Annotated in this window: 417 protein-coding genes, 1 tRNA gene and 5 pseudogenes (2 of these 423 running past the window's edge); 188 read left to right on the top strand and 235 right to left on the bottom strand. The window is 33.6% G+C overall.

Annotated features, from left to right (window positions below; genetic code table 11):
* The 7 genes from M0M44_RS23925 to M0M44_RS11745 form a co-directional block, all read right to left on the bottom strand.
* Positions 1-151, bottom strand: the start of a protein-coding gene (locus tag M0M44_RS23925) for an IS3 family transposase (RefSeq protein ID WP_420842770.1). Its footprint begins 155 nt before the window's first position; 151 of the gene's 306 nt are visible here — the first part of the coding sequence; its start codon is at positions 149-151; the stop codon falls past the left edge of the window.
* Positions 152-200: 49 nt separating this feature from the next.
* Positions 201-386, bottom strand: coding sequence for a transposase (locus M0M44_RS11720; protein WP_248729927.1), 186 nt, complete (start codon positions 384-386; stop codon positions 201-203).
* Positions 387-626: 240 nt separating this feature from the next.
* Positions 627-1670 carry a grasp-with-spasm system SPASM domain peptide maturase gene (gene gwsS / locus M0M44_RS11725; protein ID WP_248729928.1) on the bottom strand — a complete coding sequence of 348 codons (1044 nt, stop codon included), beginning with the start codon at positions 1668-1670 and terminating at the stop codon, positions 627-629.
* A 1-nt stretch (position 1671) separates the two neighbouring features.
* Positions 1672-1872 carry a hypothetical protein gene (locus tag M0M44_RS11730; RefSeq protein ID WP_248729929.1) on the bottom strand — a complete coding sequence of 67 codons (201 nt, stop codon included), beginning with the start codon at positions 1870-1872 and terminating at the stop codon, positions 1672-1674.
* On the bottom strand, positions 1865-2881 hold the full coding sequence (gwsG, locus tag M0M44_RS11735; RefSeq protein ID WP_248729930.1) for a grasp-with-spasm system ATP-grasp peptide maturase: 1017 nt from the start codon (positions 2879-2881) through the stop codon (positions 1865-1867). Before gwsG ends, M0M44_RS11730 begins: the two co-directional genes overlap by 8 nt.
* A gap of 67 nt (positions 2882-2948) precedes the next feature.
* Complete coding sequence (locus tag M0M44_RS11740; RefSeq protein ID WP_248729931.1) at positions 2949-3116, bottom strand: hypothetical protein; 168 nt, start codon at positions 3114-3116, stop codon at positions 2949-2951.
* A gap of 57 nt (positions 3117-3173) precedes the next feature.
* A complete protein-coding gene (locus M0M44_RS11745) occupies positions 3174-3767 on the bottom strand; it encodes a DUF6624 domain-containing protein (RefSeq protein ID WP_248729932.1) in 594 nt (197 codons plus the stop codon).
* Positions 3768-4807: 1040 nt separating this feature from the next.
* Between M0M44_RS11745 and M0M44_RS11750 the strand changes: the two genes are divergently transcribed.
* The 6 genes from M0M44_RS11750 to M0M44_RS11775 all read left to right on the top strand — a co-directional run bounded on the left by M0M44_RS11750 (position 4808) and on the right by M0M44_RS11775 (position 11441).
* The gene (locus M0M44_RS11750; RefSeq protein WP_248729933.1) at positions 4808-5029 is read left to right on the top strand and encodes a hypothetical protein; all 222 of its coding nucleotides are present in this window, start codon (positions 4808-4810) and stop codon (positions 5027-5029) included.
* A 431-nt stretch (positions 5030-5460) separates the two neighbouring features.
* Positions 5461-5736 (top strand): hypothetical protein, encoded by a 276-nt coding sequence (locus M0M44_RS11755; RefSeq protein WP_248729934.1) that lies wholly within the window; start codon positions 5461-5463, stop codon positions 5734-5736.
* A gap of 637 nt (positions 5737-6373) precedes the next feature.
* Positions 6374-7243 (top strand): thiopeptide-type bacteriocin biosynthesis protein, encoded by an 870-nt coding sequence (locus tag M0M44_RS11760; RefSeq protein ID WP_248729935.1) that lies wholly within the window; start codon positions 6374-6376, stop codon positions 7241-7243.
* Entirely contained in the window at positions 7240-8928 is a 1689-nt protein-coding gene (locus tag M0M44_RS11765) for a helix-turn-helix domain-containing protein (RefSeq protein WP_248729936.1), read from the top strand. Before M0M44_RS11760 ends, M0M44_RS11765 begins: the two co-directional genes overlap by 4 nt.
* Before the next feature lie 132 nt (positions 8929-9060).
* Positions 9061-9210 carry a hypothetical protein gene (locus M0M44_RS11770; protein ID WP_248729937.1) on the top strand — a complete coding sequence of 50 codons (150 nt, stop codon included), beginning with the start codon at positions 9061-9063 and terminating at the stop codon, positions 9208-9210.
* Positions 9211-9257: 47 nt separating this feature from the next.
* Positions 9258-11441 carry a prolyl oligopeptidase family serine peptidase gene (locus tag M0M44_RS11775; protein WP_248729938.1) on the top strand — a complete coding sequence of 728 codons (2184 nt, stop codon included), beginning with the start codon at positions 9258-9260 and terminating at the stop codon, positions 11439-11441.
* A gap of 72 nt (positions 11442-11513) precedes the next feature.
* Here M0M44_RS11775 and M0M44_RS11780 read toward each other — a convergent pair whose 3' ends face one another.
* Complete coding sequence (locus M0M44_RS11780) at positions 11514-13826, bottom strand: lantibiotic dehydratase family protein (protein WP_248729939.1); 2313 nt, start codon at positions 13824-13826, stop codon at positions 11514-11516.
* A 425-nt stretch (positions 13827-14251) separates the two neighbouring features.
* Here M0M44_RS11780 and M0M44_RS11785 point away from each other — a divergent pair, with 425 nt between their 5' ends.
* The 6 genes from M0M44_RS11785 to M0M44_RS11810 all read left to right on the top strand — a co-directional run bounded on the left by M0M44_RS11785 (position 14252) and on the right by M0M44_RS11810 (position 19396).
* Complete coding sequence (locus tag M0M44_RS11785; protein ID WP_248729940.1) at positions 14252-14398, top strand: class IIb bacteriocin, lactobin A/cerein 7B family; 147 nt, start codon at positions 14252-14254, stop codon at positions 14396-14398.
* 223 nt (positions 14399-14621) lie between these two features.
* Entirely contained in the window at positions 14622-15188 is a 567-nt protein-coding gene (locus M0M44_RS11790) for a hypothetical protein (protein WP_248729941.1), read from the top strand.
* Positions 15189-15236: 48 nt separating this feature from the next.
* Positions 15237-15815: a DUF3267 domain-containing protein gene (locus M0M44_RS11795; protein ID WP_248729942.1), complete on the top strand. Its 579-nt coding sequence runs from the start codon at positions 15237-15239 to the stop codon at positions 15813-15815.
* The gene (locus M0M44_RS11800; RefSeq protein ID WP_248729943.1) at positions 15808-16053 is read left to right on the top strand and encodes a hypothetical protein; all 246 of its coding nucleotides are present in this window, start codon (positions 15808-15810) and stop codon (positions 16051-16053) included. Before M0M44_RS11795 ends, M0M44_RS11800 begins: the two co-directional genes overlap by 8 nt.
* A gap of 137 nt (positions 16054-16190) precedes the next feature.
* A complete protein-coding gene (locus M0M44_RS11805; RefSeq protein ID WP_248729944.1) occupies positions 16191-17219 on the top strand; it encodes an HlyD family secretion protein in 1029 nt (342 codons plus the stop codon).
* Positions 17220-17227: 8 nt separating this feature from the next.
* A complete protein-coding gene (locus M0M44_RS11810) occupies positions 17228-19396 on the top strand; it encodes a peptidase domain-containing ABC transporter (RefSeq protein WP_248729945.1) in 2169 nt (722 codons plus the stop codon).
* Positions 19397-19675: 279 nt separating this feature from the next.
* Here the strand turns inward: M0M44_RS11810 and M0M44_RS11815 are convergent.
* Positions 19676-20086: pseudogene (locus M0M44_RS11815) on the bottom strand (JAB domain-containing protein); the annotation flags it as partial.
* Positions 20087-20143: 57 nt separating this feature from the next.
* Between M0M44_RS11815 and M0M44_RS11820 the strand changes: the two are divergent.
* Positions 20144-20803, top strand: a pseudogene (locus M0M44_RS11820) (IS6 family transposase).
* Between the two features lie 164 nt (positions 20804-20967).
* On the opposite strand, the gene M0M44_RS11825 reads toward M0M44_RS11820, so the two are convergent.
* From M0M44_RS11825 to M0M44_RS11840, 4 genes are read right to left on the bottom strand one after another with little or no spacing between them, the layout of a single operon-like run.
* Entirely contained in the window at positions 20968-22278 is a 1311-nt protein-coding gene (locus M0M44_RS11825; protein ID WP_248729946.1) for a PcfJ domain-containing protein, read from the bottom strand.
* On the bottom strand, positions 22275-22661 hold the full coding sequence (locus M0M44_RS11830) for a Cas9 inhibitor AcrIIA9 family protein (protein ID WP_248729947.1): 387 nt from the start codon (positions 22659-22661) through the stop codon (positions 22275-22277). Before M0M44_RS11830 ends, M0M44_RS11825 begins: the two co-directional genes overlap by 4 nt.
* 26 nt (positions 22662-22687) lie before the next feature.
* Positions 22688-23047 (bottom strand): DUF7222 domain-containing protein, encoded by a 360-nt coding sequence (locus tag M0M44_RS11835; protein ID WP_248729948.1) that lies wholly within the window; start codon positions 23045-23047, stop codon positions 22688-22690.
* 35 nt (positions 23048-23082) lie between these two features.
* A complete protein-coding gene (locus tag M0M44_RS11840; RefSeq protein WP_248729949.1) occupies positions 23083-23472 on the bottom strand; it encodes a single-stranded DNA-binding protein in 390 nt (129 codons plus the stop codon).
* A 393-nt stretch (positions 23473-23865) separates the two neighbouring features.
* On the opposite strand from M0M44_RS11840, the gene M0M44_RS11845 reads away from it, so the two are divergent.
* Positions 23866-24111 (top strand): hypothetical protein, encoded by a 246-nt coding sequence (locus tag M0M44_RS11845; RefSeq protein ID WP_248729950.1) that lies wholly within the window; start codon positions 23866-23868, stop codon positions 24109-24111.
* 139 nt (positions 24112-24250) lie between these two features.
* Here the strand turns inward: M0M44_RS11845 and M0M44_RS11850 are convergent, their stop codons facing one another.
* Genes M0M44_RS11850 through M0M44_RS11865 form a run of 4 tightly spaced genes read right to left on the bottom strand, consistent with a single transcriptional unit; the run spans position 24251 to position 28261 of the window.
* Positions 24251-24532 carry a DUF6965 family protein gene (locus M0M44_RS11850; RefSeq protein ID WP_248729951.1) on the bottom strand — a complete coding sequence of 94 codons (282 nt, stop codon included), beginning with the start codon at positions 24530-24532 and terminating at the stop codon, positions 24251-24253.
* Positions 24533-24591: 59 nt separating this feature from the next.
* A complete protein-coding gene (gene mobC / locus M0M44_RS11855) occupies positions 24592-26580 on the bottom strand; it encodes a conjugal transfer protein MobC (RefSeq protein ID WP_248729952.1) in 1989 nt (662 codons plus the stop codon).
* A 17-nt stretch (positions 26581-26597) separates the two neighbouring features.
* Positions 26598-27860: a relaxase/mobilization nuclease domain-containing protein gene (locus M0M44_RS11860; protein WP_248729953.1), complete on the bottom strand. Its 1263-nt coding sequence runs from the start codon at positions 27858-27860 to the stop codon at positions 26598-26600.
* Positions 27845-28261, bottom strand: a complete 417-nt coding sequence (locus M0M44_RS11865) for a plasmid mobilization protein (protein ID WP_248729954.1) — start codon at positions 28259-28261, stop codon at positions 27845-27847. The genes M0M44_RS11860 and M0M44_RS11865 overlap by 16 nt, the downstream gene beginning before the upstream one ends.
* A 268-nt stretch (positions 28262-28529) precedes the next feature.
* Here M0M44_RS11865 and M0M44_RS11870 point away from each other — a divergent pair, with 268 nt between their 5' ends.
* The 3 genes from M0M44_RS11870 to M0M44_RS11885 all read left to right on the top strand — a co-directional run bounded on the left by M0M44_RS11870 (position 28530) and on the right by M0M44_RS11885 (position 30913).
* Positions 28530-28820 carry a hypothetical protein gene (locus M0M44_RS11870; protein WP_248729955.1) on the top strand — a complete coding sequence of 97 codons (291 nt, stop codon included), beginning with the start codon at positions 28530-28532 and terminating at the stop codon, positions 28818-28820.
* 205 nt (positions 28821-29025) lie between these two features.
* The gene (locus M0M44_RS11880; protein WP_338030088.1) at positions 29026-30558 is read left to right on the top strand and encodes a MauE/DoxX family redox-associated membrane protein; all 1533 of its coding nucleotides are present in this window, start codon (positions 29026-29028) and stop codon (positions 30556-30558) included.
* Between the two features lie 88 nt (positions 30559-30646).
* Positions 30647-30913: a DUF6520 family protein gene (locus M0M44_RS11885; RefSeq protein ID WP_248729956.1), complete on the top strand. Its 267-nt coding sequence runs from the start codon at positions 30647-30649 to the stop codon at positions 30911-30913.
* Positions 30914-30970: 57 nt separating this feature from the next.
* Here the strand turns inward: M0M44_RS11885 and M0M44_RS11890 are convergent, their stop codons facing one another.
* From M0M44_RS11890 to M0M44_RS11900, 3 genes are read right to left on the bottom strand one after another with little or no spacing between them, the layout of a single operon-like run.
* Positions 30971-33619: a S9 family peptidase gene (locus tag M0M44_RS11890; RefSeq protein WP_248729957.1), complete on the bottom strand. Its 2649-nt coding sequence runs from the start codon at positions 33617-33619 to the stop codon at positions 30971-30973.
* Positions 33620-33628: 9 nt separating this feature from the next.
* Entirely contained in the window at positions 33629-35020 is a 1392-nt protein-coding gene (locus M0M44_RS11895) for a RagB/SusD family nutrient uptake outer membrane protein (protein WP_248729958.1), read from the bottom strand.
* Between the two features lie 11 nt (positions 35021-35031).
* Positions 35032-38052: a SusC/RagA family TonB-linked outer membrane protein gene (locus M0M44_RS11900; RefSeq protein ID WP_248729959.1), complete on the bottom strand. Its 3021-nt coding sequence runs from the start codon at positions 38050-38052 to the stop codon at positions 35032-35034.
* Positions 38053-38535: 483 nt separating this feature from the next.
* Here M0M44_RS11900 and M0M44_RS11905 point away from each other — a divergent pair, with 483 nt between their 5' ends.
* Positions 38536-38811 (top strand): helix-turn-helix domain-containing protein, encoded by a 276-nt coding sequence (locus M0M44_RS11905; RefSeq protein WP_248729960.1) that lies wholly within the window; start codon positions 38536-38538, stop codon positions 38809-38811.
* A 65-nt stretch (positions 38812-38876) separates the two neighbouring features.
* On the opposite strand, the gene M0M44_RS11910 is transcribed toward M0M44_RS11905, so the two are convergent.
* Positions 38877-39053, bottom strand: a complete 177-nt coding sequence (locus tag M0M44_RS11910; RefSeq protein ID WP_248729961.1) for a histone H1 — start codon at positions 39051-39053, stop codon at positions 38877-38879.
* A 70-nt stretch (positions 39054-39123) separates the two neighbouring features.
* Entirely contained in the window at positions 39124-40821 is a 1698-nt protein-coding gene (locus tag M0M44_RS11915) for a helix-turn-helix domain-containing protein (protein WP_248729962.1), read from the bottom strand.
* A 333-nt stretch (positions 40822-41154) separates the two neighbouring features.
* On the opposite strand from M0M44_RS11915, the gene M0M44_RS11920 reads away from it, so the two are divergent.
* The 23 genes from M0M44_RS11920 (at position 41155) to M0M44_RS23800 (ending at position 59071) form a co-directional block, all read left to right on the top strand.
* Positions 41155-41844, top strand: coding sequence for a hypothetical protein (locus M0M44_RS11920; RefSeq protein ID WP_248729963.1), 690 nt, complete (start codon positions 41155-41157; stop codon positions 41842-41844).
* Positions 41845-42132: 288 nt separating this feature from the next.
* Positions 42133-43020 carry a helix-turn-helix domain-containing protein gene (locus M0M44_RS11925; protein WP_248729964.1) on the top strand — a complete coding sequence of 296 codons (888 nt, stop codon included), beginning with the start codon at positions 42133-42135 and terminating at the stop codon, positions 43018-43020.
* A gap of 29 nt (positions 43021-43049) precedes the next feature.
* Complete coding sequence (locus tag M0M44_RS11930; RefSeq protein ID WP_248729965.1) at positions 43050-44252, top strand: hypothetical protein; 1203 nt, start codon at positions 43050-43052, stop codon at positions 44250-44252.
* Positions 44253-44268: 16 nt separating this feature from the next.
* Positions 44269-44835, top strand: coding sequence for a hypothetical protein (locus M0M44_RS11935; RefSeq protein ID WP_248729966.1), 567 nt, complete (start codon positions 44269-44271; stop codon positions 44833-44835).
* A 239-nt stretch (positions 44836-45074) separates the two neighbouring features.
* Entirely contained in the window at positions 45075-45560 is a 486-nt protein-coding gene (locus M0M44_RS11940) for a hypothetical protein (protein WP_248729967.1), read from the top strand.
* 127 nt (positions 45561-45687) lie between these two features.
* Complete coding sequence (locus M0M44_RS11945; RefSeq protein ID WP_248730001.1) at positions 45688-46026, top strand: DUF4134 domain-containing protein; 339 nt, start codon at positions 45688-45690, stop codon at positions 46024-46026.
* Positions 46027-46038: 12 nt separating this feature from the next.
* Positions 46039-46350: a DUF4133 domain-containing protein gene (locus tag M0M44_RS11950; protein ID WP_248729968.1), complete on the top strand. Its 312-nt coding sequence runs from the start codon at positions 46039-46041 to the stop codon at positions 46348-46350.
* Positions 46351-46378: 28 nt separating this feature from the next.
* Positions 46379-47029, top strand: coding sequence for a DNA cytosine methyltransferase (locus M0M44_RS11955; RefSeq protein ID WP_248729969.1), 651 nt, complete (start codon positions 46379-46381; stop codon positions 47027-47029).
* Positions 47010-49478, top strand: a complete 2469-nt coding sequence (locus M0M44_RS11960) for a TraG family conjugative transposon ATPase (protein WP_248730002.1) — start codon at positions 47010-47012, stop codon at positions 49476-49478. The genes M0M44_RS11955 and M0M44_RS11960 overlap by 20 nt, the downstream gene beginning before the upstream one ends.
* A gap of 12 nt (positions 49479-49490) precedes the next feature.
* Positions 49491-50180: a conjugal transfer protein TraI gene (locus tag M0M44_RS11965; protein WP_248729970.1), complete on the top strand. Its 690-nt coding sequence runs from the start codon at positions 49491-49493 to the stop codon at positions 50178-50180.
* A gap of 15 nt (positions 50181-50195) precedes the next feature.
* A complete protein-coding gene (locus M0M44_RS11970; protein WP_248729971.1) occupies positions 50196-50813 on the top strand; it encodes a hypothetical protein in 618 nt (205 codons plus the stop codon).
* Between the two features lie 12 nt (positions 50814-50825).
* Positions 50826-51461 (top strand): TerB family tellurite resistance protein, encoded by a 636-nt coding sequence (locus M0M44_RS11975; RefSeq protein ID WP_248725850.1) that lies wholly within the window; start codon positions 50826-50828, stop codon positions 51459-51461.
* Between the two features lie 10 nt (positions 51462-51471).
* On the top strand, positions 51472-52665 hold the full coding sequence (traJ, locus tag M0M44_RS11980) for a conjugative transposon protein TraJ (protein WP_476729704.1): 1194 nt from the start codon (positions 51472-51474) through the stop codon (positions 52663-52665).
* Between the two features lie 12 nt (positions 52666-52677).
* The gene (gene traK, locus M0M44_RS11985) at positions 52678-53301 is read left to right on the top strand and encodes a conjugative transposon protein TraK (protein WP_248725851.1); all 624 of its coding nucleotides are present in this window, start codon (positions 52678-52680) and stop codon (positions 53299-53301) included.
* An 80-nt stretch (positions 53302-53381) separates the two neighbouring features.
* Entirely contained in the window at positions 53382-53702 is a 321-nt protein-coding gene (locus M0M44_RS11990; RefSeq protein WP_248725852.1) for a hypothetical protein, read from the top strand.
* Positions 53703-53755: 53 nt separating this feature from the next.
* Positions 53756-55045: a conjugative transposon protein TraM gene (traM, locus tag M0M44_RS11995; RefSeq protein WP_248725853.1), complete on the top strand. Its 1290-nt coding sequence runs from the start codon at positions 53756-53758 to the stop codon at positions 55043-55045.
* Positions 55046-55061: 16 nt separating this feature from the next.
* Complete coding sequence (gene traN / locus M0M44_RS12000; RefSeq protein WP_248725854.1) at positions 55062-55892, top strand: conjugative transposon protein TraN; 831 nt, start codon at positions 55062-55064, stop codon at positions 55890-55892.
* Positions 55893-55920: 28 nt separating this feature from the next.
* Positions 55921-56721 carry a hypothetical protein gene (locus M0M44_RS12005; RefSeq protein WP_248725855.1) on the top strand — a complete coding sequence of 267 codons (801 nt, stop codon included), beginning with the start codon at positions 55921-55923 and terminating at the stop codon, positions 56719-56721.
* 27 nt (positions 56722-56748) lie between these two features.
* Entirely contained in the window at positions 56749-57780 is a 1032-nt protein-coding gene (locus M0M44_RS12010; RefSeq protein ID WP_248725856.1) for a hypothetical protein, read from the top strand.
* A 10-nt stretch (positions 57781-57790) separates the two neighbouring features.
* Complete coding sequence (locus tag M0M44_RS12015; RefSeq protein WP_248725857.1) at positions 57791-58078, top strand: hypothetical protein; 288 nt, start codon at positions 57791-57793, stop codon at positions 58076-58078.
* An 18-nt stretch (positions 58079-58096) separates the two neighbouring features.
* Positions 58097-58534, top strand: a complete 438-nt coding sequence (locus tag M0M44_RS12020) for a hypothetical protein (RefSeq protein WP_248725858.1) — start codon at positions 58097-58099, stop codon at positions 58532-58534.
* Between the two features lie 43 nt (positions 58535-58577).
* Positions 58578-58868, top strand: coding sequence for a helix-turn-helix domain-containing protein (locus M0M44_RS12025; RefSeq protein WP_248725859.1), 291 nt, complete (start codon positions 58578-58580; stop codon positions 58866-58868).
* A 71-nt stretch (positions 58869-58939) separates the two neighbouring features.
* Positions 58940-59071, top strand: a complete 132-nt coding sequence (locus M0M44_RS23800) for a hypothetical protein (RefSeq protein ID WP_256469664.1) — start codon at positions 58940-58942, stop codon at positions 59069-59071.
* Positions 59072-59118: 47 nt separating this feature from the next.
* Here the strand turns inward: M0M44_RS23800 and M0M44_RS12030 are convergent, their stop codons facing one another.
* The 18 genes from M0M44_RS12030 to M0M44_RS12115 all read right to left on the bottom strand — a co-directional run bounded on the left by M0M44_RS12030 (position 59119) and on the right by M0M44_RS12115 (position 76555).
* Complete coding sequence (locus M0M44_RS12030) at positions 59119-60351, bottom strand: site-specific integrase (protein ID WP_248725860.1); 1233 nt, start codon at positions 60349-60351, stop codon at positions 59119-59121.
* A 265-nt stretch (positions 60352-60616) separates the two neighbouring features.
* Positions 60617-60701 (bottom strand) — tRNA-Ser (locus tag M0M44_RS12035).
* A gap of 151 nt (positions 60702-60852) precedes the next feature.
* Entirely contained in the window at positions 60853-61251 is a 399-nt protein-coding gene (locus tag M0M44_RS12040; RefSeq protein WP_125721663.1) for an acyl-CoA thioesterase, read from the bottom strand.
* Between the two features lies 1 nt (position 61252).
* Positions 61253-62386, bottom strand: a complete 1134-nt coding sequence (ribB, locus tag M0M44_RS12045) for a 3,4-dihydroxy-2-butanone-4-phosphate synthase (protein WP_248725861.1) — start codon at positions 62384-62386, stop codon at positions 61253-61255.
* A 2-nt stretch (positions 62387-62388) separates the two neighbouring features.
* Positions 62389-63843 carry an LptF/LptG family permease gene (locus M0M44_RS12050; RefSeq protein ID WP_248725862.1) on the bottom strand — a complete coding sequence of 485 codons (1455 nt, stop codon included), beginning with the start codon at positions 63841-63843 and terminating at the stop codon, positions 62389-62391.
* Between the two features lie 8 nt (positions 63844-63851).
* Positions 63852-64478 carry an outer membrane lipoprotein periplasmic chaperone LolA1 gene (gene lolA1 / locus M0M44_RS12055; RefSeq protein ID WP_465254288.1) on the bottom strand — a complete coding sequence of 209 codons (627 nt, stop codon included), beginning with the start codon at positions 64476-64478 and terminating at the stop codon, positions 63852-63854.
* A gap of 73 nt (positions 64479-64551) precedes the next feature.
* Complete coding sequence (locus M0M44_RS12060) at positions 64552-67005, bottom strand: DNA translocase FtsK (protein WP_248725864.1); 2454 nt, start codon at positions 67003-67005, stop codon at positions 64552-64554.
* Between the two features lie 18 nt (positions 67006-67023).
* On the bottom strand, positions 67024-67398 hold the full coding sequence (locus tag M0M44_RS12065; protein ID WP_095931756.1) for a diacylglycerol kinase family protein: 375 nt from the start codon (positions 67396-67398) through the stop codon (positions 67024-67026).
* 13 nt (positions 67399-67411) lie between these two features.
* Positions 67412-67909, bottom strand: coding sequence for a thiol peroxidase (gene tpx, locus M0M44_RS12070; protein ID WP_095931755.1), 498 nt, complete (start codon positions 67907-67909; stop codon positions 67412-67414).
* A gap of 345 nt (positions 67910-68254) precedes the next feature.
* On the bottom strand, positions 68255-68512 hold the full coding sequence (locus tag M0M44_RS12075) for a DUF6952 family protein (protein ID WP_008462029.1): 258 nt from the start codon (positions 68510-68512) through the stop codon (positions 68255-68257).
* A 121-nt stretch (positions 68513-68633) separates the two neighbouring features.
* Positions 68634-68942: a thioredoxin family protein gene (locus M0M44_RS12080; protein ID WP_007805605.1), complete on the bottom strand. Its 309-nt coding sequence runs from the start codon at positions 68940-68942 to the stop codon at positions 68634-68636.
* Positions 68943-69165: 223 nt separating this feature from the next.
* Complete coding sequence (locus M0M44_RS12085) at positions 69166-69804, bottom strand: peroxiredoxin (protein WP_012024184.1); 639 nt, start codon at positions 69802-69804, stop codon at positions 69166-69168.
* A gap of 123 nt (positions 69805-69927) precedes the next feature.
* The gene (locus M0M44_RS12090) at positions 69928-71541 is read right to left on the bottom strand and encodes a glycoside hydrolase family 3 protein (protein ID WP_248725865.1); all 1614 of its coding nucleotides are present in this window, start codon (positions 71539-71541) and stop codon (positions 69928-69930) included.
* Between the two features lie 2 nt (positions 71542-71543).
* Positions 71544-71990 carry a GNAT family N-acetyltransferase gene (locus M0M44_RS12095; protein WP_248725866.1) on the bottom strand — a complete coding sequence of 149 codons (447 nt, stop codon included), beginning with the start codon at positions 71988-71990 and terminating at the stop codon, positions 71544-71546.
* Positions 71991-72013: 23 nt separating this feature from the next.
* Positions 72014-72355: a tetratricopeptide repeat protein gene (locus M0M44_RS12100; RefSeq protein WP_248725867.1), complete on the bottom strand. Its 342-nt coding sequence runs from the start codon at positions 72353-72355 to the stop codon at positions 72014-72016.
* 21 nt (positions 72356-72376) lie between these two features.
* Positions 72377-73648 carry an MFS transporter gene (locus M0M44_RS12105; protein WP_248725868.1) on the bottom strand — a complete coding sequence of 424 codons (1272 nt, stop codon included), beginning with the start codon at positions 73646-73648 and terminating at the stop codon, positions 72377-72379.
* A complete protein-coding gene (locus tag M0M44_RS12110; RefSeq protein WP_248725869.1) occupies positions 73635-75206 on the bottom strand; it encodes a glycoside hydrolase family 10-like protein in 1572 nt (523 codons plus the stop codon). The genes M0M44_RS12105 and M0M44_RS12110 overlap by 14 nt, the downstream gene beginning before the upstream one ends.
* Before the next feature lie 140 nt (positions 75207-75346).
* Positions 75347-76555, bottom strand: coding sequence for an anhydro-N-acetylmuramic acid kinase (locus tag M0M44_RS12115; protein WP_248725870.1), 1209 nt, complete (start codon positions 76553-76555; stop codon positions 75347-75349).
* 167 nt (positions 76556-76722) lie between these two features.
* Here M0M44_RS12115 and M0M44_RS12120 point away from each other — a divergent pair, with 167 nt between their 5' ends.
* On the top strand, positions 76723-77910 hold the full coding sequence (locus tag M0M44_RS12120) for a hypothetical protein (RefSeq protein ID WP_248725871.1): 1188 nt from the start codon (positions 76723-76725) through the stop codon (positions 77908-77910).
* 6 nt (positions 77911-77916) lie between these two features.
* Positions 77917-79344 (top strand): hypothetical protein, encoded by a 1428-nt coding sequence (locus tag M0M44_RS12125; RefSeq protein WP_248725872.1) that lies wholly within the window; start codon positions 77917-77919, stop codon positions 79342-79344.
* A 124-nt stretch (positions 79345-79468) separates the two neighbouring features.
* Here M0M44_RS12125 and M0M44_RS12130 read toward each other — a convergent pair whose 3' ends face one another.
* The 3 genes from M0M44_RS12130 to M0M44_RS12140 all read right to left on the bottom strand — a co-directional run bounded on the left by M0M44_RS12130 (position 79469) and on the right by M0M44_RS12140 (position 81346).
* A complete protein-coding gene (locus tag M0M44_RS12130; RefSeq protein WP_248725873.1) occupies positions 79469-79702 on the bottom strand; it encodes a hypothetical protein in 234 nt (77 codons plus the stop codon).
* A 278-nt stretch (positions 79703-79980) separates the two neighbouring features.
* Positions 79981-80955 carry an IS110 family RNA-guided transposase gene (locus tag M0M44_RS12135; protein ID WP_248725874.1) on the bottom strand — a complete coding sequence of 325 codons (975 nt, stop codon included), beginning with the start codon at positions 80953-80955 and terminating at the stop codon, positions 79981-79983.
* Positions 80956-81187: 232 nt separating this feature from the next.
* Complete coding sequence (locus M0M44_RS12140; protein WP_248725875.1) at positions 81188-81346, bottom strand: hypothetical protein; 159 nt, start codon at positions 81344-81346, stop codon at positions 81188-81190.
* 199 nt (positions 81347-81545) lie between these two features.
* Between M0M44_RS12140 and M0M44_RS12145 the strand changes: the two genes are divergently transcribed.
* Complete coding sequence (locus M0M44_RS12145) at positions 81546-84452, top strand: FAD-binding and (Fe-S)-binding domain-containing protein (protein ID WP_248725876.1); 2907 nt, start codon at positions 81546-81548, stop codon at positions 84450-84452.
* A 206-nt stretch (positions 84453-84658) separates the two neighbouring features.
* Here the strand turns inward: M0M44_RS12145 and M0M44_RS12150 are convergent, their stop codons facing one another.
* Positions 84659-85819, bottom strand: a complete 1161-nt coding sequence (locus M0M44_RS12150) for a Gfo/Idh/MocA family protein (RefSeq protein WP_248725877.1) — start codon at positions 85817-85819, stop codon at positions 84659-84661.
* Positions 85820-86227: 408 nt separating this feature from the next.
* Here M0M44_RS12150 and M0M44_RS12155 point away from each other — a divergent pair, with 408 nt between their 5' ends.
* Positions 86228-88162 carry an amino acid permease gene (locus M0M44_RS12155; protein WP_248725878.1) on the top strand — a complete coding sequence of 645 codons (1935 nt, stop codon included), beginning with the start codon at positions 86228-86230 and terminating at the stop codon, positions 88160-88162.
* 149 nt (positions 88163-88311) lie between these two features.
* On the top strand, positions 88312-89406 hold the full coding sequence (locus M0M44_RS12160; protein ID WP_248725879.1) for a DUF695 domain-containing protein: 1095 nt from the start codon (positions 88312-88314) through the stop codon (positions 89404-89406).
* 236 nt (positions 89407-89642) lie between these two features.
* Here the strand turns inward: M0M44_RS12160 and M0M44_RS12165 are convergent, their stop codons facing one another.
* Complete coding sequence (locus M0M44_RS12165; RefSeq protein ID WP_248725880.1) at positions 89643-90887, bottom strand: aminotransferase class I/II-fold pyridoxal phosphate-dependent enzyme; 1245 nt, start codon at positions 90885-90887, stop codon at positions 89643-89645.
* 419 nt (positions 90888-91306) lie between these two features.
* On the opposite strand from M0M44_RS12165, the gene M0M44_RS12170 reads away from it, so the two are divergent.
* Complete coding sequence (locus M0M44_RS12170) at positions 91307-91765, top strand: Lrp/AsnC family transcriptional regulator (protein ID WP_095931859.1); 459 nt, start codon at positions 91307-91309, stop codon at positions 91763-91765.
* 158 nt (positions 91766-91923) lie between these two features.
* Here M0M44_RS12170 and M0M44_RS12175 read toward each other — a convergent pair whose 3' ends face one another.
* Positions 91924-92940: an SseB family protein gene (locus M0M44_RS12175; protein ID WP_248725881.1), complete on the bottom strand. Its 1017-nt coding sequence runs from the start codon at positions 92938-92940 to the stop codon at positions 91924-91926.
* Between the two features lie 237 nt (positions 92941-93177).
* Here M0M44_RS12175 and lpdA point away from each other — a divergent pair, with 237 nt between their 5' ends.
* A complete protein-coding gene (gene lpdA / locus M0M44_RS12180) occupies positions 93178-94581 on the top strand; it encodes a dihydrolipoyl dehydrogenase (protein WP_177210519.1) in 1404 nt (467 codons plus the stop codon).
* Between the two features lie 156 nt (positions 94582-94737).
* The gene (locus tag M0M44_RS12185; protein ID WP_248725882.1) at positions 94738-95280 is read left to right on the top strand and encodes a lipocalin family protein; all 543 of its coding nucleotides are present in this window, start codon (positions 94738-94740) and stop codon (positions 95278-95280) included.
* Between the two features lie 73 nt (positions 95281-95353).
* On the opposite strand, the gene M0M44_RS12190 is transcribed toward M0M44_RS12185, so the two are convergent.
* Positions 95354-95728, bottom strand: a complete 375-nt coding sequence (locus tag M0M44_RS12190; RefSeq protein ID WP_248725883.1) for a DoxX family membrane protein — start codon at positions 95726-95728, stop codon at positions 95354-95356.
* Positions 95729-96027: 299 nt separating this feature from the next.
* On the opposite strand from M0M44_RS12190, the gene M0M44_RS12195 reads away from it, so the two are divergent.
* The 3 genes from M0M44_RS12195 (at position 96028) to M0M44_RS12205 (ending at position 100926) form a co-directional block, all read left to right on the top strand.
* Entirely contained in the window at positions 96028-97314 is a 1287-nt protein-coding gene (locus M0M44_RS12195; protein ID WP_248725884.1) for an anthranilate synthase component I family protein, read from the top strand.
* A gap of 220 nt (positions 97315-97534) precedes the next feature.
* The gene (tilS, locus tag M0M44_RS12200; protein WP_248725885.1) at positions 97535-98845 is read left to right on the top strand and encodes a tRNA lysidine(34) synthetase TilS; all 1311 of its coding nucleotides are present in this window, start codon (positions 97535-97537) and stop codon (positions 98843-98845) included.
* A complete protein-coding gene (locus M0M44_RS12205) occupies positions 98845-100926 on the top strand; it encodes a protein-disulfide reductase DsbD family protein (RefSeq protein ID WP_248725886.1) in 2082 nt (693 codons plus the stop codon). Before tilS ends, M0M44_RS12205 begins: the two co-directional genes overlap by 1 nt.
* A 213-nt stretch (positions 100927-101139) precedes the next feature.
* Here the strand turns inward: M0M44_RS12205 and M0M44_RS12210 are convergent, their stop codons facing one another.
* Positions 101140-102456 carry an ammonium transporter gene (locus M0M44_RS12210; RefSeq protein WP_248725887.1) on the bottom strand — a complete coding sequence of 439 codons (1317 nt, stop codon included), beginning with the start codon at positions 102454-102456 and terminating at the stop codon, positions 101140-101142.
* Between the two features lie 315 nt (positions 102457-102771).
* On the opposite strand from M0M44_RS12210, the gene M0M44_RS12215 reads away from it, so the two are divergent.
* Positions 102772-103749, top strand: coding sequence for a Gfo/Idh/MocA family protein (locus M0M44_RS12215; RefSeq protein ID WP_248725888.1), 978 nt, complete (start codon positions 102772-102774; stop codon positions 103747-103749).
* 34 nt (positions 103750-103783) lie between these two features.
* Here the strand turns inward: M0M44_RS12215 and M0M44_RS12220 are convergent, their stop codons facing one another.
* Positions 103784-104482: a DUF1963 domain-containing protein gene (locus M0M44_RS12220; RefSeq protein WP_248725889.1), complete on the bottom strand. Its 699-nt coding sequence runs from the start codon at positions 104480-104482 to the stop codon at positions 103784-103786.
* 134 nt (positions 104483-104616) lie between these two features.
* Between M0M44_RS12220 and M0M44_RS12225 the strand changes: the two genes are divergently transcribed.
* A complete protein-coding gene (locus M0M44_RS12225; RefSeq protein ID WP_248725890.1) occupies positions 104617-106152 on the top strand; it encodes a YifB family Mg chelatase-like AAA ATPase in 1536 nt (511 codons plus the stop codon).
* A 62-nt stretch (positions 106153-106214) separates the two neighbouring features.
* Here the strand turns inward: M0M44_RS12225 and M0M44_RS12230 are convergent, their stop codons facing one another.
* The 17 genes from M0M44_RS12230 to gltB all read right to left on the bottom strand — a co-directional run bounded on the left by M0M44_RS12230 (position 106215) and on the right by gltB (position 123756).
* Positions 106215-107084 (bottom strand): alpha/beta hydrolase, encoded by an 870-nt coding sequence (locus M0M44_RS12230; RefSeq protein ID WP_248725891.1) that lies wholly within the window; start codon positions 107082-107084, stop codon positions 106215-106217.
* Between the two features lie 95 nt (positions 107085-107179).
* A complete protein-coding gene (locus M0M44_RS12235; RefSeq protein WP_248725892.1) occupies positions 107180-107683 on the bottom strand; it encodes an SRPBCC family protein in 504 nt (167 codons plus the stop codon).
* Positions 107684-107730: 47 nt separating this feature from the next.
* Positions 107731-108228 (bottom strand): SRPBCC family protein, encoded by a 498-nt coding sequence (locus M0M44_RS12240; protein ID WP_248725893.1) that lies wholly within the window; start codon positions 108226-108228, stop codon positions 107731-107733.
* The gene (locus M0M44_RS12245; RefSeq protein ID WP_248725894.1) at positions 108218-108544 is read right to left on the bottom strand and encodes an ArsR/SmtB family transcription factor; all 327 of its coding nucleotides are present in this window, start codon (positions 108542-108544) and stop codon (positions 108218-108220) included. The genes M0M44_RS12240 and M0M44_RS12245 overlap by 11 nt, the downstream gene beginning before the upstream one ends.
* Positions 108545-108699: 155 nt before the next feature.
* Positions 108700-109887, bottom strand: a complete 1188-nt coding sequence (locus tag M0M44_RS12250) for a hypothetical protein (RefSeq protein WP_248725895.1) — start codon at positions 109885-109887, stop codon at positions 108700-108702.
* 224 nt (positions 109888-110111) lie between these two features.
* The gene (locus M0M44_RS12255; RefSeq protein WP_248725896.1) at positions 110112-110477 is read right to left on the bottom strand and encodes a hypothetical protein; all 366 of its coding nucleotides are present in this window, start codon (positions 110475-110477) and stop codon (positions 110112-110114) included.
* Positions 110478-110536: 59 nt separating this feature from the next.
* The gene (locus M0M44_RS12260) at positions 110537-111244 is read right to left on the bottom strand and encodes a M949_RS01915 family surface polysaccharide biosynthesis protein (protein WP_248725897.1); all 708 of its coding nucleotides are present in this window, start codon (positions 111242-111244) and stop codon (positions 110537-110539) included.
* 49 nt (positions 111245-111293) lie between these two features.
* On the bottom strand, positions 111294-111782 hold the full coding sequence (locus M0M44_RS12265; RefSeq protein ID WP_248725898.1) for a YegJ family protein: 489 nt from the start codon (positions 111780-111782) through the stop codon (positions 111294-111296).
* A 21-nt stretch (positions 111783-111803) separates the two neighbouring features.
* Positions 111804-112271, bottom strand: a complete 468-nt coding sequence (locus M0M44_RS12270; protein ID WP_248725899.1) for a DUF1572 family protein — start codon at positions 112269-112271, stop codon at positions 111804-111806.
* Positions 112272-112304: 33 nt separating this feature from the next.
* A complete protein-coding gene (locus M0M44_RS12275) occupies positions 112305-112856 on the bottom strand; it encodes a hypothetical protein (protein WP_248725900.1) in 552 nt (183 codons plus the stop codon).
* A gap of 242 nt (positions 112857-113098) precedes the next feature.
* Entirely contained in the window at positions 113099-113464 is a 366-nt protein-coding gene (locus tag M0M44_RS12280) for a hypothetical protein (RefSeq protein WP_248725901.1), read from the bottom strand.
* A 270-nt stretch (positions 113465-113734) separates the two neighbouring features.
* A complete protein-coding gene (locus M0M44_RS12285) occupies positions 113735-114187 on the bottom strand; it encodes a hypothetical protein (RefSeq protein ID WP_248725902.1) in 453 nt (150 codons plus the stop codon).
* A gap of 49 nt (positions 114188-114236) precedes the next feature.
* Entirely contained in the window at positions 114237-114878 is a 642-nt protein-coding gene (locus M0M44_RS12290) for a hypothetical protein (RefSeq protein WP_248725903.1), read from the bottom strand.
* Positions 114879-114987: 109 nt separating this feature from the next.
* On the bottom strand, positions 114988-115314 hold the full coding sequence (locus M0M44_RS12295) for a helix-turn-helix domain-containing protein (RefSeq protein ID WP_248725904.1): 327 nt from the start codon (positions 115312-115314) through the stop codon (positions 114988-114990).
* 422 nt (positions 115315-115736) lie between these two features.
* Positions 115737-116960, bottom strand: coding sequence for a diaminopimelate decarboxylase (lysA, locus tag M0M44_RS12300; protein WP_248725905.1), 1224 nt, complete (start codon positions 116958-116960; stop codon positions 115737-115739).
* Between the two features lie 694 nt (positions 116961-117654).
* Entirely contained in the window at positions 117655-119109 is a 1455-nt protein-coding gene (locus M0M44_RS12305; RefSeq protein WP_012024227.1) for a glutamate synthase subunit beta, read from the bottom strand.
* A gap of 129 nt (positions 119110-119238) precedes the next feature.
* Positions 119239-123756 (bottom strand): glutamate synthase large subunit, encoded by a 4518-nt coding sequence (gene gltB / locus M0M44_RS12310; RefSeq protein WP_248725906.1) that lies wholly within the window; start codon positions 123754-123756, stop codon positions 119239-119241.
* A 416-nt stretch (positions 123757-124172) separates the two neighbouring features.
* On the opposite strand from gltB, the gene sucC reads away from it, so the two are divergent.
* Positions 124173-125366 (top strand): ADP-forming succinate--CoA ligase subunit beta, encoded by a 1194-nt coding sequence (sucC, locus tag M0M44_RS12315; protein WP_248725907.1) that lies wholly within the window; start codon positions 124173-124175, stop codon positions 125364-125366.
* A gap of 383 nt (positions 125367-125749) precedes the next feature.
* Here sucC and M0M44_RS12320 read toward each other — a convergent pair whose 3' ends face one another.
* Positions 125750-126547, bottom strand: a complete 798-nt coding sequence (locus tag M0M44_RS12320) for a DUF5694 domain-containing protein (protein WP_248725908.1) — start codon at positions 126545-126547, stop codon at positions 125750-125752.
* Positions 126548-126879: 332 nt separating this feature from the next.
* A complete protein-coding gene (locus M0M44_RS12325; protein ID WP_248725909.1) occupies positions 126880-127677 on the bottom strand; it encodes a DUF5694 domain-containing protein in 798 nt (265 codons plus the stop codon).
* A 220-nt stretch (positions 127678-127897) separates the two neighbouring features.
* Here M0M44_RS12325 and M0M44_RS12330 point away from each other — a divergent pair, with 220 nt between their 5' ends.
* Positions 127898-128938, top strand: a complete 1041-nt coding sequence (locus tag M0M44_RS12330) for a sensor histidine kinase (protein WP_248725910.1) — start codon at positions 127898-127900, stop codon at positions 128936-128938.
* A 3-nt stretch (positions 128939-128941) separates the two neighbouring features.
* Entirely contained in the window at positions 128942-129655 is a 714-nt protein-coding gene (locus tag M0M44_RS12335) for a LytR/AlgR family response regulator transcription factor (protein ID WP_248725911.1), read from the top strand.
* 87 nt (positions 129656-129742) lie between these two features.
* On the opposite strand, the gene M0M44_RS12340 is transcribed toward M0M44_RS12335, so the two are convergent.
* The 4 genes from M0M44_RS12340 to M0M44_RS12355 all read right to left on the bottom strand — a co-directional run bounded on the left by M0M44_RS12340 (position 129743) and on the right by M0M44_RS12355 (position 133181).
* Positions 129743-130207 carry a DUF1456 family protein gene (locus M0M44_RS12340; protein ID WP_248725912.1) on the bottom strand — a complete coding sequence of 155 codons (465 nt, stop codon included), beginning with the start codon at positions 130205-130207 and terminating at the stop codon, positions 129743-129745.
* A 102-nt stretch (positions 130208-130309) separates the two neighbouring features.
* On the bottom strand, positions 130310-131344 hold the full coding sequence (locus M0M44_RS12345; RefSeq protein WP_248725913.1) for an aminotransferase class I/II-fold pyridoxal phosphate-dependent enzyme: 1035 nt from the start codon (positions 131342-131344) through the stop codon (positions 130310-130312).
* A gap of 1 nt (position 131345) precedes the next feature.
* A complete protein-coding gene (locus M0M44_RS12350) occupies positions 131346-132356 on the bottom strand; it encodes a dipeptide epimerase (RefSeq protein ID WP_248725914.1) in 1011 nt (336 codons plus the stop codon).
* Positions 132357-132383: 27 nt separating this feature from the next.
* The gene (locus M0M44_RS12355) at positions 132384-133181 is read right to left on the bottom strand and encodes an alpha/beta hydrolase (RefSeq protein WP_248725915.1); all 798 of its coding nucleotides are present in this window, start codon (positions 133179-133181) and stop codon (positions 132384-132386) included.
* A gap of 57 nt (positions 133182-133238) precedes the next feature.
* Here M0M44_RS12355 and M0M44_RS12360 point away from each other — a divergent pair, with 57 nt between their 5' ends.
* Positions 133239-133640, top strand: coding sequence for a TerB family tellurite resistance protein (locus tag M0M44_RS12360; protein WP_248725916.1), 402 nt, complete (start codon positions 133239-133241; stop codon positions 133638-133640).
* Here M0M44_RS12360 and uvrB read toward each other — a convergent pair.
* The 11 genes from uvrB to rplS form a co-directional block, all read right to left on the bottom strand.
* Positions 133637-135628, bottom strand: coding sequence for an excinuclease ABC subunit UvrB (gene uvrB / locus M0M44_RS12365; protein WP_248725917.1), 1992 nt, complete (start codon positions 135626-135628; stop codon positions 133637-133639). The genes M0M44_RS12360 and uvrB overlap by 4 nt on opposite strands.
* Before the next feature lie 46 nt (positions 135629-135674).
* The gene (locus M0M44_RS12370; RefSeq protein WP_248725918.1) at positions 135675-136616 is read right to left on the bottom strand and encodes an alpha/beta fold hydrolase; all 942 of its coding nucleotides are present in this window, start codon (positions 136614-136616) and stop codon (positions 135675-135677) included.
* 82 nt (positions 136617-136698) lie between these two features.
* Complete coding sequence (locus tag M0M44_RS12375; RefSeq protein WP_248725919.1) at positions 136699-136935, bottom strand: uroporphyrinogen decarboxylase; 237 nt, start codon at positions 136933-136935, stop codon at positions 136699-136701.
* Positions 136936-137014: 79 nt separating this feature from the next.
* On the bottom strand, positions 137015-137965 hold the full coding sequence (gene rlmF / locus M0M44_RS12380) for a 23S rRNA (adenine(1618)-N(6))-methyltransferase RlmF (RefSeq protein ID WP_248725920.1): 951 nt from the start codon (positions 137963-137965) through the stop codon (positions 137015-137017).
* 153 nt (positions 137966-138118) lie between these two features.
* Positions 138119-138781, bottom strand: a complete 663-nt coding sequence (locus M0M44_RS12385; protein WP_248725921.1) for a thiamine diphosphokinase — start codon at positions 138779-138781, stop codon at positions 138119-138121.
* A 117-nt stretch (positions 138782-138898) separates the two neighbouring features.
* A complete protein-coding gene (locus tag M0M44_RS12390; protein WP_248725922.1) occupies positions 138899-139345 on the bottom strand; it encodes a DinB family protein in 447 nt (148 codons plus the stop codon).
* Position 139346: 1 nt separating this feature from the next.
* On the bottom strand, positions 139347-139829 hold the full coding sequence (locus M0M44_RS12395; RefSeq protein ID WP_248725923.1) for a GyrI-like domain-containing protein: 483 nt from the start codon (positions 139827-139829) through the stop codon (positions 139347-139349).
* A 2-nt stretch (positions 139830-139831) separates the two neighbouring features.
* On the bottom strand, positions 139832-140653 hold the full coding sequence (locus M0M44_RS12400; RefSeq protein ID WP_248725924.1) for a DUF4249 domain-containing protein: 822 nt from the start codon (positions 140651-140653) through the stop codon (positions 139832-139834).
* A 32-nt stretch (positions 140654-140685) separates the two neighbouring features.
* A complete protein-coding gene (locus M0M44_RS12405) occupies positions 140686-143067 on the bottom strand; it encodes a TonB-dependent receptor (RefSeq protein WP_248725925.1) in 2382 nt (793 codons plus the stop codon).
* 141 nt (positions 143068-143208) lie between these two features.
* Positions 143209-145428 carry an NADP-dependent isocitrate dehydrogenase gene (locus M0M44_RS12410; protein ID WP_248725926.1) on the bottom strand — a complete coding sequence of 740 codons (2220 nt, stop codon included), beginning with the start codon at positions 145426-145428 and terminating at the stop codon, positions 143209-143211.
* Between the two features lie 281 nt (positions 145429-145709).
* Complete coding sequence (rplS, locus tag M0M44_RS12415; protein WP_144214894.1) at positions 145710-146060, bottom strand: 50S ribosomal protein L19; 351 nt, start codon at positions 146058-146060, stop codon at positions 145710-145712.
* A 267-nt stretch (positions 146061-146327) separates the two neighbouring features.
* Between rplS and M0M44_RS12420 the strand changes: the two genes are divergently transcribed.
* Positions 146328-147065: a hypothetical protein gene (locus M0M44_RS12420; RefSeq protein WP_248725927.1), complete on the top strand. Its 738-nt coding sequence runs from the start codon at positions 146328-146330 to the stop codon at positions 147063-147065.
* 67 nt (positions 147066-147132) lie between these two features.
* On the opposite strand, the gene trmD is transcribed toward M0M44_RS12420, so the two are convergent.
* Positions 147133-147813, bottom strand: a complete 681-nt coding sequence (gene trmD / locus M0M44_RS12425) for a tRNA (guanosine(37)-N1)-methyltransferase TrmD (protein WP_248725928.1) — start codon at positions 147811-147813, stop codon at positions 147133-147135.
* Between the two features lie 179 nt (positions 147814-147992).
* On the opposite strand from trmD, the gene M0M44_RS12430 reads away from it, so the two are divergent.
* From M0M44_RS12430 to M0M44_RS12465, 8 genes are all read left to right on the top strand, one after another.
* Positions 147993-148346, top strand: coding sequence for a hypothetical protein (locus tag M0M44_RS12430; protein WP_248725929.1), 354 nt, complete (start codon positions 147993-147995; stop codon positions 148344-148346).
* 68 nt (positions 148347-148414) lie between these two features.
* Entirely contained in the window at positions 148415-148951 is a 537-nt protein-coding gene (locus M0M44_RS12435) for an NADPH-dependent FMN reductase (protein ID WP_248725930.1), read from the top strand.
* Positions 148952-148982: 31 nt separating this feature from the next.
* On the top strand, positions 148983-149858 hold the full coding sequence (locus M0M44_RS12440; RefSeq protein WP_248725931.1) for a sugar phosphate isomerase/epimerase family protein: 876 nt from the start codon (positions 148983-148985) through the stop codon (positions 149856-149858).
* An 8-nt stretch (positions 149859-149866) separates the two neighbouring features.
* Complete coding sequence (locus M0M44_RS12445; protein WP_248725932.1) at positions 149867-150736, top strand: archaemetzincin; 870 nt, start codon at positions 149867-149869, stop codon at positions 150734-150736.
* 10 nt (positions 150737-150746) lie between these two features.
* Entirely contained in the window at positions 150747-151097 is a 351-nt protein-coding gene (locus tag M0M44_RS12450) for a cupin domain-containing protein (RefSeq protein ID WP_248730004.1), read from the top strand.
* Positions 151098-151238: 141 nt separating this feature from the next.
* Positions 151239-152384 (top strand): MFS transporter, encoded by a 1146-nt coding sequence (locus tag M0M44_RS12455; protein ID WP_248725933.1) that lies wholly within the window; start codon positions 151239-151241, stop codon positions 152382-152384.
* Between the two features lie 51 nt (positions 152385-152435).
* Positions 152436-153368: a peptidylprolyl isomerase gene (locus tag M0M44_RS12460; RefSeq protein WP_248725934.1), complete on the top strand. Its 933-nt coding sequence runs from the start codon at positions 152436-152438 to the stop codon at positions 153366-153368.
* Positions 153369-153472: 104 nt separating this feature from the next.
* Complete coding sequence (locus M0M44_RS12465) at positions 153473-153778, top strand: cytochrome c (protein ID WP_248725935.1); 306 nt, start codon at positions 153473-153475, stop codon at positions 153776-153778.
* 104 nt (positions 153779-153882) lie between these two features.
* On the opposite strand, the gene M0M44_RS12470 is transcribed toward M0M44_RS12465, so the two are convergent.
* The 3 genes from M0M44_RS12470 to M0M44_RS12480 form a co-directional block, all read right to left on the bottom strand.
* A complete protein-coding gene (locus tag M0M44_RS12470; protein ID WP_095931379.1) occupies positions 153883-154278 on the bottom strand; it encodes a GreA/GreB family elongation factor in 396 nt (131 codons plus the stop codon).
* 376 nt (positions 154279-154654) lie between these two features.
* A complete protein-coding gene (locus M0M44_RS12475; protein WP_248725936.1) occupies positions 154655-155209 on the bottom strand; it encodes a thioredoxin family protein in 555 nt (184 codons plus the stop codon).
* 127 nt (positions 155210-155336) lie between these two features.
* A complete protein-coding gene (locus M0M44_RS12480) occupies positions 155337-156230 on the bottom strand; it encodes an alpha/beta fold hydrolase (RefSeq protein ID WP_248725937.1) in 894 nt (297 codons plus the stop codon).
* 130 nt (positions 156231-156360) lie between these two features.
* On the opposite strand from M0M44_RS12480, the gene M0M44_RS12485 reads away from it, so the two are divergent.
* On the top strand, positions 156361-156696 hold the full coding sequence (locus tag M0M44_RS12485) for a tRNA-binding protein (RefSeq protein ID WP_248725938.1): 336 nt from the start codon (positions 156361-156363) through the stop codon (positions 156694-156696).
* Between the two features lie 163 nt (positions 156697-156859).
* Here M0M44_RS12485 and M0M44_RS12490 read toward each other — a convergent pair whose 3' ends face one another.
* The 4 genes from M0M44_RS12490 to M0M44_RS12505 all read right to left on the bottom strand — a co-directional run bounded on the left by M0M44_RS12490 (position 156860) and on the right by M0M44_RS12505 (position 160623).
* Positions 156860-157408, bottom strand: a complete 549-nt coding sequence (locus M0M44_RS12490) for an RBBP9/YdeN family alpha/beta hydrolase (protein WP_248725939.1) — start codon at positions 157406-157408, stop codon at positions 156860-156862.
* Between the two features lie 35 nt (positions 157409-157443).
* Positions 157444-158256, bottom strand: a complete 813-nt coding sequence (locus M0M44_RS12495) for an alpha/beta hydrolase (RefSeq protein ID WP_248725940.1) — start codon at positions 158254-158256, stop codon at positions 157444-157446.
* 151 nt (positions 158257-158407) lie between these two features.
* Complete coding sequence (locus tag M0M44_RS12500) at positions 158408-158776, bottom strand: PUR family DNA/RNA-binding protein (protein WP_095931384.1); 369 nt, start codon at positions 158774-158776, stop codon at positions 158408-158410.
* Between the two features lie 68 nt (positions 158777-158844).
* Positions 158845-160623 carry an ABC transporter ATP-binding protein gene (locus tag M0M44_RS12505; RefSeq protein WP_248725941.1) on the bottom strand — a complete coding sequence of 593 codons (1779 nt, stop codon included), beginning with the start codon at positions 160621-160623 and terminating at the stop codon, positions 158845-158847.
* Between the two features lie 203 nt (positions 160624-160826).
* Between M0M44_RS12505 and M0M44_RS12510 the strand changes: the two genes are divergently transcribed.
* The 3 genes from M0M44_RS12510 (at position 160827) to yajC (ending at position 163479) form a co-directional block, all read left to right on the top strand.
* Positions 160827-161933 (top strand): Glu/Leu/Phe/Val family dehydrogenase, encoded by a 1107-nt coding sequence (locus M0M44_RS12510; protein ID WP_248725942.1) that lies wholly within the window; start codon positions 160827-160829, stop codon positions 161931-161933.
* A 280-nt stretch (positions 161934-162213) separates the two neighbouring features.
* On the top strand, positions 162214-163125 hold the full coding sequence (gene nusB, locus M0M44_RS12515) for a transcription antitermination factor NusB (RefSeq protein WP_248725943.1): 912 nt from the start codon (positions 162214-162216) through the stop codon (positions 163123-163125).
* Positions 163126-163203: 78 nt separating this feature from the next.
* Complete coding sequence (gene yajC / locus M0M44_RS12520) at positions 163204-163479, top strand: preprotein translocase subunit YajC (RefSeq protein ID WP_053471036.1); 276 nt, start codon at positions 163204-163206, stop codon at positions 163477-163479.
* A 259-nt stretch (positions 163480-163738) separates the two neighbouring features.
* On the opposite strand, the gene M0M44_RS12525 is transcribed toward yajC, so the two are convergent.
* The 6 genes from M0M44_RS12525 to M0M44_RS12550 all read right to left on the bottom strand — a co-directional run bounded on the left by M0M44_RS12525 (position 163739) and on the right by M0M44_RS12550 (position 170543).
* Positions 163739-164644 carry a hypothetical protein gene (locus M0M44_RS12525; RefSeq protein ID WP_248725944.1) on the bottom strand — a complete coding sequence of 302 codons (906 nt, stop codon included), beginning with the start codon at positions 164642-164644 and terminating at the stop codon, positions 163739-163741.
* 401 nt (positions 164645-165045) lie between these two features.
* Positions 165046-165633: a YdeI/OmpD-associated family protein gene (locus tag M0M44_RS12530; RefSeq protein WP_248725945.1), complete on the bottom strand. Its 588-nt coding sequence runs from the start codon at positions 165631-165633 to the stop codon at positions 165046-165048.
* A gap of 1 nt (position 165634) precedes the next feature.
* A complete protein-coding gene (pepT, locus tag M0M44_RS12535; protein ID WP_248725946.1) occupies positions 165635-166912 on the bottom strand; it encodes a peptidase T in 1278 nt (425 codons plus the stop codon).
* Positions 166913-167030: 118 nt separating this feature from the next.
* On the bottom strand, positions 167031-168161 hold the full coding sequence (locus M0M44_RS12540) for a formylglycine-generating enzyme family protein (RefSeq protein WP_248725947.1): 1131 nt from the start codon (positions 168159-168161) through the stop codon (positions 167031-167033).
* A gap of 101 nt (positions 168162-168262) precedes the next feature.
* Complete coding sequence (locus M0M44_RS12545) at positions 168263-169249, bottom strand: DUF6515 family protein (RefSeq protein ID WP_248725948.1); 987 nt, start codon at positions 169247-169249, stop codon at positions 168263-168265.
* 73 nt (positions 169250-169322) lie between these two features.
* The gene (locus tag M0M44_RS12550; RefSeq protein ID WP_248725949.1) at positions 169323-170543 is read right to left on the bottom strand and encodes an OprO/OprP family phosphate-selective porin; all 1221 of its coding nucleotides are present in this window, start codon (positions 170541-170543) and stop codon (positions 169323-169325) included.
* Positions 170544-170788: 245 nt separating this feature from the next.
* On the opposite strand from M0M44_RS12550, the gene M0M44_RS12555 reads away from it, so the two are divergent.
* Positions 170789-171823 (top strand): quinone-dependent dihydroorotate dehydrogenase, encoded by a 1035-nt coding sequence (locus M0M44_RS12555; protein WP_248725950.1) that lies wholly within the window; start codon positions 170789-170791, stop codon positions 171821-171823.
* On the opposite strand, the gene M0M44_RS12560 is transcribed toward M0M44_RS12555, so the two are convergent.
* On the bottom strand, positions 171809-172525 hold the full coding sequence (locus tag M0M44_RS12560; protein ID WP_248725951.1) for a DUF3307 domain-containing protein: 717 nt from the start codon (positions 172523-172525) through the stop codon (positions 171809-171811). The two genes, M0M44_RS12555 and M0M44_RS12560, sit on opposite strands and share 15 nt — an antisense overlap.
* On the bottom strand, positions 172522-173136 hold the full coding sequence (locus M0M44_RS12565) for an RNA polymerase sigma factor sigma-70 region 4 domain-containing protein (protein WP_248725952.1): 615 nt from the start codon (positions 173134-173136) through the stop codon (positions 172522-172524). The genes M0M44_RS12560 and M0M44_RS12565 overlap by 4 nt, the downstream gene beginning before the upstream one ends.
* A gap of 211 nt (positions 173137-173347) precedes the next feature.
* Between M0M44_RS12565 and M0M44_RS12570 the strand changes: the two genes are divergently transcribed.
* The 4 genes from M0M44_RS12570 (at position 173348) to guaB (ending at position 177978) form a co-directional block, all read left to right on the top strand.
* On the top strand, positions 173348-174214 hold the full coding sequence (locus M0M44_RS12570; protein ID WP_248730005.1) for a hydroxymethylglutaryl-CoA lyase: 867 nt from the start codon (positions 173348-173350) through the stop codon (positions 174212-174214).
* A 77-nt stretch (positions 174215-174291) separates the two neighbouring features.
* Positions 174292-174843: a hypothetical protein gene (locus tag M0M44_RS12575; protein ID WP_248725953.1), complete on the top strand. Its 552-nt coding sequence runs from the start codon at positions 174292-174294 to the stop codon at positions 174841-174843.
* Positions 174840-176237, top strand: coding sequence for a DUF5723 family protein (locus M0M44_RS12580; protein ID WP_248725954.1), 1398 nt, complete (start codon positions 174840-174842; stop codon positions 176235-176237). Before M0M44_RS12575 ends, M0M44_RS12580 begins: the two co-directional genes overlap by 4 nt.
* A 268-nt stretch (positions 176238-176505) precedes the next feature.
* Positions 176506-177978, top strand: a complete 1473-nt coding sequence (guaB, locus tag M0M44_RS12585) for an IMP dehydrogenase (protein WP_248725955.1) — start codon at positions 176506-176508, stop codon at positions 177976-177978.
* A 55-nt stretch (positions 177979-178033) separates the two neighbouring features.
* Here the strand turns inward: guaB and M0M44_RS12590 are convergent, their stop codons facing one another.
* From M0M44_RS12590 to M0M44_RS12670, 17 genes are all read right to left on the bottom strand, one after another.
* On the bottom strand, positions 178034-178867 hold the full coding sequence (locus M0M44_RS12590; protein ID WP_248725956.1) for a hypothetical protein: 834 nt from the start codon (positions 178865-178867) through the stop codon (positions 178034-178036).
* A gap of 67 nt (positions 178868-178934) precedes the next feature.
* Entirely contained in the window at positions 178935-179306 is a 372-nt protein-coding gene (locus tag M0M44_RS12595; protein WP_248725957.1) for a hypothetical protein, read from the bottom strand.
* A 65-nt stretch (positions 179307-179371) separates the two neighbouring features.
* On the bottom strand, positions 179372-180511 hold the full coding sequence (locus tag M0M44_RS12600; RefSeq protein ID WP_248725958.1) for an FAD-dependent oxidoreductase: 1140 nt from the start codon (positions 180509-180511) through the stop codon (positions 179372-179374).
* Positions 180512-180579: 68 nt separating this feature from the next.
* The gene (locus tag M0M44_RS12605; RefSeq protein WP_248725959.1) at positions 180580-181170 is read right to left on the bottom strand and encodes a TetR/AcrR family transcriptional regulator; all 591 of its coding nucleotides are present in this window, start codon (positions 181168-181170) and stop codon (positions 180580-180582) included.
* Positions 181171-181460: 290 nt separating this feature from the next.
* Complete coding sequence (locus tag M0M44_RS12610; protein WP_248725960.1) at positions 181461-182345, bottom strand: L,D-transpeptidase; 885 nt, start codon at positions 182343-182345, stop codon at positions 181461-181463.
* 107 nt (positions 182346-182452) lie between these two features.
* Positions 182453-183037: an NUDIX domain-containing protein gene (locus M0M44_RS12615; protein WP_248725961.1), complete on the bottom strand. Its 585-nt coding sequence runs from the start codon at positions 183035-183037 to the stop codon at positions 182453-182455.
* Positions 183038-183092: 55 nt separating this feature from the next.
* The gene (locus M0M44_RS12620; protein WP_198856865.1) at positions 183093-184364 is read right to left on the bottom strand and encodes an adenylosuccinate synthase; all 1272 of its coding nucleotides are present in this window, start codon (positions 184362-184364) and stop codon (positions 183093-183095) included.
* A 102-nt stretch (positions 184365-184466) separates the two neighbouring features.
* A complete protein-coding gene (locus tag M0M44_RS12625; RefSeq protein ID WP_008462215.1) occupies positions 184467-184931 on the bottom strand; it encodes a Fur family transcriptional regulator in 465 nt (154 codons plus the stop codon).
* A 183-nt stretch (positions 184932-185114) separates the two neighbouring features.
* Positions 185115-185657 (bottom strand): hypothetical protein, encoded by a 543-nt coding sequence (locus M0M44_RS12630; RefSeq protein ID WP_248725962.1) that lies wholly within the window; start codon positions 185655-185657, stop codon positions 185115-185117.
* Positions 185658-185678: 21 nt separating this feature from the next.
* A complete protein-coding gene (locus M0M44_RS12635) occupies positions 185679-187898 on the bottom strand; it encodes a RelA/SpoT family protein (RefSeq protein ID WP_248725963.1) in 2220 nt (739 codons plus the stop codon).
* Between the two features lie 265 nt (positions 187899-188163).
* A complete protein-coding gene (locus M0M44_RS12640) occupies positions 188164-188952 on the bottom strand; it encodes a TrmH family RNA methyltransferase (RefSeq protein WP_248725964.1) in 789 nt (262 codons plus the stop codon).
* A 164-nt stretch (positions 188953-189116) separates the two neighbouring features.
* Complete coding sequence (locus M0M44_RS12645) at positions 189117-190202, bottom strand: alkaline phosphatase family protein (protein ID WP_248725965.1); 1086 nt, start codon at positions 190200-190202, stop codon at positions 189117-189119.
* Positions 190203-190323: 121 nt separating this feature from the next.
* Positions 190324-191655 (bottom strand): DUF58 domain-containing protein, encoded by a 1332-nt coding sequence (locus M0M44_RS12650; RefSeq protein ID WP_248725966.1) that lies wholly within the window; start codon positions 191653-191655, stop codon positions 190324-190326.
* A 95-nt stretch (positions 191656-191750) separates the two neighbouring features.
* On the bottom strand, positions 191751-192764 hold the full coding sequence (locus M0M44_RS12655; RefSeq protein ID WP_248725967.1) for an AAA family ATPase: 1014 nt from the start codon (positions 192762-192764) through the stop codon (positions 191751-191753).
* Positions 192765-192847: 83 nt separating this feature from the next.
* On the bottom strand, positions 192848-194050 hold the full coding sequence (locus tag M0M44_RS12660) for a DUF4350 domain-containing protein (protein WP_248725968.1): 1203 nt from the start codon (positions 194048-194050) through the stop codon (positions 192848-192850).
* Complete coding sequence (locus tag M0M44_RS12665) at positions 194043-194819, bottom strand: DUF4129 domain-containing protein (RefSeq protein ID WP_248725969.1); 777 nt, start codon at positions 194817-194819, stop codon at positions 194043-194045. Before M0M44_RS12665 ends, M0M44_RS12660 begins: the two co-directional genes overlap by 8 nt.
* Before the next feature lie 9 nt (positions 194820-194828).
* The gene (locus M0M44_RS12670) at positions 194829-195809 is read right to left on the bottom strand and encodes a stage II sporulation protein M (protein ID WP_248725970.1); all 981 of its coding nucleotides are present in this window, start codon (positions 195807-195809) and stop codon (positions 194829-194831) included.
* Positions 195810-195829: 20 nt separating this feature from the next.
* Between M0M44_RS12670 and M0M44_RS12675 the strand changes: the two genes are divergently transcribed.
* The 7 genes from M0M44_RS12675 to M0M44_RS12705 all read left to right on the top strand — a co-directional run bounded on the left by M0M44_RS12675 (position 195830) and on the right by M0M44_RS12705 (position 202742).
* Positions 195830-196573: an RDD family protein gene (locus tag M0M44_RS12675; protein ID WP_248725971.1), complete on the top strand. Its 744-nt coding sequence runs from the start codon at positions 195830-195832 to the stop codon at positions 196571-196573.
* A 110-nt stretch (positions 196574-196683) separates the two neighbouring features.
* On the top strand, positions 196684-197538 hold the full coding sequence (locus tag M0M44_RS12680; RefSeq protein WP_248725972.1) for a hypothetical protein: 855 nt from the start codon (positions 196684-196686) through the stop codon (positions 197536-197538).
* Between the two features lie 175 nt (positions 197539-197713).
* Positions 197714-198316, top strand: a complete 603-nt coding sequence (locus M0M44_RS12685) for a trimeric intracellular cation channel family protein (protein WP_248725973.1) — start codon at positions 197714-197716, stop codon at positions 198314-198316.
* Positions 198317-198318: 2 nt separating this feature from the next.
* Positions 198319-199266, top strand: coding sequence for a GNAT family N-acetyltransferase (locus M0M44_RS12690; protein ID WP_248725974.1), 948 nt, complete (start codon positions 198319-198321; stop codon positions 199264-199266).
* Positions 199263-200360 (top strand): DegT/DnrJ/EryC1/StrS family aminotransferase, encoded by a 1098-nt coding sequence (locus M0M44_RS12695; protein ID WP_248725975.1) that lies wholly within the window; start codon positions 199263-199265, stop codon positions 200358-200360. Before M0M44_RS12690 ends, M0M44_RS12695 begins: the two co-directional genes overlap by 4 nt.
* 1 nt (position 200361) lies before the next feature.
* Positions 200362-201657: an O-antigen translocase gene (locus M0M44_RS12700; RefSeq protein WP_248725976.1), complete on the top strand. Its 1296-nt coding sequence runs from the start codon at positions 200362-200364 to the stop codon at positions 201655-201657.
* Positions 201658-201773: 116 nt separating this feature from the next.
* The gene (locus M0M44_RS12705) at positions 201774-202742 is read left to right on the top strand and encodes a hypothetical protein (protein WP_248725977.1); all 969 of its coding nucleotides are present in this window, start codon (positions 201774-201776) and stop codon (positions 202740-202742) included.
* 42 nt (positions 202743-202784) lie between these two features.
* Here M0M44_RS12705 and M0M44_RS12710 read toward each other — a convergent pair whose 3' ends face one another.
* Positions 202785-203921, bottom strand: coding sequence for a glycosyltransferase (locus M0M44_RS12710; protein WP_248725978.1), 1137 nt, complete (start codon positions 203919-203921; stop codon positions 202785-202787).
* 44 nt (positions 203922-203965) lie between these two features.
* On the opposite strand from M0M44_RS12710, the gene M0M44_RS12715 reads away from it, so the two are divergent.
* Complete coding sequence (locus tag M0M44_RS12715; RefSeq protein WP_248725979.1) at positions 203966-205048, top strand: glycosyltransferase; 1083 nt, start codon at positions 203966-203968, stop codon at positions 205046-205048.
* Entirely contained in the window at positions 205048-205455 is a 408-nt protein-coding gene (locus M0M44_RS12720; protein ID WP_248725980.1) for a sugar 3,4-ketoisomerase, read from the top strand. Before M0M44_RS12715 ends, M0M44_RS12720 begins: the two co-directional genes overlap by 1 nt.
* On the opposite strand, the gene M0M44_RS12725 is transcribed toward M0M44_RS12720, so the two are convergent.
* From M0M44_RS12725 to M0M44_RS12735, 3 genes are read right to left on the bottom strand one after another with little or no spacing between them, the layout of a single operon-like run.
* Entirely contained in the window at positions 205438-206364 is a 927-nt protein-coding gene (locus M0M44_RS12725) for a glycosyltransferase family 2 protein (RefSeq protein ID WP_248725981.1), read from the bottom strand. The two genes, M0M44_RS12720 and M0M44_RS12725, sit on opposite strands and share 18 nt — an antisense overlap.
* On the bottom strand, positions 206365-207252 hold the full coding sequence (locus M0M44_RS12730; RefSeq protein WP_248725982.1) for a glycosyltransferase family 2 protein: 888 nt from the start codon (positions 207250-207252) through the stop codon (positions 206365-206367).
* Positions 207252-207935: a cell division ATP-binding protein FtsE gene (locus M0M44_RS12735; protein ID WP_248725983.1), complete on the bottom strand. Its 684-nt coding sequence runs from the start codon at positions 207933-207935 to the stop codon at positions 207252-207254. Before M0M44_RS12735 ends, M0M44_RS12730 begins: the two co-directional genes overlap by 1 nt.
* A 309-nt stretch (positions 207936-208244) precedes the next feature.
* On the opposite strand from M0M44_RS12735, the gene M0M44_RS12740 reads away from it, so the two are divergent.
* The 10 genes from M0M44_RS12740 (at position 208245) to M0M44_RS12785 (ending at position 225969) form a co-directional block, all read left to right on the top strand.
* Positions 208245-211259 (top strand): tetratricopeptide repeat protein, encoded by a 3015-nt coding sequence (locus M0M44_RS12740; RefSeq protein WP_248725984.1) that lies wholly within the window; start codon positions 208245-208247, stop codon positions 211257-211259.
* 69 nt (positions 211260-211328) lie between these two features.
* The gene (locus M0M44_RS12745; protein WP_248725985.1) at positions 211329-212192 is read left to right on the top strand and encodes a PhzF family phenazine biosynthesis protein; all 864 of its coding nucleotides are present in this window, start codon (positions 211329-211331) and stop codon (positions 212190-212192) included.
* 140 nt (positions 212193-212332) lie between these two features.
* On the top strand, positions 212333-214084 hold the full coding sequence (locus M0M44_RS12750; RefSeq protein ID WP_248725986.1) for a TonB-dependent receptor: 1752 nt from the start codon (positions 212333-212335) through the stop codon (positions 214082-214084).
* Positions 214085-214260: 176 nt separating this feature from the next.
* Entirely contained in the window at positions 214261-214710 is a 450-nt protein-coding gene (locus M0M44_RS12755; RefSeq protein ID WP_248725987.1) for a hypothetical protein, read from the top strand.
* Positions 214711-215073: 363 nt separating this feature from the next.
* Positions 215074-216750 carry an asparagine synthase B gene (asnB, locus tag M0M44_RS12760; RefSeq protein WP_248725988.1) on the top strand — a complete coding sequence of 559 codons (1677 nt, stop codon included), beginning with the start codon at positions 215074-215076 and terminating at the stop codon, positions 216748-216750.
* Positions 216751-217066: 316 nt separating this feature from the next.
* A complete protein-coding gene (asnB, locus tag M0M44_RS12765; RefSeq protein WP_248725989.1) occupies positions 217067-218683 on the top strand; it encodes an asparagine synthase B in 1617 nt (538 codons plus the stop codon).
* Positions 218684-219069: 386 nt separating this feature from the next.
* Positions 219070-221010 carry a DNA topoisomerase (ATP-hydrolyzing) subunit B gene (gene gyrB, locus M0M44_RS12770; RefSeq protein WP_248725990.1) on the top strand — a complete coding sequence of 647 codons (1941 nt, stop codon included), beginning with the start codon at positions 219070-219072 and terminating at the stop codon, positions 221008-221010.
* Between the two features lie 110 nt (positions 221011-221120).
* On the top strand, positions 221121-222056 hold the full coding sequence (mdh, locus tag M0M44_RS12775) for a malate dehydrogenase (protein ID WP_248725991.1): 936 nt from the start codon (positions 221121-221123) through the stop codon (positions 222054-222056).
* Positions 222057-222281: 225 nt separating this feature from the next.
* Positions 222282-225272, top strand: coding sequence for a protein translocase subunit SecDF (gene secDF, locus M0M44_RS12780; protein WP_248725992.1), 2991 nt, complete (start codon positions 222282-222284; stop codon positions 225270-225272).
* A gap of 85 nt (positions 225273-225357) precedes the next feature.
* Positions 225358-225969, top strand: a complete 612-nt coding sequence (locus tag M0M44_RS12785; RefSeq protein ID WP_248725993.1) for an acyloxyacyl hydrolase — start codon at positions 225358-225360, stop codon at positions 225967-225969.
* Positions 225970-226024: 55 nt separating this feature from the next.
* Here M0M44_RS12785 and lgt read toward each other — a convergent pair whose 3' ends face one another.
* The 5 genes from lgt to M0M44_RS12810 all read right to left on the bottom strand — a co-directional run bounded on the left by lgt (position 226025) and on the right by M0M44_RS12810 (position 231135).
* Positions 226025-226957 carry a prolipoprotein diacylglyceryl transferase gene (gene lgt / locus M0M44_RS12790; RefSeq protein ID WP_248725994.1) on the bottom strand — a complete coding sequence of 311 codons (933 nt, stop codon included), beginning with the start codon at positions 226955-226957 and terminating at the stop codon, positions 226025-226027.
* 60 nt (positions 226958-227017) lie between these two features.
* Complete coding sequence (gene yidD, locus M0M44_RS12795) at positions 227018-227266, bottom strand: membrane protein insertion efficiency factor YidD (protein ID WP_248725995.1); 249 nt, start codon at positions 227264-227266, stop codon at positions 227018-227020.
* Between the two features lie 127 nt (positions 227267-227393).
* A complete protein-coding gene (gene cysS / locus M0M44_RS12800) occupies positions 227394-228935 on the bottom strand; it encodes a cysteine--tRNA ligase (RefSeq protein WP_248725996.1) in 1542 nt (513 codons plus the stop codon).
* A gap of 129 nt (positions 228936-229064) precedes the next feature.
* On the bottom strand, positions 229065-229736 hold the full coding sequence (folE, locus tag M0M44_RS12805) for a GTP cyclohydrolase I FolE (protein WP_248725997.1): 672 nt from the start codon (positions 229734-229736) through the stop codon (positions 229065-229067).
* A gap of 202 nt (positions 229737-229938) precedes the next feature.
* On the bottom strand, positions 229939-231135 hold the full coding sequence (locus M0M44_RS12810; RefSeq protein ID WP_248725998.1) for a pyridoxal phosphate-dependent aminotransferase: 1197 nt from the start codon (positions 231133-231135) through the stop codon (positions 229939-229941).
* 123 nt (positions 231136-231258) lie between these two features.
* Here M0M44_RS12810 and M0M44_RS12815 point away from each other — a divergent pair, with 123 nt between their 5' ends.
* From M0M44_RS12815 to M0M44_RS12835, 5 genes are all read left to right on the top strand, one after another.
* Complete coding sequence (locus tag M0M44_RS12815) at positions 231259-232584, top strand: PDZ domain-containing protein (RefSeq protein ID WP_248725999.1); 1326 nt, start codon at positions 231259-231261, stop codon at positions 232582-232584.
* 147 nt (positions 232585-232731) lie between these two features.
* On the top strand, positions 232732-235368 hold the full coding sequence (locus M0M44_RS12820) for a T9SS type B sorting domain-containing protein (protein ID WP_248726000.1): 2637 nt from the start codon (positions 232732-232734) through the stop codon (positions 235366-235368).
* Between the two features lie 30 nt (positions 235369-235398).
* Positions 235399-236325 carry a PorP/SprF family type IX secretion system membrane protein gene (locus M0M44_RS12825; protein WP_248726001.1) on the top strand — a complete coding sequence of 309 codons (927 nt, stop codon included), beginning with the start codon at positions 235399-235401 and terminating at the stop codon, positions 236323-236325.
* 10 nt (positions 236326-236335) lie between these two features.
* Positions 236336-238465 carry an OmpA family protein gene (locus M0M44_RS12830; protein ID WP_248726002.1) on the top strand — a complete coding sequence of 710 codons (2130 nt, stop codon included), beginning with the start codon at positions 236336-236338 and terminating at the stop codon, positions 238463-238465.
* Positions 238466-238601: 136 nt separating this feature from the next.
* Positions 238602-239084 carry a hypothetical protein gene (locus M0M44_RS12835; protein WP_248726003.1) on the top strand — a complete coding sequence of 161 codons (483 nt, stop codon included), beginning with the start codon at positions 238602-238604 and terminating at the stop codon, positions 239082-239084.
* Positions 239085-239195: 111 nt separating this feature from the next.
* Here M0M44_RS12835 and M0M44_RS12840 read toward each other — a convergent pair whose 3' ends face one another.
* Entirely contained in the window at positions 239196-239576 is a 381-nt protein-coding gene (locus M0M44_RS12840) for a DUF1573 domain-containing protein (RefSeq protein ID WP_248726004.1), read from the bottom strand.
* Positions 239577-239864: 288 nt separating this feature from the next.
* On the opposite strand from M0M44_RS12840, the gene M0M44_RS12845 reads away from it, so the two are divergent.
* A complete protein-coding gene (locus tag M0M44_RS12845; protein WP_248726005.1) occupies positions 239865-242498 on the top strand; it encodes a valine--tRNA ligase in 2634 nt (877 codons plus the stop codon).
* 368 nt (positions 242499-242866) lie between these two features.
* Positions 242867-243841 (top strand): IS110 family RNA-guided transposase, encoded by a 975-nt coding sequence (locus tag M0M44_RS12850; protein WP_248726006.1) that lies wholly within the window; start codon positions 242867-242869, stop codon positions 243839-243841.
* A gap of 22 nt (positions 243842-243863) precedes the next feature.
* Here M0M44_RS12850 and M0M44_RS12855 read toward each other — a convergent pair whose 3' ends face one another.
* From M0M44_RS12855 to M0M44_RS12870, 4 genes are all read right to left on the bottom strand, one after another.
* Positions 243864-245180: an APC family permease gene (locus tag M0M44_RS12855; protein ID WP_248726007.1), complete on the bottom strand. Its 1317-nt coding sequence runs from the start codon at positions 245178-245180 to the stop codon at positions 243864-243866.
* Between the two features lie 149 nt (positions 245181-245329).
* Positions 245330-247558 carry a TonB-dependent siderophore receptor gene (locus tag M0M44_RS12860; RefSeq protein WP_248726008.1) on the bottom strand — a complete coding sequence of 743 codons (2229 nt, stop codon included), beginning with the start codon at positions 247556-247558 and terminating at the stop codon, positions 245330-245332.
* A 286-nt stretch (positions 247559-247844) separates the two neighbouring features.
* Positions 247845-248570 carry a DUF4198 domain-containing protein gene (locus M0M44_RS12865; RefSeq protein ID WP_248726009.1) on the bottom strand — a complete coding sequence of 242 codons (726 nt, stop codon included), beginning with the start codon at positions 248568-248570 and terminating at the stop codon, positions 247845-247847.
* A 145-nt stretch (positions 248571-248715) separates the two neighbouring features.
* Positions 248716-251037, bottom strand: a complete 2322-nt coding sequence (locus tag M0M44_RS12870) for a TonB-dependent receptor (protein WP_248726010.1) — start codon at positions 251035-251037, stop codon at positions 248716-248718.
* 217 nt (positions 251038-251254) lie between these two features.
* On the opposite strand from M0M44_RS12870, the gene M0M44_RS12875 reads away from it, so the two are divergent.
* Positions 251255-252415 (top strand): MFS transporter, encoded by a 1161-nt coding sequence (locus tag M0M44_RS12875; protein ID WP_248726011.1) that lies wholly within the window; start codon positions 251255-251257, stop codon positions 252413-252415.
* Between the two features lie 49 nt (positions 252416-252464).
* Here M0M44_RS12875 and M0M44_RS12880 read toward each other — a convergent pair whose 3' ends face one another.
* The 7 genes from M0M44_RS12880 to M0M44_RS12910 all read right to left on the bottom strand — a co-directional run bounded on the left by M0M44_RS12880 (position 252465) and on the right by M0M44_RS12910 (position 259622).
* A complete protein-coding gene (locus M0M44_RS12880) occupies positions 252465-252968 on the bottom strand; it encodes a DUF6265 family protein (RefSeq protein WP_248726012.1) in 504 nt (167 codons plus the stop codon).
* 89 nt (positions 252969-253057) lie between these two features.
* On the bottom strand, positions 253058-253534 hold the full coding sequence (locus M0M44_RS12885; RefSeq protein ID WP_248726013.1) for a DUF6265 family protein: 477 nt from the start codon (positions 253532-253534) through the stop codon (positions 253058-253060).
* A gap of 265 nt (positions 253535-253799) precedes the next feature.
* Positions 253800-256109: a type IA DNA topoisomerase gene (locus M0M44_RS12890; protein ID WP_248726014.1), complete on the bottom strand. Its 2310-nt coding sequence runs from the start codon at positions 256107-256109 to the stop codon at positions 253800-253802.
* A gap of 98 nt (positions 256110-256207) precedes the next feature.
* A complete protein-coding gene (locus M0M44_RS12895; protein WP_248726015.1) occupies positions 256208-256621 on the bottom strand; it encodes a lysozyme inhibitor LprI family protein in 414 nt (137 codons plus the stop codon).
* Between the two features lie 4 nt (positions 256622-256625).
* Positions 256626-257051 (bottom strand): copper resistance protein NlpE N-terminal domain-containing protein, encoded by a 426-nt coding sequence (locus M0M44_RS12900; protein WP_248726016.1) that lies wholly within the window; start codon positions 257049-257051, stop codon positions 256626-256628.
* Positions 257052-257067: 16 nt separating this feature from the next.
* Positions 257068-257562: an SRPBCC family protein gene (locus M0M44_RS12905; RefSeq protein ID WP_248726017.1), complete on the bottom strand. Its 495-nt coding sequence runs from the start codon at positions 257560-257562 to the stop codon at positions 257068-257070.
* A 152-nt stretch (positions 257563-257714) separates the two neighbouring features.
* A complete protein-coding gene (locus M0M44_RS12910) occupies positions 257715-259622 on the bottom strand; it encodes a S9 family peptidase (protein ID WP_248726018.1) in 1908 nt (635 codons plus the stop codon).
* Between the two features lie 518 nt (positions 259623-260140).
* Here M0M44_RS12910 and M0M44_RS12915 point away from each other — a divergent pair.
* The gene (locus M0M44_RS12915; protein WP_248726019.1) at positions 260141-260512 is read left to right on the top strand and encodes a GreA/GreB family elongation factor; all 372 of its coding nucleotides are present in this window, start codon (positions 260141-260143) and stop codon (positions 260510-260512) included.
* Positions 260513-260665: 153 nt separating this feature from the next.
* Here the strand turns inward: M0M44_RS12915 and M0M44_RS12920 are convergent, their stop codons facing one another.
* The 3 genes from M0M44_RS12920 to M0M44_RS12930 all read right to left on the bottom strand — a co-directional run bounded on the left by M0M44_RS12920 (position 260666) and on the right by M0M44_RS12930 (position 262297).
* On the bottom strand, positions 260666-260905 hold the full coding sequence (locus M0M44_RS12920) for a hypothetical protein (RefSeq protein WP_248726020.1): 240 nt from the start codon (positions 260903-260905) through the stop codon (positions 260666-260668).
* A 207-nt stretch (positions 260906-261112) separates the two neighbouring features.
* Positions 261113-261877 carry a hypothetical protein gene (locus M0M44_RS12925; protein WP_248726021.1) on the bottom strand — a complete coding sequence of 255 codons (765 nt, stop codon included), beginning with the start codon at positions 261875-261877 and terminating at the stop codon, positions 261113-261115.
* Positions 261878-261934: 57 nt separating this feature from the next.
* Positions 261935-262297, bottom strand: a complete 363-nt coding sequence (locus M0M44_RS12930; protein ID WP_248726022.1) for a hypothetical protein — start codon at positions 262295-262297, stop codon at positions 261935-261937.
* A gap of 162 nt (positions 262298-262459) precedes the next feature.
* Between M0M44_RS12930 and M0M44_RS12935 the strand changes: the two genes are divergently transcribed.
* Entirely contained in the window at positions 262460-262777 is a 318-nt protein-coding gene (locus M0M44_RS12935) for a hypothetical protein (RefSeq protein ID WP_248726023.1), read from the top strand.
* Positions 262778-262856: 79 nt separating this feature from the next.
* Here the strand turns inward: M0M44_RS12935 and M0M44_RS12940 are convergent, their stop codons facing one another.
* Positions 262857-265940 carry an SIR2 family protein gene (locus M0M44_RS12940; RefSeq protein ID WP_248726024.1) on the bottom strand — a complete coding sequence of 1028 codons (3084 nt, stop codon included), beginning with the start codon at positions 265938-265940 and terminating at the stop codon, positions 262857-262859.
* A 287-nt stretch (positions 265941-266227) separates the two neighbouring features.
* Between M0M44_RS12940 and prfA the strand changes: the two genes are divergently transcribed.
* A complete protein-coding gene (gene prfA / locus M0M44_RS12945) occupies positions 266228-267304 on the top strand; it encodes a peptide chain release factor 1 (RefSeq protein ID WP_119789747.1) in 1077 nt (358 codons plus the stop codon).
* Positions 267305-267814: 510 nt separating this feature from the next.
* On the opposite strand, the gene M0M44_RS12950 is transcribed toward prfA, so the two are convergent.
* From M0M44_RS12950 to M0M44_RS13000, 11 genes are all read right to left on the bottom strand, one after another.
* Positions 267815-268201, bottom strand: coding sequence for a hypothetical protein (locus tag M0M44_RS12950; protein WP_248726025.1), 387 nt, complete (start codon positions 268199-268201; stop codon positions 267815-267817).
* 29 nt (positions 268202-268230) lie between these two features.
* Positions 268231-268590, bottom strand: coding sequence for a hypothetical protein (locus M0M44_RS12955; RefSeq protein ID WP_008462338.1), 360 nt, complete (start codon positions 268588-268590; stop codon positions 268231-268233).
* A gap of 47 nt (positions 268591-268637) precedes the next feature.
* Positions 268638-268922, bottom strand: coding sequence for a YtxH domain-containing protein (locus M0M44_RS12960; protein WP_198856936.1), 285 nt, complete (start codon positions 268920-268922; stop codon positions 268638-268640).
* 58 nt (positions 268923-268980) lie between these two features.
* Complete coding sequence (locus M0M44_RS12965) at positions 268981-269133, bottom strand: lmo0937 family membrane protein (protein ID WP_141248143.1); 153 nt, start codon at positions 269131-269133, stop codon at positions 268981-268983.
* Positions 269134-269170: 37 nt separating this feature from the next.
* Entirely contained in the window at positions 269171-269818 is a 648-nt protein-coding gene (locus M0M44_RS12970) for a porin family protein (protein ID WP_248726026.1), read from the bottom strand.
* A 36-nt stretch (positions 269819-269854) separates the two neighbouring features.
* Positions 269855-270424, bottom strand: a complete 570-nt coding sequence (locus tag M0M44_RS12975) for a DUF4142 domain-containing protein (protein WP_248726027.1) — start codon at positions 270422-270424, stop codon at positions 269855-269857.
* 249 nt (positions 270425-270673) lie between these two features.
* Entirely contained in the window at positions 270674-272461 is a 1788-nt protein-coding gene (locus tag M0M44_RS12980; protein ID WP_248726028.1) for a sensor histidine kinase, read from the bottom strand.
* A gap of 13 nt (positions 272462-272474) precedes the next feature.
* Positions 272475-272924 carry a response regulator gene (locus tag M0M44_RS12985; protein ID WP_198856940.1) on the bottom strand — a complete coding sequence of 150 codons (450 nt, stop codon included), beginning with the start codon at positions 272922-272924 and terminating at the stop codon, positions 272475-272477.
* Between the two features lie 21 nt (positions 272925-272945).
* Positions 272946-273497 carry a helix-turn-helix domain-containing protein gene (locus M0M44_RS12990; RefSeq protein WP_095929845.1) on the bottom strand — a complete coding sequence of 184 codons (552 nt, stop codon included), beginning with the start codon at positions 273495-273497 and terminating at the stop codon, positions 272946-272948.
* Positions 273498-273656: 159 nt separating this feature from the next.
* The gene (locus M0M44_RS12995) at positions 273657-273842 is read right to left on the bottom strand and encodes a CsbD family protein (RefSeq protein WP_095929846.1); all 186 of its coding nucleotides are present in this window, start codon (positions 273840-273842) and stop codon (positions 273657-273659) included.
* A 108-nt stretch (positions 273843-273950) separates the two neighbouring features.
* Positions 273951-274424 carry a Dps family protein gene (locus tag M0M44_RS13000; protein WP_248726029.1) on the bottom strand — a complete coding sequence of 158 codons (474 nt, stop codon included), beginning with the start codon at positions 274422-274424 and terminating at the stop codon, positions 273951-273953.
* A 152-nt stretch (positions 274425-274576) separates the two neighbouring features.
* Here M0M44_RS13000 and M0M44_RS13005 point away from each other — a divergent pair, with 152 nt between their 5' ends.
* The 4 genes from M0M44_RS13005 to M0M44_RS13020 all read left to right on the top strand — a co-directional run bounded on the left by M0M44_RS13005 (position 274577) and on the right by M0M44_RS13020 (position 280953).
* Positions 274577-276760: an OmpA family protein gene (locus M0M44_RS13005; RefSeq protein ID WP_248726030.1), complete on the top strand. Its 2184-nt coding sequence runs from the start codon at positions 274577-274579 to the stop codon at positions 276758-276760.
* A 112-nt stretch (positions 276761-276872) separates the two neighbouring features.
* A complete protein-coding gene (gene pyrF / locus M0M44_RS13010) occupies positions 276873-277700 on the top strand; it encodes an orotidine-5'-phosphate decarboxylase (RefSeq protein WP_248726031.1) in 828 nt (275 codons plus the stop codon).
* A gap of 160 nt (positions 277701-277860) precedes the next feature.
* Positions 277861-278661: an ABC transporter substrate-binding protein gene (locus M0M44_RS13015; RefSeq protein ID WP_248726032.1), complete on the top strand. Its 801-nt coding sequence runs from the start codon at positions 277861-277863 to the stop codon at positions 278659-278661.
* Positions 278662-279459: 798 nt separating this feature from the next.
* The gene (locus M0M44_RS13020) at positions 279460-280953 is read left to right on the top strand and encodes a catalase (RefSeq protein WP_248726033.1); all 1494 of its coding nucleotides are present in this window, start codon (positions 279460-279462) and stop codon (positions 280951-280953) included.
* A 177-nt stretch (positions 280954-281130) separates the two neighbouring features.
* Here the strand turns inward: M0M44_RS13020 and purU are convergent, their stop codons facing one another.
* The 8 genes from purU to M0M44_RS13060 form a co-directional block, all read right to left on the bottom strand.
* Complete coding sequence (purU, locus tag M0M44_RS13025) at positions 281131-281985, bottom strand: formyltetrahydrofolate deformylase (RefSeq protein ID WP_248726034.1); 855 nt, start codon at positions 281983-281985, stop codon at positions 281131-281133.
* A gap of 93 nt (positions 281986-282078) precedes the next feature.
* Complete coding sequence (locus M0M44_RS13030; RefSeq protein WP_248726035.1) at positions 282079-282798, bottom strand: DUF4197 domain-containing protein; 720 nt, start codon at positions 282796-282798, stop codon at positions 282079-282081.
* A gap of 119 nt (positions 282799-282917) precedes the next feature.
* A complete protein-coding gene (locus tag M0M44_RS13035) occupies positions 282918-283481 on the bottom strand; it encodes a hypothetical protein (RefSeq protein ID WP_248726036.1) in 564 nt (187 codons plus the stop codon).
* A gap of 27 nt (positions 283482-283508) precedes the next feature.
* The gene (locus M0M44_RS13040; RefSeq protein ID WP_248726037.1) at positions 283509-283931 is read right to left on the bottom strand and encodes a cytochrome c oxidase assembly factor Coa1 family protein; all 423 of its coding nucleotides are present in this window, start codon (positions 283929-283931) and stop codon (positions 283509-283511) included.
* 135 nt (positions 283932-284066) lie between these two features.
* Positions 284067-284942 (bottom strand): SGNH/GDSL hydrolase family protein, encoded by an 876-nt coding sequence (locus tag M0M44_RS13045; protein WP_248726038.1) that lies wholly within the window; start codon positions 284940-284942, stop codon positions 284067-284069.
* A gap of 172 nt (positions 284943-285114) precedes the next feature.
* The gene (locus tag M0M44_RS13050; protein WP_248726039.1) at positions 285115-285984 is read right to left on the bottom strand and encodes a hypothetical protein; all 870 of its coding nucleotides are present in this window, start codon (positions 285982-285984) and stop codon (positions 285115-285117) included.
* A gap of 247 nt (positions 285985-286231) precedes the next feature.
* Entirely contained in the window at positions 286232-286573 is a 342-nt protein-coding gene (locus M0M44_RS13055; RefSeq protein ID WP_248726040.1) for a hypothetical protein, read from the bottom strand.
* A gap of 209 nt (positions 286574-286782) precedes the next feature.
* Complete coding sequence (locus M0M44_RS13060; RefSeq protein ID WP_248726041.1) at positions 286783-288339, bottom strand: L,D-transpeptidase family protein; 1557 nt, start codon at positions 288337-288339, stop codon at positions 286783-286785.
* Between the two features lie 294 nt (positions 288340-288633).
* On the opposite strand from M0M44_RS13060, the gene M0M44_RS13065 reads away from it, so the two are divergent.
* Positions 288634-292074: a methylmalonyl-CoA mutase family protein gene (locus M0M44_RS13065; protein ID WP_248726042.1), complete on the top strand. Its 3441-nt coding sequence runs from the start codon at positions 288634-288636 to the stop codon at positions 292072-292074.
* 111 nt (positions 292075-292185) lie between these two features.
* On the opposite strand, the gene M0M44_RS13070 is transcribed toward M0M44_RS13065, so the two are convergent.
* The 3 genes from M0M44_RS13070 to M0M44_RS13080 all read right to left on the bottom strand — a co-directional run bounded on the left by M0M44_RS13070 (position 292186) and on the right by M0M44_RS13080 (position 294825).
* Positions 292186-293646, bottom strand: coding sequence for a hypothetical protein (locus tag M0M44_RS13070; protein WP_248726043.1), 1461 nt, complete (start codon positions 293644-293646; stop codon positions 292186-292188).
* Positions 293647-293937: 291 nt separating this feature from the next.
* Complete coding sequence (locus M0M44_RS13075; RefSeq protein WP_248726044.1) at positions 293938-294444, bottom strand: hypothetical protein; 507 nt, start codon at positions 294442-294444, stop codon at positions 293938-293940.
* 60 nt (positions 294445-294504) lie between these two features.
* Positions 294505-294825, bottom strand: coding sequence for a hypothetical protein (locus tag M0M44_RS13080; protein ID WP_248726045.1), 321 nt, complete (start codon positions 294823-294825; stop codon positions 294505-294507).
* A gap of 192 nt (positions 294826-295017) precedes the next feature.
* Here M0M44_RS13080 and M0M44_RS13085 point away from each other — a divergent pair, with 192 nt between their 5' ends.
* Positions 295018-295431, top strand: a complete 414-nt coding sequence (locus M0M44_RS13085; RefSeq protein ID WP_248726046.1) for a helix-turn-helix domain-containing protein — start codon at positions 295018-295020, stop codon at positions 295429-295431.
* A 49-nt stretch (positions 295432-295480) separates the two neighbouring features.
* Here the strand turns inward: M0M44_RS13085 and M0M44_RS13090 are convergent, their stop codons facing one another.
* Positions 295481-295972: a GNAT family N-acetyltransferase gene (locus M0M44_RS13090; protein ID WP_248726047.1), complete on the bottom strand. Its 492-nt coding sequence runs from the start codon at positions 295970-295972 to the stop codon at positions 295481-295483.
* Between the two features lie 208 nt (positions 295973-296180).
* Between M0M44_RS13090 and M0M44_RS13095 the strand changes: the two genes are divergently transcribed.
* Positions 296181-296624: a hypothetical protein gene (locus M0M44_RS13095; protein ID WP_248726048.1), complete on the top strand. Its 444-nt coding sequence runs from the start codon at positions 296181-296183 to the stop codon at positions 296622-296624.
* 74 nt (positions 296625-296698) lie between these two features.
* On the opposite strand, the gene M0M44_RS13100 is transcribed toward M0M44_RS13095, so the two are convergent.
* Positions 296699-297085 (bottom strand): tetratricopeptide repeat protein, encoded by a 387-nt coding sequence (locus M0M44_RS13100; protein ID WP_248726049.1) that lies wholly within the window; start codon positions 297083-297085, stop codon positions 296699-296701.
* Positions 297086-297418: 333 nt separating this feature from the next.
* Between M0M44_RS13100 and M0M44_RS13105 the strand changes: the two genes are divergently transcribed.
* On the top strand, positions 297419-297862 hold the full coding sequence (locus M0M44_RS13105) for a hypothetical protein (RefSeq protein ID WP_248726050.1): 444 nt from the start codon (positions 297419-297421) through the stop codon (positions 297860-297862).
* Between the two features lie 59 nt (positions 297863-297921).
* Here M0M44_RS13105 and M0M44_RS13110 read toward each other — a convergent pair whose 3' ends face one another.
* The 4 genes from M0M44_RS13110 to M0M44_RS13125 all read right to left on the bottom strand — a co-directional run bounded on the left by M0M44_RS13110 (position 297922) and on the right by M0M44_RS13125 (position 300850).
* A complete protein-coding gene (locus M0M44_RS13110; RefSeq protein WP_248726051.1) occupies positions 297922-298308 on the bottom strand; it encodes a secretion protein in 387 nt (128 codons plus the stop codon).
* 375 nt (positions 298309-298683) lie between these two features.
* Positions 298684-299085, bottom strand: coding sequence for a T9SS type A sorting domain-containing protein (locus M0M44_RS13115; RefSeq protein ID WP_248726052.1), 402 nt, complete (start codon positions 299083-299085; stop codon positions 298684-298686).
* Positions 299086-299552: 467 nt separating this feature from the next.
* Positions 299553-299957, bottom strand: coding sequence for a T9SS type A sorting domain-containing protein (locus M0M44_RS13120; RefSeq protein ID WP_095929873.1), 405 nt, complete (start codon positions 299955-299957; stop codon positions 299553-299555).
* A gap of 527 nt (positions 299958-300484) precedes the next feature.
* Entirely contained in the window at positions 300485-300850 is a 366-nt protein-coding gene (locus tag M0M44_RS13125) for a T9SS type A sorting domain-containing protein (protein ID WP_248726053.1), read from the bottom strand.
* 450 nt (positions 300851-301300) lie between these two features.
* Between M0M44_RS13125 and M0M44_RS13130 the strand changes: the two genes are divergently transcribed.
* The 3 genes from M0M44_RS13130 (at position 301301) to M0M44_RS13140 (ending at position 303937) form a co-directional block, all read left to right on the top strand.
* Positions 301301-302173, top strand: a complete 873-nt coding sequence (locus M0M44_RS13130; RefSeq protein ID WP_248726054.1) for an AraC family transcriptional regulator — start codon at positions 301301-301303, stop codon at positions 302171-302173.
* 264 nt (positions 302174-302437) lie between these two features.
* The gene (locus M0M44_RS13135) at positions 302438-303307 is read left to right on the top strand and encodes an alpha/beta hydrolase (RefSeq protein WP_248726055.1); all 870 of its coding nucleotides are present in this window, start codon (positions 302438-302440) and stop codon (positions 303305-303307) included.
* A gap of 90 nt (positions 303308-303397) precedes the next feature.
* Positions 303398-303937: a hypothetical protein gene (locus tag M0M44_RS13140; RefSeq protein ID WP_248726056.1), complete on the top strand. Its 540-nt coding sequence runs from the start codon at positions 303398-303400 to the stop codon at positions 303935-303937.
* A 72-nt stretch (positions 303938-304009) separates the two neighbouring features.
* Here the strand turns inward: M0M44_RS13140 and M0M44_RS13145 are convergent, their stop codons facing one another.
* Together M0M44_RS13145 and M0M44_RS13150 are read right to left on the bottom strand one after the other, a co-directional pair.
* Positions 304010-304981 carry a TerC family protein gene (locus tag M0M44_RS13145; protein WP_248726057.1) on the bottom strand — a complete coding sequence of 324 codons (972 nt, stop codon included), beginning with the start codon at positions 304979-304981 and terminating at the stop codon, positions 304010-304012.
* A 308-nt stretch (positions 304982-305289) separates the two neighbouring features.
* Positions 305290-306306, bottom strand: a complete 1017-nt coding sequence (locus M0M44_RS13150) for a glutamine synthetase beta-grasp domain-containing protein (protein WP_012024410.1) — start codon at positions 306304-306306, stop codon at positions 305290-305292.
* A gap of 429 nt (positions 306307-306735) precedes the next feature.
* Between M0M44_RS13150 and M0M44_RS13155 the strand changes: the two genes are divergently transcribed.
* The 10 genes from M0M44_RS13155 to M0M44_RS13200 all read left to right on the top strand — a co-directional run bounded on the left by M0M44_RS13155 (position 306736) and on the right by M0M44_RS13200 (position 316571).
* Complete coding sequence (locus M0M44_RS13155; protein WP_248726058.1) at positions 306736-308925, top strand: glutamine synthetase III family protein; 2190 nt, start codon at positions 306736-306738, stop codon at positions 308923-308925.
* Between the two features lie 404 nt (positions 308926-309329).
* Positions 309330-310178, top strand: coding sequence for a hypothetical protein (locus M0M44_RS13160; RefSeq protein ID WP_248726059.1), 849 nt, complete (start codon positions 309330-309332; stop codon positions 310176-310178).
* Between the two features lie 62 nt (positions 310179-310240).
* Positions 310241-310765: a hypothetical protein gene (locus M0M44_RS13165; protein WP_248726060.1), complete on the top strand. Its 525-nt coding sequence runs from the start codon at positions 310241-310243 to the stop codon at positions 310763-310765.
* A gap of 6 nt (positions 310766-310771) precedes the next feature.
* Positions 310772-311176: a hypothetical protein gene (locus M0M44_RS13170; protein WP_248726061.1), complete on the top strand. Its 405-nt coding sequence runs from the start codon at positions 310772-310774 to the stop codon at positions 311174-311176.
* A 38-nt stretch (positions 311177-311214) separates the two neighbouring features.
* On the top strand, positions 311215-311502 hold the full coding sequence (locus M0M44_RS13175) for a curli production assembly/transport protein CsgE (protein ID WP_248730006.1): 288 nt from the start codon (positions 311215-311217) through the stop codon (positions 311500-311502).
* Positions 311503-311518: 16 nt separating this feature from the next.
* Entirely contained in the window at positions 311519-311923 is a 405-nt protein-coding gene (locus tag M0M44_RS13180; RefSeq protein WP_248726062.1) for a curli production assembly/transport component CsgF, read from the top strand.
* Between the two features lies 1 nt (position 311924).
* The gene (locus M0M44_RS13185) at positions 311925-313286 is read left to right on the top strand and encodes a CsgG/HfaB family protein (protein ID WP_248726063.1); all 1362 of its coding nucleotides are present in this window, start codon (positions 311925-311927) and stop codon (positions 313284-313286) included.
* 57 nt (positions 313287-313343) lie between these two features.
* Positions 313344-314828, top strand: coding sequence for a carboxypeptidase regulatory-like domain-containing protein (locus M0M44_RS13190; RefSeq protein ID WP_248726064.1), 1485 nt, complete (start codon positions 313344-313346; stop codon positions 314826-314828).
* Between the two features lie 154 nt (positions 314829-314982).
* Positions 314983-316161: an AIR synthase related protein gene (locus tag M0M44_RS13195; protein ID WP_248726065.1), complete on the top strand. Its 1179-nt coding sequence runs from the start codon at positions 314983-314985 to the stop codon at positions 316159-316161.
* Positions 316162-316214: 53 nt separating this feature from the next.
* The gene (locus M0M44_RS13200) at positions 316215-316571 is read left to right on the top strand and encodes a hypothetical protein (protein WP_095929890.1); all 357 of its coding nucleotides are present in this window, start codon (positions 316215-316217) and stop codon (positions 316569-316571) included.
* Between the two features lie 65 nt (positions 316572-316636).
* Here the strand turns inward: M0M44_RS13200 and M0M44_RS13205 are convergent, their stop codons facing one another.
* Entirely contained in the window at positions 316637-317260 is a 624-nt protein-coding gene (locus M0M44_RS13205; protein ID WP_248726066.1) for a M949_RS01915 family surface polysaccharide biosynthesis protein, read from the bottom strand.
* A gap of 137 nt (positions 317261-317397) precedes the next feature.
* On the opposite strand from M0M44_RS13205, the gene M0M44_RS13210 reads away from it, so the two are divergent.
* Together M0M44_RS13210 and M0M44_RS13215 are read left to right on the top strand one after the other, a co-directional pair.
* Entirely contained in the window at positions 317398-319734 is a 2337-nt protein-coding gene (locus M0M44_RS13210; protein WP_248726067.1) for a GH92 family glycosyl hydrolase, read from the top strand.
* A gap of 155 nt (positions 319735-319889) precedes the next feature.
* Positions 319890-320333, top strand: a pseudogene (locus M0M44_RS13215) (hypothetical protein).
* An 86-nt stretch (positions 320334-320419) separates the two neighbouring features.
* On the opposite strand, the gene M0M44_RS13220 reads toward M0M44_RS13215, so the two are convergent.
* The 15 genes from M0M44_RS13220 to M0M44_RS13290 all read right to left on the bottom strand — a co-directional run bounded on the left by M0M44_RS13220 (position 320420) and on the right by M0M44_RS13290 (position 333503).
* The gene (locus M0M44_RS13220; RefSeq protein ID WP_248726068.1) at positions 320420-322276 is read right to left on the bottom strand and encodes a M61 family metallopeptidase; all 1857 of its coding nucleotides are present in this window, start codon (positions 322274-322276) and stop codon (positions 320420-320422) included.
* Between the two features lie 109 nt (positions 322277-322385).
* A complete protein-coding gene (locus tag M0M44_RS13225) occupies positions 322386-322664 on the bottom strand; it encodes a DUF2805 domain-containing protein (RefSeq protein WP_008462445.1) in 279 nt (92 codons plus the stop codon).
* Positions 322665-322785: 121 nt separating this feature from the next.
* The gene (locus M0M44_RS13230; protein ID WP_248726069.1) at positions 322786-323613 is read right to left on the bottom strand and encodes a sterol desaturase family protein; all 828 of its coding nucleotides are present in this window, start codon (positions 323611-323613) and stop codon (positions 322786-322788) included.
* A 114-nt stretch (positions 323614-323727) separates the two neighbouring features.
* Positions 323728-323967: a GlsB/YeaQ/YmgE family stress response membrane protein gene (locus M0M44_RS13235; RefSeq protein WP_111286841.1), complete on the bottom strand. Its 240-nt coding sequence runs from the start codon at positions 323965-323967 to the stop codon at positions 323728-323730.
* A 45-nt stretch (positions 323968-324012) separates the two neighbouring features.
* Positions 324013-324720 carry an aquaporin Z gene (aqpZ, locus tag M0M44_RS13240; RefSeq protein WP_248726070.1) on the bottom strand — a complete coding sequence of 236 codons (708 nt, stop codon included), beginning with the start codon at positions 324718-324720 and terminating at the stop codon, positions 324013-324015.
* A gap of 26 nt (positions 324721-324746) precedes the next feature.
* Complete coding sequence (locus M0M44_RS13245; RefSeq protein WP_248726071.1) at positions 324747-325103, bottom strand: DoxX family protein; 357 nt, start codon at positions 325101-325103, stop codon at positions 324747-324749.
* An 87-nt stretch (positions 325104-325190) separates the two neighbouring features.
* Positions 325191-326093, bottom strand: a complete 903-nt coding sequence (locus M0M44_RS13250; protein WP_248726072.1) for an EamA family transporter — start codon at positions 326091-326093, stop codon at positions 325191-325193.
* A 222-nt stretch (positions 326094-326315) separates the two neighbouring features.
* Positions 326316-327440: a peptidylprolyl isomerase gene (locus M0M44_RS13255; protein ID WP_248726073.1), complete on the bottom strand. Its 1125-nt coding sequence runs from the start codon at positions 327438-327440 to the stop codon at positions 326316-326318.
* Between the two features lie 30 nt (positions 327441-327470).
* A complete protein-coding gene (locus M0M44_RS13260) occupies positions 327471-328547 on the bottom strand; it encodes a peptidylprolyl isomerase (protein WP_248726074.1) in 1077 nt (358 codons plus the stop codon).
* A gap of 23 nt (positions 328548-328570) precedes the next feature.
* On the bottom strand, positions 328571-329221 hold the full coding sequence (gene gldI / locus M0M44_RS13265) for a gliding motility-associated peptidyl-prolyl isomerase GldI (RefSeq protein WP_248726075.1): 651 nt from the start codon (positions 329219-329221) through the stop codon (positions 328571-328573).
* A gap of 8 nt (positions 329222-329229) precedes the next feature.
* A complete protein-coding gene (locus M0M44_RS13270; protein ID WP_095929903.1) occupies positions 329230-330234 on the bottom strand; it encodes a DHH family phosphoesterase in 1005 nt (334 codons plus the stop codon).
* A gap of 130 nt (positions 330235-330364) precedes the next feature.
* Positions 330365-331609, bottom strand: coding sequence for a voltage-gated chloride channel family protein (locus M0M44_RS13275; protein ID WP_248726076.1), 1245 nt, complete (start codon positions 331607-331609; stop codon positions 330365-330367).
* 137 nt (positions 331610-331746) lie between these two features.
* Positions 331747-332130, bottom strand: coding sequence for a RidA family protein (locus M0M44_RS13280; protein WP_095929905.1), 384 nt, complete (start codon positions 332128-332130; stop codon positions 331747-331749).
* A 150-nt stretch (positions 332131-332280) separates the two neighbouring features.
* Positions 332281-332586, bottom strand: coding sequence for a chaperone modulator CbpM (locus tag M0M44_RS13285; RefSeq protein WP_248726077.1), 306 nt, complete (start codon positions 332584-332586; stop codon positions 332281-332283).
* A complete protein-coding gene (locus tag M0M44_RS13290) occupies positions 332583-333503 on the bottom strand; it encodes a DnaJ C-terminal domain-containing protein (RefSeq protein ID WP_248726078.1) in 921 nt (306 codons plus the stop codon). The genes M0M44_RS13285 and M0M44_RS13290 overlap by 4 nt, the downstream gene beginning before the upstream one ends.
* Before the next feature lie 295 nt (positions 333504-333798).
* On the opposite strand from M0M44_RS13290, the gene M0M44_RS13295 reads away from it, so the two are divergent.
* Positions 333799-334512 carry a hypothetical protein gene (locus M0M44_RS13295; RefSeq protein WP_248726079.1) on the top strand — a complete coding sequence of 238 codons (714 nt, stop codon included), beginning with the start codon at positions 333799-333801 and terminating at the stop codon, positions 334510-334512.
* Positions 334513-334620: 108 nt separating this feature from the next.
* Here the strand turns inward: M0M44_RS13295 and M0M44_RS13300 are convergent, their stop codons facing one another.
* On the bottom strand, positions 334621-335148 hold the full coding sequence (locus tag M0M44_RS13300; RefSeq protein ID WP_248726080.1) for a hypothetical protein: 528 nt from the start codon (positions 335146-335148) through the stop codon (positions 334621-334623).
* Positions 335149-335370: 222 nt separating this feature from the next.
* Here M0M44_RS13300 and guaA point away from each other — a divergent pair, with 222 nt between their 5' ends.
* The 4 genes from guaA (at position 335371) to M0M44_RS13320 (ending at position 341448) form a co-directional block, all read left to right on the top strand.
* Positions 335371-336900, top strand: coding sequence for a glutamine-hydrolyzing GMP synthase (gene guaA / locus M0M44_RS13305; RefSeq protein ID WP_012024443.1), 1530 nt, complete (start codon positions 335371-335373; stop codon positions 336898-336900).
* A gap of 63 nt (positions 336901-336963) precedes the next feature.
* Positions 336964-338877, top strand: a complete 1914-nt coding sequence (locus M0M44_RS13310; protein WP_248726081.1) for a LysM peptidoglycan-binding domain-containing protein — start codon at positions 336964-336966, stop codon at positions 338875-338877.
* Positions 338878-338971: 94 nt separating this feature from the next.
* A complete protein-coding gene (locus M0M44_RS13315) occupies positions 338972-341047 on the top strand; it encodes a LysM peptidoglycan-binding domain-containing protein (RefSeq protein WP_248726082.1) in 2076 nt (691 codons plus the stop codon).
* Positions 341047-341448, top strand: a complete 402-nt coding sequence (locus tag M0M44_RS13320) for an OsmC family protein (RefSeq protein WP_008462463.1) — start codon at positions 341047-341049, stop codon at positions 341446-341448. The genes M0M44_RS13315 and M0M44_RS13320 overlap by 1 nt, the downstream gene beginning before the upstream one ends.
* Before the next feature lie 174 nt (positions 341449-341622).
* Here M0M44_RS13320 and M0M44_RS13325 read toward each other — a convergent pair whose 3' ends face one another.
* From M0M44_RS13325 to M0M44_RS13360, 8 genes are all read right to left on the bottom strand, one after another.
* Entirely contained in the window at positions 341623-343002 is a 1380-nt protein-coding gene (locus M0M44_RS13325; protein WP_248726083.1) for a Gfo/Idh/MocA family protein, read from the bottom strand.
* Between the two features lie 96 nt (positions 343003-343098).
* The gene (locus M0M44_RS13330) at positions 343099-345282 is read right to left on the bottom strand and encodes a M1 family metallopeptidase (protein WP_248726084.1); all 2184 of its coding nucleotides are present in this window, start codon (positions 345280-345282) and stop codon (positions 343099-343101) included.
* A gap of 22 nt (positions 345283-345304) precedes the next feature.
* Entirely contained in the window at positions 345305-348400 is a 3096-nt protein-coding gene (locus tag M0M44_RS13335; RefSeq protein ID WP_248726085.1) for a DUF5107 domain-containing protein, read from the bottom strand.
* Between the two features lie 208 nt (positions 348401-348608).
* Positions 348609-351611 (bottom strand): glycoside hydrolase domain-containing protein, encoded by a 3003-nt coding sequence (locus M0M44_RS13340; RefSeq protein WP_248726086.1) that lies wholly within the window; start codon positions 351609-351611, stop codon positions 348609-348611.
* A 37-nt stretch (positions 351612-351648) separates the two neighbouring features.
* On the bottom strand, positions 351649-352644 hold the full coding sequence (locus M0M44_RS13345) for a c-type cytochrome (RefSeq protein ID WP_248726087.1): 996 nt from the start codon (positions 352642-352644) through the stop codon (positions 351649-351651).
* 12 nt (positions 352645-352656) lie between these two features.
* Positions 352657-354063: an aryl-sulfate sulfotransferase gene (locus tag M0M44_RS13350; RefSeq protein WP_248726088.1), complete on the bottom strand. Its 1407-nt coding sequence runs from the start codon at positions 354061-354063 to the stop codon at positions 352657-352659.
* A gap of 96 nt (positions 354064-354159) precedes the next feature.
* Positions 354160-355671, bottom strand: a complete 1512-nt coding sequence (locus M0M44_RS13355) for a RagB/SusD family nutrient uptake outer membrane protein (RefSeq protein ID WP_248726089.1) — start codon at positions 355669-355671, stop codon at positions 354160-354162.
* A 36-nt stretch (positions 355672-355707) separates the two neighbouring features.
* A complete protein-coding gene (locus M0M44_RS13360) occupies positions 355708-358812 on the bottom strand; it encodes a SusC/RagA family TonB-linked outer membrane protein (protein WP_248726090.1) in 3105 nt (1034 codons plus the stop codon).
* Between the two features lie 677 nt (positions 358813-359489).
* Between M0M44_RS13360 and M0M44_RS13365 the strand changes: the two genes are divergently transcribed.
* The gene (locus M0M44_RS13365) at positions 359490-360128 is read left to right on the top strand and encodes a carbohydrate-binding family 9-like protein (protein WP_248726091.1); all 639 of its coding nucleotides are present in this window, start codon (positions 359490-359492) and stop codon (positions 360126-360128) included.
* A gap of 162 nt (positions 360129-360290) precedes the next feature.
* Here the strand turns inward: M0M44_RS13365 and M0M44_RS13370 are convergent, their stop codons facing one another.
* A complete protein-coding gene (locus M0M44_RS13370) occupies positions 360291-361331 on the bottom strand; it encodes a LacI family DNA-binding transcriptional regulator (protein WP_248726092.1) in 1041 nt (346 codons plus the stop codon).
* A 231-nt stretch (positions 361332-361562) separates the two neighbouring features.
* On the opposite strand from M0M44_RS13370, the gene M0M44_RS13375 reads away from it, so the two are divergent.
* The 7 genes from M0M44_RS13375 (at position 361563) to yidC (ending at position 371439) form a co-directional block, all read left to right on the top strand.
* Positions 361563-362654, top strand: coding sequence for a mevalonate kinase family protein (locus M0M44_RS13375; RefSeq protein WP_248726093.1), 1092 nt, complete (start codon positions 361563-361565; stop codon positions 362652-362654).
* Positions 362655-362660: 6 nt separating this feature from the next.
* The gene (locus tag M0M44_RS13380) at positions 362661-363542 is read left to right on the top strand and encodes a sugar phosphate nucleotidyltransferase (RefSeq protein ID WP_248726094.1); all 882 of its coding nucleotides are present in this window, start codon (positions 362661-362663) and stop codon (positions 363540-363542) included.
* 164 nt (positions 363543-363706) lie between these two features.
* Positions 363707-365086 (top strand): sugar MFS transporter, encoded by a 1380-nt coding sequence (locus tag M0M44_RS13385; protein ID WP_248726095.1) that lies wholly within the window; start codon positions 363707-363709, stop codon positions 365084-365086.
* A 24-nt stretch (positions 365087-365110) separates the two neighbouring features.
* The gene (gene nagB, locus M0M44_RS13390; protein WP_248726096.1) at positions 365111-367039 is read left to right on the top strand and encodes a glucosamine-6-phosphate deaminase; all 1929 of its coding nucleotides are present in this window, start codon (positions 365111-365113) and stop codon (positions 367037-367039) included.
* Positions 367040-367352: 313 nt separating this feature from the next.
* Positions 367353-367586 (top strand): DUF3820 family protein, encoded by a 234-nt coding sequence (locus M0M44_RS13395; protein WP_248726097.1) that lies wholly within the window; start codon positions 367353-367355, stop codon positions 367584-367586.
* Between the two features lie 240 nt (positions 367587-367826).
* The gene (locus tag M0M44_RS13400; RefSeq protein ID WP_248726098.1) at positions 367827-369443 is read left to right on the top strand and encodes a CTP synthase; all 1617 of its coding nucleotides are present in this window, start codon (positions 367827-367829) and stop codon (positions 369441-369443) included.
* Between the two features lie 79 nt (positions 369444-369522).
* A complete protein-coding gene (gene yidC, locus M0M44_RS13405) occupies positions 369523-371439 on the top strand; it encodes a membrane protein insertase YidC (protein ID WP_248726099.1) in 1917 nt (638 codons plus the stop codon).
* A gap of 72 nt (positions 371440-371511) precedes the next feature.
* On the opposite strand, the gene M0M44_RS13410 is transcribed toward yidC, so the two are convergent.
* Positions 371512-372492, bottom strand: a complete 981-nt coding sequence (locus M0M44_RS13410; RefSeq protein ID WP_248726100.1) for a fasciclin domain-containing protein — start codon at positions 372490-372492, stop codon at positions 371512-371514.
* A gap of 277 nt (positions 372493-372769) precedes the next feature.
* Between M0M44_RS13410 and M0M44_RS13415 the strand changes: the two genes are divergently transcribed.
* Positions 372770-373480 carry a toxin-antitoxin system YwqK family antitoxin gene (locus M0M44_RS13415; protein ID WP_248726101.1) on the top strand — a complete coding sequence of 237 codons (711 nt, stop codon included), beginning with the start codon at positions 372770-372772 and terminating at the stop codon, positions 373478-373480.
* 79 nt (positions 373481-373559) lie between these two features.
* Positions 373560-374117, top strand: coding sequence for a DUF4956 domain-containing protein (locus M0M44_RS13420; RefSeq protein WP_248726102.1), 558 nt, complete (start codon positions 373560-373562; stop codon positions 374115-374117).
* On the opposite strand, the gene M0M44_RS13425 is transcribed toward M0M44_RS13420, so the two are convergent.
* On the bottom strand, positions 374114-375991 hold the full coding sequence (locus M0M44_RS13425) for a PEP/pyruvate-binding domain-containing protein (protein WP_248726103.1): 1878 nt from the start codon (positions 375989-375991) through the stop codon (positions 374114-374116). The genes M0M44_RS13420 and M0M44_RS13425 overlap by 4 nt on opposite strands.
* A 142-nt stretch (positions 375992-376133) precedes the next feature.
* On the opposite strand from M0M44_RS13425, the gene mnmA reads away from it, so the two are divergent.
* The 4 genes from mnmA to M0M44_RS13445 are packed head-to-tail and all read left to right on the top strand — an operon-like array spanning position 376134 to position 380354.
* A complete protein-coding gene (gene mnmA, locus M0M44_RS13430; protein WP_248726104.1) occupies positions 376134-377321 on the top strand; it encodes a tRNA 2-thiouridine(34) synthase MnmA in 1188 nt (395 codons plus the stop codon).
* Between the two features lie 44 nt (positions 377322-377365).
* On the top strand, positions 377366-378973 hold the full coding sequence (locus M0M44_RS13435; protein WP_248726105.1) for a S8 family serine peptidase: 1608 nt from the start codon (positions 377366-377368) through the stop codon (positions 378971-378973).
* Between the two features lie 5 nt (positions 378974-378978).
* On the top strand, positions 378979-379923 hold the full coding sequence (locus M0M44_RS13440; RefSeq protein ID WP_248726106.1) for an NAD(P)H-dependent flavin oxidoreductase: 945 nt from the start codon (positions 378979-378981) through the stop codon (positions 379921-379923).
* Positions 379924-379943: 20 nt separating this feature from the next.
* Complete coding sequence (locus M0M44_RS13445; RefSeq protein ID WP_248726107.1) at positions 379944-380354, top strand: hypothetical protein; 411 nt, start codon at positions 379944-379946, stop codon at positions 380352-380354.
* Positions 380355-380490: 136 nt separating this feature from the next.
* On the opposite strand, the gene M0M44_RS13450 is transcribed toward M0M44_RS13445, so the two are convergent.
* A complete protein-coding gene (locus M0M44_RS13450) occupies positions 380491-380931 on the bottom strand; it encodes a DUF4268 domain-containing protein (RefSeq protein ID WP_248726108.1) in 441 nt (146 codons plus the stop codon).
* Between the two features lie 92 nt (positions 380932-381023).
* On the opposite strand from M0M44_RS13450, the gene M0M44_RS13455 reads away from it, so the two are divergent.
* Both M0M44_RS13455 and M0M44_RS13460 read left to right on the top strand, forming a co-directional pair.
* A complete protein-coding gene (locus M0M44_RS13455; RefSeq protein ID WP_248726109.1) occupies positions 381024-381674 on the top strand; it encodes an NUDIX hydrolase in 651 nt (216 codons plus the stop codon).
* 125 nt (positions 381675-381799) lie between these two features.
* Positions 381800-382609: a lysophospholipid acyltransferase family protein gene (locus M0M44_RS13460; protein WP_248726110.1), complete on the top strand. Its 810-nt coding sequence runs from the start codon at positions 381800-381802 to the stop codon at positions 382607-382609.
* A 118-nt stretch (positions 382610-382727) separates the two neighbouring features.
* Here the strand turns inward: M0M44_RS13460 and M0M44_RS13465 are convergent, their stop codons facing one another.
* Genes M0M44_RS13465 through M0M44_RS13475 form a run of 3 tightly spaced genes read right to left on the bottom strand, consistent with a single transcriptional unit; the run spans position 382728 to position 384966 of the window.
* A complete protein-coding gene (locus tag M0M44_RS13465) occupies positions 382728-383360 on the bottom strand; it encodes a hypothetical protein (RefSeq protein WP_248726111.1) in 633 nt (210 codons plus the stop codon).
* An 8-nt stretch (positions 383361-383368) separates the two neighbouring features.
* Positions 383369-383863: an RNA polymerase sigma factor gene (locus M0M44_RS13470; protein ID WP_008462500.1), complete on the bottom strand. Its 495-nt coding sequence runs from the start codon at positions 383861-383863 to the stop codon at positions 383369-383371.
* A gap of 41 nt (positions 383864-383904) precedes the next feature.
* The gene (locus M0M44_RS13475) at positions 383905-384966 is read right to left on the bottom strand and encodes a DUF3810 domain-containing protein (protein WP_248726112.1); all 1062 of its coding nucleotides are present in this window, start codon (positions 384964-384966) and stop codon (positions 383905-383907) included.
* A gap of 177 nt (positions 384967-385143) precedes the next feature.
* Between M0M44_RS13475 and M0M44_RS13480 the strand changes: the two genes are divergently transcribed.
* Complete coding sequence (locus M0M44_RS13480; protein WP_248726113.1) at positions 385144-386604, top strand: aminoacyl-histidine dipeptidase; 1461 nt, start codon at positions 385144-385146, stop codon at positions 386602-386604.
* A 307-nt stretch (positions 386605-386911) separates the two neighbouring features.
* On the opposite strand, the gene M0M44_RS13485 is transcribed toward M0M44_RS13480, so the two are convergent.
* The 3 genes from M0M44_RS13485 to M0M44_RS13495 all read right to left on the bottom strand — a co-directional run bounded on the left by M0M44_RS13485 (position 386912) and on the right by M0M44_RS13495 (position 390640).
* On the bottom strand, positions 386912-387694 hold the full coding sequence (locus M0M44_RS13485) for a carboxypeptidase-like regulatory domain-containing protein (protein WP_095929943.1): 783 nt from the start codon (positions 387692-387694) through the stop codon (positions 386912-386914).
* Positions 387695-387946: 252 nt separating this feature from the next.
* Positions 387947-389857, bottom strand: a complete 1911-nt coding sequence (locus M0M44_RS13490; RefSeq protein WP_248726114.1) for a DEAD/DEAH box helicase — start codon at positions 389855-389857, stop codon at positions 387947-387949.
* A 204-nt stretch (positions 389858-390061) separates the two neighbouring features.
* Positions 390062-390640 (bottom strand): non-canonical purine NTP diphosphatase, encoded by a 579-nt coding sequence (locus M0M44_RS13495; RefSeq protein WP_248726115.1) that lies wholly within the window; start codon positions 390638-390640, stop codon positions 390062-390064.
* A 76-nt stretch (positions 390641-390716) separates the two neighbouring features.
* Here M0M44_RS13495 and M0M44_RS13500 point away from each other — a divergent pair, with 76 nt between their 5' ends.
* The gene (locus M0M44_RS13500) at positions 390717-392495 is read left to right on the top strand and encodes an ABC transporter ATP-binding protein (RefSeq protein ID WP_248726116.1); all 1779 of its coding nucleotides are present in this window, start codon (positions 390717-390719) and stop codon (positions 392493-392495) included.
* Here M0M44_RS13500 and M0M44_RS13505 read toward each other — a convergent pair.
* Complete coding sequence (locus tag M0M44_RS13505) at positions 392476-392856, bottom strand: ribosomal maturation YjgA family protein (RefSeq protein WP_248726117.1); 381 nt, start codon at positions 392854-392856, stop codon at positions 392476-392478. The two genes, M0M44_RS13500 and M0M44_RS13505, sit on opposite strands and share 20 nt — an antisense overlap.
* Positions 392857-393159: 303 nt before the next feature.
* Here M0M44_RS13505 and M0M44_RS13510 point away from each other — a divergent pair, with 303 nt between their 5' ends.
* From M0M44_RS13510 to M0M44_RS13520, 3 genes are all read left to right on the top strand, one after another.
* Positions 393160-394338: a glycoside hydrolase family 88 protein gene (locus M0M44_RS13510; protein ID WP_248726118.1), complete on the top strand. Its 1179-nt coding sequence runs from the start codon at positions 393160-393162 to the stop codon at positions 394336-394338.
* 6 nt (positions 394339-394344) lie between these two features.
* Complete coding sequence (locus M0M44_RS13515) at positions 394345-394752, top strand: hypothetical protein (protein WP_248726119.1); 408 nt, start codon at positions 394345-394347, stop codon at positions 394750-394752.
* A 265-nt stretch (positions 394753-395017) separates the two neighbouring features.
* A complete protein-coding gene (locus M0M44_RS13520; protein ID WP_248726120.1) occupies positions 395018-395449 on the top strand; it encodes a hypothetical protein in 432 nt (143 codons plus the stop codon).
* A gap of 50 nt (positions 395450-395499) precedes the next feature.
* Here M0M44_RS13520 and M0M44_RS13525 read toward each other — a convergent pair whose 3' ends face one another.
* Both M0M44_RS13525 and M0M44_RS13530 read right to left on the bottom strand, forming a co-directional pair.
* Complete coding sequence (locus tag M0M44_RS13525; protein WP_248726121.1) at positions 395500-397014, bottom strand: FMN-binding glutamate synthase family protein; 1515 nt, start codon at positions 397012-397014, stop codon at positions 395500-395502.
* A 36-nt stretch (positions 397015-397050) separates the two neighbouring features.
* Positions 397051-397830, bottom strand: coding sequence for an NYN domain-containing protein (locus tag M0M44_RS13530; protein WP_248726122.1), 780 nt, complete (start codon positions 397828-397830; stop codon positions 397051-397053).
* A gap of 200 nt (positions 397831-398030) precedes the next feature.
* Here M0M44_RS13530 and M0M44_RS13535 point away from each other — a divergent pair, with 200 nt between their 5' ends.
* From M0M44_RS13535 to M0M44_RS13555, 5 genes are all read left to right on the top strand, one after another.
* On the top strand, positions 398031-398480 hold the full coding sequence (locus M0M44_RS13535) for an RrF2 family transcriptional regulator (protein ID WP_248726123.1): 450 nt from the start codon (positions 398031-398033) through the stop codon (positions 398478-398480).
* 21 nt (positions 398481-398501) lie between these two features.
* A complete protein-coding gene (azu, locus tag M0M44_RS13540; protein ID WP_248726124.1) occupies positions 398502-399029 on the top strand; it encodes an azurin in 528 nt (175 codons plus the stop codon).
* 98 nt (positions 399030-399127) lie between these two features.
* Positions 399128-401362, top strand: a complete 2235-nt coding sequence (locus M0M44_RS13545; protein ID WP_248726125.1) for a nitric-oxide reductase large subunit — start codon at positions 399128-399130, stop codon at positions 401360-401362.
* A gap of 23 nt (positions 401363-401385) precedes the next feature.
* Positions 401386-402117 carry an iron-sulfur cluster repair di-iron protein gene (gene ric / locus M0M44_RS13550; RefSeq protein WP_248726126.1) on the top strand — a complete coding sequence of 244 codons (732 nt, stop codon included), beginning with the start codon at positions 401386-401388 and terminating at the stop codon, positions 402115-402117.
* Positions 402118-402376: 259 nt separating this feature from the next.
* Positions 402377-403519, top strand: coding sequence for a hypothetical protein (locus tag M0M44_RS13555; RefSeq protein WP_248726127.1), 1143 nt, complete (start codon positions 402377-402379; stop codon positions 403517-403519).
* A 265-nt stretch (positions 403520-403784) separates the two neighbouring features.
* Here M0M44_RS13555 and M0M44_RS13560 read toward each other — a convergent pair whose 3' ends face one another.
* From M0M44_RS13560 to nirK, 3 genes are read right to left on the bottom strand one after another with little or no spacing between them, the layout of a single operon-like run.
* Positions 403785-404387: an SCO family protein gene (locus M0M44_RS13560; protein ID WP_248726128.1), complete on the bottom strand. Its 603-nt coding sequence runs from the start codon at positions 404385-404387 to the stop codon at positions 403785-403787.
* 16 nt (positions 404388-404403) lie between these two features.
* Positions 404404-405183 carry a formylglycine-generating enzyme family protein gene (locus tag M0M44_RS13565; RefSeq protein WP_248726129.1) on the bottom strand — a complete coding sequence of 260 codons (780 nt, stop codon included), beginning with the start codon at positions 405181-405183 and terminating at the stop codon, positions 404404-404406.
* 16 nt (positions 405184-405199) lie between these two features.
* Positions 405200-406645: a copper-containing nitrite reductase gene (gene nirK, locus M0M44_RS13570; protein ID WP_248726130.1), complete on the bottom strand. Its 1446-nt coding sequence runs from the start codon at positions 406643-406645 to the stop codon at positions 405200-405202.
* 258 nt (positions 406646-406903) lie between these two features.
* Here nirK and capB point away from each other — a divergent pair, with 258 nt between their 5' ends.
* Positions 406904-408163: a cysteate-C-fatty acyltransferase gene (capB, locus tag M0M44_RS13575; RefSeq protein ID WP_248726131.1), complete on the top strand. Its 1260-nt coding sequence runs from the start codon at positions 406904-406906 to the stop codon at positions 408161-408163.
* A gap of 124 nt (positions 408164-408287) precedes the next feature.
* The gene (locus M0M44_RS13580; RefSeq protein WP_248726132.1) at positions 408288-408776 is read left to right on the top strand and encodes a hypothetical protein; all 489 of its coding nucleotides are present in this window, start codon (positions 408288-408290) and stop codon (positions 408774-408776) included.
* Between the two features lie 123 nt (positions 408777-408899).
* On the opposite strand, the gene M0M44_RS13585 is transcribed toward M0M44_RS13580, so the two are convergent.
* The gene (locus tag M0M44_RS13585; protein WP_248726133.1) at positions 408900-410018 is read right to left on the bottom strand and encodes a GTP cyclohydrolase; all 1119 of its coding nucleotides are present in this window, start codon (positions 410016-410018) and stop codon (positions 408900-408902) included.
* A 45-nt stretch (positions 410019-410063) separates the two neighbouring features.
* Positions 410064-411032 (bottom strand): transporter, encoded by a 969-nt coding sequence (locus M0M44_RS13590; RefSeq protein WP_248726134.1) that lies wholly within the window; start codon positions 411030-411032, stop codon positions 410064-410066.
* Between the two features lie 123 nt (positions 411033-411155).
* Here M0M44_RS13590 and M0M44_RS13595 point away from each other — a divergent pair, with 123 nt between their 5' ends.
* From M0M44_RS13595 to M0M44_RS13620, 6 genes are all read left to right on the top strand, one after another.
* The gene (locus M0M44_RS13595) at positions 411156-411449 is read left to right on the top strand and encodes a DUF4834 family protein (protein WP_177210233.1); all 294 of its coding nucleotides are present in this window, start codon (positions 411156-411158) and stop codon (positions 411447-411449) included.
* Between the two features lie 49 nt (positions 411450-411498).
* Positions 411499-413955, top strand: a complete 2457-nt coding sequence (locus M0M44_RS13600; RefSeq protein ID WP_248726135.1) for a YfhO family protein — start codon at positions 411499-411501, stop codon at positions 413953-413955.
* 64 nt (positions 413956-414019) lie between these two features.
* A complete protein-coding gene (locus M0M44_RS13605; protein ID WP_248726136.1) occupies positions 414020-415309 on the top strand; it encodes a glycosyltransferase family 4 protein in 1290 nt (429 codons plus the stop codon).
* 45 nt (positions 415310-415354) lie between these two features.
* Positions 415355-416824, top strand: a complete 1470-nt coding sequence (locus M0M44_RS13610) for an oligosaccharide flippase family protein (protein ID WP_248726137.1) — start codon at positions 415355-415357, stop codon at positions 416822-416824.
* A 96-nt stretch (positions 416825-416920) separates the two neighbouring features.
* Entirely contained in the window at positions 416921-418573 is a 1653-nt protein-coding gene (locus tag M0M44_RS13615) for a mechanosensitive ion channel family protein (RefSeq protein ID WP_248726138.1), read from the top strand.
* A gap of 228 nt (positions 418574-418801) precedes the next feature.
* Positions 418802-419101 (top strand): hypothetical protein, encoded by a 300-nt coding sequence (locus tag M0M44_RS13620; protein ID WP_172426902.1) that lies wholly within the window; start codon positions 418802-418804, stop codon positions 419099-419101.
* 92 nt (positions 419102-419193) lie between these two features.
* Here the strand turns inward: M0M44_RS13620 and uvrA are convergent, their stop codons facing one another.
* Entirely contained in the window at positions 419194-421989 is a 2796-nt protein-coding gene (uvrA, locus tag M0M44_RS13625) for an excinuclease ABC subunit UvrA (protein WP_248726139.1), read from the bottom strand.
* A gap of 519 nt (positions 421990-422508) precedes the next feature.
* Between uvrA and M0M44_RS13630 the strand changes: the two genes are divergently transcribed.
* The 3 genes from M0M44_RS13630 to M0M44_RS13640 all read left to right on the top strand — a co-directional run bounded on the left by M0M44_RS13630 (position 422509) and on the right by M0M44_RS13640 (position 424895).
* Positions 422509-423093 (top strand): RNA polymerase sigma factor, encoded by a 585-nt coding sequence (locus M0M44_RS13630; RefSeq protein ID WP_248726140.1) that lies wholly within the window; start codon positions 422509-422511, stop codon positions 423091-423093.
* Positions 423094-423143: 50 nt separating this feature from the next.
* Positions 423144-423287, top strand: a complete 144-nt coding sequence (locus M0M44_RS13635) for a hypothetical protein (RefSeq protein ID WP_248726141.1) — start codon at positions 423144-423146, stop codon at positions 423285-423287.
* 543 nt (positions 423288-423830) lie between these two features.
* Positions 423831-424895 carry a tetratricopeptide repeat protein gene (locus M0M44_RS13640; RefSeq protein ID WP_248726142.1) on the top strand — a complete coding sequence of 355 codons (1065 nt, stop codon included), beginning with the start codon at positions 423831-423833 and terminating at the stop codon, positions 424893-424895.
* A gap of 61 nt (positions 424896-424956) precedes the next feature.
* Here M0M44_RS13640 and nth read toward each other — a convergent pair whose 3' ends face one another.
* Entirely contained in the window at positions 424957-425619 is a 663-nt protein-coding gene (nth, locus tag M0M44_RS13645) for an endonuclease III (RefSeq protein ID WP_248726143.1), read from the bottom strand.
* A 291-nt stretch (positions 425620-425910) separates the two neighbouring features.
* Here nth and bcp point away from each other — a divergent pair, with 291 nt between their 5' ends.
* The gene (gene bcp, locus M0M44_RS13650; protein WP_248726144.1) at positions 425911-426363 is read left to right on the top strand and encodes a thioredoxin-dependent thiol peroxidase; all 453 of its coding nucleotides are present in this window, start codon (positions 425911-425913) and stop codon (positions 426361-426363) included.
* Between the two features lie 274 nt (positions 426364-426637).
* Here bcp and M0M44_RS13655 read toward each other — a convergent pair whose 3' ends face one another.
* A complete protein-coding gene (locus M0M44_RS13655; RefSeq protein WP_248726145.1) occupies positions 426638-428098 on the bottom strand; it encodes a TonB-dependent receptor in 1461 nt (486 codons plus the stop codon).
* A 90-nt stretch (positions 428099-428188) separates the two neighbouring features.
* On the opposite strand from M0M44_RS13655, the gene M0M44_RS13660 reads away from it, so the two are divergent.
* Genes M0M44_RS13660 through M0M44_RS13670 form a run of 3 tightly spaced genes read left to right on the top strand, consistent with a single transcriptional unit; the run spans position 428189 to position 429940 of the window.
* Positions 428189-428953: an MBL fold metallo-hydrolase gene (locus M0M44_RS13660; protein ID WP_248726146.1), complete on the top strand. Its 765-nt coding sequence runs from the start codon at positions 428189-428191 to the stop codon at positions 428951-428953.
* A 12-nt stretch (positions 428954-428965) separates the two neighbouring features.
* Positions 428966-429469, top strand: coding sequence for a hypothetical protein (locus M0M44_RS13665; protein WP_129748379.1), 504 nt, complete (start codon positions 428966-428968; stop codon positions 429467-429469).
* Between the two features lie 42 nt (positions 429470-429511).
* Entirely contained in the window at positions 429512-429940 is a 429-nt protein-coding gene (locus M0M44_RS13670; RefSeq protein ID WP_248726147.1) for a hypothetical protein, read from the top strand.
* A 66-nt stretch (positions 429941-430006) separates the two neighbouring features.
* On the opposite strand, the gene M0M44_RS13675 is transcribed toward M0M44_RS13670, so the two are convergent.
* The 5 genes from M0M44_RS13675 to M0M44_RS13695 form a co-directional block, all read right to left on the bottom strand.
* A complete protein-coding gene (locus tag M0M44_RS13675; protein WP_248726148.1) occupies positions 430007-430573 on the bottom strand; it encodes a cysteine hydrolase family protein in 567 nt (188 codons plus the stop codon).
* Positions 430574-430613: 40 nt separating this feature from the next.
* The gene (locus M0M44_RS13680; protein ID WP_248726149.1) at positions 430614-431258 is read right to left on the bottom strand and encodes an alpha/beta hydrolase; all 645 of its coding nucleotides are present in this window, start codon (positions 431256-431258) and stop codon (positions 430614-430616) included.
* An 81-nt stretch (positions 431259-431339) separates the two neighbouring features.
* Positions 431340-431666 carry a hypothetical protein gene (locus M0M44_RS13685; protein ID WP_111286666.1) on the bottom strand — a complete coding sequence of 109 codons (327 nt, stop codon included), beginning with the start codon at positions 431664-431666 and terminating at the stop codon, positions 431340-431342.
* Between the two features lie 5 nt (positions 431667-431671).
* Positions 431672-432922, bottom strand: a complete 1251-nt coding sequence (locus M0M44_RS13690; RefSeq protein ID WP_248726150.1) for a dihydroorotase — start codon at positions 432920-432922, stop codon at positions 431672-431674.
* 69 nt (positions 432923-432991) lie between these two features.
* Positions 432992-434920, bottom strand: a complete 1929-nt coding sequence (locus M0M44_RS13695) for a vWA domain-containing protein (RefSeq protein ID WP_248726151.1) — start codon at positions 434918-434920, stop codon at positions 432992-432994.
* Positions 434921-435158: 238 nt separating this feature from the next.
* On the opposite strand from M0M44_RS13695, the gene M0M44_RS13700 reads away from it, so the two are divergent.
* The gene (locus tag M0M44_RS13700) at positions 435159-436271 is read left to right on the top strand and encodes a lactonase family protein (RefSeq protein ID WP_248726152.1); all 1113 of its coding nucleotides are present in this window, start codon (positions 435159-435161) and stop codon (positions 436269-436271) included.
* A 147-nt stretch (positions 436272-436418) separates the two neighbouring features.
* Here M0M44_RS13700 and M0M44_RS13705 read toward each other — a convergent pair whose 3' ends face one another.
* The 4 genes and pseudogenes from M0M44_RS13705 to M0M44_RS23840 all read right to left on the bottom strand — a co-directional run.
* Positions 436419-437765, bottom strand: a complete 1347-nt coding sequence (locus M0M44_RS13705; protein WP_248726153.1) for a DEAD/DEAH box helicase — start codon at positions 437763-437765, stop codon at positions 436419-436421.
* 102 nt (positions 437766-437867) lie between these two features.
* Positions 437868-438632, bottom strand: a complete 765-nt coding sequence (locus tag M0M44_RS13710) for a TIGR02757 family protein (protein WP_248726154.1) — start codon at positions 438630-438632, stop codon at positions 437868-437870.
* A 121-nt stretch (positions 438633-438753) separates the two neighbouring features.
* A pseudogene (locus M0M44_RS23835) lies at positions 438754-439203 on the bottom strand (ABC transporter ATP-binding protein); the annotation flags it as partial.
* Between the two features lie 216 nt (positions 439204-439419).
* Positions 439420-439632 (bottom strand): annotated as a pseudogene (locus M0M44_RS23840) (ATP-binding cassette domain-containing protein); the annotation flags it as partial.
* Positions 439633-439743: 111 nt separating this feature from the next.
* Between M0M44_RS23840 and M0M44_RS13720 the strand changes: the two are divergent.
* Positions 439744-440463, top strand: a complete 720-nt coding sequence (locus M0M44_RS13720) for a phosphodiester glycosidase family protein (RefSeq protein ID WP_248726156.1) — start codon at positions 439744-439746, stop codon at positions 440461-440463.
* Positions 440464-440557: 94 nt separating this feature from the next.
* On the top strand, positions 440558-440842 hold the full coding sequence (locus M0M44_RS13725; RefSeq protein ID WP_095931743.1) for a hypothetical protein: 285 nt from the start codon (positions 440558-440560) through the stop codon (positions 440840-440842).
* A 46-nt stretch (positions 440843-440888) separates the two neighbouring features.
* Here M0M44_RS13725 and M0M44_RS13730 read toward each other — a convergent pair whose 3' ends face one another.
* The 8 genes from M0M44_RS13730 to M0M44_RS13765 form a co-directional block, all read right to left on the bottom strand.
* Complete coding sequence (locus tag M0M44_RS13730) at positions 440889-443669, bottom strand: T9SS type A sorting domain-containing protein (protein ID WP_248726157.1); 2781 nt, start codon at positions 443667-443669, stop codon at positions 440889-440891.
* Between the two features lie 356 nt (positions 443670-444025).
* The gene (locus tag M0M44_RS13735) at positions 444026-444328 is read right to left on the bottom strand and encodes a DUF6787 family protein (protein WP_248726158.1); all 303 of its coding nucleotides are present in this window, start codon (positions 444326-444328) and stop codon (positions 444026-444028) included.
* 31 nt (positions 444329-444359) lie between these two features.
* Positions 444360-444800, bottom strand: coding sequence for a DUF6146 family protein (locus M0M44_RS13740; protein WP_248726159.1), 441 nt, complete (start codon positions 444798-444800; stop codon positions 444360-444362).
* A gap of 174 nt (positions 444801-444974) precedes the next feature.
* On the bottom strand, positions 444975-445538 hold the full coding sequence (locus tag M0M44_RS13745; protein ID WP_248726160.1) for a DUF937 domain-containing protein: 564 nt from the start codon (positions 445536-445538) through the stop codon (positions 444975-444977).
* A gap of 175 nt (positions 445539-445713) precedes the next feature.
* Positions 445714-446067, bottom strand: a complete 354-nt coding sequence (locus M0M44_RS13750; RefSeq protein ID WP_248726161.1) for a hypothetical protein — start codon at positions 446065-446067, stop codon at positions 445714-445716.
* Positions 446068-446162: 95 nt separating this feature from the next.
* Entirely contained in the window at positions 446163-447113 is a 951-nt protein-coding gene (locus tag M0M44_RS13755; RefSeq protein ID WP_248726162.1) for a D-2-hydroxyacid dehydrogenase, read from the bottom strand.
* Between the two features lie 90 nt (positions 447114-447203).
* A complete protein-coding gene (serC, locus tag M0M44_RS13760; RefSeq protein WP_095931736.1) occupies positions 447204-448274 on the bottom strand; it encodes a 3-phosphoserine/phosphohydroxythreonine transaminase in 1071 nt (356 codons plus the stop codon).
* 93 nt (positions 448275-448367) lie between these two features.
* On the bottom strand, positions 448368-449432 hold the full coding sequence (locus tag M0M44_RS13765; RefSeq protein ID WP_248726163.1) for an acyl-CoA reductase: 1065 nt from the start codon (positions 449430-449432) through the stop codon (positions 448368-448370).
* A gap of 149 nt (positions 449433-449581) precedes the next feature.
* Here M0M44_RS13765 and M0M44_RS13770 point away from each other — a divergent pair, with 149 nt between their 5' ends.
* Positions 449582-449932 (top strand): 4Fe-4S dicluster domain-containing protein, encoded by a 351-nt coding sequence (locus M0M44_RS13770; RefSeq protein WP_248726164.1) that lies wholly within the window; start codon positions 449582-449584, stop codon positions 449930-449932.
* Between the two features lie 173 nt (positions 449933-450105).
* Positions 450106-451263, top strand: a complete 1158-nt coding sequence (locus M0M44_RS13775) for a carboxypeptidase-like regulatory domain-containing protein (RefSeq protein WP_248726165.1) — start codon at positions 450106-450108, stop codon at positions 451261-451263.
* A gap of 103 nt (positions 451264-451366) precedes the next feature.
* Here the strand turns inward: M0M44_RS13775 and M0M44_RS13780 are convergent, their stop codons facing one another.
* Positions 451367-454000, bottom strand: coding sequence for a TonB-dependent receptor (locus M0M44_RS13780; protein WP_248726166.1), 2634 nt, complete (start codon positions 453998-454000; stop codon positions 451367-451369).
* A 289-nt stretch (positions 454001-454289) separates the two neighbouring features.
* Here M0M44_RS13780 and ychF point away from each other — a divergent pair, with 289 nt between their 5' ends.
* The 8 genes from ychF to M0M44_RS13820 all read left to right on the top strand — a co-directional run.
* Positions 454290-455384 (top strand): redox-regulated ATPase YchF, encoded by a 1095-nt coding sequence (gene ychF / locus M0M44_RS13785; protein ID WP_248726167.1) that lies wholly within the window; start codon positions 454290-454292, stop codon positions 455382-455384.
* A 229-nt stretch (positions 455385-455613) separates the two neighbouring features.
* Positions 455614-456291: a TIGR02117 family protein gene (locus tag M0M44_RS13790; RefSeq protein WP_248726168.1), complete on the top strand. Its 678-nt coding sequence runs from the start codon at positions 455614-455616 to the stop codon at positions 456289-456291.
* A complete protein-coding gene (locus M0M44_RS13795) occupies positions 456260-456511 on the top strand; it encodes a hypothetical protein (RefSeq protein WP_248726169.1) in 252 nt (83 codons plus the stop codon). The genes M0M44_RS13790 and M0M44_RS13795 overlap by 32 nt, the downstream gene beginning before the upstream one ends.
* Before the next feature lie 74 nt (positions 456512-456585).
* On the top strand, positions 456586-457545 hold the full coding sequence (locus M0M44_RS13800) for a YihY/virulence factor BrkB family protein (protein ID WP_248726170.1): 960 nt from the start codon (positions 456586-456588) through the stop codon (positions 457543-457545).
* Positions 457542-458066: an NADPH-dependent FMN reductase gene (locus tag M0M44_RS13805; RefSeq protein WP_248726171.1), complete on the top strand. Its 525-nt coding sequence runs from the start codon at positions 457542-457544 to the stop codon at positions 458064-458066. Before M0M44_RS13800 ends, M0M44_RS13805 begins: the two co-directional genes overlap by 4 nt.
* Positions 458067-459041 (top strand): transglutaminase domain-containing protein, encoded by a 975-nt coding sequence (locus M0M44_RS13810; RefSeq protein WP_248726172.1) that lies wholly within the window; start codon positions 458067-458069, stop codon positions 459039-459041. It abuts the gene before it with no gap.
* Between the two features lie 76 nt (positions 459042-459117).
* Positions 459118-460293 carry a nicotinate phosphoribosyltransferase gene (gene pncB, locus M0M44_RS13815; RefSeq protein WP_248726173.1) on the top strand — a complete coding sequence of 392 codons (1176 nt, stop codon included), beginning with the start codon at positions 459118-459120 and terminating at the stop codon, positions 460291-460293.
* 162 nt (positions 460294-460455) lie between these two features.
* Positions 460456-461373 carry the start of a DNA topoisomerase IV subunit B gene (locus M0M44_RS13820; protein WP_248726174.1) on the top strand. It continues 951 nt past the right edge of the window, so 918 of the gene's 1869 nt are visible here — the first part of the coding sequence; its start codon is at positions 460456-460458; the stop codon falls past the right edge of the window.

Consider the following 461373-nt stretch of genomic DNA (forward strand, 5'->3'; position numbering starts at 1 on the left):
TTTCTTCTTTTATCATCGCAGTTCTCCTCTGCCTTTCTGATAGAGTCTGCCACGTCCAATTATAGCAGCAGCTTGGGCTTACTTTTAAGACTCTGCAAATCTTTTCAATCGAATATGTTTTTTCATGGTCTTTTATGAAAAGATAGATCATCGGCCACCCATGGAAAAGATGCTTATAGCCTTTTTTAGAATATCACGTTCTAATTCTGCTTGATTAATTTTTTTTCAAGCTCATGGATTTTTTCCTGTTCAGGACTAAGCTTTAATTTTCCTTTCCCAGGAAAACTTCCTGTTCCAAATTCTTGGTAATCCTGACGCCATTTGTACAGCAAAGGTGCTGTTATTTCAAGTTCTTTGGCCAAATTGTGAGATATTATCTCTTTCATAACTTAATTGGACAGCTTTCTCCTTAAAATTGCGCCCATAAGTTTTACGATTCTCTTTCATGCTCTAAAGTTAAGATTTAGTTCTTGACTAGAGCTCCATGCTACGTTAGCACATCCAATTTTAAATTGGATAATACCATAAGTGATTGAGAATAAAATATTAATATTATTATGATAAAAGACTATATTTTTTTTTGGAAAATGAATTGGTATATAAGTAATTTTCAATCTCAAAAGATGTTAATTATCCTCTGTTGGATATGCTGATTTCCATTCCGAATTGTAAGGATTGTAATTACATTCCCTGTCTAATTTCCACAAATTATTAGTTTTGCTCATAGGTAAACTGCTATCAACACACATATACCGATACTCACAATCTTTGCAAACTGAAATCTCATCTTTAGTGATGTGCCAATATTTTTTGAATTCTACATTTTCTAAAATATTAGTAAGTTCGACATTTATTATATTGCCAAAATCCATAATATCTCCTTCATGCCTATAGATGAATCCTTCTGAATCTATATAAACTCGCTTGTTATAGAATGAGTTGTATAATTGGGATTCTATAAATAAGTTCATATTAACATTAAAATCTGCAATATTATTTATATTCATTTTATTGTTTACAATATCGCGTTTTGTGTGTATTAATGTAGCTTTTTCCAAATCTTGAACCAATTCTTTTTCACAATTATATTTTACTATAACAGATACTCGTTCATTTAAATTGATTAAATTTTCAAAATCTAAATTTTCAGTAAAGTTCTTATTTTCAATAAACAATTGGAATATCCGAGTTGGAATATTATTAAAGAATGTGAGTACATTTTTAATATTGATTGAAGTTGTAGGAGAAATAAATCTAAAAATTATAAATTCAACTTTTGCTTTTAAAATCTGTCTTTTTATTGCTTCAAATTTAGTTTCATGAAAATTTTCAATATCCAATATTAAGCAAGATATATTGTAGGGCCTCTCATGGGAAATGCTATATTTGGGAAATTGTGCGCTGTTTAATTTTGAAAAAAAAATGAATTCATTATTTTTTAAAAACTCAAAATATTCTAAAAGAACTCTCTGATCGTTTTTGAAGGGAAAAAAATCCAAAAGATCAATAAATGTGATGTTCTTAAAGCGTGTAAGAATATCATAAAGAGGATTAGGAATGTATTCAAATTGATTTCTTTGCAGGTCGTAAATAGCACTTCTATTTGCTCCTTTAACCGGTATGCATGATGCAAATAAGTGAAATGGAATATTACTAGGAAAATTGGCCATATTAAAAGGTTTTTTTGTAGTAATCGTGACAACTCAAATAATCAGTATGATGAACTTTAGATGAACATCCCTTGAATATCGTCTTTATTTTTTTATCTGTAATTTTATTAGGCACTTCTTCTAATATTTTTAATTGAAATTCAACCCTAAATTTTTCTTCTAGAAAAGTTAGCACTTCTTTAATTTCATCAATTTCATTCATAATTTTTATCACAATTAATTAAATCCTCAGCAATTATTTTTTCAAGATTATAATTACCGCCTACTGAAACCATTCCTGATTGTCCAACAGGATTAACCTCCAAAAAAATATAATCTCCATTTTTATCTAACATTATATCGATAGAACCAGTATTTAATCCGATTTCTTCCATTAATTTAAACAGCTTTGTCTCAATTTCTTTTGGAAGTAAAAAAGGTACATTTCTATTAGGCAATTCAAAATTATAATTTCTAAAATCAATATTTGTTTGTGCATCATTTTGAGAAAAAATAGCTATTGAATAAATATATCTTTTATAGATAAAAGTTCTAACCTCAAACTCTTTATCAATTTTTTTCTGAAACAGAGAAGGGAAAAAACGATTTGGAAATTTATTTATGTCAGTTATTTTTACTTCTTTAGTGTACATAGATATTGCAGTAGTTTTATACAATATTGGGGCTACCTCTGAAATGGGCTTTGTTATTATTCGTTTATATTCTTTAATAAAATTTAAGACTTCCTCCTTGCTTGAAGCAATTATAGTATCAGGGATTGATAAGCCCAGTTCTTTTGCTTTTAATAAAACATCGATTTTATTAATTCCTCCTCTTCTAGCTAAATGCACATTGGGTATCCATGCTTTTGATTTGAAAAAGGAAAAAATTGAATTTGTATATGCATTTAACTCACTTCGCAGGTATGTATGATAACATTCAATAAGTAGAACTTCATCTTTAGTATAATTCCTTTTTAAATAATTTTCAAAATCTATTTTCACTACATTCGGTTTTACCCATCTGCGATAAAAAATAACGTTTATTTCTATGGGGCTTATGGCATTGTCGTCAAGTATTAACTTGTTGTTTACCAAATCAATTTTAAAGTTTTTCTCTGGCGTAAAATCTGCACCGTTTAAGCGTCTAAAATTTGCATTGTAAAAATAAAGCCAGTCAATAACTTTATTTGTTGGTTCATCAAAGTGATTATGCGAGAGTATTAGAATCATATTTTAATAGATAGTTTTTTAATTGAGTAGCAAAAATTAAGACCGTAATTTTACGGTCTTAATTAAATTAATCAACAGAATCACTATCATCGCAATCCATACATTGGCTATTAGTTGGATTGCATCTGGTACCTGTATCCATAGCCGCAATTTGTGCTCCTTTAAGAGATTTCATTTGTTCATTTGTTAGTTCTTTAGCGAACTTCTTTTTTTTAAAAGATTCTAATTTTGACATAGTCTAAAATATTTAAAAGATTAATAAACATATTTATATTTTTACATTCCAAAAAAACTAATTGTGATTAAAGCTCTTAATGTAATCTTCAATAGGCTCTAAACCAAAATTTTTCCGTCTTTTATTTAAATTTTGGATATCTTTAACCGGATAAAGGCTATGAATGCCATTCGTATCCCAGACCATTTGCGTTCCATAGAATTGTTTTTCATTCTTATTTTTTTTTACTCGATCATATAAATAGGCATAATTTCTGGCAGACACATTTTTGTCCCTTAATTCTTTCTTCATTGCATGTAAAACTTTTTCTTGAAAATCTACATCATTATCACAATGCTGTACTATGAGCCAAAAGTTTAATGCAGTTTCTTCACCGTTTTCCCTAACGCCAGGAAAACCGTAATTTTTAAAATATACTTTTATTGTGCGAGAATTATACTCGTCATTTTTTTTGGTTTCCAATTTCATAGAGTCAGTATATTCTTTACTGGATATTCGTTTTAAATCATATTTTTGAAGTTCTTGATCTTTATTGTACATTGTTTTTAATTTTATTTTCATGTCATTTGTAAATTCTTTTTTTTGTATTTTACACGAAATGAAGTTTGAAAATGTAATTAATAAAATGAGAAGTGTTCCTACTGTTTTCATCTTTAACTTTTTTAAAGTTATAGTGCTGTATGTATTTAAACTTTTTCTAAAAGAGTGTTTAGTTAATAAATCAGATATCGATGCTTTTTTATTTGTTGTTATTTTTTTAGTACTTATGCGTTCCATAATGGCAATCTTCTTTAATGTGATACATAGCTTCTAAAATATACATTAGCAGGGGTTAAGTTGTTTAATGAATCACCTAATCTTCTAATATAGTATCGATAAACAAACTAAGCATCTTTTAATTCTTCTAGCATAAAATGGCTCTCGGTCCTTTCTGTTGAAGCAGGATCACCATTGTCGTAAGAAGTACGCTAAAGAAGAATAAAATTATATTATCTTCTTCCTGAAATTTATTTCTAGTACTACTTGCAAATTTATTTAAAAGCACGGTATGAAGGTTAGATAATAAACCTCGGAGCGTACCAATAAAATCCATTTTACAAAAAACAGGACCAAGAGTTTGCCACTTCTTATTTGCTCATAATTTATTTGAAGGTTTTTGTTTTTTTCATTTTGCCAATATGACTCTTTTAATTCCTTATAAGAAAATTTCGTTAAGGTCTTTTTTATTGATTGAGATAATAGAAGAGTCGGAAAAACTAATAATAATAATGAGATGATGATATATTTTAAATATTTCATATGATTTAATTTCTTTCAAAAATAGAGTATCTCTATAAGATTTTAAGCATAAATAAGGCGAAAACAATAGCTTTGATAATCAGGTTTTTATATTTTTTTTTGGTGTAAAATTCGGCAATTTCGATACGAAATTGCCGAATTCCTATTGACTTAGTTTGCCCCAGATCGCATGTTTGCCTAGTTTTGACTTCGAAAATGTCATACATTTTTTATGGTAAACAATGACCTAAAGAAATAACTTATGTCTATAAATGTGGATTAAGAGTATTTATACCTAATCGCAATGTTGGTGTTTTTTAAATTTTATTAGCAACAAAGTTGATTACACTATATTACGACGTAAAAAAAAAATTAATTGCATACTATTTTACAATTGGCCAATTGTGAAAGAAATGTATCTAAATAAAGCGCTTGCAAGCAAGCCGATGACACGGATTATATGTCAATATTATTATAGTCTTTTAAAAAAATTAAGTTTTGAGGCTCTAAAAGAAATAGCAGAAGCAATAGCTTCAGAGGAATTATTGGAAAGTATTTCAGGTGGAATAATGCACGCTTGTCATGATTCAAGACCAGCTGATCCAGTACGTACTGTTCCATGCGATAACGTATAACAATCTAATACTGTCTGAAAATTATATTTTCAGACAGTATTTTAACTATAATATAGTATGAAGTCAGTATAATTATTTTTTCTGCCGTTTTATTCGATTTTTGGTTTTGCGATTAATCCAAAAACAGATTATATAGCAACACCAAATGAATTTAATATTAAATACAAAGAAGTAAACATAGAGAATAACAATGTCAAAATTTGTGTCTGGATTTCAGAACCAAAGGAAGAAGATACAGTAAAAAAGGAAAAAGCTAAAACGGTACTACTTGTGTATGGGGATTATGGAAACATGTCTTATTATGTTTCATACATTTCATTTTATACTAAATTAGGATTTAAGTTATTTCTTTTGATTACAGAGGTTTTGGAAAAAGCTCTCCATTTAATATAGATCCTAAGAGACTTTTTTATGATGAATTTGCTATGGACATGAAAAACGTAATGAGATATTGTAAACGAGACTTAAAAATAAAAAATATTAGAATTGTTGCTTTGTCAATGGGAACAATTTTGGCACCTCTAGTACTTCAAGAAGAAAAAGCTGAATTCATTATAGCAGAAGGATGTGTTTATAATATAAAAAGTGTCATTGAACGATTAAAAATATGGCCTATTTATGTTCCCATTTTAACTTCATTTACAGAATATCTGTCAAATTATGCAAGAAATAAATATGGTAACCATTATAAAAATAAATATTTTTAAGAGAATGTTTTGGGAATATCTTTTCCATCCTTCAATTTCGTTTAAAAAAAGTAATATAATTTATTCAAGCTAAAATTTAATTTGAAAGTTTTCAAATCCGATTATCTATAAGGTTAAACTACTTGAAGATATTTTGTAAATGAATGCATTAAAAAGACTTATGGCTACCTTTTATATAAATTGAGTAAAAGCTTTTTATTTGATATACTTTGTAAAAAAAATCAAAACCGTAGAATAGGAAATTAAAAATGCTCCACCATGTTTGAAAAGATATCGCTGAGACCTTTAGCTCTTATTATTTAACTGTTGTTATTAAAAAATCATTTTTGGTCTATTTTAACTTGCATCACAATTTATTGAAGGAGAAATCTAAAGGTTTTGCTGAAAAGTTTGCTGATTTCATAAACCTTTTTCTCTAGAATGATTATCATTATATAATTTAAATAGTTTTGTAAGATAATTTTTCTTTTAAGAATGCAAAAATGTATATTTGAGCTCAAAAGTTGGTGCTTGCAGTAGAAGCAGCGAACAATTTTTTAATAATGCAAAATTAATAGATATTTAAATATGATAATCAAGCATAAGGCATTTGTACAAGATATTGTTTTAATCTGCGTTAATTCTAATTGAAGCTGAAGTGGAAGATGTAAAAAGAGTTTTTATTCCTGGCGAAGAATGGCTTTACTTTAAAATTTATTGTGGGAATTATTCTGCTGATTATATTTTAAGTAATGATGTTTTGTTAATTGTTGATGTACTGTTAAAAAACAATCTTATTGATAAGTGGTTTTTCATACGATATACGGATCCAGAAAACCATCTACGAATTCGTTTTCATTTAACGGATTGTAAAAATATCCATAATGTAATGCAAATAGCAAATGCTCACTTTTCTAAATTGTTTGAAAAACATATTGTTTATGATATTGCTATAGCTACTTATAAAAGAGAAATAGAGCGTTATAGTGCGAATATTATTATTGAAATAGAAAATCTATTTTATTGTCATAGCACTAAAATTATTCAACTTATCAATAATACTGTTTCAGAATATGATGAAATAACTAGGATATTTGCGTCATTGCTTATGATGCATGACCTATTAAAATATTTTGGGATTCCATTAAGCCATTGTCAAAAAATTACAGAGGATATTTGTTTTCAATTCAAATTGGAATATAGTATGGATAGGAACAATTCAAGAAGGATTTCAAAATTATATTTAAAATATAGAAATGATATTTCATTGCTTCTCAACCAAGGAAAGAATCCTGAGCATTTATCGGGACTTAATAAAGTTATGAGGATGAGAAAAGAAGAAGTTAAGATACTGAAAATAATTTTGGAAAAAATTAAAAAAGATAATGAGATAACTTCTTTGCAGCTTATAATTTCTATCGTTCATATGAATGTTAATAGGACTTTTAGGTCTAAACAAAGAGAATATGAGATGTTATGTTATAGTCTAATGAATCAATACTTTAAAAGTGTTATAGCCCAAAAATGAAAAATTTTTATGTACTATTCTTGTCGTTGATTATGACAAATATTTTTTCACAAAATAAAGCTCATTTTCATATTCCAGATTCTTTAAAGGGAATGAGTTTTGAAACTTTAGAAAGACATTTTGATAATTCAATACTCGACACTAAAAAGCACGCTGTTTATGCTAAAACATATTACCAAAAGTCCAAACTGCAAAATGACGATATTATTAATGCGAATGGAATGTTTATGCTTGCGTATGTTTCCAAGGAGGACTCTTTGTTTGCGCTAACAGATTCAGTAATTGCTCTCACTAAATATAAAAGTAACTTAGTCTTTCCCGCCAAAGCCTATATACTGCGAAGTATAATTTTTTTTTCAAATGGACAGTTTAACAAGGCACTAGCTGAAATTATAAAAGCTGAAAAACATTCGGATAAATCTGGAAATAAAGAACAGCAAATTTTTGTGAATCAGCAGATAGGTTTAATAAAAATTGAGCTCGATAAACCTAAAGAGGCGTTACCCTTAATTATAGAAAATTATAATTATTATAGAAAGCTTAAAAGCGATTCTCCCTATTATACTTATTCGGCATGGATTCTGTCTAATATTTATAATCGTTTAGGGAAACCTGATTTGGCATTACATTACACTAATCTTTTTTTTAAAAATATGAAGAAAGATGATTTTTATTATCCATATTTTATTCTCAATAATGGGATTTCATATCATTTGAAGAAAGACTATAAGAGGAGTAATGGAGCTTTGGATGTAGCCATATCGCTTTTAAAAGATGATAAGATAAATTTGGCTATAGCATATTATTATAGGGGAGAAAATATCCTAAAAGAGGAAAAAAACGATCTAAAAGCAAAAAAATATTTTGAAAAAGTTGATGCTATATTATTAACAACGAAAGAGTTTACTTCTATTTTGAGGAAAAATTACCTCAAATTAATTGAGATTTCGAAGAGATTACAAGATAATGCGAAAGAATTGTATTTTCTAAATCGATTAATTGAAATTGATGAAAGAGTAAATAAGAATAATCTTGTTTTGTCTGAAAATATGCATCAAACTTATAATGTACCTCACTTATTATCTGAAAAGGAAAACATCATTTCAAAAATAAATAGAGAAAGTAAGATTTATATAATAATTGGATTTATAGCTTTTGCGCTATTGATTTTTGCATTATTTTATTTGTATAAGATGCAAAAGAATAAACAACTTACAGAAGAGAGATTTATAACTTTAATAAATGATTCACGATTAGAGCCAGAAGAAACAAATGATATTGAAATTGTAGAAAAAAACAAGATTAAATCTGTTGAATTACCGATGACTTTAATAAAAGAGCTGTTAAATAAATTGGCAGTATTTGAAAAAGAAGAAGGCTATTTAGAATTGAATTTAAAACTTAGTGAACTAAGCACAAGATTTGAAACTAATAATAGTTATTTGTCTAAAGTCATTAATCAGTATAAAAATAAAAATTTTAGCCAGTATATTAATGATTTAAGAATTGATTATGTTATAAAAAAAATGAAAACGGATAAGAAGTTTTGTAAATATACAATTAAGGCAATAGCACAAGAAGCAGGATTTAGCAGTACAGAATCTTTTGCCAAATCATTTTATAATAATACAGGACTACAGCCTTCTTTTTTTATAAAAAAAATAGTTGAAAACAATAAAACTTGATTTTGTATCTTGTTGATATTTTTGTTATTAAGTTCTATTTTGTTCGGAATTTATAAATCTAGAGATACGATTTTTTTCTTAAACTTAGGAGCAGTATATATTTGCAATACTTATTTTAAATTAATTAATATCATGAAAAAAAAGAAATTAAAATTAGCAAATGAGTTATCAATTGATAAATTCAGAGTAGCTGAATTAAAAAATCCTAAAATAATCATTGGTGGTCGAAATGAAGAAGACAACGGGGGAATAGTAACAGCCGATCCCGCTAGAAAAAGATAAATAGGTTTGTCATATTTTTTTCTATATTACTATTAAATTATAATTAAATGTCAAAAGCTAAATTATTTCAAATTATTATATTCTCATTTTTTGTAAATTCTTTAATCGCGCAAAAAGATATTCTGCCTGAAAAACAATTTACAGAGAACTTTTTTGGAAGAACTCTAAGTGATCCATACCGCTATATGGAAAATCCTAAGGATACATTAGTTCAGCAGTGGTTTAAGTATAATAGTTATAAAACTCGATCTATTTTAAATGGCATTTCAGGCAGGAAAGAAATAGTAGATAAGTTAATAGAGATTGAAAATAGAAAATCTTTTAATGTGACATTATTAAATGTAACTGATGATGATTATTATTTTTATTTAAAAGCAACTGATAAAGATAAAACTGCAAAGTTATATTTTAAAAATGGAGAAGATGGGTCTGAAGTATTACTTTATGACCCATCAAATTATAAAATGGGGCAAAAAGATGAATACGTAATCAACTATTTAAAGCCTTCTTGGGACCATAAAATAGTTGCTTTAGGTTTGTCAAAAAATGGAGAAGAAATTGGAGAGATAGCATTTTTAAATGTTGCTGCCAAGTCTATTCTGCCAGAAGTTATTCCCAACACATGGCCTGCTGAACTAAAAGGAATTAATTGGCTTTCTAATAATTCAGGAATTATTTATCAGCATATTCCAATTATTGATTCCAATGAGAAAAACTACCTATTAAATACAGAGTCTGTGATTTATAAGTTAGGAGATAATCCTTTACAGCATAAAATAATATTTTCAAAAAACAATAATCCTGAATTTGATGTTAAGCAGGAAGATTTCCCCCTATTGTGCAAGTTTAGTCAAAATGACAAATATATTTTAGTTTTTTTAGCAGGAGCTTCTAATTATTATGATTGCTATTATGCAAAAGCAGAAGATTTAAAAAGTAATAAGATTGACTGGAAATTGCTCTTTAAGAAAGAAGATCAAATTAAAGATCAAATTCTTATTAATGAAGATTTATACTGTTTATCAGCTAAAAATGCGTCAAATTTTAATATATTTAAAACTAATGTTTTAGATTTCAATTTAGAAAAAAAGACTGTTATTGTGTCTGAGAATAAAAAAGAAACTATAGATGATTTTGTTATCACAAAAGATGGTTTATTCTATAGCACGACAAAAAACGGCGTCGAAGCTCACTTATATTTTGTTTCTAGATGTGAAACAAAAGAAATAGTTTCGCCTCTTAGTGCAGGGACAATAACAATGCAGATAAAGAATAAATTTAGCTCTGAAATATGGCTAAACTATAGTGGATGGATTAATCCAAAGCAAAGATACCGTTATGATACTGCTAATAATAGATTTATTGATGCACCTTTATCTCCGGTAATTGCTTATCCAGAATATGCAGATTTCGTAGTTAAAGAAATTGAAATTCCTTCTCAAGATGGTGTTATGGTCCCTGTTTCTTTAATTTACAAAAAAGGACTTCAAAAGAATAAATTGAATAATGTGCTTATTGAAGGTTATGGTGCTTATGGCACGTCACTTACGCCAATATTCGAACCTATATATCTGTCGTGGGTTTTAAATGATGGTGTCTATGTCGTTAGCCATGTGAGAGGTGGCGGTGAAAAAGGTGATAATTGGCATCAGGGAGGTTATAAAAGCAGCAAATCAAACTCATGGGAAGATTTAATAGCTACAGCTGAATATTTAATTAAAGAAAAAATAACCAGTAAAGAACGAATTGCAATTTCGAGTGGAAGCGCGGGAGGTATTTTGGTTGGAAGAGCCATAACTGAAAGACCTGATTTATTTAAGGTAATGTTATGCGAAAACGGCACTTTAAATACTACAAGAATCAAGGAAATTTCTAACGGCCAAAATAATATGAAAGAATTTGGGAATCCTGATATAGCAGAAGAGTTTAATGCTCTTTATGAAATGGATTCGTATCAGCATTTAAAGAAGGGGGTTGCTTATCCAGCTTGTTTAATTTCAGTAGGAATAAATGATGCCCGAGTTCCTCCAGCTATTTCAGGAAAGTTTGTTGCAAGGCTTAAAGCATCTACAACCTCTCAAAATCCTATACTTTTTGCAGTTAATTATGATACTGGACACGGGATGGATAGCAGCGATTTGCAGCTTTACAACGACTATGCAGATGGATTTGCATTTGCCTTATGGCAGATGGGGCACCCTAAATTTAAATTTTTAGGTAGTTATAATTAATTACCTTCAACGATACTTTAAGAAGAAAGAATTTTGTATCTTAATGTTAACATTAGGGATAATATTTTTTCACTATGTCTTTAATCCTATAATAAATTGATTAGCATAACAATCATTATTATTGGTAACTATTGTATTGGATGGAAATAAAAATTCTTCTAGAATAAATTTTGATTTATTTTTTATAATTGATATAAGCATTTCAATGCAAGTGTTGTTTTCAGTGTTTATAACTAAAAAATTGTCACTTTCTGTTAATGAAACATACTGAGGCAGAGATTTGCTGCCTGAAAATAGATTATCTACAACAGAGCGGAAAAAATCTTTACAGAAGATACTGCTATTTTGATTTGACTTTTTAAAAAGTTCAGGACTATTCTCCTTTGTAAATATCCATTTTGCTTTTGATATTATACAATTGCTAACTGTAATTCTTGGGAAATAGTCATGAAATTTTTCTAATATTTCTAAATTAAGGCCGATTGAGGATTTATAATTCTCAAATTGCATATCGCATAAAAAATGATAGATTGGAAGAGCTTTATTAGAATAATTATGTGCATTTGTTAATCTTGGAACAATTTCTTTATCATATTTCTTGCTCCATAAAACTAAACGACCTAAATGCATTCTTAATAAAATATCTTCAATATTAATTTGTTTCGAAGAGTTTAAGCTAGATTTTCCAAGATAAGGTATTTCGTAAGATCGAAAATTTGGCCTCTTTAATATATTACCTGTTCTCGTTTCTGGTAAATGTATTAGTTCAGCAACAATCTTATCTTTAAAATAATCTGATTCATATTTTGTAATTTCATTTGCTAAATTATTGATGTCTTCATTTCCGTAACAGAATCTGGCCAATAAATTTGCTGCGCTTGAACCGCCAATACTTTGAATTACTATCCACTCTTTTTCATTTTCTTTAACAATTTCAAAAACGCATGAAAACGTGCATGATAGATTTTCAGTAGAGAAATCGACAGTCGCAAAATCACTATTAGTGAGCTCAAAGCCTTTTTCGTTTTTTAGTGCGGCACTTTTTAGTTTATATTGAATAATTTTTTCCACTTCATTTAAGTTAATAGATTCATCTATATTTAATTTCTGATTTATATCTAATGCATCTAATAAAGGGGTGACATCAAGATTTTGAACTTTTTGTCCATAACCAATTCCTGTTTCAAAATCTAATGCCGTAACTAAGGGGATGGTCTCTCCTTCATAACGTTTAGAAAATTTATCTTTAAAATTTTCTAGAAATGTCTTTTTAGGCATTTCAGAGATTTTATTTAGAACCTTTATTGTTTTCACTATTTCTTGAGCATAAGTTTTACTTAATTGAAACTCATTAGAACCAAGGAATGAATCTGTCTGAAACAGAAATTTTTTATCAAAAGGAATATCTATATCTCTTATATTTTGGGTAATTTTTTCATAGTAAAAAAAAGGATTTTTAGCCTGGTCAATTTCCATTAATCCATTACTTATTTTCTTTATATTTTTAAATGTCAAATTTTCAGTTGCGTTCTTTGATTGGAAATTCTGAGATCTCCCCATTTTTTCATGCTTTTTTTGAGATTTATTTGCTAGGCTTTCTGATAAATTTACTAACTTATCAAAATAGTCATCGCCTGTTAATGTAAGTTCCAATTCTGAAACAAGTATTTGGTGGCGAATTAATTCTTCTATAAAATTAACTGCTGTAGTTTCTTTTATTTTATCGGAGACTAAATAAAGGGATAAGTCTTTTTTGCTAATGCCCAAATAAGACTTTTCAATTACCAAATCTAAGTAATCTGTACTCTTAACAGCTTCAAGTGAATATTTGCGTTCATCATCCAAAGTGTATTGAACATATCTGTAAAAATCCCCCAGTCTATATATGGTTGAATTTGGATAAAAAAGAATTTCATTTTGAATTATTGGATCGTTTTCTAAATCTTTTCCCAAGTTTCCAGCGAATTGCATATCAAATCGAGTTTTTCTATTAAAACTGCTTTTTTCAAGATTTAAACTAGAATTTGTATTAAGAGGGATTTGGGTTATGTTTGAAAATTTGCCTGAACCACAGGCGGAAAAAAGACCAAAAGGCGTACATCGAGTAGACATACGGCTTAAATATTTTAGAACAGTTATTTTAAGTTTGTTCCTTTTATAGGAAGGATATTGATCATCTAAAGTCCATTTCAGTATTTCATTATATAATTCAGGTGAAGCTAAAAATATAGCTTCTTTAAAATGACTACCTTTTAATATTTCTTTAATGTCATCATCTGGAATAATTATTTTTCTTGTCAGATTATGATAAAATTCTATAGGAAGTGTAGGAACCCTTATGATAAGAGTTTCAAAAAAAGTAAAATCTATTCTAGAATTCGGCATATATTTATTTTATTGAAAATGTAGGAATATTGGAGTGTCAAAAATAGTCAATATTTTACTTTTCGCACCGATATTTGATTGAAAAAAAGCACCTGAAAGTAATAAAATAATTTTTGTTAATGTTTTTAAAATCAGTATTTTGATTTTTTGTTTTCTGGTTTTTTATAAATTAAGATTCTAGATTTATAAATCTAGAATAGCTAAACTTGATTTAAATATTAACTTCAATTAGTTTTGGAACCAGAAAAGTGAGACATTTTTTACAGTAAGACGTTACCAGTAAGAAACAGATTTCTTTTTATGATAAGTAATTGGCCAATTACAGGATTATTAATTCGCTTTAGTAATCCTAGAATAACGCAAATGTTAATGTCAGCACATGACAAAACAAATTGTTTAAATGTTTAATTAAAAAAAGAATAATCATGAATTTACAAAATTTAAATTTAGTTGAGCTTAATGCTCAGGAAGTGAAAGAAATTGACGGGGGGTTTATGTTGCATTGGGGGTGGTATGCAGGAGCATTTGGCCTTGGTTTTGCGACAGGAACAGCAATTTATATGAGTGCTTAATTAATTGTTTTATTATCCTAACTTTTATATTATGATAAATTTTTCAGATTTAAATGTAGTTGAATTGACAACTATTGAATTAGTTGAAACGGACGGAGGTTTCTTGCCAATTGTCATGTTAGCATGCTGTTTTGCTTTAGGCATGTCAACAGCCTTGATGCTTAACTAAAATGCAAGGGTTGTCAATAATTTTGGCAACCCTTTAATTTCTTAAACACATAAAATGTACAAGTTAACATACAGCGTAACAACAAATAGCAGATGCTTATTCCAAGTGTTATTTGTTAATGAAAAAATGGTCGTTACATCTGTTGACGGCAAATGGAATGTTTTTCGTAAAAAACAAAATAAAAATTATGTTTTAGATTTTGATAACAAAAAAATATCACCTGTTGATTATTCGGATTTAAAAAATCAAATAAAATCTATTTCAAAAAATATTGAGATAATTAAAACCTCAATAAAAAATTCTGAAAATTTTATTCTTGGATACCCTTCAAAAGGATATGAATATGTCAGCAAAGGGAATTTTCCGCATTTAAACAGCCAAATTTCGATTGGAACAATATCAAATTTCGATAAAACATCGTATTCGGCTTATTTTAATTTTGAAAAGCAAAATCAACTACTCGACATTCTGCTTGGAGAAAATGATTTACTAATGTGTAATACAACACGGTTGACATTTCCACAAGGAAATTTAACTCAACAAATTGAATTAATTTCAATTGAAGAATGGTCTTTTACCCAAGAGTTTTTAGAAATAGATAATTATAAAACGGTTGATTAGATCTTACTGAATAAGATAAATAAAAAGTTGAAAGTAAAAAAGATTACAATGAAAGAAGTTTTTGTTAAATCAAAAAAAATTAGCCTAATTGGTGTTATTTGTATATTGCCATTAGCGGCATTAAGTATAATTCCATACTGGATCAGATGGAACAGTCATATAAAGGCTGACATAAAAGCAATTAAAACTTCTTTATCAATTTTTGAATATAATATATTGAATTCAATTACTGTAATTATTGCACCTTGTGTTTTAATCTTCATAGGAATAATTGTTCATGAGTTAATACATGCGTTATTTATGGCTGTTTTTACTAAAAATGGATTTAAATCGGTAAGACTTGGCATAATGAAACAATCTTTGATTCCATATGCACAATGCAAAGAACCTCTAAAAGGCAGAAAAATGTTAGTGATTTCATTAGCTCCATTTATTTTTTTAGGATTAATTCCAACATTGTATGCTTATGCATTTGGGAACTTGATTTTTTGGTTTACAGGTTTGGTTATGACATTAAGCGCGATAGGAGACTTTGTCTATGCTTATCTGATACTAAAGACAGGTTTAGAACACAAAATTTTAGATCATACAAATGAGGTAGGTTTTATAATAATAGACAATGATTGAACAAAAAAAGAGAATTGCAATTCATAATGGAAGTAAAAATGAAGCACTAATTTTAAAAGTCTTACTTGAAAGTTTTTCTATTCAGGTTTTTGAAGATTCATCATTGATGTCAGTTTTTAATCCATGGGGAATTTCAATAGGTAATTTAAACTCAGTAAAATTGTGGGTTAATGAAGATGTTTATGCAAAGGCAAAAGAAATAATTAGTGATTATAAAGCTGATGAATACAATCTGTAATTTATTAATTGACCAATTTAAATATGACCTTCAGTTCTGACCCAATAAACACACTCGAAAGTTTAATCTCAAAAAATAAAACTAAGAACGTTTCAATTTATTTTATTGTTATTTTGACAATAATTATTTTTTTGTTTTTGCTACCCATAGTAAAAATTGATATTAGTAGTCAAAGTCGCGGAATTGTTCGCAGTACTACAGATAATGTTCCTGTTACTTCTGTTGTAAGCGGACGTGTCGTTTGGCTTAACCTCAAAAACAACCAAGTAGTCCAAAAAGGCGATACGCTGGTGAAAATTTCAAAACAAAATCTTGAAACAGAAAAAAATACGCAGAATGCAGTATCTAGTTCTGTTATTGAACTTTTGCGAGATGTAAATTCCATCTTATCCGATAAAACTTCTTATTTACAAACTTCAACTGCCAGAGAAGACTTTTTAAAATTCCAATTACGTAAAAACGAATTACAAAGCAAGGTGTCACAGGCAATGCTTAATTATAATCGCAATAAAGCGTTATTTGAAAAGAATATTATAGCAAAAGTAGAATACGAAAAATACGAATATGAATTGCGTTCCGCTAATGAGGCACTTAAAAGTTATGTAAGCGAACAAAAATCGACTTGGGAAAATCAAAAGAGAGATCTCGAAGAACGTGTGAAAAATTTAAGCGGAAGCATGGAAAAAATTAAGATTGAAGAGAATAATTATGCCATCACCGCTCCTATTTCAGGAACTATCGAAAATTTTTCAGGTTTTCAGGTAGGATCATTTTTTAATGCTACCCAATCTATTGCGACTATTTCAGCAATAGATCATTTAATTGTCGAAACTATGGTTTCTCCCAATGATATTGGACTTATTCATAATAACCAAAAAGTAAAATTTCAACTTGACGCGTTCAATTATAACCAATGGGGATTACTTGAAGGTAAAGTTATTGATATTGACCGTAATATATCTGTGCAGGAAAATCAAACTTTTTTTAAAGTTCGCTGCGAATTAAACTCAACTGAAATGAAATTAAATTCTGGTTATAAAACCAATATATCAAAAGGAATGACACTCACTACACGTTATGTTATAACCAGAAGAAGTTTGTTTGATTTATTATTTGACAAGATAGACGATTGGCTGAATCCAAAACAGTTATCATTTAATAATTAGTATTTAAAATGGCATCAATAAAAATTAAGCAGCATGATATTAAAGATTGTGGCGCTGCTTGTCTGGCATCTATTGGAAATCATTATCATGTTAATTTCCCTATAGCCAGAATTCGACAATATGCCAATACAGATACACGTGGCACTAATGTGCTTGGTATTATTGAGGCAGCCGAAAAAATGGGTTTTACTGCAAAGGGGGTAAAGGGAGGTATAGATTCATTAGATAAAATACCATTACCGGCAATTGCACATGTAGTTGTAAAAGAACAATTGCACCATTATGGGGTGATTTATAAAGTTGAAAAATCCAAAGAAGAAAGTAAATCAAAAATTACTGTGATGGATCCTGCTTTTGGTAAAATGGAAGTTTATACTTTTGATGAATTTCAGAAAATTTGGTCAGGTGTTTTAGTTCTCTTTGCGCAAAATGATGATTTTACAGCCTATGATGAAAAAGTATCGCCTATTATGCGTTTTTGGCAATTATTACAGCCTCATAAGAGCATTTTAATTCAAGCCTTAATTGGCGCAATCATTTTTACGGTTTTGGGGTTGGCAATGTCAATTTACATTCAGAAAATAACAGATTATGTTTTGGTTGAAGGCAATAGAAAACTACTTAATCTATTGAGTGTTTCTATGATTGGCGTTATTTTAATTCAAGCTTATATAGGTTCTCAAAAAAGTATTTTTGTAATGAAGACTGGGCAATTAATTGATGCTAAATTAATTTTGGGCTATTACAAGCATTTGATGCATCTGCCACAGCGTTTTTTTGATACTATGCAGATAGGAGAAATTACATCTCGAATAAATGATGCTGTAAAAATTAGATCATTTATAAATGAAGCCGCAATTGATATGATTGTAAACATTTTTATTGTAATTTTTTCATTCGCATTAATGTTTACTTATTATTGGAAATTAGCTTTAGTAATTTTGATCATGATACCTTTTTATGCTTTGGTTTATTTCATTCTAAATAAATGCAATAAAAAAGTAGAGCGCAATATTATGGAAAATGCTGCGGAACTGCAAACGCAATTAGTTGAAAGCGTCAATCATATTCGTACTGTTAAAGAATTTGGTATTGAAGAATTCTCAAACATAAAAACGGAAAATAAATTTGTAAAACTATTGTTTTCTAACTATAAATCTGGATTAAATGTTATTTTTTCTAATACTTCGACACAATTTATTGCCTCCTTATTTACAGTTATTCTAATGTGGATAGGGTCGGGCTATGTCATTGATAGGGCGATAACTCCTGGAGAATTGTTTTCATTTTATGCTTTAATAGGTTATTTCACTTCGCCGGTTGCTTCTATAATCGGCATGAATAAGACTGCCCAAAATGCACTTATTGCTGCGGACAGGCTTTTTGAAATCATGGATTTAGAACGTGAAAAAACAGAAAACAAAATTGAAATAAAAAGAGAAAATATAGGTGACATCAAATTTGAAAATGTCAGTTTCAGATATGGTTCTCGAATAGAAGTTTTTAAAAAATTTAATGCCACACTTAAAAAAAATGAAACCACTGCTATTATCGGAGAGAGTGGAAGCGGAAAAACCACACTGATTTCACTACTCCAAAATTTGTATCCAATCAAAGAAGGAAAAATATACATTGGAGATTATGATACGCAATTTATACATTATAAGTGTTTGCGACAACTTATTGGAGTTATTCCGCAGCAACTGAATTTATTTTCTGGAAATATAATAGAAAATATCGCATTAGGAGATTCTTTTCCCAACATTCAAAAAATATTAGATTTGTCAAAGCAATTGGGAATTATTGAATTTGTTGAGAAATTGCCTAATGGTTTTGAAACTCAAATTGGTGAAAATGGAGCAATGCTTTCGGGTGGGCAGAAGCAAAGAATCGCAATTGCAAGAGCTTTATATAAAGATCCTGAAATATTATTGATGGATGAAGCTACTTCAGCATTAGATACAGGTTCTGAAATGATTGTTAAACAAGCTATAGAAGATTTTAAGAAGAAAGGCAAAACTATAATTATTATTGCCCATCGTTTAAGCACGATTGCAAATGCAGATCAGATTCTAGTAATGAAAAATGGAACAATTGTAGAATCTGGATTTCATTCGGAATTGTTGAAGAAAAAAACAGAATATTATAATTTGTGGAAAAAACAGAATTTAAACTAATCATTATTACTCTTTATAGAGAATGTCGTGATTTTATAAATAAATGAATTTGTATTTTTGTCAAAATAATAAAGTTTTTTTTTGTCATACATGCGAATGATTTTAGGAATTTCAAAATCTTCAAAAGTTACTTTTTAATAATCAGTCCTCTGTCCTGTTTCGGTCCATAAATGGAAATTTGGGCTGAAAAAGATTGACTGGATGGATCCTTAGTTATGCCGCTGATAACATCTTTACAGAACACAACTTGATGCATTATAAAAAAATGGTAAATGGCGCCTACAAGGCGCCTTCATTCGCAAAGGAGTAATATCTCTCTGAGGTGATAATCAGATGATCCAGCAATTTTATATCAAGCAGTTCGCCTGCCTGTCTGATCTTTGCAGTCGTGCGTTTGTCAGCTTCTGAGGGGTTTATGTTGCCTGAAGGATGGTTATGTGCAATCATAATGTTTGTGGCATTTGCTTTGAGGGCTGCCGAAAATATCATACGAAGATCTACTATAGTTCCCGTGATTCCTCCTGAGGACATTTCGTAAAGTCCTAAGGCTTTGAATGAATGATTCAGTAACAAGATCTTGAATTGTTCAAAATAATCTACCTTACTGTGATCCCATGAGGATTTCAAAAGTAAGTACGCGTCTTTAGATGATTTGATCTGAGGTTTTTCAGAGGTTTTAATTTTTGATTTGGGTTCTGTCCCATCTTGGAATAACTTTTATCTTTAGAATTTTAAGCCGATCAAAAGATGAATACTAAAGGTCATTGTTATCCAAAATGCATAATTCTTCAGTCACTATATTTCAAACTAAGATACACTTAGTTACCGGGATGTTGAAGAGATCATGAAAATGCGCGGAGTTCATGTTGATCATGCTACTATTCAACGCTTGGTCTATAAGTTTACACCTTTCATCGAGTTAGAAATGAAGAAGAGAAAAGACAGAGTGGGGACGAGCTGGAGATTGGATGAGACCTATATCAAAGTAAAAGGCATATGGTGTTATTTATATCGAGCCGTAGATAAATTAGGCAATACGGTTGACTTTCTTTTGACCAGAAAAAGACAATGAGCGCTCAGTCTTTTCTAATTAAAGCAATTAATAATAATTGCCGGGCAAGAGTAATAAACATTGATAAAAGCGGTTCTAATATCGCAGCAATCAAAGTCTATATCAAACGTTCATTCTCAAAGATTAAAATCCGGCAGTTTAAATATCTCAACAATATTGTCGAACAGGACCATCGATTTATAAAATGGAGGATACAAATCGGGTTAGGCTTTAAAAGTTTTGAATCGGCAAGAAGAACATTGAGCGGAATTGAAGTTGTCCATATGCTGAGAAAGAATCGGATGATTGAACCAGGGATAACTATGTTTAAATCATTCTGTAAATTGGCGGCCTAACTTTTAAATTGCTTAAAGTGTTATATTTGATTTTGAGAGATGCGACAGAACCTTTATTTCAAATAAATGCCCAAAAATTTTCAACCTTAAAAACGCATCCTTACATTTAAGTGTCTGCGCCGCAAAAAAAAATGCCCAGCTTTTATACCAGGCATATTTTTAATTCAGATTTCCACAGAATTACGTTTCTTTATCCTGCGGGCAATTAACGGCAGATTTTCTTTCATGAGGCTTAGAACCTTTTTGTGGTGTTTTGATGATTTATTTTTAAGCCCCCTGCACTGCAATATTTCGAGTTTTGAAAGCGACACTTCAATGGTTTCCACAGGTGCATTATCGATACGTGCGGAAAGGATAAGAGAATCCCTTTTCATGTAGTATTCATTGGTGAACACGCAGTGGTGCAGGTTATCTCCCTCTTCCAGAAAATCCTGTACCTTTTCAAGAACGGATATGGTAAGGTTCTGGTCTTTAAAGCACAGACCGAAAAACTGCTTTTTCTGCTGCTCGTAGATCTGCTGTGCTGACTGTATTTCAGAGCGCATTTTGTGAAGATATTTTTTGCGCTGCAATTCCCTTTTTTTGACCACAAGCCTGTCGTGGGCTTCTGAGAGGTTGTCAGGACAGACGAAGAGAGGAGTGCTGAGGTCTTTTTTAAACCATCGAAGAAGCGCTATATAATCCTCCCAAATTTTCATATCAGTAATTTTATAGCCGAACTTAAGGCACGTTTTGACTGCCTGCCAGTTCTGCTTAATCTGCTGAGAATGGGAGGTCAGGTAGTAAGACAGCATGGAAGTCTGTGAGGCTTTGAGCAGGGTTTCGGCGCATGGCTCTTTTAAAAGAGAGGTAAATAATGCCTGCGGTGCGATATTATAAAAGGATTTCTTAAATCCGTTTCTTCTTAAGACAGGCAGCACCTTAATCTGAGGATAAACCCTGTAGGGATTGATGCGGTATTTGGCATTGTGCTCAAATCCTTTAGGGCGGATTTCAAGGGGGGAGCAGAATTTCCACTGGTCATAAGCCTGCGAAAAGGCGTTGGTGCTTAAACTCATGGTGCGCACTTCACCCTTTGGGTTTATCCAATGCTGCATGACTTCTTTATGGAAATACGCCGGCAGGAAATTCTTTTTCATGTGCTTGTAGGAGCATATAATGCGCACCACCTGATATGAGCCTGCCGTGTCCACTACGGCGCTATATTCCGCCTCTTTGAAATGCACCTGATTGTACTGCTGCACTTTGAGCTTTCCAAGACAGTGCGTGCATTTAGTGTAGTTTTGGCATGAGGGTTCTTTTACATCAGGCTTCCAAGAATGCATGCATTCAAGGCAGTGGAATTTCCCCCTTGACAGCACGCCCCATTTAAGGAATATACTCTTTTCTGCCCAATTGCAGACTTCTTTTGAAATCGGCTCCAATGATTCGCTTAAGGTGCAGATTTCTTTTTCGGTAATGGTCTTAGGTGTCATAGGTCAAAGAGTGTAAGTTCAGTCTGTAGGGGTGTAGGAGCTTCAGCAGCGGGAGTTTTCTGCGCTTTTGGAGCAGGAGCAGAAATTGGAGGAGCGCAGGAGAATAAATCAGCCTCTTGGGGCTGATTTACCATTACCTGGCATTTTATTTCTTTGACAGCCGATATGGCATCATCGGTATAATACTTTTCTGCGATTGAGAAAATTTCGCTTGCGTCAAAGGCGCACTCGCCTGTTTTTTTGACTTCGCTTATGATGTACTGAAGGCACTGCTCGAGACTTTTTGAAGCTTTTGCAAAAGCAGGGGCAAACAGGCTGTCCTTAAGGGCTTTATCTTTGAGGTAATCCTCTATGGCTGTTCTGAATTTTTCTGATGGTTTCATAACGGAGTGGTTTAAGATTAAAGGCATTACTCAAAAGCGCTTCTGTAGATGTCAAAGCAGTACTCTTCGAAACAGAGCCAGCACATAAAAGTGTAGTGGGGCAGGCGGTGGCGGTTCTTTACAGCCTCTCCGAGAGACTGCTCGATTTCTTCGCGTATATTTTCCAAATCATCAAGATGGGCGATGTAGAACTTTTTACAGTCGGCATGGTAGATAAAATCGCCAATCATTCCGCTGATGCATCCCATTCTCTGCAAGTCTTCCAAAAAAGATCTAAGCTGTTCTTTTTTAGTCCCGTCATAAGATTCTATTTCTGAGAGAATCATTTTATTGAATACCCTGCTTACAGGGTACTCGACATATATTGATTTTTCTAAGGCTTTCATAATTTATTTTTTAGGCTTATACAATTGATTTAATCTTAAAAAGGCAGGCCGTCGGGTTCTTTTCTGCTCTTTTGAGCATCCGCATCTGTGTTCTTTTCCGTCTCTGCACTATCATTGACAAAGGCAATAATTTTGATGTTTGAAGTGTGAAAGGTCAGGCTTCCATGCGCCTGCGAATCATTACCGATATAGACATTCAGCCCGATTCGTCCGAAAAGCTCCACTGCAGTGCCTTTTTTTAGGAACTGCGCAACCCCCGTCGAGAGCCAGTAGGAGCAGTCGATATAGGTTACAATTCGTTTAATCTCTGTGCTGTTTTTGGGCCTGTAGCTGTCATTTACGGCGATTGAGAAATTAACCACCTGTCTCTCAGCGCTGGCTTTAGCCACAACGGCGTCTCTTGTTAGTCTTCCAATGATTTCCATGATTTAAAAATTTAAGTGAGTACTTTTTTTTAAGTTTCCTTTCCCTTTCTCCCAAAAATTGTTTCCAAAAGAAAAAACGGGAAAAAAGAAAGCAAGAATAAAGTGTCAGGAAAGGAGACGGAGTGCTATAAGTCCCGAAGGGCGGTGAGGGGCACCGAGCCGTTATGCGCATGCAGGGTCCGGCGGACACTATCTTGGCTGCCCTTTTACCCCGTTTTGAATTGGAAAAATTCCCTTAAAAATTGTAATTGCAGGACAGCAGCCCGCACAAAGCGCTTAGGATTCTGAAAAGGAAGAGACGGCAGAATTTTAACAGTTCAAAGTGCGCAGGAAAAAGATTAAGCATTAAATTTGGGAAAGAAAAATAAAGCATCGATAAACAAATCTTTCACAATGCAAAAAGCTATACAATTAAAAGTGAGAAAAGATTTGGACCCCCGCCAGCATCTCACTGTCATTAAGTTAAAAGGAAGCCTGATATCGAAAAGATTTACTGAGATTATCCATATTTCAGACCATGATGAGGAATTTCATATCAACACTTTTGAAACTGATCCCGAAAGCAGAAATGATGTCCAGCAGTATATAGCGGCATTTATAAATTCTGAGAACCTTTCCGATACAGTCACAATAAAATAATCCGCCAATAATTTGCGCCGCTTTTTGGGAAAGGGAATATCGGAGCTGCCGTTTTTTGGGGATAATGGAAATGCCCCAAAAAAGTGAGGCACTATCTGGGGCATTTTTATCTTCCGTGCAGATTGCAGATGGACTGCAGTCAGACCGCTTCTTCTGTTTGGGAACCAGCCTGAAGGGCGGTTTCTTCAGAGAGCGCCTGCTGGCCAGACGGATGCTGGGCTGTTTTTTTCATCAGGATGTAAAAATCCCTCAGATGCCACCATGCCAGACAGCGGTCCATAGCTCCGTTAAAGTTTCCGATCGTGGTATGGCAGCTCTTTAGGAATGCCTGGGTATCGGTAATTTTTGCCCAAGGAGTCCACTGCACTTTCTTGGGCGGAGGATGGTTCTCAAAATGCCGTTTTATGTCTTCGTAATTCATGCTGCAAAATTAAATAAAAAGCCGGTGCAGGCCAAGGAAACATTAAGCGTATGAAGTTATTATTTCTTTTTTTCTATAGCTAAATGAGAGAGTGCGGGATCATGCAGAAGGCGTTCCATTTCTGAATTTACAATCTCTGAAATGTCGTCTTTAATCTGCATATAATTGCGTTCCACCATCGAGCTGCTAATAGTCCTTACAGGATTTATCTGCTGATACGATTCTTGCTCTTTCTTAAGATCTTCATGGTCATTAAGTATGGCAGAATGGAAAGTTTTAAGCTGTATCTTACAGTCGGGATTGTCTGAAACAATACCTACAAATTCACCTGAACTCAGGGAAGAAATTTTTGATACCGGCACTGCATATTCCAGCTGTTTGGAACGGCTTACTGAAGTATCAGAACTGTTTATGGATAGGCTTTCCCGGTCCTGCATAATTTTTCCGAAACGTTCAGAGAGCTGTTTGGCAGTGTCCCCATTTACCTGGCCGCTTATTATATTACCGGTGATATTAAGTATGACTTCAGCCTGTTCGCGTCCGTAATCCTTCCGCAGCTGGCTGAAATCCTGAATTCCCAGGCAGGTGCTTACCTTATTGCTTCTTGCAGTAGCTATAAGACTGTCTACATTGTTGAGAAATATGGTTGGAAATTCATCGAAAATAAGGCTGCTTTTTAATTTTCCTTTCTGATTCACCTGTTTTATAAGCCTGCTTATATAGAGCGAAAGCACAGCGCCATAGGTCTGTATTTTCAGAGGATTGTTTCCCATGCAGATTATTTTTGGATCATCAGGATTATTAAGGTCAAGAGTAAAGTCATTTCCTGACAGCACATAATAAAGCTGCGCGCTGGAGAGCCTGGCCATGGAAATCTTTGCGGAAGCTACCTGACCCTCAAGCTGCTCCATGACATCTTGGAGGTAGGCGCTGACAAATGGGTTGATCAAAACCTCTATTTCTTTTTCAGTTCTCAGCAGCGTGAACAGGCTGTCGTAATCCATCTGCATGAGTTCAATTACGTGGGGAAGCGTGCAGAATTCCCCATCATTGTATTTGCGGAGATACCATATAACGGCGGTTAAAAAGTTTATCGGGGATTCCACAAAGAAATCCCCCTGTTTTTTAATCCATTCCCTGTTTAAACCCAGCAGTATGGTGCGTGCGGATTCTGCAGCATCGGTAATATCGTTCATGGATTTTGGGTCGAGAGGATTGCATCTGTGGGTGCGGCTGAGATCATCAAAATTGATTATAAAAAATTTAGGCTCCACAGTGTAAAGATGCTTATGCTTAAGCCAGGTATTCCAAGCTATGATGGTTAAGTCATAGAATTTGAAATCATAGACAAACATGGTGAACTGTTTACGAATGTGCTGGGTAATTACATGACGGATTACAAAGTAGGATTTGCCTGCTCCGGGTGTTCCGGGAACCAGAATTCCCCTGAATGGATTTATGATATTTATCCAGCTTTTCCTGAACTTATTCTTCAGCTGATACTGCGCCGGAAGGTTGACAGAGTATTCATTTTCAAGGAGCCTTTCTTCCTGCGGGAATGTTTCATTTTCGGTGTTGAAAATATCTTTGGAACTTAAATTTCTGCGTATGATTCTAGCCAGCATTGTGCCCCCTGAAAGTAGGAGCAGATACCCCAGAATAGTAAACAATATATAAAGAACCAGTTTTTTTTCCGGCGCAGTTAGAGCGATTAGAAAAAAGCAGCCCAGAAAATAAAAAGAAAATCCTGCCGTAATACAATAAAGCGCTGTTCTGCATTTCAGCTTTTCGTTTTTTCTGCCTTTTGCTCCGAGCAGTGATATGCATAGAAATCCTAAAGCAAACAGCTTGGATGTATGGAAATAATCAAAAATCCCCGTGCGGAAAATGTTCTGCATTAATTTATCCCCAAAACCGTTTGTGAGCCCCCACAGTTTAAAAACATGATAGCCATAATAATAGAAATGGAGGCAGAGCAGCATCATGCTGATAAGCCTTGTCATATCGAGAATTTTTCTAAGTGCCTGTTCATTTTCCCCTGTCTGCATTGTCTTAGCTTTTTAAATTAATAGCCGTTCTGGCCTTTTCTTCTTCTTTTATTTTTTCTTTTAAACTCTTTTGAAATGTAATCAGCAGCAAATTCAGGCTGCAGCACCGAATCAAATATTTTCTGAAGTTCGCTTCCAGTACTAAAAGATGGATGCTGCGTCTTGTTTTCAATGCCGTAGCCATCAATTTTCCTAACTGCAGCTGCGCTGCTATTGAATCTTTTTAAGCCGCATCTCTCTTCTATGCCTGAAGCCGCATAAGGCTTTCCTAAACTGCTTCCGTTAAAAACACATTTGGTTTTATGATCGACATACGTTACGCCATAAAGAATTCCCTGTTCATTTCTTCGCTCGACAGCCTTTATTGCGTCATGCATAAGTATTTTATCAAGATCGGAAAGACACTTTATTCTGCTGTCCATGAAGGCCAGGTCCACTGCATTTCTTATTCTTTTTAAATGAGGATTACGGGCTGATTTATTTGACGCAAATAATATTTCAAGATTTTTTAAAGTGGGTTTAAAATAAAAGCTGCTGGCTTTGATTGGAACGCCGATTGGCTGCTTTTTATCATTAAGAATCTGGTAAGCCAGACCTTTATGAAGAAACATTCTCGAATCTTTTGCTCCCTGAACAGCGGTGACATTATAAAGGTTCAGCACAGCATTCAATTCTCCCACTGTGGTATATTTGTAATGGGGCACTACTGCGTTCAGCACACCGGCTATTGCTTTTTTAGTCTCAGCCGCGCCATATTCAGCAGCCATGTTTTTTATTGGCCTTATATTGATTAGGGTTTCTTTTTTCCGGCCCTGTGCAGGAACTAAATCAAATGACTTTTCAATTTCCCTGCGCGCGCTTTCGGACTGGTTTCTCCCGATGTTCTGCATGTCAATTCTTTTTCCGTCAGGCTTCACTTTGACCGTTACGATGTGGATATGCGGATGTCCTGCATCATGGTGCTGATAGACCAGATAAGGCTGGGAACCGAAGCCGATTTTCTGCATATATCCATTGGCGATTTGCATGAGTTTTTCTTTTGAAAGGCTATTTTCAGAAGGATCAAAATTGAGCGAGATATGCACGCTTCCTCGCTTTACATTTGCATTTAATTCGAGCTGTTTCAAGAGAAGTTTCAGCCTGAAGCCTCTGGAAAGTTCAGAGGCATCTGCAGGATAATTTCCCTCTCCGATCAGTTCTGCTTTATGCGCTTGTACTTTATTTTCATTGTAAATGAAAATGCTTCTGACTGATGATCCGGTATTTATGACTGCAACCATTTCTCGGCAAGATTCCGGATTATTATTTCAATTTCTCCAATAGAATTGAACAGCATTTTTTTATCTGTTTCGAAACTCATAATCCATACTTTGAATTCAGAAACCTGAGACTGGGAATGCAGTTTTTTTACTGCCTGATTAAAATTATTTCCAATAGAATTCAGCTCTGCCCTGAGTTTAATTAATTCAGCCATTAAATCATCAAGTGATGTATTGCGGTATTTCAAAACAACCGGTTTTTTCAGCAGATTCAGTCGGGCAAAATCGCTGAGTTTTGGACACAATGATTCTTCAAAATATTTCTGCAGAATTTTAAATTCTTCTTCGCTGAGGCGCAGATGAAGCCATCTGTTTCTGTTTTTTTTCCCTTTTTTCATCATTTTTTCCTTTTCATTCGACATTATAAATCTTCCATTTTCACTGCCAGCGAGTTCCGAGCAGAGGGGCAGCAAGATAGCGGTTGTGATACAACCGGACATCTTGCAGATTGCAGCAAGGCGTGGCAATCTTAAAGAGTCTGTTTAAAAACTCAGACTTCTTTCAAATATTCGGACGAATTTATGCAGGAAATTCCAAAGCATCCCATCATAGGTAAATTTTGCTTATGATGCTTTAAGCAGTCGTCATTACCTTTAGGCTTTGATTTATTAATTTAAAAACGCTGAAATTATGAGTGCAAAGAATTATGCAGCCAAGGTGTTTGATACGGTATTGAGCATCCCAGGCATGAGCGAGCCGGTGAAGATTGATCTGAAGATTTCACGCAAAAATGTACTGCTGTTATGCCATTTTATCGACAGGGGAGTGCTGCTTGAAAAAGACGAAGGAAGCCTTATGGGAAGCATAGCAGAGGAGGAGCTGGCTGAACTTAAAAATGTCTCGCAGGAATGCCTACAAAAAGCAGGACTCGTAGAACTTAACCAGAAGCTTTTGAGTTTTATTGAAGATGTAAAAGTTTGATTTAAGTAGCTTAGAAAAAGATAAAATGCTTTACTGAATTATTCTGTAAAGCATTTTTTATTACAGGCATCAGGAAATATAAATTGGTATGGTTTTGATGTTTTTTGGTTTGTTTTTGATGTGTTTTCTTTCAAATTTCTGATTTAAATTTGTCTAAGTTTTTTGTTGACTCAATATTTGTTTCATCTCTAATTAACAATTCACTATGAAACTTAGACCTCAAATACGAAATTTAATTACTGAAATAATTTGTCTTTTGTATGTGCTACTTTTTGTTTATGCAGCATCTAGTAAATTACTGGATTTTGAGAATTTTCAGGTGCAGCTTGGACAGTCTCCTTTATTAAGTTCTTATGCTATTTCAATATCTTACATTGTCCCCACTATTGAATTATTAATTTCATTAATGCTGATGATTCCTAAATTCAGAAGCACCGGATTATATGCTTCGTTAAGCTTGATGACAATGTTCTCATCTTATATCTTTATAATGCTCCATTTCAGTTCTTTTGTACCCTGTTCCTGCGGAGGAATATTAGAAAAAATGAGCTGGAATGTCCATCTCATTTTCAATCTGTTTTTTGTTGGACTTGCCCTAACTTCTATATTAATGCTTTCACCCTCTAAAACAGCAAATATTATTCAGACCGACAGGAAAAAAAGATGGTTTTACATTTCATCAAATATAATATTCAGTACAATAATAATTATTGCTCTGTTTCTATCGTCAGAAAAAATCATGCGTTATGAAAATCCATTTATCAGACGCTTTCCTAAACATCCTATAGTACAGGACACTATTATTGACCTCAAATTTAATTCCTATTATTTCGCAGGTTCAGACAGGGAAAAAATATATCTAGGCAATTACAGCAATCCTCTTCATATTACTGCTATCAGTAAAAAAACGAAAAATAAAGAGTCTATTAAAATAATATTTGATTCGAAGAAAACTCTTTTTTCTTCAGTAAAGATCAGAATCAGGGATTCGTCATTCTATTTAATGGACGGAACAGTACCAGCAGTTTTTACAGGCTCCAAATCTAACTGGAAAGCAGAGAAACAATTAACAGGCCTGCCCTACTTTACGCTAGCTGAACCGATAAATCAAACAAAAATTATTCTCAGATCAAGCAATGGCAGAAATGCCGAACATTCCATAGGAATTTTTAATGAAACGAAAAGCCCTAAAATAAAATATAACAGCAGTCTTTTGCAGAAACAGATTGACGGCATTTTTGATACTGACGGCATGCTGCTGTTCGATGAAAAAACCAACAGAGCTGTTTACACCTACTATTATCGTAATGAATATATTGTTATTGACACCAATGCCAACCTAGAGTATTCAGCAAACACAATTGATACAACTACAAAGGCGAAAATAAAGGTCGCCCATCTCAAAAACAATACAGAAAGAAAGCTGTCCGCACCGGCAATTACTGTAAATGCCTACACGGCGGTCTGTGAAAACCTATTGTTTGTCAACTCTACAGTTTTCGGACGCTTTGAAAGCGACAAGCTCTGGGAACAGTCTTTTATAATTGATGTTTACAACCTAGATACCAAATCCTATCTCATGAGCTTTTCACTATACAAAATTGGCAATAAAAAGTTGAGTTCTATTATCGTAACACCAGAATATCTATACGCTATCATGGGTACTGATCTGGGAATTTACAGACTCCGCGATCTTTTAAAAAATGAAATTAACTCTCTCAAATCAAAAGAGAATTGACAGCAAAAATATATCGGCCGATATCAGGAACGGAGACTGAAAACCTGTAGAAAAAAGTAGGTCAATAATTAATTAAATATTTTCAGCTATGAAAACTAATTTAAAAAAAATGATTCCTATGGCAGTAGCTGTACTGGGAATCTCAGGAGCGTTTGTGACAACCTCAATGCAGAAAGCATCAAGCACCCTTATACCTAGATTAGGTTATGTTCTTGATGAAAATGACGACTGTAATATTCCAGTCCAGTGTGATACAAACCAAAATGAAATTTGTCAGCACACTGACGGCCAACAGGCTTTTGGCAAGGATGCGCAGGGAAACTGTAATGTTACGTTGTTCAAACCATCTAATTAATGTTTAATTTTTTAAAAGAGCAATGCAGTTCTCAGAAGAACTGCATTGTTTTTTTGATTATTCAGTTCCATTTTTTATCCACTCCGCCGAAAAATCATCTTTTAAATAATAATTAAACCACTGCATTATCCTCCTGCTTAAATCCATCTGGTTTTGCTTATTAAAAAGGACATGGTCTTCTTCAGGATATTGCAGCATTATCGTTTTCTTGCCCAATCTTCGCAAGGCAAGATAGTATTCGATGCTCTGTCTCATATCCACCTGCCGGTCTTCTTGACCAACCCATAAAAGAAGGGGAGTTTTCACTTTATCCGCATTATATATGGCTGAATTAATCTGATAAAGTTTCGGAGCTTCCATGAGTGTTTTTCCTAACATCCAAATGTCTTTTTCAAACCTCCACATATCGGGCTTTCCTGAAGATCGGCTGACAGACAGAGACATTGTGCCTAAATCAGAAATTCCGTTGCCGGAAACCGCCGCGGCAAAAAGATCGGTCTGGGTGATCAGGTATGAAGATTCATAGCCTCCGAACGAATGGCCGATCAGTCCAATCCTTTTAGGATTTATAGCGTTTTTCTCAATTACTTTTGCAATTGCTGTAGTAATACAGTCGGTTATAGCTCTGCCAGGATTTCCTTGTTCCGCAATAACATCGGGAAGAAATACGAAATAACCTTCCAATGATGCAACCGTATGGTTAAAACCAGTGCTGTTTAACAGTGAGGGATTAACATATTTATGGATCCTTCCATGCAGCTCTTCGTATACATGTACAATCATAGGATATTTTTTCTCTGCATTGTAATCAGCAGGAAAAATCAGCACGCCTCTGAGCTCTCTGCCTTTTGTGTTTTTATAATATATCATTTGGGAATGCCCCCAGAGAAAATCTAACTGTTGGGGATTGCTCTGAAAAATAAGACTTTCACTGCCTTCTTTTGAACGTAAAACAATCCGCGGCGAAACATTATAGTCCTGTTCGGTAAAGATTAATTTTTGATTCTTTAGATTATAATAAAGCTGATCTGTAAATCTATTTTTATAAATTACCTCTTCTTCTCCCGAACTAGGATTCCATTTAAACCAGCCCGTCATTCCGTCATAACCTTCAGCTTTTAGCAGCAGTTCTTTTTGAATATCATAGTTATAGGTAACAGGAACGTTATCAGCATAACGCAGCAAAGGAAAATTTAATAATTCAGGCATGCTAAATTTGATTTTTTTCTCCCTCCCTTTTGTAAGTCTTCTATAAGAAGATCCGTCACATTTTACCGCCCAAATGTCAAACTCGTCATAAATTAAAATTTCTTTATCCTGAAGACTCCATCCGGCAATGCGATAGACGCTTTCATGAACTAATTGCTCTACTTTGCCGCTGAAGCTTGAATTGATATTCTTAGTAATATCGGTATGAGTATCTGCTTTGATATTATAGATCCACCAGTTCTTTCCTTTGAAATAAGCGACGTATTTTCCTGAAGGCGAAACCACGGTTGTTCCCAGTTCGGCAGACTGTTTCTCAATAAGCTTTTTTTTCTCTCCCGAATGAGTATCGATTAAAAAAAAATCAATAGGGCTATCCATTTCCCACTGTGGCTCATACGCCTCGGGATTGTAAAGCAGTGCATGCTTCTGATCTGCACTCATGATAAGTTTCGGAAGTTCAGACGAAGTTAAAGGAAAAACTTTATTCGAGAAAGGATTCCATACCGCTGTTTTTGCCGCTGTTTTAAAATCTCCTTTTACTTTTTTCTCCAGATAGACGAGCTTATCATTACCATTCCAAAGTTCAACACCTGAACTTGAAGGTTCATTTTCGACGGATTTATAATTGAAAAATACCCTGCTGCCATCATCTGCAATGGAAAGATTCCTCACCTGCTGATCAGTTATAAAAGCTTCCTGATCAAAAGCAAGCCCGTCAGAGGAAATTGTATACAGATTATTCAGATCTGCAAGACAATAGTGCAGCGAGCACTTTAATTCTCCTTTTGGTCGGCTGTTAAAAGCGAATGCCTTACCGTTTTTACTCCAGGTAAAATTAGTAAACGATGACGTGCTTTCATATACGGTTTTCTTTTTATAATTCCTTTTAAAATCCATCAGCATCAAAACCTTTTTTTCACTGGCAGCCTCCGTATAAACAACTTTATTTTCATCAGGGCTTACAGAAAAACTTATTACATTGGAAATACTTTCTATTAGTCTGCCTTCAAGAGTTCGAATCAGTAAGGTCTGTTTTTTTTCTGCTTCAGATTTCAGCACTATTATTATATCAGATGACTTCAGGTATCCAAACTGTTTGACCGAATGTATGATTTCACTTTTGTCTTCTGCCAGATTAAGAAGATGCAGGTTTCCGTCCGTTAGGCAGATAAAACCTCCTGCTGTAAACGCGGTTTTTTTTGCTCCTGTAAAGCTATAAATTTTATTCTTTTCGATGCCTTTGACAAAAAGCGTATCAGAAGTGTTTTGATAAATCATTTTGTAGCTGACCCAGCGTTCGTCAGGCGAAACCTTTTCAAGAAGCAGACGTCCCCATCTATCATAATCTTTAGGATGCAGGTTCTCTTTCTGCCTTTCCTGTCCCCATAAGGGACAGGCTACTAATGGCAAAATAAATAAAATAAAAAAAAATCCAGCATCTGTCAGAGTCTGCTGTAAAACATTGTGAAAAAAGTTTTTATAATAATAGGTTATCATATAGTTGGTTTAATACCCTGGATTCTGTGGTCTCAGGTTTGGATTTGCACTCAGTTCATTCTGGGGTATTGGAAGCAGGCTGTCGGCAGTGTTCCATCCCTGCTTAACGGCTGAAAGAACCGCATCAATTTTATTATACCGTTTCAAGTCAAAAAATCGATGCCCCTGTTCTGTGAAAAGCTCCCATTTTCTTTCTTCAAGCACTGTCTGAAGAATTTCATTCTGTGAGACAGCCAATGTATTCCCAAGGCCTGCACGATGTCTTATCTTATTGATATCGTCCTTAGCACCGATTAAATCTCCCTGATGCGCTCTGGCTTCAGCTCTTATCAGATACTGCTCTGCTGCGCGAAAAACTATAGAATATTCTTTGGAAGTTCCTGTAAAGTCCTGCTGTTTATATTTATAAGGATGGTACCAAGGGGTACTACCATTCATAACGGTTTTAATCCAACTGTTTTTTCTAAGATCTCCAGAAGTGAAAGAATTATATAAATCCGGGTTTAGAGATGTAAGCACAGGCGGGCCTGAAAGAAATATAAAGGTTGTCCCCTCCTGTGCATTCTGTCCCGCAACGGTCGATTTTAGCTGCCAGATGGTCTCTTTGGAACCGATTAAAAAAACCTGATTCAGATCAGAAATCAATACATAGGTGTTGCTCTGGTTTAAAACTGCTGAGGATTCATTTGACGCTTCAGCAAATAATCCTCTATATAAATAAACTCTTGCAAGCAGTGCTTTAACAGCATACTTGTTAGGACGGATCCTTTCTGAGCTGCTATAGGCTGAAGGAAGCAGATTAGCCGCATTTTGAAGATCCTCTGTTACGTTTTTATAAACATCTGCCAGGGGCTCTCGCGCCGCAAAGCCGTTTACCGTATAATCCGTAGTTTTGATATAGGGAATGCTGCCAAATAAATTTGCTAGATAAAAATGAACCAGCGCTCTAATAAATAAAGATTCACCCTGTAATTTTGCCTTATTCTCAGCCGAAAAAGCAGCATTCCCCGCCACACCTTCCAAAACTGCATTTGCCGCATAAATCTGATTATAGGAATTATTCCAGTAATCCGCCACATTTGAATTAGACGGCAGAAGCGCATTATTGAAAAAGCTTACCGTAGTGCTGGTTGGCGACCCGAAGGCAATAAGTTCGTCCGTATAATTTCCAAGCTGGTTTGATATGCCTGTATTAGATCCGGTTAATATCCCCGTATCTCTAAGCTTTGCATAAATATCAGAAAGCGCAGCATCTGCTGTTGCATAGTCTCTAAAAACCCCTTCGCTGGTAAGCTGTGATTCTGGAAGATCCACTTCTACAAATGAATCACATGATACCTCGGCAAAAGCGAGAATTACAATAAAAAAGACTTTAAAGTATATAATAATTTGTGTTTTCATGATTTTCGGATTTAAAATGTCAGCTGTACGCCGGCAGTCATTATTTTTAAGGGCGGCAGATATCCCATAGTTGTAAATTCAGGATCGCCGTCCCTGTATTTTGTGAATGTAAGCAGGTTTTGCCCCTGAAGCATCAGTCTGCATTGCGTCTCTTTTAATTTCAGGGGAAGATCATAGGTAAGCGCAATATTTTTAAGACGGATAAATGAGGCGTCCTCATTGCTGGCAGTGCTTCTGCTGTAGAAATAATTCGCGTTTACCGCAGCGCTGTTTGTCCCTGAGGTGTAAAGCTGATACCTTGCCTCATCGTTAATACCCTGCCAGCTGTCGGCCATTCTTACAGGCTGGTTGAGCATCTGTCCTGCAAGACCGTTCAAGTAGACTCTGTTCTTCTGATTAACAAACTGGAATAGAAAATCAAGCTTCCAATTCCTGAAGCTAATCTGGTTCTGAAGTCCTCCGTAATATTTTGGATTCAGGTCAGCGGCTATCTGCTGGTCATCGGGAAACGATATCTTCCCATCGCCATTCAGATCTTCAAACTGATAAACACCAGTCTGCGGATCAACTCCCGTATACTGATAGAGCAGCCTGATATTTAGAGGTTCTCCAATTCTGTACTGCTGGCTGTAAGAGGAGCTTTCTAGTCCGGGAAATCGCACCAGCCTGTTTCTTGCAAATGTGAGATTAAAGTTTGTCGTCCAATTAAAACTGCCTGCGTTTACATTTACGGTTCTCAGCGTCAGTTCCAGTCCTTTATTTTCTACCACTGCACCCAAATTGCCCTGCAGGATTGTAAAACCTGTTGTGCCTGCGATCGGCATGCCGGTCAGCTGATTTGAGGAACGGTTCTGATACCATGATGCTGTTGTGAAAATCCGATCTTGAAGAAAGCCAAGTTCGAGAGCAGCTTCAAATTTTTTATTTATTTCCCACCCAAAATCTTTATTGAAAAGTCTGGAAGGCTGCAGACCAGCTGTTCCGTTGTAGGATGTCTGCGAAACAGTATAGGTATCCAAATACTGATAATCCCCTATCTGGTCATTTCCCGTTGATCCGTAACTTGTTCTGAGTTTTCCAAAACTCAGCCAAGAGCTCTCTCTCAGGAAATTTTCTTTTGAAAAGAGCCACGCTGCCCCCGCAGCACCAAAAAGAGCAAACTGATTTCCCGGACCAAAACGGCTTGATCCATCTCTTCTGGCCGTAAGATTCAGGATATACTTTTGCTGCCAGTTGTAATTGATTCTCCCAAAAACTGCCTGATAGCGGTACTGTGTCTGATCATCAAGCAGTATGGTGACATACGATGCGGCTGCCAGATTATAGATCAGACTGTTGGAGGCAAATCCGTTGCCTGTCTGGTAGAGGCTGGCTGTATTCTGATTTTGAAAAGTAGCTCCCAGTAATACATCCAGACTGCCCTGCGAAATATCTTTCGAATAATTTAGCTGCGGTTCAATAATCCATGAAGAGCGGGAAGTGTTATTTACATAAATGCTGGATCTGGCACTCGTAATATTATTTGCAGGATTATAAATCGTGGAAGGCGAAGTTCTGGTTTCAGCTGTAGAAAGGTTTGTAAAGCCAAAACTGCTTTTTATAAAAAAATTGGAAAAAACCTCATATGAAAGCACCGTATTGGCAACTAAATCATTTGTTTTTGCTTTAAAAACCGCATTAAGGTTCCTCAGAGGATTATTCCATGTTTTATTCTCCCAGTTCAGACTTCCATCAGCGTTATAAAGAGCAGGGGCATTTGGAGGCAGATTCCGAGCATCAGATGTAAAATCAAATGCAGGCAATTTGTTGTCCTGAACATTATATCCGGCTGAAAAACCCAGACGAAACTTCCCATTATCAGACTGATGGTTTAAATTAAACTGGCTTCCTCCTTTCTTGTACAACGCATCTCCGACAAACACTGTTGATTCGGTATAGTAATTCCCTGATAGGATAAACTGTGTTTTCTCCGACCCTCCTGAAACTGATCCGCTAATATTGTTGATTAATGCAGTGCCTCCAAGAAGTTCTTTCTGCCAGTCTGTATAACGGTTCTGATCCCAAGTCCCATCGACATCATAATCACGGGCCTGGTAAGAAACCTTGTCATTTTCAAATGCCTTCCTGCGCATCGCCAGATACTGCTCGGTATTCATCAGATCCATGAATCTGGTGACTTTTCCAGTTCCTGTTGATGCCTGAACTGTAAATGCTGTTTTGCCTGCGCTCCCTTTTTTAGTGGTGATAAGCACCGCTCCGTTTGCGCCTCTTGATCCGTAAATAGCAGTGGCATCAGCGTCCTTTAAAATCTCTATGCTCTGTATATTTTCCGGGTTGATGCTGTTTAAAGGGCTCGTAACGGTGGGATATGCAGTAGCGGTCTGATTGTATCCTATAGGGGTGGAAGCGTAAGGCACCCCGTCAATGATGTATAAAGGCGCATTGGCATCAGAGCGCAGACTATTCTGTCCTCTGATTTTAATATCAAAACCTCCGCCCGGAACACCTGTAGTCTGCGTCACACTTACTCCTGCCATTCTCCCTTGCATTGTTGCAAGAACATTAGTTACAGGTTGAGTTTCTATATCTTTGGAGGTAATTCGGGCAATACTCCCCGTACGGTCACTTTCCTTTACAGAATAATAACCAGCATTTACCCGAACTTCCTGTAATGTTGTTGTATCGTATTGTAGTATAATGTCGACTTTTGTGCTTCTGTTTATTGGGACATACTTAGTTTTAAATCCCAAAAAGGAAACTATCAAAGTGTCATTAGAACCAGCATTAATTATATACTGTCCTCTATAGTCTGTAATAGAGTAGTTATTACCAGTACCTTTTACGCCAATGGTTACTCCGGGTAGAGGAGCAGAGCCGTCTGTAACAGTTCCTTTTATCTGATTCTGTTGTAAAACAAAACTGAAATGCCGAGATGAATTAACGGCAAACGATGATGAAAAAGTGAACAAAACTGCCGTAAAAATTAGGCAATAAAGCGCTTTCCCATCCTTGTGGAATGAAAAATAATTCATAATATTGGGATTGGTTAGTTAAATTGATTTTGATTAGCTAAGGTCCTCTACGCTAGTTTGGTCGCTGCCGTTGAGGGCCATTTTTTTGCTTTGAGATAAGGCAAACAACAATTTTTTAATTCACAGGCATTATTATTTCAGGGTTAGTTATTACTAATACGATAGAAAAATAAAGAAAGAATTGCTAAGAATTAAAAAGATGAGTAAAATAAAAAAGGCGCGGAACTCAGCTTATCGAACGGAGGTACTGGTATACCATGCAACAATAAGTGAGCCCACGCCAAAAGACGTGAGCATCGTACTTATCATCCCGTTGCTAAAAATTACCAGTTTTCCGTCCGAGATTCAAAGCGAATGCTTCAATATTTTTTTGAAGAATCGCAAAAATAATATTTTTTACAAAATGTATGATGTAAAGATAAAAATTAAAATGACAAATATGTCATTGTTTGTGATTTTTTTTCTTGGTTGCTTTGGTACATTATGGGACAAATTAAAAATGATAGACTTCTAACAGCCGTAAAGCTTGTTCTTAAAGAACTTCGCTTGAAAACTGGTTTGACCCAAGAAAAAGTTGCAAACGATATAAAAGCTAATAAAAATCTGACAATTCATATTGGTAGAAATGAATCTGGTAATTTGAATATTAGCATAAGTACACTTTTCGAAATATGTACTTATTATGAAATATCAATTTCAGAATTTTTTAAACGTGTAGAAGAGATTGATAAAGATTTAAAGATTACTAATCACAAATAGCACTGTTGTAAAAATAAAAATGCCTTCCAAATATTTGAAAGGCATAAATTTTAAAAAAGGAAAAGTTACTTTTTAGATTCCTCGATAGAAACTTTTCTGAACTCCTTTAAAAGTTTTTCAAGTTCTAAAGAAGATTTACGAGCTCTTGCTCCAGCAGCTTTAATTCCTTTTTCAGAAAGAGATTCAGATTCTATTCTGAATGTTTCAATCTCAGCACTAATTTTTGCGATTAGATCTTTCATAATGTCATGTTTTTTTAATTACGTCAGCAAATTTAGAAGTTTCAGATTATAAGAAGTTCGATAAAATGAATTATTTACTTAATTGCTCAATGAAAAAATTAACAGGCATTTCAGTTTTCTGCTTGAATGCTAGTGCAAATTGCTGTGTACTGCTGAAACCAGCCTCTTCGGCCAAAGCTGAATTGCTATATTTTCTGGACATTCGATCATCGTTTAGTAACGCTATAATATAGTTTATTTTAAGATCGTTAATGTATTCTACGAAACGCTTGCCTTTATAATGAGAAATGACTTTGTAGAGATATTTGGAGTTTGTGTGAAGCATGTTGGCTACTACATTGAGCCGAAGATCTTTTCCTAGAAATTTTTTAGAATCTTCAAAACTCTGAAGTCCATTCAAAATGGAAGTAATTGTTTCTGATGGTATGTCAAGTGTTGGAGATTTTTCTTTTGGCAATTCTTTTTTATCTTTAGGTTTCGTATTTAATTCAAGCATTAGCTCATCAAATTTCTTTTTATAGAACTTTTTATTCTTTTGATGCCTGTAGTTGAGGTAAAACGAAACTGTAAAAAGCACCAATATTATACCTGCAAAAATTAGATCATAGTGCTTCTCCTTTACCAGTTCTTTATGAATCTTTTTATTTTCATTTTGGATTTTTTCTTTCTCAATCAGCAATTCTTTAGTATCGTAATTCTTATGTATTTTTGTTACTAAATACTTGTAGGTATTGTTAAGTATAGTATCTGCTCGGAGAAGCTGATCGATATAGTAAAGCTGTTTACTAAGATCTTTTTTGTTTTTGTAATAAGTGATGAGAAGTTCGTATGATTCCCGAAGATCTGGTCTAATGTATTTTTTTTCTTGAAAAGCTTTGTCTACTTTTAATAAATAGGGTAGGGCTTGGTCTTTATTTCTTACAGACCAAAAACTTTTTCCAATATAAAAATATCCGACTGCTTCATTAGCAAAATCTCTGTTGTCTTTTATTTTTTCAACTACAGATTCTAATTTAGAAATAGCTAACTGATAATTTTTTTTGAAATATTCATTAATTCCATCCGAATGAATGAAATAAATCTCCATATCGGAAAGACCCAGAGATTTACCCTCATAAATCCCTTTTCTATTAATCTCAGAACATAAACCGTAATTTCCAATCCTATTATAGCATACCCCTATGGAGTGAAGAGTGTTTAAATATGCGGAGGTGTTTTCTACTTTAAAATAAGTTAAGCAATCATTAAATAACGCGAGAGCTTCATCGTAAAAACCAAGATAGTATTTAATTTGAGCCATATGATATTTTACCTTATTAATCAGGTATTTGTCATTTGACCTAGAAATGTAGTTATTAGCTCTAATATAGTTTTGAAAGGCATTCTCATAATCTTTCCGTCCATAATATACAATTCCTTTTGAAAGATATGAAGAACCAAGTAGCGTATTATCTCCTGCCTTTTTAGCAGTGTAAATCATGCTGTCTGCATAAATTATGCGCATTTTATCAGGTGAATGATGAAGATAGTTTTGATAAGCAAAAATTATCTCTTTCCAGTTTTTCTCGTTTTTGGCTTTTTTTAGATAGGTTAGCAGATAAACGGATGCTTTTGAACTGTCTTTTCGATGATTGTATAATTGATCATCAAGGTACGTGTAACTTTTATTTTTTAATGAATCAGAAGCTTTAAATTCTTTTTTCTGTGCAAATCCGAAATCAAAAGAAAAAGCACAAAGCAGCATTACAAATAATAAATTTTGTTTCATAGGGGCAATGTTTTTTTAGATATTTCTTTGTGATATTATAAATCCTGAAAAAAAGTTGCCTCTACAGGATTATCTTGCTAAAGCCAACTGTAAAAATAGGTTAAATTATTGAATGTTAAGGGATTGTTATGTTAAAATGAAGTATGGATTTCCATGAAATCCATACTATAAATTCATGGAAATCCACACATAATGGCTTGCGGAACGATTTTTAACGAAATAGTTTTGTTTCGAATTCAACGGCAAAATGTTCAGCAGAGTGCTGAATTAAAGTTCTGCCAATCCGGATGAAATGGACTGGGAAATTCCCGTTCACCATCAAACTATTATCAAATGAAAAGTTTATTATTAATGAGCATGACTGCAATTTTATTATTATCATGTTCGGCTGACCAAGATTATAATTCAGAAATTGAGAGCACTTCTGTTCCACAGACACATGAAAAAGCAATTTATGCCTTAAACACAATGAATCCTTTTGAAGAAACAGGTATTAATTTTTTCAATGATTTTGATTTTTATGTTTCTAAAAATGGATATCCTACTTCTAATGAACAGCTAATTAATCAAGTCCTTTTCTTGATTGATAAGAGAGTTAATAACAAACAAAGTGGTAAAAGTATCATTACTATAACACCCGAATTGATTCTCTTAATTTTAGCAAACCCTGAAGAAAAGCTTGTGGAAATTATTGATAATTCCGATTTGAGTATTGCAGTTAAAGCAAATCTGAATTTATTTATTGCAGATCTAATCAGCAAGCAGCAGGATGATTATGATGAGGTTTACGACCACATTGTTACATATGAATCAGCTATTGTAGTAGATTCACTTTTGGAGGAAGATGAAAAAGATACAATTTTGAAAGTTTCTTCCATTTCAAGATATTCATTATATGCTGAGGCTAGAAAACGAGATCCGGATTGGCAAACTTCAGTAACAAATAGACCATCAGGCGATTTCCTAAAAAAGAACCAAATGACATTTATTAATCTGGCAGTTCTTCTAAATGTGATCAAATAATACTTAGGTTGATTTATAAAATCCTATAAAAATGAAACTGCGAGGCATTTTATTTACGCTTTTGATTTTAATAAATGTAATAAGTCTCTATTTCATCTTAGATCTATTTTTCTATGATGGAATAGAGGACTTAAACCTTAATGTCCAAAATTTACGAAATACTAGTAGAACTTCAGGATACGTGCTGTATATCACAACTCTCTCAAATCTGTATTTCTTCTTTTTTTTAATTATCAGAAGAAAATTTAAAGACTGAATAATTCAAATAAGTTCCTTAAAAATAGGGTTATGCTAAAGAATTTAATTAATATAAAAATAGAAGATTGTCCAATTGACGGATTCGATATTCATCTTATTAAAAAGTATGAACAGAGTCAAGCTAAGGAAGATTCTTTTATGTCTGAAAATCTAGCAATCTTACTTATTAGATCTGGCAGTTTCATACTGAAAATTGAGGACATTATTCAAGATTTGTCGGCGCGCGATCTTATTATAATTCCTAAAGATACAGACTGTAATATTCGTGAGATCCGTGATAAATCGCAAATTTACCTTGTTACATTCTCATCTGATTTTGCCATTAGAAATTGTTTAAAGAAAGAGCTAGTTGATTCTTTCTATTTTTTTATCAGAAAAGAATCGATAAAAGCTTCACTAGATGAAAATGAATATTCAGTCTTATCGCTTATATACAGACTCATTTATTATGTAAATCTAGAAGCAAAGAGAGAAGCGTATGAAAGTGAACTTCTTCGAATAAGTTTGAATCTATTCCTTTATGAGCTTAAAATAATATATTCAAAGTATGCGTCAAATGTTCTACCAAACTTCACTAGAAAAGAAAATATAGTTATACAGTTTCTAACTATTTTGTCCATTCACTACAAAAAGCAGCATCAAGTTCAGTTTTATGCGGGTGCTCTATTTATGACCTCAATATATCTAAATAGAGTGGTAAAAGAAATAACAGGAAAAAGCGCTAAAGTACTAATTATAGAAGCACTTATAAGCGAGTCGAAAATTCTATTGGAAGACGTTCAGATAAGTTTTTCCGAAATAGCGGAAGAAATGGAATTTGCAAGTGTATCAGTTTTTGGAATATTTTTTAAAAAGTATACTTCATTATCGCCGTCGGAATACAGAGCCAATTTTATTGAGAAATTCAAAAGCGGGTAGTTAATGCACTTTTCAAAAAAAGCTATACTATGATGAATAATATATATCCATTAGAATGGTTTGATTCTTTGATATTGCAGACATTTGATCCATTAAGCAAAAATATTGATAGTCTGACCGATAACGATATTGAAGTTATTTCTGAAAATATTTCCAAAGAATCCATTAAAATTCAAGTGCATCTTAAAAACGAAGTTTTTTCATTAAAAAAGAAAAGACATATTCGTGTCACAGTCAGGCAGTATCATTCAACACTGATTTTTCTGCTGGACAGCATTATAGAGAATAGAACAGAGAAAGTCCTTCAATCTGAAAAAATAAGACGCCTTGCTGATCTTCTAATTACAAATCTGGATTATCTCATTTCTTTCATTGAGGATAGGTTTTCGTACTATCTAAGTCTCGATGAGAGAGTGCCAATTACCTATCTAATGGTGTGCAGAAAAGAGCTTGCGTTAAAACTGCAGAGAATTAATAAAAGAAATTTAAGCGCAGAGCCTGATAAATTGACTATTAAAAGAGTAATTAAAATACTTCAGAATGCAATCGAGGCTGACAACGGTAAGAAACTTACATACCGGCGCATTCTTTACTTTAGAGAACTTTCAAAGCTTCTGGAGGAGCATTCGGGTGATATGGAAAATCCTTCGATTTTCACCCCGCTAGATGAACTGCTGATTGATCATAATTTTAATTCCGTACAATATATTTCAATTCTGACGGAAAGAATGACTGAACAGATTTATGCCACTGAAAATCACCTAGCCAAATTGAATCTGCTACTGCTGTTTTTCAAAGACTTCAAGCAATTACACTCTAATATAAAAATAACCTTTGATGCGAGCCATCAGAATATTAAGGATGTCTTGGAGAATTGGTTTACTTCTGAGATCAGTTTTCTTCAGAGTCGCGATGAATTTGAAGAATCAGCACATTCACTTTCTCGGAGAAATTCCAATCCATCTCATCAAACAGTGGAAAATAAAATTCAATGCACACTTTCATCTGATCAAATGGGGCTGATTTTAAGAGCCACTGATGAAACGAGAGTATTAAAGGCGAAATCAATGAGTTTAATTTTTAAGACAATCGTTCCTTATCTCTCAACTCCATTCAAGAGAAATTTATCATATCAATCGGTGAGGAGCAAGTCATATAATCCAGAAGAAAAAGATAAAGAATTTGTAATTAAAACATTAGAGAAAATTATTAAGCATATAAAGGAATACTAATTTAATTTATGAGATCATGAAATCACTATTAAGAATACTGCCGTTGTTCAGTCTTGTATTTATCTGCTGCCAGAACAATAAACTGGATAATAGAACAGCAGAAAGTATGATTGTAAAAAAACACCAATTTCCTCAAGAAATTGATTTTGAAGTTTTCTGCAATGATCCTGTGCATGCTAAAAAAATGCTGGATTCAGGTTTAGAAGAAAAAGGTTTTGTAGAGATAATAAAAGTTAAAGGCTATAAAAATAGAGATAAACCTTTGATAGAGTTTACAGATTCAGCTAAACCTTTTCTGCTTGAAACGACAGCAGAAGAACGAGAATACAAGATCCAGAAAGTTAAGATAGGATTGAAGAAGTTTGGTCAAATCATTCAGATAACTGCTGAGACAAATGATAAAAAGATGGCTGTGGTCGATTATATTGTTCAGTATGAAATTAATGAATTTGGAGTGTTATGGCCTGGACTTCCAGAAGAAAAGAAAGAAAAAGCATATTTTATCCTCTCTGATAACGGCTGGAAGATTATTGATAAAAAAGATGCTGAAATAATGATGTTTAAGAAGATTATAGAATATTAACTATCGTAAACTGTAAAATAGACCTCCTTTTAAGGAGGTTTTTTTATGGACTCATTTTTTTGTCATTCGGTCAGCCCTTAATATTAGTGAAAGGTACAGGGGTACAACTGGGGTACAGAAAAAGTTGTACTTGTAGAAGTTTTATTTCCGAAGTTACTTTGGACAGTATAATAAACCATAATTGTTCTTCTTGGTTTATTCATAGTATGAGATGATGTTGAATGATAAATGAAAATGCTATGTTAAATTCTATTACATGGAACAGTTACATTGTAGCTGTTATTACTCTATTAATTTTATGGTATCTGTTTGTTGGATTACGTTATTATTCTTTTGAAATAAAGGAAATTCTGCAAGGGAAAAAGAAAATTAATTTTTACCTCTTGCGAAAGAAGCCAATCAATGACCCATTCCAATCTTTCGATCAAGAACAGACTAACCAGACAAATCTTAATGAAGCATTTGAAGAATCATTTGCCACTCTTGATGAGGTTAAAGAACTGTCAGCCCGCTTGACAGCAGCAGTTACGGAAAGCGCAGAATTAAAGCGCTCAAATCTGGAATTCAAGAATTATATCCGATTAATTCTTTCCGATTATCCATATGTAAAGATTTCTTCTTTACGCAGCAATGTAAACATTCTGCTTGCTCTTGATTCCGAAAAATATCCCGAACTGCTTCTTACTGCAAGTGAAACAGATGAATTATGGGAAGAAAATAATTAAAAGACAGCAGAGGAACTTTCCCCGTCCGCTCTAGTGCGGTAAGGTAAAATGTGACAAGGAGAATAGATGATGAGACGGCGCTGTTCCTCTGCTTTTGAATTAATATTAATCTTTAAAATGAGGTATGATGGTGAATGATGGAATAAAATTAAAGTGTTTTTTTAAAAGGAACAAGAACTTAGTAAGCTTAATTTTTCTGCTTTTAATTATTAATGGAAATACATATGCCCAGGATGGTGTGGCAGGAATAAATGAGGCGAACCAAAAGGTAAGGAGTTATTTTGATGCGGGCACAGAACTCATGTACGCAGTCGGCGCAATACTCGGACTTATAGGTGCTGTTAAAGTTTACCAGAAATGGAATGCCGGAGACCCTGATACGGGCAAGGTAGCCGCCGCATGGTTTGGAAGCTGCGTGTTTCTTGTCGTCGTGGCTACGGTAATCAAATCTTTCTTTGGTGTCTAAGCAGTCTCAAACATGAGCAGTGTTTATCAGATCAACAAAGGAATCAATCAGTCAATTGAATTTAAAGGCCTTAAAGCCCAGTACATATGGTATCTGGGAGGAGGTGTTGTTGGACTGATGATTGTTTTTGCAGTGCTTTTTATTATCGGAATTCCTTCACTGTTATGCGTTATTTTAATTGGTGCAGCAGGAACGGTAATGGTAATTAAGATTTATAAGATGAGCAGGAAGTATGGAGAGCATGGCATGATTAAAGCTTTAGCTTCCAGACAAATTCCGAAATGTGTAAAAGTGCGCAGCAGGTCAGTTTTTTTAAAGCGATAGTCTTAGAACGTTAAAAAGGTGATGAATTATGAAAGTCTTAAATCTTTATGCCGGAATAGGAGGTAACAGAAAAAATTGGACCAATGTATCAGTCACTGCTGTTGAACTTGATCCGCAGCTTGCAGCCATCTATTCAGAGAACTTTCCTGAGGACACAGTCGTGGTCGGAGATGCGCATCAGTTTCTTCTGGATCATTATAATGAGTATGATTTTATCTGGTCTTCGCCGCCATGCCAGTCCCATTCATCCTTCAGGCAGAATATATGTGTGAGATTTCGCGGCACTCCTGCGGTATTTCCGGATATGCGGCTGTATCAGGAAGTCTTGTTTTTAAGGCATAACGCTGAATGTTTATGGACAGTTGAAAATGTAAAGCCTTATTACAAACCTCTGATTGATCCTGATGCTGCACTGCAGCGCCATTTAATCTGGTCAAATTTTGAGATTTCTCAGCCTGATCTACAGCCATCAATAAAAATACGGCATGCACAGATTCCTGATCTTGAACAGGCTTTAGGTTTCAGTTTAAAGGAGTGCAGTATTTCAAACAAAAGGCAGGTGCTGCGAAACTGCGTGGATCCGAATTTAGGAGAGCATATTTTGAATGCAGCCAGAAGCCTCTGGCAGAGAAAAGCAAAACTTAGTAAAGCAAGGAAAAATGGAAAAGGAATTGGATGATGTTTTACCGATTATGGATGTGCAGCATGACTGCATTTTGTCAAAACAGGGTGATATAACGGTTGTGTTTAAAGCTGATCTGCCGGAAATTTTTACGCTCTCGGACCACGAATATGAAGCCTTTCACCAGTCATGGATTAAAGCTGTGAAAATACTGCCAAAATTTACTGTTTTTCACAAGCAGGACTGGTTTTTGGAAAGCAGCTACAAAGCGAATTTTGACAATGAAGACAGCAGTTTTCTCACAAGAAGCAGCGAGCGTTTTTTTAATGAGAGACCATTTCTGGATCATTCCTGTTATATTATGATTACAAAAAAGCCGGAGGGGAGAAAGAATTCCAGTTCGCTTTTTTCTAATCTCATAAGGAATAGCATTGCACCTCAGGAAGTGACTAAATCCCAGTTTCTTCAGGATTTCATTGACACTACAGGCCAGTTTAAAAGGATTATGGAGGACAGCGGGTTTATCCGTCTGACCAGGCTAAAAAATAATGAACTCAAGAGCCAGAGCAGAAAAATTGGACTCATTGAAAAATATTATTTTTTATCTGCAAATGAAAATTCATTTGTTTACAGCGATCTTAAGTTTTCAGAAGGTATGCAGATAGGAGATAAGCACAGCCAGCTTTTTACCCTTGGAGATGCTGCGGATCTGCCCTCGCTATGCGGGTCAAGAATCAATTTTGACAGATATTCGACCGATAAGACAAAGTTCAGTGTCGGTTTTGCTTCCACGCTGGGACAGCTTCTTTCATGCAACCATATATACAGCCAGTATATTTTCATTGAAGATGCGCAGAAAACGATCCAAAAGCTGGAAAGTAAAAGATTAAGACTCCAGTCATTATCTGCTTACAGCAGAGAGAATCTGATTGCAAGGGATTCTGCAAATGATTTTCTAAACGAAGCGATAGCGCAGCAGCGGCTTCCGGTTAAAGCGCATTTTAATGTCCTGGGATGGACCTCAGAAAAAGAAGAGATGAAAGATATAAAAAACAAAATCTCATCAGCCCTGGCGCAGATGGATGCAGCCGCCAAACAGGAAACTGTGGGAGCGCCGCAGATCTACTGGGCCGGCATTCCCGGAAATGCTGCCGATTTTCCAATGAATGATGCTTTTGACACTTTTACAGAGCAGGCTGTATGTTTTCTGAATATGGAAACAGGCTACCGCTCCTCGCTGAGCCCCTGCGGCATCCGTCTGGGTGACCGTCTGACAGGCAAGCCTGTTCATGTTGATATCAGTGATGAGCCTGTAAAGAAAGGCATCTGCACCAACCGAAATAAGTTTATACTCGGTCCGTCGGGAAGCGGCAAATCCTTTTTTACCAATCATATGGTCAGAAGCTATTATGAGCAGGGAACCCATATTGTACTGGTGGATGTCGGACACAGCTACAAAGGATTATGCGATATGGTGAACGGCTATTATTTCACTTATGACGAGAAGAACCCTATCCGTTTCAATCCTTTTTACATCAGTGAGGGCGACAGTCTGGATACCGAAAAAAAAGAAAGCATTAAAACGCTGCTGCTAGCCTTATGGAAGAAAGATGATGAAACGTTCAACAGAAGCGAGTATGTGGCGCTGTCCAATGCACTCCAGCTCTATTACGAAAATCTTGAAAAGGATAAAAACATCTTTCCCTGTTTCAATACCTTTTATGAGTTTCTGAAGGAGCAGTTTGTATCAATCCTTCAGGGAGATAAAGTAAAAGAGAAGGACTTTGATGTCAATAATTTTCTCTATGTGCTCCGTCCTTATTACAGCGGAGGTGAGTTTGATTACCTTCTGAATGCCACAGAGAATCTGGATCTTTTAAAGGAAAGGTTTATTGTATTTGAACTTGATAATATTAAAGACCATCCCATTTTGTTTCCAGTGGTGACCATTATTATTATGGAGGTATTTATAAGCAAGATGAGAAAACTCAAAGGAATCCGTAAAATGATTTTAATTGAAGAGGCATGGAAAGCCATTGCAAGGGAGGGCATGGCGGAATATCTGCGGTATCTTTTTAAGACTGTTCGCAAGTTCTTTGGCGAGGCAATAGTGGTGACCCAGGAGGTGGAGGATATTATTTCATCTCCTGTAGTGAAGCAGGCCATTATCAACAACAGCGACTGTAAAATCCTGCTGGATCAGAGCAAATACCAGAATAAGTTCGACCAGATTCAGGAGCTGCTCGGGCTGACCGAAAAGGAGAAAGCTTTGGTGCTTTCTGTAAACAAAGCCAACGATCCCGATAAGAAGTACAAGGAAGTTTTCATATCTCTTGGAGGGATGCTTTCAAAGGTCTACAGAACTGAAGTGTCTTTGGAAGAATACCTTGCCTATACCACTGAAGAAAGTGAGAAAGTCAGAATGAATGCTTTTGCAAAGCAGTTTGGCGGGGACATTAAGAAAGGGATTGCCGCAATGGCACAGGAAATTAGAAATGGGAATTAAAAATTAAGTCAAATGAAAACGAAAATTAGAATAGCTGCATGTCTTATGTGTTTTCTGTTAATCAGCACGCCTGCAAGACCAGCAGAAAAGACAGCAGCCCTCCCGATTCTGGAGATAGTGAAAGCGGTAACAAAGAAAGTAATCAAAGCTATCGATCTTGGGATCCAAAGGCTGCAGAACAAAACCATCTGGCTTCAGAACGCACAGAAGCAGATTGAAAACACACTTTCCAAACTGAAGCTGGATGAGATTTCAGATTGGACAAAAAAACAACGGGATATTTATAAAGACTATTATGAAGAGCTGCAGAAAGTTAAGTCTATTATTATCTACTACCAGAGAATTAAGGAAATTTCTTCCAAGCAGACCCGTCTGATTGAAGAATACGAGAGGGCATGGAACCTTTTTAAAAAGGATCAGAGTTTCAAAGTCTCCGAACTGGAATATATGGAAAAGGTATATGACGGAATACTGGAAGAGAGCATTAAAAACATCGACCAGATATTTCTAATCATAGATTCATTTAGCACTCAGATGAGTGATCTGAAAAGACTGGAAATCATAAATAAAGCGGCGGATCAGATTGACACCAATTACAACGATCTCAGGCTTTTCAACCAGCAGAATGTGCTGATGAGTCTTCAGAGGGCAAAAACAGATGCCGATGCAAAAAAAGTGAAACAATTTTACGGAATTCCGTAAACGGTATTGAAAAAGATGAAAAAGACAATATTACTATGCATAATAACAGCAATGCTTACCAGCGGACTTCAGGCGCAGCAGGCTAAACAGAAGCGAATGCTTCTTCTTCAGATTGCGGCGCTGCGCACTTATGTGGATTATGCCGCAAAAGGATATAAGGCAGTTAAAAACGGACTGAATTTTATTTCAGATGCTAAGAAAGGCGAATTGAACCTCCACAGTGATTATTTTACATCATTGCTGGCAGTTAATCCAAAGGTTAAGAATTATAAGAGAGTTGCCGAAATAATCTCGCTTCAGGTTCAGATTTTAAAGATTTATAAAAGGACTTTTAAGAACCTCCAGAAGGATAATCTTTTTCACGGCAGTGAACTGGATTATATCCGGAGGACATTCAAACGACTGCTTGAAAGCTGTGATGAAAGTATTGATACACTGCTTCTTGTTACGACAAGCACCAAACTTGAAATGAAGGACGACGAAAGAATCGAGCGTATTGATAAACTTTATGAGGCAGCAAGTGAAGACTACGCTTTCTGCGAGAAATTCAGCGGAGAAATCAAGGTGCTTGCATTATCGAAAGCTAAAGAAAAAAATGACAGCAGGCAGTCTGGGGAATTGTATGGGTTATAAAACAAACTGACGATGAAAAAGATGTTATTATTTATTGCAATGTCACTTTTAATGTGTGTTCCTTTTTCAGCAAAGGCACAGTCTGCTGAAATCCAGCAGCTGATTTTAAATATCGAAAAACTCTCGCAGTTTAAAAAGATATTGAGTGATATGAAGAAAGGCTATGATATGCTTAGCGGCGGATATAAAGCCGTAAAGGATATGTCTGAAGGAAATTTTTCACTGCATAAGACTTTTCTTGATGCTTTGATGCAGATAAGCCCCATTGTGAAAAATTACAAAAGGGTGGGAGATATAGTGGAATATCAGTTTACGCTGATCAGGGAAAGCCGTAAAGGAATTGACAGGATTCTTAAAAATGAACAATTCAGTCCGAAGGAAATACAATATTTTGAAAAAGTGTATTCGAATCTAAGCAGGGAAAGTCTTAGGAATATAGATGAATTGACATCTGTAATCACAGCGGACAAACTCAGAATGACTGATGACGAAAGACTTGAAGCGATTGACAGGATATATGACGACATGCAGCAGAAGATACTGTTTCTGCACGATTTTAATGGATCATCATCAATATTGGCTCTGCAGCGTTCTAAGGAATCTAATGATGCTAAAGCAGTCCGCAGCAGTTATAATTTTAAAGATTAAACAGCATATCATGATAAAGATTTTAAATAAAACTTTTCTGTTTTTCCTGTTTCCCGCAGCAGTTTCTGCTCAGGGACTTGGAGATGATATTGGTAGCCTGCATGCTGTTCTTGAACAGCTGTATGATGAGATGATGCCGCTCTGCAGCAATCTTATGGGAGTGGGGCAGGGCATAGCGGGATTTGCAGCCGTCTTCTATATTGCCTCAAGGGTCTGGCGCCATATTGCCAATGCTGAGGCAATTGATTTTTACCCGCTTTTCAGACCGTTTGTGATCGGTTTCTGCATTATGATTTTTCCTTCTGTGCTGGCACTCATAAACGGAGTCATGAAACCAACCGTCACGGCTACCGCTTCTATGGTTGCGGGATCCAACAAAGCAATTGAAGTGCTTCTCCGGGAAAAAGAAAAAGCAGTTAAAGAAAGTGCTCCATGGAAAATGTATGTCGGCGTTCTTGGAACAGGCGATCGTGAAAGATGGTATAAATACACCCATGATGGTGCAGATTCTTCTGATGAGGGAATGATCGAAGGAATAGGAAATGATGTAAAGTTTGCTATGGAGAAAGCTTCTTACAGTTTCAGGAATTCGGTCAAAGAATGGGTAAGCCAGGTGCTGCAAATTATCTTCGAGGCTTCTTCATTATGTATTGATACCCTGCGAACTTTTCAGCTGGTGGTGCTTTCCATCTTAGGGCCTCTGGTATTTGGGATCGCAGTATTTGACGGATTCCAGCATACTCTTACGGTCTGGCTTGCCAGGTATATCAATATCTACCTGTGGCTCCCTGTTGCCAATATTTTTGGAGGGATTATAGGAAAAATTCAGGAGCAGATGCTGCGGCTGGATATCTCTCAGATCAATACATCTGGCGATACGTTTTTCAGCAGGACCGATATCGGATACTTGATTTTTATGATTATAGGCATTGTCGGATATTTTACCGTGCCCTCTGTTGCCAACTATATAGTGCATGCATCGGGAGGAAGCGCACTGGGACAGAAAGTAACCAGTTTATTTGGCGGTTCGACTTCATCTGTAATCGGAGGTGCTGCTGCGGGAGCAGGAATGGTAATGGATGCGATGGGAAATGCGGCAGGAAAAATGAGCCAGAGCATGACTTCTTCTTCAATGTCTTCGCCCTATTTTGAAGATAAAGGAAGTTACATGAGCGAAAGGCTCAAAGGAAATTCAAAAAATTAAAAGCACGCGGTTATGTTTAGCAAGATGAAAAATATAGATACAGCTTTCCGCCACGTCAGGAGTTTTACAATGCTGGTAATAGCAGGCAGTGCGGTTATTACGTGTTATGCACTTTATAAAAGTTTCAGCTCTGTCACATCCATGCAGGATAAGGTTTATATCCTTGCCAACGGAAAAGTACTGGAAGCTTACTCGTCAGACCGCAAAGATAATGTGCCGGTTGAGGCAAGGGATCATGTTAGGACTTTTCACCAGTATTTCTTCAGCCTTGATCCTGATGATAAAGTAATTAAAGCCAATGTAACAAAAGCACTTTATCTGGCCGATAATTCAGTGAAGCGCATCTACGATGATTTAAAAGAAAACGGGTATTATTCGGGAATTATATCAGGAAATATAAGCCAGACAGTTTTTATAGACAGCGTTACGATTGATATTAATGAATATCCATACCGCTTTAAATGCTTTGCCCGGCAGAATATCATAAGAACCACAAGCATAATGAATAGAAACCTGATTACACAGGGAACGCTGCGGAATGTTTCAAGGAGCGATAATAATCCCCACGGTTTTCTAATAGAACGCTTTAATACTCTTGAGAACAAAGATCTTGGCGCTTCAAACAGAAAGCCATGAGAAGCTTATTCAGGAAACATAAAGACATCGATCAGCATTCGCGGATTTATCTCATGATCAGATTCTGGTGGGTGGTTAAAATGGATAGAATAACTAAAAACCTTTCCAAATCACAGCTTTGGTTGTCTCTTGTAGTTTTCATGATGACCGGAACAGTTCTTTGTTTCTATAAAATAATCAGCGGTGTTTTGCTGGACAGTCCTGAATCAATCAGTATTGAGGGAATATCAGTTGTAAAACCTTTTTATTCTGATAAAAATGAAACGCTGCATTTCTTGAATATATCTCTTAAAAAAAGTGAAAAGCAATCTGATCTCGGCAGATACATAGACAGCGTAATAAATGTTTCTTGTACAATCGATTTAGATAAAAAATATAATTCCAACGGCGCGGGCTTTTAAAATGCTCTAAAAGTCTACGGAATTCAATACAGGTAACTATAATAATTGAAATTATGGAAAATAAAACACTTTCGGCAAAAGACAGAAAGGACCGTAAAATGATGCTGGTTCTTCCATTGCTTATACTGCCATTTATAACAATGCTTTTCTGGGTTTTTGGAGGCGGTAAAGGAAAAGAAACCGTGTTTTCAGCAGAAAAGAAATCAGGTTTTAACATGCTGCTTCCAAACCCAAAGCTAAAGGAAGACTCTGCATTAGATAAAATGAGCTACTATGATCAGGCATCAGCTGATTCCATAAAATTGGAGGAACAGAAGAAAAAGGATCCTAATTTTTCGATAAGTAAGGCAGATGAAACTAATCTTGAATCTGACGGCTCTTTTGATACGGATGCAGCCTCAATAAGAAGCCAGAAAGGCGGGCTAAACACAGGTTTTTTAAAGCCGGAAAATGAGCAGAAGATGTACCAGAAACTTCAGGCTCTCCAAAAGGCAATTGCAGAGCCTGCTAAAGTGAATGACTATGATCAGGACATGAGAGAGTTTCAATATCAAAAAACACCTTACGGTGAATCAGCAGAAATGAGAAACTTGGAACAGCTGATGGCGGCAATGAGTGCACCGACTGAACCTGATCCAGAACTGGCGCAGCTGGGAGGGATGCTGGAAAATATCTTGGATATACAGCACCCGGAACGGGTTCAGGAAAAGTTGAGGCAGAATTCAAAGATTCACAAAGGAAAAATATTTTCAGTGAGAAGGAAAGATGATGCTCAGGTCGCAAGTTCTCTTCAGAATACATCAAATTCAGCAGTAAAACAAGGGACGAATTCTTTTTATTCCCTGGATGAAGAAATGGGCAATGAAGAAATTCAGAATGCGGTTGAGGCAGTGATTCATCAAACGCAGACCATCGTAAACGGTTCAATTGTTAAAATAAGGCTTTTAAATGATGTTTTTATCAACGGCGTACTCATTCCAAGAAACAGTTTCGTATTTGGAACTGCATCTCTGAAAGGAGAAAGACTGGAAATAAAGATAAACACCATAAAATACCTAAACGCCATTTTTCCTGTAGAGCTTTCAGTTTTTGATATAGACGGTATAAAAGGCATCTATATTCCAGGTACAATTAACAGGGATGTTGCAAAAGCCTCAGCAGATAGATCGATGCAGAGTATCGGACTTACGGGAGTAAGTGATTCATGGGGAGCACAGGCTGCCGGAATGGGAGTGGAAGCAGCAAAAACGCTTTTAAGTAAAAAAGTCAAACTTATTAAAGTGGCAGTAAAAGCTGGCTATAAAGTGCTGCTTTATGATGAGAAGGATAAGAATGAGAAATAATTTTAAACTAATCAATATGAGAAACTTAAAAATATCAATTATTATATGCATTTTCTTGACAGTTATTTCGGGATATGCACAATATAATTCAAAAGCTGAATATAATAATATACAGCTCAGCTATTCAAAAACTACCAGCATCTTATTTCCGTATGCTGTCAAAAGTCTAGATATCGGCAGCCGTGATGTGCTGGTGCAGAAAGCTAAAGGAGTTGAAAATATACTGCTGCTGAAAGCAGGAAAACAGAATTTTCTGCAGACCAACCTTACTGTAGTCACATCAGACGGAAAGCTTTACAGCTTCATATTAAATTTTGATGATTTGTGTCCGACTTTACATATTGATGCCGGACTGCGAAATGCGGATGACAGACAGCTTTTGTTCTCACTGGAGAATGAAAACCAGAAGGAAATAAAGGATTATGCGATGCTCGCATTATCTAAGAAAAATAAGGTAAGCGGACTTAATTCAAGAAGATCAGAAATTGAGATAAGAGTTGAGGGCATTTATATTCATCAGGATATAATGTTTTTCAGGGTCTCTCTAGGAAATGATTCTAAAATTAATTATGATGTTGACCAGCTTCGTTTTTTTACCCGTGACCAGAGAAAATCGAAACGTACCGCATCACAGGAAATAGAGGTTATACCGTTTTTCAGTACTGGTGATTTCAGCCGGATTTATGATAAATCTGAAATTACAGCTGTATTTGCCCTGCCTAAATTTACAATATCCGATAAGAAAAAGTTTACCATGCAGGTCTTTGAGAAAAATGGAGGCAGGCATCTGGAGTTGGATATAAAAAATAGGGACCTGGTAAATCTTGAAATACTGGGGAACTTATAATCAGTACTAATTTTAAATGTAAAAGATCATGAACCAGAAAAATTTAGATTACCTTAAAGATCAGTTGAAATATACTGGATTTGGGGAAACTTTTGAAGCAGAGCTGAAGGCAAATATGCTGAAAGGAGAAAAAGATTTTAAAATTGTTCACACAGGTATTATGAACAATGGTGTTGCTAATAAGGACCGCCTGACTGTTGAACTGAATTTCAAGAAGTCGGAACAGAACGATATGTATTTTTTTAATTCCTACCATGTTAACCTGCAAAAAGAGGAAAACAAACCGGGATTGGAACAAACCTTTTACATCAACAAAGAGGGGAGCATTACAATGAAAGAAGCCTATAATTTAATGGAAGGACGATCTGTCAATAAAAATCTTCAAAGTAAGGACGGCGAAGCATATAATGCTTGGATTTCTTTGAATTTCAAGGAAACCGATAGCAGCGGCAACTTTAAGCTGAATCAGTATCACCAGAATTACGGCTATGATCTGGAAGCTTCGCTGGAGAAGCATTCGATAAAAGAACTGCTTACTCCGCAGTATAAAGAAGATCTAATTAATTCCCTAAAAAAAGGAAATCTGCAGTCCGTAACTTTTGTTGTAGGTGGAGAAGAACGAAAACAGTTTGTGGAAGCAAATCCGCAGTTTAAAACGGTAAAGGTTTATGATTCTTCATTGCAGAGAATCAATGATAGAGAAAGTAAAAATGAGAAACAATCTCAATCAAAAGAAAAGAGTGCGGCTCAGAATAAAAATGATGATGAGCCGGCACATAAAGAATCGAATTCTGCATCACGTTCCAGGAAAGCAGGCAGATCAGTTTAGTTTCAGTAATCCACTTAAAAATTAAATATGTCGTCTGAGAACAATAGAATACAGAATGAAGTAAAAGAGTGGATGTCCAAGGAAGATAAACTTAAATCCATATTTGGTAAAAGTCCGGGCATCGAGCGCTCTTTTGGCATAGAAAAGCTGAAATTCTTTAGAATGCTTCTCTTTAAGTATGGTAAAACAAAATCCTTGGACGAACTTATAACTGTACAGTTCCTGAAGCATGAATGTAAAAGTTTAAGACATAAATTATATCCTAACGTGTTCAAACGTCTTTTTAATGATGCAGTTAATACCATTGTATTTGAAAGAATTCATAAACCCGCATACTTAAAAGATTTGGATGCTAATCAAAAAGAATTGGAAGTGCAGCTTAAAAACACTGGTTTCGCTCAAGTATGGGATAAAGTTCTGCATCAAATGAAAGAGGAGCAGCTGAATTTTTATATACCGGTTTCTTATCATATATCTGAAAAGGAAAGGCTTGATCATTCACTTCATTTTGCAAAGGATGTACAAGGAGCATACCGGTTTGAAGGTTTTACATCAACTCTGCATACAGATTCTATTCCGTCTGGAAGAAGTACTCATCATTTTAAAAATGAGACGTCCGAATATTTTAATGTAGATGAAGCTTATAATATGCTCGCCGGAAGATCAGTGCTTAAAAATGGTACATGGAAGCAGTTTAATTTTTATGACAAGGACTTAAGTGAAAATTACAGGATGCATGAGTTTCCTGAGGATTATGGGTATAGAGTTGAAAATGTTTTAGCTCTTCTTCCTCTTAAGAATACAGATGGAGAGGCATTTTACAATCTTTGCAGTTCCTTGAAAGAAGGCAGAAGACAAGAGACGGTGCTGTTAATTGAAGGAAGAGAAGTAAAAACTTTTATTGAGACTAATCCCCGTTTTAAAACATTAAACTTTTATAATGACAGAATGCAGAAGATAAGTTTAAAGGAGTTGGAAAGAGGATGTAAAATTCAGCAGGTAAAGAAGCCTGAGATGTACATCGAAACATCTTCAAGAAAAATGACTCCCAAATTTTGATATAAAACCTATGGATAATCTTCAAATCTTAACCAGATTTTTTAAGGCGATTGAAGATGATTTTAGAATTGGAACTACCCATATAGCTATTTTTGCAGCTTTACTGCAGTTTCGTGCTTCTAAAGATTACATTAATCCAATATTAGCGTACAGCATAGAAATTCAAAACATTGCCAAAGTGGTATCGCCTAAAACTTACCATAGATGTATGCATGATCTGGATAATTACGGCTATCTGGTTTATGTTCCGACGAAGAATAAAAACAAAAGAAGCAGCATCTATTTTCATTTGGAATAAGCTTTAAACCTCTAAATCATGAAAAAAACGAAAATTTTGGATTGCTTAGACAAACTTTTAAAGCATGAATCCAGATTAATTATACTAGAAAGAATTTTTAAGGGAAGTTTAAAAGATGATAGCTATAGTAAAATATCCGCTTCAGCTTCTAATCCATGCAGATGCAAAAGTTCATTTAGTAAAATAGAATTTGCAAATCTTTTTTACATTCTCATGGACGAAGAAATATTATTCTTTCAAAAATGTGATAAAAAGAATAACAGGATTGAATTTCAAAAGTTTTTAGAAAACAATTTCACTTATTCCGGAAAGAATGACAAGCAGTGTGAAATCAAAAATATCAGTAAAGAATTTGCTGAGAGTAAAGGGTATACTTATAGAGAAAAGCAGATTGAGTTTTTAAATTTATTGATTTTTAGATTTCAAGAAAGAAAATCAAGAATTGAAAATTGGTAGTCTGAACAAAATTTTGTGTTTAATAACTTAAAAAATTTAATTAATGAAAAAGGATGTCAAAAAAAAGAAACTCTCATTTCTTATCAAAGTTAAAAAGATGATTGATCCTGTCGTTGTAAAGCTTGAGACAATTGATTCTAAAATAAATTCAAGAGGGAATGACAGCAGACCTGCTTATTACAGGAATGAAGATTTAAAAAAAATATTTGGACTCTCGCCAAATACGATAATAAAATACAGGCAGACAGGAATTCTGCCTTATTCAAAACTTGGTGAAATATTCTTGTACGACTCAAATCAGATTGAAAAAATACTTCAGGAAAATAAAAGTTGAAAATTAAAATGTAAGTATATCTCATAAAAAAAAGATGTACTTTTGAAAGTAACTAATTAAAAACTAATATTATGGGGCTTAAGACCGGGCCAAAAAGAATAGCCAAATCAACAGGAAAACCTGATAGGAGACAGCGTGATAATAAAGATACACCAGGAAACACTCCTTACTTGAAACCGCCAGTAACGAAAACTGGAAAATAAATTTAAAAAGCAGAGGATTTCAAAATTTGAAATCCTCTGCTTTTTTTTTAGGAAACCTTTTCTTCATATTTAGATTTAACCATATTCATATCCTCCATTATATTCACATCTAGAACTTTTGCATAGTGCTGGGTTTGTTTGATATTTGTGTGGCCCATCATCGCTGAAACATTTTCAAGTCTGACTCCGTTGCCAAGAGTTACTGTAGTTGCAAAAGTATGTCTTGAAACATACCATGTGAGGTACTTGGTTATTCCGCAGAGATCCGCAATTTCCTTTAAATAAGCATTCATTTTCTGATTTGAAATACTTGGCAGCAATCCTGGCTGCTTCCCTTTGTACTTCTGAATGATTTTTTCGACGGGTGGCAGAACGGGAACATTTTCTTTAATTGATGTTTTCGTTCTATTTGATATAATCCACTGGTTACCATTATTGTCTTTTGAAATGTTTTTTTGTGAAAGCTTTAAAGCGTCAGTTGGAGCATATCCGGTATAACAGCTGAACAGAAAAATATCTTTGACCCTGTCGAGTCTTTCAATAAAGAAGACTTTTTTCTCGAGGGCATCAAGTTCGCACTGTGTTAGAAATATTGCATCTTTAACGCTGAGCTTTCCATCATAAACATTAAATGGATTTTTTTGGATTAGATCCATTCTGATAGCATAATTAAAGGCTGTTTTATACATCTTAATATATTTTACCACTGAATTGTTTTTTATTCCAACATGGCCCTTAAAACTGCTTTCGTATTTAAGGAATTCCTCAAGATTGTATATAAATGAACTTGAAATTTCATCAGCAGGAATATCTTCTATGCCGTATTTTTTTACCATAAAGTTCGAAATTAGCTCAGTGCTTCGTTTGTATTTCTGCAGTGAAGCTGATGCTCTTTCGCCGGCATCCACTTTTTTTCTGAAAAATTTATTATGGCGCTCCATAATTTGAAGCAGTGTGGTTTTCTTTGTCTGTAACTTTGATTTTCCTGAAAGTTCTGCTTTAAGTATTTCTAATGGAACATCTGGATCGACATTAAAAAGGATATTGAATTTCTTTTCGACAGTTAGGCGGTAAATATCGAGATAGTTTTTAAGAACCTTTTCCTTTTCTGTCCTCAGAAGAATTCTTAATTTGTTTGTGTAGTCCCATCTCTCCTTAGAAATGGTCTTTCCGGTACTTAAGGAAATTCTTTTCTGGTTGAATGTAATACGTGCAAATATTGAAAACTCTCCATTCTTATCTGCCTTTTCTGATTTCAGGTAAAAAATTACTTTTAACATGCTTTCTAGTTTTTAAATTAATACTCAAATTGATTTAAAAATTTCGAAACACACCTTTGTTTTCGGGGAATACCGAGAGAATTCCCTTTGATTTAGTACACTTTTTTTATGGTCAAAACCCCCCAAAATAAAAGTGTACTAATAAGTGTACCACGCTTTGCAATAACATGTGATTTTTGACGATTGCCAAAAAATGAAAAACCCTTTAAATACTTGTATTTAAAGGGTTTTAACTTTTAAAGTTTCTTTTTGAAACTCCATTCAGCGGAGAAAGAGGGATTCGAACCCCCGGACCTGTTACAGTCAACAGTTTTCAAGACTGCCGCATTCGACCGCTCTGCCATTTCTCCAGTATATCGCGATCATTGTCTGATTGCGGGTGCAAATATAAGACGGTTTTTCGGTTATAAAAATTTTTTTCAGACTTTTTTTTGAAGTTTTTTGAGATAATTTTCAAGTGTCTAATTATCAGTATTTCCAAAAATGAGATTTGTTGAAAAATTAATCTAAATCGTCTAAAATTGGCGTTGGTTTTTTGTTTTCATCAACAGCAACAAACGAAAAAGTTCCCGAAACTACCGTTTCGCGAAGCTCAGAATACATTTGTTCCATAAAAATATCAACATGGATTTTACAGCTGGTTCTTCCAACGCTGTCTACTTTTGCAACTAATTCGATTAAAGTACCAGCCGGAATTGCTTTTTTAAAGTCAATTTGCCCAGTAGAAATCGTAACTACTTTTTTACGGCTGAATCGAGTAGCACAGATAAAAGCAACTTCATCCATTAAATGAAGAGCAGTTCCTCCAAATAAAGTGTCGTAATGATTCGTTGTACTAGGGAAAACGGCTTTGAAAATACGAGTTTCTGATTTTTGAATTCTTTCTTCTACTGTTCCCATATTAATAATTAACGTATTCTGTAATTTCAAGCCCGTATCCAATCATACCCACTCGTTTTGTTTGTTCTGTATTCGAAACTAATCTTATTTTAGAAATATCTATATCATGAAGAATTTGAGCTCCGATTCCGTAATCTTTACTGTCAATAATCACTTTAGGAGCTTTTAAAGTTCCGTTAGATTGTAATGTTTTAAGTTCAGAAATTCTGTTTAAAAGGTTTACGGCAGTCATATCTTGATTGATGAAGATAACGGCACCCTTACCATTTTCATTAATCACTTTAAACATATCGTCTAATTGCTGTTCTGCATTATTTGTTAATGTGCCTAATAAATCGTTATTTACCTGAGAAGAGTGAATTCTTGTCAAAATAGGCTCACCAGAATTCCAAGTTCCTTTAGTTAAAGCAATATGAATTTGTTTGTTTGTGGTTTGTTCGTAAGCTCTTAAACGGAAAGTTCCAAAACGAGTTTCAATATCGAAATCTTCTTTTTTAACAATCAAACTATCGTGCTGCATTCTATATGCAACTAAATCTTCGATAGAAACTAATTTTAGATCAAATTTTTTCGCCACTTTAATCAATTCAGGCAAACGAGACATTGTTCCGTCTTCGTTCAAAATTTCGCAGATTACACCAGCAGGTTTAAATCCTGCAAGACGTGCAAAATCGATTGCCGCTTCGGTATGTCCAGTTCTTCTTAAAACGCCGCCTTGTTTAGCGATTAAAGGAAAAATATGACCAGGACGAGCTAAATCGTGTGGTTTTGTATTTGGATCAACTAAAGATTGAACTGTTTTTGATCTATCTGCTGCAGAAATTCCAGTTGTAACTCCTTGGCCTTTTAAATCAACAGAAACAGTAAAAGCAGTTTCCATGTGATCTGTATTGTTGGTGACCATTGCACGAAGGTCTAACTCTTTGCATCTGCTTTCTGTAAGTGGTGTACAGATCAATCCGCGTCCGTGAGTAGCCATAAAGTTGATCATTTCTGGAGTTACTTTTTCAGCAGCGGCCAAAAAATCACCTTCATTTTCTCGATCCTCATCATCGACTACAATGATTACTTTACCTTGACGAATATCTTCTATAGCTTCTTCAATGGTATTCAGTTGTATTTTTGTTGTTGACATAATTATTTTTGCTTTTGAGCAGGTAAAAACCGCTCAGAGATTTTCTGAAATAGTTGTGAAATAGGAGTTGTAATCGCATCAAAATTAATTAACCCGTTATCGTTTGTTGCGCGATAGGTCAATAATATGGCAAGAGGCGATAAAATAAAAGAGGACATCCATGATCCTAAGAATGGAGTCATACCGCCTTCCTGAGATACTCTTTTTCCGAAAGTATTAATAAAATGGAAAGTAATAAAGATTAAAACTGCAAATACAATAGGAAGTCCAAGTCCGCCTTTTCTAATAATAGCACCAAGTGGAGCTCCAATAAAAAACATTAAGAAACAGGCAAAGGCAATTACAAATTTCTCGTACAATGCAGTTAAATGCTTGTTGATTTCTCGCTGTTTGTCTTTTAAATCTCGTTGAGTAGTTTCGATTGAGTAGATGCTGCTCGTAACATTGCTTCCGGCCATTTTTAAAACATCTACTTTTTCTTTGTTTGAATAAATAGATAAAAGATCGTTTGGAAGTGGTTTCTTCTTGATGTTTTTTTGCGAATCTGTGAAAAACTTTTTAAAGCCAACACGTTGATTAATATTTTCAGAAAAAGAAACAATTTCGTTATCTAAATTTTTACTCAAGGAATCTAGAGTATAGCGTAATTCATTAACATTCAACATTGCATTTGTTCCTGCAATGCTTTCTTTGCTGTCATCAACTTTATTAAGTTCAGATAAATCGATGTTGATGATCTGTGTTTTAAATTTACCTTTTATAAAAGGCATTTTTGCACGATCTTCATATTTTTTTGGAGTAACGTCTTGGTAGTAGTAGCCATCATTTAAAACTAGTTTTAAAATACTAGATTTTTCATTACTGACTAATTCACCAGTTTTAGCTTTAATTACGGTCTTGTTTTCACCCATATTATTTGCTTTCTCGTGAATAGTTACACCAGTTAGATGATTACCGTTTTCGCCAGATTTTTTGTTTACTTTAATGTTGTAAGTGCCGACATCATTAAACTGACCTTCGGCAATAGCCATCGCTGGTTTGGCTTGTGCGATGTTTTTTCTAAAGTTGACAAATTTATATTCGGCATACGGAATGACGTTGTTTGCAAACCAAAATGCGACAATACTTAATACGAAAATAAAAATAATCAGTACTCTCATTGCTCTTTGCAGTGAGATTCCTGAAGATTTCATGGCAGCGAACTCATAATTTTCGGCAAGATTTCCGAAAGTCATAATAGAGGCTAATAAAACCGATAATGGTAAAACAAGCGGTATAATTCGTGGCATAGAAAAAAGCAGGAATTTCACGACCAATGTTAAGTCGAGATCTTTACCTGCTAGTTCTGAAATAAATAGCCATACTGTTTGAAGTATGAATATGAAAAATAAGATTACAAATACCGTAGTAAATGTAAATAAGAATGTTTTTAATAAGTATTTGTCTAGTATTTTCAACCTTCTGATTAATCTAATTTATTGATGTAGTATTTCGGGTATTTACTCGCTACAAAGGTAAATTGATTTTTTGATAATGGCTGATTGGTTTTAAAAGAATTAACGGTTAAAGTTGTTTTTGTTCCGTTTTTTCCAGTTTCAATCAAATTGTAGATGTGTTTTGTCTGAACGTCAATACCTAACAAAATTTCTTTTCTTTGGTCTTTTCCGCTTGTAGGAACTAGTTTGATATATTGAATTTTTCTTCCTTTTACATTTTGAACAATGTCCATGTTGTATTTGTAGCCAGAATTAAAGAAAGTAAGCATTTTTGAAGGAGTGATTGCATTATCATCTTTCTCGTTTACTTTAGAAATAGTAACCTCTTCGTCTTCAGGAACAATTGTGTATGTTTTCTGACCGTCAAAAATTTTGGTAACGCCCATAAAATTCAAAACATATTGATTTCCTTTCATCGTTACGTTTCCTTTACTGTCTTGATTGATATTTTCTTTGGCATTATTCAAAGAATATTTAAAATCGATAACAATATTGTCGTAGCTTTTTATTTTAGAAGTTACTTCGTTCAATAAATCTTTCGCTTTTTTATCTTGAGCCTGAATAGAAGTGAAGCTCAAAAGCAAAATAACTGCCATTTGAAAACACTTTTTGGTCATGGTTGTGATAGAATTGTTGTTGATTTCTTGAATTTTTGCTTTCATGATTGGATTAATTTTGTTCATTATTAAAAAATTGATCAAGAGCATTTAAATCTAAGATGTTTACACTGCGTGCTTTACTGCCTTCGAACGGACCAACAATTCCTGCTGCCTCAAGTTGATCGATCAAACGACCAGCTCTGTTGTATCCTAATTTTAATTTTCGTTGCAATAAAGAAGCAGAACCTTGCTGTGCATTGACAATAATCTCTGCCGCTTCTCTAAATAAAGTATCTCTTTCGGAAATATCTATATCAAGATTAATGCCACTTTCTTCGCCAACGAACTCTGGAAGCAAATAAGCTGTGGCGTATGCTTTTTGTCCGCCGATAAAATCGGTAATTTTTTCGACTTCTGGTGTGTCAATGAAAGCACATTGTACACGAATCACATCGTTTCCATTTGTATATAATAAATCCCCTCGTCCAATTAACTGGTCAGCTCCTTGCGTATCTAAAATTGTTCTAGAGTCAATTTTAGAAGTTACTCTAAATGCGATTCTGGCAGGGAAATTGGCTTTAATCAAACCTGTAATCACGTTTACCGATGGTCTTTGTGTTGCAATAATCAAGTGGATACCAATGGCACGGGCTAATTGAGCCAAACGAGCAATTGGAACTTCAACTTCTTTTCCTGCCGTCATAATCAAATCGGCGAACTCATCGACAACCAAAACGATGTAGGGTAAGAATCGGTGGCCGGCTTCTGGATTTAATTTTCTAGACTTGAATTTGTCGTTGTATTCTTTAATATTACGAACCATCGCATCTTTTAGTAAAGAATAACGATTGTCCATTTCGGTACAAAGTGAGTTTAAAGTGTTGACAACTTTTGCGTTATCGGTAATAATAGCATCTTCAGTGTCAGGAAGTTTAGCTAAATAATGTCTTTCAATTTTGTTAAAAAGCGTAAGCTCTACTTTTTTCGGATCGACCAAAACAAATTTTACTTCAGCTGGATGTTTTTTGTATAACAAAGAAGTTAAAACCGCATTTAATCCAACCGATTTTCCTTGTCCTGTTGCTCCAGCCATCAATAAGTGAGGCATTTTAGCAAGATCGACAACAAAAGTTTCGTTTGAGATGGTTTTTCCTAAAGCAATTGGTAGTTCCATTTCGGCCTCTTGGAACTTTGCAGCTCCAATAACGCTTTTCATAGAAACCATAGTAGGGTTTTTGTTCGGAACCTCAATACCGATAGTACCTTTTCCTGGAATTGGCGCAATAATACGAATTCCGAGAGCTGATAATGACAATGCAATATCATCTTCTAAGCTCTTAATTTTAGAAATTCTAATTCCTGCCTCCGGTACAATTTCGTATAAGGTAACCGACGGTCCAACGGTTGCTTTGATTTGTGCAATTTCAATTTTGTAGTTACGAAGTGTATCTACAATCCTGTTTTTATTTTCTTCTAATTCTTCCTGATTAATCGTAATTCCACCAGTCGAATATTCTTTTAATAAATCAATTGTTGGGAATTTGTAATTCGATAAATCCAAAGTTGGATCAAATAATCCAAAATCGGCAACTAAGCGAGAAGCTAAGTTTTCTTCGATAATATCTTCTTCTTCTGCTTTTTCAATTACAAAGGCTTCATCAGGAGAAACTAATGGTAGTTCTTGTTTTGGGGTAATTGGCTTTAAAACTGGATTTAGCTCAATTTCTGAAGAATGAGAAATAGTTGGCTTTAAAGCTTCTTTGTTAAGTTCGAATTGCGTGTCAACTGTTTTGATGTGAATATCATCTATTTCAGGGTCACTTTCAACTTCTTCTTTAATCGCAAATTCTTCCAGATTATAAGCGCTTTCAGGTTCATTTACAGCTGGTTTTAAAGTGTTTAATTCTGATTTGAATTCTTTTTTAGTAGAATCAAAATACGATTGAATTTTTTCTGGAGATAATTTGATTTTGAAAATCAGATAGATAATTAAACCAAAAAGCAGTGTAAGGAGTGTGCCCGTTTTTCCAATATAATCTTGAAGGAATAAATTTAATTCGTAACCAATTGTTCCTCCTAATTCTGGTGCAGAAGTAGCGAAGAAACCAAATAGTACAGAAACAACGATAATAGCAAAAATATCCCAGAACCAGGTATTTTTTAGTTTTTGGGTAGAAAGCTCCAGTGCTAAAAACATTCCAGTCAGGAAAAACAAACGTACAAAAATGAAAGAAGCAAGTCCAAAACCTCTATAGATAATTAAATCGGCAAGATAAGCTCCAAATTTTCCGAGCCAGTTTTCAGCAACTTCGGTACGGTCACCGAGCTGATTTACGACACTTTGATCATTCTGCCATTGTCCGTTTACATAAAAAGAAATAAATGCGACCAATAGTGCAATAGAAAAAAGAACCAAAAGACACCCTAAAACAAATCTTTGTTGTTTAGACATCTTAAATGATCTTTTAACTCCTTCCTGTTTTTCGTTTTTTTTATCTACAGTTTCTTTTTTATTTTTTGCCATTCTTGCGTTTTCCTTTGCCTAAATAAATTTTGGGATATAAATAATCAAGCCTATTGCAATTGCAGTCATTGCGGCAAAAAATACCGCTCCAGCAGCAATATCTTTAATAAAACCGATTCGTTTGCTGTAATCAGGATGGATAAAATCGGCAATTTTTTCAACTGCCGTATTTAATCCTTCGATGCTTAAAACCAAACCGATGGCCAGTGTCTGGCACAGCCATTCGGTTTGAGAAATATGAAAATAGAATCCAGCAATCGTCATGATAATTCCCAGAGAGAATTGTACCATAATGCTGTGTTCTGTCTTAATCAATTTTACAGCTCCGTTAAAAGCATAAGTCATGCTTTTTAACCTACCTGTAACAAATGTATTATCTTTTTGAAACTCCATTTAAAGGAAAATATTATAGTGCTGCTAAAGCTGCTTCGTAATTTGGTTCGTTTGCAATTTCTGCAACCTGTTCTGTGTGAACGATTTTTCCATCGGCATCAACAACAATGATTGCTCTTGAGTGTAAACCTGCTAAAGGTCCATCAACGATTTCTAATCCATTTGCTTTTCCAAAAGCACCAGTTTGAAAATCTGATAAGTTTACTACATTTTCTAAACCTTCAGCACCACAAAAACGTTTTTGAGCGAAAGGTAAATCTCTAGAAATACATAAAACTGTTGTGTTTTCTAATCCGCTTGCGCTTTGGTTGAATTTTCTAACAGATGCAGCACAAGTTCCTGTATCAACACTTGGGAAGATATTTAAAACTAATTTTTTACCAGCAAAAGTGCTTAATGTAGCAACTGATAAATCGTTTTGAACTAATTTGAAGTCAGCTAATTGCGATCCAACTGCTGGCAATTCGCCTGATGTATGAACTGGATTTCCTCCTAATGTGATAGATGCCATGATTTTTGTTTAAAATTAATGAGGCTCAAAAGTAAGGATTAATATTTGAATCTAAAAGTATTTGTTAACGGTTTAAGGAGAGATTAAGGAGGTCAATTTTTATCTTGCTTTTTACGTAGATTGAACGCGGATGATACGGATTTGCTTACGCAAAAAAAACACGGATCTAAACGGATTTATTTCTTTTTACTATTAAGCATGAAACAACAAAATCCGTTTAAATCCGTGACTTCACGAAGTGAATGCGTGTCATTAGCGTGCCATTTTACACAAAAAAAAAGCGTCTCCAGATAGAAACGCTTTCTCAGCTTTGTTTTTTTATTTGTCCTTTGGGAGGAAGCCGATTTACTTGTCGATTGAGCCTAAAACACGTTTCATGAAAGTATTTAAAGCTTCTTTTTTATCTGTTCCTTGAGCAACCAATTTTTGCACTTCAAGGGCGCCGTACATATTCGAAATCAATTCGCCAATTACGTCTAATTCTTCGTCTTTAAGAGAAGGAATTTCGGTCATCGCTTCTAGAACTTCAATCGTTTCAATAATGTAATCCTGATCGTTTTCTTCGATGAATTGCGTTAAATGTTTAATTACTGGTAATTTCATAATTTCATAATTTTAGACTTCTTAGATTTTTAGACATTCTTAGACTTCTTAGACTTTTTTAAAGTTTTTAGACCACTTTCTAAGAAGTCTAAAAATCTAAGCCAGTCTAACTAATCTAAATTTAAGCAATTGCGTTTACAAGATCGATTAAAACTTCTTGTTTATTAGTCTGCGTTTCGCCAACTAATTGTCCGTTTACGAAAGTTGCGAATGTTGGCAAGTTGCTCACATTAGCTAATTTTCTAGACTCAGGAGAGTTTTCTGCATCAACCAAAACAAAAGTGATAGCTTCATTTTCTGTTGCTAATTTTTTGAATTTTGGTTTCATAATACGGCAATTTCCGCACCATGAAGCTGAATATTGTACCACTACTTTTTCGTTTTTAGCAACTAAATCTGCTAACGTATCTTCGTTTAAGTCGATTAACATAGTTTTTTATTTTAAGACACTAAGTTGCTAAGGTTCTAAGATGCTAAGTTTGCTCTCGAACCGAATAACTTTGTGTGGATTTATTTGATTTTTTTTAAGTCGTTGAGATTCTAAGATCTAAGTTTAATCTTAGAATCTCTTGACTTTTATTGTAGAATTGTATTTAAGATTCAAAAGTTAAGTTAAAAAACTTAGCATCTTAGAACCTTAGTATCTTAGCAGCTTAATTAGCGCTTAAGTATTCAGCTGTACTGATTCTGTCTGCAGACATTGCTTCTTTACCAGCTTCCCAGTTTGCAGGACAAACTTCACCTTTAGTTTGGATGTGAGTGTAAGCATCAACCATTCTTAAGTATTCGTTTACGTTACGTCCTAATGGCATATCGTTTACGCTTTCGTGGAAGATTTTTCCAGTTTCGTCAATAAGGTAAGTAGCTCTGTAAGTTACGTTTGAACCTTCGATGATAACTGAGTCAGTATCTTCGCTATAGCTTGTAGATTCGATATCAAGAATACCTAAAATGTTAGCTAAGTTACGGTTTGTATCAGCTAAGATTGGGTAAGTAACACCTTCGATTCCACCATTGTTTTTTGGAGTATTTAACCAAGCAAAGTGAACCTCGTTTGTGTCGCAAGAAGCACCAATTACGATAGTATTTCTTTTTTCGAATTCTGGTAATGCAGCTTGAAAGGCGTGTAATTCAGTTGGACATACAAAAGTAAAATCTTTTGGGTACCAAAATAAAAGTACTTTTTTATTGTTGTTTACTGCTTCTTCAAAAATGTTGATTTTTAAATTGTCACCCATTTCTGAGATAGCATCTACTGCAATACTTGGGAATTTTTTTCCTACTAAAGACATAATATTCGTTTTACGTTAAAAATTTATTTGGTGCAAAAGTAGGGCATAAGTACAGGTTCTTACAATAAGATGTGATTATAAAAACTTATAAGTTAATAAATTTTGACTATTTAAGTCTTTAAGTTATTGAATGTCAATATTTACTGGTAAAACACCTTTGAAACTATTTTTTTCTAAAAATTGAATTCCTGCTATTTTTTGAAATTCTTCAAAATCTTGATACGCCTGAATTAATCCCAAAGCCTTTTTTAGATTCGGAATAAGTGGTAAAACGTAGGGATTTCCAAAAACGTAAACAATGCATTTTTTGGTTTGTAGCAAATTTGAAAGCAGTTCTAAAACTTCATCATTTACTTCGAAATTATTTAATGGTTTTGCTTTTGGGACAAATAATGAAATAATGATCGTTTCGAATTTTTCTAATTCACTTTTGATAGAATTGATATCTGAAGTTTCTAAACTTTCAAAAGCAAATTCTGGTGAAGGTAATTTTGCATTTAAAGTTTTGAAGAATGTATTTTCGGTATTTTTATATAAACTCAGTTTGGCTAATTTGTTGTTTTTCTGCGCTTCAAGTGCTAAATCTGAAATGCTATTATCAATGATTTTTGTAATTGCATTTTGAGCGATTTCAAGATTTAATTGAGATGTTTTTTCGAAGTTTAATTCGCCTGAAATTGCAGTATTTCCAGAAAGAATTCCTGCTTTTTCTTTGGCCTTCATGATTCTATTATAACTTTCAAAAATACGATCTGGCGAGGCATTTTTAAAGATCGCTTCAATTCCTTCGGGAACATTTTCTGCGAAACATAAAACATCATTTCCAGCATTGAAGGCTTCCCATTCTAATTGTCCTTTTGTTTCATACAATTTCGAAACGCTGTGCATATTTAAAGCATCAGAAATTACCAAACCATCGTAACCTAATTTATCACGTAATAAATCCTGAATAACCGCTTTTGATAATGTTGCAGAAGTATCTTTTCCATCATTTAGACTCGGAACAGCCAAATGTCCAATCATAATCGAATCAACATTGTTTTCGATTCCTTTAATGAAAGGATATAATTCGTTTTCTAATAATTCTTCCAAAGTTTCTTTTAAAACAGGTAATCCTAAATGCGAATCGACATTGGTGTTTCCATGTCCAGGAAAATGCTTCAGGCAGCCTAAAACGCCAACTTCCGACATTCCTTTTAAATATTCAATTGAAAAATCGGCTACTTTTTCTTTGTTTTCGCCAAAAGAGCGATAGCCAATTACAGGATTGTTAGGGTTATTATTGATGTCTGCCAAAGGCGATAAATTATACTGAATTCCAGCTGCTTTTAAATCTAAACCAATTTGTTTTCCTACTTCGTAAACTAAACTTGATTTGTTTTCTGGTAAAGCGCCAAGTGTAATAGCATACGGATATTGCGGTGTTTTTTCGATTCGCATTGCTAAACCCCATTCGGCATCAATACTGATTAAGAGTGGAGTAGAAGAGGCTTTTTGATAACGAACGATCAACGCTTTGATTTTTTCATAGCTATCATCGTTGAAAACAACTTTTTTCTTGCTTTCGTAGTTGGTTGCGGCGCTCGCACGACTATGAAAAAAAGTCAATCCTCCAATGTTGTGTTCTTTGATTAAACGTTCAGTTTCTTGAATATTTTCTTCGGTATCGTTGATGAATACTGCTGGAAAGAAAAATTGTCCTATTCTTTGTCGTAATGCTTCGGCTGTGATTTTCATTATTATAAAGTCTTTTTCATGCAAACACTATTATCCATTTCCTCGTAAGGTGGATAATTTGGAATTATGGTATAATTTAATTTTTGATATAAGTTGATAGCTTCGGGCTGATTTTTTCCAGTTTCAAGAATCGTGTAGGCGTAACCAACTTCTTTTGCCCAAATTTCTAGTTCTTTTAAAACGGCAGATGCAATACCTTTTTTTCTGTGATCAGGGTGAACGTACATTCGTTTGATTTCTGTTGTTCCTGGTTCTTTTTCGCGAAAAGCGCCACAGCCAACAGGAACTCCTTTTTCGTAATAAACAATTGTATGTTTTATTTTATCAGTTTTATTAAACTGATTGTAAAATGCATGATCTTCGTCATCCCTAATCGCTAAATCCTGATCTAATAAAGCGACCAGATTTATAAAATCGATATCGTCTGAATTGGTTCGTTTTATGCTCATGATTTTAAAAGATTAAAAAGTTTTTATTTCAACTTTGCTTTCTTTTGTTTAGCCAATTGTTTTTTGGTTTCAAGAGCTTTTTCCAATCTGTTTTTAAAACGGAAAAGCTTTGGCAATCCTTCTAATCGGTCTTCAATGGTGATTATTTCGTAAACCGCAATTGCTTTTTCTAAAACGCGGATTTCATTGTCCAGATCGTTTTCGTTTTTGTAGATCGTTGCTAATCGATCGTAAGGATGATTTCCTTTAAAGCCTTCTGCAACATTTTCTTCATACAACTCAATCGCTTTTTCTAGATTTCCATTTTTCTCGAACTCAGTTCCTTTCAGATTGCGTTCGTTCTGCAAATTTTCATTGATTTCCATAGGTAAAGTTTGATTTGGGGGTTAAACTTCTTCTGATTTCTTCCCAAAATCTTTTGGGAAAGTTAAAAAACGTGATAAAATAAGACCTGGAATTGTAGCTAATAAAACCCAAATAAAGAAGTTTTGATAGCCTAAATATTTTTGTATAAAACCGCTTAACATTCCTGGAAGCATCATTCCTAATGCCATAAAGCCAGTTGCCAGTGCATAATGTGCTGTTTTTGATTCTCCTTCGGCAACATGAATTAAATACATCATGAAGGCGGTAAAGCCAAAACCGTAACCGAATTGCTCTACAATTACAACGGCATAAATGTAATAAATTGATGTAGGATGAAAGAAAGCCAATAATATAAATCCTAAAATTGGAAGGTGCATGGCCAAAAACATAGGAAACATCCATTTGGTCAATCCTTGTTTTGAGATTGCAATTCCGCCTAAAATACCTCCGATAGTTAAGGCTGCGACTCCGCAAGTTCCGTAAATGATTCCAACCGCTTCGGTGTCTAATCCCATTCCGCCTAATTCTTTTGGATCAAGTAAAAACGGACTTAGCATTTTAAGCAATTGAGATTCTCCTAATCTGAAAACCAAGATAAAAGTTAAAATTAACCCGATTTGTTTTTTCTTGAAGAAACTGGCAAATATGGTTCCGAAACTTTGATTTGGCGTTTCTTTGTGGTTTTTTACGGCATTAATTTCATTCTTCGGCGTGAAAATGAAATTATAAACTGTAATGAAAGCCATTAGTAAACCAACACAAATCATGGTATAAGACCACGCTTTCGTATTGTCTCCAAATTTATGTTCTAAATAACCTGCAAAAAGCACTACTAATCCGTTTCCTGCCAGCATCGAAAGTCTGTAAAAAGTACTTCTAATGCCAATAAAGAAAGATTGCTTGTCTTCTGGTAAAACCAATAAATAAAAGCCATCGCTGGCAATATCATTAGAAGCCGACGCAAAAGCCGCAACCCAGAATATGGAAAGTGTCATGATAAAAAATCCGTTGAGCGGAAGGGTGAAACCAACCAGCAAAAAGGCAATCGAAATGATTAATTGCATCAGCAGAAACCATTTTCTTTTGGTTCCGATTAATTCGATAAGCGGACTCCAAAGTGGTTTAATAACCCAAGGCAGATAAAGTAAACTGGTGTAAACACCAATATCTTCATTTGTAATACCTAGATTTTTATACATAATTACCGAAACAGAGATAATTATAGCATACGGTAATCCAGAAGCGAAGTTAAGAAGCGGAATCCAAAACCAAGGTTTATTATCTATTTTCATTTGGCTGAGCAGGTATATAGTTTTTTAAAGGCTTTTTTAAATCTATTGCAGTTGGAGAACTTTCGTTGGCATAATAATCAATAAAAGTTACTGCGCAGGCTTTGTAAAGATTCAGTTTTCCGGCCGCTATTGCAAAAGTAATTTTTCCATCAACTTCTTTTACCGTTACTTTTTCGATGATTTTTGTAGCATCATTAATGTCGATTTTTGAAACATGTTCGCCTCCATAAACCACCATGTAACGAACCTTTGTGTTAAGCGGACTTTGGAAGGTGAAATTATATTTAATGCTGTCTTTGCTATACTCTAAAACCTTTGGCGTATCAATAATTACATGCCTTAAGTTTGGAACCGCTGCAGGAAGCGCAGGATATTTATATTGATTTTCTTCTAAATGGCGAGCCACATCGAAGTTTTTGCCCATAAACCATTTTGAGCTGAAATAAGCGCTTCCAGAAACATTTTTGAAAGTTCTTAAATAATCAATTTGAGTTGGAATTTCGGTCATGTAATTCCAGTTTTTATCGCCATCAGCTCTAATTTTGTATGTAGCGTGACCAATATAAATGGCTGTATTGTTAGAGTTTTCAGACCACCATTTCACCAATTTAGAATAGGAAGCTCTCGGATTATTCATACTCCAATACAATTGTGGTAGAATATAATCGATCCATTTTTGATCCATCCATAACATAGGATCTGCGTATAAGTCGTCATAATTTGAAGTCGACTGCGTTTCAGAACCTTTCGGATCTTGAGATTTATTTCGCCAAACCCCAAACGGACTAATCCCGAATTGAACCCACGGTTTGCTTTCTTTAATTGTATTTGAAATAGAATGCACAAAGTTGCTCACATTTGCACGGCGCCAATCGGCACGGCTTAAACCTGCGCCATATTTTTGGTAAGAGGCATTGTCGTTAAACACTTTTCCTGGAACAGCATAAGGATAAAAATAATCATCAAAATGAACTGCATCGATATCATAATTATCAACCACTTCTTTTACCACTTTGGTTAAATGCGCCTGTACTTCTGGCAATGCAGGATCGTAATAGTATTTTCCGCCGTATTCAATCATCCATTCCGGATGTTTAAAAAGATCATGATTTGGACTTAAAAGATTTTTATTCAAGTCGAAAGTCGCGCGATATGGATTCAGCCAAGCATGAAATTCAAAACCTCTGTTATGCGCCTGTTCAATCATCCACGCCAATGTATCGTAATAGGGGTTCGGAGCCAAACCTTCTTTCCCTGTCAAAAAGCGAGACCAAGGCGCAAATTCTGATGGATAAATAGCATCTCCAACGCTTCTAATTTGAACAATTACAGCGTTATAATTCAGTTTTTTATAGGCTTCTAAAATTTCAAGGTAATCAGCTTTTTCTTTTTCGACATTATCTGTACTTGTTTTCGGCCAGTCAATGTTTACAACCGTTGCAATCCAGACACCTCTAAATTCGTTTTTAGGATGCATGTTTTTTTCCTGTGCATTAGAAATCGAAGTAATGAAAAATGAAATTAAAAGAAAGAATATTAAGTGCTGATTTTTATGCATTTCAAATGTTTATTTTAACAAGAACCAAAAATAGTTTTTTTCCGCCACGAATTCACGAATTATTTTTTTTAATGATTGCGTGTTTTCTGCCACGAATTTTTTCGCTACGAATTGCTTCGTGAATTCGTAGCTATCTTTTTTTAATCAGGAAACGAAATTTTTCCCATGGTTACCGATGGAATTCCTTTGCTGTTTCCAAAATTGTAATCTCCTCCAGAAACGGTTTCGTTTGCTAAAAGCGCAAATAAAACTGCTTCTTTGGCATCGCTTAAAATGCCCAAATCGTCGCTGGTGTGAAACTGGCAAGGCAATAATTCCTTTAGCCATTTTACCAATAACGGATTATTTGTTCCGCCTCCAGACATATAGATATGAAAATCTTCTGCTGAAATCGGAGTGTTTTTTATGGTGAAAAAAATCGCTTCTGCAATAGTTTCAGCACTTAAACGCGTTAAAGTCGCTAGCAAATCTGATGCCGAAATATTTTCTAGACCACATTTTACCAAAGCCGACTGCACAAAATCGAAATTAAACAGCTCTTGTCCAATTGATTTTGGAAAGCTTTTCTGGAAGAAATCCTCTTTTTTGAGTTCGCTTAAAAGATCCTGATTTACCGTTCCCTGACTGGCGATTTTGGCATCTTTATCATAGCTTTTTTCAGGGAAATAATGTTTGGTAAAAATGTCGATTAAAGTATTTGCCGTTCCTGTATCGGTTACAAAAACTTCTTCGGCGTTTAAAGAGGAAGGGAGATACGTATAATTCCCGATTCCGCCCATGTTAAGCATGATTCTGTTTTCGCCTTTTTTTCCGAATAGTAAATAATCGCCGTAAACCGCCAAAGGAGCGCCTTCACCACCCGCAGCAACGTGTTTTTGTCTGAAATCGGAAAGTGTAATAATTCCTGTTTTTACCGCAATATGATCGCCGTCGCCAATTTGCAAAGTGGCGTTTGGAAATTTTTCTTGCCCGTGCAAAAACTTAGGCGCATGCAAAACCGTTTGCCCGTGCGAAGCAATTAAATCCACTTCGCTTGACGAAATATTCCATTTGGCAAGACAATCGTTAATCATACCGCTATGCAATATTCCGATCCATTCGTTTAATAAAGCCAAATGCTGAAAATCGATTGTTCTCTGAGCAAAAACTTTTCTGATTTCGTTTTTAATATCTTCCGAATAAGAAATGGTTTCAAATTCTAGGATTTTTACCTCTGTGTTTTCGCCAGAACCAGAAATAGCACACAAAGCAATATCAAGTCCGTCGAGAGAAGTTCCAGACATTAAGCCCAATATTTTTCGGGTTTCTTTTTGAGCTATAGTATAGAGCGCGGTTATATTTTTATTCATTTAAAATGAGGGTTTATAGATGTCAGTTTATTGATAACGCTAAAATGGGATTAATTTGGATATTAACCCAAAGAAAAAGAATAAAAGTTTTTTAACTCAAAATGTGGAAACCCGTAATTTATATCCATTTAATTTTATTTTTTTTACAAAAAAAATGAAACTAACCTATGAAACAGAATTACCTTTTACTGCTATTTTTAATTTCTTTGTCGGGTATAAACGCACAAAGCATTTCTACAGAATCTGTCGAATATCAGCTTTTAAAAGAGCCAAAAATTATAATTGATGCTGGTTCTCGTCAGTATTCAGTTGTTGTTACTTCACCATACAATCTGACAAGTGATCAGGTTTATGCGCAATCGAAAGTAGATTTTCAAAATGAATTAGATAACTTTGATAAAAAAGTGGCTAACAGCGAAAAAGAATTTCAGCAAAAACTAGCCGATTATGATGCAGATGTTGCCAAAGCAAATGCTAAGTACAAATCTGAATCGGAAGAGTTTAAAAAATTAAGCATGCTGGAGCGTTTAACCTTGACAGATAAAGGGCAAAATCCAAGGCTTGTACTTCCGAACAGGCCCATTTATGTGGCTCCTTCTAAACCAGTTTATCGTCAACCAAATTTGCAAGATTATGTTATTATAGATAATAATGTTTTAGCATCTCAAATAAACATTGACGGATTTACCAAAGACGGAAATTATCTGACGGTTAATTTAGATATAAAAGCGGTAAATTTTCAGGACAATTCTGGTCAGACTTATGCTAATCAGCCAACTACTTTGATTGTCAAGCAAAACGGACAGGAGAAAATAAATAAAACATTCTTTCAGGAGTACAAATACATCAGTTCATCTCCTACAAACAACATTAACAAACCTCGCGAAGAACAGCAACATCTGAAAAAGGTAATTGCTTTTATAAATGATTATCTAGCTGAGAATTTTGCTTTTAAAAATGTAAAATACAGTGTAAAACTTCAAAGCGTTAAGAACAAAGGACAATATGATGATTTGGAAAAAGCGAGCATTTATGTTACTACAAATTTGAAAAAAATGAATCCTGCAAATCCGCAAATCAATGCAGCGGCATTAACAGGAATGCAAAAAGGAATTGATATCTGGAAAGAAACGCTCACTAAAGTTAATTTTAAAGATACCAAAGCAGATTTTAATGCTAAAATTGCAAAGTTTGTTTATTTCAATTTGATGAATCTGAACTTGGCTTTAGATAAAAAGACAGATGCTGAAAAAGTGCTAAACGAAATGCAGGAAAACCTTATTTATATGGATTTAAGCTCGAAAGAAGAAATCGAGTTGAAAGCAATTGAAAATCAAATATATAAAACAACTTAATAGTTTATGAAAACAAAAATAGCAAGCTTCTTTTTTTTATTAGTTAGCTTAACAGCAGTTAGTCAGAGACAAAAGGAAATTGGAACCAAATTTGACTACGATGAGAGAGAAACAGATTTAAAAGTGGTTTTAGTTGACAACTATAATCATTATATGTCTTCAGCAATTAATGTTGATGCATCAATGCAGTCTGTCAACAAAATTATTATTAGAAAATTTGATCAAAAAAATCAATTAGTAGAAACTTTTACGGAAGAGTTTCCATATAAAGATGTTTTTACGTTGCATACTTATTTAGGAAGTTTTGAATTGCAAAATGAAAAATTGGTTGTTTTTGTAGATTGTTATTCTAATAAAACAAAGAAGAAAGAAATTTTCCAGATTACTTTTGATAAAAAAACGAACCTTTTTGATAAAAAAGTTATTGCAGAATATACATTTGAAAGTATTACAAAATCGGGAACAACTTATGCAATGGTTTCGCAAAACAAAAATTACATAGGAATTGTTTACAGTAAATATGCTAATAAAAAAATAGCAGAAGAAAACCAATGCACACTTATTGATGGAAGAACAGGAGATTTACTTTGGCAAAAAGACGTTCCGTTTCCTTTGTTGTCTTTTACTGAAAGCGTTGTTTTGAGTGATAGCGGAAAATTTATTTTCGCAAGAACAACTAAAGAGACTGGTTCTCAAAACGTATTGGCTATCGCAGACGGAAATACTGTAGAGAGTAAGGATTTTGGAAAAGAAGATGTCAAAATTAAAAAACCGCTTGTTTTTTCAATTGGTTCAAATGAGTATTTGATTGCTTTTAATAATTACGCTCATGGAATAAATCGTGGAGAATATGATAAAGTTCTTTTTTATGATTTAAATGCAGGTACTGTTTTAAAAAATAATCGTGTAGAAAGTTTAGAGAAGATTAAGGACTTATCGAGAGTTAATTTTAATAATTTATCTATCCAAAATGACGAAATTTACTTGTTTGTAGACTCTGATTTTAAAAGTGGAACAAAGCCAGATCCAACTTTTCCAAATTCAACATTTAAAGTTGCGGAATATTCAAATGGATATCCAAGTTTGTTGATATTCGACACCAAAGGAACATTGACAAGAACAGAAGATTTTGATGTATTACCATTCAAAGAGCCATCAAAATCAATGAGTGTAATGAATATTAAAGGGAATTATTTCTTAAATAGTTATATCAAGTATCCACATTCATCTAGTTTTTTTGATGGAATTTATAGATTGAATAATGGGGCAATTGATCAAAGTCTTAAAATAACTAGTCTTGAAGATATAAAAGAAGGCGGTATAGTACTGACAAAATTTTCAAATTATTTACCAGACGCCAAAAGATTAATTATAGCAAAATCTTATGGATCCAATAAAATGGCTTTTGTAAATGTTTTAGATATTCAATTATAAAAGATTCTCATATTATTTATTATGGAAAAAAAGCACTTATACTTTAAGTGCTTTTTTTTTGTTTCCAGAGTGAGATAAAAAATAAACCCTCAACTTTAAAAAAAATGAGGGTTTTGATTAAATTTTACTCCACCTCCAAATAAGGATTTAAAGTTTCTGCTAATTCATTGAGCCAGTAAAAGCTGTCTCTTAATTTGATGATTTCGCTTTGAAATGTTTCATGTTCGCTCAAAACACATAAAGCCATTGTAAAATTTACTTGCCTTAATGTTTTAGCCATTTCTACAGGATCGATTCTGTCGTTGAAAAAATTCAAAAGCTTGATTTCGGTTTGTTTTGAAATTGTGTTGGTACTCATAATCTTTGTGTTTAGGAAAAAAACCCGCACAGCTAAGGTGTCCTACGCCACAAAGTGCGTTGCAGTTGTTTCCAATACCGCCACCATACCATACGGGCAAAAGTTTTTTTGATATCATATTCTTTGTGTTTAGGACTGTAAAGATATCAAAAAAAATATTTTAAGTAAGAAAAGTATTATAAATTAAAATGAGTTATTTCCGTAGGGTAAATATAAAACGTTTATTTTAAGAAAAGATAAAATTAGCCCAGTTTCCGTACAGTCTGTCATTTCGATTTCTATGATAAAACCAAATCTTTTTGATAAGGGATTTGTTTTTTTATTACTGCAAAAACTCTATGAATTATTTTATTTCTCACAGCATTCAAAACACTCATTTTGTTCTTTCCTTCATCAATTTTTCTATGATAGTATTTGCTTAAATCATTATCCAAACGTATTGCACTCATTGCTGCCAGATGTAAGATGGTTTTGAGTCCTTTATCTGCAAGCATGGAAACTCTAGGTCTTCTTTTTAGTGATGTTCCAGATTGAAAATCGAATGGTACAACCCCGCTGTAACAGGCCATTTTTCTTGGATCTGTTATAACCGTAAAACCTTCTGTTTTTGATAATAATGTCCACGATAGAACTTGGCCTACTCCTGGAACTGATTTTATCAGTTTCTGCTGCTGGCTTAGACTTTGGTCATCATGGATTACTTTTTCAATATCATTTTCAATAGCTTTAATTTGTTCTTCAACACTTTTAATGAGTTTTACATTTAGACTTTTTAGTTCTTTATCCAATCCAATGCCTTTCATTAATTTATAATCATGCTGCTGGGCCATAAGCTGTTTTTTAATTTTTATCCTTAAAGCTCTTTCGGTCAATAGTATTTTTATCTTTTTGATAGAGCGAGAACTTGGCTTCCATTCTCTATTTTCCTGATAATTTTTCTCAATGAAATTACAAATCCTCAGTGCATCGATTTTATCATTTTTGCCTCTGACAAGACCTATGCTTTTTTTGATATGCAGAGCTGATATGACATAAACTCTAAAATTGAATTTCTCAAGCACTTCAAAGAGATTCCAATTGTATCTGCCTGTGTTTTCCATACCTATAATCACATTTTCATCTGAATATCTTTTGAAAAAACGTTTTATAACCTGAACGTTGTTCTCAATTGAAAAGTAATTTACAGATTCTTCCTTAACACAAATATCCAAAGTCTTGCTGCTGATATCAATGCCGACAATAATGTTTTTCATAACTTTGCTTTTACGATTCAACAATGATTTGAGAAATTCATCATAAGCTCAACTCCTTAATAACGGGTCACTAGCCCAAATTTCTATCTGAGTCTTTGATGAAAGGGAAGCTAAAGTCTTAATCGAAATATGAGTCACAAGCTCTGAGGAACGAACAGTTTACTTTTGCTTCCTTTCTCAATCATAAATCTACTTAAATTTCAAAAAACAAATCTAAAGGAGGAACGAGAAATCACACTAGAAACTCAACAAAGATTGGTGATTTTCTTTGCGGATTTCCGCGTGAGATTTCTCCTTCGTCGAAATGACAAGATTGAGGAGTTGTGTTCTGTAAATATTCGCAAATTTCTTCTTCTGAAACCGAGTCTCCTATCCCAGATGGAAGCGGCATCCTTTTGTGGTGGGGTTTACCACAAAAGATACGACGGACAGCTGGATTAGCTACTAAAAAAAATTAAATGAGATAATTTGTTGGTTTCATAGCAAACTCTCTGATAAAATCCCAAAATAGAATCGTTTTACCCTGTGATATTTTTATCTTTGTGGTCTGAGTTTTTTCAGGAAATATTTTTATAAAAAGCACCATTTACATGTTGACCCAATCTCATTTAGAGCAATTAGCCGCAAGTCTCGAAGGCACACTTTTATTCGATGAGCTTCATAAAACGCTTTATTCTACAGATGCTTCGGTGTACCGAATTAAGCCCAATGCGGTAGCAATTCCTAAAACGACCGAGGATATTGCCAAACTGATAAAGTTTGCGGCAGAACATAAGTTGTCGATTACGCCAAGAACTGCAGGAACTTCGCTGGCAGGACAGGCAGTTGGAGACGGATTGGTGATTGATGTGTCGAAGCATTTTACAAAAATCATTTCATACAATGCCAAGCAGAAAACTGTAACGGTTCAGCCAGGCGTAATTCGCGATGAGCTGAATTTATTCTTAAAACCTCATGGCGTATTTTTCGCTCCAATTACTTCGACTTCTAATCGTGCGATGATTGGCGGAATGGTAGGAAATAACTCTTCGGGAACAACTTCTATTCGATATGGTGTTACGCGCGATAAAATTGCGGAAGTAAAAGCACTTTTAAGCGATGGTTCTGAAGTGGTTTTTAAAGATCTGACTTCGGCTGAATTTATTGAGAAAACAAAAGGTGATTCTTTAGAAAATAAAATATACAAAACGATTTACGACGAGCTTACTATAAAAGAAGCTCAAGAAGAAATCGTAAAAGAGTTTCCGAAACCAGAAATTCACAGAAGAAATACAGGTTATGCCGTTGATATTTTGCTGAAATCAGAATTATTTGGCGGAACAGAACCAACCATAAATCTTGGAAGACTGCTTTGCGGAAGCGAAGGGACTTTGGCTTTTACAACAGAAGTGACGCTGAAAGTTGATGATTTGCCTCCGCCTCATAGCATTATGGTCGTTGGGCATTATCATACGATTCAAGAATCTTTAGAATCGGTTGTGGTGGCGATGAAACATCATTTGTACACTTGCGAAATGATCGATGATACGATTTTAGATTGTACCAAAACGAATCGTGAACATATTAAAAATCGTTTCTTTTTGGTTGGAGAACCGAAAGCGATTATGTTGTTTGAAGTAGCATCGCACACTTTAGAAGATGCCGAAAAACAAGCCGATGCTTTGATTGCCGATTTAGATAAAAACAATTTTGGTTATGCGCGAGTAAAAATCTACGGAAATGATATTGACAAAGCCAATGAGTTGAGAAAAGCAGGTCTTGGACTTTTAGGAAGTATTGTAGGCGACGATAAAGCAGCCGATTCTATTGAAGATACAGCGGTAGAATTAAGTGACTTGCCAGCTTATATTGCAGAGTTTTCTGCGATGATGCTGCGTCACGGACAGGAAGCGATTTATTATGCGCATGCAGGTGCAGGAGAATTGCACCTTCGTCCGGTTTTGAATTTGAAGAAAACATCTGATTTAAAATTATTCAGAACCATTGCGACAGAAGTGGCACATTTGGTAAAAAAATACAGAGGTTCCTTAAGCGGTGAGCACGGCGACGGAATCGTACGCGGTGAGTTTATTCCGTTTATGATTGGCGAAAAGAATTACGAACTTTTGAAAAGAATTAAATTAGCGTTTGATCCGAATTCGGTTTTAAATATCGGGAAGATTGTCAATGCCTTAAAAATGGATGAAAATCATCGTGTGATTTCAGGAAGGGTAGAACCAGACATTAAAACATTTCAGGATTTCTCAGACAGTTTAGGCATTTTGCGTGCCGCCGAAAAATGCAACGGTTCTGGCGATTGTCGAAAACTGCCGTCTGGCGGAGGAGCAATGTGTCCGAGTTATCGTGCAACGCGAAATGAGAAAGAAACAACTCGTGCGAGAGCCAATGCACTGCGAGAATATTTAACGTATTCTGAAAAAGAAAATAAATTTGACCAGAAAGAATTATATGAAGTTTTTGAGTTGTGTGTAAGTTGTAAAGCCTGCGCAAGCGAATGTCCGAGTAATGTGGACGTAGCAACTTTGAAAGCAGAATTTTTATACCAATATCAAAAAGCAAACGGATTTTCTACCCGAAATAAGATTTTTGCCAACAATGCCAAACTGAACAAAATGGGAAGTAAATTCCCGTCGATTACAAATTTTATTTCGAATCGGTCTTTGGTCAAAAAAACAATGGGAATTGCGCCCGAAAGACAAGTTCCATTATTGGCGAAAAAGACTTTTAGAAAATGGTATGCTAATAATAAACCGTCACAAAGAGATTTTTCGAATGGAAGATTGTATTTGTTTGTAGATGAATTCACGAATTATTATGATGTCAATATCGGAATTGATGCTTTCGAGTTATTGACAAAGTTAGGTTATCAGGTTTTGGTTGTTGATCATGAAGAAAGTGGAAGAACCTATCTTTCAAAAGGATTTTTGGAAGAAGCGAAGAAAATTGCCAATCATAATGTAAGTGTTTTTAAAGATTTGGTTTTAGGAAATGCACCTTTAATCGGAATTGAGCCTTCAGCAATTTTGACTTTTAGAGATGAATATCTTCGTTTAGCCGATGATAAAGAAGCTGCGGAGAAATTATCCAGAAATGCTTTTACAATTGAAGAATTCTTCAAAAAAGAAATTATAGATGGTAAAATCACAGCCGATTCTTTTTCAGATGAAACTAAAGAAATTAAGATTCACGGACATTGCCACCAAAAATCGTTGAGTTCTGTTGAAGCGACTTTCGCAATGCTTAATCTTCCAAAAAATAATACAGTTACGATTTACAATTCGGGTTGCTGCGGAATGGCGGGTTCTTTTGGTTATGAAAAAGAGCATTATCAAGTGAGTATGCAGATGGGGGAGGATACTTTATTTCCTAAAGTGCGTAATACAGCTGAAAATGTAAAAATCGCAGCTGCAGGAACAAGCTGTCGCCATCAGATTTATGATGGAACGAAGAGAGAAGCACAACATCCTGTTTCGATTTTGAGAAGTTGTTTGAAATAATTTAACCGCAAAGCACGCAAAGAATTGCGCAAGGGGCGTAAAGATTTTTTTGCGCAAAGTTTGTCATTTCGACAAAGGAGAAATCTCACTAGAAGCTCGACAAAGATTCGATTTTGCGGAGTTACTTGCGAAGATTTCTCCTTTGTCGAAATGACATAAAATGAGAATAATCTTTTTAATTCTGTAAATCTGTGGCAGAAAAGAAACTATTTCAAACTAACTTTTTTACCTGTTTCAGCAGCTTTATAAATGGCATTGATGATTCTAACGTCTTTAATTCCTTCTTCGCCTGTAATATGATTTGGAAGTTTTTGGTTTGCTAAAATCACTTTGCAAATTTCATCCATTTGAGTTTGCTGTTGGTTTATTACAGGAAAATTAAATGCTTTTCCATCAGATCTTTTACCTACAAAAGGGCCATAGCTCACAGCAGGACTCATCTCAAAGAAACCTTCATCTGCAGCAGCATGGAATCGATCAATGCCAAAACCGTAAGAACTGCTGCAATTGGCAACAGCACCACTCGGAAATTCCATTTGCCACGTGATATTTTCTTCCACTTGAGCAAATCTGTTTTTATTGTTTATGGTTCCAAATTGTGCAGTAACTGCAATTGGTTCTTCACCTAAAACATAACGCGAAACTTGGATGCAGTAAACGCCTAAATTAATTAACGAACCGCCTCCTGCCCATTTTTTAGTCAGCCTCCATTCGTTACGAGCATTTAAATCAACAGGTTTATTAACGTCATGAATATCATAAGTGCTATAACCAAGAGAAGCTTCAATATAGCGAACTTGTCCCAAAACTTTTTCTTGTCCCAATCGTTTTACTTCTAGATGATTTGGTTCGTAATGCAGTCGATATCCCATTGCCAATTGCACATTATTATCGTTGCAGGCTTTGATCATTTCTTCACAATCTTCAATAGTTATTGCCATTGGTTTTTCTACAATTACATGTTTTCCTGCTTTTGCAGCGCGAACAGTAAATTCTTTGTGCAGTGCATTTGGAGTTACAACGTACACCAAATCAATGTCTTTATTTTTTATGATTGAATCGAAGTTTTCGTAGTTATAGATATTCTTTTCAGGAATGTTATATTTCTTTTTCCATGCTTCAGCTTTGGAAGGTGTTCCTGTGACAATTCCAGTAAGTTGGCAGTATTCAGAAACCTGAAGACCTTCAGCTAATAGTGAAGCATAGTTTCCTAAACCGCACAAAGCAATATTTAATTTTTTTCCGGTGTAGGGTTTGTGAACCTTTTCTGTTTCGGTAATAAAAGAAGGAAGCGTAGTCATCACAACTGAAGCGCCCACTCCAAGTCCAAATTTATTTACAAAAGAACGTCTTGTGATTTTTTCCATAAAAATGATTCTTTAAAATTAAATACTACTTGTATTAGTAAGCTCATTTTGAGAAATGTTACATTTGTATTTGATTTAACTGTGACGATTGTTAAGATTTTTGGTTTCACGCAGATTTTGCAGGTCTGAGCAGATTTATTTTTATTATTAAAATCTGTGTAAATCTTTCAGCAGAATAAAAATCTGTATTATCTGCCAAATCTGCGAGAGAAGATTTATAGACAAAGATTTGAAAAATAATTCGTGTATTGCTTCGCCTGTTCGCTATCGCTCGGGTAGTGGCAAGAAAAAAAAATCGTAGAAAAACAAAATGGTTTTATATATTTGAAATCAAGATATTTTTTGCATTATTTGCAAAATAAAACCAGAACAACTGAATTAAATTAATTTATAATAGCAAAAACATATATGGCATTTTCAAGTTTATTCCGAAAAAAAACAGTGCAGGATATTCTGAAACAGGTTGCAAAAAATGAAGCAGATGGACATGGAGCATTAGGAAAACACCTTACAACCAAAGATTTAACTGCTTTCGGAATTGCTGCAATTGTGGGTGCGGGGATTTTCAGCACCATCGGAAAAGCAAGTGCAGATGGAGGACCAGCCGTAATATTTTTGTTCCTTTTTACTGCTCTTGCCTGTAGTTTTGCAGCTTTTGCTTATGCCGAATTTGCATCGATGGTTCCCGTTTCAGGAAGTGCTTACACGTATTCATATGTAGCTTTCGGGGAACTAATTGCTTGGATTATCGGATGGGCTTTAATCATGGAATATGCCGTTGGAAACATAACCGTGGCCATATCGTGGAGTGATTATTTTACAGGACTTCTCCAGAGTGGCGGAATTCATTTACCGCAATGGATTCAGATGGATTATTTAACAGCTTCAAACGGATATAATGATGCCGAAGCTTTGATGCGCGGCGGAAAATCATTTGAAAATTTAAGTACGGCTTTACAGCAAGCGCACACAGCTTGGACAACAGCGCCTACCTTGGGATCATTTCATTTTGTTACCGATATTCCAGCTTTATTCATTATTATTTTGATTACTGCTTTGGTTTACAGAGGAATGAAAGAATCTCGTAATGCGAGTAATTTAATGGTGGTTGTAAAACTTTGTGTTGTTCTTTTAGTTATCGCTGTCGGTGTATTTTATGTAGATACGGCAAACTGGGATCCTTTTGCGCCAAATGGAGTTGGAGGGGTTTTAAAAGGAGTATCTGCAGTTTTCTTCGCTTATATTGGTTTTGATGCTATCTCGACAACAGCAGAAGAATGTAAAAATCCACAGCGTGATTTACCACGCGGAATGATGTGGGCGATTATTATTTGTACCATTCTTTATATTGCAATTGCTCTGGTTTTAACCGGAATGGTAAAATATCACGAATTAAATGTTGGAGATCCTCTTGCATTTGTTTTCGATAAATTAGATTTAAAATGGATGTCAGGAATTATTGCCGTAAGTGCGGTAGTGGCTATGGCGAGCGTTTTATTGGTTTTTCAAATGGGACAACCTCGTATTTGGATGAGTATGAGTCGCGATGGGTTATTGCCAAAGAAATTCTCAACCGTTCACCCAAAATTTAAAACACCTTCTTTTGCAACTATTGTAACAGGATTTGTGGTGGCAATTCCGGCTTTGTTTTTGAATCTGACAATGGTAACTGATTTATGCAGTATTGGAACTTTATTTGCCTTTGTATTAGTTTGTGCAGGGGTTTTGGTTTTACAAAACAAACCTGAAATTCCAAGAGGAAAATTCAAAACGCCTTATATCAATTCAAAATTTATTCTGCCAGTTTTAATGATCGTTGGATTGTATTATGCTTTTGCTTTCAACAACAAAGCAACAATGGCTTTTATCAATAACGATCCACAAATTTATGATGCAACTTCAATCGTAACTTCTTTAGATAAATCAGAATCAGAGCAGGTTTTCAAATATTTAGAAAGTATTGAAGTAAACAATAAAACTGCTGAGACATCAGATTTAGAGCATTTATTAGGACAATATCAAGACGACGAAGCTAAATATGCTGAAGTGGTAAAAGGTTTGCCAATTGCAGATTCTGCTAAATATGAATCAGGTTTCAGTTTATTCAAACACAAAATCCCAATGTGGATATTCCTATTCGTTTTGGTTGGATTAGCCGTTTGGGCTTTCAGAAAAAATCTGTCTTTAATTCCACTTTTAGGATTAATCTGCTGTCTGTATATGATGGCCGAATTAAGCGTTTGGAACTGGATTTATTTTACAATCTGGCTAATAATCGGGTTATTAATTTACTTTACATATAGTAGAAAAAATAGCAAACTGAATACTGAAAATATAGGCTAAAAGTAAAGTTATATATCACAAAAAGCCGTTCTGAGTACTTCAGAACGGCTTTTTTTATTTTGTGGCTTTTTATAGAAATATTCTTATGTTTTAAAAGTGCTTTTCCTTAAGTTTGTTTTCAGTAAAATTTTAAAATTAATAAGTAATACATGGGTTTTCTTGATAAAATATTGGGCAAAAAAGAAGCTTCAATACAATCTAATACTGATTTCTGGAATTGGTTTTTAAAAAATGAAAAGGAGTTTTTTACAATAGTTAAAAACAGACAAAATATACATCAAGGTTTTTTTGAAAAATTAGCACCAAAACTTGATGAAATTCATAAGGGGATTTATTTTCTAACGGGAATGTTAGATGATAGTACAGTAGAATTAATTTTAACGCCAGATGGAGCAGTCAGAAATATTTATGCAATTGAAGAATTGGTAAATGCAGCGCCTCAAATCAATGGATGGAAAATTACGGCATTAAAACCAGCATCAGACATTCAAGATATTGGTATTGATTATGAAGGATTCCAATTTAATAAAGACAATTTAAGGTTTTATCCAAACATTCATGAAGGATATCCAGATGAAATTGACTTAACCGTTATTTATGATGATTTTGTTGAAGAAAAAAAGCAAGTTATAACTAACGGTGTTTATATTTTCTTAGACAATTATTTAGGAGAACTACATTCTCTTACTTTGATTGATAACATGAAAATAGACAGTCCAAATAGTATTTCAGAAGAATTAATTCCGATCGAAAAATTAAAAGATTATTTGATTTGGAGAGAAAAAGAATTTGTAGAAAAGTACGAAGGTACAAGGCATAATACAGAAAATGATAACTATTCAGGTTTTGAGGCAACTGCAAAAGATGGAAGTGGCATTATCGGATTAATGAACACTGATCTTTTGCAATGGGATAAAAAAGCATCGCATCCTTGGGTATTTATTATTACCATTCTTTTTGATGGAAGCCATAATAATGGTATGCCAGATAAAGAAACTTATCAGTTACTAAACGAAATAGAAGATGAGGTTGTATTAGATCTTAAAGATCTGGAAGGTTATTTAAATGTTGGAAGGGAAACATTGGCTAACAGAAGAGAAATCTTTTTTGCCTGCAAAGACTTTAGAAAACCAACAAAAGTGGCAGATGAATTAATTAAAAAATACGATGGTTCATTCGAAATAAGTTACGAAATCTACAAAGATAAATACTGGCAAACGTTTAGACATTACGAGCCGAGATAAAACACAAAAGCCGTTTTGATACTATTCAAAACGGCTTTTTATATAAAAAAATCCGCTTAGAGAAATCTCCAGCGGATTCAAACAATCTAATAAAAAATGTGCAAATTTATTTATAGAGTAATGTTTGCCTTTATTGCGAGTAATTTTTCTCGCGCAGATTCCACAGACTAACCAATCCTTTTTATAACCCTAATAATAAATCGGCATAATCAGCCAAATCTGCGAGAGAAAAAGCTTTATTGAATTTCTTTAACGGCTTCTTTGTGAATCTTTACAGAGCTTAAAATTCCAAGTTCAACCATACAATTTTTCATCATTTGGTAAGTGCGTTCAATATCATTATCCAATCCAATAGAAAAGCGAATCAAACCGTCTGTTAATCCCATTTCTTTCTGCTCATCTAACGGAATTTCGCTCGAAGTAGAGGTTCCTGGTGCACTGAATAACGTTTTATAAAAACCTAAGCTTACTGCCAAATATCCAAGGTTTCGTTCCTGCATCAATTCCATTAATTCATTAGCTTTTTCCAAAGTTCCAACATCAATCGTTAGCATTCCCCCAAAACCATATTCGGGATTAATCATCGTTTTATATAATTCATGACTCGGATGGCTTTTCAATCCTGGATAAACCGTTTTTAAGCCATCTTTCTCAAACTGATCCGCCAAATAATGCGCATTATGACTATGCTGTTTAATTCTAATATGAAGCGTTCTCAAATTTTTCATCACACTTGCAGAACGCAAACTATCCATTGTAGGCCCTAAAAGCATACTCGCGCCAGAATTTACATTTTTCAGCGAATTAATAAATTCTTTAGACGCACAAGTCACACCACCAACTGTGTCACTGCTTCCGTTAATGTATTTTGTCAAACTATGAATGACAATATCGGCGCCCAATTTTGCGGGAGAAACAGAAAGTGGTGAAAAAGTATTATCGACAACCAATTTTAAATTATGTTTTTTGGCAATTTTAGCCAAACCAGCAATATCGGCAACTTCCAAAAGTGGATTACTAACCGTTTCGCAATACAAAACTTTAGTTTTAGAAGTAATTGCAGCTTCCACAATATCCAGTTTTGTGATGTCAACAAAGCTTGTTTCGATCCCGAATCTTGGCGTAAAGTTTTTTAAGAAAGCGTAAGTTCCGCCATAAATAGTTCGGCTTGAAACAATATGGTCGCCCGCACCGCACAATTGCAAAAGAGTAGGCGTAATCGCTCCCATTCCAGAAGCCGAAACATTTGCTGTTTCCGTTCCTTCCATTGCTGCCAAAGCCTGATCCAAATACAAATTGCTTGGGGATGAATGGCGCGAATACAAGTAACAGCCTTCCATATTTCCTTCAAAAGTGTCAAACATAGTTTTAGCCGAAAGAAAAGTATAAGTCGAAGAATCAGAAATCGACGGATTGACACCACCAAATTCACCGAAATATTGTAAATCTTGAATTTTATCTGCTGGGTTGAAGTTTTTCATATAGATAGTTTTTATTTGTTTTGTTTCAAGTTTCAGGTTTCAAGTTCCAACAACCTGAAACAAATTTTTTAAGAGCTATTCCAGCTTTCCGCTTCAAGTCCTCATAAAAAATGCAAAGTTTCTAATGTTCTAAAAAGAGCTTCCGTTGGTCGCTTTTTTAGAACGAGAAACTTTTGCCTTTTTTACTCCGGGCTTTCCACTTCAATCTGGGCTAGGGCACTCGTTTTCAAAAGAAATTCTATCCAAAATAATATCTATTTAGAATATTAATCAATCATGAATTGAATAATTAGATTTTAAAACTATAAAAACTTATTTTTAATGATTTTTAATCTAAATTTGATCTAGAAAATATAATTCAATAGATTTTATTTCACTTAATAAACTATCAACAATCAACCAAAAACAATCAACTAAAAATGACTCTAGACGCCACAGATAAAAAACTCTTAGTTTTGCTTCAAACCGACAGTAAAAAAACAACCAAAGAATTATCCTTAAAACTTGATCTTTCTGTTACAGCGGTGTATGAAAGAATTAAAAAATTAGAAAGAGAAGGGGTAATTAAAAACTACGTTGCATTAGTCGATAAATCCAAAATTGAGAAAGGGTTTGTCGTTTTCTGTCACCTAAAACTCATTCAGCATACCAAAGAATTCCTAACCAAATTTGAAAGCGAAGTCATCAAACTCAATGAAGTTTTAGAATGCCATCACGTAAGCGGTGATTATGATTATATTTTAAAAGTTCTGGTAAAAGACATGGAAGCGTATCGTGAATTTTTAGTAACCAAACTGACTTCGCTACAGCACATCGGAAGTACACAAAGTATGTTTATGATTAGTGAGGTGAAGAACTCGACGGTGATTTCTTTTTAAGAGGTTCGGAGAAGCAAAGTTTCAAAGTTTTTCAGTAGAGACGCACAGCAGTGCGTCTAGCATCAAGTATGTCATTTCTTAAAAGTTGAACATTAACACAAATCCCTAGTTTAATTTGTTCAACTATCTTTTGGCAGCATTTTAATTAATAACAGTTTTTATTTAACAGCATCTTCAAAAGTTGGTCTTTCTCGTTTTCCAGCTATAACGTCTATTATAATTGATTCAACATTTTTATTTATAGAATCATTTGGCTGTAATTTAATTGCCTTATCAATGGTTTCTTTCGCTTCTTGATCATTTTTAGCAATAAGTAAGGTCATTGCGTGATTACCCAATAGTGCGAAATCATTAGGGTTTCTTTTTAGAGATTCCTCAGAATAAAATATTGCTTTCTCAATGTCTTTCAAGTGCATAGCCTCTAGTGAGGCTTCCATAGGAATTATATGGTTTTCTAATTCGAGTTTAAAAGCTAATTCCAATTGTTCAAGAGCTTCTTGATGTTTTTCCAGTCTTTGAAGTGCTTTAGACATTAATATCATACTTTGCCAATGTTCTGGAATTATCTCAAGACATTTTTTGAAGTCTTTTATAGAGTCTTCAAGCTTTAATTTTTCGGATTCCTTCAGTTCTTTTTTTCTATAGCCGTCTAAAAAAATAAGTCCCTCTTGCTTTTTTCCAGCCTGCTCAAAGATTTTATTAAATTCTTGAATTTTTTTATTCTCAAGTTCCTGCTCGACAATTCTGCTATAGATTTTGCCGTTTAAAAGATTTTCAATTTCTTTAGGAAGTAATTCTTTAGCAAAATCTGAGTAAGGATTTAGTATAAATGTTGCTCCATTCAAAGATTCAAACAAATCTTGTCCTTTTAAACTAAGATATGGAGCTTTTTTTTCCATTATTCCTTTTTCAAATATTCGATTTATTGATGTAAAGATTGGAATTTGTCCGTTTTCAAAAATAAAACACTGAACAGTTGTATTCTCATCTGCAGTTTGAGATCCAAATTTCGAAATAGTGTTTTCACTAGTAACTATAAATAATTGACTCCCTAATAATTTGTGATAAAATTCCTTTTGAGTAGAAAAATTGGACGCAGCTAGCATCAAACATTTTTCTAATTCATTCTCAGGAAATTCAGTTTTCTTTTTTTTGAATATTTCAAATAATCCCATTGCTTATCTTTTGTGTACTCCTAGAATTGTTTCTAAAGTTTTGCCAATTTAATTATTTTTCTTTTAAAGTAAAATTATTCCTAAAAAAGAAAAAACTTAGCAACCCTTTGCATAACCCTTAACACCCTTTACGGTAAAATCGTTACCCAAAATTTCACACAAAAAACATTGAAATTTAAGCCTTAAACAGAACTTTATTGTTTAATTTTGTAACCGCTAAAATAAAAACAAAATACTATGAGTTCATTTGACGTAGTCATTATAGGTTCAGGTCCTGGCGGATATGTATCAGCAATTCGTTGCGCACAATTAGGTTTCAAAACCGCAATTGTAGAAAAATATAATTCATTAGGCGGAACTTGCCTTAACGTAGGTTGTATTCCTTCAAAAGCATTATTATCTTCTTCTCATCATTATGCTGAAATTGCTCATTTTGCAGATCACGGAATCGAAGTTTCTGGAGATGTAAAAATCAATTTAGAGAAAATGATCGCGCGCAAGCAAGCAGTTGTAGATCAGACCGTAGGTGGTATCAACTACTTAATGGATAAAAATAAAATTACTGTTTTCAATGGTTTAGGTTCTTTCGTAGATGCAACACACATTGCAATTGCAAAAGCTGACGGAACATCAGAAACTATCGAAGCAAAATATACTGTAATTGCTACAGGATCAAAACCATCTTCTTTGCCATTCATTAAAATTGATAAAGAAAGAATCATCACTTCTACTGAGGCTTTAGCTTTAAAAGAAGTTCCAAAACACCTAGTTATCATCGGTGGTGGAGTTATCGGAATCGAGCTTGGACAAGTTTACTTGCGTTTAGGAGCTCAGGTTTCTGTAGTTGAATTTATGGATAGAATCATTCCAGGAATGGACGGAGCTCTTTCTAAAGAATTGACTAAAGTATTGAAAAAACAAGGAATGAAATTCTACGTTTCTCATAAAGTAAAATCAGTTGAAAGAAACGGTGATGCTGTTGTGGTTCAAGCTGAAAATGCAAAAGGAGAAACAATCACTCTTGAAGGAGATTATTCATTAGTTTCTGTTGGCCGTCGTCCTTACACAGACGGATTAAACGCTGACAAAGCTGGAGTTAAAATTTCAGACAGAGGACAAGTTGAAGTAAACGATCATTTACAAACAAATGTTCCAAATATTTATGCAATTGGTGACGTTGTTCGTGGAGCGATGTTAGCACATAAAGCAGAGGAAGAGGGAGTAATGGTTGCTGAAATTTTAGCAGGTCAGAAACCACATATCGACTACAACTTAATTCCTGGTGTAGTTTACACTTGGCCAGAAGTTGCAGCAGTTGGACAAACTGAAGAGCAATTGAAAGCTGCTGGAGTGAAATATAAATCTGGAAGTTTCCCATTCAAAGCGTTAGGACGTGCAAGAGCAAGTGCTGACTTAGACGGATTCGTGAAAATCTTGGCTGACGAAAAAACAGATGAGGTTTTAGGAGTTCATATGATTGGTGCTCGTACAGCAGATTTAATTGCTGAAGCGGTTACTGCAATGGAATTTAAAGCTTCTGCTGAAGATATTTCAAGAATGAGCCATGCACACCCAACTTTCGCGGAAGCGGTAAAAGAAGCAGCATTAGCAGCTACAGAAAATAGAGCTTTACACGTATAATTTTACGTTTAAATCAAATATAAAACCGTTAGAGCAATCTAGCGGTTTTTTTATGCGATATATTTAAGTGTGATATAATATAATAATCAAAAATAATTTTGTAAATTAGATGGGTATTTCAGGTGTTATCTTTATGATTATTAAAAAGATAGTATTATGAAAAGTAAATATATCACTCCGATTCTAATTGGAGCAGGGATTGGAATCGCATTGTACTCTTGTGGAGGCGGAATTCCAAAAAATGCAAAAGCTGTAACAAACTTTGACAGCAATAAATATCTCGGAAAATGGTATGAAATTGCCAGATTAGATTACAAATGGGAGAGAGATCTGGACAATGTAACCGCCGAATATTCTTTAAACGAAGATAAAACTATAAAAGTCGATAATAAGGGCTATAATGTCAAAAAAGACAAATGGGAACAAAGTGTCGGGAAAGCTAGATTTGTCAAAAAAGACAATATTGGTATGCTGAAAGTCTCATTTTTTGGTCCTTTTTATTCTGGTTACAATGTCGTAGCAATCGATCCTGATTATAAATACGCACTTGTGGCTGGAGAAAGTTTAAAATACATGTGGATACTCTCTAGAGAAAAAACTATTCCAGAAAGTATAAAAGCAGATTTTCTTATCAAAGCTCAGGAAATTGGGTATAAAGTAACCGATTTGGTCTGGGTAAAACACGATAAGGCAAATTAAAAATAAAAAGTCCGTCCCAACCCGTTAGAACTTGACGGATGGGACGGACTTTTTATTTTGAGCTAAAAAATATTTATGCAGTAAAAATACTTTTATAATTATCCCAATATCTGTAAATCAAGAATAGATTTCCTATAAACAAAAGAACTGCAATTGGCAGACCATCTGGAGTAAGGAAATAATTGATAAACAAAATATTTACCGTAATCGGTAAGATCAAGATGTTTGCTAAAGTTACATAACGGCCAGTTACAAATGCAATTCCACACAACAATTCGATAGATTTTGCCAGTGGCATTAAATACGTAGAAGCCATTAAACCTACATTAAAAGCTTTAAAGTTTCCTGTAGTTTCTGGCTCAGGCATTAGATGGAAAAAATAACTGATAGAGGCGAAAAGCAGCAAAAGACCGATTAAAACGCGGACAATAATTGTGGCAATTTTCATAATACTTAGGATTTTTTAAGGGTTAAAAAATATAATTAAGTTATTGGAAAAGATGCAATCTAAAGCTCAAATGAGAATCACAAATTATTTTTTTTGAGGTTCTTTTTTAAGGATTTTACAATTAAATTAATGCTGTTTTAGGATTATTCTAATTGTATATCAAATATAACGAATTTTTTCTTATAAAAAGAATGTATTTTTAACAGTTTTACAATGTAATTCAAATCATTGGATTATTTTTTTTGCATTCCGCTCATGAAAGATTTTTGTCGTAATTTTGACCTTTAAAATTACCATTTTTGAGAGTTTCCATCCGTAAAAATATTGTTAATCCGAAACTGTTTAAAGAACAGATTTTAAGCTGGGCGCAGCAATTTCGCGAAGTCGTTTTTTTAGACAGCAATTCTTATCCGCAGCAATATTCTAATTTTGATTGCATATTGGCAGTAGATGCTTTTACATCTTTAAAAACAGATTATTACAATGCTTTTGAAGATTTAAAACAATATCATCAGAATACAAAAGACTGGCTTTTCGGATATCTTTCTTATGATTTAAAGAATGGTATTGAAAATCTTCATTCTGATAATTTTGATGGTTTGAACTTTCCTGATTTGTTTTTCTTTCAGCCTAAAAAAGTCTTTATCCTAAAAGGAAATGAACTTGAAATTCAATATTTAATGCTTTGCGATGATGAGGTTGAGGAGGATTTTGAAGGAATAGTCGAAAGTCAAAAGTCGAAAGGCGAAAGTGATGAAAAATTAAATATTCAACAGCGTATTTCTAAGGAATTATATATTCAGAAAATAAATAAAATGCTCGAACATATTCATATTGGAGATATGTACGAAGCAAATTTCTGTATGGAATTTTATGCTGAAAATGCCGTTATAAATCCGTTAGAAAAGTTTCAGAGATTGAATGAAATTTCACAGGCGCCTTTTTCAGTTTTCTTTAAAAATTACAAACACTATTTGCTTTCTGCTTCACCAGAACGCTATTTGAAAAAAGTTGGAGATAAGATTATTTCACAGCCAATCAAAGGTACTTCTAAGCGTTTTGCAGATCCCATTGAAGATGAAAAATCAAAGAGTGTTTTAGTTTTAGATGCCAAAGAGCGAGCGGAAAATATCATGATAACCGATTTAGTACGAAATGATTTGTCGCATACATCGCAAAAAGGTTCCGTTGAAGTCGAGGAACTTTGTGGTATTTATTCGTTTTTGCAAGTGCATCAGATGATTTCTACAATCACTTCAAAATTAGATCCGCAATATTCGGCAATTGATGTTTTAAAAACAACTTTTCCGATGGGAAGTATGACGGGCGCTCCAAAGATTTCGGTGATGGAAATTGTTGAAAATCTTGAAGAAACCAAAAGAGGATTATATAGTGGGGCGGTTGGTTATTTTACACCTGAAGGCGATTTTGATTTTAATGTTGTAATCAGAAGTATTTTGTATAATGAGGAAAATAAATATGTTTCTTTTTCGGTTGGAAGTGCTATAACATCGCTTTCAATTCCAGAAAAAGAATATGAAGAATGTTTGCTCAAAGCCAAAGCAATGCACGAAGTTTTGCAGTAAAAAAAAAGTTGCCACGAATTGCACTAATTTTCACTAATTTTTTTTCAATTCGCTAAAAATATAGTCACAGATTAAAGGATTAAAATGATAAAAAAAAATCTGTGCGCATCTTTTTAATCTGTGGCAAAAAAAATAATTCGTGCAAATTTGTGGCAGAAAAAAATACCCGCTTAACATTTCGTTTAAAAATAGATCAAATTTAATTCTTTACTTTTATCAAATGTTTTCAAAATTTCAAAATCATATCGTTTCAAGATTTCCCCTTTTAGCCCAGAAAAAGCTTTTTCTGGCTGTAAGTGGCGGATTAGATAGCATGGTTTTGCTACATTTATTGCATAGACTGCCTTGTGAAATTGCAGTTTTGCATTGCAATTTTCAGCTTCGCGGTGTGGAAAGTTTTGGAGATCAGGAATTTATTCAGAACTATTGCGATCAGCATCATATCCCAATTTTTACCACTCATTTTGATACCGAGGCATTTGCTAAAGATTATAAACTATCAACACAAGTCGCGGCGAGAGAACTTCGCTACAGTTGGTTTTATGAACTTTTGGAAGAAGAAAACTTTGATTATATCCTAACAGCACATCATGCCGACGATAATCTGGAGACTTTTATTATCAACCTAACACGCGGAACAGGATTGGAAGGTTTAACTGGAATTCCAGAGCAAAATGATAAAATAATTCGTCCATTGCTTCCTTTTTCAAGAGAAGAAATTTTAAAATATGCTGAAGAAAATAAAATAGAATGGCGAGAAGACAGCAGTAATGCTTCGACAAAATATCTCAGAAATAAGATTCGTCATAATTTAATTCCGGTTTTAAAAGAAATCAATCCTAATTTTCTAGATGCTTTTCAGAAAACACAATCTTTTCTTCAAGAATCAAAAGAAATGGTTGAAGACGCATCGATTATGGTGTATCAGCAAGTGGCAAAAGAAGCTGGAGATGATATTCATTTTGATTTAAATCAGTTAAAAAAACTTCCAAATTATAAATCTTATCTCTACCAATGGCTAAATGAATTTGGTTTTTCTGCCTGGAATGATGTTTATGATTTGGTTGAAGGACAATCAGGGAAACAAGTTTTTTCAGAGGAATTTAGATTACTGAAAAACAGAGAAACGCTTATTTTAAGTCCGCTTTCTGAAATCTTAGAAAACGAGGAATATGAGATTCATGAAAACGATACAGAAGTTAATTTTCCCATAAAATTAAGTCTTTGTAACGTAGGTCACACAACATTCGATTCAAATAGAGTTATATTTGTGGACGTCGATAAAATCCGCTTCCCCTTAATTTTGCGTAAATGGAAAGAAGGAGATGTTTTTCAGCCTTTTGGAATGAGAGGAAAATCTAAAAAAGTAAGCAAGCTTTTTAAAGACGAAAAATTATCATTGATCGAAAAAGAAAAAACTTGGATTTTATGTTCTGAAAATGAAATAATCTGGGTTGTCGGAATAAGACAGGACGAACGTTTTAAAATAGAGAAAACCACAAATAAAATACTAAAAATAGAATTACAATAATGAACTTTACTCGAAATCTTCAGACAAATTTGTCAAAAAATGTTTGGACTAAATCCATTTTACTTTTCGTATTTTTCTTTGCTTTTGCAAAAGGGAATGCACAAATATTAGAGCCGGTAAAATGGACTTCTAAAATGGAGAAAAAAGGAAACAATGCCGTTTTGATTTTTGATGGAACAATCGAAAAAGACTGGCATATGTATTCGCAGTTTACCCCAGACGGCGGACCTTTGGCTTTAGAAATAACTTTTAAAAATCAAAAAGGAAACTACGAATTAGTTGGAAAAGCAAAAGAAGGCAAAACTAGAACAGCTTTTAACGATGTTTTTGGTGTAGATGAAACTTTTTTTGAAGGAAAAGCACACATTGAACAAGAAATAAAAATTATAAACCCGAATTTAAAAACGGTTGATGTAGATTTTGATTTTCAGGTTTGTAAAGAAGTTTGTATCAATTCTAGCAAGAAATTCTCGATTGCTGTTCCTTCCACTTTCAAAATGGAGGATGTTCCAGTTGTAACAGAAGCTAAAGCAGATGAAACAAAAATAGTGGGACTAGCAGTTGATACCGTTAAAAAAGAAGAAGCTATACAACCAAAAGTTGAGACAACGGCTGAAACTGAAAAAGCAGAAATTCCTGCTCCAGCGCCTTCAAGAAGTTTGTGGTCAATCTTTTTTATCGCCTTTTTATCAGGATTTGCGGCATTGTTAACACCTTGCGTTTTCCCAATGATCCCGATGACAGTAAGTTTCTTTACAAAACAAAGTAAAAGCCGTGCAAAAGGAATTAGAAATGCAATTATCTACGGATTTTCAATCATTGCTATTTACGTAATTTTAGGTCTTATTGTAACTAAAATATTTGGTGCCGATGCCTTAAATGCTTTGTCTACAGATGTTTGGTTTAACCTTGTTTTCTTTGTAATCTTAGTTGTTTTTGCTACTTCATTTTTGGGTGCTTTCGAAATCATGCTTCCAAATTCATGGGCAAATAAAGCAGATCAGCAAGCAGATAAAGGTGGTTTAATCGGAATATTATTCATGGCTTTGGCTTTGGCGATTGTATCCTTTTCTTGTACAGGGCCAATTGTCGGAACGTTATTAGTTGAAGCGGCTTCAAATGGAGGAATTGCTCCAATTGTTGGAATGCTTGGATTCTCTTTAGCATTAGCGCTTCCGTTTATGTTATTTGCAATGTTCCCTGGATGGTTAAATTCTTTACCAAAATCTGGAGGTTGGTTAAATACTGTAAAAGTGGTTCTTGGATTTTTAGAATTAGCTTTAGCATTCAAATTCTTATCAAATGCCGATTTGGTTTTACAGTTGCATTTCTTAGAAAGAGAAGTTTTCATCGCAATCTGGATTGCCATTTTTGGAGCTTTGACTTTATATTTATTTGGAAAAATTACATTGCCTCACGATAGCCCGACAAATCATATTTCTGTTGGAAGATTATATTTAGGATTATTGACATTTGTTTTTACAATGTATTTAATTCCTGGACTTTGGGGAGCGCCTTTAAAATTAATCAGCGCATTCCCGCCGCCTCCGCAATATAGCGAAAGTCCGTTTGGAGTTGGAGGTTCAGGAAACGGAGCAGGTTCTTCAGAATCTATCAAAGGACTTCCAGAGGGAGCTGAATTAGGCCCACACGGAATTATGGTTTTCCATGATTATGAAGATGGTTTGGCTTATGCAAAAGAAATCAATAAGCCAATTATGCTTGATTTTACAGGCTATGCTTGTGTAAATTGCAGAAAAATGGAGAATAATGTTTGGTCAGAACCAGCAATTTTGCCAATCCTTAAAAATGATGTGGTTTTAATTTCTCTTTACGTTGACGATAAACGTGAATTGCCAAAAGAAGAGCAATTTACAACTGCTGTAGGAGATAAAATTATTACTGTTGGTGATAAATGGACCGATTTTATGATCTCAAAATATAAAACCAATACACAGCCTTTATATGTTATTACCGATTTGGAAGGAAATAATATGAATACTTCTAAACCAACAATAAGCTACGTAAGTGCTAACGAGTATTTAGAATGGCTGAAAGAAGGAATTTCGAATTTTAAATAATTCTTGAGAGAATAGAGAATAGAGAATAGAGAATAGAGAAGGGAAAATAGATAAAAGAGATTAGAAGGGTGAGAAATCAGAAGTCTAAAATCTAAAATTTACAATCTACAATCTAAAATCATAAAAGGGGTTTAATTCAAAACAAAAAGCACTCTAAGTCAAATTTAGAGTGCTTTTTTATTTATCAAGTAATGTGAGAAAGGGAATTTAATCTTATAAGAATTCTCCGTGTTGAGAGATGTCTAATCCTAGTTCTTCTTTTTCTTCAGTAACTCTTAGAGGAGTAATTTTGTTCACGATGAAGAATAAAGCATAAGAAGCTACAAAAGCAAAGATTGAAACAATAACTAAAGCAGTCAATTGGTTGATGAATAAATTTGGAGTTCCGAAGATTAAACCTTGATTATCTCCAACTGCAGGGTTGATTGCTTTTGAAGCGAAAACACCAGTTAAAAGCATTCCTACCATACCACCAACACCATGACAAGCAAATACATCTAGCGCATCGTCGATTTTTCCTTTAGGGAATTTGCTTACTACAATGTTACTTACAATTGCAGAGAATAATCCGATAAAGATTGCGTGAGGGATGCTAACAAACCCAGCAGCAGGTGTAATGGCAACTAGACCTACAACAGCTCCGATACAAGCGCCAAGAGCAGATAATTTGTGTCCTAAAATTTTATCAAGGAAAACCCAAGCCATTGCAGCGGCAGCAGCGGCAACAGTAGTAGTTCCTAGAGCTTGAGCAGCAAGACCATTAGCTCCTAAAGCAGATCCAGCGTTGAAACCAAACCATCCGAACCAAAGTAAACCTGTTCCTAATAATACATAAGTAATTCTAGCAGGATTAACTTTTTGAACTTTTCTTTTTCCTAAGAACATAGCTCCAGCCAATGCAGCCCATCCAGCACTCATGTGTACTACAGTTCCTCCAGCGAAGTCAAGAACTCCCATCTTGAAGAAAACTCCGTCAGGATGCCATGTCATGTGAGCAAGTGGAGCATATATCAATAATATGAATAAAACCATGAATAGCAAATAAGCCCAGAAACGTACACGTTCTGCAAAAGCACCTGTAATTAACGCAGGAGTGATAATGGCGAATTTTGCCTGAAATAATGCGAATAATATAAATGGAATTGTTGGTGCAAGGCTCCAGGCCGTATTAGTTCCAACTCCTGCAAAGAACAAATTCTCAGATGGGTTTCCGATAATTCCTCCAATTGTTGGTCCAAAAGCCAATCCAAAAGCAACAACGGTCCATAGGATAGTAACAATTACCATTGCCATAAAACTTTGAAGCATAGTGCTAATTACGTTTTTCTTACCTACCATACCTCCGTAGAAAAATCCTAATCCAGGTGTCATTAACAATACAAAAGCAGTTGCAACGATCATCCAAGCAGTATCTCCAGTATCAAATTTTACAGCTTCTGCAGGAATTGGGTTGTCTGCAATAATAAAATTTGAAATAAAGGTTAGTACCAAAATCGTGATAAGAATCACACTTAAAATAATTTTTCGCATAGTTATTTAGTTTTAAATTTTTTATAAAAGTATAAAATGATTTGATACCCCCTAAAAAAATAGGGTTGTATGTTTTATTTTTGTTGAATTTAAAATTTAACCCCTTTCATTTTGCGTGAATTTCTTAAAACAAACTTAAAATTTACAATTTGGCAACATTTTTTTTTCACTTACCACCATTTTTGATAATTTTTGGGGTAATTGATTGCTATTTTTTGTAGGATAATAGATATTTGTTGTGTAAAAAACGTCTGTTCTGTTTTGGAACGGATATTTTTTAATCTTTTTAACAATTTTGATGATTATAATATAAGGATGGGAAACAGAAGTATTAAATGGGGAATAGTAGGATTAGGAAATATTGCAAGCCAATTTGCATCAGATTTAGTATTGATTGAAAATGCTGAGCTAACGGCAGTTGCTTCAAGAGATTTAGCTAAAGCGGAGGAATTTGGAGGGAGATTTAATGCTTTAAGAATGTACAATTCTTATGATTTACTTTTTGAAGATTCAGAAGTTGAAATCGTATACATTGCAACTCCTCATAATTCACACGTCGAATTGTCTATCAAAGCTTTAGAAAGTGGAAAAGATGTGCTTTGCGAAAAACCAATGGCTTTGTCTTATGAAGATGCTAGAAGAGTGATAGAAGCATCTAAAAAAAACAATAGATTTTTTATGGAAGCTTTTTGGACAAGATTTATTCCTTCTGTTCAAGATGTTCTTCAGAAAATTAGGAACGGAATAATAGGAGATGTAAATTATATAAAAGCCGATTTTGCCTTTCATGGAAGTGAAACCGAAAACAAAAGACTTTTTGATAAAGAATTAGGTGGTGGAGCTTTATTTGATATAGGTGTTTATCCTTTATTTCTGTCTTATATACTGTTAGGATATCCAAAAGAGATTGCCGCTAAAGCCATCAAACATAAAAATGATATTGATCTACAGACTTCGATGATTTTGCAATATGAATCGGCTCAATCGGTTTTGCATGCTTCGATAGTTTCTGAATCTGATATGAAAGCTATTATATCTGGAACAAAAGGACGAATAGAATTAAATGCTCCATGGTTTATTGCCGATAGCTATTCTCTATTTATAAATGAAGAAAAAGAAGCGACATTTACCTTACCAGCTTTAGGAAAAGGATATTCTCATGAAATTATGGAATGTCAAAATTGTATTTTAAATAATCAAATTGAAAGTAAACTTTGGTCACATCAGAATTGTTTGGATTTGAGTAGAATTGTGGAGGAAATTAAAAATCAAATTGGATTAAGTTTTGCTTAATCCGATTTCCGTATAATTATATTTCATTAAAAATTTAATAGAAGTCAATATAATACATCCATTCTGCGGTTTTCTTATTTTTTGCTAAATATATATTACCACTGTCTACAATATTCAAATTAGCTTTTTCATCAGAAGATATTTGGAAAACATATTCATAATCATCTCCAAAATATATTCCTGATTGACAATAGGTAGCATATCCCCCAACTTTATGACAGTAATTGTTTTCAATTATATCGTAGTAAGAATCTATAACTCCTTCTTCTTCAAGTTGAAGTATTTTATCTGATATATCCTCTGGAATTTCGGGATCTTCCCAAAGTGGATAATCTTCTTCTATTAATTTATTTGATAATGGAAAAGGTTTAATGTGAGAACTTTCATTTTTTAAATCTTTAACTACAATTTTGTTTGTGTCTTTGTATTCACGTAAAACCCAATTATTTCCATTAGAAGTCAAATCCATTGGTAAGTCTTTGGAAATAAAAACAGTAATCAATTTTGTTTCTTTTAAGATCTCTGGAATAAAAGGCAAATTATCAAAACACAATTGAAATAAAGGTAACATTTGTTCCCCTTTACTGTCTAATGGAATTTCTTCATTTTGATTGTACAAATAAACTCTTCCAATCCAACTTTCAGAAATAGAATTAGTGGGTTTAAAACCACCAGACTTGAATCCAGTTGCTTTTTTTACAAGTTGGCTTTTTATTTTTTCTATTTCATCCATTTTTTAAACTAATCTATAGATTTTTAAATAAAACTACACAATTTTATCAATTCATAAAAGTAATAAAATATTTACAAAATAATTCTGTTTTATTCAGCTAATAAAGTATTTTTACTTTTTATAAGAATTTATTTATGTTAGTAAAAGTTTACGGAAGTGCCGTTTTTGGAGTTGAAGCCACAACGATTACAGTTGAGGTTCATATGGATAAAGGAATTGGTTATCATTTAGTTGGACTTCCGGATAATGCTATAAAAGAAAGCAGTTTTAGAATTGCGGCCGCTTTAAAGAATAACGGATTTAGTTTTCCAGGGAAAAAAATTACAGTCAATATGGCGCCTGCCGACCTGAGAAAAGAAGGTTCTTCATATGATTTGACATTGGCAATGGGAATTTTGGTTGGTTCAGATCAGATAAAAGCTCCAGAAATTGAACGTTACATTATAATGGGAGAGCTTTCTCTTGACGGAAGTTTACAACCCATTCGCGGAGCTTTGCCAATTGCAATCAAAGCCAAAGAAGAGGGCTATAAAGGATTTTTTCTCCCGATTCAGAATGTAAAAGAAGCGGCTATCGTTTCGGGTTTAGATGTTTACGGAGTTGAAAATTTAAAAGAGATCATCGATTTTTTTGCTGGAAAAGGAACTCTAGAACCAACAGTTATCGATACAAGAGCGGAATTTTATAAAACTCTTGATTTTCCTGAACATGATTTTTCGGATGTCCGCGGACAAGAAAGCATCAAACGCTGTATGGAAATCGCAGCAGCGGGCGGACATAACATAATTTTGATTGGTCCACCGGGAGCAGGAAAAACGATGCTGGCCAAACGTGTTCCGAGTATTTTACCGCCAATGACTTTGCGTGAAGCTTTAGAAACTACCAAAATTCATAGCGTTGCAGGAAAATTAAAAGAAGTTGGACTGATGAATCAGAGGCCCTTTAGAAGTCCGCATCATACTATTTCTAATGTTGCTTTGGTTGGAGGAGGAAGTTACCCTCAGCCAGGAGAAATTTCGATGGCGCACAACGGTGTTTTGTTTTTAGATGAATTGCCAGAATTTAAACGTGATGTTTTAGAAGTAATGCGCCAGCCGTTAGAAGATCGCGAAGTGACAATTTCACGTGCCAAATTTACTATAACATATCCTTCGTCTTTTATGCTGGTGGCCAGTATGAATCCGAGTCCAAGCGGATTTTTTAATGATCCAAGTATGCCGAATACTTCTTCGCCACATGAAATGCAACGTTATATGAGTAAAATTTCCGGACCATTATTAGACCGAATTGATATTCATATAGAAGTTACTCCAGTTCCGTTTGATAAATTATCAGATGAGCGAAAAGCAGAAGGCAGTGTAGAAATTCGTAAACGAGTTACAGCAGCGAGGGAAATTCAAACGAAACGATTTGAAACGGTAGAAAATGTTCATTACAATGCTCAAATGAGCAGTAAGTTAATTAGAGAATACTGCGTTTTAGACGAAGCTTCAAAAGAATTGCTAAAAACTGCCATGGAAAGGCTCAATCTTTCTGCCAGAGCTTATGACAGAATTTTGAAAGTTTCGAGAACCATCGCCGATCTAGATCATTCAGAAAATATTATTTCGTCTCATATTGCTGAGGCAATTCAATATAGAAGTTTGGATAGAGAAGGGTGGCTAGGATAAATTGTTGAATGTGAAATGTAAAATGCTAAAGTCCTCATTTAACATTTCACAATTAGCAAAATCTATTTGTTGTTTTTTGGGTTGAAAAACTTGAAAGAATTAAAAACGGCTGTATGCAGAATCGATCCATGATTTTCTTCGGGGAAATAATCGAAATAGGTTTTTACGTTTTTACCTTTAGATTCTTTTAGTTTTTCTGCCAATAAATTGGCATCAACTTCCATAACATGAGGAATTGCTGTTGGAGCTAATCCTTCTTTGCCGACCGCAATATAAATATCTGTTTGCTGATTGAAATTTTCTTTCAGCATTTCAGAATCCAAATCAAGCAGAGAGCCATTATTCCACCATAAACTCGGACTTACAATAACGTATTTGTTAAAAAGAGTTGGCTTTTTAAGCAGGATTTCAGTTCCTAATAAACCGCCAAGAGATTGCCCTATAATGGTTTTAGAATCATTTGTTTTGTACTTTTTTTCAATAAAAGGCTGTAATTCTTTTTCGATAAAAGCAATAAACTGATCGGAATGGCCTGTTGTTGGAAAACGTGTTTTATCTTTTTCGATAGTAGTAGGAAAGGTGAAGTCTCTTTTTCTGTCCACAGTTGCAATGCCTACCACAATTGATTTCGGAACCTGATTGATCCATTCAAAACTATTAAACTGCACTAATCCAGAAATATGGATAAAATCTTCATCGGCCGATCCGTCAAGTAAATAAATTACGGGATATTTTGTGGCTTCATCTGTATTATATCCCTCAGGTAGATAAATATTTAGAATTCTTTTTTCGTTTAATTCTTTCGATTGAATTTCATCGATAACCCCCAACACAAAGGGCTTTGAAGTTTCTATAGTTTTCGTTTTATTCTTTTGGCTGAATATTAAAGTAGAAGAAAAAAGTAAAAAGGCCAGAGCAAAAAATTTGTTCATTGATATTAAAGTAAAAATGTTATGTAAAACGAAATTACAATTTTAATATCAGTAAATTCTTCTTTTGTTTTGACCTTTTGTATGTAATTGGATAATTATTTTGCTTTCTCAGCAAAAATAGCATCCAAGCCTTCCATTGCAATGGTGAAACCTTCTTTGAAGCCCATTTGGATAATCATTTCCAAATCAGATAATTTTTCATGTTTAATTACAACATCAACAAAAGTCGAATTGTCTTTTTCGGAGAAAGTCACATCCCAGTCAGAACGCGGAAACTCTTTGTTTAAATTTCCTTCGCTGTCGCTAAAAGCATCTAGCCATTTTACATTTGTTTTTGGATGTATCGAAGTATAATCTGCAATAGCCCAATGTTCTTCACCTTCTGGTCCAAGCATAGCATACAATCTTCGTCCGCCTTCTTCAAATTTCATGCTTTTAGTTTTGGATTTCCACGGAGCTGGCGCCCACCATAAATCTAAAATTTGAGCTTCTGTCCAAGCAGACCAAACTTGTGGCAAGGACGCATTAAATTCGCGTTTTACATTGACAGTATTATTTTCCTTATCAACAGTAAAATTCATTAAAAGATTTGATTTCATTTTCTTTAGATTTTTAATTCGTTAATAATAATTCGGTTGAAATGGGTTTATTTTTCCGCTAAGATTTTGTCCAAACCTTCCATAGCTGATGTAAATCCTTGTTTGAATCCCATTTCGATTATTTTTTCCAGTTCTTCAAAACTGTCTCGCGTAATTACGATATCTACAATAGTAGAATCTCCCTGTTCTGTGAATGAAACGTCCCAGAAAGAACTTCCAAAAGCAGAATTTGGATTTCCTTCAGCATCGCAAAAAGTAGACGTGTACTTAAAATTTGTTTTAGGAGAAATCGAAGTATAATCAAAAGTGCTCCATCCTTGCACGCCTTCAGGCCCAACCATCGCATACAATCTTCTCCCGCCTTCTTTAAACTCCATACTTTTTGTTTCAGATTTCAACGGAGCTGGCGCCCACCATAAATCTAGAATTGCAGCTTCTGTCCAGGCAGACCAAACATTTGACAATGGCGCATTGAATTCGCGTTTTACATTCACCCTTTTATTTTCCTTGTCTACAGAAAAATTCATTAATAAATCAGTTTTCATTTTCTTTAGATTTTAAGTTAATTAATACTTGATCCAGTTGACTAAAACGCTGTTCCCAAATTGCCTTAAATTGCTCTAGCCATTGATCGACTTCTTTCATTTTATCAATTTTGAGCTGATAATAAATTTCCCTTCCTATTTTTTTTTCTTCTAGTAAATCACATTCATTCAGTATTTTAATGTGTTTAGAAATCGCCTGTCTAGTAGTTTCAAACTGTTCCGCAATGGCATTTGGCGTCAATGCACTCGAAGAAATCAAAACTAATATGGCTCTTCTTGTCGGATCGGCAATAGCCTGAAAAATATCTCTTTTCATTTCTTTTGAATATAAATTAGCAACCAATCAGTTGCAAATATACGCAACTTTTCGGTTGCGCAACATGAAAAAGAAGATTTTTTTAAAGAAAAAATTTAAAACAAAAAAAAGGCACATCAAAAATGCGCCTTTTTCTCTATAATCGTGTTACACAATTACCTTCTGAATTTATTTTTTACAATAATGTCTTTCAACTTAGCTTTCAGGTCTTCACCCGTGTCATAAACCATTTGCTCGTTGTTTGGGAACGCAACGGCACGTTTGTCAAAATATCCCAGATAGTTATCATCGCAGGCATTTCTGTTTCCTTTATAAGTCGAATACACATTTTCGAAAACATATTCGCTGCTTATCGGGAATGTCTGAACAAGCTGATTGCTTTTCAAATCTACATAATCCACTTTTGCGGTTACCAGACAAGACTTAAATTGTCTAAATTCATAAACCGTTGCGCGAAGTGTTTTATAATTATCCACTTTAATCTCTTTGCCTAAACTATCCTTTACAGGTCTTCCGCGGTTGTCCAAAAGTGTTTTTACACCATCTTTGACTTGTCTTTCTTTTATGAATTCTTTCTCTTTAATCTGTTCTGGAGAAATTGCAATCTGTCTAAAACTAAGAATCAAACTATAATCGTAAGACACATTTTTTTGTCTTGTACTATGATAAACCGTCCATTTATCATTCAATCCGTAGGTTTTAAAATCCAATAAATCTTCCTGAAGCATTTTCGGAATCACCATTTCGGTTTCATTTTTGGCGTAAACATCTACAAAGTCAGTTCCTTTAAACTGAGCATCGTCCATTAATTTTTTAGTGTTTTTGTAGCCTGGATTAATGCTTTCCAAATATGCGAAATCATCGTAAGCTTTTCTAAAATCCAATTTATTATTCGATTTCAAAAGGGCAGAAGCATTTTCATACAGATATTTTGAAAGTGCATTTTTACTGTTTACAATCTCATTCGAATAATTATCAAACGGAAAATTAGCATTTCTTCCCAGCTTCAATAAAGGCAGAGGCAAAATAGGTCTGATTTTTTCCTGACGATTATTAAGCTGTACGTAAGTATTATAAATGCGTTCAGCATTGGCCGGATTATTTTCTTTGTTCAGCATTTCTAGATTACGCAAATCACGGTCTTTTGCCTTTGCAAAGGCTTCTTCGAGTAGGTACACGTAATCTTGTTTTCCTTTAGAATCTTTTTTGGTGCGAAGCGCTTCAACCGCGCGATCAATTGCACCGTCATAATTTCCGTCGCTAAGCATTGATTGCGTTGTTTTTACCCCGCACGAAGAGAAAGCTAAAAACAATATAGAAAACAGTAAAGTAATTTTTTGCATAGTGTGTTTTTTGAAGGTGTAAATATATTTCATTTAATTTTCAACAACTATGCCTTTTTTTAGATTTTTTTAAGGAGCAGAAAGTATATGTTTCCATAAGAACGTTTGGTCCCGCTTTCGCCTTTATCTCTCCATCCCGATATTCATCGGGATTGCGAGGATATCGGCTCTATCGGGGCTAGAATAGAACTTTTTGTTTTCATAAATTCCTTTCTACAATGCGTTTAATCGGTTATTTTTTTATACTCAAAAGTACCAACTTCAAGATTTGTTATGACACGTTTCTGACTGTCAAAAGAATTTATAGTAAACTCAATAGGCAGAATAACAGAAATAATTGTCAAATGAGAATTGTCTTTAGATAGTTTCCATTTTGCTTTATGTGATTCTTCGCCAACCAGACTTTCAAAATCACCATTTTCTTTAAAAACCTGAAAAACCTGATCTGTTTTAAAATGTTTTTCAATACTTTTTTCTTTTCCGTTTTTAGTCCATTTCACCAATTGCCATTTTCCAATAAGTTCTTTAGAAGTTTGCGCTGATGCAGATAAACCAATTAAAAACACAAATGCTAAGATTAATTTTTTCATTTTAAGTAGATTAGAATTGAAAAATAAATTTAGTGATTTTCTGAATTGTATAAAATCTTTTAATTGTCCCAATTTTCAATCAAATTATTTTTCCATAACTTTTGGGCAAATTCTTTAAAGACTTTTGGACCTTTTTTAAAATTTTCATCCATTTTGTATTCACCGCCAATAAATTGTTTTTCGCCATTATCATCAATTCCCACAGCTACTTTACTTTCTCCGCGCATGGCATATTTTGTGCTTCCTTCATACATAATAATTTTCATGTCACACGGACTCACGTCGCCGTGGCAGGTTGTTTTGTACATTAACCATATTTCAGCGATTCCGTTATTGTTTAAATCAGTGACTTGAAAAGTATTTTTAACAAACGAAGCCACAATATCGACTGGGCAGTCTGCAATAAAATCGTAAACTCTCCAAGTTTGTTTGGCTTGATTTCCAGAAATGATATAGTGATAAGCAAATAGTTCAGCATCAGAACCATCTGTTTCGTGTACAAACTTTTTGTTGATGTGGTAGCCTGTCTCAGTAGTAATAACAATATTATCGCCTAATTTATCTGTCCAACGAACGGCATTTTTTACATAACCTTCATATTTTATTGATTTAGGAAATTGAGTCGAGTCGATTTTTTCAACAGTTAAGACAAAAGGTTCTTCTGTTGATTTCTCCGTTGAACCAGAAGTTTTAATATCCTCTTTTTTATCTGATTTGCAATTTGAAAAGAGAACGATAGATAATAATAGGATTGTAATTTTTTTCATGAAAGGAGCATATAATTTAAAGTTGAGTTATTTTTTAATCGAAAAGATATTAATCTATCAGCATTCCACTTTCTTCATCAAATGCTTTTCGTTCTTCTTCACTCATTCGATCTCTTAAAACTCGAATGGTATAACCACCATACAGCTTTCCATTTATAAGATACATCCAGTCACTAATTTTAGAAGTTTCAATATCGATTTTGTCTCCTGCTTTATATTCTGTAATGTACTCAGGATCACTGTTTAAAATTCCCGAATAATTTCCGTCTTTATATTTAATTTCTCCAATCCACATATGTTCTATGTCTTTTGAATTAGAAAACTTAACTTTTAAAGAATGGCTATCGGCATTAACATTAGACAATCCTTTATTGAATTCATCTAGTGTTTCATTTGCTTCTAAAATTGCAGCATTCATTTTCGGATCTTCACTTTCTACGTTGTAAATTGTTGGTTCGCCTTCTCTTTCTATTTTATTAGAATCTTTGCAACTTGCTAAACAAAAAAGAATTGTTACTATTAAAATAAAGCTTCTCATTATTATTTTACTATTTAATTTTTAGTTTGTTATTTGTTTTTTAATCAAGACAATTTGGCCTAAATGATAATAGCTATGCTCAATCATAGCTTCGATATTTCTTTTGTAGGTTCCGTATTTGGCATCTACAAAAACTTCATCAAGTTTTTCGTCGGGCATTTTTTCTATCGATGAAGCAAACTCTTCGGCATCATTCCAGAATTTAATTAGAAAACCTTCCCATTGTTCCTGCGAATGAATGGGAGGAAAGTCAAAGCTAAACTGGTCTTTAATGTCCAGCGTTCCCCCTTTAAAAACCTGATTGATTCCGTTGATGTAGTAATGAATATGCTGCGCCAGAACCGCAATTGTATTTAAGTTCTGAATGGGGCTAAAGGCAATTTTCCAATCCAGATTTTCAAGCTGATCTTTAAAATTGGTGTTTGCAATCCAAGTTCCATTTAAAATGACTTCTCTAAAACGATTTGCAATTTCGGTTGTACTTTTCATATTCATAATAATTTAAAAGTTAAATTACTCCATTTATTCCTGCTGGATCCACTCGTATTTTCCGTTTTTAAGATAAATGACACCGCCACCGCAGCTTTCTTCGGCATGGATGAAGATTCCGTCATTTGGAAGTTTTATTTTGTCTTCTTCTGCCACTTGTTCTTCTCCAATAATCTCACCGTCTTCATTTACGTTATCAAAATAAACTTCATTTTTTGGTGCTTTTTCAAAAATGCCAGCCCAGTCAATTTCGTCAAAACCTCTTTGTAAAATATCATTTCCAAAACCTAGATAATCAGTTCTTTTTCCGTTTCCGAAAGTTATTTTCAAACCGCTTTTATCATTGTTAGTACTTCTGAAAATTTCTACCGTTTCGTCTAAATTATCTCCATCAAGATCGCATAAAAGTTTGTTGGTTTTATGTTTAGTCGAAAGAACTATCGTATCTGTTTTTTGTGTTTTGGATTCTTTTTTTTCAGTTATTTCCAAAGAATCTTTTGGAGTAATTTTAGTCGTTTCGGTTTTGGTTTCTTTTTTACAAGAAATAGTAAGCACTGATAAGAGGAGTAGAGTTTTAATTTTCATATTAATTTATTTTGGCTTGGAAATTTAAAATGCTAATATAAAAAATTACGTACGAAAATGTATAGTTTTACGAGTTATTGAATTTTATCCTTACTTATCATTTATGAATTGCCTCCAGCTTTAGCTGGGGGTGAAGTATATTGAAAAAAAAAGGGCTTTAGCCAAAATTGATTCATTTGACTAAAGCCTTTTTGCGACTTTTTGTACACCTTAACTAAAGCTGGAGTCAGCTGAAAATATATTTATTTAGATTTCCTAGTCTTCACCTGATACACAATCTCCCAAAAAATAATAGAAAGAACTGCATTAGCAAAAATAGCCGTTTTAATCTGATACGGATCGTAATTTACAAGCAGATGCAGATTGGTAAATTGTAAAGCCAGAAACATTGCTAAAGCAGCAATCCCGACAGCGCAAAGTACATTAAGCAAAGGTTTCCATTTTAGGGCTGTAAAAGCATAGATAAGATTCAGGATACCAAAGCCAATTCCTAAAGTTACAAAACCATCACCTTTAAATTTCTCATTTAATTCAAGTAAAAAATGCGTAGAAGTAAGGTATAAAAAGAAAAGAATTGAATAAATCAGGATGCGTACTTGTGGTTTCATTTTTTTTGTAATTTTTATTTTTAAAATTGTAAGATTTTTTCGTTTATTTGTGTGTAAGAAAATAAAAGCTTTAAAAAAGATAAAATTATGGATAAATTAATTAATGATTTTCAGTTTGGGTTATTTATTTGGCAATTTTTAAATATTGCATTTTGTATCTTTTTACTTTATCTGGTGTATTTGTTGTTCAAGTTTTTGCGAAAAAATGTGTAATCATTGTTAAAGATATATTTCAAAAAATCCCGTTTCGATAAATGAAACGGGATTTTTTTATTCTAAAAGTGCTTCCACTTTAGTTTCAGACTTTTCTTTTAGCGGACTGTCTGCTTGCAAACTCCAAATAATTAGAAATTTTCCTTTGGCCAGATATTCTTCTGGGCGTTCAGCGGTTGGCTCGCCCGCTTTTCCCCAAAGCAAACCTTGCAGGAAGCGGTCGCCTTTAAAAACGTGTTCAAATTCAAAATACATAATAGAACCTCGGTCTGCTTTGCTTTTAAAACTCTGAATGGCTTTATTTTTTACAGTTCCAACAATATTAGCATACGTTTCAATATCATTATAAAAAGTACAGGCCTGAGGGGTAATGCAAATATTTCCGTCGCTTGCCATATAACCTCCTTTTGGAATTTCTTTTGGTTTTAGTTTTAAGTCAGCAATGGTTTGGCTGAAAGAATTTGTTGCAAATAACAGGAATAGTGTTGAGAGGGTAATTGTAATTTTCATTGATTTGGGGATTGAAATTAGTATGAAAAGAGCGAGAAGGCTCTTGTAGTTATTCATCATCTTTTAGATATCGGCTGTCAAAATAAATTTTGTATTCCATGGTGTTTTTTTCTTTATAAAGTTCTCCTGTTTTTTTGTCTTTCATTTCAACAAAAAAATCTTCACTTAAAAAATCGACACAGCCATAAATATGTTTGCGATCAGATTTGTTATTAGGTAGTTTATTAAGAACAAGTTTAGAAGTTCTTGTGTTCACTAATATTTCGCTTTTTGCATCTTCTTGATCTCTACTTGTAAAATAAGATGGATATCCCCAAAACTTACGCAATTTTACTTGGGCAGTTTTATTTGGATATACTTTTGCAACAAAACCATATACCTGAAATCTACTGCCAAAACCACCTTTAATTATTAATGTATCCTTGATGTAATAATGATTACAACTGAAATCTTTCCTTGTAAAGTTATTTTTTAAATGGTCGTAATAAACAGTATCTTCTACCATATTTTTCCCTCGATATACAGTTTCGTATATTGAATCATTTGTATATCGTGTTCGATCGCTGGTAGTATTTATATTCTCCAGGCTAAGTGCCTTTATTTTAGGGTCTAAAATTATATTAATCCTTTTTTGGGAATAAGTAAAGCTTGAAGATAATGCAAAAAATAGTACAAGTAAGTTTAATTTCATTAGTTAAAATTTGAGGTAGAGGAAGTTTTAATCGTTTGTTTTTTGATTTACAAAAAAAGCACAAAATCATAAGATATTTGTGCTTTTATAAAATTTTATTGTTGAGAAATTATTTTCCTTTTAGTAATTTTTCTAAATATTCCACTTTATCTTTTTCAGCCTGAACCAAACGTTCGTAAAGTTCTACAACTTTATCAAGTGAATTGAAATTGCAAATATTATTATGTCCAAAATTGCTGTTTGAAACGGAATCATTAAATGTATTAAAATAATTAAATACATTTTCTTCAGAAAAACTTTCAATTGCTTCTACTGTAACCCCTAGCGCTTCTGCAATTTTCGTAAGTTTTGTTTCGTCGATAGTTTCGCTTCCTTCAATACCAGAAATCGCCTGTTGATTTGTGCCAATTGCCTGCGCAAGTGCTTCCTGCTTCATACTTGCGAAGATTTCTCCTTCGTCGAAATGACAAACTTGTTGATTACTTTGGGGGTATTTTTAAACTGAAAAGATAAAAGAAGTACTTTGTGGAGTTTCTTGCGAAGATTTCTTCTTCGTCGAAATGACAAACTTGGTGATTACTTTGGGTGTATTTTTAAACTGAAAAGACAAAAAGAAGTACTTTGTGGAGTTACTTGCTAAGATTTCTCTCCCGAAGCCTCGGGATCGAAATGACAAACTTGGTGATTACTTTGGGTGTATTTTTAAACTGAAATGACAAAAATGAGGGATAGCTTCGACTTCGCTCAGCCTGACAAAGCGCAGCAGATAATCTAAAATCTGAACTCTAAAATCTACAATAAAAAAAATCCCGCCTCAATTAAGAAACGGGACTTCTAGATATTCTCTTTTTTTTTATTTTAAACTGTTGCTGCAACTTCTTCTGGCAACGGAATTTGGTTTTTAAGTAAATCTTCAAAAGTTTCCGCTTGGCGAATCAAGATTCCTTTTCCGTCTTTCCAAAGAACTTCGGCTGGTTTGTATCTTGAATTGTAGTTCGAAGACATTGAGAAACAGTATGCTCCAGCATTTCTGAAAGATAAAATGTCACCTTCAGTAATTTCCTGAATTCTACGGTTGTTTGCAAAAGTATCTGTTTCGCAAATGTATCCTACAACAGAGTAAAAACGCTCTTTTCCTTTTGGGTTTGAGATGTTTTCAATATGGTGTGAAGATCCGTATAACATTGGGCGAATTAAGTGGTTGAAACCACTGTCAACTCCAGCAAAAACGGTTGATGTTGTTTGTTTTACTACGTTTACTTTTACTAAGAAATGACCTGCTTCGCTCACCAAGAATTTTCCTGGTTCGAAAATCAACGTTAAATCTCTTCCATATTCAGCACAGAAAGCATTGAATCTTTTAGATAATTTTTTACCTAATTCTTCAATATCGGTCTCGATATCGTCTTTTTTGTAAGGAACTTTGAATCCGCTTCCGAAATCTAAGAATTGTAAATCTTTGAAATTTTTTGCGGTATCAAATAGGATTTCAGCAGCATACAAGAATACTTCGATATCTAAAATATCAGATCCTGTGTGCATGTGAATACCTACAATGCTCATTTTTGTGTTTTCGACAATTCGCAATATATGCGGAATCTGGTGAACAGAAATTCCGAATTTACTATCGATATGTCCAACAGAAATATTAGCATTTCCACCCGCCATTACGTGCGGATTGATACGAATACATACTGGAATATGTGGATGTTTTGTTCCGAATTGCTCTAAAATAGATAAGTTGTCAATATTGATTTGTACACCCATTGCAGCAACTTCTTCAATTTCTTCTAGAGAAACGCCGTTTGGTGTAAAGAAAATTCTTTCGGGTTCATAGCCAGCATGAAGTCCTAACTGAACTTCCTGAATCGATACAGTATCTAATCCAGACCCCATGTTCTTTAATAACTGAAGAATCGCAATGTTAGACAATGCCTTCATGGCATAATTAACTCTTAAGTTTTCTACCTTAGAGAAAGCTTTAGTTAACCTGTTGTACTGAGATTGGATTTTTTCGGCATCGTAAACATACAATGGACTTCCAAATTGGTCTGCTAACTGCAGTAAATCTTTTGCTTGCATTTTTCAAATTATTTTGAGCAAAGTTATTACACTTTTGATTACCAGCAAATAAATTGCAGAAAAATAACAAAATATAACAAATTGTTTTATTTTAAACAAAAAGTTGTTGTTTTTGAGATTTTGTAACTCTTTTTAAGATGCTAAGGTTCTGAGTTGCTAAGATACTAAGTTTTTTTACGATGAATTTAGGAATTAACTATTTCTTAAATGTGGTTGAAATTTTTTTTTAGCCACAGATTAAAATGATTTGCACAGATTATTTTCTTAGCCACGACCCGAGCGATAGCGAACTGGCGAAGCAATCATACAAATTTTTACAAATTTTTTATTTTCTCAACATCTTCTATTTCAAATATAGCCCGTGGTTTCAACCACGGGAACGCAATATATAACAACGCCCAATCCGTAACGTTACCCGTGGTTGAAACCACGGGCTATGTTTTTTACATATTGCGAAAAATCTAAAATCAAAAAATCGTGAAAATTTGTATGATTGCTTCGCCAGTTCGCTATCGCTCGGGTTGTGGCTGAAAAAAAACCTTTTTAATCTATGAAATCTGTGGCTAAAAAAAACAAAACCCCTGAATGTAAATTCAAGGGTTTGTTAGTAGTTATGTTGTTTATCGGAAAAGATTAATAAAATGCAAGGAAAAAGTTTAGAACCTTAGCATCTTAGTACCTCAGAACCTTAAGATTATAAGCTCGGTAAATCTCCTTTTCCTTTAGTAGGCAAGTTTGTAGATCCCATAAGGAATAAATCTACTTCTCTTGCAGCTTCGCGACCTTCTGAAATAGCCCACACGATTAATGATTGTCCTCTTCTCATATCACCAGCAGTGAAAATGTGAGGTACGTTTGTCTGATAGTTATGCGCTTTGTAGTTGCTTCTCATATCAGTTTCGATTCCTAACTGCTCGCTTAACGTTTTCTCTGGACCTGTAAATCCAAGAGCCAATAAAGCCAAATCGCAAGGCCAGATTTTTTCTGAACCTTCTTTTTCGATTAATTCAGGTCTTTGTCCTGGAGTCATTTTCCATTGTACTTCAACCGTTTTTAATCCAGTTAATTCGCCTTTATCGTTAGAAATGAATTCTTTCGTATTGATTAGCCAGTTTCTGTCGCAACCTTCTTCGTGAGAAGAAGATGTTTTTAACTGCAACGGCCAGAAAGGCCAAGGAGTTGACTCGCTTCTTCCAACTGGAGGTTTTGGTAAAATCTCAAAGTTAGTTACCGATTTTGCTCCGTGTCTGTTTGAAGTTCCAATACAGTCAGAACCTGTATCTCCACCACCAATAACGATTACATCTTTTCCAGTAGCTTTAACCTGATCTGGAATAGATTCTCCGTATAAAACTTTTGTCTGTTGCGTTAAGAAATCCATCGCCTGAACAACGCCTTTGCTTTCGATTCCTTTAGTTGGCAAGCTTCTTCTTTCTGTTGCTCCTCCGCATAAAACGATAGAATCGAATTGGTTTAATTCTTCAACACTGAAGTTTACACCAACATTTACGTTAGTTTTGAAAGTGATTCCTTCTGCTTCTAAAATTGCTACACGACGGTCGATGATTCCTTTTTCTAATTTGAAATTTGGAATTCCGTAACGTAGTAAACCTCCAATTGCATTGTCTCTTTCAAAAACAGTAACGGTGTGACCCGCTCTGTTTAATTGCTGTGCTGCTGCAAGACCCGCAGGTCCAGAACCAATAACAGCAACCGTTTTACCAGTTCTAGTTTTTGGCGCTTGTGGTTTAATCCATCCTTCAGCGAAACCTCTTTCTACGATGCTTTTTTCGATGTTTTCGATAGAAACTGGATCTTTGATGATTCCTAATACACATGATTTCTCACATGGAGCAGGGCATAAACGTCCTGTAAATTCTGGAAAGTTATTAGTCGATTGTAAAATCTCTAATGCACTCTGCCATTCTTCCTGATGCACCATGTCGTTGAAGTCAGGAATTAAATTTCCTAACGGACAACCACTGTGGCAAAAAGGAATTCCACAGTCCATACATCTTGATCCTTGTTCTTTTAATTTATCTTTTGGTACCGGAATAGTAAATTCGTTGTAGTTAGAAACACGTTCTGCTACTGCTAAATTACTTTCGTCGGCTCTGTTATATTCTTTAAATCCGCCTATTTTACCCATGACATTTTTAATTAAAATAAAGTTTTAAAAATTCCAATCTTTTTAAATTCCAAATTCCAATCCTTCGACTCCGCTAAGGAAGACAAAGTGAATCAAATCTAAAATCTAAAGTCTGAATTCTAAAATCATTTATCCAGCTATTAATTCTTCTATTTTTTTCTCTTCTGCAATTCTTTGTAATGCTTTTTTGTAATCAGTTGGCATTACTTTTACGAAGTGCTGTTGTTGATTTTCCCAGTCTGCTAAAATTCTTTTTGCTAATGGACTGCTTGTGTACAATGAATGATTTTTGATCAGTTTTCTTAGTTTCGTAACGTCCTCTTCTTCCATCGGGTCGAATGCCACCATTTCCATGTTGCAAACTGTAGAATCGAATTTCTTATTTGGATCGTAAACATAAGCTACACCACCGCTCATACCAGCAGCGAAGTTTCTTCCTGTTTTTCCTAAAACTACTACTGTACCACCAGTCATGTACTCGCATCCGTGATCTCCAATTCCTTCAACAACTGCTGTTGCTCCAGAATTTCTCACACAGAAACGCTCTCCGGCCATTCCATTAATATAAGCCTCTCCGGTAATAGCTCCGTAAAGGGCAACGTTTCCGATAATGATATTGTCTTCAGGGTTGAAGGTTGCAGTAGGAGGTACTTTTACAATTAATTTTCCTCCAGAAAGACCTTTTCCTAAGTAATCATTACAGTTTCCGTGAATTTTAAACGACAATCCGTTTGTTGCAAAAGCACCAAAACTTTGTCCGGCAGAACCTTCAAAATCAACTAAAATAGTGTCATCAGGTAATCCTTGTGCTCCGTAGATTTTTGAGATTTCGTTACTCAAAATTGCACCTACAGAACGGTCTGTATTTTTAATTTTAAAGGTTACTCTTGTTTTCTCTTTTCTATAGATGGACGGAATCGCTTCTTTGATGATGTCAAAATCCAATACATTTTCAAGTTGGTGATCTTGAGTAGTTGTATTATGATTTGGTTCTGTTTTCGCTTTTTCCGGTTTGTATAGAATTGATGACAAGTCTAAACCATTTGCTTTATAATGTTTGATGGCTTTGTTCACATTTAATTTCTGTGACTGACCTACCATTTCTTTTAAAGTTCTGAAACCTAACTGCGCCATGATTTCTCTTAACTCTTCAGCAATGAAATACATGAAGTTGATTACGTGCTCTGGAGTTCCTTTGAAATTTTTTCTTAATTCAGGATCCTGAGTGGCAATACCAACTGGGCAAGTATTTAAGTGGCAAGCTCTCATCATGATACATCCAGAAGCTACAAGCGGAGCCGTTGCAAAACCAAATTCTTCAGCACCTAATAAAGCTGCGATAGCAACGTCACGACCTGTTTTCAACTGTCCGTCACATTCTAAAACTACACGACTTCTTAAATCGTTTAAGATTAAAGTCTGCTGAGCTTCAGCTAAACCAAGTTCCCACGGAATACCTGTGTGCTGTAAAGAGGTTAATGGTGCAGCTCCTGTTCCTCCGTCGTAACCAGAAATTAGGATAACGTCAGCTTTTGCTTTGGCAACACCGGCAGCGATGGTTCCAACTCCAACTTCAGAAACTAATTTTACGTTAATACGAGCTTCACGGTTTGCATTTTTCAAATCGTAAATCAACTGCGATAAATCCTCAATTGAGTAAATATCGTGGTGAGGAGGAGGCGAAATCAAACCTACATAAGGCGTAGAGTTTCTAGTTTCAGCAATCCAAGGCACTACTTTTTCTCCAGGTAACTGTCCACCTTCACCAGGTTTTGCTCCCTGAGCCATTTTAATCTGGATTTCTTTAGCGTTGGTCAAATAGTTGATCGAAACACCAAAACGTCCTGAAGCAACCTGTTTAATTGCAGAGTTTCTAGAATCTCCGTTAATTTCTTTCTGGAAACGTTTTGGATCTTCTCCACCTTCTCCAGAATTACTTTTTCCTCCAATTCTGTTCATTGCAATCGCTAAATTCTCATGCGCTTCTCTACTGATAGATCCGTAAGACATAGCACCTGTTTTGAATTTCTTAACGATTTCTGTCCAAGGTTCTACTTCGTCAATAGAAATTGGATCTAAATTGTTGAATTCAAATAATCCTCTAATAGTCATTAAGTTTGAACTTTGCTCATTAACGGCATTAGAGTATTCTTTATAGCTTTCTGGGCTGTTTAAGCGAACCGCTTGCTGTAATTTAGAAATAGTCGTTGGATTAAACATGTGTTTTTCACCGCCACGTCTCCATCTGTAAATGCCTCCAATTTCAAGAGAAAGCAAACTAGCAACTTTTGAATTTGGGAAAGCTTTTTGGAAACGTTTTTTAACCTCTTTTTCCACTTCCATTAAACCGATTCCTTCAATTCTTGATGGAGTGTAAGGGAAGTATTTAGATGTAAATGTTTTGTTTAAACCTAAAATCTCGAAAATCTGAGCAGCTCTGTACGAATGTAAAGTAGAGATACCGATTTTGTTCATGATTTTCACGATTCCTTTTGCAATCGCTTTGTTATAATTCACAACTGCATAATCAGCTTTTACTTTTGTAATGAAACCTTTTTCAACCTGATCGTGAATGATTTCGTTTACCATGTAAGGATTGATTGCACTTGCACCATATCCGAACAATAAAGCAAAATGATGAGGTTCTCTTGGTTCTGCAGATTCAATGATGATTCCGAATTTAGAACGAACCTGTAAAATGTTTAATGAATGATGAATGTAAGAACAAGCCAATAACATTGGGATTGGAGCTAATTCTTCGCTAACGCCTCTATCAGATAAGATAATAATGTTGCATCCTTCATTAACTGCTTTAAAAGTTGCCTGAACACATTTCTCAAGCGCACGCTCTAAACCGTTTACTCCTTTTTCTATTTTGTATAAAGTAGAAATAGTAGCCGATTTGAAATCTGGGTGATCTATATTTCTAATTTTATCCAAATCCTCGTTAGAAACAACTGGATTTTGGATTTTTAATTTTTTACATTGTTTAGATTCAATTTCGAAAATATTGAAATCTCCACCAATCGCTAAACTAATATCAGTGATGATTTCTTCACGAATACCATCCAACGGCGGGTTAGTAACCTGAGCAAACAATTGTTTGAAGTAATTGTACAACAACTGAGGCTGATCTGATAAAACGGCCAAAGGTGTATCGTTCCCCATAGAACTAATTGCTTCAGCTCCGTCGCTACCCATTGGGTTGATGATTGTTTTTAAATCTTCAATTGTATAACCAAACAAACGCTGTCTTGTTAAGAAGTCTAATTTTTCAACAGGAGTAGGGTTGTTTGTATAAGGAACGCTAGCCAATGGCAATAAGTTTTCATCAACCCATTGTTTGTATGGACGTTTTGTAACAATCGCTTTTTTAACTTCTTCGTCTTCGATGATACGTCCTTCATTCATATCAACTAGGAACATTTTTCCTGGCTCTAAACGTCCGTGCTGAATTACATCTTCTGGATCGATGTCTAATACGCCAATTTCAGATGACATAATTACGAATCCGCTCTTCGTTAAAGTATAACGAGAAGGACGCAATCCGTTTCTGTCTAGTAAAGCACCAATTACGTTACCATCTGTAAACGGAATAGAAGCAGGACCATCCCAAGGCTCCATGATACAAGCATTGTACTCATAGAAAGCTCTTTTTTCTGGAGACATCGTCTGGTGTTTTTCCCAAGCTTCAGGAACCACCATCATCATTGCCTCTGGAAGAGAACGGCCAGTCATTAATAAAAGTTCAATCACCATATCCATAGAAGCAGAATCTGATTTTCCTTCTAAGATAATTGGGAATAATTTTTTGATATCATCGCCAAAAACTTTGCTTTGCATAAGCTCTTCACGAGCACGCATACGGCTTACGTTTCCACGAAGTGTATTGATCTCACCATTATGACACATGTATCTAAATGGCTGAGCTAGGTCCCAAGATGGGAATGTATTGGTAGAGAAACGCTGGTGTACAAGTGCAAGACGAGTCACCAAGTCTGGATCTTTCAAATCTATATAATAACGGCTGATGTCTTCCGGCATCAATAGACCTTTATATATTATAGTAGTTGTCGATAAACTAGTAAAATAAAACATGTGGCTTTCTGAGGTTTTTGATCCTCTTACCGCATGTTCAGCAATTTTTCTAGCTGCAAAAAGTTTTGCATTAAATTCTTGTTCAGTTAACTCTTGTCCGTTTTTAGAAACGAAAACTTGTTTAACTGTTGGTTCTTTTTCTGCAGCAATTTCACCTAGATTTTCAACGTCAACGGGTACATCTCTCCAACCTAGAACTTTTAAGTTTTGGTCTTTGATTGTTGCTTCAAATGCATTAATGCAAAAAGAAACTTGGTTTTTGCTTTTTGGTAAAAAAACCATTCCTACTGCATACTCACGCGCTTCTGGGATTTCAAAGTCACAAACTTTCTTAAAAAAATCATGAGGAATGTCGAATAAAATTCCGGCTCCGTCACCAGTTCTTCCATCAGAACTAACGGCACCACGATGTTCTAATTTAATTAAGATGTCTAATGCTTTGTGAATAATATCATTTGACTTAATACCATTCAAATTACAAATAAATCCTGCACCACAATTGTCGTGTTCAAATTCAGGCAGATAAAGCCCTTGTTCTTTAACTCTCATTCTTGATATTTTTTTTACAAAAATAAAGATTTCGTTAAACATAATGTATTGAAATAGTGATTTTGCTTTCATTTTTGCTGTAATATTAGAAAAAGCATTCTTAATTATTAATATTATGATATAAAGCATCCCGAATTGCTAAAAATATAATTACACTTAAAATATATTAGGAAAAATCGTCGGCAGGCCAATAAAACCAATGAATTTTTTGTTAAATATCAAACGTTTTATGTGAATTGTGTTAACATTAACAAATTGTTCCGTTAACGATTTGTTTGCTTTGAAAAATTATCAACGCCTAATACCTATATATAACATTTATTTAATTGAAAAAGATTTTACTATTAAGTTGTATTTTGTTACTTTTGTCGCACTTTTATTCTGAAATAAATTCAGAACCAGACAAATTCTATATTATGAACATACACGAATATCAAGGAAAAGAAATTTTAGCGAGTTACGGAGTACGCGTACAACGCGGAATTGTGGCTAACAATGCGGTTGAAGCTGTAGCTGCTGCAAAACAATTAACTGCCGAAACTGGTACAGGATGGCATGTAATAAAAGCGCAAATTCACGCAGGTGGTCGTGGAAAAGGTGGTGGAGTTAAGCTGGCAAAAAACTTACAACAAGTTGAAGAGTTAGCAGAACAAATCATCGGAATGCAGTTGATTACACCTCAGACTCCGCCTGAAGGTAAAAAAGTAAATAAGGTATTAGTTGCAGAAGATGTTTACTATCCAGGTGAAAGCGAAACTTCTGAATTTTATGTTTCTGTTTTATTGAATAGAGGTACAGGACGCAACATGATCATGTATTCTACTGAAGGTGGAATGGATATCGAAGAAGTTGCTGAGCACACACCACACTTAATCTTTACTGAAGAAATTGATCCAGCTGTTGGATTACAAGGTTTCCAAGCTAGAAGAATTGCTTTTAACTTAGGTCTTTCTGGAAATGCTTTCAAAGAAATGGTTAAATTCATCGACGCACTTTACAATGCTTACATTGGATCTGATGCTTCTATGTTTGAAATCAACCCAGTTTTAAAAACTTCTGATAACAAAATCTTAGCGGTTGATGCTAAAGTTAACATCGACGATAACGCTTTATACAGACAACCGAAATATGCTGAAATGAGAGATATCCGTGAGGAGAATCCAATCGAAGTTGAAGCTAAAGAAGTTGGTCTAAACTATGTTGACCTTGATGGTACTGTAGGATGTATGGTAAACGGAGCTGGTCTTGCAATGGCAACTATGGATTTAATTAAATACGCTGGTTTTGAGCCTGCTAACTTCCTTGACGTAGGAGGAACTGCTGATGCTAAGCGTGTTGAAACTGCTTTCAGAATTATCTTGAAAGATCCAAACGTAAAAGCTATCTTAATTAACATCTTTGGAGGTATCGTTCGTTGTGACCGTGTTGCTCAAGGTGTTGTTGATGCTTACAAAAACATGGGAGACGCTATCAATGTGCCAATTATCGTTCGTTTGCAAGGAACAAATGCTGAAATTGCAAAAGAATTAATTGACAACTCTGGTATGCCAATCTTATCTGCAGTTCAATTCCAAGAAGCTGCTGACCAAGTTAAAGCTGCACTTTCTTAATTAAATAAGAAATCAATTTATATAGAAAAATCCCTTCGATATTCGGAGGGATTTTTTTTGGAGTTTATTTAACCGCAAAGTACGCAAAGTTTTTTGTCAAGGATTGTCAATACAAACGCAAAATTCGCAAAGCTAAATCAATAAATTTTACGGATTTTATTTCAATATAGCCCGTGGTTTCAACCACGGGGACACAATACATGTCACACAATAAATATCTGGGCATTCCCGCGGTTGAAACCGCGGGCTCTGTTTGAAAATTAGATTTGTAATTTAAAAACGTTTTGTAAATACAAAATTCGCAAAGCTTATTTGAATATAACTTTGCGAACTTTGCGTATCCCGATAGCTATCGGGATTGCATGATTAGCGGTTAAAATGTATTATTTCAATACCGTCGCCAAATCTATAATTTCAAATTCTGGATCATGTGTTATAAATTCTCTAATTATAGCAGCATGACCTGCGCCGACTAAAACCATTATTTTGTTATCTGTGCTTTCAGTGAGTTTCTGAATTAAAGAATACATATATAAATTTCTTTTGTACCAATTTGAAACTAAAGACGCTCCTGTAAAATCATCTGGATTTCCAGCTCTATTTGCTACATCCAAATACCATTGGATGTTTTTATTTTCGGTTTCTTTTTTATTGTAATGTAGCATGAGTTCTTGTAATGAGCTTTTTGTTATTCTTTCATTATGATCTTTTTCATTTCTTTTTTTCCACTCATTATTTCTTTTCAATAAATCCTGTTGGTTTGCTTTTTCCATTGACATCAGTAAACTGTCATATGGAAAAGAAGTATAGAGATTCATTCCATATAATTTTTTATGATTCAGCTTTTTAGCTGTGCGAAGTGCTAGTTGTGTTATTTCGTTTTTGTTAGTTTTAAAAAGACTGTCGGTATTTTTATTGTACAACTTATCCAAATCAGCTTGTTTGTTAAATTCCCATTCGACAAATATTTTATCTGGACCAAATTTTTTGATTTTGTCACTCATTATTTCGAGTTCCTTTTGGCTCTTCTCAGACATGATATTGAAGCTGTTTAGTTTAGCAACATCAAGACCAGGATTGGCGTAATGAAAAGTACCAACCAATAATATCTGTTTTTTCTTAGTTTGAGAAGAAGCGATGTTAAATGTAATAAGAGCTAATAATAGAATGATTTTTTGCATGATTTTTCGTTTTTAAATTCATGACAAATGTATTGCGTCTTTTGACCTCTGTTTTTTGTTTTTGATGAACGTAGGATTTCATTTTATAAACACATGGAATTTCTGAGGTAATAATTTCGTGTAACGTTTTCCATAGTTCATCCCTGAAAAAACATCTTTTAAATGTGCTTTTTTGACAAAACAAAAAAATAAAATGTATCGTAAAGAGCGCTAAGTTTTTTTATCAAGGCGATAAAAATGCAAAGTTCGCAAAGCTATTTGTATAAAATAACTTTGCGAACTTTGCTTATCCCGATAGCTGTCGGGATTGCGCTCTTTGTAGTTAAAAAAAATTATTTCAAGACAGTTGATAATTCTACGATTTCAAATTCTGGATCATGTGCTAGAAATTCTCTTAGCATTGCAGCGTGTCCGGCTCCAAGTAAAACCATGATTTTATTATCTGAGCTTTCGGTTAATTTTTGAACTAAAGAATACATGTATAAATTTCTTTTGTACCAATTTGAAACTAAAGAAGCACCAGTAAAGTCATCTGGGTTTCCAGTTCTGTTTGCTACTTCTAAATACCATTGAATGTTATCTTCATTAGACGCTTTTTCATTGTAGTAAAGCATAAGATCTGTTAAAGAGCTTTTAGCCATTCTTTCGTTATTATCTTTTACAAACCTTTCTGTCGACTCCGTATTTTTTTTCATTAAATCCTTCTGATTTGCTTTTTCCATTGACATCATCAAGCTATCATAAGGGAAACGGGTACGATAATCAATTCCATACATCTTTTTGTGATTCAGTTTTTTAGCAGTGCGTAATGCTAATTGAGTAATTTCATTTACATCTTTTTTAAGTAAACTGTCGGTGTTTTTATTGTAGTACTTGTCTAACTCAACTTGTTTGCTAAATTTCCATTCTACAAATATTTTGTTTGGACCAAATTTCTTGATTTTGTCACTCATAATTTCGAGCTCTTTTTGGCTTTTCTCAGACATTACATTAAAGGTTTTTATTTTGGCAACATCAAGTCCAGGATTGGCGTAATGAAAAGTACCAACCAATAATATCTGTTTTTTCTTAGTTTGAGAAGAAGTGATGTTAAATGTAATAAGAGCTAATAATAGAATGATTTTTTGCATGATTTTTCGTTTTTAAATTCATGACAAATGTATTCCGTCTTTTGACCTCTGTTTTTTGTTTTTGATGAACATAGAATTTCATTTTATAAACACATGGAATTTGCAGTGTAATAATTTCATGTAAAGTTTTTGATAGTTTATCCCTAAAAAAGCATGATTTAAATAAATGTCATTTTCTATTAAAGGCTTAATTGTATTTTTGAGCTAATTATCAAAAACTATGAAATCAAGAATCCCTTTTTATTACCATATTGTCTTTTTCGTTTTGTTATTTCTAACGTACATTTTCTGGGATATTGGACTTAATGATCAAAAAATAGAAATTGTAATCAAAGCAATATGTTATGGAATTACGCCAACTCATTTGTTAGCAATATTTTGTATTTACATTCTCAATTTTTACTGCTTCTGTGAATGGTTTTTAAACAAAAAGAAATTACTTTTTTATATTCTGACAATTCCAGTTTCGTTATTGCTTTTTGCAGCTGTTCGTTATTTTTTGCAAGAAGTTGTTATGTTTAATATTACCGGAATGCACAATTATTATGAAGAAGCTAGAGAAATAAGTTATTACATAAAAGATAATTTTTTCTTCGGATTGCCGGCTGTCATTTTAAGTGCATTGACTTTTTCGTTTTGGCAGTTCCAGACTGCACAACATCAAAATCAGGAATTGCTTTTGGAAAATAAAAAAGCCGAATTCCAGATGCTAAAAGCACAGGTTAGTCCGCATTTTTTATTTAATACTTTGAATTCTTTTTACAGTCAATTGATTTTAAAAGATGATAAAATGGCTGATGATGTTTTAGTACTTTCTGATTTACTTCGATATGTAATTACCGAAACAGACAAAGATGAAGCGATACTTTCAAAAGAGATTCAATTCATTCAAAACTATATTCATTTGCAAAAGAAAAGATTTGAAGATCAGCTGTTTTTGGATTTTTCTGTTGAAGGGAATTATTCAAACGAAAAAATCATTTCGTCGGCGTTGGTTCACTTTGTTGAGAATGTTTTCAAGCATGGAAAATTTAATAATGAAGATGAAAAAGCCATTATTTCAATTCGAATAAAGGACGATTTTCTAGAAATTTCAACTTTCAATTATTTTATTGAAGGAGAAAATTATTCTTCAACTGGAATTGGTTTTGATAACTTGACAAAAAGGCTAGAATACACGTATAAAGGCCAATTTATTCTTGAAAAAACAGAAGAAAATAATACCTTTAAAACTTACTTAAAAATACCGCTAAAGAAATAATTTATGGCTTTTAAATGCATAATTGTCGACGACGAACCGCCTGCAACTAGAATATTGGAAAATTACATCGGGAAAGTAAATTTTTTGGAGAAAGTTGGCGTTTTTAATGATTCGTTAAAAGCATTAGAATTTCTAAACACGCAATCTGTAGATGTTATTTTTCTAGATATTCAAATGCCTCAATTAACCGGTTTACAGATTTCTAAAATTATTTCTAAAGATATAAAAGTCATTTTTACAACGGCTTATCCAGATTTTGCTCTAGAAGGATTTGAATTAAATGCGGTCGATTATTTATTAAAACCAATTGCATTCGAACGTTTTTATCAAGCCGTTTCTAAACTCAATTCTGAATCCAAAATAGAAGTTTCGAACACTAATAATAGCACTGCACCAGATTTTTTATTTATAAAAACCGATGGTAAAAATAAATTTCAGAAAGTTTTTTTGAAGGACGTTTTATATGTAGAAAGTCTGCAAAATTATGTTTGCATTCATACTGTAAAACAGCAGATTATTACACATTCATCTTTAAAAAATGTAATTGAATCACTTCCAGAAAATGATTTTATTCAAATACATAAATCGTATGTGGTTTCATTGCAACATATAGAATCGACAGATAATTTTTCTGTTTTTATAAATGGAAAAGAATTGCCAATTGGCGCAACTTTTAAAGAAGCTTTTTTTGATAAGATTGAGGAGAATAAGATTTAAAAAGATAGCCACGAATTCTCGAATTTTATTTTCAAAGATTATCAAAAAGAATTCGTGAATTCGTGGCTAAAAAACTTTGCGGTTAAATTATTTCTTATTTTTCCCGTTTTTGAAAACTACTTTTTCTACCACAACTGGTTTTCCATTTCCTTTTGGGAATGCTTTCTTTTTAGGTTTTCCAGCTGATGAACCTGACTTTGAAGAACTTTGATCTCCTCTGTATTTTTCTGAATCTTTTGGAGCTGCTTTAAATTCTGGTCTTTCTTTAGACGTTTCTTTCTTCGGAATTTCAGCTTTATGTTTTGCTAATACATCATTAGGGTTTTTAGGATTTTCTTTAGTTCCTCTTAAATGGATAACCAATCCGTTTAAGAAGTTTCTTAAAACCTGATCGCCACATTCCATATAGTTCGGATGATCTTCTGCTCTAAAAAAAGCGCCCAATTCTGATTTTGAAATTCTAAAATCTACTAATTCTAAAATTTCAATTATTTGGTCATCACGGAGCATCAAAGCCACGCGAAGTTTTTTAAGTATATCGTTATTTGTCATAATTTTTGTTTTAGGTTTTTTTGTTTCAAGTTTCAGGTTTTACCAATCCTTACTCCCAGTTAAAACTTATTATATTTTTGCAAAGGTAGTTTTTTAAAATGATTAAAATTGAGAATTAAATTCATTTAAAACGCCAACCAATTTATCTAAATCTTCTTTTGTATGATTTGCAGTTACTACAATGCGATTAAGCGGTTCAGCTTCTTTGGTGTATTTAAAACTGGCAATAATTATATTTTCGTTTTTTAGTTTGCTAATTAATTCTTTTGGTAATAAATAAATCAAAGGATAATCTGCATCAAACTTAACGTTCTTATTTTTAATTAAAATTGAATCGATATAACTCAAATTATCTTTAAGTTTTTGATGCTGTATTTTATAAATTTCAGAAGCATCAAAAAGTGTTTGTACAAAAGCAGGATTCATTCCTGCGGCGCTTGTAAAGGTTTCAATTTCTTTTATTTCTTTAATGAATTCAGAATCTGAAGCAATGACTCCGCCTGTTAATCCGAAAGCTTTTCCTAGAGACGAAACCAGGATTTTTCTTTTAATTGGAAAGTCAATTAAGGAATAGATTCCAGTACCATTTTTGCCAATAATTCCCAACGAATGAGATTCATCAACAACCAATGTAATTTCTTTCTGATTTGAAATCTGTTTTAAGAAAGATAAATCAACAGGTTTGGTTTGGAATGAAGGAACGCCATCGGTCAAAATGGTTATTTTTTCTGATTTAGAATCTAATAAACGTTCATTCAACTTTTCATTTACAAAAACAGGAAAACTATTCTCCATTTGAATAGCCGAATGAATTTCGTTTAAATGATAAAAATAATCGGTTTGCTTTTTCAATTTTTCTAGAACCAGTTTTCCAGCAAGCATACCAGAAGAAACAGTAACGGAACTTTCTGAGCCAATATGAGACGCTAGAAAGCTTTCGCCTGCATTGTAAGCTGTCAATTGAATATTAGCAGTTCTAGAGCTTCCGTAAGTGGTTCCCCAATTTAAAATATTCTGTATGACTAAATCCCGAAATGCTGTATTTGTTGGAAGTCCCAAATAAGCAGTTCCGCCAAAATACAGATATTGTTTTTGGTCAATTTCAATGATTCGATCTGGAAATTTTTCAACTATCATTTTACAGCAATGTAACTCCTGTTCCGTTAAGATCAGAATAACTTACAACTCCATCTTTAATGGTTACACCAGTTGCAATATCTTCTGCTAAAAGAAGTGCGCCATCCATATCCACATAATCCAATTGAGGAAGTAAATGTGCAATAGCAGAAATTCCAACAGTAGATTCGGTCATACAGCCCACCATTGTTCTTAAGCCTAATTTTTTAGCTTCTTCAATCATGCGTTTTCCGGGAGTTAAACCGCCGCATTTTACCAATTTAACGTTCACGCCATGAAAATGATTGAAGCACTTTGCCACATCTTCTTCAATAATACAGCTTTCGTCTGCAATGACAGGAAGGGCAGAATGTTTAAAAACTTCTTTATGACCTTCCCAATTGTCAGCTTTCATGGGTTGTTCTAAAAATTCAACACCTAATTTTTTTAGTTCAACTGAATTATGGATTGTTTCTTCAACTCCCCATCCACAATTGGCATCAATTCTAAAAATGGCATTGGTATGCTTTCTTAGTTCTTTTACAATTTCAATGTCTTCTTGAGTTCCCAGTTTAATTTTATAAATAGGCCAAGGAAGTTCCTGCATTTTAGAAACCATTTTGTCGATAGAAGCAATTCCGATCGTATAATCTGTCATCGGGTTTTTTTCGGTTGTGTAGTTCCATAATTCATATAATTTCTTGCCTTTTTTGCGAGCATATAAATCATTATAAGCTAAATCTAAAGCGCATAAAGCAAACATGTCGTCTTTTAAATACGGATGAATTTTTGACCAAAACATTTCTGGAGTTTCATTCTCTGTGTTTTCAATAATCGATCTGATTTTCTCCAAATCAGCGATCATCATTGGAACCGTAATATGATAATATGGATTTGAAGTAGCTTCTCCAAAACCAGAAAAATCATCGCTTTGTAATTCAACAATTAGCGAAGGCTGAAAATCAATAGATTCTCTCGAAATAGTGAAAGTGTGTTTTAGTTTGAGATTGTATTCTCTTAAAATTAGTTTCATTAGTATGCGATGTTTTTTATTTTTTAATTAATAGCCCAGCCATAGTATTACTTCTGAAAAATGATCTCTCCAAAGTTTTTCATTGTGCTCTCCACCTTTTACAATTTTAGTTTTATCAAGATGAAAGCAATAGCAGCGTTTTGTATCTAGTAAACGTTTCATTTTGGTTAAATCTTTTACCATATCATCACTTTCTTTATCGCCACAAAGAAAATAGATTTTAGTTTTGATTTTGAGCTGTTTTTCTGTAAAAGTATAAATCTCAGGAGAAAACCAGAATGATGGCGAAAAAACACCTGCTTTTCCAAAAACTTGTGGATATTTTAAAGTTCCATAATAAGCAACCAACCCGCCTAATGAGCTTCCGAAAAGAATGGTGTTTTTTGGTTTTGTTTTGGTTCTGTAATTTTTATCGATATAAGGTTTGAGCGTATTTACAATAAAGTCCAGATAATTATCGGCATTTCCGCCACCGTATTTTTCGTTTTTAAAAGGAGTGAGTTCATCAATGCGTTTTTCATTTCCATGTTCAATTCCTACCACAATTACAGGAGCTTTTAAGCTGTCAAGTTTTTCGTCTACATTCCATTCTCCAGCATAAGAAGTTTTAGCATCAAATAAATTTTGCGCATCAGGCATGTAGATAACGCTGTATTTTTTCTGGATGTCTTTTGAATAGTTTTCAGGAAGATAAATCCATATTTTTTTTGAAGTATGGAGTTGTGAAGCTTCAATGGTAAAAGTTGATACATTCTTTGAAGCGGTACTTTGTGCTTTGCCAATAAGAGTAAATAGAAGTAAAACAGCCAAGAAAATCCTCTTCATCGTCCTTGTTTTGTATTTTTATTTAAAAGCAATAATTTAGCTAAAAATAATAAATTGATGAATACAGAAGCAGAAAAAAGAAGTTTACTTTTAGAAAAGATTACGTTAGCCACTGTAGACGGACAATTGCATAAACGTGAGCTGGATTTTTTAAGACTTGTGGCTTTCGAATTGAATATTAATGAAGATGAATTTCAGGATTTATTTCATCAAGAAGCAAAGTCACTTCCGATACCATCTGAAATGCAGCGTATCCATCAGTTTTACAGATTGGCTTTGTTAATGCATTGTGATGGTGTTTTGCATGAAAGAGAATTTCAGACTATCCAGCAAATCGCTTTACAGATGGGACTAAATCTTTCTGCAGTAAAACGTGTTTTGGAAATGATGAAAAAAGCACCAAATACGGTAATTAATCCGATTGTGTTAATGGAAATTTTTCAGGAACAGCACAATTAAGGAAGCTGTTCCTGTAGTTTTTTAATTTCGTCACGAAGCTTAGCGGCTTGTAAAAAGTCTAGTTCTTTGGCTGCTTTTTCCATCGTTTTACGTTTTTCGCGAATCATTTTTTCTAATTCAGCTTTAGATAAATAGGCGGTTTCTGGCTCAGCAGCAACAGGAATTGGATGACCTAATTCGTATTCTACCAATGGATTTTTGGTGAATGCGCTTTCAATTTTCTTGTTTAGAGCTTGAGGAGTTATATTATTTTCTACGTTGTAATTAATCTGTTTGGTTCTTCTGTAATTGGTTTCGTCAATTGTTCGCTGCATACTAGCTGTAATTTTATCAGCATACATAATTGCTTTACCATTTAAGTTTCTCGCCGCACGACCAATAGTTTGCGTCAAAGATCTATGATTACGTAAGAAACCTTCTTTGTCGGCATCTAAAATAGCAACAAGCGAAACTTCGGGTAAATCTAAACCTTCACGAAGTAAGTTTACTCCAATAAGAACATCAAAAATACCTTTTCGCAAGTCTTGCATGATTTCGATACGTTCTAAGGTATCAACTTCAGAATGTATGTAACGGCATCGAATGCTTACTTTTGTTAAGTATTTGGCCAATTCTTCGGCCATTCTTTTGGTTAAAGTCGTAACGAGAACTCTTTCGTCTAATTCGCAGCGAATCTGAATTTCTTCAATCAAGTCATCAATCTGATTTAAGCTTGGACGAACTTCAATTTCGGGGTCTAGTAATCCAGTCGGGCGAATAATCTGCTCGACATAAATACCATCCGATTTCTGCAATTCGTAATCTGCAGGAGTTGCAGAAACATAAATAACCTGATTTTGCAACGCTTCAAATTCTTCAAATTTCAAAGGTCGGTTGTCCATTGCTGCAGGAAGACGGAAACCATATTCAACCAAGTTTTCTTTTCGGCTTCGGTCACCTCCGTACATGGCGTGAACTTGCGAAACGGTCACGTGACTCTCATCAACAACCATTAAATAATCACTTGGGAAATAATCTAACAAGCAGAACGGTCTTGTTCCAGCTTCACGTCCGTCAAGATATCTTGAGTAATTTTCAATTCCAGAACAATATCCTAACTCGCGGATCATCTCTAAATCGAAATTGGTTCTTTCTTCCAAACGTTTCGCTTCAAGATGTTTTCCAATTTCTTTAAAATAATCGACTTGTTTCACCAAATCCTGCTGAATCTGCCAAATCGCGCCTTGTAAAACTTCTGGAGAAGTCACAAACATATTGGCAGGATAAATAGTTAAGCGCTGAAATTTTTCAATTACCTGAGAAGTTTTGGCATCAAATGCCTCGATTTCTTCAATTTCATCTCCAAAAAAATGAATTCTATACGCATCATCTGCATAACTTGGATAAACTTCGACCGTATCTCCTTTAATTCTGAAAGTTCCAGGATTAAAATCGGCTTCAGTTCTGGCATATAAACTCTGAACTAAACTATGCAATAATTTTGTTCTCGAAATAACCTGATCTCTTTTAATTTCAATTACGTTTTTCTGAAATTCGACAGGGTTTCCGATACCATATAAACAAGAAACAGAAGCTACAACCAAAACGTCACGTCTTCCTGAAAGTAGGGAAGAAGTGGTGCTTAAACGCATTTTCTCCAATTCTTCATTGATAGATAAATCTTTTTCAATGAAAACCCCAGTTACGGGCATGAAAGCTTCTGGCTGATAATAGTCGTAGTAAGAAACGAAGTACTCCACCGCGTTGTTTGGAAAAAACTGTTTGAACTCCGAATACAACTGCGCTGCTAAAGTTTTGTTGTGAGCCAAAACTAAAGTGGGTCTTTGCACTTCCTGAATAACATTGGCAACAGTAAACGTTTTTCCGGAACCGGTAACTCCTAATAATGTTTGGTATTTATCTCCGTCAACCACACCTTGTGCCAATTTTTGTATGGCTTGTGGCTGATCTCCTTTTGGACTATATTCTGAAGAAACTTGAAATTTCATTTGCGGTGGCTGAAAATTTGTTTTGTAAAGATACGAACTTTGAATGCTAATCTAAAAAATTAATAATAGCGTCATTTACAATCTTGGGCTGATCAATAGTTAGAAAATGCCCTGCATCTTTGATGATTTTAGTTTCACTTTTTGATAAATGTTTCTGCGCCCTTTCTAGGCTTTCTTCTGAATTAATTACGTCTTTATCCCCAATTAAAACCAAAACAGGATTTTGAATAGATTCTAATTCTTTGTCTGAAAACGGGAGCATTTTTAACATGCTGGAATTGGATTTTGCGTATTTGTTGGCTAAATAAAATTGTCTCTTGTAAATACGGCTTATGTTTTCAGGATGAGTTGAAAAGGTGTTTAATGTTTTACTGAATTTCTTTTCGCTCGGAAAAAGTTTCAGCATTAATGCAGAAGTCGTTTTTCTCGGTTTATCAAGAAATTTAAAAGTTTGCGCAGGACTTAATAAAACAATTTTGTCGATCGAATTTGGTTTTTGAGTAGCTAACAATGTAGCAATCCAACCGCCTCGTGAAGCACCGATTAGATCCAATTTCTTTAATTTATAATGGTCGAAAATTTCATTATAAAAAACTACAATATCATCAGATGAAAGCGGTTTTGCAGTTAAATTGGATTTGTTGGGTTCCATGATAAAATCGATGGCGTAAATGCGATGATTTTTGGACAGAACTTTAATGTTCGGATACCACATGGTAGAGCTGGCATCCATTCCGTGAAGTAACACTAGGCTTTTCCCGTTTTTTGGCCCTGCAATTACAATATGTGCGGTTCCAAAACTTGTTTTTACGTCTTCTTCAGTATATGGAATATTCCAAAGTTTTAAAGCTTTGTCGTAAGCAGTTTGGTATTTTGTCTCTTCGGCTTTTGTTTTAAAAACGTAATCGTCAAATTTTGCTTTTTTTGAAGCACAACTTGTCACTAAAAAAAGTACAATTGCTAAGCGGGAATATAGTCTTAATATCATAATAAAATTCAATTTTCAGCTTAAAGTTACGATTAGAGTAGGTGAAAAGGTTATCAGAATTTTATTTTAATATATCATAATTTTAAGATTTATCGTTTTTGGCGGTCAAATAATAAATCTGTACAAAAGCTAAAATCGCGTTAGGAATAATTACAGGCCAAAGCCATTGATTAAAATCTCTATAGTCGTTTAAAAAAATGCCGTAAATGACAAAACAGATACAGCCAAACATATTAATGAATCGGATTGCTCTGAGGTTTTTTAGCAAAAAACCTCCAACGATAAATACAGACGCGAGATAACCAATATATTCTGCCATAATCTTGATTTTAAATAGTTTACAATAAATGTAGCGAAAGCTAATTATAAAATCAAGGTTTTGTTTGGAAATGAGTGTTTTACAAGAATTGTTTTTGGGATTTTGGATTTTCAAAAAAACTCCAAGCCACAATTCGGCTATTTTTTTGCCCTTGAGACATTTCGATTGTTTTGACAGAAACGGCGTTTACTTTTTTCAATATTTTGTAGATCGAAGAAAGATTTTCTTTTTTAGAAACTAAAGTGGTGAACCATAAAACTTGCGAAGGATATTTAGCACTTTCGTAAATCATCTGTGTGATGAATCCGATTTCGCCACCGTTGCACCATAATTCGGCATTTTGTCCCCCAAAATTCAAAACGGGATTTGTATTTCTTTTTTCTTTTGGATTAAGATTAGAAACTTTTCTAGAAGTACTTTTATTCGCTTCCTCAGCAGATGCATGAAAAGGCGGATTACACATCGTGAATGTAAAACGGTCTTCGGGCGTGATAATGTTTTTAAAAATAAATCGGGGTTCAGTTTGTTGTTGCAAACTAATAGAATCGATTAATTCTGGATTGGCTTCGATAATTTTACTGCAATTTTCAATTGATTTTTGGTCAATATCTGTTCCAACAAAACTCCAGCTATAAATAGAATTTCCTAATATCGGATAGATTAAATTTGAACCTGTGCCGATATCTAATCCTAAAACAGATGAGGTTTCTGGAATTTGATTATTATTGCTTTCTGCCAATAGATCGGCGATATAATGAATGTAATCTGTACGTCCTGGAATTGGCGGGCAAAGATAATTTTTAGGAATATCCCAGTTTTGAATACCGTAATAGGTTTTCAGTAAAGCCTTGTTTAATGTTTTTACGGCAGACGGATTGCTGAAATCAATAGTTTCGATTCCGTATTTATTTACAGAAATAAAAGCTTCCAATTCTGGACAATTTGAAATCAGTTTTTCAAAATCATATCGGTTTTGATGAAGATTTCTTGGGTGTAAATTGCTTTTTTCGGAATTGTTTTCTGCTTTCATTTTTCTTTGGTTTCGATTGCAAAGATAGGTATTCCTTTTTTGAAGAAAGAGTTGTTTTGAAAATGAGTGCCTAGCCCTGATGGGAGCGGCATCCTTTTGTGTCTCGTTTTTTAACGAGACACAAAAGATATAGCGGACAGCAGGTTTATGCTTCTAATCAAAACACTCCATTAAAAGCAAATCGCCTTCACGATGTGTAATGGTTACAATGCCATCTTTTTCGACAGAATTACTGCTTCCGGTTCTGTAACCCATTGTAAGCGTATCGTTGTTTAATTCGTACTTTAAATTGGCAGAAGAAATTCCGTTTACAACACCAATTGGGATTAACGAAATAGGTGTTTTTGCGGTATACCACTTTTCGAATTTCTCTGGTAAAAGGAATATTTTTGAATGATCGTCGAGAATTACAATTTTAAGTAAATTGCGATAACGAACGATATTAGTAAGATTGGTAATCGTATGATCGGCACGTCTTCCAGTTGCCCAAACCACATTTACAGCTGGAATTTTTCTATCGATAAGATAATCAAAAGCCTTTTCTAGATCTGTTTTATCTTGATCTGGTGTATGAACGATTTCGATTGGAAATTGCGAAGTTTTATAAATTTCAGGATCAAAACCACGGTCAAAATCACCCAATAAAACATCGACTTTTATGCCTAGGTCAATCACTCTTTCAATAGCCGAATCTAAAACAACTACTAGTGGAGACCATTCTAACAATTGTCCTAATAGTTCTGGATCGCAGGCTGCGCCATTTGCAATTATTAAAGCGGGTTCCTGATCGTCGCGAACTATATGGTGTGATGACATAAGCGTTTTTTTGAGTGTAGTGCAAAGGTACGGTTACCATTTTAGATTTTAGATTTTAGATTTCAGATTTTTTGAAATCTTAGTAAAAGTCTAAGCTCTACAATCTATATTGTAAAATCAGAAATCAAGAAGTCTTCTATGGTAATTGATTTGTCCTAAATGATACGCTAAATGCGCTGAAAGATGAATTAAGAAAAAGCCTGTTGTCATTTCTTTTTCAAAAACAATCTGCGGATAAATCTGTTCTAAATCTTTTTCAGTTAAGGAATCTAAACTTTTATTGATAACGTCAATTGTACTTTCGATTTTTGAAATTAATTCAGATTTTGGGATATCTTTTAATGAAAATTCCAAAGGACGATTTCGCACATAGCCTGTTTTACCTATTTCTGCACCAATGTAAGTATTTAGATTTCCAATTAAATGCAGACATAAATTTCCTGCCGAATTGGAGATGTTTTTATCTATTACCCAAATTTGTTTTTCGAATTCGTAAGATTCGATCTCAAATTTTAGTTTGTTAAGATCTCTATTAAAAAGAATTTTGAGTGATTCTATAACCATTTTAATTTCTGCTTTTTATTGGTATCCAAATTTCTTCTTCAGAAGTTGGATCGTCTTTTTTGTATTTTTCATTCATTACAGCAAAATGCGGTCTGTCATCTACTGTATATTCAGAATTTGGAAGCCATTCTGCAAAAATGTAATGATACGTTTTATGCGCTTCTGCTACTGGGCCTGAATGAAGAAAAACAGCGTATAGACCGGCAGGAACAATTAAGGTTTCCATTCCTTCTGGAATAGTTGAATAATCTGAAACTTCTACCGCAGCCCATTTCTGGAAACTGTCATTAGGATCAAAATTATCAAAATGATTTTCTGCATAAACTTCTAGAGAATATAAATTGGCATCAATAGCATTTTTTATTTCTTTTCGATTTGGCATAAAACCATTCCATAATTGAAAAGTTTTATTCTCGATAAATGACATTTCGATAAAATGTCCAACGAGTTTTTTCTCGGTTAAGGTTTTGATGATGGGTAGCATAATTACTCAATTTTGTATTTCTGTGTACTGGTTTCGCTTAGAGAGAAATACCCAAGCGGATAATTATTTTTGTCTGTTGTGTTGATGATGTTTCCTTTTACGGTCGCTGGCGGCGATTGAAACGGACCTCCAATATTACTTCCTGCTATACTTACCAAGATGTTCATGTAATTATAATATTGCTTAGAAATCCCGTAATGCGTTACCTCGACTTCATCTCCTGCTTTTAAATCTTCATCAATGGCGCTGCTGAAAATTTCATTTCCTTGATAGAATTTATCTTCAGAAACATAATAATTTGAAGTTACTTTATTCGAATAAACATATTTAAATAAATAAAAATTGTCTTCATCTGCAGGATCTGTAAAGTAAGCTTTTATTTCGATATCTTCTCCTGTAAAACCGCTGTTATTTTTTTGTTCGATTCGAGTAATTGGTGCAACCGATTTTAAAATTTCAGATGCTGTATAAGTGTTTCCTTTGTCGATAACAGTTAAAGCATATTCTTCATTAATTTCAGGTTTAAAATTAGGGCAGATGTAACGCCCTGTATTATTAAATTCAATAAAATTAAATTTCTGATTTTTGCTATTTGTCACATAAACCACCGCATTTGATACCGCAGGAATTACATCCTCAAAATAGCCTGTTGTCGAGGTTAATCTGATAACTTGTTGTTTTCCAGAAGTGCCTTTTTCCCAAGTTATAGCAGCTTCAATCACCAGTTTTGGAGGAGCAGTGTTTAAGTCAACATCAACTACTTCTTCGCAACTAGTGAAAAGCAATGATGTAAAAAATACGATTAAAAAAACTAATTTTCTCATAAGCTTATTTTTAGTTTTTGAACTGATTTTTTTTAGAATTTGAAATTATAACTTACCGCAGGAACAATTCCAAAAATGGATAATTTTACTGCTTCATTTGCCCCCGTATCAACATTTTGCCTAAAGTTGATTGAAGCGGCATTCTTTCGATTGTAAAGATTGTAAATACTGAAAACCCATTCGCCTTTCCAGTTTCTATTTTTGTTGTTGCGCGGCGTTAAAGTTGCAGAAATATCCAAATGATTATAAGAAGGAAGTCGATTTTCGTTTCGTAAACCATAACTTGGAACTATAATGCCTAAATATTGATACTGCCCGTTCGGATACGTTACTGGCTGTCCTGACTGCAATGCAAAGTTAGCACCAAATGACCATTTTTCGTTTAAATTGTATGCAGATGTAATAGCTAAATTATGTGTTTTGTCATAAGCTGATGCGTACCATTTACCATTGTTAATGCCAATTTCTTCTGGAGTTCTTCCTGGAGTTTGTTGTTCAGATCTGGAGAGTGTGTACGAAATCCAGCCATTAAAACGGCCTTTGTTTTTCTTTATCATCAGTTCTAAACCATATGAGCGCATCTGACCATTTAAAATAACCTGTTCTATGGCATTGTTGGCAATTAAATCGGCTCCATCTATATAATCTAGTCTGTTTTGTATTTTTTTGTAAAAGGTTTCTACTTCTAGAGAATAAGCGTCATTATAAATATTTCTAAAATAACCTAACGCCACCTGATCTGCAAGTTGAGGTTTAATGTAATTATCACTCGGCATCCAGACATCCAGCGGAGTAGGAGATGAGGTGTTGGAAATCAATTGAAGATATTGCGCCATTCTATTATAACTCGCTTTTAGAGCTTGTTCTTCATTTAATTGGTACGAAATAGAAAAACGTGGTTCAAGATTGTTGTAACTCTGAATGACTTTATTTTTGCCAAAATATTGTGTTGAAGTTGGTGTGCCTTTTTCGTAAATCTGCATTTCGGTATTAAAAACTACAGCTTCATTGTTATCATAGTAATTAATAGTGGAAGCACCTAATCTGTAAAATAAGCTGTACCGTAATCCGTAAGCGACAGTAATTCTTTTAGAAATCTGACTTTCGGCATCTAAATAAATAGAAGGCTCAAAAGCATATTTTCTATCTAATTGATCTGGATTAATACCAGAATCTTCCCCAGTTGGTTTTATGGTTCCTGGATTAAAGTTGTAATAAATTCCATTAACGCCATAATTCAGTTTTAATTTGTCTGAAAGATAATGTTTGAAATCGTACTTGATGTTATAGTTTTTGATTCCTGAATCCCAATTGAAACCTACAAAATCAAGATCTAATCCGTAATAGTAATCACTGTAAATTAAGGATAGATTAGAGAATAATTTATCAGAATACAGATGATTCCATCTCAGATTTAAAGTTGAATTTCCGTACGTATTGGTAAAGCTTTTGTTTAACCTGAAAACGTCTCGACCAAAATATCCAGATAAATACAAACTGTTATTATCATTAAGTTTATAGTTTAATTTGGTATTTAAATCATAAAAATAAGCAGCATTGTCTTTGTTATCTTGAGAAAGTTTAAGAAAAAGGTGCGCGTATGAAGCTCTTCCGCCAATCAAGAAAGAACCTTTGTCTTTTACAATTGGACCTTCTGCCAGTAAACGGCTTGAAATTAATCCGATACCGCCATTCATATGAAAATCTTTACTGCTCCCGTCTTTTTGATAAATTTCTAAAACCGAAGAAGCTCTTCCGCCGTAGCGTGCCGGAATTCCGCCTTTATACAGTTTTAAATCTTTAATAGCATCAGGATTAAAAACAGAAAAGAATCCGAAAACGTGGGACGAATTAAAGATGGTTGCTTCATCTAAAAGAATAAGATTCTGGTCGGCCCCGCCTCCGCGGACATTAAATCCGGAAGCTCCTTCACCCGCATTGGTAACGCCAGGAAGTAATAAAATAGATTTCAAGACATCAACTTCTCCTAAAACAACAGGCATTTTTTTTATGGTCGAAATAGAGAGTTTGTTCACACTCATTTCTGGTGATTTGATATTTGCTTTGCTTTTGTTTTCGGTAATGATGACTTCTTGAAGTTCTTCGCCACCTTCTTTAATCGAGAAATTACTTTTTATATTCTGATCTAAAACAATATTTTTTTGAATGGTTTGATAGCCAACGTAACTAATTTCGATTTCATATTCGCCTTTTGGTACAGAAAGAGAATAAAAGCCGTATTCGTTGGTTGTGGTTCCAATTTTTAAAGCTGGAATAAAGACATTAACTCCAATTAAAGTTTCGTTGTTTTTGCTGTCGCTGATAGTTCCGCTTAGAGTAAATTTTTCCTGCGCAAATGAGGTGAAGATCGTAAGAATAAAAAGAAGAAATGTGCAGGTATTTTTTGTAATCATTATATTGATTTTGATTTACATAGATAATGAATTCTTACTAAATATTCTTACGGAACTTTTGTTAAACATAAGTTAAGATGAAAAAAGGACAACCTTGTGAGTTGTCCCTTTTGTTTATTTAAAAATACAGTGTATTCTAAATTATTTGATTTTAGCAACAATACCGTTGAAAGTTTCACTAGGACGCATTGCTTTGCTTACTAACTCAGGAGTTGGCTGGTAGTAACCTCCAATGTTTTGTGCTTTTCCTTGAGCCCCAATTAATTGTTCATTGATTTTAGCTTCGTTAGCTTCAAATTCAGCAGCAATTGGAGTAAAGATTGCTTTCAATTCAGCATCTTTAGTTTGAGCTGCCAAAGCTTGAGCCCAATAGAAAGCTAAATAGAAGTGAGATCCACGGTTATCAATCTGACCCACTTTACGAGCTGGAGATTTATCGTTAGCTAAGAATTTATCATTAGCTTGATCTAAAGTCTCAGATAAAACAATCGCTTTAGAATTATCTAAAGTCTGTCCTAAATGCTCTAAAGAAGCACCAAGAGCTAAAAACTCTCCTAATGAATCCCAACGTAAGTATCCTTCTTCTGTAAATTGCTCAACGTGTTTAGGAGCAGAACCTCCAGCACCAGTTTCAAACAATCCACCACCATTCATTAAAGGAACGATAGAAAGCATTTTAGCAGAAGTTCCTAATTCTAAGATAGGGAATAAATCTGTTAAGTAGTCACGTAAAACGTTTCCAGTTACAGAGATAGTATCTAAACCTTTGATGATTCTGTCTAAAGTAAATTCTGTAGCAGCAATTGGGTTTAAAATACGGATATCTAAGTTTGTAGTATCGTAGTCTTTAAGGTATTTTTGAACTTTTACGATTAATTCTCTATCGTGTGCTCTGTTTTCGTCTAACCAGAAAACAGCAGGAGTACTAGATAAACGAGCTCTGTTTACAGCCAATTTAACCCAGTCTTGAATAGGAGCATCTTTTGCTTGACACATTCTAAAAATGTCATTAGCTTCAACATTTTGCTCCATTAATACATTTCCATTTTGGTCAACCACACGTACAACACCATCGCCTTTAATTTGGAAAGTTTTGTCGTGAGATCCGTATTCTTCTGCTTTTTGAGCCATTAATCCAACGTTAGGAACACTTCCCATTGTTTTCGGGTCAAAAGCACCGTGTTTTTTACAGAAATCGATAGTTGCAGTGTAAACTCCAGCATAAGATCTATCTGGAATAACAGCAAATGTATCTTGTGCTTTACCTTCTTTGTTCCACATTTGTCCAGAAGTACGGATCATTGCTGGCATAGAAGCATCAACAATTACGTCTGAAGGAACGTGTAAATTTGTAATTCCTTTATCAGAGTTAACCATAGCCAAAGCTGGTCCGTTAGCGATTGCTTGATCGATAGCTGCTTCAACTTCTGCTTGCTCAGGTCTTCCAGCAATTTTAGCATAGATATCACCTAAACCGTTTCTTGTGTCAACGTTTAATTCAGCAAATAAAGAAGCGTATTTTTTGAAAACATCTGCAAAATATACTTCAACGATAGCGCCAAAGATAATTGGATCAGAAACTTTCATCATTGTAGCTTTTAAGTGTACAGAAAGTAAAACTCCTGCAGCTTTAGCTTCAGCAATTACATCAGCAGCAAAAGCTTTTAATTTACTTACGCTTAAAACAGAGCTGTCAATAATTTCTCCAGCTTTAAGCGGAGTACTTGCTTTAAGAACAGTTGCAGTTCCGTCTTTAGCAACAAATTCGATTTTTACATCATTAGCTTCATTTACAGTTAGTGATTTTTCACTTCCGTAAAAATCACCGCCTGACATAGAAGCCACTTTAGTTTTTGAGTCAGCAGACCAAGCACCCATAGAGTGCGGATTTGCTTTTGCAAAGTTTTTAACTGCTCTTGGTGCTCTACGGTCAGAGTTTCCTTCACGTAAAACTGGGTTTACAGCAGAACCTAATACTTTTGCATATTTAGCTTTAATTTCCTTTTCAGCATCGTTTTGTGGATCTTCTGGGAAATTTGGTACGTTGTATCCGTGAGATTGTAATTCAGCAATAGCCGCTTTTAATTGAGGTACAGATGCTGAGATGTTTGGTAATTTGATAATGTTTGCTTCTGGCTGAGTTGCTAATTGGCCTAATTCTGCCAATGCATCTCCAGTTTTTTGAGCATCTGTCAAAGAATCTGGGAAATTTGATAAAATTCTTCCTGCCAGCGAAATATCTCTGGTTTCGATTTCAATTCCAGCTGTTGCTGTAAAAGCTTGAACAATTGGTAACAAAGAGTAAGTTGCCAATAACGGCGCCTCATCAGTTAAGGTGTAAAAAATTTTTGATTTATTCATTTTCTTTTTTTTTTTATAATCGTATCGTCAGGAGTTAACGATGTAAAAGATATATTCGGCTCAAAATGAGCGGAGCAAATATAATAAAATCACAACGAAAACGGTTGAGTTTTCCCGAGAAAAGACGAAATTAACAGATTGTTATTTCGAGCTCGTTAAATTGCTAATTCGATGATTTTGGTATTAAAAAATTACAGTTTTGTTAGTAGTGGAAATAGAACATAAAAAAAACTCGTTTCAAACAATATGAAACGAGTTTTTTATAACATTTTGATAAATGATTATCTTCTTTTATCTTTAATCTTAGCTTTTTTACCAGTAAGTTGTCTGAAGTAGAAAATTCTAGCTCTACGTACAGCACCTTTCTTGTTCACTTCGATTTTTTGTAAAGCTGGTAAGTTTACTGGGAAGATACGCTCAACACCAACAGATCCAGACATTTTACGGATAGTAAAAGTTTCTGTGTTACCAGAACCTCTTCTTTGAATTACAACTCCTTTAAAAAACTGAGTTCTTGTTTTTTCACCCTCTTTAATTTCGTAGAAAACAGTAATTGTGTCTCCAGCTCCGAAATCTGGGAAATCTTTTTTAGCAACGAATTCGTCTTGAACGAATTTTAATAAATCTGCCATGATAATTTAAATTATGGTTTTTATATTAGAGCAACATTCACGGATCTCGCCAGAGGTTGGTCAAATTCGGGTGCAAATGTAGAAAATAATTATAAATTATGAATTATAAATTGCAAATTATTTTAACTATCTGATAAAATGTGTTTTACAACTCTAATTAACGGTTGTTTTGAAATTGAGATGCACTCAGAAAACACTGATTTTACAGATAGAGAAAAGTAAAATCTTATCTTCGTAAATAGTATTGCAATAATAATATAAAACCGAATGAATAAAAATTATATGAAAGAATATATCGAGTTTTCTAATGAATTTAGGAAATCGAACGGTTCGAAGGAAAGTGTTGAGAAAATCTATGATCTTTTATATGAATTGGAAAGTATCGAGAAAAGCAAGCAGGAAAATTTAGTTCTTTCAAATGTTTATATTCTTTTGGGTTTTCATAGATCAGCATATGAAACTTTTAAAGAAGCTGCAGATTCAAAAAACACAAAAGATGCTTCTAAATTGTATGTTTTGGAGCAGAAAGCGAAATCGCATGAAAATAATTTTATTATAAAAGATCTTAGGAAACTTAGAGGGGAAAAAGAGAAAGTGCAATTAGTTTTGAGTGATTTCTCACAGTCAAAAAAAGACGAAAAGAAATTTAAAATTAAAAACAAACATATTGTTGTATTTAACAAGGTTCTTGAAAAGGGTAAATTTTCAATTTGCTTGCCAAATAATCGTATTAAAGAGTATTTTGATAAAATAGTTGAACACATTAATTGGCTTTCAAATTGTAAAAACGAATTAATTGATTTTTATAACAAAGAACAATTTGATTTGCAAATTAGAGCAGATATTGACTGGTATGATACTTTAGAATTATATCGAATTTTAATAATTATTAATGATGATGATGTTTTCACATCTGTTACTGCCGGAGATGATTTTTACCGAGATCATTTGTTGGAGATAGAACTATCCGGAAATAAAATTACGTCTATGAATTATAATGGATAGATTTTAGTCTCAGTCACAGTTTTCGGTCGAATTCACTGAAAATTGAAAACTGTGACTGAATGCTTTTTTAATGTCCTTCCAACAAATCTGGACGTCTATTTTTAGTATGTTCATACGCCATGTCCTCGCGCCATTTATCGATTTTGGCAGCGTGTCCGCTGGTTAAAACTTCTGGCACTTTCCATCCTTTATAATCTGCAGGTCTTGTATAAATTGGTCCTGAAAGTAAATTGTCCTGAAAACTATCTGTTAATGCTGAAGTTTCGTCACTTAAAACTCCTGGAATTAATCGGATTAAGGCATCAGATAAAACTATGGCACCCAATTCTCCTCCTGACAAAACATAATCGCCAATTGAGATTTCTTTTGTAATAAAATGATCTCTAACTCTTTGATCAACACCTTTGTAATGTCCGCATAAAATGATAATGTTTTCATACATTGACATTTTATTGGCCATTTTTTGGTCTAAGGTCTCGCCGTCTGGTGACATATATATTACTTCGTCATATTCTCGCTGACTTTTCAAATGCGTAATACAATCATCAATAGGCTGAATTGTCATTACCATACCCGCTCCGCCGCCAAAAGGATAATCATCTACACTTTTTTGTCTATTTGTGCTGTAATCACGAAGATTGTGAAAATGCACTTCGACCAAACCTTTATCAATGGCGCGTTTCATAATTGAGGCCTCAAACGGACTTCTTAATAATTCAGGTAAAAGTGTAATAATGTCAATTCGCATCTTTATTCGATAATTTTCTTGCTGGCAAAGATACAAATAATGCAGAGAGTCTTTTGGTAATAATTATATAACATAATTTTTGAATTGTATAAAATTTAAAGTAATAACTTTATTTATTATTACAATGTTGATAATCAAAGAATAACAGCCAAATGCCGAACGTAAATTTAAACTTAGTTATGAAAAAAACAATGCTAATTCCCGCTGTATTTGCGCTCTTTATGTCGTGTGCAAGTACCAATACGGCAAGTGTAGCTGTGGGAGAAGAAAAATCGAAAGTGCTCAAAGTTCTAGGTAATCCGGTAAGGACCTTAGATAATAATCAAAATGGAGAAATACTAGTCTATGCAGATCAGGTTTTTTCTGAAGACGGAACAACGTCATTGGCCGGATCAAATTACTGGCGTTACAATTATGTCTATATAAATACAGGTGGTAAAGTGACAGCAACACGACAAGAAAAACAAAATTATCCGCCGCAAGCAATTGATTCTGTAAAAATGGAAGGACTAAACCTATTGACTTCTAAGTGATTTTTTTGCCTATATTTTTAAACAATTCGTATTTTTAGATTTATTTAGAAATACGAATTGTTTGTTTAATGACTTCACCAAAAATAAAAATCCTTGCCATATCTGGAAGTACGAGAAGTAATTCCAGTAATTTCAAAATTCTGAAATACATTTCAAATTGCTTAAAACCTAATTTTGAAATAGAAATTTTTGAAGATTTAGAGCGTCTACCTCATTTTAATCCAGATTTAGATACTGATAATCCTCCGCAAGAAATCATTTCATTTAGAAATAAAATAAGAGATGCTGATGGTGTTATTATTTGCACGCCCGAATATGTGTTTAGCCTGCCGGGAAGTTTAAAAAATGCTTTAGAATGGTGTGTTTCAACCACTATTTTTTCAAACAAAAACACCGGCCTTATTACAGCTTCTGCCTCTGGAGAAATGGGACATGAGCAACTTTTGCTAGTAATGAAAACACTTGAAGCAAAATTTGATGATAGAATACAGCTTTTAATTCAAGGAGTACGTGGAAAAGTGAATGCTGAAGGAGAAATCGTTTCGGATCAAACCGCCAAAGCACTTCAAAATTTTGCAGAAAACTTTAAGAATCAATTTTTATAATATATTTACTTTCTGAAATTTATATCATAAAATGATTAGCAGAAGAAATTTTATCGTAACCGCAGGTCTTGCTACAACAGCTGTTTTGGCTTCACCATCATTTGCATTTTCTATGAATAAAAAAGAAATAGGTTTACAATTGTACACGCTTCGCGAAGAACTTCCGAAAGATGTCAAAGGAACTTTAGAAAAAGTTACTAAAGCGGGTTATAACAACGTCGAAACATACGGTTTTTCGACAAAAGATCAGTTTTGGGGATTAACGCCAAAAGAATTTAAAAAGATCTTAGATGATAATGGATTGAAAGCCGCTAGCGGACATTATAATTTAGGAAGCTTTTTGTATGATGGAAACACGACGGAATTAATTGCTTCAATTGAAGCTGCGAAAACTCTAAAAAGCGAATTTCTAACTGTTCCGTGGGTCGATGAACCTTTTAGAAGAAATATTGAAGATTATAAAAAGATAGCAGCTCGTGTAAATGAAGTCGCAAAAATGTGTAAAAGTGCAGGTTTGAAACTGGCATATCATAATCATGATTTTGAATTTCAAAAACACGATGGAATTACTGGTTTTGAAATCTTATTAAAGGAAACGGACAAAGATTTGGTCTTTTTTGAATTGGATTTGTATTGGGTAATTCATTCTGGCAATGATCCTTTAAAATTATTCAGAGAAAATCCTAACCGATTTAAAATGTGGCACGTAAAAGATAAAGACAAAACAAATAATGATCTGAATACAGAAGTTGGTTCTGGAACAATCGATTTTAAACCTTTATTCGCGGCAGCAAAACAATCGGGAATGATTCATTTTTTTGTAGAACAGGAGAATAATTTTGCTTCAAATTCTTTTGAATCGATTAAAACGAGCTGTGATTTTATTTCAAAAAATTTAATCTCGTAAATTGATTTATGAAGAAACTTCTTTTATTGATTTTTGTTATTCTTTTTGCTTGTAATTCTAAAAGTGACAAGAATGATTATTTTGAAGATATTTCAGAAAATGATATTAAGCTTTTTCCTCCGAAACCAGTCGATTGGCTCTATTCTCATAAAGAAAGAGGGCAAAGTTTTGAGCAGTTTCTTAATTCAAAACATATAGTCCCAACAAAAGAAAATAATATTATTTATCTGCAGCCAATGGGTGAATTTAATTCATTGCAGGTTAAACAAATTGAATTGGTTCGGGAATATTTAGAAATATTTTTTCAGTTAAAAACCAAAACTTTAAATGATGTTTCAAATGATGTTATTCCCAAACATGCTAGAAGAATTGGTCCAGATCAAAATGAACAATTTTTAGCAGGATTTATTTTGGATAGTGTTTTAAAGAAAGAAAAGCCTCAAAACGGAATTGGACTAATGGCGTTGACCGAAGTAGATTTGTATCCAAAACCAGAATGGAGTTTTGTTTTTGGCTTGGCATCATACAGGGATAGAATTGCGGTAAGTTCAATTTATAGATTGTATGATAAAAGCTTAGGAAATAAAGATTTTACCTTGTGTTTGGAAAGATTGCTGAAAATCTGTTCACACGAAATAGGGCATATGTTTGGTTTGTATCATTGTATCGATGCTGATTGTGTTATGAATGGTACAAATAGTTTACAAGAAACAGATGAACATACCTTAAGATTGTGTTCAAATTGTCAGAGAAAATTAAATTCGGGATTAAAATACGATAATAAAAAAAGGTTACTTGAGTTAGAAAAGTACTTCAAGGAAAATAAATTAAAAGAAGGTTTAGAATTTATGGAAAAAGACCTTAAAAGCATTCAATAAAAATAAAAGGATTATGAGTTTAGGAACAAGCAAAGAATTTATAAAAGGAGACGAAATCGAGTGGGAAGTAGTCGGGGATGGAATTAAACGCAAGATTTTAGCTTTTGACGAAAGAGTGATGCTGGTAAATGTACATTTTGAAAAAGGAGGAATTGGCGTTTTGCACGAACATTATCATACACAGGTTACTTACATAGCAAGCGGAAAATTCGATGTTACGATAAACGGTGTAACAGAAACGTTAAAGGAAGGCGATAGTTTTTACATTCCGCCTCATGCAATTCATGGAGTTGTTTGTTTGGAAACAGGAATGCTGACTGATGTTTTTGGTCCTGCAAGAGAAGATTTTTTGAAATCATAACAGGTTAAAATCAGTTGGTTTTTAAGTTGAAAATCCTGATTTAATCTTAAATTTAAAAATTTTATAACTTTTTTAAAGTTTCAATTAAGATTAGATCGGTATTTTTGCAGCATGAATTTATCTAAAACTAATGTACTGTTTATGGCAGTTTGCACTGGTCTTATAGTTGCAAATCTTTATTACTGCCAGCCTTTGATTGTTTTAATTGCCAACGAATTTAAAATTCCTGAAGCCAGCGCCGGAACAATAACCTATCTAACTCAAGCAGGTTATGCGATTGGACTGTTTTTTATGGTTCCGCTTGGTGATAAAATAGAACGAAAAAGGCAAATTTTGATGACTACTTTTGCTACTGTAATTGCCTTATTAATTGCAGCAACTGCCAAAAGTTTTCTTGTTTTACAAATTGCTTCATTGCTAATTGGAATCACGTCGATTGTGCCACAGCTTATTCTTCCTCTTGCTGCTTCTTTAAGTGCGCCCGAAGAACGAGGGAAAGTTGTTGGGACTATTATGAGCGGACTTTTAGTTGGGATTTTGCTTTCGCGAACCTTAAGCGGATTTATCGGCCAAGTTTTGGGTTGGAGATCGATGTTTTATATCGCGGCCGGAATTTGTCTTATGATCTTTTTTGTTATCCAAAGTAAATTTCCGCAGAATAAACCACAGTTTAAGGGGACTTATGGACAATTAATCCAATCATTATTTACACTAATAAAAACACAGCCAGTTTTGCGCGAAGCAACAGCAATTAATGTTTTCAGTTTTGCTCAGTTTGGGGCATTTTGGACTACAATGGTTTTATTGCTTTCTGGCGAACCTTTTAATTTCAATAGTGCTACAATTGGTTTGTTTGGAATTGTTGGAGCTTCTGGAGCTCTGGCTGCTCCTTTGGTTGGGAAATTGGGAGATAAAGGAAACTCTAGAATTGCAGTTGGTTATGGCTGTTTATTAGTTTTAATAAGCTTTATAGTTTTCTATTTTGCTATTGAAAGTGTAATCGGAATTGCAATCGGAATTGTGTTTATTGATATCGGAATTCAAGGCGTTCACATTTCAAACCAAACACGAGTTTATTCGTTATTGCCAGAAGCTAGAAATAGATTAAATACGGTCTTTATGTCGCTTACTTTTCTAGGTACTGCAGCAGGATCTGCTTATGGTTTAATGTTATGGAAATGGGGTGGATGGCACGCTGTAGCCATTGGCTGTATGGTTTTGTCTGCTTTGTCAATAACCGTTTATGGACTTACTTATAAATCAAAATCTAAAAAGGCAAAAGCGTAAATTGATTAAAAAATTAATTTGTAAATTTGCGTTCAAATTAAAATTAACAACATGGAAAACGGAATATACGCTAAATTCAACACTAGCAAAGGTTCGATTTTAGTAAAACTAACACACGATTTAACACCTGGAACTGTAGGGAACTTTGTAGCTCTTGCAGAAGGTAATATGGAAAATAAAGTGAAACCTCAAGGACAAAAATTCTATGACGGATTAACATTCCACAGAGTAATTGCAGATTTCATGATTCAAGGTGGTTGCCCAAAAGGAACTGGAACTGGAGATCCAGGTTATAAATTTGATGATGAATTTCACCCAAGTTTAAAACACGATCGTCCAGGAGTTTTATCTATGGCAAACTCAGGACCTGGAAGTAACGGTTCTCAATTTTTCATCACTCACGTTGCGACTCCTTGGTTAGATAACAAACATACTGTTTTTGGAAACGTTGTTGAAGGGCAAGACGTTGTTGATGCTGTTGCTCAAGGAGACAATTTAGAGTCAGTTGAGATTATCAGAGTTGGAGAAGAAGCTCAAAAATGGAATGCGATTGAAGCTTTCATTGGTTTAAAAGGTGCTCGTCTAAAAAGAGAAGCAGCTTTAAAAGCAGAATCTGAAGCAAAAATGGAACAATTAGCGGCTGGTTTTGATAAAACAGAAAGTGGCTTACGTTATAAAATGATTCAAAAAGGAGATGGAAAAAGAGCTGAAGCAGGAAAAACAGTTTCTGTTCACTATGAAGGATCTCTAGAAAACGGAAAAGTATTTGATTCTTCTTACCCGCGTAAAAAACCAATCGAATTCAAATTAGGAATTGGACAAGTTATTGAAGGATGGGACGAAGGTATTGCTTTATTGCAAGTAGGAGACAAAGCTCGTTTTGTTATTCCATCTGATTTAGGATACGGACCAGCTGGTGCTGGAGGGGTTATTCCGCCAAACGCAACTTTGATTTTCGACGTTGAATTAATGGACGTAAAATAAGACTTTAGAAGCAATTTAGTATTGTTTTAAATAGTAATCCCATATGCCACGGCATATGGGATTTTTTTATATTTACTTGAATAAAAAAAAAACAAGACCAAGAAATGAAAAGAAAGATCTTAAGTTTAACAGCTTTAATATTGATTGCAACAGCATGCAGTACAAAAAAAACGGCTGTTGCCGAAACTCCACCAGTTGGAAAGGAAATTAAAGCAACAGAATTAACACCAGAGTTGGCAGAGGGTAAAAATCTCTATGAAAACAATTGCGCTAAATGCCATAAGTTGTTTGAACCTAAAAAATTCACAAAAGAAGAATGGACTCCGATTTTGGTAAAAATGGGTAAAAAAGCAAAATTAGATGAAACTCAAATGGTTTCGATTACAAATTATATCGATTCGCAATTATAATTTGAATTTGAGAAACAAGAATAAAAAAACTGTTCGATAGAACAGTTTTTTTATTTTCAAATAGATATAAAAAAACACCTTCACGTAATGAGGTGTTTAAAAAGTTAAGAATGATGTACAGCCGAATTGTCTACAGCTATTACTTTTAAAGTTTTGATGCCAGCAGGTAATTCCCAATCAACTTCGTCATTTTCTTTAAAACCAATAATAGCAACACTTAGAGGTGCTAAAATTGATATCTTAGATTGTTTTACATCTGCTGCAGAAGGTAAAACGATTTGAATTTTCATTTGTTTCTTGGCTTTTACATCTTCTATCGTTACAAATGAATTGATTCGGATTACCGAACTATCTAATTCGCTTTCTTTACTAATTACCGCGCGATCTAATTCTTGCGAAAGCTGATTTGCTTCTTTAGTATTTGTCGAGTTTTTACTTTTTAAAATCAATTCTCTTAAAAATTGATAATCTGATTTACAGAAAGTGGGTGTTGGTTTCATATCTAAATTGAATTTATTGTTATAAAATTTTAAATGATGTTTTCTTCTTAGGATAATCTACAAGTAAAAATTTCTCTGACTTTAAAAGACAGAATCGAAATGTTTAATCTGAAAAACAAAAAAATATCTGATCAAAAATTGATTTTTGTCAAATAATAAAATGCTTAAGCTGATGTAAATCCTCCGTCAAAAAGAAGAAAAGTGAAGTAGACGGAGGCCTAAAAAATAAAGGCCTTATTATGTGAAATAATTACAGCAGGTATCGGTTTTGCTATGCAAAACGACTTTATAGAAGCTGTAAGTGATGTTTTATTTCCCATAAGGAGGATTAAATTGATTTGCAAAGATAGTTAATCTTTTTGAATTTAGTGAGGTTTTACTTCCATTTAATGCCGCAGCCCAAACTTGGCTTCTGCGGATCTTTTAAACTTCTGTTGTAAATTAAGGCATCAATCGCCCCTCTAAGGTCACTTCCGCTAAGAGGAATTCCGTTGCCTGGTCTTGAATCGTCAAGCTGTCCGCGATAGAATAATTTGTCCTGATTGTCAAATAAATAGAAATCTGGAGTGCAAGCTGCTTGATATGCTTTTGCTGTTTCTTGGCTTTCATCGTATAAATAAGGAAAATCAATTTTGTTTTCCATGGCAAAATCCGTCATTAATTCTGGACTGTCTTGCGGGTATTTGATAACATCATTGCTAGAAATGGCAATTACTCCGAGTCCTTGAACGCGATAATCATTTGCAATCATTACAATTTCGCTTATTACATGATGCACAAATGGGCAATGGTTGCAAATGAACATTACCAAAGTACCTTTCGAACCTTTTAAATCTTCAAAAGAAAAAATATTGTTCGAGTTTGTATCTTTTAAATAAAAATCAGGTGCAACTGTTCCTAATGGAAGCATTGTTGATTCAGTTCGTGCCATTTTATTTGAAATTTGATTTTCAAAAGTAGCTTTAAAAATCTGTAAATAAAAGAGCACAATAATAAAAAATACCCAAAGAAAGCAGTTAGCTGCAACAGCTTGCTTCTTTGGATACTTTTTTAAGTTTTTATGAATTCAAAAAAGCCAGTAAATCTTCGTTTAGCTTTTCTCTATCTGTATAAAAAAGTCCGTGAGGTGCGCCTTCATATTCGATATAAGTATTGTTTGCTATAGATTTTGCGGCTTTTCTGGATGTAAGGTCAATCGGCACAATTTTATCGTCGTCTCCATGAATGATTAAAGTCGGAACTTTTATGAAATCTATTTCATCTCTAAAATCAGTGAATGAAAAAGATTCAGCGCATTTTAAAGTAGCGCGTGGAGAAGCCACTGAACATAAAGCTCTATAATATTCTAATAAAGGTGTGCTTAAAGGTTTGTTGATAATATTGACGCCAAAAAATGTTTTTCCGAAATTATCAATAAAAGCAATTCTATCTTCTTTTATTGCTGCTGCCGTATTTTCGCTTTTTTCTTTTGGATGTCCATCTGGATTATCATGCGTTTTTAGCAAAAAAGGAATGATTGACGAAATCAAAGCTGCTTTTGTAACTCCTTTTCCGCCATGACGGCTGAAATAACGAACCACTTCGCCACCGCCCATTGAGAATCCAACGAGAGTTACATTTTCTAATTCTAGTTGCTCAATAATCTCTTTAAGATCATCAGTCAAAGTATCATAATCATAGCCATCCCAAGGTTGAGAAGATTTTCCAAACCCGCGTCGGTCGTAGGCAATTACACGATAATTATTTTGTACTAAATGATCAATTTGATACTCCCACATTTCGTTAGAAAGTGGCCAACCATGAATTAAAATAACAGGTTTTCCCTGACCGTAATCCTTTACATAAAGTCTCACATTTTGAGCAGTTTCTATATATTTATCTGTATGAACCTGTTTTAAATTAGATTCAAAATCTTTAATTGACATGCATGCATTTGGTTCAGTATGTTCCATGTTATATCTTTTTACGTGAGTATTGTCGTTTTTCTTCTTGTAAAATTAGATTGTAAGTAAAAGAAATGGGTTATAGAATTAGGCGTATTAATTACAAAATTTATAGGTTTGTAACTAATACAATTTAAAAATGGATTTAACCTGGAATGAATTTGAGCGCACAGATATGCGTGTAGGAACTATTTTGGAAGTAAATGATTTTCCCGAAGCAAGAAAACCTGCGTACCAATTAACGATAGATTTTGGTTCAGAAATTGGAATTAGAAAATCATCGGCACAAATTACCAAAAGATATCAAAAAGAAGATTTAGTAAATCGACAGATTGTTGCGGTTGTAAATTTTCCAAGAAAGCAAATCGGAAAATTTATGAGTGAATGTCTTGTTTTAGGAGCTGTAGGAGAAGAAGGAGATGTGATTTTATTAGCTCCTGATTTTAAGATTCCTAATGGATTACGTATAGGTTAGTTTTTACTCAATATATTTTACCGCAAAGGACGCAAAGTTTTTTTGTACGTAGTGTTTTTAGAAAAGGTTAAAAGTTCGCAAAGCTTTGTGAACTTTATCGACAAAAACTTCTCAAAAAGCCTTGCGATCTTTGGGTAAAATCTTTGCGTACTTTGTGGTTAAATTAGAGTTCTATTTTTTTAATAAGCTGTTTAAGAATCAACTGTCCTTCTTCCCAATATTTTAAATCAGAATCAGAATTAATGTGTCCTTGCTGGCCCACATTTACAAAATCACTTCCCCATTTTTCAGCGAAATATTTTTTTCTTTCAAAAGAAGCATAAGGGTCATTTTCACTTGCCACAACTACCGAAGGAAAAGGTAATGTATAAAGAGGGATCGGTGAAAAATTTCTTGTGCATTCTGGCGTGTGTTCTGGCGAATCGACATCTGCAGGTGCAACTAAAAAAGCACCGATAATATTCGGATTATTGTGTTTTTCTGCCCAATGCAAAACCAATGATACAGCTAAACTATGTACTACTAAAATAGTTGGTTTATCAAGTTTAGAGATATTCTCGTTTAATCGGTCAAGCCATTCTTGCAGAATGGGTTCGTCCCAATTATCTTGTACAATACGAATCGAGTTTTGGAATTTTTCGTGCCAAAAGGTTTGCCAGTGTTTCTCTCCAGAATCTCCAAGTCCTGGTATAATTAATAGTTGTGTCTCCATTGCCGTGGAATTTTATTTAGTGATTATTTTTTGCGTTATTTTAAAATTCGGTTTACTTCTTTTATCAAAAGAGGAAAGCCAGGTTCGGTCATTCCATGGTCGTAACCGTCCAATTCATACAATTTAGTTTGTGTGTGACCAACCAATTTCATCATTCTGGCCATATATGCGTTTTCTTCATAACGTCCCAACATTTCCAACTCACGATCTCCCGTAATTAACAATAATGGCGGAGCATCGGCACGAACGTGATATAAAGGAGCAAATTTGTCAATTGTTGGCTGTTTTTCAGGAATCCCGTTTTCTCTTCTAATTTCAAAATGTGTAATGCATTGTCCGCTAAACGGAATAAGCCCAGCAATTTGATTGGCGTCAATATTTTCTTTTTGAAGCCATTTTTTATCCAGACCGATCATCATTCCTAAATATCCTCCAGCCGAATGTCCAGAAACAAAAATCTGAGATTTGTCACCTCCATAATTTGCAATGTTGTTAAAAGTCCAAGCAACTGCCGCCGCCGCATCTTCGATCGCTTTTTCAGCTTTTGCTTTTGGTGACAATCTGTAATTTACGCCAATAATAGCAAAACCTTCATTTTTTAAAGCTTCAGGAATTTCTTTGTTTCCGCCAGTTAATCCGCCGCCGTGAAACCAAACTATTGTAGCGAATCCGGTTTTATTTTTTGGATAATAAATGTCTAGTACACATCTTTCGTTGATATATTGATCTGATTTATTTACGGATGTATTATAATATTGAATATTATTTTTCGTTTCATATTCTATATTCTGTGCAGAAAGAGAAATTCCAAAGAAGATGAAACTTAAAAGAAGAATTAATTTTTTCATTTTATAGGTATTGAATTATATTTTTTGAATTTCAGATGACTTGAGAGAATCTAAAATCTGAAGTCTAAAATCTAAAAATAATAAATTAATATATAAAAAAAGTCCAAAATGCAGAACAAATTGGACTCCTACTTTATGTAGATGATTTTGATTAAATATCGTCAAAATCGATATCTGTAAAACTAGATCTTTGACTTTCAGTTTTTTCAGAACTATATTCTTTTTTAAAGTCTTTTTGGTGTCTTTCAGAAATTACTTCTTCGCCTTTGTGGTTCAAAACATAAGAAGTCATTTCTTCTAATATTTCGGCAAAAGCACTAAAATCTTCTTTGTACAAGTAAATTTTGTGTTTTTTGAAGTGAAAAGAACCATCTTCCTCAGTAAATTTTTTGCTTTCGGTAATAGTAATGTAATAATCATCAGCTTTGGTAGCTCTCACATCAAAGAAATAAGTTCTTCTTCCTGCTCGTAATACTTTAGAAAAAATCTCTTCTTTTTCTAACATGTCATTTTCTCTCATAATACGTTCTATCATTTTTGGAATTAATAGTACTCAAAAATCATAAAAAATTATCTATTACGCAACAATTAAAGTAATTCTTTTTCCGAAAGTTGTTTTAAATATAACGCCGAATAATATCCTTCTTGATTTATTAATTGATTATGAGAGCCTTGTTGAATTATCTTACCGTCTTCGAGTATAATAATTTTGTCTGCATTCTTTGCAGATGAAACTCGGTGGCTAACAATTATCGTTGTTTTATCTTTAGAAATCTCAAATAAATTATTCAAAATCATTTCTTCGGTTTCGGTATCAACAGCAGACAAACAATCATCAAAAAGTAAGATGGTAGGGTTTTTAATAATCGCTCTAGCAATAGAAACACGTTGTTTTTGCCCGCCTGAAAGCGTAATTCCTCTTTCTCCTAAAACGGTGTCGTACTGTTTGTTAAAGGCAATAATATTATCGTGAACCACAGCATTTTTAGCGGCTTGGAATACTTCTTCATCAGTTGCGTTTTGATTTCCGAATTTGATATTATTTTTAATAGTGTCAGAAAATAAGAAAGCATCTTGAGGGACGATTCCGATGTTGTTGCGAAGATCGTTTAAGTTTAAAGTGCTGATTTCGTTTTCATCAATTTTGATCTTGCCTTCGGTTACATCATACAATCTCGAAATCAAAGATAAAATAGTTGATTTTCCAGAACCTGTCTTTCCTAATATCGCTAATGTTTCCCCTTTTTTTACTGTGAAAGAAACATTTTTCAATGCTTCAATATTCGTGTCTTTATACGTAAAAGAAACATTTTCGAAAGTGATATTTCCTTGAATGTCAGATGAATTTTCGTTGTTGTTTTTGATTTCCGGCTCAATTTTTAAAAACTCATTTAAACGTTTTTGAGACGCTTCTGCTTCCTGAACCATAGATGAAACCCAGCCTAAAGACGCAACTGGCCAAGTCAGCATATTGACATATAAGATAAATTCTGCGATTGTCCCAATATTAGGAATGCTTCCATTAATGTACATTACGCCTCCAAAATAGATTACAACCAAATTGCTGATTCCGATAAGCGCAATCATCAACGGACCAAACAAAGATTGGACTCTTGCAAGACTTAAGCTTTTACGTTTGCTTTCTTCGGCAAGATCAACCATATTGTTTTGATGTTGATTTTCTAGCGAATAGGCTTTTATAACGCGAATTCCTGAAAAGATTTCCTGGGTAAAACTTGAAACTTTAGAAAGGTATTGTTGGAAGGTTGTGCTTCTTTTGTTGATTTCAGAGCTTAATTTGAAAATGCAGTAAGAGAGAATTGGCAAAGGCAATATAGTATATAAGGTAAGAAGTGGCGATACATTATACATATATATTATAACGATCGCAAAACGAATAAATGTATTAATAGTATACATTACCGCAGGCCCCACATACATGCGAACTTTGGAAACGTCTTCGCTAATACGATTCATTAAATCTCCCGTTCTATTTTGTTTATAGAAATTTTGAGAAAGATTCTCGTATTGTCTGAAAACTTCGTTTTTTAAATCAAATTCAATATGACGCGACATCACAATCAAAGTTTGGCGCATTAGAAACGTCAAAAAACCTGCAACAATCGTAGTTCCGATGATAAGTAGCACATTATGAACGAGATCCTGACGAAAACTGGCGATCACAGCTTCAGAGTTTTGCTCTGCAACAGAAAGTTTATCAAAATTTTCAATAGCATTTAAGGACTTACTGATAAGTTTTGGTGTAAATAAAGAAAATATTTGTGCGATTATGGTTATTAAAATACCTGCAGAGAAACTGTATTTATACTTAATGAAATATTTGTTTAAATAGCTTAATTCTTTCATTTTTTTAAGAAATTTAATATTGAATTGATTTGTATTTAAGAATTATTATTAAAGAAAGTTATAATAATTTGCGATTTAATCAAAACAATTATATTGTAATATTGTTATTTTAAAGATAAAAAATTAGCACATGTGTATTTTTTAATTATGTTTGAGAAGTCTTTTTGACGAATTCATAATTTTAACTAATTTATACTAGCGCTATGGATGCAACTTTCGCAACTGGAAAGGAACTTCAAAAAATGGATCCTGTTTTTGGACAGTTATCTTTTGACGATCACGAACAAATTGTATTTTGCAATGACAAAGATACAGGTTTAAAAGCAATTATTGGTATTCATAATTCGGTTATGGGACCAGCTTTGGGAGGAACCAGAATGTGGAATTACAACACAGAATGGGAAGCTTTAAATGATGTTTTACGCCTTTCGAGAGGTATGACTTTTAAATCGGCTATTACTGGACTGAATATTGGTGGAGGTAAAGCAGTTATTATTGGTGATGCTAAAACGCAAAAAACTCCTGAGTTAATGCGTAAGTTTGGAGAGTTTGTTCATTCATTAAGCGGAAGATATATCACTGCAGAAGATGTCGGAATGGAGACTAAAGACATGGATACTGTAAGAGATGTAACGCCTTACGTTACGGGTATTTCTGAAGAAAGAGGTGGTTCTGGAAATCCTTCTCCAGTAACAGCTTATGGTGTTTATCTAGGTATGAAAGCGGCTGCTAAAAGTCAGTTTGGAACTGATGTTTTAGAAGGTAAAAAAGTTTTGGTGCAAGGAATTGGACACGTTGGTGAAACTTTGGTGGAGTATCTAACTAAAGAAGGAGCTCAAGTAACTATTTCTGATATCAACGAAGAGAAATTATTCCAAGTTGCTTCAAAATACAATGCAACCATTTATACTGGTGAAGATTTATATACTGCAGATGTTGATATCTATGCGCCATGTGCGATGGGAGCAACAATCAATGATAATACGGTAGATAAAATTAAAGCAAAAGTGATTGCTGGTGCAGCCAACAACCAATTAGCTGATGAAAATGTTCACGGTGCAAGATTACAAGAAAGAGGAATTTTATATGCTCCAGATTTCTTAATCAACGCGGGTGGAATTATCAATGTTTATGCTGAATTAGCTAACTATGGTAAAGCTGAAATCATGACTAAAACAGAGAATATTTACAATACAACTTTAGAAATTATAGATTTCGCTGCTAAAAACGGAATCACAACCCATAAAGCGGCTCTTACTATTGCTCAAAATCGTATTGATCAAAGAAGAATCGAGAACGCGGCGAAGTAATTTTTATAGTTTACAGTCTCAGTCTCAGTTTTCAGTTAATCTGGAAACTGAGATTTTTTTTTAGTTTTAAGTTACGGTCGCAGCTTACAGAGTGATTGTGATACCAAACTGAATGCTGCGACTGCGACTGGAAAATTGTTTAATGTTGAAAACTGCGAGGGAAAACTGTTACTTTTTTACGAATAAATTTTAAAATACGTATCAAAAGTTATACTTTTGCAGACTAATTTTTAAATGTTCTTACAAGGTGGTAAATAGAAGACACATACGCGTTAAAGTAATGCAATCCATTTATGCAATGCACCAAAGCGGTTCTGATAACATGGAAAAAGAAGAGAAATTTCTTTTCTACAGCATTGACAATATTCAGGACTTATATCTTATAATGCTTTCTTCATTGATAGAAATTTGCAAAAAAGAAGCTGTCTATTTGCATCTGTCAAGCAAAAAACACCTGGCAACTGCCGCAGAACGTAATCCGAATGAAAAATTTGTAAAGAATAAAATTTTTCAACTTCTTGCTGAAAGTAATTCCCTTAGTATTGCTTTAGAAAATCGTAAAATCAATAACTGGTCATTAAACGATGATTATATTATTTTGCTTTTAAATGATGTTAAAGCAAGCGATATCTATCAAAAATATATGAGCAATAACGTAAATACGTTTGAAGAAGACAGACAATTTATTATTGATTTGTTTGAGAATGTTATTGTTCCAAATGAAAAATTATACGAGTACTTAGAAGACGATAAATTGACTTGGGTTGATGATATTCCTGTTGTAAATACTCATATTGTTAAACAGTTGAAAGCAATTAAAACAGAAGATCCAGACGATTTTAGAGTACCTAAATTGTATAAAGATGTTGAAGATAAGGATTTTGCAAAAGATTTATTTAGAAGAACAATTCTAAACGAAACGGCGTTTGCAAAAGAATATGAAGATAAAACACCAAATTGGGACAGTGATCGTATTGCTGAAATTGATACTATTATCTTGAAAATGGCAATTTGCGAATTTTTAAAATTCCCTTCAATTCCAGTAAAAGTAACTCTTAACGAATATTTAGAAATTGCAAAAGAGTATTCTACACCAAAAAGTAGTATTTTTATCAACGGAATTTTAGATAACCTTGTTAAGGAACTGACTGCCAATAAAAAGATGGTAAAAGTGGGAAGAGGGTTGATGTAAAATTGGAATAATCAATTTTATAAATTCCAAATTCCAAAAAAAAGAATATTAAATATAAATCAAAAACAAATTTAAATTATGGGACAATTAACTCAATTTGCGCCATTTCTTTTGATGTTCGTGGTAATCTATTTCTTCATGATCAGACCACAACAAAAAAGAGCTAAAAACGAAAAAGAATTTGAAAGCAGCCTAAAAGTAGGTGACAAAATAGTAACAAAAAGTGGTTTCCACGGTAAAATTGCAGAATTAGCAGAAACTACTGTTGTAATCGAAACTATGTCAGGAAAACTAAAATTAGAGCGTTCTGCTATTTCTTTAGAATTGAGTGCTGCTTTGAATAAGAAAGCATAAATTTTAAATAATAATATTTTAAATCCCAAATTCCAAAAGGAGTTTGGGTTTTTTTGTTTTACTAATTTTATATAGAAGCTATCAAAATTAGATTAATAATGGTTAATGATGTTTGTTTAGCTAAAAATACACTTTTGGAATATTTTTACTTTTTTGTTTATTGATTCTATTTTATAATTTCTCTTTTATTCGAAGCTTTACTAAAAACAGGAAACAATAAAAGAAACAATTGATATAATGAAAATGTTCAAATATTTTATTAAAAACCTACAGAAAATGAAGATGGCGGCTGTGGAACTTTTGTAATCCATTTTTTTATAAATTTCCCTTTAGAATCATATTGAGAATGTTCATCTTCTAATGTACTTATGGATTTTGTGAGGGTTTTAGAGAATAGTTTTCCTTCTTCATAATTTTCCTCATATTCGATACCGTTTTTTTTGTAATCTTTTTTAAATAAAAAGTTATTTTTGTAATACTCATTGTACAAGACATTATCCTTTTGATAACTAACAGATTCTAAAGATTGGTTTTTATCAAATTGTTTAGTCATTTGCTTTGTTTTAAGAACTTTTAAATTTCCATTAGGATAATATTTTTTTTCTTCATTATTATCTTTGTAATAAAGTAACTCTCCTTTTAAGTTATATTCAGAAGATGATTTGTCAATTTCATTATAGACAGTGTAATTGCCTTTATAATAAGATGTTGTGATCCGCTTTTTGTAATTTTTCTTTGTGTAAAAGATTTTACGTATTTCTTTTTCTCCATGTCGTGTTTGCGTATCGGTTGTGGTGCTATCTGTATGATTAATTTTTAATTGATATTTTAATTGATCATCTGTATAATGATTTAACTCGACAAGCTTATTGTTTTGAGTTATAGCAACGATACTATCATTATTATCGATAATTTTTATGTCTCCGATAATTTGATTATTGGTATCCACCTCAAAGAAAGAAAGGGAACTACCTGTAAAATCATTATTAAAACTTTTATAAAAACCTTTTTTTAATTTAACGATGGAATCATTTGAAACTGTAATTGGTTTAAAAGGTTCTATAAAATTTAAATAATAATTTTCTGGAATGTTTTTATACTTTTGGGCAAAAGTTATATTTGAAAAAGCAATAATTAAAATGAGCAGTATTTTTTTATCTATCATGGTTTAAAAGTATATTTATTTTTAACTAATTCTTAGAAAAGGCTTGTTGTTTTTATTTTTCAAATGTAGGATTTTGTCTTCAAAAAAAATCGAGTGTTGTTCTGAATTTGATAATAATTCTATTATTTTCAGTTGAATAAAAGTTACAAATAAATGCAGATGATTTTAATCTTCTCATTTTGAGCAGAAAGGGCTTTTTTGAAGTAATTTCGCTAAAAGAATCAGTTTTTATAAACCACCAGTGAGGAGATTACCTCATTAGTCTTCTATTGCAGCTATTCTCGTTCTGGCCTAAAAAAAAACCTTTGTCAAAGTTTAAAACTTTGACAAAGGTCTCGTAATTTATAGTTTGGAATTTGAAATTTTATCCCAACGCTTCAGGATTGGAATTTAAAAAAAAATTACCTGTATTTATCATTCAATCCAACATTTGCCAAGATCATCGGAATCACTTTTTCAATTCGCGAAAGTTTTGTTTTTTCTTGTTTTGCCGTTTCAATATATTCTAAAAACTCATATTGTTTGTATGGAGAAAATTTTGCAAATGCTTCTTTTAAAGCTGGATTTTTAACCATTTCTTGATCTAAAAGTTCCGAAACAATTGCTTCTTTTTTAGACGGTTTAATAACTTTTCCTTGCTTTTCGTTTTCAATCGCTTCGTGAATGTATTCTAAGACTTCTTTTTCGTTTATTTCATCTTTAGAAGTAAAACGCCATTGACGCATTGATTTTGTTTTGTCTTCCTGAGCGTTGATGAGTCTCTTTTTCTCATCTTTCAGAAAAACACCATTTAAAAACCAGATTGCAAAATAGTTTTTAAAACCTCCAATTCCGATAACATTTTTTTTGTTGTAAACATAAATAGGTCCTCCCCATTTTATGGTTTCAACCAATTCAGTTTTGTCAATAATTGATTTAAGAAAAAGAAGCTCTTCTTCCCATTGATTGACTTTATCCCAAACGTGCTTTTTATCAGAATTCGGTTCCACTTTATCTTTTTCTTTTAGGTTTTTCAGTTACATCAAAAATTCCGGGAGTCGCAGTAAGCTCAGCAATTTTTACAATTACATCAGTCGCTTTTTGGATGCTTTCGGCAGGAACATATTCGTATTTTCCATGGAAATTGTGTCCACCCGCAAAAATGTTCGGACAAGGTAATCCCATAAATGATAATTGAGATCCGTCAGTTCCGCCGCGAATAGGTTTGATGATAGGTTTGATATTTAATTCTCTCATCGCTTTTTCGGCAATATCTACAATATATTTTACAGGTAGTACCTTTTCTTTCATATTGTAATATTGATCTTTGACTTCAGCAATTACAATATCTTCGCCAAATTTCTTCGCGAATTTTTTATTGAATTGTTTCGCCAATTTATGAATCAATTCTTTTCTTTTTTCGAATTTCTTTCTGTTGTGATCACGAATAATCAATTCTAAAACCGTTTCTTCGATATTGCCTTTAATGTGATGAACATGGAAGAAACCTTCATATCCTTTGGTTTCCTGTGGAGTTTCGCCTTTTGGAAGTTCGTTAATGAAATCATTTGCCAAAAGCATAGAATTGATCATTTTTCCTTTAGCATAACCAGGATGAACGCTTTTTCCTTTAAAAGTAATTTTAGCTCCAGCAGCGTTGAAATTTTCATATTCTAGCTCGCCAATCTGACTTCCGTCCATTGTGTAAGCCCATTGTGCTCCGAATTTTTCTACATCAAAATGATGCGCGCCACGACCAATTTCTTCATCAGGAGTAAAACCGATTCTGATTTTTCCGTGTTTAATTTCGGGATGCTGAATAAGATATTCCATTGCCGAAACAATTTCTGTAATCCCAGCTTTGTCATCAGCGCCTAATAAAGTTGTTCCGTCAGTTGTAATGATCGTTTGTCCTTTATATAATAATAAATCTTTAAAGTAATCTGGAGATAAAATAATGTTTTTCTCTGCATTCAATACGATATCTTTTCCATCGTAGTTTTCAATAATTTGCGGTTTTACATTTGCGCCGCTAAAATCTGGAGAAGTGTCAAAGTGAGAAACAAAACCAATGGTTGGTACTTCATGATCAACATTGCTCGGCAGCGTCGCCATGATATAAGCTTTGTCGTCAATCGTTACATCTTCAAGGCCAATTGCTTTTAGCTCGTCAACTAATTTATTGGCAAGATTCCATTGTTTTTGCGTACTTGGTGTTGTTTGTGAATTTGGATCTGATTCTGTATCAATTGTTATATAACTAATAAAGCGATCTATGATATGTTGCATTTTTTTGAATTTTTAGCAAATATAGAAAATTTTTCTCCTGCATAATTTAGCTTTCCATATCTGAATTAATAAAAAAAGGGATTCTGTGCAGAATCCCTTTCATTTGTTTTTTTTACGATTATTTGCTTTTTACGCATCTAAAACCTACGTGGTTTGCGGCAGATCTGATTTCTCCTTTTCCTCTTGTTCCAACCATGTATCGCGTGCAATATTGATCAGTGCATAAGAACGAACCGCCACGATGAACGCGTTTTACTTCAGTAGGATCGTTTGGATCATAATAAGCGTCAGGACCTTGCGGATTTTTTGTTACTTTCCCGCTTTCTGCTAATGATTTGTAATAATCTACGCTGTACCAGTCGTGTACCCATTCCCAAACATTTCCAGCAATATCATACAAGCCATATGCATTTGGAGCGTATTGTTTTATTGGAGCAATTCCTTTAAAACCATCTTCTCCTGTATCGCCATCTTTAATCGGGAAGTGTCCTTGGTAAATATTAGCTTGAAATTTTCCTTTTGGTTTTAAATCATTTCCCCACGCATACAAATTTCCAGTTTTACCTCCTCTTGCCGCAAATTCCCATTCTGCTTCTGTTGGAAGTCTTTTTCCCGCCCATTTTGCGTAAGCTTCAGCATCTTCATAAACCACATGGACAACAGGATATTTTTCTTTTCCTATAATGTTGCTTTGCGGGCCTTCAGGATGTCTCCAATCTGCACCTGGCTCATAACGCCACCATTGCAAGAAATTATTCAAATTAACAGCAGATGGTGTAGGAGTAAAAACAACAGAGCCTGTTACTAAATCTTCTTCACTTGCTGATGGGAATTCTTCTTTTGTTGGTTTTTGTTCCGCAACAGTTACATATCCTGTGGCTTTAACAAATTTTTCGAATTCTTCATTGGTTACTTCAGTTTCATCCATATAATAGCCATCAAGATATACTCTGTGAATTGGGGCTGCATCTTTCGTTACACCTTTAATACTGCACAGACTTTCATCTTCAACATTAGTTCCCATAGAAAATTCACCTCCCGGAATCCAAACCATACCTTTTGGTGCTTTTTCTGTAGGTTTAAATTTATTTTCGACAGTTGGTTTAAATTCAGATTCAACATTACCTGGAGTTTCATGACATTCTGCAGCTGTTGTTTCTGCTTTAGTTGTAAATCTGGTATAACTGTAAGCAATTGAAATAATGGATAATGTGAGTAACGCAAAAATCCAAAAGGTTTTGTTTTTCATGATTTATTATTTTTGGGCTTCTAATGGTTGTTAATAGCGGGTATAAAATTAAGAAATAACTTTTGAAAGTATATTAGTTTTATGGAATTAATAAAATTAAATTATTCTTTCTCAACCGAAACTACTTCATATTTATCTTTTCCGTCAACTTGTACAGGTTGATAGTAGGTTTCGCCAAATTTTACATATTTTACATCGCCTATAGTCACTTCTTCTCCGCCTTCTGGAAGCTTGTCTACTATTGTTCCTGCTGTAGGAGCAACTACTGTGTATTTCCCTCCGTCTTTTTCATAATACGTTCCGCCATAATAGTAATTATTTACCGTTCCAGTATTGACTGTTTCTGCTCCGCTTGGAATGTTATTTACAGTTCCTCCAACTGGCGCGGGTACGGCAGTGTAGCCACCGTTGGTTGAAGTGTACCAAACTCCTTGATCGTAATGATACTTATTGTTTTCAACACTGACAATAATAGCAGTAGTTGCGAGAGTTGCAACAAAAAATCCCCAAGGATGCCAAACTGGTCCCCAATAAAAGGGTACGTAAGGACGTGGATAGTATGGATGATAGCAGTTGTATCTATAACCGCCATAAACATACGGAGGACGCACATAGGGTCTAGGCCCAGGTCTTACAACTGTATTGCGATTGTTACGAACATGAACGCTATTATTTACATTAATGTTAACGTTGTTTCTGTTTCTATTGACAGTATTACCGCTAATGTTTGTATTTCTGTTACCTACATTGTTTCTGTTTACTGTATTATTTCTGTTGACAGTGTTGTTTCTATTAGAATTGTTTGATGGTCTGTTTATTTTAGTGCCAGAGTTATTTGCTCCGGGTCTAGTTGTAGCTGGCCTAGTTGTAGCTGCGGGCCTAGTTGTATTTGGTCTTGTTACATTCGGTCTAGATTGTGTAGCGGGTCTTGCCTGACGAGTTGCCCCGCCACTTCTGTTAAATCCGCCTCCACCGCCACCTCCACCGCGATGACGCTGAGCTATTCCATCAACTGAAATAAACAAAAAGGTTGCAGTCAGGCACATTAAAAATGCCAATTTTTTTACTGTTTTCGATATATTTTTCATATTCAGTAATTTATGTGATTTAAAGTTATGAAAAAAAAATGTATGTTTTGAACTAATGAATTAAAAGTTTGATTTATAATGAGATATCCCATTGTATTCTAAATCTCCATCCTTGCTGTAAGGAAAGTGTTTTGTCTTGAAAAGTAAAATAACTCACCTCTGAGGTTAGTTTATTTTTGTGTCCTTTAAAAAACCAGTTAAAAGCCAATGTAGACTCATCTTGTCTATTTTCTCTAATCGAATTATCGGGTCTGTAAGCGGCATGGCGACCAGCCATTTCTAAGCGTTTTGGCCACCATTCAAAAGCATTGTGAAAAAAATATCCTGCCTGAACGTAATATCCTTTCATTATGGTGGTGTCATTATTGTTTATTTTGTCGATGATTTCTTTGGTGTGCCATTCGCTTTGCCATGAAAAACCACGGTACATAAAAGCAGTTTCAAAATTCCATTGATTGACTCTATATTGTCCTGGCAAGCCATTTTCAAATCCATCTAGAGAACCTCCTCCCGCCTGTGAGAAACGGGTGTAGGGGCTTCGGTTTGTAATGGCTGAAAAGGCAACGATTGGAGTAAGTTTTTCGTGAAATTCTAAATCACAGCCTTCAAAATCAAGAAAGCGCCCTAAAAAATTCCATTGTGTTCTTCCAAAATACATTAAATGATTATCGTCATTAGAGGTGCTTCCGCGTCCTGTTCCTGTTAAAGCTGCAGCCCAATAATTAAAATCGGCAATTCCAGTTCCTTTTAAGTGTCCGTAAACTTCAACTCCCAATTGTCTGTCTACCGTAAAGGGACGATTAATCAAAGATCGCTCAACCATTTGCTGTTCGCCGCTGCTGATAAAGCGTTCACGCGTAAATTCAGTTTTCCATTGCCCAACTTTAAAACTCAGCCAGTCCCATTTTTCAATCATTATTCTAAAGTCAAGTAAGTTGGACTGACTTAATTCATATTCCCAATAATATTTCAGCCAAGGTTCAAAAGCATGACCGCCTATTTTTAGCCTCGCACGATTTATTTTAAAAGTCGTTTTAGCATCTTGACTGTAATCGTCATAAGTTAAAGGATCTGTATCGTAAGGAGTGGAGAAACGAAATTGGAATCGGCTTTGTAGTTGAAAAAGGAATTTTTTATCTCGGGTTTCCAATTCAATTCCCTTACTGCCATACCGAACATTCATCAGCTTTGTTGTATCTTTTTCTTGCTGTGAAAGCCCTTTATGGGTAATTGCTAATAGCAGAGCTAAAAGGACGTTTTTAAATTTTAGATTTACTATTTTTTCTTTATACATAAGTATAATGGTTTGTATAAAAGATTTTATTAAGTGTTTCAAAATTAAATAATAAATGAACGGGAGTTGGTTACTGATAAGCTTGAAATGGTTTCAAATTATAACTTGCAACATGAAAAGACAGAACGATTAATTTGTAAATAGAAGAATTGAAACAAAATAGAAATTATTTGTTTTCGTAAAAAGACACCTTTTTAAACTATAATATCTAAATTTGCAGCCAAAATAACAACAACACAACTCTTATGTATAAATTGATAATTCGTCCGATACTTTTTTGTTTTGATCCTGAAAAAGTGCATTATTTTACTTTTTCTTTTGTAAAATTCATTTCAAAAATCCCTGGTGTTTCGGCAATTATAAGGTCAATTTATGAGGTAAAAGATGCTAGATTGGAAAGAGAAGTTTTCGGAATTAAATTTAAAAATCCCGTTGGGCTTGCGGCTGGTTTTGATAAAGATGCAAAGCTATACAAAGAGCTTGGTGATTTTGGTTTTGGTTTTATCGAAATCGGAACTGTAACGCCTGTTGGCCAAGAAGGAAATCCGAAGAAACGTTTGTTCCGTTTAAAAGAAGACCAAGCAATTATTAACCGAATGGGATTTAATAACGGCGGTGTTCTAGAAGCGGTAGAACGTTTGAAAAAGAATACTGGTGTTTTAATTGGTGGAAATATTGGAAAAAATAAAGTGACTGATAACGAAGATGCAGTTAAAGATTATATCATTTGTTTTGATGCTTTGTTTAATCATGTAGATTATTTTGTGGTGAATGTAAGTTCCCCAAACACACCAAATTTAAGAGCTTTACAAGATAAAGAACCTTTGACAGCTTTATTGCAGACTTTGCAAAATAGAAATGTAGAAAAGCAAAAGACAAGTACTCAAAAAGTAAAGCCTATTCTTTTAAAAATAGCTCCAGACTTAACAGATGAGCAATTATTAGACATCATTGATATTGTAAAAACAACGCAAATTGCTGGTGTTATTGCAACAAACACAACAATTTCTAGAGAAGGTTTACAATCTGCGAATCAAACAGAAATGGGAGGTTTATCTGGAAAACCATTAACGAAACGTTCTACCGAAGTAATTCGTTTTCTATCTGAAAAAAGCAATAAAGCATTCCCAATTATTGGAGTAGGGGGAATTCATTCTGCAGATGATGCAATTGAAAAGCTAAATGCAGGTGCAAGTCTAGTGCAGTTGTATACTGGCTTTATTTACGAAGGTCCAGCTTTGATAAAAGCAATTAACAAAAAGGTTTTAGGGCAGTTGTAAAAGTAGCGCTTGGACCAAAAGGCCGGCTATTATTGCAATACCAAAACTGATTAAAGTTCCGATCATTACGTATTCTGTGAGTTTTCGGTCTTTGGCTTCTTTTAAATCTCCAAATCTAAAAATAGATTTAGCGGCAAGCAGAAAACCGATCGCTTCAAAATGACCAGTCAGTATAAATCCGAAAACAAATAAGCGTTCTAAAATACCAATATAATTTCCGGCAGCTATCAGAGAATTATCCTGATGGCTGTTTTTGCTTTCTGGAGCCCATATTGAAATTATAGTTTTTATAAAAATAGAGGTTGGTTTGCTTATCAATAAAACTCCTGTCAATAGAATCCAAAATGCATTATGCTGCCAAAAATTGATTATCGTTTTATTTTCGTACAAAAGAGTAACACCAATTAAAATGAGAATATGTGCAATTTGATCGACAACAAACCATGTTCGTTTGGTTTTCTTTTTCTGAAAATTTAATTTGATTAAATCTACAACCCCATGCGTAACAGCAATTAAAATAGCATAAGGTATAAAACTGATTTTGCCCACTAAAACTGCTGCTAAAACTCCGTGCAGTAAAATATGAATATACAAATAAACACTTTTATGTTTTTTGATTTCTTTGTCGGCGACCCAAGAATTGGGCTGCCAGATAAAATCTCCTAATAAATGAGCTAGAAACAGTTTTATAAATAAAATCATGAGGCTGAATATTGTTTTATTTGTTTTCTAAAATAGCGATCTAAATTCATAACCAAATCAAACTGAGCTCTTTTTTGCCTACGGCTTACAGCAGCTTGGTTGATGCCTAATTGTTGCCCTAATTCTTCTTGGGACAAAGTTGGGTTTTCAATAGCAACAGCAACAAATTCTGCCGATTGGACCAGCCAACTGTCCATGAAAGTCAAAGCCAGTTGCAGCATTAAATTCAATTTTTCATCAAAATCTAAATCTCCTGTTCGCAGGGCTAGATTTACTTTCTGCTTTTTTAAAGTTTCAAAAAGTTCACCAGAATTAATAAATGCAGAACCGTTGCTTTCAGATATTCTTTTGGCATTGTGTGTTTTATTTCCAAAACCTATGCTCATTCGGGCGTCAGACTTTATGGCTCTTAAATGCGCTTTTACCAAAATAGCGGCTAACAAAGCATCTTCGGGATTACTCACTTCAATTTGAAATTCGTCGCCTCGATATACTTCCCACTGACTTGGAGTTTTGCCCAATGAAGCCAAAATCTTCTTTAAATCGTCAACCCAATGTTGAGATTCCTGTTGTCTTGAGCCAATTATGTCGCCTGTAATTACACTAGTCATAACTCAAATATAAGTAAAAAATTATAGATTTTCTATTACAAATATACGTAATAAGATTTATTATTACGTTTTTTGGTAATAATATTAAATATTACGTTTTTTTGTAATATTTCGATATATGATTCTATTTTGTAATAATAGAGTTCAGGTAAAAAATCTCTTTTATATCATCAAAAAAGAAACTAACTTAGCCTTTACAAAAGAATACGCTTTGAGTAAAGAAATCAAAATTATCGAATGCCCTAGAGATGCCATGCAAGGCATTAGGGATTTTATTCCGACAAAAAATAAAGTTACTTACATACAAGCTTTGTTGCGAGTTGGCTTTGATACAATCGATTTTGGAAGTTTCGTTTCTCCAAAAGCTATTCCGCAAATGCAAGATACTGCTGCCGTTCTAGAGCAGTTAGATTTGTCCCAAACAACAAGTAAACTGCTTTCAATTATTGCGAATACGCAAGGAGCAATTACTGCTGCCGAATACGAACAAATTCAATATTTAGGTTTTCCTTTTTCTATTTCTGAGAATTTCCAGATGCGTAATACGCACAAAACAATTGAAGAATCTTTAGTTACCTTAGAAGAAATTCTGGAAGTTGCAGATAAGAAAAATAAAGAAGTCGTGACCTATCTTTCAATGGGTTTCGGAAATCCGTACGGAGATCCGTGGAATGTAGAAATTGTATCAGAATGGACTGAAAAACTAGCTGCAATGGGCGTGAAGATTCTATCGCTTTCAGATACTGTCGGAACTTCTACTCCAGAAGTAATAACTTATTTATTTTCAGATTTAATTCCAAAATATCCAGAAATTGAATTTGGAGCTCATCTTCATACCACTCCAGAAAGCTGGTTCGAAAAAATCGATGCAGCGGCAAAAGCAGGCTGTACCCGTTTTGACGGCGCTATTCAAGGTTTTGGAGGCTGCCCAATGGCAACTGATAAACTAACAGGAAATATGCCAACAGAAAAATTGGTTTCCTATTTTACTGCTAATAAGAAAATTACAGGTTTAAACTCTCTTAGTTTTGAAAGCGCCTATAATGAAGCTTCAAAATTGTTTGGAAAATTTCATTAAAAAAAGGTTATTTTTCTTACCTTAGATAATGATTGTAAATATTAAGCGTTATATTTATTATTCATATAATTTTCGTCATGAAATCAAATTCTTCGCGTAAAATTTCAAGCATAATTCTTTTGGCTTTTCTATTTTTTTCCTGTTCAAGTGATTTGGATTTCGATCAGGTAAAAGATTTAAAGCTAGAACCAGTCTTTGTAGCAAATCTTGCTTATTTTGATATTCCTGCCAATCAGCTTATAGATGATGGAGGAACGAATGTCTATCCAGATGTTAGAGACTTTGATATTTTTAAAGAAAAATTCTTTACCGAACGTCTTAAAAAAGCAGAGTTTGATTTTGAAGTCGAAAATAACATAAATCGTGCTTTCGTTCTAAATATGCTTTTGCTTAACGATCAAAATGAGGTGTTGCAAACCATATCTTTTACAGTTCCATCTTATAAAGGAACGCCAAATGTTATAAAATATCCAACAGAAGTTTTTGAAAATGCTCGATTAGATCTTTTAAAACAAACTCAAAAAATTGGTTTTGTGGTAGTAATTGCTTCAGGGTCTCCATTAAATAGCCAGAGTGAAGGAAACTTAAAATTAAGATCAAGTGCAACGGCTTATTTAGTAATCGAATGAGAAAGACGCTAATACTTTGCTTGTTTTTTCACCTTTTCTGTTTTGCCCAAAACAGAGAATTGTTGTATAATTTTACTGCAATTCCGCAGTCTTCGCTTGTAAATCCAGGAGCCGATGTTTCGTATAAATATTATTTTGGATTTCCAGTTTTATCTGGAATTTCAGCTAATATTGGATCTAGCAGTTTTTCAGCCTATGATCTGTTTTCAGATGATGGAGTCGATTTTAATCAAAAGGTCAGAGATGTTGTAAATAAATCTTCTAGCAGAGATAAAGTAGTAACCAATCAGCAATTGGAAATATTTTCTGGCGGATTTAGAATTGGAGGCAGAGAAAGCCGTTCTTACATTTCCTTTGGATTGTATCAGGAATTTGATTTTTTTATGTTTGTTCCCAAAGATCTTGCTTTACTGGCTTTAAACGGAAATCGAGATTATATCGGAAAATCTTTTAATCTAGGCGATTTAAGCATGAAAGCCGAAGTGCTTTCTGTTTTTCATGTAGGTTTTCATAAAAAACTCAATGACAAATTTGTTTATGGAGGTCGCGCTAAAATCTATTCAAGCGGTGCAAATGCAACTTCTACAAAAAACTCAGGTTACATTTATACAGGCGAGGAGCCAGGAACGCCAAACTTGTACAGTCAGGTTATTTCTTCCAATTTAGAATTGAAAACATCTGGTCTTGCCCGTTTTACAAAAGATGAATACGAAGGAAATGTAGTTCGTGATATTGCTAATAATACCTTTTTTAACGGAAGTCTAGGTTTTGGAATAGATGCGGGGATTACCTATTATATAAAAGACAATTTACAGTTTACCGCAAGTGTTATAGATTTGGGTTTTGTGAGACAGACCAAAGATGTCGAAACACTTACTTATAAAGGAATTTACCGTTACAATGGTGCAAATCCGGATTTTATGGGCACAGATGACCCTGAAAATGTTTTTGACGAATTTGACAAAGCAATACCACGAGATACGATTTATAATAAGTATACCACTTGGCGTCCAACAAAACTTTATTCTTCTATCGAATATTCATTTGGAGAAGCGCGTCCAGACGACGAATGTAATTGTCATGGAAAAGTCAATAAATATTATAAAAATGCGGCAGGAGTACAAGTTTTTGCAATGTCTGCACCTCGAACACCTTTGTTTGCTATAACTGCTTTTTATAGAAGAAATATTTTTAAAAAATTAGATTTTAAGGCAACCTACACCCTAGATACTTTTTCAAATAAAAATGTCGGATTAGGACTTGCCGGAACAATTGGTCCGGTAAATATTTATGCTCTAGTCAATAATGTTTTAGAATATAAAGATATCTCCAAAGCCAGCAGTGCGGCCTTCCAACTCGGAATCAATTTTGTTTTTCAAGACAAAGACGATTAGTTTTAATAATGAGAAGCTTTATCCAGCTGTACATTTCAAGCACTCGAGCCAAAATACTTTTTTTCAAGGCATAAAAAGAGCTTCCGTTGGTCGCTTTTTTAAGCCAGAAAAAAATGCATTTTAGCTTTTCGTGGCTTTCCATTTCCATCTGGGCTAGGGCATATATTTTGTAAGACGATTCGTGTAAAGTCAATTTTATGAATAAGTTAGTATTCAAGTTTCCAATTTATTCACTATATTTGCACGCAATTCAACTAGAAATTGCACCATGATAGCACACAACTCCAAGATTATCGGCGAAGGTTTAACTTACGACGATGTATTATTAGTACCTAACTACTCGAATGTGCTTCCTCGCGAAGTGAGCATTAAATCAAAATTTTCAAGAAACATTACATTAAACGTTCCAATTGTATCTGCTGCTATGGATACAGTAACTGAAAGCGCAATGGCAATTGCTATGGCACAAGAAGGCGGAATAGGTGTTTTACATAAAAATATGACTATCGAACAACAAGCAGGAAAAGTTCGAAAAGTAAAACGTGCAGAAGCAGGTATGATTATCGATCCGGTAACATTACCAACCAACTCTACAATTGCTGATGCAAAAAATGCCATGAAAGAATTCGGAATCGGTGGTATTCCAATTGTTGATGAAAACAAAATCTTAAAAGGTATTGTTACAAACCGCGATTTGCGTTTTGAGAAAAACGGAGCGCGACCAATCGCTGAGGTTATGACAAGCCAAAACTTAGTAACTGTAGCAGAAGGAACTTCACTTGAGCAAGCAGAAGTAGTTTTACAAGGCCATAAAATCGAAAAATTACCAGTTGTAAATGCTCAAAATGAATTAGTTGGTTTAATTACTTTTAGAGATATTACAAAATTGACTCAAAAACCAATTGCTAATAAAGATAGTTTTGGTCGTTTAAGAGTTGCTGCTGCAATTGGAGTTACTGGAGACGCTGTTTTAAGAGCACAAGCTTTGGTTGCTGCCGGTGTAGATGCAATCATTATCGATACAGCTCACGGACATACAGAAGGTGTAGTAAATGTATTGAAAGAAGTAAAATCAAAATTCCCTCAAATAGATGTAATTGTTGGAAACATTGCAACTCCAGAAGCAGCTAAATATTTAGTAGAAAATGGTGCTGACGGTGTAAAAGTTGGAATCGGACCTGGTTCTATCTGTACAACTCGTATCGTTGCAGGTGTTGGTTTTCCTCAATTCTCAGCAGTTTTAGAAGTTGCTGCAGCCATCAAAGGAACTGGAGTTCCAGTTATTGCTGATGGTGGAATTCGTTATACAGGAGATATTCCTAAAGCAATTGCTGCAGGTGCCGACTGTGTAATGTTGGGTTCATTACTTGCAGGAACAAAAGAATCTCCAGGAGAAACTATTATTTTTGAAGGAAGAAAATTCAAATCTTACCGCGGAATGGGTTCTGTTGAAGCAATGCAAACAGGTTCTAAAGATCGTTACTTCCAAGATGTTGAAGACGACGTTAAAAAATTAGTTCCAGAAGGAATCGTTGGACGTGTTCCTTACAAAGGGGAATTAAACGAAAGCATGCTTCAATTTATTGGAGGACTTCGTGCAGGAATGGGATACTGCGGTTCAAAAGATATTCCAACTTTACAAGAATCTGGACGTTTTGTTAGAATCACATCAAGCGGAATCACTGAAAGTCATCCGCATAACGTAACGATTACAAAAGAAGCTCCAAATTATTCTAGATAATTTTAAGTTTTGATATAAAACAAAAGGCGCAAGATTTAGTTTCTTACGCCTTTTTTTATTTGCCTTTTGATATGGTTGATGTTTGTTTGAAATCACTTTTAGATTTTAAATCTAAGGAAAAATCAGTGTGTTTTAAGCCGAGAGTAAAATCCATTTCTAAATTGTTCTCACTTATAAAATGATTGGGTATATCATAAATCAAATTGCCTTTTCCAATCCCAGATCCGTTGGTCTCAAATCTGTTGTCAGACATCTTCATTGTGTAAGTCTGCGTAATATCAAAGAAAGCATTTTTTGAATGTATGCTTTTTAGAATGTACACAGTAGTAATTTGCATTTCAATATTTATGCCTGCGATAGGCAATGTCAAGGGGCTTTCTTGAGTAAAAGATTCGCCTATTTTTAGTTTTTTATGCGGAAGAGCCAATTGTGAAAATGTATTTTTAACCATTTGAAAAACAGTATTTTTAAAATTCTCTTCCATGTCTTTTGAAACAATAGAATCTATTTCTGGCATAGTAGATGATGAAGCTTTTCCATAAATGAGGGTGCCGTTTGGAATTATAGTTTTTCCATCTAAATCTACTGATTTCAGGTATTCAATTGTTATTAGGAAATTGCCACTTTTATCACTTTTACCAGTTTTAGAAAGCGTTTCTAAATTAAAGACAGTCTTTATTTTAGAAGGATTTTGTACTTGATTATTCTTTAAGGTTTCTAAGAACGTTTCGCTACCAGAATACATAACCTCATAATCGGATGAATTAATCGTGGTCTGAAGATAATGGGTTTCTGGAGCATACCCAGCTTTAAAATCTAAAATTTGATTAGATTGGCCATAACTTAAAGTGGCTGTGCAAATAAAAAGAAAGAAGAATAGTTGTTTCATAATTGTTTTTAATGTGGATTTTCCACTTGTCTAAAACGAAAGTAAGAATTTAAAACAACTTATCATTTTATTCTTTTGCTCCGTACTTGCTAAATTTAGCATTCCATCCATTTTCTGAAAAAGATTCTCCATGAATACCATCGCTAAGTTCAACGATATTTTTGCCATTTACGAATATTTGAATATTATTTTCAAAATCAGCCAATTCTTGTAATGAAAAAAGAAAATCATGAATTGCTCCATCTATGCTTTTAATAACGATTTCTTTGATTAGATCTTTTTGTGATTCATTAAATTGACCAATTTCAGTTTGCGTTTTTAAGTTTGATGGCGATTTAGATTTATTACTTAAAAGAGCTTCAGCATTTCCAATTCCTTTATCTCTCAGATTTTTAACTAAAAATTCTCCAAAAACATCAAGCGATTGTTTTAACTCCATAATTCTATTTGTAGTTTTAATCTTTCAAAGATATTGAAAAATACTCAAATTAATTTTAGTAATTACTAAAACCTACTATTCAAAATATCTTCAGTCACAATATTCGAATGCAGTAAATCTTCCATTTTCTTTGTCATGCGCTGCGCTTCTAATGCGTAACCGAACATTTTTTTTTCGTAATCAGCGATTGCTTCGTCAATGGTTTCAAATTTTCCGTTGGTTAAATTTTGAGTTAAATGGAAAGCATCAAACAAGCCCATATTTACACCTTCACCTGCAAATGGAGGCATTAAATGTGCTGCATCGCCAACAAGTGTAATGTTTGAATGTTCTTTCCAAGATTCTTCCAAAGAAAACAATCGTAAAGGCAAGCCAGAAAACTCCGTAGAGGCGGCAAAGAATTTTTTATAATCGTCTCCCCAGTTTTTAAACTTTTCGTTTAAAAATGAAATCACAGCTTGATCATCTTCAAAATTAATTTCGTGGTTCGAAATCCAATCTTCATCGGCTTTAAAAGAAACTCCGAAATGTACTGAGCCGTCTCGCATGGTATGGGTGTAAAACATTTTGTGTTCTCCCATTGCCATCACATTTCCGTTTCCGTATTTTGGTTTAAATTCTGGATAATCTTTGTCAGGATTCAGAATTTCTCCTTGAATAATATAAGTTCCAGAAAGTTGAGGTTCTTGATCGCTCACGAATTTTCTAGCGTTCGATCTTCCGCCATTTGCAACGATTACAAAATCGGCAGTTGTTGTCGTGCCATTTTTGAATTCTAAAACATATTGATTTTCAGTTTTTTCAATATTAATCAATTGACTATCCCAAACAACAGTATTTTGGGTTAGATTCTCCAACATAATTTTTCGAAGATCATTTCGGTCAATTTCTGGGCGTGAAAAAGCATTGGTTTCATCAGGCATTTCGTCAGAAGTAATATTTCCGTTCATATCAGCCATTTTCTCTCCAGTTGGCCGCGCGTATTTTTTAAATTCCTCCATTAAATCTGCCTTCTGAATCGCATATTGACCAGAATCAGAATGAATGTCCAAAGTTCCTCCAGATGTTCTGGCTTGTGCATTAATGTCTCTTTCATAAACCTTAACATCGGCACCGTTTATTTGTAAAATTCGTGCAGTGGTTAGCCCCACAGGTCCGCCGCCAATAATGGCGATTTTTTTATTTTCTATAATTGAAGTTTTCATTTTATTGAAATTATATTGTATTTAAATCTGTTATTGTTATTGCGATTGAAATTGCGATTGAATTTTAATCAAGGAGTTAATGCTTTTAAAACAAGATTAAAAGCTTCATTTTTAATCTTGTCATTAAGAACGAAAGATTTTCCAGACATTGATTTTCCATCTCTATGAAATTCTAAAAGAGAATAAAGTGAGCCGTAAGCAATACTCCAAAATACTTCATAAGGCACAGAAATGAGCTCTTTTCGCTCAATTGCCAAAACCATAAATTCAGTCATCATTTGCTTGTACTTTCCTGTTACTTCTTGGAGGATTGCATCGCCGTAAGTGGAATGTCTTAAAAGTTCAAAACAGGTAGTTTGTAGCGGAAAATTTAGATTGAAATAAATACGATTTTCCCATTGATTTCGTAATCCATCTCTAAAAGACATATTTGTAACGAAACCATCAAACATTTTTTCAAAGAAATTTTGACCGATTTCAATTCCAATTTTGCGAATTAAATCTTCTTTATCTGAATAATAGATGTAAAGTGTTGCTACAGAAACGCCGCATTCTTTAGCCAAACGATTCATTCCAAAGCCTTCTACACCTTGTGTAACGATCATTTCTATTGCTTTTTGCTTTACAGTTTCTTCTTTATTTATATCTCGTGTTCTCATAATTCTAACTAATTATAATGCAAAGATATAAATAATAAATGAACGATCGCTTATTTATGTGCTTTTTTTAGTTTCTTAGATCCTAAGACGCTGAGATTCTAAGGTTTTTGTTTTTAGCAACAAAGGTTTAAAGTTGCAAAGGGACAAAGGTTTAGAAGTTTGAAAATCTGAATTGCTTCCAGTTTTAGCTGGGGGTTTTGAAAAGCGTGTGGAGGAAAGCTTTAGCCTAAAAAAAATCAGCTGAAAACAATATTTACTTGCTTCAGCTGATTTTTTATATATAGTATATTTTACAAAGTTTTTGTTGGTTCGGCTTCTCTTAGGTTTTGGTTTTCTAAAATTTCTTTTAAAAATGGTTTTACCTGAGTTTCGATTTCAGAAACTGGAATATTTAAAGCTTCTGGATCTGAAGCCAATTGAAGCCAAGGTTTTGGTCCATCAAAATCATAACTTCCAAAAACGATTACAGGCGTACCTTTTACTTTTACATTTTCCTTGTCTTTTAGAATCCATTCGTCAGCAAATTTGTAAAGGTATTTAGCATCTTTTTCTAATAATCGCAAACAAGAATGAGAAGCAGGATATCCAGGCAAATCATATTCGTGAAAGCCAACTCCTAATTTATTTTCGATATTAAAATTCCATTTCAAGTCCCATTCGTCATTAAAAGTGCTGGTTGTTTTTTCTGCTTTCCAATTGGTGAAAAATAATCCTGTTGGAGTAGGATCTTTTTTTCTTCCCATATTTGTTGGTCCTGTTCTAACTAATTCGCCATTTTCGTAAGCCGCAAAAGTTTGAGTTGGATAAGAAAAAAGAATAATTTTTGAAACTTCCTCTAAAGCCGAAACATGAATTGGGAACGGAAGATAATAAACCAAATCCCCGCTAAAATCTGCTGGAATTACAACAGAATCCAGTTTTTTGAAATTGGCCTTATCAGTTCGGTTTAAAGCGTAGACAATATCCATTTTTGAACTATCAGCTTCATTAAGCTTCAGCCATTCTTTTGTTTTTTCAATTTGATAAGAAACGGTTTCTGGTTTTTTATATTCAATTACTTTCTTTTTCTCTTTTTTGTTCTCAGTCAATGTTATCGTATCGGTTTTTTTGCAAGAACCTAATAAAACCAACATCAAGATTAGTAGTACGTTTGCTGTGTAATATAACTTTTTCATAGGTCGTATTTTTATGAATATAAAGTTATAAATATGATAGCTGAAAAGGGTTACATAATTTTTTGAATTGGTTTCGGGATTTACATTTTTACTAAGTTGATAATTGTCTAAATCAAACCTTTTATTTTAGCATGCTGCAAAAGCATAATAGTCTTTGCATCTGTAATTTCGCCCGATTCAATCATTGCATAAGCTTCATCAAAAGTATACTCTAAAACCTCGATATTTTCCTGTTCAGCATCCAATCCGCCTCCTGAACTAACTTTCATACTTTCGTCATATTCTCCAACGAAAAGATATAAAATCTCTGTTACAGATCCAGGTGACATATACGTTTCGATTACTTTTTGGACCTTTTTTAAACGATATCCTGTTTCTTCTTCTGTTTCGCGAATAATAGCTTGTTCTGCATTGTCTTTGTCCAAAAGTCCAGCGCAAACCTCAATCATCATTCCGGTTTTGTTTCCGTTAAGATAAGTTGGCAAACGAAATTGTCTCGTTAGTACGACTGTTTTTTTAGCGGTATTGTATAATAATATTCCAGCGCCATTTCCACGATCGTAAACTTCACGAATATGTGATTCCGTTTTTTCGTTTTCTTTTTTGTAGTTGAAAGTAACTTTGTTTAATACGTACCAATTATCTGATAGTAATTTAGTGTCTGTTATTTCGATTTCTGGATTCTTTCTCATTTTGAAAAATTATTTCATAAAAAAAACGCCCTGATTATCAGAGCGTTTAAATGTATTATTTTGTTATTGTTTGCTTTCTGTCTGGTCCAACCGATACAATTTTGATTGGCACTTCGATTTCTTTTTCAATAAACTCAATATATTCTTTTAGCTCAATAGGTAATTGATCGTAAGTTGTCAATCCTGTTAAATCTTGTTTCCATCCTTTAAACTCTTTGTAAACCGGAGTAACATTTTCTGGTTCAATATTGTAAGGAAAGTGAGAAATGTTTTGACCTTTATAGTTGTACTCTGTACAAACTTTCAAAGTCTCAAAACCAGAAAGAACATCACCTTTCATCATCATTAACTGCGTAACTCCATTTACTTGAACTGCATATTTTAAAGCAACAAGGTCTAACCATCCGCAACGTCTTTGTCTTCCAGTTACAGAACCAAACTCGTTACCAACTTTTGCCATTGTAGCACCAACTTCGTCAAAAAGTTCAGTTGGGAAAGGTCCGCTACCTACACGTGTCACGTAAGCTTTGAAAATTCCGTAAACTTCTTTGATTTTGTTAGGAGCAATTCCTAAACCAGTACAAGCTCCAGCAGCAGTAGTGTTTGATGAAGTTACGAAAGGATAAGTTCCGAAATCAACATCTAATAAAGATCCTTGAGCACCTTCGCAAAGAATAGATTTTCCAGCTTTTTGAGCTTGGTGCATGTATTCTTCACTGTCAATAAAATCTAATTTTTTAAGTTCTTCAATAGCTTCAAAGAATTCTTTTTCTAATTCAGCTAAATTATATTGAATAGCAACATCATAAAAAGCAATCATTGCCTCATGTTTGTCAGCTAAAGCTCTGTAACGCTCTTTGAAATCTTCTAATTCGATATCTCCAACACGTAAACCATTTCTACCAGTTTTGTCCATGTAAGTTGGCCCAATTCCTTTAAGGGTAGAACCAATTTTTGCTTTTCCTTTAGAAGCTTCAGAAGCTGCATCAAGCAAACGGTGAGTTGGTAAAATTAAGTGTGCTTTTCTAGAGATAATTAATTTGCTTTTGATATCAAGATTGAATTTCTCTAAACCTTCGATTTCTTTTTGGAAAACTACAGGGTCAATTACAACACCATTTCCGATGATATTTACTGAATTTTTATGAAAAATTCCAGAAGGAATCGTTCTTAGTACGTGTTTAATTCCATCAAATTCTAGTGTATGTCCTGCATTTGGTCCTCCTTGGAAACGTGCAATAATATCGTAATTTGAGGTAAGTACGTCAACAATTTTTCCTTTACCTTCATCTCCCCATTGTAATCCTAGTAATAAATCTACGGTCATTCTGTTTTAATTTGCGTTGAGGCAATCTAAGTTGCCCTACTGATTATGTAGTTAATTTTATTTTTTTTTTAATTTTTTCGAAAAGTCTAATTTTTTAAAAGACTAAGAATTTGAATTTTGCTTTTTGTTTCCGTAGAAATAAAGCGAGTGATTTGTAATTTCAATATCAAAAATTTCTTCGATAGTCTTTTTGATGGTCTGAATTCTTGGATCACAAAATTCGATTACCTCACCAGAATCTGTCATAATGATATGATCGTGCTGTTTATCAAAATATGATTTTTCGTAGTAAGCCTGATTTTGTCCAAATTGATGTTTTCTAACCAAAGCGCAGTCCAACAATAACTCGATCGTGTTGTATAAAGTGGCTCTACTCACACGATAGTTTTTGTTTTTCATTTTGATGTAAAGGTTTTCTATATCAAAATGCTCCTCGCTATCGTAAATTTCCTGAAGTATAGCATAACGCTCAGGAGTTTTGCGATGCCCTTTTTGCTCAAGATATAGTGTAAAAACATTTTTTACAATTTCTTGATTCTTAGTGTTGTCAGTTGAAATAAGTGTCATATCCGGCAAAGATAATTTTTTATTTTTAATGAATAAAAGTTTCGGGTTTAAAGTTTAACGTTTAAACATGTTTTTGATTAGTCATAATGCACTAAACACAGGCTTTTACGTCAAAAATATTTTGAAAGCCTAATTTGGTTTAATTAACATAATTTTTTTAATTTATGATAAAACTAACAATGGCTAACTTGATTTCGTCATAAACATATACCAGTTCCATTCCCAAGTTTCTCCTTTGTCATCAGACATTGCTTGGCTCCAGATCGGATTCTTTTCGTCTCGGGCATCCCATCGAAATACTTGAAGAACGGGTTTTTCATCAAAAACATCTTTAGAAAAAAAATGTCCAACCTTATTTTCAAAAGAGCCAACTACAGGTTTGTCTAATGTTCCCGTAGTAGAATCTGACCAGTAAATGCTCCACAATTTTGTTATCGGATTAAATAATCTTACCGTCATACCTTCAAAAGGTTTTCCATCAAAAGTGGCTAGAAAATTATCAATGTTTCCAATTCCATTTAGAATCTTGTACATTTCCTGTGTTGAAGGAAATTCAATCCACTCATCGCAATTCGTTAATCTGGATTTTAATTTTCTGTTGCGAATAACAGATTTTCCTTGAAAAAAATCAAAATCATCTTTTGATGAAGATTTAGAAGCAGTAATTAAAAGCTCTCCATTTTCATCAAATGCTACTTTGGGAATTTCCAAAGATTCATTTTTCATGATTAATGTTTGTTGATTAGTTTAAGTTCGATACTCTCTAGTAACCTTATCAACTCCGTCAATTTTCTTGATGGCGCTGATCATTTTCTTTAAAATTGTATTGTTTTTAACAATTACGGCAACTTGTCCGTGGAAAATTCCAGCATCTGTACTAAGCGAAATACTTTGAATATTTACGCTCATATTGTTTGAAATTACTTTTGTCAATTGGTTGGTAAGTCCTAAAACATCCATCCCTGTAATATTGATAATGGCTTTGAATTCCTCTTGTGAAGAATCAATCCACTTGGCGCTCATGATTCTATACGCATAATTAGACTGCATTCCGATCGCGTTCGGACAGTCTTTTTTATGCACTTTTATTCCTTCATTAATGGTAACAAAACCAAAAACATCATCACCAGGAATTGGATTACAGCATTGCGAAAGTTTATAGTCTAATTTATCATGTTCGGTTCCAAAAACCAGCATGTCATAGTTGCTGCTAATAACTGGTTTGTGAATATCCTCATCTGCGGTATCTTTCGTTCGTTTAATTTTATTTTTAAAGAAATTGATAAACGAATTGCTTTTCTGCGCCGCATAATCCTTTAACTGCTGATTTTCGATTGCGCCAATTCCAACTCTATAAAATAAATCTAAACTTGTTTTTAGTTTAAAGAAGTTAACTAACTCATTTGTTACCTGTTCGTTAAACGTAACTTTTAAATGTTTTAACTTTCTAACAAGTAATTCTTTTCCTTCTTCTGCAATTTTTTTAGTGTTCTCGTTAAGAACGTTTTTAATTTTATTTTTAGCTCTTGAAGTCGTTACGTATTCTAGCCAGTTTACAGTCGGCTTTTGGTTTGGAGAAGTAATTACTTCCACCTGATCACCACTTTTTAATTCGTAATTTAAAGGAACTAGTCTTCCATTTACACGAGTTCCGCGAGTTTTAATTCCGATTTCAGAGTGAATGCTGAAAGCAAAATCAAGAGAAGTCGCACCTTTGGGCAGTGATTTGATTTCTCCTTTTGGAGTAAAAACGAAGATTTCTTTAGAATACAGATTCATTTTGAAGTCTTCCACAAAATCGACCGCATTGGTTTCCGGATTTTCCAACGCTTCGCGAAGAAGATTCAGCCAAGTGTCTAAACCGCTTTCTTCTGTTGCGCCGTTTTTATATTTATAATGCGCTGCATAACCTTTTTCTGCAATTTCGTCCATACGTTCACTTCGAACTTGAACTTCGACCCAGCGTCCTTTTGGTCCCATAACCGTAATGTGAAGCGCTTCATAACCAGTTGATTTTGGTGATGAAATCCAGTCGCGCAAACGGCTAGGGCTAGGGCGATAATGATCTGTTACGATAGAATATATTTTCCAGGCAATGAATTTTTCTTCATGCGGATCGGCTTTGTACACAATTCTAAGTGCGAACTTATCATAAACTTCGTCAAAAGTCACGTTTTGCGCACGCATTTTTCGACGAATAGAATAAATAGATTTTGGTCTTCCTTTGATGATATAGTCTACACCTTCGCTATCTAAAGATTTCTTTAAAACATCTGAAATATCTTTGATGTAAGCATCTTGTTCTTCTTTTGTTTCACGAATCTTGCTTACAATATCGTTATAAACTGCCGGTTCTGTATATTTTAATCCTAAATCTTCAAGTTTGGTTTTAATGTTATAAAGTCCCAAACGGTGGGCTAGAGGAGCATAAATATATAGCGTTTCAGAAGCAATTTTGGTTTGTTTGTATTCCGCCATCGAATCCATGGTTTGCATATTATGCAAACGATCGGCCAATTTGATCAAAATTACACGAACATCATCATTCAATGTCAGAATCATTTTTCTAAAATTCTCAGCCTGCATAGAAGCATTCAAATCTTTTTGAACTAATGAAATCTTTGTTAAGCCTTCGACAAGCTGTGCCACTTTCGGATTGAATAGACGTTCTATTTCATCAACAGTTACAGGAGTGTCTTCAACAACATCGTGTAATAAGGCCGCGGCGATAGAGGTCGCTCCCAGACCAATTTCTGAGGCAACAATTTTTGCAACTGCAATAGGATGAAAGATATACGCTTCGCCCGATTTACGTCTCTGTTCTTTGTGGGCATCAACGGCTACATCAAAAGCTTTTCGAATTAATTTTTTGTCTGTTGGGCTTAAAGTTTGGTAACTTATTCGGAGTAATTCTTTGTATTCCTGCGCAATAGCTTTGTTTTCTTTTTCAATATCTATTTCTGTCATAACGGCATAGTTCAAGTACTAAAAATAAGAATTAGTTTGAACATACGCAAGGCCATATTATTGTAGATTTTAGAGTGAAGATTTTAGATTTTTGGAGAGATAAAATTCCAATTTTTTTAAATTCCAAATTTCAAAAAGGAGCGAAGCGATTTTTAGAAAATCAAAAATCAAAAATCAAAAATCAAAAATCAAAAATCAAAAATCAAAAATCAAAAATCAAAAATCAAAAATCAAAAATCAAAAATCAAAAATCAAAAATCAAAAATCAAAAACCTCTTTGTCTTTTTGCTTCGAAAATTAAAATTGCAGCAGCAACAGACACATTCATGCTGTCGATTTCTCCTTGCATTGGAATAATGATATTTTGAGTGGCTTCGTCGCGCCATTCTTGAGTTAAACCTGTTGCTTCTGTACCAACGACCAAAGCGGTTGGAGTAGTGAAGTTTTGAGTATGATATGAAGTTGAATTTTGCAAAGTTGCGCTGTAGAAATTGATCTTTTTTTCTTTTAAAAATGAAATTATTTCAGAAGTCGTTCCTGTTGCAATTTGATTGGTAAACAAACAGCCAACGCTAGAACGCACAATATTAGGGTTATACAAATCACTTTTTGGATTAGCGATTAAAACAGCATCTAAATTAGCTGCATCAGCAGTACGTAAAACAGCACCAATATTGCCTGGTTTTTCTAAAGATTCTACCACTAAAATCAATGGATTTTTAGATAATTTTAAATCTGATAATTTCAATGATTTGGTTCTCGCAACAGCTAAAATCCCTTCCGTTGTATCACGATACGCCAATTTTTGGTAAACCTCTTTATTGATTTCTATAATTTGAAAAGAATTTTGAATCAGTTTATTGATTTCGCTTTCTGAAACTAATTCGGGTAAAAATAAAACCGTTTCGATTTCGTAACCGCCTTTTATGGCCAATGAAATTTCACGTTGCCCTTCAATCAAAAATGTTCCAGTTTGTTTTCTGGCCTTTCCTTTTTCTTGAAGTAAAACCAAAGATTTGATAAACGGATTTTGAATTGAAGTGATTTGTTTCATTTTTTTAAAGCTCAAAGTTGCAGCGTGGCAAAGGTACAGAGTTTTTTTCTTCTCGCAAGGTTTTTAAAACCTTGTAGATATAGCAGTATTTTTTTGCCACGAATTTCATAAATTACACTAATTCTAATTCGTGAAAATTCGTGTAATTCGTGGCAGAAAAAAAACTATTTCTCGAAAATTTCTTTGATCTCAGTTTCTACAGGATGATCCGTTTTGAAATCGTAACCCATAATTTTTGCTAAAGTTTGAGCAAACTGTTTCTGATAAAGTTGAGAATTTGTTTTGATTTCACCTTTTGGAACAATTTCGGGTCCCATTGCGGCAAACCAAATTTCAGATGCACCTGCTACATCAGAACCGTGATCGGTCCATTGCGCTTTTACTTTGTCGCCTCGGCCGTGATCTACGGTTATCAATAAAGTTGTTTTGTTTTTGTATTGTGGATCGTTTTGAACAAAATTCCAGATTTCCTGAATCCATTTGTCTACCTGATTTGCCGCATCTAAATACGAACGATATTGTGCGTGATGCGCCCACTCGTCGGTTTCGCCATAGGCAATATAAAGCACTTTTGTTTTTTTGTTTTTTAATTCGTCTAATGCCTGATAATGTGTAAAAACATCTAAACATTCGTCTTGGTGAAAAGGCTTATAGGAGTTGTCACGCATTTCGTTAAGCAGTTTTTGCGTTGCAGTTGGCTTATTTCCTCCTACTTTATCAAAAGCAGAAATTACCGGAAAACCACTTCTTTCTTCATTCAAGATTCTGTCAAAAGCATCCCACGCGCCAAAAGCGGCAACTTTTCCTTTTAGTTTAGATTGTTGATTTAAAAACTCTAAAACATTGACATTTGGATTGGCTTTGTAACCGTTTGAATTGACTTTCAGGTCAACATTTCCAGTCATAATTTCACTATATCCAGGATAACTAAACCAATATGGATTGGCTACATCAACTTTATTACCTAAATCTCTATTTCCGTAAATCTGACCTTTCGAAGCGATTTCAGACCAGAAAAAAGGCATTAGCTTTTTACGAGCTTCTTTGATATCAGAATCACTATATTTTTTATAAATGTAAGCGCTGTCTCCTTGATTGAATTTTTTATCATTGGCAATCGCAGGATCAATGCCTTTAAAGACTTCTTGCCATCTGAAACCATCTGTAGTGATAATAATGATGTTTTCTGTCTTTTGGGCTTGAGATTGAATGCTTAGTAAGATGAACAGAAATAGAATTGCTTTTTTCATTTTTTATCTGTTTTTATGTTGTTATTTTGAGATTGTTATTTTCTTTCAAAACTAATTTAATAAAAGAGATAATAGTAAATCCAGTCTTTAAAATAACCATAAGTTAACAGATTAAGCATGGCTATAAAATCCCTCTCGACTTAATCTCCAGATATTTATTAATAGCGTCAAGAGTAAGATTTTCTGGTTGTGTTAAGACAGAATGTATTCCGTATTTCTTCAATTCGTTTACAATTAATCGTTTTTCGAACATGAATTTTTCGGCAATTACTTTGTCGTAAACTTCCTGAATTGTAGTTGTTTTTTTATTGATGATGCTGTTTAATTCTGTATTGCTAAAGAAAACCACAACCAATAAATGGCTTTTTGCAATTCCTTTTAAATAAGGCAATTGGCGATTTAGACCGTCCATTGTTTCAAAATTCGTGTACAGAATAATTAAACTTCTCTGATTGATATTTTTCTTAATGTCAACATATAATCGGCTGTAATCGCTTTCGAAAAAATCGGTTTTTACGTTGTATAAAGTTTCTAGGATCTTTTGCATTTGAGAACCTCTTCTTTCTGCAAAAACTCTATTTTCTACTTTTTTAGAAAAAGAAAATAGTCCCGCTTTGTCCTGTTTTTTCAGAATCACATTTGATAAAACTAAAGAAGAATTAATAGCATAATCCAACAAACTTAATCCGTCAAAAGGCATTTGCATGACACGACCTTTGTCGATTGCCATATAAACCGACTGCGATTTTTCATCCTGATACTGATTCACCATCAAGGAGTTTCTTTTTGCAGTCGCTTTCCAGTTCAATGTTCGTAAATCATCTCCCTGGACATATTCCTTGATCTGCTCAAATTCCATAGTATGGCCTATTCGGCGTATTTTTTTGATTCCGTATTGAAATAGATTGTTTGAAAAAGCAATCAAATCGTATTTTCTTAATTGAATATAAGAAGGATAGGTTGGAACCATTTGATTATTATCAAAAGAAAATCTTCTAGAAATAAGTCTTAAAGGCGAGGAAACGTAAATGTTTAAAGAACCGAAATGGTATTCTCCACGTTCTGTTGGACGTAGATCGTAACCAACTTCTTTTTGCGTGGCTGCTTTTATTGTTTTTTTTATTTTGAAGTCACGAATCTGAAATTGAAACGGAATTTCATCAATAATCTTAACAGAAATAGGAAAAGTATAATGATTTTTAAGATGGATTGTAATTGGATTTAAATCTCCGTTCGATAATTTTTCGGGCGTAATTCTTTCTGCTTCAAGTCCTATTCGCGATAAATATAAAAGTAAAATGTCAAGTCCTAAAAAAGTAACCAAACCTAAAACCAATAACCAAACTGCATTATACATATTTGGAAAAATAAAGGCACAGATAAACAATCCTATAATGCCTATTAGCACATAGAAAAAGAAATTGTTCAGATACAGACTTTTTATGAATTTCATTTTTTTTGTTTCAAGTTTTCTTTTCTTTCTGGTTTAAAGTTTCAAGTTGTTAGACTTAGCAAAGTCAAAGCCATCTCACCATTCACCATTAAGGATTATCTCGGAATTTCTACTGTTTCGATAATCTGTTTAATAATTTCAGAGCTTGTAATTCCTTCCATTTCACGTTCAGGCGCAACAATAACACGATGCTGTAAAACAGGAATTGCAGCTTCTTTAATGTCCTCAGGCGTAACGAAATCACGTCCGCGGATTGCAGCAAAACCTTTTGAGGCGTTCAAAATAGCAATCGAAGCACGAGGCGAAGCTCCTAAATATAAAAAGGCATTTTCGCGTGTATTAACCACGATTCTGGCAATGTATTCGAGTAAGTTTTGTTCTACTCTAATTTGTTTTACTAAACCTTGATATTGCTTAATTTCATCAGAAGAAAGAATTGTTTTTATCGCATCTAATTTTCCGTGATCTTGTAAAGAATGTTCTCTCTGAATGATCAAAATTTCTTCGTTTAATTTTGGATAATCGATAGTGATCTTGAAGAGAAAACGGTCCAATTGCGCTTCAGGCAAACGATACGTGCCTTCTTGTTCAATTGGGTTTTGCGTTGCAATTACCAAAAACGGAGTTTCTAATTGATAACCAGATCCGTCGATTGTAATTTGGCGTTCTTCCATAACTTCAAAAAGAGCAGCCTGTGTTTTTGCAGGAGCACGATTGATCTCATCAATTAAAATCAAATTAGAAAAAATTGGCCCTTTTTTGAATTCAAATTCTGAGTTTTTCAGATTGAAAATTGAAGTTCCTAGGATATCAGAAGGCATTAAATCGGGCGTAAACTGTATTCTACTGAAACCAATGTTTAACGTTTTAGCCAATAATTTAGCCGTAATTGTTTTGGCAACTCCAGGAACACCTTCTAAAAGAACGTGACCGTTTGATAAAATAGCCACCAAAAGCTGATCAACCATTTTGTGCTGACCAACAATTACCGTTTCTATTTCTTTCTTAATCGTGTTTACGTGTTCTAATAGAGGCGCTAAGTTAATTCTCGTTTCAAAATTCACATTTTCGTTTGTGATTTCACTTGATGTTGTATTGATATCGTCCATAATTTGGTCTGTTTTTATTTTTTTAGCCACTGATTTAAAGGATTAAAAAGGATTTTTAGTCAATCCGCGGCAAACTATTTTAGTTAATGTAAAATCTTTTCTATTGCTTTGTTTATTCTGAGAAGGTCTTCTTCTAGACTTCCGTGATAACTATTTCGGTGGTCATTAATTAATTGCACCAAGTCTCGAATATCTTTTTCGTCTTTTCCTGTTTTATAATGTAATTTAGTTATAAAATCGTCATCGAGTTTGGTGGTATCAAGCAAGTAATCGGTTCTAATTTTTTCTAAAAAGTAAATAATCTTTTTATCAATAATATTAGTGTGATCACCTTCCTGATAATATAGATTTCCAACTGTTTTGGTAAATTCAACAGTTAAATTCTGTAACGGTTTTATAATCGGAACAATGCGTTGTTTTCGTTTTGCATTGAAAATCATAAAAATAATAATTCCGATTATGCCTAAATACCAAGCCGATTTTAAAGCGGGCTGACTCCAGATATATCGCAACGGAGAACTTGAAATTCGTTGGTCGTTAAAGCTTTTATTGTACCAAAAAATATTTCCTTTTGGAATATAGGAGACTAGATTTTCGGTGTACTGATAATAGTTTTTTTTCAGCAGATTGTAATTGGTAAAAGCTACTGGCTGCGTGTGCAGATAGAGATAACCATTTTTATAAGGCACTTCTATAAAATTGATTTGTCTTTTGTTTTTAGTACTATTTTGATAGCCTAAAACTTTAGTGTTTAAAGTGTCTATTTTTGAAAAGTAATCGCTTAACCCTGTATTAAGAGTATATTTTTTAGAGTTTACTTTTTTATTTGCCATCCAAACCGAAACGCTGTCAACGGGCATAAAATCAGTTTTTAATTCTATTTTTAAAGAATCCAGCAATACTTTCGGAAATACTTTCATACTTAGAAAAGCATTATTTCCGTGAGAAACAAAATATAAAATTTCTTTCATTGACTGCTCGTCAATATTATTTACTTCAGAAATGTTAACAAAAGTTCCTTTTATTTTATACGTTTCTACATTCTCTCTTGCATCGTATTGCGAATCTAGGTATTCGTAAGGAGTTTGTGTCGAAATTCTTTCTACTTTTTGTTTGAAAAGTCCGTCTGCTTCATGATCAAAAATGTATAAACCAAACGGAATTTTATCATCAACAGAGTACGTAGGCGTCCAATCAATAGGTTTTGGCTGTCCTTTGTCTACTAATAATGTTATTCCGAAAATTAAAACCAGAATAGCAATGTATATTTTAACTTTATTATCCATTACCAAAGGTTTTTAATGCTTTTTTAAATCTGTTTTCAGTCTTTCTAAATACTAGGTCGTCAATTTCAAATTCGCCGTACCAAATATAATTGTATAAATAAGAAAGATAGGTGAACTCTTCTTTATGAGCGGGGTTGTGCAATTCGTACAAATAATCAGAATTGGTTTTTTCGATATCCCATTCAATATAATTATTCTGCGCCATTACCTTTAAAAGCCATAAATAATAATATCGAATTGCAATTCTTCTTTCGCCCGCCTCGATGCTTTCTTTAATGAGTTTTTCAAAATCTAAAAGATGAATGTTTTTCTCTGCATCAGAATAGAATAATGTTTTTTTGTTGGCATTTTTTCCAAAAATCCATCTTCCTTCTTGTTTGGTTAAGGCTCTTGCAATAAAATAAATCAAAACAATTACCACCAAGACAGCAATTATTCTGAATAAAATAGCAACAAAATTTAGCGATGTTTTTAGGCTGCTGAAATTAAATAAATTAAAAATTTGCCTTGCTAGCCAATGCTTAAAGTGATCCCACCAATTTTTTTCGGGAGCTTTGTATTCGTAAATAAATTCTTTATCGGTATATTTTTTCTTGAAATTCTTTTCAAAATGTCTTGCTTCTACAGTTCCAGAATCTATTTGGATGTCCTTTTCGGTATATTTAATTGCAGTAATTTTTGGAGGATCTTCAGTAATAGGAATAGAATCCTGAGCCTGAGAAATACCACAGCACAAAAGAAAAGATAAAATAAATAATAATCTTGTCATTACTTGGTCTTAAAGTTTTTCGGCAGTTAAAGAATGAATTTTTTTGTGTACTATAAAAGGGTATATCAAGTAATAAAATGAAATTATTGCGAGCGTAAATAAGATAATAAAACTGCTTAGCCAATTGGGCATATCGATAGAATATCTTGTGATAAAACCTTCCAGAAATCCCGCGCTTATAGTAAAAGGAAAAGTGCTTAAGAAAATTTTGAAGCTATTTTTGAAACCAATTTTAAAAGAATTCATTCTCGAAAAAGTTTTAGGGAATAGGATAGAAGCGCCTAAAATAAACCCAGCAGTAGTTTCGATTACAATCGCGAAAATTTCCATAGAACCGTGAATCCAAATTCCTCGAACACTTTTCCAGAAAACGCCCTGTTCGTAGAAAAAATATTGAAAAGAACCCAGCATGATACAGTTTTGAAGAAAAACATTAAAAGTTCCGATTCCTGCAAAAATACCGTAGAAATAGCATTTGGCACCTACAAATAAGTTGTTTACAGTAATTCCAATAAAACTTCCCCAATTACTTCCAGAACCATATACGGCCATCGGATTACCTTTTTTGATGTTTTCTAAAGTCATATTGACATATTCGTCGCCTAAAATCAGACGTACAAAATCACGATCATAGCGAGCAGAAAGAACTCCGATTGAAACAGTAACAAAAAACAAAGCAAAAGCATATATCAAATACCTTCTGTATTCGTAGACCAATAGAGGAACTTCGATTTTAAAAAAATCTATAACTCGATTCTGGTCTGTGCGTTTGGTTTTATAAATCTTTTGATAAATCTGAGAAGCGAGATGATTCAGATATACAACCGTTTTACTTTTAGGGTAATACGTTTGTGCGTAAGATAAATCATTCATCATTTGAATGTACAAATTAGCTAATTCATCAGGATTTTTTTTAGCTTTACCAAAAATTGCCAGCTCAAACTCGAGCCATTTTTCTCTGTTTTGTTTTATAAAGGCGATTTCTCTCATTGTAGGCTAAAATATGAAATATGTCAGAATTATCTATTAATACGACACAAAATGTCAAAATAAATTTTATTGCCGCTTCTGTTGGTGAAAGACTAGGAGCTTTTTTTATTGATTTGTTTATCATAATCTGTTATATAACAGCGCTTTCAATAATACTTTTTGATTGGTTACAGCTAGATAGACTGATGGTGAACTTGGATGGTTGGTCGCGAGGCGCAATTTTTTTAATACTCTATTCACCAGCTATAGTGTACTCGCTGGTTTTAGAAAGTGTTTTTGAAGGACAGTCACTTGGTAAAAAATTATTGAAAATTAAAGTCGTTAAAATTGACGGTTATCAAGCAGGTTTTGGAGATTATTTAATTCGATGGTTTTTTAGAGTAATTGACTTCTTTACTTTTTTTGGACTTCCGGGACTTATTTCGGTTATTACGAGTCAGAAATCGCAACGATTGGGAGACATGGCAGCAGGAACAGCAGTGATTACTTTAAAGAATAGAATTAATATCAGCCATACTATTCTAGAAGAAATCGGTGAAGCCTATGTGCCAACGTATCCTTTGGTTATCAAGCTTTCAGACAATGATATGCGAATTATTAAGGAAACATATCAAAAAGCAGTGGCTAAAAATGATCACGAAGTTATTTACAAATTAGTGGCAAAAATTGAAAGCGTAACAGGTATTAAAAATCAATCTGGAAACAATAGCGATTTTATTCGAATAATTTTAAAAGATTATAATTTTTATACTCAAAACATGTGATTTTTTTTTCTTTGAAGAATTATTTGATTTTTCTAATTTTTGCTGATTATTTTTTATTTTTTCTTCGTAAATTTATATGTAGATAATTAATTCATAAAATTTCCAAACAAATGAAAATTACAAAGCCTTTTCTCGTATTACTAGTGCTATTATCTGCTTGCGTAAGTTTTGCTCAAAGCGGAAAAAAATTAGATAAAATTATAAAAAGAGATTATCAGATTATTGAATGTACGGTTTTAAAAATGTCTGATAAAACAGTTGAATATTCACTTCCAGGTGAAACCGTTCAGATCTCGCTAGACGTTTCTCAGATTGCGAAGATCGATTTTGCAAGCGGAAGATCTCAAACCTTTGACACTTCTCCAAATGCAACAAACAGTGTTCAAAGTACGTCATCTCCAAACATAGTAAGTGCAGAGAAACAGCACAATACAATTGCTGTTTTGCCCATTCCGTACGTAAATGCAGATAGTCAGCAAGGTTCTGAGGATATGGCAAAATTTGCTCAAAACGATTTGTATAACAAATTATTAGATAAATCGTCTAACATTTTCCCGTTAACGGTTCAGGACTTAAGAACAACAAACAGTTTATTGCACAAGGCTGGAATTGACCATAATAATGTTGACGAAACGCCAATAGAAGATCTGGAAAAAATATTAGGAGTGGATAATATTGTTGCTGCAAAAGTTTCATACACTATTGGAACGGGCACTACAGCTACTACTTACGATAGTGGAAATACTAAAGTAAGCAACAACAATAAAAAAGTGACAACCAGCGATATTTCGACCACAACAGCAAACAACCAAACCTATTACTACTATACGGTTTATTTTGATATGTACAGAAACACAGATAAAATCTATTCTCAAACCCGTAAACCTTTGCTAGCATTAAAAGATGGATGGATGGATTCTATTTCGTATTTATTAAAAAGAAGTCCGATTTATGTAAAAAAATAGTAAGTATTTCTAGGAGTAGGATTGGCTAAAATTGATCTCTACAACTTTGTAGCTTTGATACTTTGCTTTTTTTAGCTTAGAAAAAAGAACAGTTATTTTTCTGAGTCAGATTTACTAAGATTATTCCTTACAACTTTGTAACTTTGACGCTTTACATCTTTGTAACTTAGAAAAAATGTTTCACTTACTTGATATTATTGGGACAATGGCGTTTGCTATGTCTGGTGCTTTAACAGCAATGCATAAAAAACTAGATCCGTTTGGTGTTTTTATCATTGCATTTGTTACTGCAGTTGGCGGAGGAACGCTTCGTGATGTCTTAATTGGGAGAACTCCCGTTGGCTGGATGCGTGACATGCAATACGTGTATGTGATTATTTTAGGATTTTTTCTAGCCATTATATTCAGAAAAAGATTTGATAAACTTCGAACCTCATTGTTTCTCTTTGATACAATTGGGCTCGGAGTTTTTACATTAATAGGACTTGAACGCGGAATACTGACAGGACTTCATCCAGCGATTTGTATCGCTTTAGGAACAATGACAGCCTGTTTTGGTGGTGTAATTCGCGATATTTTATGTAACGAAATTCCAAACGTTTTTCGAGAAGAAATATATGCAACCATCTGTATTTTTGGAGGAATTGTATTTTTTGGATTGCGAAAATTAAACTTAAATGATGATATACTGTATTTAGTTACTTCCTTGGTTATCATTATCATCAGATTAATGGCGGTTAAATACAAATGGCATTTGAAAGCATTTGATCATAAGTAGATATGAAATATACCATAAAAAAGTATTCTCAAGATGATTACTCAATCTGGAACGATTTTGTCGGCCAGTCCAAAAATGCTACATTCTTATTTCATCGCGATTTTATGGAATACCACAAAGATCGTTTTGAAGATTTTTCGCTTTTAATTTTTGAGGAAGAAAAGCTGCGAGCCGTTCTGCCAGCTAACAAAAAAGGAAATCTTGTTTATTCGCATCAAGGACTTACTTATGGCGGATTGGTTTACTTATCAAGATTAAAAGCATCTAAGATTGAATTAATTTTAGATGAAATTTTGTTTTTTTTTAAAGAAAACAAAGTCGATGCTTTTTATTATAAACCAATTCCAGATTTTTATTTTTCTGAAGGAAACAAAGAAATGGACTTTTTTTTAGTGAAAAGAGGAGCGGTTTTAGAACGAAAAGAAATGAATCTGGCAGTCAATCTTACAGCTCTTTTGAAAATTTCTAAAAGCAAAATGAAGCATTTTAGAAGAATTGAAAATCTTGACTTGGATATTATTGAAGATGAAAATTTTGACTCATTTTGGGAAAAAATTTTAGAGCCTAGATTGGCAGAAAAATTTAATGTAAAGCCAGTCCATTCAAAAGAAGAAATAGAAGTTTTAAGATCTAAATTTCCAAAAAACATCAGGCAATATTCTGCTTACAGAAATGATGAAATTATTGCAGGAATAACGATTTTTGAGACTAAAAATGTTGTAAAATCGCAATACGGTGCTACTTCAAAAAAAGGAGAAGAATTTAGAGCATTAGATTTTTTATTCATTAATCTGATTCATAAATACAAACGAAAAGGAAAGCAATTCTTTGATATGGGAATTGTGGATGAAGAAAATGAGGCGGGTTATAATAAAGGGCTTTCAAACCAAAAAGAAGAGCTAGGATGTTCTGTTTACAATCAGGATTTCTATAAAATTGAAATAAAGTGATACCATTTTTAGATCTTAAAAAAATAAACGAACCGTATGAAACTGCTTTTCAGCAAAAACTGAAATTGGTTTTAGAAAATGGCTGGTATATTTTAGGGAAAGAAGTGGAAACATTTGAAAAGGCTTTCGCTGAATATTGTCAATCTAAATATTGCATTGGAGTTGGAAACGGATTGGATGCTTTAGTTCTTATTTTTAAGGGTTATATCGAACTCGGAAAACTTAAAAAAGGAGATGAAGTTATTGTTCCAGCAAATACATATATTGCCAGTATTTTGGCCATTCTGCAAGCTGATTTAGTTCCTGTTTTGGTTGAACCTAGATTAGAAACTTATAACCTAAACCCAGATTTAATTCAGGAGAAAATAACTCCAAAGACCAAAGCTATTTTGGCTGTTCATTTATACGGACAAGTAGCCGAAATGGAGAAAATAAATGAAATTGTCGAACAAAATAATTTAGTACTTGTAGAAGATGCGGCACAATCTCACGGAGCTGAAATACTAAAATCTAAAAACAACAATCTAAAATCAGCAATAGCTTATAGTTTTTATCCAGGAAAAAATTTAGGATGTTTGGGCGATGGCGGAGCGATTACTACAAATGATTCGGAGTTGGCCAAAGTGCTTTTTTCACTTCGAAATTATGGTTCAGAGAAAAAATATTATAACGAATACATTGGTTTGAATTCCCGATTAGATGAATTGCAAGCGGGTTTTTTAAATCTGAAATTACCCCATTTAGATTCAGATAATGAGAAAAGAAGAACAGTTGCAAAACGATATTTAGCCGGAATTAAAAACAAAAAAATAGCGTTGCCGTTTTGGGATTTTTCCAATAACCATGTCTTTCATTTGTTTGTTGTTCGAACAGAAAATAGAAACGACTTACAAGAATATTTAACTCAAAATAATATTCAAACGGTTATTCATTATCCAATTCCGCCACATCAGCAAAAATCTTTTCCAGAATGGAATAATCTGTCATTTCCAATTACAGAGAAAATCCATAATGAAGTTCTGAGCCTGCCAATGAGTCCAGTTTTAACCGAAGTTGAGGTTGATTTTATTATAGAAATTTTAAACCAATACTAATTTGAATTTCTATAGAAAAATAATTAAAACCAATTTGTTTAAGATTACCTCTTTAAACAGCTTGAGCGTTGCTTTAAAAATTGGAATCGGATTAATTACTTCGAAAATATTAGCCATTTTTGTTGGCCCAAGCGGAATGGCTTTGGTGGGGAATCTAAGAAATTTTTTGACTTCAATAGAAAATATTTCCACTTTAGGTTTTCAAAACGGAATTGTAAAATATACGTCTGAAAATGAGAAAACTAAAATCGAACTTCAAAAAATAGTTTCTACGGTTTTTATCAGTTTATTAGTTGTTGCACTTCTGTTAAGCGGAATTTTATTTTTTACAGCTTCTTATTGGAATCAGAATATCTTTGGGAGTAATACCGAATATTTAACTGTTTTCAAAGTCTTAGCATTGGTTTTGCCGACTTATGGATTTTCCATTTTTTTTATAGCTGTAATCAATGGTTTGGGTAGATTTAAAAAAGTAATCAGTATAAATATTATTGGAAACATTGTGGGGCTTTTGACTTCTGTGTTTCTAATAATGCAATTTAAAACGACTGGAGCTTTAATGGCAATTGTAATTGCGCCAACATTGCTATTTTTTATCACGCTTTATTTAGTTCAAAAAGAGGTTCAGATTTTTCAATTTATAAAATTAGATGTCTTCGATTTCAAAGTTTTGAAAAATCTTTCGGCTTATTCTTTAATGACGCTGGTTTCATCTGTTTTTGGCCCTTTTGTGTTTCTCGCAATCCGAAATAATATTATTCAGGATTTAGGAATAGAACAAGCTGGATATTGGGAAACCATGACGCGTATTTCAAGCTATTATTTAATGTTTATCAGTGCAATTTTGAGTGTTTATTTTCTGCCAAAATTATCCAAAGCAGAAAATAATTTAGAAACTAAAAAGATCTTTTTGCAATATTATAAATATATTTTGCCAGTTTTTGTACTTGCGTTGGTAGTACTTTATATTAGTCGCTTTTTTGTTATTCAATTGCTTTTTACAAAAGAGTTTTTGCCTGTAACCGATTTGTTTTTTTTGCAGCTTTTGGGTGATGTTTTTAAAGTTTGTGCTTTAATCTTGGGTTATCAGTTTTTTGCAAAAAGAAAGACTTTGATGTTTGTTTTAACCGAATTATTTTCTTTGTCAATTCTTTATTTTTCTAGTTTGTATTTTATTAAAGAATTTCAAATTGAAGGTGTTGTAATGGCTTACGCACTTAATAATCTTATTTACTTTATTATATTGTTTTTGTGTTTTAGATCAGTTTTAAAGAAAAAAACAGAGGAGCTTTCTTAACTGTCTTGTATATGGTTTGGTTGTTAATAAAATTCTTAATAAATAATGGTAGGGATCTATATATGGATACGCTTTTAATTAAATTTGAAAGAAAATTTTTAAAAATTGCCAATAACATGAAAAAAATTACCACTACAATTTATGCAGCGATTTTATTTCTAGCTGCTTCAGAATTACAAGCTCAGATCAGTACGGGTGCAGGTGGAGCTGCTAGTATTTTAGCAAATTCACCAACTTCTAATACCAATGTTGGTATCGGAACTACAAATCCTAAATCAAAGTTAGAAATAGCTGGTTTTCCAGCAATTAGTACAACTTATACATTCTTAAATGATGAAGATCGTTATGAAAAAAGTAGATTGTTAAATGTAGGAACTTTAAGGGAAAATTCAACATCAACTAGTACTGGTAGATTGTTAACTTTTTATGATGTGCCTCCTTCAAATATATCACCTACTGCATTAACTATGTTTGCTATAGAGGATAGACAAGATGCTAATAGACTTAGACATACAGCAACAGCAAATGGACCAAGTTATTTTAAATTAAGTGATAAAACACAAACAGTTTTCATTGATATATTCGATGATGGAACAAATGTTTTTTTTGATTTACCAAAATCCGGATCTTATTTGACAGTTGGTGGTAGAGCCGTGTGGCCAGTTGAGCATAATTTTTGGGTAAAGACAGGGACATCAAAGTTTGATAATGATGTTTTTATAAATACTAATTTAGGTATTGGAACGTCTAATTTTATTGATGGGGGAAATACATACAAATTATCTGTTAAAGGAAAAATTCGTGCAGAAGAGATAAAAGTTTATAATACCTGGGCAGATTATGTTTTTGCTTCAGATTATAAACTAGATGATTTAAAAGAAGTGGAGAGTTATATTGTAAAAAATGGACATTTAAAAAATGTACCATCAGCAAAAGAAATTACTGAGCGAGGTTTGGAACTTGGAGAAATGTCTAAAATACAACAAGAAAAAATTGAAGAACTTACGCTTTATCTAATTCAACAAAATAAAGAAATCGAAAAGTTGAAGGCTCAGATGAAAATATTAATGCAACAAAAGAAATAATTTTTTTAATAACAATTAAAAGGAAGGTTTTTGACTTTCCTTTTAATTGTTTATCCAGATATCTTGATAATAACGTGTAATCCTGATGTAATCATGCTCTCTCTCAATAAAAGCTCTGGCACGTTTTCCAATCGCAATAATTTCATCTTGATTCTCAATTAAAAAAGACAATTCTTTGACTAAATAGTCAACATCTGGAATGGCATTTATGCAGACTTTTTCAGAGAGATTATATCTGGCTGTAAATTCTTTTTCGGCGCCTGTAAAAACCACTTTTCCTTTTGCCATTCCTTCTAGTGCATTATAGCCTTGATCGTAAGCATAAATTTGATCTAGCAAAATATGACAGCGGTTATACAAATTAATGTACTCGGCATAAGGAACACTACGAACCGTTATTATTTCAACTTTTGAAGTATATTTTTGACCAATTATTTCTAAAGCTTTTTCAAAATAGTCATTTCCTTTTTTTAGATAATTTTCATTATTGATTCCGTGAAAAATAATGATTTTGTCAGCGATATCTAGTGGCTCAAAACGAAGTTTGTCAATATTGATTGGATTCGGAATCATTCCCAAATATTTTTCATTTCCCTGTAAAGGAAGATGATAATCTAAATCGGTAGCAATAATTCCGTTTATGTTTTTGTAAATAAACTGATGCAGTTTTAAAAATGCTTTTTCGAGGAATTTTAAAACATTTTCAAAAGATTTTTTATCAATTTTATGATTAAGATATAACGGAATTATAGATTTAAAGTCAGGATTTTCAAAACAATATTTCACATTCAAGTAATCATAACCTGTACTTAAAAGGAAAAGTTTTCGGTTGTTTTTTAGAAGGCTTGAAATTATTTTTTTTTCAAAATAATAAGTGCAATAAAAGCTGTTTTCGTTGATCAATTGTACAACATCAAAACCAGAACATTGTTTTTTGAATTTTAAAAATTGCCTAAACGTCAGATATGAACTAATATCAAATCCAGAGATTTTATAAAGTGCAATTTTTATTTTTTTCAGAAAGCCAGAATCCCATTTTTTCTGGATAGGAAAATCAACAGGAAAATTTTTAAAACCGTCATTATGACCAATTATAAAAACTTCATGTCCTAAAGCCTGTAAACCATCTTTTAAAGAATTATGCAAATGGCTATATTCGCCTACTAGTAAAACTTTCATTTATGTGTATATTTGACAAATATATTTACTTTTTTGATTAAAACATGAATAAAAAGAAAGTTGCCATCGTTTCGATTTCTTTAGGAAAAGGAGGCGCAGAACGTTTTGCCGCTTTGCTTACTTTTATGTTAGAAAGTTCTGGTCTTGAAGTTCATTCTATTCTTGTAAATGATGATATAGATTACAAGTTTACTGGAGCCTTGTTCAATTTGGAAAAAGAAAGTACTGGCTCTTTTTCTGTTTTTAGAAAATTAAAAAAAGGAAAATTATTGAGAAACTATCTCGTTCAAAATGAAATAGATATAGTTGTTGATAGCAGGCCAAAAAATGTCTTCTTACGCGAATTAATTACCAAATTTATTTACCGAAATTCGAAAGTCTATTACATCGTTCACAGCTTTAATTTTAAGGATTATTTTCCTTCTTCAAAATTTTGGTCGAGAATACTTTATAAGGATGTAAAAACTTTAGTGTGCGTTTCAAAAGCGATCGAAGAAAAAGTAAGGAAGTGGTATGATTTTAAAAATACACTTACGATTTATAATCCTTTTTTTATTGCCGAAGAAGAATTAAAAAAAACAGTCTTAGAACCTCAAAAAGTAATCTTGTTTTTTGGACGATTTGAAGAGAAAGTGAAAAATTTCACATTGATGTTAGAAGCTTTTTCACAATCAAAAATATATGAAAAAGAATATCATTTGCATTTGATGGGATCAGGAGATGACGAAGATTTTATTTTGCAGAAAATTAAGGATTTGAATTTAAATGATTATGTAAAAATTCTTCCCTTTAAACAAAATCCTTTTAATGAGGTTCGAGAAGCAAAGTTTACGATTTTGACAAGTAATTATGAAGGTTTTCCGTTATCGATTATAGAATCACTAGCTTTAGGAACACCTGTTATTGCTGTTGACTGCCATTCTGGTCCGCGAGAAATTATTCAGAATGAGTTTAATGGTTTATTGGTCGAAAATCATAATCCAAAAGCTCTTGCTCAAGCTATGAACCGATTTGTAGATGATGGCGAATTGTATAATTTTTGTAAACAAAATGCAGCTGAAAGCGTAAAACATTTGTCTTTAAAAAACATTTCATATCAATGGAAAAACATTCTAAACCCTCAATAATGACGAATATTTCAGATATTCAACTGATTGAAATTCCTAAAATTCAGGATCGAAGAGGAAATCTTTCAGTCCTAGAAGGAGATATGATTCCATTTGTTTTCAAGAGAGTATATTACCTATACGATGTGCCAAGCGGAAGCAAAAGGGGAGGGCATGCACATATCGAACAGCAGGAATTTTTAATTGCTTTGAGTGGCAGTTTTGATGTGGTTTTAAAAGACGGGAAAAACATAAAAACAATTACACTAAATAAGCCAAATATGGGCTTGCTCATTGTTTCTGGCATCTGGCGCGAGCTCAAAAACTTCTCATCAGGAAGTGTTTGCCTGGTTTTGTCTTCTGGAGAATTTAGTGAAGAAGATTATATTCGAGAATACAAAAAATTCCGATTATTTAAAGACAGATGAACCTATGCCTAAATTTGCTAAAAAGGTTTTAAAAGAAATTAGAAAGCGCAAAGCAAATGGAGGCAAGTGCAGTAATATTCTCTTTTTCCAGCCTAAGTTTTTTAAATCAATTGGATTGTAGTATTTGTAAAAAAGTTGTTTTTCTCCAGCTAATTTGCTTTTTATAGCAAGCGAAAAACGGTTTAAATCTAAAAAGTATTTTAAGTCTGGATTTGTTTTTTCGACCTCTTCAAATTTTGACAAATCCATTTTATTTTTCAATCCATTTTTTTTAGAAAGGCTTTCAGCATCATAAACATAACGTGCTAGTATTTTCCATGAAAAGACAATGGGATAAACAAGTCCGATTCGAATCCATAAGTCAGTATCTTCTCCGCTTTTAATTTTGGTGTCAAAGTTTCCGATTGTTGCAAAAACAGATTTATGAATGACTGCGCAGGAAGAACAGAGAGCAGTTTCTTTTAAACTTGCTTTAAAGTAATTTACAATTTCAAATTCTTCATTTGTTTTTGAAATAGAATATTTTGCAGGAATTGTTTTTTTTGAAGTTTCAAACTCAATCGCAGCAGAAAAAACTTTTTGATCAGGCAGTTTTGAAATGTTATGGAATATGGTTTCTAAAAACATTGGATGCCAATAATCATCTGCATCTAAAAAAGTGATGAAATTAGCAATGGCTTTTTCGATTCCGTAATTTCTTGCAGTAGATACGCCTTCATTTTTTTTACTATAGTATTGAATTCTAGAATCTTTATACTGTGTTAGTTTTTCTTCACTTTTATCTGTAGATCCATCATTGACAACAATAATCTCAAAATCCTGAAAAGTTTGATCTAAGACACTCTGTACTGTGTTTTCTACGTAATTTTCTTTGTTGTATAATGGAATAATGATAGAAAAAAAAGCCATTTATTTTGTTTTTAGAGAACAATAATAACCCAATCTATAAATATCAAAAAGAAAAAGCGAGGGTTTTGCGCTTAATAACTGCTTTTTAAATAAAGGTTTAAAAATCCTAAAACCAAAAGCGATTAAAGAGACAAGACGATATTTCTTAATGAGTTGAAAATAATGTGCCAGTTTAACGTAATCTGGAGAAATTAAATTCGAGTTGATTAAATTTTTTAAACCTAAAACGGCTTCTTCAGATTTTTGTAAAAATGTTTTGCTGTCTTCTAAACCAAGATGAAAAACGGGATTGTCAATATGAAGAACCTCAATTCGATTTTGTTTTAGCTCAAATGAAAACAAGGTGTCTTCATGTCTTAGATTTGGAATATTTTCGTTAAATCTGACTTTAGAAAAAATACTTTTTTTTAGGAGAAAGTTTAAGGTCAGAAAAGACAGATAAGGATTCTTTATGCGTTCGGAAACTGATAAAGCTTCTCTTTCCTTTCCATAAATCCATCTTAAAAGTTGCTTTTTTGGAGGTTGAGAGTTTTCATACAAAATCCCTCCATAAACTATCTTTTCAGTATTGCTGATTTGAGAAATATAAACAGAAAGAAAATCTGCATTGGCAGGAAAAGTATCGGCATCCAGAAAAAGCAAATTTTCATAAACTGCTTTTTGAGCCAATAGATTTCGGATCGCGCTTCGCCCGATATTTTTTTCTAAAATAGAATAAGAGGCGTTTTCAAATAGATTAATTCTTTCGTTTTCAATTGCAAACTTTTGAGAAGCATCGTCTAAAAAAATAATCTCAAAAATAATTCCACAAGAATTGCACTGCTTTACGAGTTCGCTAGCCAGCGGTAAAACATTGTAATTATAAACCGGAATTAAAATGGAAAGCATTATACGCTTCTTTGTACCACTTCGAAGATTCTTTCATCTTCGCATTTTAGGGTTTTAGATGGGAATTTCATCAATAAAGCATAATCATGGGTTGCCATAATGATGGTTTTACCAGCAGCATTAATTGCTTTTAAAACTTCTAAAACTTCAGAACTAGTCTGAGGGTCAAGGTTTCCTGTTGGTTCATCTGCCAAGATAAATTCTGGATCGTTTAAAAGTGCTCTTGCAATTGCAACACGCTGCTGTTCTCCTCCAGAAAGCTGATGCGGCATTTTGTTTACAAAATCTTTCATGCCTACTTTATCCAAAACTTCATCAATTTTGTGTTGCATTGCTTCTTTTTCGACCCATCCTGTAGCTCTTAAAACAAAAAGCATATTGTCTTTGATTGAACGGTCTGGAAGTAATTTAAAGTCTTGAAATACGATACCGATTTTACGTCTTAAATACGGAATGTCGTTTTCTTTCAATGTTGCCAAATCAAATTCAACAATATGTCCTTCGCCTTCAATTAACGGTAAATCAGCATATAAAGTTTTTAGAAAACTACTTTTTCCAGAACCAGTTTTTCCGATAATGTAAATGAACTCCCCATGATTAACGTCTAGATTAATATGAGATATAATTTTTCTTCCTTCTTGATATATAGTGACTTCTTTAAGAGATAGTACGGTTTGTGACATAATAAATTGGTTTGAATGGTAAAAGTAATAAGATAACGGTTGTATTCAAAATAAATTTCGCTGAATTCTGAATAAAATTGCTATATGAGTGCATTTTAACAGCATCTCTATAAAGGTTCCTGCTTATAATAACTTAAGAGAGCTTATATGGTTTAAAATTATTTGTTTAAGAAAGTTTGAGAACCAATAATTTGAAGTTTTACAGAGCGTAAAATAGTGGCACTTTCATAATTTGTTCATAATAAAACCTCAAAACGTTTCGTTATAACCCTTATAAAATGATACATTTGAATACTAAATATTATTAAAATGCGTAAACTTTCCAGGTTCTTTTTATTCCAAATTTTCCTTGCTTCGACTATAGCTTCGGCACAAAAATCGGCGATTTATACGTATGAATTAAAGGATTTTGACAAAGCACTGGCTTTATATAACGATAAACAATATGCTTCGGCACAATTGATTTTTGAAAAAGTAAAAAACAATACTACAAATGAAGAAGTGCAGTCTGACTGTGCTTACTATATTGCAAATTCTGCCATAAGAACTAATAAAGCAAATGCCGATGCTTTGGTAGAACAATTTGTAAATGATTATCCAACAAGTACCAAACAAAATCAGGCTTATATCGATGCCGCGCAATTTTTCTTCGAACAAGGAAATTATCCAAAAGCTTTACAATGGTTTGATAAAGTGGATGAAAGCTACATGAGTAAAACAGAATCGGATAAGTTTAACTTCATGAAAGGCTATAGCTATTTTAATGCTAAAAAGAAAAAAGAAGCAACTAACTATTTTAATAAAGTGGTAAATTCTAAAGAATATGGTTCTCAAGCCAAATATTATTTAGGATTTATGGCTTATGAGGGTGACGATTACAAAGAAGCAACGAAGTATTTTGATGAGGTTTCGGGTGAAGAAAAGTACAAAGAAAAGCTTTCCTATTATCAGGCTGATATGAATTTCAAATTAGGAAATTTCCAAAAAGCGATTGATTTAGGACAGCAGGCGATGAACAAATCAAATGATATTGAAAAATCGGAACTGAATAAAATTATTGGAGAAAGTTATTTTAACTTGAAACAATACGGAAAAGCAATTCCGTATTTAGAACAATATGCAGGTAAAAAAGGAAAATGGAACAACACCGATTTTTACCAATTAGGTTATGCGTATTACGAGCAAAAAGAGTATGAAAAAGCGATTTCCCAGTTCAATAAAATTATTGAAGGAAAAGATTTTGTGGCGCAAAATGCCTATTATCATTTAGGTTTAAGCTATTTAAATACAGGTAAAAAGCAAGAAGCTTTAAACGCTTTTAAGAATGCCTCTGAAATGGATTTTAATGCTCAAATTCAAGAAGATGCCGCTTTAAATTACGCTAAATTGAGTTATGATATCGGAAATGCTTACCAAGCGGTTCCTAGTATTTTGTTGGATTTCCTTAAAAAATATCCAAACAATTCAAGCCGTGCAGAGGTGGAAAAACTTTTGGTTGATTCTTATATTTCTTCTAAAAACTACAAAGAAGCTTTGGCTTTATTAGAAAAAAATAGAAATGCTGAAAACAAAGCAGCTTATCAAAAGGTGCTTTTTTACCGCGGACTAGAATTGTATAACGAATCTAATTATCAAGAAGCAGGTAAAATGTTCAAAAGCGCAATTAGCGAACAAAAAACTCCTGAATTTACAGCGCGTGCCACTTTCTGGAAAGCAGAAACAGAATATTTGAATGATGATATGCAAAATGCTCTTCTGACTTACAAACAGTTTGCAGGAATGGCTGCGGCAAAATCTACAGACGAATATAAAAACATCAACTATAATATTGGTTACACGTATTTTAAATTGAAAGAATACGATCAGGCAGCAAATTCTTTTCAAGCTCAAATTGATAATGCTCCTTCAGATAAAGTTCGTTTAAATGATTCTTATTTGCGTTTGGGAGATTGTCGTTTTGTAACTTCAAAATATAGTGCTGCAAATGAGGCTTATGCAAAAGCAATTGCGGCAAAAGGCGTAGATGCAGATTATGCTCAATTCCAAAAAGCACTTTCTTATGGATTTATGTCTAATAATACTAAGAAAATAGATGAGTTGAATAATTTTCTTCAGATGTATAAAAAGTCATCTTACCGTGATGATGCTTTATTTGAGTTAGGAAATACATATGTGGCAGAAAAGAAAAACGACCAAGCAATAAAAACATACGATCAATTGATTTCTGAATTTAAAGAGGGATCATTCACTTCAAAAGCAATTTTAAAACAAGGTTTGATTTATTACAATTCAGATCGTGATCAACTGGCTTTGACGAAATTTAAAAAAGTAGCTGCTGAATTCCCAAAAACGCCAGAAGCTTTAGAAGCGGTTGCAACAGCAAGATTAATTTATGTAGATTCTGGAAAAGTTGATGAATATGCAACTTGGGTTCGTACATTGGACTTCGTAGCGGTTACCGATGCAGAATTGGATAACGATACTTACGATGCAGCTTTCAAACAATACAGCCAAAACAATTCTAAGCAAGCTATTACTGGTTTTGCAGGTTATATTTCTAAATTTCCAAATGGATTGCATGCGTTGGAAGCAAATTTCTATTTAGGACAGCTTACTTACGCAGAAGGTTCTGAAACAAAATCTGTTGCAAATTATCAGTTTGTAATTGATCAGCCTAGAAATGAGTTTACAGAACAAGCTTTAAACAGATTGGCTCAGATTTATTTGAAAGCAAAAGATTGCGATAAGGCAATTCCAGTTCTAACAAGATTAGAAAGCGAAGCCGATTATCCTCAGAATAAAACTTTTGCTCAAGCGAATTTGATGAAGTGTTATTACGACAAAAAAGATTACGACCATTCTGTAGTTGCGGCTGAGAAAGTATTAGAAAATCCAAAATCAGACGCAGGCGTAAAAGCAGATGCTCAAATTATTGTTGCGCGTGCAGCAATGCAGACAGGAAATGAAGATAAAGCTAAAACAGCTTACGCAAAATTAGCTACAACTTCTAAAGGAGAATTAGCGGCAGAAGCACTGTATTATGATGCATACTTTAAAACAAAAGAAGGGAAATTTGATGCTTCAAACACCGCTGTTCAAAAATTAGCAAAAAGCTATTCTGCCTACAAATATTACGGAGCAAAAGGGCTGGTTTTAATGGCGAAAAATTTCTACGGATTAAAAGACAGTTATCAAGCGACTTATATTCTGGATAATGTAATCAATAACTTTACAGATTATCCAGATGTTGTTGAAGAAGCGAAAAAAGAATTAGCTGCAATTAAATCTGAAGAGTCTAAAACAAATTCGTCAATTAATAAATAAGTTAGAAGTTAGAAGTGAAACGTTAAATGTCTTTACATTTTACATCTCACATAACACATTTTACAAGTTATGAGTTTACCTTTTTACATAGTTGATGTTTTTGCTGATAAAAAATACGCTGGAAATCAATTGGCGGTTTTTATGGATGCAGAAAATCTAAGTACAGAACAAATGCAGCAAATGGCTCGTGAAATTAATTTTGCGGAAAGCACATTTGTAACCAAACTGGATAAAACCAATAATAAAGCAGAAATCAGAATTTTTACTCCTGCTCACGAAATGCAGTTTGCAGGTCATCCAATCATTGGTACTTCTTGGGTTCTGATGAATAAGATTTTTGATAATTCGCCTAATGAAATTAAACTGGAAGTGCCGATCGGACCAATCGCAATCAATAAATCAGATGATTTGATCTGGTTGAAAGCAGCACAACCAAAGTTTTGGGATACTTTTTCTAAAATAGATTTTACCTTTTTCAGTAATCTAAAAGTAAGTGATTTCGAGAATCAATTTCCAATTCAAGAAGTCACAACCGGAAGCGCTTTTGTAATGGTTGGATTGAGCAGTAAAAGGGCTTTAGAAAATTTGGCTCTAGATAAAGATAAGGCAGATGAATGGATGAAACAGCACTGTAAAACAGATCATAGAGGTTTATACTTTTATTATTTAGAAGGAGAAAAATTGTTTAGTCGAATGCTTTGTGTTGAACACAATCAGTTGGTAGAAGATGCTGCAACAGGAAGTGCCAGTACTTGTCTACAAGCCTTTTTGTTAAAATATCATAAGCCTGAATTTGAATTGACAAATCATCAGGGAGATTACATTGGCCGCCCATCTGAAATTTATTTTAATGGAAAACTAAGCGGAGATCTGTTTGATATTAGAATAGGAGGAAAAGCTCAGTTTGTGGCTAAAGGAGAATGGGAAGCTTAGTTCTAAGATAATAGAATAAAGAGTAAGGAATATAGATATATAAAATCAAGAAATAAAAAACAGTATATAGAGGAAATTAGAAAAAGAAGAGAAGTCTATGTTCTTTCTTCTATATTCTTTTCTCTCAAAAAGAAAGAAATATGAAATTAAATTGCCAGTATAAAATTATCGTTTTACTCGTATTGTTTGTAGGTCAATTTTCGTTTGCGCAGAAGAAAAATGAAAGTATTGGAACGGAAACTGTAAACGTTGTAAAGCCTTATTCGCCAACTATTTCAGATGCTTTTAAAGTAAAAGAAACGCCTTCGCTTGATGATAGCGGTAATCAGCCGAAAGAAGTTATTAAATACAGTATTTTGTCTGTTCCTGTGGCATCGACTTTTACTCCTTCAAAAGGAAAAGCAGAAGGGGTTGAAAAAGCTAAAAAAGAAAGATTATTTAATAACTATGCGACTTTGGGTGTTGGAAATTATAGCACTTTAAATGCAGAATTGTTTGTAAATCAGGATTTAGGAAATAACGATTATGTAGCTGGAATGTTTCGTCATCATTCTTCTCAGGGCGCCATTAAAGATGTAGAATTGAATGATGAGTTTTACGATACTGCAATTAATGTAGGTTACGGTCAGAATAATAGAGATAACAACTGGAATGTAGATTTAGGATATCAAAACCAGATTTACAATTGGTATGGACTTCCAACTGACTTTGGTTCGACAATTCCAGATCAGCGCTATGATTTAGTAAATAGCATCAATCCGGATCATTCTTATAATACGATTTGGTTGGGCGGAAATGCCGAATTTACAGAAAGCATTTTTAGTAATCTTGCTGCAAAATTCACACATTTTTCAGACAGTTATTCTTCATCAGAAAACAGATTTTTTGTAAAGCCAACTTTTACAGTTGATGTAATGGATCAGGCTATCAAAACAAATGTTATTGTAGATCACGTAAGCGGTTCTTTTAAGAATAATTATTTGCAAGATAATACAGAAGCTGTAAAATATGGTTTTACCAATGTAGGAATCGAGCCAAGTTTTGTGATTCATGAAAACGATTGGACTTTAGAATTAGGAGCAGGAGTTTTCTACAGTGGAGATACGGAAAATAGTGGGAATAAATTTTACTTGTATCCAAAGGTAAACGCCTCATACAAATTGGTCGGAGATTTAATGATTTTTTATACAGGGGTAGATGGAGGTTTAAAGCAGAATTCTTACGCCGATTTTGTAACCGAAAATCCGTTTCTATCACCGACCTTAAACATGCGTCCGTCAAGTACACAATATAATGTTTTTGCTGGTTTAAAAGGGAAATTGGCAAACAACGTAAACTATAATCTGACCGGCTCGTACTTAAATGAAAAAGACAAAGCTTTATTTAAGGCTAATGATTATACAGAAATGATTACGAATGAAGATTATGCTTTTGGAAACTCTTTTGGAGTGGTTTATGAAGACATTAGAACGTTACGTTTTTATGCAGAATTAAAAGCTGATTTTTCGCAGAATGTAACTTTCGGGATCAACGGAACTTTTAATAGTTATAATACTGATAACGTTGTTGAAGCGTGGAATTTGCCAACAATGAAATTAAGTTCAACTTTAGACGTTACTATTACCAAGCAGTGGTATGCAGGATTGAATGTGTTTTATGTGGGGGAAAGAAAAGATATGCAGGCAAATACTTCTTTGGCGATTGATACTACACCAATTACTTTAAAAAGCTATTTTGACGCCAATGCTCATGTTGGTTATAAGTTTAGTGAACGTTTAACGTTTTTCTTAAAAGCGAACAATATTGGAAATCAAGCGTACCAAAAATGGCTGAATTATCCAGTACAAGGATTCCAGGTTCTAGGAGGTGCGAATTATAAATTTGATTTTTAAGAGATCTTTGCCATAAGATACCTAGGCACAAAAACATTTTACATGAATGTGCCTTTTTTTTTTCAGCCATGAACTCATGAATTTTTTGGAGTAGATTCGTGAATTCGTGGCTGTTTTTTTTAATAAAGGAAAAACCTTTGCATCTTTGTACCTTAGAACTTCAGTACCTCAAAAAAATGACTTTTAAAGAAAAAATATATTCCCATTACACCCAGATGGTTCAGGACCGAATAGATGTTTTTAGAGACATGATTTCAAATCTGACCGAAGATTCAAAAAACGATGCCAAAGGTTCTGCGGGAGATAAACACGAAACTGCCTTATCAATGATGCATATCGAGCAGGAAAAACTGACTACTAAACTAAAGGAAGCGATTGAACAAAAAGCAATTTTAGACAAAATAGATCCGCTTAAAACTACTGAAAATATAGTTTTAGGAAGTTTAGTAAAAGCAAACGGAATCTATTTATATGTGAGTGTTGCACTTCCTAAAATAACAATTGACGGAATTAATGTGATTGCGCTTTCTCCGCAATCTCCTTTAGGAAATCATTTAATGGGAAATAAAGCTGGATTTCAGTTTGAGATTAATAAGACACATTATACTATTGAAAGTGTAGCGTAATTGAATCTTTGTCAAATTTTAAGACTTTACAAAGTGAAATGGCAAATAGCCAGTGTTTGTATAAAAAATAATTCCAGAACAACTTTCTATCTCTTCTTTACGAATCTTTCATTTGTAATTGAAAAACTCAAAAATTAATTCAAAAAATTGGATTAAGCTTTCAATTTTATAGTCTTTTTTAGTTCGAAATTAAAGTTTTCAAGTTTCACGCTTGTTTTTACTTCTAAATTTTACATTTTATATGTAAAAACAAAATTATGATTATAAATTGTAATTGAAACGTATATTTGTGTTTTTCAATTGTAACTAATATTACATCTTTGCCCTATCAAATTAAAATTTAAAGAATTAAAATATAAAATTATGTGTGGAATTGTATGTGCCTTTGATCTTAAACAAAAAGCCGAAGCGTTAAGACCTCAAGTATTAGAAATGTCAAAAATCATTCGTCACCGCGGACCAGACTGGAGCGGAATTTATAGCAATGATAAAGCGATTCTTTCTCACGAGCGTTTGGCAATTGTAGATCCAGCTTCAGGAAAACAACCTTTATTTACAGAAGATAAAAAATTGGTTTTAGCTGCAAACGGTGAGATTTACAATCACAGAGATTTACGTAAACAATTTGAAGGAAAATATAACTTTCAAACTGAAAGTGACTGTGAGGTTATTTTAGCTTTATATAAAGAAAAAGGAGTAAGCTTTGTAGATGAATTAAACGGAATCTTTGGATTTGCGATTTATGATGTTGATAAAGATGAGTATTTTGTTGCTCGTGACCATATGGGAATTATTCCATTGTATATTGGATGGGATCAGCACGGAACTTTTTATGTAGCTTCTGAATTGAAAGCGTTAGAAGGATATTGTACTAAAATTGAATTATTCCCTCCAGGACATTATTTATCAAGCAAAGACGGTGAATTTGTACAATGGTACAAAAGAGACTGGACAGAATATGATGCTGTAAAAGACAACGAAACAAGTATTCCGGAAATCAAAAAAGCTTTAGAAGCAGCGGTTCACAGACAATTAATGAGTGATGTTCCTTATGGAGTTTTACTTTCAGGAGGTTTAGATTCGTCTATTACTTCGGCTGTAGCCAAAAAATTTGCGCAAAAACGTATTGAGTCAGATGATACTACAGATGCTTGGTATCCGCAATTGCACTCTTTCTCAGTTGGTTTAGAAGGTTCTCCTGATTTAGCTGCAGCGAGAAAAGTAGCAGATCATATTGGAACTATTCACCACGAAATTAAATTCACTATCCAAGAAGGTTTAGATGCAGTTCGTGATGTAATTTACAACTTAGAAACGTATGATGTAACTACAGTTAGAGCTTCAACTCCAATGTGGTTAATGGCAAGAGTTATCAAATCTATGGGAATCAAAATGGTTCTTTCTGGAGAAGGTGCAGATGAGTTATTTGGAGGATATTTATATTTCCACAAAGCGCCAAACGCTAGAGAGTTTCACGAAGAAAACGTTCGTAAATTAGGAAAACTTCATATGTACGATTGTTTACGTGCAAACAAAAGTTTAGCAGCTTGGGGAATCGAAGGTCGTGTACCATTCTTAGATAAAGAATTTATGGATGTTGCAATGCGCATTAACCCACAAGATAAAATGATCAACAAAGAACATCCGATGGAAAAATGGGTGGTTCGTAAAGCTTTTGAAGATATGCTTCCAGAAAGTGTTGCTTGGAGACAAAAAGAGCAATTTTCTGATGGAGTAGGATACAGCTGGATTGATACTTTGAAAGAAGTAGTGGCAAGAGAAGTTTCGGATGAGCAATTAGCAAATGCTAGGTTTAAATTTCCGTTACAAACTCCAACTTCAAAAGAAGAATATTACTATCGTTCTATTTTTACAGAACATTTCCCAAGTGATGCAGCAGCGTTATGTGTGCCTCAGGAAGCAAGTGTGGCTTGTAGTACAAAAATTGCTTTGGAATGGGATGAAGCTTTCAAAAACATGAACGATCCATCTGGAAGAGCAGTTTCAAGCGTTCACGATGATGCCTACGTTAAAGCATAATACGAGTTTAATTTTTAGAATTAGTATATATTTTTTAGGAAAAACGTTCTCTGTCGAGAGCGTTTTTCTTGTCTAAAGTAATTTGCTACGCTAAATTTCTCATTGACTGCAAACAGACAAGCTATTAATTGATTTTCTTTTGATATATTTGGTGTCTGCAGTATTATCGTTAAACACTTGATATTTTAACGAATTTAATAATGGAAAGCGAAAATTAATATTTAGTTTTGCTTTCAGTCGAAAATTTTAATGATTTTTTAATGTTCAGTTCACAGCTGAACAATAATGAAAAAATAAAATAAAAAAATAGAATATTATGTCTGGATTGTTGGCCGTAATTGGTAAAGGAAAAGACCCGAAACTTGTAAAAGAACTTTCTGAAAGAATGTTGCATCGTGGTCCTGATGAAAGTGATGTTCGCATTATGGAAAATGGCAGTATACTTTGTCATGAGAGTTTATCGATTATCGATCTTAATTCGGGTAGGCAGCCAATTCAAGGAACTGATAAAGCTTGGATGGTGCATGATGGTGAAATTTATAATTATCAGGAACTAAAAAATACAGTTTTAAAAAATCATACTTTTAGAACAGAATCAGATTCAGAAGTGATTGTGCATCTTTATGAAGAATTTGGATATGATTTCTGTAATAAACTAGACGGAGATTTTGCTTTTGTGGTTGTTGATGGGGATAAATATATTGCAGGTCGTGATCCAATAGGGGTAAAACCGTTGTATTATGGTTTGGATGAAAGAGGCCGAATCTATTTCTCATCAGAAATGAAAGCCATTGCAGATCAATGTAAATCGTTTTCTACTTTTCCTCCAGGGCATTATTATACTGCAAAGACAGGTTTTGTAAAATACTATCACCCAGAATACGAAGATCATAAAAATGCAAATCAGGCATTAGATTTAGCGTTAATTCGTGAAAGTCTTATTCAAGCAACACGTAAGCGACTACTGGCAGAAGTGCCTCTAGGAGTTGTTCTGTCGGGAGGTTTGGATACTTCTTTGATTTCGGCTATTACTTCAAGATTATTAAAAGAAAAAGGACAGAAATTGCATTCGTTTTCTATTGGGTTAGATGCTGATGCGCCAGATAATATTGCGGCTAGAAAAGCGGCAGAATTTTTAGGAACAGAACATCACGAAATACATTTTTCTGTAGAGGAAGGAGTCAAAGTTTTAGAAAAAGTAATTTATCATATTGAAACTTATGATATTATTTCTGTGCGTTCAGGTGTTCCTATGTATTTGCTTTCTAAAGCTATTGCTGATCAAGGTATAAAAGTAATCTTATCGGGAGAAGGGGCAGATGAAGTTTTTGGAGGTCATTTATACTTTAGAAATGCACCTTCAGAAGAAGAGTTTCAAGATGAAACAATAGAAAGAGTTCAAAAGCTGTTTACAGCCGATTTGCTTCGTGCAGATAAAACGACAATGGCAAATGGTTTAGAGGTTCGAATTCCGTTTTTGGATACAGAATTTTTAGATGTTGCCATTCGAATTAAAACAGAAGAAAAACAGCCTAAATCATATGATGGTGTTGAAAAGTATATTTTAAGAAAAGCGTTTGATACTCCAGAAGATCCTTATTTGCCTTCAGAAGTTTTATGGAGACAAAAAGAACAGTTTTCTGACGGAGTTGGCTACAAGTGGGTTGATGAATTAATTGAGTATTGTGCGTCGCAGGTTACAGATGAGCAACTATTTGGAGCAAGTGCAGAGTTTCCATATAACTCGCCAACAACTAAAGAAGCGTACTTGTACAGATCGATTTTTCATAAATTCTATCCACAGGTCAGCGCAGCGCAAACGGTTCGTAAATGGATTCCTAAATGGCAAGAAAATCTTGATCCAAGCGGAAGAGCAAATGCTGCCCACTTAAATGGTAATTTTGAACCTGTAAAAACTAGTGTTATTGCTTAAAGTGGAAAATTCCAAATTCCAAAAAAAAATAAATTCCAATTACAATTTGGAACAGATATAGAAAAACCGAAACGCATTTAAATGTGATTTCGGTTTTTTAATTTTTAATGTATTAGACGGATTTTAAAATTCTGATTCGGTATTTCAGATTTAGGATTTGGAGTTCGAGATTTGAAATTTGCAATTTTCAAAAATTGGAATTTGGTATTTAAAATTTCGGGATTTTCAAAAATTTGGAATTTAAACTCTTTTTTGTGTTTATTTTTTGGTTTTTCAGACAATTGTGTTAATAACTTAAGTGCTTTAAGTCGTATTTTAATGGGTATATAGCTTGCGATTTCATATATTTGCGTGTTAGACAATAAATACATTTTAGAATAAATTATATGAGCGAAGAAATCAAGAAGAACAATTATTCAGCAGATAGTATTCAGGCATTAGAAGGAATGGAGCACGTAAGAATGCGTCCATCAATGTATATTGGAGATGTAGGAGTTCGAGGACTGCATCATTTAGTTTATGAGGTTGTTGATAACTCTATTGATGAGGCCATGGGAGGGCATTGTGATACTATTGGTGTCTCAATAAACGAAGATGGTTCTATTACAGTTGAAGATAACGGACGTGGTATTCCAGTAGATTTACATAAAAAAGAAGGGGTTTCTGCTCTTGAGGTTGTAATGACAAAAATTGGAGCCGGAGGTAAATTCGACAAAGATTCATATAAAGTTTCTGGAGGTTTACACGGGGTTGGGGTTTCGGTTGTAAATGCCCTTTCTGTTCACATGAAATCTACTGTATTTAGAGAAGGTAAGATTTATGAGCAAGAATACGAAAGAGGAAAATCTTTATATCCAGTTAAACAAATCGGAGAAACAGATAAAAGAGGTACAAGACAGACTTTTTATCCAGATGATACCATCTTTACTCAAACTACTGAGTTTTCATACGATACGCTTTCAGCTCGTATGCGTGAGCTTTCTTTCTTAAATAAAGGAATCACAATTACTTTTACAGATAAGAGAGAAGTTGATGAAAAAGGCGAATTTAGAAGTGAGGTATTCCATTCTGATGAAGGGCTTAAAGAATATATTCGTTATTTAGATGGTAACCGTGAGCCAATTGTATCTCATGTTATCAGTATGGATAATGATAAAGGAGAAATTCCAGTTGAGGTTGCCTTAATTTATAATACAAGTTATACAGAGAATATTTTTTCTTACGTAAACAATATCAATACGCACGAAGGAGGAACGCATTTACAAGGTTTTAGAAGTGGTTTAACAAGAACGCTTAAAAAATATGCAGATGCTTCGGGTTTATTAGATAAATTAAAATTCGAAATTGCTGGTGATGACTTCCGTGAAGGATTAACAGCTATTATTTCGGTAAAAGTGTCTGAACCTCAATTTGAAGGGCAAACGAAGACTAAGCTTGGAAATAGAGAAGTTGTTTCTCCGGTTTCTCAAGCGGTTGGAGAAATGTTGGAGAATTATTTGGAAGAAAATCCAAATGACGCGAAATTGATTATTCAAAAAGTAATCTTAGCAGCTCAAGCACGTCACGCAGCGAAAAAAGCTCGTGAAATGGTACAGCGTAAAACCGTTATGGGCGGTGGAGGATTGCCTGGTAAATTATCTGACTGTTCAGAGCAAGATCCAGCAAGATGTGAGGTTTACCTTGTCGAGGGAGATTCGGCTGGTGGAACAGCAAAACAAGGACGTGATCGTAACTTTCAAGCGATTCTGCCATTACGTGGTAAAATCTTGAACGTTGAAAAAGCGATGCATCATAAAGTATTCGAAAATGAAGAGATTAGAAATATCTTTACAGCATTAGGGGTTACGGTAGGAACTGCAGAAGATAGTAAAGCATTAAATCTTGAAAAACTAAGATATCACAAGGTAATCATCATGTGTGATGCCGATGTCGATGGTAGTCACATTTCTACCTTAATATTAACGTTCTTCTTCCGTTTCATGAAAGAGCTTATTGAAGAAGGCCACGTTTACATTGCAGCGCCGCCTTTATACTTAGTTAAGAAAGGGAATAAGAAAGAATACGCTTGGAATGATGTTCAGCGTGATCAGGCTAACGAAAGAATGGGAGGAAGTGCCAATATTCAGCGTTATAAAGGTCTTGGAGAGATGAACGCGGAGCAATTGTGGGAAACTACAATGGATCCGAATTTCAGAACTTTACGTCAAGTAAATATTGATAGCCTTGCAGAAGCTGACCAAGTTTTCTCTATGTTGATGGGTGATGAAGTGCCGCCTCGTAGAGAATTTATCGAGAAAAATGCAGTTTATGCAAATATTGATGCATAAAATGAAAATTTAATAATTCCAATTCGTTTAATTGTTTAAATTTACTAGACAATTAAACGAATTGTCTTTTTAAAGAATAGACAAAATTAATAACCGATAAAGTATAAAATATGAAAGTTACCATTGTAGGAGCAGGAAATGTTGGAGCTACATGTGCCGATGTTATTTCTTATAGAGGAATTGCAAGCGAAGTAGTATTGTTGGATATTAAAGAGGGTTTTGCAGAAGGGAAAGCGCTTGATATAACACAGTGCGCCACAAACACAGGTTTTAATACCAAAGTTTCTGGAGTTACCAACGATTATTCTAAAACTGCAGGAAGCGATGTAGTAGTAATTACATCGGGAATCCCGAGAAAACCAGGAATGACAAGAGAAGAATTGATAGGTATAAACGCAGGCATTGTAAAAACAGTTGCCGAAAATGTACTGAAATATTCTCCAAACACTATAATTGTTGTAGTTTCCAATCCAATGGATACCATGACGTATTTGGCTTTAAAAGCTACAGGTCTTCCAAAAAATAGAATTATAGGTATGGGAGGGGCTTTAGATAGTTCTCGTTTTAGAACGTATCTTTCATTAGCTTTAGATAAACCAGCAAATGATATTTCAGCAATGGTAATTGGAGGTCATGGAGATACAACTATGATTCCGTTAACGCGTTTAGCGTCTTACAACGGAATTCCTGTATCGGAGTTTCTTTCAGAAGAAGTGCTTCAAAAAGTAGCTGCAGATACTATGGTAGGAGGAGCGACCCTTACAGGTCTTCTAGGAACTTCAGCTTGGTATGCACCAGGAGCTTCTGTGGCTTATTTAGTAGATAGTATTTTGAATGATCAGAAAAAAATGATTGCATGTTCTGTTTTTGTAGAAGGAGAATATGGTCAAAATGATATCTGTATAGGAGTGCCGTGTATAATTGGTAAAAACGGAGTAGAAGAAATTCTAGATATAAACTTAAATGATCAGGAAAAGGCGTTATTTGCCAAAAGTGCAGATGCAGTTCGTAATATGAATGATGCCCTAAAAACGATTTTAGTATAATAAAAACGGCAAAAAAGAAAAAAAGCTGCACTTTTGCAGCTTTTTTTTTGAGATTAATTAATAAATAAATTGGTTAATATTTTCGTTAATTATATATTTGCTCGGTTTAAAAAAAAATTGGTAATTCGTGATCTCGTTTTTTTGTTTTAAAAAATCATGTCAGGGCTTATTTTATGGGAGTTTAAAACAAAAACAAAAATAAAACATAATTAATTTTTAGTAATAATGCAGAATAAAGGACTTATTAAATTTTTCGCAATTCTATTTGCATTGGTAAGTATTTACCAACTATCATTCACTTTTGTGGCAAATGGCGTCAAAAGTGAAGCTAAAGCTTTTGCAGGAGATAATCCTGATAAAGAGCTGAAATATTTAGATTCTATTGGTAAAGAAAAAGTTTTAAACCTTGGTTTTACTGATTTCACTTACAACGAAGTGAAAAACAAACAACTTAATAAAGGTCTTGACTTAGAAGGAGGAATCAACGTGATTCTTCAAATTTCTATTAAAGATGTATTAAAAGGTTTGGCTAATAATTCTAAAAATCCAGTTTTTAATAAATCATTAGCTGATGCATCTGCAAATTTAGAAGGAAACAAAACATATTTAAATAAGTTTTTTGAAGCTTTTGAAGCAAATTCAAAAGGATCTGTAAAATTAGCATCTCCAGATATTTTTGCAAACAGAAGTCTTCAGGGAGAAGGTGGAGTAGACTTTCAAATGTCTGATGCGCAAGTTCAAAAAGTTATCAAAAGAAAAGTTGATGAGTCTGTAGAAAGTGCTTTTAAAGTATTAAGAGAGCGTATAGACAAATTTGGTGTTACACAGCCAAACATCCAAAAATTAGGAGAAACAGGAAGAATCTTAGTAGAGCTTCCAGGTGCTAAGGATGTTGATAGAATTAAAAAATTATTAGGTGGAAAAGCTCAATTAGAGTTCTGGGAAACTTATAAAATTGAAGAAATTGGTAATTTCTTAGTTTCTGCTAATGAGGCTTTAAAGAAAACTGAAGTTAAAAAGACTGAAACTAAAACAGTTGTTAAAGATTCATTGAATGCATTATTAACTGATGCTAAAGATTCTTCAGATGTTAAAAAAGGAAACAATCCTCTATTTGATAAAATAATTGGTAATGGTGGTGGACCAGTTTTAGGATACTTTGCTCCTAAAGATACGGCTACTATCAATGAATATTTTAAAAGACCAGAAATTAGAGTTTTATTGGGTGCTGACCAACACTATGCAAAATTTGTATGGAGCAAGCCAACAACTATAAAAGATCCTAAAGCTAAAGATGTAAAAAGTGCAGCTGATATTGAAGTTGTAGAATTATATGCTTTAAAAGGAAACAGGGACAATAACCCAGCTATGAGCGGTGGTGTTGTAACTGATGCAAAAGATACTTTTGACCAAATGGGTAAGCCTGCAGTTTCTATGCAGATGAACAGCCAAGGTGCTAAAGTTTGGGAAGAGCTGACAGGAAGAGCATTTGCTCAAAAAAGCTATATTGCTATTGTATTAGATGATATCGTATATTCTGCTCCAGGTGTAACAAGCGGTCCTATTGCTGGAGGAAGATCTGAGATTACTGGTTCATTTGATGTAGCTGAAACTAAAGATTTAGCAAACGTATTAAATGCAGGTAAATTACCAGCTTCTGCAGATATTATCCAGTCAACTGTTGTTGGTCCATCTTTAGGACAAGCAGCTATTGATGCAGGTACAATTTCTTCTGTATTAGGTTTCTTATTAGTTTGTGTTTGGATGGTATTCTATTATGGTAAAGCGGGTTGGTATGCAAACCTTGCCTTATTGTTAAACTTACTATTCTTATTTGGAATTATGGCAAGTTTTGGTTTTGTATTAACATTGCCAGGTATTGCAGGTATCGTACTTACGTTAGGTACAGCGGTAGATGCGAACATTATTATCTACGAAAGAGCAAAAGAGGAATTGCGTGAAGGAAAATCGCTTTCTGAAGCAGTTGCGGCTTCTTACGGATGGCATGGTGCAATGCGTTCTATTATCGACGCTAACGTTACTCACGTTTTAACTGGAGCAATCTTATTTATCTTCGGAACAGGTCCTATTAAAGGTTTCGCATTAACATTATTAATTGGTATCGTAACTTCATTGTTTACATCAATCTTTATTGCTAGAATTTTTATTGATAGAAATATCGCTGGAAAAGGTGATTTAACTTTCTCTACAAACATTACTAAAAATTGGTTTACTAATTTCCACTTTGACTTTATCAAGATTAAAAAATTCACTTACATCTTCTCTTCAATAGTAGTTGTAGTAAGTTTAGTTTCTATCTTCTTCGTTAACGGATTGGATGAAGGTGTTGATTTTGTTGGAGGAAGAACTTTCCAAGTTAAATTCGAAAAACCAGTTGATGCTACTGCTGTTTCAGATGAATTATCTGCTGCTTTCGGTACTCCGGTTGAAGCTAAAATTTTAGGAGATGATGATCAATTGAAAATCACAACTAAATATAAGATTAAAGAAGATGGTGTAGCTATTGATGAGGAAGTGAACCAAAAATTATATGCTTCATTACAGAAATATTTCCCAAATACTTCTTACGATAAATTTATCAACTCTTTTGATGGTAAAAAAGTTGGAGTATTACAAGCTTCTAAAGTTGGAGCTTCTATCTCTGAGGATATCAAAACTAATTCATATTGGGCTGTACTTGGAGCAATGGCAGTTATTTTCTTATACTTAATGGTGTCTTTCCGTAAATGGCAATATTCATTAGGTGCGATTGCAGCTGTTGCACACGACGTAATCTTCGTATTAGGAGTTTATTCATTATGCTACAAATTCATGCCATTCCACATGGAAATGGATCAGCACTTTATCGCTGCGATCTTAACTGTAATTGGTTACTCTATGAACGATACGGTAATTGTATTTGACAGGGTAAGAGAGTTTATCATCGGAAACCGTAAAGGTAGTTTCGAAGATATCGTAAATGCTTCTATTAATACTACATTATCTAGAACATTGAATACTTCATTAATGATGATCATCGTATTATTAACGATGTTTATCTTCGGTGGAGAATCTATCAGAGGATTTATCTTCGCGATGTTAATTGGTATTATCGTTGGTACTTACTCTTCATTATTCATCGCAACTCCAGTATTGGTAGATACGATTTCTAGTGATGAGAAGCACACTATCGAAGACAAACACAATAAAGCATAATTACTATTTTAATTATATAAAAAAGATCCAGTGAAAGCTGGATCTTTTTTTTGCACTATATTTAAAAGGAATTTTAAAACGATTTATGGCAAGAAAATTACTTTTGATCTTAATGCTTCTTTTAGCTGTAAAAATGTCGGCACAAGAAGGTAATTCACGTTTTTGTTTCGGTTTTAATTACGGTTTTGGAAGTGAGTTTAGTAATAGAAACTATACGTTTAATAGCCATTTTTATAAACTACAGCTGTATTATTTGCTAAAAGAAACAAAGCATTTTCAATATCAAATATTGGTTCAGCCTGAGATTAATTTTGCAGAACATCAATTGCTTAATTTCTATTTTGTTAAACCTGAAACACCTAATTATCAGCAAAAAAGAGAAGAATATACACGCCTGAAAGATATTCGGGAATTTGCGCTTAATTGTGGTTTTTTAGTTCGAAAACCTATTGGTAAAGTTTGTTCGTTCTATGTTTTAGGAAGCATTGGGCCAATGATTACAGACACCGAAACGGAACGAATGTCTAAAGGTTTTGCTTTTGCAGATGTTTTAGCACTCGGTTTCACTACAAGTTATAATAAATTGCAGTTTGATATTCGTCCAAGTATAAGGCATGTTTCTAATGCTGGATTAGGAAGCAGTAATGCAGGCTATAATACAAAGAATATTGAATTTGGTATCTACTATCAATTATAAAGAGAAAAAGCCCAATATGTGTTATATTGGGCTTCTTTATTTAGAGTAATTGATTTTATGATTCAGCTAAAGGATTTCTCTGAGCTCTTATGATAAAGAAAAGTCCAATAATGATAAAAGGTATGCTTAGCCATTGTCCTGTTGAGAATAGACCTAATTCGCTTTCAAAACCTCCCTGGCTCTCTTTTACAAATTCTACAACGAAACGAACAGCAAATAATAATACTAAAAACAGTCCGAATAAAAGACCGGATTTAAGTCTTGCATTTGTTCTCCAGTATAAAAAGAATAAAATAGCGAACACAAATACATAACAGAAAGCTTCGTATAATTGAGTTGGATGTCTCGAAGGAACTTCTGCTAATAATGTTGCAAATTTTGGATCGGTGGCAATTGCTGTATAAGCTTCTTTTGGGTCTGCAATTCCGGTTTTTTGTACTGCTTCGGCTTTACTGAATGTATCATGAAGAAATCGAATTCCGAATGCAGAGTTAGTTTCATGACCAATAATTTCAGAGTTGAAGAAATTTCCTAAACGTACAAAAATAGCACCGCTTGCAACAGGAATTACTACACGGTCTAAAATCCATAATAAAGAGCGTTTTAGTATTTTTTTGCTATAGTAGTACATTGCAATAATAATTGCAATTGCAGCTCCGTGACTTGCTAATCCTTGGAAACCTGTGAATTGGAATTCAGGTTCGAATTTAAATGGCAGAAAAATTTCAAGGATGTGATTTCTGAAATATTCCCAATCATAAAAGAAAACATGACCTAAACGTGCTCCGATCAAAGTTGCTAGAACAGTCCAAACAAACAAAGAATCTAGTTTTTCAATCGATTCGTTTTCTCTTTCGAAAATCTTTTTCATTAAGAACCATCCTAAACCAAAAGCAATTACAAACATTAAGCTGTAATAGCGAATCATAAAAAATCCTAAGTTGATTCCCTCAGAAGGATTCCAAACTAAATTTAAGGCGTGTGTCATGTATAAATTTTTTATATCTGTAAAAATAAATATTTAATGTAAAGTACAGCTTTTTAAAAGTTAATGTTTGTGGTTGCATTTCTTTTCTGGTACAGGATCATAACCGCTTCTTCCCCAAGGATGACAACTTAAGATGCGTTTAAGGCCTAAATATCCGCCATAAAACAGTCCGTGAATTTGTAGTGCCTGAATCATATAAGTAGAACACGTTGGCTCAAATCTGCAAGCAGCAGGTGTAAATGGTGAAATGGCAGTCTGATAAAAACGGACTAACAATACAAATGGATATATTAGAATTTTCGAAAACATATTTTTTTTGTATAAGTTAGTTTAGCGCTCAGTGTTCGATTTTTTAGTGCTCAGATTTATCTTTTAATTTAACTTAAATGCTAAGAATTAAACTGAACACTAAAAAACTGAGAACTGATCACTTTTTTTATTGAATGCTAAAAGTAGTTCCTTCTTTTCCGTCTTTAAGCTGAATTCCTAAAGCAATTAATTGATCGCGAATTTGGTCAGAAAGCGCAAAGTTCTTGTCTGCTCTAGCTTGATTTCTCATTCCGATAAGCATATTTACTACACCTTCTAATTTTTCGCTATCAGCGTCAGCAGCTTTGTCATCGTTAAGACCTAAAACGTCATATACGAAAGCATTCATGGTCTTAGTTAACAATTTTAAGTCTTCGTCACCTATGGTTACTTTTCCATCATTTAGTAAATTAACAAAGCGAACACCTTCAAATAATTGTGCAATAAGAATAGGTGAATTAAAGTCATCGTTCATAGCATCATAACATGATTGTCTCCAAGTATGAACATTGAAATTACTCTGATAGATATCATTTGAATCGCTCTCATATTTTCCAAGTACATTTCCAATGTAGTTATTTCTTTTGAACTCAACTGGTGAATTTAACAGATTTATAGCTTCCATTAATCTTTTATATCCTTTTTCGGCGGCCAAAATTGCATCATCAGAAAAATCTAAAATACTTCTGTAGTGTGCTTGAAGCATGAAAAAACGTGTTACTGAAGCAGAAAATGGTTTGCTTAAAATGTTATTGTCTCCGCTAAGGATTTCACCTGGAAGAATATTATTTCCAGTTGATTTTGCCATTTTCTTTCCGTTTAAGGTAAGCATATTAGCATGCATCCAATAATTTACCGGAGCCTGACCAGTGCAAGCTTCGTTTTGCGCGATTTCACATTCGTGGTGCGGGAATTTTAAATCCATTCCACCTCCGTGAATGTCAAAATGATTGCCAAGATACTTGGTGCTCATTGCAGTACATTCAAGATGCCATCCAGGGAAACCATCGCTCCAAGGTGAAGGCCATCTCATGATATGTTCTGGCTCGGCTTTTTTCCAAAGCGCAAAATCCTGTGGATTTCTTTTATCAGATTGTCCGTCAAGATCACGCGTATTGGCCAGCATATCGTCGATATTTCTACCACTTAAGATGCCGTAATTATTGGTTTCGTTATATTTTACAACATCAAAATATACCGATCCATTGGCAACGTAACCAATGCCTTTATCAATAATTTTTTTGATAATTTCAATTTGCTCAATAATATGTCCCGTCGCTGTAGGTTCAATACTTGGCGGTAAAAAATTGAAAGCTTTTAGAATGTTATGGAAATCTACAGTATAGCGCTGTACAACTTCCATTGGCTCCAATTGCTCCAAACGTGCTTTTTTAGCAATTTTATCTTCGCCTTCATCGACATCATCTACGATATGCCCAACATCGGTAATATTTCTAACGTAGCGAACTTTATAATCTAAATGCAGAAAATATCTGAAGATTACGTCAAAAGACATAAAAGTTCTCACATTACCTAGGTGAACATTGCTATATACCGTAGGACCACAAACATACATTCCAACGTTTCCTTCATGGATTGGTTTGAAATCTTCTTTTTCGCCAGAAAGCGAATTGTATATTTTTAGCGGTTGTGTATTGTATAACGGCATAATTGTTTATTGATGTTTTTTAGTAGCTAATCCTGCTATTCGCTATATCTTTTGTGGTGAACCCCACCACAAAAGGATGCCGCTTCTATCAGGGCTAGACCATAAATATAATAGAATTATTGTATAAAATTAGAACTGAGTGTCTAGTTTTATATAATCTAAAAATTCTCTCTTCGTTTGTGGATCTTTGAATTTTCCTCCGAATTCAGAAGTTACAGTACTGCTTTCGATATCTTTAATTCCGCGAGAGTTTACGCAAAGGTGTTTTGCATCGATAACACAGGCAACATCTTCTGTTCCTAAAGCTTTTTGTAATTCTTGAACAATCTGCATGGTAAGACGCTCTTGTACTTGAGGTCTTTTTGCATAATACTCAACGATACGATTCATTTTTGATAAACCGATAACGCGTCCGCTTGAGATATAAGCTACGTGAGCACGTCCAATAATTGGCAGTAAATGGTGTTCGCAAGTAGAATAAACCGTAATGTTTTTTTCTACAAGCATTTCGCCATATTTATAATTGTTGTCAAAAGTAGAAGCTTTTGGCTGTTTTGCAGGGTTAAGACCACCAAAAATTTCCTTTACAAACATTTTTGCAACTCGGTTTGGAGTTCCTTTGATGCTGTCATCTGTCAAATCCATTCCAAGAGTCTGCAGAATGTTTTCAACATCTTTTTTAATTTTTTCTATTTTTTCTTCGTCAGTTATATCAAAAGCATCTTCTCTTAGAGGATTTTTTGCATTACTGCTAAAGTGATTATCTCCTATTTCGTCTAAAAATTCTTCGTTGTTTATCATTAAAAACTACTATTAGTATATGTATTCCTTTTTAAGGCGGTAAAGATAATTAATAAATAGGAAACCTTTTCTATGGTTTTTAGGATTTAATTACTCCTTTTTGGATATAATCTAAAATTTGAAGCCAAATACCCTTATTAGAAGCAAAAAAGACAACAACGAAAAACGTTATTGCCTTTTTAAATCTATTATAATGAATTGATTATCTGTTATTATAAACCAATAAAGCTTCCTTTAAAATATTTACCGCTGTAATCAAATCTTTTTTGTTTAAAACATAAGCAATACGAACCTGATTTAATCCCATTCCAGGTGTCGAATAGAAACCTTTGGCAGGAGCAATCATTACCGTTTCGCCATTTAAATGGTAACTTTCAAGAAGCCATTGCGCAAAATCGTCCGAATCTTTTATCGGAAGTTCTGCAATACAATAAAAAGCACCTTTTGGTTTTGTTACAATAACGCCTTCAATTTTATTTAATTCGGCAATCAGTGTGTCGCGGCGTTCTTTATATTCTGCAATTACTTCATCAAAATAACTTTGAGGTGTATCAATTGCAGCTTCGCAGGCAATTTGTTCAATTGTTGGCGGACTCAAACGTGCTTGAGCAAATTTCATTACTGTTGCTAAAACGTCTTTGTTTTTTGTTACCAAACATCCAATTCTTGCGCCGCACATACTGTAGCGTTTAGAAACAGAATCGACCATAATTACGTTTTGCTGCACATCTTCTAAATTCATTACAGAAAAATGAACATCATCTCCATCGTATAAAAATTCACGATACACTTCATCTGCGATTAAGTATAAATCGTGTTTTTTAATTAAACCAGCCAGTTGTTTAATTTCTGCTTCAGAATATAAATATCCAGTCGGATTTCCAGGATTGCAAATCAGAATGGCCTTTGTTTTGGGTGTAATTAATTTTTCAACTTCTTCAATACTTGGTAATGCAAAAGCAGTTTCGATAGTAGAAACTAATGGAACTACAGTTGCACTTGTTGAAGATGCAAAAGCATGATAATTAGCATAAAAAGGTTCTGGGATAATAATTTCATCTCCAGGATCTGTAATTGTGGCCAGTGCAAAAAGTAAGGCTTCAGAACCACCAGTAGTTACAATGATGTCTTCTGTATTAACGTTTACATTTTGGCGCTGGTAAAATTCTGCTAATTTTTTTCTATAGCTTTCATATCCGGCAGACGGACTGTATTCTATAAGAGTTAAATCAATATTTTTTACCGCCTCGATGGCCACTTCCGGTGTCTTGATATCCGGTTGACCAATGTTTAAGTGATACACCTTGTGTCCTTTTTTCTTTGCTAAATCAGCAAAAGGAGCCAGCTTGCGTATCGGAGATTCGGGCATGTTTTTTCCCTTGAGTGAAATTGTCGGCATGAGTATAAATTATTGAAGTGCAAATTTGCATATTTTTTTCGTATTTAACGTAAATAATAAGGGTACTTCTAAAAATGTAACAATAATAAATATATTTACTAATTTTATAATAAAATATTGTCAATGAAAAAATATATAGTATTGTTTTTTGGGTTATTCTTACCTTTTTTGCTTTTTGGACAAGGCGATTTCATATTAGAAAACAATGCAACTAAGGCTACAATACCTTTTAAATTGATTAACAACCTTATTTTTATTCCTATAAAAGTAAATGGAGTCGAACTAAATTTTCTGTTGGATTCGGGCGTCGAAGAAACAATTCTGTTTAGTATGGAAGAACAACAAGAAGTTAGTTTTAATAATGTTGTAAAGATTAAACTTCGTGGTTTAGGAAGTGAAGAGGAAATAGAAGGTCTAAAATCGACAAAAAATATTCTAGAAACTCATGGTCTCAAATCAAACGATCATATGGTTTTTATTATCCTAGATCAAAGTTTTAATTTGTCTTCTCATATCGGAATTCCTGTCAACGGAATTATCGGTCACAAATTCTTTAGAGACAATTTTGTCGAAGTTAATTATCAGAAAAAGAAAATAATAGTTCACGCAAAGACTGCTAAGTATCAAGAAAAACTAGAAAAAAAGTTCAAAATGGTTCCGATAACTGTTGAAAAAGCGAAACCATACATCATGACAACAGCGACAGTTAATAATGAGCAAGTTCCAGCTAAGCTTCTAATTGATATTGGAAATAGCGATGCTTTCTGGATTTTTGAAAATGATAAAATCAAACTCCCAAATAAAAATTTTCCAGACTTTTTAGGAAAAGGATTTAGTGGAGACATTGAAGGACATCGTGCTAAAATTGATAAATTTTCTATTGACGAATTTGATTTTAAAAAGCCAATTGTTTCTTTTCCAGATTCTGCTTCAGTTCGCAACGTTAAGATGGTTCCAGGACGTATAGGATCTGTTGGAGGCGAAGTTTTGAAACGATTTACTTTGGTTTTAGACTATGGAGGAAAAAAACTGTACTTGAAAAAAAATGGGAAATTTGGAGAACCATTTACATATAATAAAAGCGGAATCACGGTTCAGCACAACGGACTTCAGTGGGTACAGGAAACAGTGCATTTAGAAACCGTACGAGTTGCATCTTCAATGGGAGAATTGCAGGAAAAGGACAAAAACGACAATAACTTTAAATATAAATTTGCTCTTAAGCCTGTTTATGAAATAGTGAATGTGCGAAAAAATTCTGCTGCCGAAAAATGCGGATTGCTTAAAGGAGATATTATTGTCAGTATTAACAAAACGCAGCCCTATAAATATACTCTCCAGCAAATAAATAATCTTTTAAAATCAGAAGATGATGTATGGATTAATCTTGAAGTCGAACGAAATAGTTTGGTGCTTAAATTTAGATTTAAACTGGAAGATGAACTGTAAAAGATTGAATTATAGTATTTGGTCGATTTTTAAAAACCGCGTTTTATGTTGCTATATTGAAGGAATGACTGTTTTTTGTGAAAATAAGTTTGTTAAAAATTAGTTTTTTGGTTAAATATTTTCTTATGTTTAACAAAAAATTAATCTATGGCAAAAAACTACATTAGCTACTTACATTTTGTATTGTTTTTTATTTTTTTTACCGTTCTTCCTTCAAAACTAACGGCACAATGTGCTGGTGTTGATAACGTAAATGAATTAATTTGCGATGTTACTAATCCAATATATCAATCCGTAAATTTATTTTCTTTGTTAGGCGGTTCTCCAGTTCCTGGCGGAACATGGACAGATGATAATAATTTGCAAGGCCTAAATCCTTCTACTGGTATTTTAAATGCGCAGTATATTCTTAGCGGAGGAGAATATCACTATACCTACACGGCTCCAGCTACTTCGGGCTGTACAGATAATAAATCAGTAGTTACAATTACTATAGGTGCATACGTTGGAGTGGGATCTGAAGCAACAGTTTGTAACGAAAACAACTTTTTTAATCTTTTTACGGCTTTTGATAGTAAGGTAATGGGACCGCATGTAAACGGAAGATTTACCACAGATACAGGTCAGCCTGTAGAATCTACAATAGCGATCGGACAATATACAACCAAAACGACACTTAACTTCATTTATACTGTGCCACCAGTGCTTGCTTGTTCTCCTAGCTCAAAATCGACCAATGTGCAAGTGACCATTTATATAGCTCCGAAAATAGGAAAACCACAAGATTTGGAGTTATGCGGAACGACAGATTTGGCAGGTTACACCAATCTAGATTTATTTGACCAGCTAATTGGAGGAGACAGAGGTGGTACCTGGACGGGTATAGGTTTAACCTCTGCCATAGATCATAATATTAATCTTCAAGAATTGTTTGATACGAATGGACCTGGAGTATATTCTTACACCTATACTGTTTTAGCAGTTCCTGGTAATAATATATGCGCCAATAAAGATGTCAAAGTAAATATAACTCTAGAAAAAAGACTTGATTTTACAGGATCTAAAATTGAAGCAAGTAAAGATATTTGCGAATCTGAAATTTCAACAGCGACTTATTCGGCAAAAATTACGCAAGGGCTAGATAATATTCCTAATGGAACATACGATGTCAATTTTAGTGTTGTCGGTCCAGGAGTGTCATCATCTGAAAATGTAAGGGGAAATTTTGTGAATGGCGAATTTAATTTCCCAATACGATCGTCTTATTTTAAGCAAGTAGGAGAGTATACTATTACTGTTACAGGTATAACGTCTACAACAAGCAAAGGAACATGTGTAAACATATTTAATCCGTTTTCAACTATTTTAAAGATTTATCCGTTGCCACGCTTAAATGATGCTACATTAACAGCGCTTCCAATTTGCCAAAATGATGTGGCAACAATTGAAATTGCTGCACCTCAATTACTTGATGGGCTTTATCGTATTTCCTACAATATAAACGGAGATAATCTAGCTCTAGGCGAAACAGCAGAAATACAGTCTGTTGGCGGAAAAGCATCATTTACAATTCCAGGCAACTTGAGCAGAAGAAGCGGATTGTCTGTAATTACTATTTATAGCATAACAAATATTACCAATCCTTCACCACAATGTACCAATACAGCAAATGTTGCAGGAAATCTGTATATAAATCCATTGCCAAATGCCATAACAGTAAAAGCTGCGGTAAAAGATTATTGTTTGAATGCGCCTGTTACCGTTGCCGTTTCAGGATTAGAAACTTTAGCTAATGTGAGTATTTCTTATGCATTGTCAGAAGCTAATATTTCTGCGGTACAAACCGTTACAAAAGCAGTAGCAAATGGTAAGCTAGATTTTGTCATTCCTGCTGAATTGCTTTTAAATGCAGGTGAGACAAAAATTACATTATTGAATCTAACGAATACAGTTACAAATTGTGATGTAGATTTAATCAACGTTACAGATAATTTTATAATAAATCCGATTCCTCCAGGGCCAATTGTTTCAGATCAGCAATTTTGTAAAGTTGATGAAGCTGTAATTGCCAATTTAGAGCCAAAGGGAACTCAGTACAAATGGTACAATTCTGCAACAGCAACTACGCCACTTGCAGTTGATTATGTTTTAAAAACAGAAGATTATTTCATTAGGGAAACTTCCGCTACAGGCTGCGTTTCAGAACCTGCAAAAGTTTCGGTGCTTATAAACGATACGCCTGCGCCGGAAATGAATGAAACGGCAGATTTTTGCGGACTGGCGAATCCAAAAATAAGTGATCTTTCTAATAAAACAAATGTTCCAGCAACGGTGGCCTGGTATGATGCGGTAGATGGAAATTTACTGGCTTCAACTACATTATTGGTTCATAATACGACTTATTATGGATATGATTTAAATGAAACAACCCACTGTTTGTCAGAAAATTATAAAGAAGTAAAAGTTTCACTTCAAGACTGCGAGGTCGCACAGTATGAGTTCTTTATTCCAGATGGATTCTCGCCAAACGGAGACGGTGTAAACGATTCGTTTGTGATAAAAGATATTGAATTTTTATATCCAAATTATACACTTGAAATTTATAATAGATACGGAAACGGAATGTATAAAGGAGATAATAATAAACCTGCTTGGGATGGCAAAAATTACGAAAAAAGCGGTATCGCTGGAGGTATTGCACCCAATGGAGTTTATTTTTATGTGTTGCATTTCAATAAAGACAATAAACCGCCACAGCAAGGCCGTCTTTATTTAAATCGATAAAACCTTTTTACATTTTAATATAATTTTCAAATGAAAAAAATAATACTTCTAATAAATTTCCTTCTCTATTTATCCGTTTCTGCTCAGCAAGATCCAGAGTACACACATTATATGTATAATATGAGTGTTGTCAATCCTGCGTATGCGACTGGAGTTCCTGCCATGATGAATTTTGGAGGATTGTACAGAACGCAATGGGTTGGTGCTTATGGCGCTCCAAAAACATTTACCTTTTTTGGACACACAGCCATTAACGACAAAATAGAAGCTGGTATTTCATTCCTTTCAGATGATATAGGAGATGGAGCTAAAAAAGAGAATAATGTTTATGCCGATTTTGCCTATGTTTTAAAACTAGGAGGAAAAAATAAATTGTCTCTGGGTTTAAAAGCTGGATTTTCGTCTATGCAAAGCAATTTTAATGGTTTTCGTTTTACAGATCCTCAAACAGATATTGCTTTTTCAGAAAATATAAATGCAACAAAACCTAATATTGGAGTTGGGGCGTATTATTTTAGAGATAATCTATATGTAGGGTTGTCTGCCCCAAACTTATTGAAGTCAAAATATATTGAAGAAAAATCAGGAGTGAATGCTTTTGGTTCCGAAGAGATTCATACTTTTTTAACTGCTGGTTATGTTTTTCAGCTGAACAATGCATTGAAATTGAAACCCGCATTTATGTCAAAATTTGTAAAAGGCGCGCCAATAACTTTAGATGTTTCAGCGAATGTTCTCTACAACGAAAAGTTCGAATTTGGAGCTTCTTATAGAATAGATGATTCTGTCAGTGCGCTTTTCAATATTAACGTCACGCCGACATTAAGAGTGGGATACGCCTACGACTATACGCTTACAAACTTTGGACAGTTTAATTCTGGAACACACGAAATTATGCTGTTGTTCGATCTGGACTTGTTAGGAAAAGGATTTGATAAATCTCCAAGATTCTTCTAAAATGAAAAATATGAAAAAATTACTCGTTATTATATTCGTATTTTCAATACAGTTTATAAATGCACAAGATCTAGAACTAGCTAGAGCAAAACGTTTTTTTGACAAAACGTATTACAGCGAAGCTATTATTTTATACCAAAAATTGGCAGACGAAAAACCGTCTCAAGAAGTTATTAAAAATCTAGCCGATTCTTATTTCTATACTAACGATTTAGTAAAAGCACAGCGTTATTATCGACTTTTGATTTCAAATTACAGCAATAATTTAGATCGAGAATATTATTTTAGATACGCACAGACTTTAAAAGCAACAAATAGCTACGACGATGCAAATGCTAATTTAAAAGAATATTATGCTAAATCTGAAAATGCAGAAGATATCGTCAATTTTGAAAAAGACTTTAAAACATTAGAAAATGTTACGGCAATTGGTAAACGTTTTGAAATTAAAAACCTAGCGATAAATACACCAAATTCAGAATTTGGAGCTGTAAAATATAAAGAAGATCTAGTTTTTGCAGGAGTTAAATTGAAGCCTGGTTTATTTGATAAAAAGTTTAAATGGGATAACGAAACGTATTTGAATTTGGTTTCAATTCCTTTAAAAAATAGTAATTCAGCAGATTCTATTGTTCATTATTTTGCTAAAGAATTAAAAACCGGAATGCACGAATCGAATGCTATTTTTACAAAAGATGGCAAAACGATGTATTTTACCCGAAACAATTCTAAAAACGGAAAGAAGAAAAAAGACGATAAGAAAATCTCCAATCTTCAGATTTTTAAAGCAGAATTGGTGGAGGGAAAATGGACAAATATCACGTCGCTTCCATTCAATAGTCCGAATTATTCTGTGGAACATCCTGCTTTGAGTGCAGATGAAAAAGTATTGTATTTTGCTTCAGATATGCCAGGATCTTTAGGCTCTTTCGATATCTATTCCGTTTATATTAATAAAGGAGCATTTGATACTCCAAAAAATTTGGGTTCAGAAATTAATACAAATAAAAGAGAGCAATTTCCTTTTGCGTCAGCAGATAATAAACTTTATTTTTCATCTGACGGACATTTGGGCTATGGATCTTTAGATGTTTTTGTTTCTGAAATTAACGGAAATGAATATTCAAAACCAGTGAATGTCGGACTTCCATTGAACTCTAATTTAGATGATTTCGCTTTTAATATTGATTCCAATACCAAAGAAGGATTTTTTGCTTCTAATAGAGAAGGAGGAAAAGGGAGCGATGATATTTATCAATTCAAAGAAATAAAAGATTTGATTGTTGAAGATTGCAAGCAATTAATAGTTGGAATAGTTACAGATATTGATACGCAATTGGCTCTAGAAAATGCAACGGTACTATTGCAAGATTCTGAAAATAAAACTTTAAATACCATTACAACTTCTGCTGATGGAAAATTCAGTTTTACGGTTGCTTGTGAGGCTTCGTATAAAATTTCAGCTTCCAGAGAAAACTATACTAGTGCTTCAAAAATATTGACATTAGACAAAACAAGAGATAAAATTAATGACGGTTCTTTAGCTTTAAAATCATTGGAAGTTATTAAACAGGAAGAAAAGCAAATTGCTGAAAATAAGAGAAAGCAAGAAATTATTATTGAAGAAGAAAACAAGAAAAAAGAAGCTTTGGTGGCAATTGAATTAAAAGAAAAAGAGAAAAAAGCCAAGGAAGCCGCAATCGTTGCTGCCGAAGTTAAAAAGCAGGAAAAAGTAAAAGAGATACTAGCAAAGGAAAAAGATGTTGTTAAAGATAAAGATCGTTTAATCATTAAAACAGATCCAATTTACTTTGATTACAATATGTGGTATATCCGAAAAGAATCAAAAGTGGTTTTGGGTAGGGTTGTAGAGCTGATGAAGAAATATCCAGATATGAAAATAGAAATTGGTTCGCATACCGATTCTAGAGGAAACGCCAAATTTAATGAAGATTTATCTCAAAAAAGAGCCAATTCAACACGAGAATTTATAATTCAGTCTGGTATTGATGCCAAACGAGTTACAGCAAAAGGTTACGGAGAATCGGTGCCAATTATAAAATGTAAAACAGACGAATCTTGCTCAGAAGAAGAGCATGAATTGAATAGAAGGTCTGAATTTGTAATTAAAAATTTATAATTTTTTGAAACATAGTAAACCCGACAGGTATTTAAAACCTGTCGGGTTTCATTTTTACAGAAAAACTTTGCCAAAACCTTTTTGCGGAAATCTTTTTTCTTTAATTTTATAGTGATATCAACGAAATAAAAAAAATATGAGAAATCTAACCTTATCTTGTTTGCTTTTATCCTTTATCGGATTGCAAAGCTGTAAAAATGAAGAAAAACAAAAAGCCGCCGAAGTTGCAAAAGCAGAAGGTGAGGCAGTGGTAAGCACTGCATGCTACAAAGCAATTTATGAAAAGGATACAATAGATTTAAAATTGAATACTTTAAAAAACGGAAAACTAGCGGGAGATATGATTATGAGAGTTGCTCCTTCAACCGTTAGAACAGGAGAAGTTGCAGGTGAGTTTCATGGTGATACATTGTTTGTAGATTATACTTTTAAAGACAATGTGAATGGAAATAAAACATTTAAGAATCCGATGGCACTTTTAAAACGTAACAATCAGCTTATTTTAGGAAATGGTGTTATGCAAACTACAATGGGCGTTACGTATTTGGTAAAAGATAAGCCAATTGATTTTGAAAGCGTAAAATATAAATTTGACTCAGTAGAATGTGCTGCCAAGTAAGTAAAGAGGCAAGACTAGAGAACCAAGATTAGAGAGGCAAGATAGTTCTCTATAAAAAATAAAAAGCCGTTTCTGTAGAAACGGCTTTAATTATTTTAGAAGTTTAAATTCTTATTGAACTTCACCCTTAATTTTAAGAGCTACTCTTCCGTCAGGATAGTTTACTGCGTTTGTTTCAACAGTAATTGTTTTACGAATAGGTCCTGCTACCATATTATATTTTACATCGATTTTCCCTTTTTTGCCCGGCATAATTGCTGCCGCAGGTTTGGTAACAACGATTGAACTTAGCGTAGATTCTGCGCCTGTAATTAATAAAGGAGCATCACCAGTGTTTGTAAATTCAAAGGAGCGAAGTCCATTGTCACCTTTAGAAATTTTTCCATAATCAATTGTATTGTCTGGGGCTGCAAATTCAATTTTCGGGCCGTTTTGTGCATAGCTTATTGCGCTAAACAATAAGACTGCAATAAAAGAGGCTGCATTTTTCATATGAAATCTTTTTTTTAATTGTAAGTAAATATACATTCTTTTAATTAACACACAAATTATTATTTCTCTTTTTATAGTCTACTTAATTATTTACTTTTGCTGTCAGTTATAAATACAAAAATTGAACCAGTTTTTTGTTTAACCGTTTAATCGTCATTTCGTTTAATCGTTTTTTAGGTTGAATTGTAAATGATTTTATTATTACAGTTAAAACAATTAAAAAGAGACGTATAACCCTTATTATCGATTAAAAAGTTAAACAAATAAACGATTAAACAACCTAAGTAAATGACAATTCCAGCACAATTTGACGCTAAGACGATTGAGAGTAAATGGTATGATTACTGGATGAAAAACAACTATTTTCATTCAGAGCCAGATCATAGAACACCGTACACCATTGTAATTCCGCCGCCAAACGTCACTGGAGTCCTTCACATGGGACATATGTTGAATAATACGATTCAGGATGTTTTAATTCGTCGTGCACGTCTTAAAGGATTCAACGCTTGTTGGGTTCCAGGTACAGATCATGCCTCTATTGCAACTGAAGCAAAAGTGGTAGCGAAATTAAAAGCAGAAGGAATCAATAAAAACGATTTGACCCGCGAAGAATTCCTAAAACATGCTTGGGAATGGACAGATAAATACGGTGGAACAATCTTAGAACAACTTAAGAAATTAGGAGCTTCTTGCGATTGGGAACGCACTAAATTTACAATGGATCCAGATATGTCTGCATCTGTAATTAAATCGTTTGTAGATTTATACAACAAAGGTTTAATCTACAGAGGATACCGTATGGTAAACTGGGATCCAGAAGCAAAAACTACTCTTTCTGACGAAGAAGTAATTTATGAAGAACAGCAAGGAAAATTATTTTTCTTAAAATATAAAATTGAAGGTTCAGAAGATTTCTTGACGATTGCTACAACGCGTCCTGAAACTATTTTTGGAGATACTGCCATCTGTATCAATCCTAACGATGAGCGTTTTGCACATTTAAAAGGTAAAAAAGCAATCGTTCCAATCTGCGGAAGAGTAATTCCAATTATTGAAGACGAATATGTTGATGTTGAATTCGGAACAGGATGTTTGAAAGTAACGCCTGCTCACGATATGAACGATAAAACTCTTGGTGAAAAACATAACCTTGAGATCGTTGATATTTTTAATGAAGATGCAACTTTAAATAGCTTCGGATTACATTATCAAGGAAAAGACCGTTTTGTGGTTCGTACTGAGATTGCAAAAGAATTAGAAGAAATTGGAGCTTTAGCAAAAACAGAAACACATTTAAATAAAGTAGGAACTTCTGAAAGAACAAAAGCGGTAATCGAACCAAGATTATCTGACCAATGGTTCTTGAAAATGGAAGAATTAGTAAAACCTGCAATTAAGTCGGTTTTAGAAACAGGAGATATTAAATTACATCCAAAACGTTTCGAAAATACTTATGCGCACTGGTTGAACAATATTCGTGATTGGAACATTTCTCGTCAGTTATGGTGGGGACAACAAATTCCAGCGTATTATTATGGTGACGGAAAAGAAGATTTCGTAGTTGCAGAAAACATTGAAGATGCGTTGAAATTAGCACAAGCCAAAACCAACAACCAACAACTAACAGCCGACAACTTAAAACAAGATGTTGACGCATTAGATACTTGGTTTTCTTCTTGGTTATGGCCAATGTCTGTTTTCGGTGGAATTATGGATCCAGAAAGCCCAGATTTTAAATACTATTATCCAACAAATGACTTGGTTACAGGTCCGGATATTTTATTTTTCTGGGTTGCGAGAATGATTATTGCGGGTTACGAATATGCAGGCGAAAAACCATTTACAAACGTATATTTGACAGGTCTAGTTCGTGATAAACAACGTCGTAAAATGTCTAAATCATTAGGAAATTCTCCTGATCCTTTAGACTTGATCGATAAATTCAGTGCAGACGGAGTTCGTGTAGGATTGCTTTTAAGTGCTTCTGCAGGAAACGATATTATGTTTGATGAAGAATTATGTAACCAAGGAAAAGCATTCTCAAACAAAATATGGAATGCATTTAAATTGATTAAAGGATGGGAAGTTTCAGAAACCATCGTACAGCCAGAATCATCAAAAGTGGCTATTGAATGGTATGAAGCGAAATTACAGCAGACTTTAGTTGATATTGAAGATAATTTCGAGAAATACAGAATTTCAGATTCTCTTATGGCCATTTATAAATTGGTTTGGGATGACTTCTGTTCTTGGTTCCTTGAAATGATTAAACCAGCATACCAACAGCCAATTGACAGCGTAACTTTCGCGAAAGCGATCGAAATGTTAGAAAGCAACTTAAAACTGCTTCATCCATTTATGCCTTTCTTGACAGAGGAAATTTGGCAGTTAATTGCTGAAAGAACTCCAGAAGAAGCTTTAATTGTTTCGACTTGGCCAGAATTAAAACCATTTGATGCTAAATTGATTACTGATTTTGAAAATTCTATTGAAGTAATCTCTGGAATTAGAACGATTCGTAAAGACAAAAATATTCCGTTTAAAGATGCAATCGAATTAAAAGGAATCAACAGCGAAAATGTTTCTACTTATTTTGATTCAATCATTACGAAATTAGGAAACGTTTCTGCTTTCGAATATGTTTCAGAAAAAGTAGATGGAGCATTATCTTTCCGTGTAAAATCAAATGAATATTTCATTCCGATTACAGGAAACATCGATGTTGAAGCAGAAATTGCAAAATTGACAGAAGAATTGAATTATACTAAAGGATTTTTGAAATCTGTTGAAGCAAAACTTTCAAACGAGAAATTCGTAAACGGAGCTCCAGAGAAAGTTCTTAATCTAGAGAAACAAAAACAAGCAGATGCTTTAGCAAAAATTGCGACAATTGAGCAGAGTTTAGCTGGTTTGAAATAAGAATCAGAGTTTCTTTAAAATATAAAAGCTGTCCAAAATGGACAGCTTTTTTTTGTTTTGTCATTCCGAGGAACGAGGAATCACACTAGTGAATCGACAAAGATTGGCGACTTTCTATGTGAAATTTCTAGTGTGATTCCTCGTTCCTCCTTTAGATTTGTTTTTTGAAATTTAAGTAGATTTATGATTGAGAAAGGAAGCAAAAGTAAACTGTTCGTTCCTCAGAGCTTGTGACTCATATTTCGATTAAGACTTTAGCTTCCCTTTCATCAAAGACTCAGATAGAAATTTGGGCTAGTGACCCGTTATTAAGGAGTTGAGCTTATGATGAATTTCTCAAATCATTGTTGAATCGTAAAAGCAAAGTTATGAAAAACATTATTGTCGGCATTGATATCAGCAGCAAGACTTTGGATATTTGTGTTAAGGAAGAATCTGTAAATTACTTTTCAATTGAGAACAACGTTCAGGTTATAAAACGTTTTTTCAAAAGATATTCAGATGAAAATGTGATTATAGGTATGGAAAACACAGGCAGATACAATTGGAATCTCTTTGAAGTGCTTGAGAAATTCAATTTTAGAGTTTATGTCATATCAGCTCTGCATATCAAAAAAAGCATAGGTCTTGTCAGAGGCAAAAATGATAAAATCGATGCACTGAGGATTTGTAATTTCATTGAGAAAAATTATCAGGAAAATAGAGAATGGAAGCCAAGTTCTCGCTCTATCAAAAAGATAAAAATACTATTGACCGAAAGAGCTTTAAGGATAAAAATTAAAAAACAGCTTATGGCCCAGCAGCATGATTATAAATTAATGAAAGGCATTGGATTGGATAAAGAACTAAAAAGTCTAAATGTAAAACTCATTAAAAGTGTTGAAGAACAAATTAAAGCTATTGAAAATGATATTGAAAAAGTAATCCATGATGACCAAAGTCTAAGCCAGAAGCAGAAACTGATAAAATCAGTTCCAGGAGTAGGCCAAGTTCTATCGTGGACATTATTATCAAAAACAGAAGGTTTTACGGTTATAACAGATCCAAGAAAAATGGCCTGTTACAGCGGGGTTGTACCATTCGATTTTCAATCTGGAACATCATTAAAAAGAAGACCTAGAGTTTCCATGCTTGCAGATAAAGGACTCAAAACCATCTTACATCTGGCAGCAATGAGTGCAATACGTTTGGATAATGATTTAAGCAAATACTATCATAGAAAAATTGATGAAGGAAAGAACAAAATGAGTGTTTTGAATGCTGTGAGAAATAAAATAATTCATAGAGTTTTTGCAGTAATAAAAAAACAAATCCCTTATCAAAAAGATTTGGTTTTATCATAGAAATCGGAATGACAAAAATGTGTTATTTTTTCTTCTTCTTCAAAACCAAAAACAGAGGATAAGAAACAACAGCAATTCCAACAATAATAAGAAAACTAATAGGATCACTGTAAATAAATCCCGCAAGTAAGGCGATCGAAAATATAATAGCGAGTATAGTCGTCCAAGGATACCAAAATGAACGATAAGGTCTTGGTAAATCTGGTTCAGAAGTTCGTAATTTTAAAAGCGAATAATAAGCCAGTCCCCAAACAATTATCGAGATAAAAGCAGCGAAAGAAAATAGGACTTCAAAAGAACCTATACAGATTAAAAACAAACTGAAAAGTGAGGAAACCAATAGCGCTACAATTGGTGTTCCACCTTTATTTACAGTTGTTCCTTTTTCGATAAAGAAACCGTCGCGGCTTAATCCATAAAGTATTCTTGGCGGAATCATCATAAAAGCATTCAGAATACTAATTAAGGAGAAAATGGAAATTACGGTAACGATTTTAGCACCATTTTCGCCGAAAAGAATTTTGGCAACATCGGCAGCAGCCAGATTAGATTTTGCTAATGTCTCTATTGGCAGAACATGGAAAAATGCTGCGTTTACCAAAATATAAATGGCTACAACTAGTAAAACGCCGCTGTATAAAGATTTCGGAATATTTTTGCTTGGATTTTCATTTTCTTCAGCAAAAAAACAAACGCCGTTCCAACCATTATAAGTTCCAATAATAAGCTGTAATGATTTGAAGAATCCAAAAATAAGTCCGATTTGAAAAATAGAACTATCCGTTTTTATCGCTGGAACTTCAACTCCAGAATACATAAAGCAAGCCACAACCAAAGCCACAAAGCAAATGACTTTTAAGAAACTGGTAATCTGCTGAATTACACTTCCGTTTTTGACTCCGCTTAAATGCAATAGGACAAATGCAACTAATAAAGAAACCGATAATACGGTTGAATACTGCGCTAATTGCGGAAATAAAATAATCGTGTATTCGCTAATTACGATGCAATAAAAAGCAGGAGGAATGGCATTCACAATATAATCGTACCAACCAGAAAGAAAACCGGCATACTCGCCCAAAGCTCTTTTGATGTAGTTGTAAGATCCACCAGCTTTTGGCAGCATTGTAGCTAATTCTGAATACGAATTTGCTCCTAATAGGACATACAAACCGCCAAAGAGCCAAGAAGCAAGAATCAGCCAATAATTATTCAGCATTTCTGCAATGGTTCCTGGTGTGCGTAAAATGCCGACGCCGATTGTTCCTCCAATTAAAACGGCAACATTAAAACTAAAGCCTAAAGTTTTTTGCAATTGGTTTTTGGGAGAATCTGACATTTAGATTTGTTTTTAAAGGATAGTATTGGTTGGCAAAAATAGTGTTAATTGAATTATAATTGGAGTTAAAATATAAATCCCAAGATTTTTCTATTTCTAGAGAAACAGAAAATCTTGGGATAAATCAAAAAAACATCTAATTCAATATTTTAGAACTTGTATCGCAGACTTGTTAAAACTTGACGAGGCGCGATTGGGTTCACACTGTAGTTCTCGTGAACCGTATAGTTTAATTCGTTTGTAATGTTTGATAATTTGCAAAGAATTGAAATTTTTCTCCAAGTATATCCAACAGATGCATCAATTGTAACATAACCATCAATAGGAATTTCTCTGTGGTATATTCCGTCAGGATATTTAGTCGTATCTGTGCTGTATTGGTCATTCCAGCCTCCTAAACGATCACCGATGTAATTTCCTATCGCTCCTAAAGATACCCCTTTAAAGAAGCCTTCTGGCACTAAGTAATAAAAGCTAAGATTTGCCGTATTAGCAGGAGTTCTAACCAAACGATCACCTTCTATAAAACTTCCATTTAAGCCAGATGTTTTAGTGTATCTCATATCGTTGTAGCTGTAACCAGCGATAATGCTTAAGCCTTCAATAGGTTTTGCGGTAACATCAATCTCGACACCTTTACTTTTAGTTTCGCCACTTAAAACTTTTACGTTTGTGTCTGTGTTTAAACTTCCATCAGCTTTAAATTCTGCAGTTTGAGCTAAATTGCTGTTTGTGATTTGATAAACCGTAACATTCGTACTTAACAATCCCTGTAAGAAATCGGTTTTGATTCCCGCTTCATATTGATCAATAATAGAAGGTTCAATTGGTTTTAAATCTGCTGTAGTTCCTGTGTTTGGAGTAAATGAAGTAGAATAACTACCAAAGATAGAAACATCTTTTCTAGGCTGATAAATTAATCCAAATTTTGGAGAAAATGCATTGTCTAATTTTTTAGCGCCTACTGTAGGAACTGCATTTTCAGGGCTTACTGTTTGCACCTTATTAGTATAAGTTTCTTTATAAGTAGTAACTTCGGCTTCCTGCCATGACCAACGTACACCTGCCAATACTTTGAATTTTTCTGTAATCGAAATCAAATCTTGGAAATAAACTCCAAAACGATTCGTTTCTGTTTTTGCAATTTGAGTGGCTCTTGCGTCTGGAATATCATTTCTTTGTGTTGACGGATCAAAATTGAAAAGATTAATAGTGTCATAATTTGCAGGATCAAATGCAAAAGTATATGCTGTTGCAAATGAGTTTTCCCAGTCTGCACCTGTAAAGATCTGATGTTTTACAGATCCTGTATTGAAGTTTCCTTGAAGGCTTAATTGATCTCCTAAAATTTGTTCTGAGTTGTCGTTTTGAACCAATGGTCTTGTCCAGTCTCCATTATCTTTTACAGATGATAATTGTGCTGTAGATTTTGAAGCTCTGTCATAATTCTGGAAAGAAGAATTAAAATTTAATTTCCAGTTTTTGTTGAAATCATGATTTAATAATACAGAAGCACTAGAAGATTTGGTTGTACCATTAGACCAAAGCGATCCATAAAAAGTATTGCGAGGTAAATCAAGAATTTGTGTTCCAATAATTCCTGTTCCAAAATCAGGCGTCCAATCTGCACTTAAATAATCTCCCTGTATTGTAATTTGTGTTTTAGGATTAATTACAAAAAGCAAAGATGGATTAATGTACAAACGTTCGTTTTTTACAACATCTCTAAAGCTTTCTGAATTCTCGTAAGAACCATTAATTCTAAATGCGATTGATTTAGTTAAGCCTCCGTAGAAATCAAATGCTGGCTTATAATAAGAGTAGCTTCCTAATTGCATTGAAACTTCTCCGCCACTTTTAAATTGAGGTGTTTTTGTTACTAAATTAAGAATTCCTCCTGGTGCTACGTTTCCAAATAGTAAAGCTGAACCCCCTTTTAAGAACTCTACTTTATCTAAACCAGAAACGTCTGGAATTGATCCTGCATTATAACGGAATCCGTTTTTGAACATATTATTGGCAGACATGTCATAACCTCTAGAAAAGAAAGATTCCTGAGCACCACCACGAGCAGAACCAACGTAAACACCATTAGCGTTTTTAAGAACTTCGCTTAGTCTAATTGCTTGCTGCTGTTCGATAATTTCAGAACCAATAACTTGTATCGATTGTGGATTATCCATTGGTTTTAATCCAGAGCGAACTGCTGTTACTGGTTTTGGTTCTTTGGTTTTGGTAACTACAACTTCATTAAGAATTTCTCCTTTTTTATTCTTAACGGTATCGTTTACTGAAGAAGTAGATTCGCTGCTTGAATAATCTTGCGCATAAGAGGCAAAACTCAATAATCCTAATGCAAATAGTAAATTATATTTCATGGTGTTTATTTAGATTCAATAAAAATTATCGAGTGCAAATATAAATAGACATATTCTTTAACATGAAATTATGAAGTTGATTTCTTACTTAAACCTTCCTTAGTATTTTCTTAAGATTTGCTTAAGAATTTTCTAATGTTATTTTAATTTTGTATTTAAAACGAATTAAAATCCATCATAGGATATTCTACAAAGGCATTTCTACAAAAAAAACAGGGCTGACTCATTTTTTTGAGTCAGCCCTGTTTAAATTGAAATTAAAACCTAAGAATGAGATTTTGTAAAATTATTTTACAGCAATTTGGTAAGTTGCCATTTTCCAGATTTCATCGTATTTTTTTCCGTTGTGTTCTCCAGCCGATTTATCTGTGTGCGCATATTCTACCATATAGTTTCCAGACCAGATTGGTGTAAAAGAAAATTCTCCTTTATCGTTTGTCCATAACTCTTTCTCCCATCCGTTTGGAGCGATTACTTTAATTTTTGTTTCTTTTGCGATAGCGCCGTCATAAGAAGCTACTCCAGTGATTTTAGTATCTTTTTTTGCAACATCTGCTTGTTCTGAGAAAACTGCAATTTTATTCGTGTTAGAAGCAATATTGTTTCCTGCAGCTTTATTTCCAACTACAACATTTGCACTAGAGTTGTAATCTAATTTCATAGTACCGTAAACATCTTTTACAGTGTGGTGCATTACAATGGTGTAAACTCCATCTTCGTCTGGCGTAAAGAAAGCTTGGTATTTATTATCTAGAGCTTTAGAAGTTAACTTAGTTTCTTTTTTTGAAGGAGAAATTACAACTAGAGAAAAATCCTTTAAATCAGAAAACCATTTATCAGCTTTTGTAATATCATTATCAGAGAATTCTCCAAAATAAACAGAAATTTCCTGAGCTTTTCCTTTTGTTCCTGTTGCTTTGGTTTCAATCCAAAGGGCATGGGCAAAAAGCTGAGGTGCAGCAAAAAGCATTAGAAATAAAAAGCTTAGTGTTTTTAAAGTATTTGATTTCATAAGATCAAGTTTAAATTATTAGAATGATATTTTTTACAAACATAAGCCTTATTTAGAATAATTAAAAATAAAACGTAAAAAAACCTCGAAATTCATTTCATATTGAATGTATTTCGAGGTGGTGGAAAATATTTGCGTAAGAAAACTAAAGTCTTACTGTTAGGTTTACTAAGAAGTTCGATGGAGTTTGAGCCATTCCATAAGAATCCCAGTATTTTGTGTTTGTAAGGTTGTTGAATTTAACTCCAAGTCTCCAAACGGGTCTGTCGTAAAATACTGTTGCGCTATAAATCGAATAAGAAGGAGCATAAAAGCTTTCATCTTCAAATTTATATTGTTTGTCTACATAATTTCCTCCAAAACCAAAACCTAAATTTTTTAATGTGTTTTGAAATTTATAGGAAAGCCAAAAATTGAGCACATTTTCTGGTGCGCCGCTAGCCTTGTTGCCTTCAATGGAAGCGTCAGACGATTTAACGATACGATTGTCATTATAAGCGTAACCAGCTGTCAAGTTTAAACCGTTTATTGGATTGGCAATAAATTCAAAATCAATTCCTTTACTTACTTGTTTTCCATCCTGAATATTATATCCATCGGGATTTGTTCTTGTGGCATTATCAATTGTAATATTGTAGTAGCTCAGTGTCGTGCTCAATTTTTTATTAAAAGTTTCCACTTTTACGCCACCTTCATATTGATTCGCATAAATTGGTTTTAAGATTAATATTGATCCATCTGGCTGATTTACTGGACCTGAATTTTGAAAACCATTCATATAATTTCCAAATAAAGAAACTTGATCTTTAACTACTTCATAAACCAAACCTAATTTTGGAGACAAAGCTGTTTGGTTGTAACCATCTGTATCTTCCAATTTTTTCTGAACAAAGTTATCCAGACGAAGACTTAACATTACAGACAAGCGATCTGTAAAACTAACTACATCTGAAGCATAGACACTGAAAGTCTGTTCATTTGGGACGCCAAATTGCATTTCTTTCAATTTTGGATCTACATCGCTTTTTCGAATTGGTTCAAAATTTGTCGTCACATCAATTACATCTAATACTTGTGTTGTGGCATATTTAAATGTTCCTTTTGTAAATCTGTAATTAATACCTGTTAAGAATTTATGTTTGATGCTTCCTGTAGAAAATTCACCATTAATGTTTTCCTGAAAATTGGTAAAATTATTATGGATTGGTCCAAAACGCGATACCATTCTTTCAACTTCTGTCGGCGATTTCCATACAGTGTAGTATTGATAACTATGATCGACACGTTCATCTACTAATGAGAATAGTGTTGTAGATTTCCAGTTATCAGAGATTTTATATTCTGCCTGAGCAAATATTTTAGGAGAAGTCGTTTTAGCATCAAGATCATCTGCAAATAAGCTTGTTCTATAATTTACTTTTAGGTCTGTTGGGTTGGTGAGTCCTGCCGCATAAGAACGTCCGTAAGTAGGACGTGTGTTATTGGTGTTGAAAATCTCTGTGTCTAAACTCAGCGTTAATCTGTCGGTTGCTTTATAAATAATGCTCGGTGCAAATAAGACTGTTTTATTAAAACCATAATTTAAGAAACTATTTTCTGTGTTTGCCGAGGCGTTCATTCTAAACAAAACTTTTTTGTTTGAAGTCAAAGGCATATTAAAATCTACCGCAACACGCTGCAGTCCAAAGCTTCCTCCTGTATAAGATATCTCTGTTTTGCTAGTTTCAAAAGGCTTTTTGGTAACCAAGTTTACAACTCCTCCAAATGAGGAAACAGAAGAACCAAACAAGGTTCCAGAAGGGCCTTTTAGCACCTCAATTCGTTCGGCATTATCAATTGAGATTGAGCTTCGTCCAGAAAGAGTTTCCATGCCATTTCGTGCGTTTACACCTGTACTGAATCCTCTAAAACTAATTTCAAGTCCTCCAGAAGGATATATTTTTGAGATTGCGCCAGTAGCATTTTGAACCGCGCTTCTTATATCTACCGCAATTTGCTCTTGCAATAGTTCTTTGTGAATAACATTATAAACCTGAGGATTTTCTAGGTTCTTTAACGGCATCCTGGCAACATAATCGGTCTTTTTGGATAAGTTGCTTTTCTTGCCATTTACGACAACTTCATTCAATTCCTTATTAGAAACTTTAAGCTGTAAATTAATTGTTGAGGTTTCGTTTTCTGTAACTATCACTTCGGTTTCTGCGGTTTCGTAACCTGCCAAAGATACTTGAAGTGTATAAGAATTGGCTCTTACTTTATTAAAATCAAAACTTCCGTCATAGTTAGAAACAGTACCATATTTAGAGTTTCTAAGAATAACATTTACTCCCGCTGCAGCATCGCCGTCTGAAGTAGTTATGGTTCCTTTAATTTTTCCATGATTTTGCTGTGCAAAAACCGATAAGAACGAAAATAAAAAACTGATTGAAAATAGAAAACGTGAAGTCTTCAAACTGAGGTAATTCATTGCTATTTATTAATTGGTTTGTAAATAATATTTATTTAGAATAAATAAAAACAATACAAAAGTAAAAATTAAAATAACTTTAACAATTTTATTTTTTGCCATTTAGTATTGAAATTGTTAAATGTTGATTTTAGAACGATTAATCAAAATTCTTATCAGAAGTTGTAGTGCGATAAACTTTAAAAAACCTTAATTTTGCGGTCTGAAAAATGACTTCATGATTTTACCATTCTTTAAAAAGATTCAAAATACGCCTCGAGGATATCGTATTGCCAATACTGTTTTTTTCTTTCTTTCGGGTTTTGGTTATTCTTCGTGGGTTTCAAGAATTCCACATATACAAGCACAATTAAAGTTGTCTGAAGCCGAATTTGGAGCGGTTTTATTTGCTTTTCCAATCGGTTTAATGCTGACAATGCCTTTTACAGGAAAGTTGTTAAATAAATATAGCAGCCGTTATATTATGCTTCTCGGTGCAGTTATGTTCAATGTTGCGCTGTCTTTGCCTGGTCTGGCAGCATTTGTTTGGCAATTGGTTATTATACTTTTATTTTTCGGAGCTTCTCGCAATATTTTCAATTTATCGATAAATGCACAGTCTCTTGAAGTGCAGAAACTGTATCCTAAATCTATTATAACACGTTTTCATGCCGTTTGGAGTATTGCCGTTTTTTCGGGAGCTGGATTAGGCTATGTAATGGTGACCCAGAAAATTGCGCCTTCGCATCATTTATTGGGAGTAAGTATTTTTATGCTGGCACTGACGGCTTGTTTTTATCCGATGAGTATTCATAATGAACCTGTTCCGGTTAAGAAGAAGTTTTTCTCAATGCCCGAAAAAAATCTGATAAAATTTGCTATGATCTGTTTCGTGTCAATGGCTTGCGAAAATACGATGTACGACTGGAGCGGAATTTATTTTGAGAATATATTGAAAGCTTCGCCAAAATTAACCAGCGCTGCGTTTGTGTTTTTTGCATCGGCAGTAACTTTAGGACGTATTTTTGGTGATTATGGTGTGATGAAATTTGGAACTAAAAAAATCCTGCTTTATAGCGGCATCTTAATAACAGTTGGTTTTGGTATTTGTTTTATCCTACCGTATGCATATCCAACTATTTTTGGTTATGTTTTAATCGGATTTGGGGTTTCTTGTGTTGTTCCGTTGGTATTTAGTATCGCCGGAAGATCTTCAAAATTAAGCAGTGGTTCTGCTTTGACTTCGATATCAACAATTGGCTATCTTGGCTTTTTATTGGTGCCGCCAATGGTTGGTTTTATCTCTGAGTATTTAAGTATGAAATGGGCTTTCCTTATTATGGCACTTTTAGGAATTCTGATGATTTTTATGGTGAATAAGATCGGGGAGAATGAGTAGAGTTTTTTTTAAGGTGCTAAGGTTCTAAGATGCTGAGGCTCTAAGTTTTTTAGCGTTTTTTCATGACAAATCTTTCTGTATTTGGTTTGCCGTTTTTCAGCCCTGAAATTTCTGCAATTAATGAATCTTTTTCCACCAGATTGTAAATAATTTTATTAGGATAATCATGTTTTGGGTTCTCAAAAGTAATTTGAGTACCTGTAGCTGAAGTCATTTCGAAACTTACAGGCAATTCTTTATTTTGTCCAGGAACTGTCACAATATAAGACAACTTGCCATTCGCTTCTTCAAGACGAACATGTTCAGCAAAAACTGTATCATTTTGTCCCACGACATAATAAGATTCACCTAGATAAACCGAATCATTTTCTTTTTTCCAGCGTTCGGTAAGTTCACCTTCAGTCGATTTATTTCCCCATTCTCCAATAAACCATTTTGCTTTTGCAAGACTAGGGTAGGCTTTTACGGGAATTTCGGTTTTAACTTCTCTTTTGCAAGAAGAGAAAATTACTAAAGTTATTAGTGTCGGAAATAAAATGCTTTTTAGTCTCATAATACATTATGATTTTGTTTGAATCAATCTGAAATTAATTCTTGGGTTGAAATGTTTTTATTTCTAAAATTCTAATCAGTACACGAAAATTATTTCTTCGTCATAACAAACTTCTCAGAATTCGGTTTTCCATTCATGTTTCCAGAAATTTCGGCAGTTAATGTATTATTGGCCCCTTTTGTATAAGTGATTTTTTGAGGATAATCGTGTTTTGGATTCTCGAAAATCAATTGCTGATCTGTTTCTGAGGTAGAAGGGAAGAAGACCGGTTTGTCATCGTTTTGTCCTTTTACAGTTGCTTTATAAGTAAGCGTTTCACCTAGCTGGGCCAAAACAATAGTCTCAAAATGCAAAGTATCTTTTCCTTTTATAAAATAAGAAGAAGCACTGAAAGTACTGTCGTTTAGCTTTTGCCAATTTTCAGATAAAACTCCTTCAGGAGATTTGTTTTCCCAGTTCCCAATTAGCCAGTCGGCTTTTTTGATTTTATCTTTTTCTACCGTTTCTTTTTTCTGGCAAGAAACTGCGGCTATAACAAGTGCTAAAAGAGTAATTTTCTGAAACATATTTATAAGGTTTTTGATAGCACTAATGTATGAAAAAAATGTTTGCCACGAATTGTACTAATTTCTACAAATTATTTTGTGCTATTTGCCACAGATTAAAGAATTAAAATGATTTTGTCTCACGTAGATTTAGCAGATATAACAGATTTTTATAATTCAGATTACAAAATAAATCTGCTGAATCTGCGAGAAAAAAATTGTGGAAATTCGTGTAATTAGTGGCAGAAAAAATCTGTGCGAATCCTTTTAATCTGTGGCTAAAAAACTAAACGCTTGCACTCAAAATTGAGTAAACCAATTCCTTAGTAGGCTTTTGATCTTTTAGTTTTTCGCGAACTTCATCAAAAGTGACTTTAAAATCACAGCCCGATTTATATTCGGCACAGCCATAGGCGGTTTTACCTTTTAGGATCGTTCCTTTTTTACATTTCGGACAAACTAATGCATCTGAATTTTCTTTTGGTTCGGCTTTTTTATCTGTTTTCTTCGGTTCCAATTTCAGTTTATAATTTTCTTCAAAACGAATTAAACCTTCAACCGTTCCAGAATCGGTTTTAAAGCCTTTTATATTAACTGTAGAACCTTTTTGAACCAATCGTAAATACTGGCTCTCGGTAATTTTTTTATCATGAAAAACAAAAGGCAGTACAAAATCGCAACCCGATTTGTACTCGCTGCATCCAAAAGCCGATTTTCCTTTCAGTATCTTTCCTTTTTGGCATTTCGGACAAGTTTCTGCCGAAATTCCAGAGGCTTTCTTTTTCTCTTTTTCTGCTTTTACAACTGGTTTCTGAATCGTTGCCGCATGCGAAATATTAGCATGCTTGGTTTCGCTTCGAACTTCATAAACCAAAGCTTCCACCATTCTTTTCATGTTTCTGATGAATGCCGCTGCGGTGAAAGTTCCTTTTTCAATATCTTTCAGTTGTTTTTCCCAAGTTCCTGTAAGTTCGGCCGATTTGACCAATTCGTTCTGAATCGTATCAATCAATTGAATTCCCGTTAAAGTAGGTAAAACCTGTTTTTTGTTTCGAACAATATATTGGCGTTTGAAAAGCGTTTCGATAATATTTGCACGCGTTGACGGACGACCGATACCGTTTTCTTTCATCAGTTCACGCAAATCTTCATCATCAACTTGTTTTCCTGCCGTTTCCATCGCACGCAGTAAAGTTGCCTCGGTAAACTGATTAGGTGGTTTGGTTTCTTTTTGAAGAAAAGAAGGTTCATGCGGACCTTTTTCGCCCACTGTAAAACTGGGCAGTAAATCGGGTTCTTTTTCCTTCGCATTCGGATCTTCAAAAACAACGCGGAATCCTTTTTTTAAAATCTCTTTTCCAGTCGCTTTAAAAGTCACGTCGGCGGCTTTTCCAATTACGGTTGTATTCGCAACGAGACAGTCATCGTAAAAAACGGCAATAAAACGTCTGGTAATAATATCGTAAACCTGCTGCTGATTATGAGGCAGATTGTTTTGAACTCCCGTTGGAATAATCGCATGGTGATCGGTTACTTTTTTATCATTGAAAACCTTTGGCGATTTTTTGATTTTTTTTCCTAAAAGGGGCTGAGTCAATTCGGCATAATTGGTTAATTTCTGCAGAATTCCAGTCACTTTCGGATAAATATCACCTGGTAAAAAAGTCGTATCAACTCTGGGATATGTAATGACTTTCTGCTCATACAAAGTCTGCGCAATTTTAAGCGTTTCTTCAGCAGAAAATCCGAATTTTTGATTGCAATAAACTTGTAAACCGGTTAAGTCGAAAAGCTTTGGAGCATATTCATTTCCATTCTTTTTGTCGACAGAAACGATTTCGAAATCACTTTCCTTGACTTTGGCCGCGATAATTTGTCCGTCTTCTTGGTTTAGAAAACGACCTTCTTCATAACTAAAAAGCGTTTCTCTATACAAAGTCTGCAATTCCCAATAAGGCTGTGGCTTAAAGTTTTCGATTTCTCTAAAACGCTCTACAACCATCGCCAAAGTTGGCGTCTGTACGCGTCCGATAGACAAAACTTGTTTGTAACCGCCATGTTTTACAGTGTACAAACGTGTGGCATTCATTCCTAAAAGCCAATCTCCAATAGCTCTAGAAAATCCAGCGTAATATAAATTATCGTAATTGGCTGACGGTTTTAAGTTCTCAAAACCTTCTTTAATAGCTTCTGTGGTAAGAGATGAAATCCATAATCGCTGAATTTCGCCTTTGTAATGCGCTTCGTTCATTACCCAGCGCTGAATCAATTCTCCTTCTTGTCCAGCATCCCCGCAGTTGATAACCACTTCGGCTTTCTCAAAAAGACTTTTAATGATTTTAAACTGTTTCTGAATCCCTGAGTTTTGAACTACTTTGGTTTCAAACTTTTCAGGAAGCATAGGCAGATTGTTCAAATCCCAGCTTTTCCAATGCGGTTTATAATCGTTGGGTTCTTTTAAAGTGCATAAATGACCAAAAGTGTAGGTTACAGCATAACCATTGCCTTCGTAATAGCCATCGTGTTTGGTATTGGCACCCAAAACAGATGCAATTTCACGCGCTACACTTGGTTTCTCAGCAATACAGACCTTCATTTTTTCTTTTCTAATTGGACATGCGAAAATAGGGATTTTATGGGAAAGGGGCAAAGGTTATTAGGTACAAAGGGGCAAAGGTTTTCTAAAAAGAAAGTTTAATATTCTAACATTTTGTAATATCCCTCCAGTTCAACCGCTCTTGTTTTTACTATGTCTCTTTTTTTGCTTTCGGAAACGGCGTACCACATGGTTCCTTGCTTTACTTCGTAAAAATATTTCGAAATAAAAGCATATTCCTTATCACGATAAACAAGCCATTGTTTTTGAGATTCTTTCAAAGTTTCAAAAGCTTCTTTTGAGAGTTTCGTTTTCAGTAAACTGTAATATTTATTCAGTTCTTTATCCCAAGACTCACGGGCTTGAATGGTGCAATTGCACATTTCTGCATTAGAAATATTTTCTTTATTGAGACATTTTGATTCTAAAACATCTATTGGATTTTCTTTTTTGGTCTGAGAAAATGTTACGACTGATAAAAGCAGAAAAGTTATAATAAATACTTTTTTCATTCATTTATAATTTAAAAAAAACGATACTCTTGATCCAGAAAATACCAGATTCTAAAAACTGAAGTTTTGTTTTCACAATCTTATCACTTTTATCTCTCGGATTTTTAGCAACAAATCGAGCAGTTGAATTATTAAAATCTAGCGTATATTTTGGGTCTAAATCTTCTTTTTTGTTCGCCGAAAAAGTAATCAGATTGTCTTTTGCGCTCCATTTTCCTTTTCCGTATTTATTTTCTTCTGCAGGATTTCCGTTTTGTATTTTAGAATACGAATGGAACACAAAAGTTCCGTCTGGGTTTAAAGTCAGTTTGTATTCAATTATATGTTTTTCAGTAGAAAGTGAGCGCGTATAATTGCCCGAAAATGGGTTGGATTGTGGGAATAAAGTTAAACTGAAAATTAAAAGGAAAGAGGTAATTATTAATTTCATTGGTTTTAAATTCTTTCTAATTATTAATCATCGGGTTCAAATTACTATCCTTATTTCTCAAATCTAATCCGCCTTCGTAAACCGATTTAAGATTGGTGAGATAAAAATGCCAACCGTTGGAGCAACCCAATCTGATGTATTGTTTCGAATGATCATCTGTTGGAATATTATAATGACGAAGTTCGACAATCGTGTAATCGTCTTTTTCGGTTAGATTTATATCTACAAGACAGTTTCCTTCAAAAGTAAATTGCAATTGATCTATTCCATTGGCAGAAACAATTTTTCCTGACATAGCGTCATCATACAAATACCAAAGCCATTCGTATGTGTTATCTTTTTCTACGTTTTTGTCTTGGTTTATAGATTGCTGATTAGCGCCAAAAAAAGATACCTTTTCGAGAAACCATTTTTCTAACTCATTTGCTTTTGTCCACGCATCGTATATATCTGAAAGTTTAGCTTTAACGGCTATTTTTTTGGTGAAAGAAGTCCAATCGAAGTTTTCCATGATGTTTTATAGTATTTTGAGGTTAGAGGAAAGAGATCTAAAATTAAAACAATGATTAAAACAAATGTAAGCTATTTCTTGTTGCTTTTTATTTCAAAAAAAGCTGCAGGAAATATTTCTCTGCAGCTTTTAAGTTTAGGTTTACTATTTGTTTATTTCTTTTGTTTCAAATGTTTGTCCAGGAATTTTTCCATGGCACCATAAAAATCAAAACGATTATCTTGATTTCTGAAACCATGCCCTTCGTCATTTTTAACCATGTATTCTACAACGACACCACGTTTTTTCAAAGCTTCAACCATTTGGTCGCTTTCGGCTTTATTTACTCTCGGATCGTTTGCTCCTTGTGCGATAAACAAAGGTGTTTTTATTTTGTCTGCATGTAAGGCAGGCGATGCAGATGCAAGCAGCAAACTATCTTTTTTAGGATCGCCAACCATTTCGTGAAACTGATCCAGATAAGGTGTCCAATACGGCGGAATCGTATTCATGAAAGTAAATAAATTGCTTACGCCCACATAATCTACTGCCGCTGCATATAAATCGGGCGTAAAAGTGATTCCGGCAAGTGTTGCATAACCACCGTAACTACCGCCATAGATCGCAATTCTATTTGGATCTGCAATGCCTTCTTTTTTCAGCCATTCCACACCATCGGTAATATCATCTTGCATTTTTTTACCCCATTGTTTAAAACTAGATTGCCAAAATTTCTTTCCATAACCGGTGCTTCCTCTATAGTTCATCTGTAAGACAGCATAACCACGATTTGCCAAGAATTGAACTTCTGGATTAAAGTACCAGCCATCTCTTGCCCAAGGACCACCATGAGGGTTGATAATGACAGGCAGATTTTTAGGTTCAACTCCCAACGGAAGCGTTAAATAGCCGTGAATTTCAAGACCATCTCTCGATTTATACGTTATAGGTTTAATATGGCTCATGTGTTTCTCTTCGATCCAAGGAAACGGATTCGCAACTTCTTTAACTTTTGTGGTTTTGAAATCGTATATGTAGTATTTTCCTGGAGTCCTATCATTTCCAGCCCAAACAATAGCTTTGGTTCTGGCATCGTCGTAGTTTACAATTTCGGTTTCGTAACCTTCAATCTGCTTTTTCAGATCGTTTTTGATTGCTTCCCATTCTTTATCAAAAAAATGTTCTTCCTGTTTTTCAGCTTCCCAAGTTACAGAAGTCAAGGCTTGTTTTTTTCGATCGTAATTAATTGCATCTAAATCATAGTTAGGGTCAGCAAACAATTCTTTTACATTTTTTTTGCCAATTGGGTCATATTCAGCCAAAACCACTTTATCCTTGCCAATATTACTCAGAGCATAAATGTTTTTATTGTCCTTGTCAAAAGATGCAGGAGAAAAGAAATCTTTGAAAGTTGTCGTAATAAGAGGCGTAAAAGGTTCTTTGTCAGAATTTCGATAATTCCAAGTAATGTTTACACCGTCCGTTTTTGAGGCAAGACGAATTACGCCATTATTGTCTGTAACCCATCCGTCAAAATTTTCCTTGTTGTCGTAAAGCAGTGTCAGAGTTCCAGTTTCGACATTTAAAAGATAAGGATCAAAATATTCTTTTACCCTTTTGTTAATTTGTACAATTAGTTCTTTTTCTTTGCCTTGAACGTCAATTAGCGCGTCTATAATGTCACTTCTAACACCTGGAAAGGGAGTTAATGCTTTTAAATCAGTTCCGTCTGTTTTTACCGAAAAGAGTTGGAAATTCTCATCTCCGCCTACGTCTTGGGCATATATAATTCGGTCACCTTTCCAGAAATAATTGAAAATGCTTCGCAAAGTGTCGTTGGTTACACGAACCGCTTTGGTATCGTTTACTTTCTGAACAAAAACGTTGGTTTTTCCTTTATAATCGGCACGATAGCTAAAGTAATTTCCGTCGGGCGAAATTTTGAAAGAGCTTTTTTCTCCATTCTTGAAGAAAGTCTTTACATCAATTAATGGGGCAGGTGTTTCTTTTGGTTCCTGTTTGCAGGAATTTAAAGTCATTGCCAAAAGAACTAAAATGGATAAAATCGATTTTTTAATCATGTTTGGTTTGTTTTTGGTGATTGATGAATGATAAAACTACTCTGGGAATATATTGTAATGGTATTGATAATCTGTTTTTTATCAACTAAAAAATAGGAAAAAGTTTGCAATATAAATGGAGTTGAATTATTTTGCTGCTTTATTTGGATTGCACTACAAAATTAAAGCAAGTTCTCTTGGTCTTCATTTTTTTGGAAGATAAAAAAGGCGTATATTGCCAAAACAATTTGATATTATAATGGTCACTGCAAATTTTTATTTAATAAACAGTTCTTTGATGTGCTTAATGTGCACGTTATTGTATTTGCATGACGATACTTTCTTAAAAAACTCAAAAGAGTTTATTTCTTTTGCCCTGTCACAACTCTAGGCAGGGAAATCTTTTCCGATTTAATTACTCATTTATTTTAATCTTCATTTTTATTCAGGATAGGATATCGCTGAATGACTCGTTTTTGCATAATACTCAGCGAAGAGTTGTGTCATGTTTTAGATAAAATGAAGCAAACAAGAAAGTCATGTCACAAAACATAATATTAACAACAGGAACATACGATTTAATTAAAGATCACGTAAGAAGAAAAAAAGTAACCGTACAAGAAGAAGAACTTTTATTAGGCCAGCTAAAACATGCTACGCAAGTATTGCGAAAAAATCTGCCTGAAGATGTAGTTTCGATAGATCGAAAAGTTACTTACAAAGATCACATCAATAACGAAGAAAAAACAATCCTTCTAGTTGGTCCAGAAAAAGCAAAAGCAAGTAAAAACAAAATTTCGGTTCTTTCAGACGAAGGAATTGCAATGGTGGGTTACAAAGAAGGCGATATTGTGGAATGGCCTGCTAAAAAAGGAAATCTAAAATTAGAGATTTTAAAAGTAGAGGAATAGGTTGAATATCGTTTCGTTTTCGTTTTAAGTTTAGTAAAATCCCAAAAGAGTTTTCTTTTGGGATTTTTTTTGAAATAATAAACTATCGCTCCAAAAATATCGATATGCAGATCATGGAAGAAAAAAACATGGAATGTGTTGTAGCGTGATGATTTAGGTATTAAAAACAATGAGCAGCATTACGAAACCTCCCAAAAAAAGAACTCCAATCATATGATTTCGATTGCTATTATCCTCTTTTTTCTGGCTGCTTCCCCGGGGTGACCAGAAACTTGCAAATGTTCTGAAATCATTGTCGTTGGTAAGAGTCCATAAATTGTAACCAAGAAATCTTGCTGAAGCGCCCAAAAACTCCAGAATAATTCGTCCTGATATTATTTGTTCAAAGTCCATTTTAAGCGGTCCAATCGAAGTTTTCCATGATTTATTTTTAGTAATCAAACATTCAAAGCTACATTTTTTTAATGTTGTTTGAAGCAACCTTTTTCTGTTTTTTTTGAGATTAGTTTTATTTTTAAGATTGTACAAAGGTATTTTTGAACTTGTAAAGTAGTTATATTTTTCGAAATATAGAAAGTTTCTACTTCACTAGCTTGAATATTATGATTCATCTACAATCCAAGATGGATATTCATCTACATAGACCCATTTATTGTTTTCTTTTTTAATGAATATAAAACTTCTGCAAATTCTATTTTGACTGCAGTAAAAAGAAAACAAATAGCAGCCTTTAGTATTATTGTCATTTAAAACCAATCGATATATTTTGGAAGCTCGAATACTGGATTGATCTTTAGAACTAAGGTTTTCTTTTTCAAATTTATAATAAGAATAGTCTAACTCTCCTCTTGCAAATGTTTTGTTTTCACCTTTATAATGTACTTGCTTTTTAATCAAATCGATATATTCTTCACCAATAATCGTGTCCATTCTTGCCAATTCATTGTACTTAAAATCAGCAAGTAAATATTGATAGTTTTGTTTCCAATCGGTTTCATTCTGTAAGTTGTTCGCGGCAGGTATATATTTATACGCAAATAAAGTATCGCTAACAAACACTTTAATTTTTTTTGTTTTCAAAGCATTTGAAATAGAATCAGAAAAGTAATTCAAATGTTCTAAATCCTTTTTGTTTTCTTCTTTTTTTTGTGAATCTTCCCCCATTGCAATTCCCATTTCGAGCCCAAAAGCAGCAAGTTTGTAACCTTTTCCACCTTTAATAAAACTAACCATTGAATTTGGATTAGTGTCCAGATATTGACTAAGCGTTTGCTTGATAATTTCTTTTTCGGTTTTAAAGTCAATGCCTTGCGAATACGAAAAGTTGAAAAGAAAAATAGAAAATAAAAGAGGAAGTGATTTCATTCTATAATTTTATGGAGTTATTGATTACGCATGTATTAATTTCTTTTATGATTTCATTTAGATTTTTGTTAAGTTTTCTGAACCATAACCGCAACTTACGCAATATATTGCTTTTGGAGTTCGGAATAGTTTTTCGCAATTAGGACACTCTTTTCCAAACTGACTTCTTTGATGATGTAAAATAGCTAAAGGATTTGGTTCATATTCACCTGTTATGAGTTTATACATTTCTAGTAAATAACGATATTTTTCAAATGTTTCAATTTTGTCCAACCAAACATAGTTCTGAATATCTCTTCTTTTCAATTCCTTTTCAATTTCTTTTTTTCCAAAAATGAATGCTTCTCGGCATAAATTGAAATCATAGTCATTTAGCATTTTGACTTTCATATCGCAACGCCAGCAAAATTTTTCTTCCATTAAAATATAATTTGACTACAAACAAATACAATGTATTCCATGTAGGATTTTTGATTTATAAAATTGATTATGAAAAATCGGTTGTATACACTCGATTGTTTACGATCACCTAAATATAATCTAATATTTCTAATTTCGTTTCAAAGAAAAATAATTAAAATCATGGAAGCGCAAAACAAAGAAAGAGCTGAAGAATTATTAGAATTCATAAATAAAGGAAGATATTTCACCAAACTAAAACCAGAGCCTAAAGAAGCCAACTCGTTTACCCTACCGCTAAAAGTATCTTCTTATAACGAATTAAATCTAATGGTTTCAGATTTGCTAAAAGCCAGTATTATTTTGCTTAATCCAGATGCCAACGGTTTGTCGAGTTTTACAAAAGACAATAATGTCAATGTACTGACTTTACTTGAAATCGCCCTGCAATTATTGCCAGAAGATGAAATGGAGTTGTTGGATGATTTGTGTAGGTTTTAATTTTATTGAGTATCAAAAAAACGCAAAAGTCAGGAAAGACACTTTGCGTTTTTCTAGAATGCTTTGTTGAGTATATATTTTAAATTATTTTTAAATCAAAAGCTATTGGTCCTTTATAATTAAAACCAATATAAAAGGATACTCTTGTACCTCGTTTTAAATTTCCTAATTTATAATTTTGTTGAAATTTGTAAAAATAAATTGTATCTGAAATTAAATCTCTTTTTATATATCCATAACTGAGCTCCTCGGAATTTATTGCTCCAAAGAATTTTTCCTTTTGTCCATTTTTATATATTACACCTGATATATAGTTTTTGATCTCAGGAGAAACATTAGCTTTTGCTAGACTTAAAAAGCAATCTTTATAGTCCATATTATTTAAAAGAAATAATGAGCGTGCATAATATAATTGTGCTTGAAATCTGCTATCGCCTTTAGTGAAAGATCTTTTTAAATAATAACTGATATCAGAATAAGAGGGATTGTCACTTTTGTCGAGAAGCATTGCATAACGAAAATTTAAATCTTTTTCGCTTGGATTTAATTCAAGAGCCTGCTTTACAACTTCAACAGCCTGACTATTTTCACCTTCTTTATCATAAAAATTAGATAGTCTTAAAGCAATATAAGGACTTGATTTATTTGCATTAAAAGCTTTTTCTAATAATTGTTTAGCAGCTGTATTTTTTTCGAGAATTTCATTGAAAGAGGATTCGATCTCTAAAATAAAAGGATCATTGGATAAAAATTGCTTTGCAATTGAAAATGCTTTTTCTGTATCTTTTAAAGCCCTTTCTATTGCAGGAACATCATTAATATCAAGTATCTTTTTTAGTTTTAAAATATTTGCCTTAAGTATAGTATGGTAGGGATGTGAATTAGTAGGTTTTGCTTTAATTATTCGATTACAGATGTCGATGACTTTTCCAATATGTGAAAAAAATTCAGGAGCAAGAGCAGTATTTTCTGCTTTTCTTAAAAGAAGCTCGGCATAAGTGTGCAAAATTAGTGGATCATCCTCTGATAAATCATTAGCTTCTTTTAGGTGTTTTTCAGCACTTATCATACTTCCTCCCGAACTAACCATTTCAAAAATAGCTTGTTGTTGAAATAATTTAGGATCATCTTTACTAACTGTTTCCGCTAAGACATAAAGTCTTCTGATCATTTGAGGATCTGGAAATATTTCAATTAACTTTCGAGCATTAACAACTTCTAAGAATGCTTTTCTATCACTTTGATAATCGATATTTAGATTATTTATAATACGTACATATTCATCAAATCTATCTTGTGGACTTAAAAGTACTTTTTCAAAGATAATTTCTGCAATCATTCTATTTCTAGTAAGATATACATAATCGTTTATTGTGTAGTCTCTTTTGTCGAACACTATATGTTCTAGTGGTTTAAATAGTTCATTTTTGAATTCTTCAAAAGGGATGTTATGAACACGAGATATAAATCCTGCACGTGCATAAGTTCCAATTTTGTGAAATATTGAAATTGTTAAATAGAGTGACTGTGCTTTAATGTTGTTAATTGAGTTATACTCATCAAATATTATTTCTTCAAATGGTTTTCCATTTGTAGCTTCATATAATGCAACTAATAGTTCTCTTCCTGCCTTTTTTGAAAATGCTTGAATTCTTTCCTCATGACTACTATTTTTTAAATTGTAAAGCGCTTGATGTCTGTCAAGTAAATTTACTAAGTCATTGATTTCTTTATCTGATAAATATTGTATTTGATATGATTGTGACAGGTAAGTTGAAAGATCATTGCATTCAGTATTCCAAACATTCAATCTTTCAGATCCAATAATGGTAAGTTTAATTTTTTCTTTTTTTGCTTTCTTTAAAATGTAAATAACATCATCTTCCAGAGCAGCAATATTGTCAATGAACAAGTATATCCTTTCATTTACATATTTATTTAATTCATATATGTCTTGGAAACTTAACGTGTCACTCTTTAAAAATATACAAAATTTTTCAAGTATTGTTGCACCATCATATGCTAGCCTTTTAAGTAAAACACTTTTACCACTTCCTGCATTTCCTTTAATTAAATATAAATACTGGTCTTCATCATCAACGTCATTTTTTGAGAAAATTTCAAATAAAAGGCCATCTTTAATATCTCTTTGAATATCAAGATTTTTTAAAATTGGATCCCAATTTGTGAAATTTCCTTTATAAAATTCTTTTGGATCCATATTAGGAGCACTTATTGACAGATGGACATAATCAATTTTATGTTCGATAAATTCTAAAAAATGCTCAGTTGGAGATAAATCTTGTATAGAAGAAACAAATTTATCATAAATAGGTAAGTCATTTGCAACTCTAATTTCTGATAATATCCTTGTTTTTATGTCAATAGCATTATTTATTTTTTCGATAAACTCTGCAAAAGTCATTTTTAGACAAGATATTTTTTTTCCTTCCCAAAATCTTTCTTCAGGTTCGTTAACATTTGGTCTGACAATATAGGATCGAACTCGACTTGAATGGTTTTCGTCAAGTTTATTCAGAATTGACCTAATGTCTGAATCTTGCATTGCAAAGCCAACAAATATGAAAGTGTAATTAATCATTAATTCTTGTAATTCCCGAAAAAGATTCTCACGTTTGCTTTCGTAATTCGCAAATTGATCTAGTGTCAAAATTAGCGGAGCTTGATTATCTGCTATATCATTAATACATCCATGTAGTTTATAGTAAGGTAGGATATCATCAGAAGTGAAAACTTGTGTTCTCGGTGTATTTTTTGAAATTGGTTTGAGAACTTGTAAGGGTTTCTTGCATTGTTGATATGAAGATTCAATAATAGAATCGTAATTTGTTGTAAAAATAGCTTTCCATTTAAATTCTGGAATTTTTAAATGATGAGGTAACGGTTTAAATTCTGAAATTGTTTGTGCAACATATAATTGTACATCATATAAAGAACTTTCAGAAATGCTTAGCATTGAGGTATATGCTAAATCACCTGTAATGTCTCCTAAAAATTTTTTAGACAATAATACTGATAACTCTGAAGCCAAAGGCATAGTATCGTTTTTTTGATTTTTTGTTCCAAAACTTGCACCTGCACCTAAAAAAAGTACAGTATTCCCAAGTTTTATTTGTTCAATTAAATGATGAGGAATATCCATATTACAATTTTTAATGTTTCAAACATAACTACTTGTGACTTAATTTCTTTACGGAAAACCATAAATGAAAAAGCTAAATTTATGATTGTTGCTTCTCATGCAAGTATCTTGTAAAGTAAATTGATAAAAACAAACATCTGATTTAATTTAAATCCACCACCAAGTAAAAACCCCTGTTTTTCAAAAACAAAAAACATCAAATTCCTCCTCAAATTCCCCAAAAAATGAACACTAGAATTTTCGATAAAAATTTTGTAATTTTGCCGTCCAATAAAAGGAATTAGAAAATGTTAGATAGACTTCAATATGTAAAGCAGCGTTTCGATGAGATTTCGGATTTGATTATTCAGCCGGATGTTATTTCTGATCAAAAACGTTATAAGCAGCTTAACCAAGAATATAAGGGTATTAAAGCGCTGGTTGAAAAGAGAGAAGAGTACATCATAGTTTTAGCAAATATTGACGAAGCAAACGAAATTATTGCGGACGGAAGCGATGCTGAAATGGTGGAAATGGCCAAAATGCAATTGGATGAAGCAAAAGAACGTCTGCCAGAATTGGAGGAGGAAATCAAATTTATGCTTATTCCTAAAGATCCTGAAGATGCGAAAAACGTTATGGTGGAGATCCGCGCCGGAACGGGTGGAGACGAAGCGAGTATTTTTGCAGGTGACTTATTCAGAATGTACACGAAATATTGCGAATCTATGGGATGGAGGTCATCTGTTGTAGATATGAACGAGGGTACTTCTGGAGGTTTCAAAGAGGTTATTTTTGAGGTTACTGGAGAAGATGTATACGGAACTTTGAAGTTTGAAGCTGGTGTTCACCGTGTACAGCGTGTTCCTCAGACAGAAACTCAAGGACGTGTGCATACATCGGCTGCAACGGTTATGGTTTTGCCAGAAGCAGAGGAGTTTGATGTTCAGGTAGATATGAACGATGTTCGTGTAGATTTCTTCTGTTCGTCTGGACCTGGAGGACAATCGGTAAATACTACGAAATCGGCTGTACGTTTAACGCACATTCCAACAGGATTGGTAGCGCAATGTCAGGATGAGAAATCGCAGCACAAGAATAAAGATAAAGCTTTGATGGTTTTACGTTCTCGTTTGTACGAAATGGAATTGGCCAAAAAGCAGGAGGAAGATGCTAAAAAACGTAGTTCTCAGGTAAGTTCTGGAGACCGTTCGGCAAAAATCCGTACGTACAACTATGCACAAGGCCGTGTAACCGATCACAGAATTGGTTTAACGCTTTACGATCTAGGAAATATCATGAATGGTGATATTCAGAAAATCGTTTCGGAACTTCAGTTGGTTAACAATATGGAGAAATTGAAGGAAGCTTCTGAAGTTTACTAATCGTAAACTTTTAAGGTGCTGAGATACTAAGATGCTAAGGTTCTAAGTTTTTTTTCTCTTGGAACTTAAAATATATTTTAAAGCCGAACAAAGTTCGGCTTTTTTTGTGCAAAAAAAATCTTAGAATCTCAGAACCTAAGATTCTGAGATACTAAGATACTAAGATGCTAAGGTTTTGAGTTTCTTAGTTTATGAAGTTTGAAAACATAAAAAAACAGCATCTACAAAGTAGATGCTGTTTTTTTTTATTTAAGATTAGTAAGCTAGATTAAAAACCCGAAATATAAAACTTAGAACCTTAGAATCTTAGCAACTTAGTATCTTAAAAAAATATATATTGAAGGTCTTCGCCCCATCAACCGTTTCCCCAAACACGTATGATGGAGCTAGACGCCTAAAAATACTCTCGTATATTCTAAACATTTATATAGATTCGAGTAAACGTAAACGCCATTTTTTATCATTATTTCGCTAAACTTTTCCATAATAATTTAAATTAAGTTAGACAAATTACTCTCTAGATGATTCGTAGTGTGATGATTCTTCTTCTTCTTCTTCAGATTCAGAAGATTCATGATGAGGTTTGGAAACCAGATTGGTTACAATAAGCTGAACAATAGAGCCTAAAACACCTTTAAACATCGAGTCGCCTTTACCTACAATAAATCTTTTGGCTAAATAACCAATTCCGATACTGATGGCAGATTGAGCGATGTGGCTTTTAAAACCAACCGTTTCGTTGATTTCTTCCACTGTGTTTCGAATTAGATTAATAGGCTTTAAATTATCCTTAATCTCATCGATTTGGTCTTTTATAGCGCACCATTCTTTATCCTGGCGAACTTCCAATTCCTCAATTTTTTGATTTAACTGATCAATAGTGTAAATAGCCTCCATAGTTTTTTCGGTTTTTTAAGGTAATTAAATCAGTTTTTTGTTTCTTTTAGAATACTGGATATAATCGTATTTCCAATAGGAGTTTTTATCAGTTTATGATGTGATTTTACAACCACAATTACCAAAATAAGATAAAATAGCGCCATGATAAAAAAGCCATAGTAATACTCTCCAAGTTCTTTACCAATCCATAAACTAATCCCGATATTCAGGAACAAAGTAAAAAATGCAACAACAATTCCAATTGCTATCTTTGAAGCCAATGATGAAGCACCATCAGCAACAGAACATACTGTTTTTAGTTTAAGTAATTCTAAACTTGTTTTAGCATAGTTTTCTGCTTTTTCATAAAGATTTAAATTCTCGTTTGTTGTTGCATTTGGTTCCATGATATAGGGTTTTATGGTTTGAAAATTTCACTAATTAATTCTACTTATTAATAGTTTGATTTTACTGTTTTAACATCATCTTTTAGCGTGTTGTAATCTTCTTTAACTTGGTTAAGTTTAGATTTTCCTTCTTCGATAATTTCTTTACCGTTTGAAGTAATCGTGTTTACAATGCCATCAAATTTTGTTTTTAGATTATCACCGTAATCTTTTGATTTATCTTTGATTTTTTTTCTTGTGTTTGATCCTTTGTCTGGTGCAAATAAAACACCTATGAATGCTCCCGCCGCTGCGGCTCCTAAAATTCCTAAAATTGTGCTACTAGTTTTCATAATAAATAATTTAATGGATTAATATTTAATAATTTGTTGATTTAATAAATTGTGATTTTTAAATTTCTCGACCTTTAATTAGTCGAAGCAATACGGCAATAATGGCAATTACTAACAGAATATGAATTATGCTTCCAAAACTGTAAACAAAGAACCCAAGAGCCCAAAGTATCACCAGAATGACAGCCAGTGTATATAATAAGTTTGACATGGTTTTTTATTTTAATGGTTAATAATTAGTTTTTCCTTTAATTTAACTTATAAGAAAGATATAAAGTCAGGTTGCTGTTTTTTGCATCAGGAAACGTGTAAGTAGTTCCTGCAACCGTTCTTTCTTTACCCACAGTAGTTAAACCGTAATTGTAACGTAATCCAATGCTGAATGGGTTAAAATCGACTCCAACACCAGCAGAAAGACCTGCATCAAATTTGGCTAGATCATCTGTATCAATGTCTTGGTCAAAATCAAAACTTCCATCTCCGCTTACTTTAGAACTTACCAAATAAGATGCGTAACCACCGGCATGAATGTTGAAATTTTTAGTAACATTTACTCTAACCAAAAGTGGCACTTCTATGTAGTTCAATCTAAATTTTGCATTTCCAGATGCTAAAGCATTGTTGTATTCTAACTCTGAACCTTTTGTTGTAAACAAAATCTCTGGCTGAATCGCTACGAAGTCTGAAATAGGAAGAGTAGCATAAACCCCGGCATTAAATCCGTATAGGATATTGTTATCATCTACATCGTCTCCGCTGCCATATAAGTTAGACATATTGAATCCTCCCTTTACACCGAATTCGGTATTTACATTATTGTCCTGAGCGTGCAGCATTCCAAATGATGCTGATAAAAAAAGTGTTAAGGCGCATAAAAAATTGGCTTGTAATTTCATAGTAAAAAATTTAGTTAATAGATAGATAATAGGCGTTTATTCATTTTGTTTTTTTATTCTTTCAGTCTCTCGTAAGAGTTTATATTGTTCGGGCAAAAATCTAAGAACCAGTTCCAAAATTTGTTTGTCATTTGTTTCTCTAGAGATGTTCTCAAATAACTCAATCTGGTCGCATATAGCTTCTGTCATGGCGTTTAAATAAATGTTATTAAAATCCTTATTGCTGGCATCGATGAGGTTGTACAGGTCTCGTTTGTGCGTGGCGTTTATTTCAGTAATAACAATGAGCTTTGATGTGGCCATTTTGGCAATTTGATCCAGCAATTGATTCTCCTGGACTTCAATTCTTTTACTTAATTCCTGAACAATAACATCTGAACTTTTTTGTTGTGCAATTTGACTTTTCGAAATAATAGATTTGCTAATATTCGCCGTTGAAATAAAAAAGTAAACTTCTGTTTCTTCTCTTTCATTTTTTGCAAAAGCTTGATTCTTTAAAGTATTTTCAATCGGATTAATTTTTCTGCAAGATGTGATGCATAGTACCAATAAGATTAAGAAAAAGACTCTAAAATATGCCGCCTTCATGGGGGGAATTGCTTTCATTATTACTTCTTAAAGTATTACATTACAAAGATGCTAATGAATGAAAGATTTTGCTTTACAGCATAAAAAAGAAACGTTATATAATTCCCATAACAGATTTATTTTAAGGGTTTATCCTTTTAAAATCAATGGATTGTGAAGTTTGGGTTTGGTGTAAAAAAAAAGAAATTATAGATTTTTCTATAATTTCTTTTTCTGTTTTTTGATATAATGTAGAAGATTTTTTTTCTTACAAATAGAAATAAAATTTTAATCTGGTAGAAAGACCGTAAAAGTCGAGCCTTTGCCTAAAGTACTATCTGCTATAATATGTCCTTTATGGTTCTCGACAATCTTCTTGCAGATCGCTAATCCGATTCCGGTTCCTGGATAATCTGTTTTAGAATGAAGACGCTGAAAAAGAATAAAAATGGTTTCTTTAAACTGAGGATCAAATCCCATTCCGTTATCCGTAAAAGTGATTTTATGAAATTTCTTTACCGACTGTTCTAATATTTCTGGATATTCTGAAGAACTTACTTTTTCGCTCGAAATGGAAATTTCAGGTTCAACATCGGGCTGACTATATTTTAATGAATTTCCAATTAAATTGATAAACAGCTGTTCGATCTGATACGGAATTACCGCAAGTTTCGGAAGCTTGCCAATACGCTGAATAACGGCTTTCTTCTCTTCAATAGTTTCAGCCAGTTCAGATTCGGCATTGTCCAGAAGTTCATTCAGATTCATTTTAATGAATTCCTTTTTGGTTGTATTCGTTCTAGAGAATAAAAGAAGATCGTCTATTAAAACACGCATTCTTTTTGCCGAGCTTTCTATTTTGGTGATGTAATTTTTACCGCTTTCAGACATAACTTCTTTGTCGGCATTCGAAACTCTTGAAATAAAGGTTTGTATTTTTCGAAGCGGTTCTTGTAAATCGTGACTAGCGACATGGTTAAAAGAAGCCAGTTCTTTATTGCTTTTTTCCAATTCTTTATTTCGTTCCTGCAATTCGATATTAAGAAGATGCTCGTCTGTAATGTCAAAGTTAATTCCGAGCAAAATTTTACTTCCTTGCTGATCGGTTACTAATTTACCCGTCGTTTTAAAGTAACGAACTTCAAAATCTGGACGTATAATTTTGTAATATACAAACGGAAGATGTTTCTTCTCTATAATTCCGTCAATAGCTTTTGCTACAGATTCTTTATCATCTGGATGAACATATTTTAAAAGTGTTGCTTTGTTGGGAGCAAAAGATTTTGGCTCAAGGCCTAATAATCGAAACTGGTTGTCTGAAAAATCTATTTTATCAGAATCCAGATCCCATTGCCAAGTGCTGAATTTACCAATGTTTTCGGACTCAGAAATTAAACCAGTAGAAATAAGAAGTTTTTTATTGAATACTTTCAATCGTTCAAAATCACGGCTAATTTGACGATAAGCCAATAAAATAAAGCTCAAAGCAACTAAAAATAAGGAAATAGAAAACAGCGGACTTAAAGAAATCTCCGAATCGTAAATTTTAAGTCTTTTCTTTAAGAAATCCTTCTCGATGTCGTTCATTTCATCTACCTTAAAACGAATATTTTCCATAAGGATTCTCCCGCCAAACATATGATTGTCCAATTTTCTTTTATCGTATGTTTTCGGATCGCTGTATTTTAAGCAATTTTCAAAAGAAACAAAACGCTGGGTAATGAGTTTGAAAAGTTTTTGGAGATTTTCCTGCTGTATCGGATTATCGGCAGTGAGTTTTTTTAAGGTAATAAAAGAAGTGTTTACCTTGTCTCGGGAATAAATGTAAGGAGTCAAAAAACGGGCATTGCGAGTGATAATGTACCCTCGCTGGCCCGTCTCTGCATCTTTTATAGCCGACATTAATCGTTCGAGCTGAATGTTGATTTCGTAAGTATGCATAACCAGTTTGCTTGATTCATTCAAGTCCTGATTATGTTTGTAAGCAATTGAAGAAAGAAATAACAGAATGAAAACTGCGATTACAAAAATAACTCTCAAAGAGTTTGAAGAATTAAAATTTGGTATCCACTTCATTATTGGAATGCTTTTATTTTAGTCGAAGCAAGAAATTATCACGGTTTAAACCAGAAGTATGATAATGCCAGTTTACAGTCACGACTTCATTAATTATTTTTTTCAGCGTATTGAAATCGCTAGGCTTTTTGATGTAAATATTGGCGCCTTGAATAAAGGTATCTTCAATATCTTCTTCTGAAGAAGAAGTAGAATATATCGCAATGATTATATCTTTTAAATGATCCGTTTTTTTGATTTCAATCAAACATTCTTTACCTGTTTTCTTAGGCATGTTTAAATCTAGAAACAAAATATCTGGAAGTTTATTGTCTGTATTCATTAAATGATCCATAAGCTGCATCCCGTCATGAACAAAATTTACATTCGTTTGTATCTTTATTTCTTCAAATGCATCTTTAAAGAAAAGACGGTCATCTTCATCATCATCGGCCAATAAAATGTGTAATGCGTTTTTTTGCATTTTAATGTGGTATTTGGGTTTTTATTTTAAATTTTCTCTTCGTTTCTTAATAATTCTCTGAAAAGCAGACGGAGTAATTCCGGTTGTATTTTTAAACTGCGTACTCAAATGCGCTACACTCGAATAGTTGAGTAAAAAAGCAATTTCGGTCAAACTCATTTCGTTGATAATAATCAACTGTTTTGCTCTTTCAATTTTCTGTAAAATAATAAAGTTTTCAATAGAAGAATATGTTACTTCTGAGAAAACATTAGATAAATAACCGTAACTGTGGTTTAATTTTTCTGCCAAAAATACAGAACTTTTATAATTATTATTGTCATCCATAAAAACAAGTTCGATAATTGCATCTTTTATTTTTTGGACTAATACACTTTTTTGATTCTCAACTACTTCAAAGCCACACGGAGCCAATTTAGTTTTTAAATTATCCAATGCTTCGGCATCAAGATTGTCTTCAATCTCAATTTCACCAAAACCTAGAGTTGTAAAATTTATGTTGTTTTGTTCCAGATTCTGTTTTAAATAAAGAGAGCAAATAGTGTTAATGTCGAACTTTATAAATAGTTTCATTTTATAGAAATTTGGTTAAAGATACTTATTTTTTTTGGTGTTTTTGCTTTTAAATGGTATAGAATTACACGAAAATGTGATTTTAAAATAAATTTTTCAAAAAAATACCGTCTAATATTTTCTTACTAGACGGTATTTCCCTGATTGAGTTGCAAGGATTTACAATTCTGACAGGATCTGATGAAATTCTTCTTTTGTTTTTCCCAGTTTTTGCTGAAGTCTTCCGTACATTTCGTCTTCTTTTCCTTCAGCGAACATCAAATCATCATCTGTTAGAGTTGCAAACTTTTGTTTTAGTTTACCTTTCAGCTCATTCCAGTTTCCTTTTATTTCAGTAGTATTCATGATATCTCTTTTTATATATTATTGTATTGTAAAATTGCAAATTATGAGTCGGCTTTGTGTTACATTTATTTTTCTGACTGTTGCATAATTTTCATTTTTTGGTCTGGGTTACTCCTGATATCGTCTCAGAATCCACGCCATTTTTTCGTGTTGTTGCAATAATCCTGTTACAAAATCGGCAGAACCTATATCATTGGTTTCGTTCTCAAAAACCGGAATGTAATCTCTAAATTCGGTTACTAGCTGTTCGTGATTTTCTAAAAGTTCAGACAGCATGCTTTTTTGAGAAGCATATTCTTTTGGAGATTCTTTCAGAGTAGAATTATCTATAAACTCTTTCATTGTCCCGATTGTTTTTTCGCCCAACTGATTAATGCGTTCTGCAACTTCATCAATATTTGCTTCCAGAATTCTATATTGTTCTTCAAACAATTTATGCAATTCCATGAAGCTATTTCCCGAAATATTCCAGTGAAATTTTCTGGTTTTTACATATAATGTCATCTCGTTTGATAAAATTGTTGCTAAAATAGACGCACTCTTTTTTAAATTTTTTGCTGTAATTCCAATATTTGGGCTCATAATTATCTGTATATTAGGTTATTCTCAAAGATACTTTTACCACCTCATTTTTTCTTATATAATTCATCAAAGAAATTACATGAATTCAATGTTTTTTTAACCCTTTTAGGTTTTAATTATTGTAGTTTTGCGCCCATCTAAAACTAAATTTAATGAGAAAACAATTACCAATTTTATTTTTTTTAATTATTTCTTTTACCGCAAAATCACAATCCTATTTAGGTTATTTTCATGACAATTATTCGGGAGTTCAAAGTGTTTTGTTCAATCCAGCTTCTATTGTAGATTCCCGTTTTAAAACAGACATTAATTTATTTTCAATTAGTGGTGCTGTAGAAAATGACTTATATGGTGTTAAACTATTTGATGTTTACAAAGACGGATATGATTTTGAAAGCCAGTCAAAAGTTTCTGCAAAAAATGCCAACAACGGATTGGCGAATTTTGATATTATGGGACCCTCTTTTATGTTTAATATTGCGCCAAAACATTCTTTGGCTGTTTTTACAAGAGCAAGATCTGTTTCTAATATTAGAAAAATTAACGGGTATCTTATAGATCAGGTAAAAGACGGATTAGATCAGTCGGATAGTTTCAATTATAATTTAGGAAGTCCAAATGCAGCCTCTCATTCTTGGGGCGAACTTGGAATTTCATATGCTGCAGTTTTATTTCAAAAAGAGCAGCACTTTTTAAAAGGAGGTCTTACTGCTAAATATCTTCAAGGTGGTGTGAATGGCTATGTTCACGGAAAAAATGTGAATGTTGCTTATATTGAAAACTCGGCAGATCCCAAAGAAGGTTCTTTAATTTCAAATGGTGAAGTTACCGTAGGAGGAAGTCAAGACTGGGAAGCCAATGATGATTACGAATTTGATTCAAAGTCACGCGGATTTGGTTTTGACTTTGGATTGGTTTACGAATGGAGACCTGATTTTGATAAATATGATCTCAAGAGAGCAAAACCAGCAGATAATAATTTTAGAGATTTAAATAAATACAAATTACGTTTCGGTTTATCGGTAACAGATATCGGATCTATCAATTATAAAAACTCAAAAGTTGACACTTATAATGTAAATGGAGTTATTACACAAGAGATGATCGATGAAGCATCAGATTTGTATGATTTCTTAAATGAGCATTATACCAAAACTTCGACTTCAAAAGGAGTAAAAACTAATTTGCCAACTGCTATTCGAGCAGATGCAGATTGGAATATGTACAATAAATTCTATTTGAACCTTAATGGAGACATTAATCTGGTTTCTAGCAGTAAACTGAATGGTTACGGAATTGCAGATCGAGTTACACTGACACCACGTTACGAAAGCAGATGGTTTAGTTTTTATTTGCCAATGACTTATATGGAATATAGCGGTATGCAGGCCGGAGCAGGTTTGCGTGCTGGAGTTTTCTTTATTGGTTCTGGGTCTATTTTGACAAATTTAGCGTCTAAAAATTCTAAAGGAGCCGATTTTCACTTAGGAATGAAGATTCCAGTTTACGAAAAACAATTTAAAGATACAGACGGAGACGGTGTAATTGATAAAGAAGATGCTTGTAGAAAAGTTGCTGGTCCAGCTGAGAATGGTGGTTGCCCTTGGCCAGATACAGATAAAGATGGTGTTTTTGATAAAGATGATGCTTGTTTAGATGTGGCTGGACCAAAAGAAAATAAAGGTTGTCCTTGGAAAGATAGTGACGGAGACACTTTATTGGATAATGTAGATGCGTGTCCTACAATTGCTGGTCCTGTAGAAAATAAAGGATGTCCATGGCCAGACACTGATGGAGATGGAATTTTAGATAAAGATGATGCATGTCCAAATGAAGCAGGTTCGGCAGAAAATAAAGGCTGTCCAGAATTAGATGCAGATAAGGATGGCGTTTTGGATAAAGATGATGCTTGTCCAACAGTTGCAGGTCCAGCAGATAATAAAGGTTGTCCAAAAGTGACTAAAGAAACTTTGGCACAGCTTAAAGTAGAAGCAAGATCTATTTTCTTTACTACTGGAAAAGCAACTTTAAACGACGCTAAAAAAGGAGAAACTTCTGGAAGATTAGATGCGATAAAAGAAATCTTAAGAAATTATCCAAATGCCAAATTTGCTATTAACGGACATACAGATAATGTTGGAAATGCAAAAGCAAATCAAAAATTATCTGAAGCTAGAGCAAAAGTAGTGATGGATCTTTTAATCGAAAAAGGAGTAAATCCAGAGAATTTAACTTCTAAAGGTTACGGTTCGACAAAACCGGTAAAATCAAATAAAACAGCTGCAGGAAGAGCAGAAAACAGAAGAACTGAAATTGTTTATTTAGGCAATTTGTAAGCACTGCATAATATAAAAGTAAAAAGCCATTCTTAATTGAGTGGCTTTTTTTATTTTTGCATACTTTTTAAAAAGAATTAATTCTTTGAAATAGAAGAACTAAAAATACAATATGACAACACAACAACTACACGAACAAATTCTTCAAAAAAAATCATTTTTATGCGTTGGTTTAGATCCTGATTTGACTAAAATTCCGCAGCATTTATTAGAAACAGAAGATCCTATTTTTGAATTTAATAAAGCGATAATCGATTCAACGCACGATCTGACGGTTGGATACAAACCTAACACTGCTTTTTTTGAAGCATACGGAATAAAAGGATGGATGTCTTTGCAGAAAACAATCAATTATATCAACGAAAATTATCCTGATATTTTTACGATTGCAGATGCAAAACGTGGAGACATAGGGAACACTTCTAGCATGTATGCGAAGGCTTTTTTTGAAGATCTGAATTTTGATAGTGTAACCGTTGCCCCATATATGGGAAAAGATTCTGTAGAGCCTTTTCTGGCATTCGAAAATAAACATACTATTATGTTGGCTTTAACTTCTAATGAAGGCGCTTTCGATTTCCAGACTTTAAATACCAATGGAAAAGAATTGTACAAACAAGTTCTAGAAACTTCTAAAACTTGGAAAAACAGCGAAAATCTGATGTATGTTGTCGGTGCAACAAAAGCAGAATATTTTACTGAAATCAGAAAAATTGTTCCGGATAGTTTCTTACTAGTTCCAGGAATTGGTGCTCAAGGCGGAAGCTTATCTGAAGTATGTAAATATGGAATGAATGATAAAGTTGGTCTTTTGGTAAATTCTGCAAGAGCTATTATCTATGCTTCAAAAGGAACCGATTTTGCTGAAAAGGCTAGAGAAGAGGCTTTGAAAGTACAGAAGGAAATGGCGGAGATTATTGGTTTAAAGTTTCAGGTTTAAAGTTTCAATTTGCTTTACTTTGAATATAATTTAACGGCAAAGTTCGCAAGGTTTTACAAGATTCACAAGGAAATAACTTTGTGTTCTTAGCGTAAATCTTTGCGAACTTTGTGGTTGAAAAAAACACTCCAACAAACTTGAAACAAAAAAGATTTGAAATATGAAACAAATAATAGACCAGCTGGGCACTGTTCATTCTTTTGAAACTGCTCCCAAACGTATCATTTCGCTAGTTCCATCGCAAACCGAATTATTGTATGATTTAGGTTTAGAAGAGAAAATTATCGGAATAACGAAGTTTTGTGTTCATCCGTTTCACTTTAAATCGACTAAAAAGATTGTTGGAGGTACTAAGAAAATTCACTTCGAGAAAATAAAACTTTTAGAGCCAGATATTATTATCTGCAATAAAGAAGAAAATACACTTGAGATTGTAGAACAGTTAAGTGCAATTTGTCCAGTTTGGGTTACCAATATTATTACTATCGAAGATAATTTCCAGATGATTTCAGATTTCGGGCAGTTATTCAATTGCAGAACCGAAGCGCAGAAATGGAACGACAAATTGGCTTTCGCTTTAAGCGATTTTAAAAATTATATTAAGGATATAAAAGAAAAAAAAGCGGCCTATTTTATTTGGAAGAATCCATACATGGTGGCAGGAAAAGATACGTACATAAATGAGTTGCTAAAATTAAATCATTTTAAAAATATCTACGAAGACAAAGGCCGTTATCCCGAAATCGAATTAAAGAAGATGCGTTTAGAAGGTGATCCTGATATTGTTTTTCTTTCGTCAGAGCCTTATCCTTTTAAAGAAGAAGATGCTTTCGAAATAGGAAGGTTTACACATCATGCCAAAACCATTTTCGTTGATGGCGAAATGTTTTCTTGGCATGGCAGCAGATTATTGAAGGCTTTCACGTATTTTAAAGTACTACACGAAAGATTAAAGAGTTAGTTTTTTTGTTTCAGGTTTCAGGTTTCAAGTTTCAAGTTGTTGAAAGTTTAACCGCTAAGAAAACAGGGAATTATATGAAGTTCGCAAAGTTTTTTAAACAAAGCTTTGCGAATTTTACGTTTTATACAAAACCTCTTAATTAAAAAACTTAGCGCTCTTTGCGGCAGAATTATGTTCAAAGTAAAGCAACTTGAAACTTGAAACTTGAAACTTGGAAACAAAATAAACCAAGTTGATACAAATAAAGAATGCCGACATCTCGAAGACGCCGGCATTATTTAACTAACCAAAACCAAAATAATAAATAACCAGTTTATTACATTACAAATGTCCGACATATATCAATCTTATGCTGTTAAGATCTTGTTATTACTTTGTTGGATATAAGTTAATGTCACATTTTAAGAAATGTGTTTTTTAAAAAACTTGCGCTTTTTGCAGAAAACTAAACGCAAAGTAAAGCCACCTGAAACCTTAAATTGGAAACAAAATAAACCGAATTGATACAAAAAAAGAATGCCGGCATCTCGAAGACGCCGGCATCATTTAACTAACCAAAACCAAAATAATAAATAACCAGTTTATTACATTACAAATGTCCGACATATATCAATCTTATGCTGTTAAGGTTTTGTTATTACTTTGTTGACCATACGTTAAGATTTGTCAAACCACTGTTTTGAGCTTTCTGCACTGTTAAATAATATTTACTTATTAAAATATAATAACAATCAATTTTGCTTATGAATATGCTAAAGATAAGTTTGTATATTTGATAAAACATTAAAAATCAGCAATATGGAATCAAACAAAAAATTAACAACTGCAACAGGAACACCCGTTCCAGACAATCAAAACATTCAAACAGCTGGCCCTCGCGGACCCGTTTTATTACAAGATTTTTGGTTCTTAGAAAAAATGGCTCATTTTGATAGAGAAGTGATTCCCGAAAGAAGAATGCATGCCAAAGGATCTGGGGCTTACGGAACTTTTACTGTTACGCACGATATTACCAAGTACTCAAAAGCAGACTTGTTTTCTGAAATTGGTAAAAAGACAGAAATGTTTGTGCGATTTTCGACTGTTGCAGGAGAAAGAGGCGCTGCTGACGCCGAAAGAGACATTCGTGGTTTTGCCATGAAATTTTACACAAACGAAGGAAATTGGGATTTGGTAGGAAATAATACGCCAGTTTTCTTCTTCCGTGATCCAATGAAATTTCCTGACTTGAACCATGCTGTAAAACGTGATCCAAAAACCAATTTAAGAAGTGCTGATAACAATTGGGATTTTTGGACTTTATTGCCAGAGGCTCTTCACCAAGTTACGATCGTAATGAGTGACCGTGGAATTCCGAGATCGTATAGAGAAATGCACGGTTTTGGAAGCCATACTTTTAGTTTCATCAATGCACAAAACGAAAGGCATTGGGTAAAATTCCATTTAGTTTCGCAACAGGGAATCGAAAATCTCTCTGATGAAGAAGCTGCTAAATTGGTGGGCGGAGACAGAGAAAGCCATCAAAGAGATTTGTTTAATGCAATTGAAGAAGGTAATTTTCCTAAATGGAAAATGTTTGTTCAGATTATGTCAGAAGAACAGGCGAGAACGTATCGTTTTCATCCATTCGATTTGACTAAAGTTTGGTTAAAAGGAGATTTTCCGTTAATTCCAGTTGGAGAATTCGAATTGAATAAAAATCCAGAAAATTATTTTGCAGAAGTAGAACAGGCAGCATTTAATCCTGCTCATGTAGTGCCAGGAATTGGTTTTTCTCCAGATAAAATGCTTCAAGGTCGTTTATTCTCTTACGGAGATGCACACCGTTACCGTTTAGGAGTAAACAATTATCAGATTCCGGTAAACGCTTCAAGATGTCCGTATAACAGTTTCCACAGAGACGGAGCAATGCGTGTGGATGGAAATTACGGTGGAAGAAAACATTACGAACCAAATAGTTTTGGCGAATGGCAGGACCAGCCAGAAGTAAAAGAACCGCCATTGGCCATTTATGGAGATGCTTATGCACATAATTTTAGAGAAGACGATAGCGATTATTTTACGCAGCCAGGACTTTTATTCAACTTGCTGACAGAAGAGAAAAAACAACTTTTGTTTAAAAATACAGCGGGTCAAGTAGGAGGAGCGCAGAAATTTATTCAAGTGCGTCATATTAGAAATTGTTATCAAGCCGATCCAGCTTATGGTGCAGGTGTAGCAAACGCTTTAGGAATGACAATGGATGAAGTAAATGCCTTTGATGATCCTAGATTGGCGATTAAAGCGAGATAAGTTTTTTTAGGTTCAAAGTGACAAAGGTTCAGAGAGGCAAAGGTTTTTGAACTGGATTATAAAAGAAAACCCGACAAGTTTAAAACTTGTCGGGTTTGTTATTTTTATATTGTTATTATCAGACTGAGCGAAGCCGAAGTCTTTTTAGCTAAAGAAGAATCTCTGTTCCTTTGAACCTTAAGAAAATACCACCGTCTTATTGCTATAAACCATTGTTTTTCTTTCAGCATGTAGTTTAATTGCTCTTGCCAAAACGATGCGTTCCAAATCACGTCCTTTCATGATAAAATCTTCTACAGAGTGAATATGAGAAACTCTTGCAATATCCTGTTCAATGATTGGGCCCTCATCTAATTCTTCTGTTACATAATGGCTTGTTGCACCAATAATTTTTACACCGCGTTTAAAAGCCGAATGATACGGTTTTGCACCTGGAAAAGCAGGTAAAAACGAATGGTGGATATTGATGATTTTATTTTCGTAAAGCGAGATCAATTTTGGAGTCACGATTTGCATGTAACGCGCCAAAACAATAAAATTGATTTGATATCTTTTCAAAAGTTCTATTTGTCTTGCTTCTCCTTCTTCTTTGTTCTCTTTTGTGAAAGGAACATAGTGAAAAGGAATATCAAAACGCTCTGCAATCGAACGTAAATCGTTATGATTGCTAATAATCATAGGGATTTCAACACCTAATTCATCAGCGCTATAACGACCCAAAATGTCAAACAAGCAATGATCGTATTTAGAAACAAATAACGCCATTTTAGGTTTTTGCTCCTGATTGTACAAATCCCAAGACATATTAAAGTCGGCAGCTATGGTCTTGCTGAATTTTTCTTTTATGTCTTCAATATTACTGCTTTGATTGGTAAATTCACATTCTAAACGCATAAAAAATACATTTTGTTCTACATCAACATGTTGGTCAATGTAGGTAATGTTTCCTTCTACTTTAGCAATAAAAGTAGTCACGGCAGCGATAATTCCTTTTTGATCTTTGCAATGAATGAGTATGGTAATTTTTTGCATTTTGGTCTTTTGGTTTAATCGGTTAATGGTTAAATTGTTTAACCGTTTTTCGATTACACGAATAAACGATTAAACATTTAAACAGAAAAAAAACTATTTTCCATCTTGCAGAGCAAAAACCTTTTGTAATAAAGGTGTTGTTCTTGCAGAAATATCGTTTCTTATTTCTTTTTCTTCTACAGCAATCATTTTAAAAACGCCAGACAAAGCTTGATTTGTCGTGTAATCCGTTAAATCTGGATTTACTTTTTTTACTAACGGAATAGTGTTGTATTTCGTAATAATATTTTTCCAAACCGCATCTGCACCCACTTTTTCGAAAGAGTTTTTAATTACAGGATTAAATTTGGCATATAAAGCAGTTGTTGTGCTTCCTTGCAAATAATTTGTTGCCGCGTTGTCGCTTCCTAAAAGAATGTTTTTAGCATCTGTAAAAGTCATATTTTTTACTGCTGTAACAAAAATTGGGGTTGCTTCTTTTACGGCATCTTCTGCAGCGCGGTTCAGCATTTTGATACCTTCATCTGCAAGAGAGCTTAAACCTACTTTGCGCAGAGTTGCATCTACTTTTTGTAATTCTTCGGGCATTAAAATTTTTACAGCTTCGTTTTTATAAAAACCATCTACTGCGGTTAATTTACTCACTTGTTGTGTAATTCCTTTATTTAGCGCTTCTTTTAAACCTGAAGCAATATCAACAGTGCCATTTCCAGGAATCTGAGATGCTATTTGAGGTAACTGATTTAATGTTTGTTGTACCTGTGCGCAAGAAGTAAGCGAAAATGTAACGGCTAATAGTAAAATCTTTTTCATTATGGGGTTTTATTTAAGTTTCAAAAATACTACTTATTCAAAAACAACGCCACAATTTTATTTAAAGCAAAGTAACATTTTGTTGCAAACTTAACATAAGTGAAAGTAACGTCTCAAAATTACGGCCAAGACATTCGAATATTAAATTCCCAATAGGTTTTACTCGAAATGTATGTAGGTTTAGGCTGTACTATTGGTATGTTATTCGCGCCAAAGTACCTAACACGAATAATTTTTTCACTAGAGTCATCTTTCATACTGATATTGCCCTCGGCATCATCAATTAGTTTTTTCTTTTTCAGATACAAATCAGGTTTTTCAATTGTATATTCTGTGACGGCTTCTCCGTTTAGTTTTAAAGGACATCCAATTAAATTTCCATTTTTGTCAAACGATTCAATTCTTTTTAGAAAATTGTTTTCATAATAGTATATTTCAAAAGCGATACTGCAAGATCCTTGCTGAAGTTTATTATTATGCAACCGGAAACGGAGTATCTGGTTTTTGGTATTTGAAAATTCAACGTAGCCGTCTCCATTTGCGTCAACATTCTTACTTAATATTTTTGCAGGTTTTGAGAATTGTTTTATTTGGTTGACGTAGATTCTATAATTATCGGTAGATTGTGCAAAAGATGAAACATACAAAAAAAGTCCTAAGAACAGGCTTAAGAAGCATTTCATGTTATAAATTTTATTTGGTCCAGATTTTTACTTCTGTAATAAATCAATTTTTTCATTTGTATTTTCAATATAAACCGACATTTCACTGTATTTCCACGTGCCTCTTTTTTCGCCAACGATAAACAAAGTTCCTTTGCCTTTAGGGCCTTTTATTGGGACTTGTACATCGCAAGTTCTTACATCATTATGTGAAGTTACAGTTCCAGAAACAATTCCGTCTGTTTCTACAGGAGATCCTAGTTTTTCAACTACGAGTTTGTTATTCTCTACCGCAATCATAGATTCTTTATAAGCTTCAGAATCTTTAAGAACTGAAGTTACTTCATAGAAAATTCCTCCAACAAATAAAGCTGCTAATAGCAAAAGCGTTAAACATCCGCTTGGAATAAACCATTTCCAATTTCTGTTTAGCCAGCTCTGCTTTTGTACTAACTCGTTTGAATCATCCATAATGTTGGTTTTTAATTAATTGTAAGAGCTAAAGTAAGAATTAATTTTGTTGGTTTTCAGTGTTCCGTATTAAATAAAAAAAAATCATCTTATAGATTTTATAAGATGATTTTTTGAATAGGATTATTTAGAAACTTATCTATTACTAAAAGCAATTTCTTCTAAAGCTTTTACATTGCTGATAGCTTTACTTACTTCTTGTTTTTTCATGTCGTCATTATCTCCAGTTCCTGTACTTAAGGTAAGCTCCTTAGGAATTGAAGGTTTTTTATCAAAAATTGTTGCATAAAGCAATACAGCTTGCATAAATCCTCCATCATTCAAAAGGTGTAATGTATTTTCACCAAAACGTAGATTGTCTTTATTTCCAACCAAATACTTATAATCATTTTTTCCATTATAGGCATCATTGACTGCATCACCAACTCTTAGCAAACCTGAGTTTTTTGTAGTTTCCAAAACAGCAATTGCATTTTTACGAATTTCGTCGAAATAATCTTTGTATTCTGAATCTGTAATAGGTAGTGGAGACATTCCTTCGTAGATATAAAATGCTGCGTCAGGACTGTTTTTACGTATTTTATCTGTGATCATTTTTACATTCGCCTGATATTTATCCAGTTCTGCCAAAGCCACAGGAGTAGATTCTTGAAGAACTACATAATCATAGTAATTACCATCTTTGTCTGCTTTTGCAAAATTTTGTTCTGCTTCTGTTTTATGATCGTCATAAATTTTATCAATAGAAACTCCCATAGTAACCAATTGATCAATGTTCATTGGCCGGCTGTTAGCTTTGCAAATTTCTCCAAATAGAATAGGAGCGCTTACAAAAAATTCGGTATGGCTGTTTCCGATGAATAATATTCTTGGGCTTCCTTCTGCTTTTGGAGCTTTAGGATGTGCCATTTTCTCTGAAGTTGCTGTCGAATTTTCGGTAGAAGTCGATTTGTTATTGCAAGCTGAAAAAAGGATTGCAACAATACCAAATACTAAAAAGTGTTTTTTCATTGTAATTTTAATTAAAAAGGTTCCTATTTTTTTGATAAAAAAATTTCGGCAAATCTCATTTTAATCGGCAACAATTAGAGCCTTGATAAGTTTTAAAAGTGTTAGTTTAAGACATTAAATTGGGTTAGATTAATAATGTTGGTGTAAAATAAATAAATAGATTCCAGATTATTTATCTATTACTAAAAGCAATTTCCTCTAGAGCTTTGGGGTTGGTAATTGCTTTGGTAACTTCCTGCTTTCTCATATTATCATTATCTCCAGTTCCTGTGCTTAAAATAAGCTTTTTAGGGATAATGGGCATTTTATCAAATAAGGTAGAATATATTAAAACGGCTTGTAAAAAACCTCCATCATTTATAAAATGAAGGGTATTTTTGCCATCACGAAGATGGTCTTTATTATTTGTTAGATACTTATAACCGCTTTTGCCTTCATATGCATCTTTAACAGCATCACCAACTCTTAATACGCCTACATTTTTAATAAAAGCTGCAGCTAGAATGGCATTTTTACGTAATTCCGTATAATAATTATTGTATTCTGAGTTTGCATAAGATAAGGGAGACATATTTTGATAGACATAAATGGCTGCATCTGGGCTGTTTTTATGTATTTTTTCTGCAAACAATTTCAAATTGTCTCTATACTTAGAAAGATTTGTCAGTGCAATTGGTGTCGATTCTTGAATTATAACATAATCATAATAGTTTCCATCCTTATCTATATTGGAAAAGTTTTGGTCGGCCTCTGTTTTATTAGTGAAATAAACTTTATTGAGCGGAACACCTATTGTGATCAGCTGCTGAATATTTATATTTTGATTATTGGCATTACATAATTCCTGAAATAAAGTGGGAGTGCTTACAAAATATTCGATATGACTATTTCCAATAAATAATATACGTGGAGGACCTACGGTCTTTGGCGGCTTAGGTTTGTTGATACCGTTGGAAGTAATTTGGTTTTCTGATTTGAAATTATTACAGGAAATAAGGAGAATTGAGATAATAATATTAGAAATTAAAATGTATTTTTTCATTGTTGATTTTCTATTAAAAAAAGATTTGCAAATCTCTCTTTAACGGATAATCATACCAGTCTCAAAAGGCTTTAAAAATAATAGAATAAGACAAAAAAAAATCACCTTATAAAATAAGATGATTTTAAATTTTGCACTAAGATAAATAAGCATTAGAAGCAATTTGTTTTCAGGATGTAGGCTTTCCCGTTACTCTGATGCTTTTTAATTCAAATTGTACAATTAGTTTAAGGGACAAAAAAGGTGTTTAAACGTACTGTAAACAGTATAAATTCGGGTTGTTGACTGGATTAATCTGCTTTAAATTGGCTAAAATATGCTGCGTGCAATCTTTGCCGCCAAATGTCAAATAGAATAAAGACTTTGAAATGTAAGATGGCCTTAACAGAAGTGCGCGCCAGCCAAGCGCTATATTTTTAAAGAAATGTTTTAATGCGTATTTAATTGTTTTTTCGTCAGGACGAATAAAATAAATAGTGTAGTCTTTAAGTTTTGTCATCAGATTTGGAAACATTACAAATCTTCCGCCTTGTTGTATCAATAAATTTATTTCAAACAATGATAAACCTTCAATATTTTCTGTTTTCATGATCTATTGTTTTTAATTTGATGTTAGTGGTAGTATTACGATGCAAAGTTGCGACAGAAATAAAAATATAAAAGTCCTTAAAAGTTTTAAAACTAATAACTTAAGACATTTTTAAATAAAAAAAATCGGAAATTCAACTGAATGAATTCCCGATTATTCTTTTATGTATGTTGTTTTACATTAATTTGAAGTAAGACAGAATTGATTATTTAATTAAGAGACAATTGATTATTCAATTCCGCATCTTTTTCGTAAACATCTTGAAAGAAACCAATTTCTCCGTTTTCATTTACCAACGAAGTAAAATAAGTAATGAAAATTGGTACTTTTTTAGACAGTTTAAAACTGTTTTCTACTTTACCCGCCATCGCTTTGTCAATTTTTGCCTGATCCCATTCTGGATAATCTTTCAGCATGGCAACAGCCAATTCTTTTGCCATTTTTACATTAATACATCCGTGGCTAAAAGTTCTTTTTTCAAAATCGAACAGAGTTTTAGATGGCGTATCGTGCATGTAGATATCATCTGGATTCGGAAACATAAATTTTACCAATCCTAAAGAATTGTCTGGACCCGGTTTTTGTCGTACTTGACCATTAACCATTTCCATATTTTTCTCTGCAAGATAATTAGGGTCTGCAGCAATTTTAGATCTCAACTCATTTTGAACAATACTTTGAGGAACTGTCCAGTAAGGGCTAAAAACGATTCGGTCAATTTCTCCATTAAAAATGGTTGTTTTGGTAAGAGGAGCTCCAACAAAAACACTCGAAGTCAGTACAACTTTTCCGTTCTTAACATAAAACAATTCATAAGAAGGAACATTGACCAAAACATACTCATCACTGGCAGCAATTTGAGCCGAAATCTCACGGCATCTTTCCATGTTAAGTTTTAAAGTCGAAACTTTATCTTCAAGCGGAATATTCATTTCGTTAATATGCTCTTCAGCCAGAATATAATTGGGTTTAAATCCGTTACGAACTTTATATTTCATTACGGCATCCATCAATTCACGATCGTAAACATCACTTTTAGAATCTGTTTTTAAATCTCCTAATAAATACAAACGAGTTCTAACTTGCGAAATGGTGCTAGAAACTGCATCGGGACGTAACTCTTTATAAGGAGACTCTGCCGGAACAATAGGTTTGTATTTGCTAGATTTTTCTAATCTTTTGTATTTTTTCAGAACATCTTGCAATTTGTAATACTGGTCAAATTCTACTTTTTCATTTGTGGCAACTGCTGTTTTTTCTTCCTCTTCTAATGTGCTGTAGTTTAAGAAATCTTTTAGCATAGCATCATAAGCTAGCTTTTTCTTATCGGCATTACTTTTTTTAGCGTATACTACATATAATGAGCTCAAAAGCATATCTGCATCAGTTTGAGAAATTGTACTTTTGTCTGATGAAGAACTAAACAATTGGTCTATTTCTTTTTGATAAGGAATAATTAAATCATTTGTTTTTTTTGCTTTTTCGTACAAAGCAGAGCCAAATTCGTTGATTTCGTTTTCGTCAAACCAAATTGTGCCAAGAGTTCTGGTTTTGTACAATGACATTACATCTGATTTGTATCTTTTCAAATCTGAATATCTTTTAAAGAAATCGTTCGAAATTTCGTTTACATCATTTTGATTATGGTAAACGGTTAAATGATTTGAAGCTTTTGTATATGTTAGATTACTTTTTTCAATTTTGCTAAAAGAAAATACAAAAAAACTCAAACTTAAAATTGCGGTGAATGAATAAAATGTTTTCATTTTTTTAATTTTTACGTTATTACTTTTCTACGTAAGTTTTTGGTAAAAATTTGGGGCTTTTCTACAATGCTAAATTACTATAGGAGTGGTCAAAACATGTTTCCTGATTTTATTTAAATGTTGCGAAATTGCCATGTCTTTAAGCTTTCTTTAACTTATATCACTTAGTGTCAAGAATTGTTACCTTTATATTGAAGAAAAAATATTTTCTTTTTTATTAACATAATGCTATTTGGTTAATCAAATATTAAAATAATTTGTACATTGGTCGCTTAAAATTATCATATTCATAAAATGGAACAACAAATACCATATATTCCTAAAAATAAAGTAAGAATTGTCACAGCTGCTTCACTTTTTGACGGACACGATGCCGCAATAAACATTATGCGTCGTATTATTCAGTCAACAGGAGTAGAAGTCATTCACCTTGGGCATGACCGAAGCGTTGAAGAAGTGGTAAATACCGCTATTCAAGAAGATGCCAATGCTATTGCGATGACTTCTTACCAAGGCGGGCATAATGAATACTTTAAATATATGTATGACTTGCTTCATGAAAAAGGGGCAGGGCACATTAAGATATTTGGCGGCGGCGGCGGCGTGATTCTGCCGAGCGAAATTGCCGAATTACATGAATATGGTATTACTAGAATTTATTCTCCAGATGACGGACGTTCGTTAGGTCTTCAAGGAATGATTAACGATTTGGTTGAACGTGCTGATTTTCCTATCGGAGATCAACTAAACGGAGAGATTGATCATATCGAAAACAAAGTGCCTACGGCGATTGCGCGTTTGATTTCGGCAGCAGAAAACTTTCCAGAAATTGCAAAACCTGTTTTTGATAAAATTCACGAAAGCAATGAGAGTTCTAAAATTCCAGTTTTAGGAATTACAGGAACAGGCGGAGCGGGAAAATCTTCTTTAGTCGATGAATTGGTTCGCCGTTTTTTGATTGATTTCCCAGAAAAAACAATCGGATTAATTTCTGTCGATCCTTCTAAGAGAAAAACGGGTGGAGCACTTTTAGGAGACAGAATCCGTATGAATGCCATCAATAATCCACGTGTTTATATGCGTTCGCTGGCAACCCGTCAGTCGAATTTGGCTTTATCTAAATATGTAGCTGAGGCGATTCAGGTTTTGAAAGCTGCGAAATACGACTTGATTATTTTGGAAACTTCAGGAATTGGCCAGTCTGATACTGAAATTATGGATCATTCTGATGTATCCTTATATGTAATGACACCAGAATTTGGAGCCGCAACTCAATTGGAAAAAATCGACATGCTTGATTTTGCCGATTTAGTGGCTTTAAACAAATTTGATAAACGCGGCGCATTGGATGCTTTGCGCGATGTAAAAAAACAATATCAAAGAAACCATAATCTTTGGGATAAAAGTCCTGATGAAATGCCAGTTTTCGGAACAATCGCTTCTCAGTTTAACGATCCCGGAATGAACACGCTTTACAAAGCGATTATGGATAAAGTGGTGGAGAAAACCGATTCTGATTTGAGATCGACTTTTGAAATCACCAAAGAAATGAGCGAGAAAATCTTCGTGATTCCGCCAGGAAGAACACGTTATTTATCTGAAATTGCAGAGAATAACAGAAGTTATGATGAAATCGCACTTTCGCAGCAAAAAGTAGCTCAGAAATTATACGGAATTTTCAAAACTATAGAATCGGTTTCTGGGAAAGTGCCGCAAATTACAAAAGCAGGAATTGATGATTCTACAGTTTTGCCAAGCGCAGCCCAACCACACGACGAAAACAGAATCTTTTTAAATCTTTTACTGAATCAGTTTGATAAAGTAAAAATGGATTTAGATCCATACAATTGGGAAATTATCCTGAATTGGGATGAAAAAGTAGCGAAATACAAAAATCCAGTTTATAGTTTTAAAGTTCGTGATAAAGAAATCAAGATTGCTACGCATTCTGAAAGTTTATCACATTTACAAATTCCGAAAATTGCTTTGCCTAAATATGAAGGTTGGGGCGATATTCTGCGTTGGAATTTACAGGAAAATGTTCCTGGCGAATTTCCGTTTGCTTCGGGATTATATCCGTTTAAACGTGAAGGCGAAGATCCGTCGAGAATGTTTGCGGGCGAGGGCGGACCAGAAAGAACCAATAAACGTTTTCATTATGTGAGTGCGGGAATGCCTGCAAAACGTCTTTCGACTGCTTTTGACAGCGTTACCTTATACGGAAACGATCCAGATTTACGTCCAGATATTTATGGGAAAATCGGAAATGCAGGAGTTTCAATCTGCTGTTTGGATGATGCTAAAAAACTATATTCAGGTTTCGATTTGGTTCATGCTCTAACTTCGGTAAGTATGACCATCAACGGACCAGCGCCAATGCTGTTAGGTTTCTTTATGAACGCTGCAATCGATCAGCAATGCGAATTGTACATCAAGGCCAACGAATTAGAAAAAGAAGTTGAAGCCAAAATCAACAAAATATATAAGGAGAAAGGAATCGAAAGACCAAAATACCAAGGCGATCTGCCAGAAGGAAACAACGGTTTAGGATTAATGCTTTTGGGCGTTACCGGAGATCAGGTTTTACCTTTGGAAGTTTATAACGAAATAAAAGCCAAAACTTTATCGCAAGTTCGTGGAACGGTTCAAGCCGATATTTTAAAAGAAGATCAGGCGCAAAACACTTGTATTTTCTCAACCGAATTTGCGCTGCGATTAATGGGCGACGTTCAGGAATATTTTATTACCAAAAACGTTCGTAATTTCTATTCGGTTTCGATTTCAGGATATCATATTGCAGAGGCGGGAGCAAACCCAATTACGCAATTGGCATTTACGCTTTCAAATGGTTTCACTTACGTGGAATATTATTTGAGCCGAGGCATGAACATCAACGATTTTGGACCAAATTTATCGTTCTTCTTCTCGAATGGAGTAGATCCAGAATATTCGGTTATTGGTCGTGTGGCACGTAAAATTTGGGCAAAAGCCATGAAAAACAAATACGGAGCCAACGAACGAGCACAAATGCTGAAATATCATATTCAAACTTCTGGACGTTCTTTACACGCACAGGAAATTGATTTCAACGATATTAGAACGACTTTACAGGCATTATACGCCATTTACGACAACTGTAATTCATTGCACACCAATGCTTACGACGAAGCGATTACAACGCCAACAGAAGAATCGGTACGTCGTGCCATGGCCATTCAGCTGATTATCAATAAAGAATTAGGCTTAGCGAAAAACGAAAACCCTATTCAAGGTTCATTCATCATCGAAGAATTAACCGATTTAGTAGAAGCTGCCGTTTTACAAGAATTCGACAGAATAACTGAAAGAGGAGGAGTTCTAGGCGCAATGGAAACGATGTACCAAAGATCTAAAATTCAGGAAGAAAGTTTGTATTACGAAACCTTAAAACACAACGGAGATTTCCCAATTGTGGGTGTAAATACTTTCTTGAGTTCAAAAGGTTCGCCAACGGTAATTCCGGCTGAGGTTATTCGTGCAACCGAAGAAGAAAAACAATACCAGATTACGATGCTGGATAATTTGCATCAATTCCACGAAGCAAAAGTAAACGAACATTTAAATACGTTACAGCAAGCCGCTATTAAAAATGAAAACTTATTTGACCATTTAATGGAAGCTACAAAGGTTTGTTCTTTAGGTCAGATTACTTCGGCGTTGTTTGAAGTGGGCGGGCAGTATAGGAGGAATATGTAATATTTTTATTTTTTTAATCATATTGGAAACCTCTCATGTGAATGGGAGGTTTTTTTGTATCTGTTTTTGTTAGTTTTATTTTGTGGCAGATTTACAAGAGATAAAATGAGGTTAGTTAGAAAAGCTTTTAAAATAACCTTTAGGCAATATGATTTTTATGAGCTTTGCCAAATAAGATGAAAATAGTATTGCCATTATTAAAACTATAAAATATATAATGTCAATAGTGCTAACATTAAAAAAGGTATGATTTCTATAAAAAAGTAAGCGGCTAAGAAAGAACAAGTAATTATTACAGAATATTAAAATTAAAAAGAACGTCAATGATGTATTTATAAAACTATCCACATTATCTAATTTTAAATTCTTTTTCGATATGATTATTAGAATAATGACTAATTGGATTATTACAATACTAAAAGATGCTAATTCATCAATAGTAAAACTTGAGTTGTAATCAAAAAGCATAATAATAGGCTTTGAAACTGTAAGAAATATTAGTGCTATAAATAAAAATGAAGAACTAGTTTGTAAAGATGGTTCTACAGATCTCACCCTATTTGTAAACTTTAACTTTGCAAGTTTTTTATCTAGTATACCAGTTCTTGTAGACAAGGCAATTGCTATGATACCACTTATTAAATATACTTTAGTTGCATATTGGTATCCATGTAAATATTTTAAAATGAAACAGAAAATAGATAAAATTCCAATTATAATGCATGTAAATTGTAATGCCGAAACACTTTTAATTTTTGCAAAGAATGAATGGAGAACTAAAAGGAATAAAGGAAGTATCATATGAAGTGATAAATCTCTAACAAGATAAGTGTTATCTCTTTCATAATTAGGGAGTTTCAATAAGAACTCTTGTGAATTGTAAAGAAATAAAGTCCAGAAAAACAAGATGAAAATAAAATGATTATTCTTAATTGATATGTCTTTTTCTAATAATAATCTAAAAACAAAAGGAGAGTTTAAAGTAATAAGTAAGATGATAATACGAAAAGTAAATTGAAAAGGATTTATCGAAACAAATCCATAATCCCAGAAAAAATAAAAATACAAAAGAATTGAAATCATCGAAAAGATAAAAATATGATTTGATTGTTTTTCAGAATAAGAATTAATTTGCTTAATCATAAATTTTATGATAATCCTGTGAAATAAAATTAAAACAAAAAGTATAATTGGATTATTAGAGAATAAAACGCTCCAAAAGCTGATTTCTCCTCTTGGAATGAGTAAATTAGTAATAAACTGAAAAAAAATAAATGTTATAAAAATAACTTTTAAAATTCGATATTGATTTACCTCATTTAATTCAACAACGTAATTTTTTCGATAAAAAAGATAAGTCAGAAAATTTGAGTTTTTAATTAAAATTACAAAGCATAAAATACTAATAAAGACAATATTCCAATTTAAAGAATACCCGCCAAAAGGACTATCACTTATACTGCTTTTATTGATGTCAAACACAGCTCCTATTGTATATTTGAAGAGCAAACCATAGATTATAAATAGACCTGAAAGTTTAAAAATTAGATTGCTAAATTGCCTTAACTCCATTTTTTTTTATTATAATTTTAGGTGAATATGAATTTTCAAATATAGTTTGTTTTTTGTAAGACAATTATTTTTTATCTTAAAAATTTCCTTCGCTTGCGCGACTGTCTCGCCTGTGAATGAAAAGTTTACCTTCTCCAGTTTGTCATTTCGACGAAAGGAGAAATCTTCGTACGTTGAGCACGCACTGTTGCGGAGCTACTTGCGAAGATTTCTCCTCTGTCGAAATGACAATATTACGGTTATTTTTCAATGGAATTTTATTAAAAATAGCAAAGAGTCCGATGCAAAACATTAAACGATTGATACCATATAAATTACATTTTGATCTACAACTTCTTGAAAAAAAGTGTTCAATTTATTAAAAACACGAATAAAATATTCAACAGTGTAACCATCCTGTTCTATATCATCAATACTAAAATATTCAAAAAAGCTACCTTGATTCATTAGAAAAGCATCAAGACTACTTCCTATATTCCACGTAGTAGTTAAATCTAATTCTAAATCTAGTAGCTGTAAAGAAGGTAGGACTTGATTGTTTATAAATGTAATTACCTGAGGCAAATCATTCAATGGTAAATAAACATTTGAATCCTCTTCAGTTAATCCTTCTAAAGGCATATCAGTTTCTAATTTAAAATAATATTCACTGACCATAGCTTTATACAGTTCGAATGCTAAATCTTTATTAACTGTATAAGCATAATACAATATTGCCCCATAATCATCAAAATTTGTATAAAATCCAGGTGAGTTTGAATTATCATAATCAACTTCTAATTCTATTCTTCTAGCCATTTTGTATTTTATTATTAGTTGCACGAGAGATGTAAAAATACAAACATATTTAGAATAGCTTTATTGAGGACCAACAACCTCCCCAACATACCCCAAAAACTCCATTTCATCCATAGGAAACAAATGCAGAACCGTTTCCAAAATAAGACTTACATTAATAGTTGCACTTTTATCTTTTTTAGAAAAATTATGCATATCATTGTCAAGTGCCAGAATACATAATTTCAGTAAATCGGTAATAAGGCAGCCGAGTTCTAAATAATTGACCACTTTAAATTGTGCGGTATAAGAATTGGCTTCATTGGTTGGTTTTAGCGTTGTAAAATACTGAACGGTTAATTTTTGTAGCTTTTGTAAAGTTTCAGTTGCATTGTTTTCCATAAGGCTTATATTTTTAATTGGTTTACAATTTGGCTTTTATAAAATTTGTATAAGAAAAATTGTACTTTTGTTTGATTCGGCGAAGGAAGAAATAGATTTTGCTTTACGAAATCATTTTTTGCTGTATCGCACGGCGTAAAATCTGTTTTTTACATTTTACCAATTTTGACACTTTATTATTATCTTTGAATTATGAGCACACTAACAAAACCAAATCATATAGGGCGAAAAATAAGCCGTATTCGTGAACTGCGAGATATGAAACAAGAAGCTTTGGCGCAGGCGTTAGGAACAAACCAGCAAGCAATTTCGGCTATGGAAAACAGCGAAACGATAGAAGAAGAAAGACTTGTTGAGGTGGCAAAAGCGCTTGGCGTAACGGTTGAAGCGATTAAGAATTTTTCAGACGAAGCAGCTATTAATTACTTTAATAGTTTTAACGATGCTGTTCATAATAGTCACTTTGGGAATAATAATCATTGCACTTTCAATCCATTAGATAAATTAATGGAAACTGTAGAAGAGAATAAAAAGCTTTACGAGCGTTTGCTGAAAGCGGAACAAGATAAAATCGAATATTTAGAGAAATTGCTAAAAGAGAAATAGTAATTGTAAAAAATAAAAAAGCATTCGTGTTGGCGAATGCTTTTTTCATTTAATTATCATTCATTTGGCTTATATCAAAACGCATGGTTGTCGATATTGGTTCAAATCCTGCCTTTTTATAAGCGTTAACTGCTACTTCATTTTCAGAATATACCTCTAATCTAACCTCAGTTATTCCTTGCGATAAAACCCATTTTTTAAGAGAATTAATTAATTGGTTATTATAGCCTCGACCTCTAAATTCTGGATCAACATACATAAAACCAAGATACCCGAAAAATTCATGTTTTTGATAGGGTTTGGCATCCCTGATTTGAGCATATCCGCAACCAATAATTTGATTGTTAAAGTCTATAACCAAAACCTCTGACTTGCTGTCTAAAATAATCTCCTGTATATCATAATAAAAAATTTCTCCCTCTTTTAATGTTACATCAAAGGGTCTTTCTGCATTTACTAAAAATTGTAGAAATTCGGCAAGTTTAGGTAAATCTGCATTTACGGCTGGCCTGATCGATATGTCTTTTGTATTTTCATTCATAATGTCAAATATATTGAAAATAAATTCGGATTGAAATGAGAGGTTTTTTGTTTTATAAAAAAATATCGTTTTACGGCTTTCCTCAATTTAGAAGAAATTTGTTTGTATATATTAGCAATCAGAAAAATGGAGAATGAAAGGCTTTAGCGGAAAGGCAAATCAATTATAAAAACCAAAAACTATATATAACTTCAAAAATTAATTTTAAATGAAAAAAAGCATTTTTATTTTAGGATTACTATTTATTACGAGCTTGAGTTTTGGCCAGACAAAGGTTAAGCAAGATATAAAAGCAATTAGTAAAACAGAAAACAAAACATATGATCCAAAACTTTTTGGATGCTGGAAAGGGTCTGAAATAGGACAGCAGCAAGATGGTGTAAGTAAGTATTGGGTTTCATGCCGTTTTGAAAATGGAACAAGTACTTTATTGTTTGTTGTAATTTACCCAAGTGGTAAAGTGGATCAAACAACTGAAAATGGTAAATGGTGGGTTGAAAACGGAAAGTATTATGAATTGCATAACTATGATGGCGTAATTGATGTTTATGATTATCAAGTTACAGAGGAAGGGGTTAATTTTCAATCGGTTGAATTAATGGGAAAAAAAGACAATACTTATAAGTTTACCGATTATAAAATTGCAGATTAATTGAATGACAAGATTGTGGCTAAATAAAAAACCTCTCAGAAATGAGAGGTTTTTTTATATCAATTCAAGTTCTTTTAAACTTTACTTTTTATCGAAGTTTTCGGTTTACGTTTTAATTTTTCGATAAGGGCATCTGCTTTTTCATTTTCAGAAATAGAACGTAACGATTCTGCATAGCGGTAATAATAAACAGGATCTAAATCTGTGGTTAAAGCGAAGAGTTCGCTGTACCATTCGGCTGCTTTTTCTAGTTCGCAATTCGAATACGATGAATTTCCTAATTTTTGAAATAAGTCTACAGACTTGTAGCCTTTTGCAGCGACCTTTTCGTAGGTTCTTATAACATCGACATAGGCATACTTTTCGCCGACTTTATCTGTTTTATAAAAGGTTTCGCTTTGTGCAGACGCACGAGTTGAAAATACGATGAACAATACTAAAATAGCTAGTTGTTTTTGCATAGGTTTAGTTTTGGTTATGGTAGTTGATCGTATTTTTTTTATTTTTTTTATAAATGATTTCTGTTAGGAAAAACTTTAATCCATTATAAAAACGTCATTTTGGGTTTATTATTTTACGTCTAATGATACTTTTAATATACAAATATATGTAAATCAGTAATGTAAGTTGCTTTTAGTAATGTTTTTTTGATTGGATTGATTATATTGTTGTTTCGTAAATATTTGATTTTGTGTGTTTTATTTGTTTCTGAAAAGCTAAAAAAATGATTTTGGAAGCAGTAATTTCATTCGTTAAAAAATATAATTTAACTTTATATTAGAACGCAAATTAAGATGACCATACAAGAATATCTGAATAAAATAGAAGGTTTAGAGCTTGAAAAAACTAAGATTACATTTCCTGATAATGATCTGGAGCTTTGCATTCAGAAAATACAGCAGGGTAGTGCCCAATCTTATTTTATGCTTGATGATTTACTTGAAAAAACTTCCAGAATGGTTATTATAAATAAAAATGCGATAAAGCAGTTCGCAAATAACTTAGGTTTGTTGTTTTTAGAAGAGCAAGAAACTGGAAATGTATGTTTCGCTAATAACGAGGAAATGCGTCCAGAATTTAGACAGAGTTTCATATTAATAGATTTATTAGATTATATCTATGCTTTTATGTATTCTTCAGTATATAGAGATTTGCAAAAAATAATAATTCCGTCAGAAAAAGATTTTTTTTGGGAATTGGCAAAAATAGGTTTGAGTTTAAGAAAAAAGAAACTATAAAAACAAAAAAAAGCAGCTCCTGGTACGAGCTGCTTTTCTAATTCTTAGGTGGCAAAAAATTAACGACGGAAAGCCGGACTCTGATTAGCAGATTGGTCTAACTTTACAGTCTTAACTTTTTTAGCAGCAACTTTAATTTCGTGCTTCGCAATTTTGTCGTTAGCTTTCACTTCAAGAACATAAGTTCCAGCAGGAAAACTTTCTAAACTAATTGTTTTTGAAACCTCCAATTTGTTTGCTGCAGCGTCTCCTGCATAAAGTAAATTGTGATTCTCATCATAGATAGAGAAAGATGCATTTTCTACAGTGTCTAAAGTAAAACTAACTACTTTTCCGTTTCCTGTTTGAATGTTTAAAATATAATCACCTTTTCCATCAATGGCATAGGTAAACACAGTCGCTAAAAAAAAGGCAGCAACTAAACCAGCTTTGGTAAATTTTGTCATGTTTTTTTTAAATTGTTAATTACTAAATGTGGAACGCGTAAAACTACAAATACAAATTTAATTTTTAGCAAAATTTCAGCATTTTTAGAGCCTTAAGTTGCTGAATTGTAATCATATCGATATTTTGTTTGAACTATGTACGTAATTACTGGGCTTGTGGATTGCTGTTTTTTAATTTTTTTTTAACGGTTGGAAATCAAATATTTGAATTAATAAGAATATTTTTTCATATAAAATTTAGTGTAAAAATCACGTTTATTTTTCGGCACAAAAAAAACAGCTCCGTAACCAACCGCGAGCTGTTTTTCTTCTTCAACAATAAAATATTTTAATTTTTTCTAACCTTATTTTATACCGTTTGAAAGTATAAAATTTTTAACGTGCAGCAACGCTTGTATTTTTTGCAAAACCTGGTTTGTAAACTGAAGAAATTGCAGTTCTTGATAAAGCTGCATTATCAGTTATTGTAATCTCGTATTTTGCTTTTTTTACGTTGTCTTCAACTTCTAAAAAATAAGTTCCCTCTGGGAATTCTTCTAGACTGAAAGTTCTCAAGATTCCTTCTTTACCTGAAGCGCTTTCAGAATAAATTAAAGTTCCGTCTTTGTCATAAATAGCTAAATTGGCTTTCTGTACTTTATTAAGTGCGAAAGTGATCAGTTTTCCATTAGCTTTTAATACGTGAAGATTAAATTCTCCATTTCCGTCAATTGCGTAAGTGCTTATTCCTGTGAATAGCAACGCTGCTACTAAACTCAATTTTGCAATCTTTTTCATGGTACTTAGTTTTTAAATTAATAGTTCTAATTCTCTGATGCTAAATTACTTATGTATTACATGAAAAAGCGCAACTGTGTTTTCCTATTTCTATGCTATATTCTCATTTACGAAACCGTTATAGGTTAAAACGTGAATTATTTTTAACGTTTTTGTTAATTCAGTTATTATTTTCTAATGTTTTGCTTGATTTTGTATTTACATTGAATTAAGGATTTATTTACAAAAAGAATTAGTTTTTACCGCAGAGATTCACAAAGTTTTTTCACAGAGATTCGCAAAGTTTTTTACTCAGCTTTGCGAATCTTAGTGCTTTACTTTGTGAATCTCTGCGGTAAAAACCTAAAAGTAAAGAGCAAAAAAAAACAGCTCTATAACCACAAAGAGCTGTTTTTAAAACTTTTGAAAGTTTTTAAACTTACTAACTATCTAACCTCACTTTTATACTTTATGAAAGCATAAACTTTTTAGCGTGCTGCCACGCTTGTATTTTTAGCAAAACCTGCTTTGTAAACAGAAGAAACTGCGTTTTTAGATAAAACAGAAACTTCATCAGTTATGGTGATTTCGTATTTTGCTTTTTTTGTATTGTCTTCTACTTCCAAGAAGTAAGTTCCTTCAGGAAATTCTTCTAGGCTGAAAGTTCTTAAGATTCCGTCTTTACCTGAAGCACTTTCGGAGTAAATTAAAGATCCATCTTTATCGTAAATTGCTAAGTTGGCTTTTTGCGTTTGGTTAAGACCAAAAGTGATTTGTTTACCATTAGCTTTAATTACATGCAGATTAAAATCTGCTGTTCCATCAATTGCATATGTGCTTATTCCTGTGAAAAGCAATGCTGCTACTAAACTCAATCTAACAATCTTTTTCATGGTATTTAGTTTTTAAATTAATAGTTCTAATTCTCTGATGCTAAATTACTTCAGTTGTAAGTAAAAAATGAATACTATATTCTCCAATTTATATGCTATATTCTCATTTACGAAACCGTTATATGTTAAAATTTGAGTTATTTTTCACTGTTTTTCCTTATTCGGTTATTATTTTTCAACGTTTTTAATGTTTTTTAATTTACATACAGTTAAAGATTTCTTTACTAAATGTAGGAATGTGGGTGAGGCTCTAAGATGCTAAGTTTTATTCTTTGTACATTTATGTCGCAAAGTCAAACGAAGAAAAACGCAAAGATTCGCAAAGCTTAAAAAAAACTCTGCGAATCTCTGTGTTGTAATCTGCAAAAAATAAAAAGCAAAAAAAAACAGCTCAGTAACCACAAAGAGCTGTTTTTAAAACTTTTGAAAGTTTTTAACTTACTAACTATCTAACCTCACTTTTTATACTGTATTAGAGTATAAAGTTTTAAGTGCCGTGAAGAATTGCACTTAACCTTAATATTTTCTTAGTTAACAGAAACTGTACCTTTTGAAGATAAAACAGAACTATTAGCGTTAACAGTGATATCGTATTTTACTTTTTTGAAGCTGTCGGCAACCTCTAAAATATATTTTCCTTGAGGGAATTCTTCTAAACTGAAAGTTCTTAAGATTCCGTCTTTACCAGAAGCATTCTCAGTATAGATTAAATTACCATTTGTATCATATATACTAATAACTGCTTTTTGTAATTGATTAATTCCAAAAGCAATTACCTTGCCATTTCCTTTTAATACATGAAGATTTAATGCTTCATTTCCATCAATTGCGTATGTACTCATTCCTGTTAGAAGTACTGCAAATACTAAACTTAATTTCATAACCTTTTTCATATTCTATAGTATTAAATTTTTTTCGTTCATTTCTCTGATGCAAAGTTATAGTAGCATGTGTGGTATTTTAACAACTATATTTTCCAATTTATATGCTATATTCTCATTTACGAAACCGTTATATGTTAAAATTTGACTTTAATGTTGTGTTTTTGTTAATTTGATTGTTTTTATTCAAAGTTTTTTAAAAACGGAGTACTTCTTAAAATTTCTATTTTTCTTACAAATTTTAACATATTGGCATAAAATCGGGTTTTAAATAGGATAAATAGAAAAAAAGTGAGGAAAAAAAATAAGACCCTAAAAAAAAGCCGAATTTGATATAAAATCTTCAGTGTTAAGAACGTTATTTTAATGTAAAATTCGCATTTACGAAACCGTTATAGGTTAAAATTTAAATTATTTTAGGTGTTTTTGTTAAATTTGCTATTATTTTTTAAAGAAATTATCATGAAGACTATTGCCCCAGCTCTTGAAGTGATAACTAACTCATACGGAAGTTCTTTTACCTACAGTAAACACGCCGAAAAGACCAATAGTAAAGCTCATTTATGGCACTATCATCCAGAAATTGAGTTGGTTTATATAAACGGCGGGGCTGGAAAAAGACAAATAGGAAGCCATGTTTCTTATTATACCAATGGTAGTTTACTTTTAATAGGAGCTAATTTGCCTCATTGTGGTTTTACAAATGAGCAGACAGGAAATACAACGGAAACCGTTATCCATATTAAACCTGAATTTTTGGGAAGTGACTTTTTTGTTGCACCCGAAATGAAAAAGGTGCAGAATATTTTGAAACAAGCTAAAGGCGGAATCGCTTTTGGAGGCGAAACAAAAAAACGTATCGGAAAGAAAATTGAAATGATGGAAAACGAACCGCCATTTCAAAGACTTATAACGCTTTTGAGTGTTTTAGACGAATTGGAATCGGCTGAGGAATATACCATTTTGAATGCCGACGGATTTTCGATGGAATTGCAAACTCAGGATAATGACCGTATGAATGTGGTTTTCAATTTTGTGAAAGATCATTTTCAAGAATCTATTTCTATAGATGAGGTTTCGAGTCTGGTAAGTATGACTACGCCATCGTTCTGCCGTTATTTCAAAAAGATATCCAATAAAACATTTACGGAGTTTGTGAATGAATATCGTCTTGTGCATGCTTCAAAACTTTTGGCAGAACAGCCAATGAGTATTAATGAAGTTTGTTACGAAAGTGGTTTTAATAATTTCAGCCATTTTAGCAAATCGTTTAAACAATATACTGGTAAAAGCGCTTCGCAATACCGTCACGAACATAAGATTATAATTAGCTAGTTTTGTAGCTAGAATTTTTTTTAGCCACGAATTCACGAATTTTTTTTTTTAATATTAATTTGTGAATTCGTGGTTTTTATTTTTGTTCAAAGAATGTCAATAGGATTTTGGTAATTAAATAAGTAAAGTGTTTTTTAAGATTTTAAAAGTGAAATTCGTGAATTCGCGGCTATTTTTTTATCGCAAACACTAGTCGGATTTTTCATATATTTTATTCTGAAAAAAGTTATATTTACAAACCCTAATCAGAAAAAAAATATCAAAATGAAGAAATTTAAAATGCTATTGTCTGCATTTTTGCTTTGTCTTACCACCATGACATATGCTGCAAAAGTAGACACACTTCAAGTTGCGAGTACCGCAATGGGTAAAACCTATAAAGCAGCGGTAGTTTTACCAAATTCTTATGCAAAAAGCAAAACGGCTTTTCCGGTAATGTATCTTCTGCATGGGGCTTACGGACATTTTAGTGATTGGCTTAAAAATACTCCAAACAAAAAACTGGTTCATAATCTGGCAGATCAATACAATATGATTATTGTAATGCCAGAAGGAGAAACGTTTAGTTTTTATATAGATAGTCCTGTAAATAAAGAAAGTCAGTTTGAGACTTTTATCACTCAGGAAGTGATTCAGAAAGTAGACAAAACCTATAAAACAATTGCCAATAAAAATGGTAGAGTGATAACAGGTCTTTCTATGGGCGGACACGGCGCATTGTATTTATCTGCGAGACATCCAGAATTATTTTGTGCTGCAGGAAGTATGAGTGGTGCAGTAGATATGAGTACGATGCTTAACAGAGATTCTTCGGCACAGGTTGTAAAATTGATGCAGCCTGTATTTGGAGACAAAAGTGGCAATACGGAGTTGTACGAACAAAATTCTGTTTTAAGAATGGCCGATAAATTAAAATCGAATAAGCTTCCTTTAATAATAGATTGCGGTGTAGACGATTTTTTAATTGAACCCAACAGAGAATTGCACAGGAGATTAGTTTATAATAAAGTTGACCACGATTATACAGAACGTCTAGGAGCTCATACTTGGGATTATTGGGAAAACTCGCTTCCGTATCACGCATTATTTTTTAATAAAATACTAACTAAAAATCAGGCGACTGTAAAAAAATAAGGACATTTTTATGGTAAAATAAGCCAAATCACTTTTTTTGGTTTAATTTTTGAAATACCTTTATAGTATAATCCTTAAAAAAAAATAATTATGAAAAAGATACTTACCTTATTTGCAGTTATCGGTTTAATTGCATTTTCTAGTTGCGAAGGACCAGAAGGGCCTCCAGGACCTCCTGGACAAGACGGACAAGATGGTGGATTAATTGCAGAAGTTTTTGAAATTCAAAACGTAAATTTTGATTTTAATAGCACAGATGGTTATAATATTTATAGAAAATTGACTCCGAATATTTATGATTCTGACGTTGTTTTAATTTATAGATTGGCTGGAACTGTTAATCCCACAACTCCAATTTGGCAGCAAATTCCTAGAACACTTTACGTGTCTCAGGGAGAGCTCGATTATGATTTTGATTTTAGTAAAGCAGATTTTACAATTTATGCTGGAGGAACTTATGATTTGGCTTTAACGCCAGATCTTATCAGAAATCAAACTTTTAGAATCGTAATTATTCCAGGTGCTTTTTCAACAACAGGAAAATCTGCTAGCAAGCCTGATTATTCAGATTATAATGAAGTAATTAAGAAGTACAACATTGATGATAGCAATGTCAAACAAATAAAATAATTTTTAAATTGAATGTAAAAAAAGGAAATCGTAAGATTTCCTTTTTTTATGAATATATGTTTTGAAAGCTAATTATTCTTCGCTTGACGAATCATTTAAAACTTTTTCTGGTCCGAATTTAAGCGAAACCAAAATTCCAACTAAAAGAGATAAAGCTATAAATCCTAAAGAAGCCCATTCTGGAACGTGGAAGAAATCGTGTAAAAGCATTTTTAATCCAACAAAAGCTAAGATTGCTACTAAACTGTATTCTAAATAACTGAATTTTGCCAGCATGTTTGCTAAGAAGAAATACATAGAACGTAACCCAAGAATAGCAAAAATATTAGAGCTGAATACTAAAAACGGATCTTTGGTAATAGCTAGAATTGCAGGAACACTGTCTACTGCAAATAAAACGTCCATCACTTCAATAACAATTAAAGCTACAAATAATGGAGTTGCTGCTTTTTTTGCTGTTTTGGTTGAAATGAAGAATTTCTCTCCGTCCGTTTCAGATGTAATCGGCATAATTTTTCCTAGCGTTTTATATACGAAGGAATCTTTTGGGTGAAAATCTTCTTCTTCGCCAGAAAAAAGCATTTTTATAGCAGTAAATATTAAGAAGACTCCAAATACATACGTTGTCCAAGCAAATTTATTAATCAGCATAACTCCAAAGAAAATCATTAATCCGCGGAAAACAATAGCGCCTAATATTCCCCAGAATAAAACACGGTGCTGGTATTTTTGCGGAATTTTAAAGGAAGCAAAAATAATAGCAATAACAAAGATATTGTCGACACTCAAAGAAAGCTCAATTAAGTAACCAGTAATAAACTTCATTGAAGCAACGGCTGGCTTCAAATTATCTGGATTATCGATATAGTCTGTAGTGTATAGCCAGTAAATTACTCCTGAAAAAAGGAAAGATAAAGTAACCCAAACTAAGGTCCATTTGCTGGCTTCTTTTGTGCTAATAATATGGGGTGTTTTATTAAAGACACCTAAATCTAAAGCAAGAATAAAAATTACAGCAAGTAAAAAGAGTGACCAGACTATCATAATAATTTTTTTTAATGATTTACAAAGATAAGTTTTGATGTTTAACTTAAAAATTAAATTTATCAGAAACTTACTTTTAAAATTAAATAATTTTTGTTATTTGTAAAGTGTTAAGTGTTATAAAGTTATGATGTTTTTTTAGTGTAAAAGTTGTTTCTTGATTAGGAAAGCAGGGATTCTGATATTGTGAAAGTTTACAAAAATTGCCAAACCTGGAAGGTTTAAAAAAAAAACTCATCAAACGAAATCATAAAAAAAAGTGCCAACAATTACGATGGCACTTTTTAGAATATAATTTAAGCTTTGAATTATAGCGCTGATTTAACAGTTTTGATAATTCTAGCAGCAATTTTGTAAGGGTCTCCGTTTGAAGCTGGTCTTCTGTCTTCCAACCATCCTTTCCATCCTTTTTGAACAGTCATTAAAGGAATTCTGATAGAACATCCTCTGTCTGAAACTCCATAAGAGAAATCGTGAATAGAAGCTGTTTCGTGTTTACCAGTTAAACGTTGGTCGTTGTAAGCTCCGTAAACTGCGATGTGCTCAGCAGTAACAGGACGGAAAGCTTCGCAGATTCTTTCGTAAGTTGCTTGGTCTCCACATGTTCTTAAAACTTCGTTAGAGAAGTTAGCGTGCATTCCAGAACCATTCCAGTCTGTATCTCCTAGAGGTTTTGGGTGATATTCAATATAGTAACCATATTTCTCAGTTAAACGGTCTAATAGGTAACGAGCAACCCAGATTTCATCTCCAGCTTTTTTAGCACCTTTAGCAAATAATTGGAATTCCCATTGTCCGCAAGCAACCTCTTGGTTGATTCCTTCAAAGTTGATTCCAGCAGCAATACATAAATCAGCATGCTCTTCAACTAATTTTCTACCGTGTGTGTTTTTTCCACCTACTGAACAGTAGTACATCCCTTGTGGAGCAGGGTATCCTCCAACTGGGAAACCAAGTGGAAGTTGAGTTTTAGTATCCATAATGAAATACTCTTGTTCGAAACCAAACCAAAAATCATCATTATCATCATCAATTGTAGCTCTACCGTTAGAAGGGTGTGGAGTCCCGTCTGCATACATAACTTCAGACATAACTAACCATCCATTGATACGAGTTGGATCTGGATAAATTGCAACAGGAACTAAAAGACAGTCAGAAGAACCACCTTCAGCTTGTTTAGTTGACGAACCATCAAATGACCAGTTTCCAAGTTCTTCTAATGTTCCTTTGAAGTTTTCGTGTTCTTCAACTTTAGTTTTACTTCTAAGATTTTGAGTTGGTTCATATCCATCTAACCAAATGTACTCTAACTTAATTTTAGCCATAATAATATAAATTAATTTTTTTGTTTTTTTTCGTTGGGTCAAATATAGATTTATTTTTTTAGTCCCAAAAATTAGGGGGCTATTTTGTTTTGCGAAGTATAATTTTTTGGATAAGCGCAATTTTGTGAGGGGTATATTTTAAAAAAAGCAATTTTAGTAAGCTTAAAAAAATAAATTCGTAATAATTACGGTTCATTTTTGAATTTATGAGTTAAGAAATTATGAAAAAATGTTTATTTAATCAATAATACCGTACAGTTTTGTTATATTTCTATGATTTGAATTCATTATTCTTTGAAAAAAGCGTTTTATGTTGAAAAATCACTGACTAAAAATCTATAATTTATATTCCAAACAGGCTTATTTATTGTTTATATTTGTTGCTTCTTTTTTAATGAAAATTAGTACGAATTTAAAATATACATAACCATGTCAACATTACGTTTCCAAGCTTTACAACAAGCTTCTAACAGAAAGCCGGTACATTTTGAAGAAATTGGCCGAAAATCAAATCTTTTTGGTGCAAATGTGTTTAATGAAAAAGCAATGAAGCAATATTTAACTTCAGATGCATTTAAAGGAGTAAGAGATGCTATTCAGCATGGTACAAAAATAGACAGAAAGCTTGCCGATTATATTGCTATGGGAATGAAAGAGTGGGCTCTTTCTAAAGGAGTTACTCATTATACACATTGGTTTCAACCATTGACAGGAACAACGGCAGAAAAGCACGATGCTTTTTTTGAAACTTCTTATGACGGAAGCGAATCTGTAGAAAAATTTGGAGGAGCACAATTAGTTCAGCAAGAGCCAGATGCATCTAGTTTTCCTAATGGAGGAATCAGAAATACTTTTGAAGCTAGAGGATATACTGCTTGGGATCCGACTTCTCCTGCTTTTATATATGGTACAACTTTATGTATTCCAACTGTATTTATCGCTTACACAGGCGAAGCTTTAGATAATAAAATACCTTTATTAAGAGCATTGTCTGCAATTGATGAAGCTGCAACAGAGGTTTGTAAATACTTTGACAAAAACGTAAAAAAGGTAACGGCAACATTAGGATGGGAGCAGGAATATTTCTTGATAGATAAAGCACTTGCAAATTCTCGCCCTGACTTAATGATGACGGGAAGAACTTTGTTAGGTCATACTTCTGCAAAAGGCCAACAGTTAGACGATCACTATTTCGGATCTATTCCAACTCGTGCTCTTACTTATATGAGAGATTTAGAGCAAGAATGTATGTTATTGGGTATTCCGGTAAAAACACGTCATAATGAGGTTGCTCCAAATCAGTTTGAGTTAGCACCGATTTTTGAAGAAACGAATTTAGCGGTTGACCACAACTCTTTATTAATGGATGTTATGCAGAAAGTTGCAGAACGTCATGACTTTAAAGTATTATTTCATGAAAAACCATTTAAAGGAGTAAACGGTTCTGGAAAACACAATAACTGGTCGTTGGCTACAGATACGGGAGTTAACTTATTGAGTCCGAGCAAAACGCCAATGAGCAATTTACAGTTTTTGACTTTCTTTATTAATACAATTAAAGCGGTTAACGACAACGAAACTTTATTAAGAGCTTCTATCGCAACAGCAAGTAACGACCATAGGTTAGGAGCAAATGAAGCGCCGCCAGCAATTATGTCGGTATTTATTGGAGCGCAATTGACAAAAGTTTTATCTGAATTAGAAAGCGTAACAACAGGAAAACTTTCGCCAGAAGAAAAAACAGATTTGAAATTAAATGTTGTTGGTAAAATTCCAGACGTATTATTAGACAATACAGACAGAAATAGAACTTCACCTTTTGCTTTTACAGGGAATAAATTTGAGTTTAGAGCTGTTGGATCCAATTCAAACTGTTCGAATGCCATGACAACTCTGAATGCGATTGTAGCAAAACAGTTAATTGATTTTAAAAATGAAGTAGAGAACTTGATTGAAAATAAAGACATGAAAAAAGACGATGCGATCTTTAATGTCTTAAGAGAATATATTAAGCAATCTAAAAAAATCCTTTTTGAAGGAGATGGTTATAGTGAAGCTTGGGAAAAAGAAGCGGCTAAAAGAGGTTTGAGCAACTTTAAAACTACTCCAGAAGCTATTAAAGCTAAGGTTTCTAAACAAGCTTTAGACTTATTTGAACAATTAGGAATCTTTAATCATGTAGAAGCTGAAGCCCGTTACGAAATCGAATTGGAAGAATACACTAAAAAAATCCAAATTGAAGGAAGAGTTTTGGGTGATATTGCTAGAAACCATGTAATTCCAACTGCAATTCGTTACCAAAACACTTTAATTGATAATGTAAAAGGGTTGAAAGAAATTTTTGCAAAAGAGTTTGAGGCCTTAGCCAAAGAACAGATTGTTTTAATTAAAGAAATTTCAGGTCACATTGAAGGAATCAATTCTAAAGTGTTGGCAATGACTAATGAAAGAAAGAAAGCCAATCAATTGACAGATGCTCAAAAAATGGCAGAAGCGTATTGCAATAACGTAAAACCTTATTTTGACGAAATTCGTAATCACTGTGATAAATTGGAATTATTGGTAGATGATGAAAGCTGGACATTGACCAAATACAGAGAATTATTGTTTACTAAATAATAAGAATGTAACAATTTGTTAAAGCCTGTCTCAAAAAGACAGGCTTTTTTTTGAGATTATATTAAAAAAAAGGTTTCCAGAGAACTTTTTTGCTACTTATACCCCCTTAAATGTAAAGAAATTGTAATAAGTATCTTTTTTCCTATGAAAATTTTTAGGCATTGTGGCAGTTCATCGAGATAGTATTACAGTTCATCGAAAAGAGGTTAATATGTTGTAAAATAGGTATTTATACGTGAACCGGTTTTGCAGAAAGTTTTCTAATTTTGGTCGTGAAGTTGAGAAAATAAGATTAAAAATCTATTTCAAATGATGTTCTGAAGCGCCCCCGTTTCCCCCCAAATTGTAAACCTGCAAGTACCTACATAATAATCTGTATTAATAACCAATTAAATATATTTATTATGAAAAAAGTAATTTTAAGCATCTCCGCGATGCTGTTTGTAGGTGTAGCAGCAATTGCTCAGGGAAACACTTCATCAGTAAACCAGGTTGGAAATTCTGACACAGGTATTGTAAATCAAAATGGTCAAACGAATGATTCTAAGATCGACCAATTAGGAAATTCGAACAAATCTGAAGTTTATCAAGGAATTCAGCCAGGAGTTTATAATGCTAAAAATAATGCTGCAGATGTAAAACAAAAAGGGAACAATAATACTGCATTTGCTTCTCAAAGTAACCATGACAACAAAGCTTACCAAACACAAACAGGAGACTGGAATAAAGCAACAATTTGGCAAGATCAAATCGCTCCTCCAGCATCAGCATTAGGAGGATTTGATAAAGCAACTCAAACACAAACAGGAAAAAACAACGAAGCTATTATTGATCAAGGTACAACTGGAAACGAAAAACCAACCGGAGCTCCTTTCAATGCAGCTCAATTGGCAGCTGTTAATTTAGTGAGTGTGCCATTTGCTCCTCATAACACTAACGAAGCTACTCAAACTCAAAACGGAGATGGTAACTATGCTTATGCTACTCAAGGAGGTGTTAAAAACAAATCATGGCAGACACAAAAAGCTCCAGCTGGAACTTCTGTAGCAGATGGTAACAAATCATACCACTATCAATATGGTAATGAAAACAGCGCTACTACATCTCAAGATGGTACTAAGTTGAAAGAAAGCACTTTGCAAATTGGTAACAACAATACTGCAACTGTAACTCAAACTGGTGCTTCTCATAGCAGTGTTGCGTTTTCAAACGGAAACTTGAATACAATTACTGTTACTCAATCAGGAATGTAAGAGTGAAAAGAAAATGTGATAGCCGTATAACGGTTATCACATTTTTTAATTTAAATTATTAAATGATGAAAACTTTCATTTTATACATAATACTTTTGATCTTTTACTGCCCTGTGTTTTATGCTCAGGAAAAAGCAGATGATTCAGAATTTAAAAATTATAGTTCATCGCTTTTTAATTCAAAAGATAAAGCATTTAGTATTGTTTCTAATTTGAATAAAAAAGAACAAAACGAATTAAATTCTCGAATTCCATCTGGCGTGCAAATTCAGCAGATAGGAGATTTTAATAAAGTATATGCAGCTTTAAAATCTAACGATACTAAGGTAGCAGTAGATCAATATGGTGATCGCAACACATTACTGTTAGATAAAAATGCTAAAACCATTACCCAAAGTGTTATTCAGCAAGGAGACAATAACAAGATTACCGATTTTACATTGCATACAAATTACAATGTAAATATGGAAATGATCCAAAAAGGAGATAATCAAAGCATTCAAAACATTGGAACCAATTCACTGTCCAAAAACATGAAAATTACACAGACAGGAAATGGAGCCTCAATTATTCTTATAAATAATTAAAATAACATGCATTTTATAAACAGACATATTACCCTCTTTTTAATGCTCTTTTCATTTATAATGTTTGGACAAGTTCCACAGGATAAATTAAAAGCAAAAATTGAAATAGAGAAAGTAGAGAACAGCATAAAAATTACAGGTACTGCAGAAAACTTAACAGATGTTATTCGCAGTGCAGCTTATCGATTGTCTGTTATAAAAAATAATGATAAAAGTAATAATCAGTCTAATAATGAACAAGTTGGTGTTTTTACCTTACAGCCCAATGAGATTCAGAAATTATCCACCTCTCAAATTAATTTGAACGCAGACGACGAAGTAATTGTTTTACTACTGTTTTATGATGAAAACAAACAAATTGTAGCAAAAGATCGTGTGGTATTAGGTGAAGAAAAAAAAAAGATAATGTAATAGTCCTTCCTACTGATGGATTTGTTTTAAGAGGTATTATCACCGATGATACTAAAACAAAAGCAGGAAAAGATTTTTACGACAGGTATTATTACAAATACAATGAAATAGGGATAAACGCCGAAAAAATAGTAACAATAGGTGAAGAATATAGTTTTGCCAGAAATACTGCAATATCTATAGTGATAGATAATGAGGTTATTTATAATTTTCTAATTAGGCCAGACGACGAATTTTTAGATGCGGTTGCAGAAGAAGCTGTAAACGCAACCTTTACTTATTTGAAAGAAAAAGAAAAAGAACGCAAATATTTCACTCAGTATTAATTTTATTATTAGCGCTATGAAATTTATTTTAACCTTCGCAGTAGTACTCTGCATTTCTCCGTTTATAAACGCTCAGGCATTAGTTTATAAACCAGTCAATCCGGCTTTTGGAGGAGACACCTTTAATTATCAATGGCTTTTAAGCAGTGCAGAAGCACAGAATAAGCAAAAAGATAAGACAGCAGTTCCTACAACACAAACTGATTTAGAACGATTTAAAGCCAATTTAAATTCGCAATTGTTAAGTCAGATCTCTAGCCAACTTTACAAACAGCAATTTGGTACAGATGGTATCAAAGAAGGCTCTTATACTTTTGGGAGTTATTCGGTAGATGTTTTTCCGTCATCAGATGGATTAACACTTAATATTTTGGATACCAATACAGGAGAGCAAACACAAGTAATCATCCCAAATCAATAACATGCGATTACATCACTACTTATTTATTTTATTTGGATTTCTTTTTAATGGCTGCGGCGCTTACTACAATCAACCCACTGGAGTTCAAAAAGCTGTTTTGGGAGAGGGAACGCCTGCGACATCATTACTAAAAGATTTGCCAAAACCTAAGGAACCAGTTGTGGTTGGCGTCTATAAATTTAGAGACCAAACAGGACAATATAAACCTCAGGAAAATGGAAGCAGTTTTAGTACAGCTGTGACCCAGGGAGCCACTTCTATTTTGATAAAAGCGCTGGAGGACTCAAAATGGTTTATACCAATTGAGCGTGAAAATATTGGAAATCTATTGCAGGAGCGAAATCTTATTCGTGCTACTCGTCAAGAATATATAAAAAATGCTGATCCAAATGAACCGCAACTAACCCCTTTATTGTATGCGGGAGTTTTATTAGAAGGAGGAATTGTTTCCTATGATTCTAATATTATTACTGGCGGATTTGGTGCCCGATATTTTGGTGCAGGAGCATCTGTAAAATACCGTCAGGATCGCGTGACTATTTATCTGAGAATGATTTCTACATCAAACGGAAAAATTTTAAAATCTGTTTATATTTCAAAAACCATCTTGTCGCAAGCAATTGACGAAAGCCTTTTTAGATATGTCAATTTTAAAAGACTCCTAGAAGTAGAAACTGGATATACCACAAACGAGCCTGTGCATATGGCAGTTACAGAAGCGATAGAAAAAGCTGTTGAATCTTTGGTATTAGAAGGAATAAAAGATAATGTCTGGGAAGCTGATGCTCCAAAATGGGAAGTGGATAATTTACTGAAAGCTTACGCCGAAGAAACCAAAACTGCCGATGTAACTGGTCTGTATGACAGAGTGCTTGAAAACAGAAGAAGTAAATTTGCCATAGAACTTTCTGGCGGTACTACTTTAATGGATGGAGATTATCGAGATCCGCTATTAAGACCTTTTGGACGCGGAGCTTTAAAATGGATGCTTACTCCAAGTTTTACAGTAAGTGCTTCTACCAATGTGGTAAACCTTGCTAACAAAAATTTGCTTGATGTCGGCTATATTACCTATGATTTGAATATGGAATGGATCATTCTTCCAAAAGACCGTTTTACTCCATATTTATATGCTGGAGGAGGATATGGTATGAATAGGAAATTTGAAAATACCTATGGTAAATTTCAATACGGAGCAGGTTTAGAGTATATGGCATCCGATCGCATAGGAATAAAATTGTTTGCTGAGCAGAATATCAATTTCAGTGACAATCTTGATTATATCGTAGCAGGAACACGTGATGATTACTATTATAAATTCGGCTTAGGACTAACGTTTTATTTCGGCAAAAAGAAAAAGTAATAGGTTGGAAATTTCGAAAATAGAAGACACACGTTTAAATCTTAAAGCAAGCTAATCATGAAGAATTTATACAAAATAATAAATGCAATTTTTTTAGTGGTTTTGATTTCCTGCAGTGAAGAAAAAATTGGAGAATCTGCATATGGAACTGTTACAGGAAAAGTCGTTAACAGCGAAACTTTTGCACCGATGGAAAATGTGAAAATAATGTCTAGCCCAACAACTAGTACAGTATTTACAGATGCCGAAGGAAAGTTTACTGTTTCTAATGTCAAAGTTGGCGAATATTCTTTTCAGGCTCAAAAAGATGGCTTTACAGCAAAATTTGAATCAGTCAACGTGACGGCAAATAATACATCAGAAATTGTTTTTGAATTAAATAAATCTACGGCAAATAACAAACCGCCAACAGTTCCTGTCTTGACAGCTCCTGCGGATAATAGTATAAACCAACCCGTAAATTTAGATTTAACATGGACTGTTACAGATCCAGATAATGATGCAATGACATATACTGTAACACTTAGAAATGATAAAAATAGCGATGTTGCTGTTTTCAATGACATAAAAGATAAAAAGTTGGCAATCACAGATCTGATTTATGGAACAAAATATTATTGGCAAGTTACAGTAAATGATGGGGTAAATACTGCCGTATTAAGTACTATTAGCGCTTTCTCTACCATAGCATTTCCAGCAACAAGAAATTTATTTGTTAAAACTATTAGCGGTAATAATGTGATTTTTGCTGCAGATGATGCAGGCAGACAATACCAATTGACAAGTTCAGATAAAAATAGTTGGCGTCCGAGACGAAACAATCAGGCTCAGAAAATTGCTTTTATAGGAACAAGCGGCTCGCAAAATGATATTTATACCATGAATTTTGACGGGACCGATATTAAAAAAGTAACAAGTTCGGTTTCTATTGCAGGGTTTAATGCCGATTATTTAGGTTACTCTTGGAATGCGTCAGGAAGCGAATTTATTTATCCAAATTTTGATAAGCTATATCGAATAAAAAGTGACGGCAGCGGATTGACAAAAATCTTTCAGACTCCAAATGGTAAGTTTATTTCAGAATGCGATTGGAGTGCAGACGGAAGTAAAATAGCTTTAAAAGTAAATGATATAAATGGTTATAATGTAGAAATATATGTTATAAATCCGTCGGGTGTAATTGTTACGCCTGTACTGGCAGGAGAACTTGGCGCTGTTAGCGGTTTGAATTTTTCTGTTTCTGGACTAAAATTAGTTTATACAAAAGATGTTTCTGGATTCGAGAGTTCAAATTACCGTCAGCTGGATTCTAGAATTTTCGAATATAGTTTTCTTCTTGGAAATTCTTACCAATTGACCACAGAAAAAATAGCAGGAACAAACGATCTGGATGTTCGATATTCTCCAAATGAAGCAGAATTAATTTTTCTAAATACTTCAAATGATGGAATTTCTGTAAAAAATGTAGTGAAATGCGGTATAGGAGTTGCGAATTCGAGAACTACGTTGTTTACAGGATCATCCATGCCCGACTGGGAATAAAAATAAAAAGCCAAGAGCTTCATAACCAATTTTATTTCGGGAAATCGGCAGAAAGTAATCTTCTGCCGATTTTTTTTAGAATCAAATAATCGAATAAGTCAAAGAATTAAAAAAAGGGATTATCTTTGCACCACATCAACACAAACTAATTTTCATGAGTTCAGATTCTAGCAAAAGATATGCACAAAGAGGTGTTTCGGCATCAAAAGAAGACGTACATAACGCTATAAAAAATATTGACAAAGGTTTATTTCCGCAAGCATTCTGTAAAATTGTTTCTGACTATTTAACTCAGGACGATGAGCATTGCCTTATTATGCATGCTGACGGAGCGGGTACAAAGTCATCTTTGGCATACATGTACTGGAAAGAAACTGGAGATCTTTCTGTTTGGAAAGGAATCGCTCAAGATGCGTTAATCATGAATATTGACGATTTATTGTGTGTTGGCGCAACAGATAATATTTTGCTTTCTTCAACTATTGGAAGAAATAAAAACCTGATTCCAGCTGAGGTAATTTCTGCAATTATCAACGGAACAGAAGAATTAATCAACGAATTAAAATCGTTCGGAGTTACTATTCATTCAACTGGTGGAGAAACTGCCGATGTTGGAGATGTAGTTCGTACTATTATTGTAGACTCTACAGTAACAGCTCGTATGAAACGCAGTGATGTTGTAGATAACGCAAACATTAAAGCGGGAGATGTAATCGTTGGTTTGGCTTCTTTCGGACAAGCAACTTATGAGAAAAGCTATAATGGCGGAATGGGAAGTAACGGATTAACTTCTGCACGTCATGACGTTTTCGGGAAATATTTGGCTAAGAAATATCCAGAAAGCTACGATGCGGCAGTTCCAGAAGAATTAATCTATTCAGGACAAGTTAATTTAACAGATGAAGTTGAAAACAGCCCAATCAATGCTGGTCAGTTAGTGCTTTCTCCAACTAGAACATACGCACCAATTATCAAGAAAATTTTAGATAAATATACTCCAAATGATATTCATGGAATGGTACATTGCAGTGGAGGAGCGCAAACTAAAATTTTACATTTTGTCAAAGATTTACACGTTATAAAAGACAATTTGTTTCCGGTACCGCCATTGTTCAAATTAATTCAAGAACAATCAAAAACAGATTGGAAAGAAATGTATCAGGTTTTCAACTGCGGTCACAGAATGGAGCTTTATGTTCCAGAAAATATTGCACAGGATATTATCGAAATTTCGAAATCATTTAATGTTGATGCGCAAATTGTTGGTAGAGTAGAAGCATCTGATTCTAAAAAGCTTACTATCACAAGCGAATACGGAACATTCAATTATTAATTTTTATGTAGAGACGCACTGCAGTGCGTCTCTACAATTATAAAAACTTTACTATGTACGAATTACTTTTTTGGAAATACCTAGACGAAATCTACCTGAACAATCAGGAAGTTTATGAAGCTCTTGTCGAAAAACAAGAAGTTGAAGGTCTGGCTGAACTTCAAGTTGAGGTAATCGTAAACAGAATAAATTCAGTCTTTTCTGAATGGGAAAGAGTGGATGAAAACAGCTGGAAAAACTCAAAAGGGAAAGGTGCATTTCAAGTTGTTACGACACCCCAAAGCATAAAAATTGACTGCTACGGAACAGAAGGAAAAACCATGAATAAACTAGTAGATATCATGGAAGAATTCAAATGTCCGCTTTACGATCCGCAAGTTCCAGAACGTTATGATGAAATGAATGAGTAAATTTTTGTTTCAGGTTTGAAGTTTCAAGTTTTTGGAATTTAAAATTTAAAAAATAGGAATTTTAATTACCCATTCTTCAAAAGTAAATCCTGTTCTTTTCTCATTTTTTCTGTCAATTGATTGACGTATGTTTTTATTTTCTGCGGAAGCGTATTCCAGTTTTGATCTTTTTCAAAGCTTCTGCAATCATCTAAATCGCATTCAACCGCGCGAATAACATATTTTTTGTTTTTATAAACCGTAATAATTTTTACGCGTCTTATATAACCATCTTCATTGCGAGTTCCATAAACAATAATAGGTTCAATATAACCGTCACCATCAATATCTTTTGTACTGCAATATTTTGTCCAGAACCAAATGTTTGTTTCTTTCGGAATAGTATTCTCAAGCAAATCATTAATTCGCCATTTCTCGAGAAACCCGCCGTGATCATTGACTACGCAAATGGCTTGTATTTTGGTATTTAAAGTGTCTTTTTTAGAAACTGTTTTTTGATTTTCGCCCAAAACCAATTCGTAAACACCGCCTTTATCGCTAAATTCAAATGCTTTATAAATTGGGAAATCAGTTACAGCTGTAAGCTCTCTTTCTGAAATTTCTTGTTTGGTCAATTTATAGCTTTCTACTTTTTGAGAAAAAACAAATGTCGAATAAAAGGAAAGTAGAAAGGCAATATATTTTTTCATGTTTACTATATATTTTTAGTACATCAAAGATATTTAAACCTTTTGAGTCCTGCTAAATTTATGTTTTTTAAAAATAGATTTTGTTGTACTTTTCAATATTAAAAAAACAAAGAGGATTTCTAAGAAAAACAATAAAAATGATTAAAACAAATTGCAGTAATTTTCTTCTGGGAGTATTGGTTTTAGTACTTTCTACTAATAATATGGTAGGACAGAAGAAGGCAGGAGAAAAACGAAATTTAATTCAATATGTTGATCCAATGATTGGGACAGCAAAAATGGGACATACTTATCCAGGGGCAACAGTTCCTTTTGGGAGCGTGCAATTAAGCCCAGAAACCGATACCATTGCTTACAGTTTAAATGGAAAATACAATGGAGAAGTTTATAAATACTGCGCGGGATATCAATATGAAGATAAAACGATTGTAGGTTTTAGCCACACACATTTCAGCGGAACGGGACATTCCGATTTAGGTGATTTCTTGATTATGCCAACAACTGGAAAACTGCAATTGAATCCTGGTGTAGCATCAAAACCGTTGTCTGGTTATAGATCAGCATTTTCACATTCGACAGAAAAAGCAGAACCGGCATATTACAGCGTTTTTCTTGAAGACCATAAAATAAAAGCAGAATTGACAGCGACAACGCGCGTTGGAATGCATCAATATACTTTTCCAAAATCTAATGAAGCACATATCATTTTAGATTTGACTTCAGGAATTTACAATTACGATAAAAAAAATGTTTGGACATTTGTTCGTGTAGAAAACGATACTTTAATAACTGGATATCGCCAAACAAACGGATGGGCAAGAACTAGAACAGTTTATTTTGCAATGTCTTTCAATAAACCAATTAAAAGTTACGGACAAGCTGCTCAGGAAAAAAGCGTTTATAGAGGTTTTTGGGGGAGATTCGATCAAACGAAAAACTTTCCAGAAATGGCGGGTCAAAACCTAAAATTGTTTTTTGATTTTGATACGAATGAAGGCGAAAAAATCAAAATCAAAATGGCACTTTCTCCTGTAAGTTCTGCTGGTGCATTAGAAAATATGAAAAAAGAAGTTCCAGATTGGGATTTCGAAAAAGTAAAAAAACAAAGCCAGGACGTTTGGAATAATGAATTGAATAAAGTCCAAGTTGAAACCATTCAAAAAGAAGATTTGGTTAATTTTTATACCGCAATGTATCATGCATTTTTGGGACCAACAGAATACATGGATTTAGATAAAAATTATAAAGGTCTAGACATGAATGTACATAAAGCAGAGAACTTTACTAATTATACAAGTTATTCGTTTTGGGATACGTATCGTGCCTTGCATCCGTTATTTAATATTGTGCAGCCAAAAAGAAATGCCGATATGGTAAGTTCTATGTTAGCGCATTCAGATCAAAGTGTTCATAAAATGCTTCCAATTTGGTCGCATTATGCCAATGAAAACTGGTGTATGATTGGATATCATTCGGTTTCGGTTGTGGCAGATGCCATTGTAAAAGGGAATATTAATTTTGATGCAGAAAAAGCGCTTCAAGCTTGTGTAAATACTGCAAAAGTGCCTTATTATGATGGTTTGGAATTTTACATGAATAAAGGATATGTTCCAGAAGATAAAAATGGTGCTTCGGTTTCTAAAACTTTAGAATATGCTTATGACGATTGGGCAATTGCACAGGCAGCTAAGAAATTAGGAAAAACAGATGTTTATAATGAATTCATTAATAGATCTAAAAACTATAAAAATGTCTATGATGAGAAAACGGGTTTTATGCGTCCGAAATTGAATGACGGAACATTCAAAAAAGAGTTTGATCCGCTAGATACGCATGGACAAGGTTTTATTGAAGGAAATTCTTGGAATTACAGTTTATACGTGCCACAAGACCCAGCCGATATGATTAAATTGATGGGAGGAAATGAGAAATTTAAAGTTCGTTTAGATTCTCTCTTCAATATGCATCTTCCAGACAAGTATTTTGAAAACACTGAAGATATTACAAGAGATGGAATAATTGGGAATTACGTTCACGGAAATGAGCCTTCTCATCATGTAGTTTATTTGTACAATTGGACCGATTCTCCATGGAAAGCCCAAGATAAAATTAGGATGATCTTGAAAAAAATGTACAGAAACGGGGCTGATGGTTTAGGTGGAAATGACGATTTCGGGCAAATGAGCGCTTGGTATATTTTTAGCAGTTTAGGGTTTTATCCTGTTGCACCCGGTTCTGATGAATATGCGCTAGGAAGTCCGTTGATGAAAAATGCTATTTTAAATTTAGAAAACGGAAAAACATTTGAAGTCGCAACAATTAACCAATCCGATAAAAATGTGTTTGTTTCAAAAGTGCTTTTAAACGGAAAAGAACTTTCTAGACCTTTCTTAAAACATGAAGATGTTATGAATGGCGGAAAAATTACTTTTTATATGGCGACTAAACCGAATAAGAAGAATTATAAAAATTAACGTTATGTCACCCTGAGCGAAGTCGAAGGGCTATTGTTCTGAAAAGGGCTTCGACTTCGCTTAGCCTGACAAAGAATTCGCGAAAATTTATCCAATTCATGGCAAAACAATAAAAAACTTCACGAAATTTGCACTTCAAATAAAGAAAACGAGATATGAAAATAAATCTAAAATCAGGAATTGATAAACTGCTTTTCGGAATGAAGCAGAATGATGTAACAGCAGTTTTAGGAAAACCTGATAAAAACTATAAAGACGAAGACGATAACGTAATTTTTGTTTACAATGCCCATAAAATGAGATTAACTTTTTATGAGGAAGAAGATCTTAAATTGGGATATATTGTAGCATCAAGCAGTAGTCTAGAAGTTTTCGGATTCCAATTAATCGGAAGAAAAATTGCTGATGTAAAGAAAGATTTCGCAACAAAAGGAATCACAAAATACACTCAAGAAACTTTTGATACTTTCGAAAATTACTTCAACGAAGACAATTGATTTATCCTTCAAACAGAATTTGATGAAGTGGTTAAGTTTGAAATTGGAGCCATCATCAACGGCAAAGATGAGTTTGATTGGAAATTTCCTGTAAAGAAATAGCATATAGAAAACTTTGTCAAAGTTCCTAAAAGGCATAAAAAAAACCGACAAGCGATTGTCGGTTTTTTTATGTCCTTAAAAAGAATTTATCCTTTTAACCATGCATTTTTAAGTTTCTCTTTTGAAGCATCAGTTGCTTTAAAAGTTTCAGATTCTTCAAATGGTAATTTTACAGTTCCTTTAATGGTTTCTTCTTTAGTTCCACGTTTTACTTTAAGTGTAATAGGATCATTTTCTTTCCAGTTTTCACTTTCTGTAATTAAATCGTAAATATTATCTAGATTGTATGATTTATTGTTTACAGCTAAAATTTTATCACCACCTTTTAAGTTTAAGTTTTTAAAGAATTCGATTGATTCTGATTCAGGACGAACCGCGATTTCTTTTGTTGCTTTATCAATAGTAATGTAAGGAGTTTGTCCTTTAATGAACGGATTTCCAGATTTTTTCTCGCTTGCTTTTGTAACACCAACTTTTGCTAGATAAAAATCGTAAGGAATTGGAGTAGTTCCAGCAACATATTTATTTAAAAAGTCACCCACTTCAGGATAAGTTAAAGAAGTGATTTTTGCGAATAATTCATCGTCATTAAAAGGTTTTTCAACGCCATATTCATCAGATAATTTATGCATTAAATCAAGAATTCCTCTTTCGCCATTACTTTTCTCTCTAATGATAATGTCAATACACATACCAATTAGAGCACCTTTTTGGTATACATTTAAATATTGATCTTTATAAGGCTGATCTAATACATTTTTACTCATTACTGTAAACGACATCGTATCATCTAACTGTTTAGATTGTGCAATCTTGTCTGCAATACGAGTGTAGAATTCGGCTTCGTCAATTAAACCTTGGTTAATTTGGAATAGATTAGCAAAATATTCTGTTACACCTTCATACATCCATAAATGTTCAGACATCTTTGGTGCATTGTAATCAAAATACTGAATTTCTTTTGAGTGAATAGTTAATGGAGTTACAATATGAAAGAATTCGTGAGAAACCACATCTTTTAGTGTTTCTACCAATTTTTCTTTTGGCATTGATTCTGGTAAAACTACAGTTGTAGCAGTAGGGTGTTCTAAAGCTCCAAAACCATGAGCATCGTCTTTAGCCATGCTTGAAAGATAGACCAAAACAGTGTATTTTTTAGTAGAATTTACTTTTCCTAAAAAGTTTTTCTGCGCTGTCATCATCGTTTTCATCTCTGGAGTAATGCTCTCTGCAGTATATTTTCCAGTAGGAGAGTACACAGCAATTAAGATGTCCATTCCGTTTACATTAAAAGTAGTGTAATCCGGTTTAGAATACATAATTGGGTTTTCTACCAAAATAGCATAACGAGAAGTAGTAAACACATCAGAAGTATTGCTTGCATCTTGATCTGTCATAGAAGTAGCTCCCCAAAGTGTTTCAGGATGCGTAATAGTAACTTTGTACGGAACGTCTAACTTATCTTGAAAATACCCTACAAAACCATGAGTATTAACCATGAAATTTTTTCCTGCATCGATGTTTGTTCCTGCTGGAGAAAAAACATCGTCATTTCCAAATCCAGTTCCTTTTTCTGTATCGAAAGTATCATTTACCAGATAAGTAATTCTCTTTAATGTCTTTGCGTTTGAGATAGACCAAGAATTATCACCTAATCTTTTTACAGTAAGAGCGTTTCCTTTAGCATCAAAAGCTTTAAAATCTTCTGAATATTTTCCGTAATTATCTGTAGAATAAGTACCTGGAACGGTTTTCGGAATACTATAAGTAATTTCATCAGTCTTAATGGCTGGTGGCGTAACGGTTACCAAGACCTTATCGTCTTTAACATCACTTAGATTGATATTAACTTCAACTATATTGCTTTTTGCGGCACCAGTGCTACCTGTTTTACAGCTCCAAAAAGTTACCGCTAGAGCTAAGGTGTAAAGTATTTTTTTCATTTTTATATGTTTAGTTATATTGTTTGACACAAAAAGTACCGAAAAGTTACTAAAAAATCACATTATATTTAAAGATAAAAAAAAACTCCTGAAAAACAGGAGCTTTATTTTAGTCTAATTTATTCTTGATATAATATTTTCCGTCCAAATCTTCATCAAAATCATCTATTTTAACGGGTTTTGGTTTTGGTTTATTTGCAATTGCCTTCTTTTTCCACATCTCAAATTTTTCAAGAGGCATTTTCTTTTTCATGATGTCCAGGACTTCTTTTTCTGCCAATCCAAATTCTTTCTTTATAATTTCAAATGGATTTCTTTCTTCTAAAGCTAACGAAACAAGTCTTTCGGTTTGTTCCGGAGTTAATTCTTTGCGGCTACTCTTTTTCATCTCGTGAAAATTAATTCAAAATAGGGTGTTAATTATTAATAGATTGATTTTCAATTTCTGTATCAATATTAAAAAAAAAAATAATAAGTTGGTTCAGTAAAGTTCAATTTTTTTAATGATTTTAACTGTTTTTGAAGGATCTTGATTTTTGAAATGGAATTTTTAGCAGATTCTTCAATTCATTGTTTTCTTCAGACTTCATATGAGTATCTACTCCATATACAAGTTGATCTTTGGGTAAGTAGTTAAAGGTCTTAAAAAGCCTGTCCCAAATAGAAAAAATATTCCCATAATTGCTATCTGTATAAGGCAGCACATAATGATGATGCACTTTATGCATATTCGGAGAAACAATAAAATAACTTAAGAATAAATCCAATTTTTCTGGAAGCGAAATATTGGCGTGGTTAAATTGTGAAGCAACAACCGATAATGATTGATAAAGAAAAACCATCCACATTGGTGTCCCGATAATTAAAACGCCTAAAGTGGTAAAAATAAAACGTACTACACTTTCTCCAGGATGATGTCTATTGGCAGTTGTGGTATCGATCCAAGTGTCGGTATGGTGCACCAAATGAAACTGCCAAAGAATTTTTACTTTGTGTTCTACCAAATGGGCTAGATAAGCGCCAATTAAATCCAAAAGCAGTAAACCAATTATAGTATATAGCCAGATTGGCATTTTTGGAAGCCATTGCAGAATTCCAAAATTATTTTCGATTGTCCAAGCAGCAGTTCGTATTAAAATAAACGCAAGAATAAAATTGACAACAATTGTAGTGAAGGTAAAAAAGAAATTTATACCTGCGTGAGGCCATTTTTTATATTGCATTTTAAACAAAGGAAAACTGTTCTCAATAAGCCAGAAAATAGTAATACCACCAACCAAAATCAAACTTCTATGCGAAGAGGGAATTGTAGAAAAATAATTAATAATGTCATTCATGATACATAAATATTTGAATTAATTAAAGATTTCTTTTGGTTTTACTCCAATAAAAAAGAGAAAACCAAATATAAATATATCTGATTTTCTCTTTAGAAATTATTATTTAGGGTATTATTTTTTGATGAGGCTGATTATAAATAGTAAAACCCACGCACCTCCTACAGCAATCAGAATCTGCCACAGAAGACCGCCACCTCCAATGCCAAGTTTTCCAGCAATCCATCCTCCAATAAATCCGCCTATGATTCCGACAATAATATTACCAATTAAACCGAATCCGGCACCTTTCCAGATTTGACCCGCTAGCCATCCAGAAATGGCACCTATAAGTAAGAAATATAAAAATTCCATGTATTTTATTTTTTTTTAAATTAGAAATTGATTTTTTTTCAGTTATTAAGCTTCCGTATGATTTTGAAGCAGTGTTTTATAAAGGAAGCCTGCTGCTAATGCACCAAGAATAGGGGCAACCCAAAACAGCCAAACCTGAGATAATGGCTCTCCGCCAATAAAAATCGCTTGTGATAAAGATCTCGCTGGGTTTACAGAAGTATTAGTAATAGGAATACTGATTAAGTGTATTAAAGTTAACGCCAAACCGATTGCGATTCCTGCAAATCTGCCATTTGCAAATTTATCAGTTGCTCCTAAAATCACTAATAAAAAGAATAATGTAAGTACAAACTCTGCAATAAAAGCAGACTGTAAGGAATAGCCATCAGGAGAAAAAGCTCCAAAACCGTTAGATGCAAAGGCTCCAGCTTTTGTACTGTCAATTGCAAAACCAGCTTTTCCAGAAGCTATTGTATATAAAGTTCCTGCTGCCGCAATAGCTCCAACACATTGTGCAATGATGTACGGAATAAGATCTTTGGCCGAAAATCTTCCGCCAGCCCATAAACCAAAAGAAACAGCGGGATTAAAGTGACCGCCAGAAATGTGGCCAACAGCATATGCCATTGTAAGTACCGTTAAACCAAAAGCAAGCGCAACACCAGCAAATCCAATTCCTAAATTTGGAATTCCCGCTGCAAAGATTGCGCTTCCGCATCCACCAAAAACAAGCCAATAAGTTCCGAAAAACTCTGCAAATAATTTTTTCATAATAAAATAATTTTAAATGGTTAATGTTAGAATGTATATTGGTAAGCCCAATAAATCAAAACAATTTGTAAGGGCAAACGTACAAATAAAATCCATATTGGTAAACCAAAACCTGCTTTTTTATTTTGAAACATGTACAAATTGGCAGGGAAAACAGCAATCAATAGCATTATAATTCCCCAAGCGGCAATAGGCGTTGTAAAAGGCAGGATTAGCAAGATGCCTAGAATAATCTCAGCGGCACCACTTAAAATATTTATTAATTTGGGGTTTTTAAATGCAGGCGGAATGATCTTTATGTACATTCCAGGTTTTCTAAAATGATTTATCCCAGCAAGAATATAAAGGAAAGCCATTAAATATAAATGCCAAGGTAAAATCATGATATATAATTGTTTATCACGAATTTATAAAAAAATTAACAATTATTGCATTACAAGACTTCTTTTTTTGAAAGTATGTATTTTGGGTTATTTTTTTGACTTGAAATTTACATTCATAATAATTATGGCTAGAATAATCAATACAATGCCGACCCATTGAGAGAAGATTACTTTTTCGTTTAATAAAACATAGGCCATCATCACCGAAACCGGCAGTTCTAGGGCAGAAACAATACTTCCTAGTCCAATTCCAGTTAATGGAAAACCTGCCGTCATTAAAAGCGGTGGAATTATTGTACCAAATAATGATAATACAATTCCCCATTTAAGGAAGATTTCCATATTAAAAGCAGTAACCTGTGTTGCAAAAGCAAACGAAAATACAATAACAGCACCACCCAAAAGCATATAAAGACTTCTTTGAGCAGATGAAATTTCGGTTGCTACACTATTTGCAGTAAACATAGTTGTAGTAAAAGAAGCAGCAGCCAACATTCCCCAAAATAAACCTCTCCAGTCTAATTCGATATCATTATTGATAATATTAGTGGCTAAAACAGTTCCGAAAAGCACAATAAGTACTGCAATTACTTTTTGTTTTGAAGGCAGTTTTTTTTCTAAAATCATTTCAAGCAAAACACCCATCCAAACGGTTTGCATCAGTAAAACGATTCCGATAGAAACAGGAATATATTTTACCGCCAAATAATAAAATAAGCTTGTCATTCCTAAAGAAGTTCCAGCAAGCATTAAATTGAAGATATTTTTACGAGATGCTTTTACGGCAGGCTTGTTTTTATTTTTAATGCGCTGAAAGAGATTGATTGCAAGAATACCTAGAATTCCGTATATAAACTGTGAGGTCGTTACTTCTGCAGTTGTGTATCCTTCAGAATAGGCCATTTTTACAAAAGTAGCTAACATTCCGTAAGTAGTTGCTCCCAAAGCAACAAGAAAAACACCCTTTAATACATTATTTTGCGACGTCATAAATTATCTGTTTTTAAAAAATTAAGCCGGCAAAGGTAAGCTATTTTGTTTAGGATTCTCTTGTACTATGTTGAAAATAGTGATTTAATTGTAATGGAATGGATTTTTAAAAGCTTAAATTAAGAATTCTTTAAAAAATCAAATGACAAAAAATAGAAAAGCCATCAAGAATAATTCTGATGGCTTTTTATATGTATAAAGAATAAATCTTCTATTTTCTAATTACTTAGGCTGGTTTTGATAAGTTTCAATTTCAAAAATCAAAGTTGCATTTGGAGGAATAACTCCGCCAGCACCTTTTTCGCCATACGCTAAATTTGAAGGTAAGAAGAAAATCGCTTTTTCTCCGTCTGTCATCATATCAAGAGCTTCAAGAAAACCAGGAATCATTCCTTCTTTTTTACCAACTGTAAAAGGAAAAGCCTTGTAGCCACCTTGGGCATCTCTATTGGCATCATATTTTCCATATGCTTTTGCGACTGGAGCCATACTGCTGTCAAATAAGTTTCCGTCTTCAAAATATCCAGCGTAGTGAAAGTAGATTGTAGAACCTTCAGCACCTTTAACACCAGTACCTTTTTGAGTGATTACATATTTTAACCCAGAAGCTGTTGCAGTTGCTTTTGCTTTTAAGTCTTTAAAATAAGCCGCTTTTGCAGTTATTACTTTTTTTGCTTCTTCTTTTTTAGCAGCTTCTTTTTTTACATCATCACTTAAAACTTTTAAGGCATCAAATTTCTTTGCTGCTGCACCTTTGCGTGTAATAACAATTTTTGTCATTACATCGTCCTGAACAATTTTATTTACATTATCCATTCCTGAAACAACATGGCCAAAAATAGTGTGTTTTCCGTTCAACCAAGGAGTATCTTTATGTGTAATGAAAAACTGGCTTCCGTTTGTTGCTGGGCCAGAATTTGCCATGGCAAGAACACCGCCTTTTTCGAATTTTAAATCGTCTACAAATTCATCTTTAAAAGAATATCCTGGACCTCCAGAACCGTTTCCGTCAGGATCACCACCCTGAATCATGAAATCGTTAATTACTCTATGGAATTTTAATCCGTTGTAAAATGGTTTTCCTTTAAGAGATGCTTTAACGTTAGGATTTGTACCTTCTGCTAAAGTAATAAAGTTTGCTACTGTAACGGGAGCTTTAACATATTCTAAGGAAAGAACAATGTCTCCTTTTGTAGTAGATATAGTAGCAAAAATCCCATCCCCAGGATTTGACGCAGCAGCTGCTGTAGTTGTAGGTTTTGCTGCTGGTTTTGTAGCAGGTTTTTTAGTTTGAGCTTGTATATTTACTATGGCTAAGCAAAATAAAAATAGAAATTTAAATTTCATTGCTTTTAAAATTTTAAGTCTTTAATTCAATTACTGTTTGTCTGAAATCTGGATTTCGAAAATAATATTAGCGTTTGGCGGAATTACACCTCCAGCGCCAGTTGCTCCGTAAGCTAAGTGCGATGGAATGAAAAGAACTGCTTTGTCACCATAAGACAATTGCTCAACACCTTCAATAAACCCTGGAATTAAGCCATCTTTACGGCCTGCTTTAAATTCAATTGGTTTGTAAGCTTGTGCTTGTGCTCTTGCAGGATCAAATTTCCCGAATTCTTTTGCAACTTCTTCAATGCTAGTGTCAAATAAAGTTCCGTTTTCAAGGAAACCAGCGTAGTGAATGTAAATTTGACTTCCAATAGCAGGTTTCTTGCCACTTCCTTTTTCTGTAATTACATATTCTAAACCGCTTGTAGTTTTAGTTGCTTTTGGCTTTAGAGTAGCATAATAATCTACTTTTTCTTTTTGAGCTCCAGCGTATTTTTGTTGTTCTTTTGCAATGTCAGCAAAATAATCGTGGAATACTTTTACAGCATCGAATTTTTTCGCCGCTTCACCATTTCTAATAATAGTTACAGCAACGATATTGTCTCCTTGAACAACTTTGTTTACTACCTCTTGATCTTTTGCACTTACAACATGACCAAAAATAGTGTGTAGGTTGTCTAACCAAGGAGTTTCTACGTGAGTAATAAAAAACTGGCTGCTGTTTGTTCCAGGCCCGTTATTTGCCATCGCTAAAACTCCAGCTTTGTCAAATTTTAAATCTGAGAATTCATCTTTAAATTTATATCCAGTATCTCCAGAACCAGTTCCTAATGGATCACCACTTTGAATCATGAAACTTTCAATTACTCGGTGGAATTTTAAACCGTCAAAGAAAGGTTTCTTTTTTAATTGCTCGTGCGTTACAAACTCGTTTTTACCTTCAGCTAAAGTCACAAAGTTAGCCACTGTAATTGGTGCTTTTTTGTAATCAAGCTCTACAATGATGTGACCTTTGTTTGTTTCTATATCGGCATATAAACCATCAGGAAGATTACTGTGGTCATCTTTACAAGAATAAAATGAGCCTACGGCTATTAGTAATAATAAAATACTCTTTTTCATTTTAAGATGTTGTTTTTATTGAGTTAATGTAATGTGTCTTTTTTAGCTGGCGCAGCAGGTTTTGCAACTACAGGTTTTGGCGCTACGGCTGATGGTTGAGCAGCTGTTTTTACTGTTGGTGCCGCAGGATCTGGAACAAAATTTCTAAGCGTTACTGTAACGATTAGAGATTCGTTTGTACCAATTTTTTTATTATCTCCGTGATACCCGTAAGCCATATGTGATGGAAATAAAAACGTAACAGTTTCGTTTTTATGCATTCTTTTTATTCCGTCACGAAGCCCCATCATAATGTCTTGTTTATCTACATAGTAAGTTTGAGGGCCAAGATCAGATTCAGAATAAATGACATTGCCTTTTATGTCTTTTACTTCCATATTAAAGTAAGCAATATCGCCTTTTCTTGGAGCTACAGTTTCATTTGTATTTCTTTCGTCATAATAAAACCAATAGCCTTTTGGAGTAGCATAATATTTTACTTTCGGATTGCTTTTAATTATTTTCTTAATGACATCTTCTTCATTTGCCACTAATTTTTTATTTCGGTCAGCCGATTTTTTCATGAATGTTCCCGAAGCTCTAGAAATGGGTCTTCTGGCTTCTTCATGATGCTTACAGCTGCTTAATAAAACCGTAAAAAGCAAAGTGTAAATGCTAAGTTTTAGGTAATTCATGATTTGGATTATAATTTTAGTTTTTTTACTAAATCTTCAAATTTATTAACTGTTTCTTGCATCGAAACTTCAGATCTTCCTCCAGCTGCATTGCTATGTCCGCCACCGTTGAAATGATCTCGAGCAAACTGATTTACATCAAAACCTCCTTGCGAACGGAATGAAATCTTGATAATGCCTTCGTCTTTATTTTCGATAAAAATAGCAGTAAAAACAATATCTTTTATACTTAAGCCATAATTAACAATTCCTTCGGTATCACCTTTAACATAATTAAAAGAATCTAGCTCTTCTTGTGTTAACGTCGTATAGGATGTTTTATGATTTTCAAGGATCTTCATGTTCTGCAAAGCACGTCCTAATAATTGTAATCTGCTGAAAGAACTATTGTCAAAAAGCAATACAGGAATCTGTGTATTTTCAACTCCTAAATCAATTAATTCTGCAATAATTCTATGTGTATTTCCTGTTGTACCAGGAAAACGGAAAGAACCAGAATCGGTTAAAATACCTGTGTAGATGCAAGTTGCAATGGTTTTATCAATATCTTCTTTTTTGTTTAAGAAAGTGATAAAGTTATAAACCATTTCGCAAGTTGATCCGTATGAAGTATCTGAATAGGTATAGGTAGCATAATCATCAGGCTTTTGATGATGATCGATCATAATGAAAGTAGCTTTCAGCTTCGCTAAAGTATGCTCCATTTCGCCTGTACGGTGAAAAGCATTAAAATCAAGTGTGAAAATGATTTCAGCTTCTTCTAAAATTTGTGTACAGATTTCGGTTTCTTTTTCGAATATTTTTACGGTTTCAGATCCTGGAAGCCAAGCTAAAAAATTAGGAAAATCATTCGGAGCAATTACTGTTGCCTGATGATTGTTTTTAATTAAAAAATGGTATAAACCTAACGTTGATCCCATTGCATCGCCATCTGGTCCTCTGTGCGGAATGATGACAATTTTCTTTGGGGTGGCGAGTAATAATTGAATCGCTTGAATATCTTGTATTTTCATAGTGTGCGAATTTACATTTTTTTAATGTAATGCTGAAAATAATTTTAGTAGACAGACGGAGTAGTTAGTAGTCCGTTTTTACTGTTCAGTTGCAGTTCTCAGTTTTTATCCCTATTTGAAATTTGAGATTTTAAAAATTGGAATTTAATCTCTGATACAATTTGTATTTCGCACCTTTAACAATCTGTGATTTGTAAATTCCGACAGAACCAGAAGAAAAATAAGCAATTGTACAGGCAATTGCGATGAATATTCCAGGATCAATTCCGAATAACTCCATTCCCATAATCGTACAAGCAATAGGAGTGTGGGTTGCGCCCGAGAAAACAGCAACAAATCCGATTCCTGCTAAAAGTGCAATTGGCATTGGAATTACGGTCGATAAAGCGCTTCCTAAAGTCGCACCGACAAAAAATAGCGGCGTTACTTCGCCACCTTTAAAACCTGCTCCTAAAGTAAATCCTGTAAACAATATTTTAAGTAGAAAATCATACCATTGGTTTGGATTCGAAAAGGAATCGACAATTACAGGAACTCCTAATCCAGAGAATTTTGTAAATCCGAAACCGGCAATGGCAATAGCCAAAACCACACCTCCAATTACAGGACGAAGCGGAGGATATTTAATGTTTTTTGAAAAAAGGGAACTCCAGAAATGAGTACTTCTAGAAAATAATAGAGCAGCAAATCCTGATAAAATTCCAACAATTAGAGTGAAAATAATATTGTTTAAACTAAGTTCTGGAACAACTGGAATGCTGTAATGTGTATGTTTTATTTTCCAAAATTCTACTGTAAAATAAGCTGCGTAAGCCACTAAAAAAGAAAGTAAAATGCTTTTAAAATTAATTTTACTGAAGTATAAAACTTCTAAAGCAAAAATAGCTCCCGCAAGAGGAGTTCCAAAAACAGAAGCAAAACCCGCGCTGATTCCGAGAATAATCAGAATCTTGCGTTCTGAATTATCAAGTTTGAAGAATTTTGTAAATTGGTCGGCAATTGCGCCTCCCATTTGCACTGCGGTTCCTTCTCGTCCTGCAGATCCTCCAAATAAATGTGTCAATAGTGTTCCTAAAAGTACTAAAGGCGCCATTTTAAACGGAATGACTTTTTTGGGATTTTCATATTCTTCCAATAAAAGATTGTTTCCTTTTGCAACAGATTCTCCCCAATAATAATAACTCAATCCAACCAGAAATCCACCGAAAGGCAAAAACCATATAATCCAGTCATGGTGAATTCTAAATTGTGTCACCCATTCTAAAGAAACTAAGAAAAATGCAGAAGCAGATCCAGAAAGTATGCCAATTAAGGCACAGATAAGAACCCATTTAGGAAGAGATAATAGGAATTGTTTTGGTGATTGAGGAGTCATTCAAATAATAAAAATATTTTAGCCACGAATTTCGCCAATTTTCACGAATTAAAAGGGAAATAATCATTTTTAATCCATTTAATCTGTGGCATAAAAAAATAATTAGCGCAATTAGTGTAATTCGTGGCTATAAAAAATTACTGAACAACAGCAGTAAATTCTATTTCAACCAAATATTCTGGAGCAACCAGTTTACTGATTTCATAAAATCCTGTTGTTGGTTTTATATCTTTAAAGAAAGCAGAATGTGCTCTTGCCACTTCTTCAAAAGTAGAAACATTGGTAGTGAAAATTCTAGTTCTAATAACATCTTTCATACCCACATTTAAATCTTCTAAAACTTTTTCAACTCGCTCCAGAATGTTATAGGTTTGAGCATAAGCGTCATCAGCTTTTACTTTTTCACCGTCAACAATGGCTACAGTTCCAGAAACTTCAACAATATTGCCAATTCTTACGGCACGGCAATATCCCATTTTGTCTTCCCACGGAGATCCAGTTAAGATGTTTTCTCTTTTCATTTTTTTAGTTTTTTGCGAATTTGTCTGTACATTTTTAAAAGCAAATTCAGGTTAATTAAAGATGCTGCAATTTAAGAATTATGGTTCTGAAAGGAATTAAAAAAAGCTTGAATCAATTCAGAAATTCAAGCTTTTTTGTGATATAAATCGTTATTCGGTTTCTTTTTCTTCGTAAAGGCGAAGTTTGTTTTGTATCGTATTTAAATTTTGTTGCAAGGTTTCAATCTTATTTAATAAATGTGCAATTGCATCAATTCCTTCCAGATTTATTTTGAGATCATAATGCATTCGAATCATTTTTTCAACTGTTGGCAACTGTTCTGGTTCCAGAAATTCGTCATTTTGTTCCGTAATAATATGAATAAGCCCATAATTATTAAGCTCGGTTATAAAAGTGTTTTCAATTTCGTGATAGATACAAAACTCTTTGATCTGTATTAAGTTTTTATTTTTCATGACTTTCTTAGTTTTGCTAATTCTTCAAATAACTCTTTTTCTTTCTCCGAAAGTTTTGTTGGAAGTTTGATGGTATAGGTAATGTATAAATCACCAAATTGATTCTCTTTTTTATAAACAGGAAATCCTTTTCCTTTCAATTTTACTTTTGTCCCAGGCTGAGTTTCTGCTGGGACTTTAATTTTTACTTTTCCATCAAAAGTATTGATATACGTTTCTCCGCCTAAAATAGCGGTGTACAAATCAATTGGTGCGTCGGCGTATAAATTATTTCCTTCACGTTTAAAATCGGAATTATTAGAAATTATAAAAGTAATGTACAAATCGCCGTTTGGACCCCCGTTTACACCAGGCCCGCCATGATTTGGAATTTTAATGATCTGTCCGTTTTCTACACCGGCAGGAATTGTAATTCGAATATTTTTTCCGTTTACAGTTAAGTTTTGTTTATGTGTTGTGTAAGCTGCTTTAAGATCCAGTTCTAATTCGGCATTAAAGTCCTGTCCTCTATATTTAGACTGTGAGCGCGTTCTTCCTCCGCCATACATCGAATTGAAAAAATCGGAGAAATCACTTCCAGAAAAATCTCCGCCTCCGAAACCAGAGAAATCGCCTTCAGAATATTGATAACCGCCCTGCTGTCTGTTTTGCTGCTGATTCGGATCGTAGCCTGCTTTTTCAAATTCTTCAGCATGTTTCCAGTCTTTTCCGTACTTATCGTATTTTTTTCGATTTTCGGGATTGCTTAAAACTTCGTTTGCTTCATTTATTTCTTTGAATTTTTTCTCGGGTTCTTTATCATTCGGATTTAAATCTGGATGATATTTCCTAGCCAGTTTTCTATAGGCCTTTTTGATGTCTGCCTCGGTAGCCGATTTTGTAACATCCAATATTTTGTAGTAATCTATATAATCCATTTTGCTGTAATTTATAAATGGTAAATAAAGTCTTCAAGGTAAGAATAAGTTGTTAATAATCAAAATATTGAATATGTTTATAAAGGGAGTCTTTGGAATTTGTAATTTGTAAAATTGGAATTTAGTTTTTTGCGAAGCAAAAAGAGTTTGGCAGGTTTTTTGATTCCAAAAATTAGCTTAATTTAATGTTATAAAACTCCTAAAGTTGTAGCACCTAACTAAATTATACTATTTTTGTGATGCTAGACTTTTGGTTTGTATTAATTATAAAAGCCCATTCGACAATACTTTTTCAATGAAGCACATTTTATTTTTCATATTATTTTTTACTGCACTGTCAGTATCTGCCCAAGTCGAATTTAATTCTAAATTCAAAGCTATTCCTGGGGGGAAATTTACTGCAAAGCCAAAAAAGACTCCGATTCCTGATGTAAAAGATCCGCAGGCAAATAATCTTGATGTGCCAAGCATTAAAACGCCAAATGTTTTTGAAAATACAACTATAACTCCAAAATCAAAATTTCAGATTGGAGAAGAAAAAAGCAAATTTACCATGTCTACTGAAACAGATTTTGCTAATCCCGGCGACCGATATGTCGCCAAAATGGAAAAAGATTTGGATAAAAGTTTAAAAGATGCAGGTTTAAGAGAAGGGCGAGGAGTATTGGTGAAGAGGAATATCTCGTTGGGTGATTTTAAAACGAAGTCAGAATATTTTATAGTGAAGTTTCGAGATTTCGGAGCAATTGATGGCGATTTGGTAAAAGTGTCTTGCAATGAAGTTGTGGTAAGAGACCGAATTTTACTGGATTCCAATTTCCAGCAAGTGAAAATCAATCTTGGACAAGGTTTTAATAAATTAGATTTTGAAGCTCTAAATATAGGAACGCTAGGAGGAAACACTGCAGAAATACAGGTTTACGACGACAAAGGCAATCTCGTAACAAATGATTACTGGGATAATCTAGCGGCAGGTTTTAAAGCGTCGATAGTGGTTACGAAAGAATAGAGCGCTTTCAGCACTAGGTACAAAGCAACAAAGGTTCAAAGGAACAAAGTTTTTACACTTCGTTTACCTTTGGACCTTTGTTGCTTTGAGGCTTTTGAACCTCAAAAATTAGAACGGATCTGCGGTCACTTTAAACTTCATTTCTGCTTTTACAGTCACATCTTTTGTTAAAGTTTCTTTCAATGTTACTTTCGTTCTGATTTTGTAACTGTCTGCTTTTATATATTCATCTAATCTTTTATCAGTACAAATCAAATCGATCGTGTTGCTGGATACATTGATATTGTCTGCATACGCTAATTCAATTTCTTCTGAGTTAGACGCAGAAATATATAGATGAACAGATTTTAAAAAAGTAAATGTTTTATCCGAAGGATCTATAATAGATAATTTCAGCGATCTGATTTTTACATCTTTCACCAAATTTGCTTTTGTTTTATTGTTTTCAAACTCAGCAGAAGAATTGGTCGTAACCTCTGGCGTAATAATCTCTGAAGGTAAATTGATTGGAGAAGTGCTTTGTATTTTAATCGAAGCATTGTTCGAAATAGTAAAAGTTAGCAAATCATCGACAGTGTTGCAAGAGCTAAAAAAGATTGACAAGAAAGCTGTCAGGGCAATAATTTTTGATTTCATGGTTAAATTAAGTTGGGTTTTTCGTTATGTACGAAATAAGATAGTTTTTGGATTTTTGTTTTTAAGGTTCAAAGTAACAAAGCAAAAACGTTCCATGAAAATACAATCCTTTGAACCTTTGTAACTCTGAACCTTTAAACCTAAAAATCGGAGCGTTGAAAAAAAATGTTTTTTTTCACTGCTCCGATTTTTCAATTTCGAATATAAAAAGTATTTTTGCGCATGCAACACAACGTACTTATTTTAGATTTCGGATCGCAATATACTCAGCTTATTGCGCGTAGAGTTCGCGAATTAAATATATTCTGCGAAATTTTTCCTTACAATCACATTCCAAGTGATTTATCAAGTTATAAAGCCGTAATTTTAGGAGGAAGCCCTTTCTCTGTTAGAGGAGAAGATGCGCCACATCCTGATTTATCACAAATTAGAGGTAAAATGCCTTTGCTTGCTGTTTGTTACGGAGCTCAATATTTGGCTCATTTCAGCGGTGGTGAAGTAGCTGCTTCAAATACAAGAGAATACGGTAGAGCAAACTTGTCTTATATTAAAGAAGGTGAAACTTTCTTTGAAGGAGTTTCAGAAAATAGCCAGGTTTGGATGAGCCACAGCGATAGTATCAAAGCGCTTCCAACAAATGCTGTAAAATTGGCAAGCACACATGATGTAGAATATGCAGCTTACAAAATTGAAGGCGAAACTACTTATGCAATTCAATATCATCCAGAAGTTTACCATTCAACAGATGGAAAAAAAATGCTGGAGAATTTCTTGGTAAAAATTGCTGAAGTTCCTCAAAACTTTACACCAAATGCTTTCGTTGACGAAATGGTAGCAGAACTGAAAGAGAAATTAGGAAACGATAAAGTGGTTCTTGGCTTATCTGGAGGAGTAGATTCTACTGTAGCGGCAGTTTTATTAAACAAAGCAATTGGACAAAATTTATACTGCATCTTTGTTAACAATGGACTTTTACGTAAAAACGAATTCCAAAATGTATTAGATCAATACAAAGGAATGGGGTTAAATGTAAAAGGTGTAGATGCTGGAGATCGTTTTCTTGGCGAATTAGCAGGAATTAGTGATCCTGAAACAAAACGTAAAACAATTGGTCGTGTATTTATCGAAGTTTTTGATGATGAATCGCACTTATTAGAAGACGTAAAATGGTTAGCCCAGGGAACTATTTATCCAGACGTAATCGAATCTGTTTCGGTAAAAGGACCATCTGCGACAATTAAATCGCACCACAATGTTGGTGGATTACCAGATTATATGAAATTAAAAATTGTAGAACCTCTTAGAATGCTTTTTAAAGACGAAGTAAGACGAGTAGGAGCTACATTAGGAATAGATCCAGAATTATTAGGAAGACACCCTTTCCCAGGGCCTGGATTATCAATCAGGATTTTAGGAGATATTACTCCAGAGAAAGTACAGATTTTACAAGATGTTGATTCTGTATTTATTGAAGGATTAAAATCTTGGGGATTATATGATAAAGTTTGGCAGGCGGGAGCAATTTTGCTTCCTGTAAACAGTGTTGGTGTTATGGGAGATGAGCGTACTTACGAAAAAGTAGTAGCGCTTAGAGCTGTAGAATCAACAGATGGAATGACTGCTGATTGGGTTCATTTGCCTTACGATTTCTTGATGAAAGTGTCAAATGATATTATCAATAAAGTAAAAGGCGTGAATCGTGTAGTTTACGATATTAGTTCAAAACCACCAGCAACAATTGAGTGGGAATAGTAGCATAAATTAAAATTAAGGTCTTACATTTGTAAGGCCTTAATTTTTTATAACCTACTATTTATGAGAGAACTTTTAACGATTTCTCTTGTGTTTGTTTTGTCTTTTAACAAAATAACTGCACAAGATGCAATAATTGAACACAGAATTCAAAAAGGAGAAACCGCTTTTTTCATTGCCCAAAAATACAAGGTTTCTGTAGATGAGATTTACAAACTCAACCCCGAATCGCAAAACGGAATCAAGGGTAATCAGATTATAAAGATTCCTGTTCATTCTCCAGAAAAAAAGAATACAGAGCAGCAAACCCATATTGTTACGCCCAAAGAAACATTGTTTGGTTTGTCTAAACAATATCATGTTTCGGTTGAAGTTATTCAGAATGCCAATCCAGAAATTCTAGCCAACGGACTCCAAATTGGCCAAGAATTAATAATTCCTCAAAATTTAGATAGTGCAACTAAATCAGAAGTTGTTGCTGCTTCAAAAACGACACATCAAGTTGTGGCTAAAGAATCTTTATTCAGTATCGCGAGACAATACAATGTTTCGGTTCAAGATTTAGAAAATTTAAATAAAGACATTTTGATTAATGGATTGCAAATTGGTCAAACAATTTCAATTCCAAACAAAAGAAAAACTTTGGACGGAAGAGTTCGTGTAATTAATCAGGAAACCATTTTTCATGTTGTAGAGCCAAAAGAAACTAAATTTTCGATTGCTAAGAAATACGGAATTTCAATTGAGCAATTAGAATCTCAAAATCCTGAAATTGTAAACGGATTAGTTGTTGGAAACAAATTAGCCATCAATACTGCAGCAATAAAACCATCAAACGAAAGTGAAGAATTGATGTTGGCTTTGGCCGAAAAACAAGTTGTGGTTGAAAAAACAAAAGCAAAAACAGTCGAAATTGAGGATTTAAAAGACCGTCTTGTTGTTCAGAAAGAAATGAATCAGAAAATTATAAAAATTAATGATCTGAAAGTGAATCTGAACGATATGAATGGCTCCAAAGAAAACTCGGTTGAAAAATTGCGTTTGGTTTTGGAAGCTAATAAAAATGTTCAAGATATTTTAATGGCTAAGTTAGATTCGCTTGTCACTTCAATGAATAATGATTTGAAAGAATTAAAACGAATGGAAATTTTAAATGTTGAAGAATCTAAAAGACTAGAAAAACAATCTTCTGAAGGAATCAATAAAACGAATGAATTATCGTCTCAATTGAAAAAGGAACTGGCAGAAAACAGAAAAGCTTACGCTGGTTTGATGAATAAAGTGGAAAAAATCGCAGTTGAGGAAAATCAGGAATACAAGAAGAAAATCCGCGAAAGCGAGAAAAAATCCAATACAGAACCTTTACAGCAGCGTTTGTCTTTAGAAGAAATTAAACGTTATAAAATCGAGCAGGAAAGGGGAGATGAAAAAAATCAGCTTTTGATTGCTAAAATTGATTCTTTGGACACTCAGAAAAAAATTGAAGTAAAAAGACACATCAGTAAAGCTTCTTATTATAGTATGGAAGCTCGAAAATTTGATGATAAATTGGCTTTGATCAAATTGAAAAAATATCAGGATGAAGCCGTTAAGAAACAGAAAAAAAATGGTGCAGGAGAAAATTCTAAAACAATTTCATTGCAAGAAATGAAACAAGAATTGAAAGATAATCCGTTGAGACCTGACAAAACAGTAAAAGTTGAAGTTTATGATAATCTTAAAGAAGTTTCAAACGGGTATTACTTAGTTTTAGGTATATTTACAGACGCAGTTGACCGAGATAAACTCATTATGAAACTCATTGATTCTGGCGAATTTAACGCTAGCTTCTTTTTCAACATTAACAGCCTTTCTTATTATGTTTACGCCGATAAGTTCGAAAATATGGAAGAAGTGCTTTATAAATGCAAGAAAAAAGAAGAAGATGAGTTATATAAAGAAATCATTATCGCTAAAGTAGAAATCGATTTAAGGTAATTTTTACAGCGATAAAGCAAACGGCGCGAATTTTGCTTTTAGTAAAATTGTAACTTATTTTAGAATTAGAAATTAAATTGTTTTAAGCCTTATTATGAAATATTATTTAACAGTATTGTCTCTCGTATTTTTTATGACTTCCAGCGCATTTTCGCAAGAAAAAGTGGTGAAGTACAAAGTATCGAGCGGTGAGACGATTAATCAGATTGCACAAAAATTTAAGGTAACGCCTTATGATATTTATCAGCTCAATCCAGATGCAAGAACAGGATTGGTGCCAAATTCTGTGTTGTTGATTCCGACAAAAACAGGAGAAGCAAAAAAAGAAGTTTCTGAAACTAAAACTGCTGCCGCTTCAGGAAAAGAAATTATCCATGAAGTGCAGCCAAAGGAAACGTTTTACAGTATTGAAAAAAAATACGGAATTTCGGATGAAGCTTTAAAAGCAGCTAATCCGTTTTTGGAAAAAACAGGTGTTCAAATCGGACAAAAATTGGTTATTCCAGCAAAAGGATCTTCTCCTAAAGCTGCGGCAGCAAAACCTGCTAAAGAAAAAGGTGCTGAAAAATATGTTTATCATGATGTTCAGCCAAAAGAAACAAAATTTGGTATTGCAAAACAGTATAATATTACGGTTGACGAATTAGAAAAACGCAATCCAGATATTGTTAACAGCTTGCCGGTTGGTTATCGATTAACCATAAAAGGAACAGCTCCAAAAACAGAATCTGCTCCACTAGAAACAGCAAAAGCTGCAGAAAGTAAAAAGCCTGCTGAAACTTCTAAAAAAGCAGTTTCTTATATGGAATATCAGGTAAAACCAAAAGAAACTTTTTACAGTTTAGGAAGGGTTTTTCATTTGACGCAAGAAGAACTAGTGGCATTAAATCCGTCACTTTCTGAAGGTGTAAAAGAAGGAATGGTTTTAAAAGTTCCAACAGGATATGTGGCTCCAGCTCCAATTATTGCAGCACAAGTTCCAGATAAACCTGCTGATTCTTCAGTGTATAAACCAGTTGAAAATGCTGGCGGTGGAATTAAAATTGTCGATAAAGTAAAATCGACTGAAAATGAAAACGTAGAAATTGTTGAATTGACCAAAAAGAAAGGGCTTAATGAGCGCAAGAAAGTCGTTTTATTGCTTCCTTTTAATTTGGCAAAAGTACAAAGCGATACTTCTGGAACAGCTAACAGAATTAAAAACGACAAGTTCTTAAACATGACTTTGGATTTTTATGCTGGAGCTATGATGGCGATTGATTCTGCAAAAACATTAAAACTTCCAATTGATGTGGCTATTTACGATTCTCAGGAAACTAAAACAACCTCAAATGTTGTGGGTTTAACTCCGAAACTTCAAGATGCAGACGCTGTAATTGGACCATTTTACCAAAGTAACGCAGAAACGACAGCAAATATGCTGCGTTCGTATAATGTTCCAGTAATTTCTCCTTTATCAAAAGATAGTGCAAATCCGATTGACAATTTATACCAAACCATACCTTCAAATGACGTGATTAGAAATTCGGTTTTTGATTATATGCGTTCTAAAAATGGAAATATTGTAGCAGTAGTCGATAAGAAAAAAGAATCGGTTATTAATTACATCAAACAAAACCAAAAAGGAGTTGCATTTGCAACTTTAACCGAAACGGGCGGTTTGGATGTGGCTAATTTAAAAAGCTTGTTGATACCAAATCGAATGAATTACGTTGTGATGGAGACAGGCAATACCGCGATGGTTAAAGCTACGATTAAAGCATTGCTAGATTCTCAGAAAACATGCCAAGTTCAATTGGTAATTTTAGAGCCAAACAGCACATTAGATACAGATGAAATCAGTTTTGATAATTTGATAAAATTGAAATTAATGTATCCTTCAGTAACGCGCGAAAGTGACGAACAGCCCGTTTTAATTTATGAAAAACAATATCGTTTAAAAAACAAAGCAAATCCAACAACCTACGCAACTAGAGGATTTGACGTAACTTTTGACACGATGATGCGTTTATCTCAAGGAAAAACATTTCAAGAAACAGCTGATTTAATGACAACTCAGCAAGTAGACAATAAATTTCAATATTATAGAAAAGAAGATGGCGGACACGCTAATAAAGGCGTTTACATCTTATATTATGATAGTGACTTAACTTTAAAAGTAGCAAATTAATGACATCAAAAGTAACCTATTTAGGAGATTTAAGAACAAGTTCAATTCACGTGCAATCAGGAAGCGAAATCATTTCTGATGCACCATTAGATAATAACGGAAAAGGTGAGGCATTTTCTCCAACAGATACTGTAGCAAACGCATTAGCAAGCTGCATGATGACCATTATGGGAATTAAAGCCCGTGATTTGGAAGTAGATTTTGTTGGTTCTACAGCTGAAGTAACTAAGATTATGAATGCTGAACCAAGAAGAATTGGAGCAATCGAAATTGTATTTCAAATGAAAAGCAATGCTGATGAAAAAAGCAAAACTATTTTAGAGCGTGCTGCTATGACTTGTCCAGTTTTTCTGAGTTTAAGCAGTGAAATAGAAAAGAAAATTACTTTCAACTGGAATTAATTTTTTATTTAAATAAGTAAGAAAGGAGCTGTCTCAAAAAGATAGCTCCTTTTTTGTAAGCTTTAGAGAAGTGAAATATTTTTTTAGAATCCAAATTTTATGAATGGTCTAAAAACAGACAAGAGAGCAACATCTACTTTGCCCTCTTGTCCCTCTTTAACTAACCAATATTATTTATTCTGAAAACTCTAATTTTTTAAGTTTATTCCAGCCTCCACGAGTAAAATCTGGGATTTCAACAGGAGCAGAATTATGGTCTAATGAAATTTCGGTTAATGGGCCAAGGCAAGACCATTCGGCTAAATCGTAAACATCCATATCTAATGGAAGCCCCTTTTGCAGACAGTGAATTAAACGATAATCCATTATAAAATCCATTCCGCCGTGACCGCCTACTTTTTTAGCTTGTTCTTCAATTCCTTTTGCAATTGGATGTTTGTATTTTTCCATCAATGCTTTTTTCACTTCTTCAGGAACAAAAGAGTGTGCGCTTAGTTTTTCGTGATTTGGCTTTACATCATCGCTTAATTCTTTTCCGTCCAAAGCATAACCTTCCAAGGGATATTTGTTAGCAAATCCTTTTGTGCCACTCAATTGATACATTCTGCTATATGGACGAGGAGAAGTCACATCGTGCTGAATCTGAATTGTTTTTCCATTTTCAGTACGAATCATTGTCATGGTATGATCTCCATTTCTAAAATCTTTAATTTCCTGTCCTGATTTTTCTTTGATGTAAGCGGGATTTCCAACCGCTTTTGTATCCATAGAAACCAAGAAATTCATTTTGTCACCACGATGAATATTTAATGCCTGACACGCAGGCCCCATACCGTGTGTCGCATAAACATCACCGCGGTGTTTGATGTTATAATCCATTCTCCAATTGTTCCAATATTCTCCCCAAAAAGGTTGTAAACCATGAATATAAGAACCTTCAGCATGAAGAATTTCGCCAAAAACACCTTGTTGTGCCATGTTTAAAGTGGTCAGTTCGAAGAAATCATAAACGCAATTTTCCAATTGCATGCAATGTTTTCTTGTTTTTTCTGAAGTATCAATAAGTTCCCAAATTTCTTTCATGGTTAAAGCGCCAGGAACTTCAATCGCAACATGTTTTCCGTCTTTCATGGCTTGAACTCCGATAGAAGCATGATGAAGCCAGTCTGTCGCAACATACACTAAATCTACGTTTGGCAATGCTGTAACTTTTCTCCAAGCATTTTCATCACCGTAGAATTCTTGTGCTTTTGGAAAACCGGCTTTCGTTAAAATTTCATTTGATTTCGCAGTATTTTCCTGAGTCATGTCGCACAACGCTACAATTTCTACACCCGGAATATGTGTCATACGTTCAACTGCTCCAGGCCCACGCATTCCAAGGCCGATAAAAGCAACACGAACGGTTGGAATCGGGTCTGCTGCCATTCTCAATACATCTTGCTGTCCTTTTGCTCGTGCAGGTGTTTTAGTCTTAATCATTTGTGCGGTTGCAATTGTCCATCCGAACAAAAGAAAAAGAACTATAGTAGATTTTAAAAAGGTAGTTTTCATGAGTGATTTTGTTAGATAATTTTTAAAAATAACCTCTCTAATGAACCAGATTAGAGAGGTTTTCAAAAACAAAACAGATTCTAAGGATTCTAATAATTATTTTTGACTACTAAATCTTTTCATTAATGGTGTCACATGTTTTTGAGTGTCATCATCTAATGAAGCCAATGCTTTATCTGCTTCGGCTGGCGCATATTTTGTTAATCCTGTAATTCCTGCTGCAATTACGTTGTAGGATTGCTCCTTAATACTTTCTTCCATCAATGCTTTATAAGAAGCATCACCAGTAGAAGCTAATTTTACAATAGCATTTGCTCTGGCAATGGTCTTTTTATCGTTTTTAGCAATGTCAAGAAGTGTTTTTAAAACCTGATCTTTGGTTTGTTTTTCATTTAAATCAATTGCTTTGATGCTCAGTACTCGTAAGTCTTCTTGAGGATCTTTTAAACCTTCCAGTAAAATAAGTTGCGATTCCTGACTTCTGTCTTTTGAAGCAAATTTTATAGCTTCAATTCGGTTGTAATACGATGGCGCATTTTTATACTGAAAAAGATAATCAACAGCCGTTTTTTTATCTACATTCACTTCGCCAACTAGGATTTTATCTGGATCTAAATCTACAAATTCAGGTTTTGAAGGAAGGTCAAAGCTGAAACTTTGTTCTCTTTTAGTAATTAAAATATCCTTTCTTATTTTAGTTCCGTTTACGTAAAAATCAACTTTTAAAGGCAACGTAAAGGTTTGTACTACACTATCCTGAGATTGACTAATCGTAATGATAATTTTTCCGTTGGCGTATTTGTAAGTCACATCAAGAATAGGACTTCCAGCATTGTAATACCACTGATCAAAATAAGGCAACCAGTCTTTTCCAGTCACTTCTTCCATCGATAAGCGCAGTTGGTGCGGTTCGCCAGATTTGTAAGCATTAGTCGTTAAATAATGATTCAATCCTTTAAAAAAGGCTTCGTCACCCATTTGGTTTTTCATGGCATACAAAATAATAGAACCTTTAGAATAGCTGATATTATCAAACATATCGTCTGCATTGTTGTAATGAAAACGTGCTAAAATAGGACTGTCACCATTTTTTTGAGAGCGTAAATAATTCTGCAATTTTTCATAACGTGATCTGTCTTCTCCATCTTGTCCAGCATCGTGACCATGCCAAAGCACTTCTCCAAAAGTGGCAAACGATTCATTCATTGTTAAGTTTGACCAAGATTCAGCTGTAACATAATCTCCAAACCATTGATGAAAAAGTTCGTGAGCAATGGTGCTTTCCTGATTATCATCTAATAATTCTCGCTCTGTTTTTTGAACATATTCGCCATGAACTGTCGCTGAAGTATTTTCCATTGCGCCTCCAAAATAGTCTTTCACTACAATTTGCGCATATTTTGCCCAAGGATATTCTACTCCAAGCATTTTGCTGTAAAAATTCATCATATCTGGCGTTTTGTAAAAAATCTGTTTAGCATAAGGCGCATATTTTGGCTCTAAATAATAGCTTACTTCTTTACCATTATAAGAATCTTTATAGATTTTAAAATCTCCAACGGCCATCATAAATAAATAGGGAGCATTTGGCTGTTCCATTTTCCAGATATCGGTTCTTGTTCCGTCTTTATTTACTTTTTGTGAAGTTAATTTACCGTTTGAAAGTGTGGTATATTTTGCCTCAACTGTTATCGCAATTTCAGATGTTGTTTTCTGATTTGGTTTGTCGATTGTCGGGAACCAGCAAGAGGAAGCTTCCGTTTCGCCTTGAGTCCAAATTTGTGTTGGTTTGTCTCCTTTTCCGTCAGGATTAATAAAATACAATCCGTTTGAGTTGGTAATCGATTCGCCAGCTTTGCTTTTCAGTTCTGCTGGTTTTGCGGTGTAATTAATGTAAATCGTATACTTTTCAGTGCTTTTGTATGTTCTGTTTAAAGCGATTGAAAGTTCTTCGTTATCGTATTTGTATTGCAACGGAATACTTTTTTTACCGTCAATAATAGCAATTTCTTTGAAATCCATTCCTTTTGCATCCAGTTTAAGCGAATCGGTTTCGTAAAAATGCGGTTTTAAGGTAATCCATTCTTTTCCGTACAAATAACGTTTTCCGTAATCGAATGAAACTTCCAGCTTGGTATGAATTAAATCATGCGTTTTTAAAGGAGTAGTGCGATAAATTGACAATTCATCAGTCTTTTCTGCTTTGTTTTGTGCTTCTATTTTTGGACTCATCAAAAGGACAAGACCAAAAAAAGAATATTTAAAAAAAAGGTTTTTCATTTTAATTGTTTTTGAAAGTTCTTTACAGTTTTTCGATAATTCTAACTTCTCCGTCTTTTTCATCTTCACTTAAAATATTAGATTGTTTTTTGGTGTAAGACAAGAAAGTCCACTGTACTATTTTATTGGTCGGATACAAGTCTGCTTGAGTTTTAATCCATTTTTCAGCCTCCTGAGCTGATGAAGTTTTTTCTATCGCCCAAGCCGAAATCAATTGATTGGCTGGAAGAAAATTCATAACCGTATTATCCACTACAGGCTGAAAAGCGACGATTTTTTCTAAAGATTTCGAAGCCATTTCTTTGTTTCCAAGATTGGTATAACATTGATAATCCAGCCAGTTTTCTAGTCTTTCATCTATGTTTTCGTCATAAGGTTTTCCTACGCCTAAATTTTCTGGGAACAGTTTGGCATCGGCAATAAATTGCAATGCTTTTTTGTATTGTTTGTTTTTGATTTCTGCCAAAGCCTGCATCAATTTAGCTTCGTGATACAATTGTCGTCCTGCAATTGCGCCTTCAAAAGGAAGGATTTGCAATTTGGTTAAGAAAATATCAGCTTCACGGTATTTTTTGTTCAGCAACAATGTTTTGGCATATAACATTCCGATCAAATAATTGTCTTGATGTTTTTTATAAAAAGATTCAGCTGTAGTAAGCGCTTTGTCAAATTGTTTTTGAGCGATGTAATGTTCTGCAAGCATTTTATGGTATCTCCAGCCTTGCGGATCTAATTTTATAGCCTGCTGAAGACTTGCCAATACAACTGCAGCATCATCTTTAAATAAAGAAGCTTTAGCTCCATAAAAAGCAGGATCATTTGGTTTTGTACCGCATTGAGAAAATAATTCTTTTGCCTGAGAAATTTCATTACGATTCCATTCAATTAAACCTAAATGATATTTTAATTGGTATTGATCGTTGGTCTGAATTAATTTCTTTAAGATTTCAGCGGTTTCATTTCTGAAAGGAAAACTAGTACCAGGTTTGATTTTACTTACGTCAACTGGTTTGTTTTCTAAAAATGCTTTCCAATATATAATTTCGGCACTTTGTTCTGCAATAGAAAACACTTTTAAAGCCTCTTCTTTTCGGCTAATATTATTGTACCAAATTCCTAATTCAAGAAAAGTTTGTTCTGGCATTTCGTTTTGAATGGCAGCAGTAAAAGCATTTTTTGAATCGTTTGAATTATTCGAAAGGTATTTTTCAAAATCAGCAAAATGATTCAGCGGATCTAATTTTGTAATGGTTTTTAAAACCGAATTAGCTTTATCCGAATTATTTTCAAGACGATACAAAACGGCCAAAACCTGTAAACCTTCTACATTATATTGATTATTCAGAAGACTTTTCTCGGCATATTCAACAGCTTTTGGCAAATCGTTTTCTGCCAAATAAATTTTGCTTAAAGCGGTGTAAGCCGGACTACGGAATTCAACGCTTGCCGCAGCAATATCAAAACCGTCTTTTGCATCGGTGTTATTTCCTAAATGGAAATTAGCCAAAGCATAAAAATAATTTGCCGCAGGGTCGTAAGTATCTATCGCTAAAGCTTTGCTTGCTGTATTTACCGCTCCTTTGTAATCTAATTTTCTGATTTGTAAAGATGCCAATGCAGAAAGAGCAGGAGCGTAGTTTGGATCTAATTTCAAACAAGCATTAAGTTTATCTTCAGCTAGAATATAATCTTTAAAACTGATGTAATTTTTTCCCTGCAGATACAATCCGTAAACCGAATTATGATCAAAGTTTTTTGGAATTTCTACTGGACGATTAATATTTCCATCTTCAGGAGCACCGTTCCAAACTAGTTTATTGCCACCTAAAATAAATTTCAATTTATTAAAATCAGCTTTTACCTGAATCGAATCTTTAAATGTTTGGAGCGTATTCAAAGTAATATCTTTAGAATACACTTTTTTATCGCCTTCGAAAACTTCAATTTTTTCATTTAGTTTTTGAAGCGGAGAGAAATAGATTTTCAGCCAGCCATTTTCATTTTTTATATTAACGGCACCATAATTATTTGCCTTTACAAAACCTTTTGTCTGTTTTACCGGAAACCAGTATTCGGTCCAAGTATCGGTTTGATAAGGCGCAAAGGAACGTTGTTTAAAAGGCGTAAGATTACTGCTTTCGCTTGCCTGATTAAATAATCTTCCGCTTTGCACTTCTACGTATTGTCCGTCAGTATCAGTTAATAATTTTTCCCAAATCATTCCTTGCTGCGACAATCCCCAAATCCATATTTTTTTGCCAGGCTTATCGTCATGATTGCCATATCTTCCCATTCCGAAATCTTCGTCATGATAATATCCTCCAAAGAAATCATCATATTTCCCGAAAACGTGATACGATTTATAACCGCCGAAATTATTGTTTTTGTAGAAAGATAAGTCTTTGCCATTTTCTTTGTCAATTGGCCACGAATTGTATTCTCCGTTATGGCCAATATAAGTTTGTCCTGGATAAATAAACTGCAGATTTTCAGATGCTTTTATTCCTGTATTCATCCAAGTATAATAAGGCTGCTCAAATTCGGTTGTATTGGACCAAAATGAATTTGTGGTGAAATACGCTTTATCTTTTGGCAGATTGATGTCTAATTTCCAAGAAGTTCTCGTTAATAAATCTAAGACTCCGATTACGCAGCTAATGCTTCCATCTTCTTGGTTTATGATTTTATAATCGACAGGAGTGGCACAGTTTGGTGTGTGTCCGATAATTCCATAATTACCTTCAACACCGCCGCTTGTCCAAGGTCCGCGCATGGCAATGTCTCTAAATTTTACCACATGATTATTGTACACAATATCTTTTCCTGTAGATTTTTCTATAGCCGACCAGACTTTTCCGCCAATTTCTGGCAAAATCATCAGTTTGATATAATCATTTTCGATTTCGATCACTTTCCATTCTTTTTGAACAGGTTTATCTGTAAAACCGTCAAAACGGAAATACGGATAAAACTTGGTATCTGGTTTGGGAATCGGATCTGGATCTGAGAAAGGATATGTGGCAAATACTTTTTTGTATTCTTTTATAGTGGGTTTGTTTTGTGCTGTGACAAAGAGGCTTCCAAAAAGTAGAATTGATAATAATGGTTTGAATTTCATGATGGAGAGCTTGGTTATTTGTGGTTATTTCGTAATAGTTATTGTGTGAAAGTCCCAGCGGGACGTAATATTTATAGAAATACAATTTTATGTCGATAGAAGCCCCAGCGGGGCGATATATTTCGCTCCGCTGGAGCTTTATAAAATCGTGATGAATTATCTATAAATATTACGCTCCTCTGGAGCTTAGACTAATCGGGTCTATTAATTACTTAACAATCAATAACCATCCTTTTCCCTTCGGAACAGTTATTTCGTCTTTTGCTGTAAATGTTTTAGCTGGCTGGAAATTAGTAACTTCTGGAGCTGTAATAGTTGCTTTTGCAGGATTGATTCCTAGTTTTTTCCAGTCGATATTCAGTTTTACATTTACATCAGCATCTGCCCAGCTTGCAATTGAAATTAAAGCCGTTCCGTTCTTTTTGTAAACTGTTGCCAAAACTTTAGCATTGTTTGTTTTTACAGGACAATTTTCGCTCCAGTATCCAATCATTTCAGAGCCTTTAATTCCGAAAGAATCCCATACTTTCCAGATGTTTCTTGGGTCAGCACCATCGCTCCAAGGCAATCTGTTTGTCATTCCGTAAACCATTCCTCTCCACGGATTTCCGCCATCTTGAAGCATTTCGCCCATTAATCCGAAAGGAATTCCGCTTACCTCGGTTAAGAAAAAGTCAGGTTGGTTTTTTTCGTAATCAAAATATTCTCCAAACCATAATTTATTGATGTACGGGAAATGCTCCATGTATAAATTGGCACTGTTATTAAATCCGTCACTTTTGTTGTATTGATTCGCACTGTGTAAATCGATAATTCCAGGATGTCCGTCTTTAGTCAGAACTCTTTTGATACGTTTCATTGTGATTCTGTCAAAAGCAACATCGTCCAGATAAATTCCGTCAATACCCACATTTTGAGTAAGCCAGTTCATTCCTTCCACATAATAATTGTGCCAACGGTTCATGCCGCTGTTTACGATTGCTGCATCTTTAATTTCAGGAACAAACCAAGCTGCGATATAATCGTCGCCAACATGTTCTTGAAGCCAAGAGAATCCGCCTCCTTTTCCTGGAGAATAAATTTCGTGGCCTAAACTTCTTAAAGCGAAAGTCTCATAAGCTTTGTTTGAAACCTCTCTACCGGTATTGTAGATTTTTACTTTTAAACCTTTTTGATGTGCTTCATCGATATACGTTTTCATCTTTTTAAATTCGATAAAAGGATAATTGATATATGGATTGATTGCGTTTGCGTGGTGAATATTAATTACCGTTGCACCAGTTTTAGCAATAGAATCGATCGGGCTGTATTTGTGGTAAAACTTTGTATCCCATTGAAAATCTGTGTTTATAGTATGGAATGGCGTAATCAACAAGTTGAAATTATAATATAAAACATCGCCTTTTTTCATTGTTCTAGCGCCACTATAAGCATTTACTACAACCGATTTTGGGTTTGGTGTAATGGTAATTCCACCTTTGTTGTCATTACCCCAAGAAGTTGGCAATAATAAAGGTTTTTGCAAATAGAAATTGGTGTTTAATGGACGGCTGTATTTTTCGTCTCTAAGAGAAAATTGTAATCCAGAATTTACAGCACCAATCCAAGCACCGTCTTGATTTTTGTGAGCAACGTCCCATTTCCAGTCAAAAGTTGCAGGCCGATCTCCGCCTTTTTGACCTAATCCCATCATGTATTTTGCAGAAGCTGGCTGCATAGGCATTTGGAAATTGATATCATTAAAAGAAACATCTTCAAGAGCAGTAACTTTTACTGTATAATGTACAAAACCGTCAAATTCAACAGAGGCATTAATATCCATTTGAACTGATTTTGAAGTCGAGGTGTTTTCCCAAGAAACGGTTCCAGCTTCTTTTTTAGTAAATTTTACACCACTGTTTTTCCATTGTGCTTCTTTTCCAGATGCATCAACAAAATGAAAATCAATTGGAGAACTTAAAATGTCATTTGCTTTTGTAGTTACTGTAGTCATTTCTGGAGTAAAGAACGTCTGAATTTGTGCAGGAAACCCGTTTGGAGCTAGAATCAGTTTTCTTCCTAATAAAGCAATTTCAGAATTGTTTACCGTTAATGGAGTATAAGGCGCAATAACTGTATTTTCTTGCGCTAATGTGGAGTTTAACCATTTTAAACGTGTCATTTTCTCAGGACTGTCAATGCCGCCGTTTTTGGTTACTTCGTTAGAAACTGTTATTTGAAGATTGATTTCTTTTGATTTTCCGTCAGCTGTAACTGTTGCTTTTCCTGCATAAGTTCCAGCCGCTGCCGTTTGCGGAACATCGATACCGCACCACATAGCCTGAATTTTTCCTTTTGAAACCGAAACAATACTAGCAAATGGACTGCCATCATATCTTGTTCCGTCCGTATTAATACAGCTGATATCTTTAGCATCTATAGTTGCACCAGTTGTACTAACTAAATTGGTAAAAGATACTTTTACATTTTTTAAATCTTCAAGAGCGTAAACACCTAATTGAAAAGCTAAATATTCGCCTTTCATTGCGGTATCAGCAAAACTGTTTTGAACGCCTTTCTGAATCCATCTTTGCGGTAAATCTGATTTTAATTTAATAGAATGTTCTCTGTCTTCTGGGAAAACTAAGAAAGAATTTCCGCTATTTTTTGCCACAAGAGCAGAAGTCTCAGCAGCTGTAGCAATTACTTCCATTGGGTAAAAACTATTGAAAGCATTTACGCTCTGAATCTCTGTTACAGCAGTATTGTCTTTTAAGTTTGCTTTTATATTAGAAAGCCATTGTGCATCGGCTTTGTTTTCAGGTTTTTGATAAATTCCTTTTGGATAATTTGCCGTTCCTTCGTCTACATAAGGCATATAATAAACGTAATATGTTCCTTTTCCAGAAATGGGTTCAAAGAAAATAGTTCCGTTTTCTCTATTAATGTTTTCGGTTTTTATATTCTGAACTTCCTTTCCAGATGCATCCTGAACAATGATTTTTTTAAGTTCTGGATTTGTATCTCTTCTTCGCCATTCGATAGTTGTTTTAGCAACATTTCCTGAACCAGTAAAAGCAATTACAGCGCGGTGATTTCCTAATTGATTCGGATTCCAGCTGTCATTTCCGTCTGAATATTTAATTTGTGCAGTTAGAGGAATGCTGATCGTGATAAAACACATAATCAATATTCTTCTTAAAAGCGTTGTGTTGTTTAGGTTTAGTTTCATTGTATTGTATAATCAGGTTAAATAGTATATTTTGAATTTAGTAAACAGCTTTCCATCCTTGTTTTTTCCAGTAAGCAATAATCGGTTTGTAAGGCCCGTATTTATGCTGTTCTTCAGAGAAATTATCGTTAAACGGGCTGTGTGCGTAATCGATAGGTTTGCCCATTTTATCCGGATAATCAAATGTTTTAGGATTTGGTCTGGCATGAATTTTATCATCATTTACATAAGCTGCAATATCAAGCGCTTGTTTGTCTGTAAGATATGGTTTTCCAAGCAGTACTTTATCATAAGGCATATTGCTTTTTAGCCATTGCGCCTGTTTGATCACACGGTGCATGCTAGAACCTGGCTGATAACCGTATTGTCCCCAAAGTGGAGGATAGGTGTAACCCGATTTGTCGGCATTGTAAACTCCCTCGCCATTATTTCCGTGACATCTTGCGCAGTTTTCAGCAAATAAAACTTTTCCTCTTTCTGGGCTTGCGGCAACATCTGGAAATTCAATTTCTAAATTTTTAGCTCCTTTAAAATTACCATCTTTCGGAACAAATTTGCTAATCCATTTAAAATAAGATAAAAACGCCACCATTTCTTTACTGTCTAGCGGAAGCGGTTTTCCAGAATGCGGGCGCATAATGCAGTTATTAACTCTTTCTGCTAGTGTAAGCACCTTGTTTTCGCGCCCGCGATATTGTGGATAATTATCATGTGAAGACATTAAATTGAATGCATGAGGCTTTGTACCAGCATCTTGATGACAATTGGTGCAGTTCATTTTATTGCCTAAATATTTTCCATTTATTCCGTTGGGACCAATATAATAAGCTGTTTTCATCATTAATTCTCTTCCATAACGAACCGATTCTCCAAATTGATCGTCTGGAATTTTAGAAGTATCAATTGTAATATAACCTTCATCATCTTCTTCGGTTGCTTTTGCAGCCAAAGTTTGAGAATTTGATTTGGTACAGGAATTGAAAACAGCAATCGATAATGCTGAAAAAAGCCCGATAAGAATTGTTTTTTTCATGGTTACTATTTTTTAATTTAGAAGAAAAGGTTTCAGTTTTTCTTCAGGAATAAAGATTGTTCTATATGGCGGAATTTCAGATTCTAAAGCCCATAGTAAAACGCCTTTTTTATTGGTTAAAACGGTAATATGTCTTTTTGAACAACAAACCAAAAAGAGGTCTTTACTGATCCTATAAGCGCTTCCCATTCTGTCGTTGTAAATATCTTTTGGCAATTGGATATGGAAATCAAGTTTTACAGCATTGTTTTTTTCGTCAACTTTTAAGGCAAAAACAGAAGATTGTTTTATATCTACGCCATTATCAAAAAATAGTAAACTTCCGTCTTGATCGATATGAGCTGCGTGCGCCTGAGAGAAATTGGTATCTGGAGGCATTTTCATTGTTCCCCCTTTTCCTAATTTCCAGATTACTTTTCCAGTTTTAGAATTGATTTTCCAAATCTGGCCGTTGTTATAGAAAGAGATCAGAAAATTTCCATCGGTATCATAACTCAAACTATTGGCATGTGTCCAGTCCTTTTTGGTTTTTAGTAAATCTTTATCTTTAAATGGATCTAAGTCATCAAAAACGCTCCATTTCCAAAGCTGTTTTCCTTTTTTATCTAAAATTAAGATTCCGTCTCCGTTGATTGTGTCTTGTTTTTTACCTCCAATAGAAGTTAGATCCATTATTTTTTGATCTACTGTTATGGTGACAATTTCGTTAGCCGATTTTTTTATGATTTCATGGTGAATGACTTGTTTTAAATCACCTTCACCTTTTTTGATGTGAGTTAAAGTATCGCCTTGAAGATTAATTTCAAGAATTTCGCTTCCATAACTTGTTGGTTCGTCATTTGTTCCTAAAATTGAAAGTATGGTTTGTTCTTTAGTATAATGAACTACTTTAAATCCAGTTCCTTCAAGGGTATGGTACCATCTTAAATTTCCTTTATAATCAACAATATAAGCCGTTCCAGGAGTTTCTCTTTTTGCTAAAAGCATAAAGCCTTTTTTGAAATTTTCTGGCAATAATTCTGGTTTCGGACAATTGGCTTTAAATTGTTTCTGAAGCCATTCTGGAAGTTTTCTAGATTTGAAAGTATAAACTTTACTGGTTTGTTTAATGCCGTCTTGAACTGTAATTAATTGAAAACTATAACTGGTTTCAGGAGTTATGTTGCAAAGTACCAGCGAATGTTTAAGACCTGAATTTGAAATAGGAGAGGTGATTTTACTTTGAGTTCCTTTTTTGTCCGACCAATATTCTGCATATACCTGTGCCTGATCATTCGTAGTAACATCGATCTGAATTTTCAATTCGTTGTTGCCATGAGTGCCAATATTGATATTGGAGATAATTTGGTTATTAGAACAACTTGCCAATGCAAGTAAGACTAAAATAAAACTTCCTTTTTGTATTAATTTTTTGATCATCTGAAAAGCTTCTTTTGTGAAACAGAAAAATACTTTTATTGTTATAAAAAATCAAGAATAGACAGACATTTAACTGTCTATTCTTGATTGGATATTCTATTGTCTATCAGCGTTGCTTAAGTTCGGATTAAGGTCGACCTGACTTTGCGGATATGTATAATACTTGTTTTGTGGCATTTTAATTAAAGCTGCTTCTCCAACTCTTAGGTGGTATGCATTTACCAAAACATCATATTTGTTCATTCTGATTAAGTCGGAACGACGTTTTCCTTCGTAGAAAAGTTCCCAGCCTCTTTCTTGTAAAATAGCATCTCTCAAACTAGTCTGAGTATGATCTGATAAAACTAGAAGTTTAGCATGCGATCTTCCTTTTACTTGGTTAATAAGATCTATTGCTTCCTGAGTTGGCCCACTAATTTCGTTTAATGCTTCAGCTCTGCTCAATAAAACATCCGCATAACGAAGAATATTTACACTATGACCATCATAATAAGTAGTCGTTTCGTCATCAGCATATTTTTTTGTAGAAACGTCTTGCATGTATAACTCTCCTGCTGGCGGCTGAGCTCCCAACGAAGGCGCTTGTTTATGAAGAAGACCATCTGTACCCATAAATTCTGGGAAGAAACATTGTTTTCTTTCGTCTTCATCGCCAAAAGTGTTGTAGAAATCCCAGTTTACCGTATAATACTGCCATCTGTTCTGAACAACAGGATGATCAACTGGACCAAAGTGGTTTAATAATTCCGTTCCGTTTGTATTAGCATCACTCAAAGAAGAGAAGATGTTTTCGCTACACCATTTGTTACTTTCTTTAAACAAACCTAAGTAAGAAGGATAAAGTTGGTATTCGTTTAAATCCATTACTTGTTTGGTAAGAGTTGCTACTTTTTGCCAGTCGTGGCTTCTTAAGTACAATTTTGCCAATAGTGTAAGAGCTGCACCTTTTGTAGCACGGCCTACATCATTGGTGCCATAAATTTCATTGTTTTTGTAATTAAGAGGAAGAACATCGGCAGCTTCAGTCAATTCTTTAATCATGAAAGCATCAATTTCTTCTACAGAAGATGGCGGAGTCTGATCCAAATATCCAGGGTTTCCTAGATTAGCTTCTGTAATTAAAATTACTGGTCCCCAAGAATCTGTCAAATCCATATAAGCAGAACATCTTAAGAATTTTGCTTCTGCAATAAATTGAGCTTTTTCAGCAGCTGTAATACCGCCCATTGGTGTAATGTTGAAGATAGCATTGTTGGCATTGGCAATTAATTTATACATGGCGTTCCAGTCTTCTTTTAAAAGACCGTTTGCAGAATTCCAAGTTCCCAACGATAATTGTCCTGGATCTCCTCCAAATTGGCAATGCCCTAAGTCTGTCGCAATATCTGTCAAAGCAAAGTGTCTTGTAGCCCAATACGAGAAGTTATCGCCTACAGAAGGGCCTTTCAGCCTTCCATAAATGGAATTGATAGCCGCAATAGCATCCGATTTTGTCTGATACCCATTGGTATTAGTCAAACTGCTATATACCGTAGGATCCAAATCTTGGTTGCACGAAAATTGTGTCCCAGCGGTAAGTAAAAGTAATAAGATTGTATATTTTTTCATTTGAATCAATTTAATGTTACTAAAAAGCATTTTAGACTAGTGAATTGCTACTTTAATTCCAAGTATAAAAGTTCTTGAAGCTGGGAACGAGTTAAAATCGATTCCTCCACCTAAATTTTGTTTTGTGGCATTGTCGGGAGTAAAGTGTCCATTAACCTCAGGATCATTTCCAGAATAGTTTGTAATCGTCAATAAATTTTGTCCGATCGCATACAATCTGATACTATCAATAAATTTCACTGTTTTTAAAGCACTTTCTGGAATTGTATATCCGATAGAAACATTTTTCAGACGCAAGTAAGAGGCTTCTTCAACAAATTTAGAATTCACATAACTTCCGTAAGTACTTTTGTAATAACCATCTCTCGGAATATCTGTGTTTTCATTTTTTCCAGCAACCCAACGGTTTAGTGCATCTGTGCTTGTAGAAGACTCACCAACCATTTTAGTCATATTGTAAACTGAATAGTCGAAAGCACCTTGAAAAAAGATATTCATGTCAAAGTTTCTATATTTGAAATCGTTATTAAAACCAGCTACATAATGCGGAATAGAGTTTCCTAGATACGTTCTGTCTTTTGCTGTAATTTGACCATCACCATCAACGTCTACATATTTTGGATCTCCAGCAACAGATAACGGCTGTGGAGCATAAGTTTCTCCAGTTTTGATAACTCCTGCATATTTATAGCCAAATAAAACTCCCATTTCTTTTCCTGGCTCCAATCTTGTAAATTCTTGACCAGAAACCGTTCCACTTGGATTCGAAGTATTTGTACTGATAATTTTTACATTGTCAGCTAGAGATACTACTTCTTGTTTATTGTATGCAACATTTAATGAAGTTGTCCAAGTAAATTTATCATTTCTAAAGTTTGTAGTGCTTATTCCTAACTCGACACCATGGTTATCAATAACTCCTGCATTAATTCTTTGAGTATCAAATCCCCACCATCCTCCAACAGGAACATTTAAAAGGGCATCGCTAGTTCTTTTTTTGTAATAATCGAATGTAACAGAAATTTTATCATTAAATAAGCCTAAATCTAAACCAATGTCTGTTTGAGCAGTTTGTTCCCATTTCAGATTTGGGTTAGCTAAATTGGCAGGCTCAGTTCCCGCTACAAATTGATCTGGAGCAATAGTTACACCCCAAGAAGACAATCGGCTCATGTAAGCATAATCTCCAATTCCATCACTACCTGTAATACCATAACTCGCTCTCAATTTAAGTTCTGAAATTGCTTTTACGTTTTGCATAAAAGATTCGTTAGAGATTTTCCAAGCAACAGCTCCAGAAGGGAAAATACCAAATCGGTTATTTGGTCCAAAACGAGAAGAACCGTCTTTTCTAATCGTAAAAGTGGCTAAGTATTTATCATTGAACGCATAATTTAACCTTCCAAAATAAGAAGTCAATTTCGTTTCTGTTTTTTCTGTTTCAGGTTTTAAATACACTGAAGCTCCTTGCAGATTGTAATAAGTCAATAAATCGCTTGAGAAACCTGTACCAGCTGCTCTTACTCTCTCAAATGTGTCTTTTTGATTGGAAGTACCAATCATTGCTGTTATGGAATGTACTTCTTTGATATCAAATTTATAAGTCAAATATTGCTCCGTACTCCATCTGAAATAGGTTTTGTTTTCTTCAGAACCAGAACCTTTCAAAGCTGCTCCAGCTACTAAAGTACTTGGAGTATATTTTCCTTGAATATTTTCCTGCCATTCTGCACCAGCACCAAAGTGATACGTTAAGCCTTTAATGATTTGATAATCTAAAAACATGTTTCCGTTTACCAATCTGTTGATTGTGTGATCTGTAGGCTCAAGTAAAAGTGCTAAAGCATTATCCTTTCCTTGAAATTTATAATACGAACCATCTGCATTGTAAATTGGAATAGTTGGTGGAGCAGTTTGAATAGAGAACATTGGAGATAAGATATTATCGCCAAAATCACTATTATTCCCTTCAGCGACAGCGCCATAAGCATTCATTCCCATGTTTAGCTTATCGTTGAATTTCTTTTCTGAACCCATTCTCACACTATATCTTTCAAAATTAGTGTTTACGATAGCTCCAGTTTGTTTTAAATAGTTTCCAGAAAGAAAGAATTTTGAAGTTTGGTCGCTTCCGCTAAAAGTAAGCGTTCTGTTAAGGACTTCACCAGTACGAGTTGCAGCGTCAAACCAGTTCGTATTGGCAACAGGAAAGCTAGAAGGGAAAAGCGGAGGTCTTCCGTTTTCAGCATTAAGAGCATTCTGATAATCGGCATATTGTTGTCCAGTCATTAAAGAAGGCTCTTTTATGATGTTTTGAAAACCATCAGAAATCTCAGCCTCAACATTCATTTTTCCAGCTTTCCCTTTTTTAGTAGTAATCAAAATTACCCCATTTCCTCCACGAGCACCATAAATTGCTGTAGAAGCGGCATCTTTAAGAATCTGAATGTTTTCAATGTCGTTTGGACTAATAGAACCTCCTGTACTAGTAATGAATCCGTCTACTACATAAAGAGGAGCGTTAGAAGTATTAATGGAGTTTCCACCTCTAATTACAACTTGAGGATTTGTTCCTGGTGCATAACTGTTTTGCTGAACCTGTACTCCAGAAGCACGTCCTTGAAGCGCTTGTCCTACGTTTGCAACCGTTCCGCCTAAGTTTAAATTGTCTTTACTAAGCGAACTTACAGAACCAGTAAGGTCTTTTTTCTTAGATTTTCCGTATCCAATAACAACTTCTTCTAATTTTTGTCCAGCTTCTTTCATGACAATTTTTAGAGGAGCGCTTCCTATGCTTACTTCCTGATCTTCCATACCAATGTAAGTAATTACAAGTTTTGTAGCATTGTCAGGAACTGTAATAGCAAAACTTCCGTCAACATCAGTCTGAACTCCTTTGGTACTACCTTTTACTACTACGTTGGCACCTGGAAGAGGCAGGCCATTTTGATCTGTAACTGTTCCTTTTACTGTTTTTTCAAAAAATATAGCTTTATAGTTTTTGTCTAAAGTGTTTATTGAAGATGTTGCCGAAGCCTGAAGTGTAAAAACTAATAGCGAAAGAACGGTCAGTCTAATTTCTTTGCGGGATAAATTGTTAATCCGAAAATCTCTTGGCTTTTTTTGGGTTAATAATTTCATACTTTAAATTGGTTTTGGTTAATGTTTAATTGTTTTTTCCTTGTTTGTAGGTTTTAGATTTCTTTTTCGATCGTGGAATTCATTTTGTTTTTTTTAGTTATGTGTTGATTACATTCTTTTCTATGCAAATAAGAGGTTTTGCTTTTGCGCTAAACACGGCTTGTTTAGTTCTATTTTCTTCTTTTTTAAAGGTTAAAAATCACCCTAATTTTTGCATAATTAACTTAGTTTTAAGATTAATCTCTGACGAAACTAGAGATTATATTTTTATAAAACAAGAAAAAACACAAAAAATGTGCTCGAACACACAAAATTTATGTTCTCGAGCACATAAAATTGTGCGAATCGTTTTTTTTGACTTAAATTGATGTGATATTTTTAAAATAATTTGAAAAATGAAGAGTATGCGAAATGCGTTGTTTTTTGAATTATAAATAAGGAATTATTAAAAACTTATGAATTTCGCAACAACAAATGTAAAAACGTAAAAATTAAACCGTTTTTTCTTATGGATTAAATGAGGAAAATTTTAGTTTTTATTATGAATTCAGATTGTTTTTGCAAACAATTTTTGAACTATATTGGTCGTGGGGAAAAAGAATAAATTTCAAAAAGGAATTTATGGTCATTTTGACTTTTTTCGAAATTAAAAATTAACAAAAATTTAGAATCAAGCTTTGAAAGAATATCAGGTAATTTTCATCAATAAAAAACAGAAAAATGAGATCGGAATTTTAGATTCGTCTTTTTGGGAAAAAGCGAATTGTCTTACCGATTTTTCATCGCCATGGAATAGAGATCCGGTTTTAAAAATTGAATTCCGCGCACTTTGGGATCAGGAGAATTTCTATTTTAATTTTAGGGTTTTTGATCGGAATGTCTATACTGATCAGAAAGATAATAGTGTAGACAGTATTTGCAATTCAGATCGAGTAGAGCTGTTTTTTAGAAGTAATGATCAACTCGATCCTTATTATTGTCTGGAAATAGATCCTTCAACTAGATTGCTTGATTTTATCGCTCGTCCAAACAAGGTTTTTGATTACGATTGGAAATGGCCAGAAAATCATATAAAACTTGAATCTTCAGCAGATGAGGTTTCTTTTACAGTTGCAGGTTTAATCAGTATTGCGTCTTTAGAAAAATTTGACTTAATTCATAACAATACTATTGAAACGGGGGTTTACAGGGCTAAATTTTCTAAAGATGAAAATGGAAATTATGAGCCTACCTGGATTTCTTGGGTAAACCCAAATACGGCAGAACCCAATTTTCATATTGCTTCGTCTTTTGGAAAGTTTGTTTTAATGAAATAATTTGCCACAAAGACGCAAAAGCGCAAAGTTTTTTTAAAGAAAAAGCACTCTGAATTGCTCCAGCTAAATCTGAACGGAGTTTATTATTTTTAAACTTTGTAGTTCTGTGAATTTATAAAATTTTAAAAAAACTTCGAGTCTTAGCGCCTTTGCGGCAAGTTCCTAGCTAACATAAAAAGTAGCATTTTCGACATTAATAATATCAATAGGAAGCAGAATGGTTTCTGGAATGTCTTTTCTAAATAAAAAGTGCTCTACTAAAGTGCTGACACCTAAATAAGCTTGTCGCTTTTGATTTTGATGAATTAAAAAATGAACAAGTCCTTGATTTAAGTAGCTGACATTCTTGTCTATTAAATCATAACCAATCAAAGCGATTTTTTTGTCTGTTAAATTAAACAGGGTAGAAGCGATTTGGTAAGCCTTGGAAGTTGTAATGAAAATTCCGCTTAAATCTGGATTTTCGTTAAGGAAAGCCGGGAGTTTGGTTTCTATATTCGAATATTTCAGTTTTAATGTCGTCACAGAGAAATCTGAAAGCTCTTTTTCCTCAAAATAACTTCTAAAACCGCGTTCTTTCTCCTGCATGTGAATGGCATTTTTAAGGCTTTCGTCAATATGGATAATAGCAATCTGGCCTTTAGGAAGAATCAAATTCATTAAACTTGCAGCTACGCGGCCGCTTTTGTATAAATCCTGTCCCACAAAACTTTTTATCGAAGAAGATTCAACCTGGTTGTTGAAAGTGTTTACCATTATTCCCAGTTCATCATATTGCTTTATGATTTCTACAGTTTCTTTATGGAAAAGCGGTGCTAATAAAACAGCATCTGGTGATTGGGCTACTATGGCTTCATGCGCTTTTAAGAAAGATTTTGTGCTTTCTGGATTAAAATAATGAGTTTCAATAACCACATTGTAAGCTTTGTATTCTGTTATAGCTTCCTGAATTCCGTTAACACACGGAAGCCAATAAGGGTCAAATACAGGATCTGGAAGGAGAACACAAATACGGTACACTTTGGTGCTTTTTAGATTTCGTGCAATTAAGTTGGGTTCGTAATCAATAACATTTAGAACTTCATTGATTTTTTCGAGTGCAGCAGGAGAGACTTTTCCTCTGTTGTGCAGAACACGGTCTACAGTCCCTTTAGAAACTCCGGCCATTTGTGCTATATCCTTAATTGTGTACTTTTTATCCATATCAGCAAATATAAAAACTTTGATTTAATAAACAGATTTTTTTTGTAAGAATTAATAAATGTGCTCGAGAACATAAAATTAGTGTGTTCGAGCACATTTTTCTATTTTTTCTTGTTTTATAAAAATATAATATCTAGTTTCGTGAAATCAAAACCGAAAAACTAAAATAAAAAGATAACCTAATAATGTTGTAATTTATTGAATTGCAATATTTTAACACAATGTGTTTACGTGAAAAAAATTACCTCATTAGCTCCCGGCCGAACCTGTCTCTTTGGAGATCATCAGGATTATTTAGGGCTGCCTGTTATAGCCTGTGCAATAGATCGAAGCATTAAATTAATAGCAAAAGAAAATCAGAGCAAAACCTTTGTTCTGAATATGGTTGATATTAATGAAATTCGAATCATCAATATACACGAGACTTTCGAAAAATTAGAACCAAGAGATTATTTTGCATCCTCGCTCCGGGTTTTGCGCAGATATGGCTGTAAACCGACATCAGGCTATACAATTACAATTACTGGAGATATTCCAATTAATTCGGGAACATCGAGTTCATCAGCCTTATTAATGGCTTGGATTCGTTTTTTGATAGAAGCTTTTGGAGTTGATCATGAAGTTACGCCCGAATTCCTTTCAAAATTAGGTTACGAATCTGAAGTTTTAGAGCATGGAGAGCCTGGCGGAATGATGGATCATTTTAGCATAGGCGTTGGAAATATCGTGTATATCAATACTAAAAAACCATTCTCTTTTAATGTAATTGGGACAGAACTGAAGGGTTTGATTACTGGCGTTTCAGGTGTTCCAAAAGAAACTATCGGACTGCTTGGCGAATTAAAAGGAAATGCTTTAATGGCAATTGATATTGTGAAGCAAAACTATCCGCAATTCGATTTAAATGCTTCTGAAACAGCTGATTTGGATAAGTATAGAAATTGTCTTCTAGATCGTATGATTCCTTTTTTTGAAGCTGCTGTCAAGAATTATCAGTACACCAAAGAAGCTTTAAAGGAATTTGAAAAACCAGTTTTAGATCTTAAAAAAATTGGTGCATTAATGAATAGTCATCATGAAGTTTTGCGCGATTTGCTGAAAATAACAGTTCCAAGAATAGATGCAATGATTAACGCGGCCTTGAAAGCAGGTGCGTATGGAGCGAAAATTGTGGGTTCTGGCGGTGGCGGAAGCATCGTTGTGATTGCAGATCCTAAGAATGAAGATGTGGTTGTTAAGGCGATTTTAGACGCAGGCGCGCAAGAAGCTTATGCGGTAAATGTTGATCCCGGAGTACGAATTATTGATAATATTGAAATTTAAAATAAAATGCACGACAGTTTAGTAATTTTAGCCGGTGGAGCTTCTTCTCGTATGAAAAAAGAAGCTATCACTAATGATCTTTCTCCAGAAGAAATTGCTCAGGCTAACGAAAGGAGTAAAGGTTTGATAGGTGTTGGCGCAAGCGGAAGGCCTCTTTTGGATTATCTTTTATGGAATGCCAAAAAAGCGGGCTATAAAAATATCTATATTATAATAGGTGAACAAGGGGAGTTATTTAAGGAGTTTTACGGAAGTAAAATGAAGGATAATGATTTTCACGGTCTGAATATTTCATTTGCGATTCAATATATTCCGGAGGGAAGAGTTAAGCCTTTCGGGACAGCAGATGCTCTGTTTCAGGCAGTAGAACAATATCCAGAATTAAATTTACAGTTTTATTCAGTTTGCAATAGTGATAATTTGTATTCGGCTGAAGCGCTTCGTGCTTTAAGGGAAACTGAGAGTCCGAATGCGTTTATTAGTTATGATCGCGATGCAATGGATTTTCCACTGGAACGCATTTCTCGTTTTGCAATTGCTAAATTAGATGCAAATAATCAGCTTTTGGACATTTTAGAAAAACCTACAGAAGAAGATTTGAATCAATATAAAGATGCAGAAGGAAAAATACGTGTGAGTATGAATGCTTTTAAGTTTAATGGTGATACCTTATATATGCATCTTAAAAATTGCCCGGTAAATCCAGAGCGCGATGAAAAGGAGTTGCCAACGGTACTTTTGAACTCCGTTAAAGAAAATCCGAATACTACGGTCGGAATTCCGTTTTCTGAGCACGTTCCAGACCTGACTGCAAAAGAAGATATTGCCGATGTAAAAACATATTTGGCAAAATATTATCCTGATTTAAATTGGAATAATAAAAATTAACAAAACTTTCATATCTAAATTAGAGAATAAGGAAATTTAATGATGTACTTTTGTTTTGCAAAAAAAATGCAGATATTTGCATAAATTACGCAATCAATAATGTGAGAGTTGATTCTAATTTAGATTTTGAATTAAATAAATCTATAAACTAATCAACCAAAATTATGACAAACATTCAAAGTACATTACAGCTAGAGAAAAAAAGCACCATTGTTCCGATGGTGATTTTAACCTTATTGTTTTTTATTCTAGGATTCGTAACCTGGCTTAACGGACCATTAATTCCGTTTTTTGAATTAGCTTGTGAATTAACTTCATCTCAAGCTTATTTTGTGACTTTCGCATTTTACATTGCCTATTTTGTTATGGCTGTTCCCTCTTCGTATATCATTGAAAAAGTGGGGTATAAAAACGGAATTTCTTTAGGATTATTGATTATCGCCGCCGGAGCTTTAATGTTTTATCCAGCGGCTTCAAGCCGTACCTTTCTCTTGTTTTTATTAGCGTTATTTATAATGGGAACTGGTTTGGCAGTTTTACAGACAGCATCAAATCCTTACGTTGTTGTTATTGGACCAAGAGAAAGTGCAGCGGCAAGAATCAGTGTTTTAGGAATTGCAAATAAACTGGCTGGATTTGTAGCGCCGATCGTGCTTACTGTTTTGGTTTTATCTAATATGCAGGACTTTACCGCAGATAAAATTGCCTTAATGGATGAGGCTTCTAAAACAAGCGCGTTAAATTCTCTTGCTTTGCAATTGCAAACACCGTATCTTTATATGGGGTTGATTATTACTGTTTTAGCTATAATGGTAAAATTTTCTCCTCTGCCAGAAATTGATTTGGACGAGGATGGGAATGTGTCAGAATTGAATGTTTTTAAACAGATTAAAAATGCTTTTCAGCACCCGCAGCTAGTTTTAGGAGTGATTACTTTAATGCTGTATTTATCTGCCGAAGTTTTGGCGGGAGATTCTATCGGAGCTTTCGGGAAACAGTTGGGAGTTTATGGTGAAGAAGGAAATTTTTATCTCAAACTAACCTCATTTACCATGTCGGCAATGGTGATCGGTTATATTCTTGGTATAGTTTTGATTCCTAAATATGTTTCACAAGTCACTGCTTTAAAAGTGTCTGGATTGCTTGGTTTGGTGTTAGTTGTAGCAATTGTTTTGATTTCGCCAAAGATAATGATTGCATTTCCTGGAACTCCAAATATACCATTGGTAATACTTTTAGTAGCGCTTTTAGGATTAGCAAATGCATTGTGCTGGCCAGCAATATGGCCAATGGCTTTGCAAGATTTAGGAGGTTATACAAAGATTGGAAGTGCTATTTTGATTATGGGGATTATTGGTGGAGCGGTTTTTCCACTTTTTTACGGAATGATCACAGAAAGTATCAATGCTGCAAATATTGCAAAAAATATGCAAGGTGTCTCAAAAAGCGGAAATCAATTGGCTTACTTAATGCTGCTGCCTTCTTATGCAATGATTCTGTTTTATGCTGTAAAAGGGCATAAATACAGGAAATGGAATAGTTGAATAAAAAATAAAAATTAATATATCATGTTAAAAAGTAAAATCGACAAAGCAACAGGTTTCGAAAAACGATTCGAAAACATTAATACAGTTGTTTTTGAAAACTCAACTGATGCTTCAAAAGAAGTAGCGCAGGAAATAGCGTCTTTAATCAGAGAAAAACAAAATGAAGGGAAACCTTGTATTTTAGGATTGGCAACTGGCTCTTCTCCAAAAGGATTATATGCTGAACTAGTTCGTCTTCATAAAGAAGAAGGTTTGAGTTTCAAAAACGTAATTAGTTTTAACTTGGATGAATATTATCCAATGGAACCAAATTCAATTAATAGTTATGTTCGTTTCATGAAAGAGCTTTTGTTTGATCATGTCGATATTTTACCTGAGAACGCTCACGTTCCAGACGGACTTTTAACAAAAGAACAAATTGCAGATTACTGCCACGAATATGAAGCTAAAATTGAAGCTCTAGGCGGAATTGATCTTCAGATTCTTGGAATTGGAGGAAACGGACACATCGGATTTAATGAGTCTGGTTCGCTTCAAAACTCTAAAACACGTTTAGTAGCTTTAGATCATATTACGAGAGTTGCTGCAAGTAAAGATTTCTTTGGTTTAAATAATACGCCAAGAACTGCAATTACGCTTGGGGTTAAAAAAATCATGGAAGCAAAAAGAGTAATCTTATTAGCTTGGGGAGAAGGAAAAGCAAACATTGTGAAAAAATCTGTTGAAGATGAAGTTACAAACCGAGTTCCTGCTTCGTTCTTGCAAGAACATAACAATGCTATTTTTGTTTTAGATAAAGAAGCTTCTTCTAAACTGACAAGAATTAACAAACCTTGGTTGGTTGAAAAAATCGTTTGGACAGATAAATTAACTCGTAAAGCAGTTTTAGGATTGGCATTAGATCTTAAAAAACCAATTTTAATGCTTACGGATGCAGATTATATCGAAAACGGTATGAGCGATTTATTGGCGGATTCAGGTCCAGCTTATGATACTAACATTAAGATATTTAATAAATTACAAAACACAATCACAGGTTGGCCAGGTGGAAAACCAAATGCAGACGACTCAAATCGTCCAGAAAGAGCAGAACCGGCTAAAAAACGTGTGTTGATTTTCAGTCCGCACCCAGATGATGATATTATTAGTATGGGAGGAACTTTCATGCGTTTGCAAGAGCAAGGGCATGAGGTGCACGTTGCTTATCAAACTTCTGGAAACATTGCTGTTGCTGATGATGAAGCGCTTCGTTTTGCAAGATTTGTGATTGACTATAACGAGAAATTTGGAATCAAAAGCGAAGAAGCTGATAATATTTATAAAAAGGCAGAAGCTTTCTTAGAGAATAAAAAGAATAGTGAAATTGACATTCCAGAGGTTCGTTACATTAAAGGTTTAATCAGAAAAGGAGAGGCGAGAGCAACAAGTCATTTTGTTGGTTTGCCAGACAGCCAGATTCACTTTATGGAATTGCCTTTCTATGAAACAGGTACAATCGAGAAAAAACCAATCGGACCAGAAGATGTTCAGTTGACAGTTGATTTGATTGAAAAAATTAAACCACACCAGATTTACGCAGCAGGAGATTTAGCAGATCCGCACGGAACTCACAAAGTTTGTTTGGATGCGATTTTTGAAGCGGTAAAAGTTTTAAAACCAAAAGAGTTCATGAACGACTGTTGGTTGTGGTTATACCGTGGAGCTTGGCAAGAATGGGGAATTGATGAAGTTGAAATGGCTGTTCCAATGAGTCCAGATCAGGTTCTGGAAAAACGTCACGGAATCTTCAAACACCAATCTCAAAAAGATGGAGTTGTTTTTCAAGGGACAGATGCAAGGGAGTTCTGGCAAAGAGCAGAAGACAGAAACCGCGAAACGGCCGAATTGTACCACCAATTAGGTCTGGCGACTTATGCAGCAATGGAGGCTTTCGTGAGATGGCACTACTAAGACGCTAAGGTTCTGAGATGCTAAGATTCTAAGTTTTTTAGTGTTTTTAGAAACTAGTAATAAGTCTTTAATAATATTTTTGAAGCAGGAAGAGGGAGCGAAAACAAGTTCTTTTTTCTTGCTTCTTTTTTTTAAGTTTCTAAGTTGCTGAGATACTGAGGTTCTAAAATTCTAAGATTTTAATCTGTAAGAATCTTTTATCCCGATAGCTATCGGGAGTGGCAAAAGAAAAAATAAATGGTAGTTTTGCATGCAGTTGGAGTAAGAGGAAAAGCGAATAAGTCTTTCCTTTTGCTTCTTTCTTCTTAAAAAAATGGATCAAGACAAAAAACAGCTTATAAAATTAGCGCACACTAAAATGCCTTTCGGAAAATACGAGGGAAAATATTTAATTGATTTGCCTGAGTATTATGTAGTTTGGTATCATAATAAAGGATTTCCAAAAGGAGAATTAGGGCAGCAATTGCAATTGATTTATGAGTTGAAATTGAACGGATTGGAAGAATTGATTCGAAATATAAAGAAGCAATATCCGAAACCATTGTAATGGACTTTTTCTAATTGATATATTTTTAAATAATTAGATAAAAAGTTGGTTATAATATTTGAAAAAATCATAAAAGCTGGATAAAGAATAATATATTGAAAGGTTTTCTTTTGATTTGAAAAAGCTAAAAATCTTGCAATCTAAAATTCTAAAAATCTAAGAAGTCTAATGTTCAAATTGTCTAATTAAATTTGTACTTTTGCCAAGTTTTTTACACAACTACTTACAAACAACAACAGAATGAATCAAACAAAATATATTTTTGTTACAGGAGGTGTGACCTCTTCATTAGGAAAAGGAATTATCGCGGCATCTTTGGCAAAATTGTTACAAGGAAGAGGATACCGCACGACTATTCAGAAATTTGATCCATATATTAACGTAGATCCGGGGACACTAAACCCGTATGAGCACGGAGAATGTTATGTGACAGATGATGGAGCTGAAACAGACTTAGATTTAGGACACTACGAGCGTTTCTTGAACGTTCCTACTTCTCAGGCTAATAACGTTACTACGGGAAGAGTTTATCTTTCGGTTATTGAAAAAGAAAGAAGAGGAGAATTTTTAGGAAAAACAGTTCAGGTTGTTCCTCATATCACAAACGAAATCAAAGACAGAATGCAATTGCTGGGTAAATCTGGCGATTATGATATTGTAATTACTGAAATTGGTGGAACAGTTGGGGATATCGAATCTCTACCTTATATAGAATCTGTTCGTCAATTAGTTTGGGAATTAGGTGAAAATAACGGAATCGTAATTCATTTAACATTAGTTCCGTATTTGGCTGCAGCAGGTGAGTTGAAAACAAAACCAACTCAGCACTCTGTTAAAACTTTAATGGAGAGCGGTATTAAAGCAGATATTTTAGTGTGTAGAACTGAGCATGAATTATCTCAGGAATTGCGCCAGAAATTAGCTTTATTCTGTAATGTTAAGAAAGAAGCAGTTATTCAGTCAATTGATGCTTCTACTATATATGAAGTTCCAAATTTAATGCTTGAAGAAGGATTAGATGTTGTAGCTTTAAAGAAATTGGATTTACCTAAAAAAGCATCTCCAGATCTTAAAAACTGGAATACTTTCTTAAAAAGATTAAAAAATCCAAAACAAACTGTAAACATTGGTTTAGTTGGTAAATATGTAGAAATGCAGGATTGTTACAAATCTATTTTAGAGGCGTTCATTCATGCGGGAGCTGCAAATGAGACTAAAGTAAATGTGATTTCTATTCACTCAGAGCATATTAATGCAGATAATGTGGAAGAGAAATTAGGTTCTTTAGATGGTGTTTTAGTTGCTCCAGGTTTTGGTGAAAGAGGTATTGAAGGAAAAATCGAAGCAGTTCGTTACGTTCGTGAAAACAATATTCCTTTCTTCGGAATTTGTTTAGGAATGCAGATGTCTGTTATCGAATATTCCAGAAATATTTTAGGTTACAAAGAAGCGAACTCTACAGAGATGAATGATAAAACGTCTCATCCAGTTGTGAGTTTAATGGAAGAGCAAAAAAATGTAACCGATAAAGGAGGGACAATGCGTTTAGGTGCTTGGAAATGTGATATTAAACCAAATACTTTAGCACATAGAATTTACGGAGAAAAAACTATTTCGGAGCGTCACCGCCACCGTTATGAGTACAACAATAAATATGCTGATGAATTACAAAAAGCAGGTTTAAAAGCTTCTGGAGTTAATCCTGATACAGGTTTAGTAGAAATCGTAGAGCTTGAAAACCACCCGTTCTTCATTGGTGTACAATACCACCCAGAATACAAAAGTACAGTTGCAAATCCGCACCCAATCTTTGTAAACTTTGTGGCTGCTGCAGTAAATGCGCATAAAAAACAGTAATTAATATTTTGAGAAGTTTGTAACTTTTGAGATAAACTCAGTACTAATAGACTTCAACGAATAACTTTTTTAAATTATAATGGAAGAAAAAAAATTAGACCTCAATTCGATCATTGGTTTTGTATTGATCTTCGGAATTTTGATTTGGATTATGTACCAAAATCAGCCTTCTGAAAAAGAAATCGCTGCTGAAAAAGCCAAGAAAGAATTAGTTGCTAAACAAGAAGCACAATCAAAAGCAGATAAATCTAAAACTGCGTCATTACCAGCTGCAGCTGTAACTCCTGGAGATACAGTTCAATTGGCTCAATTACAAAAAACTTTAGGAGGATTTGCTTATTCTGCAACACTTCCTTCTGCAAAAGAAGCTTTTACTACAATCGAAAATGAAAAATTAAAATTAAAGATTGCTAATAAAGGTGGTTATATTGTTGAAGCTACTTTAAAAGAATTCGAAAGATTTAAGAAAGGTTCTGGTCAATTAGTTGAGTTAATTAAAAACAACAACTCTAATTTAAATTTACAGCTTCTTACTACAGATAATAGAACATTAAATTCTAAAGATCTGTATTTCGAACCAACATTGGAAAAAATTGGTGCAGACCAAGTTTTATCTATGCGTTTGAAAGCTGGAGCTAATGAATTTTTAGAATACAAATATGTTTTGAAGCCAAACGATTATTTAGTTGGTTTTGATATTCGTTCTCAAGGTTTGAACAGAGTTTTAAATTCTGCTAAACCAGTTGATTTGCAATGGGACTTAAAAACCTATAGAAACGAAAAAAGTGTTTCTTATGAAAACCGTTTTGCTGAAGTTAATTATAAATATGGAGATGCAAAATACAGTTATGTAAATAATCATGGACAAGGAAAAGAAGAAACTCCTGAAAAACTAAGTTATGTAGCTTTTAAACAGCATTTCTTTGCTACTATTTTATCTACAGAAAAGCCTTTTGAAACTTCAAGGTTGCAATCTGATGATTTGGTTAAGGATGAAAAAATCGATACCGTTTTTACCAAACAGTTTAAAGCAAATTTACCTTTAGCGTTTTCAAACGGAGAGATCGATTACAAAATGAATTTGTACATGGGCCCTGTGGATTACAAAACACTAAAAGCTTACGATAAAAATTTCGATAAAATCATTCCTTTAGGATGGGGAATTTTTGGATGGATTAACAAATTAATCTTTATTCCATTGTTCGGATTTTTAAGCTCTACAGTTGGATTATCGCTAGGTATTGCCATCATTATTTTTACAATTATCATTAAATTGGCTATGTCGCCAATTACCTATAAATCATTCTTGTCTCAGGCTAAAATGAAAGTTTTAAGACCTGATATTGCTGAGTTGGGAGAGAAATTCAAAAAAGACCCAATGAAGAAACAACAGGAAACAATGAAACTGTACAATAAAGCAGGATTAAACCCAATGGCAGGATGTATCCCAGCATTGATTCAGTTGCCATTTATGTATGCATCGTTCCAGTTTTTCCCTGCTGCGTTTGAATTAAGACAGAAAAGTTTCCTTTGGGCAGACGATTTATCATCTTTTGACTCTGTTGTAAAATTACCGTTTAATATTCCATTGTATGGAGATCACATCAGTTTGTTTCCAATCTTGGCTGCAATTGCAATTTTCTTCTATATGAAAATGACTTCTGGAGATCAGCAGATGGCAGCTCCTCAGCAAGAAGGTATGCCGGATATGGCAAAAATGATGAAAATCATGATTTACGTTTCGCCATTAATGATGTTAATTTTCTTCAATAGTTATGGTGCAGGATTGAGTTTGTATAACTTTATTTCAAACTTAATTACAATTGGGATTATGTTTGTAATCAAGAATTATATTGTAGACAGCGATAAAATTCACGCTCAGATTCAAGAAAACAAACAAAGAGAGCCTAAGAAACCAAGTAAGTTCCAACAGCGTCTTCAAGAGGTAATGGAACAGCAGGAAGCCGCAAAAGCTCAGAATAAGAAAAAGAAATAATTCTATATCTATAAAACAAAAAAACCGTCTCGTTTTTTAACGAGACGGTTTTTTATTTACAATTAGTTTTATCTAAAATTTGGGTAATAAAACTTTGTCAATAACATGGATTATACCGTTTGAACATTGAACATCTGTTGCAATAATATTACTAACTCTATTATTGGCGTCCGTAATTTTTGCACCTCCAGTAAGGCCAATTGTGAAACTTTGACTCGCAAAAGTATTAACTACTTGTCCGTTTGCTAAAGAAGTCGATTGCACATTTGCACCAGTAACGACATGATATTTTAAAGTAGTTTCTAAAACGTTAGCGGGAATAGCAGAAAGACCTGAAAAACCAGTTTCGGTTAAGAAGCTTGCAAAAGCAGCATTTGTAGGAGCAAAAACGGTAAAAGGAGAATTTGCAGTTCCAGATAATGTTGCAGCAAAACCAGATGAAGCATTATATGTCAAAGCAGAAACCAATGTGGTAAAATTTTTATTAGCCACTGCATGGTTTACAATTGTTGGTAATCCGATAACGCCATCTACGATATGAATAACACCATTAGAAGCTTCAATATCTGCAGTTGTTACCACCGCACCTCCATTTGTTTTTCCTCCGTTAATATCAACTCCTGTGCCTTTTTCCAAATACATACTGATGGTGTTTGAAGTTGAAGCACTTCCTTTAGCTAAAGTTTTTACATATCCAGTAGCTATTTCAGAGGATTTTACTTTTGTGCTTAAAACATGATTCAGTAAAATTTCTTTTAAAGCAAGGACAGGAACAGCATTAAGATTAGCATATCCATTTGCTTGTAAAAAAGCGGTAAACGCTGTATTTGTTGGTGCAAAAACCGTAAATGTACCAGAAGAGTTCAATGTGGTTGCTAAATCTGCTTTTTCCAAAGCTGCAACTAGTGAGCTAAGATTAGGATTTGTTTTCGCGATCGCCACAATCGTTTGTGGTTGTTGTGGACCATTATCATCATCATCGTTGTTACATGAAATACTGACGAAAGCAATTAATGCTAATAAAGCAATTAATTTAAATTTGATTGTTTTCATAATATAGTTTTTTTGTGTTTGTCACTACTAAGTTATTTATTTTTGTTTAATTAGAATTTAAAATAATTAAACATTTATTAAAATTAGTATATGTTTAACTTTTGTTTATCATTCTGGTTTTTAGTTAATTATGGTTTTTAAGTCTTTCTAAAAGGCTTTTCAATCTTTGAAAATGTTAAATTGATTTTTTTGTTAATAAAGCTGTTGTTATCCTTAAAATGGTTATATTTTTGTGATACTAAAACTCAATTTTTGTTGTTATATAGAAAAATAGATTATGAGAAAATTTTGGATTTTATTTTTAATAAGTATTGTGGCTTATTCACAAGAATCTAATAAAGTAGATGCAAATGGTAAAAAAGACGGACTTTGGAAAGGTACTTACACCGAATCGAAGCGACCTCGCTATGAAGGAACTTTTGATCACGGAAAAGAAACTGGGATTTTCAAATTTTTTGATGATACTAAAAAAGGAGACATAGTTGCTACAAGAGATTTTAGCGCCAATGATGGAAGTTCATACACTATTTTTTATGATCAAAGTAAAAATAAAGTAAGTGAAGGAAAAGAGATTGGAAAAGCAAGAGAAGGAGAATGGAAATATTATCATAAAGCCTCTAAAGTTTTAATGACGGTTGAGAATTATAAAAATGGAAAACTAGATGGACTAAGAACTATTTATTATCCAAATGCGCAAATTGCAGAAGAGATGACGTATAAAAATGGTTTAAAGGAAGGACCATATAAAAAAATAGGGCAGGATGGGACGCTTTTGGAAGAGTCTAACTTTATCAATAATGAATACAATGGAGAGACTGTGTTTTATGATTCAGACAAATCGGTCGCTTCTAAAGGCAAATTTGTCAATGGTAAAAAAGCAGGAATTTGGCAATTTTATCAGAAAGGAAAATTGGTGAAAGAAGTGAACATGAGTGATCCTAAAAATACAAATAAAGCTTCTGAGAAAGGCGCTGCTCCGAAAAAATAAAGTCTGTATTTTCTTCATTAAGAATAAAATAGTTAAAGAATAAAATGTTTACATTTGAGTAACCAATTTATTCTAACCAATGGATTTACGTGAACTTTTAGGACGATTTTTACTGTTGTTTTTGTCGATTTTGGTTTTGTATTTTTTCTCCAACAGAAAAGATAACGCAACCATAAATCCGTTGATGGTTATTGTGGGTCTTTGTACTTTTTCGCTTTGCTATCTTTTTACAAAAATTGAAATTGGAGTAGGAATCGGGTTTGGCCTATTTGCGATTTTTTCCATACTTCGTTTTAGAACACAATCTTTTACTGTAAATGCAATCATCTTTCTTTTTGCAACAATTACGCTGTCTATTTTAGACATTATGTACCCGTTTGAAAAGATCGAATTATTACTGTTTTTCCAAATTATCATCATCGGATTTTATATTGCGGCTTCAATTATTGTCAATAAAAAAGCTTCAAAATATCTAAATTCTGTAGATGTAAAAATTCCGCTTGACGATAATTTTTCGTTGAATTCAGATGTAATTAGAAAATCAATTCAGCAGAAAATTAAAATTGAAGAATTTGATTTTAGAATTGTATTAATCAATACGGCAAGCAACGAAATAGATTTATTAGTATTCTATTAATCGTTGAATGGACGAACTTGTTTGATGTATAAATCTCTTTTTTCTCCAACAATTTTAAACTCAATATCTACAGGATGAAATTGGTTTTTGCGCCAATATCGATACATTTTGGTTTCAATTTTTTTACTGACGTCATAAAGATTGCTCATTTCTTTTCGAGTCAATAATGGCTCATTATCATTCAAATTTGAATTGGAAGTATAATCAATATCAAAATCAGTTTCGTCTTTTCCGTCGTTGAAATGATACGCTACAAACTGTTCGCAGATTTCACCTTTTTCTGGTTTTACAACTGAGTTTTCGCCTTTTTGAACATTGACCGTAATTCCAGGAAAGTTTTCTCTGAATATATTTTTGGTAATAATTACGCCATTTGCTAATTCGTCAGGAAAAGAACGATGAACCAAAACTCCCATAGCAATGTTTTGCTGGTCGATTCCAAAAAGTTCCCTTTCGTTATATGAAGCTTCGTTCCAGACACTTGCCCAAACTTGTTTTATAGCTTTTTCAAAACTCTTGATAGAATCACCTTTAATTCCTGTTTTAGAATCGTACAATCCAGCGCCATTGAAATCATCTAAATCTTCTGCATTCGTAGACGAGCGAAATCTGAAGTTTTTAAATTTGGCGTCTTTAAAAGCTAAATTCAATTTCGATATTAATTCAGGATCAATAGGTTCTTTTTTAATAGCGTCTCTAATTTTCTTTAGCTGTTTAGTAACCCAAACTGAGGAATCTTTTTGAGAGGAAGCTAAAAGCTCTGCAATTAATGGAGAAATGGTAGGATTCTGAATATGCTTTGTATAATAGTAAAACGGAATAGCATGTGCATTTTCTGGAACTTTAAAGGGAATTTCTTTTGAAATGGCAATTAAATACGCCATGTTTTGCGCCTTTGAACCGATATAATTAATTCCCTTTTTTGGAATTTCAGATAGATTGACCAATTCTGTAACGCTATTGTCTATAACTAGTTTTTTCTTTTTTCCAGCAGATTTTGTTGGAATTTTTTTAGTGGTTTCTTTGATGAAAAAAGTATCAACTTCAATTTTTAATTCTACTTTTTTAGAAAGCAATCTTTTGATAGTATTGTCTTTTTCAATATCCGTATAAGCCATTATCGGAATCTTTCTGTTTTTTCCTAAAAGAACCAAATGGCTCAAGGGAGTCTGAAGTTCGTTTACAATAATTCCTCGCACATTTGGGAGAATATCAGGTGTTCCGTCCAAAATAATAATTTCGTCAGAACTAGGTTTTGTAGTCTCTAAATCTTTGATTTTGTATTGCTGCAAAATCCCAACATTACTTCCACGAACAACTTCCTGATATTTTAATTCACCAAAAATATAATCAGATTTCACGCATGGAATTTTAAATTCCTCACGCTGGAACCAATTCATCATTTCTGGATTGTTCAGATAAAATTTCAGTTTTTCTCCAATAAAAGTAGAATTTTTAACCATAGTAAAAAAACGTTCAATCAATGGTAAAGGCATATGATCGGATGCAGCAAGTTCAAAAATCCATTTGTCGGTTCCTTTAATGTGATTTAAATTTCCAAGAAGAAAATCTCTATTCTTTTCAGTGTTGCTGTAGTTTTCATTATTGAAGACTTCTAAATCATGGCTGTATCCCAAATAATTAACTACAAAATCGTAATGAAGCAAAATAATACTGCTGTTGAAATAATACATTTTCTGTTTTCTGAGATCGTAAATCACTTTTACAGACTCGATATTCGAAAATTTATCAGACAAAGCTTTTCCTTTAAATGCTTTGTAAGCTTCATAATTTGGCAAAGACGCGCTGAATCGTTGCGCACTTAAAGAAGTTAAGGCGAAAAGGAAAAACAAGCTATAAATGTATTTTTTCATAAAGTAAAAATGGATGATTAAATGTACTTAAAAAAGTAATAAGTTTTATCTACTACGGGATTGCTTAAACTAATGACAACCATTGTGAAATTTTCTATTATTTGGCGTACCTTTGCAACCTTAAAAAATTAAACTTTTCAAAATGAAACGAGTAGTTGTTGGACTTTCAGGTGGAGTAGATTCTAGTGTTGCAGCCTATTTATTGCAACAGCAGGGATACGAAGTTATTGGCCTTTTTATGAAAAACTGGCACGATGACTCTGTTACTATTTCTAACGAATGTCCTTGGCTGGAAGATAGTAATGATGCTTTGCTTGTTGCTGAAAAACTTGGAATACCGTTTCAAACTGTTGATTTAAGCGAAGAATACAAAGAAAAAATTGTTGACTATATGTTCAATGAGTACGAAAAAGGACGAACTCCAAATCCTGACGTGCTTTGTAATCGCGAAATCAAATTTGATGTGTTTATGAAAATTGCTCTAAGTCTTGGTGCTGATTATGTTGCAACTGGACACTATTGCCAAAAAAGCGAAATTGAGGTAGACGGAAAGCCGGTTTACCAATTAGTTGCTGGAGTTGACAACAACAAAGATCAATCGTATTTCCTGTGCCAATTGTCACAAGAGCAATTATCAAAAGCTTTGTTTCCTATCGGAGCTTTGACAAAACCAGAAGTGCGAGAAATTGCTGCCGAAATGGAATTGGTTACGGCTGAAAAGAAAGATTCTCAAGGTTTGTGTTTTATTGGAAAAGTTCGTCTTCCAGAATTTTTACAGCAAAAATTACAGCCTAAAGAAGGTAAAATAGTTCAAATTGACAAAAATGATCCGATTTATACAGCTGAGAAATCAGGAGAACTTTCTTTAGAAGAAAGATTAAAATTGGAATCTCAAAAATTGGAATATCTTCCAACAATGGGAAAAGTGGTTGGAAAACATCAAGGAGCTCATTATTTTACAGTTGGACAGAGAAAAGGACTGAATGTAGGGGGAACAACAGATCCTTTGTTTGTAATTGCCACCGATGTGGAGACCAATACTATTTATACAGGTATGTCGAGCCAGCATCCAGGTTTATTTAAAAAAGCGCTTTTTGTTGGTAAATCGGAAGTGCACTGGATTAGAGAAGATATGACTTTGAAGGCAGGAGAAAAAATGGAAGTGATGGCGAGAATCCGTTACCGTCAGCCTTTGCAAAAAGCTGTTCTTTATCAATTTGAAGACGGAATGTATGTGGAGTTTGAAGAACCTCAATCGGCTATCACAGAAGGACAGTTTGTTGCCTGGTATTTAGAAAATGAATTAGTTGGTTCGGGAGTAATTTCTTAGCTTTATACTTTATTTAGGAGAAAATCCTTAAAAGGTATAAATTGATGAGATATAACTTTACTTTTCTTTTATTACTTCTTTCGTTTACGATATTTGCACAAGAAGATGCATGGGTTTATTTTAATGGTAAACCTAATGCACAAGCTTTTTATGATAATCCGTCAAGCGAACTTTCGCAAAGGGCTTTGGATCGAAGAACGAACCAAAATATTGCCTTAGATATTACAGATGCTCCTTTGGAAACTTCGTACGTAAATCAAATAACAGCAAGTATTGGAATTACAGTAAAAGCACAGTCAAAGTGGTTGAATGCACTTCACATTCAAGGCACTCAGGCCAATATAAATGCTTTGAAATCATTTTCTTTTGTTTCTAGAATAGAATTTGCCAACAAAACTTTAAATGCTACAGGGAAAAGAGTTGCTGAAACTTCTATTGGCCAGACTTATGATAAGTTAAAAACGACAATTGATTATTCTTACGGAAATTCGGCGAATCAAATTCAGATGCTGAACGGACAAGTGTTGCATCAGCAGAATTTTACAGGAGAGGGTAAAATTATAGCAGTTTTAGACGCAGGTTTTCCAGGTGTGAATACGGCATTGCCCTTTGAAAATCTTAGAAATAATAATAAAATTTTGGGTGGCTACGATTATACCACTCGAAATGCCAATTTCTATACAGGAGACGATCACGGAACTTTAGTGCTCTCTACAATGGGCGGTTATAAAGCAAATTCGTTAGTTGGGACAGCTCCGAATGCATCTTATTATCTTTTTATCACAGAAATTGATGTACAAGAAGCTCCAATAGAGGAATCACTATGGGTTGAAGCGGCAGAAAAGGCAGATGCTTTAGGTGTTGATATCATTACTACTTCACTAGGATATTTTCTAGAACGAGATAATCCAAATTACAATCATACCTATAGCGATATGAATGGGACTACGACTTTTATTTCTCGTGGTGCAGAAATCGCTTTTAGCAAAGGGATTTTAGTTTTGGCTTCTGCTGGAAATGAAGGAGCTCAAGTAGAAAAACATATTGGTGCTCCTGCTGATGCTGTTTCAGTATTGGCTATAGGCTCTGTTAATGCATCTAAAGTAAGAGTAAGCTCTAGTTCAATTGGACCAACTTATGATGGCAGAACAAAACCTGATATTATGGCACAAGGTGGGGCGGCAGTAGTTTCTGATGCAAATGGAGCTATTGGTACAGCAAGCGGAACTTCATTTTCATGTCCGATTATGGCAGGAATGGCGGCTTCGTTGTGGCAAGCTTTTCCATCCAAAACAAACAAAGAAATTAGACAGATGATTTTGGCTTCTGCTGACAGATATGCCAATCCAGATAATAATTATGGATATGGAATTCCAAATTTTGGTACAGCATTAGGCGTAGATGATTTTATAGCCGAAGCCTCGTTTTTGGTCTACCCAAATCCAGCAAAAAGTGAAGTTTGGTTTTCTTTTTTAAATGAAACCACAACCGCATCGGTAACAATTTATTCTATTTTAGGGCAAAAATTAATCGAAGAAAAAATCAATAACTCAAATCCAGTTCTTTCCTTGCAATCACTTCAAAGCGGACTTTATATTTATAGTTTTGAAGCTGATAATCTGCATAAAACAGGAAAAATAATCAAGCAATAGTTTTAATGAATAAAATCACCCAACTCTTCAATATAAAATATCCAATCATTCAAGGTGGAATGATCTGGAATAGCGGTTACAAATTGGCTTCGGCTGTAAGTAATGCAGGAGGTTTAGGACTTATTGGCGCAGGTTCTATGTATCCAGAAGTTCTTAGAGAACACATTCAAAAATGTAAAAAAGCCACAGACAAACCTTTTGGTGTCAATATTCCGATGTTATATCCTAACATTGAGGAAATTATGAATATTGTGGTTGATGAAGGCGTTAAAATTGTTTTTACTTCTGCAGGAAATCCTAAAACTTGGACTTCCTTTTTGAAAGAAAGGGGGATTACAGTTGTTCACGTGGTAAGCAGCAGTGTTTTTGCTTTAAAAGCGCAAGATGCCGGTGTTGATGCTGTCGTGGCAGAAGGTTTTGAAGCGGGCGGACATAATGGACGCGAGGAAACTACTACTTTGACTTTGATTCCGATGGTGAAAGAAAAAATACAAATTCCCTTAATTGCAGCAGGCGGAATTGCAACAGGAAGAGGAATGCTGGCGGCAATGGTTTTGGGTGCAGATGCTGTTCAGGTCGGAAGCCGTTTTGCAGCATCTTTTGAATCTTCGGCACACAATAATTTTAAAGATACGATAGTTAATACTAAAGAAGGAGGTACACAACTGACTTTGAAAGAATTGGCACCCGTAAGATTAATAAAAAATAAGTTCTATCAGGATGTTCAGGATTTGTATGAAAAATGCCCTTCTAAAGAAGAATTGGTTCAGCTCTTAGGACGTGCAAGAGCCAAAAAAGGAATGTTTGAAGGAGATTTGGATGAGGGAGAATTGGAGATTGGACAGGTTGCAGGTCTGATTCATGAAATTTTGCCGGTTGAAGAAATTATTCAACAAATGGTAACCGAATTTGAAGTCGCATCCAAAGAAAAGACTACATTTGAGTTTTAATTGACTGCAAGAAATAATCTATGAATTCTATACGCACATATATACTATTACTTTTTTTAATATTAGGCCTTCAACAAGCTAAAAGTCAGTCATATCATTTTAAAACTTCAGGATTTAGCGTTCTGCAAAAAAATGAAAGAGGAAAATGGGGCGAGTGGTCCAATCTAGATTTAGTAAATCTTTCAGTTGTTTTGGATACCAATAAACATAGAATTGTGGTTTATTCTCAAGAAATCCAGCTTTATAATATTTTAGATTATATTGAAAGAGAAGAAAATGATACAGATATAACCTATTCTTTTTTGTGTAAAGATAATGATGGAAAAGAATGCAAACTGTCAATTATTACACGAAAAAAACAAGAGTATAGAAAACAGCTTTACATCAATTATGACGATCATATTATCGTTTATAATATTATTACTGTATAAGTTTTTGGGATGCTAAGCTTCTAAAGTCGCTAAGTGCTTTGGATTTAATAAAATAATAAACCCGACAGTTTTTAAAAAACCTGTCGGGTTTGCTATATAAAAAGCTCAGTGTTTTAGAGTCTTAGCATCTTAGATTCTATAATGAGTCAACATCTTTAATAAATTCATCATATTCTAAATAGAACATTTCTAGAGCGTGCATGTTTTCGTTGAAGAAATCAAAAATAGTATCCCAAGTGTTTTTATTGCTGAAGCCAACACCAAGTTTTTCTACCCAAATTCTGCTGATGTTTTTACCGCTTTCAAGAGTATAATTTTTCTCGAAAACTAAATCTTTAATAAATTCTTCTTCTAAAATATTTTTTAAAGCTTCCAATTTTTCGAAATAAGCGTAGCGTTTCTCGTCACTTCTTTGTTCGATATCAATTAAAACCTGCGCTTTCTTATTATCTACATAAAATTTAAAAGAAAAATCTTTGATCTTTGTGTCATAAAGCACCCATTTGCGAGGGTATTTTTCGGCAAAAGCTACCCAAAATTCTCTTTTTATTCTTTGCGATTCTTCTCTGCTGTACATTTTTTTAGGCTTTAAGATTAGAAAACTTGCGGTACTGCGTTTTCTGGAGTATATTTATGATTTATTTGAAAATACAAAAATAAGCTTTGATTATGAATTTTCAAGACTTTTTGAAATATGTTCCCAATATAATTCCGCTAGAATTACCAGCAGTGACGTCACACTTAAAAATGGCACCAAAAGAGCGTATAGAGGGATTAAAGAATCTTGATATTGATGCATTAAATGCCAGAATGGCGGGAGTAATGATGCTGTTTTATCCGAAACAGGAAAAAACACATTTGGTTTTGATTGTTAGAAATGCTTATGATGGAGTCCATTCTGCTCAGATAGCATTTCCGGGAGGGAAATATGAAAAGGAAGATCTAAATTTTGAAACTACAGCACTTAGAGAAACACATGAAGAAGTTGGAGTAACGAGGGATAAAATAAATATAATTAAACATTTCTCTCCAATGTATATTCCGCCAAGTAATTTTTTGGTGCATCCTTTTTTAGGAATTGCCACAGAAGAGCTTTCTTTTTATCCTGATATAAGAGAAGTGGCTGGAATTATCGAACTCCCTTTGTCTGTTTTTTTAAATGATGAAATAATTATTGAAACCAGATTATCAACTTCTTACGGGGCAAATATTTTAGTTCCTGCCTTTAATATTCAAAATCACATTGTTTGGGGCGCCACAGCAATGATTTTGAGTGAATTGCGCGATGTCTTGAATACCGCTATTGCAAAAGAAATTTAATAAAGTTTATTTAATGATTTGATATTCATTTGGATAGCTGTTAATTGGAGAAAATGTTTTAAAGTGTTGCTAAAAGAATAATTTTTGTATGTTTGCGACCTAACAAAAAATAAGATAAATTAGTTATGGGATTGTTTAAACGAAATCCTTTTGGGCATATATTATTCATCAAGAAATGGTTGATCCGAGTTCTCGGTGCCATGACTCATAGGAGGTATAGAGGTTTTAATGAATTGCAGATTGAAGGATCTGAAATTATTAAAACACTCCCGGATACTAATGTATTATTTATATCCAATCATCAGACTTATTTTGCAGATGTTGTAGCGATGTTTCATGTTTTTAACGCCAGTTTATCAGGGCGTCAAGACACTATTAAGAATATCGGTTATTTGTGGCAGCCAAAAATGAATATTTATTACGTAGCAGCCAAAGAAACCATGCAGGCTGGATTACTGCCAAGAATTTTAGCTTATGTTGGTGCAATCACAGTTGAGAGAACTTGGCGTTCTAAAGGCGTTGATGTTACAGAAAAGCGTGATGTAAATCCAAACGATACAGAAAACATTAGAATTGCTCTCGAAGACGGCTGGGTTATTACTTTCCCTCAAGGAACAACAAAATCATTCAAACCAGTTCGTAAAGGAACAGCTCATATTATCAAACAGCACAAACCAATCGTTATTCCTATTGTAATTGATGGTTTCCGTCGTTCGTTCGACAAAAAAGGACTTCGAATGAAGAAAAAAGGGATTCTACAATCCTTCATAATCAAAGAGCCTCTTGATATTGATTATGAAAATGATACCATTGAACAAATTGTAGAAAAAGTAGAATACGCAATCGAACAACACCCTTCGTTTTTAAAAGTTATTCCTGCTGAAGAAATCAAAGTGCAAGAAGAACTGAATAAATTAAGACGTTGGGATTATTAGAAAGTTTTTTTCTTGTTTCAAGTTTACCTAATTATAAATTGATTTTCTTTCTGAAAATATAAGTGTAAAAGTTGAAAAAACTTAGAATCTTAGCATCTCAGAAACCTTAAGAACTTTTTCAAAAATCTATTTTCTTCAATTCTTTATAATTAGAGTATAATCTGCGTAAAAGTGTTCCATAAATAATTCTGTAAAAACACCAGAATAATCCAAAGAAACCTAAAATTACAAGGAATAATATTCCTACAGTAACAAACATGGCTTTTCCATTCATCGCTAATTTTTCTCTAAGAAACTCCATGTCTGGATTGTAGACAAAAGCAATAAAGAAGCTTAAAATGGCGGTAATTACAATCATTCCGAGATTATACCAAACATAATACTGTACTGTTTTTCGGGTCTTTAAAATAGCGCTCATCAGTGATTTTGTAGCTATTGTGGTCGAAATTGTTCTGTAGTTTTTATAGAAAATGTAAACAAAGATCAATACTACAACATAATTGAAATATGTTAGAAACTCTAAAGCTGTTACTATTTCAGGATGATTCATTTTTCGCAAAACATCATCTGTATTAATAAACAAGTTGGAAAAAGTCCAAAACGAAATCTCCAAAATGCTGATGATTAAAATCCATTTTACAATTGAAGATGATTTTCTATGAATCATCTTATAGATTTCATTTTCAGAAATTTGTTGAAAAGAATCAGAGTTCTTTTGCCAGTCTTTTTTTAGTAAATCCAGTTCTTTCATAATAATTTTTAAGGATTTAGTATTTTTTTAAGTTTCCCTTTAATTCTGTTCATTTTCACACGCGCATTCACTTCGCTGATTCCTAAAGTTTCAGCTATTTCTTGATAATCTTTGTCTTCTAAATACATAAAAACTAATGCCTTTTCGATGTCATTTAATTGATAAACTGCCTTATACATCAGTTTTATCTGTTCTTCTTCTTCATAATTATAGTCAACATCTTTTACAAAATGCTGATGATTTTCATAATCTACTGTCGATATAGTTCTTTTGGTTTTTCGGTATAAGGTAATTGCTGTGTTTAAGGCGACACGATAGGTCCAAGTCGAAAATTTACTGTCGCCTCTAAATTTCGGATAAGCTTTCCAAAGCTGGATGGTGATTTCTTGAAATAGATCTTTATGAGCGTCTTCGCCAGCAGTATATAATCTACAAATCTTGTGGATTATATTCTGATTTGCCTGCAGCTGCGCAACAAATGACTGTTCTAGATTTTCACTCATAATGTATTAGTAGTTATGAAATCATTTTTGTTACAGTTGTATTATAATTTTCTTGTTTTATAATAATTAATCGTCAAATCGATGAACTTACTATAACTTTCCATTCCATCTTTCTGGTTATTCGTTTTTAAGAAATTGTCCCATAGAAAGTGAAAACCTTCATCTATAAAAGTGTCGTATTTTTTCCAAAAATCTTGACTTTCTTGATAATTTTTTAAAATTCCAATGTGAACGGTTTTCTTCAGCTGGTTAAATATTGCTTCATTTTTGTGCTTCCAGATTGTCAAACAGTAACTTAAAGTAAAGCTATATCCTGAATATTGATAATAAAGATTTTCGTTTTTTACAGAAGCTAATACGCCAATAAAGTTGCACTCGCTTTCATTAGCAAAACCAATCTGATGAGCCATTTCATGAGACGTGGTCAGTGGGAAATTATACATTGGCAATAAGTAATTAATCTGAGCTTCGTTTGTAAAAGGGTTTAAGTATCCACCAAAGCCCATATAGGTTAGTGGAACACTGAACATTGATTTTTTTACGCTTAACGTTTTGTATTTAAAATAAGGATGTTCTTTTGCTAGATTATCATAACCGTTTAAAATCAATTGAAATGATTCTTTTTGGGAATACGGAAAAACAACTTTAGCACTATCATTTTTTGTGATCTGAAACTGAACTTCATTCGTCTTTGTAATTAATCTTTTAGTGAAAGCCAAAAGATCCGCGTCAGTATATTCTCTTTTGATTTCCATTTTCTCAAAAAGAGGTTTGCGGTAATAATTGAAAGCCCAAAGCAGATGAAAGAAAAAGTAAAAAACAGAAATCTTACCTAAGATTTTAAGAATATGATCCTTCCAATCTGTTTTCCAAGTTTTTCTGATTTTCCAAAACCAACCAATTATAGAAATCATTAAAAGAGCATAAATAATGTCGCCGACAGAAAAAGGAATTTTACCTAAGATTATTCTTGAAAAATGAGAAATTCTAACGAATAAATTTTTGCTGTAAAGGCCCTCTACAAAGTCTGGAAAGAATGTCAGGATTTTATAAAAAAGAATTTGAACTAAGAGAAATAAAGGTAAAATGTATTTTGATTTCACAGTATAATTTTTAGATACGTAAATATAAACACAATATTATTATTAAAAAAAGGATTGTATTTGTAGGATTTGATTTTAAGAATTTGAATTCGTGCTAATTCCTCAAATTTGTGCTCAAAAAAAGTTGAAACTTTGTAACTTTGGGACTCTTAATTGTTAAACATCAAACAAAATATAATGAGTCAAGAAATTAGAAATCTGGAACCAAAAGCACTTTGGAACAAATTCGCAGATTTAAATGCTGTTCCGCGTCCGTCTAAAAAAGAAGAACGTGTAATTGAGTTTATGAAGAACTTTGGAAATAGCTTAGGTTTAGAAACTTTCGAAGATGAAATCAGAAATGTAATCATCAGAAAGCCAGCTACTCCGGGAATGGAAAATCGTAAAGCAATTGTAATGCAAGGCCATTTAGATATGGTGCATCAAAAAAATGCAGACACTGTCTTTGATTTTGAAACGCAAGGAATCGATATGTATGTTGATGGAGACTGGGTTCGCGCGCGAGGTACAACACTTGGAGCTGATAACGGGCTAGGAGTAGCTACTATTATGGCTATTTTAGAAAGTAAAGATATTCCGCATCCAGCAATTGAAGCTTTGTTTACAATTGATGAAGAAACAGGAATGACTGGTGCTTTAAACTTAAAAGGCGGAATTCTTCAAGGTCAGATTTTATTGAATTTGGATACAGAAGAAGATGATGAAATTGATATTGGATGTGCTGGTGGAATTGATGTAACCGCAACTAGAACATATCATGAAGAAGAGGTTCCAGAAGGTTCTGTTGGATATACCATTACAGTAAAAGGTTTAAATGGTGGACATTCAGGAATGGATATTCATAAAGGTTTAGGAAACGCCAATAAAATCATGAACCGTTTGTTGTTTGATGCATTTGAAAACTTCGGTTTACAGATTGTAGAAGTAAACGGAGGAAGTCTTAGAAATGCAATTCCAAGAGAAAGCGTTTCTAAAGTAGTTATTTCTCAAATGTTTGATGAAGCTTATGTGTATGATATGCAGGAAATTATTTCTGATATCAAAGCCGAATATAAAACAACTGAGCCTAATTTGACTATCGAAATCGTAAAAGGTGATTTGCCTGAAAAAGTAATGGATTTAGGTGTTCAGGAAGGAATTATCAGAGCGATTTACGCGGCTCAGAATGGAGTTTACAAAATGAGTGCTGATATGGCCGATTTGGTTGAAACTTCAAATAATATTGCTCGTGTAGTTATTAAAGATGGGGAAATATTGGTAGGATGTTTAACACGTTCTTCTGTCGAATCTTCAAAATTTGATTTAGCAAATTCTTTACGTTCTGCTTTTGAATTGGTTGGATGTGAAGTTGAGCTTTCTGGTTCTTACCCAGGATGGACACCAAATGTGAATTCTGAAATTTTAGAAGTTCTAAAAGATATTTACGAAAAACAAAATGGAGAACAGCCTAAAGTTGTGGCTTGCCATGCAGGTCTTGAGTGCGGAATTTTAGGAACAAACTATCCAGATATGGACATGATTTCTTTCGGGCCAACAATTCACGGAGCGCACTCTCCAGACGAAAGAGCGAGTATTTCTTCAGCTCAAAAATATTGGAAATTTGTATTGGAAATTCTTTCGAATATCCCAGTTAAATAAGGTAACAGTCACGGTATTCAGTCACGGTTAATTGCAGTTTTTAATAAAACTGTAAACTGTGACTGTAAACTGCGACTAAAAGCTTAATCTCTCTTAGGAGTGTTTTTCTTTTCTCTTTTTTCTTCTTTCTTTTCCTTAGCCGTTTTTAACGGTTCTTTTTTTGCTGTTTTCTTAGCGTCTTGACCTTTTGCCATAATTTATTGATTTTGATGGTGTTTTAGTAAAAGTAAAGCTTTTAAAAACTTAAATGCCAAAAAAAATCCCCAATTTTAAAATTGAGGATTTAAATATTTTCTTTATGAAGATTCTAATTGCGTTTTAATACTTTATACTGCTCATAACAAGCGCTTATTGCATCCATAATCTGAAGATCGTTTGCGGTTTGTATGAAAGAATCAGAATAATTACAGCGATGCATAATTTCAGGGATTTCATCTTTGCTGACTCCTAATAATACTGCAACTGTTTCACGATCGTATTTAGATTCCAAAAGCGTTCGTACGGTATCATCCTTTTTCATTTCCTTCAGTTTCTTGAGTTCTTTTCCATTCTTGCCAAAGAAATTATAAAGCATGTCGGCTGGATTAAAAATCGAACCGAGGACTTTTCCAAAAGCATTTGGAGCGTATTCTCCAGCTTCGTAACCTTGCGTAAGACCAGAAATGCTATAACGGTAATTTTCTTTTGTTGGAATTAATTTAGAGTCAATTTCAAGATATCCTGTCAAAGAGAAAGGAGCAATAACAACTTCTTCCAAAGCAATCGCCTTTTCAGTAAGCTGAATTCTAGTCACTTTGTTCTTAATCCAGTCATTTGTAACTCTAATTCTTAACGATTGAAATCCTAGAATAGAAAAATGAAGTGTATCATTGACTTGCACGTCAATTTCAAAATACCCTTTTTCGTCAGATTTTGCACCACGCACTTTGTTGGTGTTAATGATATTTACGCCAGCCAGTGGTTGTTTGCTGTCGTCATTAATAACGTAACCTGAAACTCTTTGTGGAACTGTTGGCTGTGCATCTTGCGTATCTTGTGCAAAACCAATGTTGGCGAGAAGTGTAAAAAAGAAAACTGCGAAATATTTCATATCCTGATTTAAAGCTCTAAAAGTAGTAAATCGGGATTAAATATCTCATAGTCTTGGAATTTAATTATAAGAAAATTAACAAAGGCTGCTGTATTGCTTTTCTATATTAAATAAAAAGGAATAGGGGAGATTCAGTCATGGTGTTTTGATTACAAAAATCATTTATGGAGTATAAGTTTTTGGCATAAAAAAAAATCCCAAGTTCCAAGTATGTTTGGAATTTGGGATTTTGTATTTTAAGAAATTAAATTATTAATCTCTTCTAGATCTTCTTGGTCTTGAGCTGTCGCCGAAGTTTTCTGAACGTCTTGGTGCTCTGTCAGAACCACCTTCGCTTCTTGGAGCAGAGCTTCTGAAACCACCTTCTCTTCTTGGAGCTGAGTTTCTGTCGCCTCTAAAACCTCCTTCGCGTGAACCTCCGTCTCTTGAAGATGAGTTTCTGTCGCTTCTAAATCCGCCTTCACGTCTTGGAGCGAAGTTGCCTTCTCTTCTAGATCCTCCAGAATTACGTCCGCCACCACGGTTGTTGTGGTCACGTCTTCCTCCTCCGTCATTTTTAGAAATCTCAACATTAATACGACGACCTTCTAATTGTACGTTGTTTAAAACGTCCATTACTTTGTCAGTATGCTGTGGATCAGTGTTGAAGAAAGAGAAACCTTCTTTTACATCTACTTTAAAGATATCATCACGACCTAAATCTAGTGTTTCTTTCAAGTAATCTTTTAATGACATCCAGTCGAAGTTGTCTCTAGAACCAATGTTTACGAAATAACGAACTGCTCCGTTATTACTGAATTCTCTTGGTTCAGAATCACCTCTTTCACGTCTTTCACCAGATTGAACAGAAATATCTCTGTTTTTCTTGTAATAAGTAATGAAACGGTTAAATTCTACTGAAACCATTTTCTTAATCAATTCTTCTTTAGATAAATCTTCAAGAACATTGTTAATTGCTGGTAAATAGTTGTCAATTTCATGATCAACCTCAGTATCTTTAATTTTGTTCGCTAGGTGCAATAATTGAATTTCGCAGATTTCAATTCCAGATGGAATCGTTTTTTCTTCGAATTTTTGTTTGATGATTCTCTCGATAGAAGAAATTTTACGCAACTCGCTTTTTGTAACAATAACAATAGAAGTTCCTAATTTTCCAGCTCTACCAGTACGACCAGAACGGTGGTTGTACGTTTCAATTTCATCTGGTAATTGGTAGTTAACAACGTGAGTTACGTTATCAACGTCAATACCACGTGCAGCAACGTCAGTAGCTACAAGCATCTGAATTTGTCTTCCACGGAAAGATTTCATTACACCATCTCGTTGTGCTTGAGATAAATCTCCGTGTAACGCAGCGGCGCTATATCCATCCTCAATTAACTTCTCAGCAATAGCTTGAGTGTCTCTTTTTGTACGGCAGAAAACTACAGAGAAAATATCTGGATTAGCATCGGCTAAACGTTTTAAAGCTTCGTAACGGTCACGAGCATTTACTAAGTAAAATTCGTGAGAAACTGTTGCAGAACCTGAATTTTTGGCTCCAACAGTAATTTCAACTGGTTCGCTCATGAATTGTTTTGCAATTCTAGCAACCTCTTGCGGCATAGTTGCAGAGAACAACCATGTGCTTTTTTCGTCTGGAGTATCTGATAAAATAGATACGATATCCTCATAAAACCCCATGTTCAACATTTCGTCAGCCTCATCCAAAATACAGTAATCTATATTTTTAATGTTAACTAAACCTCTGTTAATCATGTCTTGCATTCTCCCTGGAGTTGCAACAATAATCTGCGCTCCTCTTTTAATGTCTCTAGCTTGCTCTGTAATACTAGCCCCGCCGTAAACTGCTACCACATTTATACCTTTTTCGTATTTTGAGTAGTTTTTAAGTTCGTTGGTAATCTGTAAACAAAGTTCTCGTGTTGGCGATAAAACTAATGCTTGTGTGTTTCTGTTGTCAGCATCAATTTTTTGAATTAGCGGAAAACCGAAAGCTGCCGTTTTCCCTGTCCCTGTCTGAGCCAACGCAACCATATCTGTGTCTTTTTCCAATAATAGGGGAATCGCCTTTTCCTGTACCTCTGACGGATTTTCAAATCCTAGATCTAAAATCGCCTTCAGTAACGATTCATTCAATCCTAATTGTTCAAATTTATTCATATATGTATTTAAAATAGGGTGCAAAATTACTGTTAATTATTCAGATAAACTAATGGTAATTCAAGAATTATGTATTTGTTATGATTTGATTATCAAAAAGTTACAGTTTTATTAAAATGATTTTTTGTAAAAAATCCAGAAACTACCCTAAAATTACGCCAGAAAATGTAAAATTTCGTCTTTAAAATGTTGTATTTGAAACAATTATTTTGTGGTACTCAGGAAATCAATTAGTTGCTGAACTGCTTTTCCGCGATGACCTATGGCATTTTTAGTTTCCAAAGGCAGTTCTGCAAAGGTCTCATCAAAATTTTCGGGTTTAAAAATAGGATCATAACCAAAACCATTTGTTCCGGTTTTAGTTTGTGTAATATTTCCTTTTGCAATTCCGGTAAATAAATATTGTTTTCCTTCTAGGTTTAAAGTGATAACGGTCTTGAACTGGGCGCTGCGATTTTCTTCATTTTTCAAAGCATCCAAAAGCTTATTCATATTATCATCGGCATTTTTTTGCTCCCCTGCGTATCGTGCAGAATAAACTCCAGGCTCGCCATTTAAAGCATTTACTTCCAAACCTGTATCGTCTGCGAAACAATCATAACCATATTTCTGGGTTACATAATCGGCTTTTAAAATCGCATTTCCTTCAATTGTATCTGCAGTCTCTGGAATATCTTCAACACAATTAATATCTTCCAAGCTTAATATTTTAATGCTTTCTGGAAGCATGCTTTGAATTTCTGCGATTTTATTTTTGTTGTTTGAAGCGAAAACGAGTTTCATAGAATTATGTGTTTAAATGATTTTCAACACAAATTTAGAATTCTTATATTTGATATGTTAGCTAAAATTCAAATAAATGCAATTATCAGTACTTTATAAAAAAATCTTGCCTTTTGTAAAGCCTTATAGAAAAATGGTAATTGCAACTTTACTATTAACTTTTTTAGGCTCATTTGCAGCGCAGGTCAATGCTGTAATTTTAAAATATACTGTTGATACCATAAATAATTTGATGGTGGCACACGAACCTTTATCCAAAGGATTTCATTTGCTCGGAATTATTAGCATAGTGTTGCTAACTAAAGAATTGGTCAATTCAGTAGTTCAATTTGGGCAGAAATTCTATGGAGAAAAACTCCGTATCTTTATAACTCGTGATATCTCTCAAACCATAGTAGAAAAAATTCTGAGCTACCGAATGGAATTTTATACTTCTGACGAAAATGAAAGTGGAAAACTGCAGACTAGAATAGATGCCGGAATTAGCAGTTTAACCAGATTAGTTCAAAATTTCTTTATTGATATTCTCCCTCTGTTTGCAAATGCTTTTGTGGCTTTGGTAATTATGTTTTATGCCAATATGTATGTGGGTTTGGTAAGTTTGTGCATTATCCCGATTTATTTTTATATCAGTCAATTGCAAGCAACGAGATTGAGCGGATTCAGAAGAAGAATGCGAAATTATCGGGAAACTAAAAACAACGGAATCATTAGTTTAATTGAATCGATTACGGTAATTAAGTCCTTTGTGCGAGAATCTACAGAAGCCGATCGTCATGAAAAGATACAATTTGAAATGACCGAAAATCAGCTTCAAACGAGAAAAACCAGTTTTATTTTTGAAAGTGTTAAAAGTTTTGTAGAGCAGATAGGAGTAGTCATTATAATTATTCTGACAGCTTATTTCGTTTTGAATAATAAAATGACGATTGGAGCCATCATGTTTCATATAATGCTGTTTAATAATGTTTCGTCGCCAATAAGACAATTGCATCGTATTTATGATGAAGTAAATGACGCTTTGATTTATTCGGAAGGTTTCTTTGATATTTTAGAAGCAGAAAAGGAAGTGGAAACCAGTGGTAATTATATTCCAGAAAAAATTGTTGGCTTAATAGAAGTGAAAAATGTAGATTTTGTATATCCAAATGGAACTCAAGCGCTTTATGATATAAATTTTACGGTAAAGCCAAATGAAACCACTGCTTTGGTCGGATTAAGCGGAGCTGGAAAAAGTACCGTTATTAATTTACTGGATAAATTTTACTTGCCTTCTTCTGGTCAGATATTTTTGGATGGAGTTGATTTGGTTGAATATAATACAGATTTTCTGCGTAAAAATATTGGTTTGGTGCTTCAGAAAAATCATATTTTTAAAGGTACCATTGCAGAAAATATTTTATATGGAAAACCTGAAGCTTCAAAAGATGAAGTTATAGAAGCAGCAAAGCAAGCCTATATTCATGAGCAGGTTGTCCAGCTTCCAAAAGGTTACGATTCTGATGCACATTTGCTTTCCGGCGGGCAGCAGCAGCGAATTGCGATTGCAAGACTTTTTCTTAAGAATCCGCCAATCATTTTCCTCGATGAGCCAACAGCAAGTTTGGATGCCATTGCAACAGAACAAATTAAAAAGTCTTTGGATGCCATAAAAAAAGATCGAACTGTAATTATTATATCGCACAGTATTTCGCAGATTATTGACGCTTCTAATATTATCGTTTTAGAAAAGGGAAGATGTGTCGAAAAAGGAACTCATGACGAATTATATGATAATAAAGGAACGTATCATCAGATATTTATGGCGATGGCGAACAGCTTGAATATTGAAAAAATCACGCAGACTTTTGATTGAGGTATTTAAAAATGATTTTTTCTGCTGCCAAAGAAACGGTTATTCCAAAAGTATAAGCTAGAATATCCGACCATAAAAATCCCTGTCCCAAAACGTATCTTCCAAACAATGTTTTTCTAAGTTCTATAATCCATTCTGCCTGATACAATTGCAGAAATTCAATTCCGTAGCAAATCAAAAGTGAAATAAGTGCTATTAAAAATGCTTTTTTGAATGGAAGAAATACTCGAACCAAAAAATAAATCATAACAGCATATAGAAAATCTCCTATCCATAATGGTATAAAAGAGATTTTTCTGGAAAGGATTCCAAGGAAAATAATGCTGAGGAAAATTATGAAGTAATAGATTCTGGATTTCAAGTTTAGTAATGTTTAGTTAGGAGCAAATTTATATTTTTTTTAGCTAAAACGGATTGGTTTTTGTCATTCAGAGGAACGAGGAATCGCACGAGAAATTCCGCAAAGGAATGAGTCAATCTTAGTAGATTCGCTAGTGTGATTCTTAGTTCCTCAGAATGACAAACTGTTCTGGTTACTTTGTGTTTTTGGTTAACAAAGTATCTAATAGTACATTTTTAGGGAACGAAAAATACAAAACCCAAATTGATTAAGTTTATTTCATAAATTTATCAGTTCAATTAATTTACTATCAAAAATAACCACATGAATTCAAAATTTTTTCCTCTGATTTTATCTTTGTTTCTTTTTGTAAATCAAAGCTATTCTCAAAAAGACAATTCATTTAACATTAAAAAGCAATTGGATTATTGCGCAGAACAGGCTTCAAAAACCTTAAAAGTGATTCCGAATGACGGGACTTCTCCAAGAACAGTTCCGAACGGAAGCAAAGAATGGAAGTTTGTTGATTACAAAGACTGGACAAGCGGATTCTGGCCTGGCGAATTATGGTTTTTATATGAGGCTACAAAAGACAAAAAATGGGAAAAAGAGGCTGATAAATTCACCCGTTTTTTAACGCCTTTATCAGTCAATAAAGCTGCTGATCACGATTTAGGGTTTCAGGTCTTTAATAGTTTTGGAAATGGATACAGATTGACCAAAAATCCCGAGTATAAACAAATTATATTGAAAACAGCCGATACGCTGGCGACACTTTTTAATCCGAAAGTAGGAACAATCCAATCTTGGCCGCATAATAAAATGGGAGGTCATAATACCATCATCGATAATATGATGAATTTGGAACTACTGTTTTGGGCTTCAAAAAATGGAGGAAATAAAAAACTTTATGATATTGCTGTTAAACACGCAGAAACTACAATGGCCAATCATTTTAGGCCAGACAACACTTCTTATCATGTTGTAATTTATGATTTTGAAACTGGGAAAAAGATAAAAGGCAGAACCGCTCAGGGATATAGTGATGAAAGTATGTGGGCTCGCGGGCAGGCTTGGGCGATTTACGGTTTTACAATGACTTACAGAGAAACAAAAGACGTTAAGTTTTTAGATTTTGCCCATAAATTGGCACGTGTTTATTTAGATAAATTAACCACAGAAGATCTGGTTCCGTATTGGGATTTTAATGCGCCCAATATTCCAAACGAACCTCGAGATGCTTCTGCAGCAGCAATTGTTTCTTCGGCGCTTTTAGAATTAAGTTCGTACACAAAAGACAAGAATTTAAAAGCTGAATATTTAACAAAAGCTAAAAAGATGATTGTGTCACTTTCGGACCATTATCAGAGTCAGGATGTAAATTCTGCATTTTTATTGCATTCAACTGGGCATAAACCTGGAGGAAGCGAAATAGATTGTTCTATAAATTACGCAGATTATTACTATCTTGAGGCATTATTAAGACTTCAAAAACTAAAATAGAAAATTATGCTAAAGAAAATAAGCCAAATTGCCTTTGCAATAATGATGGTGCTAACACTTGCAAGCTGTAAAAACACCAAACAGAAACTTCAAGAGTATGTTGTTACGTACAACAAAAATATTGCTCCAAGTTTTAGAGCTGAAAATGTAACACTTACAACTGCAAGAGGTTATATTAATGACAATAAAATTGAATTGCGATTTGAAACTGGCTTAGACCAAAATGAAGGCAATAAATTAGCTTCTTCCATATCATTTGTAAAGTTGATAAGATCGATGATTGAAAAAGATCAGATTCCAAGACAATTAATAGAAGAGGGAGTTCAATTTGATGTTTACTTTTTAGCAAATGATAATACTGTTTTAGATAAGGAGGTACTTACAGGAGAATCTCTTAAATATATTTTGAAATAAAAGATTAAGTTTTATAGAAAAAAGATCATTTTGATTCTTACATATTAAAAGTCTCTTTAAAATTTATTTAAAGAGACTTTTTTGTGTTTAGGCTGAAAAGTTAAGTGTAAAAGAAAAGTTTTAATTCTTACAAAAAATCACTTTTTTAGAGTATAACCAGTTTGTTATCAAAGAATTGTATACTCATTTTTTGTAATTGAATGTTGGTTTTATGTTATAAATTAATTATGTTTGAGTTAAAAAATAACTATTAAACCAAAAATTTATGAAAAAAATTACCCAAATCGCATTTGCACTAGCTTTTGCATTATTTTTAGTCAGCTGTAAAAATACCAAGCAGAAAATCCAGGAACATGTAAGTAATTACAACAATTCATCTTCTATAAAAGGTAGCGGTATTACCAGTACATCGGCAAAAGCTTTTCTAAATGACAATAAAATTGAAATTAGAATTGAAACCAATTTAGAGGAAAACGATGCAAATAAATTAGCCTACAAAGAATCTTTTCCAAGCCTATTAAAAGATATGATCAAGAATGATCAGATTTCGTCTTCTCTTATCGCTGAAGGCGTAAAGTTTGATGTATATTTTTTAGCTTATAATAATGCAATTTTAGCTCAAGAATTAGTAGATCAGGAAGAATTGGCAGTTTTAGAAGGAACGGCAAGCCCAAATAAAGAAACGGCAAAATTATAATCTAAATTATATGTATAAAAAAAATCCTCTTCAAATGAAGAGGATTTTTTTTATGAGAATTGAGTAACATTTTTCAAGTTGTCTGGAAAATAGAGTTCTGATAAATTGGTAAACTCATCTCCTCGCATAAAAATGTTGATGTCAACATCTGCAAATGACGTTTTTCCGGCTGCAGCCAAAAGTTCATTTGTAGCATGAAGCGTGTTTTTATGAAAATGATACACTCTTTCAGATTTATCTGTAACAACCAGACCTTTCATTAGCATTTTGTTCTGCGTTGCCACTCCCGTTGGACATTCATTATTATGACAGCGTAAGGCTTGAATACAGCCTAATGAGAACATAAAACCTCTTGCGCTGTTACACATATCTGCACCAAGTGCGATTGCGTGTAAAATAGAATATCCAGAAATGATCTTTCCGCTTCCAATAATGCGCATTTTATCACGAATACCTAAACGTACTAAAGTTTTGTTCACAAAAATTAAAGCAGGTTCAAAAGGCATTCCGACACCATCTGCAAATTCAAGCGGAGCAGCTCCAGTTCCGCCCTCTGCACCATCAACAGTTATGAAATCAGGGTAAGTATCTTCGTTTATCATCTCTTGGCAGATAGCTTCAAATTCGGCTGTATTACCAATACATAATTTAAATCCGATTGGTTTTCCATTAGATAAATCACGTAATTGTTTAATAAACTGAATTAATCCATTGGCATCAGAAAAAGCATGATGGCCTGGAGGGGAAAGAATCATAGTATGTGGTACAACGCCTCTAATTTTAGCAATTTGCTCTGTATTTTTAGCCGCAGGCAATACACCTCCGTGACCTGGTTTTGCACCTTGAGAAATTTTAATCTCAATCATTTTTACATTTGGAAGATTTGCTTTTTCAGAAAAGTTTTCAGGGCTGAAATTTCCTTCTGCGTCACGACACCCAAAATATCCTGTGCCAATCTGCCAGGTAATATCACCGCCGCCCGCAAGATGAAATTCTGTTAATCCTCCTTCTCCTGTATTTTGGTAGAAATTTCCTTTTTTAGCACCAATATTTATGGCACGAACTGCATGCTCGCTCAAAGAGCCAAAACTCATAGCAGAAACATTAAATAAAGAAGCCGAATAAGGCTGTTTACAATCTTTTCCTCCAACTAAAACGCGCGGTAATTCTTCGTTTACTTTAGCAGGGAAAATAGAATGTTTGATTCCTTCATAACTTTCTGTATTTAAGTTCAATTGGGTTCCAAATGGAGTGCTCGAATCAATGTTTTTGGCTCTTTGATAAACCAAAGAACGCTGATTTCTAGAAAAAGGTTTTCCGTCGGTAGATCTTTCAATAAAATATTGTTGAATCTCAGGCGCAATCATTTCAAACAGATATCTGAAATAACCCAAAACGGGAAAGTTTCTTAAAATAGCATGTTTTTCTTGAGAGGCATTGTAAGCACCAACAATTAGTAAAAGTGGGATAATAAATACAAGTAAATAGCCTCGTCCAGTGTAATAATAAATTGCGGCAACAATTAGAAACAATAAGAATCCGTAAATAAAGAATTTTTTTCTCATGTTTTTAAAAAATTAAATAGGTAATAAATGCGATAATTAGTTGAATCTTAAACGTACATAAACGTGTTTGATTCCTTTTTTGTCTGACTCTCTTTCGTCGATTTCCAAAATATCAGTTAATGACTTAAGCATTGGCGTTAGTTTAGAAAAGCCATAATTTCGAGGGTCAAATTCGGGTTTTTTCTTCACAATTAGATTTCCGACATCTCCTAAAAATGCCCAGCCATCATCGTCTTCAATATCTTCGATGGTAGCTTCAATCAATTCAATAGTCTGTTTGTCAATTTTATGAAGTGCTTTTTCGGCAGGTTTTTCAATTGGTTTTTTGGTATCGGCAGTAGCTGATTTAGGTTTTTTCTTTTGAATGGCACCATCTAGAACCTCAATATAAATAAATCGATCGCAGGCTACAATAAACGAACTCGGTGTTTTCTTTTCTCCTATACCAATTACTTTCATGCCAGATTCTCGAAGCCGAATGGCAAGGCGTGTAAAATCGCTATCACTGGAAACAATGCAGAATCCATCCAATTTTCCAGAGTACAGTAAATCCATTGCGTCAATAATTAAGGCAGAATCTGATGAATTTTTTCCAACCGTGTAACTATATTGCTGAATAGGGGTAATAGCATGTTCTAATAAAACACCTTTCCAGCCATTTGCATTAGGTTTTGTCCAGTCGGCATAAATCCTTTTTGTAGTGGGCGTTCCCAATTTTGCAATTTCTTCCATCATGCCTTTTACATTGCTGTATGGCACATTGTCTGCATCAATAAGAACTGCCAGTTTTAAGTCTTTTGAATTGCTTAAAGGCATTTGTTAAATATTTAAAATTTAATACTCTCAAAGTTAAAATTAAAATTCGTTTTTATAAGAATTGAATGATGAATATGTGTAATTATTAGTACTAATTAGTTTCATTATAAATAATGATTAGTACATGGAAAATTAATTAAAGATAAATTTGTCTTTTATATAAAACATTTTTATCTTTGTCAAGAATTAATTAAGGATGTATGTTTTCAAAAGCGTGTGAATACGGAATAAGGGCTTCAATATTTATTGCAACCAAATCTTCTAAAGGGATTAGAGTTGGAATAAAAGACGTCGCGAAAGAGATTGATTCGCCAGAACCATTTACAGCCAAGATTATGCAGATTTTAACCAAAAATGGCATAATTAATTCGACAAAAGGAGTTGGAGGCGGATTTGAAGTTTCGCCAGAGGCATCAAAAAAAATAAAGTTGATCCAGATTGTTGATGCCATTGATGGAAATAAAATTTACAGTGGTTGCGGAATTGGGTTAAAAGAATGTTCAGAAGAACACCCTTGCCCAGTTCATCACGAGTTCAAAAAAATAAGGGGTCTGCTTTTGGATATGCTTATTAATACAACTCTAGAACAGCTTGCTTCTGATGTGAAATCGGGAGATTTCTTCCTTAAAGCGACAAATACGAACAATTAAAAATTATTAAATATCTTAAAAATGAATACAAAAACCAAAATTTCAGTATTAATCCTAATGGGATTTTTAGCAGTTACTTCTTGTGGTAAAAAAGAAACAGCTCCAGCTGAATCAACAGAAACAACCGAAACGTCTACTGAAGGTGAACCAGCTCCAACAGCAGCTCCAACAGAAGAAAATGTATTGGTTGTTGAAGGAAATGACCAAATGCAGTTTAATACTAGTGAATTGAAGGCTGTTGCTGGAAAACCAATTAAATTGACTTTGAAACACGTTGGTAAAATTCCGAAAGAAGCAATGGGACACAACTTAGTGATTTTACAAGAAGGAACAGATCAAGCTGCTTTTGCTTTAAAAGCGAATGATGCTAAAGCAACTGATTATATTCCAGAATCTGAAAAAGCTTCAATTATTGCACACACTAAATTAATTGGTGGTGGAGAAGAAGATACAATCGAGTTTACAATTGATAAAAAAGGATCATACCCATTTATATGCTCTTTCCCTGGTCACGTAGCCATGATGAAAGGTGTATTAATTGTTGAGTAATAAACATAAGCTCCAAATGCTGTAAATAGGTTTGGAGTTTTTTTATAAACTAATAAAAGATAATTTTATCTTTTATTAATCAATTTTCCCCAAGAGAAATGAAAAGAGAAAAAAAATTATGGATAGTTTTTGCATTGGTAATGAGTATATCATTTGCCGTGCTAGGTTATTACGGTTACGAGATTTATCAGCAGGCACCGCCAGTTCCAAAAGAAATTGTAACCGATTCTGGAAAAATTGTTTTTAGCGAAAGCGAAATTAAAGACGGACAAAATATCTGGCAAAGTATAGGTGGCCAGGAAGTGGGATCTATCTGGGGACACGGCGCCTATGTGGCCCCAGACTGGACCGCAGATTGGCTTCATAGAGAGGCCGTTTTTATACTGGATATCTATGCTAAGAAAGATTTTAATCAAAAATATGAGGAATTAGATGCCGAAAAACAATCGGCGCTGAAAGTTCGTTTGCAGAAAGATGTAAGAACCAATCGATACAATCCTGAAACAGGTGTGCTTACTATTTCAGAAAACCGTTTAGCGGCAATTGAGTATTTAAGCGAATATTATAAAGGTCTTTTTACGAATGATCCTCAGTTTGATAAATTAAGAGAAGAATATGCGATTCCGAAAAATTCTATTACAGATGTTGAAAGAATGCATAAAATGAATGCCTTTTTCTTCTGGGCAACTTGGGCGACAGTTACGAATCGTCCTGATGTAGACATTTCATACACGCACAACTGGCCGTCAGATGAATTGGTTGGAAATACGGCTACCACCGAACTTTTGGCGTGGTCGGGAGTAAGTATTATTTTATTGATTTTAAGTGTTGGAATCTTAGTTTTCTATCATGCAAAATCTGGTGAAGAAGGAGAATTTCCGCTTCCAAAAGAAGATCCGATTATTAAGCAGGGAAAAACAAAATCAATGGGCTTGGTAACCAAATATTTCTGGATTGTGAGTTTGTTGATGGTTCTGCAAATGGTTTTCGGAATCATAACGGCGCATTACGGTGTCGAAGGAAATGGTTTGTATGGAATCCCGATTGATAAAATTCTGCCTTATGCTGTAACACGAACATGGCATACACAATTGGCCATTTTCTGGATTGCAACAGCTTGGCTGGCAACAGGACTATATATTGCTCCAGCAGTTTCGGGTAAAGACCCTAAATTTCAGTGTTTTGGGATAAACTTTTTGTTCGTCGCTTTACTAATCATTGTTTTAGGTTCAATGGCTGGGCAATGGTTCGGAGTAATGCAAAAACTGAATTTAGTTCAAAACTTCTGGTTCGGACATCAAGGTTATGAGTATGTTGATTTGGGGCGTTTCTGGCAGATTTTCCTTTTAGTGGGATTGTTCTTGTGGCTTGCTTTAATGATTCGTCCGCTGCTGCCAGTTTTAAAGAAAAAAACAGAAGAAAAAAACTTAATTATTTTGTTTTTAGTTTCTTGTACCGCAATTGCCATGTTTTACGGAGCAGGATTAATGTGGGGAAGACAAACCAATTTAGCAATTGCCGAATATTGGAGATGGTGGGTAGTTCACCTTTGGGTGGAAGGATTCTTTGAGGTATTTGCGACAGTTGTAATTGCGTTCTTGTTCGTTCGTCTGGGGTTATTAAAAACCAAAACGGCGACTTTAAATGTGCTTTTTGCAACCATTATTTTCATGTCTGGAGGTATTTTAGGAACATTCCATCATTTGTATTTCTCTGGAACGCCAACAGCAATCATGGCTTTGGGGGCAACATTCAGTGCTTTAGAAGTGGTTCCGCTGACTTTAATCGGATTTGAAGCATATCAAAACTATAAAATCTCAAAATCAACACAATGGATTGCCGATTATAAATGGCCAATTTATTTTATGATTTCTGTGGCATTTTGGAATTTCCTTGGCGCCGGAATCTTCGGATTCATTATTAATCCACCAATCGCACTTTATTATGTACAAGGCCTAAATACAACACCTTTGCACGGACATACCGCTTTGTTTGGAGTTTACGGAATGTTAGGAATTGGTCTGGTTTTATTTGTATTGAGAAGTTTATATCGAACTGTTAGCTGGAATAACAGACTGCTAAAAATAACTTTCTGGTCTTTAAATATTGGTTTATTTCTAATGGCAATATTGAGTTTACTTCCAATTGGAGTTTGGCAGGCAATTGAAAGCATCAACCACGGAATGTGGTATGCGCGTTCATCAGAATTAATGCAGCAGCCAGAAATGATTACACTGAAATGGCTTCGTGCTATTGGAGATTCAATCTTCGGAATCGGATTTATTACAATGGCTTGGTTTGTATTTGAACTGACATTAAAAAACAAAAAATAAAAACATATTTAAAATTGATTATCATGGAAAATTTAAAAAACAAAACAATAGGTTCTTTCGTGGCTGAAGATTTTAGAACAGCCGCAGTTTTCTCGAAATATAGAATTGATTTTTGCTGCAAAGGGGACAGAACAGTTACTGAAGTTTGCGATAAACAAAACATTGATGCCGATACTTTATTGGAAAATGTGCTGCAAGTGGTACAATCAGAAAACAGCGGAAGCATTGATTTTAATTCCTGGCCCTTAGATTTATTGGCAGATTATATTGAGAAAACACATCACCGGTATGTAGAAGAAAAAACAAACGTTTTGCTTCCGTTTTTAGATAAATTATGCAAAGTGCACGGTGCAAATCATCCAGAATTATTTAAAATAAACGAACTTTTTATTGGCTGTGCGGGTGAATTGTCTCAGCATATGAAAAAAGAAGAATTGGTCTTATTTCCTTTTGTAAAAAGAATGATAAAAACTAAAGATTCTGACGGAATTTTACAGCAACCTTCTTTCGGAACTGTTTCAAATCCGATTGCGATGATGATGCACGAGCACGATAATGAAGGCGAACGTTTTAGAGAAATTGCTGCGTTGACAGATAATTACACTCCGCCAGCAGATGCTTGTACAACTTACAGAGTGACTTTTGCAATGCTAAAAGAGTTTGAAGCAGATTTGCACAAACATATTCATTTGGAAAATAATATTTTATTTCCAAAAGCTGTGATTTTAGAAAAAGATTTTGTTGAAGTAGAATAAAAATCTTTAGCCACGAATTTCACGAATTACACTAATTTTTTCAATTTTAATTCAATTACACAAATTAAAAATTCGTGCAATTGAACTATTTTAGACAAAGAAAAGATTAGTGTAATTCGTGAAATTCGTGGCTAAAAAAATAATTCATTGATTGCATTTGCAAAATAAAATATTCGTTATGGATTCGCAAAAAAGTTGGATACTCTGCTGTTTTTTCAATTTTCTGATTGCGTGCGTTTTCGGATTGTTAATGCGTTTTATGTATCTCTTTCCTTTAGATTTTCTAAACTATAGTTTTCTGCTTCATGCACATTCACACGTTGCTATGTTAGGCTGGGTTTATTTGATCGTTTATTTTTTGGTTGTTCGTTTTTTTATTCCAAAAGAAAAAAGGCAGAAACCTATTTACAAGCGCTTATTTTGGCTAACAGAGTTTTCAGTAATCGGAATGATGATTGCTTTTCCAATTCAGGGTTATGCCTTGTTTTCCATTATTTTTTCGACCATGCATATTTTACTCAGTTATGTTTTCTGTCGTTTGGTTTGGAAAGATTGTTCTAAAGAAAAATCTCCCGCTGAAAGACTTTTACTAACTTCAATTTTGTTTATGATTTTATCGACTTTGGGAGTTTGGTGTCTTGGTCCAGCCGTGAGCACATTAGGAAAACAAAGCGCTTTTTATCAAATTGCGATTCAGTTTTTTCTTCATTTTCAATTTAATGGCTGGTTTATATTGGCAATTTTAGCTTTGTTTTTAAAACAATTTCCAGACAAAATAGATAAGGTAAAGTTTAAGAGATTTTATTTTTTAATGATTGTTTCTACATTACTTACAGTTTGTTTTCCAGTGCGTTGGTTTATCGGAAATGATATTTTGAGTTATATCAATGGCTTGGGAGTTTTAATTCAGTTGGTAGCTTTTATTCATTTTTATAAAATGCTAAAACCTCAAATTTGTCACTACAAAAGCACTTTAGATAAAACGACTAAAATCGTTTATGGTTTAGCTTTCTGCTCTTTAATTCTAAAAGTCGGAATTCAGTTGCTGACTATTTTCCCCAACTTGGCTGAGGTTTCTCATCAAATCCGAAATTTTGTAATCGGTTTTATTCATTTAACCACTTTAGGAATAATAACAGGGTTTTTGTTTGGGATTTTACTTCAAAATAAAATGCTTTCTGCCAATTCTTCAACATTAAAAATAGGAGTGAAGTGTTTTATTTTAGGATATATTTTGACAGAAGTTTTGCTATTTCTTCAAGGCTGGTTTTTCTTTTTTGGAGAAGCGAGCATTCCAGGGTATTTTCAAAGTATTTTGATCTTCAGTATTCTTTTGGTTTTGGGATTGGTTTTAATGATGAGTTCGATAATTAGGCGAAATTTATATTGTCATATCAAATAAGTCCCGGCGGGACGATATATTTATAGCAGAGGAATGACATATTGTAAAGCTTCGGAGAAGCGAAATATTTATAGAAAACGTTTGGCGAAGATAAAAAGCTCCAGCGGAGCGATATATTTATAGAATCAGATTAGAAATATAATTCGTTAACCTGATAAATATTTCGCTTCTCCGAAGCTTGACTTAGCTTTTATGTAAATAAAAAACAAGAGTCAATTTATTTCTAAAGTTGCTCTTGTTTCTACTAATTAACCTATTTAAATATCTATATTTTCCCTGCTTCCAGATTTATTGCTTCAATTGTTTTCTCATTGTTTACACCTAAACCTTCCTGCTGAAAAATTAATTCTCCTTCTGGATTAAAAACACTAATAATATTGGAATGCGAAAAATCTATTGGCGAAATTTTCTTGTAATTTACTGCTAAAACTGTTGCAAATTCACGAGTGTTTTCTTCAGTTGAACGAAGGAAAATCCAAGGATCTTGATTCATTTTATTTTCAATTGCAAACGACTTTAATCTTTCGGGCGTATCAGTATTTGGATCAATACTGACCAAAATCAATTTGACATGCTGTTTTGTCTTTTTCTCCAGTTTTGATTCTATATCCCGCATATCGGCAACTAATCTTGGGCAAGCCGATTTGCAACTGGTATAAATCATCACCATTACCAAAACATTTCCCCTAAGCGATTTTAATTCAATATCTTTTCCATCTTGCGTTGTCCATTGAGAAGGCAGATTGTAAATTGATAAATCACTGATTTCCTTTTTTGTTTCTGCTTTGTTTTCTGATTGGGTCTCTGCTTTTTTACAACCGTAAAACGACAATGTAAGAATCAAAAACGCAATTGTTATCTTTTTCATTTTTAAATATTTAAAATTAGATTTTCGGTTTTGTTGTGCTGGCACATCTAAATCCAAGATTTCGAGTCGAATACTGTGCTTTCAAGCTTCCTCTGAACGCATAACGCATAAATGCTGCATAATCCATTAAATCGGATGCATTTACAGATCCGCTTCCACAAAAGAGATTTTTATCAGTGCTTTTGTCTTTTCTAGATTCTCCTGATAAAAAGATGCTATTGAAATCAGAGGTCCATTCCCATACCAAACCATGCATGTCGTAAATTCCCCAATAATTTTTGAAAGTTTTTCCAATCTCATTTTCATACGTTCTCGATTTCTCATACCAAGACAAAATGTATTCGTTGAATTCTTTTTTGGTTCTGGCATCAATTTTTCTGGTGTCGGCCATTGCTACATATTCCCATTCATCCATTGTTGCTAATCGTTTTCCTTGGCATTCGCAGTACTTTTTTGCTGCAAACCAAGATACACTAGTAACGGGAGATTTCGGTTTTGCATTTCCAAAATCAAAATCAGTTACCCAATACGATAGATAGCTTTTATCAGCAAAAATCCCTTTAATTTTTGATTTTTGATAAGAAGGATTCTTTTTGACAAACTCTAAAAACTGACTATTCGTGACAGGATAAATGTCTATGTAAAAAGATTTTACTTGAACTGGATTTTTAGAAACAGCTCCATAAAGAGGGACATAAGATCCCTCTTTTATGAAAGCCATCCCTTTTTCCTGAGCCTTCATGACACTAACCGCAGAGAAAAAGAAAATTGTAAGTATGAAAATGTATTTTTTCATGCTATAAGTTTTGCTGTTATCTTAAAGCTTTTACCATTTCTGGTGTGACTTCTGTTTTGTTGTTACCCCAGCTATTATAAATGTAAGTTAATACATTTGCGATTTCGTCATCAGATAAATTCTGAGCAGGCATTACGTTGTTGTATTTTTTACCGTTCACTGTTACTTCTCCAGTCAAACCATGAAGAATTGTTTTAATTGCACGTTTAGAATCGGCATTTAAATAATCTGATTTTGCTAGAGGAGGAAAAGTACTCGGAATTCCTTGTCCTTCAGATTGATGGCAAGCGAAACAGGTTGTTCCAAAGATTTCTTTACCAATTTTAACTTTCTCTTCAACAGTACGTTTAGGAACTGTAACTTTTGCAGTTGGGTTTCCTGGCATTTTTTGGATTGTTCCACCCTCAGGCAAGTAAATACCTTCTTGAATTGTTCCTGAGTAAATGTTTTTATTTTCGTTTCCTTCAACTTTAAGCATTCCCAAAGCACCTTTATTAAATGCTCTAAAAATAGAGTGATCAACTAAAATAAAAGTTCCCGGAGTTTCTACTTTAAAATCTACAATTGCTGCACCGCCGGCAGGAATTAAAGTAGTTTGGACATTTTTATTTACAGTGCTTCCGCCTTCAACATGTACATTATCAAATATTTCACCAATAACATGGAAAGAAGAAACTAAATTCGGTCCGCCATTTCCAACAAACAAACGAACCGTTTCTCCCACTTTTGCTGTTAATTCACCTCCATTTGTTAAAGAACCTACTTTTCCATTAAATACCACATAATCGGGAGTTTCTTTAACCGCTTTATTCATATCAAACGGCTGAAGACCTTTTGCGCCATATTCGCCTTGAGTATAAAAATCACCCTGCATTACGTAGTACTCTTTATCAACAGGAGGAAGTCCGCCTTCTGGTTCAACCAAAATTAATCCGTACATACCATTTGCAATGTGCATACCCACTGGAGCTGTTGCACAGTGATAAACATAAAGCCCTGGATTAATTACTTTAAAACTGAATACTTTTTCATGTCCCGGAGCTACAAGAGATGAGGTTGCTCCACCACCAGGACCAGTTACGGCATGTAAATCGATATTGTGAGGTAATTTGTTGTCAGGATGGTTTTTTAAGTGAAATTCTACTTCATCACCAACACGGGTTCTGATAAAACTTCCCGGAACAGAACCTCCAAATGTCCAATACGTATATTTTACACCGTCAGTCATAGTGCCTTCTTGTTCTTTAATTTCCATGTTGAGTTTCAGTTTCATCGCTGTTCTGTTTCCAACTGGTTTAGGAACATGAGGAGGAGCTGTAAGTTCGGCATCCATTTCGCCTTCGGTCATAATATTTGCATATGCCTTGTCTTCATTTTTTTTGCAGCTTCCTAAAATTAGCAGCATAAATAACGAGCAGATAAGAAAGCTCGTTTTAATCCAGATTTTGTTAGTTCTTTTCATGATATATTTAGATTTAATTTTGTGTTAAATTTCTAAACAAAAATAAAAGACTTCTTTGTCCTTTATTATGATATAAATCATGTTTTTACATAATTACAGAGCTAAAGAGCTTTTTGGGGATTAAATAAATAGATGTAAAATCTTATATTTCATTTCTTGCAGAATATTTTTTAATAAAAATAATTGAGGCTCTTCATTTTAAATTAATAATGATTATTTTTGCTCGCTGATTAAGTAAAAAAAATTACTACATATATTATGGTAAAAGATTTATTCGAAAGAATTCAGGACAATAAAGGACCTTTAGGAAAATGGGCTTCTCAGGCAGAAGGTTATTATGTTTTCCCAAAGTTAGAAGGAGAGTTGGGTCCTAGAATGCAATTTCACGGAAAAAATATTTTAAACTGGAGTTTAAATGATTATTTAGGTTTAGCCAATCATCCAGAAGTTCGTCAGGCAGATACTGATGCAGCAATTCAATTTGGTGCAGCGTATCCGATGGGAGCTCGTATGATGTCTGGACATACTACGTACCACGAACAATTAGAGAATGAATTAGCAGAATTCGTAATGAAAGAATCTGCTTATTTATTAAATTTTGGTTACCAAGGAATGGTATCAATCATTGATGCTTTGGTTACTAAAAATGACATTATTGTTTATGATGTAGATTCACATGCATGTATCATTGATGGTGTTCGTTTGCATATGGGTAAACGTTTCACATACAAACACAATGATTTAGAAAGTATGGAGAAAAACCTGCAGCGTGCTACTAAAATGGCAGAAGAAACAGGCGGAGGTATTTTATTTATTACTGAAGGTGTTTTTGGAATGCGCGGACAGCAAGGAAAATTAAAAGAAATTGCTGAATTAAAGAAAAAATACAATTTCAGATTATTAGTAGATGATGCTCACGGTTTTGGTACTTTAGGTAAAACTGGTGCTGGAGCAGGTGAGGAGCAAGGAGTTCAAGATCAAATTGATGTTTACTTCTCTACTTTTGCAAAATCTATGGCTAACATTGGTGCTTTCGTAGCTGCTGATAAAACAGTTATTGATTATTTGAAATACAACTTACGTTCTCAAATGTTTGCTAAAGCATTACCGATGATTCAGACAATTGGTTCTTTAAAACGTCTAGAATTGTTGCGTAAATCTTCTGCGATTAAGGATAAACTTTGGGAAAACGTAAATGCATTGCAAAACGGTCTTAAAGAAAAAGGATTTAACATTGGAGATACCAATACTTGTATTACGCCAGTTTACTTAGAAGGAAGTATTCCGGAAGCAATGGTAATGGTAAACGATTTAAGAGAAAATTACGGTATATTCCTTTCTATTGTGGTTTATCCAGTTATTCCAAAAGGAATTATCTTATTGAGAATGATTCCTACAGCTTCTCACACATTAGCCGATATCGAAGAGACTTTGACAGCTTTTGAGGCAATTCGTGAGAAATTGACTAACGGAACTTATAAAGAAATTGCTGAACGTACAACTGTTGACGTTTCGTAAATCCTCATAAAAAATAGATTTTCTTAAGTGGGAATTATGTAAAAAAATCCATTCGTTCTACGAATGGATTTTTTTTTATTTGAGGTAACTTTATATTATAATCACAAAATAAAAATAAAGAATTATGAAAAAAGTACTAACACTAATAGCTGTACTTTCCTTGTCGGTTTTTGCTTCTTGTAAAAAAGAAACAACGACGATAGAGCCAGTACAAATTACACCAAGTCCGCCAAAAGAAGCTGAACTTGCAGAGCCTGCGGGAGATCAATGTTATGCTTGGCGATTTAACGGAAGCATTATAGAGATGAGTTTTAACGTTAATTCCCATCAGGAAGTAAACGGAAAGCTAAGCTATAATCTGGTTGGAAAAGATAAAAACGAGGGAACCTTAATCGGGAACATGAAAGGCGATACTTTAATTGCTGATTATACTTTTAATTCGGAAGGAGTTTCTTCTGTAAGAGAGGTTGCTTTTCTGCAAAAAGACGGAACTTTTATTGAAGGGTATGGCGATGTAGTAACCGCAAATAATAAGGTTTCTTTTAAAGATAAATCAAAACTGAAATTTGATGCAAAAAATACTTTGGTAAAAGTAGATTGTAAAGTAGAGTAATGATGTGTTTTATAAAAGTGAAAAATCCATTCGTTTGGGGGCGAATGGATTTTTTTTATGATTAATTACCAAGAACTATTTACTAAAACTAATCACTAAGGACTAATCACTAAAAAAGCTCTATTAAAGATTCTTCAAATAAGTCTTTCTCTGGCAGTGAATAGTTGGATCAAAGTTTTTCCAAAGTAAATGAATGGCATTGTTTTCTAATAACTCTGGAGTTCTAATGCAAGTTTGGATTCCTTTAGCAGAAAAAGTTTTGTAATATTCATCAAAAATAATAGCCGTTACGCCTTTATTTTGATATTCAGGATGAACTCCGATAAGATAGAAAACGACATCTTTGCTATGTTTTCTCGCTTTTAATAATTGCAGAAAGCCAAAAGGAAATAATTTTCCTCTTATTTTTTGCAAAGCTTCGACAAAACTTGGCATTACAATACTGAAAGCAACCAAATTATCGTCTTTATCCACTACAAATTTGATATACTCTGGATTAATAAAGCTGATGTATTTCTTTTTAAAATATTCTTTTTGAACATCAGAAATGGCTACAAACGAAGCTAGTTTTTCATAAGATTCGTTAAACAAATCAAACATTTTGTCTACGTGAGGCATAATGTCTTTTGTTTTGGTAAAATTAAGAGCCTTTAATCCGTAACGTTTCTTGATTAGCTCTTGCGCTTTTTGAAAGAATTCTGGTTTAACATTAGAAAAAGGAAATATACTTTCTATATATTGCTTTTCAACTTGAAAGCCCAATTCTTCAAAATGTCTTACATAATATTCATGATTATACCAGGTAATCATGGTTCCTACTTGATCAAAACCTTCGGTAAGCACTCCAACTTTATCTAAATTCGAAAATCCCATTGGACCTTCAGCATGCTCTAAGTTGTGTTTTCTTCCTAATTCATAAACTTTTTCAAGTAGTGCTTTCGTAACTTCAATATCATCAATTACATCAAACCATCCAAAACGAACTTTTCTTTTATGCTGATTATTAACTTCAGACCAATTGATAATGGCCGTAATACGTCCAACAATTTTATTATCTCTGTATGCTAGATAAAAATAAGCTTCAGCATTATCAAACGCAGGATTTTTGGTTTTATCAAAAGATTCCAATTCATCTGAAATAATAGGCGGTACCCAATACGGATTGTCCTTATATAATGAGAAAGGAAATTTAATGTATTCGGTTAATTCTTTCTTGCTTATGGCTTCTTTAATTGTAATCATTAGATGGTATTGAGAGTCCTTAAAAAGGATCTAGTTATTTATTTTTTATTCGTATTTAGCTTTACGTTTTCTTTCTTTTTCCTGATAATCAACTTTTTTCTCGTTGTCAGGATTCTTTTTAGCTCTATCTGCTGCTTTATTTTCAATTTGTTTTTCTTTGTACCATCCGTCATAACGCCATGATACCCCAACGCCTCCATATAAAATAGATGGAGTGTTTTTGAAATTTGTGCTTATAGAAGCATCAACCTGCATGTTTGACGAAAGAAGAAAAGCAGCACCTCCACGAAGAATTGAATCGCTGTAAAAGTCGCTTTTATGTCCCTGATTTTCAATAAAACCTGACCATCTGTCGTTAAACCCGTGCGTCAAAGTTAAGATATATCCGTAACTTGGATAGTCTGTACTGATATAATCTGCAAAAATATTGGTTACAAAAACCCAAGAGCCTCCTCCAAGAAGATTTTGTGTAATAATCGAAACTTTCGGCGAAATTTCGCCATCTGGAGAAAAATAGTACGGATTATTTGCTCCAACAAAATTAGCTCCAGCAAAAACCGAAACCGCTGGAATTAATTCGCGCCATTGAAAATTACGATTGGCTCTATAGCTGTAGATGTTTACTTCTCTCTTATAGTTTTTGTATGGATCATAAATAAGATATTTAGCTCCTAAAACCGTTTGTCTGAAATTATTCTTTTTGTAGCTAGTGTACGGAGTATCAAAGTTTTCTGTTTGATATTGTAAATCAACAATAAATTCTAATTGTTCTAAAAAAGCTCCATATCTTAGAGTTAAATCTGTGCCAAATCCGCTGGCATCATAATCTAATAAATCGTGTTTTTCTTTAATGCCATAAACACCAAGTTCAGCTTGAATCACAGATTTTCCGACAGCATATGCTGACATGGTTTCTCCGGGGCGGTTGGAATTAATAACATCAGTATATTGCGCAAAAAACAGTTGTGGAATAAAAAAAAGTACCGGGGCAAGTAAGTTTTTAATTTTGGACATATAATTTTTTTTGGATTAAAAAATAATAACGCATTTCAAATGTACATATTTTATTATTTATTTAAGATTCATATTTTATTTTTAAGGAATGGATTTATTAATTTTGGAAAAAAATATATAGTTATGCAAGAAGCATCATTTTCAGGTTTGTTTAAGACCATCATGTGGGTTATAGCTTTTTATTACATTTTTAAATTTTTAGCTAGAATCTTTTTGCCAGTATTGGTTAAAAAGGCGGTAGAAAATGCTAGTGAAAATTTTCAAAGACAGCAACAGCAGTATAATCAAAGCAATACGTATCAGAATAAACAATATACAAATAATAATGATGAAATAATCATTAATACCGCTAATGCTAAAAATCCGCGCGAGACCAAAAAAGTGGGAGAGTATGTTGATTACGAAGAAATAGATTAGATTTGTGTCCTGAAAATTTAGGATTCATTTTAACCCAAACTAGCCAAAATTGAAAATAGTAAATAAGTTCTATCCGCATGCCCTTGTCATCTTGGGCTTTATTTTTGTTTCGTTAATTTATTTTTATCCAGTTCTGCAAGGAAAACAAATCTTCCAGTCTGATATTGCTCAATATACCGGAATGGCAAAAGAGCAAAACGATTTTAGAGCAACGGAAAATGCTGAACCTTATTGGACAAACTCTGCTTTTGGAGGTATGCCAACCTATCAGCTTGGAGCAAATTATCCAAACGATTTTATTGGTAAAGTTGATGACGTACTGCGTTTTCTTCCACGTCCTGCAGATTACTTATTTTTATACTTCCTTGGTTTTTATGGCTTATTGTTGGTTTTAAAAACAGATCCTTTAAAAGCCTTTATAGGTTCAATTGCCTTTGGTTTTTCAACTTATATGATCATTATTTTAGGAGTGGGACATAACGCTAAAGCGCATGCTATTGCCTATATGCCTTTGGTAATTGCAGGGTTTATACTCGTCTTTCAGAAGAAATACATTAAGGGAGGTCTGCTCACCATGTTTGCCGTAGCACTAGAAATTAGTGCCAATCACTTCCAAATGACCTATTATTTATTGATTTTCTTATTGATACTTTCAGGTTATTTTGCTTTCAATTTTATCAAAGAAAAAGATTTTAAAGGACTTCTAATATCTTGTGGAGTTTTACTAGTTGCCGGAATTTTTGCTTTAGGAGCCAATGCAGGTAATTTAATGGCAACAAACGAGTATGCCAAATACAGTATTAGAGATAAGAGCGAGTTGACTTTTAATCCAGATGGATCTAAAAACGAAACGACTGCTTCTATGACTACAGATTATATTACAGAATATAGTTATGGTATTGCAGAAAGTTTAAATTTAATTGCACCGAGAATTTTTGGAGGTTCAAGTCACGAAAATGTGGGTACAGATAGCCGTATGTATACATTTATGTTGGAGCAAGGAGTTCCTGCATCTCAAGCTCAGGATTTTGTTTCTGGAATGCCTACGTATTGGGGAGATCAGCCAATCGTTTCTGCACCAGCTTATATTGGAGCTGTAGTTTTCTTTTTAGCAGTTTTAGCTTTGTTTATAGACGAAAGAAAAATCAAATATGTTTTCCTTACAGGAGCACTTTTTACTTTGGTGCTTTCTTGGGGAAAAAACTTCTCGTTATTGACAGACTTTTTTATAGAATATGTTCCTCTTTACGATAAATTTAGAGCGGTATCTTCAATTCAGGTTATTTTAGAATTATGTTTCCCTGTTTTAGCAGTTATGGGATTACAGTCATTCTTTAAAGCCAAAGATAAACCAAAATTACAACAGAAAGCATTAGTGCAAACAGGAGTTTTTGGTTTAGGAATACTTGTTATTTTATTGATAGCAAAAAGCTTTTTCCATTTTACAGGAACAAGCGATCAATATTTCTTAGAAAGTTACGGACCAGGTTTCGTTGATGCTTTAAAAGAAGACAGAATGACTATGTATTATGCAGATTTACTAAGATCTGGATTCTTAATTATAGTGACATTTGTAGTGCTTTGGATGTTTGTAAAGAATAAATTCTCTCAGACTACTACTTTAGTTGTAGTTGGATTAGTAATGATTTTTGATTTGTTCTTTGTAGATAAAAAATACGTTTCTGCCAAAGATTTTGTAAGTCCAGTTCAGATTGCAGCTCCTTTTCAAGAAACGCAGGCAGATTCTCAGATATTAAAAGATACTTCAGTTTATCGTGTGTTTGACCTTCAGGGACAATTACAAGGAAGATCTTCTTATTTCCATAAAACAATTGGAGGTTATAGTGCTGTAAGACCTAGAAGAATGCAGCAATTATATGATTATCAAATTGCAAAAAACAATCTTGAAGTGCTTAATATGTTGAATGTTAAGTATGTAATTCAAGTAGATAAGGACGGAAACCAAATTCCTGCTGTTAATCCAGATGCTAATGGAAATGCTTGGTTTGTAGGTGCAGTAAAACTGGTAAATAAACCAGATGATGTAATGAAAGCGTTAAATACTTTAGATACTAAAAAAGTAGCAGTTTTCAATGTTCATGAGCATGAAGGTAAATTTCCGAACGCTCGTTTAAAAAAGCCTTGGGATACAACTGGAACAATAAAAGTAGTAGAGTACAAACCAAATTATATCAAATACAAATCTGAAAATAACGGAGATGGTTTAGCTGTCTTCTCTGAAATGTATTATAAAAATGGATGGAATGCTTATATAGATGGCAAACTAACAGATCATTTCCCTGTTGATTATGTTTTAAGAGCAATGGAAATTCCTGCTGGAAAACATACTATTGAGTTTAAATTTGAGCCTCAGATTATCAAAACAGGAGGAACGATTACTTTGATTAGTTCAATTGGAATGTTGATTCTTTTAGCTGGAGGAATTTATTTTGAAAAATTCTATCGCAAAGATGCACAAAGAGATAACGGAGATACACAAAAATAATTTACAATCTTTGCAACACTTAGCGGATGCTTTGCGAATCTCTTTGGAACTGAATAAATCTTAAATGGAACAAAAAAAACTTTTAATAATTACCTATTACTTTCCGCCTGCGGGTGGGCCAGGGGTGCAACGTTGGCTGAAATTTGTAAAATATCTGCCAGAATTTGATGTTCAGCCTATAGTTTATGTTCCAGAAAATCCAACTTATCCAATTGTTGATGAAGGTTTGGTAAGTGAAATATCAGATAAAGTAATTGTTCTAAAAAATAAAATATGGGAGCCATATCAATTGGCTTCTATTTTTTCAAAAAATAAGACTAAGAAAATCAGTTCTGGGATTTTTCCGCAAAAGAAAAAACAGACTTTTTTAGATAAGACTTTTCTTTGGGGTCGTGGAAATCTTTTTATTCCAGATGCTCGAGTTTTTTGGGTAAAACCATCTGTTTCTTATTTAGAAAAATACATTCAAGAAAATAATATTGATACTATTGTAACTTCTGGACCGCCACACAGTTTGCATTTAATCGGTTTAGAATTGCAGCAAAAGTTAAAAGTGAAATGGTTTGCCGATTTTCGTGATCCTTGGACAACAATCGGATATCATAAAGCACTTCGTTTATCTTCTTACGCAGAAAAAAAGCATAAAAAATTAGAACGCAAAGTACTTAATTCAGCAGACGAAATTATTGTAACCAGTAAAACTACAAAAGCGGAATTTGAAGCTATTACCAATAAGCCTATTACCGTAATTACAAATGGTTATGATGTTGAAACTGTAGAAAAACAAACTTTAGATACTAAATTCACTTTAGCTCATATCGGTTCTTTTTTGTCTGATAGAAATCCGCCATTTTTATGGGAGGTATTGGTTGAATTACTGCAAGAGGTTCCAGAATTTAAATCTCATTTAGAAATAAAATTAATTGGAGCGGTAAGTCAGGAAGTTTTAGACGCTATTCAAGAACATCAATTAAATGATTATTTAAATTTAGTTGGCTACGTTTCCCATAAAGAAGCGGTTGCGCATCAAAGAAAATCTCAAGTTTTACTTTTAATAGAGATTAATTCTGAAGATACAAAAAGCATTATTCCTGGAAAATTATTCGAATATATGGTTTCAAACCGCCCGATAATTGCGATTGGACCGCAAGGTTCCGATTTTGCAGATATCGTAACACAGACCAATACTGGAGTATTTTTTGATTATTCTGAGAAAGCGAAATTAAAAAGTGTAATTTTGGACTTTTTTAATCAGTTTTTGGAAGGGAAATTACAATCGCATGGAATTGGTTTACAGCAATATTCAAGAAAAAATCTAACCAAACAATTGGCACAGCTGATTAGTAAATCATAGATTGTAAAAATCTAAAATCTAAAATCTAAATTCAGAAATCCAAACATGGGTATTGTCTTAAATCAGTCTTTTAAAAACACTATAATTACATACATTGGTTTTGGTATTGGAGCCATTAATACATTATATCTTTATCCCGTTTTTCTTGGGGCAACTTATTACGCATTAACCAATTACATTACTTCTGCCGCAAACGTAATTATGCCTTTGTTTGCAATCGGAATGCAGAATACGCTTGTGAAATTTTATTCGCAGTATGAAACCGAAGAAGAAAGAGAGCAGTTTTTGTCTTTCACAGCACTGTTTCCAATATTGATGTGTATTCCGTTAGGACTTATCGGAATCTTCTTCTATGACGATATAACCGATTTTGTTTCTAAAGAGAACCCGGTTGTTCGTGAGTTCATGCTTCTTATTCCGTTTATTGGAATCTGCATGGCCTATTTCGAGATATTTTACGCCTGGGCAAGAGTGCACATGCACTCTGTTTTTGGAAATTTTATCAAGGAGGTTGGTTTAAGATTGCTTTCTACATTTGCCTTGATCGGATTGTATTTCAACTGGATCAGTTTGGTTGAGTTTGTTTATGTAACGGCAGGTATTTACTTTCTGGCTTTTATTGTCACAATGTTTTATGCATTTTACATTAAAAAGCCGAATTTCCAGATTACAATACCAGAAAATGTAAAAAGTGTAATGGAGTATACTTTTTACATTATCTTGTCAGGAAGCGTTGCCAATTTGCTTCTGGATGGAGATAAGCTGATGCTGAATCAATACATGAAGATTGAAAATATTGCTTATTATTCAGTCGCTACTTATATCGCCTTGGTTATCTCAGTGCCGAGTCGCGCCATGCATCAGATTGTTTACCCGATTACAGCCAAATTAATGCATGAAAACAAACACGACGAATTAAATCAGCTATACAAAAAGACCTCAATTAACTTACAGATTGTCGGTGGATTTGTAATGCTGTGTATTTTTGTGAACATTCATCAATTGTATGAATTGGTTCCAAAAGAATACAGCGGAGGTATTTCAGTTGTATTTATGATTGGTCTTTCTAAGTATTTTGACTTGATTTTAGGAAATAATAACGCTATTATTTTTAATACCAAATATTACCGTATGGTATTGTATTTAGGGTTAATGCTTGTTGTGCTGACTGTAATTCTAAATATGATATTTATTCCTATTTTCGGGATTTTTGGTTCTGCTTTTGCAACACTTTTGTCTATTACTTTATATAGTTTGGCAAAACTGCTTTTTGTAGTGAAAAAACTTCATTTATACCCTTTTACCAAACAGACTATTCATTCGATACTCTTAACCTTTGCATTGTTTTTATTGTTTTATTTTTGGGAATTCCCATTTTTTCAATTAATTAGTATTGCTTTAAAATCGATATTAGTAACTATTTTATATCTGTATTTGAATTATAAGTTTAAGATTTCGCCAGATATCAATAATGTTATTGATTCACTTTTGAAAAAGATAGGAATTAAAATTTAATCTGATTTTTCTCTAAAAAAGAAAGTAATTTAAAAATCGTATCTTTTTTGTTTTTATATTTGTTAGAAAGGATAACTAATTTATTTCTAATAGAATATGAAAATAAAAGTACTTAGGTTATTTGCTTTCTTTTTTGTCTTGCTTTCTTTTTCGATATTCGCCCAGAATAGTAATCTGAAAAAACCAGAAAAAGAATCTGCAACAGTAAAACTAAAAGGTTATCCAGTGAAGCCTTTTAATGATACAATTTTTTTTGTTTACCATAATGTTGGCTCCTTTTCTGCAAAAGAACGGGCGCAATATATTACAAGTAAAATTAAGAGATTGTACAATGAATCTTTTTTTGAAAAAGACTCTATAAAAGTTATTCCTTCCGATGTTTCTATGGATATTGTATACCAAAGCGATTTGGTGATAATGTCTGTTTTGGAAGCCGATGCAAAAGCCGAAAACAGCACAGTAAGTGCGATTGCCAATCGCAATTTAGCTAAAATTAAAAGCGCTATAATCTATCAGAATGAGAATTATTCGCAACTTCCTAAACGAATTGGTTATACAGTATTATTAACTCTTATAATTGGATTAGTCTTATTTTTGATATCGAAAGTTTTCAATTTCATAAAAAGATATATTGTAAAAAAGAGAGCTAGGTATTTTAAAGGAGTCAGTTATAATTCAATTAATATATTGTCTCCAGACAAACAGCTGTTTTTGTTTCTTCGAATTTTTGGGATTATAAAAACAATTACGCTTATTTTAATCGTATATCTTTCGCTTCCTGTTTTGTTCAGCATATTTCCTGCTACAAAAGACTATACAACAACATTGCTCAAGTGGATTTTAACGCCAGCTAAATTGGCGTTTATGGGGTTTATAAGCTTTTTGCCAAGCTTGTTTACCATAATTGTGATCATCATTATTTTTAAATACTCTCTTAAGGTAATTAAGTTTTTCTTTTATGAAATAAAATCAGAAAACATTAAAATTAATGGCTTTTATAGTGATTGGGCATTACCGACATTCAATGTTATTAGACTTCTGATGTATGCTTTTATGCTAGTGATTATTTTTCCATATTTGCCAGGTTCAGATTCGCCTATTTTCAAGGGAGTTTCGGTATTTGTTGGGGTTTTGTTTTCGCTTGGTTCTTCCAATGCCATTGCTAATATGGTTGCAGGTTTGGTTATTACCTATATGCGTCCGTTTAAAATAGGGGACTTTATAAAAATTGGAGAGGTAAGTGGAGAAGTAATTGAAAAAACCGCCTTGGTTACTAGAATTAGAACGCCAAAATTTGAAGATATTACGATTCCAAATGCTACCGTTTTATCGAGTACTTCTACCAATTATTCAGCAAATACAAATGAGTCCACAAACGGATTATTAATTCATACTACGGTTACAATTGGATATGATGTTCCTTGGAAAGACATTCATGCCGCCTTGATTGATGCCGCTGTAAAAACGGAAATGACAGAAAAAGAACCTAAACCATTTGTGCTTCAAACCAGTTTAGATGATTTTTATGTTTCGTATCAAATAAATGTTTATACCAAAGAACCAACCAAACAACCAAGGATTTATTCTTCACTTCATCAAAATATTCAAGATTCTTTTAATGCTGCCGGTATTGAAATCATGTCGCCCCATTACAGTGCTTTACGAGATGGAAACACAACAACAATTCCGCCTAATTATTTAAAAGAGGACTATGAATCTCCTGTTTTTAATATTAAAAGCAAAGGTTAAATAATTGATAACGAGTAATTAAATTTAAAACTTTAACACATGAATACTTTGTAATTAATTGAATAAAAATTAACTTTATCATGAATGTTTGTCAGTACTTTGCTCAAAACTCAGTTTTTTTTATAATAAAACGACTAGATGTAAGTATTTATTTATTGTTAGGAATGGAATAGTTTTGAAGCAAATTACGAATAAAGTGTAACCAGAATTAATTGTAGATTAGAAATTATGAAGTACAATCATCTCAGCCATGAACAAAGCATGCAAGTATTTTCTAATATGATATCAACCAAAGTTCATAATGGATTTACTTTAGAAGAAAGAAATGATGAATTGCTTTTCGCGGTTTTATCTAAAGGTGGTAAAGTGGTTAATCACAGTTTGAATTTTTTGATTTTTTGTTTAACTCTAGGTTTATGGTCATTTGCATGGCTGTACTTAACCTTTGAAGCTTCAAAACAAAAAAAGATTTTAGTAGCTATTGACGAAGATGGTCTTCCTTTTGAGGAAAGATGTTTGGTAGCATAAGAACGCTAAAAAAAACGAGAAATAAATAAAGCCATAAATGCAAATTAATCAATTGCATTTATGGCTTTGTTATTTAAAAAAACGAGTAAGATTTATAGCTTGTCTTTTAAGTAAACTCCCGTTACCGATTCTTTTACTTTTACAATATCTTCTGGAGTTCCAGATGCCAATAAATGACCACCATTTTCTCCACCTTCCGGACCTAAATCCAATATCCAGTCGGCGCATTTTATTAGATCAAGGTTGTGCTCGATTACAATTATTGAATGTCCTTTTTCAATTAAAGCATCAAAAGAAGCTAAAAGCTTTTTAATATCATGAAAATGAAGTCCAGTCGTAGGCTCATCAAATACGAAAAGTGCCTTGTCTTTTGTTGCTCCTTTAACTAAAAAGGAAGCCAATTTTATACGCTGTGCTTCTCCACCAGAAAGTGTAGAAGAAGATTGCCCTAACTGAACATATCCTAAACCTACATCTTGCAAAGGCTGCAATTTTTGGGTGATCTTAGTCTGTTTGTTTTTTTCGAAAAAGGCAATCGCATCGTCAATTGTCATTGTTAGAATGTCATTGATGTTTTGATTGTCAAAAGTGACCTCCAGAATTTCTTTTTTAAATCGTTTTCCTCCGCAGGTTTCACAAGGTAGCGAAACATCGGCCATAAAGACCATTTCGACATTGATAGAACCTTCACCTTTACAGGTTTCGCATCGTCCTCCGTCAACATTAAAAGAGAAATGTTTGGCCTGATAACCTCTTATTTTTGATAATTTTTCTTTTGCATACAAATCACGAATATCATCATAAGCCTTGATATAAGTGACAGGATTTGATCTCGAACTTCTTCCAATCGGATTTTGATCTACATATTCAATATGCTTGATTTGCGAAAAAGATCCAGAAATTTCAGTAAACTGCCCTGCTTTTTCAGCAGCACTTTCCAATTTTTTCTGTACGGCTGGAAACAAAATTTTCTTAATCAAAGTACTTTTTCCACTTCCAGAAACTCCTGTAACAACAGTTAAAACATCTAAAGGAAAGGTAACATTTATATTTTTTAAGTTGTTTTCGCGAGCGCCAATAATATCAATATGATTTTTGAATTTTCTTCTTTTCTTCGGAACCGAAATTTCTAAATCACCATTTAAATATTTTGCTGTCAAAGAATCAGATTTCAAAATCTCATCATAAGTTCCTTGAGCAACCAATTTTCCTCCAAAAGTTCCAGCTTCTGGGCCAATATCGATAATCATATCGGCAGCTTTCATAATATCTTCATCATGTTCAACCACAATTACGGTGTTGCCAAGATCACGAAGAGAAAGCAATACCTTAATCAGTCTTTCAGAATCTTTTGGATGAAGACCAATACTTGGCTCATCCAAAATATACATCGATCCAACCAAACTGCTTCCAAGAGAAGTCGCTAGATTAATACGCTGCGATTCACCTCCAGAAAGAGTAGCAGAATTTCTATTAAGAGTAAGATAATCTAAACCGACTTCAGTTAAAAAAGACAAACGATTATTAATTTCCACCATTAATCGTTTAGCGATTTGCTGTTCGTACTGATTTAATTCGATGTTTTTAAAGAAAGTAACCAAATGTTTAATTGGTAAATCAACCAGATCAGAAACCGTTTTTCCGTTGATTTTTACGTAAGAAGCTTCTTCGCGCAAGCGTTTCCCTTTACAGGAATGGCATTTTGTTTTACCACGGTAACGAGACAGCATTACACGATTTTGAATCTTATAGTTTTTTTCTTCTAATTCTCTGAAGAAATCATTAAGTCCTTGAAAATACTGATTTCCAGTCCAAATTAAATCTTTTTGTTCGTCTGTTAATTGAAAATAGGGTTTGTGAATTGGGAAATCAAATTTATAAGCGTGTTTTACCAATTCATCTTTGTACCAGCTCATGCTTTCGCCACGCCATGGATAAATAGCGCTTTCATAAATTGATAATGAAGTGTTCGGAACAACCAGATCAGCATCAATGCCAATTATATTTCCGTAGCCTTCACAAACAGGGCAAGCTCCATACGGATTGTTGAAACTGAATAAATGCACATTTGGCTCTAGAAAAGTCATTCCGTCAAGCTCAAAATTATTAGAATAAGAAAATCTCTTTTCAGCATTTAATTCTTGAAGATAACAAATTCCTTTTCCTTCAAAAAAAGCAGTCTGTACAGCATCAGCCAAACGGTTATAAAATTCATCTTCCTCTTTTACAACAATACGATCAATGATCAATAAAATATCTTTATTATCGAATTGATGTAAATCTGAAGCAGAAAACTCGTCCAAACGAACCATTTCATTATCAACCAAGATACGAGCAAAACCTTGTTGCAAAAGCACTTTTAGTTTGTCTTCAAGCATTCTTCCTTCTTCCAGATGAATTGGAGCAAGCAATAACCATCTGCTGTCAAGAGGAAGGTTCTTTACATCTGAAATAACATCAGTAACAGTATTTTTTTTAACTTCCTGTCCAGAAATAGGAGAGTAGGTACGTCCAATTCTGGCAAACAAAAGTTTGATATAATCGTAAATTTCAGTAGAAGTTCCAACTGTTGAACGAGCATTGGTTGTATTTACTTTTTGCTCAATAGCAATTGCGGGAGCAATACCTTTAATATATTCTACCTTAGGTTTGTCTAAACGGCCTAAAAACTGACGAGCATAAGAGGATAAACTTTCTACGTAACGTCTTTGTCCTTCGGCATATAAAGTATCAAAAGCTAAACTCGATTTTCCTGATCCTGAAAGACCTGTAATGACAACCAGTTTGTTTCTAGGAATTACAACATCTACATTTTTTAAATTATGTACTTGCGCTCCTTTAATTATAATATTTGATTTTGGATCTATTTTAGAAAGGTCAATTTGCATAAAAAAGTCAATTTTTACAAAAGTAATCAATTTTGAATTGGATTTAGTTAAGGATTTAGTTCCAAATCTTAACTATTTTAATCTTTTAAGATTCTTTTTTGAACCTCATTTTTTAGCCTAAAATGGTGCTTTTGCATGGAAATAAATAGTTCTGCGAAAAAAAATATTAAGCAATTATCTATTTATTACGAGAAAAAATTGTAATTTGAATTTTGATTTAAAGAGAGAAGTAAATATTATCTCGTTAATATTGAGGTGTTTATCTGTGTTTTTTGGCGCTTTTAACTATCTTTTGTTTTATGAATTTTTAGCTGTTTGTGCGTAAATTTTATGTTTATTGTACATTAATAAAAGTTTTACTAATAATTATTAATGATTTTATTTGCTTTTTAAAACTAAAATTTGTTAAATTTGGTCACAATATTAACATAACCTATAAAAAAGAAACGCCTATATAAGAAAACTACTTTTTAGAAAATACTCCAAATTTTAAAAATTAAAACTAAAAAAGTAGTTATTATGGCTGATCTGCATACTCCAGACGCTCTATTAGTAAAAAATTATGTTGACGGTAGTGAAGCTGCACTTGCAACATTAATAAAAAGGCACGAGTCTAAGATATATGGATTTATATATTCTAAGATAGCTGATAGAGATATTTCAAATGATATTTTTCAAGATACATTTATTAAAGTAATTAAAACTTTAAAAAGTAATTCGTACAACGAAGAAGGTAAATTTTTGCCTTGGGTTATGCGTATTTCTCATAATTTAATTGTAGATCATTTTCGTAAAACGAAGAAAATGCCAATGTATAGAGAGACAGAAGAGTTTTCTATTTTCTCTATTATGTCAGACGATGCATTGACAATTGAAGGTAAAATGATTGTGGATCAGGTAGAACTTGATTTGAAAAAGCTAATAGAAGAGCTTCCAGATGACCAAAAGGAAGTATTGGTAATGCGTATGTATCAGGACATGAGCTTCAAAGAAATCTCGGAAATAACTGGTGTTAGCATCAATACAGCATTAGGAAGAATGCGCTATGCGCTAATGAATTTGAGAAAAATAATAGATAAACATCAAATTATTTTAACCAACTAATACTATTTTGATAATAAGCCCGTTATATTAGTATAAAATATTCTGATAGTATGGGGAAAATTTACTCAAAAAAAGCATTAGCTTCTAAAAATCTTAAACCTAAAAAAGAAGTTGTTTCTTTTTTATTGAATTATTCAAGAGCCTTGACTGTAGTTAAGATTGAGGATAAAAATTTTGAGATTATAGCTAACTAAACAGCCCACTGATCCTGTCGGATGTTTATCAAAAATAAACCAAATGGTCGTTTTGGTTTAAGAGCTCACTGTTTGTATATTTAATATACAGGTAGTGAGTTTTTTTTATTTCTACTTTTTTGATGGAAAAATATAAGTTTTTTACATCATTTTTCTCTTGTTTTGTTAAAATTTAAAAATTTGATGAGAATTTATATGTTTATTTGGTTTTTAATTCTATTTTAGTTAAAAAACTAACTTTTTATTCGAATAAAATGCTTTTGTAAAGTGTTATTCTTATTGAAAAGTTATTTAAGGTAAGAATTAGAAAAATAATACATTAAAAATTAAATATTTAACCTCAAAAAACAGATCGTTTATGAAGAAAAACTACCCTGCTTTATTTCGTTAAGTTTGATGCTCAATTGATTTGAGAAAATATTTGGACCAGCAAATGTTTGCTCATAAATGGTAATAAAGATAATTTTTAAACCAGTTTAATTATCTCTTTACTGTGCCTCAAAAGAACTAAGAAAATCATTTAATCACCAAAACTTAACCGTAATGAAAGAGAACATTAAAGTGTTGTCGTGCTTATTATTGATGAGCATTGGCGCATTTGCCCAAAAAGACAAAATTAAGGAAGCGCAGTCTTTATTTGATAAAGGAAATAGTCAAGACGCTTTGGCTATCTTAACTAAAACAGAATACCTTATTCTTAATGCTTCTGATGAAGACAAATCTGATTACTATTTCTTAAAAGGTAATGTCTTAAAAGATTTGGCTGTAAAAAACATAGATGCAGCAAACAATTTTACATTGGCGTCGCAATCCTATCAAGACGTTTTCTTATACGAGAACGAATCAGGAAAATTTAAGTGGACAATTAAAGCTAATATGGCATTAAAAGACATGAAAGCTAGTCTAGTAAATGGTGCAATGGCAGATTTTAAAGCCGAAAAATACAAAGAAAGTTCCGATAAAAGCTACAAGGTATATTTATTTGATAAAAAAGATACCATAAACTTATACAACGCGGCATCTTCATCTATAAACGCCAAAGATTTCAATGCAGCTGTAACTTACTACGAACTTCTGAAAAAGATTAATTATTCAGGAAAAGGAGTTTTGTACTATGCGACAAATAAGAAAACAAAAGAAGAAGACCTTTTTATTTCACCAAAAGCTAGAGAATCGGCGATACAGCAAGGTCTTTACGAAAAACCAAGAACCGAGTCTGTGCCTTCTAAAAGAATAGAAGTAAACAATAATCTTGCTTATGCTTATCTTGAAAAAAAGGATTATCCAAGAGCAGAATCTATTTATAATTATGTTCTGGAATTAGACCCGAATTATGTTGATGCTTATATTAATTTGGCTTATTTGAAATTGCAAATGAAAAAGGATTTGGCTGATGAAATAGCGTCATTAGGAACTACTCCAGCCGAGATGAAGAAATATGATAAGCTGAACGCTCAGAAAGATGATATTATTCGAAGTGCAATTCCGTATCTGAAAAAAGTACTGGTTCTTGAGCCGAAAAATCCAGATGCTACAAAAACATTATTAGGAGTTTACAGATCGCTAGATATGAACGCAGAATATAATGCTTTAAAAGCAGGAATGTAATTTTCTTAAAAAATACAAAGTTTCAAAGTAACAAAGGTGCAGCGTTTTTTTATCTGCGCCTTTATTTTTTTGACGCTGTTTTTTCCATCTCCTCAATTAGGGATTTTTTACCTACGGTTTTCGTTATAATGTCTTTTTCAAGATTCCAGCCTCTAGCGGGCGAATATTCTCGGCCATACCAAATAATTTGCAAGTGTAAATCATTCCATAATTCTCTAGGAAATAATCTTTTAGCATCTTTTTCGGTCTGCGCTACATTTTTACCGTTAGATAGATTCCATCTGTGCATCAAGCGGTGAATATGCGTATCTACAGGAAAAGCGGGCACGCCAAAAGCTTGTGACATTACCACACTTGCCGTTTTGTGTCCAACAGCTGGTAAAGCTTCAAGTGCCTCAAAACTCTGCGGAACTTCGCCGTTATACTTTTCAATTAAAATCTCAGATAAGCCATAAATTCCTTTAGATTTCATAGGAGATAAACCGCACGGGCGAATGATTTCTTTAATTTCTTCTACCGACATTTTGACCATATCATAAGGGTTATCGGCTTTTGCAAATAATAAAGGTGTAATTTGGTTTACACGAACATCGGTACATTGTGCAGATAATAAAACAGCGATTAAAAGTGTATATGGGTCTTTATGGTCAAGCGGAACAGGTATAGTAGGGTAGAGTTCTTTTAATTTATCAATAACAAATTGTACGCGAGCTTCTTTATTCATTTCCGTATTTTTAATGTTGTAAAAATAGTATAATTTTAATGATGTGCCTAATCCAGCTTTCTGTTTCAACTCCTCATTATGCTAGTCACATTTTTAAGTATTTAAAAGAGCTTCCTTCGGTCGCTTTTTAAATACAAAAAATGTAGACTATCATAATTCCGGGGTTTTCACTCCAATCTGGGGCAAAGAGGCTAACAGTTATAAATTATGGAGTATTAGTTAAGTTAAGACTTATAGATTATCTTTGTTTTTCTATCTAAAATCTAAAATCAACAATCTAAAATAAAAGACATGACAACATTAAAAGCAGGAGATAAAGCGCCAAATTTTTCAGGAACAGATCAAGACGGAAAAACACATAAGCTGGCAGATTATGCCGGAAAAAAATTAGTTGTTTTCTTTTATCCTAAAGCAAGTACACCGGGTTGTACGGCTGAGGCTTGTGATTTAAGAGATAATTTTCACCGTTTTCAAGCAAATAATTATGAACTTCTTGGTGTTAGTGCTGACAGTCAGAAAGCGCAGATAAAATTCAAAGAAAAATACGAATTACCATTTCCATTAATTGCAGATGAAGACAAATCGGTTATCAATGCATTCGGAGTTTGGGGACCGAAGAAATTCATGGGAAAAGAATACGACGGAATTCATAGAACAACTTTCGTAATTGACGAAAAAGGAATTATAGAAGAAGTAATCGAAAAAGTAAAAACAAAAGAACACGCTTCGCAGATATTGAAGTAACTTTTGTTTCAAGTTTCAGGTTTCAAGTTTCAAGTTACCTGTGGTAATGTTTATTTTAACCGCAAATCGCGTTAAGATATGCACAAAGTTCGCAAAGCTTTACATAGATTAAGCTTTGCGAATTTTACATTTTAAACTGAGACGAGAAAGCTTAGCGTGCTTTGCGACTAAAATAAACGTCATGTAAAACAACTTGAAACATGAAACTTGAAACATGAAACATGAAAAAAAGAAAACCTGAAACAAAAAAAAGTCCCAATAAAGGGACTTTTTTTTACGTATTTTGTTCTAATTCTTTCTGTGGATGATATCCAAAAAGGTGATGTTCTTTTATAATTTCAGGAATTCCAGGAGGAAGCATTGGTTCCCATCCAGGTTTTCCTTGATTGATCATTTTTAGGATTTCTCTAGAGAAAACATCCAAGATATTTGGATCGTAATCTTCAATATCAACCACTTTTCCGTTGAATTTAAAGAATTTATACAACTCTTTCATTCTAGGATGAACTTTCAAGTTGTTCGAATTCATTAATGAGCCATCTTCATCTAACATAGGATATAAGAATACTTTCATATCACGATAAAATAATTTACCGAAAGCTTCTAAGATTCCACCACTTAAATGACGATAATACTTCTCGTCAAAAATATCAACTAGGTTGTTTACACCCATTGCTAATCCCATGCGAGCTTTGGTGTAATTTGCGAAGTATTCTACAACTTTATAATACTCTTGGAAATTCGAGATCATAACCGTTTGGCCAAGAGAACAAAGTAATTCGGCTCTGTCCATAAAGTCGCGCTCATCAATCTCACCGTCAGAACGTAAATTTGAAAGAGTGATTTCAAAAACTACCAGAGTGTTGTTTTTTTCAACCTTATTTTCTTTGAGAAACATTTCTAATGATTTCTCATACATGTCCATATTTACTTTAGTAACAGGACGGAAACTTCCTCTTAAAGCTAAAAGGTTCTTTTTGTATAAGATAGCTGCCGGCAAAATGTTTTTTCCTTCAGGATTAAACATTACGGCATCTGTCATTCCGTTTTTAACCAATTGCAAACTTATTAATCGATTGTCTACATCGGCAAAACGAGGTCCAGAAAAGTTAATGGTGTCGATCTCTAATTGATCTTTATCTAAGTGATCGTATAGGTAACGAAGTAATCGTTTTGGATCGTTGTATTTGTAAAAAGCTCCGTAAATTAAGTTAACTCCTAAAATTCCAAGCGTTTCTTGTTGTAATCTAGCGTCAGTTTCTTTAAAACGAATATGTAAGATAATTTCGTTATACGCTTCGTCTGGTTCAATTTGGTATCTAATTCCGACCCAGCCGTGACCTTTAAATTGTTTGGCAAAATCTATTGTGGCAACAGTGTTAGCGTAGCTAAAAAAAAGTTTTGTAGGGTGTTTTTCACGACTTAAACGCTCTTCGATGATTTGCCCTTCATGTGTAAGCATTTTTTTCAATCGCTCTTCAGTAACATATCTTCCGTCGCTCTCAGTCCCATAAATGGCATCACTAAAATCTTTATCATAGGCAGACATCGCTTTTGCAATAGTTCCCGACGAACCTCCTGATCTGAAAAAGTGTCTAACTGTCTCTTGTCCAGCACCAATCTCAGCAAATGTTCCGTAAATATTTTCGTTTAAATTAATGCGTAACGCTTTGTCTTTTATAGAAGGAATCTGTTCGATGACCTTGTCACCCTTGAGTTTTATTTCTGTACCCATTTTGTTTTAAATAGATTTGTTACAAAGTTAGTAAATTAGGCTTCTAATGAAAGAGAAATAATCCTATTTTTGTAAAAAAATTAAGTTCAATTGAAGGTTTATTTTTTAGGTACAGGTACTTCTCAAGGTATTCCAATTATCGGAATCGATCATCCAGTTTGCAAAAGCACTGATGCTAAGGATAAAAGGCTTCGTGTGTCCATTTGGATAACATGGGGCGAGCATTCGTATGTAGTAGATTGTGGTCCCGATTTCAGGCAGCAAATGCTTTCTTGCGGATGCCAAAAATTGGATGCCATTCTCTTTACTCACGAACATGCAGATCATACTGCTGGTTTAGATGATATTCGTCCGTTTAATTTCAGGCAGGGAGAAATTCCTATTTATGGCCATAAGCGTGTTCTGGATAATTTAAGACGCCGTTTTGATTATGTTTTTGAAACTGTGAATAAATATCCGGGAGCTCCAAGCGTAAAAACTATCGAAGTGCAAAACAATGCGCCTTTTGCAGTTGGAGATAAAATGGCAATTCCTATAAATGCTATGCACGGTGATTTGCAGGTTTTTGGATATAGAATAGATGATTTTGCTTATCTGACAGATGTAAAAACCATCGAACAAGATGAAATTGAAAAACTAAAAGGGCTAAAAGTTCTGGTTGTAAATGCTTTGCGTGTAGAACCGCACAATACTCATTTCAATCTGCAAGAAGCACTTGATTTTATTAATCTTGTTAAGCCCGAAAAAGCGTATTTAACGCATATCAGCCATGTTTTAGGGTTTCATGAAGAAGTGCAGCAAAGCCTTCCTGAAAATGTTTTCTTGGCTTACGATAATTTAGAAATTACAATTTAATTATACCACACAATGAAAAAATCCTTAATGCTTTATCTTTTTATTCTTGCCATTTTAATGAATGTCTTCACCTATTCATTTTATAGCGGAGAAGTGAAATTTGGACAGGAGCGATATGATAAAACAACTAAGAAATTAAGAGACAGCATTAGTCTTATGAAAAATAAACTGGCAGAGGCTGATTATTTTTCGTTAGAGCACAACGAAAATGCGCAGAATTATTTTGATAACAGTGCTTCTGGCGGAAAAGTGATTTTGTACGAAAAACTAATTCCAGTTGTGACCGAAAAGTTATTAGATTTCAACGCAAATCCAAAAGGAAATCCGTATACAGGTCAAGATCAGATTGGTCCAAACAAATTTATCATCAATAAAGTAAAAATTTTAAATCACCGTTGGATTATTGCAGATTACAGCAATGGAGAATTATGGGGAGAAGTCTTGTTAAAATACTTTGTTGATAACGATGATAACATTACCTTTGAAGTAAATCAAACTTGGTTATATCAAAAATAGGATTTTATAATCCTATTTTTTTGACCTTAAAAATCTAGGATTATGAAAAAGATGTTTTTGTTTTTGGTTGTGGCAAGTGCAATCTCTTGCGGGAAAAAAGTTTCACAGGAAAATATAAGTAAAACTCCACAAGAACCCCAGAAAGAAGCGGTGGTTGGAGGAGACTCGGACTCGCATGGCTGTAAAGGTTCGGCGGGATATACTTGGTCAGCACTTAAAAAAGAATGTATTAGGATTTTTGAAAATAGCACAAGATTGGATCATGCTGAAGACGGAAAAACGTATACAACTGCTTCTTACGTAATTTTTGATGGAAATAAAGCGGAACTTTTTTTAGACACTCAAAAAGAATCTATCATTTTAGAAAGAAAATCTGAAGGTGATTCTTGGATTAAAGGCGATTGGCAGTTAATTCCTTGGAAAGGATATGTGTTGAAGAAAGGAAAAGATATTCTTTACACCGGACAGTAAAAATAGAAAGTGATATGTAAAATGCTTGAACATTTAATACATATCACTTTTATATTTTATTCTAATTTAAAGAATCTCTTTAATAAACTCAGAATTTACGACCTGAGCAAATTCTTCATTTAAACTTGCTAAAGTAGTTTGGTGAATTAGCTCAGCAGAGAATTCTTCTCCGTTTAGACTTTTTTTATTGAAAGTTGCGGTTGCGTCAGAAACTAAATAAACTGTATAGCCAAAATTACCGGCCATTCTAGTTGTTGTAGAAACACAGTGATCTGTAGTTAAACCTACAATAACTAGATTCGTGATATTAGCATTGTCAATTAGTTCTTTTAAGTTCGTTCCTATAAAAGCACTATTGACATTCTTCTTGATTACTGTTTCGTATTCAAGAGGTTTTACTATATCTTGAAATTGATTTCCAGGATTTCTTTCATTTAAAATCGAATTTGGATTTGAAGAACAATGCTGAACATGAAAAATAGGAAGTTTTTTACTTCTCCATATTTCCAAAAGTTCACCCGCTTTTTTTTCTGCGTCAATATTATTTCGGTCGCCGCCCCAGTAAGCAACATCTTGAAAACCTTTTTGGATATCAATTAAAATTAATGCTGGATTATCAAGTTTTGTGTTCATTTTATAAATGATTTAGTTAGGCTGAACTGCGCCTGAAAATTTAATTTTCTAACCAATTCTTAAAATCAAAGAAATTCTGCGGAGCCACTCCATGTCCAACAGGATATTCTTTGTAAACAACAGGAATATTTAGTTTTTCTAAAATTGCGGGTGTTTTTCTAGCCCACTCAATTGGAATGACTTGATCTACAGTTCCGTGTGAGGCGAATATTTTTAGGTTTTTAAAGTCGTTGTTTTCAAAACCCTCTTTGATAATTTCTTCATTAAAATAACCGCTCATGGCAACTACTCTCTGAATTTTTTCTGGATAAGAAAGTGCTGTAGCATAACTCAAAATAGATCCTTGGCTGAATCCGATTAGAGTAACATTATTAGCGTCGATAGGATAATTGGCAACTAATTCGTCTATAAAAGAAGCAATTACATCTCTTGAAGTTTTAGCTTGCTCATTATCAGAAAATTTATTTTGATCGGCGTCGAAGTTAATCGCGTACCAAGCGTAAGCGCCATATTGTAAATCGTAAGGCGCTCTGGCAGAAATAATATAGTAGTTATCAGGAAGTTCAGAAGCAAAAGAGAATAAATCGGCTTCGTTACTTCCGTATCCGTGCAATAAAAGCAATAACGGATTTTTATCTAAAATTACTTTTGGTTCTCTTATTTTATATTCTAAAGATAGATTCATTTTTAATTGTAAATTGTTGGTTTTGAATTGTGAATTTTTTCGAATTTGGAATTTGGATTTTTTTAATTGAAATTTAAAACATTAACCAATTTTCTTAAACCATTTCTGAAACAATTCCCCCACTAACGGAATGGGTCTCATTTGTCCTTGAATAGCGTTAAAAATTCCAAAAGTCCATAGAATTGAAATGCAAATCCACATTGGGAAAGTGATAAAAAAACTATCGAAATTACTGATGATTGCTCCTAAAGAAATAAAGGTTAAAGATAAACCTAAAGCTTGACGGATATGAAAAGAAGCAAAACTATTTTTATTTTCAGAATTCATGCTCATGGCGATTAAAACACCAATGATTAGAATGTAACTCGTAATAGCGATTGGTTTTCCTTCTTCGACTGAATTATTCATTTGTATTATTTTGTAACTAGTTTATTTTGATTTAAAATTCCGTACACAGAACCTTTAAGTTCAGTTCCCAAAAAAGCAGAATTTTTAGATTTTGAAAGAATGTTTTCTTTCGTAAAAGTTGATTTTCCTTCTGTTGTAAACAAGGTAATATTGGCTTTTGCACCTTCTTCGATTGTATTGTTTTCCAAACCAAAAATGCTTCTTGCGGCAGTTAATTTTGCTACAATTGTTTCTACTGGTAAAACTGTCAATAGGGCGCCAAAAGCGCTTTCTAAACCTATAGTTCCATTTTTGGCTGTATCAAATTCCATTTTTTTGAATTCAATATCAATCGGATTATGGTCTGAAGTTATTGTATCTATGGTGTGATCGGCAATTCCGTTTAATAAAGCTTGTCTGTCGACTTCTGTGCGTAATGGAGGTGTAACTTTAAAACGAGTATCAAATCCGTCCAGTTTTTCATCCGTTAAAACCAAATGATGAACAGAGGCACTGCAAGTTACGTTTAGACCTTTAGCTTTAGCTTCTCTAATCAATTCAACCGATTTTGCTGTAGAAATAGTTGGAATGTGAAGTTTTCCGCCCGTATATTCTAACAAAAATAGATTTCTTGAAATTTGCAGTTCTTCTGCCAGATTAGGGATTCCTTTTAAACCTAATCTTGTCGAAACAATTCCTTCGTTTGCTACACCATTTCCTTTAATGTTCGGATCTTGCGAGTAAGAGATTACCAACCCGTCGAAATCTTGAACATATTGTAAAGCAATTTTCAGGATATTAGCATTGTCAATGCTTTTGTTGTAATCTCCAAAAGCAATCGCTCCAGCATTTTTCATGTCAAAAAGTTCTGCCATATCTTTTCCTTCGCTGGCTTTAGTTAAAGCGCCGATTGGGAAAATTTCTGTCGCAAAACCATTTGCTTTATTTTTTACAAAATTTACCTGAGATTGATTGTCAATAATGGGTAAAGAATTGGGTTGTAATGCAATTGCAGTGAATCCGCTTTTTGCGGCAACATTCAATCCGTTTGCTATAGTTTCTCTGTCCTCGTAACCCGGCTCGCCCAGCGAAACACTGCTGTCAAACCAGCCTTGAGAAACATGAAGATCATCAAATCGTACTACTTCTGCATCGTCATTTGGAAGAGAAACGCCTATTTTTTCTATTACACCATCTGCAATTAAAAGATCAACGGTCTGATTGTGAAACGGACTTTTTGACTCGATAATTTTGGCGCTTTTGATGATTAGTTTCATATGTAGATATTTTTTTGTCGTAAAATGATTTTTGTAAAAAGTAAAATGCCTTTTAAACAAACGCGAATTCTATTTTACAAATTTTATAATTGCCATTTCTAATGCTAAAAATAACAGTGCAAAGATAACAAACCATTTCCAAATTTGGCTGTCTGTTCGTTCTGTTTGTAACGTATTGAAAATGGTTGAAATGGTATCGGCAGTTTTGAAATCAGAAACTACATTCGTGTTTACCTGACTCAAATCGCTTTCGGTTCTTTTGTAATTAAAACTGATATTTTCAACCCATTCTTTTTTATCAAAAACACTATAATTTCCCGCGGTTTCTGGAAAATCGTTGAATGTTAATTTGACTTTATTGTTTAAAATCTGCTGAATCGGAATAAACGAATCGTCTGTTCCTTTAACTTCCAAAATGGCATCTTTAGTTAATAAAACATCCACAAAGTAAGGCTGATTGTTGCCAATAGTCAAAGCATTTACACCCGTTTTCTGATTGTTCTGAGCGATTTTATAAAATAACGGAACAATTAAAGGTGATTGCTGAAAATTTGAATTTGTACTATTTATTGGTGCTGTAAAAACCGTTATTCCAGAAACCTGATTTTGAACAGCAGTAACAAAAGCAGTTTGGTCTTCAAATGAAAGTACAGCAGGATAAGAACTCGAAACGGCAAACGAACTATTTACCTTTGGATATTGGAAATTGGTTATTTTGTTTTCAAAAACGCCTGAAAATAAAGGATGGTCGAAATTAATTTTAGTGATTAATTTTCTGTTGGTTTCTAAGTTTCCGAATTGAATTTTTCCAAAATTCCCCAATAATGCATTTAAGCTCGAAAGAGAAGTTTTCTCAGACGGAATTACAACCAAATTTCCGCCTTTAGAAACAAAAGCTTTTAAAGTCGTTTGCAATGCCTGCGGAATATCAATTAATTCGTTTAGAATAATCGTATTTTGTTTTTCTAAACTATTGTAATCTAAAGAGCCAATGGGATAATTGTTGTAGTTGAACTCTGCTGAAGTGTAAATTCTTGATAAGAAATTGCTTTTTTCAGGTTCTCCAATGCTGATAACGTTTGTTTTTTTGTTTTTAGAAATGCTGAAAAACAATTTGTTGTCATAAGTTAAACCGTTGTCTTCGATTGCAACATATCCATGAAAAGCTTCTTTTGGAATGGTGAAATTGATTTTCTTTTTCTTTGTGTCAAAATTGATAATCGTTTTGGCAATCAGTTTATTTTGATTATATAAGGCAGTAGAAATAGGTTTGAAATCTTCACCATAAGCTGATAAATTAATGCCAATTTCGTAAAAGTTTTCTAAAGTCTGATTAATGTAAACACTGTCAATGGAAACATTATTTTTCTGTTCTACCTCTGGAACTATGAAATATGGTTTTTCTTCAAAATCAATAGTTGCAATATCATTTTCTTTTAAACCAACGGCATCCGTGATAATCACAATATCTTTTTTATGCGCCGATTTATGTGCTTTAATTTTAGCTGTAATTGCTGAAAGATCAAAAGAAGTTGCGCTGTATTTTAGATTTTGTAAAGCGCTTTTAGATGATTTTATATCAGTATTCCAAAAGTTTTCGGTGTTTGTTAAAAGCGAAAATTGAGTGTTTTCTGGAGTGTTTTCAAGTAATTCTTGAACGGCTCTTTTTAATAATTCGCCCTTTTTACCTTTAGCCTGCATGCTAAACGAATTATCTAAAACGATATACATTTCGTTTGAAGCATTTTTGCTGTCGGCAGCTTCAAAAAAAGGCTGTGCAAACGCAATAATTGCGCAAAAAAGCAATAATAAACGTGTTGCTAATAAAAGACGTTTTTTGATTTTAGAACTCTTTCGAGTCTGAATAGCAAGTTCTTTTAAGAATCGAACATTGGTGAAATAAGAAGTCTTAAATCGTCTTAATTGAAATAAGTGAACCAAAATTGGAACAATCAATAAAAACAGAAAGTATAGAATTTCGGGATGTTTAAAATGCATTCTGGCTTCGATTTACTTCACTACGTTTTGTTTTTCGCGAAGATGCTGGTCAAAAATACGAATTAAAAATTATTAAACCATATAAGTTCATTTAAGAGATTATTGCTAAAGTCTAAAGATGAAAGCTTATATATCTTATATGCGTGATAAAAAATGTAACTTTTGTAATTTCTTGTAAAAAAGAGACTGTTTCAAATAGATATATTGTTTATTTTAGCTAATTCAAAAAAAACAAATTATGAAAAAAATATATTTAATCTTGTTTTCAGCTTTATCCATAACCGCTGCTAAAGCTCAAAATAAGTTCAATTTATTAGTCGGAACTTACACCAACACCTGTCAAAGCAATGGCATTTATGTTTATGAATTTGACGCTTCTACGGGAGAGTACAAACTAAAAAGTTCTTCTGAGAATGTGGTAAGTCCAAGTTATTTATCTGTCTCTGCAGACAATAAGTTTGTTTACGCAGTAAACGAAAATGGAACACAAAGTACAGTAAGTTCATTTTCATATAATTCGGCATCTGGAAAGACCAATCTGTTGAATAAAAATGATGCTTTAGGAGCAGATCCGTGCCATTTGATAAATGATGATAAGCATGTAATTGCAGCCAATTATTCTGGCGGTAGTATTGCAGTTTTTAAGAAAAATGCAGACGGAAGCATTACAGAAGTGCAACAGTTAATTCAGCACGAAGGAAAAGGCCCGAACGCAGCGCGTCAAGAAAAAGCGCATGTGCATATGGTTGTTTTTTCTCCAGATAAAAAGTTTGTGCTTTCGAATGATTTAGGTTTAGATAAAGTATTTATTTATAAATATAATCCAGCAGCTAAAAACGAAATCTTGACATTAAAAGGCAGTGTTGATGTAAAACCAGGAAGCGGTCCAAGACATTTGACTTTCAGTAAAGATGGAAAATTTGTGTATTTGGTTCAAGAATTGGATGGAACTTTGACAACATTAAGCTGGGATAAAACAGGAAGTTTGAAAGTAGTTGCCGAAACAAGTATTCTTCCAAAAGATTTTAAAGGAGGAACAGGAGCAGCGGCAATTAAACTTTCGCCAGACGGAAACTTTTTATATCTTACAGATCGTGTGGATGCCAATGCAATTTCAGTTTACAAAATTCTTAAGACAGGAGCTTTAGAATTGGTTGAACAGCAAAGCACTTTAGGAAAAGGTCCAAGAGATTTTGCTATTGATCCAACAGGAAATTACCTTTTAGTAGGACATCAATATACTAATGATATCGTTATTTTTAAAAGAGATATTGCAAGGGGAAAACTGACAGATACTGGAAGAAGAATCCAATTGTGTTCGCCAGTAGGACTTTTGTTTACGAAAATATAATTTTTTTTAGGTTCTGAGGTGCTAAGGTTCTAAGGAATTAAGATAAAAGATAAAGGCTCAAAGATTTTTTAAATCTTTGAGCCTTTATCTTTAGTAAAAAACAAACCTTAGAATCTTAGCGACTTAGTAGCTTAGCATCTAAAAAAACTATTTTTTCTTTTTCTTCTCGTTTCTTGTCTTCAACATATTTCTGTTAACAGAACCGTGAGTTTTCTTTTTAGTTTTTGAAGGGCCGCCAAGATTTACTTTTTGGTTCTTTTTAGATTTTTCATGAAAAGCGCCATCACCTGCTAGTTTTGGTTTTTTCATTAAAAACTTTCTTGGTAATTTATCTTTTTCAGCTTCGATAAGTTTTTCAGAGATTTCAACTTCTTCAGGGAAGTCAGCGATTTCAAGCTCCTGATCCATTAAAAGTTCCGTTTCAATTTTGAATTCTTCTTCTCTTGGAGTAACAAAACTAATTGCAGTTCCCGTTGCATCTGCACGACCCGTACGACCAATTCTGTGCATGTACAATTCTGGCTCTTCTGGAAGTTCAAAGTTAATTACGTGCGTTATATTAGAAATGTCGAGACCTCTTGCCATAACGTCGGTTGTAATTAAACCGCGAAGATTTCCTTCTTGAAATTCTGCCATTGTGCTCAAACGGTAGTTTTGAGATTTGTTAGAGTGAATTACGCCAAATTGTCCTTCAAAAAGCTCATCAATACGATTGAAAAGCATATCTGAAATCTTTTTATTATTTACGAAAACCAAAATACGACTCATACTTTCGTCGTTTTCCAGTAAATGTTTTAAAAGATTTACTTTAGTATTGAAATTTGGAACATTATAAGTAAGCTGCTTAATTTTTTCAAGCGGAGTTCCTGATGGCGCCAATGTAACTTCTTCAGGAAAATCGAAATAATCATTTAATAAATCATCAACTTCATCTGTCATCGTTGCAGAGAACAAAATATTTTGACGTTTGGTTTTCATCATCGCAAAAAGAGAAGTCAGCTGAGGTCTGAAACCTAAATTCAGCATTTCGTCAAACTCGTCGATAACTAGTTTTTGGGTTTCGTCAAAACGAACTACAGCATCCAATGCTAAGTCCATAGTACGTCCAGGCGTTCCAACTAAAATATCAACGCCTTCATAAACGGCCTTTTTCTGTGTATTGATGTTTACACCTCCGTAAATACCTAGTGTTTTAACCGACATATATGTAGTCAGTTTTTCTACTTCTTCTACCACTTGAACAACTAGTTCGCGAGTTGGAACTAGAATTACAATTTTTGGCGTATTGGTATGAGTGAATTTGTAAAGCTTTAAAAGAGGAAGTAAATAAGCAAATGTTTTACCGGTTCCGGTTTGTGCAATTCCCATCATATCACGTCCAGACATGATTACAGAAAAAGATTTTTCTTGAATAGGAGTAGGCGTAACAAATCCTAATTCGTCAACTGCTTTTTGTAATGATTTTGGAAGATTAAATTTTTCGAAAGTGCTCATTTGCTTTAAATTTTGTGCAAATGTACGTTAAATTCGTGGTTTGTTTATCAAATTCTTAAAATCATCTGATAATTTATTGATCTAACTATTTAATTTTCAATATTAAAACCCTTCGAAAACTCCCAAGCCAAACAAGGCAAAGTCGTATTTTACAGGATCTTGTGCATCCATTTTTCTTAATTTGGTGTCTAATTCTAGTAAAGCTTTGGCATCGTTTTGTTTTCGTGAAAGGATTCCAAGTTTGCGGGCTACATTTCCAGAATGAACGTCAAGGGGACAAGATAAAACTGCAGGAGAAATACTTTTCCAGATTCCTAAATCGACACCTTTTGCGTCTTGACGAACCATCCAGCGCAGATACATATTAATTCTTTTTGCAGCTGAATTGTTTAACGGATCTGAAATGTGTTTCTGCGTTCTTGCTAAATGATCGGTTTCGAAGAATATCTTTTTGAATTCGCTGATGCTTTTCTGCAAACTGTCTTTTTCCTGATTTTTAGCAAAAACAGCTTCTAGTCCGTTATGGTTTTTATAGATGTTGTTTAAGCCTTTTATGAAGCCAGCAAAATCATGTCCGTTGAAAGTTCTATGTACAAAAGTTTCCAGTCTTGCCAAGTCTTCGTCAGAATGTGACATAACAAAATCGTAAGGTGTGTTACCCATTAATTCCATCATTTTATGCGAATTCTTGATAATCATTTTGCGGTTTCCCCAAGCAATAGAAGCACTAAGAAAACCTGCAATTTCGATATCTTCTTTTTGGGTAAAGAGATGCGGAATTTGTACAGGATCACTTTCTATAAAATCCTGATTGTTATATTGAATGACTTTTTCGTCTAGAAATTCTTTGAGTTCTTTTTGGTTCATATTAAAATGAAATCTTCTTATGTGTTCGAGTGTTCTAGCCCTGATGGGAGCGGCATCCTTTTTCTGGCTTCTTTAGCCAGGAAAAGATATAGCGGACAGCAGGAAATAGCTCCTGATTATCTTAATTACTAATCTGGCCGTCAACCATCACTAATTTTCTGTCGGCCATGTTGGCCAATTCTTCGTTGTGGGTTACAATAACAAAAGTTTGCCCAAACTCATCTCGAAGCTGAAAAAATAATTGGTGCAGGTTTTCGGCAGAATGGGTGTCCAGATTTCCAGAAGGCTCATCGGCAAAAATGACGTCTGGTTTATTGATTAAAGCTCTTGCAACTGCTACACGCTGTTGTTCTCCGCCCGAAAGTTCGCTAGGTTTATGGTTAATTCTGTGCGAAAGACCGAGATAGTTCAACAGTTTTTTTGCTTCTTCTTCGGTTTCAGCGGTCTTTTTGCCTGCAATATGAGCTGGAATACATACATTTTCTAGCGCTGTAAACTCAGGTAAAAGCTGATGAAATTGAAAAATGAAACCAAGATTTAAGTTTCTAAAATCGGATAAAATTTTGTCTTGTCTGCTTTTCTTTTTAAAGTAACGATTGTAATACCCTAATAGTAAAACAATAGGCGTAATTAATATTCCCCAATTGATATAACCCAAAATATCATTCTCTATTTTATTTCTAAAAAGCACTAAAAACACCGCAAGCAGAATAATATAAAAAGAGCCTAACCAAGTGATGATTTTGAATGCTTTTTCTTGATTTGAGCTATTGTTTTTAATATTTTGTAACTCGAGTACATTTTTTCCATTAATGGTTAAAGATGAATCGGGATTATGGTCAGGTTTGTCTAGTGTTCCTAGAATCTGCAGTAATGTTGTTTTACCAGCGCCCGAAGCACCAACTATAGAAACAATTTCGCCTTTTTTTATATGTAAATCGACTCCTTTTAGAACTTCAAGTTTGTCGTAGAATTTATGTATGTTTTTTGCGTGTATCATGTAGTGAAACTGTTTTTACAAAGAAACGAAGAATCTATCGATATAAAAATGTGTTGTAACAGAATTTTATGAAGTAATTTGCGTTTAATTTTGGTAACTTAATTTTAAAAAATGAAAGTAAAAATAGTTCTGTTCTCATTTATAATTGCACTTGCAGTTGTTTTAATTAGTGCAGAACAAGACACAGATAATTTATTTTTAACTTATAAAGTTGATGTTAAAAAGCAATATTTAAGATTGTTCTGGAAAGATGAGAAAGGAAAGCGATTTGGGAGTATAGAGAATTTTAAGCTTTGGGCTGCTGAAAAGAATCTTAAAACAGATTTTGTTATGAATGCAGGAATGTATAAAGTAGATCATTCGCCTCAAGGACTTTATATAGAAAAACAAAAAGTATTATTTCCTTTGGATACTTCAAAAGCAGAAGGGAATTTTTATTTATACCCCAATGGAGTGTTTTTTATTACAGCTAAAAAGACTGCGGTAATTTGTACCACAGAAAGGTTTAGGAATAATAAGGAAATAGAGTTTGCGACACAATCCGGCCCTATGCTGGTTATTGATGGACAAATTCATTCTGCTTTTAAAGAAGGATCAAAAAATCTAAATATTAGAAACGGAGTAGGGGTTTTGCCTAATGGAAATGTAGTTTTTGTTTTGTCGAAAAAAGAAGTTAATTTCTATGATTTTGCCAATTATTTTAAAAGTTTAGGATGCAAAAATGCCCTTTACCTTGACGGATTCGTATCCCGCGCATATCTGCCGTCTCAAAACTGGATTCAAACCGATGGAGATTTTGGAGCGTTATTTGCTATTACAAAAAGTAAGTAAGAAATGTGGTAATTTAGAAATTAAATTTAATAAAGAAATAAAAGTGTTTTCCTGAATTATTTTTAATTTCGATTAACTTAAAAATGAATGTGTTATGCAAGATTTAGAAGTTGCAGAAGATAGCAGAATGTCAAAACTACTTATTGGGCTGGTTTTGGATGGAATTGGTATGATTTCTTTCTCGATTCCGTTTCTGGGTGAGTTTTCAGATGTGGTTTGGGCTCCCATTGCTGCAATAATTATGGCAAGGATGTATAAAGGGAGAGTAGGGAAGGTTGCTGGTGTTTTGACTTTTCTTGAAGAGATACTGCCTTTCACAGATGTAATTCCATCTTTTACGTTGACCTGGATTTATACTTATTTCTTTCAGAAAAAATAAAAAAAAGACGGTTTTAGGCCGTCTTTTTCAATTGCTTTAGTTTTAACTATTGAATGATTATTTTTTTTACATGTTGTGTTTTTTTAGTCTGCGGATTTATAACTTTAATCAAGAAAACACCTTTTGAATGCAATTGGATTGTTTCTTGTGTTCCTCCTTTAATTTTTTGCTTTACTAATTCTTTTCCAGAAATATCGTAGATTTTAAGATCTAAAATTTCTGCTTCTTCATTATCAATAAAAACAGAGAAAGATCCGTTGTTTGGAATTGGCCAAACGTTAAAAGCATTGTTTTTACTTTGTTTAATAATGTCGTCTGTTCCTAATGTTAAGCTTTGTCCGCTTATAATATTTACTTTTCTTTTCATTGTGCCACCTTCAGAATCTGTTACGGTAAATTCAAAAGAACATAATCCGTTTGAAGTTGGTGTAAATGCAACAACATCTGTATTTAGAGTTGCATTTCCGTTTACTGCGTTCAAAATTGTATAAGACACGCCACTTGTAAATCCTCTTGACAATTTTTGAATATTGATGTCAATTTTAGTTCCGTCTGGAGATTCGTAATGTGGGAGTGACATCCATTGTAAATATTCGTCTAAATGAGTGTAGCCATCTAAATTAGGATCGGCATTTGCATCTGAAAAATCCCCAATTGCAGAGTTTACATTGGTTCCTATAATATTTTCCCACCAGTTTGGCAATCCATCTTGATCGCTATCCCAATTAGCATCTCTTACTACAGTCGGATAGTTTTCGAACCCACCAGCATCTGTTTCATTATCTGGAAATCCAGGTTTGCCTGTTACGCTTCCAACTGCAGAATACGTTCCGTTTAGTGTCTCTGATATAATTCTTTGATCATGTTCGTCAAATTCTGGCTGAGTACATCCAACATCAGAAAGAACGATTTTATAGGCATTTTTAGCCGATTGAGTCGTTACATAAGATGGGAAAAAAGGTGTATTAACGAAATTGTCATAAGTAACAGTATTCCCTGAGGCTTTTCTTCCGGCAGTCTGGTTGGTTTCGTCGAAATAACCAGGCATTACATTTCCGTTAAAATAACATTGCTGCATTCCGGTTCCCACACCTTCATTTTGCTGATTAAAAGCAACAAATATTTTTGAACCAGCGCCAGGTTTGTAATAGTTATTTACAAAGTTTACTTCTTTGGTTCCTCCGTCTGTAGTTCTTCCTCCCCAATTATAAACGACATTGTTGGTAATATCCATTTTTCCTGTATAAGCGCCATTTCCGTCCAATCCGCCGCCAAGACTCCAATTTCTGCCATAACAATGTGCTAATAGATTATGATGAAAACTTCCGATATCTCCACCAATTGTGGCAGCATATCCATGTTCTGTTCCTGTTGGATAATTTTGATGATTTGCGGCATTTAAAGCCTCAGAAATAAGTGTTCTCTGAAGGGTGATATTTTTTCCAGATCTAGAACTGAAAGATTCGTCAATAGTCCAGCTGATAGAGCAGTGGTCGATAATGCTATTGTCTGCACCAGTTAATCCCATTCCGTCATAAGTTGGTCCTGCGCCGATTCTAACGCGTAGATTTTGTACAACGGCATCGTTTCCAGTTACGCCAAAAGGAGCAGAACGTATGCAGATTCCTTTTCCAGGAGCAGTTTGTCCAGCAACTGTTACGTACGGCTGGCTTAAAACCAGACGGGATTGCAATTGAATTACACCAGAAGTATTAAAGACGATCGTTCTCGGGCCAATATCGTTTGTAATAGCTTCACGAAAACTTCCTGGGCCGCTGTCGTTTAGATTGGTAACGGCAACAACTTTTCCTCCACGTCCTCCACGTGCAAAACGGCCATATCCTTCAGCGTCTGGAAAAGCAAGCTGCGCGGGACGAAAACGCCAAACATTTCCTTTTTCAATTCCATTTGATAAAACTTCGTCGACACGCCAATAATAAGTTGCTCCCGTATACAATCCGTTTGCCTGATAAGAATTGTTGGCTAAAGCTTGGTTGCCTTTAAATTCTGGTGAAGCTGTCGTTGCATTATCAACGGCGGTTAGATCCGTTCCAAAATAGATATTATGCGAAACGGCTCCTGCCCCAGCAGTCCATTGCAACAGTTTTCCGCCGGACATTAATTCTACATGTTCGTTGTTTTGTTTCGGATCTGGGTTTATGGCTTGATGAGAAATATTGGGTGTGTTTAATTCAAAGCCATTAAAAATGAAGTTTTTGACATTTTCTGTTCCTGAAGTTTCTGCAGCGATTAAAATTACTACATCGGTTCCTGCTGTAGCTTGAAGTCTTAAATAAGTCGAGGCCGCGTCAGCTGTTTTAGTAGCTCTTACAGTTGGAATTAAATTATCGACCACTAAATTTTTATCGACAAAAATATCAATTGGGCTAAAGGTACTTGTGGTTGGGCTGTCAACGTTGTTGAAGAAAGCTAATAATGTATGTTCTCCTGTAGTTAAACCGCTTATTTTGAGTTCGATTTGAGCGCCAAAATTTGCTGTTGCGCCTTTTACTGTAAGTCCGTCACAGACCAATCTAGCGTAATAAGGGGCTTGAATTCCTGCTTTATACCAATTGGTTCCTAAGTTGTCTCCATTGATTCCGGTACGACTAATTGTAAAAGTAACTCCATTTGCGGTATAAGAACTGGTGTTTCCAGAAGCGATTACCCAAGCGGTGTAATCGGGGTCATTTACTTCGGCTTTCGGTCTTCCTGATTGGTCAAAGTCAATTTTTACAATTGGATTTTGAGCGAAAACCTTGTTTACAGGTGTAATGAGATAAATCATCGCCGCCATAACGGAGAATTTAAAGTAATTTTTCAGCATGTCAAATAGTGGTTTGGTTAGTAAGTAATAATTTTTGTTAGAAATATTAATTGCTTGATTATCAAGTTAAATAAACGCTTCTAACTATTGTAAAGTTTGTTATTACTTAAAATATAACTATCCTGCACCATCCTGTTCTGTATATTGATTAAATAAAAAATTAGCATAAAAAAAATGCTATATGTTTTTTTTATGCTAATTTTTTAAATATGTAAAGATTGGTAAATGCAGGGATTGATTAATCTGCAGTTTCAAAAATAGGAAGGAGTAAAAAAAATGAAATTAAATAAAATTTTTAGATTAAGAGTGAATCTTAACCAGAACGGTTTTTTAATTAAATGAGGTAAAAATCGAAGTTATTCTTTGAATAAAAATCCTAGCCCCATATTTTTAAGCATTTTCTTTTCGAAGTTCCAAAAGAATTTAAACTGCCCAAAAATAGTTCCAATTGCAACTAGTAATACTTGGTAAATAGGGAAGATAATAATAAGACGAATGAGTGTAAACCAGCCTCCAAAATCTTCTTTGGTAATGCCCAGCCAAACGCAGAAAGGTTTAGAAAGCCACGCAGATGCCGATCCAGTGATGGCAAAAACGATAAATATAATTATGGCTTGTAAATTTGAGGTAATTCCCCAGCGTTTTTTTAATCTGTTCATTGCTATTTGTAATGATTACAAATATAGTATATTATCTTGATGGAACATAACCCCATAGCTTTTGTTTGTAAGTATTTTGAAAATAAATCATGTAATTGTAAATTAAATAATTTACTTCGTAGCCATAATGAATATCTGGACGGTAGTCAATAGACATTTCGTATAATCTAGGGCTATAACGTTGTGGCTGTAGAACACGATTATTCCATTCAGTTACATACAAATAGTTTTTGTTTTCAAGATATTGCAATGAGTAATAGTTTCGTGGATAGGCTCGAGAAGCAAGCCAGGTTGAGAATCCGTTGTCGATTATAATGACTTCATATTCTAATGAATCGTTTGCAATTCTAACAGTATCGTTTACCTTTTTATTTGATGCAGATACAGTATCAGTGCTGGCCATATTCTGCGAAGTGGTAGAACATGCAACAATGGTTAGTAGAACAATTAATATGGAAACGCATTTTTTCATAGCCTAAATTTACGATAATTTTTTTAGGTTCAGAGAGGGTAAAGGATCAAAGTAACAAAGGTTTAACTTCTTGCTAATAAAAATAAAAATGGATTACAATTTTGTAATCCATTTTTAGAGTTTTTCTTAAAAGCTTTTTTGTCTTGAATCTATGTAACTTTTAGATGTGAAGAACTACTTGCTTCCAAACAGCTTTCCAATAAATCCAGCGATTCCTCCTTTGCTTTTGGTAACTACTAATACATCTGCAACGTCAACTTTTCCATCGTTGTTTTGGTCAAGGCCAAATTGCATTCCGTATTTAGAAATAGTATCCATTATTCCAGATGCTTGTCCGCTATTTCCTGAAATCGAATTTATAATATCAGAAATTTGAAAACTGCTATCGTTTGGATCTTTTGCTTTATTTACTAAAGAGCCTAAAATCTGTGGAATCAAATTGGAGGCAACTCCGCTTGAATCGGCGCTGCTCAATCCGAATTTTTGACCAAGACTTCCGCTTAATTGCTGTTGAATTTGCTTTACAACAGGGTTTGAGCTGTCAATTGGTGTGTTTCCATTAAATAATCCGGCAATCTGATCTGTATTCCCTTCGGAAACAATCTTTTTTAATCCTTCAAAAATAGAATTACTTGTTTCGTTTATTACGGCTTCGTTATGTTCATTTGGGACAGCGTTATTATTTACCACAGCGTCACCTCCGTATTGCTGTACTAATTGGGTTAATTGTTCAAACATGATATTTAAGGTTTAAAATTATACGCCAAAATTAATAAAAAGAAAGGTATTTACTATAAATATGATAATAAATCCATTTAAAGGTACTTTATTTTTTAATTACTTGGTTCGACAAATTCAAGAAATTCTCCAAAACCTTATTTGTATTGCCTTAAATTAAAGCCATTGTTAAAATTTAGTATTTTGTAATGTTTACTTCGCACCAGGTCGTAACATCTTCAGGATTAAATCCGGGACAGCTGCTAATCTTCTTTTTAGAAAAAAACAACACATCATTATCAAATGTACTCAGGTTGAAGTAGTAGTTGCTGTAATCTTCTCCATATCTCCATACATCGCTTGAGCCTTCATTTCTAATAGTTTCATTAAAAGTAAAAATGGAAGATTGCTCAGGTATAAAATATTCTTTTTCAATAATAAGCGAAAATACATTGCCTAAGATAGAGGTGCAGCACAAAGCAATTGCAATTGTAACTACAGTCAGGTAAATTATCCACTTATGTTTAAAACTATTTTTGTATGTATTCATGCTAGAATTTTAGTGTTTGCGAAAGTATTAAAAAAGAAAGGGATTTACTACAGGTAAGTAGTAAATCCCTTTAATCGAATTTAATCTATTTTTATTTAGCTCAATAAAGTAATAATTTGTGAAGCCAATTCTGTACCAATTCTGTCTTGTGCTTCTCCAGTAGCTGCTCCAATGTGTGGAGTTAAAGAGATTTTAGAGTGCATTAAGATCGCCATTTCTGGTTTTGGCTCGCTTTCGAAAACGTCTAAACCAGCAAAAGCAACTTTTCCTGAATCTAAAGCTTTTACTAACGCCACTTCATCAATAACACCGCCACGAGCACAGTTTACAATTCCAACACCATCTTTCATGATTTCAAATTCTTTTTCTCCAATGATGTAACCATTTTGAGCAGGAACGTGTAATGTAATGAAATCTGCTTCTTTAAATAAAGATTCTAAAGATTGAGAAACGATTGTAGTTGTGATTGACTGTCCGTCGAAAAATTCAACTTTCACATCAACTTGAGGGATAAAGCTGTCGGCAGCGATAACTTTCATTCCTAAACCAAGAGCCATTTTTGCTGTAGCTTGTCCGATACGACCAATACCAACAATACCTAAAGTTTTTCCTCTTAATTCAGTTCCGTTAGCGTAAGCTTTTTTCAAACCATCAAAGTTTGAATCTCCTTCAAGAGGCATATTTCTGTTAGAATCATGTAAAAAACGAACACCAGAAAATAAGTGTCCAAAAACTAATTCAGCAACAGATTCTGAAGATGAAGCAGGAGTATTAATTACATGAATTCCTTTGCTTTTAGCATAATCCACATCGATATTATCCATACCAACACCACCACGTCCGATGATTTTGATTCCAGGGCAAGCATCGATAATATCTTTACGCACTTTAGTTGCGCTACGAACTAAAATTACGTCAATGTTATTGTCATTTATATAGTTAGCTACTTGTTCTTGAGCTACTTTTGTTGTGATAACTTCAAAACCACCTTTTTCTAAGGCTAGAATTCCGCTTTTAGAAATTCCGTCATTTGCTAATACTTTCATTGTATTTATTGTTTATTTGGTTAATCGTTTAATTGTTTAATCGATAACCAAGCTATTTGATTTTTCTTTTTTGTAAACTGTGACTGAAAACTAAACTTTAGATTCCAATGCTTTCATTACATCCACTAAAACCTGAACACTTTCGATTGGCATAGCGTTGTAAATAGAAGCTCTGTAGCCACCAACAGAACGGTGTCCTGGTAATCCAGAAATATTTGCAGCTTTCCATAAAGCATCAAAAGTTTCAGTGTGTTCAGGATTGTTCAATAAGAACGTTACGTTCATATTAGAACGATCTTCTACTGCAGCTGCACCTTTGAACAATGGGTTTCTGTCGATTTCAGCATAAAGTAATTCTGCTTTGGCGTTGTTTAATTTTTCAACAGCAGCGATTCCACCTTTTTCTTTGATCCATTGTAATGTTAAAAGAGAGACGTAAACAGCAAATACAGGTGGAGTATTGTACATACTTTCTCCTTTAATGTGTTTAGCATAATCTAACATACTTGGAATAGTTTTTCCGTTTTTTCCTAAGATTTCTTCTTTAACGACTACTAAAGTAGTTCCTGCAGGACCCATATTTTTTTGAGCTCCAGCGTAGATTAAATCAAATTTAGAGAAATCTAATTCACGTGAAAAAATATCAGAACTCATATCGCAAACAACAGGAACATTTGTTGCTGGGAATTCTTTCATTTGAGTTCCAAAGATGGTATTGTTACTTGTGCAGTGGAAATAATCAGCATCGGCTGGAATTTCGTAACCTTTAGGAACATAAGTATAATTGTCTTCTTTTGAAGAAGCTACGACAACAGTCTCACCGAAAAGTTTAGCTTCTTTGATCGCTGCAGTTGCCCACGTTCCAGAATCTAAATAAGCAGCTTTTCCGTTTTCTTTCATTAAGTTATAGGGTGCCATTAAGAATGCTGTACTTGCACCACCTTGTAAAAATAAAGCCTGATAACCTTTTCCTTGAAGTCCTAATAATTCTAAAGCAAGGGAACGAGCTTCCTCCATAACAGCAACGAAATCTTTGCTTCGGTGCGAGATTTCAAGGATTGATAACCCTGAATCATTAAAATTTAAAATTGCTTTTGATGCCTTCTCAAAAACTTCCTGAGGTAAAATACTTGGTCCTGCGCTGTAGTTGTGTTTTTTCATGGTTGTTGTTAATAGTCGAAAATTTTAAAGACGCAAATTTCGGTAATAAGAGCCGAAAAAGCGTTAAAATATTCGAAATAATTAAACAATTTATTACTTTGTTGTTAACAAAAACGTTATAGTATCGACATTATCTGCGTAATCCCACAATTGAGGTTTTTGGGTTTCTCCAAATGCGATACTATCTGTAGTTAGATTATTGCTAACAATGCATTGAATTTGGTCTGTGTCGTCCTGAAGGCGTTTTTGAAGGTCTTCAAGACTTTCATAATATTCATAAAAAACACTCGAAATAGGAGAGGCATAACTTGAATCTTCTTTTAAAGTCAAGAATCCGTTGTCCAATAATTTGAAATTACTCATTAAAAATACCGCTTTATTATAGTCATAATTATTAGCGTATTTTTCGTAATGAATAACATCTTGGTATTTGAAAATTGCTTGAAAAAAAGTGTCAAATGAATAGTCTTTCGGAATAAAAAGTTTGGAAACATTTCTGCACCCTAAACCAAAATATCTAAAAATATCCTCGCCAAGGGCTTCCAATTCTGCAGTGGTTTCTTTTCCGGTTAAAATAGCTGCCGAATTCCTGTTTTTACGAATAATCGAAGGCTTATCTTTAAAATAATATTCAAAATAACGAGCTGTATTATTACTTCCAGTGGCGATTACAGCATCAAAATTTTCTAGTTTTCCTTCTGCGAAAGTGATGCTGCCTTTCAGATTTTCGTCAACAGCAATTAAATATTTAGCCAAAAATGGCAATAAATGCTGATCGTTTGACGAAGTTTTAATTAAAGCTTTGTTGCCTGTAATTAAAACAGATAAAAAATCATGAAAACCTACTAACGGAATATTTCCAGCTAAAATCAAAGCCACAGTTTTGGCATCGCCTTTCTGATCTATTTTGTAAGCCGAAAGCCATTTCTCAATGTTTTCAGTGGTTAAAGCTTCAGCCCATGACTGTATGGAGAAATAAACTTGCTCAGGAGTATACCATCCGTTATGAGATTGTGAAAGGCTGATGAGATTTTCGAAATCATCAAAAAAGATGTCATTATATAAGACGTCAGATTTTTGCGCAGAAGCGCCTTCAGAAAACTGACTTAAAAATTTTCCTAATTCAACAAAAACACTTTTTTTTGTTTCTAATGTCATAATGTTTGTTTATGAATTGTTTTGATTGTAATTTTGCACAAAAATAAGCATAATTAAGTCGAAAGTCAAAAGCTATAAAGTCAAAAGCGATTCTTGTCTTTATTTTGACTTTAGAACTTTAAGACTTTTAACTTTAAGACTAATAAACGATGGCAATAATTATAACTGACGAATGCATCAATTGTGGAGCTTGCGAACCAGAGTGCCCAAATACAGCAATATATGAAGGAGCAGATGATTGGAGATATAAAGACGGAACAAGTCTTTCTGGAAAAATTGTATTACCTGACGGAACTGAAGTTGACGCTGATGATGCGCAAACTCCAATTTCTGACGAAATCTACTATATAGTACCAGGAAAGTGTACAGAATGTAAAGGTTTTCATGATGAGCCGCAGTGTGCTGCTGTTTGTCCTGTTGACTGTTGTGTGCCAGATGATGATCATGTTGAAGACGAAGAAACTTTGTTAGAAAGACAAGCGTTTTTACATGCTGAATAATTATTTCTGAGCATTAAAAAAATAGGATCCTGAGTTGTAAAACTCAGGATTTTTTTTTGCCCCTGATATCAGGTATTTTTAAAAGTTAGTTTGTTGGTAATTAATGTTTTATTTTTCGGGTGTTGCTTTATTGTTAAAAAAACAATAATTTAGTTGAAAATATAACAACGCCTATGAAGAAACTGCTACTTTTATTTGTCGTATTATTTAATTTGAATGTTTTGGCACAAAACGAGGAATATTCTATTGTTGTTAAGGATATAGAAACCTTGGAGCCAATACAAAATGCTACGGTTAAAATAATGAAAACCCAACAGATTTTATTGAGCAATGAAGAAGGAAAAGTTACTTTTATGCTGACTGGTGGATCGAATATTCAGGTTTCTGAAACTAATTATGAAGATATTACTGTTCGATGGACTTCTTTAAATGGAGAGCAAAAATTTGTTATTTATTTGAAGAGTAAAAACAATAAATTAGATGAAGTAGTTTTGTCTAAGGAATCTCCAGAAAAAATACTGCAGAAATTGGTTAACAATTCTACAAAGAAAATTAGTATCTCCCATAGACAGAAAGTATATGTGAGAGAGTTTTTTATGCTCGACAATCAGTATACGTATTATAATGACGGATTGGTTAATTTTCAATTCAATAAAAACAATACTACAACATTGCTGGTAGAACAAAATCGTTCTTACGGATTGTTAGAAACAGATGTAAGTGCCGATTTGAAGGGATATGATTTGAATAACATAATGGAGAATTATTCGAATTTTAAATATTTAGATCCCCTTTTAGACCCTAAAGCCAAGAAGGAATATGATTTTACCACAAAAGGACATTCAAAAAATAAAGATTATTATGTAATGTCAGTTGTGCCGCTGGATAAAGCGAAAGAAGCAATTGATAATTTTGAAATTATTTACGATCCGGAGAAAAAAATTATTGTAGAATTTACGATTTCAGTTACGCCAGCAACACTTGATAAAGTGGAAGAGAAGACAAAAGAAGGCGAAAAGAATATTACAAAATCGTTTGTCAAAGTAAATTATAGATGGGACGGTACTGATTATTATTTATTGAGTTCGAATGAAGAAATTGGGTATAATGTTGTTTTGAAAGATAAAACTAAAAATGTCCAAGTAAGAAATAGTTTTGTAACAACAGGTTTCAATAAACAGAATTTTACTTATAGTGAAAGTGACGTTTTTAAAGAAAAATCGCTTTTTAATAAGAAAAACAAAATCCTGACTAATTATTGGGATATTTCGGGATTTACGGCAACAGAGCAAGAAAAGGCTATTATTGCATCGTTAGAGTTTAAATTGTAATTAAATAAATAGAAAACAAAAATCCTGAACGTTATGCTCAGGATTTTTTTGTTTTTAGAAAGTTTGTCAGGCTTAGCCAAGTCGAAGACCTCGTTAACTGTAATTAAAAAGTAAAACCAAGTCTTGCATAGTAATAAGCCCCGCTGAATCCCATTTGTACAGCATCCCAATATCCTCCAGCTTCTGTGTTTCCTTGTTCATCTTGCTTGGTCGGATATACATTAAATAAGTTGTTGCTTCCGATCGTTAGTTTTAAACTTTTAGTAAATTGATATCCAACAGTTAAATCGGTTACCACTCTCGGATTGTAAACATCATCTTCGTCTGCATAATCTACCAAAACCACTTTGCTGAAACGAGTAAAAGCTAGACCAGCATCAAATTTGTTTTTAGCATAATTTAGGTTTAAACTGAATTTGTTGTCTGGAGCAGAAGCTAATAAAAAAGCTTTTTCACGTTTTCCGAAGAAAGTAGCTTCATCAAGAGTGCTGTTTTTGACTTTGTCAATTTTCATATCGTTGATGTTTCCAACCAAAGTAGCACTAAGCTGACCAAAATCGAATCCTTTTTTCCAAGAGAAAACCACATCAAGACCATGTGTGCTCGTGTCTACACCATTGGCAAAAAACTGTGCTTCAGAAACACCAAGGTTTAAAGCACTAGCATCAAAATATCCAGTAAGTACAATACGATCTTTTACCTGAATATAATAGCCGTCGATTGTTGCAGTGAAATCTCCAAAAGATGCAGTAAAACCTAAGGAAGCATTTACTGCTTTTTCTTCATTTAATTTACCAATTCCGAAAGCTCTTGTAATTTCGCTGTCATTTGGTGCCAATAAAACTTCAGTTGCACCGCTTGCATTAAAGTTGGTGAAACGTAAATTATAATAAATCTGAGCTAATGATGGTGCACGGAAACCTGTACTCACAGAACCTCTTAAATTAAAGTGATCGCCGAGTTTTAATCTAGAGGCCAATTTTCCATTTACGGTACTGCCAAAATCACTATAGTTTTCAAAACGAACAGCCGCATTTACCATTAAATCTTTGGTTATATCCAATTCGCCATCAGCATATAAAGAGAAGTTGGTACGGCTTTCATTTACTTCATTCGCAGGGCTATAACCAGGAAAACCTTGTGAGCTTCCAGGTCTAGGATTTCCCGAAATAGGATCAATTGGAGCACTTTGAGTAGTAGGATCAGTAATAGGTTGTCCATTGGTGTCATAAGTGGTATATGATCCTTCTTCGCCAGCAAAGATTTCGAATTTCTCTACTCTAAATTCGGTTCCAAAAGCAATATTAAAGCCCTCAAGAACACTGTCATAGTTTTTAGAAATATCAAAATTAGTGGTGTTTTGAAGCAAACTATGCCCCCCAGCATCAAACTCATGAGGGGATTTTTCTTCAAGTGAAGCATTTATTGTCCCTTTAATATCGTATTGAAATTTGTTTTTTCCGAAAGTATTACTCAAATCAAATTTCCATCCTCCAGTAGATTCTGTTTTGATTCCGGCAGCAACTGAATTATCATTAATCTTTGATGTAATTCTTGGTGTGTAACCTCCAGGATAAACAGATTCTACCACTCTTTCTCCATCATTTCTAGTAAAAGCGTAAGCATCTGTATCTCTGAAATTACTTCCTCCAAAAGCGTAAAATTCTGTTTTGTCTCCAATTGGAATAGAAAGATTGGCGAATAAATTTACTCCGTGCATACTTGCATCACCAAAACCTTTTCTAAAATCATAAGCAGGTCTTAAGGTTTTATTTTTGTTCAAAAACTCACCTGTAAAGTTTGCATAACCGCCTTTTGTGCCTAAGGCAACTCCGTAATTGGCAGCAACTCTTACAGACCCACCATCAAAATCCTGATCTTTTCCGTATGAATTTCCGTTTCCATCTTGATCTAATCTAAAGCCTTTTGTATTTGGTGTTCCAGGGAGAAAATCGCCTTTTGCCTTCGTATTAAAAGCACCATAGGTTACAGATCCCGTTAATTCGTTTACATTATCGTTTGTAATGATATTGATTACTCCCGCAATGGCATCAGAACCGTATTGTGCCGAAGCGCCGTCGCGCAAAATCTCGATCCTTTTAATAGAAGCGGCTGGAATGGCGTTCAAATCTGTTCCTGTGTTTCCGCGACCTCTTGTTCCAAATAAGTTAATTAAAGACGATTGATGCCTTCTTTTTCCATTAATTAAAACCAAAGTTTGGTCAGGTCCCATACCTCTTAATGAAGCTGGATCTACGTGGTCGGCACCATCAGACCCTGATTGTTTGTTGGCATTAAAAGACGGAGCAACATATTGAAGCAATTGATTGATTTCAATTTTACCACTTTGTGTTGTAACATCTTTTACACTAATAACATCAATTGGAACAGCAGAATTTACAACAGTTCTCTTAGTGCTTCTTGATCCTGTAACAACAACGTCACTTAAAACTTGACCTTCACTTTCGCCTAAAACAACGTTTATTTTGTTGGTAGAAGCTGCTTTTTCGACTGTTGAGAATCCGACATAACTGAAAACTAAAGTAGCGTCTTCTTTTACTTTTATTTTATAACTACCTTCAAAATCGGTAGAAACACCATTTGAAGTTCCTTTTTCGACAATATTTACACCAGGAAGCGGGGCACCAGATTTGTCTTTTACAACACCCGAGACTTCTTTTTGTGCAAAAAGAAACGCTGTATTCAGCAGAAATAGTAATAATGCAATCTTTTTCATGGTATTTGGTTTTTTGGTTTGTTTTTTATTGATTAGTTTTATAAAATTAATTTTTTTTAACAAAAAATTAGTAAAATGTTTAAAAATTTTTAAGATTAGAGCTAAAATTATATTATTGAACATTTTACTTCGTGCAAGAGCTATTAAATCTTATATTTGCAAAATTTTAAAGCCAAAAAATATCATTTTGGCAGAAATAAAGAAAAACACGTAAATCATAACACATTAAATAACAGGGTTTAATGTTGAGAGGCCTTATAAGGTCGAATAAATAAATAGAAACAAACAGATGAAAGCAGGAATTGTAGGATTGCCAAATGTTGGAAAATCAACATTATTTAATTGTTTATCTAATGCAAAAGCGCAGAGTGCTAACTTTCCGTTTTGTACAATCGAGCCAAATATTGGTGTTGTAAACGTTCCAGATCCAAGAATCAACAAATTAGAAGAATTGGTAAAACCAGAGCGTGTTCAAATGGCAACTGTAGATATTGTAGATATTGCAGGTTTGGTAAAAGGAGCAAGTAAAGGTGAAGGTCTTGGAAACCAGTTTTTAGGAAACATTAGAGAGTGTAATGCTATTATTCACGTTTTACGTTGTTTTGACAATGATAATATTGTACACGTTGATGGAAATGTAAATCCAATTCGTGATAAAGAAACTATCGATATCGAATTGCAGTTAAAAGATTTAGAAACTGTTGAAAAACGTTTAGAAAAAGTAAAACGTGCTGCAAAAACAGGAAATAAAGAAGCTCAAACAGAAGAGGCTTTATTAAACAGAATAAGAGAAGCTTTATTGCAAGCAAAATCGGCAAGAACAATTGTTCCTCAAAATAATGATGAAGAAGTTTTATTAGAAAGCTTCCAATTGATTACTGCAAAACCAGTTTTATACGTTTGTAACGTAGACGAAAGCTCTGCAGTAAACGGAAATAAATATGTTGATCAAGTTCGCGAATTAGTAAAGGATGAAGAGGCGGAAGTTATTGTTCTTTCAGTAGGAGCCGAGGCAGATATCACAGAATTAGAAAGCTACGAAGAGCGTCAGGTTTTCCTTGAAGATATGGGATTGGAAGAGCCAGGAGCATCAGTTTTAATTCGTGCAGCTTATAAATTATTAAAACAGCAAACTTATTTCACAGCTGGTGTAAAAGAAGTTCGCGCTTGGACAATCAATATCGGAGCTACAGCGCCACAAGCAGCTGGAGTTATTCATACTGACTTCGAAAAAGGTTTCATCCGCGCAGAGGTAATTTCATACGATGATTACGTTCAATACGGTTCTGAGGCAAAAGCAAAAGAAGCTGGAAAATTCAGAGTTGAAGGAAAAGAATATATTGTGAAAGATGGAGATGTAATGCACTTCCGTTTTAACGTTTAATTTTTTTTCAGAAGATAGAATAAAGAATAAAGAGAATAGACAAAAACTGCTGGAGAGATTCAGCAGTTTTTTTATGTCTAAAAAAGACAATAAAATCCACTTAAATTCTTGCTTTCGCGAATGCGAATCTGTAGAATCCGTGTGCCATTTTCAGAAAATAAAAAATTTTGGCTCAAAAATTGGGTAGATAAAAATTAACCAATTACTAATCTAAAATCAACCAATTAAAATGCTAAAAAAATCATTTAAAATTCTAGGCTGGACACTTTTCGGAATTTTCAGTTTTCTTGCTCTTTACATTACTTCTGTTTTAATTATTTCTAAAATTACAGTGAACTCAGATATAGCAAAAGTTGAAGAACAAAATGCTATTCCGATTTACATTCTTTCAAATGGAGTTCACACTGATATTGTAGTTCCAATCAAAAACGAAGTTAAAGACTGGCGAAACGAAATTCAGTTCAGTCAAACTCAATCAAAAGATTCATTAATGAATTATATTGCTTTTGGCTGGGGCGATAAAGGATTTTATCTGGAAACTCCAGAATGGTCAGATTTAAAAGCAAGTACAGCTTTTAAAGCCGCTTTTGGAATCAGCTCTTCTGCGGTACATGCGACATTTTTTAAACAATTACGAGAAGGAGACGACTGCAAACGCATTTTGATTTCTAAAGAAAATTATCAAAAATTAGTCAATTATATTTCAAATAGTTTCAGCAATCCAGTTCATCCACAATGGATTGAAGGTCATAGTTATGGAAAAAAAGATGCTTTTTATGAAGCAAAAGGAAGTTATAGCCTTTTCTATACTTGCAACACTTGGGCAAATAATGCTTTAAAAGCTGCCAATCAAAAAGCAAGTTTATGGACGGTTTATGACAAAGGAATTTTTTGTCATTACAAATAAATCTGCCTATGAAAAAAATACAATTAAATTTAATAATCTTTATGAAGAAAAAGATTTAAAGAAGCTTGATTCTGTAACTAAAATAAAAGGGAAGAAGTTAGATTCAATATCATTTTTGATAAAGCTGACAAGAAATGAATTAAATAAAATATTGAAAATTAATTATTTAGGTTATAATAATGAATATAAGAAATTTTCAAATAACATGGAAAAAATATAAAATTCGTCTAAAAATTGAGAAGTCAATAGTTTTTATTAATGCTTAAATTTGAGAGTATATCAAATAACCAGCAAATGAAAATCAAAGATATATTCTCGAAAACATGGTTTCTATTAAAGAATACTTTTTTAGAATTTAACGATGATAACGCAATTAAGCTAAGTGCAGCATTAGCATATTATACCATATTTGCGTTGCCACCTTTATTAATCATCATCATTACAATTTGCGGTTTCTTTTTTGGAGAAGAAGCTGTTACGGGAGAATTATACGGACAAATTAATGGTTTGGTAGGAAACGGCGCGGCAAGTCAGATTCAGGAAGCAATTAAAAATGTACAATTGTCTGGCGATAATGTTTTTGCAACCGTATTTGGAATCGTGATGCTGTTAATTGGAGCTTCAGGAGTTTTTGCCGAAATACAAAGTTCTATTAATTTTATTTGGGGACTTCGTGCAAAACCCGACAAAGGCATCAAAAAATTTATTCAAAACCGCTTAATGTCATTTTCTATGATTGCTTCAGTTGGTTTTTTAATGCTGGTCAGCCTTTTTATAAGTACGACTTTAGACTTGCTTAGTACGCGTTTAAAAGTTTATTTTCCAGAAAGTACAGTTTATTTGTTTTATGTAGTTAATATAGTCATTGTATTGGCGAGTATCAGTACGCTTTTTGCTATTATTTTTAGAACATTACCAGACGGAAAAATAAAATGGAAAGATGCTTTTATTGGTTCAGGAGTTACTGCAATTCTTTTTATGATTGGTAAATTTGCAATTGGATTTTATTTAGGAAGTTCTACAGTTGCTTCAGTTTATGGCGCAGCAGGTTCTGTGATAATAATTTTAGTTTGGGTCTATTATTCGGCAATTATTCTGTATTTTGGAGCAGAATTTACTAAGGTCTATGCTAAATCGTATGGAGGAAAAATCTATCCTAACGAATATTCGGTAGAAATAGCTAAAGAGATTTACGAAATTGATGGACCACAAAAAGAACCTGTAGAAGAAAAATTACTAAACGAAAAACCATGAAAATAATAGCCTTTGGAGGAAGTAACAGCAAACAATCAATCAACAAACATTTAGCAACTTATGCGTCAAGTTTATTTGAAAATGCAGAAGTTGAAGTTTTAGATTTGAATGATTTTGCAATGCCTGTATTTAGTGTGGATCTTGAAAAAGAAATTGGCAAGCATGAAGTGGCGCAAGCATTTTTGAACAAGCTTAAAGAAGCTGATATTCTGGTTGTTTCAATGGCAGAAAATAATGGAAACTATTCTGTTGCTTTCAAAAATGTTTTCGATTGGAGTTCTAGAATTGAAAAAGATGTTTTTCAGCATAAACCCATGTTACTATTAGCGACTTCTCCAGGCGGAAGAGGAGGTGCATCTGTTTTAGGAATTGCCCAAAATCTTTTCCCGCGTTATGGTGCAGAAATTAAGGGAAGTTTCTCATTACCAGCATTTGGCTCGAATTTTGATTTACAGGAAAATAAAATTTCTAACGTTGAGTTAGATAATGAACTGAAAAACATTATTAAATCAAATTTTTAAATGCCACAAAAAAAGATTGCCCTTATTTTTCTTTTACTAAATATTTTTGCTATCAATTTTACTTTCGCTCAAAAGATTAACGAAGTTGATAAAATAGTTGCAAAATATCCAAAAAATTTTGACAGCACTGAAAAATTAGCCGACAGAATTGAGAAAGATTTTGATTCGGATGCCGAGCGAGCACGCGCTATTTACAGCTGGATTGCTTTTAATATAAGATATGATTACAATGCCTATTTGAATCCGCCAAGAGTGCAGGGTTTCAGTTATTCTACCGAAGCTGAAAAACAGCGAAAAATAAAACAATTGAATGATAACCTGATTCAAAAAGCCTTTAACTCTAAAAAAGCGGTTTGTGAAGGTTTCACTGCTTTATATCAGAATTTGGCAGAACAAGTTGGTTTGAAGTGTGAAATTGTTAAGGGAGATTCTAAAACAAGACTGGCTGATATTGGAAGAAAAAACACTTCCTCAAATCATGCTTGGAATATGGTTTTGATTAACAAAAAATGGCGCTTGATCGATGTAACTTGGGGTCAGGGTTATTATGACAGTAATAAAGGAAGAATGGTTAACGATTTTAATCCGATTTATTTTGATACCGATCCTGACTATTTTTTTGCAAAGCATTTTCCAGATTCTGGATCATTTTTAGGAAGTCGATTAAGTAAAGATGATTTCTTAAACGGTCCATTGATTTATAATAAAACTATCGAAAACGATTATAAAATCAAAACTCCAAGTTCAGGCATAATGGAAGTGAAAAATGGAGATAAAATAACTGTCGAAATTAAAAATGTTTCCAAATCCAATCAGGTTTTTTATTTAAATAAAAAGAATCAGCCAGTTAAAGTTCAAAATCCAAAGGAAAAAAGAGGAGCTTTAGAGTTTCAAATTCTTATTGACAGCAATGTTGGTAATTACATTACGATTTTTGTTGACACCGATAGTATTGTGTCTTTTAAAATTGTCTAGAAAATAAGAGTTCTTCAATATTTTATGTTTTCTGAAATTGCCGTATCTTAGCGGGAAATGAAAAGAATTTGATGCTATGGAAACAGCTTTTTTGAAATCAATTTTAGATAATGATTTCTACAAATTTACAATGCAGCATGCTGTAATAAAGCTTTTTCCAAAGGCAAAAGTCCGTTACGGATTCATAAATCGCGGTAAACATATTTTTCCAGAAGGTTTTGCAGATCTACTTCGCGTTTCTGTAGATGCAATGGCAGATCTTCGTTTAACAAAAGAAGAAAAAAATTATCTGGCCCATTATTGCCCTTATCTAGATCCGACTTATTTAGATTTTTTACAAGGATATAGTTTTGATCCTTCTGAGGTGCAAATCAGTCAAGAAGGGTCAGAAATCAGTGTTACCGTAGAAGGATTCTGGTATAGAACAATTTTGTGGGAAGTACCGCTAATGGCATTGATTTCAGAACTGTTTTATAAAGCGAGCCATCTGATTCGCTTAAATGATGAAGCGATAAAGAATCTTACTAAAGAAAAAATTGAAAACTATAATAAACTTGGGGTTTCAGTTTTAGAATTTGGAACCCGACGTCGCCATTCTTATGAAGTTCATGACTTAGTAAATAAAACTTTGAGCACTTATGGTGGACAAAGTTTTATCGGAACAAGCAATGTACATTTTGCAATGGTCAATAATAAGCGCCCTTTAGGAACACACGCACACGAATGGTTCATGTTTCATGCCGCGCAATATGGTTTTAAAATGGCTAATTCGATAAGTCTCGAACATTGGACGCAAGTTTATAGTGGAGATCTCGGAATTGCTTTAACCGATACTTATACTACAGAAATATTTTTCAATCAATTTGATAAAAAATATTCTAAACTTTTTGATGGTGTTCGACATGATAGTGGTGACCCGATAGAATTTGCTCAAAAAGTAATTTCGCATTATACTAAAATGGGAATAGACCCTAAATCTAAAGCGATTGTTTTTTCTGATTCGCTCAATTATGAAAAAGTTAAAAAGATTGTAGATTTCTGTCATGATAAGATAAAAATGTCATTCGGGATTGGAACCAATTTTACAAATGATGTTGGTCTTCCTGCAATGAATATGGTCATAAAATTGACCGATACAAAACCCGATAATACGCATTGGCAAGGTGTTGTAAAACTTTCAGACGAAAAAAATAAAAATACAGGAACTCCCGAAATGATTGCGCTGGCAAAACAAGTGCTTGGAATCAAATAGTATTTTTTGCTAAAAAAGCAGTTTTTTTATATTTTTAGTGTTCGTTTTATTTTAAAATCAATTTAAATAGATTTTAAACTGTTATTATTCATAACAAAAAAGAAATACGCTTTTATTTTTTACCGATAAATGGTACATTAGCCAAAAATCCTAAATTCATTTATGCTAGAGCAAAATCAATACAACGAAGATAATATTCGTTCACTCGATTGGAAGGAACATATTCGTATGCGTCCGGGTATGTACATCGGGAAATTAGGGGACGGATCATCACCAGATGACGGTATTTATATTCTTTTAAAAGAAGTTTTAGACAACTGTATCGATGAGTTCGTTATGGGTGCCGGAAAAACTATCGAGGTAAGTATTAAAGACAAAACAGTTTCTGTTCGTGATTACGGACGTGGAATTCCATTGGGTAAAGTGGTCGATGTAGTTTCGAAAATGAATACCGGTGGAAAGTACGATTCTAAAGCTTTCCAGAAATCGGTTGGTTTGAATGGTGTCGGAACAAAAGCAGTAAATGCTTTGTCTAATTATTTCCGTGTAGAATCGGTTCGTGATGAGAAACAAAAAGCAGCTGAATTTTCTGCAGGAAATTTGGTTCTAGAAGAAGACGTTATCGATACAACAAAACGTAAAGGAACTAAAGTAATTTTTACGCCAGACGAAACGATTTTCAAAAACTATAAATTCCGTTTAGAATATGTGATCAAAATGGTCAAAAACTATTGTTATTTGAACAATGGTTTGACTATTATTTTCAACGGAGAAAAATACTATTCAGAGAATGGGCTTCGTGATTTATTAGAAGAAACGATCAATGAAGACGATTTAGAATACCCAATTATTCATTTAAAAGAGCATGATATCGAGGTAGCGCTTACACACAGTAAAACGCAATACAGCGAAGAATATCACTCTTTTGTAAACGGTCAGAACACAACACAAGGAGGAACGCACTTAGCGGCCTATCGTGAAGCTGTTGTAAAAACAATTCGAGAGTTTTATAATAAGAATTTCGAAGCATCAGACGTTCGTAAATCGATTGTAAGTGCAATTAGTATTAAGGTGATGGAA

It is taken from the genome of Flavobacterium humidisoli (genome assembly GCF_023272795.1).
Taxonomy (GTDB): Bacteria; Bacteroidota; Bacteroidia; order Flavobacteriales; family Flavobacteriaceae; genus Flavobacterium; species Flavobacterium humidisoli.

Excerpts from the sequence above, each read along its gene's own strand:
- M0M44_RS13380 (WP_248726094.1), top strand. The coding sequence starts at position 362,661 with ATGCACGACAGTTTAGTAATTTTAGCCGGTGGAGCTTCTTCTCGTATG.
- M0M44_RS12865 (WP_248726009.1), bottom strand. The coding sequence starts at position 248,570 with ATGAAATCAAATACTTTAAAAACACTAAGCTTTTTATTTCTAATGCTT.
- M0M44_RS12950 (WP_248726025.1), bottom strand. The coding sequence starts at position 268,201 with ATGGAGGCTATTTACACTATTGATCAGTTAAATCAAAAAATTGAGGAA.
- M0M44_RS13425 (WP_248726103.1), bottom strand. The coding sequence starts at position 375,991 with ATGAAAAAATACATTTATAGCTTGTTTTTCCTTTTCGCCTTAACTTCT.
- M0M44_RS13635 (WP_248726141.1), top strand. The coding sequence starts at position 423,144 with ATGGGGAAAATTTACTCAAAAAAAGCATTAGCTTCTAAAAATCTTAAA.
- M0M44_RS12870 (WP_248726010.1), bottom strand. The coding sequence starts at position 251,037 with ATGAATTACCTCAGTTTGAAGACTTCACGTTTTCTATTTTCAATCAGT.
- M0M44_RS12155 (WP_248725878.1), top strand. The coding sequence starts at position 86,228 with ATGGCATTTTCAAGTTTATTCCGAAAAAAAACAGTGCAGGATATTCTG.
- M0M44_RS11850 (WP_248729951.1), bottom strand. The coding sequence starts at position 24,532 with ATGAATTACGAAGACATAAAACGGCATTTTGAGAACCATCCTCCGCCC.
- M0M44_RS13050 (WP_248726039.1), bottom strand. The coding sequence starts at position 285,984 with ATGAAAAAATACATTTTAATTTCTAATATTATTATCTCAATTCTCCTT.
- M0M44_RS11925 (WP_248729964.1), top strand. The coding sequence starts at position 42,133 with ATGCTAAAGAATTTAATTAATATAAAAATAGAAGATTGTCCAATTGAC.
- pncB (WP_248726173.1), top strand. The coding sequence starts at position 459,118 with ATGGAAACAGCTTTTTTGAAATCAATTTTAGATAATGATTTCTACAAA.
- M0M44_RS13415 (WP_248726101.1), top strand. The coding sequence starts at position 372,770 with ATGAGAAAATTTTGGATTTTATTTTTAATAAGTATTGTGGCTTATTCA.
- M0M44_RS13095 (WP_248726048.1), top strand. The coding sequence starts at position 296,181 with ATGAAAAAAAGCATTTTTATTTTAGGATTACTATTTATTACGAGCTTG.
- M0M44_RS13400 (WP_248726098.1), top strand. The coding sequence starts at position 367,827 with ATGAATCAAACAAAATATATTTTTGTTACAGGAGGTGTGACCTCTTCA.
- M0M44_RS13075 (WP_248726044.1), bottom strand. The coding sequence starts at position 294,444 with ATGGCTAGAAGAATAGAATTAGAAGTTGATTATGATAATTCAAACTCA.
- M0M44_RS13495 (WP_248726115.1), bottom strand. The coding sequence starts at position 390,640 with ATGAAACTCGTTTTCGCTTCAAACAACAAAAATAAAATCGCAGAAATT.
- ychF (WP_248726167.1), top strand. The coding sequence starts at position 454,290 with ATGAAAGCAGGAATTGTAGGATTGCCAAATGTTGGAAAATCAACATTA.
- M0M44_RS12395 (WP_248725923.1), bottom strand. The coding sequence starts at position 139,829 with ATGCTACCCATCATCAAAACCTTAACCGAGAAAAAACTCGTTGGACAT.
- lolA1 (WP_465254288.1), bottom strand. The coding sequence starts at position 64,478 with ATGGCAGTTATTTTGCTTTTGAGCTTCACTTCTATTCAGGCTCAAGAT.
- M0M44_RS12900 (WP_248726016.1), bottom strand. The coding sequence starts at position 257,051 with ATGAAATTAATAATTACCTCTTTCCTTTTAATTTTCAGTTTAACTTTA.
- M0M44_RS12385 (WP_248725921.1), bottom strand. The coding sequence starts at position 138,781 with ATGTCATCACACCATATAGTTCGCGACGATCAGGAACCCGCTTTAATA.
- M0M44_RS12855 (WP_248726007.1), bottom strand. The coding sequence starts at position 245,180 with ATGTCAGATTCTCCCAAAAACCAATTGCAAAAAACTTTAGGCTTTAGT.
- M0M44_RS12065 (WP_095931756.1), bottom strand. The coding sequence starts at position 67,398 with ATGGAGTTTCAAAAAGATAATACATTTGTTACAGGTAGGTTAAAAAGC.
- M0M44_RS12190 (WP_248725883.1), bottom strand. The coding sequence starts at position 95,728 with ATGAAAATTGCCACAATTATTGTCCGCGTTTTAATCGGTCTTTTGCTG.
- M0M44_RS13275 (WP_248726076.1), bottom strand. The coding sequence starts at position 331,609 with ATGACTCCTCAATCACCAAAACAATTCCTATTATCTCTTCCTAAATGG.
- M0M44_RS13545 (WP_248726125.1), top strand. The coding sequence starts at position 399,128 with ATGAAAAGAGAAAAAAAATTATGGATAGTTTTTGCATTGGTAATGAGT.
- M0M44_RS13720 (WP_248726156.1), top strand. The coding sequence starts at position 439,744 with ATGAAAGTAAAAATAGTTCTGTTCTCATTTATAATTGCACTTGCAGTT.
- M0M44_RS12495 (WP_248725940.1), bottom strand. The coding sequence starts at position 158,256 with ATGAAAAAATTAATTCTTCTTTTAAGTTTCATCTTCTTTGGAATTTCT.
- M0M44_RS12090 (WP_248725865.1), bottom strand. The coding sequence starts at position 71,541 with ATGAAAATCACAGCCGAAGCATTACGACAAAGAATAGGACAATTTTTC.
- M0M44_RS13765 (WP_248726163.1), bottom strand. The coding sequence starts at position 449,432 with ATGACATTAGAAACAAAAAAAAGTGTTTTTGTTGAATTAGGAAAATTT.
- M0M44_RS12465 (WP_248725935.1), top strand. The coding sequence starts at position 153,473 with ATGAAAAGAAAGATCTTAAGTTTAACAGCTTTAATATTGATTGCAACA.
- mobC (WP_248729952.1), bottom strand. The coding sequence starts at position 26,580 with ATGCAGACAGGGGAAAATGAACAGGCACTTAGAAAAATTCTCGATATG.
- M0M44_RS12150 (WP_248725877.1), bottom strand. The coding sequence starts at position 85,819 with ATGGAAAAAATCACAAGACGTTCTTTTGTAAATAAATTTGGACTTGGA.
- M0M44_RS11920 (WP_248729963.1), top strand. The coding sequence starts at position 41,155 with ATGAAAAGTTTATTATTAATGAGCATGACTGCAATTTTATTATTATCA.
- M0M44_RS12640 (WP_248725964.1), bottom strand. The coding sequence starts at position 188,952 with ATGAAACAAATCACTTCAATTCAAAATCCGTTTATCAAATCTTTGGTT.
- M0M44_RS13245 (WP_248726071.1), bottom strand. The coding sequence starts at position 325,103 with ATGATTTTACCTTGGCATTTATATTTAATGGCTTTCCTTTATATTCTT.
- M0M44_RS12750 (WP_248725986.1), top strand. The coding sequence starts at position 212,333 with ATGAAATTAAATTGCCAGTATAAAATTATCGTTTTACTCGTATTGTTT.
- M0M44_RS12420 (WP_248725927.1), top strand. The coding sequence starts at position 146,328 with ATGAATAAAAATTATATGAAAGAATATATCGAGTTTTCTAATGAATTT.
- M0M44_RS13090 (WP_248726047.1), bottom strand. The coding sequence starts at position 295,972 with ATGAATGAAAATACAAAAGACATATCGATCAGGCCAGCCGTAAATGCA.
- M0M44_RS13185 (WP_248726063.1), top strand. The coding sequence starts at position 311,925 with ATGCGATTACATCACTACTTATTTATTTTATTTGGATTTCTTTTTAAT.
- M0M44_RS13055 (WP_248726040.1), bottom strand. The coding sequence starts at position 286,573 with ATGAAAACAGAAAATATTGAAGGTTTATCATTGTTTGAAATAAATTTA.
- M0M44_RS12545 (WP_248725948.1), bottom strand. The coding sequence starts at position 169,249 with ATGAAAAATATATCGAAAACAGTAAAAAAATTGGCATTTTTAATGTGC.
- M0M44_RS12500 (WP_095931384.1), bottom strand. The coding sequence starts at position 158,776 with ATGAGAGAAAATGACATGTTAGAAAAAGAAGAGATTTTTTCTAAAGTA.
- M0M44_RS12635 (WP_248725963.1), bottom strand. The coding sequence starts at position 187,898 with ATGACAGAAATAGATATTGAAAAAGAAAACAAAGCTATTGCGCAGGAA.
- M0M44_RS12245 (WP_248725894.1), bottom strand. The coding sequence starts at position 108,544 with ATGAAAAGAGATATTTTTCAGGCTATTGCCGATCCGACAAGAAGAGCC.
- M0M44_RS13810 (WP_248726172.1), top strand. The coding sequence starts at position 458,067 with ATGCCACAAAAAAAGATTGCCCTTATTTTTCTTTTACTAAATATTTTT.
- M0M44_RS13655 (WP_248726145.1), bottom strand. The coding sequence starts at position 428,098 with ATGGGTACAGAAATAAAACTCAAGGGTGACAAGGTCATCGAACAGATT.
- M0M44_RS12460 (WP_248725934.1), top strand. The coding sequence starts at position 152,436 with ATGGAAAACGGAATATACGCTAAATTCAACACTAGCAAAGGTTCGATT.
- M0M44_RS13595 (WP_177210233.1), top strand. The coding sequence starts at position 411,156 with ATGCAAGAAGCATCATTTTCAGGTTTGTTTAAGACCATCATGTGGGTT.
- M0M44_RS12135 (WP_248725874.1), bottom strand. The coding sequence starts at position 80,955 with ATGAAAAACATTATTGTCGGCATTGATATCAGCAGCAAGACTTTGGAT.
- M0M44_RS13680 (WP_248726149.1), bottom strand. The coding sequence starts at position 431,258 with ATGAATCTATCTTTAGAATATAAAATAAGAGAACCAAAAGTAATTTTA.
- M0M44_RS12650 (WP_248725966.1), bottom strand. The coding sequence starts at position 191,655 with ATGAAATTCATAAAAAGTCTGTATCTGAACAATTTCTTTTTCTATGTG.
- M0M44_RS13640 (WP_248726142.1), top strand. The coding sequence starts at position 423,831 with ATGAAAGAGAACATTAAAGTGTTGTCGTGCTTATTATTGATGAGCATT.
- M0M44_RS12480 (WP_248725937.1), bottom strand. The coding sequence starts at position 156,230 with ATGGAACATACTGAACCAAATGCATGCATGTCAATTAAAGATTTTGAA.
- M0M44_RS13340 (WP_248726086.1), bottom strand. The coding sequence starts at position 351,611 with ATGAAACTAAACCTAAACAACACAACGCTTTTAAGAAGAATATTGATT.
- M0M44_RS12605 (WP_248725959.1), bottom strand. The coding sequence starts at position 181,170 with ATGAGAACACGAGATATAAATAAAGAAGAAACTGTAAAGCAAAAAGCA.
- M0M44_RS11775 (WP_248729938.1), top strand. The coding sequence starts at position 9,258 with ATGTCAAAAGCTAAATTATTTCAAATTATTATATTCTCATTTTTTGTA.
- M0M44_RS13710 (WP_248726154.1), bottom strand. The coding sequence starts at position 438,632 with ATGAACCAAAAAGAACTCAAAGAATTTCTAGACGAAAAAGTCATTCAA.
- M0M44_RS13520 (WP_248726120.1), top strand. The coding sequence starts at position 395,018 with ATGAAAAAAATTACCCAAATCGCATTTGCACTAGCTTTTGCATTATTT.
- M0M44_RS12685 (WP_248725973.1), top strand. The coding sequence starts at position 197,714 with ATGTTTCACTTACTTGATATTATTGGGACAATGGCGTTTGCTATGTCT.
- M0M44_RS13440 (WP_248726106.1), top strand. The coding sequence starts at position 378,979 with ATGAATAAAATCACCCAACTCTTCAATATAAAATATCCAATCATTCAA.
- M0M44_RS13190 (WP_248726064.1), top strand. The coding sequence starts at position 313,344 with ATGAAGAATTTATACAAAATAATAAATGCAATTTTTTTAGTGGTTTTG.
- M0M44_RS12010 (WP_248725856.1), top strand. The coding sequence starts at position 56,749 with ATGTCGTCTGAGAACAATAGAATACAGAATGAAGTAAAAGAGTGGATG.
- M0M44_RS13120 (WP_095929873.1), bottom strand. The coding sequence starts at position 299,957 with ATGAAAAAGATTGTTAGATTGAGTTTAGTAGCAGCATTGCTTTTCACA.
- M0M44_RS11860 (WP_248729953.1), bottom strand. The coding sequence starts at position 27,860 with ATGGTTGCAGTCATAAATACCGGATCATCAGTCAGAAGCATTTTCATT.
- M0M44_RS12610 (WP_248725960.1), bottom strand. The coding sequence starts at position 182,345 with ATGAAAAAGTTATATTACACAGCAAACGTACTACTAATCTTGATGTTG.
- M0M44_RS11960 (WP_248730002.1), top strand. The coding sequence starts at position 47,010 with ATGGAAAAGGAATTGGATGATGTTTTACCGATTATGGATGTGCAGCAT.
- M0M44_RS13805 (WP_248726171.1), top strand. The coding sequence starts at position 457,542 with ATGAAAATAATAGCCTTTGGAGGAAGTAACAGCAAACAATCAATCAAC.
- M0M44_RS11915 (WP_248729962.1), bottom strand. The coding sequence starts at position 40,821 with ATGAAACAAAATTTATTATTTGTAATGCTGCTTTGTGCTTTTTCTTTT.
- M0M44_RS12845 (WP_248726005.1), top strand. The coding sequence starts at position 239,865 with ATGACAATTCCAGCACAATTTGACGCTAAGACGATTGAGAGTAAATGG.
- yajC (WP_053471036.1), top strand. The coding sequence starts at position 163,204 with ATGGGACAATTAACTCAATTTGCGCCATTTCTTTTGATGTTCGTGGTA.
- M0M44_RS12655 (WP_248725967.1), bottom strand. The coding sequence starts at position 192,764 with ATGGACGATATCAATACAACATCAAGTGAAATCACAAACGAAAATGTG.
- M0M44_RS13560 (WP_248726128.1), bottom strand. The coding sequence starts at position 404,387 with ATGAAAAAGATAACAATTGCGTTTTTGATTCTTACATTGTCGTTTTAC.
- M0M44_RS12615 (WP_248725961.1), bottom strand. The coding sequence starts at position 183,037 with ATGAGAAAGAATCCAGAAATCGAAATAACAGACACTAAATTACTATCA.
- M0M44_RS12955 (WP_008462338.1), bottom strand. The coding sequence starts at position 268,590 with ATGGAACCAAATGCAACAACAAACGAGAATTTAAATCTTTATGAAAAA.
- M0M44_RS13200 (WP_095929890.1), top strand. The coding sequence starts at position 316,215 with ATGTACGAATTACTTTTTTGGAAATACCTAGACGAAATCTACCTGAAC.
- M0M44_RS13250 (WP_248726072.1), bottom strand. The coding sequence starts at position 326,093 with ATGACGTCGCAAAATAATGTATTAAAGGGTGTTTTTCTTGTTGCTTTG.
- M0M44_RS12660 (WP_248725968.1), bottom strand. The coding sequence starts at position 194,050 with ATGGATAATAAAGTTAAAATATACATTGCTATTCTGGTTTTAATTTTC.
- M0M44_RS12330 (WP_248725910.1), top strand. The coding sequence starts at position 127,898 with ATGAAATCAAGAATCCCTTTTTATTACCATATTGTCTTTTTCGTTTTG.
- M0M44_RS13020 (WP_248726033.1), top strand. The coding sequence starts at position 279,460 with ATGGAATCAAACAAAAAATTAACAACTGCAACAGGAACACCCGTTCCA.
- M0M44_RS11940 (WP_248729967.1), top strand. The coding sequence starts at position 45,075 with ATGTTAAATTCTATTACATGGAACAGTTACATTGTAGCTGTTATTACT.
- M0M44_RS13280 (WP_095929905.1), bottom strand. The coding sequence starts at position 332,130 with ATGAAAAGAGAAAACATCTTAACTGGATCTCCGTGGGAAGACAAAATG.
- M0M44_RS12995 (WP_095929846.1), bottom strand. The coding sequence starts at position 273,842 with ATGAATACTACTGAAATAAAAGGAAACTGGAATGAGCTGAAAGGTAAA.
- M0M44_RS12095 (WP_248725866.1), bottom strand. The coding sequence starts at position 71,990 with ATGAGCATAAAACGAACCAATTCAGACGATATCGATTTTATAAATCTG.
- M0M44_RS13770 (WP_248726164.1), top strand. The coding sequence starts at position 449,582 with ATGGCAATAATTATAACTGACGAATGCATCAATTGTGGAGCTTGCGAA.
- M0M44_RS13395 (WP_248726097.1), top strand. The coding sequence starts at position 367,353 with ATGGATCAAGACAAAAAACAGCTTATAAAATTAGCGCACACTAAAATG.
- cysS (WP_248725996.1), bottom strand. The coding sequence starts at position 228,935 with ATGCCGTTATACAATACACAACCGCTAAAAATATACAATTCGCTTTCT.
- M0M44_RS23800 (WP_256469664.1), top strand. The coding sequence starts at position 58,940 with ATGGGGCTTAAGACCGGGCCAAAAAGAATAGCCAAATCAACAGGAAAA.
- M0M44_RS12160 (WP_248725879.1), top strand. The coding sequence starts at position 88,312 with ATGGGTTTTCTTGATAAAATATTGGGCAAAAAAGAAGCTTCAATACAA.
- M0M44_RS12255 (WP_248725896.1), bottom strand. The coding sequence starts at position 110,477 with ATGAAAAAATTAATCTTAGCATTTGTGTTTTTAATTGGTTTATCTGCA.
- M0M44_RS13665 (WP_129748379.1), top strand. The coding sequence starts at position 428,966 with ATGAAAAAATCCTTAATGCTTTATCTTTTTATTCTTGCCATTTTAATG.
- M0M44_RS12645 (WP_248725965.1), bottom strand. The coding sequence starts at position 190,202 with ATGAAAAAAGCAATTCTATTTCTGTTCATCTTACTAAGCATTCAATCT.
- M0M44_RS12625 (WP_008462215.1), bottom strand. The coding sequence starts at position 184,931 with ATGACACTTATTTCAACTGACAACACTAAGAATCAAGAAATTGTAAAA.
- M0M44_RS13585 (WP_248726133.1), bottom strand. The coding sequence starts at position 410,018 with ATGATTACAATTAAAGAAGCCATAAGCAAGAAAGAATTAACCGAATAC.
- traJ (WP_476729704.1), top strand. The coding sequence starts at position 51,472 with ATGATAAAGATTTTAAATAAAACTTTTCTGTTTTTCCTGTTTCCCGCA.
- M0M44_RS12850 (WP_248726006.1), top strand. The coding sequence starts at position 242,867 with ATGAAAAACATTATTGTCGGCATTGATATCAGCAGCAAGACTTTGGAT.
- M0M44_RS12910 (WP_248726018.1), bottom strand. The coding sequence starts at position 259,622 with ATGATTAAAAAATCGATTTTATCCATTTTAGTTCTTTTGGCAATGACT.
- M0M44_RS11910 (WP_248729961.1), bottom strand. The coding sequence starts at position 39,053 with ATGAAAGATCTAATCGCAAAAATTAGTGCTGAGATTGAAACATTCAGA.
- M0M44_RS12280 (WP_248725901.1), bottom strand. The coding sequence starts at position 113,464 with ATGAAACCACAAGTACGCATCCTGATTTATTCAATTCTTTTCTTTTTA.
- M0M44_RS11790 (WP_248729941.1), top strand. The coding sequence starts at position 14,622 with ATGTACAAGTTAACATACAGCGTAACAACAAATAGCAGATGCTTATTC.
- M0M44_RS11835 (WP_248729948.1), bottom strand. The coding sequence starts at position 23,047 with ATGAAAGCCTTAGAAAAATCAATATATGTCGAGTACCCTGTAAGCAGG.
- M0M44_RS13510 (WP_248726118.1), top strand. The coding sequence starts at position 393,160 with ATGAATTCAAAATTTTTTCCTCTGATTTTATCTTTGTTTCTTTTTGTA.
- gldI (WP_248726075.1), bottom strand. The coding sequence starts at position 329,221 with ATGAATTACCTAAAACTTAGCATTTACACTTTGCTTTTTACGGTTTTA.
- M0M44_RS13235 (WP_111286841.1), bottom strand. The coding sequence starts at position 323,967 with ATGGAATTTTTATATTTCTTACTTATAGGTGCCATTTCTGGATGGCTA.
- M0M44_RS11865 (WP_248729954.1), bottom strand. The coding sequence starts at position 28,261 with ATGTCGAATGAAAAGGAAAAAATGATGAAAAAAGGGAAAAAAAACAGA.
- aqpZ (WP_248726070.1), bottom strand. The coding sequence starts at position 324,720 with ATGAAAAAATTATTTGCAGAGTTTTTCGGAACTTATTGGCTTGTTTTT.
- M0M44_RS13445 (WP_248726107.1), top strand. The coding sequence starts at position 379,944 with ATGAATTCTATACGCACATATATACTATTACTTTTTTTAATATTAGGC.
- M0M44_RS13745 (WP_248726160.1), bottom strand. The coding sequence starts at position 445,538 with ATGTTTGAACAATTAACCCAATTAGTACAGCAATACGGAGGTGACGCT.
- M0M44_RS13790 (WP_248726168.1), top strand. The coding sequence starts at position 455,614 with ATGCTAAAAAAATCATTTAAAATTCTAGGCTGGACACTTTTCGGAATT.
- M0M44_RS13455 (WP_248726109.1), top strand. The coding sequence starts at position 381,024 with ATGAATTTTCAAGACTTTTTGAAATATGTTCCCAATATAATTCCGCTA.
- M0M44_RS12340 (WP_248725912.1), bottom strand. The coding sequence starts at position 130,207 with ATGACAAATAACGATATACTTAAAAAACTTCGCGTGGCTTTGATGCTC.
- asnB (WP_248725989.1), top strand. The coding sequence starts at position 217,067 with ATGTCTGGATTGTTGGCCGTAATTGGTAAAGGAAAAGACCCGAAACTT.
- M0M44_RS11750 (WP_248729933.1), top strand. The coding sequence starts at position 4,808 with ATGTATCTAAATAAAGCGCTTGCAAGCAAGCCGATGACACGGATTATA.
- M0M44_RS12400 (WP_248725924.1), bottom strand. The coding sequence starts at position 140,653 with ATGAGAAAATTAGTTTTTTTAATCGTATTTTTTACATCATTGCTTTTC.
- M0M44_RS11730 (WP_248729929.1), bottom strand. The coding sequence starts at position 1,872 with ATGAATGAAATTGATGAAATTAAAGAAGTGCTAACTTTTCTAGAAGAA.
- M0M44_RS12965 (WP_141248143.1), bottom strand. The coding sequence starts at position 269,133 with ATGTCAAACTTATTATATACACTGGCTGTCATTCTGGTGATACTTTGG.
- M0M44_RS12105 (WP_248725868.1), bottom strand. The coding sequence starts at position 73,648 with ATGAAAATAGATAATAAACCTTGGTTTTGGATTCCGCTTCTTAACTTC.
- M0M44_RS13150 (WP_012024410.1), bottom strand. The coding sequence starts at position 306,306 with ATGGCTAAAATTAAGTTAGAGTACATTTGGTTAGATGGATATGAACCA.
- M0M44_RS12550 (WP_248725949.1), bottom strand. The coding sequence starts at position 170,543 with ATGTATAAAGAAAAAATAGTAAATCTAAAATTTAAAAACGTCCTTTTA.
- M0M44_RS12555 (WP_248725950.1), top strand. The coding sequence starts at position 170,789 with ATGTATAAATTGATAATTCGTCCGATACTTTTTTGTTTTGATCCTGAA.
- M0M44_RS13460 (WP_248726110.1), top strand. The coding sequence starts at position 381,800 with ATGGGATTGTTTAAACGAAATCCTTTTGGGCATATATTATTCATCAAG.
- M0M44_RS13620 (WP_172426902.1), top strand. The coding sequence starts at position 418,802 with ATGAAGTACAATCATCTCAGCCATGAACAAAGCATGCAAGTATTTTCT.
- M0M44_RS12905 (WP_248726017.1), bottom strand. The coding sequence starts at position 257,562 with ATGGAAAACTTCGATTGGACTTCTTTCACCAAAAAAATAGCCGTTAAA.
- M0M44_RS13145 (WP_248726057.1), bottom strand. The coding sequence starts at position 304,981 with ATGATAGTCTGGTCACTCTTTTTACTTGCTGTAATTTTTATTCTTGCT.
- mdh (WP_248725991.1), top strand. The coding sequence starts at position 221,121 with ATGAAAGTTACCATTGTAGGAGCAGGAAATGTTGGAGCTACATGTGCC.
- M0M44_RS12205 (WP_248725886.1), top strand. The coding sequence starts at position 98,845 with ATGAACTTTACTCGAAATCTTCAGACAAATTTGTCAAAAAATGTTTGG.
- M0M44_RS13345 (WP_248726087.1), bottom strand. The coding sequence starts at position 352,644 with ATGAAAAAAACAATTCTTATCGGGCTTTTTTCAGCATTATCGATTGCT.
- M0M44_RS13045 (WP_248726038.1), bottom strand. The coding sequence starts at position 284,942 with ATGAAAAAACACTTTTTAGTATTTGGTATTGTTGCAATCCTTTTTTCA.
- M0M44_RS12940 (WP_248726024.1), bottom strand. The coding sequence starts at position 265,940 with ATGGATATTCCTCATCATTTAATTGAACAAATAAAACTTGGGAATACT.
- M0M44_RS11825 (WP_248729946.1), bottom strand. The coding sequence starts at position 22,278 with ATGACACCTAAGACCATTACCGAAAAAGAAATCTGCACCTTAAGCGAA.
- M0M44_RS12100 (WP_248725867.1), bottom strand. The coding sequence starts at position 72,355 with ATGGAAATCAATGAAAATTTGCAGAACGAACGCAATCTGAAAGGAACT.
- M0M44_RS11745 (WP_248729932.1), bottom strand. The coding sequence starts at position 3,767 with ATGAAAACAGTAGGAACACTTCTCATTTTATTAATTACATTTTCAAAC.
- M0M44_RS13310 (WP_248726081.1), top strand. The coding sequence starts at position 336,964 with ATGAGAGAACTTTTAACGATTTCTCTTGTGTTTGTTTTGTCTTTTAAC.
- M0M44_RS12240 (WP_248725893.1), bottom strand. The coding sequence starts at position 108,228 with ATGAAAACTGATTTATTAATGAATTTTTCTGTAGACAAGGAAAATAAA.
- ribB (WP_248725861.1), bottom strand. The coding sequence starts at position 62,386 with ATGTCAACAACAAAAATACAACTGAATACCATTGAAGAAGCTATAGAA.
- ric (WP_248726126.1), top strand. The coding sequence starts at position 401,386 with ATGGAAAATTTAAAAAACAAAACAATAGGTTCTTTCGTGGCTGAAGAT.
- nirK (WP_248726130.1), bottom strand. The coding sequence starts at position 406,645 with ATGAAAAGAACTAACAAAATCTGGATTAAAACGAGCTTTCTTATCTGC.
- M0M44_RS13295 (WP_248726079.1), top strand. The coding sequence starts at position 333,799 with ATGAAGCACATTTTATTTTTCATATTATTTTTTACTGCACTGTCAGTA.
- M0M44_RS13165 (WP_248726060.1), top strand. The coding sequence starts at position 310,241 with ATGATGAAAACTTTCATTTTATACATAATACTTTTGATCTTTTACTGC.
- M0M44_RS13105 (WP_248726050.1), top strand. The coding sequence starts at position 297,419 with ATGACCATACAAGAATATCTGAATAAAATAGAAGGTTTAGAGCTTGAA.
- M0M44_RS12740 (WP_248725984.1), top strand. The coding sequence starts at position 208,245 with ATGCGTAAACTTTCCAGGTTCTTTTTATTCCAAATTTTCCTTGCTTCG.
- M0M44_RS13420 (WP_248726102.1), top strand. The coding sequence starts at position 373,560 with ATGGATTTACGTGAACTTTTAGGACGATTTTTACTGTTGTTTTTGTCG.
- M0M44_RS13195 (WP_248726065.1), top strand. The coding sequence starts at position 314,983 with ATGAGTTCAGATTCTAGCAAAAGATATGCACAAAGAGGTGTTTCGGCA.
- M0M44_RS12575 (WP_248725953.1), top strand. The coding sequence starts at position 174,292 with ATGAAATCAAATTCTTCGCGTAAAATTTCAAGCATAATTCTTTTGGCT.
- M0M44_RS11970 (WP_248729971.1), top strand. The coding sequence starts at position 50,196 with ATGAAAAAGACAATATTACTATGCATAATAACAGCAATGCTTACCAGC.
- M0M44_RS11845 (WP_248729950.1), top strand. The coding sequence starts at position 23,866 with ATGCAAAAAGCTATACAATTAAAAGTGAGAAAAGATTTGGACCCCCGC.
- M0M44_RS13355 (WP_248726089.1), bottom strand. The coding sequence starts at position 355,671 with ATGAAAAAATATACAATCTTATTACTTTTACTTACCGCTGGGACACAA.
- M0M44_RS12525 (WP_248725944.1), bottom strand. The coding sequence starts at position 164,644 with ATGATAGATAAAAAAATACTGCTCATTTTAATTATTGCTTTTTCAAAT.
- M0M44_RS12030 (WP_248725860.1), bottom strand. The coding sequence starts at position 60,351 with ATGTTAAAAGTAATTTTTTACCTGAAATCAGAAAAGGCAGATAAGAAT.
- uvrA (WP_248726139.1), bottom strand. The coding sequence starts at position 421,989 with ATGCAAATTGACCTTTCTAAAATAGATCCAAAATCAAATATTATAATT.
- M0M44_RS12260 (WP_248725897.1), bottom strand. The coding sequence starts at position 111,244 with ATGAAAAAAATTACAATCCTATTATTATCTATCGTTCTCTTTTCAAAT.
- M0M44_RS12350 (WP_248725914.1), bottom strand. The coding sequence starts at position 132,356 with ATGAAACTAATTTTAAGAGAATACAATCTCAAACTAAAACACACTTTC.
- M0M44_RS12730 (WP_248725982.1), bottom strand. The coding sequence starts at position 207,252 with ATGCTTTCCATTTTAATTCCGGTTTATAATTACAATGTTTTACCGCTG.
- M0M44_RS13210 (WP_248726067.1), top strand. The coding sequence starts at position 317,398 with ATGATTAAAACAAATTGCAGTAATTTTCTTCTGGGAGTATTGGTTTTA.
- M0M44_RS12825 (WP_248726001.1), top strand. The coding sequence starts at position 235,399 with ATGAAAAAAATAATACTTCTAATAAATTTCCTTCTCTATTTATCCGTT.
- capB (WP_248726131.1), top strand. The coding sequence starts at position 406,904 with ATGGTAAAAGATTTATTCGAAAGAATTCAGGACAATAAAGGACCTTTA.
- M0M44_RS12145 (WP_248725876.1), top strand. The coding sequence starts at position 81,546 with ATGTTGACCCAATCTCATTTAGAGCAATTAGCCGCAAGTCTCGAAGGC.
- M0M44_RS13155 (WP_248726058.1), top strand. The coding sequence starts at position 306,736 with ATGTCAACATTACGTTTCCAAGCTTTACAACAAGCTTCTAACAGAAAG.
- M0M44_RS12020 (WP_248725858.1), top strand. The coding sequence starts at position 58,097 with ATGAAAAAAACGAAAATTTTGGATTGCTTAGACAAACTTTTAAAGCAT.
- M0M44_RS13290 (WP_248726078.1), bottom strand. The coding sequence starts at position 333,503 with ATGGATTATATAGATTACTACAAAATATTGGATGTTACAAAATCGGCT.
- M0M44_RS11890 (WP_248729957.1), bottom strand. The coding sequence starts at position 33,619 with ATGATAACCTATTATTATAAAAACTTTTTTCACAATGTTTTACAGCAG.
- M0M44_RS13730 (WP_248726157.1), bottom strand. The coding sequence starts at position 443,669 with ATGCTGAAAAATTACTTTAAATTCTCCGTTATGGCGGCGATGATTTAT.
- nusB (WP_248725943.1), top strand. The coding sequence starts at position 162,214 with ATGCAATCCATTTATGCAATGCACCAAAGCGGTTCTGATAACATGGAA.
- M0M44_RS13450 (WP_248726108.1), bottom strand. The coding sequence starts at position 380,931 with ATGTACAGCAGAGAAGAATCGCAAAGAATAAAAAGAGAATTTTGGGTA.
- pyrF (WP_248726031.1), top strand. The coding sequence starts at position 276,873 with ATGACAACACAACAACTACACGAACAAATTCTTCAAAAAAAATCATTT.
- M0M44_RS13135 (WP_248726055.1), top strand. The coding sequence starts at position 302,438 with ATGAAGAAATTTAAAATGCTATTGTCTGCATTTTTGCTTTGTCTTACC.
- M0M44_RS13435 (WP_248726105.1), top strand. The coding sequence starts at position 377,366 with ATGAGATATAACTTTACTTTTCTTTTATTACTTCTTTCGTTTACGATA.
- M0M44_RS13260 (WP_248726074.1), bottom strand. The coding sequence starts at position 328,547 with ATGAAAAAGAGTATTTTATTATTACTAATAGCCGTAGGCTCATTTTAT.
- M0M44_RS12505 (WP_248725941.1), bottom strand. The coding sequence starts at position 160,623 with ATGAAAGAATTAAGCTATTTAAACAAATATTTCATTAAGTATAAATAC.
- M0M44_RS13485 (WP_095929943.1), bottom strand. The coding sequence starts at position 387,694 with ATGAAATATTTCGCAGTTTTCTTTTTTACACTTCTCGCCAACATTGGT.
- M0M44_RS13670 (WP_248726147.1), top strand. The coding sequence starts at position 429,512 with ATGAAAAAGATGTTTTTGTTTTTGGTTGTGGCAAGTGCAATCTCTTGC.
- M0M44_RS13565 (WP_248726129.1), bottom strand. The coding sequence starts at position 405,183 with ATGAAAAAATACATTTTCATACTTACAATTTTCTTTTTCTCTGCGGTT.
- M0M44_RS12440 (WP_248725931.1), top strand. The coding sequence starts at position 148,983 with ATGATTAGCAGAAGAAATTTTATCGTAACCGCAGGTCTTGCTACAACA.
- M0M44_RS13705 (WP_248726153.1), bottom strand. The coding sequence starts at position 437,765 with ATGAGCACTTTCGAAAAATTTAATCTTCCAAAATCATTACAAAAAGCA.
- M0M44_RS13030 (WP_248726035.1), bottom strand. The coding sequence starts at position 282,798 with ATGAAAAAGATTTTACTATTAGCCGTTACATTTTCGCTTACTTCTTGC.
- M0M44_RS13230 (WP_248726069.1), bottom strand. The coding sequence starts at position 323,613 with ATGAATGACATTATTAATTATTTTTCTACAATTCCCTCTTCGCATAGA.
- M0M44_RS13060 (WP_248726041.1), bottom strand. The coding sequence starts at position 288,339 with ATGAAAACATTTTATTCATTCACCGCAATTTTAAGTTTGAGTTTTTTT.
- M0M44_RS11780 (WP_248729939.1), bottom strand. The coding sequence starts at position 13,826 with ATGCCGAATTCTAGAATAGATTTTACTTTTTTTGAAACTCTTATCATA.
- M0M44_RS13320 (WP_008462463.1), top strand. The coding sequence starts at position 341,047 with ATGACATCAAAAGTAACCTATTTAGGAGATTTAAGAACAAGTTCAATT.
- M0M44_RS13630 (WP_248726140.1), top strand. The coding sequence starts at position 422,509 with ATGGCTGATCTGCATACTCCAGACGCTCTATTAGTAAAAAATTATGTT.
- traN (WP_248725854.1), top strand. The coding sequence starts at position 55,062 with ATGAGAAACTTAAAAATATCAATTATTATATGCATTTTCTTGACAGTT.
- purU (WP_248726034.1), bottom strand. The coding sequence starts at position 281,985 with ATGCAAAAAATTACCATACTCATTCATTGCAAAGATCAAAAAGGAATT.
- M0M44_RS13110 (WP_248726051.1), bottom strand. The coding sequence starts at position 298,308 with ATGACAAAATTTACCAAAGCTGGTTTAGTTGCTGCCTTTTTTTTAGCG.
- M0M44_RS13525 (WP_248726121.1), bottom strand. The coding sequence starts at position 397,014 with ATGAGAAAAAAATTCTTTATTTACGGATTCTTATTGTTTCTAATTGTT.
- M0M44_RS13220 (WP_248726068.1), bottom strand. The coding sequence starts at position 322,276 with ATGAAAAAAATACTTTACACCTTAGCTCTAGCGGTAACTTTTTGGAGC.
- M0M44_RS12410 (WP_248725926.1), bottom strand. The coding sequence starts at position 145,428 with ATGAATAAATCAAAAATTTTTTACACCTTAACTGATGAGGCGCCGTTA.
- M0M44_RS12405 (WP_248725925.1), bottom strand. The coding sequence starts at position 143,067 with ATGATTACAAAAAATACCTGCACATTTCTTCTTTTTATTCTTACGATC.
- lgt (WP_248725994.1), bottom strand. The coding sequence starts at position 226,957 with ATGACACACGCCTTAAATTTAGTTTGGAATCCTTCTGAGGGAATCAAC.
- trmD (WP_248725928.1), bottom strand. The coding sequence starts at position 147,813 with ATGCGAATTGACATTATTACACTTTTACCTGAATTATTAAGAAGTCCG.
- M0M44_RS12265 (WP_248725898.1), bottom strand. The coding sequence starts at position 111,782 with ATGAGAAGCTTTATTTTAATAGTAACAATTCTTTTTTGTTTAGCAAGT.
- M0M44_RS12860 (WP_248726008.1), bottom strand. The coding sequence starts at position 247,558 with ATGAAATATAATTTACTATTTGCATTAGGATTATTGAGTTTTGCCTCT.
- azu (WP_248726124.1), top strand. The coding sequence starts at position 398,502 with ATGAATACAAAAACCAAAATTTCAGTATTAATCCTAATGGGATTTTTA.
- gwsG (WP_248729930.1), bottom strand. The coding sequence starts at position 2,881 with ATGATTCTAATACTCTCGCATAATCACTTTGATGAACCAACAAATAAA.
- M0M44_RS12595 (WP_248725957.1), bottom strand. The coding sequence starts at position 179,306 with ATGGAGTTAAAACAATCGCTTGATGTTTTTGGAGAATTTTTAGTTAAA.
- M0M44_RS11930 (WP_248729965.1), top strand. The coding sequence starts at position 43,050 with ATGATGAATAATATATATCCATTAGAATGGTTTGATTCTTTGATATTG.
- M0M44_RS12895 (WP_248726015.1), bottom strand. The coding sequence starts at position 256,621 with ATGAAAAAAGTATTTATTATAACTTTTCTGCTTTTATCAGTCGTAACA.
- M0M44_RS12630 (WP_248725962.1), bottom strand. The coding sequence starts at position 185,657 with ATGAAAAATGAATCTTTGGAAATTCCCAAAGTAGCATTTGATGAAAAT.
- M0M44_RS12710 (WP_248725978.1), bottom strand. The coding sequence starts at position 203,921 with ATGAAAGTTTTACTAGTAGGCGAATATAGCCATTTGCATAATTCTTTA.
- M0M44_RS12290 (WP_248725903.1), bottom strand. The coding sequence starts at position 114,878 with ATGAAATTAAACTTACTTGTACTATTTTTTGCATTATCTTCAAGCTTT.
- M0M44_RS13605 (WP_248726136.1), top strand. The coding sequence starts at position 414,020 with ATGGAACAAAAAAAACTTTTAATAATTACCTATTACTTTCCGCCTGCG.
- M0M44_RS11900 (WP_248729959.1), bottom strand. The coding sequence starts at position 38,052 with ATGAATTATTTTTCATTCCACAAGGATGGGAAAGCGCTTTATTGCCTA.
- M0M44_RS11770 (WP_248729937.1), top strand. The coding sequence starts at position 9,061 with ATGAAAAAAAAGAAATTAAAATTAGCAAATGAGTTATCAATTGATAAA.
- M0M44_RS12115 (WP_248725870.1), bottom strand. The coding sequence starts at position 76,555 with ATGAATAAAAATATAACCGCGCTCTATACTATAGCTCAAAAAGAAACC.
- M0M44_RS11945 (WP_248730001.1), top strand. The coding sequence starts at position 45,688 with ATGGTGAATGATGGAATAAAATTAAAGTGTTTTTTTAAAAGGAACAAG.
- M0M44_RS12025 (WP_248725859.1), top strand. The coding sequence starts at position 58,578 with ATGAAAAAGGATGTCAAAAAAAAGAAACTCTCATTTCTTATCAAAGTT.
- M0M44_RS11975 (WP_248725850.1), top strand. The coding sequence starts at position 50,826 with ATGAAAAAGATGTTATTATTTATTGCAATGTCACTTTTAATGTGTGTT.
- M0M44_RS12975 (WP_248726027.1), bottom strand. The coding sequence starts at position 270,424 with ATGAAAGCAATTCCCCCCATGAAGGCGGCATATTTTAGAGTCTTTTTC.
- M0M44_RS13515 (WP_248726119.1), top strand. The coding sequence starts at position 394,345 with ATGCTAAAGAAAATAAGCCAAATTGCCTTTGCAATAATGATGGTGCTA.
- M0M44_RS13740 (WP_248726159.1), bottom strand. The coding sequence starts at position 444,800 with ATGAAAAAATGCGTTTCCATATTAATTGTTCTACTAACCATTGTTGCA.
- M0M44_RS13580 (WP_248726132.1), top strand. The coding sequence starts at position 408,288 with ATGAAAAAAGTACTAACACTAATAGCTGTACTTTCCTTGTCGGTTTTT.
- M0M44_RS12175 (WP_248725881.1), bottom strand. The coding sequence starts at position 92,940 with ATGGGATTATTTGAAATATTCAAAAAAAAGAAAACTGAATTTCCTGAG.
- M0M44_RS11810 (WP_248729945.1), top strand. The coding sequence starts at position 17,228 with ATGGCATCAATAAAAATTAAGCAGCATGATATTAAAGATTGTGGCGCT.
- M0M44_RS13795 (WP_248726169.1), top strand. The coding sequence starts at position 456,260 with ATGACAAAGGAATTTTTTGTCATTACAAATAAATCTGCCTATGAAAAA.
- M0M44_RS13370 (WP_248726092.1), bottom strand. The coding sequence starts at position 361,331 with ATGGATAAAAAGTACACAATTAAGGATATAGCACAAATGGCCGGAGTT.
- M0M44_RS12110 (WP_248725869.1), bottom strand. The coding sequence starts at position 75,206 with ATGCATAAAAATCAGCACTTAATATTCTTTCTTTTAATTTCATTTTTC.
- M0M44_RS12355 (WP_248725915.1), bottom strand. The coding sequence starts at position 133,181 with ATGAAGAGGATTTTCTTGGCTGTTTTACTTCTATTTACTCTTATTGGC.
- M0M44_RS12455 (WP_248725933.1), top strand. The coding sequence starts at position 151,239 with ATGGCAGTTTGCACTGGTCTTATAGTTGCAAATCTTTATTACTGCCAG.
- M0M44_RS12085 (WP_012024184.1), bottom strand. The coding sequence starts at position 69,804 with ATGTCTTTAGTAGGAAAAAAATTCCCAAGTATTGCAGTAGATGCTATC.
- guaB (WP_248725955.1), top strand. The coding sequence starts at position 176,506 with ATGATAGCACACAACTCCAAGATTATCGGCGAAGGTTTAACTTACGAC.
- M0M44_RS13130 (WP_248726054.1), top strand. The coding sequence starts at position 301,301 with ATGAAGACTATTGCCCCAGCTCTTGAAGTGATAACTAACTCATACGGA.
- M0M44_RS11720 (WP_248729927.1), bottom strand. The coding sequence starts at position 386 with ATGAAAGAGATAATATCTCACAATTTGGCCAAAGAACTTGAAATAACA.
- M0M44_RS12475 (WP_248725936.1), bottom strand. The coding sequence starts at position 155,209 with ATGGCACGAACTGAATCAACAATGCTTCCATTAGGAACAGTTGCACCT.
- M0M44_RS11955 (WP_248729969.1), top strand. The coding sequence starts at position 46,379 with ATGAAAGTCTTAAATCTTTATGCCGGAATAGGAGGTAACAGAAAAAAT.
- M0M44_RS12725 (WP_248725981.1), bottom strand. The coding sequence starts at position 206,364 with ATGGCTTTTTTTTCTATCATTATTCCATTATACAACAAAGAAAATTAC.
- M0M44_RS13300 (WP_248726080.1), bottom strand. The coding sequence starts at position 335,148 with ATGAAATCAAAAATTATTGCCCTGACAGCTTTCTTGTCAATCTTTTTT.
- M0M44_RS12755 (WP_248725987.1), top strand. The coding sequence starts at position 214,261 with ATGACTTTTAAAGAAAAAATATATTCCCATTACACCCAGATGGTTCAG.
- M0M44_RS13160 (WP_248726059.1), top strand. The coding sequence starts at position 309,330 with ATGAAAAAAGTAATTTTAAGCATCTCCGCGATGCTGTTTGTAGGTGTA.
- serC (WP_095931736.1), bottom strand. The coding sequence starts at position 448,274 with ATGAAAAAACACAACTACAGCGCAGGACCAAGTATTTTACCTCAGGAA.
- M0M44_RS13225 (WP_008462445.1), bottom strand. The coding sequence starts at position 322,664 with ATGAAAAAGAGTAGCCGCAAAGAATTAACTCCGGAACAAACCGAAAGA.
- M0M44_RS13255 (WP_248726073.1), bottom strand. The coding sequence starts at position 327,440 with ATGAAATTTAAATTTCTATTTTTATTTTGCTTAGCCATAGTAAATATA.
- M0M44_RS13800 (WP_248726170.1), top strand. The coding sequence starts at position 456,586 with ATGAAAATCAAAGATATATTCTCGAAAACATGGTTTCTATTAAAGAAT.
- M0M44_RS12735 (WP_248725983.1), bottom strand. The coding sequence starts at position 207,935 with ATGTCACAAACCGTACTATCTCTTAAAGAAGTCACTATATATCAAGAA.
- M0M44_RS12080 (WP_007805605.1), bottom strand. The coding sequence starts at position 68,942 with ATGTTAATCGACTTAAACGAAGATACGTTAGCAGATTTAGTTGCTAAA.
- M0M44_RS12015 (WP_248725857.1), top strand. The coding sequence starts at position 57,791 with ATGGATAATCTTCAAATCTTAACCAGATTTTTTAAGGCGATTGAAGAT.
- M0M44_RS12705 (WP_248725977.1), top strand. The coding sequence starts at position 201,774 with ATGAAAAAAATTACCACTACAATTTATGCAGCGATTTTATTTCTAGCT.
- M0M44_RS12165 (WP_248725880.1), bottom strand. The coding sequence starts at position 90,887 with ATGAAAAACTTCAACCCAGCAGATAAAATTCAAGATTTACAATATTTC.
- traK (WP_248725851.1), top strand. The coding sequence starts at position 52,678 with ATGTTTAGCAAGATGAAAAATATAGATACAGCTTTCCGCCACGTCAGG.
- M0M44_RS11880 (WP_338030088.1), top strand. The coding sequence starts at position 29,026 with ATGAAACTTAGACCTCAAATACGAAATTTAATTACTGAAATAATTTGT.
- M0M44_RS11885 (WP_248729956.1), top strand. The coding sequence starts at position 30,647 with ATGAAAACTAATTTAAAAAAAATGATTCCTATGGCAGTAGCTGTACTG.
- M0M44_RS12915 (WP_248726019.1), top strand. The coding sequence starts at position 260,141 with ATGTCACAAAACATAATATTAACAACAGGAACATACGATTTAATTAAA.
- yidD (WP_248725995.1), bottom strand. The coding sequence starts at position 227,266 with ATGTTTTCGAAAATTCTAATATATCCATTTGTATTGTTAGTCCGTTTT.
- M0M44_RS13170 (WP_248726061.1), top strand. The coding sequence starts at position 310,772 with ATGCATTTTATAAACAGACATATTACCCTCTTTTTAATGCTCTTTTCA.
- M0M44_RS11935 (WP_248729966.1), top strand. The coding sequence starts at position 44,269 with ATGAAATCACTATTAAGAATACTGCCGTTGTTCAGTCTTGTATTTATC.
- M0M44_RS12270 (WP_248725899.1), bottom strand. The coding sequence starts at position 112,271 with ATGAAAAGTACAACCGAAATTGCAAATCGTTTTAGAGAAGTCATTTTA.
- M0M44_RS11895 (WP_248729958.1), bottom strand. The coding sequence starts at position 35,020 with ATGAAAACACAAATTATTATATACTTTAAAGTCTTTTTTATTGTAATT.
- M0M44_RS13590 (WP_248726134.1), bottom strand. The coding sequence starts at position 411,032 with ATGTCCAAAATTAAAAACTTACTTGCCCCGGTACTTTTTTTTATTCCA.
- traM (WP_248725853.1), top strand. The coding sequence starts at position 53,756 with ATGGAAAATAAAACACTTTCGGCAAAAGACAGAAAGGACCGTAAAATG.
- M0M44_RS12040 (WP_125721663.1), bottom strand. The coding sequence starts at position 61,251 with ATGGGAACAGTAGAAGAAAGAATTCAAAAATCAGAAACTCGTATTTTC.
- M0M44_RS12125 (WP_248725872.1), top strand. The coding sequence starts at position 77,917 with ATGAAAACAAAAATAGCAAGCTTCTTTTTTTTATTAGTTAGCTTAACA.
- M0M44_RS12435 (WP_248725930.1), top strand. The coding sequence starts at position 148,415 with ATGACTTCACCAAAAATAAAAATCCTTGCCATATCTGGAAGTACGAGA.
- M0M44_RS12670 (WP_248725970.1), bottom strand. The coding sequence starts at position 195,809 with ATGAGAGAAATCGCCTTTATAAAACAAAACAGAGAAAAATGGCTCGAG.
- M0M44_RS12970 (WP_248726026.1), bottom strand. The coding sequence starts at position 269,818 with ATGAAATTACAAGCCAATTTTTTATGCGCCTTAACACTTTTTTTATCA.
- M0M44_RS11965 (WP_248729970.1), top strand. The coding sequence starts at position 49,491 with ATGAAAACGAAAATTAGAATAGCTGCATGTCTTATGTGTTTTCTGTTA.
- M0M44_RS13035 (WP_248726036.1), bottom strand. The coding sequence starts at position 283,481 with ATGAAATGCTTCTTAAGCCTGTTCTTAGGACTTTTTTTGTATGTTTCA.
- M0M44_RS13085 (WP_248726046.1), top strand. The coding sequence starts at position 295,018 with ATGAGCACACTAACAAAACCAAATCATATAGGGCGAAAAATAAGCCGT.
- M0M44_RS12285 (WP_248725902.1), bottom strand. The coding sequence starts at position 114,187 with ATGAAAATTACAATTACCCTCTCAACACTATTCCTGTTATTTGCAACA.
- M0M44_RS12430 (WP_248725929.1), top strand. The coding sequence starts at position 147,993 with ATGAAAAAAACAATGCTAATTCCCGCTGTATTTGCGCTCTTTATGTCG.
- M0M44_RS12325 (WP_248725909.1), bottom strand. The coding sequence starts at position 127,677 with ATGCAAAAAATCATTCTATTATTAGCTCTTATTACATTTAACATCACT.
- M0M44_RS12720 (WP_248725980.1), top strand. The coding sequence starts at position 205,048 with ATGACGAATATTTCAGATATTCAACTGATTGAAATTCCTAAAATTCAG.
- M0M44_RS13695 (WP_248726151.1), bottom strand. The coding sequence starts at position 434,920 with ATGCATTTTAAACATCCCGAAATTCTATACTTTCTGTTTTTATTGATT.
- uvrB (WP_248725917.1), bottom strand. The coding sequence starts at position 135,628 with ATGAAATTTCAAGTTTCTTCAGAATATAGTCCAAAAGGAGATCAGCCA.
- nagB (WP_248726096.1), top strand. The coding sequence starts at position 365,111 with ATGTTAAAAAGTAAAATCGACAAAGCAACAGGTTTCGAAAAACGATTC.
- M0M44_RS13065 (WP_248726042.1), top strand. The coding sequence starts at position 288,634 with ATGGAACAACAAATACCATATATTCCTAAAAATAAAGTAAGAATTGTC.
- M0M44_RS12560 (WP_248725951.1), bottom strand. The coding sequence starts at position 172,525 with ATGATTTTATTTATAAAACTGTTTCTAGCTCATTTATTAGGAGATTTT.
- M0M44_RS11905 (WP_248729960.1), top strand. The coding sequence starts at position 38,536 with ATGGGACAAATTAAAAATGATAGACTTCTAACAGCCGTAAAGCTTGTT.
- M0M44_RS12250 (WP_248725895.1), bottom strand. The coding sequence starts at position 109,887 with ATGCAAAAAATTACTTTACTGTTTTCTATATTGTTTTTAGCTTTCTCT.
- M0M44_RS12590 (WP_248725956.1), bottom strand. The coding sequence starts at position 178,867 with ATGAAACAACTATTCTTCTTTCTTTTTATTTGCACAGCCACTTTAAGT.
- asnB (WP_248725988.1), top strand. The coding sequence starts at position 215,074 with ATGTGTGGAATTGTATGTGCCTTTGATCTTAAACAAAAAGCCGAAGCG.
- tilS (WP_248725885.1), top strand. The coding sequence starts at position 97,535 with ATGTTTTCAAAATTTCAAAATCATATCGTTTCAAGATTTCCCCTTTTA.
- M0M44_RS12890 (WP_248726014.1), bottom strand. The coding sequence starts at position 256,109 with ATGAAGGTCTGTATTGCTGAGAAACCAAGTGTAGCGCGTGAAATTGCA.
- M0M44_RS13470 (WP_008462500.1), bottom strand. The coding sequence starts at position 383,863 with ATGAGTGAAAATCTAGAACAGTCATTTGTTGCGCAGCTGCAGGCAAAT.
- M0M44_RS13480 (WP_248726113.1), top strand. The coding sequence starts at position 385,144 with ATGAGTCAAGAAATTAGAAATCTGGAACCAAAAGCACTTTGGAACAAA.
- M0M44_RS11840 (WP_248729949.1), bottom strand. The coding sequence starts at position 23,472 with ATGGAAATCATTGGAAGACTAACAAGAGACGCCGTTGTGGCTAAAGCC.
- M0M44_RS12620 (WP_198856865.1), bottom strand. The coding sequence starts at position 184,364 with ATGACCGTAGATTTATTACTAGGATTACAATGGGGAGATGAAGGTAAA.
- M0M44_RS12210 (WP_248725887.1), bottom strand. The coding sequence starts at position 102,456 with ATGCGAAAAATTATTTTAAGTGTGATTCTTATCACGATTTTGGTACTA.
- M0M44_RS12785 (WP_248725993.1), top strand. The coding sequence starts at position 225,358 with ATGGCAAGAAAATTACTTTTGATCTTAATGCTTCTTTTAGCTGTAAAA.
- M0M44_RS11800 (WP_248729943.1), top strand. The coding sequence starts at position 15,808 with ATGATTGAACAAAAAAAGAGAATTGCAATTCATAATGGAAGTAAAAAT.
- gyrB (WP_248725990.1), top strand. The coding sequence starts at position 219,070 with ATGAGCGAAGAAATCAAGAAGAACAATTATTCAGCAGATAGTATTCAG.
- M0M44_RS12745 (WP_248725985.1), top strand. The coding sequence starts at position 211,329 with ATGAGTTTACCTTTTTACATAGTTGATGTTTTTGCTGATAAAAAATAC.
- M0M44_RS13610 (WP_248726137.1), top strand. The coding sequence starts at position 415,355 with ATGGGTATTGTCTTAAATCAGTCTTTTAAAAACACTATAATTACATAC.
- pepT (WP_248725946.1), bottom strand. The coding sequence starts at position 166,912 with ATGCAACATATCATAGATCGCTTTATTAGTTATATAACAATTGATACA.
- M0M44_RS12130 (WP_248725873.1), bottom strand. The coding sequence starts at position 79,702 with ATGAGTACCAACACAATTTCAAAACAAACCGAAATCAAGCTTTTGAAT.
- M0M44_RS13465 (WP_248726111.1), bottom strand. The coding sequence starts at position 383,360 with ATGAAAGAACTGGATTTACTAAAAAAAGACTGGCAAAAGAACTCTGAT.
- M0M44_RS11795 (WP_248729942.1), top strand. The coding sequence starts at position 15,237 with ATGAAAGAAGTTTTTGTTAAATCAAAAAAAATTAGCCTAATTGGTGTT.
- lysA (WP_248725905.1), bottom strand. The coding sequence starts at position 116,960 with ATGCAAGCAAAAGATTTACTGCAGTTAGCAGACCAATTTGGAAGTCCA.
- M0M44_RS12275 (WP_248725900.1), bottom strand. The coding sequence starts at position 112,856 with ATGAAAATTAAAACTCTACTCCTCTTATCAGTGCTTACTATTTCTTGT.
- M0M44_RS12935 (WP_248726023.1), top strand. The coding sequence starts at position 262,460 with ATGGAAGCGCAAAACAAAGAAAGAGCTGAAGAATTATTAGAATTCATA.
- M0M44_RS12925 (WP_248726021.1), bottom strand. The coding sequence starts at position 261,877 with ATGAAATCACTTCCTCTTTTATTTTCTATTTTTCTTTTCAACTTTTCG.
- M0M44_RS12345 (WP_248725913.1), bottom strand. The coding sequence starts at position 131,344 with ATGATAGTTGAAAAATTTCCAGATCGAATCATTGAAATTGACCAAAAA.
- M0M44_RS12980 (WP_248726028.1), bottom strand. The coding sequence starts at position 272,461 with ATGAAGTGGATACCAAATTTTAATTCTTCAAACTCTTTGAGAGTTATT.
- M0M44_RS13700 (WP_248726152.1), top strand. The coding sequence starts at position 435,159 with ATGAAAAAAATATATTTAATCTTGTTTTCAGCTTTATCCATAACCGCT.
- M0M44_RS12470 (WP_095931379.1), bottom strand. The coding sequence starts at position 154,278 with ATGAAACCAACACCCACTTTCTGTAAATCAGATTATCAATTTTTAAGA.
- rplS (WP_144214894.1), bottom strand. The coding sequence starts at position 146,060 with ATGGCAGATTTATTAAAATTCGTTCAAGACGAATTCGTTGCTAAAAAA.
- M0M44_RS12665 (WP_248725969.1), bottom strand. The coding sequence starts at position 194,819 with ATGACAAGATTATTATTTATTTTATCTTTTCTTTTGTGCTGTGGTATT.
- M0M44_RS13750 (WP_248726161.1), bottom strand. The coding sequence starts at position 446,067 with ATGAATACATACAAAAATAGTTTTAAACATAAGTGGATAATTTACCTG.
- M0M44_RS12990 (WP_095929845.1), bottom strand. The coding sequence starts at position 273,497 with ATGAAACTATTTATAAAGTTCGACATTAACACTATTTGCTCTCTTTAT.
- M0M44_RS12170 (WP_095931859.1), top strand. The coding sequence starts at position 91,307 with ATGACTCTAGACGCCACAGATAAAAAACTCTTAGTTTTGCTTCAAACC.
- M0M44_RS13285 (WP_248726077.1), bottom strand. The coding sequence starts at position 332,586 with ATGAAAAATAAAAACTTAATACAGATCAAAGAGTTTTGTATCTATCAC.
- M0M44_RS13360 (WP_248726090.1), bottom strand. The coding sequence starts at position 358,812 with ATGAAATTATTAACCCAAAAAAAGCCAAGAGATTTTCGGATTAACAAT.
- M0M44_RS12295 (WP_248725904.1), bottom strand. The coding sequence starts at position 115,314 with ATGAAGCAGGAAGCACTTGCGCAGGCAATTGGCACAAATCAACAGGCG.
- M0M44_RS13685 (WP_111286666.1), bottom strand. The coding sequence starts at position 431,666 with ATGAATAATTCAGTCGAAGAAGGAAAACCAATCGCTATTACGAGTTAC.
- M0M44_RS11785 (WP_248729940.1), top strand. The coding sequence starts at position 14,252 with ATGAATTTACAAAATTTAAATTTAGTTGAGCTTAATGCTCAGGAAGTG.
- lpdA (WP_177210519.1), top strand. The coding sequence starts at position 93,178 with ATGAGTTCATTTGACGTAGTCATTATAGGTTCAGGTCCTGGCGGATAT.
- M0M44_RS13755 (WP_248726162.1), bottom strand. The coding sequence starts at position 447,113 with ATGAAAGTATTAGCAAATGACGGAATTTCTAAAAGCGGAATTCTAGCC.
- M0M44_RS13115 (WP_248726052.1), bottom strand. The coding sequence starts at position 299,085 with ATGAAAAAGATTGCAAAATTGAGTTTAGTAGCAGCGTTGCTATTCACA.
- tpx (WP_095931755.1), bottom strand. The coding sequence starts at position 67,909 with ATGGCATCTATCACATTAGGAGGAAATCCAGTTCATACATCAGGCGAA.
- M0M44_RS13180 (WP_248726062.1), top strand. The coding sequence starts at position 311,519 with ATGAAATTTATTTTAACCTTCGCAGTAGTACTCTGCATTTCTCCGTTT.
- M0M44_RS12830 (WP_248726002.1), top strand. The coding sequence starts at position 236,336 with ATGAAAAAATTACTCGTTATTATATTCGTATTTTCAATACAGTTTATA.
- M0M44_RS12960 (WP_198856936.1), bottom strand. The coding sequence starts at position 268,922 with ATGAAAACTAGTAGCACAATTTTAGGAATTTTAGGAGCCGCAGCGGCG.
- M0M44_RS13080 (WP_248726045.1), bottom strand. The coding sequence starts at position 294,825 with ATGGAAAACAATGCAACTGAAACTTTACAAAAGCTACAAAAATTAACC.
- M0M44_RS12600 (WP_248725958.1), bottom strand. The coding sequence starts at position 180,511 with ATGAAAACTTCAATTATAGAAAATAAAAAAATCGCCATTATTGGCGGC.
- M0M44_RS13205 (WP_248726066.1), bottom strand. The coding sequence starts at position 317,260 with ATGAAAAAATATATTGCCTTTCTACTTTCCTTTTATTCGACATTTGTT.
- M0M44_RS11830 (WP_248729947.1), bottom strand. The coding sequence starts at position 22,661 with ATGAAACCATCAGAAAAATTCAGAACAGCCATAGAGGATTACCTCAAA.
- M0M44_RS13735 (WP_248726158.1), bottom strand. The coding sequence starts at position 444,328 with ATGAACAGATTAAAAAAACGCTGGGGAATTACCTCAAATTTACAAGCC.
- M0M44_RS12220 (WP_248725889.1), bottom strand. The coding sequence starts at position 104,482 with ATGGATGAAATAGAAAAAATAAAAAGCCAACTTGTAAAAAAAGCAACT.
- M0M44_RS13535 (WP_248726123.1), top strand. The coding sequence starts at position 398,031 with ATGTTTTCAAAAGCGTGTGAATACGGAATAAGGGCTTCAATATTTATT.
- M0M44_RS12580 (WP_248725954.1), top strand. The coding sequence starts at position 174,840 with ATGAGAAAGACGCTAATACTTTGCTTGTTTTTTCACCTTTTCTGTTTT.
- M0M44_RS13555 (WP_248726127.1), top strand. The coding sequence starts at position 402,377 with ATGTATCTCTTTCCTTTAGATTTTCTAAACTATAGTTTTCTGCTTCAT.
- M0M44_RS12060 (WP_248725864.1), bottom strand. The coding sequence starts at position 67,005 with ATGGCAAAAAATAAAAAAGAAACTGTAGATAAAAAAAACGAAAAACAG.
- M0M44_RS12005 (WP_248725855.1), top strand. The coding sequence starts at position 55,921 with ATGAACCAGAAAAATTTAGATTACCTTAAAGATCAGTTGAAATATACT.
- M0M44_RS13775 (WP_248726165.1), top strand. The coding sequence starts at position 450,106 with ATGAAGAAACTGCTACTTTTATTTGTCGTATTATTTAATTTGAATGTT.
- M0M44_RS12490 (WP_248725939.1), bottom strand. The coding sequence starts at position 157,408 with ATGGAGACACAACTATTAATTATACCAGGACTTGGAGATTCTGGAGAG.
- M0M44_RS12140 (WP_248725875.1), bottom strand. The coding sequence starts at position 81,346 with ATGCCGCTTCCATCTGGGATAGGAGACTCGGTTTCAGAAGAAGAAATT.
- M0M44_RS13780 (WP_248726166.1), bottom strand. The coding sequence starts at position 454,000 with ATGAAAAAGATTGCATTATTACTATTTCTGCTGAATACAGCGTTTCTT.
- gwsS (WP_248729928.1), bottom strand. The coding sequence starts at position 1,670 with ATGGCCAATTTTCCTAGTAATATTCCATTTCACTTATTTGCATCATGC.
- M0M44_RS13140 (WP_248726056.1), top strand. The coding sequence starts at position 303,398 with ATGAAAAAGATACTTACCTTATTTGCAGTTATCGGTTTAATTGCATTT.
- M0M44_RS13015 (WP_248726032.1), top strand. The coding sequence starts at position 277,861 with ATGAAACAAATAATAGACCAGCTGGGCACTGTTCATTCTTTTGAAACT.
- M0M44_RS13490 (WP_248726114.1), bottom strand. The coding sequence starts at position 389,857 with ATGAATAAATTTGAACAATTAGGATTGAATGAATCGTTACTGAAGGCG.
- M0M44_RS11870 (WP_248729955.1), top strand. The coding sequence starts at position 28,530 with ATGAGTGCAAAGAATTATGCAGCCAAGGTGTTTGATACGGTATTGAGC.
- M0M44_RS12885 (WP_248726013.1), bottom strand. The coding sequence starts at position 253,534 with ATGTTTCAGAAAATTACTCTTTTAGCACTTGTTATAGCCGCAGTTTCT.
- M0M44_RS12690 (WP_248725974.1), top strand. The coding sequence starts at position 198,319 with ATGAAATATACCATAAAAAAGTATTCTCAAGATGATTACTCAATCTGG.
- M0M44_RS13410 (WP_248726100.1), bottom strand. The coding sequence starts at position 372,492 with ATGAAAACAATCAAATTTAAATTAATTGCTTTATTAGCATTAATTGCT.
- M0M44_RS13615 (WP_248726138.1), top strand. The coding sequence starts at position 416,921 with ATGAAAATAAAAGTACTTAGGTTATTTGCTTTCTTTTTTGTCTTGCTT.
- gltB (WP_248725906.1), bottom strand. The coding sequence starts at position 123,756 with ATGAGAGTTAAAGAACAAGGGCTTTATCTGCCTGAATTTGAACACGAC.
- M0M44_RS13125 (WP_248726053.1), bottom strand. The coding sequence starts at position 300,850 with ATGAAAAAGGTTATGAAATTAAGTTTAGTATTTGCAGTACTTCTAACA.
- M0M44_RS13325 (WP_248726083.1), bottom strand. The coding sequence starts at position 343,002 with ATGAAAACTACCTTTTTAAAATCTACTATAGTTCTTTTTCTTTTGTTC.
- M0M44_RS12920 (WP_248726020.1), bottom strand. The coding sequence starts at position 260,905 with ATGGACTTTGAACAAATAATATCAGGACGAATTATTCTGGAGTTTTTG.
- M0M44_RS12810 (WP_248725998.1), bottom strand. The coding sequence starts at position 231,135 with ATGCCGACAATTTCACTCAAGGGAAAAAACATGCCCGAATCTCCGATA.
- M0M44_RS12815 (WP_248725999.1), top strand. The coding sequence starts at position 231,259 with ATGAAAAAATATATAGTATTGTTTTTTGGGTTATTCTTACCTTTTTTG.
- M0M44_RS13385 (WP_248726095.1), top strand. The coding sequence starts at position 363,707 with ATGACAAACATTCAAAGTACATTACAGCTAGAGAAAAAAAGCACCATT.
- M0M44_RS12540 (WP_248725947.1), bottom strand. The coding sequence starts at position 168,161 with ATGAAAAACAAAACCTTTTGGATTTTTGCGTTACTCACATTATCCATT.
- M0M44_RS13350 (WP_248726088.1), bottom strand. The coding sequence starts at position 354,063 with ATGATCAAAAAATTAATACAAAAAGGAAGTTTTATTTTAGTCTTACTT.
- M0M44_RS13315 (WP_248726082.1), top strand. The coding sequence starts at position 338,972 with ATGAAATATTATTTAACAGTATTGTCTCTCGTATTTTTTATGACTTCC.
- nth (WP_248726143.1), bottom strand. The coding sequence starts at position 425,619 with ATGAATAAAGAAGCTCGCGTACAATTTGTTATTGATAAATTAAAAGAA.
- sucC (WP_248725907.1), top strand. The coding sequence starts at position 124,173 with ATGAACATACACGAATATCAAGGAAAAGAAATTTTAGCGAGTTACGGA.
- guaA (WP_012024443.1), top strand. The coding sequence starts at position 335,371 with ATGCAACACAACGTACTTATTTTAGATTTCGGATCGCAATATACTCAG.
- M0M44_RS12120 (WP_248725871.1), top strand. The coding sequence starts at position 76,723 with ATGAAACAGAATTACCTTTTACTGCTATTTTTAATTTCTTTGTCGGGT.
- M0M44_RS12565 (WP_248725952.1), bottom strand. The coding sequence starts at position 173,136 with ATGACTAGTGTAATTACAGGCGACATAATTGGCTCAAGACAACAGGAA.
- M0M44_RS12930 (WP_248726022.1), bottom strand. The coding sequence starts at position 262,297 with ATGGAAGAAAAATTTTGCTGGCGTTGCGATATGAAAGTCAAAATGCTA.
- M0M44_RS13100 (WP_248726049.1), bottom strand. The coding sequence starts at position 297,085 with ATGCAAAAACAACTAGCTATTTTAGTATTGTTCATCGTATTTTCAACT.
- M0M44_RS13335 (WP_248726085.1), bottom strand. The coding sequence starts at position 348,400 with ATGAAATTCAAACCATTATTATCAATTCTACTTTTTGGAAGCCTCTTT.
- folE (WP_248725997.1), bottom strand. The coding sequence starts at position 229,736 with ATGATAAACAACGAAGAATTTTTAGACGAAATAGGAGATAATCACTTT.
- M0M44_RS13725 (WP_095931743.1), top strand. The coding sequence starts at position 440,558 with ATGCAAGATTTAGAAGTTGCAGAAGATAGCAGAATGTCAAAACTACTT.
- M0M44_RS13690 (WP_248726150.1), bottom strand. The coding sequence starts at position 432,922 with ATGAAACTAATCATCAAAAGCGCCAAAATTATCGAGTCAAAAAGTCCG.
- M0M44_RS12320 (WP_248725908.1), bottom strand. The coding sequence starts at position 126,547 with ATGCAAAAAATCATTCTATTATTAGCTCTTATTACATTTAACATCGCT.
- M0M44_RS12230 (WP_248725891.1), bottom strand. The coding sequence starts at position 107,084 with ATGAACAAATTTTTTGCTCTGGCCTTTTTACTTTTTTCTTCTACTTTA.
- yidC (WP_248726099.1), top strand. The coding sequence starts at position 369,523 with ATGGAAGAAAAAAAATTAGACCTCAATTCGATCATTGGTTTTGTATTG.
- M0M44_RS13040 (WP_248726037.1), bottom strand. The coding sequence starts at position 283,931 with ATGGATGATTCAAACGAGTTAGTACAAAAGCAGAGCTGGCTAAACAGA.
- M0M44_RS13330 (WP_248726084.1), bottom strand. The coding sequence starts at position 345,282 with ATGAAAAACCTTTTTTTTAAATATTCTTTTTTTGGTCTTGTCCTTTTG.
- M0M44_RS12880 (WP_248726012.1), bottom strand. The coding sequence starts at position 252,968 with ATGAGACTAAAAAGCATTTTATTTCCGACACTAATAACTTTAGTAATT.
- M0M44_RS11740 (WP_248729931.1), bottom strand. The coding sequence starts at position 3,116 with ATGTCAAAATTAGAATCTTTTAAAAAAAAGAAGTTCGCTAAAGAACTA.
- M0M44_RS13070 (WP_248726043.1), bottom strand. The coding sequence starts at position 293,646 with ATGGAGTTAAGGCAATTTAGCAATCTAATTTTTAAACTTTCAGGTCTA.
- M0M44_RS13530 (WP_248726122.1), bottom strand. The coding sequence starts at position 397,830 with ATGCCTTTAAGCAATTCAAAAGACTTAAAACTGGCAGTTCTTATTGAT.
- prfA (WP_119789747.1), top strand. The coding sequence starts at position 266,228 with ATGTTAGATAGACTTCAATATGTAAAGCAGCGTTTCGATGAGATTTCG.
- rlmF (WP_248725920.1), bottom strand. The coding sequence starts at position 137,965 with ATGAAAGCAGAAAACAATTCCGAAAAAAGCAATTTACACCCAAGAAAT.
- M0M44_RS12225 (WP_248725890.1), top strand. The coding sequence starts at position 104,617 with ATGTTAGTAAAAGTTTACGGAAGTGCCGTTTTTGGAGTTGAAGCCACA.
- M0M44_RS12075 (WP_008462029.1), bottom strand. The coding sequence starts at position 68,512 with ATGAAATTACCAGTAATTAAACATTTAACGCAATTCATCGAAGAAAAC.
- M0M44_RS12840 (WP_248726004.1), bottom strand. The coding sequence starts at position 239,576 with ATGAAAAATGCAGCCTCTTTTATTGCAGTCTTATTGTTTAGCGCAATA.
- M0M44_RS12375 (WP_248725919.1), bottom strand. The coding sequence starts at position 136,935 with ATGGCAGAATATATTGGTTATCTCGCGTCTGTATTTATCGTTGGAGGT.
- secDF (WP_248725992.1), top strand. The coding sequence starts at position 222,282 with ATGCAGAATAAAGGACTTATTAAATTTTTCGCAATTCTATTTGCATTG.
- M0M44_RS12390 (WP_248725922.1), bottom strand. The coding sequence starts at position 139,345 with ATGGTTATAGAATCACTCAAAATTCTTTTTAATAGAGATCTTAACAAA.
- M0M44_RS11765 (WP_248729936.1), top strand. The coding sequence starts at position 7,240 with ATGAAAAATTTTTATGTACTATTCTTGTCGTTGATTATGACAAATATT.
- mnmA (WP_248726104.1), top strand. The coding sequence starts at position 376,134 with ATGAAACGAGTAGTTGTTGGACTTTCAGGTGGAGTAGATTCTAGTGTT.
- M0M44_RS12485 (WP_248725938.1), top strand. The coding sequence starts at position 156,361 with ATGGATTTAACCTGGAATGAATTTGAGCGCACAGATATGCGTGTAGGA.
- M0M44_RS11950 (WP_248729968.1), top strand. The coding sequence starts at position 46,039 with ATGAGCAGTGTTTATCAGATCAACAAAGGAATCAATCAGTCAATTGAA.
- bcp (WP_248726144.1), top strand. The coding sequence starts at position 425,911 with ATGACAACATTAAAAGCAGGAGATAAAGCGCCAAATTTTTCAGGAACA.
- M0M44_RS12185 (WP_248725882.1), top strand. The coding sequence starts at position 94,738 with ATGAAAAGTAAATATATCACTCCGATTCTAATTGGAGCAGGGATTGGA.
- M0M44_RS13500 (WP_248726116.1), top strand. The coding sequence starts at position 390,717 with ATGCAATTATCAGTACTTTATAAAAAAATCTTGCCTTTTGTAAAGCCT.
- M0M44_RS13000 (WP_248726029.1), bottom strand. The coding sequence starts at position 274,424 with ATGAGCCCAAATATTGGAATTACAGCAAAAAATTTAAAAAAGAGTGCG.
- M0M44_RS12675 (WP_248725971.1), top strand. The coding sequence starts at position 195,830 with ATGTCAGAATTATCTATTAATACGACACAAAATGTCAAAATAAATTTT.
- M0M44_RS12820 (WP_248726000.1), top strand. The coding sequence starts at position 232,732 with ATGGCAAAAAACTACATTAGCTACTTACATTTTGTATTGTTTTTTATT.
- M0M44_RS12305 (WP_012024227.1), bottom strand. The coding sequence starts at position 119,109 with ATGGGTAAAATAGGCGGATTTAAAGAATATAACAGAGCCGACGAAAGT.
- M0M44_RS12215 (WP_248725888.1), top strand. The coding sequence starts at position 102,772 with ATGGGAAACAGAAGTATTAAATGGGGAATAGTAGGATTAGGAAATATT.
- M0M44_RS11990 (WP_248725852.1), top strand. The coding sequence starts at position 53,382 with ATGGATAGAATAACTAAAAACCTTTCCAAATCACAGCTTTGGTTGTCT.
- M0M44_RS12680 (WP_248725972.1), top strand. The coding sequence starts at position 196,684 with ATGAAAATTACAAAGCCTTTTCTCGTATTACTAGTGCTATTATCTGCT.
- M0M44_RS12445 (WP_248725932.1), top strand. The coding sequence starts at position 149,867 with ATGAAGAAACTTCTTTTATTGATTTTTGTTATTCTTTTTGCTTGTAAT.
- M0M44_RS12335 (WP_248725911.1), top strand. The coding sequence starts at position 128,942 with ATGGCTTTTAAATGCATAATTGTCGACGACGAACCGCCTGCAACTAGA.
- M0M44_RS12835 (WP_248726003.1), top strand. The coding sequence starts at position 238,602 with ATGAGAAATCTAACCTTATCTTGTTTGCTTTTATCCTTTATCGGATTG.
- M0M44_RS12875 (WP_248726011.1), top strand. The coding sequence starts at position 251,255 with ATGATTTTACCATTCTTTAAAAAGATTCAAAATACGCCTCGAGGATAT.
- M0M44_RS13270 (WP_095929903.1), bottom strand. The coding sequence starts at position 330,234 with ATGAAAATACAAGATATTCAAGCGATTCAATTATTACTCGCCACCCCA.
- M0M44_RS13675 (WP_248726148.1), bottom strand. The coding sequence starts at position 430,573 with ATGAACACAAAACTTGATAATCCAGCATTAATTTTAATTGATATCCAA.
- M0M44_RS12235 (WP_248725892.1), bottom strand. The coding sequence starts at position 107,683 with ATGAAATCAAATCTTTTAATGAATTTTACTGTTGATAAGGAAAATAAT.
- M0M44_RS12715 (WP_248725979.1), top strand. The coding sequence starts at position 203,966 with ATGAATAAAAAGAAAGTTGCCATCGTTTCGATTTCTTTAGGAAAAGGA.
- M0M44_RS12985 (WP_198856940.1), bottom strand. The coding sequence starts at position 272,924 with ATGCAAAAAAACGCATTACACATTTTATTGGCCGATGATGATGAAGAT.
- M0M44_RS11755 (WP_248729934.1), top strand. The coding sequence starts at position 5,461 with ATGAAAAACGTAATGAGATATTGTAAACGAGACTTAAAAATAAAAAAT.
- M0M44_RS12370 (WP_248725918.1), bottom strand. The coding sequence starts at position 136,616 with ATGATATTAAGACTATATTCCCGCTTAGCAATTGTACTTTTTTTAGTG.
- M0M44_RS12360 (WP_248725916.1), top strand. The coding sequence starts at position 133,239 with ATGAATACAGAAGCAGAAAAAAGAAGTTTACTTTTAGAAAAGATTACG.
- M0M44_RS13005 (WP_248726030.1), top strand. The coding sequence starts at position 274,577 with ATGAGAAAACAATTACCAATTTTATTTTTTTTAATTATTTCTTTTACC.
- M0M44_RS12510 (WP_248725942.1), top strand. The coding sequence starts at position 160,827 with ATGGATGCAACTTTCGCAACTGGAAAGGAACTTCAAAAAATGGATCCT.